Consider the following 450,223-nt stretch of genomic DNA (forward strand, 5'->3'; position numbering starts at 1 on the left):
CGCATGCTGGCCTTCACTGCCGCGCTGAAGAACGGGCAGCCAACCGCAGGCCTGGTGCCGGGCATCGGGGCCGCCTGAGCCCAAGCGGAAGACTGGGTGGTGGCGGCTTATGCCACACCGTCCAAGATCACCTGGGGTGTGCCCAGCGAGCAGCTTTCGATGCGCGCCCGGATGCGGTAGACCTCGCGCAGCATGTCTGCCGTGATCACTTGGTCGCACGGGCCGCTGCGCAGCGCCTGGCCGTTGGCGATCACCAGGGCGTGGTCGCAGTAGCGCAGCGCCTGGTTGATGTCGTGCAGTGCGATGAACACGATCAGCCCCCGTTCCCGTGCCAGCACGCGCATGAAGTCCAGCACCTGGATCTGGCGGTGCAGGTCGAGCGCGCTGGTGGGCTCGTCCATGAGCAGGATCTCGGGGTCGCGCGCCAGCGTCTGGGCAATGGACACCAATTGCCGCTGGCCGCCACTGAGCTCGCCCAGATTGCGAAACGCCAGCTCCGCAATGCCAAGTGACGCAGCAATGGCGCCCACATGCCCCAGCTCTGCATCGGTCACGGCCCAGCCCTGGTGCTGCTGCTTGGCTGCCAGCAAAATGGATTCGTAGACCGTGAGACGGGCGTTGGCGCTGATGTCCTGCGGCATGTAGCAGATGCCTGCGTGGCCTTTGCGCGAACCCTGCAGCAGTACCTCGCCCGGGCCCTTGAGCATGCCGGCCATGCGCTTGAACAGCGTGGACTTTCCGGCCGCGTTCGGTCCGATCACCGCCACCATTTGCCCGGCGTGGAACACCGGCGTGCTGATGCGCTGCAGCGCCGTGCGGCTGCCATAGCGCGCGCCCAGGTCCTGCAGTTGCAATGTCACCATGAGCGCTCCTTGCTGCCCAGGATGAGCGAGATGAAGAAGGGCACGCCGATCAGCGAGGTCACCACGCCGATGGGAAAGATGGCCCCAGGGATCAGCGTCTTGCTGACCACCGAGCTGATCGACAGCAGCAGCGCGCCGGTCATCACCGACGCGGGAAGGAAAAACCGCTGGTCCTCGCCGATCAGCATGCGCGCGATGTGCGGGCCCACCAGACCCACAAAGCCGATGGTGCCCACAAACGCTACCGGGAACGCGGCCAGAAGGCTGATCAGCACCAGCGTTTGCAGCCGCAGGCGCGCCACGTTGATGCCGAAGCTGGCGGCCTTGTCATCGCCCAGGCGCAGGGCCGTCAGTGCCCAGCTGTTGCGCGCAAAGAGGGGCAGCGTGACCACGAGGACCAGGCAGGTCACACCCAGCTTCGGCCAGGTGGCCTTGGTCAGGCTGCCCATGGTCCAGAACACCACGGCCGCCACGGCCTGCTCGGTGGCGAAATACTGCACCAGCGCCAGCAGCGCATTGAAGGTGAACACCAGCGCAATGCCCAGAAGCACGATGGTCTCGGTGGTCACGCCGCGCTTCAGGCTCAGCAGGTGGATCAAGCCGGCCGACAGCATCGCCATCACAAAGGCATTGAGCGGCACCACATACCCTGCGACCGTGGGGAAGAGGGCGACGCCGAAGGCCAGACCGAGCGCGGCGCCAAAACTGGCCGCCGCCGAGATGCCCAGCGTGAACGGGCTGGCCAGGGGGTTGTTCAGCGTGGTCTGCATTTGCGCACCGGCCACCGACAGCGCCGCGCCCACCGCCAGCGCCATGAGTGCGGTGGGCAGGCGGATGTCCCACACCACCACTCGCAGTTGTACCGGCACGCTGTCAGGCCACAGCACGGCCTGCACCACGTCCTTCACGCTGTACCCCACCGGCCCGAGCGCCAGGTCCAGCAGCAGGCTCAAGGTCGTGAGCACGAAAAATCCCAGCAGCAGCCAGCGCTTGCGGCGCACCAGGGCACGGTAGCCAGCGCCCTGGCTTGCAGGGGGGGCCATCGCAGTGGCCGTCATGGGGCAGCCTTGGCCGTGGAGGGCGCCGCAGGTGTTGCGCCATCCAGGCTCACGAAGTAGCCGGGCTCATAGGGCACGGGCAGGAAACGCGCATGCATCTCGCGGTAGGTGGCGTCCGGGTCGAGGTCTGTGAACAAGGCCGGGTGGAACCACTTGGCCAGCTGCTGGATGGCCACAAACTCGTACGGGCTGTTGTAGAACTGGTGCCATATGGCGTGGAACCTGCGGTCCTGCGCAGCCCGGGTGCCAGCGTAGGCGGGGCGGCGGGTATAGGTTTCCAGCTTGCGCCGGGCCTCCACCAGGTCCGCGCCGGGGCCTACGCCAATCCAGTGGCCCGACGGTACGTAGGCCTCCCAGTTGGCGCTGGTGACCACGACCTGGTCAGGGTTGGATGCCATCACCTGCTCGGGGTTGAGCTGGCCAAAGGTGCCGGGAATCACACCTTTGGCAACGTTCGTGCCACCCGCCACTTCCACGAATTTGCCAAAATTTTCGTTGCCAAAGCTCAGGCAGCAGTCTTCGGTGTAGCCGCCGATGCGTTCAATGAACACCTTGGGCCGCGCAGGCTGGTGGGCGGCGATGGTATCTGCCACGCGCCGGATCTGCGCCGCGCGGTAGGCGATGAACTCCTCGGCGCGCTCTTCCTTGCCGAGCAGCCGGCCGATCAGGCGCATGGTGGGCTCGGTGTTTTCCATGGGGTGGTGGCGAAAGTCCACATACACCACCGGAATCCCCAGCGCCGCCAGTTTCTCGATGTAGCGCGCGTCATCGGTGGCACGTTGGGCCTCGATGTTCAGCAGGATCACGTCGGGCTTCTGCGCAATGGCCTGTTCGATGTCGAAGGTGCCGTCTTCAAAGCCACCAAAGGTGGGAATGTCGGCGATGCGCGGAAATTTCCTGGCGTACGCCGAATAGGTGTCGGGGTCGGCCTGGATCAGGTCCTTGCGCCAGCCCACGATGCGCTGGATCGGGTTGTCCGTATCGAGTGCGGCCACCAGGTACAGCTGCCGCCCTTCACCCAGGATCACGCGCTGCACAGGCACCTGCACCTGCACGTTGCGCCCCAGCAGGTCGGTCACCATGATGCTGTGCCTGCCGGAGGGCGGGGGGGATGCAGCGCCTTCGGGGGCTGCGGCCGGAGAAGCCAGAAAAATGCCGGCGGCGATGCCTGCCAGCACAAGGATAAGAAGCGCGATGCGCCAGCGGTGACCCATTGCCATGTAAAGACTCTTTGTGAATGAAGGGGTGGGGTAGGAAAAGAAGCGACGCGCCTCGTGCCTTGTCGGTCACGGCCCGGCAAGGCTGGCTGCGCCTGGCCGGGCGCGGCTGTGGCGCAGCACGGCGACGATCACCGCCAGGGCGGCGGCATAGGCCCCCGCCACGAGGAAGTAGGTGGTGTGCAAGCCCAGCAGCTGGGTCAGGCCCCCGCCCAGCGCGATGCCGGCCATGGACGAGAACTGGGCGGTGCTTTGCGCCACGCCCAGGATGCGCCCCTGCCGTTGCCCGCTCGTGGCATGCGAAATCAGGGCCATCAGCACCGGCGTGGTGGCGCCCAGCAGCACCCCCCAGGCAAAGTGCAGTGCGATAAAAAAAGCCACGCTGTGGGTGGCCCCCGCCAGCACCGTCAGCAAGGCGCAGGCGGCGGCCACCCAGGCCATGCGGACCAGGGCGTCGGGGCCCTGCAGGCGTTCGAAGTAGCGCGCCCAGAGTGTGGCCGACACGATGAACCCCATGGAAAGAAGCCCGTAGCACAGGCCCACCACCCAGTTATCCACGGCAAACACCGAGCGGACATACATCGCAAACGGGGTTTGCGTGAGCATGCGGGCCACCAGCAGGATGCCCAACACGGCCAGCAGCCCGGCCACGGGGGACGCAAACCAGGATGGTGGTTGCAACGGCGCTGCGTTGCCTGATGGCGATGGCGGCGATGGGATCGCCGTCACGCCCAGGGCGCTGCCTGCGGCAGGACGGGGCGGCAGCAGTGCGGCTACGGCGGCGGCGCACAGTGCGCACAGCAGTGCGGCGCTGAGGTTGATCCAGAAGAACGTGGCGTGGTCCAGGATGAGTCCGCCCGCCAGTGCCCCCGCCAGCGAGCCCATGTTGGTGGACACCTGCAGGTAGGCAAACAGGCGCCCCCGGACCGCTGGCACCACGGCGCTCACACCGTAGGCCTGTGCCGGTGCCAGATAGCCTGCGCACGCCCCCTGCAGAAAGCGCAGCGCCAGGACCGTCCAGACATCCTGCGTGAAGGCCAGGGCCAGCTGTGTGACTGCGAGGCCCAGGAGCGCACGGACCATCATGGGCTTGTGCCCGAAGCGGTCCCCCACCTTGCCCCAGAACGTGCTGGTGAGCGCCACGCCCAGCATGGGGCCCACATACACGGCAATGCCCGCAAACGCCAGGACGCCGGGCGATGCGTCCAGCGATTGCAGGTGCACAGGCCAGAAAGGACCGCTCATTTCCATGGCGCCCATGGAAATGAGCTGGATCACGAACAGCGCGTGAACCAGGCGGGGCAGGGCCCCGGAGGCGGCTGGCGTGGGGGCCATCACACCTTCCCGCAGGTCGGGGGCGCGCCCAGCGGGTTGGGCAGCCGGTGCTGCAGGCGGTAGTCTGCGTATTGCTGCAGGTGCATGCGCAACACCGAGCGCGTGGGCCAGGCCGCATGCAGAAACTGCTCGCGTTCCGCGTGCCAGAACTGCGGCTCGACACGCGCCTGCACCGCATCGAAGGCGCCTTCGGTTTCCTCGCGAAGAATCTCCCACAGCCAGGTGGCGGGCAACCGGTACTCGTGTGTGAGCGCCAGGGCCAGTTCATGCAGGTGGCAAACAAAACAGGCGTCCAGCACGAAGGTGCGCACGGGCTCGATGTCGTCCCGGAAGACGGTGGGCAGGATGCCCGGGTGCACATAGGGCTGCAGGGTGTGGCCGCGTGCTTCCAGCAACGGGGCAAACGTGCGCCCGTCGCCAAAGTCCCGGATCAGCAGGCCCCGCGGGCTGCCATCCTCGGCGCACAGCACGGACGTGTTTTGCTGGTGGGCCTCCAGGCCGATGCCGTAGAGCAGGTAGATCGCCACCACAGGCCGTGTGACGGCGCGCGCGTACTGCCTGAAATACGCGCCCACTGCTTCGGGCGTGGCACGGCCTGCGGTGCGTTCGATCAGTTCTGTCACCAGCGGCCGTCCGTCCAGCGGCGAGGCCGTGAACAGGGTGGCCACCGTGATGGGCAGCAGACCGTCGCTGCGGTCCAGCGCCTGGCGGGCCGCGCGGTAAGCCACCGAGAGGTGCCGCCCCGGGCGGTCCTCCTGGCGGACCGCGTGGCGGTAGTGCAGCGCCACTTCTTCGGGAAAGATTTCCAGCCGGTGGTCAAAGCCGTTTTCCTCGGCCAGGATGCGTTCGATCACTGCACTGATGCGCGGCCCCATGTGGATCGACTTGGCCTGCAGGCTGCGCTGTTCGCTGGTGAGCCACAGGGCCAGGGGCAGCTTGATGAACGGCGTGGCCCCAGGCAGCTGCGGCACCATGGTGCGAAACGACATGGTGGGGCGGGTGTCGATGTCGATGCCGTCGGTGACGAGCACACCCTCGGCTATTTCGTCCGCGTAGGTTTCCTTCACGTAGTGCTCCAGGTGCCACGTGTGAATGGGCAGGGGCAGCCAATCGTCGGTGTTCTGGTGCCGGGACCGAAGGCTATCGCTCCAGCGCTGCCACACGTCCGGGAACTGCTGGGAAAACCAGATGCGGTAGTCCAGCACATGGGGCATGCGCTCCACATAGGCCATGTCGGCCCGCAGCGCGGCGATGCGCACGGGAACGCATGCATTGAATTCCGGTGACAGCTGCGCGACTTCGGCGGGGCTCAACTGGGGCTTGCTCTTCCAGGTGGGGTAAAAAGGGTGCCCTTCGAGCGAGCCCCACTGCTCCAGCAGCACCGCAGCATCCCGCGCAGTACGGTGGTGGCGCACCCAGTCCACCAGGCCCTTGGAGCCGGTGTCCAAAACGGCTTGCCGCAGTTCTTCGTTCCAGTGGCGGCGGTGGCCGCGTGCCAGTGCGTCATTGGCGACGCTGTTGGCCATGTCGTTCTTCAGCCCGGCGACGCCCTGGGACGTGGCGGTGAAGTCAAAACAGGGCGCGAGCAGGTCGATGAGCTGGTCGGGCGTGTCGATGGCCGTCTTCTTGCCGCTCGGCTCCACCAGGGTGATCGTGCCGTCGAGCAGGAACGTGCGGGCGGGTGCGGCCCGCAGCGCGGAGAAATACACCAGGGCATGTTGTTCCCACAGCGGAAACCAGGCCGTATCGCCGTGGGGGGCAAAAACCAGCGACCCGCTGTCGAGAATGCCTTCGGCAAACAGGCAGCGCACCAGGCGCCGCAGCGCGTTGTGCTGCGCGAAAGCCTGTGCGTCTTGTGGCGGAGGGATGGAGTCCGAGTTGGGTTCTGGCCGGGCCAGGGTATGGGTAGAGAGGTGCATGGGAAAACAGGGCAGGGCACGCCCGTCAGGCGGGCCAGGTGGATGGGAAGTAGTCGAGCGCCGAGCCGCGCAGGCCCTGCATGTAGCCCACGTTCCAGTCGAAGATCTCCTGGATGTGGGGCAGTGGCACGTCCAGCCGCCGTCCCATTTCCACCAGCACGGCCAGGCCGTAGGCGACATCCTCCTGGAACGCACGGCTGTCCTTGTCGATCACGTAGCCGGGCTGGCCGGCGGCCTGCACCATCGGGGCTTCGATGGCGTCGTAAGCCTGGTTGGAGCGCAGCACGGACAGCAGGGTGCGGGGGTCGCGTATCTGGTCTCCGTAGGCTTCGACGATCTCCTGGTGCAGGGGTTTGACCGACGACAGGTTGATGCCCAGGCGTTGCTCGGCGGCCTTGCACAGCCGCTGGTTTTCTTCGTCGCTGCGCGCGAGGAAATACGCGCCCAGCTCGGTGCAGTCCGTCCACCAGCAGACGGGCGCAGGAAAGGTGCGTCCGTGCCACTGGCTATAGGGGCCTGCCAATCCATAGACCACCGAGCTGTGCATGATGGGGTTGCCCGGCGTCAGCGTGATTTCGAGGTAGTGGTCGAGCAAATCCACCGGCGCTGCGTACAGGCGCTGCAGCATCCGTTGCAGGGCAGTGCGTGCGCTGGCGCTTTCCCGGGCGTGGGTGCCCACGTGGAGCACCTGCTTGGCGCCCCCCATGCGCACCGAAAAACCGGGGTGCAGGTCGTACGCGGTGTGGGGCACGTCCTTCATGCCCCAGATCACGGCGTTGGGCCGTTCTGCCAGGATGTTCTCGGCCAGCCAGTCAAAACCGCAAAAGCCCGGAATGGCCCCCACATACACGGGTTTGTCGCGCGGCAGCGCCTGCACCATGCCGCGCAGCCAGGCGGCACGCACGTGGGCCGGCACGGTGAGGATCACCAGGTCTGCGTGGGCGACCAAGGTGGCATCGTGGCCCACTGCGTCCAGCCGCGCCCGCAGCGGGGGGGAGTCCGGCACCAAGGCGGTGAGGCCGCCGGGGCTTTCCTGGTGGTGTGCGATGACGTCCGCCCGCGTGGTGAGCAGGGACACGCGAACGCCGGGCACCTGCTTGAACAGCACCGCGTTCAGGTGCCCCGTCCGTCCGCCGCCGCAGACGACGACATTCAGGTCTTGCATGGCACCCACGTTCAGGCCACCTTCAGCAGGTCGTTGGCACGCGGCAGTTCTTCCACCACGTCCTTGGCCAGCCAGCCGTCGAGCTGTGCCCAGACCGTGGGGTCGATGATGTTGCGCTCCTTGAGCCAAGCCTCGTTGAACACGGTGTGCAGGTACTTCTCGCCCCCGTCCGCCACCACCGCCACCACGTTGCCCGCGATCATGCCGCTGTGGATGAACTCCAGGGCCTTGTAGAGCACGCCGCCGGTGGAGCCGCCCACCAGAAGGCCCGTGTGCTGCGCGAAGTAGCGGGCGGTTTCAAAGGCCTGTGCATCGGTCACCTGCACGCCCAGGTCGATGCAGCTGTAGTCCAGCACCAGGCCCACGGTGTCTCCCTTGGGCGTGCCCGTGCCCGACTGGTAGTACGGCCGCCCTGGCTGCCCAAAGATGATGGAGCCCGCAGGCTCGACCGCGATGGTGCGGGTGCGGGGGTTGTGCAGCTTGAGCCCGCGTGCGATGCCCGTCATCGAGCCACCCGTGCCCACGCAGCCCACATACGCGTCCACCGGGCCTTGGACCTGGTCGATCACTTCGCGCACGAAGTCGAAGTAACCGCCCGCGTTGGCCACGTTGTCCGACTGGTTCATGAACACCGCACCGGGGATCTTGGAGGCCACCTCGGCCGCCAGGCGCTGGCGCTCCACCACGGCCACCTCGTCCTCGCGGTAGTCGCCCTCCACGTAGCGGATCTCCGCACCCAGTGCGCGCATCACGGCGATCTTGTCGGGCGCGGCATGGTGGTCCACCACCGCGATAAAGCGCAGGCCGAACTCGATGGCGGCAATGGCCAGGCCAATGCCGGTGTTGCCTGACGAAGACTCCACCACCACGCCCCCGGGCTGCAGGCGGCCGGAGCGCATCGCCGCGACGATCATGTTGCGCGCCATGCGGTCCTTGATGCTCCCGCCCGGGTTGTTCTTCTCGATCTTGAGCAGCAGCCGCGTTTTCTTCGAAGGGATCGGGATGCCCAGGATGGGCGTGTTTCCGATCAGGTCCGTCACTTTGCTGAGAATCATGTCTTTACTCCGTTCGGTCGTCGTCTGGCGAAAAGGCCATGCCACCGGCCGCAGTGCGGGTGACCGCAATGCGGCGGGGCATGGGATGGCGGTGAAACTCGTTTTCCAGCAGGTCCATCTGGTAGCCCGCGGTGTTGGCATACACCAGCAGGTCCCCGGCCTGCGGCACACGTGCAAAACTGATCCAGCGGTGGGTCAGAACATCGTCGTCCAGGCAGCTGTGCCCGGCGATGTAGGCATGGCAAGCCTGTGGCGGCGTGGAGGGCGATCCGCTGCTATCCCCTGGCACCAGCAGGGGGTCCACCAGGAACTCGGAGCCGAACCAGGTTTCGCACGCGCTGAAGCTGCTGCCTTCCACAAAAATCACATACCGCCCGTCGCCCAGGGGTTTCACCCGCGTGGCGCGAAAGACCGAAATGGCGGCCTGGTCCACCAGGCTGCGCCCGGGTTCGATGGCCAGCGTCAGGCCTGCCGCGTGCAGGGCCTGCGCCACGGTCATGCCCTCCGTGCACGCCGAGCACAGCAGTTGCTCCATCCACATGCAGGCGTCCACGGGTCCGCCATAGGGGTAGAACGATGTGGGCACCTTGCCGCTGCGGTAGTGCGCGCCATCCTGCGCTGCGAGAAAAGCGCTGTAAGCGGCGGTGTCCACATAGCGAATGGGCAGGCCACCGCCGATGTCCAGCATCCGGGCGTTCAGCCCCATCCGGCGGGCTTCGTGCACCCAGGGCAGCAGCTCGCGCACGGCTTGCACACGCGGCTCGACCGCATAGCCCGACAGATGGAAGTGAAAGCCCTCCAGAACCAGGCGTGCCTCTGGGTTGGCCAATCGGGCAAGGCCCGCGCGCAGGTCGCCAGCGTCCATGCCAAAGCGGCTGGTGGCCAATGCCTGAGGTCGGTAGCGCAGCAGCACACGCGCCGGCTGGCCCGCGCCGGCAGACTGCAGGCAGTGATCCAGGTCCTGCAGCTCCTGCAGCGAGTCGATGGAAATGAGGGATGTGTTGTCCAGCAGCAGCTTGTGGAACGCCCGGGTCTTGGCCGGGCCGGTGGCGCACAGCCGCGTGGGGTCTGCGCCCGCACGCAGTGCGTCAGCCGCCTCGTAGAGGCTGGATACGTCCACGCCGATGCCGGCCTGCACGGCCGCGCGGACCAGGGCGGACGACTTGTTGACCTTGGCCCCGTAAAAAATCTCAAAGGGCATGGGGTGGGACTGCAGCACGGCCACCAGCTTGCGCACGTTGTCCTGCAGCCGTTGCGGCCAGACGAGGTGCAGCGGCGAGCCGTACTGGGCAACCAGGCCCGGCAGCATCGCGGGTGATGCGTGCACCAGTGCTGCCACCGCTTCGTCCATCAGCGGCGGCAGGGCTGGGTACCCCTTGGCTGCAGTGGCCGCAGGCGGGGGCTGCGGCGTTGGCACCGCTGCGGGTACGGGGGGGGCATGCCGGTGCGCCGCCGTAACTTTGTTCATGCCCGCCAAGTCCGCCAACTCACCATGGTGCTGGGCTCGCATGGCGGTGCCTCAGAAATCAACGGTGGCCGACACCACCAGGGAGCGTGGCGCACCCTGCACCAGGCTGCCGTACTGCGACACGCTGGCCCAGTAGGCGCGGTCTGCCACGTTGCGCAGGTTGGCGCGGAACGTCGTGGGCTTGCCGCCGATCTGTGTGCGGTAGCGGGCGCCCAGGTCTGCGGTGGTCCACGATGGAATGCCCAGTGTGTTCGCGCGGTCCACATACTGCTTGCCGGTGTGGGTGATGCCCCCGCTCAGCGCCAGGCCGGGCACCCAGGGCAGATCCCATTCCAGTCCCAGGTTGGCCTGCACCGAGGGGACGCCGATGGCTTTCTTGCCCTGCGTGGCCGCGCTGTTGGTCTGGCTCAGCACACCTTGCAGCAGCGTCACGCCACCGGTGACGGAGACTCCAGGCACCACTCTGCCGGAGGCGTTCCACTCCACGCCGCGATTGCGCTGCTTGGCATCCACCGCAAACAGGCCGCTGGTCTGCTGGCCGCTGGGCTTGGTGATCTCGAACAGGCTCAGCGAGCTGATCATCCGGCCCCATTCGAACTTGGCGCCAATTTCCTTTTGTTTGGCCTTGTAGGGCGCAAACACCTCGCCCGCGTTGGAGGCCGTGGCCGGCGCGATGTCGCCCTTGCTCAGGCCTTCGATGTAGTTGGCGTAAAGCGCCACGTTCTGCCAGGGTTTGACCACCAGGCCCGCCAGCGGCGTCACTGCGCTTTGGTCGTACGACGAAGCGATGGCGCCCGTGGTGGTGTTGAAGTTGTCGGACGCCACACGCTGGCGGCGCACACCCAGCAGCACCTGCACCCGGTCGTCCAGCATCGACAGGGTGTCGGCCAGCGCGATGCTGGACAGCTGGGTGTCGGCCACCCGCGCGACCTGGGCCGGGGCGGCCACGTTCTGCGCCGGACTGTTCACCGGTGCATAGATGTTGGACAACACGGTGGTGCCGTTGACGGACCCACGGCCCAGGCGGTCGTGGTAGGTGCTGGCCTGCAGCGTGACCGTGTGGCGGACGCTGCCGGTGGCGAACTTGGTGCGCAGCCCGGCGTCCGCCGTGCTCCGGTCCACCTCGAACTGAAAGCGCTGCGGCAACGTGCTGGTGTCGCCCTGCACATTGAGCAGGGTGGGGTTGCCAAAAAGCCGGTCTACCCGTGTGCGCCCGCCGCCTGCGTTGGCGAACACGGTGGTCTGGTCGTTCAGGTCGTATTCCAGGCGCAGCAGCAGGGAGCGGTCGGTGGTTTCAAACCATTCCCAGGGCTGGCTCACGTTGCGCCGGCCATCGGGTGCTGCGGGGACGGCCGTGGCCCCCGCGGCCAGAAACGGCCGGCGCTGTGGCGCATCGACACTTTCCTTTTGCGCGATGGCGTCCACGGTGGCGCGCAGCCGATCTCCCTGGTAGTCGAGCGCGATCGCCCCCACGTTCGCCTTGCGCGACTGGTTGTCCAGCAGCGTGTCGCCTTGGTGGTGGCTGCCGTTGATGCGCACGCCCCACTGGCGTTCGGGGCCAAACCGGCGGCTCAGGTCGATCTGGCCGCCACCCTGCGCGGAGGGGCCGACGTCGGCGGAGATCCGTGTCAGCGGGGCACTGGTGGCACGCTTGGGCACGATGTTGATGGTGCCGCCCACGCTGCTGGCCGGGGACATGCCAAACAGCAGCGCTGCGGGCCCTTTGACCAGCTCGATGCGCTCCGCGTAGTCGGCCAGCACGCGGTAGTTGGGGGCGATGCCATAGACGCCGTCAAAGGCGATTTCGCCCGAGTTCTGGTCACCCACCGGGAAGCCGCGGATGAAGAACGAGTCCAGCTGGTCGCCGGAGTGGCCCGAGAGCCGGACCGACGAATCGTTCTTCACGATGTCGGCAATGGTGACGGCCTGTTGGTCCTGCACCATCTGCGAGGTGTAGCTGGTGGCGCTGAGCGGTGCGTTCAGGGTGTCGGTGTTGCCCAACAGCCCCAGCCGGCCGCCGCGCGCCGTGTGTCCGTTGCCGATCGGGGCGGGCAGCCCTGCATCGCTGTCTGCCGTGACCTGGACCTCGGGCAGGGCACGGGGGCGGTCGGCGGCGTCCGGAGAGGCGGTCTGAGCGCCTGCCGGGGCCATGATGCCGGCCGTGACCAGACTGGCGAGCGCCAGGCGTGTGGCGGCTGCGAGGGGGTGAAGGGGGGCCGCGCGAGCGGCGTCCAACGAAGAAGAAGGCAGAGAGCCTGGCACGGTCGGTGGCAGCACAGTGGTTCCTTGAGGGGGCAGGAGGCTGGCTGGCGACGGCTGGCTGCTTGGGGCGCATGGCAATGCGCCGTTGGGTAAAAATTATAAACAAGAATTATTCGCATTTGATGGCTTTTTTTGCTTGCACTTGCAACAGGACCGCGCTGCCCACCCTCCGCTGAATCCGGGCCCTGCGGCGTTTACGATAGGCGGCTGCCCTTGTTTGCCGCAGGCGCCCGTTTCCTTCAAGGTGCTGCCGCTGCGCCTGCTATTTCCATGAATTCCTGCATCGACTTCAGTGCCGCGCTGGTCCCGTCAGCGCCCCGCCTTCGCCATGCCTTCCGCGCGCCCCGCGCCGTGCTGTCGGCCCGTGACCTGGCCGAGGTGCGCCCCGTTCTGGATGCCGTGCAGGCTGCCGCGCAGACGGGCGCATGGTGCGTGGGCTACGTGCGCTACGAGGCGGCTCCGGCCTTCGATGCAGCCTTGCAGGTGCATCCCGCCCAGGGGCCGCTGGCCTGGTTTGCCGTTTATGACGAAGCGCTGCCGTGGCCTGGGGACGCCGCGGCCGATGTCGCCCATGTGGCGTGGACCTCGGGCCCCTCGCGCCCTGAATTCGATGCAGCCCTGGACCGCATTCACCAGGCCATCGGCGATGGCGAGCTGTACCAGGTCAACTACACCGCGCCGCTGTCGGGCCCGTTGCTGCAGGGCAGTGCACAGGCCTTGTTCCAGGCCTTGCAGCGCTCACAGCCCGGCGGTTATGCCGCGTTCATCGACACCGGCAGCGAACAGGTGCTTTCGGTGTCGCCCGAGTTGTTCTTTGACTGGGAAAGCGGTGCACATGGTGACCCGGCGGGTGGAGCCATCCTGGCGCGCCCCATGAAAGGCACCGCGCCACGTGGCGCCACGCCTGCGCAGGATGTGGCCAACGCTGCGCACCTGCGCTCGTCGCCCAAGGAGCGGGCTGAGAACGTGATGATCGTGGACCTGCTGCGCAACGACATATCCCGCATCGCGCTGCCGCACAGCGTGCGTGTGCCCGCGCTGTTTGCCACCGAGGCCCTGCCCACCGTGTGGCAGATGACGTCGGATGTGGTGGCCCGCACGCGCCCGGAGACTACGCTCACCGAGGTGTTTGCCGCGCTGTTTCCCTGCGGCTCCATCACCGGTGCGCCCAAGGTGCGCGCGATGCAGATGATCCATGCGGTGGAGCCCGCGCCGCGCGGCGTGTACTGCGGCGCCGTGGGCGTGGTGCGGCCCCTGGGTGCCGCCGGGGCGGATGGCCAGCACCGCGTGGCCGCCACCTTCAACGTGCCCATCCGCACCGTGGTGCTGCGCACCGAAGGCGGCCACACCCAGGCCACCTGCGGCATTGGCAGTGGCATCACCTCGGGCGCACAAGCGGACGCTGAATGGAACGAGTGGCGCCACAAGCGCGCCTTCGTGGAGCGTGCGAGCCAGCCTTTTGACCTGCTGGAAACTTTGGCGCTGGTGGACGGCCAGTGGCGCCATCTGCCCGAACACCTGGCACGGCTGCAGGCAGCGGCGGTGCATTTTGGCTACCCCTTCGATGGCGAGAAGGTTGAGCAGTGCCTGAGGATGCTGGCCGCCGGGCACGGCACGGGCCCTTGGCGTGTGCGTTTGCTGCTCAATGCCACTGGCGAGCCCCGGGCCGAGGCCTTTGCACTGGCCCCCACGCCCGAGCCCGTGCGCCTGCAGCTGGCGCGCAGCCCGCTACTGGAGGCCCATGGCGAATTCGTGCGCCACAAGACCACGCGCCGCGCCCACTACGCGGCCTTTGCGCCCACGGCCCAGGGGGTGTTCGACACCGTGTTGTGGAACGAAGCGGGCGAGATCACCGAAAGTACCTTCGGCAGTATCTCCATGCTGCTCGATGGCCGCTGGGTCACACCGCCGCTGGCCTGTGGTCTGCTGCCCGGCGTGGGCCGCGCGGTGGCGCTGCGCGAGGGGCGTGTAGAGGAGGCCGTGGTGCGGCTGCAGGACCTGCCCCGCGTGCAGGGCTGGGCGTTCATCAACAGCCTGCGTGGCTGGCTGGCGGCAGAGCTGGTGGCCGCGGGCCAGGGCTGAGGCGCCTGGGATTGGGTGCGCAGAATCTGCTTGCTATTGAAAATATAGCTATTGATTGAGTTTGGATAAGCGCCAGGGCCGGATTTTTATCAAAATCCAGGCCCTTCGTACCGGCCCAGGTTTCTGAAAACCTGTTCCAGCTTTTGCTCAGAGCCGTTCTTTGGCGTACGAGCCCCGGTCCATGTCCACCACTTCCACGCTCAGCTGCACCATCACGCCCTGGGGCTTGGGCGTGCGTTCGCGCAGCACGGCGGCGATGCGTTCGGAGAGCTCCTTCTTGGCCTCGGGCGTGCGGCCCGCGAGCAGGCGCAGTTGCGCATGCACAAAAGCGCGGTTCGCCGGGGCGGTGCCGATCTCGAAGCTGTCGGCAACGATGAAGCGGGTCTTCAGGTCGGCTTCGTCCTGCACCTGGGGGTGGTCGCACAGTGTGGCGTTCAGGGCGGTGAGGGTTTCGGCCTCGGGGTAGTGGGGCAGGTTGGCGGAGTATTCGACGGTGAGGTGGGGCATGGTGATTCCGGTCTTGGGCAGTGCACCAGTTTAAGGGCCCCGACCCCACCTCTTCTGGTGGGTCACCCGCTCTGGTCGTGCTTTTGCAAAAATTCTTCCAATGCCTGCAGCACCTGGCCAGGCGCCTCGATCTGCGGCCAGTGGCCGATGCCGGGCAGCGACACCACATCGGCATCGGGCACCAGCGCGCGGTAGCGCTCCGCCATGTGGGCGCCCGAGTTCGGGTCCGCCGCGCCGTTGATCAGTCGCACCGGCACCATGTGCTGCAGCAGCGGCCCTACCAGGCGGTCCCGCAGGGCCATGCGGTCGATGTAGAAGCGCCCGGTCTTGTGGCTGATGGCGCGGCCGTTGTGGTGGTTGACCAGCGCCCAGAAGTCTTGCAGCAGTGCAGGGGAAGGAAGGGTCTGTGGGCCAAAGAGGCGCGTGATGGTGCGTTCGAACGCTTTTGGGGGAATGCGCGGTGCGATCCAGCGGCCCAAGGGTGATGACAGCAGGTGCTGCAACATGCGCGGCTGGTACGCCTCGGGGCAGACGCCGCCGTTGAGCAGGGTGAGCGACTGGATGCGTGGCGCCAATGGGTGTGTCTGCCGCCGCGCCAGCATCTCCTGGGCCACGCTCACCCCCAGGTCGTGGGCGACGATGTGCACCTGTTGCACACCCAGCCGGTCCAGCAGCGCCTCCAGCAGGTCTGCATGGTTTTCGATGCCGTAGGTGTGGTCCGCGGGCTTGTCGGAAAAGCCCATGCCCAGCAGGTCCGGCACGATGAGGCGGTGGCGTGTGGCCAGGGGCGCCCACAGCGGATGCCAGTCGTACGAGCTGGTGGGGTAGCCATGGATGAGCAGCAACACGCTGCCGTGTTGGCCCGCTTGTGCCACGAACAGGCGATGGCCGCCCAGCGCGACCATGCCGCCCTGGGCCTGCCAGTGCCGCAGCGTGGGCGTCAGGCGGTCCATGCGGTGTGTGCCAGCAGCGCCGTGGCCGTGAGTTGGGTGAGCAGCGTGAAGGCGTGTGCGGCCTGCCGCCACGCCAGCCGCCGGGTCAAGGCGCCCATGCAATAGAGCAGCCGCGCCAACACAAAACCCGCGCAGGCCACCGCCAGCGCCCCGGGCGTTGCACTGTGGAGCTGCGCGTGGGCCAGCAGGAGCAGGCCGAACAGCATCGACTGTTCCAGCGTGTTGCCATGCGTGCGGATGGCCGCAGCCAGATCCTTGTGGCCTCCATCTCCCCAGGTCTGCCGGTAGCGCAGGCGCAGGCGCGACACGTGAAGGGACAGGGCCGTCAACAGCAGCGCCAGCGTGACCAAGGTGGTGGCTGCCAAGCTAAGGGTGGACATGGATGAATGGGGTGGATGTCGGTTGAGAAGCCACCAGCTTAGAAAGCCCCGGCGCGATCGCCAATAGCACCAAAGGGCAGGTGTGTGCACCCACCACAGTGGCTTGCACGGGTGGGCGCGCGTGGAGGGAGCACGCCACCCGTGGTGGGGTGGTCAGCCCGGCGGGTGGCTTTGCAGAAAGGCCCGGAGCTTCATCGGCGCAATGGGCTTGGGCAGCAGGGTCAGGCCGGCCGCCGTGGCCCGCTGCTGCACGTCGGCCTGGTGGGCATCGGCCGTGACCAGCAGGGCCGGTGCGGGGCTGCCCAGGGCCTGGCGCAGGCGTGCGATCGCTGTTACCCCGTCGTCTGCGCCGGGCAGGCGCAGATCCACCACCAGGGCGTCGATGGGGTCTGCGGCGGTGTCCGCACGGGGCATCAGCGCCAGGGCGGCCGCCAGATCGCCGGCCTCGACCACGGCGCAGCCCCAGGACGCCAGCAGCCCGCAGAGCGCCTTGCGCGAATCCGCATCGTCTTCGAGCACCAGAATCCGCCGCCCCGCGAGGGGCGCGGGTGTGGTGGCCTCGGCGGGCTGTGCCTGCAGTGGGGCGGCAGGGGCGGGCTTCGCCAAGGGAAGGCGCAGGCTGAAGCAGCTGCCATGACCGAGGGTGGATTGCACCGCGAGGTCGAGCCCCAGCAGGTCGCTCAGCCGTTTGGCGGTGGCCAGCCCCAGGCCCAGCCCCTGGCTACGGTTGCGCTGCGGGTTGTCGATCTGGTAGTACTCGTCAAAGATGCGCGGCAACTCGGCAGCCTCCATGCCCACGCCCGAGTCATGCACGGCCAGGGTGAGGGCTCCGCCCTCCTGCACAGCGTCAACGCGCACGAACCCTGCGGGCGTGTAGCGGATGGCGTTGGACACCAGGTTGGACAACACACGTGCCAGCAGGGCGCGGTCGCCCCACACGGTGGCCGGGGTGGTGGCAACCTGCAAGTCCAGCCCCCTTTCATGCGCCATGGCAGCAAAGTTGCCGGTCATTTCATCGAACAGGCCCTGCAGCGCAAAGGCCGTGGGCCGGGGTGTGAGGCTGCGTGCATCCAGCCGCGACAGTTCCAGCAGGCCCTCCACCAGAGCTCCCATGCTGCCCACACATTCGGCGATGGCGCCAGACAACTCCTGCACCCTGTCGGGTGTAGCGGCGGTGGGAGCGTGGCGCAGCGTGTGTGTGAGCAGCCCCAGGGCATTGAGGGGTTGACGCAGGTCATGGCTGACGGTGGCCAGAAAGCGGGCCTTGGAGGCATGTGCGGCCTCGGCGTCGGCGCGTGCCTGCCGGGTGGCTGCGTTTTCGCGCTGCAAGGCATCGATCAGGGCCAGCTTCTCTTGGCGTTGTGCGCGGGCTTGTGCAAGCGTATGCGCCTGCGTCTGGCCGCTGCGCCACACGTACAAGGCCATCAGCCCCGAGGCCAGCGCCAGCGCATAGTGCAGAGGCTGGTCCACCAGCACATCGCGCAGGGCCAGCGGGCCGAACACACCGGCGGCATAGGCTGCCAGTGCAGGCAGGTGGTGGGCCAGGTGCGTGACGCTGCCCAGCACCACGGCGGCCAGGCCAATGTGCAAGGCCATCTCGGCCACCACGTTGTGCGGGGCCACCAGCACCCAGCTGCCGGCCCCCCAGGCCAGCGCCTGGGCCAGTGCGCTGGCCACTACGCAGCGGGCCCAGAAGGCGTTGCGGCCCGGCTGCAGCGCCCCCGCACGGCGGTACGCCAGGCCCAGGCCGATGCGCAGACCGCGCACGGCCGCAAACGCGACCAGCCACCAGGCGATGGAAGTTGCAGGCACATCGCGCCAGAACAGCACGCTGAGGAAAAAAGCCTCCACCACCCCCACCAGGGCGGCCATCGGCGCGCCTCGGTACAGCGTGTCCAGGGCCTCGGCGTCCACGGCCACGGCTGCGGCTGCGGCTGCGGCTGCGGGTTCGGACCGTGTCATCGGTGCAGCAACCCTTGTGTGCGGGCCACCACCAGCAGGTGGGTGCGGTTGCGCGCCTGCAGGGTGTCCAGCAACGCGGTGACGTGGAGCTTGACGGTGCGTTCGGCGATACCCAGTTCCTGCGCGATGCGCTTGTTGGGGTGCCCCAGGGCCACCAGCTGCAACACCTCGCGCTGCCGAGCTGTGGGGGTGGGGGCGGCGCTGGCCTGCGGAGGTGCTGGAGTTTCAAACACCACGCCCCCTTCGGCAATGCGCTGCAGCGCGGCCGCCAGTGCAGGCACGGGCTGTGATTTTCCAAGAAAGCCGCTCGCCCCGGCGCCACGCGCCGCCGCAGCCAGCGCGGGGTCTTCGTCGCCCGATATCAGTACGCGGGCGACGAGCGGGAACTGCACGGCAAAAAGCCGCAGGCCCTCCAGGCCGGTGTGGGCGCCCAGGCGCTGGTCCAGCAGCACCAGGTCCAGGTCCTGCTCGCCCGCTGCCGCCTGCAGCCCTGCGTCCAGCGTGGGCGCGGTCAGTACCTGCGCAGCCGGCAGCGCCTGGGCAAGCGCGTGTGCGAAGCCCACACAGAACAGGGGGTGGTCGTCCACCAGCAGGAGTTTCATGCCGGGGATTGTGGTGTACGCCGTGGCTTGTTTGACACGGCATCAGGGCCTTGTGCAATTTCTGTTGCCGTACGGCAAGCCGTTTGCTCAGAATCCGGGCGGCCCTGCGCGTTGTGGGGCCCGCGTTGTGTGCCGGTTTGTGTGTTGCTGCCGTGCTGCCAGAAGCCTTCCAGGGCGAAATCCGAAGGGGCTGCTGTGCTCGGAGCCAATATGCAGGCAGGCTGCAGCATTTCCTCACCTGTCTTCAATAAAACCATGAAATACCAAACATTGATTCGACACACCACCGTGGCTGCCCTGGCGCTGTGTGCGGCCACCTGGGCCGGTGCCCAAGGGGCTCACCCGCATTGGGAGTACAAGGGCAAACACGGCGCCACCCACTGGGGGGCGCTGGAGCCAGGCTTCGAGGCCTGCGCGCGCGGTGCGGCGCAGAGCCCCATCGACATTCGCAAGACCGTGAAAGAGGCGTTGCCCGCGCTGGACTTCCAGTACGCGGCCGGTGCCCCCACGCTGGTCAACAATGGGCATACCGTGCAGGTGAACATGCCCGCGGGCAGCAAACTGGTGGTGGATGGCAAGCCAATGGACCTGCTGCAGTTCCACTTCCACACCCCCAGCGAGGAGGCCATTGGTGGCAAGCATGCGGCCATGGTGGCGCACTTTGTGCACAAGGGCGCGGACGGTGGGCTGGGCGTGGTGGCGGTGCTGCTCCAGACCGGCAAGACCAACGCGGCCTGGGCGCCCATCTTTGCGCACTTGCCGCGTGTGGGTGAGCAGGTGACGGTCGATGGCCTGAGCCTGGATGCCAGCACCCTCTTGCCTGCCAAGAAGGGCTACTACAGCTTTGCCGGCTCATTGACCACGCCGCCCTGTTCTGAGGGGGTTCAGTGGATGGTGCTCAAGGAGCCTGTGAAATTGGGCGCCCAGCAGATCAAGGCGTTTCGCCAGCTCTACAACGCCAACGCGCGGCCGCTGCAGCCGCTCAACGGACGGGTGGTGAAGGAAAGCGCCTGACGGTGCTCAGCCGACCTCCTGGTTTCCAGAGGTCGGCTGAGCCTTCAGGCGATGTGCAGGCCATAGTCAGGCTGTAGCGGCCGCAGGCGCCATGCTGGTGCCTGCGGTTTTTTGTGGGCGAGCCGCCACACAGTCGGCCGCATGGGTTGCCAGCGCGGCCAGCAACTCGTCCACATCGGCCGCCGTGTGGGCGGCCGACAGCGCAATGCGCAACCGGGCCGTGCCCACGGGCACCGTGGGCGGGCGGATGGCCGGCACCCACAGGCCTTGGCGGCGCAGGCTTTCCATCACGGCCAGGGCTGCTTCGTTGCTGCCGATGATGAGCGCCTGCACCGCCGTGTGGGACGGCAGCAGGTGCCAGCCCAGTTCCGGGGGCAGCGTCGCCAGGCCTTCGCGCAATTGCACAATGCGCTGGCGCAGCCCCTCCCGCAGGTCGTCTGCCGCCGCGATCAACTCCAGGCTTTTGCGCAACGCGCTCGCCAGCAGGGGTGGCGCGGCCGTGGCAAAGATGTAGGTGCGGGTTTTCTGCAGCAGCCATTCAATGAGTGCAGCATCTCCCGCCACAAAGGCGCCAGCCACGCCCGCTGCCTTGCCCAGCGTGGCCATGTAGAGCACCCGGCGCGATGCCGTGGCGCCCGTCAGGCCCGCCTGCGCGAGGCTGCCGCGTCCCTGGGGGCCGAGCACGCCAAAGCCATGGGCGTCGTCGAGCAGCAGCAGTGCGTCGTGGCGTTCGCACAGCGCGAGCAGGGCAGGGATGTCGATCAGATCGCCGTCCATGCTGAAGACGGCATCGCTGACCACCAGCTTGCGCCGGGCGGGGCTGGCGGCGAGCTGTGCTTCCAGCGCGGCCAGGTCGGCATGGGGGTAGCGGTGGATGGTGGCGCGCGACAGGCGGGCACCGTCAATCAGGCAGGCGTGGTTGAGCGCATCGGAAAACAGCGCATCGCCATCGCCCACCAGCGCCGGGATGATGCCGGTGTTGGTGGCATAGCCCGCGTAGAAGTAAAGCGCACGGGGCAGTTGCACGAAGGCGGCCAGGTCTTGCTCGAGCGCATCGTTGGCGGCGCTGTGCCCGCTGACCAGGGGCGAGCCGCCGGAGCCCACGCCAAAGGTGTGCGTGGCGTCGCGGGCGGCCTCGGCCAGCGCTGGGTGGCTGGCCAAGCCCAGGTAGTCGTTGCTGCAAAAGGCCAGCATGGGCTGGCCGTCCACCAACAGGCGGGCACCCTTGGCGGGCACCACCACGCGGCGGCGGCGCAGCAGGTGCGCGCGCTCGATGTCGGCCAGGCGCCCCGGAATCTCGTCGAGCCAGGATGTGGGGTGGGATTCCTGCGTCATAGCCATTCTCCGGGGAGCTCAAACACCAGGCTGCGCGCATCGGGCAGGTCCTGGTAAGGCACCTCGGCCAGCAGCGGTGCGCCCAGGCGCGCACGCAGGTAGGCGATGTTCTCGTCGGCGGCTTCCATCTCGGGGTCCACACGGTTGGCCACCCAACCGGCCAGGGTGAGGCCGCGCGTGCGAATGGCTTCGGCCGTGAGCAGCGCATGGTTGAGGCAGCCCAGGCGCAGGCCTACCACCAGCACCACCGGCAGCGCCAGGGCCTGGGCCAGGTCGGCGCCGGTCTGGGTGTTGGTCAGCGGCACATGAAAGCCCCCCGCGCCCTCCACCACCACCGCATCGGCCTGCGCGGCCAGAGCCTGGTAGCTGCGCACGATGGCGGCGATGTCGATCTGCACCCCGGCGCGTTCTGCCGCGATGTGGGGCGAGAGCGGGTCGAGCAGCAGAACGGGGTTGTCCAGCTCGGGTGCCACGGCCAGGGTGGAGGCCGAGCGCAGTGCGATGGCGTCCTCGCTGGCCCAGTCCTCGCCCCACGGTACGACGCCGGCCGCCACGGGCTTCATGCCGACCACGCGGCGGTGGTGCGGCGCGAGGGCGTGCAGCAGGCCGGTGGACACCAGCGTCTTGCCGACGCCTGTGTCGGTACCGGTGACAAAACATCCAATCATGGATTCTCCTCCTGCAGGGTGGCGTTCAGTGCGTCGAGCGCACCGCTGGCAAGGCACTGCACGGCCTCTTCATCCAGCGCATAGGGTGGCATGGCATACAACGTATTTCCAATAGGCCGCAGCACCAGCCCACGCGCCATGGCGTGCTGGTGGTAGCGGCGTGCAAAGTCGGGGGCTGCCGTATCAATGTCCCAGGCCCAGATCATCCCCAGACGGCGCGCATGGCGCACGCGCGGATGGTGGGTGAGAGGCGCACAGGCGGCGTCGAGGCGCAGGGCCAGGGTCGCGTTGGCGTTCAGGGCATCGAGTTCGTCGAACAGTTCCAGCGTGGCCAGCGCCGCGCGGCAGGCCAGCGGGTTGCCGGTGTACGAGTGCGAATGCAGAAAGCCCCGCGCCACATCGTCGTCGTAGAACGCGGCGTACACCCCATCGGTGGTCAGCACGGCCGACAGGGGCAGCGTGCCGCCCGTGAGTCCTTTGGACAGACAAATGAAATCCGGCCGGATGCCCGCCTGCTGGTGCGCGAACATCGTGCCGGTGCGGCCAAAGCCGACGGCGATCTCGTCCACCACCAGGTGCACCTCGTAGCGGCTGCACAGCGCGCGCGCCAGGCGCAGGTATTCGGGGCTGTGCATCGCCATGCCGGCGGCGCACTGCACCAGCGGTTCGACGATGAGTGCGGCCGTGGTTTCGTGGTGCTCGGCCAGCCAGATTTCCAGCGCGGCAATGGCGCGCCGCGCCACATCGTCAGCGTTCTCGCCGGCAGCGGCGCCGCGTGCATCAGGGCTGGGCACCGTGTCCGCCAAACGCACCAGTGGCGCATAGGCCTCGCGGAAGATCGCGATGTCGGTCACGGCCAGCGCGCCCACGGTCTCGCCGTGGTAGCCGCCTGCCAGGCCCACGAAGCGGCTCTTGGCGGGCAGGCCCCTGTTGCGCCAGTAGTGCGCGCTCATCTTCAGCGCGATCTCGGTGGCGGCTGCTCCGTCGCTGCCGTAGAACGCATGGCCCAGGCCGGTGAGTGCAACCAGGCGCTCCGACAGCTCCACCACCGGCGCGTGTGTGAAGCCTGCCAGCATCACGTGGTCGAGCTTGCCCAGCTGGTCCACCAGCGCGGCCTGGAGGTGAGGGTGGCTGTGGCCAAACAGGTTGACCCACCAGGAGCTGATGCCGTCCAGGTAGCGCTGGCCGTCGGTGCCATAGAGCCACGGGCCCTGCGCGCGGGCGATAGCCACGGGGGGCTGGGCCTCGTGCCGCTTCATCTGCGTGCAGGGGTGCCAGACGCTGGCGAGGCTGCGGGCCACGAGCCCGTCGTGCGTAGGCTGCATGTTCAGACCACTTGGGTAGGCACGGCGTGGCGCAGTTCGGTCTGGCGGTTGTGGTCGTCCACAAACACCAGCTGGGGCTGGTGGGTGGGCACCTGGTCCTCATGCACCTGGGCGAAGGCCGCGATGATGATCAGGTCGCCTGCGGATGCGCGGCGCGCGGCCGAGCCGTTCACCGAGATCATCCCGCTGCCGCGCTGGCCCTTGATGGCGTAGGTGACGAAACGCTCGCCGTTGTTGATGTTCCAGATGTGGATCTGCTCGTTTTCGGCGATGTTGGCCGCATCGAGCAGGTCTTCGTCGATGGCGCAGGAGCCCTCGTAATGCAGCTCGCACTGGGTCACGGCGACGCGATGGATCTTGGATTTGAGCAGGGTGCGGAACATCGGACTTCCTTGCGATGAAGACGTTGAAAGGGTGACGGCAGACAGCGCCAGCGCTTGAAGGCACGCGGGGCGGGCGGCAGGGTCAATGGACAGAAAAATCGAGCACGCAGCTGTCGCCCAGTGCTTCGCGCCACACGCGCACGCGGCTCACGCGGGGGCGAAGTTCGGAAGGCAGGGCCTGGGCGATGAAGACGCACAGGTTCTCGAGCGTGGGTGTGGCCAGGCCCGGCACGTCGTCCAGCATGTGGTGGTCAAGCTGCCCGCGCACCACCTCCAGGCCCCGGCGCAGCAGGCCCAGGTCCAGCACCATGCCGGTAGCGGGGTCGAGTGGTCCACTGAGCGAGACCTCGGCGTGGTAGGTGTGGCCGTGCACGCGGCGGCTGCCTTCGGCCTCGATCTCACGGCGCAGGGTGTGGGCGGCGTCGAAGAAGAACCGCTGGGAGATGGTGAACAACATACGGGAACCAAAAAGAAAACCGCTCACCGGATGCCGGTGAGCTTGTGGGTCTGCAGGCTCAGGCGCCACGCGGGGTTGGCCATGCAGGCATCAATGCAGGTGGCGGTGTTCTGGCGCTGCAGCAGGCCATCCATGGGTTGGAGAAAGCGGTGGGCAAACTGCGTGTCTTGTTCCAATGCCTGCAGGTCAAACCCCGGCTGGGGCCACACAAGTTTCAGCTCCTGCCCGCTGCGCTGAACCCACGGCGCGCCGGCCTTGGGGCTGATGCACAGCCAGTCGATGCCCTCGGGCGCGGCCACGGTGCCATTGCTTTCCACAGCGATGCGGAATTGCTGCGCGTGCAGTGCGTCGATGAGCGCCGTATCGACCTGCAGGAGGGGCTCGCCGCCGGTCAGCACCACCAGGCGGTGGCCCGCGCCTGCAGGCCATTGGGCGGCGATCAGCTCTGCCAGTTCCGTGGCCGTCTCGAACTTGCCACCCAGCGTGCCGTCGGTGCCCACAAAGTCAGTGTCGCAGAACTGGCAGATGGCCTGCGCGCGGTCCTGCTCGCGGCCCGTCCAGAGGTTGCAGCCTGCAAAGCGGCAGAACACGGCCGGGCTGCCCGCCTGGCCGCCTTCGCCTTGCAGGGTGTAGAAAATTTCTTTGACGCTATAGGTCATGAATGTCCTTGCGCGTGGTGTGCTGAGGCATCGGCCCATACAACTGGCGCGGCCAGGGCGAGGGACACCGAGCAAGGGCCGCCCCGCAGTGAGGGTGTCGTCCCCCTTGAGGGGGAAGGCGCGAAGCGACTCAGGGGGTGTTTCATTTCACCGGAGGGACGAGGATGGTGGGGGCGGCTGGGGCTGCGACCTCGGGATAGTCGCGGCTGTAGTGCAGGCCCCGGCTTTCGCGGCGCAGCTGGGCGCTTTTCACGATCAGGTCGGCCACCTGCACCAGATTGCGCAGCTCCAGCAGGTCGCGCGTGACGTGGAAGTGGGCGTAGAACTCCTGGATCTCGCCCTGCAGCATGGCAATGCGGTGGGCGGCGCGCTCCAGGCGCTTGTTGGTGCGCACGATGCCCACGTAGTCCCACATGAAGCGGCGCAGCTCGTCCCAGTTGTGCGAGATGACGACGGACTCGTCGGCGTCCTGCACGCGGCTGTCGTCCCACGCGGGCACAGCGGGCAGCGTGGCGGTGGGTGCTGCGGCAATGGCCTGCGCGGCGGCGCGCGCGAACACCATGCATTCGAGCAGCGAGTTGCTGGCCAGCCGGTTGGCGCCGTGCAGGCCGGTGCAGGCCACTTCGCCCACGGCGTACAGGCCGGGCAGGTCGGTGCGGCCGGCCAGGTCGGTCAGCACACCACCGCAAGTGAAGTGGGCCGTGGGCACCACGGGGATGGGCTCTTTGGTGATGTCGATGCCCAGCGCGGCGCAGTGGGCCAGGATGTTCGGAAAGTGTTCCTGCAAAAACGCGGGGCTCTGGTGCGAGATGTCGAGGTGCACGCAGTCCAGGCCGTGCTTTTTCATCTCGAAGTCGATGGCTCGGGCCACCACGTCGCGCGGGGCCAGTTCGGCGCGCGGGTCGTGGTCGAGCATGAAGCGCGTGCCGCCGGCTGAGGGGGGCAACAGCAGCTTGCCACCCTCGCCCCGCACGGCCTCGCTGATGAGGAAGGACTTTTCGTGTGGGTGGTACAGGCCTGTGGGGTGGAACTGGATGAACTCCATGTTGGCCACGCGGCAGCCTGCGCGCCACGCGGCGGCAATGCCGTCGCCCGTGGCGGTGTCGGGGTTGGTGGTGTACAGGTACACCTTGCCCGCGCCGCCCGTGGCCAGGATGGTTTGCGGCGCGCGGAAGGTGACGACTTCGTCGGTGTCGCTGTCGAGCGCGTACAGGCCCAGGCAGCGGTTACCGGGCAAGCCTAGCTTGCGGGTGGTGATCAGGTCCACCAGCGTGTGTTGCTCGAACAGCGTGATGCCGGGCGTGGCGCGCACCACATCGATCAGCGTGCGCTGCACGGCCGCGCCGGTGGCGTCGGTCACATGGGCAATGCGGCGCGCGCTGTGCCCGCCTTCGCGGGTCAGGTGCAGCTGGTCGCCTTCGAGCGTGAAGGGCACGCCCAGCTCGCGCAGCCAGGCGATCGAGGCGGGTGCGTTTTCCACCACGAAGCGTGTGGTGGCCAGGTCGCACAGGCCCGCGCCCGCCACCAGCGTGTCTTCAATGTGGGCGGCAAAGCTGTCGTCATCGGCCAGCACGGCGGCAATGCCGCCCTGGGCCCAGCCGCTGGAGCCATCCTGCAGCGTGCGTTTGGTGATGACCGCCACGCGGTGCGTGGGCGCCAGGTGCAGGGCCGCCGAGAGGCCAGCGAGGCCGCTGCCTACGATGAGAACGTCGAAGTCGTGGGATGCCATGGCTTGCGGGTGAGGAATGGGAGTAGCGCCACGGCCACCGGCCAGGGCGGTGAACAGTGGGGCCAGCCTAGGCCGGCGTGTAGGCGAGGCGCACGTAGATGGGTGCGAAGGCCTCGGCCTGTGTGATCTCGATCAACGTCTCTTTGGCCAGCTCCAGCAGCGCAATGAAGGTCACCACCAGCACGGTGCTGCCTTTTTCAGGCTCGAAGAGTTCTTCAAACTCCACAAAACGGCGGCCTTGCAGCGTCTTGAGCACCATGCTCATGTATTCGCGCACGCTCAGTTCCTCGCGCGTGATCCGGTGGTGCTGTACCAGCTTGGCGCGTTTCAGGATGTCGCGCCAGGCGTCCTGCAGCTCCACCACATGCACGTCCGGAAAGCGTGGCTGCAGGCTTTGCTCGATGTAGACCTGGGCTTTCAGGAAGTCGCGGCCGTACTGCGGCATCTGCCCCAGGCGGGCTGCGGCCATCTTCATCTGCTCGTATTCGAGCAGGCGGCGCACCAGCTCGGCGCGCGGGTCTTCGGGCTCTTCGCCTTCAGCCTGCTTTTTGGGCGGCAGCAGCATGCGCGACTTGATCTCGATCAGCATCGCCGCCATCAGTAGGTACTCGGCCGCCAGCTCCAGGTTGCGGCTGCGGATCTCGTCCACATACGCCAGGTACTGCTTGGTGACTCCCACCATGGGGATGTCGAGGATGTTGAAGTTCTGCTTGCGGATCAGGTACAGCAGCAGATCGAGCGGGCCTTCAAAGGCTTCGAGGAAGACTTCGAGCGCATCGGGCGGGATGTAAAGGTCCTGCGGCAGCGCAAACAGCGGCTCGCCATACAGGCGCGCCAGCGCCACCTGATCGACCACCACGGGCATGCCCGCCGCATCCAGCACGGGCGCGCTGGGCGAATGGGCCGCTGCGTTCGCGGTGGTCATGAATGCTATTGAAAAGTGAGCTATCAGCGCTTGATGGCTAAGCGCTGGAGGCCAATTGGATGCTTATTCAGCGTTCGTCTGGTAGACGTAGGGCTTCTGGGGCACCTGGCCGTCGCGGTATTCGCCCCAGACCTTGCGGTCCACGTTCTTGTCCCACAGCAAAGCGCGGCCTGCTTGCTGCTGTTGGTCCAGCTCGGGGCGGCTGGCCTTGAGCTGGTTGATGAACTGGGTGGTGTCGGACTGGTAGTCGGGGCGGCGGAAAATGGACATGGACTGTTAACCTCTTTGCCACGGATTTTACCGGGACCGACTTATGCCCTTGATATATCGCGCCGCTGCCTTGGCCGCCGCCGCCTTTTCCCTGCTGGCGCTCACCGCCTGCGACCCGCAGCGCATCAGCGAACTGCAGCCCGGCGTCTCTACCGAGGCCGATGTGCGAGACCGCTTTGGCGCCCCCGAAAACGTGTGGGACGAAGCCGGCGGTGCCCGCACCTTGGAGTACAACCGCCAGCCTGCAGGCCAGGTCAACTACATGATCACCATCGGCGGCGACGGCCGCATGACGGCGCTGCGCCAGGTGCTCACCCCCGAGAACTTTGCGCGCGTGGTGCCCGGCACGCGCATGGACGAGGTGCGCCGCCTGCTGGGCAAGCCCGCCAAGGTCACGCCCTACGAATTGAAGCGGGAAACCCACGCCGACTGGCGCTACCTGGAGGCGCCGAACCAGGCCAAGGTGTTCACCGTGGTCTACGGGCCCGACCAGGTGGTGCTGCGCACCCAGACGGGCGCGGACCTGGATGCGCCGGAGTTCAAGGGCGGCAAGTAGCGCCGCAGACGATCACACCGGCAGGTCTTCCAGCCCCTGCGCCGCCAGCCGGGCGGCAAAGCCCGAACGCTCGATCAGCGAGCGCGGCTGCTCGTGCAGGTGCACCAGGCGCAGCCGCCCGCCGCGTGCGGCCACCGCCTTGAGGATCTGGGCCAGAGCGTCGAGCCCCGTGGTGTCCAGCGCCACCAGTTCGCTTGCGTCCAGCACCACGTCCATGCCCGGCGGGCCGGTCTCCACGGCCTGGAGGATGGGGTCGATCTTGGCGGCGGCACCGAAGAACAGCGCGCCGTGCAGGCGCCAGGTGGCCACTGGGCGCTCCTGGGGGAAACTGCCTTGGACCTCCGGCTGGCGCACCACACGAAAGAGCCCGCTCATGCGCCGCACAAACAGCGCGCAGGCCATGAACAGGCCCACCTCCACCGCCACCGTGAGGTCGAACACCACCGTGAGGAAAAACGTGCCCAGCATGAGCAGCCGGTAGTGGTTGCTGAAGTGCTTGAGGCGCACGAACTCGTGCCACTCCCCCATGTTCCAGGCCACATACAGCAGGATGCCCGCCAGCACCGCCAGTGGAATGTGCAGTGCCAGCGGCGCGGCCACCAGCACGATCACCGCCAGCGTGGCGGCGTGCACCATGCCTGCAATGGGCGATGTGGCGCCCGAGCGGATGTTGGTCACCGTGCGTGCAATGGTGCCCGTAGCGGGCATGCCGCCAAAAAAAGGCACCACCAGGTTGGCCAGGCCCTGGGCCACCAGTTCCTGATTGGGGTCGTGTTTCTTGTGGTGCGGATCGGTGGCCAGCTGGTCGGCCACGCGGGCGCACAGCAGCGATTCGATGGCGCCCAGCAGCGCGATGGTGAGTGTGGGCGTGACCAGCAGCCGCACCGTCTCCCACGAAAAATCGGGCAGTTCGAACACCGGCAGCGCCTGTGGAATGCCGCCAAACCGCGAGCCAATCGTCTCCACCGGAAACTCCATGCTCCAGGCCAGCAGGCTCAGCGTGACGAGGGCCACCACCGGCGCAGGCACGCGCGCAAAGCTGCGCACGGTGTGCCGCTCCAGCACCTGCATCATCGGCGAGCCTTTCATCATCAGTTTGGGCCACAGGAACAGCCCGGCCACACAGGCTGCGCCCAGCCCAAACGCATAGGGGTTGAAGCTGTCGAGGTGCTGCGCCACCGTGCCGACCTGCGAGAAAAAATTGCCCGGCATGCGGTCAATCGACAGCCCCAGCCAGTCCTTCACCTGCGACAGCGCAATCAACACCGCGATGCCGTTGGTAAAGCCGATCACGATGCTCACCGGCACAAAACGCACCAGCGTGCCCAGCCTGAAGAGCCCCAGCAGCACCAGCAGCACGCCCGCGCAGGCCGTGGAGATCAGCAAATTGGCCACGCCATAGCGCTCAACGATGCCGTAGACGATGACGATGAACGCCCCCGCCGGCCCGCCAATCTGCGCGTTGGTGCCCCCCAGGGCCGAGATCAGAAAGCCCGCGATGATCGCCGTCCACAACCCTGCTTCGGGCTTGAGCCCGCTGGCAATCGCAAACGCCATGGCCAGCGGCAGCGCCACGATGCCCACCGTCACCCCCGCGCCCACATCGGCCAGCCATCGGCCCTTGTCGTAGCCGCGCAGCGCATCGAGCAAGCGGGGGTGGAAGGCGAGTGAAAACTGCATGGTGGCGGGCACTTTCTTGTCGGGGGCTCTGCGGCGGCCCAGGGCATCGGCACCGCCGGGATGCAGCCACAACCGGATCAGTGCGAGGCAGACTTCAGTGTAGTGAGCCGGGTGCGGAGTGCAATGGGGCGGAATCTGTGCGCAGACCAAGCACATTGCGTGCCGAATGCGCCCGCTCCCGGGGGCCGCGCCGGGCGGCTTGGATGTCGATGGATGTGCAAAATAGATAGCAAACTAACGAATACCAATAAGCGATGGAGGCTAAAAAAGCTTAGAAATTTACCCGCCAACATGCTGCTAGGCAGGGGCGGCGCCCGCGCTCCCTGGCATATTGCTTGCTGATCTTGGATTGCCTTCCCGGCCCCCGCCTTGTGCGGCTTGATTGGACGATTGCCCGACCCCCACACCATGACCGACACCCCCGTCCCCGCTGCAGAGCCCAACGCCGCCGCCGATGCCACCACCCTGCGCCACGGCGCGTTCGAGGATGTGCAGGCGCTGTTTGCCGGCACGCTGTTTGTCGCCATGGCGCTCATGCTGTTCAACCAGGCGGGGCTGCTGGTGGGCGGCACGGCGGGCGCGGCATTCTTGCTGCACTACGTCACCGGCGTCTCGTTCGGCAAGCTGTTTTTTGTGGTCAACCTGCCGTTCTACTGGTTTGCCTGGACGCGCATGGGGCGCGAGTTCACGATCAAGACCTTTGTTTGCGTGGGCCTGCTGTCGCTGCTGACCGAGTTGTTCCCGCACGTGATGCATGTGGACTACCTGAACCCGCTGTTCGCCTCGTTGCTGGGCGGGCTGCTGCTGGGCACGGGCTGCCTGTTTCTGGCGCGCCACCGCTCCAGCCTGGGTGGGGCTACGGTGGTGTCGCTGTACCTGCAGGCCCGCTACGGCATGCGCGCGGGCAAGGTGCAGATGATGATCGATGGCACCGTGGTGCTGCTGGCGCTGTTTGTGGTGCCGGTGGACCGCGTGGCGTATTCGGTGCTGGCCGTGCTGGTGATGAGCGGGTTCTTGTGGATCAGCCACCGGCCAGGGCGTTACGTGGGCCATTGAGGGCGAGGGCCGCCAGCGCGGCGGCTGCCTGCCTCAGATCGTGAACGGGTCCCCGGGGTTTTGAGCCCCCGCGAAACCCCGGTGGTCGATTCAATTCCATCTGTCAACCCTGCTTCAGTGGGGGTGCGTTGGCACGTCCACCCGCACTAGAGTCCCTGTCACCCCGCCTGAACCTGCACCACGGGAGCCGGATTCGCCCGCGCTTTCTGAGGGGGTGAAGCGCCCACCCCGTTCACGTGCCCGGAGAACCCCTGATGTATCGAACTTTTTCTGCCAGAGCCGAGGCGCTGTGGGCAAGGCTTGCCGGGGCGGCAAGGCTGTTCCTTCCGGTGGTGAGTGGAGTCCTGATGGCGTGTGGCGGTGGCGAAGACCCCGTTGCGCCCCCACCACCGCCACCCGTGGCGCAACATTCCGTGGGCGGCACCGTGACGGGGCTGGTCGGCACGCTCATCCTGGCCAATGGCACGGGAGCGGACCTGACCATCACGGCCAGCGGCAGCTATGCCACCAGCATTTCGCAGGGCGAGGCTTATCACATCGTTGTGCGGACCCAGCCCGCCGGGCAGACCTGCGTTGTGGAAAACGGCTCGGGCGTGGTGGCAGGCCCGGTCACCAATATCCTGGTGGTCTGCACCACCCATACCTACACCGTCGGCGGATCGATCACGGGGTTGCTTGGCGTCGTGACCTTGCGGCTCAACGGCGCCGCGGACCTGTTGGTGGCAGCCAATGGCGTTTTCAGTTTTGCATCTCCGCTGTCCCACGGCAGCCCCTACGCCGTGACGGTGCGCGAACAGCCAGCGGACCAGGTTTGCACGGTGGATGCTGCCGCCGGGGTCGTGGTGGCGCCAGTGACCCAGGTGCGGGTGCTTTGCCGCACGGTATCTTCGCCTCCCCCTCCGCCACCTCCGCCCCCACCTGTGCCGGCGCCCCCCACGCCGGGTGGCCTGGGCATTGCCTATGGGACGAAGGCACTGGTCTTTTCCTGGACCTCGGCGCCCGGCGCCACCAGCTACACGGTGTACGAAGACCCGGACGGCCCGGGCCCGCTGGCATCCGCGCAGATCGGCTCGACGGCTACCACCGGGCTGACCTACGCCATACGGGGGCTGTTGCACGAGCGGCTGAATGCCACGTACACGGTGCGCGCCTGCAACGCGGGTGGGTGCAGTGCCCCATCGGCCTCCGTGGCTGTGGACATGGTGCGTGCCGTTGGCTACTTCAAGGCTTCCACCACCACGGTCGAAGGTCGGTTCGGAAACCGTGTGGCCTTGTCCGGCAACGGCACCACGCTGGCCGTGGGGGCCTATGGCGAGGGCGGCAACACCGGCGCCGTGTACGTTTTCACGAAGAGCGGCGCCACGTGGTCGCAGCAGGCGCGCATTGCGGCCCCCAATGGCGAGGCCAACGACTATTTTGGAAACGCCCTGGCCTTGTCTGCCGACGGCAATACGCTGGCCATCGGCGCGGACGGCGAAAGCGGCGATCAGAAGGGCACGTTTTCGACGATGCCGGCGACCAACAACCTGGCCAGCAACTCAGGTGCCGTCTATGTGTATGCCCGCACGGGTGCATCCTGGTCGCAGCAGGCCTTCATCAAGGCGAACAACGCGGATGCGGACGATCTTTTCGGTTCATTCGTCGCCCTCTCGAACGACGGCAACACCTTGGCGGTTGGCGCCTACAACGAGGATGGCGACTTGAGCGGAGTGCACGGCAACGCCGCCTATTCCGCGTCTGGGGCAGCCTATGTTTTTACCCGCACAGGCACCAGCTGGGCACAGCAAGGCTACCTCAAGGCCTCCAACGCGGGGGCGGGAGATTTCTTCGGGATCTACCTCAGTGTGTCCGGGTCGGGCGACACCTTGGCGGTGGGGGCCTTCTTTGAGCGCAGCGCCTTCGCAAGCAATCCGGCGGACGACACGCTGGCCAATGCCGGAGCGGCCTACGTGTTCGAGCGCAACGCGGGAACGTGGTCGCAGCAGGCCTACCTGAAGGCTCCGCAACCCCTGGCGCAGGACCGCTTCGGCGTGGCGGTCCAGCTGTCGGGCGACGGCAATACGCTGGCCGTGGGAATGGACGGAGACAGCAGCAACCACACTGGCGTTTTCGTGGTGCCCCCCGCGAGCAACACGCTGGCCACCAACTCGGGAGCGGTGTTCGTGTTCATCCGTGCAGGCGGCGCCTGGCAGGCACAGGCCTATTTGAAGGCCTCCAATACCCGCGCGCCCCACCGTTTCGGGAACAACCTGGCCATGTCCAGCGACGGCAACACGCTGGTGGTGCCGTCGTACCGGGACAACAGCAGTGCGCGCGGATTCAATGGAGACCAGGCCGACATCGCGGCAGTCGATGCAGGCGCTGTGCTGGTGTTTCGCCGCAGCGCCGGCTCCTGGGCGCAGCAAACCTACCTGAAGGCCCCCAACACCGGCGCCGGGGACCGGTTCGGCGGCCGCGTCGCGATATCCGGTGACGGCACCACGCTGGCCGTGGGTGCATCGACGGAAGACGGCGGGTCGAACGGAGTTGGTGGCAACCAGATCGACGAAAGCAGAACCAACGCGGGCGCGGTGTACCTGTACTGACGCTTTGAGGAGCGGGGCTGGTGGATGTCCTGCCCCTTCCTTCATTGCCTGGTGGTGTGGCGGCCCCAGCGCCCCTGAGTGCCCTTGGGCGCCGCCCGATCTGCTGGGTCTGCGCGCTTTACCGCACGCGCATGCCGGGCGTGGCGCCGGGCCAGGGGTTGAGCACGTAGATGCCGGGGTTGGCTTTTTCGTCGCCATGGCTGGCGGCCAGGACCATGCCTTCACTCACGCCAAACTTCATCTTGCGCGGGGCCAGGTTGGCCACCATCACCGTGTGTTTGCCGATCAGGTCTTCGGGCTTGTAAGCGCTGGCGATGCCGCTGAAGACGTTGCGCGTGCGGCCTTCGCCCACGTCCAGCGTCAGGCGCAGCAGCTTGGTCGATCCCTCCACGGCTTCGCAGTTCACGATCAGCGCAATGCGCAGGTCGATCTTGGTGAAGTCGTCGATGGTGATGGTGGGGGCCAGTTCTTCACCACCGGGTGCTGCTATGGTTTCAGTAGCTGCTGGCGCTTGTTCCGCCTGCGCTGGTGCCTCAAACAAGGCCTCAAGCTGCTCGGGGGTGACGCGCTGCATCAGGTGCTGGTAGGCGCCGATCCGCTCACCTGGCTGTAGGCATACATGGAGGACGTTCTGCGCAATGTCATTGTTTTCACCAAAGAGTTTGGAGACCGATTGGGCAGTGGCCGGTAGCACCGGCGCGAGACAGCGCGTGATAGCAGCAAAGGCATTCAACGAGTTTGAGAGCACTTGATGCAAGCGATCTCTATCCCCTGCTGGCTTGGCCAAATCCCAAGGCTTCTCATTTGCAATGTACCGATTCACTTCGTCGGCGAAAGCCATGATCAGCCGAATGGCGCGTCCGTATTCGCGCTGCTCGTAGTAGTGCGTTACGAGCTTACCTAGCCATTGGGCGCTAATCCGTTGGTCTGTAAGGACAACAGGGTGATCTGTTGGCGATGCTTGTAATTCAATGGCGCTGAGGTCCACAGTACCTACTTCGCCGTTGAAGTTCTTCTGAAGAAGCGTGACACATCGACTCGCAATGTTGACGTATTTGCCAATGAGGTCGCTATTCACGCGCGCCATGAAGTCTTCGGCATTGAAGTCAATGTCTTCATTGCGGGCAGACAACTTTGTGGCCAGGTAGTAGCGCAGCCACTCGGCGTTCATCCCCAGACTCAGGTACTTGAGCGGGTCCAGGCCGGTGCCACGGCTCTTGCTCATCTTCTCGCCGTTGTTCACGGTCAAAAAGCCGTGCACGAACACGTTGTTGGGCGTTTTGCGGCCGCTGAAATGCAGCATCGCGGGCCAGAACAGCGTGTGGAACGTGACGATGTCCTTGCCGATGAAGTGGTACTGCTCGGTGTCGGCGGCGGCCATGTATTCGTCAAAGCTGCGCGTGTCGCCGTGCTTCGCCTTCGGCCCGCCCTTGTCGAACCAATTCTTGAGCGAGGCCAGATAGCCCACGGGCGCGTCGAGCCACACGTAGAAGTATTTGCCCGGTGCATCGGGGATCTCGATGCCGAAGTAGGGTGCGTCGCGGCTGATGTCCCAGTCGCCCAGGCCTTCGCTTTGTGTGCCGTCGGGGTTGGTGCGGACGGTGAACCATTCCTTGATCTTGTTGGCCACCTCGGGCTGGAGCTTGCCGTCCTGCGTCCACTTCTCCAGAAACTCCACGCAGCGCGGGTCCGACAGCTTGAAGAAGAAATGCTCGGAGTTCTTCAGCTCGGGCTTGGCGCCGGACAGGGCCGAGAACGGGTTGATGAGGTCGGTGGGTGCATAGACCGAGCCACACACCTCGCAGTTGTCGCCGTACTGGTCCTTGGCGTGGCACTTGGGGCACTCGCCCTTGATGTAGCGGTCGGGCAGGAACATGTTCTTCTCGGGGTCGAAGAACTGCTCGATGGTGCGCACCTCGATCAGCGAGCCATCCGCGCGGTCGCGCAGGTCGCGGTAGATCTGGCGGGCCAGGTCGTGGTTTTCGGGCGCATCGGTGCTGTGCCAGTTGTCAAAGCTGATGTGAAAACCATCAAGGTACTGCTTGCGGCCGGCGGCGATGTCGGCCACGAATTGCTGGGGCGTCTTGCCTGCTTTTTCGGCGGCAATCATGATCGGCGCGCCGTGGGTGTCGTCCGCGCCCACGAAGTTCACCGCGTGGCCCTGCATTCGCTGGTACCGCACCCAGATGTCGGCCTGGATGTATTCCATGATGTGGCCGATGTGGAAGTTGCCGTTGGCATACGGCAGGGCGGTGGTAACGAAGAGTTTGCGGGCGGATGACGTCATGAAAAGCGGCTTTCTCAGGCGGAACCCGTGATTTTAGGCGGTCGGCGGTGTCCTTGACCGCTGCGGCCGCTGCGTGGGCCCGGTCGGGTCGCCCAGGTGCCAATCAGGGCGTGCGCGCAGGCCACCGATGGCGCCACAATGCCTCGCATTCCAACATGCAACGAGGAGATCACAAATGGCCAGAACATGGGCGAAACGGGTGGGGTGGGGCGTTGGCGGCGCTGTGTTGGCGGTGGCCGCCTACCTGGCGGCGTGGCCGGTGCCCATCCAGCCGGTGGTCTGGAGCGCGCCTGCCGCGCCGGGCTACCAGGGTGTGCACGCACCCAACCAGCGCCTGGCCAAGCTGCAGATGATCGCCCTCAAGGGCGAGGTGGGGCCCGAGCACATCGCTTTTGGCAAGGACGGCAAGCTCTACACCACGGTGCTCAGCGGCAATATCCTGCGCATGAATGCCGATGGCTCGGGCCAGGAGGTGTTTGCCAACACCGGCGGGCGGGTGCTGGGCTTTGACTTTGATGCAGCAGGCAACCTGATTGCCGCCGATGCGGTCAAGGGCCTGTTGTCCATTGCGCCCGATGGCAAGGTCACCGTGCTGGCCGACAAGGTGGGCAACGACCCTATCCGCTATGCCGATGCGGTGGTGGTGGCCCAGAGCGGCAAGATGTACCTGAGCGACGCCTCCACGCGCTTTGCCCCCAAGGACTGGGGCGGTACCTTTGAAGCCAGCGTGCTCGACATCCTGGAGCAGGCCAGCACGGGCCGGGTGATCGAATACGACCCCGCCACCCGCACCACACGCGTGGTAGCCCGGGGCATCAGCTTTGCCAATGGCGTGGCGCTGAGCCAGGATGAAAAAGCCCTGTTCGTCAACGAAACCGGCAAATACCGCGTGTGGAAGATCGCGGTGGACGCGAACGACCTCGACATCAGCGAGGCCGATGCCAAGGTCAAGGCCCCCGCCGGCAGTCAGCCCACGCCCCAGGCCCGCGTGCTGCTGGACAACCTGCCCGGCTACCCCGACAACCTGATGCGTGGCATGGACGGCCGCATCTGGCTGGGCTTTGCCAAGCCGCGCGGCGCCGCCATCGACAACATGGCCGGGAAGCCCTGGCTGCGCAGCCTGACGCTGCGCCTGCCGCGCGCGCTGTGGCCCATCCCCAAGCCCTACGGCCATGTGATCGCGTTCACCGACGACGGCAAGGTGGTGGCCGACCTGCAGGACCCGAGCGGCGCTTACCCCGAGACCACGGCGATCACCGAAACGGCGGACCGGCTGTATGTGCAGAGCCTGCACGCGCATGGCCTGGGCTGGTTGCCCAAGGATGTACTCAAGGGACAGTAGCGGTCTCTTGGTCGCCGCTGCCACGGTATGGCGCGCTGCCTGCAAGGCGCGAGGCGACCCAGGGGGGTGTCACGAATGCTCCCTCATCTGCACCTCGGCGCCGGTATCCGTCCAGCCGAAGAACCGGCACACCTCGGCCCGCATGGCCAAGGTGTCGGCCCGGCCCAGGGCCATCAGCTCCTTCGTGTAGCCCGACTCGAACAGCAGGTAGCTGGCCAGTGCGGCGCCGCGCACGTCGGCCATGTTGGAGGTCACGCCCAACGCGCCCAGCATGGCGCGCACGGGCCCAGGCAGGTCGCCCACATGGCGTGCTGCCACGGCATCGAGCCGTTGCGAGGGGGCAATCACCAGCAGCTCGATGGGGCGCAGCGCGCTGTGCAGGCGTTTTTCCTCGGGGATGAGCGACAGGGTCTGGTTGATGCGCTGCACGCGCTCCACGTCCACCGCCAGCGCGTCCAGAAAGATGTTGGACAGCGCGTGCCCCGCAATCTGCGCCAGCGTGGGGTAGGTGGCCGTGGGATTGGCGGCGGCATCGCCCTTGGGCTCGTGCATGCGGCCCGCGCCGATCACCAGAATTCGCTCTGCCCCCAGATGGATCGCAGGGGCAATGGGCGCCGACTGGCGCATGGAACCGTCACCAAAATACTCGATGTGGTCATCCACCTCGATGGCCTTGGCCGGAAAAATGAACGGAATGGCCGAGGACGCGAGCAGGTGCTCGTGCGTGATCCGGTCGCTGGCGGCCTTGCGTTGCGAGCGCACCCAGGGCTTGACGGGCGTGGCGGCTTCAAAAAAAGTGACATGTTCGCCCGAGCTGTAGCTCGACGCCGTCACGGCCAGCGCCGTGAGGTGGCCCTTGCGGATGAGCCCCGGCAGGCGCACCAGCGGCACCATCTTGACGAGCAGTTTCTCCAGCGGCGAGTTGTCCAGCAGCGAGCGCGGTCGCATGCGCCGCCAGCGCGCCAGTGCCCAGCCCATCGACACCAGCGTGAGCCAGCGCGCGCCGCTGCGCATCACGCTGAGCGAGTCGGCGCCATAGACCTGGCTGGCGTGGAACTGGCGCCACACGCGGGCAATGCGGCGCACCGCGCGGTCGAAATTGTCGGCCCCGCAGGCCAGTGCCGCCGCGTTGATGGCGCCGGCGGAAGTGCCCGTGATGATGGGGAACGGGTTGGGCCCGCCGCCTTCTCCGCAGGCGTGGCGGATGTCGGCAATGGCCTCCAGCACGCCCACCTGGTAGGCGGCACGGGCGCCACCGCCGGTGAGCAGCAGGCCGGTAGGGGGGCGGTGGGAGGCAGGGGTATCGGAAGGGGCTGAGGGCGGCATGGGTGTTTGCTGGGTGGTGCCCCAAGTGTCGGGGGGCGGCCGCGAGCGTTTTATGTGGGAAAACCCGCATGGAGGAGGCCGGAGATCTCGCCGTTGCCGAGGGGCTTCAATCTTGCAAACCCCCACCGAAGGGTTGGGGACGAGCCTGTGTCGGGCTTCCTCGATTGCAGCGCGGGTGGGGCACGGGTTGCCTGCGCGGTGCCTGTGGCATGCTCATGAAGATCTTTTTTGGGGGCGGATTGAACCAGCGCATCATCGTTTCGCTTGATTTCCCTGCGGCTGCGTCCGCAGCCGACCTAGTCCGGAAGCTGGGCCCCGCCGCGTCTTTCTACAAGGTGGGCTTGCAGTTGCTCACGGCGGCAGGCCCTTCCTTTGTCCGCGAGCTGGTGGACGCCGGGAAGCGGGTTTTTTTGGACCTCAAGCTGTTTGAAATCCCAAGCTCGGTGGCTGCCGCCGTTGCTGCGACCGGGGAGTTGGGCGTTTCCCTGGTGACGGTTCATGCTTCGGCAGGATCTGCGGTGCTGGAAGCTGCCGTGGCGTCTGCGGCGCACTTCCCCGGGCTCAAAGTGCTCGCACTGACCGTCATCACCAGTATGGACGACGAGGCGCTGCGCGAAGTGGGCGTGGTATCGACAGTGCCAGAACAGGTGCTGCGCCTTGCGCTCCTTGCCCAAGCAGCAGGCTGCCATGGCGTAGTCGCATCGCCACTGGAAGCCAGGCTCCTGCGCAACACATTGCCGCAGGAGATGCTGATCGTCACGCCCGGCATACAGCCGTTGGAGTTTGCCAAAGGCGACCACGCCCGCTTCACCACCGCAGCGCAGGTCATCGAGGCTGGTGCAACGCATGTGGTGGTTGGCCGGCCGATATCACGCGCTTTGAACCCTGCCATTTCTTTTGCCGCCCTGTGCGCAGAACTGGACGGTTGAAACCGTGGCCCAGGGAGGGCCGGCTCGTCGCCTTTTGACTTCACTGCGGTGATTCAGCGGGGCTGCGGGCCTTGAAACATAGCTACCTAGCCTTGGCGCAGCAGAAGCTGCGCCACAGCATCGCCCTGCAGCACCACGATGGTGTGTTCGCCAGCAAACGCCCGGGCGGTGTCGCTGACCTGCCCCAGGGCTGCCACATAGACGCCCGCCTGGGCATCGCTGGCCACCATGGCCGCGTGCAGTTCGCGCAAGGGCTCCACGCCGTGGGTGGCAGCCTTCCAGCGCTTGGCGCTCACCAGCGTGGTCTTGCCGCCCAGGGTCAGGCGCATGTCGGCCCCGGCGTTGTTGCCGTTGATCCGCTCCACGGTGTAGCCCGCCCGGGTCCAGGCGGATGCCAGGGTGTCGGCAAAGCTGCGCCAGGGCATGCTGCCCACGGCCTCCAGCATCTCGGCAACCCTGGCAGGGTTGGGGGCGCGCAGTTGTTTCCAGGCAGCAATGCAGCCGACCACAAAGATGGGGAAACCCGCCAGCGCACCCACCGCAAAGTATTCCTTGGGCAGCAGCGCACCTGCGGCCAGGACGATGAGGCCGACCACCACAAAGCTGACCCACCATGGCGAGCGCAGCAGCATGGCAAACAGGGATTTCTCGGCCATCTTGAATTTCACGGGGGTCCTTTTCGTTCGGTTTCACGGGTTGCCGCCGCTGTAGAGCCAGGGACAGAGCGAGCGCATTGTCCTTCAGCTGAAGGGGCCTGCGCCTTCGGAATAGACTACCCGCCCCACAGGAGCTATTTGCATGTCAGTCACCGAACAGGGCCTTTTGGCCGCACTTTCCAGCGTGCTGGACCCCCACACGGCCAAGGATTTCGTCAGCACCCGCGCCCTGCGCAACCTGCAGATCACCGGTGGCGATGTGGCCTTTGACGTGGAACTGGGCTACCCCGCCAAGAGCCTGGTGCCCGAGCTGCGCCGCAGCCTGGTGGCCGCCGCCAAGGGCGTGGCGGGGGTCGAGAACGTGTCGGTCAACATCACCACCAAGGTCATCGCCCACGCCGTGCAGCGCGGCGTGCAGCTCTTGCCCCAGGTCAAGAACATCATCGCCGTGGCCTCGGGCAAGGGCGGTGTGGGCAAGAGCACCACCGCCGCCAACCTGGCCCTGGCCCTGGCTGCCGAGGGCGCCAGCGTGGGCGTGCTGGACGCCGACATCTACGGCCCGAGCCAGCCCATGATGCTGGGCATCAACCGCCGCCCGGAGAGCGACGACGGCAAGACCATGGAGCCGCTGGAGAACTATGGCGTGCAGGTCATGTCCATCGGCTTCCTGGTGGACCAGGACGAAGCCATGATCTGGCGCGGCCCCATGGCCACGCAGGCGCTGGAGCAGCTGCTGCGCCAGACCAACTGGAAGGATCTGGACTACCTCATCATCGACATGCCGCCCGGCACCGGCGACATCCAGCTCACCCTATCCCAGCGTGTGCCCATGACCGGCGCGGTGATCGTGACCACGCCGCAGGACATCGCCCTGCTGGACGCCAAGAAGGGCATCAAGATGTTCGAGAAGGTGGGTGTGCCCATCCTGGGCATCGTCGAGAACATGGCAGCCCACGTGTGCAGCAACTGCGGCCACGTGGAACACATCTTTGGCGCCGATGGCGGCAAGAAGATGGCAGCCGAATACAACATGGACTACCTGGGCGCGCTGCCGCTGGACATGAGCATCCGCCTGCAGGCCGACAGCGGCAAGCCCACCGTGGTGGCCGACCCGGATGGGGACGTGGCCAAGATCTACAAGAAGGTGGCGCGCGACGTGGCGGTGAAGATCGCCCAGCAGGCCAAGGACTTCTCCAACAAGTTCCCCACCATCTCGATCAGCAAGAACACCTGATCCTCCTGACCTGCCGCACTGCGCCATGAATCTGCTCGCGTCCCTGCGCTACCTGGTGGCGCTGCACGAGCACCGGCACTTTGGCCGGGCGGCGCAGGCCTGCCACATCACGCAGCCTGCGCTCTCCAACGCGCTGCGCGCGCTGGAAAAGGAGTTTGGCGTGGTGGTGGTGCGCCGGGGCCGCAGCTTTGAGGGCTTCACGCCCGAGGGCGAGCGGGTGCTGGCCTCGGCCCAGCGCATGCTGCATGAGCACCAGGTGCTGCAGCAGGACCTCTCCAGCGACGCCGCCCACCCACGCGGCACGCTGCGCCTGGGCGCTGTGCCCACGGCCATGCCCATCCTGGCGCGGTTTGCGGCGCAGTTGCAGGCGCGGCACCCGGGTATCGTGCCGGTGGCGCTGTCGATGAGTTCGCAGGCCATCGAAGCGGGGCTGGAGAGCATTTCACTCGACCTTGCGCTGGGCTACACCGAGCGCATGCCGGCACGCGGCGGCCAGCTGCGGGCTTGGCCGCAGTACGTGGAGCACTACTTCCTGCTGCGCCGGGCCGACAGCCTCCAAGGCCGCGGCCTGCAGATCGGCCAGCCCATCGGTTGGGCCGAGGCGGCCGCCCAGCCGCTGTGCCTGCTCACGCCCGAGATGCACAACCGCAGCCTGGTCGACGGCGCTTTTCGCAGTGCGGGCGCCACGGTGCTGCCGGCCATGGAGACCGATTCGGTGCTGACCCTGGCCCTCTCCGTGGTGGCGGGCAACCTGTGTAGCGTGCTGCCCGGCGCGTTGGTGGATGCCGTGCGCGGCCACGATGGGCTGGAGGCCTTGCCGCTTGTCGGGCCAGTGCTTACCACGCCCATCGGTTTCATGTCGCACCGCCAGGTGCAGCCCACGCGGGCGCTGGATGCGGCGCTGGCCCTGGCGCAGGACACGGACTGGCTGCAGCACGCCACAGCACACAGCGGGTTGCTGACGGCTTCCCAGCGATAGGGCGATAGGCAAAGCGCCCCCGCAGGCCAAAGTAGTTTCACCCGCCGGTTCAGCGGACCGCCACAGTCAGGGCTCGTTGAATGAAGGCACGCTGCGCACACCCATGCCCACCGTCGCCGCGATGACCAGGAAAAAAGGCCATAGGTACAGGCTGGTGACGTTGCCAAAGCGGGTGACGCTGTAAATCAGAAACAGCGCGGACAAGGCCACCAGTTGCGCAACGATGTATTTGGCGAGCGCGCCATTGTTCGGCTGGATGAACAGGTAAATGAGCGCCACCACCATGAGCCCATAGGCGGTGGTCACCGAATGCCAGGCCACCTCTGCAACCGCCCGAATGCCCGGCGGCAACGAGCTTTCTTGAACCGGTGCATTCAGTTGCGGGCTGCCCACGAAGATTTGCATCCCCATCATGAACAAACACAGCGTTGCTGCGGCCAAGTACCAGTAGTTGAGCTTTCGCACAGGATTTCCTTTGGGTGTCATTGAACGGCCGATTGCGCAGCCACGTGGCGCTGCCAGGCGATGAAGGCGGGGGCGCCTACCAGTTCCAGCACCGTGAAGCCGATGAAAGGCGCGGGCGGAAGTCCGACGAAGGCCATCGACAGCGCCCGCCCCACGCCGCCCAGAAACACCGCGCCCCACAGCACGGCAAACAACCGGCCTTCGTGCTCGATGCGGGGCAGCAGCGACCACATCGCCAGGCCCAGGGCCAGCCACACGCCACCAAAAAAGCGCAGGTTGCCGTCGAGCAGGGCATCACGCGGCAGGCCGCTCGTGTGGTAGATCGGGTCGTCGATGCCCATCATCGTCAGCACGCCAGTGGCGACCGGGATCAACGCCATCACAGCGGTGGTGGCTTGGAGCAGGCGTCGGGTCATGGTGATCTTTACGGTGTCAGGATTGACGCATTGTCGAGATGTATCTTGACTGTGTCAAGATTGTCGCCATGACCGATCCTGAACTCCCCCGCGCCACCTACCACCACGGCGATCTGCGCAGCGCCCTGGTGGCGGCCGCCGAGGGCTTGCTGGCGTCCGGGGCCACGCTCAGCCTGCGCTCGGTGGCCAAGGCAGCGGGCGTATCGCATGCGGCGCCTTACCACCACTTCGCCAATCTGGATGCCTTGCTCGCCGCAGTGGCCACGCGGGGTTTTCAAGACCTGGCGGCCGACATGGAGGCAGCGCACCATGGCACAGACACTGCCGCCACGCTGGTGGGGCATTGCACCGCGTACGTGGCCTTTGCGCTCGCGCGCCCCGCCGCGTTCCGGCTCATGTTCAGCCCGCTGCTGCAGCGCAAGGCCGACCACCCGGCGTTTCAGGCGGCGGCGGACGGGTCTTTTCAGGTACTGCGGCAGGCCGCCCATGCCCATGTGGCCGAGGGGGCGGACGAACTGGCGCTGGCGGGATGGAGCCTTGCCCACGGCCTGGCCAGCCTTGCGATTGACGGCGCCTTGTCGGCTGCGCCCGTGTCCATGCCCTCGACGCAAGACCTGGCGGCCATGCTGGCGAGCCGGTTGCTAGTGAGTCTGCCGACGGGCAGGGTGGGTCGCTGACAGGCTGACCCTTGCCGCTGATGCCGCGCAAAACCACGGTGTGCAGCCCATTTGTTTTTGTGATCGACCCATGTGCATCGGCAATTTGACGCGCCAAGGGGGCTCGCCGACACTGCGCTCGCCAGGCGGCCTTATGCAGGCGGCTTCATAACCACAACAAGACATTCCACGATTTCGCTCCATGCACCTTGCCCCCGAAGCCCCCACCGCAGCCGTCGTGGCCGCCGTGTCCGTCAACGACATGCGCGATCGCATCCGCCGAAAAAGCCGCCTCAAGGGCCGCCAGCCCGAAGACGCTGCGATGGCCGAAGTGGCGCAACTGCTGGGTCTGCGCCCGGCCGAAGGCTTTCGGCGCGACCTGCTGATTGAATTTCTGCACCGCCTGAACGACCACTTTGGCGTGCTGCACGACCGGCACTTGGTGGCGCTGGCCAAGCAGATGAATCTCCCCATGGCCGAGGTGTACGAGGTGGCCAGCTTCTACCACCACTTTGAGATCGTGCGCGGCGACGAAGCCCAAGCCCCGCGCCTGGTGCTGCGCGTGTGCGAGAGCCTGAGCTGTAGCTTGGCCGGTGCCAGCGAACTGTTGGCCGCGCTGACCGAACGCCTGCGCGCTGCAGGGCAGGCCGATGTGCAGGTGGTGGCCGTACCCTGCGTGGGCCGTTGCGAGCAGGCGCCCGTGGCCGTGGTGCACCAGTGCCCGGTGCCACACGCCACGGTGGACGCCGTGCTAGAAACGCTCAATTCAAAGCCAAATCGGGCTCTGGCGCTTCATCCACAAGCGCAAGTAGCTATTAATTTTGATATTGCAGCGCTGGCCGAGAACAGTGTGCCTGCGCAGCCGGACGGGGCCAGCCCCGCCCACACCGACCTCGCCGTCTATCGCGCCCATGGTGGTTATCAGACGGCGGCCGCGCTGGTCAATGGCGAGATGGATGCTGAAGCTGTGCTCGTAGCCATGGAAAACTCGGGCCTGCGCGGCCTGGGCGGCGCAGGATTTCCGGCCGGGCGCAAATGGAGGATTGTTCGGGATCAACCCGCCCCGCGCCTGATGGCGGTGAACATCGACGAGGGCGAGCCCGGCACCTTCAAGGACCGCACCTACCTCGAACGCGACCCGCACCGCTTTCTGGAAGGCGTGCTCATCGCCGCCCAGGTGGTGGGCACCGAGGCGGTCTACATCTACCTGCGCGACGAGTACCACGGCTGCCGCGCGCTGCTGCAAGCGGCGCTCGATGACCTGCACGCCCAGCCGCCGTGCCCGCTGCCCCACATCGAGCTGCGGCGCGGTGCGGGCGCGTACATCTGCGGCGAAGAGTCCGCCATGATCGAGAGCATCGAAGGCAAACGCGGCGAGCCCCGCATGCGCCCGCCCTACATCGCGCAGGTGGGCCTGTTCGGCCGGCCCACGCTGGAGCACAACTTCGAGACGCTGTACTGGGTGCGCGACATCGTGGAGCGCGGGCCCGAGTGGTTTGCCAGCTTCGGCCGGCACGGGCGCAAGGGGCTGCGCAGTTTCAGCGTCAGCGGGCGGGTAAGGCACCCCGGCGTCAAGCTCGCGCCCGCGGGCATCACGGTGCAGGAGCTCATCGACGAATACTGCGGCGGCATGGCCGACGGCCACCAGCTCTACGCCTACCTGCCCGGCGGCGCGTCGGGCGGCATCCTGCCTGCCAGCCTGAACGACATACCGCTCGACTTCGACACGCTGCAGCCCTATGGCTGCTTCATCGGCTCGGCCGCGGTCATCGTGCTCAGCCAGCACGACCGGGCGCGCGATGCGGCGCTGAACGTGATGCGGTTCTTCGAACACGAAAGCTGCGGTCAGTGCACGCCCTGCCGGGTGGGTACGGCCAAGGCCGCGGCGTTGATGCGCGCCCCGCAGTGGGACGAAGAACTGCTGGACGACCTGGCCCAGGTGATGGGCGATGCGTCCATCTGCGGGCTGGGCCAGGCCGCGCCCAACCCCATCCGCTGTATCCACAAATACTTTGCGCACGAGGTCGGCGAGGCGCCCTGGCCGGGGGACTTGCCCCGGCCGCGCAACAGCCCGCTCGCCGAGCAACTGCCCGGAGGGCTGCAGCCATGAGCGCCGTATTGACATCCACTGCAGTGCAGCCCGGCGTGGCCTTCGAGCTGGACGGCCAGCCCGTCACCGCCCACGCTGGCGAAACCATCCTCAAAGCCGCGAAGCGCCATGGCATGGAGATCCCGCACCTGTGCTACACCGACGGCCTGCGCCCCGACGGCAACTGCCGCGCCTGCGTGGTCGAAATCGCGGGCGAGCGCACCTTGGCCCCCAGCTGCTGCCGCGCGCCCACGCCCGGCATGAAGGTGGAGGCCACCAGCCCGCGCGCCCGCAAGAGCCAGCAGATGGTGGTGGAGATGCTGCTGTCCGACATGCCCGATGTCGGATACCGGTGGAACGACGAAAAGACGTGCACTCCTGATTTGATAGCTGCTAGCGCACGTCCATCAATCGGTAGGGGCCATTTTGATTCAAAAAATGATGCCGCCGTGGGGCAACACGGCGAGCTGAGCGCCTGGGCCGACCGGCTGGGCGTCTCGGTGCGCCCGGCCCTCCACGCCCTGCGCCGCGAGCAGCCCGCGCCCGACCTGAGCCACCCCGCCATGGCGGTGAACCTGGACGCCTGCATCCAGTGCAACCGCTGCGTCCGCGCCTGCCGCGAGGAACAGGTCAACGACGTGATCGGCTACGCGCTGCGCGGCGCGCAGAGCAAGATTGTGTTCGACCTCGACGACCCCATGGCCGAGAGCTCCTGCGTGGCCTGCGGCGAATGCGTGCAGGCCTGCCCCACGGGCGCGCTCAGCCCCAAGACCCACATCGGCCCGCAGGCGGTGGACCGCAAGGTCGATTCGGTCTGCCCGTTCTGCGGCGTGGGCTGCCTCATCACCTACAACGTGCGCGATGAAAAAATCATCAGCGTCGAGGGCCGCGACGGCCCGGCCAACCACGGCCGCCTGTGCGTGAAAGGGCGCTTCGGTTTCGACTACGCCCACCACCCCGACCGCCTGACGGTGCCGCTGATCCGCAAGACCGGCGTGCCCAAGGAGGTGCGGCCCTACGGCGCCGACTGGCGCGATACCTTCCGCGAAGCGACCTGGGACGAGGCGCTGGGCCTGGCCGCGGGCACGCTCAGGTCGCTGCGCGACACGCACGGCCCCAAGGCGCTGGCGGGCTTCGGCTCGGCCAAGGGCAGCAACGAAGAGGCCTACCTGTTCCAGAAGCTGGTGCGCACCGGCTTTGGCAGCAACAACGTGGACCACTGCACGCGGCTGTGCCACGCGTCCAGCGTTGCCGCGCTGCTCGAAGGCGTGGGCTCCGGCGCGGTGAGCAACCCGGTGCACGACGTGGAACATGCCGAGCTGATCTTCGTGATCGGCTCCAACCCCACGGCCAACCACCCCGTGGCCGCCACATGGATGAAAAACGCCGCACAGCGCGGCGCGAAGATCGTGCTGGCCGACCCGCGCATCACGGATATCGGCCGCCATGCCTGGCGCACCCTGCAGTTCAAGGCCGACACCGACGTGGCCATGCTCAACGCACTGATCCACGCGGTCATCGACGAAGGCCTGGTGGATGAAGCCTTCATCCGCGACCGCGCCAACAACTTCGAGGCCTTGAAGGCCAACGTGATGGGCTGCAGCCCCGAGGCCATGGCCCCGGTGTGCGGCATCCCGGCCGAGACGCTGCGCGAGGTGGCGCGGGCGTTCGCAAAAAGCAAAGCCTCGATGATCTTGTGGGGCATGGGTGTGAGCCAGCACGTGCATGGCACCGACAACGCGCGCTGCCTGATCGCGCTGTGCGCCGTCACCGGCCAGATCGGCAAGCCCGGCTCCGGCCTGCACCCGCTGCGCGGCCAGAACAACGTGCAGGGCGCGAGCGACGCGGGGCTGATCCCCATGATGTTCCCCAACTACCAGCGCGTGGACAACGCGGGCGCGCATGCCTGGTTCGAGGACTTCTGGGGCACCCGGCTCGATGAGTCACCGGGCTACACCGTGGTCGAGATCATGCACAAGGCCCTGGCCGACGACAGCGACCCGCACAAGGTGCGCGGCATGTACATCATGGGCGAGAACCCCGCCATGAGCGACCCCGACCTGAACCACGCGCGCCACGCGCTGGCCAGCCTGTCGCACCTGGTGGTGCAGGACATCTTTCTGACCGAGACCGCCTGGCTGGCCGACGTGGTGCTGCCCGCCAGCGCCTGGCCCGAAAAGACCGGCACCGCCAGCAACACCGACCGCATGGTGCAGATGGGCCGCCGCGCCCTGAACCCGCCGGGCGACGCGCAGCCCGACCTGTGGATCATCCAGCAGATCGCCGCGCGCATGGGGCTTGGCTGGAACTACGAAGGCGAAGAGTCCGGCGTGGCCGCTGTCTACGACGAAATGCGCCAGGCCATGCACGCCAGCATCGAGGGCATCACCTGGGAGCGCCTTGCGCGCGACTCCAGCGTGACCTACCCCTGCCTCACGCACGACGACCCGGGCCAGCCCATCGTCTTCACCGAGAAATTCCCCACGCCCACGGGCCGCCTGCAGTTGGTGCCCGCCAGCGTGATCCCGGCGGCCGAAAAGCCCGATGCCGACTACCCCCTGGTGCTCATCACCGGCCGCCAGCTGGAGCACTGGCACACGGGCAGCATGACGCGGCGCAGCACCGTGCTGGACGCCATCGAGCCCATGGCCACCGCGTCGTTGCATGGCGACGAACTGGCGCGGCTGGGCGTGGCGCCTGGCGCGCTGGTGGGCATCCGCTCGCGGCGCGGCATGGTGCAGGTGCGCGTGCGCCGCGACGACGGCACGCCGCCCGGCACGGTGTTCATGCCGTTTGCCTATGTGGAGGCGGCGGCCAACCTGCTGACCAACGCGGCGCTGGACCCGTTCGGCAAGATCCCCGAGTTCAAGTACTGCGCGGTGGCGGTGGAGGTGTTGCAGGGCACGGTCAGCGAAGCCCCCTGACGCCACGTGATCTGCACGCTGTCTGCGGGGCTTTGGGGGGATTGCTGTCTGCGGGTGCTGCACAGGGGTACAGTCTGCGCCCATGACTGAGCGCCCCTACACCGACGTTGCCGTGATCATGCGATGCGAGCACATCGACAACCGCTGGCAGCCCTGGCGATGGTCGCTGGCCGAGGTGGTGATCAACGAGCCCGCCTTTGGCACCGAGCCGCGCCAGATCATCCAGGACGAGCGCGAGCAGCGCTGGCTGTTCCCGGGGTTCCGGGCAGAGCTGTACCGTGATGACGCCGAGGGCTACCACCTCAATCTCACCTCGCCCGCCCCCTGCTGGTTTGTGCTGTGGCGCCGCGACGAAGACCCCGGCACGGGCGAGATCCCGCTGGCACGCCCTGTGGCCGTGAGCCTGAGCTACCACGACGCTGGCCGCTGGCTGGACGCGCAGGAAACCGTGGAACAGGTGCCTGCGGCGCCTGAGGTGGTGGAGACCCTGCGTGCCTTTGTGGCCGAGCACTACCAGCCCGAGCCCAAGCGCCGCAAGCGCCCCGACAGTTTCCGCACGCTGCAGGACCGGTTTGGCAACCCCGCATCCGTCTCCACCGAAAAGCAGCGTGGTGGTGGGGGGGGCGGCGGTGGCAATGCCGGGGGAGGGAGCCATGGCTGACGGGTTCCTGGGCCGCTGGTCGCGCCGCAAGCAGGAGGTGCGCGAAGGCAAGCCGGTGGAAGAGCCGCCACCACCGGCGCCACCGTTGCCCCCACCTGTTGCTTCGTCGTCACTGGCCCCTACGTCCGCCGTGGTGTCCGGTGCATCCGACACGGCGGCAGAAGGCGCCGCGCCCGTCGCCGAGGCCCCGCCATCCCCCACGCTGGCCGATGCCCAGGCGCTCACGCCCGCATCTGATTTCAAGGCCTTTGTGGCCCGCGATGTGTCGCCCGAGGTGCGCAACCTGGCCATGAAAAAGCTCTTTGCCGACCCGCACTTCAATGTGATGGATGGGCTGGATATCTACATCGGCGACTACACCCAGCCTGACCCGCTGCCCGAGGGCATGCTGCGCAAGATGGCCAGCGCCCACGCAATGGGCTTTTTTGACCATGAAAAGAAGGCCGAGGCCGAAGCATTGCCCGATGTGCCGGTCGATGGCACTGCTGTGGAAACAGGTGCCGACGTGGGGTCCGACGCAATAGCCCCTGCCCGTGCTCAGCCTCGGGATGATGCGGAGGGGCAAGCCCCCGCAGACGTGGCACAGTCCGGGGTATGCAACGCTATTCCTAGCGACCCCTCCAGCGAGCGTGAGGTGGCCATCCCGCCCGATGAGGTCGCGGTGGCCATCCCAGCCAGCCACTCTGAACATGACCACGACGCTCATCTGCGACTGCAACCAGACGATGCCCCTCAACGCCAAGGCGTTGGGCGCGGCGCTGCATGAAGAACTGACCCTCCACTCCACCCTGTGTCGGCGCGAGGCGGGCGCCTTCCAGAAGGCCATCCAGTCGGGTGACGATGTGGTGGTGGCCTGCACACAAGAGCAACGCCTGTTTGGCGACCTGGGCCAGCAGACCGAAGGCGCGGTATCTCCCATCCGGTTTGTGAACATCCGCGAAACCGGGGGCTGGAGCCGCGATGCCGCCCAGGCCAGCCCCAAGATCGCCGCGCTGCTGGCGGCCGCCCGGCTGCCCGACCCTCCGCCCGTACCCACGGTCACCTACAAGAGCACGGGCCGCTTGCTCATCATCGGACCGCTAGACCAGGCCGAGCAGGCGGCCGCCCTGGTGTCGGACGTGCTGGATGTGACCCTGTTCACCCAAGGCCCTGGCAATGCCGGTGGCGCGCAGGCGCGGCGGTTCCCGGTGCTGGGAGGGCGCATCACGGGCCTCACGGGCTGGCTGGGCGCGTTCGAGCTGCAGTGGAAGGCCGACAACCCGATTGATCTGGACCTGTGCACGCGCTGCAACGCCTGCGTGGCCGTCTGCCCTGAGAACGCCATTGGCCTTGATTACCAGATCGACATGGCTGCCTGTCAGTCGCACCGCGCCTGCGTGAAGGTCTGCCAGGTGGCCGGTGCCATCGACTTCACCCGCGACGCCATCGCACAGACCGAGCGCTTCGACCTGGTGCTGGACCTGCGCTCCCCGACTGCTACGCCTACTTTCTTGCAGCACGCGCTGCCGCAGGGCTACCTGCGCTGGGATGGGCGGGACCTGGGCACGCTGCTCAAGTTGCGCGAGCTGGTGGGCGAGTTCGAGAAACCCAAGTTTTTTGTCTACAAACAAAAACTCTGCGCCCACAGCCGCAACGAAACCGTGGGCTGCAACGCCTGCGTGGACATCTGTTCGGCCGAGGCCATTGCCAGCGACAAGAGCCGCCAGCAAATCAAGGTGAACCCTAACCTGTGCGTGGGCTGCGGCGCCTGCACCACCGTGTGCCCCACGGGCGCGCTGACCTATGCCTACCCCAGTGCGACAGAGCAGGGCACCAAGCTCAAGACCTTGTTGTCCACTTACGCGGCCGCAGGCGGCAAGGACGCCGTGCTGCTGTTGCACAGCCAGGAGCGCGGCCAGGCACTGGTGGAAGAACTGGGCCGGGCTGCGCAACTGAAGCTGGCGCACGGCGTGCCAGCCCACGTGATCCCGGTGGCGCTGTGGCACACGGCCAGCACCGGGGTGGACCTGTGGCTCAGCGCCATCGCTTACGGCGCCTCGCAGGTGGTGGTGCTGACGACACAGGAAGAAGCACCGCAGTACCTCGATGGCCTGCAGGCGCAGATGGATGTGGCCCAGAGCCTCTTGCGCGGCCTGGGCTACACCGGCACGCATGTGCAACTGCTGCGCGCCACCCACCCCACCGAGCTGGATGCTGGATTGCAGGCCCTGGGCCAGACGCGCCAGAAGACTCCCGCCGTGGCCGCACGTTTTGCGGTGGCGCAAGAAAAGCGCAGCACGCTGGAGATGGCGCTCGACCACCTGATCGAACAGGCCCCGATGCCCGTGGCCGAGCGGCCCGAGGCCATTGCCTTGCCAGCCGTGGGATCGCCACTGGGCACCATTGAGGTCAACAAGGACCGCTGCACCCTCTGCCTGAGCTGCGTGAGCGCTTGCCCCGCCAGCGCGCTGCAGGACAACCCGCAACTGCCGCAGCTGCGCTTCATCGAGAAGAATTGCGTGCAGTGTGGCCTGTGTGCCGTCACCTGTCCGGAAGACGCGATCACCCTGCAACCCCGTTTGCTGTTGGCGCCGGAGCGCACTCAATTGCGTGTGCTCAACGAGGCCAAGCCCTGGGCCTGCGTGCGCTGCAGCAAGCCCTTTGGCACCGTCAAAGCCATCGAGGCCATGCTGGGCAAGCTGTCGGGCCATGCCATGTTCCAGGGCGAGGCGCTGGAACGGCTCAAGTTGTGCAGCGACTGCCGCGTGATCGACCTGTATTCCTCCCAAAGCGAAACGAAAGTGACGGACCTGTGAGCGCCCAACCTGCTTCTTTGACATCCGCTGGCGGCAGCTCCGCGCTGGACGAGGAAACCGCTCGGGCCGAACTGTATGGCCTGCTGTCGCAGCTGTATTACGCCGCGCCCAGCACCGAGCTGTTGTCGGCTCTGCGTGTGGCCGTGACCGAGGCGCCCGCCGATGGCGCCTTTTTGCAGGAGCCCTGGCAAGTGCTGGTGGGTGCGGCCCGCGAACTGAGCGACAGCGCGATGGCGCAAGAGTTCGACCGCCTCTTTGGCGGGGTGGGCAAGCCCGAGGTGTTTTTGTACGGCTCGCATTACCTGAGCGGCTTCCTCAATGAGAAGCCATTGGCCCGTCTTCGCACCGACCTGGATCGGCTGGGATTGGCACGCGACGAGTCGATGTCCGAAACCGAGGACCACATCGCCTACTTGTGCGAAGTGATGCGTTACCTGATCGCCGGGGATGACGTCGCTGTCTGCAACCTGACGGCGCAGCGCGACTTTTTTGCAACGCATCTGCAGCCCTGGGTGCTGCTGCTGTGTGATGCCCTCGCGGCCCATCCGCAGGCGCAGTTTTATGCCGCGCTGGCCCAGTTCACGCGGGCCTTTGTATCGGTAGAAACCCAGGGCTTTGACATGCTCGACTAGCCTCCGGGAGGCCGGAAAAACCTGCCTGCGTTGCTATAAAAGATGAGTGCGTTAGTGGGAGGTGTAAAGCTCGATTGCAGGGTTTTACACACTGACATAGACTGTATGAATTCCGTTTCATAGCTGCCAGCCATTCTGGAGACAAGCATGCAGAACCGCCAGCCCAATTCCTCACGCCGGAGTTTCTTTTCCGGCGCCGCCACTGTAGGGGCTGCAGCAGCAGCCGTTGTGGCGCTTCCCCAGGTGATTCCCTCCGATGCCACGGTGTCAGAGCCTGCTCGTGTGGCACCTGAAAAGGGCGGTGGTTATCACCTGTCTGCCCACGTGAAGCAGTACTACAAAACCACCCAACTCTGACAGCGGGGCGCTCCATGTTGCTCACCAAGAAGTCCTCACACGCTGCGCAGGTCGCATCGTCGTCTGCCTCTCCCTTTGTTCATAGCCTGCGCCGTGGCCTTTCGCAGGCCTTGCCCACCATGGACCGGCGCTCGTTCCTGCGCCGTTCCGGTCTGGGTGTGGGCGTGGGTATTGCCGCATCGCAGCTGACACTGGTCAAGAAATCCAATGCTGCCGAAGGCGCCAAGGTTGGCATCGGCGACAGCAAGATCGAAGTGCGCCGCACCATCTGCACCCACTGCTCGGTGGGCTGCGCGGTGGACGCAGTGGTCGAGAACGGCGTGTGGGTGCGGCAAGAGCCTGTGTTCGATTCGCCCATCAACCTGGGTGCACACTGCGCCAAGGGCGCGGCGCTGCGTGAACACGGCCACGGCGAGTACCGCCTGCGCTATCCCATGAAGCTCGTCAACGGAAAGTACGAGCGCATCAGCTGGGACACGGCGCTGAACGAGATCACCGCCAAGATGCAGGAACTGCGCAAGGCCAGTGGTCCGGACAGCGTGTACTTTGTGGGCTCGTCCAAGCACAACAATGAGCAGGCTTATCTGCTGCGCAAGTTCGTGAGCTTCTGGGGCACTAACAACTGCGACCACCAGGCGCGCATCTGCCACTCGACCACGGTGGCGGGTGTGGCCAACACATGGGGCTACGGCGCCATGACCAATTCGTACAACGACATGCAGAACAGCAAGGTCGCTTTGTACATTGGCTCCAACGCGGCCGAGGCCCACCCCGTGAGCATGTTGCACATGCTGCATGCCAAGGAAACCGGCTGCAAGATGATCGTGGTGGACCCGCGCTTCACCCGCACGGCCGCCAAGGCCGACGAGTATGTGCGCATTCGTTCGGGCACCGACATTCCTTTCCTGTTCGGCGTGCTGTATCACATCTTCAAGAACGGCTGGGAAGACAAGAAGTACATCAACGACCGCGTCTATGGCATGGACAAGGTGCGCGAGGATGTGCTGGCCAAGTGGTCGCCCGACAAGGTGGAAGAAGCCTGTGGCGTCAAGGAAGACCAGATGTTCAAGGTCGCCAAGATGCTGCACGACAACAACCCCGGCACCATCGTGTGGTGCATGGGCCAGACGCAGCACACCATTGGCAATGCCATGGTGCGTGCCTCGTGCATCTTGCAGCTGGCCCTGGGCAATGTGGGCAAGACGGGGGGCGGCACCAACATCTTCCGTGGGCACGACAACGTGCAGGGCGCCACCGACGTGGGCCCCAATCCAGACTCGCTGCCCGGCTACTACGGCCTGGCCGAGGGCTCATGGAAGCACTTCGCGGCGGTGTGGGGTGTGGACTTCGAGTGGATCAAAAAACAATACGCATCGCCCGCGATGATGACCAAGAGCGGCATCACCGTGTCGCGCTGGATCGACGGCGTGATGGAGAGCAACGAACTCATCGACCAGGACTCCAACCTGCGTGGCGTGTTCTTCTGGGGGCACGCGCCCAATTCGCAGACGCGCGGCCTGGAGATGAAACGGGCCATGGACAAGCTTGATCTGCTGGTGGTGGTGGACCCATATCCTTCGGCCACCGCCGCCATGGCGGCCATGCCCGGCAAGGCCGAAGACCTGAATCCCAACCGTGCGGTGTACCTGCTGCCAGCCGCCACGCAGTTTGAAACCAGTGGTTCGTGCACGGCATCCAACCGGTCGCTGCAGTGGCGCGAGAAGGTGATCGAGCCGCTGTGGGAGAGCCGCTCCGATCACATGATCATGCACCAGTTCGCCGAAAAGCTGGGCTTTGCCGCCGAGCTCTCCAGGAACTACAAGATGCAGAAGGTCAAGGGCATGGACGAGCCCGTGCCCGAGGACATCCTGCGCGAGATCAACAAGAGCGTGTGGACCATCGGCTACACCGGCCAGAGCCCTGAGCGCCTGAAGGCCCACATGAAGAACATGCACCTGTTCGACGTGAAGACCTTGAAGGCCAAGGGCGGCAAGGACAAGGACACGGGCTACGACTTCACCGGCGACTATTTCGGCTTGCCCTGGCCCTGCTACGGCACGCCTGAGCTCAAGCACCCCGGCTCGGCCAACCTGTATGACACCTCCAAGCACGTGATGGACGGCGGTGGCAACTTCCGCGCCAACTTCGGCGTGGAGAAGGATGGCCAAAATCTGCTGGCAGAAGACGGATCGCACTCGCTCGGCGCTGAAATCACCACCGGTTACCCCGAGTTCGACCATGTGTTGCTCAAGAAGCTCGGCTGGTGGGATGACCTCAGCGATGCGGAGAAGGCCAAGGCCGAAGGCAAGAACTGGAAAACCGATCCCACGGGCGCGATCATCCGCGTGGCCATGAAGCATGGCTGTCACCCCTTTGGCAATGCCAAGGCGCGGGCCGTGGTGTGGAACTTCCCCGATGCCATTCCCCAGCATCGCGAGCCGCTGTATGGCACCCGGCCCGACCTGGTCGCCAAGTACCCCACACACGACGACAAGAAGGCCTTCTGGCGCCTGCCCACGCTCTACAAGAGCGTGCAGGACAAGAACGTGGCCGACAAGGCGTACGAAAAATTCCCGCTGATCCTCAGCTCGGGCCGTCTGGTCGAGTACGAAGGCGGTGGCGAGGAAACCCGCTCCAACCCCTGGCTGGCCGAACTGCAGCAGGAATCGTTTGTCGAGATCAATCCCAAGACGGCTGCCGATCGGGGTATTCGCAACGGCGAACGCGTGTGGCTGAGTTCGCCCACCGGTGCCCGCATCAATGTGCAGGCGCTGGTGACCGAGCGCGTGGCACCCGATACGGTGTGGATGCCGTTCCACTTCTCGGGCCGTTGGCAGGGCGCGGACATGCTGGCTTACTACCCCAAGGGCGCAGCGCCTGTGGTGCGTGGCGAGGCGGTGAACACCGCAACGACGTATGGCTACGACAGCGTGACCATGATGCAAGAAACCAAGACCACGATCTGCAACGTGGAACGTGCTTGATCGCGCGGCGCAAGGAGACATCCCCATGGCACGAATGAAATTCATCTGCGACGCAGAGCGCTGCATCGAATGCAACGGCTGCGTGACCGCCTGCAAGAACGAGCACGAGGTGCCGTGGGGCGTGAACCGCCGCCGCGTGGTCACGCTCAACGACGGTGTGCCCGGCGAAAAATCCATCTCGGTGGCCTGCATGCACTGCAGCGATGCGCCCTGCATGGCCGTGTGCCCCGTCAACTGCTTCTACCGCACCGAAGAGGGCGTGGTGCTGCACGACAAGGATGTGTGTATTGGTTGCGGTTACTGCAGCTACGCCTGCCCGTTCGGCGCTCCGCAGTTTCCATCGCAAGGCACCTTCGGTGTACGCGGCAAGATGGACAAATGCACCTTCTGCGCGGGTGGCCCTGAAGCCCATGGCAGCCAGGCTGAGTTTGACAAATACGGCCGCAACCGTTTGGCCGAGGGCAAGCTGCCCGCCTGCGCAGAGATGTGCTCCACCAAGGCGCTGCTGGCCGGTGATGGCGATGTGGTGGCAGATATCTTCCGCAACCGTGTGGTGCAGCGTGGCAAGGGCGCCGAGGTGTGGGGCTGGGGGACGGCCTATGGTTCGCAGCAGGCAGGCCAGCCTGCAGGAGGCAAGTCATGACAAAGCGTCTTGTTCATTCGGCCCTGGCCGCCGCTGTGGCTCTGGTGGCGCTGACCGCCTGTGGCGAAAAGCCGCAGACCGGTGCGGGCATCCGCGGTGACGCTGCTCCCTATGCGGGCACGGGCAGCAATTTCATGCAGCCCGGCTGGAAGGCCGGGGACAAAGCCGGTTGGGAAGCGCAGCTCAAGGCGCGTCAGCAGTACGGCCAGAACGAATACACCCGCACGCAGTCCAAGTGAGGCCCGCCATGAAACACATCATGTGGTCCCTGGCTTTGGCGGCGGGGTGTGCCTGGGGGCCTGCGGGTGCCCAGGCTCCGGCAGCGCCGGATGCCGCCTCGCCTGCAGTTGCTGCACCAGTCGCCCCAGCGGCAGCCGGTGGCGGTGGCATCCAGAGCCAGAACATCTTTGAGGTCAAGCCGGACGCCAGCGCGGACTCCAAATACGCCGAGCAGACCAATGGCGAGCGCGCCAAGGTGCAGCCGGGCAACAACGCGCCCATGTGGCGCCAGGTGGGGCAGGGCGTCACGGGCTACAGCAGCCTGCCCAAGAGCCAGGCCCCCGAGGCAGGCAACCTGATCCAGCCTTTCGTGCAATACCCCGGCTCACGCTTCACCAACGCAGGCGAGGCATGGCGCCAGGTGCGCAACCACTGGATCATTCCTTATGGTGCGGCCTTGTTTGCCATCGTCTTGCTGGCGCTGAGCATCTTCTACTTCATCAAAGGCCCGATGGGGCACGAACATCCCGATGGCGCAGGCACCCGTCGCATCGAACGTTTCACGCCGTTCGAGCGTGCGGCGCATTGGTCCAATGCCTTTGCGTTCATTGCGCTGGCCCTCTCTGGCATCGTCATGGCATTTGGCAAGTTCTTCCTGCTGCCCATCATGGGGGCCACGCTCTTTGGCTGGCTTACCTATGCGCTCAAGAACGTGCACAACTTCATGGGTCCGCTGTTTGCCGTGTCCCTGCTGGTGATCATCCTCACCTTCGTCAAGGACAACATCGCCAACCGCGCGGACTTTGTGTGGCTGTCCAAGGGCGGCGGCATGCTGGGTGGTGACCACCAGGTTCCCTCCCATCGCTTCAATGCGGGCGAGAAGGGCCTGTTCTGGTGGGGCATCACCATCCCGGGCATCTTTGTGGTGGCCACGGGCCTCGTGCTCGACAAGCTCATCCCTGGCTTTGGTGACGTGCGCGGCGACATGCAGATCGCCCACATGATCCATGCCACCCTGGCGATATGGATGATGGCGCTGATCTGTGGCCACATCTACATGGGCACGGTGGGCATGCGCGGTGCCTACAAGGCCATGAGGACGGGTTACGTGAGTGAAGGGTGGGCCAAGGAGCACCACGAGCTTTGGTACGACGATGTCCAGGCGGGCAAGATTCCTCGCCAGCGCAGTGCCAACCCACCGGCAGCCGATGCTGCAGCAACACCATCTGCGGGCCAGCCCGCGCAGGTATGAGGTTTCGCACCATGACCCAATTTTCTCGCTCTTCCTTGCTGGCGCTGTGCGCGGCCAGCGTCTGTACCCTGGCCTCGGCCAAGTTGCCCGCACCGTCACCAGAAGCGGCAGCGAAGGCCGCAGAGACCGCCGCCAAAGCCGCCTGGGCGGGCAAGGTCGACAACTACAAGCTGTGCCTGTCGCAAGACCGCGTGGCGGCCCACTACCGCAAAACCACGCCAGCGGCCAAGCCCGCAGCGGCGGCAGGTGCTGCCTGCACCGACCCTGGCCCCTTCGCCTACACGCCGCCCGCGGCCAAGCCCATTGAAGCGGCGGGCGCCCATTCGCCACCGGGCACGGCCAGCAGCCCGCCCAGCACGCTGACGCCTGCCGCAGCCGCGTCAGCGCCCAAGTCCTGAGGGCCACCGTTGCCTGGCTGCTGAACGCCGCGCACACCGAGTGGAGCGCGGCTTTTCTTTGTGGGCGTGACTTGCGCCAGACAGGGCTCAGGCAAGCAGCTTGCCCCAAGGCGAGGCGGCTGTTGCAACCCGATTTGCGTAAGTCCTGGTGGGTTGTGGCGCCCCTGCGCTGCAACCCATTCAGATCCCCCATGCTCGTCCCTGGCGGCCTGTACTGCGTATATTCGCTCCATGCTCCCCCCTTCACCTTCTGCCTTCCCCGTTGCGCCCATGCTGCCACGCCTGACGCAGGCGCATGCGCCCCTTACCCACAGTGTGGAGGTCGTCAACGAGCTGGGCGAGCGGGAGCAGGTGCAGATCCCCGCCGAGCGGCCCCTGACCATCTATGTCGACAAGCGTGAGCTCGTCACGCTCATGACCCTGGGTGCTCAACCCGAACTGCTGGTGCTGGGCTACCTGCGCAACCAGCGGCTGGTCGAGTCTGTGTTCGACATCGAATCCATCACCGTCGATTGGGAGGTGCACGCCGCTGCCGTGCGCACGCGCCACGGCATCGCCCGCATTGAAGAGCGCACTGCGAGCAAGGTGGTGACCACCGGCTGCGGCCAAGGCAGTGTGTTTGGCGGGCTCATGGACGAGGTGGACCGCATCACCCTGCCCGAGGCACGCCTGACACAGGGCGAGCTTTACGGCATCGTGAACGCCATCCGCCTCAAGGAAACCACCTACAAATCCGCAGGCTCCGTGCACGGTTGCGCCTTGTTCCGGGGCGAGGTGCTGCTGACCTTTGTGGAAGACGTGGGGCGCCACAACGCCATCGACACCATTGCCGGGTGGATGTGGATGAATACAGATGGCCTCCACGTGGCTGAAGATGTTTCCTCGGTGCTGCCGGGTGGCACGCCTGCAGAAAATGCCTCTTTGGAGAACCTGCACGCGCCGATGTCCGGCGCAGACAAGGTGTTCTACACCACGGGCCGGCTCACCAGCGAAATGGTCATCAAGTCCGCACAGATGGGTGTCCCCATCGTGGTGTCCCGCAGCGGCATGACGCAGATGGGGCACGCCGTGGCGCAGCAACTGGGCCTGTGCGCTATCGGGCGCGCCACCAATCGGCGGTTTGTCTGCTACAGCGGCATGGACCGGTTGGTGCTGCAGCCGGAATTGGCGCAGCCGCCGGTGGTGCCTGTGGCTAAGGGGGCTGCTGCCTCTTGAGGCTGGGAGGAGCGAGTGGCAGGGAAGCTCGGTACGGATTGGAGAAATAAAGGCCTTCCGAACTACCGCTCGCATGTCTCGCTCCGAAGTCAAAAAGCTGGCTCAGGTCGCAAATCCCCGCCAGAGGCTCGGCAGGAACGGCTGTATCCACCGCAGGTGGCCTCCTCTTCTACGCATTTATGCTCGGGGAGTTGAATGGCTCGCTTTGTCTCGCTGTTAAGACCCAGGCCGCACATGGAAGCAAGCCGTGGCCGAGGCCTAGTTCCTCCTCCCTTCTTCAATGGGACGTTCCGCAAGTGTCCCGCCCCTTACGTCGAACGTTGAGCCGCACATGGACATCCAAGACACGCAAGCGCAAAACACCTATGTCAAGGCGGTCGTATCTGAGGCCCAGGCAGTGGTTTGCTCCGCACACATTCCCGGCTTTGAGACGGAGTTCGCACGTCGCTTTGCCACCTGGAGAGCGGCGAACGCCGCTTCTCTCGCTCGTGGCAAGGATGTGATGGAGCGAGCAGTGGCAGGTGGGCCGGACGTTCAGCGCTTTGCGTCAATGAACGCCCAAGTGTTGGACTCGTTGCCGCCGGATGACCGGCAGCGCCGCTGCGACGAGTTGCTGGCGCAGTACTTGGAGACGAACCGTTCGTGAGTCTGTGGGCCAATTCCAGTATTGAGGGTCCACTTTTTCTTGTCGTCGCCTGCAGCTCCTGGCCCACAGAAGCCTCTCCCTCAATGGCATGATCCCCCCATGAAAGACCTGAACGCCAAGAGCGCCTGGGCCGACACCCTGCCAAGCCAGTGGGGGACCGAGCCCGCCAAGATTGAAATCCCTCTGGGCGAACAGCCACCAGCGCCTTCGTCGGACACGGCTTCCCCCATGGCCCCGGCTCCTACCCGGCTATCCCTGTGGGGCTGGATGCACGAGGGCCTGCGGGCTGGGTTGTTTCTGCCGCTGCGCACGGGCGCTGCCACGCCTTCGCCTTGGCAGGTGCTGGTGCTGTCGCTGCTGGGTGGCGCATTGCTGGTGGGGGCTGCGCGGTTTCAGGTGGCGGGGCCTGCGCAGTTCAATCTGCGGGGCTGGCTGGCACCGATGTGGAGCAGCCTGGTGCTGATGTGGCTGGCCTGGTGGGCCATGGCCCCGGCACAGCGCGCAGCTGCGGCAACGGAGGCGCCCTCGGCAAGTACCCCGGGGCCTTCGGGCGGGCTGGCGGCTTGGTATGTGCTGTCGGCGTGGGCGCCGCTGGCGCCCCTGTTGCTGTTGTATGCCTTGATGGGGGCCGTGGCGCACAAGCCTGCCCTGTGGGATGGGGCGGTGGCTGGCAATATTTTCTGGGTGGCCTATGGCTTGCTCACGCTGTGGGTGCTGGCTGTGCTGGTGGTGGTGAGTGCACGCTTCATTAGCTCGGGGTTGCGCACGGCCATCTTTTCGGTGGCGATGGCGGCCGTGATCGGGGTCGGCATGTGGCAGTTCCAGGACCAGCCCTGGGAGCTCGATGCCCAGGCCCTGGCCGGTGCGTCCGCCCAGGCGGGCGAAGGGGCGCAGGCACCACAGGAACCCGCACACCTTGTGCTGTCCCAGGCGGTCTTTGAAAACCAGCAGGCGCTGTGGGAGCGCCAGGTGAAGGCCCTGCCCGCCGGCCGCGATGGCGTGGTGGATGTCTATGGGCTCGTGTTCGCGCCTTACGCCAGCGAAAATGTGTTTCGACGCGAAAGCACCATGGTCAGTACGCTGCTGCAAGAGCGTTTTGACGCCCAGGGCCGCGTGATCCACCTGCTCAATCATGCCGAAACCGCAGACACCCACGCCTGGGCCACGCCGCAGAACCTGCAGCGCGCCATCGCCGCGCTGGCCCAGCGCATGGACCGCGATAGCGATGTGCTGGTGATCTACATGACCTCCCACGGCGCGCGCAACCATGAGCTGGCGGCCTCGCACTGGCCGCTGGAAGTGCCTCCGGTCACGCCCGAAATGCTGCGCACCATGCTGGACGAGGCGGGCATCCGCCACCGTGTGATTGCCGTGTCGGCCTGTTTTTCGGGCGGCTGGATCGAGCCCCTGGCCACCGACAGCAGCCTCATCATGACCGCCGCCGATGCCACGCACACCTCGTACGGTTGCGGCACGCGCTCCGAACTCACCTTTTTTGGCCGGGCAGTGTTCCACGAGCAGCTGCGCCAGACGCATTCGTTCACCGATGCCTTCGCCAAGGCCGTTCCCGTGATTGCGCAGCGCGAGGTAGAGGCCGGCAAGGAGGACGGCTTCTCCAACCCGCAGATCCACGTGGGTACGCAGATTGTGCCGGTGCTGCGGGCGCTGGAGCAGCGGCTGGCAGCCACCACGGTGGACGGGGAAGCTTCGGGCGCGCGGGGTGCCAAGCAACCCTGAGCCAAACACCCCACAGGCAGCCAGCCCGTTGACTTTGCGCTAAGGTCCATGCCATGAATCTGTCTTTTCTACGCTTGGGCTGGCGGACGCTGGCCCGTGACCTGCGCGCGGGCGAGTTGCGGCTGCTGATCGTGGCCGTGACGCTGGCAGTGGCTGCACTCACCTCGGTCGGCTTTTTTGCCGACCGCTTGCAGGGTGGCTTGCAGCGCGATGCATTGCAGCTGCTGGGTGGTGACGCCGTGGTGGCCAGCGACAACCCCACGCCCCCCGTGTTTGTCGAGCGTGCCAAGGCCCTGGGCCTGCAGACAGTGACCACCGTGGGCTTCCCGACCATGGGCCGTGCGAGTGACGCCCAGGGGGGCGCCAGCAAGCTGGTGGCGCTCAAAAGCGTGCCGCCGGGCTACCCGTTGCGCGGCAGCCTGAAGGTGGCAGACGCACCCGGTGCGCTCGACCAGCCCACCCGTGACATCCCGGCGCGCGGCGAAGTGTGGGTGGATGCCCCCCTGCTTGAATCGTTGAACCTGGCCATGGGCGACATGCTGCTGCTGGGCGATTCGCAGCTGCGCATCGCACGCATCATCGTCATCGAGCCCGACCGGGGCGCCGGTTTCATGAGCTTTGCCCCGCGTGTGATGGTCAACGATGCCGACCTGCCCGCCACGGGCCTGGTCCAGCCCGCCAGCCGCCTGACCTACCGCTTTGCCGTCATCGGATCGGTCCCCGCCGTCAAGGCGTTCAGCGAATGGGCCGTTGCCGAATCCAAGAAACCGGAGGTGCACGGCGTGCGCGTGGAGTCGCTCGACAGTGGCCGCCCCGAAATGCGCCAGACGCTGGACCGCGCGCAGAAATTCCTGAGCCTGGTGGCCCTGCTGGCCGCGCTGCTGTCGGCCGTGGCCGTGGCCCTGGCCGCGCGCGGCTTTGCGGCCGAGCACCTGGATGCCTCGGCCATGCTGCGGGTGCTGGGCCAAAGCCAGCGCACCATCGCGGGCGCCTACACCGCCGAATTTGCGATGGTGGGCCTGTTCGCCAGCTCCCTGGGGGTGGCGCTGGGCTATCTGGTGCACTACGCCTTTGTGCTGCTGCTGGCGGGCCTGGTCGAGTCGGCCCTGCCGCCGCCCAGCCTGTGGCCCGTGGCGTTTGGGCTGGGCATGGGGCTCACGCTGCTGTTCGCCTTTGGCCTGCCGCCCGTGCTGCAGCTGGCCCAGGTGCCGCCGCTGCGCGTCATCCGGCGCGACGTGGGCGGGCTCAAGCCCGCATCGCTGGCGGTGCTGGGCATCGGCATTGCCGGGTTTGCGGCCCTGCTGCTCACGGTCAGCAGCGACATCACGTTGGGGCTGATCGCCGTGGGCGGTTTTGCCGGCGCGGTGGCCCTGTTTGCGGGGCTGTCGTGGGTGGCGGTGAAGCTGCTGCGCAAGAGCGTGAACGAGGCCACCGCCCCGCGCTGGCTGGTGCTGGCCACGCGGCAGATTTCTGCGCGCCCGGCCTATGCCGTGGTGCAGGTGAGCAGCCTGGCTGTGGGCTTGCTGGCACTGGTGCTGCTGGTGCTGCTGCGCACCGACCTGGTGGACAGCTGGCGCAAGGCGACCCCGCCCGATGCGCCCAACCGCTTTGTGATCAACGTGATGCCCGATCAGGCAGATGCCTTCCAGCAGGCACTGCAGGCCGGCGGTGTCGCGAAGTACGACTGGTACCCCATGATCCGTGGCCGCCTGCTGGCCGTGAACGGCAAACCCGTGGGCCCTGACAACTACACCGACGACCGCGCCAAGCGCCTGGTGGACCGCGAATTCAACCTCTCCAATGCCGTGGAGGCGCCGCCCCACAACCAGGTGGTTGCCGGTGCATGGACGCCGGGCGAAGAAGGTGCCATCAGCGTCGAAGAGGGCATTGCAGAAACCCTGGGCCTGAAAATGAGCGACCGCCTGTTGTTCGACATGGGCGGCGTGCAGAACGAGGCGCGCATCACCAGCCTGCGCAAGGTGGACTGGGGCTCCATGCGGGCCAACTTTTTCGTGATGTACCCCGTGGCCACCGTCAAGGACGTGCCCGTGACCTACCTGGCCGCCTACCGCGCGCCCGAGACCAATGGCTTTGACAACGGGCTGGTGCGCCAGTTTCCCAACATCACCAACGTGGACATGGGCGCCACCATTGCCCAGGTGCAGCGCGTGCTGGAGCAGGTGATCCGCGCGGTGGAGTTCCTGTTTGCTTTTACCCTGGCCGCTGGTTTGGTGGTGCTGTTTGCCGCTGTGACGGCCACGCGCGAAGAGCGCGCCCGCGAATACGCCATCATGCGCGCCGTGGGCGCCCGCGCCAGCCTGCTGCGGCAGGTGCAGCGCGCCGAGCTGATGGGCGTGGGCCTGCTGGCGGGTTTCCTGGCCAGCGCCGTGGCGGTGGGTGTGGGCTGGGCGCTGGCGCGCTTCGTTTTTGACTTCACCTGGACGGCCGCCCCGTGGGTGCCCCTGGCGGGCGCCGTGGCTGGGGCGGTGCTGGCGCTGGCCGCCGGCTGGTGGGGCCTGCGCGAGGTGCTGCTGCGCCCGGTGGTGGACACGCTGCGCCGTGCCGCAGAGTAGTTTGCTACTATTTTTATAGCTATTGGCGCTTGTATATCAAGCGCCAGAGCCTTGTTTGATTCATTTTTTGCGACCCGCACGGGCCGTTCCACCCCGGGTAGCCTCACGCTGGCTTGGCAAATGGCGTGCGGATGTCCGACAGAAACTGCTGCGCGCGCGGGTGCTGGGGCCGGGTAAAAAAGTCGGCGGGTACCGCGCGCTCCAGCACACGGCCTTCGTCCATGAAAAGCACGCGATCGGCCACCTCACGGGCAAAGCCCATTTCGTGCGTGACGCAGACCATGGTCATGCCGTCCCGCGCCAGGTCGCGCATGACCACCAGCACCTCGCCCACCATCTCGGGGTCCAGCGCGCTCGTGGGCTCGTCGAACAGCATGAGCGGCGGCTCCATGGCCAGGGCGCGCGCAATGGCCACGCGCTGTTGCTGGCCGCCCGACAGCTCATTGGCCCAGGCATTGGCCTTGTGCGCCAGGCCCACGCGGTCGAGCAGCGCCAGCGCCCGCCGTTCGGCCTGCGCTTGCGACAGGCCGCGCAGCTGAATGGGCGCAAGCGTGCAGTTGTCCAGCACCGAAAGATGGGGAAACAGATTGAACTGCTGGAACACAAAGCCGATGCGCGAGCGCAGCGTGTTCACGTTCACCCCAGGCCCATAGATGTTGTGCCCGTCGATCAGGATGCGCCCGCCCTGGATGGGCTCGAGCCGGTTGAGCGTGCGGATCAAGGTGGACTTGCCCGAGCCCGACGGCCCGCAGACCACGACCACCTCGCCCTGCGCGATGGTCTCGGTCACGTCCACCAGGGCGTGGTAGCTGCCGTACCACTTGTTGACTTCGTGCAGTTCGATCATGTTGTAAGGGGCTTGGGAGTGGAAGAGGGGGCCGATGCGGAGCGCCGCGCCAGCCGGCGTTCCAGCCCATAGGCCAGGCGCGAGAGGCCGAAGCACAGCACGAAGTAGGTGAAGCCCAGGATGCCGAACACTTCCGCCGGCCGGGTGAAGACCTGGGTGTTGATCTGGGTGGCGATGAAGGACACTTCGGTCAGGCCGATGATGTAGCCCAGCGAGGTCTCCTTGATGGTGGAGACGAACTGATTGACCAGCGAGGGCAGCATGCTGCGCAGCGCCTGCGGCAGCACCACCCGGCGCATGGCGCGCGGGTAGCTCAGGCCCAGCGCGCGCGCGCACTCCAGCTGCCCGCGCGGAACGCCCAGGATGCCCGCGCGAACGATCTCGGCCAGGTAGGCGGCGTTGAAGATCACGAGCGCAAGCAGCATGGTGGTGAACTGGCCGGTCTTCACGCCCGTCACGCTGGGCAAAAAGAAGTAGGCCCAGAAGATCACCATCAGGAGCGGTGTGCCGCGCACGCCATACACGACGGCTGTCACCGGCCAGCGCACAGCACGCCACGGGCTCACGCGCGCGAGTCCAAACAGCACGCCCAGCGGCAGTGCCAGCAGCAGGGCGCCAGCGGCCAGCACCAGAGTGAGTGCCAGGCCACCCAGCGGGCCATTGGGGTACTGGCCGACCAGGAAGTAAAGCCAGTAGGTGTCGATAAGTTCAAGCATCTAGATCGTCCGCACGGGATAGCGGTGGTGGTACCAGCTGGCCAAGGCCGTGATGAGCAGCGATACCGTAAGGTAGGCGGCGCTGGCGAAGGCAAAGGCCTCGATGCTGCGGAACGTCGCGCTCTCCACCTTGGCGGCCTGGTACATCAGCTCGGCCACGCCGATCACGGTGGCGATCGAGGTGTTCTTCCAGAGGTTCAGTGCCTGCGAGATCAGCGGCGGCACGGTCACGCGCAGCGCCTGCGGCAGCACCACGCGGCGCATGGTGGCCAGAAAGCCGAAGCCCAGGGCGCGGCCTGCTTCCATCTGCACGGAGGGGATGGACCGGATGCCGCTGCGGATGTCCTCGGCCATGAAGGCGGCGGTGTAGAGCGAGAGCGCAACAACGGCGGCCGCGGCCTCGGCATGGCCGCTGTCGTAGAGCCACTGCCTGGCCGCTTCGGGCAGCAGCTCGGGCGCGCCGAAGTACCAGAACAGCATATGCGCCAGCAGCGGCACATTGCGAATGCCTTCGACAAACACAAAGCCCGCCCAGCGCAAGGGCGCCACGGGCGCCAGGCGCAGCAGGGCGACCACCAGGGCGAGGGGCAGGGCCAGCACCAGCGATGCGGCCAGCAACTGCAGCGACAGCATCAGGCCACCCATCAGCATCAGGTGGTACTTGCCGCTCAGCAGCAGGGAATAGTCAAACAAAGGCATGCATGCCAGCCATTCAGAAAAACGGCACGCAGGGTGCGTGCGCGGCGGCATCCCACACCGGGACCGGGAGAATGTCTGGGAAAAGGCGTTCGGCATGCGCCAACGGCATGTGCGACGCCTTCATCCCACCCCCTTGCGGTCGCGCCGCCGTGGGTTCAGCCATCAACCGTCGATCTTGTCCGACTCGAACTTGAAGGGGCGGTTGGTGAACTTGATCTTGGTCTGTGGGCCGTACCACTTGAAGAAGATTTTTTCGGCTTCGCCCGACTTTTCCAGTTCGCGCAGCGTCTCGTCCACCACCGACTTCACGGCGGTCTCGCCCTTCTTGATACCCAGGGCCAGGGGCTCCACGCTCAGGTTGGTGGGCAAGATGGCGTAGTCCTTGTTGCGCTCGCCCAGTTTGGCGAAGTCATCGATCAGCGAAGACTCGTCGTTCACGTAGCCCACGCCCTTGCCCTGCTGCAGCGCCAAAAAGGCCTGCTGGGTCGTCTCGAACGTCACCACGTCCACCGTGGGCACCGCCTTGCGCACATTGGGTTCCTGCGTGCCGCCCTTCACAGTGACCACGCGCTTGCCGGCCAGGTCGGCCACGTCCTTGATGCCGCTGGCCTTCTTCACCAGCACCTTCTGGCCCGTGACAAAGGTGGTCAGCGAGAAGTCGATCTGCGCCTCGCGCTCCTTGTTGTGGGTGAGCGAAGCGGCCAGGATGTCCACGTGGCCCTGCTGCAGCTCGGGGATGCGCGCGGCCACCGCCAGTTGCTTGAACACGGGCTTGACGCCGATCTTCTTGGCGATGGCCTTGCCCAGGTCCACGTCGTAGCCGATCAGTTCGCGCGTCTTGGGGTCGATGAAGCTGTTGGGCTCATCGGTGCCCAGCACGCCGACGACCAGTTCTCCCTTCTTCTTGATGTCGGCCAGTTGGTCGGCGTGGGCGGTTCCTGCAACGGCGAATGCTGCTGCGACCAGGGAAGCAATGAAACGGATGCGCATCGATTTTTCTCCAGACAGTGATGAGGATGGGCCAGGGCTGCCAAGCGGACAGAGCCCCGAGCCCTCAAGCTTCGAAGGCTACTGATCCAACGGTCAGATATGAACATCGGTTTTTTTATAATCAAACTCAACAAACGAGCTTGCATTCGCGACGCCCTTCGAACCCATGGATGACACCCCCCACACTGCGGCCCCGGCCACCACACCCTTTGAATGGATCGGTGGTGAAGACCGCGTGCACGCCCTCACCGAACGCTTCTACGACCTGATGGATCTGGAGCCCTGTTACGCCGAACTGCGTGCAGCCCACGGCAGCGACCTCGTGCAGGCGCGGCAAAAACTCTTCTGGTTCTTGTGCGGCTGGCTGGGTGGACCCGACCACTACCAAAGCCGCTTCGGCCACCCTCGCCTGCGCATGCGGCACATGCCGTTTTCCATCGGCATCAAGGAGCGCGACCAGTGGGTCGCCTGCATGGACCAGGCCATGGGCGAGACAGGCGTGCCCGAAGCTCTGCGCGCGCGGCTGAAGGAAAGCTTCATGGGGACGGCCGACTGGATGAGGAACAAGGGCACCCCCTGAGCGGCTGCGCCGCTTCCCTCGCAGCCTGCGGATGGGCCGGGTGTGCGCTCATAGCATCGATTGCTATGTTTTTAATAGCTTGTGGCGCTTTATGGGTAAGCGCTGCAGACTGTTTTGACGCTTAAATCCCTACCCGCTGAAATGTATGGCCCCTTTGGGAAAGGCGCGCTACTAAGATGCGCCCATCATCCGTTCATTCAATTCACAACAAGGAGGGTGGGACATGTCAGCTACTGCTTGGATCGTTCTGGGCCTGGTCGCCGTGCTGGCGGTGTGGGCCGTCACTGTGTACAACCGGCTGGTGCAGCTGCGCAATCGCATCGCCAATGCGTTCGGCCAGATCGACGTTCAGCTCAAACGCCGCCATGACCTGGTGCCCAACCTGGTCGAAGTCGCCAAGGGCTACCTCAGCCACGAGGCCGCCACGCTCGAAGCCGTCATCAAGGCCCGCGGCCAGGCCCAGGGCGCTGCCGCCGCCGTGCGGGCTGAGCCGGGCAGCGCCAACGCCATGGGCGCGCTGGCCGCCGCCGAGGGCGTGCTGGGCAGCAGCCTGGGCCGCCTGATGGTGGTGGCCGAGGCGTATCCCGAACTCAAGGCCGACGCCACCATGCAGTCGCTGTCCGAAGAGCTGACCAGCACCGAGAACCGCCTGGGCTTTGCCCGCCAGGCGTACAACGACCAGGCGCTGGAATTCAACGACGCCGCGGCGCAGTTTCCTGACCTGGTCGTGGCGCGCCTGCTGGGCTTTCCCACCGTGCCCATGCTCGAATCCACACGCAGCGACGAAGAGCGCACCGCGCCGCAGGTGCGGTTCTCGTAAGCCATATCGATGGGCCTCTGAGTCGCTGGCGGCGCCGTCTCCTTCCGGGGAAGCACGCGGCGGCACGGCCCATCCCAATCCACGGATGCACCGGCAGGGCTGCGGCCAGTTCTGCCCGCAGTGGATATCTCACCAACTGGAGAGGGTGCCATGAAGTTCTGGGACCATCAGGACAGCGCGCGCAGCGAGACGCGGCGCCTGCTGCTGGGCTTTGCCCTTGCCGTGGCCGTGCTGGTCGTCGCAGTGCATGCGGCGCTGGCGCTGGCCTGGCTGTTGATGGCCGCCGTGCTGCCCGGGCAGCTGCCGTTTCCGCAGGGATTCCTGGCTGCCAATGTGGGCGTGTCGCTCCTGCTGGTGCTGGGCGGCTGGTGGGTGGAGACCTCCAACCTGCGCGCAGGCGGCGTCAAGCTGGCCCGGCGCGTGGGCGCACGCGAGCTGCGGCCCTCGCTCTCGTACGCCGAACAGCGCCTGTCCAACATCGTCGACGAGCTGTGTATTGCCGCCCACATGCCCCGCCCGGAGATCATGGTGATGCCACGCACCGACGCGATCAACGCGTTTGCGGCGGGCTGGGACGAGAGCGATGCGGTGATCGCCGTGACGCAGGGCGCGCTCGACTACCTCAACCGCGAGGAGATGCAGGGCATGGTCGCGCACGAGCTCTCGCATCTGCACGAGGGCGACACCCGCCTGAAGATGCAGCTGGCGGGCATGGTGTTCGGGCTGGAGCTTGTCTACAACTTCGGCGACACGCTGCGCGAGCGCCGGGGCCTGTCGTGGTGGTTCGGGTCGGCCATCATGCTGGCCGGCCTTGCGGGCTGGCTGACCGGCCGCATGCTCAAGGCTGCGGTGTCGCGCCAGCGCGAGTACCTGGCCGACGCCCGCGCCGTGCAATGGACGCGCAGCCGCGACGGCCTGGGCGGCGTGCTGCGCAAGGTCATGGCCCAGCGCCGCGACCTGCCGCGCGGCTACGAAGAGCACAGCCATAAGGGCATGAACCACCCCTCGGTGCAGCACATGCTGCTGGTGGACCTGGGCGGTGGTGGCCGCATGGAGCGATGGCTCGACTCGCACCCCACGCTCGATGAGCGCGTGCAGCGCCTCTATGGCCGCAAAATGCAGCCGATCAAGGTCACACCGGTGGCCGCAGCCTCCGAGCCTGCCTGGCGCCCAGAGAGTGCAGGGCAGCCCGCCGGCGCGACGTTGGCGTCGCTGGTGGATCCGTTCGCACGGTATCTTTGATCCCCCCTGTGTCGCCTTCGGCGCCTTCCCCCAGGGGACGCACCCGGCGGCTTGGCCGAGCCAGTCCACGGGTGCACTGATAGTGGGCCGCGCCGGTGAGTGTCTGCGTTCTCGGTGGCATAGTGGTGGGCCTTTCAATGCCGAGATCTTTTATGTCCCGTGACACGCGTTTTCAGGAACAAGCCCAGGCCCTGGGCTACAGCTTCGATGGCGAGATCAAGATCGGTGGCAACTACGTGCCGCTGGTGCGCGACGGTCACCACATCTACCTGAGCGGCCAGATCCCGCGCGTGGGCGACACCGTGGTGGTCACGGGCGCGGCCGGTGCCGGTGCGTCGCTGGCCGATGCGCAGAAGGCTGCCAAGGTCTGCGCGATGCGCGCACTGGCTTTGCTGCAGCGTGCGCTCGGCTCACTTGATGCAGTGCAGGCCATCCTGCGCATCACCGTGTACGTACAGTCGGCGCCTACGTTTACGCAGCAAAGCGAAGTGGCCGACGGTGCCTCGGACCTTTTGTTCGCCGTGCTGGGAGAAGCTGGCGCGCACACGCGCACCTCGGTGGGCGTGCTGCAATTGCCCAAGAACGCGACGGTCGAGGTGGATCTGATTGCCACCGTGGCATCCAAGGCCGCCTGAGCGCCGTGCGCCGCGCGCGGGCCGCCGCAGAAACCGCAGGAGAGTCCCATGACCATGACGGAATCCGTTCACCAGGGAAGCTGCCTGTGCGGCGGCGTGCGGTACGAGACCACGGCGCCCCTGCAGGCGGCCTCGCACTGCCATTGCTCGATGTGCCGCAAGGCGCATGGCGCGGCCTTTGGCAGCTATGCCAGCGTGCGGCGCGAACACCACCGGTTTGTGCAGGGCCAGGCATTGGTCCGTACCTACCAGTCTTCGGCCCAGGTCACGCGCACGTTCTGCGCGGTGTGTGGGTCGCCGCTGCTATGGCACAGCGAGGGCTCCCACGCCGATTGGGTGGCCGTGCCGCTGGGTACGCTGGATACCGCCTTTGATACGCCGCCCCAAAAACACATCTACACGGACTCCAAAGCACCCTGGGTGGCGATCTGCGATGGTTTCCCGCAAGAGCCACAGGGCTAGGGGTCATGTCAGTCAGAGACCTTCTCGATCAGGATATCCCGCAGGTGCATGCCTTGCTGGTTGCGCACGGCTGGTCGCACCGGCTAGGCACCCTGTCGCAGTTCGAGGCGCTGGTGGCTGCGTCGCAGTGCAACCTGGTGGCGCTGCACGGGGACGAGGTGGTGGGCTATGCGCGTGCCATGACCGACGGGCTCAGCAATGGCTACCTGTCCATGCTGGTCGTGGCCACTGCGTTTCGGGGCCAGGGGCTGGGACGCGCGTTGGTGCAACAAACGTTGGCCAAAGCGCCCGCAGCCACCTGGGTGCTGCGCGCTGGCCGTCCAGGTGCGTCCGAATTCTTTGCGAGAATGGGTTTTGCTCCGTCGGCCATTGCCATGGAGCGCACACGCTCCACCTGACACGCTTGAACGCCATGAACCACCCCCGTTTCAACGTCTTCGGCCGCATCGTCGAGGTGCGGCGTGAGGGCGCGCTGTGGCAGGCCTACCGCGTGGGGTCCGATGGCAAGCGGACTCCCTCGGGTTTCGTGATTCCCGACTTCGTGGAAGAGCACGAACTGGCGCAGTTTCTGGAAGACCTGTTCCACGAAAGCGCTTCCCCACACAACGGCGACGTGCACCGCATCGTCTGACGGGGCGGGCAGGCGTGGGCTTTTGCACCACGTCACACCGCTGTCAAACCCCGGCCAGACACTCGGACCCTTGTTTCAACAAGGGCCTTGTTCATGTCTGAACGCACTCGAAGCCGACTTCTTTCCCTTTCGTCCTTCCATGGCGGGCGCCGCACCGCCACGCTGAGCGTGCTGGCGCTGGCCGCGTCTCTGTCCGCCTGCGGCGGCGGCGATGGCGGCAGCGTCAACAACAACGCTGGTGCCACCGCCACGCTGGCCGTGCTGGAGACCACCGACCTGCATTTCAACGTGCGCAGCTACGACTACTTCAAGCTGGCCGAAGACAAGAGCTACGGCTTCGAGCGCACTGCCACGCTGGTGCGTGCGGCGCGCAAGGAGTTTGCCAACACCCTGCTGGTGGACAACGGCGACACCATCCAGGGCACCGCGCTGGCCGACTACGAGGCCACCATCAATCCCATCCCTTGCACGCAGCAGCTGTCCATGTACAAGGCCATGGGCGCGCTGGGCTTTGACGCCGGCACGCTGGGCAACCACGAGTTCAACTACGGCCTGCCGTTCCTGAACCAGGTGCTGGGCGGCGGGCTGGATGTCGACGGCGTGGAAGCGAGCAAGAAGTGCGCGGGTGCGGGGTTCCCCATGGTGCTGGCCAATGTGACCAGCAACAAGACGAAGAAGCCGCTGGTGCAGCCCTACACGGTGCTGGAGCGCACGCTGACGGCGAAGGGCGCGGACGGTAAAGAGGTGAAGCTGCCCATCAAGATCGGCGTGATCGGCTTCACCACGCCCGGCATCATGAACTGGGACAAGCGCTACCTGGAGGGCAAGGTGACCACCGAAGGCGCGGTAGAGGCCGCCACCAAATACGTGCCCGAGCTGCGTGCCAAGGGCGCGGACATCGTGGTGGCGCTGCTGCACGGCGGGCTCGATGGCGCGGCCTACTCGGCCACCATGGAGAACCCGGGCCTGCACCTGTCGAAGGTGGCGGGCATTGACGCGATGGTGATGGGGCACCAGCACGGCGTGTTCCCTGACACGGCGGCCGCGCCCGGCTTCACCATGGCCGGCGTGGACCACAAGGCCGGCACTGTCAACGGCGTGCCCGCCGTGATGGCCAGCTCGTGGGGCAAGGCCCTGGGCGTGGTGCAGCTGGCACTGCAGTGGGACGGTGCCAAGTGGGCGGTCAACAAGTCGGCCAGCAAATCTGAGCTGCGCAACACACAGAGCAAGAACCCTGCGGGCACGACAGTGACCGTGGATGCCGACCCCGCCATTGCCCCGCTGATCGAGACGCAGCACCAGGCCGCCATCCAGTACGTGAAGACGCCCATCGGCCAGACCGACTTCCGCATGAGCACGCTGTTCGCCGACGTGGGCGACCCCGGCGCGATCCAGATCGTGAACCAGGCGCAGCAGGCCTACGTTGCGGCGTACGTCAAGGCCAGCCTGCCGCAGTATGCGCAGCTGCCCGTGCTGTCGGTGAGCGCGCCGTTCAAGAGCGGCTTCCAGGGCGGTGCCGACTACACCGACGTGGCCGTGGGCCCGTTGGCTATCAACAACGCGGCCGACCTGTACCTGTACCCCAACACGGTGTACGCGGTGAAGGTGAACGGTGGTGACATCAAGAAATGGCTGGAGGCCGCTGCCAAGCGCTTCAACCAGATCGACCCGGCCAAGACCACCGAGCAGCAGCTCATCAGCACCTTCCCGGGCTACAACTTCGACATGTTCACAACGCCCGATGTGCAGTACGAGATCGACGTCACGCAGCCCGTGGGCAGTCGCATCAAGAACCTGGCCTACCTGGGCAAGCCCATCGACGTGGCGCAGGAGTTCGTGATCGCCACCAACAACTACCGCGCCACCAGCGGCAAGAGCTTCATCGACAAGCTCGACGGCTCGGGCACCATCTGGGCCTCACCCGACGCCAACCGGGACGTGGTGATCGACTACATCCGCAAGAACCCGGCGGTGACCCGCGTCGCGAACGGCGCAGCCAGGAGCTGGCGTTTTGCCAAGGCCACGGTGGCGGGCCCGGTGGTGTTCAGTTCGGGGGGCAATGCGCTCAGCGTGGCGCAGGCGGCCGGGCTGGCCAATGTGTCGCTGCTGGCAGCCGATGACGGATCGGGCAAGGGCACGTCGAAGTACGGCGTGGACCTGTCGAAATAGGTATCAGCATCCCGCCATGGGGAGTGTGGCGGCGCGTGCCTTCACGGCACCGTCGCTGCATACCCCGATAAATTGCTATGTTTTTGATAGCTTCTGGCGCATTTCCATCAAGCGCTAGAAGCTCTTTTCTTATGTATTTCTGTACAGCACGGGCTGCAGCAGCACGACCAGCGCCCCGGCGCCTCCGTCCATGGGACGCGCCTGCACAAACGCCAGTACCTCGTTCTTTTGCACCAGCCAGCGCTGCACGCGGCCTTTGAGCACGGGGCTCTTGCCGGGCGAGCCCAGCCCCTTGCCGTGCACCACGCGCACGCAGCGCAGGCCGATTTTGTGGGCTTGGCGGATGAAGTCGCCCAGCGCCTCGCGCGCCTCGTCCACGCGCAGGCCGTGCAGGTCGAGCTGGCGCTGGATGCTCCAGTGGCCCGAGCGCAGGCGGCGTGTCACCTCCACGCCGATACCGGGGCGGCGAAAGCTGAGCTGGTCGTCGGTGTCGAGCAGGGTGCTCACGTCGAAGTCGTCACTGATCGATTCGAGCAGTACCCGCTCTTCGTCCAGCCAGTGCTGCACAGGCAGCGGCGGCGGCAGGTGCTTGCGCAGCCGCGCCACGTTGGGGTTGCGCAGCGGGGTGACGGTGCCCACGCTGCGGCTGAAGAGGTGGCGCTCGGCCTCGGCCCGGGCGGCGGCCTCGCGTCGGGCTTTTTCTTCGGCCTGGCGGCGTTCCTGGTCTTCGCGCAGGCGGCGGGCCACGGTGGCCAGGTCCTGCAGCTGGGTGATGCGTTCACCCGCCCGGCGCGGGGTGGGTGGTGCGCGGCGCCGGGGTGGTGTCGCGATTTCCCCGGCGGCGGGTGCTGGGGGGGCGTGGCGCAGGGGGCGCATGGCAGCTTTGGCTGCGGCTTTTTTCTCGGCCAAACCAGCGCGCCGGGCTGTCCGGGAGATTGCGGGGGAGGGCGCAGCGGGAGCGGGTGTTGGCTCTGTTGCCGCCGTGCTGTTTACCCCGGTCGTGCGGGCAGCGCGTGCCAGCGCGGCGTGCAATGCCGTGGGCGGGTGGGCTGGTGCAGGCGCAGGGGCGGTCACACCAAGCCCTTTTCGGCCATCGACAGCGCCTGGCCCGGCGCCACGATCACGTGGTCGAGCACGCGCACGTCCACCAGGGCCAGCGTGGTCTTCAGGGTTTGCGTCAGGGCTTCATCGGCACGGCTCGGTTCCACGCTGCCGCTGGGGTGGTTGTGGGCCAGCACCACGGCGGCCGCCTGGTGGTGCAAGGCGCGCAGCACCACCTCGCGCGGGTACACGCTGGTCTGCGTGAGCGTGCCGCGAAACAGCTCCTCCATGGCCAGCAGGCGGTTTTGCGCATCGAGGAACAACACCGCAAACACCTCGTGCCCCTTGGCGGCCAGGTGCAGCTGCAGGTAGTGCTTGACGGCATCGGGCGAGTCGAACACCTCGCGTTCGCGCAGCTGCTGGGCCAGGGCGCGGCGCGCGAGTTCGAGCACGGCCACCAGCTCGGCGCGTTTGGCGGGGCCCAGGCCCTTGATGCGTTCCAGGTCGGCGGCGCTGGTGTGCAGCAGCCCGGCAATGCCGCCAAAGCCACCTGTGATGCAGCCGGTGGTGGCGTCGATGCCGGGCGGGTCCAGCAGCTCCTGCGCCATTTGCAGCACGCCCTTGCCCACAATGCCGGTGCGCAGCAGGATGGCCAGCAGCTCGGCATCGGCCAGGGCGGCGGGGCCGCGTGCCAGCAGTTTTTCGCGGGGCTGGGCGTCGGCGGGCAGGTCTTTGAGGGGCATGGCGCAGGGTCTTTGACACCCGTCAGGGGCCGACGGGCGTAGGGCTTTGCCCGGTTTTCTACAATTGGGGCAGTTTAGAGCGTGTTTTGCACTTTTACGTACCCACGTTGGGTCCAAAGGTCAGTGATCGCAAGGCGCGGACTGCCGCCAAGGCCGGTGCCTTGGCAAGGGCTGCAACGCCGCGAGTGCTGGCCTTTGGGCCCAACCCTCTGGGAAAGCCGGGAAAAGGCCCGGCCACGTTGTTGCAAACCGCTTGCGGTATGGATACCGCGGCGCGTTTTGCGCCTAGTGGCCGGGCCTTTTCCCGGCTTTCGTGGGCACGTAAAAGTGCAAAACACGCTCTTTTGGACTTTCATGACCTCTATCGACGCTTCCCTTCCCACGGTGCAACCCGGCTCCTTCCTCACGCTGCACTACCGCCTGGCCGGCCCGGCGGGGGATGTGATCAACACTTTTACCGACAAACCCGCCACCCTGTCGCTGGGCACGGGCGAGCTGTCGCCCGCCATGGAGCAGCGCCTGTTGGGCCTGGCCGAAGGCACACGCACCACGTTCGAGCTGCCTGCGGGCGAGGCTTTTGGCGAGCGCAATGCCGACATGCAGCAGTGGGTGGCGCGCAAGCTGATGAACGAGCTGGGCGACCCCGACGAAAAGTACAACGTGGGCGATGTGGTGCAGTTCCCTACGCCCGATGGCCAGGGCAGCTATGCCGGTGCCGTGATGCAGGTGCGCGACGACGGCGCGGTGCTGTTTGACTTCAACCACCCGCTGGCGGGCCAGCCGGTGACGTTCGAAGTCGAACTGATCGGGATCCTGTGATGCAGGCCCCACAAGAAATCCTGCTGGCCGAGCCGCGCGGGTTTTGCGCGGGTGTGGACCGCGCCATCGAGATCGTGGAGCGTGCCATCCAGAAGTTTGGCGCCCCCATCTATGTGCGCCACGAGATCGTGCACAACACCTACGTGGTGAACGACCTCAAGGCCAAGGGCGCGATTTTTATCGAAGAGCTGTCGGACGTGCCACCTGGAGCCACACTGGTCTTCAGCGCCCATGGCGTGAGCAAGGCCGTGCAGCAAGAGGCCGTGGCGCGCGGCTTCAGCATTTTTGACGCCACCTGCCCGCTGGTGACCAAGGTGCACGTCGAAGTGGCCAAGCTCGCCAAGGAGGGCTACGAATTCATCATGATCGGGCACAAGGGCCACCCCGAGGTGGAAGGCACCATGGGCCAGCTGGACCATGGCATCCACCTGGTGGAAGACGTGGCCGATGTGGCCCGTGTTCAGCCCGCGCAGACGGTAAAACTCGCGGTGGTCACGCAGACCACATTGAGTGTGGACGACGCCGCCGAGATTTCTGCCGCCGTGCGTGCACGATTCCCCAGCGTGCGCGAGCCCAAGCAGCAGGACATCTGCTACGCCACCCAGAACCGGCAGGACGCCGTGAAGGTGCTGAGCCCGCAGGTGGACGTGGTGATCGTGGTGGGCAGCCCCACCAGTTCCAACAGCAACCGCCTGCGCGAGCTGGCCGCCAAGCTGGGTACCACCGCCTACATGGTGGACAGTGCCGAAGAACTCAAAGGTGAGTGGTTCGATGGCCTCGCGCGCGTCGGGCTGACCGCCGGAGCCTCGGCCCCGGAAATCCTGGTGCAGCAGGTCATCGACCGCATCAAGGCGCTGGGCGCGGTGTCGGTGCGCACCATGGCCGGCATCGAGGAAACCATCAAGTTCCCACTGCCCAAGGGGCTCAAGATCGACGCAACCACGGGCCTGGCTATCACCGAACGCACGCCAGAGACGGGGCCTGCGGGGCATTGAGCAACGTGGTGCAGGTAGGGTGCTTCTAAATTGATAGCTATTGGCGCTTGATGGATAAGCGCTGGGGCTCAATTTTTATCGAATTCTCACCGCACGGACACCGGCCGATCGCTACAGCGACACCGCCGGCCCGCTCCACAGATCCAGCGGCGGGTCGGCGGCCACCGCACGCAGGATGTCGGTGCGCGAGATAAAGCCCGACAGCACCCCCGCTTCGTCGGTCACCGGCAGGCCGGGCAGGCCGGTGTCCAGCAACACAGCGGCCACGCGGCGCAGTTCGGTGTCGGGCGCCACGGTGGGCACGGGGCTCACCATCACTTCGGACACGGGACGGCGCGCCAGGTCGATGGCCTGCTTGACGGCGCCTGGCTCGGGCAGCAAGTCCAGCGGCGCCATGTCGGCCCGCAGCAGCAGCCCGATCACGCGGCCCAGTGTATCCACCACGGGGGCCTGCGCCACCTTGTGCTCGGCCAGGGTCTGCCAGGCGTCGTTCACGCGGGCTTCCGGCTGCACACTGAGGGCACCGGTGGTCATCACGTCGCTGACCTTGGTGAGCGGCTGGCGGGCCACCTGGGGGCCTTGTCCGGTCTGGGCGTAGGCGCTCACGGCGTCCTGCATGCGCAGGTTGACGACCGCGGGGGCTGTGGCGGCGTCCGACGTTGCAGGGTGAGGCGGTGTGGGGAAGGCTGGCACGGGTTCACCGGGCACATCCAGCGCCCGGGTGTGCAGCGCCTGGGGCCGCTGCACGCGCCGCACCGGCGAGATCTGCGACAGGTTTTCCGGGCCTCCCCGGTACATCTGCCCCGATGGTCCGAACACAAAGAACATGTTTTCCTCCTCCAACGGGTACGCCTTGCAGGCCCGCGAAGGGTGTTCGCGTGTGGTACTTCCCTACCCATGTTATCGGCAGTTGTGCGGCGCGCATGCAATGGAGGTTGTGTCCGCATGTTGCGGGCAACCCCTACACTGCCTCCCTTTGCCCCATCGGAGCCCCTTGCATGATCGACCGCGCCGCTATTGCCGCCGCCCGCCGCCACATTTCCGCCGCCCAGGCCGACTTTCTGCGCACCACGCCGCTGATGCGTGTGCCGGGCCGATCCCTGGGCGTGGACTGCGGCGAGGTCTGGCTCAAGCTGGAGCACCTGCAGGTGGGCGGCAGCTTCAAGGCGCGCGGCATGTTGTACCGCCTGCTGGCCAACCCGGTGCCCGAGAGCGGCGTGATCATCGCCTCCGGCGGCAACGCCGGCATTGCCGTGGCAGCCGCCGCCAAGGCCCTGGGCGTGCGCTGCGAGGTGTTTGTCCCCGAGGTCTCACCCGAGGCCAAACGAGCCCGCCTGCGCGCGCTGGGCGCCGAGGTGGTGGTCACCGGCGCTGCCTATTCACAAGCCTTCGAGGCCTGCGTGGCCCGCCAGAAGGCCACAGGCGCGCTGCAGGCCCACGCCTACGACCAGCCCGAAGTGGTGGCGGGCGCGGGCACCCTGGCGCTGGAGATGGAAGAACAAGGTGGCCGCCTGCCCGACACGGTGTTGGTCAGTGTGGGCGGTGGTGGCCTCATCGGCGGTGTGGCCGCCTGGGTGGAGAGCCGCGCCCATGTGGTCGCGTTGGAACCCGAACGCGCGCCTACGCTGCATGCGGCGCGCGCTGCGGGTCAGCCAGTGGATGTGGAAGTGGGTGGCGTGGCCGCCGATTCCCTGGGCGCCCGTCGCATCGGCGCCATCGGCTGGGAGGTGAGCCAGCGCCATGTGCACGATGCGCTGCTGCTGCCCGACGACGCCATCCGTGCCGCCCAGTTGTGGCTGTGGAAGGAGCTGAAACTGGCCGTGGAGCCCGCTGCCGCCCTGGGCCTGGCCGCATTGCAAACCGGCGCATACAAGCCCCAACCGCAGGAAACGGTGGCGCTCATTCTTTGCGGCGCCAACTTTGACCCTGTCAGCCTCGCCTGAGCCGAGACCGACCGCCCCTTTAAAATCGACACTATGCTTGACATCCTTCTCCTCCGCAAAGACCTCGACACCGCCATCGCGCGGCTGGAAACCCGCAAAAAGCCCCAGGCCTTCCTGGACGTCCCGGCGTTCCAGTCCCTGGAGTCCGAGCGCAAGACCCTGCAGACCCGCACTGAAGAGCTGCAGGCCCAGCGCACCCAGCTGTCCAAGCAAGTCGGCATGCTGATGAGCCGCGGCGACAAGGATGGTGCCGAAGCCGTCAAGGCCCAGGTGGCCGCAGGCAAGGTGGAGCTGGAGCAATCCGCCGCCCGCCTGGAACAAGTGCAGGCCGAACTGCTGGCCATGCTGGTCGCGGTGCCCAACCTGCCGCACGAATCCGTGCCGGTGGGCAGCGACGAAGCCGGCAACGTGGAAGTACGCCGCTGGGGCACGCCCGGCACCTTCGATTTCGAAGTGAAGGACCACGTGGACGTGGGCACACCGCTCGGCCTGGACTTCGACATGGGCGTCAAGCTTTCAGGCTCGCGCTTTACCGTGATGAAGGGCACCATCGCCCGCCTGCACCGTGCGCTCGCCCAGTTCATGCTGGACGTGCAGACCCAGGAGCATGGTTACACCGAGTGCTACGTGCCCTACGCCGTGAACGCCGACTCGCTCAAGGGCACGGGCCAGCTGCCCAAGTTCGAAGGCGATTTGTTCGCGGCCAAGAAGGGCGGTCAGGACGGCGAGCCCGTGCCCGACAACGCGGCGCTGTATCTCATCCCCACCAGCGAAGTACCGTTGACCAACTTTGTGCGCGACGTGGTGGTGGCCGAATCCGAGCTGCCCATCAAGCTGACTGCCCACACGCCGTGCTTTCGGTCCGAGGCCGGCAGCTATGGCCGCGACACGCGCGGCATGATCCGCCAGCACCAGTTCGACAAGGTCGAGATGGTGCAGATCGCGCACCCCGAAAAGAGCTACGAAGCGCTGGAAGAAATGACCCGCCACGCCGAGGCGGTGCTGCAAAAGCTGGGCTTGTCCTACCGCGTGATGAGCCTGTGCACGGGCGACATGGGTTTTGGCGCGGCCAAGACCTATGACCTGGAAGTGTGGCTGCCCGCGCAGAACACCTACCGCGAGATCAGCTCGGTGAGCAACTGCGAGGCCTTCCAGGCCCGCCGCCTGCAGGCCCGCTTCAAGAACGCGCAAGGCAAGAACGAGCTGGTGCACACCCTCAACGGCTCGGGCCTGGCCGTGGGCCGCACGCTGGTGGCGGTGCTGGAAAACTACCAGCGCGCCGACGGCTCCGTAGAGGTGCCTGAGGTGCTGCGCCCCTACATGGGTGGTGTGGCAGTGCTCCAGTCCTGAGAGGCTGAGAGTCTTTTGTCCACGCCCGCCTTGCACGCCAAAAGCCCCGGCTCGTCGTTGCAAATGCTCGCCATAGCCCGGGCTATGGCTGTGCTTTGCGCCTAGATCCGAGGCGTTTTCGCGCGCCTTTCGGGCTTGGCTAAAAAACTCTCAGCCTCTGAGTCCTGGGCGCTCCCCGCTGGCGAGATGCCAGCCACGACGGGCCCTTGTGGCCCGTTTTCTTTTGGAGTGCGTCCAGGCTAGTGGGTGGCCAGCCCGGGTGGTGCCGAAAAGTCCACCTGTGCCTGCGCCAGGCGCTGCATGGCGGGGATCAGCGCCCGTGCGTCGCCACGCCGCCACTGGAACGTGTACTGCAGCGGCGCAAGCGGGGTGCGCCCGCCCACGGCACGCAAGCCCAGCGGGCGCACCCATCCCGAGGGCAGAAACCCCACGCCCACCCCTGCGCGCAGCATGCCCGCCACGGCCCCCAAGCTATTGCACAGGATGTGCTCGCGGACGGTGACCCCTTGTGCAAGCAACCAGTCGTCCAGCAGCCGCGTGGTGCCCGCACCTGGCGGCAGCGTGACCAGTGGATGCTGCTGCAGCAGCGCTTTGGCGCCCAGGCGGCCAGCCCCCGGCAGGCTGGGTGACACGGCCCAGGCGAAATGTGCGGCACCCACGGGCTGCGACAGCAGCGTGCTGCGCGACGCGCGTCCTGCGATCACGGCAAAGTCCAGTTCACCGTCGTCCAGGCGACGCCCCAGAACTTCGCCCACATCCACACAGGGCTCCAGCGCCAGACCCGGGTGGGTGCGCCGCGCCATGGCCACAAAGGCAGGAAGCCAGGTGAGTGCGGAAAGGTCTCCCGTGCCAAAACGGCAGCGGCCCGTGAGTTCCCTGCCAGCCTCCAGTGCGTGGCCTAGCGCCGCCATGGCGTTGAGCACCCCCAGTGCGGCCGGCAGCAGGCGTTCACCCGCCTCGGTGAGCACGGCGCGGTGCCCGCTGCGGTCAAACAGCGGCTGGCCCAGGGTGGATTCGAGCTCGGTGATGCGTTTGGACAGGGACGACACCGACAGGTGCACGCGCTCGGCCGCCGTCACGAAATTGGCGCAGTTGGCCGCCCACCAGAAGGCTTCAAGCTGTTTGAATGATGGATGGGGCATGGGCGAAATTAGTGGTGAAAAGCGAATGAAATCATTCTAAATATTCCGCTTTCATTCACCGAACTGAAAATCTACAGTGGCGCTGCTTCCTGAACGCAATGAAACCCGCACCATGGCCATCCACCCTGTTTCCGCACCCGCCGCCACACCGCGCCCGCCTGCCGTCTTGCGACGCATGTTGTCGCTGCACGACTTCGAAGAGGCCGCACGGCAGCGCCTGCCCCGGCCGATCTTCGGCTACATCGCTGGTGCGGCCGAGGACAACGCCTCGCTGCGTGACAACCGGGCCGTGTTTGAGGACTTCGCCTTCGTAACGCGGGTGCTGCGTGACGTATCGCAGCGTTCGCAATCCGTGGAGTTGTTTGGCGAGCACTACAGCAGTCCCTTCGGCATCGCCCCCATGGGCATCAACGCGCTGTCCACCTACCGGGGCGATCTTGTGCTGGCGCGTGCGGCCCGTCGCGCGGGCATTGTTTCGGTGATGAGTGGCACCTCGCTGATACCGATGGAAGACGTGGCACGTGACAGCCCGGGCACCTGGTTCCAGGCCTACCTGCCTGGCGACCAGGCGCGCATTGACGCACTCATTGACCGTGTGGAGCGTGCAGGTTTCCGCACCCTCGTTGTCACGGTGGACATCCCGATCTCGGCGAACCGGGAGAACAACATCCGCACGGGCTTTTCCACACCCTTGCGCCCCGGCTTGCGCCTGGCATGGGACGGCCTCGTGCGGCCACGCTGGGTGGCGAGCACGTTTGTGCGCACATTGCTGCGCCACGGCATGCCGCATTTCGAGAACTCTTTTGCTGCGCGCGGCGCCCCCATCGTCTCTTCCACCGTGCTGCGCGACTTTTCGGCGCGTGACCATCTGAACTGGCGCCACATCGAGGCCATTCGCCGCCGCTGGAAGGGGCCCTTGGTCGTGAAGGGTCTGCTCAGCGTGGAGGACGTGTTGCAGGCACAGCGTGCCGGGGCGGATGGCGTGGTGTTGTCCAACCACGGAGGGCGTCAGCTCGACGGGGCCGTATCGCCGATGCGCGTGTTGGAAGAGGTGGTGGCCGCTGTAGGCGCTGGCTACCCGGTGCTTGTGGATGGAGGCTTTCGGCGCGGCTCCGACGTGCTCAAGGCCGTTGCGCTGGGCGCGCGTTTGGTGCTGGCGGGACGTCCGTTCAACTATGCAGCCGCCGTCGCCGGGGAGGCGGGGGTGCACCACGCAATCACGTTGCTGCGCGACGAGGTCGACCGCAACCTTGCCATGCTCGGTGCCACGGGTTGCAGCGAACTGGGGCCCCAGCACATCGTGCGCCAGCGGGGTTGAGTGGCAGATTTCAATGGACGGCACGGGAGTGCACCCTTATCCGTCCAAGGCGTCCAAAGAAAAAGCCCTGCGCTATTGATTAGATAGCATCAGGGCTTTGTCAGTGGCGGAGAGGGTGGGATTCGAACCCACGGTAGTGTTGCCACTACGCCTGATTTCGAGTCAGGTACATTCGACCACTCTGCCACCTCTCCTGTGTGTCGAATCCTGAGATTATAGCAAGGTTTTCCGGGGCACCAGCATCTCTTCCCATCTCCCACTCCAAACGCGGTCACCTGTCGTGTGGCTGGCGTGCGCTCCGTCTTGCGGGGCTCCTGCCTGTAATTGCCTGTAATCGCTTTGCTTTTGGGGCCTGCCTACAGTCGCATCACTGCTTCAAAAAACGCAGTACCAAGCAACCCGGCGACAGGACATCAGGTAGGAGTCTCCATGGATATCAAGCTGCGATTTGTGAACCAATCCCGCGACGGCAATAAGTCGGAGGTGGTGATGTATCAGAAGAACCAGCTCACCAGCATGGCTTCGCTTGCAATGGCCTGGAAGGTGATCCGGTTCTGCGGACGTGACTGTTACCACCCCTTTGTTTTCCCAGCGGGTTTCGAAGTGGGCGTTGCCGATGAGTACGGCAATTTTTCACCCCGCATGGCCGCAGAAAACGGCCAGATGCTCAGGCTGGAATCCACCGCATCGGGTACCCGGCGCCTGCGGCGTGCGGGGCCGGCCAGTGCCTCCAATGAACTCGATGTGCTCAACGACCTGGGCCAGGGCGCGGTCAATGTCTGCGTATTCAGGGATGGCCGGATGGTGGGTATGAAGACTTCCGTCACGCCGGGCCAGAAGGCGGTTTTCCAGTACCAGCCGGTGCTGTGGATTGGCGTGGCCTCCCAGGTTGCGCAGGGCGTGGCGATCAGCTCTGCCGTCATGAGCAATGCCAACTCCGAGCTGTCGCTGTTGGGCATCGCCAGTGCGGACATCGTGATGTCGGGCGGTGGGCCTGGCGAGGGCTCCACGCCCTACGAATTCAATCTCGAGAACATCGTCCAGATCTGACCGAACAGGCAGAACAGGACACACAGAGTTCGCCTTCAGGGCCGCAGGGTCCGGGGGCAAACGGGCAACGCATGGCGTGTTGCCACCACTTTCACCAACAGGAGAAACTCATGGGCGTTCAACTCAATTTCATCAATAACTCCAACGACACGAACAACTCGGAGGTCGTGATATTCCAGAAGAATGTCGCCACCAATTTCGACGAACTGTCGGTGGCCTGGCAGGTCATCAAGTACTGTGGCCAGGGCGACAACCATCCGTTCACGTTTCCCATGGGCATGCAGGTGGGGGCCAGTGACAGCTACGGCAACTACACGCCGCAGCTGGATGCCCAAAATGGCCAGCTGTTCCAAATGGCTTTGACGACCTCTGGCGACAGGCTCGTGTCTGCAGGCAGTGGCACCAGTTCCAAGGAAGTGCAAGTGCTCAACGCCTTGCCCAAAGGGGCCATCAATGCCAGCTGCTACAAGGATGGCAAGCTCCTGGCCATCAAGACCTCGATTGCTCCTCAGCAAAAGGCGGTGTTCGAGTTCAAGCCCACCATCTGGATTGGTGTGGCTTCCCAGATCGTGCAGGGCCAGGTGATGAACTCGGCCATCATTTCCAATATCAACACCGAGCTGTCGCTCCTGGGCATTGCCAGCGCAGACATCGTGATGACCGGTGGCGGCCCAGGCGCCAACTCCACGCCGTTCGCGTTCAACCTCGAAAACATTGTGATGTGCTGAAGCAGCGCGTCGGCGTGGGGCCGTGTAGTGCCCAGCGCCGATGCTCTGCAGCGCGCGCAGTCCATCCAGGAAGCATGCCGTGAACGAAATGGTCCAAAGAAGATGGAGCGCCATGGATGGCTGCCTGGTCTTCGACATCACCATCAACCGTGCACCCCACGACGATGTTCCTTCGTGTGTCAGCGTGTCCTGTAGTTCAGGTGAGTCGGAGAGCCAGCGGGTCACCGTCACCAGACAATGGCCCGCCCAGCCCTTCGAGTTCAAATTCTCCTCGGGGTGCTATGTGTCAGGCTACCTGCAGCAAAAAACGCCGGTGCACATCGACGGCGCCCCCAATACGGCCATCTTTGCCGACATCCACTACGGCATGCGGGGGCAGGCGGATGACCACCACTTCGAAGGCATCATGGCGGCGTGCCCGATGCGGGGCCCCATTCCGCCACCTGGCCCACGGCCACCTGCTCCCACGCCGGTGGTGCCTGCGCCACCAGCCCCACCAGTCGATCCCGTCGAGCCGCTGCCTGTCCTCCACAGCCATCCGGAGGAGCTGTTTCCTTACGTGTACGTACGCCGCTGGCCCAAGATCTCGGCCGCGGATCTTTTGTATGGCTTTGTCCAGTACACCGGTGCAAGCCCTCCTTACAGCAGCTTTTTCGAGGACCTGGTAGCGGCACGCAGCCAAGGCCGCGAAGCTGTGCAGTTCCTGGCGCTGCAATTTATTGACGGAGACTCTCCCTATCAGGGGCTGTTCATCGGCAACATGGATTGCCTCCCGGGACCCATGAGCCAGTTTGCATCTTTGCTAGCGCAACTCCCCGCCTCGGATGACAAGCCACGGGAGTGGCTGGCGGCTGCCCATGCGGAGGTCGCGCAGTTGCTGCAGCGGTACGCCCTGACCTGGACCTACTTGGAGTCTGGAACCTATGCACAGGCGCTGGACAGGGTTTGGCAGAGTTACTTTGCCTTGATCATCACCCTGGGGTATGACACGGGCTTGCTCGATGGGTTGACCCGCACCCTGCAGCTGGCGAATCTGATCGCGGTGGCTTTGCAGCCCGGCACCCAGGGCATAGCCACAGTGGGTGCTGCTTCGGCAACGCCTGTGCTCCTGCAGCCGGCTCCCATCAGTTCCGCCCAGATTGCGTCGCTGCGTGAGGCCACGGTGGTGCTGCCGGGGCAGGTGTTTCCTTTACCGTCGGCCGGCGCTGCAGACCACTCGCCGCCCGTGGCGCGAGACGGCTGGATTGAGCCCTATGCCATTGGCGACTTGCAGATGGTGCGCCAGCGTTTGCTGCGCTACCAAAGCGGAGAGATCGCGCGCATAGAAAACGTGATGCGCGGTGAACGCCGGGAGGTCACGCACAAACGCACCCACCGGCAAAAGGATGAGCAAAAGCAGACCTTGGCCGAGATGCAGGTTCTGCAAAACGATGCAGCGGACGAACGCAGCAATCTGCAGGAGGAATCGCGCAAGACAGTGGCCGAAGCGACCGAGACCCACCAGTACAACAAGTTCACTAGTAGCTATGGCCCTCCCACCCAGGCCACCCTGGATGGCTCTTGGACCAAGGCCGTGCAGCAAGGCGCCAATCCTGGGCTCGACGACACCATCCGCTTTGCCCGCGACATCCTGAACAAGACAGTCAACCGCGTCAGTCGCAGTGTCAGCCACACGCGCTCCAGTAGCAGCATGAGCCAGACCGAAGATGCCGTGGTCAGCCTGATCGACAACACCGCCGGCACCCAGAACATGCGCGCCGTGTTCCGCTGGGTGAACAAGGTGTACGAAGCGTGTGTGGTGAACTATGGCCAGCGCCTGATGATGGAGTTCATGGTGTGCCAGCCCGCTGCGGGTTTTGTCGCTCAGGAGCAGGCGCTGGCGAGACAGGACTTCGCCAAGCCATTGCCACCGCTGCAACTGGGGGTTGCCACCTTTGAGGACATCAAGGTGGACGGCCCACGTAACTATGCGCAGCTCGGTGCCTACTATGGCGTGCTGGATCTGGAGCCACCGCCCTTGGCGGAGCGCTTCGCCTCGGCCACCTTGCGCAATGGCGAAGAAAAGCAGATTGCCGTCCCCGCAGGGTATTGCGCCACCAGAGCCTTTGTCAGCTGCATAGGCTCGTCCCCTGAGTTGCCAGCACCTGTTGTGCTGGTGGGGCAGCAAACCGTGACCCCTGGCACGGTGTCCAGCGCCGTGGTGATGCGCGGGGAGGACGAGACCGTGCCGGTGTCCGTGACAGACTATCAACCCGGTTTCTCGCCGCCTGGCGATCACCCGTTGCAGGTCAATGTAGAGATCAGTTGCACGCCTTCCAGTCGGTGCATGGACCAGTGGCGCATCCGCACCTACGCCAGCATCGTGCGTGGCTATCAGGAGCGGATGGCGGCCTATCATGGCCGGGCCCAGGGCGGGGGGGCGTCTCCCGCGCCCGCCTTTTCACCACTGGCCCATCGGCAGATTGAGCAGCGCGAGCTGAAGAACGCCTGTCTGCGCCTGTTGCTGGAGCGTCTGCAAACCCTGACCGGCATGTCCGCAGATGCCGCGTGGGGGTCTCCGCCGTCGCAGTTTGAGGTCAACGAACCCCGCTATCTGCAGTTCTTCGATGAAGTGCTGGAGTGGAACGAGATGGCTTACAGCTTTTATGCCAGCCCCGGCATGACTGCTGCGGGCCGGGTGCCTGAGCTGGGGAGTCTTGCGGCCGACGACGATGCCTTGTTCGCCAACTTCTTACAGGCTGGCCAGGCACGTGTCCTGTTGCCCGTGCAGCCGGCGCATGTCATGGCCTTTCTCTATTTTTACTCGGCCGGCATGCTGTGGGTCGCCCCGGATCGCCTTGCCCCCGTCAATGCGAGCGACATAGCGTTGGCCAACGACCTCAAGCATGCAGGGCCCAGGCAACAGAACCCTGCGCTCCGCCCGGGGCCGTGCTGGCAGGTGGTGGTACCTACAGCCATGCAGGTGCTCGATGCGTCGGGCGTCGAACAGGGCGCTGACTTGCCCGCTGTCGGGGAGGCTGCGCCATGATGGTGATACCAGGGGTTGCCAGCCCCTTCTTTGGACGAACCGGCTTTGGCGACCTGCCCGTGGGTTCTGTGACGGCGTTTGCGGGCACCCTGGGGCTGCCCGACAGCGCGAGCCCTCCCGCTACGGTGAGTCCGACCGCTTACACCACCAACCCCCTGGAGGCGTGGGGATGGATGGTTTGCGATGGCCGGTCATTGGCCTGTGTGGACTACCCCGAACTGTTTGCCGTGCTGGGCTACGTGTATGGCGGTGCCGACGACAACTTCAACATCCCCGACTACCGTGGCTACTTTCTTCGCGGCATTGGCACGGGCACCCGCAACGACCCGGACATTGGCCAGCGCAGCAAGCCGCCGGGTGGCCAGGGGGCGAGCGATGGGGTGGGTTCCGTTCAGCCGTTTGCCGTGCAGACGCATGAGCACACCTACAACAGTGCACCGGCACCCTCGGCACCATCACCCAGTGGAACGGCGGCGGGCGCGCCCAGCGTCACCAGCACGCCGACCAAGGGCGGGCCGGTCACTGGCGCGGGCCAAGCTCCGCCGGTGCAAGTGAGCTTGAACGAAACGCGGCCCCTCAATGTGTACGTCAACTACCTCATCAAGTTCACCTATGGACTGGTCCCGCTTTTGAGATGACCGCGCACGTGTCCCCAGAACCCTTTCCAAGGAGAAATTGCATGGCATACACCAACGTCCAATTCATCGGCTACGTGCTCGACACGGCGCCCCAAGTGAACCCCGATGGATCCAAGACCTATCTGGGGCTGAGCGATCCAAGGCTCGACATTGAGGCGCGCTGCGATGTGATGTTGCGCGCCATGCAGACAGCCCGGGATGCACTGCCGCAGACGTCTCCACCGGTACCCGAGGGGGAAACACTGAAGGTCTTCCTGGCCCCCGAGTTCTTTTTTCGAGGTGCCTCGGGTGCCTACCAGATGGACGATGTCCAACGCGCCATCACCTCGTTGCAGCGCCTGGCGGCCGATGACCAGTGGGTTGACTGGGTGTTCGTGTTCGGCACCATTTTGGGCGCGTCGTCCGCCACCCAGCAGACGCCTCCCTACGACATCGATCCGCTCGCCAGCACCGAGATCTACAACTTTGCGCTGGTGCAGCAGGGGGGCATGGCGGCACAGGGCGATGCGGGGGCGCGGATGGTGATGAAGGAGTTGATGTCGGGGGTTGATTTCATCGCCACTGCCGCGAATCCGGGCGGCCTGTTGCTCGGCGACGTGGAACATTGGCCTGCATCGACCGGGGGTGGACTGGGGCGTGAGCAGCAAGAGGTCAACTATGACGGTGCAGGCGTGTTCGAGCTGGCAGGCATCACCTGGGGGCTGGAGGTCTGCCTGGACCACGGCGGCACGGTGCGCCGGCTACAGAGGTCGCCACAATTGCCGGGCCAGAAGCTGATTCAGCTGCAGGTGGTGCCATCGTGTGGCATGGGCATACAGGCCCCCAGCGTCATCACGCAGGCAGGCGGCTATGTCTTCAATTGCGATGGCTCGGGCGCGGCAAGCCACTCCACCCTGGTGCAGCAGGTGCCACCGGTGGCCAACGTGCCCTTGCTGAGCAGCGCACCGGTCGGCGACGCCGCTGTCGCACTGCAAAGCACTTCGCCCGTGGAGGATGTGGCTGTCAGCGCCCTCTACGCCAGGGGGCCGGGCGTGGTCAATATCTATCCGGCACAGGCCTTGCCCGCACAGCAGGTGGTGGCGGGTAATACCGTATGCCTTGATTGGCCAGCCAGCCCCGACTACCGCTTCATCTTCCAGTTGGTCTACAACAGCAGTGGCAACTTCGTGACGCTGGTGTGCGAAATACGCAGCAAGAAGGCCAACTTCTACGGGAACAACTATTTCCTGCCGCTTGCGCTGCAGACGCAGGACTCGTGGAAGCAGGATGTGCGCATCCAGATGACCTTGGCGGCGGGCAGCAGCCCCTACGCTGGTGCCGTGTGGTGCAAGATCAACGTGCCGGGTTTCATCTTTGAAGGCAATGCCTTTGAGTTCAGTGCCACGTATGGTGGCCCCGCGCCGTTCACCATCTGGCAGTCCACGGACACGGATGGGCTGGGCGATGACAACCTGTGACCCTGGCGCCGAGAGCGCACTGCATGCACTGAGCGTGTCGGTGGGCCCGCGGGCCTTCCAGGTGCTTGCCAGTGCGGCCCGGTGTGCCTTTTGGCGCCGTGTGGAGGCTGGCGCGTGGGAGCCGCAAACCTTCGAGGTCTTCCGGCGCTTCCTGCAGCCTGACCGCTCCTACATTGACCTGGGTGCCTGGATCGGCCCTACGGTGCTTTATGGCGCAGCACTGTCGCGCTGCGTGCATGCCGTGGAGCCCGACCCGGTGGCCTTCGCAGAGCTGGACCGCAACGTGCAAGCCAACCCTGGGCTGTGCGAAAAAATCCACCTGCACCCCTTCGGCATTGGCCCCGAATCTGGCCCGCTGCATCTCTACGCCGGTGGTCTTTACTACGCAGGGCACAGTGAGTTCGGGGACAGCATGTCGGGCATGTTGGCCGCGCCGGATGTGCCTGGCCAGCCTTGCCACAAGGCGCGGGGTGTGGACATGGAGCGCTTTCTGGACATGTATGCCGGGAAGGACTGCAACTTCATCAAGATGGACATAGAGGGTGGCGAATACGCTGTGATTCCCGGCCTCTGGCGCCGTTTGTGGCGGTGGGGGCCACCCACCCTTTGTGTGTCCTTCCATGCTCCGGAAATCGCCCGGCGCGAGTCCTTGGTGCGGGCCTGCATCGAAGAGCTGCTGCTGTGTTACCCGCGCTTTTATGCGGCTGCCGACACCAAGGCCGTTGCGCTCGAAGAACTGGCGGACGCAGTGCATGACTGGGGCGACGACGCCCCTGGCAGCCCCTGGCGCAAGCTGGAGGCGCTGCTGGGAGCAGGTTTGGTGGCAACCCGTGAGGAGTGGTGAATGACTGCTGCACAAAATCGCCAGATCCTGATTGGGGTGCATGTGACGGGGGCTGGCGAAGGTCTGGCCGCCACGCTGTGCAGTGTTTTCGAGAACACGCCGCTGCCCTTCGGGCTGCGGATACTGCCGGACAGTGTCCTTGCATCCCAGGCCCCGGCCGTGCAGCAGGTGCGGCTTGCCCCCGAGTCCCTTGTTCAGCGGTCCAGCCCGGCGCAGCCGGGGGCTGCCGCCTGTTTCAACCAGCTGGTGAGCGAGCCTGCCGACATCTATGTGTTTCTGGAAAACGGCGCGCGGGTCTGCCCTGGCTGGCTGGAGCTGATCTTGGCCGCGCTGGACAGCGATGCCAGCCATGGGTTGGCGGGCCCCTCCACCAACCGGGGATGGAACGAGCAGGCCGTGGCACCAGGCTGCGGCGCTACCCAGGAAGCGCTGTGGGATCAGGCGGACGCCTTGCTGGCTCGCTACGGCAATGCCTGCGTGCCCCTGGCGCCCCTGCACAGCCTGGCAGACTTCTGCTACGTGGTGAAGAACGAGGTGGTGGCCGCCATTGGCGCGGCGGACGCGGCATACACCCAGGGCCCCTGCTGGGAGATGGACTACAACGTGCGCGCCGCCCGCGCCGGCTTCCTGGGGGTCTGGGTGCAGGGCGCCTTCGTCCACCGAGCGCCCCGCTGCGCGGTGCTGGCACCTGTCCACGATGGACTGCTGGAGGCCAACAAGCGGCTGTACCAGGACCGGTTCTGTGCCTGGCGCAGCGAGAGCCATCCGCAGGCACCGCCCTATCACGGCCACTGCGCAGGGGATGGTTGCCGCTACTTTGCCGTGCCGGAGCAGATGCGCATCTTTGTGCCACTGCCCGGCAATGTGGCACCTGCGCTGCAGGTGCCCGAAGGCACCGCGCCCTCGGCGCCGCCCTTGCTGAGCTGCGTCATGCCCACGCGGGGGCGTGCAGCCTTTGTTGCGCAGTCGATCCGCTACTTCCAGCGGCAGGACTATCCCGCGCTGGAACTCATCATCGTCTACGAGCAAGAGTCTGATCTCCCCGCCGGCATCGACGACCCACGCGTCCGCTGCATCCGCATGCCGGCCCGTACCAGCATTGGTGCCAAGCGCAATGAAGCGGTGCGTGTGGCGCGGGGCGAGCTGATCGCGCATTGGGACGATGACGACTGGTATGGCGCGCAGCGCCTGAGCCGCCAGGCCGCGCCCATTCTGCACAACCTGGCGGATGTCACCGGGCTCAACGACATGTTGTTCATGGCCCGGCCGCTGGCCGAGTTCTGGGCGAGCAGCCGGGCGCTGTTTCGTCGGATGTTTGTCGAAAACGTGAGCGGTGGCACCCTGGTCTTTCGGCGCAGCCTGTGGGAGCGCCAGGGGCGGTACCCCGATACATCGCTGCGGGAGGATGCGGATTTCCTGCTGAAGACCCTGCGGGGCGGAGCGCGGCTGTGCCGCATTTCGGGGCGTTCACTGTGCATCTATGTACGCCACGATGGCAACACCTGGAAGTTCAAGGAAGGCCACTACTTGCAGCAGGCCGCCTGGGCCCTGGTGCCTGTACCGGACTGCCTGCTGGACGACGACCGCAGCTTTTACTTTCCTGCCACCCCTGGTGGCACGGCTGAGACAGGTGGCCCGCAGGCGCCCGCGATGCCGATGGTGTCGTGCATCATGCCCACCGCGGACCGGCGTGAGTTTGTGCCACAAGCCATCCGGAACTTTCTGGCGCAGGACTATGAACCCCGTGAACTGATCGTGCTGGACGACGGGCGCGACAGCGTGGCCGATCTGATCCCATCGCACGGCGGAATCCGCTACCTGCGCCTGGACCGCAAGTCCACCATCGGCGCCAAGCGCAACATTGCCTGCGAACTGGCGCGTGGCGAGGTGATAGCGCACTGGGACGACGACGACTGGATGGCGCCCACCTGGCTCAGTTCGCAGGTCAAGGCCTTGCGGGGCCAGGGGGCCGACATCTGTGGCCTGGACAAGGTGTTCTTCTATGCGCCGGACGCGCGCCGGGCTTGGCAGTATGTGTACGACGGGCGCACGCCCTGGGTGTGTGGCGGCACGCTGTGCTACCTGAGGGAGTTCTGGCGCAGTGCCCCGTTCGCGGATATCGATGTGGGGGAAGACAACGCTTTTGTCTGGTCGGTGCGGGACAAGCGGATTGCCACCAACCCGGATCAGCATCTGTATGTGGCCCGTGTCCACGACCGCAACACCAGTCCCAAAGACACCTGGAACCGGCGCTGGCACAGCTACCCGGTGGAGCACGTTGAGAGGCTCATTCGCTGACCCGCTGACTCTGCGGGAGGCTTACGGGTGGGTAGCAGGTGCCAGCCGGTATACCGGCTCGGGTTCTGGTGGATGGGCCTTGCCGGTGCTGGCGTAGGCTTCCATTTTCACGCTGCCGGCCAGCTCGTGGTGCGCGCGGTGGCTCAGCAGAACCGTCCCGGGGCCCGCCAGGCTGTTCAGGTGCAGCGTCACGTTGGCCGCGTGGTGGCTGTCCAGGGGCTCCCCGTGGGGCTGCAGGGTGGCCGTGTGCATGCCGCCCGATATTTCCAGGCGCACCCCATGCCGTACCTCCAGCATGCGGCTTCTTCGTTGCACACGGATGCACAGGTCCTGTGCCAGGGCTGCGGCCTGCTGCAGGTTCTGTGCGCTGCTGGGGCCCTGCTCGAAGTGGAACAGCATGCAGTCTCCCAGCGTCCCCGCGCCATGACCCTGGCCCGACTGCACGGCATTGACGCACCAGCGCAATTGCTGCTCGCGGATCTCCTGCAGGTCGGACAGTGCCAGGGATGCGTCGCGGGCGGGGTACAGGCGCAAGGTCAGGCACAGGATGGCGCGCGAGGGAGCCCCGGGGGGTTGTAGCCTGGGACGTTCCAGCGAATCCATGGTGGCGTGTTGCGCCCGGCCGGATGCGGCGTGGGCTGCGGGGATGGGCCCCGCCGGGTGGCTGGGACCGCGGGGCTGGCCTGCCTGTGCCAGGCACCGGGCGAGGTCACCGTGCAGTTGCACGGCATCGGCGGTGCGCCGGCGCACGTCTTTTTGCAAAGCCTGCAGCAGCAGCGTGCCCAGCGGACTGCCTTGCAGTTCCTCGGGCAACGGGACGGTTTCCATGCTCATCTGGCGTTGCAGCACCTCCGTCAGGCTGGCACCCTGGATGCTCGGCCGGGCGCTCAGGCACTCCACGAACATCAAGGCCCAGGCATAGATGTCGGTGGCGGGCCCGCACGCCTCGCCGCGCAGCTGTTCTGGCGCGCAGTAGGCGGGCGTGCCTTCGGCCCCAGCCGTGAACTGGGGTTCCCCGTGGTGGCTGGCAAGCCCGAAGTCCAGCACCTTGGCGTGCAAGTTGGTGCCGCTGGAAACCACCATCACGTTCTCTGGCTTCAGGTCCCGGTGCACGATGTGGTGGGCATGGAGGAAAGCCAGGGCATCGAGCAACTGCGCCATCAGCCCCGCCGTGTCCGGCAATGACAGCTTGCCCTGGCGCTGCAGAAACTCGCGCAGCGTTTCGCCAGCCACGTATTCCAGCACGGCAAACGGCACGCCCTCCTGGGCCAGGCCTTTGTCGATGAGCCGGACCACGTGGATGTGTTGCAGCAGGGCTAGCACCCGGGTTTCCTGGTGCAGCCGTTGGTGCACACGCCGCCGGTTGGCGGGGTCGCGCGCGGCCGGGGTGCTCGGAATCTTGATGGCCACGAACTGGCCGGTGCTGCGCTGCCTGGCCTTGAAGACCTGGCCCGATGCGCCCTGGCCCAGCAAACCCAGCGATTGATAGCCCGGCACACCCACGGGAAAACCGTGCGTGGGCACTCGTGTCATTGCAATGGGGCGCAGGCTCAGGCCACAAGCGACTCTTCAGCGTGGATCTGGCTGAGCAGTGCCAAGGGGTCGAAATCGGCTTCCAGCTGCGTGCCCCGCGTGATGCGAAAGCACAGGCAGCCAAAGCGCAAGGAGCCCCGGCGCCGCTCGATCAGCTCGGGGACATGGGAGTCGCCGGGCATGGCCAGTGCAAGTTGTTTGCGCATGCGGAATATCTGAATGTTGAGGTGCCCGGGCTCCACTCCCAGCATCTTCGCCAGACGCTCCAGCTCGACCCAGCCATGGGCCTGGCTGTCCCGATGGCGCTGCGCATCGGCCCATCGCAAGCGCGCCAGGGTCAGCAGGGCGTAGTGGTGGGTGCGCTCGCCCAGGTCGAACTGACGGTCTGCCTCCTGCACCTGCAGGCGAACATGCTCTTCATCCAGGCTGACGTTGAAGTGCAGGCTCGTGCGCGGCCGGATACACGGAACCGAACCGATCATGGCCTCCATGGTCGAGGTGACCTCCTGCGCCGCGATGAAGCACCAGGTCTGGTTGGAAAATCGGATCTCGTCGCCGTCTTCCAGTACCCAGCTGCCCTGGGGGGTGGTGCATATCCACCGGCCTTGCTCGGCGCAGTGGATGGACACCTCGGCGTGCTCGCCCTGGGGCAGCAGGTTGGACCGCTCCAGCGGCACGGGGGTGCTGTCGTGGCCCAAGGGCCAGAGCAGATTGGAGGGGGCTGCAAGGTCTTCCACGACCCAGGCAGAGCCAGCGTCACGCCCGAAACCGATGGTGCTTCCCATGCGGAGTGCAGAGGCTCCGTTGTGGGACAGCAGCGCGCCATCGAGCAGGGTTCCGTTGCGGCTGTGGTCGTGCAGTTCCCATGCGGTGCCCGTCCAGCGGATGGAGGCATGCAGCTGCGAGGCGTCCGGGTTTTCCAGCAAGGTGTCCGAAGAACGGCCTCGCCCAAACACATGGAGTGTCCGCAAATGGATCTTGCGCTGTGTTGCGCGGTTTTTCAGGATTGCCATCAGTCAGTCCCTCATTTCTTCTTCGTCACACCTTGCGGCGCGGTTTCCTTTGGCCCCGCGCATGGCTGAATGTGATGCCACGCAGGCCGTGGCATGCCGCTGCTGCGATTGCCTTGCGGGATGCCGCTGTGCAGCTGACGCCGGTTTCCTATCCGGGCGTTCGCCAAGAATTCCCGATGCAGCCCAAAGAGTGTGTTGGCGCAGTCCTCCCCGCGCAACTACCAAATCTGGTAGTTAACGTTCTGTTTGCAATTGCACGGGATCGAAATGCACGAGGCCCCTTGGCAAGGCATCACAAGCAGCGCTGCCACGCACCTGCCTTTCGACCGCGCTGCATGCAGGGCCGGGCACTTTTCTTGTTGACCGCGGTGGCACGATGGCGCTGAAAGCCTGCCGCCGCAACGGTGCGCAGAGCGGCGTGCAGACCGGCGGGCATCGGTGCCTGCGGCCTGTAATGGCCTGTAATCGCCAAGCCAGAAGGTGGCTCCCACAATTTGTCCGGCGAGATGGCGTTTGCCATTCGCACCGATCCATTGACGGAGAAAACCATGCCTTACCTGTCTGACACTCAACGCAATCTGCTGGCGCCCGCTGGCGGGCTGCATCCTCGCAACGGCGCCACGGTGCCGACCTCGCAGCAGGCGCCATTTGTGAACGCCGCGTGCTGGGGTTGGGCGTTGAATGGCGAATACGTGAATGCCGATGACCCGTACGCAGCCACCACCATCTATACCTCGGACAACGGCGCTTTCGTGTTCAATGCCGAGCGTGTGCCCACCGGCCTGAACGCAGCGTTCTTTGCGGTCACCGACGTGATCTTTCCGCAAACGGTGCCGTACCACACCACACTGACCGCCAATTTCGCCAATGCACTGGGTGGCAATGTGGCGGCGCAGGACGCCTGCCGTTTTGCACTGATGAAGCTCACGGCAGAACTCAATGGGCACACGGTGTTGCCCGACACCGGCTCTGCGGTCTACACCATGGTCATGAAGTCACCGAGCTGGTACGGCTGGTGCCATTGGGGCATCGGCATCCAGGGAACGGGCGGTGGGGACACGACCTACCAGCAAAAAGTCAACGGCAGCGTCCTGAACCCCAACACCCTGCAATACAACTGCGGCGTGATGTGGGATGAAGGCCAGCCGCTGACCACGACGATCCGCATCGATGGCCTGTTGCAGACGCAGGTCATCATGCTCAACAACGTGGTGTGACGCCATGGCTGCGCAAACCCGTGGTATCGACGTCAGCCACTACCAGGGCAATGTCAACTGGCCGAGTGTGGCTGGCAGCGACGTGGCCTTCTGCTTCATCAAGGCCACCGAAGGCATTGCCTATGTGGACCCGCTTTTCCGCGCCAACTGGACGGGCAGCGCGGCCGCAGGATTGCGCCGGGGCGCCTACCACTTCGGCCATGCCGGCAGCGATGCCGTCGCCCAGGCACAGTTTTTCTACAACACGGTCAGCGCCGATGGCACGCTCGGGCCCGCGGATCTGCCACCGGTGCTGGATCTGGAAACCCTGGATGGGCAAAGCCCCGCCGCAGTCCTGCAATGGACCCTGGCATTCCTGTCCGAGGCCGATGCGCTGTTCGGGCGCCAGACCATGGTCTACACCGACACGGGCTTCTGGCAGGCGCTTCAGGCGCTCCCCGGCTGCCAGGTGCTGGCCTCCCGCCCGCTGTGGCTGGCCGCGTATTCCGCCGACCCCCATGTGCCGCCACCTTGGGCACCCTTGTCGTCATGGACGTTCTGGCAGTACAGCGATGGCTCCGTCAATGGCGGCAGCCCGGTGGCTGGCGTGGCGGGTGCCGTGGACCAGAACTGGTTCGCCGGCTCCGTGGCGCAGCTCGCCGCTCTGGGCTAGTGCCCAGGCCACCGACCACCGTCTGGACGGACGGGACGCTTCCCATCGTTTCACTTTCCCACCACCACACCTTGAGGAGATTCGCCATGACATGCTATACCGACGCCACCGACACCAAAAAGATCACGAGGGAGATCGAGAGAAATCTGCAGGTTGAAGACAAGGCCATCGAAGTCCTGCAATTGATTGCCACGCTTTGCTTGACGACCGAGCTCTCTGAGGACCCGATGACGCTGTGGCTGCGCTTGCTCAGTGAAAACGGCGTGACCGCGCAGAAGTGGAAGGGCAGTAAGGATGTCATCGAGATCTACCCCAGCGGCACGCACGGTGTTGGGAAAAGCGACAGATTGTGGTTCCAGCTGGGAGAGACATCGGTCGCTGTCATCAAGGCCTACGAGAGCGAACACTAGGCTCGTGCACCGGGGGGCCGGCGTAAAGCATGGAGGGGCCGTGGTCCTTTCGTGCCCCCGCAGTGGGTGGCCGATGGACGGATGAAAACTGAATTAAAAATAGCCGCTAGCGCTTTTTAGTGTTGGATTGATGGCTATTGAATTTATAGCAATCTGCCAGCCCTGCGATGGTCTTGCCTGCGGCAGTCAAGTGCCCAGCGGCAATACCAGCCTGAACTCCGCCCCCCGTCCCACATCGCTGTCCACCTCCAGCGTTCCGCCGTGCCGGTGGATCACGGTGTGCACCAGGGCCAGCCCCAGGCCCACGCCGCCGATGGCGGGGTGGCTGCGGTCATGCAGCCGCTGGAACGGCGCGAACAGCTGGCCCTGCAGTTCCGGTGCGATGCCGGGGCCTTCATCGCGCACCGACACGATCCAGTGCTCCCCTCGCTGCACGATGGAGCACTGCACGATGCCTTCTTCGGGGCTGAACTTGACGGCGTTGTTCAGCACGTTGGCCAGCGCGCGGCACAGCAGGGCGCGGTCGCCCACGGTGGGGGCGGTTTCCGGCGCCGTGGCAATGGTTACCTCCACACCCCGGTCGCGGGCCAGGGCCCAGACGTCGTCCACGGTTTCGGCCAGCACGGCCACCAGGTCCAGGGGCGCCATGCGGTATTCCTGCGACTCGGCGCTGGCGAGCTTGACGAAGTTCTCTGCCATGCCCAGGGACGTGCGCGCATAACGCTCGATGCGCAGCATCAGCTCATCGTCCGGCATGCGGCCGGGGTAGGCGCGCTGCATCTCCAGCAGCGTGAGGATGGAGGCGTTGGGCGCCCGGATGTCGTGTGAGATGAAGTTCATCGCCTGGTCACGCTGCTGCTGGGCGCGCCGCATGTCCGTCAGGTCTACCAGGGTCAGCAGCCAGCCAGCCTTGGCCAGGTCGGTGAAGGGCTTGCACTGCACCAGCAGGCTGCGGCCTTGGGCATCGCGCCCCTCGCTTTGTTCGGGCATGTGGTGGCCGCGCAGCTTGTCCAGGGTGATGAGGGGTTGGCCGGTGCCGGTGTGCACCAGGTCATGCAGAAGTTCGACCACCGACTGCCCCTGCAGCGGCACCTGGGGGTCTCCGCCCACGTGGCGGCGTGCCGCCATGTTGGTGAGCAGGATGTGCCCCTGCGGGTCGCAGACGATGGTGGGGGAGGGCAGCTGCTGCAGGCTTTCGCTCACGAAGTGGTGCAGATCGCGCAGCTGGCGCGATGCGCGTTCCACGGCATTGATGCGCTTTTCCAGGAAGTCGCCGGAATCGCCGGGGCGGTGCTGCAGCCGCATCGACAGGCCGTCGCGCTGCAGACGTTCCATCTCCAGCCGCAGAAAGTGCGCGGCGGCGCTCAGGCGTCGCCAGCTCCACAGCGGATAGGCCAGCACCAGCCCGGTCAGCGCTGCAGCGGGCGCGAACTGCAGGCCTATCCACGAAGGAAGGACCACGCTGAGCAGCAGGGTGGCCACGCCTAGCGCCGCGCTGGTGAGCAGGGCCACGAAGGGCCCCAGCAACAGCAGGGCCAGCAGTGCACACACCACGGGGGCCAGGTTGAACAGGGTGTTGAGAGCCGTGGCGGCAGGCTGGATCCGCACACCCGACAGGCGGCCGTCCAGCACCTGGGCCACCACCTCCACGCCAGGCATCAGTCGCGATTGCTGGCTCATGGGCGTGGCAAACATGTCGCCCAGGCCCGAGGCCGCAGCACCCACGAGCACGTATTTGCCGCGAAACGCCTGTGCAGGCACCTGGCCGCGCAGCACGTCGATGTAGGAATAGGTGGGGAAGTGGCCGGGACCACCGGCATACGCAATCAGCGTGCGGTCAGCGCGTTCCCAGGGGCCACTGCCTGGAGGCTGTGTGGCTGCGCCGTCGGCAACCGCCGCAGCGCGCGCGGCGTTGCACTGCGGCAACGTGGCGGGGGTGAGCGGTGCGGACGTGGCCACGCACTGCAGTGCCATGCTGAAGTGCTGCCAGGGTGCAGCGGCGGGCCCTTCCTGCAGGTACAGGCTGCGCACCACGCCGTCGTTGTCGGGAACCACGTGGACATGACCCAGGCCGGCTGCGGCATCTGCAAATGCGGTCCAGGGCAGGTCGGCCAGGTGGGCAGCCGGGCCATGGCCGCGCCGCAGCACTGGCAGCACCACCCGCCCGCTGCGTCGCATGGCGTCGGCCAGCAGCACGTCGTCCTCGGGGTAGTCCAGGTCTTCTTCGTTGAAGAGCACGTCCATGCCGATGGCGCGGGGCTGCTGCGCCGACACGCGCGTGATCAGCTCCGCGTGCAGCGCGCGGCGCCAGGGCCAGCGGCCAATGGCTGCGATGCTGGGGTCGTCGATGGCAACGATGACGATGTCGGGGTGCGCGGGGCGTGAGAGCAAGCGCAGGCCTGCGTCCTGCACGAGGTGGTTGACCCGGCTCAGGCTGTCGGCGGTGCTGAGCCAGGCCACCAGCCCCAGCAGGGCAGCGGCCAGCAGGCTCCATTCCAGGCGCCGCTGCTGGCCCCGGGTGCGTCCGGCGGTGATCATGGGCTTAGAACCTCCGTGCCCAGGCAACGCTGTGTGCGCGCCTCAAGGGCGTCCCACGGGCTGGCCGCTCGAGGTGGAGACCGGCAGTCCCGAACCCGTGTTGATGCCCGAGCCGACCCGGATCTGGCGCGGTGGAGAGAAGTCGCTTTGCAGACCTGTGGGGTCCAGTACCTGGATGCGCACCAGGTAGTCGCCCGCAGGCAGGTTGCCGGCGGTCCATGCAGGGGCGTCGAGCTGGGTGTCGAGCACCACCTTGTCAAATGCCAGATCGTTGGCTGGGGCCAGTTGCAGGCGGAACCGCTGGCCGGGCTGCGCGGGCCAGTGCACCCGCACCGTGGTGTCGCCATCCTGCGTCTGCAACGACTGGGGAGACAGTGTGGCGGGGCGGTCTGCCACCGTGAAGGGCTGGGGCGGGGCAAACGGCCCTTGGTCGACCTGGCCTGCCGTGCCACCCGGGTCGGCCGGCTTCACCGGATTAGCGGGGCCATGAGGCAGTTGCAGCAGGCTGGCCGCACGCCAGAAATAGTTGCCCACGGGCAGGGTGCTCAGAGGCAGGCGGCATTCGGTGAGGCGTTGTTCGTCCAGCACAGGCTGGGTGAACTGCGCATCGCGGGCCACCTGCAGGCGGTACCAGGCCACACCAGGCACCTGGGTACACCGCAGTTCGCCCGCGCCGCTGGCCACCACCGCGCCGGGCGCGGGTTGCTGGTACAGCGGGGCCACGGGGCGCGTCTTGACCACAAAAGGCAGCAGGGCGGGCACGCCGGGGATGCCTGCGTCATCGAGTGCGCGCACCGACAGGTAGTAGCGTCCATCTTCCACAGCTTTCCAGCGCAGTTGGCCATCGGAAAAACTGCCGTGGCGCAGCACCTGGATGAAGTCCGCATCCTGCGCCACCTGGGCCTGGTAGCGCGCAGCGCCCGGCAGCGGCGGTACGTTGATGGCCAGGATGCCCGCATCGCTGAGCATGGCAGGGACGCCTGATGTGTCGGGTGCCGCCAGCAGCGGGCGCGGCGCGCCCACGCTGCCATCGGCCGCCACGGCCAGCCCTTGTCCCGGGGCCAGCATCGCGGCGGCCGCTGCGGAGGAATGGGAGGATTGGCCCGTAGTTTCCGGCTGGCGGGACTGAACGGCCACCGAACCACTGAGCACCGACGCGGTGGTCTGGCCCGATTCTCCCATCGCCACGCCGAAGCGGGTGCCGCGCACACTGGTCACGGCCAGGGGGGTGCGCAGCTCGAAGCGGCGAAAAGCCTCGGCATTGGGTGGAACGCTGGATTCCACCGCACCGCTGCGCATCTCCAGCACCGATTGCAGGCTGCCCGCGCGCCCCCGGCGGCGCAGTTGCCGCAGCAGCAGCTCGGACTGCGCCTGCACCCGCACCACGGTGCCATCGGCCAGCTTGACGGCGACGAAGGCGTCTGGCCCCACCTGCAGCGCGGTACCCTCTTCAAGCTTGCCGCCCTGGGCGACGGGCGCCGGGGTGTCGCCAGCGCGGGTTTGTGCGGTGACCGTGCCGTGCACGAACTCCACCGTGGCCGATTCGGCGGGCTGCAGGCGCACCGGAATCCACACCACCGAGCCCGGCACCAGGCGCCGGGGGTCGGCCACCTTGTTGCGGGCCTGCAGCAGCGGCCATTGTCGGGGCGCTGCCAGATAGGCCTTGGCCAGGCCTTCGAGGGTGTCCCCCTCCTGCACGGTGTGGGCAATTTCATCGCCTTGCGGCGTGGTGGCAGCGGCGGGGCGGGCCTGGGCGCAGGTGCTCGCCAGGCTACCGAGAAAACCCAGGGTGAGTGCCGCGCTGGCGCGCAGGGCCCAGCGGGGGCGGCCGGTTTTGGTTGCCAAGTGAAATCTCCTTCGTGCCGATCAGTGCAGGCGGGCTGGCCACGGAATCCCCTAAGGATGTCGCAGCTGATAGTGGGGGTCAGGCCCTTCGCTGGGCCTCGACAGCTTCAAAACGGTAACCCACACCGTAGACCGCCGAGACGATGAAACCGTTGGCGGGCCGCAGGTCCAGCAGGGTGCGCAAGCGCGAGATGTGGGTGTCCAGCGAGCGCGACATGACATCCGCCACCTGGCCCCAGACAATGTCCTTGAGGTGGTCGCGCGACAGCAGCCGGCCCATGTTCTGAAACAGAAACAGGGCGAGATCGTACTCGCGGTTCTTCAGCTCCACGGGCACGCCGTCAATTTCGATGGACCGGGTTTCGGACAGGAAGCGGTAGCGCCCGAACTCCACCACGCCACCCACGTTGGCCGGGTAGGCACGGCGCAGCAGGGCCGAGACGCGGGCATTGAGCTCGCCAATGCGCACCGGCTTGACCATGAAGTCGTCCGCGCCACTGCCCAGGCCTTCGACAATGTCGCGTTCTTCCTGGCGGTGTGTGACGAACAGGATGGGCAATTGGGTGCCCACGTTCTTGCGCACCCAGCGCACCACTTCGGGCCCTGTGGTGTCTGGCAGGTGCCAGTCCACGATCAGCAGGTCAAAGGTCTCGCGGCGCATCTCGCGCAGCAAGTCGGCTCCATTGAGGTGTGTGTGGCAGACGTGGCCCATTGCCTCCGTGGCCTGTTTGATCAGATCCAGCTGGAGCGCATCGTCGTCCAAAGCGGCTATGCGCATGGTGTTTCCCTGTCGAAAATGCAATCGCGGATTATTTGCGATAACCGTCGACCGCGCTGGAACGCTCCGACGCCCTCGCAGCCGGTTGACATTTGTTAACGCTTGGCGGCGCCCCGGGACGGGGGGCGGGGCGTGGGCGCGATTTCCCGCACCAGCCGCATGCCAACCAGGGTGTAGCGTGTCTCCGGGCTGTTCCAGTTGCGGTAGCCGCAACGCGCATAGAACGACCAGGTGTGCCAGGAGCCTCCACGGCGCACGCGCACGGTGCCGTCTGCGGGGCCCTTTGGGTCGCTGCGCGGGGAGTGCGCATAGTAGGTGTCCCCGTGCCAGTCCGACACCCATTCCCAGGCATTGCCCAGCATGTCGTGCAGGCCAAAGGCATTGGGTGCATAGCTGCCCACGGGGGCGGTGAACGCATGACCGTCGCTGCCGGCCAGGGCGTGCTGCTGCCAGCGGGGCCACAGGGGTGCGGCCTCCTGGTCGAAGGTGTTGGCGTTTTTTAGCAGGCCTTGCGGGTCATCACCATGGGGGTAGCGGGTGCGGGTGCCTGCGCGGCAGGCGTATTCCCATTCAGCCTCGGTGGGCAGGCGGTAGTGGTGGCCTTCGGTACGGCTCAGCCATCGGGCCAGGGCCTGGGCGTCGTTCCAGGTGATGTTGACCACCGGATGGTCTGGCCCCTGTGCAAAACCCGGGTTGCGCCACGAATAGCGGGGGTCTCGGCCCTCAAAAGCATCGCCGCGCCGCGTGGTGGCCGGGTCATACTGGGCGTTGTAGCCATAGCCGCCTGTGCCATCGGCTTCCGATTCGGGCTGGTAGCCCGAGGCCTCGATAAAACGCTGGAACTGCCCCACGGTGACCTCGTGCCGGCCCAGGTAGAACGCCTGGCGGATGTGCACCGTGTGCGCCGGGCCTTCATCGGCCAGATCGGTGAAGCGCCTGGGCTCCAGCGCGGGATAGGCGCGTGCCAGGACGTCTGGCGGCTCCACGCCACCCATCGTGAAGCTGCCGGCCGGAACTTGCTGGAAAACCATGCCCAGGCTGTTGGTCCAACTGGCGGGCGCGGCGGTTTTTTCAGGCCCTGCATGGGCGCAGGCGCAGGCAAGCACCGCCGCCAGGGCCATGCCATGCGCCCCGGGGGGGCGCCGCTGAGACCAGGCCACGCCGTGGGTCAGGGTTGGCGGTCGGGGGCTTCGCTCACGCATTCAAAAATCAGGCGCGAGCCATCGTTGCGCAGTAGTTTGGGAAACAGCGCCAGCGGCTGGCATTCGCGTGTGGCTGCCGCATAGGCGGGAGACGTGTCGTTCCCGTAGACGGGTACGCTGAAAGTGCGGTCGCGGCCCGATGCCATGGGCCCCGAGGGGTGGTGGTGAGGGGCGGTGGCGTTGCAGCCCGCCAACACGGCAAGCACGGAGAGGATGGCAACTGGCAGTTTCATGGGGATCTCCAAGAACAGAGCGGCCAGTTTACGCACATGGCCGGCTTTGCCGCGTAGGCGCAGTGCGCGGACGCCACACTCTTTGTTCTGGCGCACCCTGGGAGGGCCCCGCACGGATGCACGGGCGTCAGATTGCGAGTTCTTTTGGCGTCTGGCGCTTGTCTATCAAGCGCTGAATGCTATTAAAAAATGAGTATCCCGCCGTTCGCGGACGGTGATCTCGTGCCGCGCGCGCGGCGGTGGTCTACGCAGCGGCGGCCGCTGCTTCGGCCAGTGCCTGCAACGCGGCCGCCACGTCGGCGTCGGCCACGCCATCCACCGGGGACAGGTGCGGCGCCAGTGCCTGCTGCGCGCCGGGCTCTTTTTGCAGCCGCGCAATCGCCTGGCCCGCTTCCTTGGGGGCATCGAAGCCAGTGCTCTGCAGCAGCAGGCGGCCGTCGGCATCCACGAACTTGAAGTAGAACTTGCCGTCGGCTTCGCGGTACTGCTTGAACGAGGGCAGTGCGGCCTTCGCGGCCTTGGCGGGCTTGGCTGCCGCAGTGGTCTGGGCCAGGCTGCGCAGGCCCACGGCGGCGCGCAGCTCGCGGATGAACGGCGTGGCCAGCGCACGGGCGCGTTCGGCGCCGGCCAGCAGCGTCTGCTCGATGCGCGCGGGGTTGTGGATGAGTTCTTCGTACTGCGCGCGCATGGGGGCGATCACCTGGTCCACACGTTCGAACAGCGTGTTCTTCGCATCACCCCAGGCAATGCCGTCGGCATAGGCCTTGCGCAGCGCCTCGGTCTCTTCAGGCGTGGCAAACGCCTGGTAGATCTGGAACAGCGCCGATCCCTCGGTGTCCTTGGGCTCGCCGGGTGCGCGCGAGTCGGTCAGGATGCCGCCGATCAGCTTCTTGAGCTGATCGCGCGAGCTGAACAGCGGGATGGTGTTGTCGTAGCTCTTGCTCATCTTGCGGCCGTCCAGCCCCGGCAGGGTGGCCACGTGGTCGTCGATGGCGGCTTCGGGCAACACGAAGTGCTCGCCATACAGGTGGTTGAAGCTCGCAGCCATGTCGCGTGCCATCTCGATGTGCTGGATCTGGTCGCGGCCCACGGGCACCTTGTGCGCCTTGAACATCAAAATGTCTGCGCCCATCAGCACCGGATACATGAACAGGCCGGCCGTCACGCCGTCATCGTGCTCGCGCCCGGCGGCGGTGTTCTTGTCCACGCTGGCCTTGTAGGCGTGGGCGCGGTTGAGCACGCCCTTGCCGGTCACGCAGGTCAGCAGCCAGGTCAGCTCGGGGATTTCGGGGATGTCGGACTGGCGGTAGAACGTGACCTTCTCGGGGTTCAGCCCTGCGGCCAGCCAGCTCGCCGCGATCTCGAGCGTGGAGCGCTGGATGCGAACCGGGTCCTCGCACTTGATCAACGCGTGGTAGTCGGCCAGGAAGTAGAAGCTCTGCACATCGGGCGTGAGGCTGGCCGCCACCGAGGGGCGGATGGAGCCCACGAAGTTGCCCAGGTGGGGCGTGCCCGTGGTGGTGATGCCGGTGAGAAAGCGCGTGGTGCTCATGGGAACGGTGTCTGCAGGGAAATGAGAGAAAGAGAGAGAAGGAGAGTCAGCGCAGGAGGGCAGTCAGCGGGGTGAGCAGCAAATTGATGGCGCCGTAGCCCAGGGCCATGAGGGGACGCAGCCACAGTGTGCCCACCACCCCGGCGATCACCAAACCCATCACGATGAAGAAGCCCCAGGGCTCGATGCGGGACACCATGTGCGCCTGCTTCCAGGGCAGCAGTCCCACCAGGATGCGCCCGCCGTCGAGCGGAGGCAGCGGAAACAGGTTGAAAGCCCACATCACGAGGTTGACCAGCACGCCTGCGCGCGCCATCTCGATGAAAAAGCGCTCGTCCACCCCAAAGCCCACCAGCGAGACCAGCACCACAGCCCACAAAATGGCCTGGATGAAGTTGGACGCCGGCCCCGCCAGCGCCACCCACACCATGTGTTTTTTGGGGTTGCGCAGGTTGCCGAAGTTGACCGGCACGGGCTTGGCATAGCCAAAAAGGAAGGCGCCTGAGGTCGCAAAGTACAGCAGCAGCGGCATCAGGATGGTGCCGACCGGGTCGATGTGCTTGATCGGGTTGAGGGTGATCCGGCCCATCATGTACGCGGTGTTGTCACCAAAGTGGCGCGCGGCGTAGCCATGGGCGGCCTCGTGCACGGTAATGGCAAACAACACCGGCAGGGCGTAGATCAGAACGGTTTGGATGAGATTGGAGATGTCCACCGGTCGATTGTCTCAGACGGAGCGCATGGCGGCCTTCCACGGCGTTGCCCTCGCCTCCACGGAATGTCGCTACCCCCCCTCGGCAAGCAGAAGACATTCCGCCATCCCGATGGATTTCTTGGCGCACACGCGCAGCGACCCTGAAGCCATTGGTGGCCGCCTGGTGCATGCGATGCGCAGCAACTGCTCCAACAGGCCGATGAGGCCCTGTACACCGGCAAGCACAACGGCAAACACAGCCTGCATCGAACGCGGGATGTGGCATCCGAAACGCTCTCATAAAGATAGCTGAAAGCGGTATGGTTGATGCGCTGGCGCCTCATGGGCATTGAAGGGGTGAAGGGGATGCGGCTCGCACGGGTGCCATGGCGCGTGCCCCCGGGTCCGAACCGCTAGTCCGCATTTCCAATCATTGATAGCATGTCGCATACGGTTACGAATTGCAGCACTGCGGCTGCGCTCCCGTTGCCCCACCCGCGCCTCTTCTTGTCACGTCACGCTTCTGGAGACCCATCCCGTGCCATTTGAACAATTCAAAATCGGAACCCGCCTGTTGCTGGTGTTTGGCGGCATTGCGCTCATCGTGGCGGTGCTCATGGGCATGGGGCTTTCTCGGATATCGCGGGCGGAGGATGTCTACCGGGGTGCCCTGTCGTCCACTGCAGGCACAGGCGCCGCTGCCACGGCGGGCGAAGGCCAGCAGCGCGCTTCGCAGGCAGCACAGGAGCACCTGCAAAGCGCCCGCTGGTGGATCGTGGGTGGCGGTGTGGCCGTGATCGCGCTCTCGCTGCTGGGGTTCATGGGCCTGCGCGGCAGCATCGTGAGCCCGCTCAACCAGGCCATCCTGATTGCGGAGACCGTGGCCTCGGGCGACCTGAGCCAGGAGTTCAGCACCGAGCTGCAGGGCGATTTCGGCCGGCTGCTGGGGGCGCTGGGCACGATGGAAGACACGTTGACCGACCTGGTCTCCCGCATCAAGCAGGATGCGGACGCGATCAGCGCCTCGGCCGTGGACATCGACCATGGCAATACCGACCTTTCGCGCCGCGCCGAGGACCAGGTGTCCTCACTCACCGAAACTGCCGCCAGCATGGAGCAGCTGACGGCCACCGTGCGCCAGAACGCAGAGCGTGCGCATTCCGCCAGCGGCCTGGCCGTCAAGGCTTCCGCCATCGCTGAGCACGGTGGCTTGGTGGTGGGCGAGGTGGTGCAGACCATGCAGGCCATCAGTGGCAGCTCACGCAAGATCGTGGACATCATTCAGGTCATCGAAGGCATCGCCTTCCAGACCAACATCCTGGCGCTGAACGCCGCCGTGGAAGCCGCGCGGGCAGGCGAGCAGGGCCGGGGCTTTGCCGTGGTGGCCAGTGAGGTGCGCAACCTGGCCCAGCGCAGCGCCGTGGCAGCGCGCGAGATCAAGGCGCTGATCAGCGCGTCGGTGGAGCAGGTGGAAAACGGCGCGGGCCAGGTGGGTAAGGCTGGCAAGACCATGGAAGAGATCGTGACGGCCGTGGGCCAGGTCAGTGCGCTGCTGGGTGAAATCTCCATCGCCCTGCGCGAACAGAGCGATGCCATCAGCCATGTGAACGTGGCGGTGTCGCACATGGATGGCACCACCCAGGAGACGGCTGCGCTGGTGCAGAACGCGGTTTCCACCGCGACGTCGCTCACGGCCCAGGCGCGCGACCTGGAGCAGGCCGTGGGTGCGTTCAAGTTGTAGCCCCCTGAGCGGCTGCGCCGCTTCCCCCTCAGGGGGACGCCACCGGTGGCCTGGCGGAGCCAGTTCCACGGTGGCGCTGGTCTTTGGCAGCGCCAGTTTTGGGTGCGGTAGCCTGAAAGGCGCTTTTGCTGACCCTCGAGACCGCTCTGCGCGGGCGCAGGGCGGGTCACGGGATTTCAGCTTTACAACCCCAAAGCCTTCAAGCTGCCCCGGCCTTCGCGCACCACTTCGGGGTCGCCTCCGGTGCCCATGGGGGTCAGGTCCACCACGGTGGTGGGTTCCAGCGGGCAGGCGCCCGCATCCACGACGGCATCCACCAGCTTTTCGTAGCGTTCGCGGATTTCCTGCGGGTCGTTCAGGGGCTCGGTCTCGCCGGCCGGGATCAGCGTGGTGGCCAGCAGGGGGGCGCCGTGCAGCTCCAGCAGCAGTTGCAGGCCCTTGCGGTCGGGCACGCGCAGGCCGATGGTCTTGCGCGAAGGGTGGCTCACGCGGCGTGGCACTTCCTTGGTCGCTTCGAGGATGAAGGTGTAGGGGCCAGGCGTACCGAGCTTGAGCAGGCGGTACTGGCGGTTGTCCACGCGGGCATAGTTGGCCAGCTCCGACAGGTCACGGCACAACAGGGTGAGGTGGTGCTTGTCATCCACCTGGCGGATGCGGCGCATGCGATCGACGGCATCCTTGTCGTCCAGGTGGCAGACCAGCGCATAGCTGGAATCGGTGGGCACGGCCAGGATGCCGCCCTTTTGCAGCAGCATGGCGCCCTGCTTGAGCAGGCGCGGCTGGGGGTTGTCGGGGTGAACTTCGAAATACTGGGCCATGAAATAGTGCGTCTCAAACGGCAGCGGGGTGCCGAATGCGTTCAGCGAGCAGCTCCCAGACCGGGGTAAGCTGGCCGGGCAGCAGCGGCAAGGTCCCCAGGTCGGTGTGGGACTCGTCCGGGCTGTGGAAGTCGCTGCCGCGTGACGCAGCCAGGCCAAATTCCTGCGCCATTGCGGCATAGGTGACATATTCGGCCGCGCTGTGGCTGCCGGTGACGACCTCCACCCCCCGCCCGCCGTGCGCCTTGAACTCGGAAAACAGCGCAAATTCTTCGTTGGCACTGAACTTGTAGCGCGCCGGGTGGGCAATGATGGCCATGCCACCTGCCTCGGTGATCCAGCGCACGGCATCGCCCAGGGACGCCCAGCGGTGTGGCACGTAGCCCGGTTTTCCCTCGATGAGGTACTTGCGGAACACCTCGGACGTGTCCCTGCAGACCCCGGTCTCCACCAGGAAGCGCGCGAAATGGGTGCGCGAGATCAGTGCCGGGTTGCCCACGAACTGCAGTGCGCCCTCGTAGGCACCGGGAATGCCCACCTGGGCCAGCTGTTCGGCCATGTCTTTGGCGCGTTCGCCGCGCCCGCCGCGCGTGGCGGCCAGGCCCTGGGCCAGCTGGGTGTTGTCGGGGTCGAACCCCAGGCCCACGATGTGGACGGTGGTGTCGGCAAACGTGACCGAGATTTCGGTGCCTGTGAGATAGGCCATGCCCTGTGCGTGGGCGGCGGCAGCGGCACGGTGCTGGCCGCTGATTTCGTCATGGTCGGTGAGCGCCCACAACTCGACCCCGTTGGCCCTCGCCCGGGCGGCCAGGTCTTCCGGGGTCAGGGTTCCGTCGGATACCACGGAATGGCAATGCAGGTCGGCGTTCAGTATGGGTGTCACCGTGCCATTTTAGGGCTTGTACCGAAAATGCGCGCCACTGCGCGACCCCTGGGCTGTCGTGGGCGGGTTCTCGCAGACCTGGCATGGTGCCGCTGCCCTGGGGTGGGCTGGCCTGTCACCTTTGGCGCCCAGGGTGCGGGTTTTTCCCGGGGAGAAGGGGGTGGCAATGGGCCGGGGCGGGGTCCGGGCTGACGTAGGCTATGGTCTGCTGTTGATGCAATCGGGTGTTGCGGGCGACGTGATGGCCGCAAACTCCCATTTCCAGGTTTACGAGGAAAGACGAACCATGCAAATCGACAATATCCGCGTAGCGCGCAAGCTGTGGGGTGCGTTCATCCTGCTGATGCTGGCCATGCTCCTGATCTCCGGGTTCCAGCAGTACCGGGCCAACAGCTCCATGTCGAGCGCGATGGACCGGGTCATCGAGATCGAAGAGCGCATTTCTGCCGCCATACGCTGGCGGGGTGCCACCGAGACCGCCGTGAACATGGTGATGGGCGGTGCCGTCACCACCGACGCGGTGCTGGCCCAGCAGTACGATGCCAAGGTCAAGGAGATCATTGGCGGCATCAACAAGATTCAAGAGGGGATCGTGGCCGGTGCCACGGCGCCCGAGGAAAAAGCGGCGCTCGACAAGGTGCTGGCCGAACGCAAGCTGGTGCTGGCCGCCACTGCCAAGACCTGGGAGCTCAAGGGCGCGGGCGACGGTGTGGCCACCCAGCAGTTTGCGGACAACGAACTCACCCCCATGGTCGGGCGCTACCTCAAGGCACAGGACGAGTTTGTCGCCGTGCTGCAAAAGCGCCGCGACGAGATCCGGGCCGAGACCACGCAACGGCGCGTTGCCTATGCCATCCAGGGCCTGGTGGTGTCGGCCGTGCTGATTGTGGTGGTGCTGCTGCTGGCATGGAAGCTGGTGCGTTCCATCACCGTTCCACTGGACGAGGCGGTGGAAACCATCGACGCCATCGCCGCTGGGGACCTCACGCGCGAGCTGCAATCCACCCGCAAGGACGAGTTCGGCCACATGCTGAGATCCCTGTCGGCCATGTCCACCCGCTTGCGCGGTGTGGTGAGCGAGGTGCGGGTGGGTGTGGATTCAGTCTCGTCGGCGTCGATCCAGATCGCCAACGGCAACCATGACCTGTCGGCCCGCACGGAGCAGACCGCCTCGAACCTGGAGGAAACGGCCGCCAGCATGGAGGAACTCACGGCCACGGTGAGCCAGTCGGCCGACACGGCACGCCAGGCCAACCAGCTCGCGGGCACGGCGGCCCAGGCGGCGGCACGCGGCGGCGAAGTGGTGGGCCAGGTGGTCACCAGCATGCAGCAGATCACCGACAGCTCGCGCAAGATCAGCGACATCATCGGCGTGATCGATGGCATCGCCTTTCAGACCAACATCCTGGCGCTGAACGCCGCCGTGGAAGCCGCCCGAGCAGGCGAACAGGGCCGGGGCTTTGCCGTGGTGGCCAGCGAGGTGCGCAGCCTGGCCGGACGCAGCGCCGAGGCCGCCAAGGAGATCAAGAACCTGATCAGTGCCTCGGTCGAAAACGTCGAGTCGGGCTCTGCCCAGGTCGCGCAGGCGGGCCAGACCATGGGCGAGATCGTGGCCAGCGTGCAGCGCGTGAGCGACCTCATCGGCGAAATCACGGCATCCTCCTCCGAGCAGCGCGACGGGATTGCCCAGGTCAACCAGGCCGTGACGCACCTCGACCAGATGACGCAACAGAATGCGGCACTGGTGGAAGAGTCCACCGCCGCCGCAGCCTCGATGCGCGACCAGGCCCAGCGGCTGGCCGAAGTGGTGGCGGTGTTCAACGTGGGTGCGATGGCAGTTCGCGCGCCGGCAGCGCCCCGCCCGGCGCCGACGGCGGCAGCACGGCCCGCGCCAGCGGCCAGGACAGCCCTGGGCAACAAACCTGCAACCGCCAAGGCGCCACAGCCCCTCAAGGCTCCCCAGGCCCCCAAGGCCCCTGTAACGGCCCGGCTGGCGTCTTCGGCCCCCTCCCCAGCCCGCCGGCCCGCCGCTGCGCCGGCACCATCGGCCACGCCCGCCGCACCGGCACCCCGGGCTGTGGCCAAAGGCGGGGATGACGACTGGGAAAGCTTCTGAAGATCGCTGAGCGCGGCGAAGGTTTGCTATAAAAATAATAGCTAAAAGCGCTTTTCCATTCGGCGCTAGAGGCCAAAAAGCCTCAAAATTTTTTGCACCACGCCCCCAAGGCAGCCCCGGCTGCCTTTTGTTTTGTTTTTTGTGTATGACGAAAGGACCTGCCCATGCCCCTGGTCAACATCCGCCTTGCGCGCCGCGACCTGCCCACCACGGCAGCCCAGAAAGCCGCCTTGATTGCGGGCGTCACCCAGCTCATGCGGCAGGTGCTGGACAAGCGCCCTGAAACTGTCACTGTCATCATCGACGAGGTGGACCCGGAGAACTGGGGCCAGGGCGGCGAGCCGGTCACGGTGATCCGCCAGCGCAACAAGGGCCCTGCGCAGGCCTGAGGGGGGTGGGGCCTTGCCCTAGGAGTCTGTCGGACTTGGAAATCGTCGGCTGCAAATTGACCTCAGCGGTCCATTTCCCACCGTCTTTTTGCCCCATAGCTCGGCTATGGGACTGCAAATCCGGCAAAAACTGTCCTCGCTGGGGCCAATTTTCGCTTCGACGCTCCAAGTCCGACAGACTCCTAGATCTGAGCCCCCTCGACCAAAAACTGTACCTTGCGCTCGCCCTTCCACTCGTTCACATCGAGCCGGAAGGCCAGCAGCACGCGCGCAGGCAGCTGCTCGGTATGGCCGAACCAGATGGCGTCCACCGGGTTGCCCTGGTGCATGAGCTTGATCGACAAGTGGTTCTTGGATTCGCCCACCAGGCGCTGGCTCACGATCTGCACTTCTTCGCTGAAGGTGGGGGGCGCAAAGCCCTGGCCCCAGACCTCGTGGTGCAGGGTGTCCACCATGTCGGCGCGGCAGTATTCCGGGGCCAATGGGCCGTCGGTCTCGATGCGGCGGGTGAGCGTGGCGGCGTCCAGCCACTCCTGCGCCACCTGGGCCAAAGCGCGCTCAAACACCTCGAACGCTTCTTCGGCCACCGTGCAGCCCGCCGCCATGGCGTGGCCGCCAAACTTCAGCAGCACGCCCGGGTGGCGCTTGGCCACCAGGTCGAGCGCATCGCGCAGGTGAAAGCCAGGGATCGAGCGGCCCGACCCCTTGAGCTCGTGCTCCTTGCCTGGTGCGCTGCTGGCCGCAAAGACAAAGGTCGGGCGGTGCAGCTTGTCCTTGATGCGGCTGGCTACGATGCCCACCACGCCTTCATGAAAGTCGGGGTCGAACACGCTGATGGCCGGGGGCGGCTCCTCGTCTTCCTGGAACAGGCTCTCGGCCATCAGCATGGCCTGGTCGCGCATGCCGCCCTCGATCTCGCGGCGCTCGCGGTTGATGCCGTCGAGCGTGCCCGCCAGCTCGGCGGCGCGGCCCGCGTCGTCGGTCAGCAGGCATTCGATGCCCAATGTCATGTCGGCGAGGCGGCCTGCGGCGTTGATGCGGGGGCCTAAGGCGAAGCCAAAGTCGAACGTGGTGGCTACCGGTGCCTTGCGGCCGGCGGCGGTGAACAGCGCAGCCACCCCGGCGGGCATCTGGCCTGCGCGGATGCGTTTCAGGCCCTGAGCGACCAGGCGGCGGTTGTTGGCGTCGAGCTTGACCACGTCGGCCACGGTGCCGAGCGCCACGAGCGTGAGCAGCGGGTCGAGCTTGGGTTGGGTGGCCGCGTCAAAAATGCCGCGCGCCCGCAGCTCAGCGCGCAGGGCCAGCAGCACGTAGAACATCACGCCCACACCGGCCATGGACTTGCTCTCGAAGGTGCAGCCGGGCTGGTTGGGGTTGACGATGGCATCGGCTATGGGCAACTCGGGGCCGGGCAGGTGGTGGTCGGTGACGACGACCGTGAGGCCCAGCGCCTTGGCCTCGGCCACGCCCTCCACGCTGGCGATGCCGTTGTCCACGGTGATCAGCACGTCGGCGCCACGCTCGGCCACGCGGCGGGCGATGGGGGCGGTGAGGCCGTAGCCGTCCGTCACGCGGTCGGGCACCAAGTAGTCCACGTTCTGGGCACCCAGCAGCCGCAGTCCGCGCACGCCCACGGCGCAGGCGGTGGCGCCGTCGCAGTCGTAGTCGGCCACGATGACGAGGCGCTTGTTCTGCGCCATCGCGTCGGCCAGCAGGCGGGCGGCGGTCTCGATGCCTTTGAGGCCTTTTTCACCGCTGGGCGGCAGCAGGCGCGCCAGGCCGTCGTCCAGTTCGTCCTTGGCGCGCACGCCGCGCGCGGCGTACAGCCGGGCCAGCAGCGGGTGCACACCGGCCTGCTCCAGCGCCCAGGCGGCGCGGGGGGGAATGTCTCTTGCTACTATTTTCATAGCTTCTCGCGCATGTCTGTAAAGCGCTGGGGCCTGAAAATGCTTTGAAAACGCTGGGCCAGCGTGCGGGGCGCGCTGTGGAAGGCCAGCGCATTGCGCTCGCCGCACAGTGTCAGCAGCACGGGCGCGCCGCCTTCGGCTTGGCGCAGCAGGTCGGCCACTGGGCCTGCGTCCAGCGCAGTCCAGGCGGCGGCCCAGGTGCGCCAGTCCTCGTTCAACGCCGCGTCGCGCAACGTCGCCGGCACCGTCGGCGCAGTGGTGGCGGAGGGCGCGGGCGCAGGCAGTGGGCCGGTGCCATGCACCCAGAACGAGTTGATCACCGGCAGCCCGCGCGCCGAGCGTTCGTCATTGAAGGCGTGGGTGTAGAGCAGCATCTGCATCTCGCTGTGCAGGCGGTGCAGGGTGCGGGCCGCTTTCGCATCCGGCATCCAGGCGCGCACGTCGCGCTGCAGCACGCGCTCCAGCGAGGCGGTGGCAAGCTGGGCAAACAGCGGGCCGCTGGCCAGCCAGCGCGTGGGCTGGTCGTAGTGCAGGGTGATGCCGTCTTCGGCAAACCAGGGCGACACGATAGCCAGCAGCGCGCGCGATGCGGCCTCGTCCAGCGAGAGGTGCTCGGGGTTGCGCAGCGTGACATGGTCGGTGCTGACCTGCCACTGGCAGGGGGTGACAAAAGCCCAGGCGGCTCCGTTGGTGGAGAGGCCTTGCTGGTGGCGGTGCCACGCGGCCCAGGGGATGCGCCCGTCCTGCGCTGGCAGTCCCAGCGCGCGCGCCAGGGCGCGTTCGTGGGGGGCAGAGAAGCTGGTCTCCTCGCCGCTATCACTATGGGTGGGGTGGGGGCTGAGCCGGGCCAGAAGCCGGTCCAGGTGGGGCAGGGCGAGTTCCTGCAGGGCTTGCTGGCATCCCGGGGAGGCGCTGGCGGCGTAGGGAATGAGCAAATGGGTGGTGTCCGACATGGGCCTATTGTCCGGGATGCCACAATCTGGCCGGCCTGTGGCGTGCATTCCGCACCCTGCAGTGCCTTCTTTCCTTATTCATGCAAATCCCTTACGAACTGGCCCTGGGCTGGCGCTACACGCGCGCGGGCCGCGCCACGCGGCGCAATGGCTTCATCTCGTTCATCTCGGGCGTGTCCATGCTGGGCATCGCACTCGGGGTGGCGGCGCTCATCATCGTGTTGTCGGTGATGAACGGCTTTCAGAAGGAAGTGCGCGACCGCATGCTCAGCGTGGTCTCGCACATCGAGATTTTTGCGCCCCAGGGCGCGGCGCTGCCCGACCCGGCGCGCACGCTGGCCGAGGCCAAGCAGAACCCCAACGTGGTGGGCGCGGCGCCGTTCGTGGCGGCGCAGGCGCTGCTGGCGCGCGGCGAGGACATGAAGGGCGCGCTGGTGCGCGGCATCGACCCGGCGCTGGAAGGCGCCGTGACGGACCTGGCCGCCACCAACGAAAAAACGCTCAACCTGCTGGTGCCCGGCGAGTTTCGCGTGGTGCTGGGCGGTGAGCTGGCCCGCGCTTTAGGCGTGCGCGCTGGCGATGTGGTCACCCTGATCGCGCCCGCAGGTCAGGTCACCCCCGCCGGGGTGGTGCCTCGGCTCAAGCAGATGACGGTGGCAGGCACCTTCGACTCGGGCCACTACGAATACGACTCGGCCCTGGTGCTGCTGCACCACGAGGACGCGCAGCGCATCTTCCGCCTCGAAGGCCCCACGGGCGTGCGGCTGAAGCTCAAAGATTTGCACCAGGCGCGCGAGGTGGCCCAACAGCTGGCGGGCAGCCTCAGTGGCCAGCTGCTGATCCGTGACTGGACCCAACAAAACCGCACCTGGTTTGCGGCTGTGCAGCTCGAAAAACGCATGATGTTCATCATCCTCACGCTCATCGTGGCGGTGGCCGCGTTCAACCTCGTCTCTACCCTGGTGATGACGGTGACCGACAAACGCGCCGACATCGCCATCCTGCGCACGCTGGGCGCGAGCCCCAAAAGCATCATGGGCATCTTCGTGGTGCAGGGCGCCATGGTGGGCGTGATCGGCACAGCCGTGGGCCTGTTGCTGGGCCTGGGCATTGCGCTCAACATCGACGTGATCGTGCCCGCCATCGAGAAAGCGCTGAACGCGAGCTTCCTGCCCAAGGACATCTACCTCATCAGCAAGATGCCCAGCGAGCCGCAAAGCAGCGACATCCTGCCCATTGGCATCATCTCGCTCGTGCTGGCCTTTGTCGCCACCCTGTACCCCAGCTGGCGCGCCAGCCGTGTGAACCCTGCCGAGGCGCTGCGTTATGAGTGATCAGAAAGTTGGAGTGGTGGTACTGGAGGCCAAGGGCCTCACCAAGCGATTCACCGAAGGCCGCCTCGACGTGACGGTGCTCAAAGGCGTGGACCTTCAGATCCATGCCGGGGAAACGCTGGCCATCGTCGGCGCGTCGGGCTCGGGCAAAAGCACGCTGCTGCACCTGCTCGGCGGGCTGGATGCGCCCACGGCAGGCACCGTGCGCCTCAAAGGCGAAGAGATGTCCTCGCTGTCGGCAGAGCGCCAGGGCCAGCTGCGCAACCAGCACCTGGGTTTTATCTACCAGTTCCACCACCTGCTGCCCGAGTTCAGCGCACTCGACAACGTGGCGATGCCGCTGCGCATTCGCCGCCTGCAGCTGGCGCAATGCCATGCCGAGGCGGAGCGGGTGCTTACCTCCGTCGGTTTGAAAGAGCGCCTGATGCACCGGCCGGCCGAGCTGTCGGGCGGTGAGCGCCAGCGCGTGGCGATTGCGCGGGCGCTGGTCACGCGGCCCGCCTGTGTGCTGGCCGACGAGCCCACGGGCAACCTCGACCGCAGCACGGCGGATGGGGTGTTTGACCTGATGCTGCAACTGGCGCGTGACCAGGGCACGGCGTTTGTGATGGTCACACACGATGAGTCGCTGGCCGCGCGCTGCGACCGCGTGGTGCGGCTGGTGCTGGGGCGGTTGAGCTAGAGCACCGCCCCCTTGGCGCCACCGCTGCGCCCGGGGATGCGGGCCGGGGCGCGGCTCAGATACCGAGAATCTTCTTGGCTTCGGCCAGGGATTTCATCGAATCGTCGTGTTTGCCCGCCTTGTGGTGCGCTTCGCCGTCGGCGCGCAGCTGTTTGACCTTGGCGGCGTTGTCTGCCGTCAGGCTCGGGTTGGTGGCCAGCTTGGCGTCGATGGCTTTCATTTCATTGGGGCAGTTATGGGCCATGGCGGTGCCGGCGGCCGTGGCGACGAGCACAAGGGCGCAAGCCCGGATCAAAGAACGCATGGATGTCTCCTGGTTGGAACGTCGTGTTGACGAACATGCTTGCTGGTCACATCACCCTCCCATACCACCACACCGACAGCGCCGCAGCCAGCAGGGCCAGCGCTGCGCCCGCCAAGGCGAGCAGGGCAGAGATCTCGGTCTCCTTCTTTTCCACCGTCAGCCGTGAGCTGAGCGTTTCGTACACCTTCTTCAAATCCGCTGCGGTGGCCGCGTGGAAGTATTCGGCGTTGGTGCGCGTGGCCACGGCCTTCAGGGTTTCTTCGTCCAGCCGCACCCGCATGGACCAGCCCTCAAAGCCGATGGTCTCCCCCGCCACCGTACCCACGCCCACGGTGTACACCCGTACCCCCCGGTCGGCAGCCCACTTGGCGGCCTCCAGCGGGTCCACGCCGGTGGTGCGCTGGCCGTCGGTCAGCATGATGATGGCGGCCGAGGTGTAGGAGCCGGGTGCCACGGGCGTGAACGCCTTGGCCGGGTCCTGCTTGCCGATTTCGTCAATGGGCTTGGGGCGCATGGCCTGGCGGCCGCCCAGGGCGGAGATGTCGATGCCCGCGTCGGGGAACAGCGTGGCCAGCGACAGCATGATGCCGTTGCCCGTGGCGGTGCCGCGCTGCAGCTGAAAACTGTCGATGGCCTTGACGAGATCCTCGCGGCTTTGCGTGGGCAACTGGGCCAGTTGGGCACTGCCGGCAAAGGCCACGATGCCCACGCGCACATGGCGCGGCAGCTCGGCGATAAAGGCTTTGGCGGCGTTTTGCGCAGCGGTGATGCGGTCGGGCTCCACGTCGGCGGCGCGCATGCTGCCGGAGACATCCATGGCCAGCATGATGGTCTGGTCCTGCGAGGGCAGTGTGATGACGGCGAGCGGGCGCGCGGCGGCCAGCAGCAGCGCCACCAGGGCCAGCAGGAACAGCACGGGAGGGAGGTGGCGGCGCAGGTTCTGGCCTGGGCCCATGGCCTCGCGCACCAGCGACAGGCTCGAATAGCTCAGCGCTGTTTTCTTGCGCCGATGCAGCAGCCACCAGTACAGCAGCACCAGCAGCGGCACGACCAGCAACAGCCAGAGCAGGGTGGGCCAGAGAAAAACCATGGTGTGTTCCTTCGGGCGGGGGGCGGTTCGTTCAGGCGGCGCGCTGTGCCGGGTCTGCCGCACGGGAGGTAGAGGCTCGGGACGTGCGCACCCGGCGCTGGCGCAGGTCCATGAAACGCAGCAGAGCATCGACCAGGTCGTCGTCGGTACACAGCTCCAGCGTGTCGGCGCCCGCGCGGGTCAGCCCTTCGCGCAGCGCCGCCTCGCGCTCGGCCGCCAAGTGGGCAAAGCGGCGGCGAAAGCCCGCGTCGTGGGTGTCCACCTGCAGTTGTTCGCCGCTCTCGGCATCGCGCAGCGTGATGAGGCCCACATCGGGCAGTTCCAGCTCCAGCGGGTCGAGCAGGCGCACTGCGACCACGTCGTGCCGCTGCGCGAGTTGGGCCAGGGGCTTTTCCCAACCGGGTGCACTGATGAAGTCGGACACCACGAAGACGGTGGAGCGGCGGCGCAGGTTGGCCAGGCCCGTTTGCAACAAACGATGCAGTTCTGTGGCGCCTCCGCCGGGTTTTGATGTGCCGGTGGTAGGGGCGGGCGGCGTCAACAGCCGGTGCACCAGATGCAGCACATGGGTGCGGCTGTTGCGAGGTGGTAACACCGCATCCACGGTGCGGGCGGGTGCATTGCCTGCGCCGTAGAGCATGGCGCCCACGCGGTTGCCGTGGCGTGTCAGCAGCCGCGACAACACGGCCACAAAGCCGGTCAGGATGTCGCGCTTGGCGTTGCCCTGCGGGCCGAAATTGATGGACGGGCTCAGGTCGAGCAGAAACCACGCGGTCATCTCGCGGTCTTCGGTGAACACGCGCACATGGGGCGTGTTCAGGCGCGCGGTCACGTTCCAGTCGATGTGGCGCACGTCGTCGTGCGGCTGGTATTCGCGCAGGTCGGCCAGGTCCAGGCCGCTGCCGCGCATCAGCGTGCGGTAGTCGCCCTGCAGCAGGCCGTCCAGGCGGCGGATCACCTTCCACTCCAGCTCGCGCAGCAGCCGGTCCGCCTGCCCGGGCAGTGTGGGCAGGGTGTGGACCGTGGCGGAGGTTTCAGGCGGCTTGCTGTTCATGGCGGGGGCTCAAGCGGCTTTTTGCTCGTGGTGCAAAGGGCGCGCGGGCGCCGGTATCTTGGCCATGATGCGCTTGACGAGGGCATCGGCATCCAGCCCTTCGGACAGCGCCTCGTACGACAGGGCGATGCGGTGGCGCAGTACGTCGGCCGCCAGATCGGTCATGTCCTCGGGCAGCACATAGTTGCGCCCGCGCAGCATGGCCAGGGCCTGGGCGCCCTCGGCCAGGGCAATGGTGGCGCGCGGGCTGGCGCCGCAGCTGATGTAGCCCGCCAGGTCCTTGAGGCCATGCCGCGTGGGCTCGCGGGTGGCGGCCACCAGTTTCACGGCATATTGCAGCATCGACGGGTCCACATACACGGTGCGGCACTCGGCCTGCAGCGCCGCCAGCTGCGCCGTGGTGGCCACGGGCAGCACCTGCACGGGCAGGTCGAGTGCACGCTGGGCGATCACGAATTCTTCTTCCTCGGTGGGGTAGCCCAGCAGCACCTTCATCATGAAGCGGTCCACCTGGGCTTCGGGCAGTGCGTAGGTGCCTTCGGTTTCGATGGGGTTTTGCGTGGCCATCACCAGGAAGGGCTCGGGCACCTTGTGGGTTTCGCCCGCAATCGTCACTTGGCGTTCCTGCATCACCTCCAGCAGGGCGCTTTGCACCTTGGCGGGCGCGCGGTTGATTTCGTCAGCCAGCAGCAGGTGGGTGAAGACGGGGCCCAGCGTGGTGCTGAACTCGCCGGTTTTCTGGTTGTACATGCGCGTGCCCACCAGATCGGCGGGCACCAGGTCGGGCGTGAACTGGATGCGCTTGAAGCTGCCCTGAATGGTGCAGGCCAACGTCTTCACCGTGAGCGTCTTGGCCAGGCCGGGCACGCCTTCGACCAGCAGGTGACCCTGGGCGAGCATGGCGACCATGACGCGTTCCAGAAAACGGTCCTGGCCCACCACCACGCGTTTGACTTCGTAGAGCACCTGTTCCATCAGTGTCGCGGTGTTCGTTGTGGATTCCATGGGTTTCCTTCCTTGTCAGTGATCAACGACGTGCAAACTGTTCCAAGCTCACGCGGCGGGCGCGGCCAAGGCGAGGGACACCGAGCAAGGGCCGCCGCGATGTGCAGATGTCGCCTCCGCTCCGTGTGAGGGTGTCGTCCCCCTTGAGGGGGAAGGCGCAAAGCGACTCAGAGGGTGTTTCATACTAAAACGGCGGCATGCCCACGGCCGACGCCGCGTTCTCGATGGGCACCGCAAAGCCGATGCCGATGAAGGTGCGGGCTGAAGTGGGGTTCAAGATGGCGGTGACGATGCCCACCACCTCGCCATCGAGTGTGACCAGCGGCCCACCAGAGTTGCCTGGGTTGGCTGCAGCATCGAACTGGATGAGATTGCTGAGCTGGCGCTTGCCTTCGGGCGAGGTGAATTCGCGCTTGAGGCCCGAGATCACGCCCGCTGAGGCCGACGGTCCGATGCCAAACGGGAAGCCCACGGCCACCACGTGATCGCCGGGGCGCAGGTCCTGGGTGGAGCGCAGCGGGGCTGCGAACAGATCGTCGGGCACCTTGTGGGCCTGCAGCACGGCCAGGTCGTTCTCGGGCTGGGCACCCGTGATGCTGGCGGTGGTTTCCAGGCCGTCGTGGAAGGTGATGGCAATGCGGTCCGCGCCCGCCACCACGTGCAGGTTGGTCAGGATGACGCCTTTGTCCACAATCACCACGCCCGTGCCGATGCCACGTTCCACCTCTTCCTTGCCGTTCTTGCTGCGGCTGTAGCCCACCACACGCACGATGGAGGGCGAAATCGCTTCCACCGCACGGGCGGCGGCGGAGGGCGGGGTGGTGGTCTCCAGCGTGCGCAGCACGGCAGCGTCAATGTCTTCCTGGGTGATCCGGTGGGAAGCGGGGCGCTGGTGCAGCCACAGGCTGTAGAGCAGCAGCGTGGCCAGCAGCGTGATCAGTGCCCACAGGGTGCGCAGATGGCGCCGGGAAAGGTTTGCATTGGCCGCTTGGGTGGAGGGCTGGTTGGATGGATTGGGCAGGGTGACGTCCGTGCCGGTCGCTGACTGTGCGGTGGGCACAGGCGCCTGTTCAACCGGCTCCGGCGGGGAGCGGCGGGTGTGGCGGGAGCTGCTGTAGAGGGCGGGCCGGGGCATCCTGTCACCTTTTCTACGGAAGACGCCGCGAGACGGCGCACGGTTTTCACGTTAGCACGGATCGACGCAGAGTGCACTGGCAAGGTTTCAGGACTGTGGGCCTGATGGGGCATCATCGCCCTATGACTGTCTGGATCGATACCCATTGCCACCTGGATGCGCCGGAGTTTGACCCTGACCGCGATGCCGTGCGCGCCGAGGCGCGGGCCCAGGGCGTGGCCCACTGTGTGATTCCGGCGGTGGAGCGCAGCAACTGGGCCACGGTGCGGGCGTTGGCCCACCGGCACGGCGACAGCTATGCGCTGGGCATTCACCCCCTCTACACAGGGCGCGCGCACGACGCGGATCTGGAGCTGCTGGCGCAGGAGCTGGAGCAGCACCGGGCAGACCCGCGCCTGGTGGCTATCGGAGAGATTGGCCTGGATTTTTTTGTGCCCGGCTTGGACGCTGCCCGACAAGAGCGGTTCTATCGCGTGCAACTGCAGCTCGCACGGCGGTTCGATTTGCCGGTGATCCTGCATGTGCGCCGCTCATCCGACCGGCTGCTCAAGGGCCTGCGGGAGCTGCCGGTCCAAGGCGGCATCGCCCATGCCTTCAATGGCAGCCTGCAACAGGCGCAGGCGTTCATCGCCCTGGGTTTCAAGCTGGGGTTTGGCGGTGCGATGACCTACGACCGGGCGCTGCAGCTGCGCCGCCTGGCGGCGGAACTGCCCGCAGAGGCCCTGGTGGTGGAGACCGATGCCCCTGACATTCCTCCCCATTGGTTGTATGCCACCGCCGCCCAGCGCGCTGAAGGCCTGGCCCAAGGGCGCAATGCACCCGGCGAGCTCCCGCGCATTGCCAGCGCATTGGCAGAGGTGCGTGGCCAGCCGCGGGAGGTTTTGGCGGGCATCACCTGCGCCAATGCGCTGGGGGCACTGCCCCGGTTGCAAGCGCTGGTCTCGTTTTGAGAACCTGTTCACGATCTCCCGCGATATCGTGAACAGGTTCTGATCCATCAATTGGTAGGTTTTTGGGAGGCCAGCGCTTTGTGGTAAAGGGTTTACAGCTATCGTTTTTTTTGAGGCCCTCACGGGGTTGCTGATGGGTTTCGGTTCAGAATCGGCGGATGCCCGACGCCGCGCTGACGCAGCCCCCACCTATCCCTGATGCCCCGGCGCCAGCCCCACCGGTGCGCCTGGAGGGGCTGCCGCCGGTGGTGTCCGCGGGCACGGTGGTGCTGGTCCTCGGAAGTTTTCCGGGGGCGGCCTCCTTGCGGCTGCGCCAGTATTACGCGCACCCACAGAACCATTTCTGGAAGATCTTGCAAGCGCTGTGGCCCCAGCACCCCTTGCCGCCTGCGGGAGATGGCGGGTATGCCGCACGCTGCGACTGGCTGCTGGCACGGGGGCTCGGCCTGTGGGATGTGTATGAAAGCTGCGAGCGGGAAGGCAGCCTGGACACCAGCATCCGCAATGCGCGGGTCAACGACTTTGCGCGATTGCAGGTGGCGTGTCCGCAGCTTGCCGCCGTCGCCCACAATGGTGGCGAGAGCTTCAAGCACGCCCCGGCGGTGCTGAACAGCTTTCTCCACCCCCGCTCCATCGCTTCGCACCGCTTGCCCTCGACCAGTCCGGCCAACGCCTCCTGGAGTTTTGAACGCAAATTGGCCGCCTGGGCGGCGCTGATGTCGGCCCACCGCCTGCTTTGACTGTTGTGAATGACCCGCAAAAAAGAAAAACCGCAAGAACTGCCTGAAGTCAGCGTCTCGGATGACAGCGAAGTCCGCCATCTGCACCTGGGTACGCCCTGGATCCAGGGCTCCATGCGCATTGCCGAGCCTTTTGTGCTGGAGCTGGAGTATGTGCAGCGCATGATGGCGTGGCTTCTGTTTGCCGACCCGGCGCTGGTGTCCAAGGGCCACGCCATGCAGCTGGGGCTGGGGGCAGGGGCCATCACCAAGTTTTGCCACAAGAAGCTGCGCATCTGCACGACAGCCATAGAACTCAACCCCCAGGTGCTGGCAGTGTGTCGGCAGTGGTTCAAACTGCCGCCCGACGGCCCCAAGCTGCGCGTGGTGCTGGCCGATGCGGCGAAAGAGATCCAGAACCCCATGTGGCAGGGCACCGTGGACGCGCTGGCCGTGGATCTGTACGACCACGAGGCAGCAGCCCCCGTGCTGGACAGCCCGGATTTTTACGCCGACTGCCGGGGCCTGCTGACCGAAACGGGCTGCATGACGGTCAACCTGTTCGGCCGAGCATCGAGTTTTGACCGCAGCCTGCAGAGCATGGCGGCGGCCTTTGGGGACAAGGCACTCTGGGCCTTCAAACCCACCCGGGAGGGCAACACGGTGGTGCTTGCCCAGAAAACACCCACGCGCCCCAAGCGCGCGGAACTGGCAGAACGCGCCGAAGCCATCCAGGCGCGCTGGGATCTGCCCACGACCAAGTGGCTGCGGGCGTTCAAGCCCGTGGTGGCCTGAGAGGCCATCCGCCGCACTGCATGGCCCCAATCTGGAAAGGTTCTTGATGAAAACATCCTTGGTTTCCCCGGACAACAAGACAACCCGGCCCTACGTCGGCCCGGTGGACTGGCGGCGCATGGTGCAGTGGCTCAGCGATGACGAGGTCATCGCCCCCGAAGAAGCGCAACGCACCATCGCCCGCTGTTCACAGGCCGAGAGCTCCCAGCACGCGCTGGTGCGCCTGGCCAACGTGGCGATGGAGCGTGCCAGCGATGGCAAGCCGCTGGACATCGAGGCATTGTCTGAATACCTGGCCAAGCGGGCGGGCCTGCCTTATTTGCGCATTGATCCACTCAAGGTGGACGTGGGGCGCGTAGCCGAAACCATGAGCGCCACCTATGCAGAGCGCCACAAGGTGCTGCCCGTGCAGGTGACCACGAAGGAGGTGGTGGTGGCGACGGCCGAGCCGTTCATCGACGATTGGGTGGCCGAGGTGGAGCGACAGTCCCGTCGCACGGTCCGCCGGGTGGTGGCAAGCCCCCTGGACATTCACCGGTTTACCGCCGAGTTTTTTGCCCTGGCCAAGTCGGTGCGCGCCGCACAGAAGGCGGGTGGCAATTCCGGGGGCAGCAGCTTCGAGCAACTGGTGGAACTGGGCAAGAGCAACAAGCAGCTCGACGCCAACGACCAGGGCGTGGTCAAGGTGGTGGACTGGCTCTGGCAATACGCCTTCGACCAGCGTGCCAGCGACATCCACCTGGAGCCACGGCGCGACCAGGGCGTGATCCGCTTTCGCATTGACGGGGTGTTGCACCCGGTCTACCAGATGCCCATGGGTGTGCACAACGCCATGGTCTCGCGCATCAAGCTCCTGGGTCGCATCGACGTGGTGGAAAAGCGCCGTCCGCAGGATGGCCGCATCAAGACGCGCAACCAGCGCGGGGACGAAGTGGAAATGCGCCTCTCCACCTTGCCCACGGCGTTTGGCGAGAAGATGGTCATGCGGATCTTCGACCCGGACAACGCCGTCAAGGATCTCGACGCCCTGGGCTTTGCCCAGCACGATGCAGAGCGCTGGGAAGGTTTGGTCAAGCGCCCGCACGGCATCATTTTGGTGACGGGGCCCACCGGCTCGGGCAAGACCACCACGCTGTATTCCACCTTGAAGCGGGTGGCGACCGAAGAGGTCAACGTGAGCACGGTGGAAGACCCGATCGAAATGATCGAGCCCAGCTTCAACCAGACCCAGGTGCAGCCCCAGCTCGATTTCAATTTCGCCGAAGGCCTGCGCGCCCTCATGCGCCAGGACCCCGACATCATCATGGTGGGCGAAATCCGCGATCTGGAGACGGCCGAGATGGCCATCCAGGCCGCACTGACCGGGCATCTGGTGTTCTCCACGCTTCACACCAACGACGCACCGTCCGCCATCACCCGCATGATGGAGCTGGGGGTGCCGCCCTATCTGCTCAATGCCACGCTGCTTGGGGTGCTGGCCCAGCGGCTGGTGCGCACGCTGTGCAAGCAATGCAAACAAAAGGACGACACGGCGGAGCGCGAGACGCTGATGGCTGTGGTCAAGCCTTGGAAACTCAGTGGCGGCTACCACCCGTACAAGCCCGTAGGCTGCGTGGATTGCCGCATGGGGGGCTACCGTGGGCGCATGGGCCTGTATGAGCTGCTGACCGTCACCGAGGCACTCAAGGAGAAGATCAACCAGGCGCCCTCGATCGACCAGCTGCGCCGGCAGGCCGTGCAGGATGGCATGCGGCCCCTGCGCCTGGCGGGCGCGCTGCGGGTGGCAGAGGGGCTGACCACCCTGGATGAGGTGATTTCCGCCACACCCCCCCTGGAATAGGGACGGCGGTCGTCTCCTTGGATCTGCGCCAGCCGGGAACCGGGGCAAGCGTTACCGGATGTAGGTGGAATCCACATCCGCACGGCCCCTGGTTGCCCGCACAATCGCGCAGTCGAGATTCCGCCAAGGAGACAATTCGTGAAAATCAAAAGTCAAAAAGACTTCTTTGCCGGCCTCATGTTCATGGGGGTTGGTGTAGCGTTTGCGTGGGGTGCCACCACGTACAACGTCGGCAACGGTGCCCGCATGGGCCCGGGCTACTTTCCCCTCTTGCTGGGTATCTTGCTGGCCATCATCGGCAGCGCGATCACCTTCAAGGCCACCACGGTCGAGACCCAGGATGGCGACAAGATTGGAAAGTGGGCCTGGAAGCCGCTGTTCTTCATCCTGGCTGCCAACTTCGCGTTCGGCATCCTGCTCGGCGGCCTGCCCAGCCTGGGCATTCCGGCGATGGGCCTCATCGTCGGCATCTATGCACTGACCTTCATTTCCAGCCTGGCTGGCAACGAGTTCAATGCAAAGGCCGTATTCGTGCTGGCCACGGTGCTTGCCATTGGCAGCTACGTGGCATTCGTCTGGGCGCTCAAGCTGCAGTTCCCTGTGTGGCCGAGTTTCATCACGGGTTAAGCAGGAGCACCGACCATGGATCTTATTAACAACCTATCGCTGGGTTTTGGTGTCGCGTTCACCTTCCAGAACCTGATTTACTGTTTTGTCGGCTGCCTGCTGGGGACGCTGATTGGCGTGCTTCCTGGCATTGGCCCCGTGGCGACCATCGCCATGCTGCTGCCTGCCACCTACGCGCTGCCTCCCGTGGCTGCGCTGATCATGCTGGCCGGCATCTATTACGGCGCGCAATACGGCGGCTCCACCACCGCCATTCTGGTCAACCTGCCGGGCGAATCGTCCTCGGTGGTGACCGTGATCGACGGCTACCAGATGGCGCGAAAAGGCCGAGCGGGGCCGGCGCTGGCGGCGGCGGGCCTCGGTTCGTTCTTCGCCGGTTGTGTGGGTACGCTGATCCTGGCGGCCTTCGCGCCTCCGCTGACCGAAGTGGCCTTCAAGTTCGGCCCTGCCGAATACTTCTCGCTGATGGTGCTGGGCCTGATCGGTGCCGTGGTGCTGGCCTCGGGTTCGCTGCTCAAGGCCGTGGCCATGATCGTGCTGGGGCTGCTGATGGGCCTGGTGGGGACCGACGTGAATTCGGGTGTGGCGCGCTTCAGCTTCGACATCCCTGAACTGACCGACGGTATCGGCTTTGTGACCATCGCCATGGGCGTGTTCGGTTACGGCGAAATCATTGCCAACCTCTCGCGTCCCGATGATGAGCGCGAAGTGTTCACTGCCAAGGTGGAGGGCCTGTTCCCGACCAAGGAAGACTTCAAGCGCATGATCCCGGCGGTGCTGCGTGGCACGGCACTGGGTGCGGCGCTGGGCATCCTGCCCGGTGGCGGCGCGCTGCTGGCAGCGTTTGCGGCCTACACGGTCGAGAAGAAGACCAAGCTCAAGCCCGGTGAAGTGCCCTTCGGCCAAGGCAACATCCGTGGTGTGGCGGCTCCCGAGTCGGCCAACAATGCCGGTTCGCAGACGTCCTTCATCCCGCTGCTGACGCTGGGCATTCCCCCCAACGCCGTGATGGCGCTGATGGTGGGTGCGATGACCATCCACAACATCCAGCCTGGCCCCCAGGTGATGACGAGCAACCCCGAGCTGTTCTGGGGCCTGATCGCCTCGATGTGGATCGGCAACGCCATGCTGATCATCCTGAACCTGCCGTTGATCGGCATCTGGATCAAGCTGCTCACCGTGCCTTACCGCTGGCTGTACCCTTCCATCGTGCTCTTTTGTGCGGTGGGTGTGTATTCCACCAACAACAATACGTTCGACATCTGGATGGTGGGTGCGTTCGGCCTGATCGGCTACATCTTCTACAAGCTGGGTACGGAACCTGCACCTTTGCTGCTCGGTTTCATCCTGGGCCCGATGATGGAAGAGAACCTGCGCCGCGCGCTGCTGCTGTCGCGTGGTGACTGGAGCGTGTTTGTGACGCGTCCGCTGTCGGCGGGCCTGCTGGCGGCCGCTGCACTGCTGCTCGTCATCGTGCTGCTGCCTTCGGTAAAGAGCAAGCGCGAGGAAGCTTTCGTCGAAGACTGACGGCGCCTCTTTTCCATCCGACTCCAGAACAGCGGCACCTTCGGGTGCCGTTGTTTTTTGGAGATCCTGATCGGCGGAACACCTAGGGTGCCAGTACACAATGGCGGGCAAGAGGCCCGCATGTCCACTCCATTCCATTTGCCGCAGCATCCCCACCGGGCGATGTTGCACAACGAAATCCACGCCCGTCCGCCCGAGGCCATGACGGCTCCCCTGGCCATTGCACACATCGTGATGCTGGCCGATGCAGCAGGGCGCGAAGCGAGCCGGGCCCATGTGGCGGCCCTTTTGCGCGACCACCACCTGGCGTTGCCCGATGCGAACACCACCCACCTGCGCATGGACCTGGGGGCCTACCGCATGCGCTGGGAGCTGCATACCGAGTTTGTTTCCTGGACCTTCATGGCGCCCATGGCGGCGGACGCCTTTGGCGAGCGGGAGCCTGCCAGCGCCGCAGAAGCCGTGCCCCGCGAGTGGCTGGCGGCGTTGCCCGGACATTGCCTGTGCAGCCTGAACCTCTGGGTGCTGCCCACGCACACCTTTGGCTCGGGTTCGCTGGTCAAGCATGTGCTGCATGAGGACACACTGGTGGCCTCCACGGTGGCCGATGGGCATGGCGAGGTCTACACCGACTTTGCGATCCACGCCGATGGGTTCTCGCGCATGGTGCTGCTGGCGGGCGGCATGACGCAGCGCCGCCTGGGTCGCCTGGTGCAGCGTCTGCTCGAAATCGAGACCTACCGCATGGCAGCCCTGCTGGGTTTGCCCGCCGCGCGCGAGGCGGCCAGTGTGCTGGCCTTTGCCGAGCGCGAACTGGCAGAGCTGGCTGACGCCATCCGCACCGCCAACCGCGATGCCGAGCCTGCACTGCTGGACCGCCTGACCCGCCTGGCCGGGCAGGTGGAGAGCCAGTATGCGGCCACCCATTCGCGCTTCTCGGCCAGCAGTGCCTACTTCGAGCTGCTGGACCGCCGCATCCAGGACATTGCCGAGTCGCGCCTAGCCGGCATGCAGACAATCCGGGAGTTCATGGATCGGCGCCTGACGCCCGCACGCAGCACCTGCGAATGGGCGGCGCGGCGCCAGGATGCGCTCTCGCAACGTGTCTCGCGCATGAGCAACCTGCTGCGCACCCGGGTCGAGATTGAGCAGCAGCAAAGCAGTCAGGCACTGCTGACCACCATGAACCACCGGCAGGATTTGCAGCTGCAGATGCAGTCCACGGTGGAAGGGCTGTCGGTCGCGGCCATCACGTACTACATCGTGGGCCTGGTGAGCTACCTGGCAAAAGGCGCGCAGAAGCTCGGTTGGCCCCTATCGCCCGAGACCACGGCGGCGATCGCGATTCCGGTGGTGGCGGTGGCCGTGTGGTGGTCGCTGAGGCGATTGCACCACCGGGTCTTCCGGAAGCACGGCTAGAAGAGAAGGCCACAAAAAGGGCCGCCAAAGACCCTTTCCACCACCTCGCGGGGCATCGCGCCAGGGCGGGTTGGCATGGGCTGGGTCCAAGCCCGACGGGCGTGCATGCCCATGTCGTGTGCCTCCTGCACGCACATGGGGCGCGGCCCATAATGGCCCGATGCACTTCAGCTACACCCCCTCCTATGCCAGCACCCGCCTGCCGGTGTTTGCGCGCAATGTCGTTTCCACCTCCCATCCGCTGGCGGCCCAGGCGGGCTTGCGCATGCTGCAGCAGGGCGGCAATGCCGTCGATGCCGCCGTAGCCGCCGCTGCGGCCATGACGATCTGCGAGCCCGTGAGCAACGGGCTGGGCAGCGATGCGTTCTGCATCCTGTGGGACGGGCAGGCCTTGCAGGGGCTCAATGCCTCCGGCCGTGCGCCAGCTGCGTGGACGCCGGAATACTTTCACAGCCGTTACGGTGAGGGTCAGGTCACACCCCCCAAGCGCGGCATGGATGCCGTCACGGTGCCGGGGGCTGTCAGTGCCTGGGTCGCCCTGTCCGAGCGCTTTGGAAAGCTGCCTTTTGCCGATCTGATGGAGCCCGCCGCCGAGATTGCCGAGCGTGGCTATCTGGTGCCGGTGGTGGTGCAGCAGAAATGGGCGGCTGCAGTGCCGGAACTGCAGTCGCAGCCGGGGTTTGCGCAGAGCTTCATGCCGCGTGGGCGTGCGCCGCAGGTGGGCGAGCTGTTCCAGTTCGCAGCCGCAGCCCGTGCGCTGCGCGCCATCGGGGCTACACAAGGGCAGGCGTTCTACACGGGCGAAATTGCCCAGGCACTGGTGGCCTTCTCCAAGGCCCAGGGCGGCAGCCTGACGCTGGCGGATCTGGCAGCGCACCGCCCTGAGTGGGTCACCCCCATTGCCCGCAACTACCGGGGCTATACCCTGCACGAGATCCCGCCCAACGGCCAGGGCATCGCGGCGTTGATTGCGCTGGGCATCCTGGACCAGTTCGATCTGGCCGCGCTGGCGGTGGATGGCGCAGCGTCCCAGCATCTGCAGATCGAGGCCATGAAACTCGCGTTTGCCGATGTGTACCGCTATGTGGCCGAGCCATCGTCCATGGAGGTGACACCCGCGCAAATGCTCGATGACGCGTACCTGGCGTCCCGTGCCAAACTCATCGACATGAACCAGGCGCAGGATTTTGGGGCAGGCAATCCGGTCAAGGGCGGCACGATCTATCTGACGGCGGCCGACGAAAACGGCATGATGGTCAGCTTCATCCAGAGCAACTACATGGGCTTCGGCTCGGGGTGTGTGGAGCCCACCTTTGGCATCAGCCTGCAGAACCGGGGCCAGGCATTCAGCACCGACCCCAAAGGCGCCAACCCCGCGAACCTGGTGGCACCCGGCAAGCGGCCGTTTCACACCATCATCCCGGCTTTCCTCACGCAGAACGGCCAGCCCGTGATGAGCTACGGCGTGATGGGCGCCAACATGCAGCCGCAGGGCCACATGCAGACCCTGGTGCGCATGCTGGACTACGGCCAGAACCCGCAGGCGGCGTGCGATGCACCGCGCTGGCGCTTCAATGAAGGGCTGTCGATCAATGTCGAAGCAGCCATGCCTGCGGCCACGGTGCAGGGTCTGCTGGGCCTGGGGCACCGCATGGAGGTGATCCAGGACTCCTACCAGGACTTCGGCGCCGGCCAGTTCATCTGGCGCATGGGCGACCCCAAGGTGCAGGGCTATGTGGCCGCCAGCGATCCGCGCCGCGACGGCCAGGTGGCGGGGTATTGATGGAACACCCCCTGAGCCGCTTCGCGCCTTCCCCTTCTCCCGCTGCGCGGGAGGGGGACGCCACCTGTGGCCTGGCGAAGCCAGCTCCACGGTGGCATTGGCTTGGGCTGCGCCAGTTGCCATCAATGTGGGTAGTGCGCGCCGCAATGAACAACGGGAAAATACATTAAAAGTGCCTCTAGCCCAATCAGTAAAAGCGCAAGAAGCTACTAAAAATGTAGCAACCGGTCTTGCCCTGGCCCTGTTGGGCTCGATCGCCTTCAGCGGCAAGGCCATCATCGTCAAGCTGGCGTACCGCCATGGTGTGGACGCTGTCACGTTGATCATGTACCGCATGCTGTTTGCGCTGCCCATCTTCGCGCTGATGGCCTGGTGGGCCAGCCGGGGCAAGCCGCCCCTGACCCGCAAGGACTGGCTGGGCGTGCTGGGCCTGGGGCTTACGGGCTACTACCTGGCGAGTTTTCTGGATTTCGCAGGGCTGGCGTACATCAGCGCCAGCCTGGAGCGCCTGATCCTGTACCTCAACCCCACGCTGGTGGTGATGCTCGGCTGGGTGCTGTACCGGCGCGGCATTCACTGGGGGCAAGCGGTGGGCATGCTGATCAGCTACTGCGGCGTGGTCCTGGTGTTCGGCCATGAGGCCAACCTGCAAGGCGCCGATGCTGCATGGGGCACCCTGCTGGTGTTCCTGAGTGCGGTGAGCTACGCCATCTACCTGGTCTACAGCGGTGAACTGGTGCGGCGCCTGGGTTCGCTGCGGCTTGTGGGTTTGGCCACCACCGTGGCGTGCCTGCTTTGCCTGCTGCAGTTTGTGGTGCTGCGGCCCTTCAGTGCTGCCCTGGTGGCGCCTGAGGTGATCTGGCTGTCCATCCTCAACGCCACGCTGTGCACGGCCGCGCCCGTGCTCATGGTGATGATGGCGATCGAGCGCGTGGGCGCAGGCATGACCGCGCAGACCGGCATGGTGGGGCCGCTGTCCACCATCCTCATGGGGGTCTGGATTCTGGGCGAGCCGTTCACGGTGTGGGTGGCTGCGGGCACGGCCCTGGTGATCACGGGGATCTTTGTGTTCACCCAGCTGGCCCGCCGCCAAGCGCCTTGACCTTGCTGCGCAGAGCGGGTGCGCCGCTCTCCCTTGGGGTGCCTTATCCCGCCTTCTTCGCCGCCGCAGGCCGGGCAGAGGGGGCCGGTGCAGGAGCATTGGCAGGTGCGTTGCCACCACCCAGGCGCTGCGCAATCGATGCGCGCGATCCGCCCAGCCCGTCGAGCTGGCGGCCCATGGATTGCTCCAGGTAGTCCAGGCGGGCCTGTGCGGCGGGGTGTGTGGACATCGTCAGCGTGAACATCGGGTTGTCCGGTGTCACGGTGCGCAGTTGCTGCAGCACCGAGACCAGGCCGTAGGGGTCAAAACCCGCCTTGGCCGCCAGCGACACACCGGTGCGGTCCGCCTCGAATTCGTCGGACTGGCTCAGCCCCTTGGTGTAGACCGTGCGGAACAGCGACAGAAGCTGGTCCTTGACGAGCTGGCCGGCCACGTTGCTGGTGCGGATCTGCGAGGCCAGCAGCTGCGTGCCGACCCCCGCCATGGCGCTTTGCCGGATGGCCTGCAGGTGGTGTTTGGAGGTCACGTGCGTGATCTCGTGCGCCAGAATGCCCGCCAGCTCGGACTCGTCGGCGCAGCGGTCGATGAGCCCCTTGGTCACGAACACATAGCCGCCCGGCGCTGCGAAGGCGTTGTAGCCGCTGTCATCGAGCACCACGAAGGTCCAGGGCAGGCCGGGGCGCGATGACTGCAGGCTGACCCAGCGGCCCAGGCGGTTCACGTAGCGCTGCAGCGCCATGTCCGGGTGGGCGGGCTTGGCCCCCAGCAGCAGGGCGGCCAACTGGCGGCCGATCTCGATTTCCTTGGTTTCGTCGATGTTCTCCATCGACTGGGTCAGCAGGCTGATCAGATCGTCACCCTGTCCTGCCGAAGCGGGTTTGCCGCCTGTGACGGCAGAGCCGATGCCGCCGCCCAGCGAGTTCAGCAGGTTCATCACGTTCTGGCTGTAGGCGGCCGGCGGGGCTGCTGCCAGTGCCGCGCACAGGGCGGCTGTTCGGGCACAGCGCTTCCATGGGGGAGTTCGGGTCATGTGCATCTCCTCAATTGGGGCTGTAGTTGGGGTCGGACGGATTGCCGGAGCCGCTGCCCGACTTGCTGCCGCTGGAGGTCGGCAGGGACGGCTGGGCCAGTGCGGGTACATCGCGGGCGTTCAGCGACGCCGAGCTGGCGAACTGGCGTGCCTGGTCAGCATTGACCCGCAGGCCCTCCGCCCGGCCGACGGCGGCGGGGTTGGGCTGTGCGTTGGCGATGTCTTCGGCACCCAGGCCACGAATACCCACCGTGGAGGTGGCGGTGGTGGTGGTGCCGCTGTTGCCGCCAAACAGTCCGCCCAGGCCCCGCAGGCCGCTGGTGGTGGCATTGTTGGTGGGCGTGGCCGAGCCCGATTGTGGGCCCAGGTCAAACATGTGGACCCAGCCGGTGGCGCCTTGCTGTGTGCTCACCTTGGTCCAGGGGCCCTTGCGCTCGTTGCTGCGTGTGACCACCGTATTGGCCTCCAGTGGGGCCACGCTGGCGCCGCTGTCGGCGGGAGCGTCGCGCAACTGGGTGGCGCGCTTGACCACGGCAGCCTCCTGCGCGTGTGCGCCACCCGCCAGGGGTGCTAATGCGGCCAATGCCAGCCAGGTGGCCAGGGCTCCGCGGTGCAGCCAGTTCATGTTGCAGCTCTCCACTTATGATGATTTGTGAATGCTGCGGGTCGCAGCACCAGAACCGGAGATTGTTATGGATTTGGGTATCGCAGGCAAATGGGCGCTCGTGTGCGGCGCGAGCAAGGGATTGGGCTACGGCTGTGCGCTGGCCTTGGTGCGCGAGGGCGTCAACGTGGTGATCAACGCCCGCAATGCAGAGGCGCTCGATCAGGCAGCTATTAAATTAATAGCTGAAAATTCAATACCATCAAGCGCTGGTGGCCTGAATGGCTCAAAACCAAAGGTGCTGGCGGTTTCCGCCGACATCACCACGGCCGAGGGGCGCGCTGCCGTGTTCACCGTGGCCGGTGGTCCGGGCCGCGACTTCGACATTGTGGTGACGAATGCCGGCGGCCCGCCCACGGGCGACTTCCGCGACTGGGACCGCGACGCATGGATCAAGGCCGTGGATGCCAACATGCTCACCCCCATTGAACTGATCAAGGCCACGGTGGACGGCATGGCTGCTCGGGGCTTTGGCCGCATCGTCAACATTACCTCCAGCGCAGTGAAGGCACCCATCGATATCCTGGGCCTGTCCAATGGCGCGCGCAGCGGGCTCACGGGCTTTGTGGCGGGGGTATCGCGCAGCAAGATCGCCGCGCGGGGCGTCACCATCAACAACCTGCTGCCCGGCAAGTTCGACACCGACCGGCTGGCCGCCACCGTGACTGCCGCCGCAGGCAAGGCGGGCAAGAGCGTGGACGATGTGCGCACTGCCCAGCAGGCGCAGATCCCGGCCGGGCGGTACGGCACGGCACAGGAGTTCGGTGCCATCTGCGCCTTTTTGTGCAGCCAGCAGGCGGGCTACATGACCGGGCAGAACGTGCTGGCGGACGGCGGCGCGTATCCTGGCACCTTCTGACCAGGGCTGGGCTTGCCAGCCACGCGCGTTGCCACGCCGCGTGGCGTTTTGCCGACAGCTTTCGCCGCCGAGGGGGAAAACTTGGTAAAGAATGGTGCCCCAGCACTCCAACCCGAAAGTACCGGAACATGACACTGTGCATCCATCCCCCGGGCGGCCTTCCAGATCCTTGTGAACTCCACGAGTGCCGCTGGGTGTCTGGCCATATTCCGGGTGCCGATGGTGCGCTGTGGGGGCCATCTGCGGCTCCCGGGTTGGAGCGCCAGAATTTGCCATGCCGCAGACACCCGCTGTGATTTCCCGCCTTCGCCACCGTGTTGCGCCGCTTTGCGCTGCGTTGGCCTTCCTGGGCTGCCTGCCACAGGCGGTGGGGCAAACAGCAGCAACTCCTGCGGTGGCCCCGGTGCCTTACAAGCTGCGCATCGTGGGTGGCCTGGCCAGCATCAACCAGTACATCCGCCAGGAAGAGCCGTTCTGGAGCAAGGAGCTGTCGCGCATGAGCGGCGGCCGGTTCGACGCTGAAATTGTCCCCTTTGACCGCGCCGGTGTGCCCGGCACTGAAATGCTGCGCCTGCTGCAGCTGGGCGTGGTGCCTTTTGGCACGACGCTCATGAGTTCATTCACGGCCCAATACCCCGAGTACACGGCGCCCGATCTGGCAGGGCTCAACCCCGACATCGCCACGCTCAAGTCCACGCTGGCGGCGTTTCGCCCTTATCTGGAGAAGAGCCTGCGCGACCAGCATGGTGTGGAGGCCCTGGCCGTGTATGTGTATCCGGCGCAGGTGGTGTTTTGCAAGAAGCCCTTGCGCGGGCTGGCTGACCTGGCCGGGCGCCGCACCCGGGTGTCGTCCTCCACCCAGGCCGATTTTGTCGGGGCGCTTGGCGGCATCCCGGTGCTGACGGGTTTCGCACAGATCGTGCCCAGCCTCACGGCGGGCAATACCGAATGTGCCATCACCGGCACCATGTCGGGCAACACGCTGGGCCTGCCGACGATGACTTCGCATGTGCATGCACTTCCCGTGACATGGGGGCTGGCGGTGTTTGGCGCCAACCAGGCCGCCTGGGAAGCGCTGCCGCCCGATCTGCGGGCGCTGCTGCGGCGCGAGTTGCCCCGGCTGGAGGCCGCCATCTGGGAGGAGTCCGAGCGCGAGACCTCCGATGGCATGGCTTGCAACCGTGGCGCCCCGGCCTGTGTGGGTGGCCGCAAGGGCAGCATGGTGGTGGTACCGGTGTCGGCCCAGGACGAGCGCAGCCGCCAGGAGATCCTGGCCTCCACCGTGCTGCCACGCTGGGTGCAACGCTGCGGGGCCCGTTGTGCCCAGGTGTGGAACCAGACGATCGGCCCCGTTCGCGGCCTGGTGGCGGCCCCGGCGAAATGAGGGAGACCACGACCCCGCGGCGCATCAGGGCCTTTGTCTGGGCCGGAGCGGCGGTGTTCATGGCAGCGGTGGTGATGGTGTCCGCCGCGCTGGTGTGGAACGCCCGCAAGGTGGCGCTGGACGACTACGAAGCCCAGGCCACCCGTTTTGTGGCGGGCGCCGAGGCGGCGCTCAACCGATCCCTGCTGTCCGTGGACGTGCTGCTGGCCAGCATGGACGAACTGCTCGGCCTGTCGGGCTCCATGAGCGACTGGATCGACCCCGACGTGGCCAGCCAGCGGTTGCGCAGCTCGGCCCGGCAGAACCTGATGGTGCGCTACGTGGCGCTGCTGGATGCGAAGGGCAAGACCATTGCCTCCTCGGATGCCGCTGGCAGCGCGCTGTCGCTGCAGCTGCCCCCGGGGTTTTTGTCGGCGGTGCTGGAGCAGCCTGTGTCCACGCTGATGATCAGCCCGCCGGTGGTGAGCTTTGCCACCGCGGAGCGCGTGCTGTACTTCGCCCGCCACCTGCGCATGGCCGACAGCGCCCGTGTGGTCGCCATTGCCGAACTGCCGGTGGGAGCCCTCAGCTCCGTGCTCGTCCAGGGGGTGGACATCACAGGCCTGCAGGTGACGCTGGAACGCGCGGGAGGACTGCTGCTGCTGAGCGCGCCCAACCGCGAAGAGGCCATCACGCCGATGTTGTCCCCGCCACTGCATGAAGTGGCTGCCATGGGGCAGGAGTGGAAGGCCCCGGCCCGCTTGAGCGGAGAACCCGCGCTGGTGGTCTACCGGCCCATCCTGTACCAGGACCTGCGCATTTCTGGGAGCATTCCGTTGCGCGATGCGCTGGCGGGCTGGCGCGATCAGCGCGACGCCATCGCCCTCACGGGGCTGTTGTTTGTGGCCATGATCGTGGCCGCGGGCAACCTGGCGCTGCGCTACCTGCACCGCATGTCCCAGGCGCGCCTGGCCATTGCGCAATCCAAGGCCACGCTGGACCAGGCGCTGGAATCCATGGTGAGCGGTTTTGTGCTACTCGATGGCGAGCAATGCGTGGTGCAGTGGAACAGCCGGTTCGAGGAAATTTTCCCCTGGCTGCGCACCGTGATGGCGCCGATGGTGCCGTTTCGGCGTGTGATGGAGGAGACCTCCCGGCACCACCTCCCGCGCGCCAGCGAGGAAGAACGCATGCGCTGGGTGGAGATGCGGCTGCTCAAGCAAAGCCAGCACCTGGAGCCCCACGAACAGGTGCTGCCCAACGGCCGCACGATCCAGATCACCGAACGGCCCACGCCCGAGGGCGGGCTGGTCATCACCTACCACGACGTGACGGCCCTGCGCCGGGCCAGTGCCGAGATCGAAAGCCTGGCCTTCTACGACCCGCTGACCAACCTGCCCAACCGCCGGCTGCTGATGGACCGCATGCAGCAGGTCATTGCCGCCAGCGTGCGCAGCGGGCAGTACGGGGCCTTGCTGTTTCTGGATCTCGACCATTTCAAGACATTGAACGACACCCTGGGCCACGAAGTGGGCGACATGCTGCTGCGCCAGGTGGCCGAGCGCCTGAAGACCTGCGTGCGCCGCGAAGACACGGTGGCGCGCCTGGGGGGCGATGAGTTCGTCGTCATGCTGCACGAGCTGTCGCTGCACAGTGAAGAAGCGGCCGCCAACGCGCGCCGCGTGGGCGAGAAGATCCTGCGCACGCTGAACATGCCGTACACACTGGGTGCACACATCCACCACAGCACGCCCAGCATTGGCGCCACGCTGATGGGGGGGGCGCTGCAGCCCTCGGTCGATCTGCTCAAGCAGGCCGACATCGCGATGTACCAGGTCAAGTCGCAGGGGCGCAATGCGCTGTGTTTTTTCGACCCGCAGATGCAGATCGCCATCAGCGTGCGTGCACAGCTGGAGGGGGATCTGCAGGCCGCCCTGACCGCGCGGCAGTTTGTGCTGCACTACCAGCCCCAGTTCCACCTGGACGGTCGCATCGTGGGCGCCGAGGCGTTGATCCGCTGGATCCACCCCGAGCGCGGCCTCGTCGCGCCGGGCGCCTTCATCGGCGTGGCGGAGGAGAGCGAGCTCATCGTGCCCATGGGCCACTGGGTGCTGCGCACCGCATGCGAGCAGCTGGCAGCGTGGGAGAACGATGCCCGCTACCGGCATGTGCAGCTGTCGGTCAATGTGAGCGCCCGGCAGTTCCGCCAGCGCGACTTCGTGGCCCGCATCGTCGAGGTGCTGCGCGAAACCGGGGCGCGGCCCCACCTGCTCAAGCTGGAGCTGACCGAGTCGCTGGTGCTGGACAACGTGGACGACACCATTGCCAAGATGGGCCTCCTCAAGACCAAGGGCGTGCGCTTTTCAGTGGACGACTTCGGCACGGGCTATTCGTCGCTGGCCTACCTCACGAGGTTGCCGCTCGATCAGCTCAAGATCGACCAGTCCTTCGTGCGCAACCTGGGCGTGCGGCACACCGATGACGTGATCGTGCAGACCATCATCGGCATGGCCCGCAACCTGGAGCTGGATGTGATTGCCGAGGGGGTGGAAACCTCGGAGCAAAAGGCCTTGCTGGCGGACTACGGATGCCAGCTTTTCCAGGGCTATTTGCTGGGAATGCCTGGTCCGGTGGCCGATCTGGAAGCGCTGCTGCGCCGCGTTGCCGACGAGGCTCCCGTGGATTCGTCTGCAACCGGGGGCCCGCCCCAGCGCTGACGCCCGGCCGCATTCCGGTTCACGCTGCATGCAAACAGGAGGAATGCTTATGGCACGGTGGATGCGATGGCCGCGCAGGATCTGGAGTTGCGGCGCGGCGTGTGTGCTCGCCTGTGCCGCAGCCAGCGCGGAGCCGGTGGCCATCAAGACGCCGAGCGGCACCCTGCATTTCGAGACGCCTGCGGGCTACACCGCCCTCAGCGAGGACGAATTGCACATCAAGTTTGGACGCTACGGCCGCAGACCCCTGGCCGCGTGGGGGAACGCCCGCCGCAGCAGCACCGTGGCGGTGACCTGGTCGCGCATGGCGCAAAAGCCCCTGACCAGCGAACAATTGCCCGAGTTCAAATCGGCGATGGAAACCACACTCCCCAGGCTCACTCCGGGCATGGTGCTTCGGGATTCATCGCTGGTGCAGATTGCGCAGCGGCCCTGGGTGCGCATCGACAGCACGGCCCCGGCCGTGGACACCGAGATCCGCAACCTGATGTACCTGACCGACCTGGGCGGGCACATGGTGGGCGTGAACTACAACGCCACGGTGGCGGACTATGCGCAGCAGGAGGCGGGCTTCAGCAGCTCTGCCGGTACGCTGCGCACGCAGGACTAGGTGTCGGTTCGGACGGCACTGGCTGCACCCTTCCCCGCAGGGACTGCGCCTTACCTGCGCGACGACACCACGATCCCGCCCACGATCAGCGCAAACGCCACGCCGTGGAAAAGCTGGGGCGTTTCCCCCAGGAAAGCGGCCGACAGAATGCCCGCGAACAGCGGGGTGAGGTTCACGAAGAAGCCCGCCACTGCAGGCCCCGCACGCTCCACACCCACGCCCCAGCAGCGGTAGGCCAGCACGGCCGGGCCCACGGCGATGAACACGAGCGCGGCGATCAGCGGCCAGCCCCCGTCGAAGTGGGTGCGGCCCACGGCCCATTCCACGCCCGCAAAGCTGCCCGACCAGGCCAGGCCAAACACCATCTGCGCCATCAGAAACGCCGCCCAGTCGCCCCGGATGCGGGCAGGCTCGCTGGTGCGCGACAGCAGCCAGCTGTAGAACGCCCACGAGATGGTGGCCAGCAGCATGAAAAAATCGCCCGGGACGAGCCGAAAGGCCAGCAGTTGCGACCACTCGCCCCGGCTCAGCACCAGCAGCACGCCACACATCGACAGCAACGCACCCAGCAACTGGCGCCGCGTGACGGCCGCGCCGAAGAACAGCGCCCCCACGGCCAGCATCCACACCGGCATGCTGGAGCCCACCAGCGTCGCGTTGATGGGCGTGGAAGTCTGCAGCGCCATGTACTGCAGCGCGTTGTACAGGCCAATGCCCAGCAGCCCCAGCAGCGCGTAGCGGCGCCAGTGCGGCCACAGCGGGCTGTCCTTGCGCAGCACACCATGGGCCAGCGGCAGCAGGATGGCAAAGGCCAGCACCCAGCGGATGAAGTTGAGGGCGGCGGGGGAAATCAGGTCGTGCACCAGCCGTCCCACGACGGCATTGCCCGCCCAAAGCAAGGGCGGTATCACCAGCAGCACGGCCGTGCCGGGTGTGAGTTTTTGAGTCATGGGGCTGCACTGTAACGGCGCTGGCGACGCCATGCTGCCGGAGGCCACAAGGCCCTAGAGCCAATCGACCCCGTGTCGGCCTGCGGCATGTTCACTCGATTCGTGGCAGGATGGCCGCCGTTTGTTTCTCTCACCCATTACAGGAGTTGTTAGCCATGAGCCTTGCCGTCCAGATCCGCCAGCACGGTGGTCCCGAAGAACTCCACATTGTTGACGTCGCCGTGGGCGAACCCGGCCCTGGCGAGATCCGCATCCGCCACCACGCCATCGGCCTCAATTTCATCGACGTCTACCACCGCACGGGCCTGTACCCCTTGGGCATGCCCGCCACCATCGGCATGGAAGGCGCAGGCGTGGTCGAAGCGGTGGGCGAGGGCGTCACGCACCTGCAGGTGGGCGACCGCGCCGCCTATGCCAGCAACCCGCCTGGCGCCTACTCTGAAGTGCGCGTGATGCCCGCCAAATGTGTGTGCAAGCTGCCCGACGCCATCAGCTTCGAGACCGGCGCGGCCATGATGCTCAAGGGCTTGACGGCACAGTACCTGCTCAAGAAGACCCTGCCCGTGGAAGGCCTGCAGAGCGGCGACCACGTGCTGTTCCATGCCGCTGCGGGCGGTGTAGGCCTGATCGCCAGCCAGTGGGCCAAGGCGCTGGGCCTGCAGCTCATCGGCACGGCAGGCACCGATGCCAAGTGCCAGCTGGCCCTGGCCAACGGCGCGGCACATGCCATCAACTACAACACGGAGGACTTTGCGGCGCGCGTCAAAGAGATCACTGGCGGCAAGGGCGTGAAAGTGGTGTACGACTCGGTGGGCAAGGACACCTGGGACAAGTCGCTCGACTGCCTGCGCCCGTTTGGCCTGATGGCCAGCTTCGGCAATGCCTCAGGCCCCGTGGCGCCGTTTGCGCCGGGCTCGCTGGGTGCCAAGGGTTCGATCTACGTCACGCGCCAGACGCTGTTCACCCACATCGCCACGCGTGAAAGCACGCAGGCCATGGCCGATGAGCTGTTTGCCGTGGTGGCCAGCGGGCAGGTCAAGATCCACATCGAGCAGCGGTTTGCCTTGGCCGATGTGCAGCAGGCGCACCGCGCGCTGGAAGCACGCAAGACCACTGGCTGCACCATCCTCACGCTGTGAACGCCGCCGTCCAGCCCCGGTCCTTTGGCGACTGGTTGGTCAGTGCGCGCCAGGCTGCGCAGCAGCCCCCCGTCCTGCCGCGCCAGGCGCTGGTGGTGGCGGGGCAGGTGGTGGGTTCGGTGGCAGAGGGTTTTTTGAATAAAATTGGCCACCAGCGCTTATTGGATAAGCGCTATAAGCTATCAAATAATGAGCATTCTGGCGCTGCAGCCTGGCACCTGGAGGTGCCGTTTGGAGCTTCAGTGGACGCCATCACCGATGCCCTCAATACCCTGGCCGCTGCCTTGCGCGACGAGGGCCTGTGTGGCCCCTGGCGCGATGAGCAACTGGCGGTGTGCAACGCGGCGGGCGAGGTGGTGGGCACGGTGGAGCGTGGTGCGGTGCGTGTGCTGGGCATCACCACCCGCGCCGTCCATCTGGTGGGCCTGGCGCCGGACGGCCGCATGTGGTTGCAAAAGCGCTCCATGACCAAGCCCAACAACCCCGGCCTGTGGGACACGCTGATGGGCGGCATGGTCTCTGCCGCCGATTCATTGCCCCAGGCGCTGGCCCGCGAGACCTGGGAGGAGGCGGGGCTGCACGTGGAAACGCTGGTCGGCCTGCAGCACGGTGGCCATGTGGACTTCAGCCGCCCCAGCCGGGAAGGGGATGGCGCGGGCTACATGCGCGAGCGCATCGACTGGTTTCGCGCCCAGGTGCCCGAGGGCATGGCGCCCGAGAACCAGGACGGCGAAGTGGAGCGGTTTGACCTGCTGCCCCTGGGCACGGTGCGCGAGCAGGTGGCGCAGGGCCTGTTCACGCTGGAAGCCGGGCTGGTGATTGCAGGTTTCCTCGGGCTGTGACCGGAATCCCGGTCGCACAGCCGTCAAATCAGGTCCCGCATCGCCTGGGCGGTTTCGCGCAGCACGGGCAACACCCGTGACACCGCGTCCTCGCTGCCCCGCAGTGTGCTGGCCCTGTTGCGCTGACGGGCTGCTGCCGCTTCGTTCTGCGCAACCGCTTCCCGTTGCGCGGCGGGGCCATTACCCAACAGGGCGGTGGGCAGCGCGGCCTTTGATCCTCAGGCCTGATCCACCATCGTCTTGAGCCGATTGGGCGCCAGCGCCCCGGCCGATTCCAGAATGGGGTAGGCCACCGAGCACAGCAGCGAGTTGATGCGCTTGAGTTCGCTGATCAGGTCGATGTGCAGCGAGCTGGTTTCGATGCTCTGCACCGTGTTGTCCGACAGGCGCGCCAGGTGGGTGGCTGAATACGCATGCTCCAGGTCGCGGAAACGGGCCTTTTCTTCCAGAAGCTTCTGCGCGTCGCGCACGCTGCCGTTGAGGAACACGCTCATCGCCAGCCGCAGGTTGTCGATCAGGCGGGCGTGCAGCTCGGTGATCTCTTCCATGCCCGCTTCGGAGAACTGGCGGCCCTTCTTGATCTTCTTGTCCTCGATATCGATGAGCACGCGCTCGATGATGTCGCCAATCTGCTCCATGTTGATCGTGAAGCTGATGATGTCCGCCCAGCGGCGCCCTTCGCGCTCGTCCAGTGCCTCGCGCGAGATCTTGGTCATGTAGTACTTGATGGCCGAGTACAGGCCATCCACCTCGTCGTCGAGCTTGCGCAGGTCTTCGGCCAGCTTGATATCGTCGGTGCGGATCACCTTGTGCAGGCCCAGCAGCATCGATTCGACCACGTCGGCTTGGTGCAGGGCCTCGCGCGCAGCGCACGAGATGGCCAGGGAGGGCGTGGCCAGGGCTGACGGGTCCAGATGCTGGGGCCGGGTGCCGGCCGCTGCCTGCGCTTTTTCGACGGGCAGCAGGCGCTGCACGGTGCGGGCCACCGTGCCTGTGAGGCCGATGCAGATGATGCCCACCACCACGTTGAAAGCCAGGTGGAACAGCACCACCAGCGCCGCGATTTCCGGCACGTAGGGGCGTACATGCTGCAGCCACAGCCCAGTGAGCGGTGTCATGATGACAACGCCGATGATCTTGAAGAACAGGTTGCCCAGCGGCACCTGGCGCGTCTGTACATTGGCCTTCATCGTGGTGAGAACGGCCAGCACGCCGCTGCCCAGGTTGGCGCCCAGCACCAGGCCCAGAGCCACGTCGGGCGGGATACCCCCCGAGCCGGCCAGCGCGGCAGTCAGCAGCACCGTGGCCAGGCTCGAATAGGCCACGATGGCCAGAATGGCGCCGGTGAAGATCTCCAGCAGCAGGTCGCTGGTCAATGCCCCCAGCAGGGTGCGCACGGTGGGCGACTGGGTAAGCACCGTGGTCGATTCGGTGATGAGGCGCAGCGCCAGCAGCATCAGCCCCAGGCCGATCAGCACCCGGCCCACCCGGCCCACGGCCGTGTCCTTGCGCGAGATGAACAGCACCACGCCCGCGAAGATGAACAGCGGCGACAGCCACGAAAGGTCCATCGAGAACACCACCGCCATCACGCTGGTGCCCACGTCGGCGCCCAGCATCACGGCCAGCGCGGCGGGCAGGCCCACCAGGCCCTGGCCCACGAACGAAGACACGATGAGCGCCGTGGCCGTGCTCGATTGCACCACCGCCGTTACCCCGATGCCCGACAGAACGGCCGTGAACCGGTTACTGACGCTGTGCGCGATCAACTGGCGCAAATTGGCGCCAAAGACACGCAGGATGCCGGTGCGCACCAGGTGGGTGCCCCAGATCAGCAGCGAGACGGCTGCCAACAAATTCAAGAGATGCTTCATGGAGGAAAACCGTTATTTCTTCTTCTTGTGACGTGCGCAAAGAGCATGCACCTTGCCCCTGCCAGGCGCAAGGTGCAAGGTGCAAGGTGCAAGGTGCAAGGTGCAAGGTGCAAGGTGCAAGGTGCAAGGTGCAAGGTGCAAGGTGCAAGGTGCAAGGTGCATCTTGCGCTCCGTTTTTGAACAGGTGCGTGGAGGCTGGCGTTCACATTCTGTGCCCGTAGGCGGTGGCAGACGGGTCTGCGGTGCCGGGCTGCGCGACTTCCGGGGTGCATGGGTACACGCAAAAGCTGTGCGCACCCAGCATTGTCACAAAACTGACATATAAGCATACTCCTGATTCCATAGCGCGGGCGGATGCCCATGCTGCTGCTGGGTGCGTTGGCGACACCACCCACTCCGTCAGCGGGGGTTGGCGCCGCCCTGGCCACCACGCAAACGGCCCGCACAGGGCGGGCCGTGGAGAGGTCAGGCAAAAACAACGGGTTCAGCGCTCGCGCCGCACTCTCAGGAACTCGTCCAGGATCAGGCACGCCGCACCCACGCTGATGGCCGTGTCGGCCAGATTGAAGGCTGGGAAGTGGCCGTTGGGGAAAATTCCGGAAAGGAAGGCCCAATGGAAATCCAGAAAATCCACGACATAGCCATGCATCAGCCGGTCCACCACGTTGCCCACCGCGCCGCCCAGGATGCACGACAGCGCAAAGCCGAACAGCTTTTGACCGGGGTGCGCGCGCAACTGCCACACGATGAAAATGGTGGCCGCTACGCCGATGCCAGTGAACAGCCAGCGCTGCCAGCCTCCCGCGTCCTGCAGAAACGAAAACGCGGCCCCGGTGTTGTGCGCCCGCACGATGTTGAAGAAGCTGGTGATGATCGTGCCGTCGCCCAGCTGGTAGTGGTTGATGATCAGGGTCTTGGTGATCTGGTCCGCCACCAGAAGCACCATGGCCCAGGCCAGCCAGGGCCACATGCTCGCGCCGGAACGCCCGGCCTGCGATGTGCGGGCCATCAGGCGTGCACCCGGCTTTCGCCGTCTCCGTGCAGGTTGCTGGTGCAGCGGCCGCAGATGGTGGGGTGTGCGGCGTCTTGCCCCACATCGCTGCGGTAGTGCCAGCAGCGCTCGCATTTGGTGTCAGAACTGGGCTTGACGCTGATCTGTAAATCGCTACCAGCTACCAATTCGATAGCGGAGGTGATGAACACGAACTTGAGGTCATCGCCCAGGCTGGCCAGCAGCGCATGGTCCTCAGGCGCAGCCGTCAGCACCACGTTGGCCTGCAGCGACGAGCCCACCTGGCCCTCGGCACGCAGCACCTCGATCTCCTTGTTCACCGCATCGCGGATCTCGCGCAGGCGCGCCCACTTGGCCAGCAGGCCTTCGTCGGCCCCGGCGATGGAGCCGTAGGTTTCCAGGAAGATGGAGTCTGACGACCCAAACACCTTCCACGCCTCTTCGGCTGTGAACGACAGGAACGGTGCCATCCAGCGCAGCATGCCGTGGGTGATCTGGTACAGCGCGGTCTGGGCGCTGCGGCGCGCCAGGCTCTTGGGCGCGGTGGTGTACAGCCGGTCCTTGAGCACATCCAGGTAGAAGCCGCCCAGGTCTTCCGAGCAGTACAGCTGCAGCTTGGCCACCACGGGGTGGAACTCGTAGACCTTGTAGTGCGCGAGCACGGTGGCCTGGAACTCGGCCGCACGCGTCAGGGCGTAGCGGTCGATCTCCAGCATCTGGTCGAACGGCACGGCGTCCGCGGCAGGATCGAAGTCGCTCACATTGGCCAGCAAAAAGCGCAGCGTGTTGCGGATGCGGCGGTAGGCGTCCACCACACGCGCCAGGATCTTCTCGTCACCCGCGATGTCGCCCGAGTAGTCGCTGGCGGCCACCCACAGGCGGATGATCTCGGCGCCCAACTTCTTGTTGATCTCCTGCGGATCGATGCCGTTGCCCAGCGACTTGCTCATCTTGCGGCCCTGGCTGTCCACGGTGAAGCCGTGGGTCAGCAGGCCGCGGTAGGGCGCGCGGCCTTCGAGTGCCGACGCCAGCAGCAGCGAACTGTGGAACCAGCCGCGGTGCTGGTCATGGCCCTCCAGGTACAGGTCGGCCTCGGGGCCCGTGTCGTGGTGCACGTTGGGGTGCGTGCCGCGCAGCACATGGCTGAACGTGGAGCCCGAGTCGAACCACACCTCCAGGATGTCGGTGCTCTTCGTGTAGCAGGCCGCGTCCTCGGCGCCGAGGATCTCCTCGGGCGTCACGCGGCTCCAGGCCTCGATGCCGCCCTTCTCCACAATGGCGGCCGCCTGGTCCATGATTTCCATGGTGCGTGGGTGCAGCTCGCCCGAATCCTTGTGCAAAAAGAACGGGATGGGCACGCCCCAGCTGCGCTGGCGCGAGATGCACCAGTCGGGACGCCCGGCGATCATGTCGTGCAGGCGCGTCTTGCCGTTCTCGGGGTAGAAGCTCGTGTGTTCGATGGCGTCCAGCGCGATCTGTCGCAGCGTCTTGACAGGCTTCATGCCGGGCTGGGTGAACACGCCTTCACCCTCGTCCATGCGGATGAACCATTGCGCGGCCGCGCGGTAGATCACCGGCGTCTTGTGGCGCCAGCAGTGCGGGTAGCTGTGCGTGATGTCCTTGGTGGCCATCAGGCGGCCGGCGTTGCGCAGGGCTTCGATGATGACGGGCACGGCCTTCCAGATGTGCTGGCCGCCAAACAGCGGGAAGTCGGCCGCATAGGTGCCGTTGCCCTGCATGGGATTCAGGATGTCGTCCAGTGCCAGGCCGTGGGACACGCAGGAGTTGAAATCCTCCAGCCCGTAGGCGGGCGAGGAGTGCACGATACCGGTGCCATCGTCGGCCGTGGCGTAGTCGGCCAGGTACACGGGGGACAGGCGCTGGTAGCCTTGGGTGCCGTCTTCGCTCTTCACGTCGTACAGCGGGTGCTCAAATTCCAGCCCGCCGAGGTTCTTGCCCAGGGTGGTGGCCAGCACGCTGCCTGTGAGGCCATAGCGCTCCAGGCACGAGGCCACCAGCGGCTCGGCCACCAGCAGGATGCGCTCGCCGGTGTCCACCAGCGCGTAGCTGATCTCGGGGTTCAGGTTGAGCGCCTGGTTGGCGGGGATGGTCCAGGCGGTGGTGGTCCAGATGACGACGAAGGCGTCTTTGGTCAACGCGGGCAGGCCAAACGCGGCCGCCAGCTTGGCAGGCTCGTGCGCCTTGAACGCCACGTCCAGCGTGGTGCTCTTCTTGTCCTGGTATTCGATCTCGAACTCGGCCAGCGAAGAGCCGCAGTCAAAACACCAGTACACGGGCTTTAAGCCTCGGTACACAAAACCACGCTCCATCACACGTTTGAACGCGCGGATTTCGCCCGCCTCGTTGGCGGGGTTCATGGTCTTGTAGGGATTGTCCCATTCGCCCAGCACACCCAGGCGCTTGAAGTCCACCATCTGCTGCCCGATTTGCTCGGTGGCAAACGCACGGCTCTTGGCCTGCATGTCGTCGCGGCTCAGGTTGCGGCCGTGTTTCTTCTCGATGGCATTCTCGATCGGCAGGCCGTGGCAGTCCCAGCCCGGCACGTACAGCGCATCAAAGCCTTCGAGCTGGCGCGCCTTGGTGATCATGTCCTTCAGGATCTTGTTGACCGCGTGGCCCATGTGGATCTGGCCGTTGGCGTAGGGTGGGCCGTCATGCAGGATGAACTTGGGCGAACCGCTGCGTGCGTCGCGCAGGCGCTTGTACAGGCCCTTGTCTTCCCATTCCTTCACCCAGCCTGGCTCGCGCTTGGGCAGGTCGCCGCGCATGGGGAAGGGGGTGTCGGGCAGATTCAGGGTGCTGCGGTAATCCGTGGCTGCGAGGGCTGCGGAAGGGGTGCTGGCGTTGTCGTCGGACATGAGGGAGCCTTAAAAACAGGGCATTCCGGGGCAAGGCCCAGGGCAAGAGCGGGGTGGAAGCGCGAAGGATGACGGGCCCGCCAGGCGGGCGCTGCGCAAAGCAGCCCCCCTCAAATTCGGTCGCGGGTGGTCTGGCGCCGGGTCTCGGTGTGGTTGGGCGCCTTGGCCGAGGCAAAGTACGCACGCGCGTCGGCACAGTCTTTGGCAATGCCCGTTGTCAGGGCGTCCAGACCGTCGTATTTCAGCTCGTCGTGCAGTTTGTGTAGCAGTTCCACGCGCACGATTTTACCGTACGCCCCCTCGGGGCCCAGATCGGCAGGCCAGTGCAGGCAATGGGTTTCCAGCAGCACACGGCCGCCGTTCACATCGTTCGGGTCCAGCGAAGGGCGCACGCCCAGGTTGGCAACACCCGGCAAAGGCTCGGCGGCGAGGCCATGCACCAGCACCGCAAAGATGCCGCTGGCAGCGGGTTTCCAGTGCGCAAAACGCAGGTTCAGGGTGCGAAAGCCGTCACCGGCTCCACCGGCGGTAGCGCCCAACTCGCGCCCCAGCTTGCGTCCGTGCACCACATGGCCGCTGATGGTGTAGGGCCGCCCCAGCAGGCGCGCTGCTGCTTCCATGTCTCCTGCGGCCAGGGCCTGGCGCACGGCGGAGCTGGACACCCGCAGCCCATGTACCTCGTAGCTGTTCATGCGCGCCACATCAAAGCCCTTGGCTTGACCTGCCGCGTCGAGCATGGCGTAGTCGCCCGCGCGCTGGCGGCCGAAGCGGAAGTCGTCGCCCACCAGCACATAACGGGCACCCAGGCCGCGCACCAGCACCTCGTCGATGAACGCATCGGGGGACTGCGCGGCCAGTTTCGCGTCAAACGGCAGCACCACGGTCTGCTGCACGCCGCAGCGGGCCAGCTCGGTCAGCTTGTCGCGCAGGGTGCCGATGCGTGCGGGCGCGAGGTCGGGTTTGTGGTGGGCGCCCGCAAAGTAGTCGCGAGGGTGGGGCTCGAACGTGAGCACGCAGCTTTCCACGCCCCGGTGTGCGGCCTCGCTGTTCAGCAGGGCCAGCATGGCCTGGTGGCCCCGGTGTACGCCATCGAAATTGCCAATGGTCAGCGCACAGGCGTTGGCGATGCCGGGATGGTGGAATCCGCGAAAGATCTTCATCGGTTTGTTATCTTTTTGATAGCAGCATGCGCAGGTGTATCAAGCGCAAGACGCCAATTTGTCATGAAAACGGAGTATATTGTGACCCACGGGCTGCCCAGCGCAGGGCAGTTCGCGAGACATCTGCGTTCCGAATCCTTGTGTACTTTGTGTTCCAGGAGGCGTGTTTTGAAGGTCTTGAAGCTGTCGGCCCAAGGGCTGCCCCAATCGTGGATTTCGCTCGAACAAGCGGTGATTCATTACGCCGCGGGTGAGGTGCGCTGGGAATCCGGCGGCCAGATCGCGCGGTTCCGTGGCGGGCACAACGCGATCACGGGCGAACAATCGGTGATTGCCGTGAACAGCATCATCGGAACCAAGGGCGTGCCCAGCATCAACCCGTTTGACCTCAAGCCCGGACTGACCAACAGCAAGCTTTTTGCTCGCGACCGCAATGTGTGTGCCTACTGCGGCGGGCATTTTCATGAAGAGGATCTGACGCGCGAGCACATCGTGCCGTTTGCCCGCAATGGGCAGGACCACTGGATGAACGTGGTCACGGCCTGCCGCCCGTGCAACCACCGCAAGGGCCCACGCACGCCAGAACATGCCCACATGCCGTTGCTGTACGCGCCTTATGTGCCCAGCCTGTGGGAAGACTTCATCTTGCGCAATCGCCGCATCCTCGCCGATCAAATGGAGTTCCTGATGGCGCACGTCCCCAAATCTTCACGGCTGTTGGCGTAGTTGGCGGAGCGGCCAGTACGACGCCTGCTGGCGTCGTTGCTCCGTCTTGCCGTACTCGCAGTACTGTCTGTGACGGAGCGCCTAGCCATCGGGGCTGTCTTGACCGCTTTTGGTGGTGTGCTGCACGGTGCACAGGCACCGAGCAGCGCCTATCCCATCAGTAAGTCAGTTCGAGAAACACCAAATGGCCGCTGGCAGCGGGCCAGGTCTGTCCCACCACGCGTTCGCCATTGAATTCGCCCGCAATGCTGCGCACGCCGCCCGAGGGCTTGACCTTGGCCGACGCCACGCCCGCGCCTGGCGGCACACCGGCAGGTGCGGCGCCATCGAGCAGCATCTTGTCGCGTGCCGGGTCCAGGTAGCCGCGCGGGCGGGTCAGTGTCACCACGCTCTCGGCGCCTTTGTCGGCATCGGCCAAGCGCTCTGCGCGCAGGTGGATGAGATCGCTGCTGCGGGGAAAGCCGCTGCGGTAGATGTGGGTGGTGGCGTAGCCGGGTGCGGTGATCACGAACTCGGTGGGTGACCCAGCGGGAACGGCCAGCGGCCCCCATTGGCCATCCGTACCCACGGTTTTGCGCAGCAAGGCATTGCCCGTGCGGGCGCCCGTGGTGGGGTCGGTGGCATACACCTCCAGCTGCGCGCCCGCCAGGGGCAGGTTGTTGCTGAAGTTGCCCGTCTTGGCGTCCGTTGGGTCCACACCCAGGCCGGTGACCTTGCCGTTCAGCACCACCTGCTTTTCGGCCGCAATGGTGGTGGCCTGCGGCGCCTTGCCCGTGATGAAGCGGTAGGTGGCTTCAAAGGCTGCGGCGGAATAGGAGGTCTCGCGGTGGTCGATGCGCGGGATCACCACATTGACCGCGCCTTTCAGCTCGGGCCCTGCGGCCGTCACGTTGGTGGGCGTGCCTTTCTGGCCGATCCACAGGCCATCGGGCTGCGCGAACTTGTCGTTGTTGTCCGAGCGGATGGTCATCCATTGCACGGGGCCGCTCACTTCATCGCCGGCTGCGTTTTTGGGGGCGTTCAAGGCGGTGAGGAAGGGGCCGGTGCCCGAGAACTCGCTGCCTTCGCGCACCCCGGGGGTTGCCCACACGCCGTGGTTGGGGGTGCCACCCAGGATGGCGTGGCTCACGGTGGTGCCGCCGCCGCCGTTGTAGATGTAGTTGCGGATGGCATTGCCCCCGCGCGAATTGCCCACCAGCACCACCTTGCTGGCGCCCGTGGCCTTGAGCACCTTGTCCACCTCAGCCTTGAGGTAAGCCATGTGCTCTGCAGCCGAGGTGCGGCCCGGCTGGGGCTTGGTGTCGTCATCGCGTGAGAGCGGGTAGGGCACGTCGATGGCATGCAGGCGCTCACGGGGCCAGCCGTTCGATTCAAACCGCCACGCGGTGGCCTGCCACAGCGCAGCGGTGTCGCCATTGCCATGCACAAAGACGATGGGCGGGGCCTCGGCCAGGCTGGGGCTGCGGGTGGCGCAGCCGGCCAGGGCCAGGGTGGCCGCGGCGGCTGCCAGCAGAAGGGATCGGCGTTGCAGCAAGAGCTTATTGTTCATGGGTGTCTCCGATAAGAAAAAATGCCCGTGGACCGGTTCAGTCCACGAGCATTGCACGGTTGCGTGACAGTCCTTGCTTGGCGTCAGGCAAACACGCCGGCCGTGTCCTGCATGCGGCTCGACACTTCGCCCAGGTGGTGCAGCGTGTCGCCAAAGGTCACTTCCAGTTGCGTGAGTTTCTTGAAGTAGTGGCTGCCGATGTACTCGTCGGTCACGCCGATGCCGCCATGCAATTGCACCGATTGCTGGCCCACATAACGCATCGATTGCCCCAGCTGCACCTTGGCGCGGGCCATGGCGGCGCGGCGTTCGGCCGCCGGAGCGCCCAGCTTCAGGCTCGCGTAGTAGCTCATCGAGCGGGCGAGTTCGAGCTGCATCTTCATGTCGGCCACGCGGTGGCGCAGCGCCTGGAAGCTGGCGATGAACACGCCGAACTGCTTGCGCTGGTTCATGTACTCGACGGTGAGTGCCACGGTCTTGTCCATCACACCCACGGCTTCGGCGCAGGTGGCGGCGATGCCGGTGTCCACGGCCAGTTCCAGCGCGGCCAGGCCGTCGCTGGTGATGAGCGTGGCGGGGGCGTTGGCCAGTTGCACTTCGGCGGCGCGGCTGCCGTCTTGCGTGACATAGCCACGTGTGGTGACGCCAGCGGCCGAGCGTTCCACGAGGAAGAGGGCGATTTTTCCGTCCAGCAGCGCAGGCACGATGAAGGCATCGGCCTGGTCACCTGCGGCTACTATGCTTTTTGTAGCTTTTACGGCATATCCAGCGGGCGCAGAGGCTGCTTTTGCCTCACAAACGTCCAGGCGGTAGCGCGCCTTGCGCTCCTGGTAGGCCAGCACCACCAGCGCTTCACCGCTGGCCACGCGGGGCAGCCAGGCGCCTTGCACGTGGGCGGGGGCGTAGTGCGACAGCACGCTGCTGGCGATGAAGGCCTGGGCGATGGGTTCCAGCACCATGCCGCGGCCGAGTTCCTCGGCCACCACCATGGCGTCGATGGCGCCCTGGCCCATGCCGTCGTGGGCTTCGGGCACGGTCAGTGCGGTCAGGCCCAGCTCGGCCAGCTCGCCCCAGGCGGCGCGGTCAAAACCGCCTGCGGCCACGGCAGCGCGGCGGCGCTCAAACGTGTAGCCCTTGTCCACCCACTTGCGCACGGCGTCGCGCAGTTGTTCCTGGTCGTCAGAAAAATCGAAATCCATGTTCTTGTCTCCTGGAACTTGAGATCAGCCGAGGACGGTCTGAGCCACGATGTTGCGCTGCACTTCGTTGGAGCCACCGTAGATGGTGGTCTTGCGCAGGTTGAAGTAGGTGGACGCCAGCGGCGCGTTGGCGGTGACGCCGCCAGGGAAGTCGCCCTGCCAACCGGCCTCCATGGCCTCTTCGATGAAGGGCAGGCTGAACGGGCCGGCGGCCAGCATCATCAGCTCGGCGTAGCGCTGCTGGATCTCGCTGCCCTTGATCTTGAGCAGGCCTGCAATGTCGAGCGAGTTCTTGCCCGACTTCTCGGCCGACAGCACGCGCAGCACCAGCATTTCGAGCGCCACGATGTCCACTTCCAGAAGCGCGATCTGGTCACGGAAGCGCTGGTCTTCCCACATGCCTTCGGTCTTCGCGATGCGCTTCAAGCGCTCCAGCTCGCGCTTGCTGCGGTTCACGTCGGCGATGTTGGTGCGCTCGTGGCTGAGCAGGTGCTTGGCGTAAGTCCAGCCCTTGTTTTCCTCACCGATCAGGTTCTCGGCGGGCACTTCGACGTTGTCGAAGAACACCTCGTTGACCTCGCACTCGCCGTCCAGCAGTTTGATGGGGCGCACGGTGACGCCCTTGGACTTCATGTCCAGCAGCAGGAAGGAGATGCCGGTCTGCGGCTTGCCTTCGGTGCTGGTGCGCACCAGGTTGAACATCCAGTCGCCGTGCTGGCCCAGCGTGGTCCAGGTCTTCTGGCCGTTGACGATGTATTTGTCGCCCACACGCTCGGCGCGGGTCTTGACGCTGGCCAGGTCCGAGCCCGAGCCTGGCTCGCTGTAGCCCTGGCTCCACCAGACTTCGCCGCTGGCGATGCCGGGCAAAAAGCGCTTTTGTTGTTCGGCATTGCCGAAGGCCATGATCACCGGGGCCACCATCACGGGGCCGAAGGGGATGATGCGGGGCGCACCGGCCAGCGCACACTCTTCTTCAAACAGATGCTTCTGCACGGCCGTCCAGCCCGGGCCGCCAAACTCTTTGGGCCAGCCAAAACCGAGCCAGCCCTTTTTGCCCAGGATCTTGGCCCAGCCCTGCATGTCTGCACGGGTCAGGCGCAGGGCGTTGTGCACCTTGTGGGAAATTTCCTGGGGTAGGTTGGCGTGAACCCATGCGCGAACTTCGTCGCGGAAGGCCTGTTCTTCGGGGGTGAATGCGAGATCCATGCGGCTTGTCTCCAAGTGATTCCGCATTTGTAGCACGATCGTTCGTTTTATTGCTGTCCGGGTGGCGACATGAGGCGCGCAGCCCTTGATTTGGCATCAACCCATTTGAAGTGCTTTCAAGCTGAGTTTGGCGAAGCGCTGTGCAAGGCTGGGGCAGGCCCAGCGCAAGCGGTGGGTTCAAATTCAAAGATGCCGGCTCAATAAGACGCTGCAGGGGTTGAATATGATCAGCCAAACGAGGGGCACCAGATGCTGAAGATTTTCGACCAGGCCGTTGAGGCGGCCACGGACAGGGATGACACCCGAGGGCAGCAGGCCGAGGTACGGCTGCTGGGGGGCAAACTGCTGATCCAGGACCGCCACGGCGGCATTGTCGTCTTCGTGTGCACTCAGGCCTGGGGGCCTGCGGGCCGCAGATAGAACTCATCGCCATGCCCAACTTGTTGTTGAACTGTGAAATCGCTGAACGCCAGAGTCCCGGCCTACACCAGGGTCGGGTGGCTTTCCAGATCGATGATCTGTCGATCTCGACCCGCGAGCTGATCGCGCTGAGCGTTCGGACCCATCTCGCCCTGCAGCGCATCGCCAGCGCAGGTGCTGCGTCACCCGCACCGGGAGATCAAACCACCCCCACATTGACGCCGGCCATGATCGAAGAGGGCTTGGCACAGGGGCGTGTGGCCTTGCGCCGGCCACCGGAGCCTGCTTGCAAGCCCGACCTGGCGGCCGTTGAGCAAGCCGAGATCCAGCGGGCCATGGCCGCCTTCGAAGCGGGTGAGTTCCAGATGGTTGTCGATGGCACGCTGTACCGGTCGCATGCCGAGCTGAGCCTGACGGACAGCTCGCACGCTGTCTTCTTGAGATTGCGTCCGCTCGTGGGCGGATGAAAGGAACCTATGAGTGAGCACTGGGAGGCGAGCGCAACGCAGCGCGCCAGAGGCCAACGTTTCGAAGCCTGGTTGTTGGGCTATGTTCAGGAGGCCAAGGACGCTGGCCGCCTGGATGATGACGAGCGCGCCATCCGCAACGGAGATGCGGATTCACCGTTCTGTTCAGCGCTGCAGCAGACGTTCGGCAACGAGGCTGAGCAGCACTTGACTGACTTTTTCATGTTCCCGGTGCTTCACGAAAGCATTCCCAACATGCGCGCACGCGCTGACCGGGTGTGGGGCTTCGCGCGCGATGTGAACGATCTGCTGACCGAGGCGGTCAAAAAATGGGGGCGGGATTACACCTGCCAGTTGGCCTTGCAACGCTTGCGCCACCAACTGAGCCATCCCGCCGATGCGACCGAATGCGCGGCACCGCGCTGGATGGACGCAGAGCGCGCGCTTATTCGCGCCCAGTATGCGGAGCCGGTGAGGAGTCATCAGATCGCGGACCTCAAAGCGGCGCTGACCCGCAGCAGCCATCCCTTTTTGGAGCCAGCCCCCGATACGCTGGCCCAGCTGATCTGCGACATGAAGTCCTCGCGCGCCACACTGGACGAGTTGATGGACTTGATGGAGCGCTCCTGCGACACCTGGGTCGACGAGCAGTTCCGCCCGCCACCTCAGGTGGAAGATTGCGAATGCACCGGCCGCATGCGCACTGCGGAGTTTTTCGGCCTGACCGAGCAAGCGGATGAACTGGCACAGGCCTACGCGCGCCAGGGGCCCCTGAGCGCTGAATGGGTCAAACGCCTGTTCGATCTGGAATGGCCACGCAGCGCGCGCGTGGTGGGCGCGTGCCTGTCTCAAGAGGACGATGTCTTGAAAGACTTTCAACCCGAGGCGCTGGACTGGGTGTACGGCCACTGCGTCAAACCGCTGACCGAAGCCATCACCTCGCTGGGGCAACTGGCACAGGAATTGGGTGTGGACTACGAGAGCGGCGAACGCCGAAGCTTGAGCGGCATTCGGTTCGTGATGGCAGGTGCGCGCCTGTTGGCGCAGATGCCATCGCCGCCGCCGATCCTCGGCTTGGTTCAGACCGATGCCGAGCGCTCTGCTGCGCGTGCGTTGAAACTGATCTGCAATGTGCAACCCCTGGGCGCGGCGGAGTCCGCAGACTTGGTGGTTGAGCTGCGGCAGTTCGCCCCGGAGGTTCTGCTTCAATTGCTGCGCCACTGCCGCGCCCAGGCGGACGAGGTGCTGGAGGCCCTCGGCTGGGGCAGCGCGGCGCCGCTGTACCGTTTCATGCGCGAGCGCGAACGAGCCGATGCGAACGAGTACTTCGACGTGCCGTTGTTGAAGGAGCATCTCCAGCGCGCCGGAAAGTCCGGCGAGCTGCTGCTGGCATGGCACAAGAAGTACAAGCACCTGAAAGTCACCGTGTACCGCATCGAGGCGGTGCAAGGCGTGCAGGACAAGAAGCTGGCCGGCATGCTGGGCAAGCTGTCGCAAGAGCACATTCGCGTGTGGGGCATGACTCCCCTGAGAGATACAGCGGACTTGCGTGAGCGCTTCGACTTTTTCAAGGGCGCCGGCAAGCAGGCTTCAAAGCTGTTCGGCTCCGAGCGCAGTGCCAACGTGCGCGATGCAGCCGCCGCAGCGCTGGTGCAGCTGGCGCACAACGCCGGTTTTGCGGACGTGACCGAAATGGAATGGTCACTGGACGCTACGTCCCAGTCGGCCCAGGATTGGAGCTGGCAGCAAGACGACTATGCCGTGGAGCTGAGCCTGGTCAGGTTTCAGCCGCAGCTGCAGGTACGCAAGGCCGGTAAGGCCTTGAAGAGCCTGCCGCCTGCGTTGAAGAAGGACGCGGGGCTGGCTCCGCTGCTAGCACAGCTCGACCTGCTCAAGGACCAGAGCAAGCGCTACCGCATTGCCCTGGAAAACCTGATGGTCAGTGGCCGTGCGCTCGCGCCGGACCAGCTTCGGGAGCTGTCCAACCTGCCGATGGCCCGACAGCTGCTGACCGCGCTCTACCTGCAAACGCCAGATGGCGGGCTGGGCCTGCTCGATGACAGCCTGGCCCAGTTGCGTCTTCTGGACGCGGATGGCGCGCTGGCCGATGCCGCCCGCCCGGTGGAGCTGCCGCTGACCATCGCGCACGTCCATTCGATATTGGCGACAGGCCGCTTGATCGCTTGCCAGCGACACGCGGTGCAGTCGTCCCTGGTGCAACCGTTCAAGCAGGCGTTTCGCGAATGCTATGTGTTGACGCCCGCCGAGCGCGAGGCGCGAGATGTGTCACGCCGCTTCGAAGGGCGCCGCGTCAAGACCTCGGTGCTGGGCGCCATCCTTTCGGCTCGCGGATGGCGAGTTGATGGGAGCGACTTCGATTTTGTAGCCCGAAAGCGCTTGGCGCCCGACATTGCCGTCGAGCTGTCGTTGCCCGATGTCTATCAATTCCTGACCCAGGAAGAGGCGACAGTGCTGGGTGAGATCTCGTTCACCCGCCAAGCTGAACCCATGGCGCTGGAGGAGGCGCCGCCGCTCGGATTCTCCGAGGCCATGCGCGACCTCGACCTCGTGATCACCGCCGGCGCCGCCGACAGCGATGAGCATTCCGCTGAGGTGCAGCACGCCCGCGTGGCCTTGGTGGGCGCCTTGCTCCCCAGCTTGGGGTTGAAGAACGTCAGCCTGGAGGGGCATCACGCCATCATCCAGGGCAAGCGTGCGAGTTATCGTCTGCACCTGGGCACCGCGGTGATTCACGTGATCCCTGCGGGATACCTGTGCATCGTGCCGGCCGACAAAGCCAGCCAGAAGGCCGTGGCTTTGCCTTTCGTCGACGATGACCAACGTACCAGCGAGGTGTTGTCCAAGCTGCTGCTGCTCAGCGCCGACGACAAGATCAAGGACCCCAGCATCCTGGCGCAGATCGAGGGCCGAGTGGCCCAGGCCTGAGCGCTGGCGTGCTTCGCCGCGCCTGGCCGGGCAGAGGCTACTTGTCGTCTTCCAACCCGCGCACACCCAGTTCGTCGCACAGGCGGCGCACCGTGGCTTGCAGGCCCGCCACTTCTGCCTCCAGGGCTTGCACGCGGGCTTGCAGGGCGGGGGCAGGGGTGTCCAGCGAAGGGGCGGGGTGGCCGCCGTAGGCCTGCTGGCGGGTGTCCACCGGCCCACACATCAGGTGAGCCCAGCGCTGTTCGCGCGCGCCGGGTGCGCGGGGCAGCTGCACGACCAGCGGGCCGCCTTTCTCTGCACTGCGCTCTTGCAGCTCGTCGAGGAAGGCCTCCACCGAAGAAATGTCGGCAAACCGGTACCAGCGCTCGGCGTTGATGCGCAGCTCGCCCGCCGTTTGCGGGCCGCGCAGCATCAAGAGCCCCAGCAGCACGGCCGATTGTTCGGGCACGCCCACGCCACGCTGGAAGTTGTGTTCCCACCGTGTGGTGCGGTTGCCGCTGCTCTCAAACGCCAGCGTCAGCAGCTTGAGCGAATCCAGCGCCTCCTGCGCCTCGGCGTCGCTGAGGTTCATCACCGGGTCGCGGCTGGTTTTCTGGTTGCAACCGGTCAGCAGGCCGTTGAGCGACATGGGGTAGCTGTCGGGCACGGTGCGGGCCTTTTCCATCAGCGTGGCGAGCACGCGGGCTTCGTGGGGGGTGAGGGGGCGGGTGATGGGATCGAAGGGCACTGGGATAATCCGTGGCAATTTATGAAGAACATCGTCATTCTGATCTCTGGCGGCGGCTCGAACATGGCCACCATCGTCCGCACCGCGCAACAGGAGAACTGGGCACAACGCTACGGCGCCCGCGTGGCGGCTGTGATCAGCAACAAACCGGATGCCGCCGGGCTGGTGTTTGCGCGGGAGCAGGGCATCGCTGCCGAGGCGCTTAACCACAAGGCGTTTGCCAGCCGCGAGGCGTTTGATGCCGAACTGGCCGCCACCATCGACCGCCACCAGCCCGCCCTGGTGGTGCTGGCCGGCTTCATGCGCATCCTGACGCCAGGGTTTGTGGCGCACTACGCGGGGCGGCTCATCAATATCCACCCCTCGCTGCTGCCCGCCTTTACCGGGCTGCACACGCACCAGCGCGCTATCGATGCAGGCTGCAAGTTTGCGGGCGTCACGGTGCACCAGGTGACGGCCGAGCTGGATGTGGGCCCCATCCTGGAGCAGGCGGTGGTGCCCGTGCTCCCGGCCGACACGGCCGAGACGCTGGCGGCCCGGGTGCTGACCCAGGAACACGTGATCTATCCCCGCGCCGTGCGGGCGCTGATTCAGGCTTTGTAGCCCACCGGCTGATCGGTTTGGGATGGTTCGGTTGTCGCCCTGGCAGACCCTGATGGGCATAGGGATGTTGTTTGCTATAAAAATAGTAGCTACTTACGCTTATCTATAAAGCGCTAGGGCCTATTTTTATTCATATTTACCTGTCGCCGGGCAGCCTCAGGGATCCCGGGGCACGCAGCTCATCAACTGACGGGCGAATCGCACTGCGTGGCCAGAAAACCTGCAGCCGATGGCCCGGCCGACGCTGAGCATCGAGGTGCGCGACCACGGCCAGGCCTGCCGACTGAAGAGCTGGAGCGGGTCATGGAGCTGTTCTACCGCGTGGAGTCCTCGCGCAACCGCCAGAGCGGCGGGGCCGGACCGGGGCTCACCATTGCCTCTGACGTGGTGCGGCGCCACGGGGGGAGGGCGGCTGGCCTTGCGCAATGCCGCGGGTGGTGGTTTGGTGGCAGTAGCCATTTTTCCGCGCACTGCGGCGTGAGTTCAACGGGTTTCAGCGGGTTTCCGTCTCGTCCCCGCATTTCTTGAACCGTGGCCGCATCACGCCATCGATGAGCACCTGCTCTTCAAACATGGCGGCGGGCCGCACCCACAGCCCTCGCTGGCCATAGAGCGCGCGGTACAGCGTCATGGGTTCCAGCGTCTCGCTGTGGCGCACGGTGTCGATCACCTCGTAGAGCGTGCCCTTGTAGTGGCGGTACAGGCCGGGCGGAGTGCGAATGAGTGCTGGCAGGTCTTCGTCGGTCATGGTGGCGAGTGGGCGTGCGTGAGTGGTTAGGATGGCGGCTGAAAACAACCAAGAGTGGGGGAAGCCCGTGGATCAGGCAGATTTTGTGCACCTGGTGCGCATGAGCGAGCATGCCAGTGCCGACAACAGCCGAGCGTACCGCCGCAGTGTGGCCGCGTTTGCGGCGCTGGGTTATGCCTGGGTGCTGGGTTGCCTGGGGCTGGCCGCCGGCATTGTGCTGTGGGTCGTGCCGCAGTTGCTGCAGGGGCGCTTTCGTTTTGCCATGGTGTGGCTGCTGCTGGGGGCTGCAGGCCTGCTGTGGGTCAGCCTGCGGGCGCTGTGGGTGCGTTTTGACGCGCCCGAGGGTGTGGAGATCACGGCGCTGGAGGCGCCGGAGCTTTTTGAGGCGCTGGAGCGCATTCGCCGCAAGATCAAGGGCCCACCCATCCACAAAGTCACGCTGAACGACGAGTTCAATGCCAGCATCCAGCAGTTGCCCAAGTACGGCCTGCTGGGCGGCGCTGTCAACCACCTGAGCATTGGCTTGCCCCTGCTCATGGCCCTGGACCGGCCGCGTTTTCTGGCCGTGCTGGCGCATGAGTACGGTCATCTGCGCGGCGACCACGGCCGGTTTGCCGCCTGGATTTACCGCACGCGCCTGTCGTGGATGCGCCTGAACCACAGCCTGGCCGACGACGAAGGCCCGGTGGCTGCCGCCACGCAGGCTTTCATGCGCTGGTACTTTCCGCGCTTTTCGGCCAAGACCTTTGCGCTGGCCCGCCAGGACGAATACGAGGCCGACCGCATTGCCGGCAAGCTGCTGGGCCGTGACGTGACCGCCGCCGCCCTGGCCGAGATTGAAATCCGCGGCGCGGCGCTGCAGGCGGAGTTCTGGGGCCACCACTGGTGCGGTGCCGCTGGAAATCCGCTGCCGGTGGGGCCCTATCGCAGCATGCGCCGCTACCTGGCCGAGGCCCCGGATGCCGCATTTGCCAACGACGCACTGCGCCAGGCGCTCAAGCGCCTGAGCAGTGTGGACGACACCCACCCCGGCCTGCGGGATCGCATTGAAGCGCTGGATGCCACGCCCACACTGCCGGACTGGTCGCATGGCAATGCCTTGACCCTGCTGGGCGATGGGGCCAAGCGGTGGGTGAAGCACTTTGACAAACAATGGTGCCGCGACAACGCCACGGAGTGGAAGCAGCACCATGCGTGGCTGGAGCGTGTGCGTACGCGCGCCGAAGCGCTCAGCGCGTCGATAGCCCAGAGCAGTGCTGCCGAATTGGTGGAGCTGGCCCGCCTCAAACGCCATCTCGATCCCCGCGCCGATGTGCGTGCGCTGTATGAGCTGGCGCTTGAGCGCAGCGCGGAATACCCGCCCGCCCTGTGCGGACTGGTGCCTTGTCTGCCCGAGGACGACCGCGAGGGCAAGCTCCTGCTGCTGCACCGGGTGTGGGAAGCCGGCAGCAACGACCGCTACTGGGCTGCACGCACCGCACTGGCCGAGCTGGAGACCCCGCGCATGGGTAGGGACCATGACGCGGCGGCCTTCAAGCAATGGCGAAAGCGGCTGGAGCGTGCGCAGGAATCTGAAGAGCGCGCCTGGGAAGAGCTGTCGGGCACCTCCTTCTTCAGCCAGATCGCGCGCAACGACCTGAGCCCGTTTGAGTTGGCCGAGCTGCAATCGGAGCTGGCCCGCTGCGCGCCCCTCACCCGTTGTTGGCTGGTGCGCAAGAACCTGCGCGAGCATCCGCAGCGTCGGGCGTACCTGGTGTTCCTGGAGCTGCCAGGCATGGACGACGAAAGCCGCTACCACCTGTGCCGTGCCCTGGAGCGCAATCTGAGCCTTCCGGGCCCCGCGCTGGCGCTGTGGGCGGGCGAATCGCCCACGCTCAAGGAAATCCAGCGCTATGCGTTCGATCCGATCTATACCCGTTGATGGCCAACTTTTTGCTCATCCCTTTCTCGTCTGCACGCTGAGTTGCACACGATGGTGGAGACTGGCGCAGGCCCGTCCCTGTGCCACCGTGGAACTGGCTTCGCCAGGCCGCAGGTGGCGTCCCCCTCCGGGGGATGACGCGAAGCGGCTCAGGGGGTGGACAATACGGGGATGCATCCCAAAGTTCTTCTCGACGCCTGCGCTGAATTGGTCAGGCTCACCCTCACGTTTGAACACCCCGCCGATGCGGTGGTGTCACGATTTTTCCGCGACAACCGGGGCTTGGGGCCTCGCGAGCGTGCCACGCTGGCCGAAACGGTCTACACCGTGCTGCGCAAGAAGCTGCTGTTCGACCACATGGCTCCCTCGGGCTCAGGCCCCAAGGAGCGCCGCCTGGCCATCCTGGGGTTTTATGGCCCGCGTGATTTCCTCAAGAGCGCACTGACCGACCAGGAAAAGAACTGGCTGGACCAGTGCGATGCCGTCACGGTCGATGACCTGATGGAGCGCCACCGCCACAACCTGCCTGAATGGCTGGTGAAACCCCTCAAGGACCAGCTGGGCGACGGATTCTGGCCGCTGGTGGAAAGCCTGGCGCAGAGCGCCCCGCTGGATTTGCGCGTCAACGCGCTCAAGGACAAGCGCGCCGATGTACAGAAGGAGCTCGCCAAGGCCGGCATCAAGGCCAGTCCCACGCCGTATTCGCCCTGGGGCCTGCGCATTGACGACAAGCCTGCGCTGACCAAGCTGGACGCATTCACGCGCGGCGCCATTGAGGTGCAAGACGAAGGCTCGCAGTTGCTGGCCCTGCTGCTCGACGCCAAGCGCGGCGAGATGGTGGTGGACTTTTGCGCCGGTGCAGGCGGCAAGACCCTGGCCATCGGCGCGGGCATGCGCAGTACCGGCCGCCTGTATGCGTTTGATGTGTCGGCGCACCGCCTGGATGCCCTGAAACCCCGCCTGGCCCGCAGTGGCCTGTCGAACGTGCACCCCGCCGCCATTGCCCACGAGCGAGATGACCGCGTCAAGCGGCTGGCGGGCAAAATTGATCGCGTGCTGGTGGATGCGCCCTGCTCGGGCCTGGGCACCTTGCGTCGCAACCCCGACCTCAAATGGCGCCAGTCGGCCAAGGCCGTGGAAGAACTGGTGGCCAAGCAGACCGCCATTCTGGACAGCGCAGCGCGCCTGCTCAAGCCCGGCGGCCGTCTGGTGTATGCCACCTGCAGCATCCTGCCGCAGGAAAACGAGGCCATTGCCGAGGCCTTCAGTGCGTCCCACCCTGACTTCGAACTGCTCGACGCGGGTGAATTGCTGGAGCAGCTCAAGGTCGAGGGCGCCAAGGGCCTGTGCAGCGGCGGTGAGTCGGGCAGTGGATATCTGCGCCTTTGGCCCCATGTGCACCAGACGGATGGGTTTTTTGCCGCAACCTGGGCCAAAAAAGGCTGACTTTGTCCTCTAAAGACGCTAAAACGGCGCAAATACGGTGAATACCCCCGAGCCTATCGGGGGGCTCCCGCTCTAAAATCAGATACCTGCTCCTCTGGCGAGCGGGTTCTTTGTAGACGTAAGGTTTTCTGAATATGCTGTTACCCGATTGGGCTGTGCTGAACGCCGCCATTGACTGGCTGGGCCACGGTTTGTGGAATCTGGCGTGGTGGCAGGTTGTCCTGTACACCCTGGCGACGACCCACATCACCATTGCGGCGGTCACGATTTTTCTGCACCGTGCACAGGCGCACCGTGCGCTGGATCTGCACGCCATTCCCTCGCACTTTTTCCGCTTCTGGTTGTGGATCGGGACCGGCATGGTCACCAAGGAATGGGTCGCCATCCACCGCAAACACCACGCCAAGTGCGAAACCGTGGACGACCCGCACAGCCCGCAGACGCGCGGCCTGGACACCGTGATGTGGCGCGGCGCCGAGTTGTACCGCGCCGAGTCCAAGAACATGGAGACCATGAAGAAGTTCGGCCACGGCACACCCGATGACTGGATGGAACGCAATGTCTATACCCGCTACGGCTGGCAGGGTGTGGGCCTTATGCTGATCCTGAACCTCGCATTGTTTGGCGCGCTTGGCGCCGCTGTGTGGGCGGTACAGATGCTCTGGATTCCGTTCTGGGCGGCGGGTGTGGTCAATGGTGTGGGCCATTATTGGGGCTACCGCAATTTCGAGGCGCAGGATGCCAGCACCAACCTTTCGCCCTGGGGCATCATCATTGGTGGTGAAGAGCTGCACAACAATCACCACACATACCCGACGTCGGCCAAGTTCTCGGTCAAGCCCTATGAGTTCGACATTGGCTGGGTCTACATCACGCTGATGAAGAAAATCGGCTGGGCTACGGTCAAGAAGGTGCCGCCCAAGCTGCAGTTGGGCGACGTGAAACCCGTGGCCGATGAAAAGACGCTGGAGGCTTTGATTGCCAACCGCTACGAGGTGATGGCGGGCTACGCCCGTGGGGTGCGCCAGGCTTGCAAGGAAGAAATCGCTGCACTCAAGGCTCGCCAGGCCGATGTCTCGGTGCTCAAGGCGGCCAAGCGCTGGCTGCCCCGCGACGCGGAGAAGGTGCCAGCCGTGGCGCTGCCACAGCTGGCGCAGGCCCGCGCGGCGCACCCGGCGCTCGACAAGATGGTGACCATGCGCGAAGAGCTGCGTCAGCTGTGGCTCAACACTTCACAATCCCGCGAACAGCTCACCGCCGATTTGCAGGCGTGGTGCCGCCGGGCCGAGGAGAGTGGCATTGCCGCTTTGCGGGAGTTTTCGATCAGCCTGCGTGCGGCACGCGCCTGAGACCACCGGAGGCGGTTCTGTGCAAGGCCTTGCCTTCCCTGGCAAGGCCTTTTTTTTCACCCTTTGTTCATCGTGCGGCGTGCAACGCGCCATACGCTCCATCCGGCTGCTCTTTTTTGCGGCCCGCGAAGATCGTCCGCAGAAGCGCCCAAGCTTTCTGCCGCAGCCCGGCTTCGGGCATGCTTTCCACAATCTTGATCTCTGCGGGGCCGTCTGTGGTGCTGCTGAGTTGCATCCAGGTGGCCCGGTCATGCCTCGGCAGTGGCAATTGGGCACCTGCCTTCAAGACGGCCCGTGGTGGTGAGTGCACTGCGTATCCATAGGAGCAGGGGGCCGAAAGTATGGTGATTTCCCCCTGGGTGGTGTGCAAAACGCTGCCGGGCGGAAGGCAGACCCACAGGATTTGACCGGATGCGATGTGGACCGTGAAGGGGGCTGTGGTTGCCTTGGGGTGGATGTCCGTTTTCATGGTGTAGATGCTCCTGGTGAAAAAGACTGTGAAAGGCTGTGGCGAGGGCTTTAGCGTAAGAAATGCCGTCCTGCGGCGACAGATACACGCGTCAGCTTGGTGGGGTAGAACAGCCGCAATTGCTGGCGTGCTGTTATGGTTCTTTCTGTCCTTTCCTGTATCTGTACCCGCAGGTGGCGTTAGGACACGATGCCTTTGCCTGCCGCCTCGCGCCTGCGTCTGGGCTGCAACAGTTTCCCGAGCTACGAGCCATGTCACGTCTCTCTGATACCCGTATGACTCCCCTTTATCGCCAACTGGCAGCTTTGTATGAACAGGCCATCGCTGCAGGCAGCCTGACGCCCGGCATGCGCATGCCATCCGTGCGCGAGCTGTGCCAGCGCCACCAGGTGAGCCTGACGACGGCGCTGCAGGTGCTGCGCCATCTTGAATCCCAGGGCCGTGTGGAAGCGCGCGAGCGCGTGGGCTACTTCGTGCGTGGGCTGGGCGGTGTGGTGCTACCGGGTGCGCGTGAGCCCGAGGTGCATGAACCCCTGGCCAGTGATCTCCATGTCTTTGCGGGTATCAACGAGCGCATTTCGGTTTTTCTGGACAAGGCCCGCCGTGCGGGTCCTCTGCCGCTGGACCTGGGCAGCGCGATGCCGGCACCCAGCCTGTTCGATGCGAAGGCGCTCAACCGGCTTGCGCAGGGCTTGCTGCGGGAGCAGCCGGACATCCTGGTGTATGGCCCATCGGCACCTACGACGCATCCCGAGTTCCAGCAAGCCATGGCGCGGCATGCGCTCACCTTTGGGGTCTGTGTGGCCCCTGCAGACATTGGCGCAACCCATGGAAACTCCGAGGCGGTCAACTTGGCCCTGGATGCGGTGGCCGAGCCGGGCGATGTGATTGCCGTCGAATCGCCCACCTTCTTCGGCATCCTCCAGGCCATCGAGGTGCGTGGGCTGCGCGCGCTGGAGATCCCCTGCAGCCCCCACACCGGCATATCACTGGAGGCGCTGGAGCTGGCTGCACGCAACGAGCCCCGGCTCAGGGGCGTGGTGGTGGTGCCCCATTTGCAGATGCCGCAGGGCAGCGTGATGCCCGACGCACACAAGGAGCGCCTGGTGGCCCTGTGCGTGGAGCACGGCCTGGCCCTCATCGAGGACGATATCTACCGCGAGTTCGTGGAGTCCCCGCACGTTCTGCGTCCGGCCAAGGCCTGGGACCGTCAGGGGGATGCGGGCCAGGTGATCTACTGTGCCTCACTCAGCAAGAGTTTTGCCCCGGGCCTGCGCCAGGGCTGGATGAGTGCGGGGCGCTGGCAGTCCCGGGTGCAGATGCTCAAGTTCGCCCGCACGCGCAACATGCAGACGTGGTCGCAGCTGCTGGCCGCGCGCAGCGTGGATTCCCCGGCCTACGAACGCCACATGCGCCGCATGCGCGCGCAACTGCGCGTCCAGCGGGAGCAGTCCGCGCGGGCTGTGGCCCGCTACTTTCCGGCGGGTACGCGGCTGAGCCTGCCGCCGGGTGGGTTGAGCCTGTGGCTGGAGCTGCCGGTCGGCATCTCGTCCACACGGCTTTACGACCAGGCGCTGCTGAGCGGCATACGTATTGCCCCTGGGCCCATGTTCACCAACACGGGGCGCTATGAGCATTTTCTGCGCCTGAGTTGCGGCATGCCCTTCACGACGCAGGTGGAGGAGGGCTACCGCACGCTGGGCGCCTTGATGGCGGATCAACTGGCCGCGCAGCAGCCCTTTCCGTCGCGCAATGCTGCGTAGGGCAAGCAGGCGCAGGCAAAGAACAGGCATAAAAAAACCGCCCGGGGTCCGGGCGGTTTTTTGGGGGAAGACGAGGCTGAGCGATTACTTCAGCTTCATTTCCTTGTATTCCACGTGCTTGCGAGCTTTTGGATCAAATTTCATGATCAGCATTTTCTCGGGCATGGTCTTCTTGTTCTTGGTCGTGGTGTAGAAGTGACCAGTACCCGCAGTGGATTCCAGCTTGATCTTGTCGCGTCCGCCTTTGCTTGCCATGGTGCTTCTCCTTAAGCCTGACCACGTGCGCGCAGGTCTGCGAGCACCGAGTCGATACCGTTCTTGTCGATCAAACGCAGGGCAGCGCTCGAAACACGCAGGCGAACCCAGCGGTTTTCGGTCTCAACCCAGAAACGGCGGTATTGCAGGTTCGGCAGGAACCGGCGCTTGGTTTTGTTGTTGGCGTGGGAAACATTGTTCCCCGTCATGGGCTTCTTGCCCGTTACGTCGCAGACGCGTGCCATGAGGACACTCCGATACTTTTAACGGCCGCTCGCTGGGCCCTGGACTTGTTTGCCCAGGTTGGCTTGCGGCCTCACCTCGCCAGAAAGGGTGGCGGTAACCCGATTTGCCTTTTTCGAAAGGACCGCAAAAACGGGCCGAATTCAGCAAAGCCGCAGATTATAGCCTGCTGCCCAGTTTTTCATCAAGACTCTTGTTCCAGGAAGCGCTGGGCGTCGAGTGCAGCCATGCAGCCCGTGCCCGCGCTGGTGATGGCCTGGCGGTACACATGGTCCTGCACGTCGCCTGCGGCGAACACGCCCGGTACGCTGGTCTGGGTGGCAAAGCCCTTGAGGCCGCCCTGCGTGATGATGTAGCCGTTCTCCATTTCCAGCTGGCCCTGGAAGATCTCGGTGTTGGGCGCATGGCCGATGGCGATAAAGCAGCCCTGCAGCTTGATGTCTTCGGTGCTGCCGTCCTTGGTGCTCTTGATGCGGATGCCGGTCACGCCCGTGTTGTCGCCCAGCACCTCGTCGAGCGTGTTGAACAGCTTGAGCTCGATCTTGCCGGCAGCGACCTTCTCGTGGAGCTTGTCCACCAGGATGGGCTCGGCCTTGAACTTGTCGCGGCGGTGCACCAGCGTGACCTTGCGGGCGATGTTGGACAGGTACAGCGCTTCTTCCACCGCCGTATTGCCGCCGCCCACCACGCAGACGTCCTGCTCGCGGTAGAAGAAGCCGTCGCAGGTGGCGCAACCGGACACGCCCTTGCCCATGAAGGCCTCTTCCGACGGCAGGCCCAGGTACTTGGCCGATGCTCCGGTGGCCAGGATCAGGGCGTCGCAGGTGTAGGTGCCGCTGTCGCCGGTGAGTGTGAAGGGGCGCTGGCTGAAATCGACCTTGTTGATGTGGTCGAAGATGATCTGGGTCTTGAAGCGCTCGGCGTGCTCCAGAAAACGCTGCATCAGGTCCGGGCCCTGCACGCCGTGCACGTCGGCGGGCCAGTTGTCCACCTCGGTCGTGGTCATCAGCTGGCCACCCTGGGCCATGCCGGTGATGAGCACCGGGTTCAGGTTGGCGCGGGCGGCATAAACCGCTGCGGTGTAGCCTGCAGGGCCAGAGCCGAGGATCAGAACTTTCGCGTGTTGGGTGGTGGACATGGTAAAAGCCTGTGTTTTGCGCCCGCTACATGCGGCGCTGTTGGGGAAACTGGGGGTTGAACCGGCAAGTATCAACCGTGCGCCGCTCACGCGGGCAGCGCCTTTTTCAATCTCGGCGATTGTAAGAACCCATTGAGAGTCCCTTCATAACCCGCTGCGGCTCCGGTTGGGTCGCGCCCCTGAGAGGAGATGTTTTCATGTCGACGATGTTGTCCAACCTGGACCTGCTGCGCCGGGTGCCCTTGTTCTCGCTGCTGACGGTGGCCCAGGCCGAGGTGATCAGCGGTGCGGTGATCAAGCGCCGGTTCAAGCGCGGCGAGCCTTTGGTGGAGCAGGGGCAAAAATCCAACGCCCTGTATATCCTGCTCACGGGGCGCGCCAGGGTGATGACCTCCGACAGCCGGGGGCGCGAGGTGATCCTGGCCACGCTCTCGCAGGGTGACTACCTGGGCGAGATGAGCATCATCGACAACGAACCCCATTCGGCCACGGTGCGCGCCGAGGTGCAGACCGACGTGCTCATGCTGGGCCGCGCCGAGTTCGCCCGCTGCCTGACCGAGAACGCCTCGATGTCGCTGGTCGTGATGCGGGGGCTGGTCAAGCGCCTGCGCCATGCCGACCGCAAGATCGAGTCACTGGCGTTGCTGGACGTGTATGGGCGCGTGGCCCATGCCCTGCTGGACTTTGCAATACCCGATGCCCAGGGCCAGTTGGTGATCAAGGACAAAATCTCCCGGCAGGACCTGGCCAAGATGGTGGGGGCCTCGCGCGAGATGGTCAGCCGCGTGATGAAAGACCTGGAAGAGCGTGGCTTCATCGAGGCGCTGCCCAGTGGTGCCACGCTGCTCAAGGACCGCCTGAACGCGCTGGGCTGAACGCCGAGCCAGCGGATGTCAGCCCAGGCGCCAATCCCTTGTGGTGCATGGGGTAAGCTCGCCCGGCACGCTTATGACCTATTCCCTTAATACCCTGAATGCATCGGCTGCGGCCAAGTCGCCGCCGCGCACGGGCGCTGCCCGTTTTGGCCATGAAATTGGCCTGATGGTCGGGCTGCTGGCCCTGGTTTTCTGGTTGCTGGCGCTGGCCAGCTATTCCGCGCAGGATGCTGCGTTTTCCAATTCCGGCTCGCGCGAGGTCCGCATGGTGGCCAACTGGGCGGGCCGTTTTGGCGCCTGGCTGGCCGACGGCAGCTACTTTGCGCTGGGCTTTTCCGTGTGGTGGTGCGTGGCGGCAGGTGTGAGGGCCTGGCTGTCGTCGTTGGCGCGCTGGATGCGCGGTGGCGAGCAGGTGCCGGGCGCCGCCAGCCCGATGCAGCGCCGCGCGCTGTTCTGGGGTGGGCTGGTGCTGCTGATGTGCGCCAGCACGGCCCTGGAGTGGTCGCGCCTGTACCGGTTCGAGTCCCTGCTCCCGGGCGGGCACGCCGGTGGCGTGCTGGGGTACGTGGTGGGGCCCGCGAGCGTGAAGTGGCTGGGCTATACCGGCTCGGCCCTGCTGTCGATCGTGCTGGCGGTGCTGGGTGCGGCGCTGGTGTTCCGCTTTTCGTGGGGGCACGTGGCGGAGTCGCTGGGTTCGCGCATCGATGCGCTCGTGCAATCGCGCCTGGCCAAGCGCGAAGTGGCCAAGGACGTGGCTGTGGGCCGCAAGGCCGCGCGCGAGCGCGAAGTGGTGGTGCTCGAAGAACGCACCGAGAGCGAAGTGCACCACCCTCAACCGATCCAGATCATCGAACCCATCCTGGTGGATGTGCCGCAGAGCACCCGCGTGGTGAAGGAGCGCCAAAAGCCGTTGTTCACCGAGATGCCCGACAGCAAGCTGCCGATGGTGGACCTGCTCGATGGTCCGCTGCAGCGCCAGGAGACGGTGGCGCCCGAGACGCTGGAGATGACCAGCCGCCTGATCGAGAAGAAGCTCAAGGATTTCGGCGTGGAGGTGCGCGTGGTGGCAGCCATGCCCGGCCCGGTGATCACGCGCTACGAGATCGAGCCCGCCACGGGCGTGAAGGGCTCGCAGATCGTGGGCCTGGCCAAGGACCTGGCGCGCTCGCTGAGCCTGGTGTCCATCCGAGTGGTGGAGACCATCCCCGGCAAGAACTTCATGGCGCTGGAACTGCCCAATGCCAAGCGCCAGTCGATCCGCTTGTCCGAGATTCTGGGCTCGCAGGTCTACCACGAGGCCAAGAGCATGCTCACCATGGGCCTGGGCAAGGACATCGTGGGCAACCCGGTGGTGGCCGACCTGGCGAAGATGCCGCACGTGCTGGTGGCAGGGACGACCGGCTCGGGCAAGTCGGTGGGGATCAACGCCATGATCCTCTCGCTGCTGTACAAGGCCGAGGCGCGCGACGTGCGCCTCTTGATGATCGATCCGAAGATGCTGGAAATGTCGGTCTACGAGGGCATTCCGCACCTGCTGGCCCCCGTGGTCACCGACATGAAGCAGGCCGCCAACGGCCTGAACTGGTGCGTGGCCGAGATGGAGCGCCGCTACAAGCTCATGAGCAAGCTCGGGGTGCGCAACCTGGCCGGCTACAACGTCAAGATCGACGAGGCCAAGGCGCGCGAGGAGTTCATCTACAACCCCTTCAGCCTGACGCCCGAAGAGCCCGAGCCGCTGCAGCGCCTGCCGCACATCGTGGTCATCATCGACGAGCTGGCCGACCTGATGATGGTGGTGGGCAAGAAGATCGAAGAGCTGATCGCCCGACTGGCGCAGAAGGCGCGTGCGGCCGGCATCCACCTGATCCTGGCCACGCAGCGCCCCAGTGTGGATGTGATCACGGGCCTGATCAAGGCCAACATTCCCACCCGCATCGCGTTCTCGGTCGGCTCCAAGATCGACAGCCGCACCATCCTCGACCAGATGGGCGCCGAAGCCCTGCTGGGCATGGGCGACATGCTCTACATGGCCAGTGGCACGGGCCTGCCGATCCGGGTGCACGGCGCCTTTGTGTCGGACGAGGAAGTACACCGTGTCGTCAGTTACCTCAAGGAACAAGGGGAGCCGGACTACATAGAAGGTGTGCTCGAAGGCGGAACTGTGGATGGCGAGGGGGATCTGTCAGGGGAGGGCGGCGGCGACGGGGGTGAGAAAGACCCCATGTACGACCAGGCCGTCGAGGTGGTGCTCAAGGACCGCAAGGCGAGCATCTCGTACGTGCAGCGCAAGCTGCGCATTGGCTACAACCGCTCGGCGCGTTTGCTGGAAGACATGGAAAAGGCCGGACTCGTCAGTGGCCTCACCACCAGCGGCCAGCGCGAGGTTTTGGTACCAGCGCGTAGTGAGTGAATGACCCACGCAGGGCGCCAAGCCCGGCCCGTGCCCCACAGGAGTTTTTGTTGAAAAAGACCGTTACTGCAATTTTGATAGCTGCCAGCGCAACACTGGCAAGCGCTGATGGCCTGAAAAGCCTGGAATCGTTCATGAAGGGCACGCAAACGGGCAAGGCGGATTTCACGCAGACCGTGACTTCGCCTCCCAAGGATGGCCAAACTGCACGCACCAAGACATCGACCGGCAGCTTTGAGTTTCAGCGCCCCGGGCGCTTCAAGTTCGTCTACAAGAAACCTTTCGAGCAGACCATCGTGGCCGATGGCCAGACTCTGTGGCTTTACGACGTGGACCTGAACCAGGTCACCCAGCGCTCGCAGTCCCAGGCGCTCGGCAGCACGCCCGCCGCGCTGCTGGCATCGGCCCCCGACCTGTCGGCGCTCAAGGCCGAGTTCACGCTGGAGACCTCGCCCGACCAGGAAGGCCTGCAGTGGGTGCTGGCCAGCCCCAAGACCAGGGACGGCCAGCTCAAGAGTGTGCGTGTGGGCTTTGCGGGTGACCAACTGGCGGCGCTCGACATCCTGGACAGCTTTGGCCAGCGCTCGCTGATTCGTTTCACCGGCATGCAGGCCAACGCGGCGTTGCCGGCCAGCACCTTCCAGTTCAAGCCGCCCGCCGGGGCGGATGTGGTCAAACAGTAAGTCGCTGCGAAAAAGATAGCTGCCCGCGCTTTATGGGTAAGCGCTAGAGTCCAATTTTGCTTGAAAATCAGCTGACGTAGACAGGACACGAACATGGCAGCACGCAGTGCCTCTGCCGCACCTTCCCAGGCCCACCCCTCGGCCCATCAGCCCCTGGCCGAGCGCCTGCGGCCCCGCACGTTGGGCGAGGTGATTGGGCAGCAGCATGTGCTGGGCCCGGGCATGCCGCTGCGGCTCGCGTTTGAATCGGGCCGTCCGCACAGCTGCATCCTCTGGGGGCCGCCGGGTGTAGGCAAGACCACCATCGCGCGGCTCATGGCCGATGCCTTCGACGCGCAGTTCATCAGCATCAGTGCCGTGCTGGGTGGGGTCAAGGACATCCGCGAGGCCGTGGAGCGCGCCGAGGCGGCGCGCGATGGCCTGATGCAGCAGCGCACCATCGTGTTCGTCGATGAAGTGCACCGCTTCAACAAGAGTCAGCAAGATGCCTTCCTGCCGCATGTCGAGTCAGGCCTGTTCACCTTCATCGGCGCCACCACCGAGAACCCTTCGTTCGAGGTGAATTCCGCGCTGCTGTCGCGTGCTGCGGTGTATGTGCTGCAACCGCTGTCCGAAGAGGATTTGAAGCAAATAGTGGCCCTGGCGCAGGCAGAGAAAGCGCTACAAGCTATCGAAGATGTAGCAATAGACCGCCTGGTGGCTTATGCCGATGGCGATGCCCGCCGCCTGCTCAACACGCTCGAAACCCTGGCCATGGCAGCCACGCAGGAGAAGCTGGCCGAGATCACCGACGCCTGGCTGCTCAAGGTGCTGGGCGAACGCATGCGCCGCTACGACAAGGGTGGCGAGCAGTTCTACGACACCATCAGCGCGCTGCACAAATCCGTGCGCGGCTCCGACCCGGACGCCGCTCTGTACTGGCTGGTGCGCATGCTCGATGGCGGCGCCGACCCGCGCTACATGGCGCGGCGCCTGGTGCGCATGGCCAGCGAAGACATCGGCCTGGCCGACCCGCGTGCGCTGCGCCTGGCGCTGGACGCGACCGAGGTCTACGAACGCCTGGGCAGCCCCGAGGGCGAACTGGCCCTGGCCGAATGTGTGGTGTACCTGGCGATGGCGCCCAAGTCCAACGCTGTCTACAAGGCCTACAACGCCGCCCGCGCCTGGGTGAAGCAGGATGGCACCCGCCCGGTGCCCATGCACCTGCGCAATGCACCGACCAAGCTCATGAAAGAGCTCGACTACGGCAAGGGCTACCGCTACGCGCACGACGAAGAGGGCGGCTTTGCCGCGGGCGAAAACTACCTGCCCGAGGGCATGCCGACGCCCGGTTTTTATGCGCCGGTGGAGCGGGGCCTCGAAATCAAGATTGCACAGAAGTTGCGTGAGCTGCGCGCGCGCAATGTTTCAGCAGATTTTGAGGACGGATCGGACGAAAAGTCCTGAGCCCGGCCCGCAAAGGCCGCAATCCGTGTCATGCTGATTTGGCATGAGGCTGGTAATAAGTTTGCACATCAATTTTCCTGCTTGCATCATGTGAGCTTATGGATTGCGTTGCCCGCTGATGTGCCGCCAACCCGAGGGAAAACCCCGCCCGGCTTGGTGGGGGCCGCTTGTGACTACTCGCTACAATCCCGTCCACAAACCCGCACAGCTGCACTTCTGGCGGGTTTTTTGCTAGATGGCAGTCGGGCCCACAAGGCTGTACCGATTCCGGTGCCAAAGCGGTGGGTACGTTACAAACGAAGGACTTCTCTTATGGACATTTTGCTGCAACAGATCATCAACGGTCTGGTACTCGGCAGCATGTACGCCTTGATAGCCTTGGGCTACACGATGGTGTACGGCATTATTCAGCTGATCAATTTCGCCCACGGCGAAGTGCTCATGATCGGGGCTCTGACCAGTTGGAGCTGTATAGGAATGATGCAGGGCGCAATGCCCGGCGCCCCCGGCTGGGTCATCCTGCTGCTCGCGACCATCATTGCCTGCGTGGTCGCAGCCACCCTCAACTTCGTGATCGAAAAAGTGGCTTACCGCCCTCTGCGCAGCAGTCCTCGCCTGGCGCCCCTGATCACGGCCATCGGCATGTCGATCCTGCTGCAGACGCTGGCCATGATCATCTGGAAGCCCAACTACAAACCCTATCCGACGATGCTGCCCAGCTCGCCCTTCGAGATCGGCGGCGCGTTCATCACCCCCACCCAGATCCTGATCCTGGGTGTGACCGCGGTGGCCCTGGCCTCGCTGGTGTACCTGGTCAACCACACCAACCTCGGCCGCGCCATGCGCGCCACGGCCGAGAACCCGCGCGTTGCGTCCCTGATGGGCGTGAAGCCTGACATGGTGATCTCCGCCACCTTCATCATCGGCGCCATCCTGGCAGCCGTCGCCGGCATCATGTATGCCTCCAACTACGGCACGGCGCAGCACACCATGGGCTTCCTGCCCGGCCTCAAGGCTTTCACGGCGGCCGTGTTCGGCGGCATCGGCAATCTGGCGGGCGCAGTGGTGGGCGGCATTCTGCTGGGCCTCATCGAAGCCATCGGCTCGGGCTACATCGGCACCTTGACGGGCGGCCTCCTGGGCAGCCACTACACCGACATCTTTGCGTTCATCGTGCTCATCATCATCCTGACGCTGCGACCCTCGGGCCTGCTGGGTGAGCGTGTGGCCGATCGCGCCTGAGGAGCCCCACACCATGAAGAACACCAAAACCAACTGGATCATCGGCGCGGTCGCGCTGCTGGTGCTGCCGCTGATCCTGCAATCCTTCGGCAACGCCTGGGTGCGCATTGCCGACCTGGCGCTGCTGTATGTGCTGCTGGCCCTGGGCCTGAACATCGTGGTCGGCTACGCCGGCCTGCTGGACCTGGGCTATGTGGCGTTCTACGCCGTGGGCGCCTACCTGTTTGCCTTGATGGCTTCGCCGCACCTTGCGGACAACTTTGCGGCCTTTGCCGCCATGTTCCCCAACGGCCTGCACACCTCGCTGTGGCTGGTCATACCGTTGGCGGCCTTGCTGGCGGCGTTCTTCGGGGCGCTGCTGGGGGCGCCCACGCTCAAGCTGCGCGGCGACTACCTGGCCATCGTGACGCTCGGCTTCGGTGAAATCGTCCGTATTTTCTTGAACAACCTGGACCATCCCGCCAACCTGACCAACGGACCCAAGGGCCTGGGCCAGATCGATTCGGTCAAGATCTTCGGGCTGGACTTGGGCAAGCGCCTGGAGTTGTTCGGCTTCGACATCAGCTCGGTCACGCTGTATTACTACCTGTTCCTGATCCTGGTGGTGGTGTCCATCGTGATCTGCTATCGCTTGCAGGATTCGCGCATTGGCCGCGCCTGGATGGCCATCCGCGAGGACGAGATCGCCGCCAAGGCCATGGGCATCAACACCCGCAACATGAAGCTGCTGGCTTTTGGCATGGGCGCCTCGTTTGGCGGCGTGTCGGGCGCCATGTTCGGTGCGTTCCAGGGCTTCGTGTCGCCCGAGTCGTTCAGCCTGATGGAGTCGGTCATGATCGTCGCCATGGTGGTGCTGGGCGGTATTGGCCACATCCCTGGCGTGATCCTGGGTGCCGTGCTGCTGTCGGCCCTGCCCGAAGTGCTGCGCTATGTGGCGGGCCCGCTGCAGGCCATGACGGACGGCCGTCTGGACTCCGCCATCCTGCGCCAGCTGCTGATTGCGCTGGCCATGATCATCATCATGCTGTTGCGTCCCCGTGGTCTGTGGCCTGCGCCCGACCATGGCAAGAGCCTCACGCAGAAGACCTGAACACCGCAGAAAGTTAGAACATGGCAGAGAACATCAAGAATTCGGCCAACGACGTGGTGCTGAAGGTTGCAGGCATTTCCAAGCGTTTTGGTGGCCTGCAAGCCCTCTCCGACGTGGGCATCACCATCGAGCGTGGCCAGGTCTATGGCCTGATCGGCCCCAATGGGGCTGGCAAGACCACTTTCTTCAACGTGATCACGGGTCTTTACACGCCCGACAGTGGCACTTTCGAACTGGCCGGCAAACCCTACGAGCCCACGGCTGTCCATGAAGTGGCCAAGGCGGGCATTGCGCGCACCTTCCAGAACATCCGCCTGTTTGCAGAAATGACGGCGCTGGAAAACGTGATGGTGGGCCGCCACATCCGCACCAAGTCCGGCCTGCTGGGCGCCGTGTTGCGCACCAAGGGCTTCAAGGAAGAGGAGGCTGCCATCGCCAAGCGTGCGCAGGAACTGCTCGACTACGTGGGCATTGGCAAGTTTGCCGACTACAAGGCGCGTACCCTCTCCTACGGCGACCAGCGCCGCCTGGAGATTGCCCGTGCACTGGCCACCGATCCGCAACTGATCGCGCTCGACGAGCCCGCTGCGGGCATGAACGCCACCGAAAAGGTGCTGCTGCGCGAGCTGATTGACCGCATCCGCAACGACAACCGCACCATCTTGCTCATCGAGCATGACGTGAAGCTGGTGATGGGCCTGTGCGACCGCGTGACGGTGCTCGACTACGGCAAGCAGATCGCCGAAGGCACGCCTGCCACCGTGCAGAAGAACGAAAAAGTGATTGAGGCCTATCTGGGCACCGGAGGACATTGAGAATGGCCGAAAAATCCAATAAGGTACTGCTGCAGGTCAAGGGACTGAAAGTGGCCTACGGCGGTATCCAGGCCGTCAAGGGCGTGGACTTTGAAGTGCGCGAGGGTGAACTGGTCTCGCTGATCGGCTCCAACGGCGCCGGCAAGACCACCACCATGAAGGCCATCACCGGCACCCTGGGCATGAACGATGGCAGCATCGAGTACCTGGGCGAGAGCATCAAGGGAAAGGGCGCCTGGGACCTGGTGAAGAAGGGCCTGGTGATGGTGCCGGAAGGCCGTGGCGTGTTCGCCCGCATGACCATTACCGAAAACCTGCAGATGGGCGCCTACACGCGCCGCGACAAGGCGGGCATCCTGGCCGACATCGAAAAGATGTTCACCATCTTCCCGCGCCTGCGTGAACGCAAGGACCAGTTGGCGGGCACCATGTCGGGCGGTGAACAGCAGATGCTGGCCATGGGCCGTGCGCTGATGAGCCAGCCCAAGGTGCTGCTGCTGGACGAGCCCTCCATGGGCCTGTCGCCCATCATGGTGGACAAGATCTTTGAAGTGGTGCGTGACGTGTACGCCCTGGGGGTGACCATCTTGCTGGTGGAGCAGAACGCCAGCCGTGCGCTGGCGATTGCCGACCGTGGCTACGTGATGGAGTCCGGCCTGATCACCATGTCGGGCCCGGGCCAGCAACTGCTCAACGACCCCAAGGTGCGCGCAGCCTACCTGGGCGAGTAAGCCAACGCCAGCGTCCGGCCATCCGGCCGTCTGGGCGCTGGCAAAGGTGGGTTCATGCAAGGCACTGCCATGTGGCAGTGCCTTTTTTTATGGTGCGCAGATTTTCGATTCATGCAGTGGTTGCTATATTTTTTATAGCTATTGACGAATGTGTATCCAGCGCCGGGCACCAATTTTGTTCATAATTTGCTGCTGTCCAGCCGCCCACCCGTCCACCTACCGCCCGTCGTTGCATGTCGATGAACTTCCTGCAATCCTTGCCCATCCCGCTCCAGACCGTGTTGCTGCTGGTGGCCAGCAACGTCTTCATGACCTTTGCCTGGTACGGGCACCTCAAGAACCTGGCCACTTCACCCTGGTACACCGCAGCGCTGGTGAGCTGGGGCATCGCGCTGTTTGAATACCTGCTGCAGGTGCCTGCCAACCGCATCGGCTTCACGCAGTTCAATGTCGGGCAGCTCAAGATCATGCAGGAGGTGATCACGCTGGCGGTGTTTGTGCCGTTTGCGGTGTTCTACATGGGCCAGCCGCTCAAATGGGACTATCTCTGGGCGGGGCTGTGCCTGGTGGGGGCGGTGTATTTCATTTTCCGCGGCGCCTGATCGAGAAGAGAAAGAAGGCGCGTGGTGCCCTGCATTCGCGCGCGTGCCCCGTGGTCGAGAGGCGGGGACACCCGGTTAAACTCGCCCGGTCACCAAAAAGTCATGCCAATGTCATGGCTTTGCCTCTTTTTCAAAAAATCGATCCCGATCCAGGAGCCCCCATGCTGTTTGCCAAGCTGTTGCCACGCGAAGGCAATTTTTTCGAAATGTTCAACCAGCATGCGGACCGCATCGTCGAGGCGGCCAGGGCTTTCTCGCAACTGGTGGCCAACTACAACGACCCGCACCTGCGTGACAAGTACAACCAGGACGTGGACAACGCCGAACGTGCCGCTGACCGCGTGACGCACGAAGTGAACAAGGCCATCCACAAGACCTTCATCACCCCCATTGACCGTGAGCAGATTCACACGCTGATCAACACGATGGACGATGTGGCCGACCTGATCCAGGACTCTGCCGAGACCATGGCGCTGTACGACGTGCGCCACATGACGGAAGAGATCACGCGCCTCACGGACCTCAGCCTCAAGTGCTGTGAACGCCTGCGCGATGCCGTCAAACTGCTCGACAAGATCGCCGACCCGGCCGTGGCCGAGGCCGCACTCAAGACCTGCGAAGAGATCGACAAGCTCGAATCCGACGCGGACCGCGTGATGCGCAGCGCCATGAGCAAGCTCTTCCGCGAAGAGCCCGATGTGCGCGAGGTGATCAAGCTCAAGGCCATTTACGAGCTGCTGGAGACCATCACCGACAAGTGCGAGGACGTGGCCAATTGCATCGAGGGCATCGTCCTCGAAAACTCCTGATCCGGCGGGCTGACCAGCATGGAAACCGTACAAACGGCCCTCTGGGTTGTGGTCCTGCTCGTGGCGCTGGCGATCCTGTTCGACTTCATGAACGGGTTCCACGACGCCGCCAATTCGATTGCCACGGTGGTCTCCACCGGGGTGCTCAAGCCTGCACAGGCCGTGCTGTTCGCTGCGTTCTTCAACTTCGTGGCGATCTTCGTCTTTCACCTGAGCGTGGCTGCCACGGTGGGCAAAGGCATTGTGCAGCCTGGCATCGTGGATACGCATGTGGTGTTCGGCGCTTTGGTGGGTGCCATCACCTGGAATGTGATCACCTGGTACTACGGCATCCCCAGCAGTTCTTCGCATGCGCTGATCGGTGGCATCGTGGGGGCCGTGATTGCCAAGGCGGGGGCCGGTGCCCTGGTGTCCGCCGGCATTCTCAAGACGGTGGCGTTCATCTTTGTTTCGCCGCTGCTGGGCTTTGCGCTCGGCTCTCTGATGATGGTGGGCGTTGCGTGGATCTTCCGGCGGGCGCGGCCCAGCAAGGTGGACAAGTGGTTCCGCCGGCTGCAGCTGGTGTCTGCAGGGGCCTACAGCCTGGGCCACGGTGGCAATGACGCCCAGAAGACCATCGGGATCATCTGGCTGCTGCTGATAGCGACGGGGTACTCCTCCGCATCCGACGCGTCGCCCCCCACGTGGACCATTGTGAGCTGCTATGTGGCCATTGGCCTCGGGACCATGTTCGGCGGCTGGCGCATCGTGAAGACCATGGGCCAGAAGATCACCAAGCTCAAGCCCGTGGGCGGCTTCTGTGCCGAAACAGGTGGGGCGCTGACACTGTTCCTGGCGACCACGCTGGGCATTCCGGTGTCCACCACCCATACCATCACGGGTGCCATCGTGGGCGTTGGCTCCACCCAGCGCGCCAGCGCCGTGCGCTGGGGCGTGGCGGGCAACATCGTCTGGGCCTGGATACTGACCATTCCGGCCAGCGCGTTTGTGGCCGCCGTGGCGTACTGGATCAGCCTGCAGATGTTCTGAGGGGCAAAATTCCCGGATAGCTATAAAATATATAGCTAGTCAGGCAATATGGATAAGCGAAAACGCCCCATTGAATGCAAATTCAATGGGGCGTTTGCTTGGGAGCCTGTGAGGTCACTGCGAGATCTTGCGGGCTTCCTCGATCTGGTACTCGAAATACCGCTGAAAGCTGAACGCGAGGCTGGCCATCAGCACGGCGGTACCGACCATCAGCGAAACCACGATGGCGCCGATGGTGATCCATTGGGTCCTGCCCGCCGGGGCGTCGGGTGCGGCCGTGGGGTTGTAGCGTGCGTTCCAGGCCTCAGGCGTCTTGAGCGCAAACAGGATGGCCTGCAATGCGCAGCCCGCAATCGTGAAGCCGAGCAGGGGAATCAGCATCCAGCTGTAGTGGTCGTCCTGGCCCAGCTGCTGCACACGCTGGATACCGTAAATGCCCAGCGCCGTCGGGATCGGTAGCAGCCATCCCAGCATGTCGGTAAGCCCGTGCAGGTAGAAACGGTGCAGGCCCAGCGGCCCGCCCACGAAGGCGAGCCAGGCCGCCAGAGTTTTGTTTTTCATGGGGCATTATTCATCGTCGGGTCGCCCCGAGATGAACAAGTGGTCTCCTTTGGAGGGGCTGCAACCCGCGCCGCTGGGGCGCATGGAGGCTGTTTTCATTCCGGCGAAGTGGTATCGCCCGCGCCCAGGGTTTTTTCCATGAGCACGATGTCGCGCCAGGCGCCGAACTTCCAGCCCACCGAACGCATCACGCCCACATCGGTAAAACCCAGTGCCCGGTGCACGCCGATCGATCCCGCGTTGGCCGAATCGCCAATGACGGCCAGCAGCTTGCGCACACCAGCCGCTTCGGCCTGCGTAGCCAGCTCGGCCAGCAGCGTGCGGCCCAGGCCCATGCCACGGGCGCTGTCGGCGACATAGATCGAATCCTCTGCCGAGAAGCGGTAGGCCGGGCGTGGCTTGAACCAGTTGGCATAGGCATAGCCGAGCACCTGGCCGTCTTGCTCGGCCACCAGCCAGGGAAGGCCACGTGCCAGCACATCGGCGCGGCGGCCTGTCATGTCGGCCTCCGATGGGGGGTCGATCTCGAACGTGCCCGTGCCGTGGAGCACGTGGTGTTGGTAAATGGCCGTGATGGCCGGAATATCGCTGTCGGTGCTGGGGCGGATGGTAGGCATTGGAGGAAATGGATATAATCGCGGGCTTTGCAGCGTGTCGCTGGCCGGGTGGCCATGTCGCGTGTCTCAAGCGTTGCGAACACTGTGGCTCAAGGCAAATGTTGCCGGAGTTCACCACCCGAAGGATAAATCATGGTCGTCATTCGACTCTCTCGCGGCGGCTCCAAGGGCCGTCCTTTCTTCAATATCGTCGTTGCTGACAAGCGCGTGCGCCGCGATGGCCGCTTCATCGAGCGCATCGGCTTCTACAACCCCACCGCCAAGGAAACCGAAGAAGGCCTGCGCATCGTGCAAGACCGTCTGACCTATTGGCAGAGCGTGGGCGCCCAGTCCTCGCCCACCGTGGATCGCCTGATCAAGCAAGCCGCCAAGAAGGCTGCTTAAAGCTCCCTGAAAAGGGCGGGTTTCGTCGGCATGCCTGACGGAACCCGCCCTTTTCCTATTCTGGAATCACCGCCATGGCCACCAACCTGACTCTCGAACCCGCAGAGCTGCCCGCCGATGCTATTGAAGTGGGGCGCATTGCCGATGCCTGGGGCGTCAAGGGCTGGTTCAAGGTGCTGTCGCACAGCAGCAGTCCCGAGGCGCTGTTTTCGTCGAAGCGCTGGTACCTGCAGCCCTCGGAGCGCGGCGCCAAGACGTTTGCTGGCACCGTGTTGTTGTCCATCCGCCAGGCCAAGGACCATTCGGACACCGTGGTCGCCTGGGCCCAGGGCATTGATGACCGCGACGCGGCCGAAGCCCTCCGCGGCGCGCGCATCTTTGTGCCACGCTCCAGCTTTCCGTCCACCACAGAAGATGAGTACTACTGGGTCGATCTGATTGGTCTTGAGGTCGTCAACCGCGAAGGCGTGGCGCTGGGGCAGGTGCAGGAGCTGATGTCCACTGGCCCCCAGACCGTGCTGGTGCTGGCCTACGAACAGGACGGCAAGGCGCAGGAGCGCATGATTCCTTTTGTCTCTGCCTTTGTCGACAAGGTGGACTTGGCCGAAAAACGCATCACCGTGGACTGGCAACCCGACTACTGATCGGCACGCACTGACCGCGCCGCGCACCATGCGCTTTGACATTCTCACCCTGTTTCCCGAGCTGTTTGCGCCGTTCCTGGCCAGCGGTGTGACCCGCCGCGCGTATGCCGGCGGCCAAGTCGATGTGCGCCTGTGGAACCCGCGTGACTACGCCGATGGCAATTACCGCCGTGTCGACGACAGGCCCTTTGGCGGTGGGCCGGGAATGGTGATGCTGGCCGAGCCCCTGGCACGGTGCCTTGCGGCCATCCGGGCCGAGCGTGGCGAGGCCGAAGGCAGCCCGGTGCCGCTGGTCCTTTTTTCGCCCATTGGCGAGACGCTGAACCATGCTGCCGTGGAGCGCTGGTCTGCGAGTGCCGGTGCCATCCTTCTGTGCGGGCGCTATGAAGGCATTGACCAGCGTTTTATCGATGCCCATGTCGATCTGCAGATGAGTCTGGGGGATTTTGTGCTGTCGGGTGGCGAAATTGCCGCCATGGCCTTGCTGGACGCCGTGGCGCGCTTGCAGCCCGGCGTGCTCAATGACGAGGGCAGCCACCAGCTCGACAGCTTCAACCCGGCGCTCGATGGCCTGCTCGACTGTCCGCACTACACGCGCCCCGAAGAGTGGGCAGGCCAGCAGGTGCCTGCCGCACTGATGTCCGGCCACCATGCGCAGATCGAGCGTTGGCGGCGTGACCAGCGCTTGGCCACCACGGCCCGGCACCGGCCTGACCTCATCGAGGCAGCGCGCAGAGCAGGGCATCTCGCCTCCGCCGATGAAGCCGTATTGGCCAAGCTTGCCTGAATTGCTATAATCAAAGGCTTTTCGATCCTCTGGCCGGCCGTTTTGACAGGGAGTTCTCCCGCAAAACACTGAGACGTCAATCCCGACGCAGCCATTTTTGGCGCGGACAAGATCGTTGGATATCAAACATGAACCTGATTCAGACCCTGGAAGCGGAAGAAATCGCCCGCTTGAACAAGACCATCCCCGAATTCGCCCCGGGTGACACCGTCATCGTGAGCGTGAACGTGGTGGAAGGTACCCGCAAGCGCGTGCAGGCATACGAAGGCGTGGTGATTGCCAAGCGCAATCGTGGCCTGAACAGCGGCTTCACCGTGCGCAAGATCTCCAGCGGTGAAGGCGTGGAGCGTACGTTCCAGACCTACAGCCCGCTGATCGCCAGCATCGAAGTCAAGCGCCGTGGTGACGTGCGCCGTGCCAAGCTGTACTACCTGCGTGACCGCAGCGGCAAGTCGGCACGTATCAAGGAAAAGCTGCCTGCGCGTGCCAACAAGGTTGCAGCAGCCACCGCCTCATAAGGCGCAGGCTCAACCTGACAAGCCGCTACAGCATCTGCCTGTAGCGGCTTTTTGTTTTTTGGCTATCTCGGCCTCGGCCTCGGCCCTTTTGTGAACCCTTCTTCCAGTCCTGTTGTCTCCTCGGCCATCGCTCCTTTGTCGAGCCTGCCCGACTTTGATCCCCGCCTCGTCCCGGTGGCGGGGGTGGATGCGCACCTGCCTGCAGTGCCTGCGCAGGCCCAGACTCCCGAAGCACTGCGGGCGCGTTTTGTGCACCCGCCGCAGTGGGAGCCTGAGGTACTGCTGGAAAAGAAGTTCATGAACCGCGAGCCGGCCCATGCGTCAGTCCTGATCGCCATCGTGCTGCGCGAGCAACCCATGGTGCTATTGACCGAACGCACGGCCCACCTGTCCACCCATTCGGGGCAGGTGGCTTTCCCGGGTGGACGAGCCGACCCTGGGGATGCCACGCCCGCCGACACGGCCTTGCGCGAGGCTCAGGAAGAGGTGGGGCTTGCGCGGGATTTTGTCGAGGTGCTGGGCACGTTGCCGATCTATGTCACGGGCTCGTCGTTCATCATTACGCCGGTGGTGGCGCTTGTGCAGCCGGACTGCGTGCTCCAGCCCAATCCCTATGAGGTGGCAGATCTCTTTGAGGTGCCGCTTGCTTTTTTGCTCAACCCTGCCAACCACCAGCGCCATGTCTTCGACCGGGATGGTGTACACCGCGAGTGGTTCTCGATGCCCTACCAGGACGGTGGCAAGAATCACTACATCTGGGGCGCGACGGCGGGCATGCTGCGCAATTTCTACCGTTTTATGCAGGCGTAAGCCGGGCTCGCGTGCGATAGGGTGCATGGGGGTAAAGCACCAGTATCATTGCCCCCCATGAGTTTCTTCGCCATCCTGTTCGCTCTGCTGATCGAGCAGGCCCGCCCGCTGGCACGCAGCAATCCCATCCATGCAGGTTTGCGTGCGTGGGCGCTGTCCGTGAGCCGCAATTTTGATGCGGGCAAACCGCACCACGGCTGGGTGGCCTGGAGCCTTGCGGTGCTGGTCCCGGCCCTGGTGACCCTGGCCATCCACTGGCTGCTGCTCTGGGGGCTGGGGTGGCCCTTTGCGGTGCTGTGGAGCGTTGCAGTGCTGTACATCACGCTCGGGTTTCGGCAGTTCAGCCACCACTTCACTGGCATCCGCGATGCGCTCGAGGAGGGCGATGAAGATGCTGCCCGCGAGCGCCTGGCCCACTGGCAGCAGGTGGATGTGGGAGCGCTGCCGCGCAGCGAGATCGTGCGCCATGTGATCGAGTATTCGGTGCTGGCAGCCCACCGGCATGTGTTCGGCGTGCTGGCATGGTTCTCCGTTCTGGCAGCTCTGGGCCTGGGGCCCACAGGTGCCGTGCTGTACCGGTTGGCCGAGTTTGTATCGCGTTACTGGCATTACAAGCAACGCGCGGGTGCCCAGCCTGCCAGTGCCTCGTTGCAGCAAGCCTCTGCCCAGGCATGGACGGCCATCGACTGGCTGCCGGCCCGTCTTACGGCGCTGAGCTTTGCCGTGGTGGGCAGCTTTGAAGAAGCCATTGAGGGCTGGCGATTTCATGCGCAGCGTTTCCCCAATGACAATGATGGTGTGGTGCTGGCTGCCACGGCGGGTGCCATCAATGTGCGTCTGGGTGGCGAGGCGCTCAAGGCACGCACCGAATTGCACACGCCGCAGGGCCTGGAGATTGATGCCGACATGGGTGACAGCGATTCCACTCCGGGCCGCGAGCCTGAGGTGGGCCACCTGCGCAGCGTGGTGGGACTGGTGTGGCGCTCGGTGGTGGTGTGGATGCTGCTGCTGGCGCTGCTTACGTTGGCGCGGTTGCTGGGGTAGAGGCCAGAAGCACCCTTGAGTCGCCTTCGGCGCTGTCCCCCCGGAGGGGGCTCACTCAGTGGCCTGGCAAAGCCAGTTCCACGGATGCGCTGGTGCGATCACGCCGGTGATGTTGGCCGCGTCCGGTTCAATACCGGGTATGGCTCAGTTCTTCAAACAAATCACTATAAATTTTATAGCGTGTTGCGCTGATGCCGCCAGCGCCAGGGCCTGATTTGACTGCATCCAGCACGCCGCAGCCTGGTTCGTGCAGGTGGGTGCAGTTGTAGAACTTGCAGGCTGTCGCATGCGCTGCAATGTCGGGCATGCAGGCTGCCAGTTGCATGGGGGCAATGTGGTGCAGGCCAAACTCCTGAAAGCCCGGTGAATCGATGAGGGCGGTGGTGCGGGCCTTGTCCATCCAGTACCAGTGGGTGCTGGTGGTGGTGTGTTTGCCGGAGTTCAGCGCCTGCGAGATTTCGCCGGTCAGCACGGTAGCACCTGGCACCAGTAGATTGATGAGGGTGCTTTTGCCGGATCCCGAGGGCCCCAGCACCAGTGTGGTCTTGCCCTCAAGGTGCTCCATCAGCAGTGCGCGGTCCACTTCGCTGGAGAGCGCGAGCGACAGCGGCAGCACGCCGTAGTGCTTGCCCGCACCCATGTGTCGGTAGGGCAACAAACGCTCCCAGGCGCGGGCGAAGGGCTCGACCAGATCACTCTTGTTGAGTGCGATGATGGGCTTGATGCCTTCGGCCTCGGCGGCAATCAGGGCGCGGGCGAGCTGGCTTTCCGAGAACACCGGCTCTGCTGCGATCAGGATGAGCACCTGGTCGAGGTTGGCGGCAAATGACTTGGTGCGGATTTCGTCCTGGCGGTAAAAGAGGTTGCGCCGCTCCTTGACCTTCTCGATGGTGCCCTCTTCGCCTTGGCCGGGTGGTGGTGCCTGCCACAGCACATGGTCGCCCACCACGGCCTGGCTCTTCTTGCCGCGTGGATGGCAGATGCGGCGTGCGCCGTCGGGGGTTTCCACCATGCAGTGGCGCCCATGGCTGGCCACCACGGTGCCGTCCATGAGCGCGCTGCGTTCAGCCATGGGAAGGGGGCGTGCGCGGGGTCATGGGGTTACGCCACCAGGGCGTCGAACTGCGTCGCGCACTCAAAATCCGTGGACGAAATGCCATGCACATCGTGCGTGTTCAGGCGCACCACGCAACGGCTGTAGTGCACCGACAGGTCGGGGTGGTGGTCCTGGGCATTGGCGATGAAGGCCAGGGCGTTCACGAACGAGATGGTCTCGTAGTAGTTGGCGAACTGGTAGGTCTTCTCGATGGCCACATCGGCGCCATCGCCGGTCAGGCTCCAGCCTTCGAGTTTGGCCAGGTTTGCTACAACTTCAGTAGCTGTCAGCGCACGGCGTGTCAGCGTTGACCAGTCTTTTTTCTTCAACATGGTAGTCATGGGAGGGAGGGGGTATGCATGCGCGCCAGCCGCTCGGTGGCGGGTGGATGCGAGTAGTAGAACTTCACGTACACCGGGTCGGGTGTGAGCGTGGAGGCATTATCTTCGTACAGCTTGAGCAGGGCGGAAGACAGGTCGGCGCCGCTGGCCTGGGCCACGGCATAAGCGTCTGCCTGGAATTCGTGGCGTCGCGAGAGCTGGGAGAACAGTGGCGAGATGAAAAATGTGAAGACCGGCACCACCAGCATGAAAAGCAGCAGGGCCAACGCATCGTTGGGGGCCGCGGCCATGGCGGGGTCCAGCGAGATGCTGGGCCGCACGCCCAGGCCGGTGTAGAACCACACCTGGTTGGACAGCCAGCCCAGCAGTGCAAAGCCTGCCAGGCTCATGGCGAACAGGGTCACGATGCGCTGGATGATATGGCGGTGCTTGAAATGCCCGAGCTCATGGGCAAGGACCGCCTCGACCTCGCCTGGGGCCAACTGGCGCAGCAGGGTGTCGTAGAACACCACGCGCTTGGCGGCGCCAAAGCCGGTGAAGTACGCATTGGCATGCGCGCTGCGGCGGCTGCCGTCCATCACGAACAGGCCCTTGGCCGAGAAGCCGCAGCGCCGCATCAGCGCCGTGACCCGGGCCTTGAGCGATTCGTCTTCGAGGGGCTGGAACTTGTTGAACAGCGGAGCAATGAAGGTCGGATAGACCACCATCAGCAGCAGGTTGAAACCCATCCAGAAGCACCAGGCCCACAGCCACCACAGCGGACCGGTCGCCCCCATGATCCACAGGATCAGCGCAGCGATAGGCAGACCGATGAGTGCGCCGACCAGCAGGCCCTTGAGCGCATCGGCAACCCAAAGGCGCCAGGTCATCTTGTTGAAACCAAAGCGCTCTTCCACGACGAAGGTCTGGTAGAGCGACAGCGGCAGGTCGATGAGTCCGCTGATGGTGGCAAAGGCAGTCAGCAGCGCCAACTGCTGCCACATTCCGCCGCCCAGGGCGTTGAGCAGGGCCTGGTTCAGCGCGTCCAGCCCGCCCAGCAGCGTCCAGCCCAGCAGCACGGCCGCGCCCAGTGCCATTTCCAGCAAGCCCAGGCGCGCCTTGGTGATCGTGTAGTCTGCGGCTTTCTGGTGCGCCGCCAGCGCGATGCGTTCTGCAAATGGGGTGGGAACTGCGCTGCGGTGCCGCGCGACATGCCGGATCTGGCGCGTAGCGAGCCAGAACTTGAGCACAAGGCCCAGGGAGAGCGCAATGGCAAACGCTAGCGTCAACGCCATGTCGGGAGAGAAAACGTCGGAAGTGGGCATGAGCGGCGAGTTTAGGCCATCGGCGACAATGCGCGCCATGTCAGAAGCCAACAACCCCACCCCTCACGCACTTGCCAAATCCGACCAGAACCTGGTCTGGCTGGACTGCGAAATGACCGGCCTGGAGCCCGATACCGACCGCCTGCTGGAAATTGCCGTCATTGTGACGGGCCCGAGCCTGGAACCCCGCATCGAGGGGCCCGTGTTTGCGATTCACCAGCCCGATGAGCTGCTCAACAAGATGGATGCCTGGAACAAAGGCACCCATGGCCGCAGTGGCCTGATCGACAAGGTGAAAGCCTCGACCGTGACGGAGGAGGAAGCTGAGCAGCAGATCATCGCCTTTCTGAGTCAGTACGTGCCCAAGGGTACGGCGCCTATGTGCGGTAACAGCATCGGCCAGGACCGGCGCTTTCTGGTGCGCTATATGCCCAAGCTCGAGCGCTTCTTTCACTACCGCAACGTGGATGTGAGCACCCTCAAGGAACTGGCAAAGCGGTGGAAACCTGAGGCCTACACCAGCTTCAAGAAGGCGCAGAAGCACACGGCCTTGGCCGATGTGCATGAATCGATTGAAGAGCTGGCACATTACCGCAAGCACCTGCTGTCGGTCTGATTGAACCCGGGGCGTGCTGTGGAGCGCGCTTTTTGTAAGGGACCGATGAAATACCTCAAAAATAGAAGAGGGGTTGCGGGGAAAACCCTATTCATGCCATAATCAGCGGCTGCGCAGGAATCCATTTCTCGCAGATTGTGCATCTCCCCTCACACACCGGGCTTGCCAGCCGACTGCTTTCTGCAGTGCAGGACTAGCGAACAACGCCCACCAGCATCCGCCCAGAGCAATGCAGGTTTCGTTTGATGGTTGATGTTTTTTAACCATTGACGAAGCCACTCGCAGGCTACGCTTGCGATCGTCTTCGTGAGAGAAAATCATGACCGACACCTCTTTGGTGCAGGGCGAATTCGCGCCTGCCGATACTTCCTTTGCTGCCGACGTTTCCGTGCAGTCTTCCCCTCTGGACGCCGTGGTGGCATCTGCTATTGAAGCCGATGTCGCCGTGACCGCCGAACCCAATGGCTTCATCGAGCTGGGTCTGGCCCCTGAACTCGTGCAGGCCGTGGCTGACCTGGGCTATACCCAGCCCACCAGCGTGCAGCTCAAGGCCATTCCCCTGGCCATGGGCGGCGGTAACGATGCCACCAAGTTCATCGACCTGATGGTCTCCAGCCAGACCGGCTCCGGCAAGACTGCTGCCTTCCTGTTGCCCGTGCTGCACACGCTGATCAACCAGCAAGCCGCTGCCGAGGCCGAAGAACGTGCTGCTTTCGAGCGCTCCGTGGCCGAAGCCGCCGAGCGTGGCGAACCCGCTCCCAAGCGCGCCAAGCGCAAGGACCCCACCAGCTCGCGCAATTTCAAGGCCGCCACCCCTGGCGCCCTGATCCTGTGCCCCACGCGTGAACTGGCGCAGCAGGTGGCGCATGACGCCATCGACCTCGTCAAGCATTGCCGTGGCCTGCGCGTGGCCAACGTGGTGGGCGGCATGCCTTATCAGTTGCAGATCGCCAAGCTGCAGAACGCCGACCTGGTGGTGGCCACTCCTGGCCGCCTGCTGGATCTGCAGCGCTCGATGCAGATCAAGCTCGACAAGGTGCAGTTCCTGGTTGTGGACGAAGCCGACCGCATGCTCGACCTGGGCTTCTCGGACGATCTGGCCGAACTGAACCAGCTGACTGCCCAGCGCAAGCAGACCATGATGTTCAGCGCCACGTTCGCACCCCGCATCCAGCAACTCGCCATGCGCGTGATGCACGACGGTGGTTCGTCTGTGCAGAAGGTCACCATCGACTCTCCGCAAGAGAAGCATGCCAACATCAAGCAGATGCTGTACTGGGCCGACAACGCCCAACACAAGCGCAAGATGCTGGACCACTGGCTGCGTGACACCACGATCAACCAGGCCATCGTTTTTGCCAGTACCCAGGTGGAATGTGACGGCTTGGCCAATGACCTGCAGCAGGAAGGCTTCTCGGCCGTGGCACTGCATGGCGCCCTGAGCCAGGGGCTGCGCAATCGCCGTTTGATGGCACTGCGCGCTGGTCAGGTGCAGATTCTGGTGGCGACCGATGTGGCTGCACGCGGCATCGATGTGCCCACGATCACCCACGTGTTCAACTTTGGCCTGCCCATGAAGGCCGAGGACTACACCCACCGCATTGGCCGTACAGGCCGTGCGGGCCGCGATGGCCTGGCCATCACGTTTGCCGAGTTCCGCGATCGCCGCAAGATCTACGACATTGAGTCGTACAGCCGCCAGCAGTTCAAGGCCGAAGTGATTCCAGGCATGGAACCGTCGCAACGTGCCCCCCAGGCACCCCGTGGTGGTGGTGACTTTGCAGGCCGTGGTCGCCCCAGTGGCGGTTATGACCGCGACAGCCGTGATCGCAAGTTTGGCGGACCGGCCCGTGGTGGCAATGACCGTGGCGGATTCGGTGGCGGTTTCGCCGGCCGCGACAACCAGCGTGCGGCCCCCGCCCGTGGCGGTGAGGGTGGTGGTTTTGGTGCCCGCGATGACCGGGGTTTTGCCCCCCGCCGCGATGGTGACAGCTATGGCCGCAAGCCCGGCTTTGGTGACGCAGCAGGCCGTGGCGGTTTTGCCCCCCGCGGTGACGCGGGCGCGCCGCGCGGTGACTTTGCGCCCCGCAAGCCCAGCTTCGCCAAGCCCACTGGCGGTGGCGGCGGCAAGCCCTTTGTGGCCCATGATGCCCGCAAGCGTCCTGCACGCCCGGCACGCTGATTCGTCCGTTGGCCTCGTCTTGTCGAGGTGGTTTTTAAAAGGCTGGTACCGCAAGGTGCTGGCCTTTTTTGTTGTTGTGGGCACCCTGGATCAAGAATATGGAGAGCAGCTCGACAATAATTGCCCAGGGAGGAATCTGCAGTGTCGTCTTCGTTATCTTCCGGTGCAGACTTTGAGCACATGTTTGAGCTGGCGCCTGTATCCCTTTGGCTGGAGGACTACAGCGCCCTGAAGCAGCTTTTTGACAGTTGGCGCGCTGCAGGGGTCGTCGATCTCCGTGCCCACCTTGCGCAGGACCCCACGCGGGTACGGCAATGCAGCGCCGCTCTGAAGGTGATGAAAGTCAATCGCCGCACGCTGGAGCTGTTTGCGGCCGAGAGCCAACAGGTACTTGAAGCGAATCTGGACAAGGTTTTCAGGGATGACATGCACGACGCGGTCTCCCATGAACTGGCGGCGCTGTGGTCCGGGCAGCTTGAGTTCTCGAACCAGACCGTCAACTATGCACTGGATGGCCGGCGTCTTGACGTTCAGATCCGCGCACGCATCCTGCCTGGGTACGAATCCGATTGGAGCCGAGTTCTGCTCTCGTTGGAAGACATCACCGCCCAGGTACGGGGGGCCCGCCAACTTCGGCGCAGCGAACAATATGCACGGGATTTGTTCGAGCATTCACCGGTCTCACTGTGGGTCGAGGATTTCAGCGCCGTGAAGAGCCTGCTCGACGGCGTTCGCGCGCAGGGCATTGACGACTTCAAGACATTCATCACGGTGCATCCCGAATTCGTCACGCGCTGCATGCAGGAGATCCGCGTGATCGATGTCAACCAGCAGACGCTGCGCATGTTCGGCGCCTCTAGCAAGGAGATGCTCCTCAATAACATCGGACGGGTATTTCGGGGCGAGATGCACGAGTCCTTCGCTGACCAGTTGCTGGACCTGTGGGAGGGCAAGACCTTCCAGCAGCGCGAAGTGGTCAACTACGCGTTGTCGGGTGATGCGGTGCATATTCACATGCAGTTCTCGGTGCTGGCAGACCACCTGGCGGACTGGGGTTTGGTGCTGCTGTCATTGGTGGACATTACCGCGCGCAAGAAAGCGGAGGCGTACCTGGAATACCTTGGCAAGCATGATGTCTTGACCCAGCTCCGCAACCGGGCCTTTTATGCCGAAGAACTCAACCGTGTCACCCGCAAGGGACCCTGGCCTTTGTCCATCATTGCGATTGACCTGAACGGACTCAAGGTCGTGAACGATGAGCAGGGCCATGCTGCGGGCGATTCCATGCTGCGCAGGGTGGGCGAAGTGCTGGCCAAGGCCGTGGACCCACCTGCCTGCGCTGCCCGCATTGGTGGAGATGAGTTCACGGTGTTGCTGCCGGGCATGGACGAACGCAGCGCCTTTGCGCTGCAGGATCGCATCCTCTCCATGCTCGATTTGAACAACCAGTTCTATCCAGGCCAGCCGATCAGCCTGGCCATGGGCGTGGCCTCCTGCCGTTCGGGAGATATGGTGGAGGCAACCATCCATCGCGCCGACCAGGCCATGTATGCTGAAAAGATCCGGTACTACCAGGACAGGGGTGTGGACAGGCGGCAAGTCCCATAGAAGCCGCCACCGGATGCACCGAAGCTGAGGCGGTATGCAATGTGGGGCATGGCTGAAAACTCAGCCCGCGTGCACCGCATAGCCATACAGCCGCTCGGGAGGCACTCGGGCCAGCAAGCTGCGGTCCGAGGCCGGGCCCGTGATGGCATAGGCGGCCTGCGAGGTATCACGGTGCAGCGTGGTGGTGACACCCTTGCCTTGTGAGTCCGTCACAGCGGCGACCAGTGGGGTGCGCGCTTCCGAGCCGCGGCGCATCACCACCCCCATTTCTCCAGATGCCATTTGCACGAAATCGCCGGGAGGGTAAATGCCCAGCACCTTGATGATCGCCATGGAAAATGGCCCCCCCTTGTCATCCCGGAACATCAGCCGGGCGGCGTCCTGGATCGAGAGCGGCTGCCGCAGTTGCCGAGGGCTGATACGTGCCATGAACAGGTCCGCCATGCGCAGTACCTGAGCAGCGTCGCTCACCGATGAGATAGCTTGTGGGTACCCTGTGCCGTCTGTCTGTTCGTGGTGTTGCATCACCGTGGTGAGCCATTCTGTGTCCGTGACGCCCGCTTTCTCCAGAATGGCGACACTGAGTGCGGGATGCGCCCTGATTTGCGCGCGCTGCCGGTCCAAGGCGGGGTAGTCTTGCGCCGCCATCTGCCCCTGCAGCTCGGCAATGCTTGCGTTCATCGTCAGCGCAGCCAGAGTGAGTAGCCGTGCACGCGCGGCGGTCCATCCAAGCTGTCGTGCCATCAATATGCTGAGTAGCGCGGTGTAGACCGCGTGGCTGTATCCGTAGCGCAGATGTTTGGCCTGATCCTGCCGAATTGCCATGAACAAGCCGATATCGGCATCCTTTTCGGCAAGCTCCAGAATTTCATCGGTCAGCGCGTATATGGCGTCGAGACCATCGGAGGTATCTCCAAGTCGGGGCAGCGCTGTTTCCAACGCGTCGATGGAGAGTGTCCAGCGGGTATAGAGGCTTTCCAGCGGCTTGGCTGGCGGGGCCTCCAATGCCTCCACCGCCTTGAACTCTTCGACATCGACAAACATGCCACGTTCCAGCAGTGCTTCCAGCTGGGCATCGCTACGGATCACGTGTCCGCGTGCCAGCAGCAGCGTGCAGTCCTGGTTGCGCACATTCCAGGGCAACGGGACTCCCACCCGTATTTTGGATTCAACCAATTTCAAGAGTTGCATGGTTGTCCTCAGGCACCTAGAGCCTCCCTCTCTCGCGTGCACACGCTTGTGCCGGGAGTGGGAGGGAAGCCCCATTGTTGCAGCATGCATGGTGATTCACAACACATGCGGGTCAATCGGGCGCGGCGATCCGGCCCACATCCGGCCAGCGATGGTGCAGATAGATCCATGCTGCCATGCCCACGCACATCATGAGCAGCGACGCCAGGGCCAGAAAGACGGTCGAGTGCATGACCAGCGGAACCAGCACGCCTGCAACAAGACCATTGGCGGTAGAGCCCACAAACGCCTGCATGGACGATGCCATGCCACGGCGCTCGGGGTGGAGGTCCAACACCAGCAAGGTCACGACAGGCACCATCAGTGCCCAGCCGAACGCGAAGATGGCAATCGGTGCAAGTGACCATGCCGCGTGCGCCGGGAGGAGCAGGTTTGCTCCAAGGTTGAAGACAGCTACCGTGAACATGATCACAAAGCCGTGCCGTATTTGTCGTTTTGGCGCGATCTTTCCGGCCAGGCGCCCGCTGAGCCAGGCACCGCCCATGATGCCGGAAATGGTCAGTAAAAAGAACCAGAAGAACTGCGTGGGGGCCAGCGCGAGGTGTTCGCCCAGGAAGGCTGGCGCTGCCAGCACGTAAAGAAACATCCCGTTGAAGGGAACCCCGCTGGCGAGCGCCAGCAGCACAAAACGCGGGCTGGACCCTAGCTGCCAGTACCCCCGCATCAGATGCGGAATGTTGAACGGCTGGCGATGTTCGGCCTGCAGTGTTTCGGGCAGGAGCCTGAAGTTCGCGACCCAAAGTGCAACGCCCACAAAGGTCAGAAACCAGAAGATGCTGTGCCAGCCCGCATGCACAAACAACCAGCCGCCCACGATGGGTGCGATGGCCGGGGCTACGCCAAAGTAAATCGTGACCTGGCTCATCACCTGCTGCGCGCGCGCCGGTGGAAACATGTCGCGGATGACCGCACGCGACACCACGATCCCCGCCCCGGTGGACAGTCCCTGCAGTGCCCTGAACGTTATGAGCTGGCCGATGCTTTGCGAAAGCGCGCAACCTGCCGAGGCCAGCGTGAACATGGCAATCCCGCACAAGACAACCGGCCGCCGACCAAAACTGTCCGCGAGTGCCCCGTGGAAGAGGTTCATGAACGCAAAACCAAAGAGATACGCCGACAGGGTCTGCTGCATCTCCACCGGGGTGGCGCCCAGGGCGGTGGCAATCCCTGTGAAGGCAGGGATGTAGGTATCAATGGAGAAGGGCCCCAGCATGCCCAGCACGGCCAGGAGGGCGGCCAGGGCCCATTGGGGGGCGCGCCAGAGTGTGTGGGCGTTGGGATTCATCAGTGAGGCGATGGGGTGCTGCGGCGAGAGATGGCGGAGGCGTGGGGCAGAGGCTGGTGGCCGTTGTGACAGGAGCCTTCAGGGCTTGGTTTTTTGGGGTATCAGTTGGCCCCCGGATGCAAATCGGAACCAGCCTTCCATCCAGCCCAGGCCGAACAGCGCGAGGGTCTGCTCATAGTACGCCGTGGGGCGAATGGGGCTTGCGGCCAGGCGGCTGCGCTGTGCTTGCAGTGCGGTGTTTTCCCCTTGCGCTTGCAGGAAAGGCAGCATGGCTGCCGTGAAACCCGCGGGCCCAGGGCCGGAGCCCTGCCCGGTCAGTACATCAATGGACTCAGGCGGGTGGCCCTGCTCCCGAACATACCTTGCCATGGGGCCCAATGCAGCCAGCAAGGATTTGCGGCCGGGGGCGGCAGGGTTCAGCATGCCGGCCCACAGGTAAACGCGAATGGCGTTGTAGGTGCCTTGGCCCTTTTCTTTGCCTTTTTCGTCAATGAGAAAACCTTGCCGTGCGTCGTACAAGATCCAGTCAGGGGTATAGCCTTTGGGGGATGATCCCACCATGATTTTCTCAGAGCTTTGGGCCAGTTGTTTCCAGGCGGCCTGAGGGTAAAGCGTGGCCAGCCGCTGCATGACCTGCAAGGGTAAGTAGCTGGGATTGAGTTTCCACCGGCCTTCGCTCTCTACAAAACCGTGCGGTGCTGGCAGCAGGCTCAGGCCCAGACCTGGGAGGTCTGCGGTTTCTTCGGCAATGATCCGCGCAGCCAGGCGGACTCCCAATGCGTGGTATTGCGGTGCTTTCCATAAACGGGCGGCTTCGCCCAGAGCATAGGCAATCCAGAGGTCTGCATCAGATGCTGCGTTGCTGTCGAGGATGCCCCAGGAGCCATCCGGCCGGCGCCCCCACAGCCATGCGGGCAGACGTGTGCCCAGGTCTCCGCCGCTCAGGTTGTTTTCGGTCCAGCGTAGGAGGGTATCGAAACCCTTGCGATCATTGGCCACCAGGGCAAAGAAAAGCCCGTAGGCCTGGCCTTCAGAGTAAGTACGTCCTCCTTCCCCATCGTCCGAGACGACCCGGCCTTCTTCGCTGGTGAATTGCGCCTTGAAGGCGTCCCAAGCAGGCCAGTTGCCTCCACGGGCCAGTCCGGCCGGCGCACGTGTTTGTGCCTGCGCGCGTGGCAGCACGCAGGGTGCGATCAGACCCAGTCCTGTGAGAAGGGCCGTTCGCCGTAAGAGCGATGCAGTCATGTTGGGAGAATTCTTGTTTCTCGAGGGCAATGGTGTGGACCTTTTCCTGGGTTCTGCCAATGGCGGCGCCTGCACGGTGTTTGGCTGAAAAAGCCACCCGGAACTTGCGGGGCAGGGCGGCGTGCCCAAGGGGTTCCCTATACTAGTACAGCACTGGTGCCGCCGCCCGAAGTTCCGAAACTTGAAGAGGGTGTATTCGCGATCTGCGGGGTTGCGGTGCGCGACTGCCAGCACGCTCTGAATCCAAGGTGCTACAAAAGGCGGGGCCCTTTGCCCCGAAAGTATTGCGGTAGAGGCGCTATTTCAGTGCTAACTTGCTCAAAGTCATGGATCAAATGCAACAGCAACTATTGGGCGGGACTGGCGATATTCCAGGGGTTCAAATCAGGCGACTACAACCTTGGGAAGACGAGCGTGGACGGCTAACGGAGGTTTTTCGTAACGAATGGCACCCAACCCTTCTCCCTGTGCAGTGGAACCATGTCCGGTCCAGGCCCCGCGTCTTGCGAGGGGTTCATGTGCACGTTCGGCACACCGATCATCTGTTGGTGCTGGGTGGCTCGATGCTGCTGGGTCTGGTAGACCTCCGAGAGGGGACTGAGCATTTCCGGCGGAGTACGGTGCTCGAACTTAGTGGCACCGAGCCCACCATGGTCAGCATTGAGACAGGGGTCGCACACGGCTTTTACTTTCCAGAGCCCGCAGACATTCTGTATTCCGTCACGCACTACTGGGATCCCGTGACGGATGAGTTGGGTTGCCGATGGGACGACGCTGGGCTCGGACTGGATTGGCCCGTCAGCGATCCCATCCTCTCTCCAAGGGATCAAAACGCCAAATCCCTCGACGCATTGCTGGAAGAGTTGCGCGATACCAAGGACAAGCCATGGTGAAGATCGGGCTACTGGGATGTGGCCGCTGGGGGCGGCTGATTCTGCGCGACCTGAAGCAGCTGGGGGCGCACGTCGCGGTCTTGGCCGTAGGGGAGGCAAGCCGTGCCCGTGCTTTGGAGGGCAAGGCCGACGCAGTGGTTTCCACCCTTGATGCGCTGCCGGAGGTGGATGGATATGTGGTGGCTGTGCCCACCGCGCTGCATGCAGCCTTTCTCCGGCAACTGGTGCCAATGGGCAAGCCCATCTTTTGCGAAAAACCCTTCACCTCCGACGCTTCAGAGGCGAGAGTCCTCGCGCAATTGGCTGGCGACAGAATTTTCATCATGGACAAGTGGCGCTACCACGGTGGCGTGCTCGCCCTGGCTGCGCTGGCCCGGTCTGGCGAATTGGGCCCGGTGTTGGGGCTCAAGACGACCCGGCTGGGATGGGGCAACCCTCACATGGACGTAAGCGCTGACTGGATACTGCTCCCGCACGATCTGAGCATTGCCATTGAGATTCTGGGCTACCTTCCAAAACCAACTGCTGCCTGGGCCGAAACCAGCGAAGATGGTTTGATAGCGCTCTCCGGGATTCTGGGGTTAGAGGATCGGAGCCGCCCATGGATGCAGTTTGAAATCGGAGCCCGTTCCCCTGTCCATCGACGGACTGTCGAATTGCGCTGCCGCGATGGCATTGCCTCGTTAAGCGACGCGTACGACGACCATATTGCTCTGCAGCGCACGGCCAACTGCCTGGCGGAGGCGGGTGCATCGAGTGTGGAAATGCGCCCCGTTGCCACCACCATGCCCCTTTTGCTGGAGCTGACAGCGTTCCTGGAGTACCTGTGCCATCGCCAGGGGCCTCCCAAGAGCAGCGCAGCGGAAGGCTTGCTGGTGGTTGAGCACATTTCGCGATTGCGGACACTCGCTGGGCTGGGCGGATGATTGGATGAGCGATCCTCTCTTTACGGTTGTGATCCCCACACACGACCATGCAGATACCTTGTGGTATTCGGTGGCCAGCGTGCAGTGGCAAACGTGCCAGGGCTTCGAGTTGTTCATCGTAGGGGATGGCGCGCCCCAGCGTACGCGCGAAATTGCCCAAACTCTGGCGGGGCGGGACCCCCGCATTCGCTATTTCGACAACCCCAAAGGTCAGCGGCATGGCGAGGCCTACAGGCATTTGGCCTTGCAGGAGGCGAAGGGCCGTTTTGTCGCCTATCAGTCGGACGATGACCTGTGGCTGCCGGATCACCTTGAAACGCTGGCGGATGCGCTGGCACAACACGATCTGGTTCACAGCATGCAGATCGATGTATCGCCTTCCGGCCAGACGGCCACCTGGCCGTTTGATGCTTTCGAGGACGACCAGCAAATCGCGCGCATGCGAAAGTCGGCGGGCGGCTTCGGCTTGGCCTGTGGAGCGCATACGCTTGCCGCCTATCGGGCACTGCCGACAGGGTGGTGTCCCGCGCCACTTGGCATCAACACCGATCTGCACTTCTGGCTGCAAGTGCTGGAGCAAACCGGGGTGCGCTACGCCTCGGTCAAATGGCCGACCGTGCTCCATTTTTCTTCAGTTACGCGCCGTAGCCTGTCCAACGCCGAAAGGGTGGCGGAACTGGAGAGATGGTGGGGCGACCTGCAAGGCCCGGAAAAGCGGCTGGCCCTGCTGAAAAGCGTGTTACTTCGCGTCAATGGCCATTGCTACGCTCAACCCAAACTGCAGGCAGAAATGGAAGCGCTCAAGAGCAGCCTATCCTGGCGGATCACGGCGCCGCTGCGCACATTGGTGAGCCGACTCGGTATCAGGCCCTGACCCTTGCCCCTGACCTTTGCATTTGGCGGAGTCTGAATCCGGTGAGAGGTTGCAGAGGCGATTCACTCTGCCTCACACGGTAGCCAGAAAAACAAAAAAGCCGACGCTACGTTGAAGTAGCACCGGCTTTATGCGCCTTGCGGCTTTCGTTTGGTGGGTCCTGAGTGACTCGAACACTCGACCTACGGATTAAGAGGCCCCCGGGTATTCAGGCCGCTATGCCGCGCCGTTCCTAGCTTTCTGGCTCCTGGGTGTCACATACTTTTCAATCTGGAGGCGTTGATTTATCTTTGGTAATCTGCCGGTACAGTACTGTATATGTGAGGTTACAGCTCGGGCCGCTGACCGTTCTCGGCCAGGAGCAGCCGACTACGGCCAATGAAAGCGGACTCTCAGCAGCGACGTTAGCCGCACCGGGTTGCGTAGCCCGTACTGCACTCACAAGCGAAGCTGGTCGCGTCGGCTTGACTAATCACCCTGGCCTTCGGCACACCAGAAATGGTCACGGAATGGCTGCGCCTTCTTGCCGACTGTGCCAGCTATGCAAGGCATAAAGCGCCCCACTTGCATGTTCACCCCAATGGCTCCAGAAGCTTCCTCGCCATTTCCAGCAGGCTGCTTCAGCATACCCGGATTGGAACAACAAGAGCCCACTCTTCAAATCACGCCATATGTCAGCAAGATCATCCGCTAGATCGGCGAGCGACGATTCCCCAGGCACTTCCTGTGGAACAGATTGAGAATAGTAGTTGAATGGCAACGAGCCGAAGCGGACAAAGACCTGCTTCCATTCCTCATGCGAAATATCGCGCGAGTCCTGCTCGCCGAACAATTCTGGTAAGGCTAGTGCGAGTCGATAGAGATTCGACAGATGCTGTAAAGCAGTAAGGACCTGGTTCCTTTGGTCCTCCGGGTTTGCTTCCGCCCAAGAGCAGAATTCCTCTGCAGCGTCCGCGAACTGTCGCACCTGATTTGACATGTGAAGGCCTCACGTTACGCATCTACCGGCGGCTGCGAAAAGTGCCGCCCGATTCGGGGAAATTTGTACAAAGTTTGCCCGAAAAGAAGCTGCGCTTAGGCGGGTTTTGAATCAACGACGGCTTTGGGATGCGATGCCCACAGTCGCCTTTGGGCCCAAAGCGGACCTTGCAGGACTCGCTTCACCGGTAGTCTGCAAGGCGCGTCGAGTTCTTGACTTTGATCACCTGCCCATTGAACCTGACATGCCAGTGTGGGTCCCATTCCTTGTATGCGTGTACTTGGAAGCCTCCCTCGACAACAGCTATGTCTAGAGGAAGCAAACCTTCCGAGGGTCGAGCAAGAAGCTCAACTTCATCGCCGATTTCGAGTACCACCTCCTCAGGAACCATCTCCAGATAAAGTGTCATCGTAGATCTGGTGTCATTTTTGAAATACCAGACAACTGGGTAATTTTCAGGACTCAGGCACATGACGCAAAAGTTTATTCGGTTGAGCAGCTATCTACTGATAGTGGCTATTTGCTCCATCCCTTACTTACTGTTGGACTCGGTCCTATGGGCCGCACTCCTCACGGTTCCAACGTTTCTTGTTGCGCTGCTCGTTGCGGAACACTTCTATAAATTTGTGCTGAGCAAAAGTGAGCCTTGAGACGTCCGTGCGACCGCTTCTGGCCGAATTCTGCCTGAGGAGCACAGAGCATCTGTTCGGGCAGAGTGTGCGCCAATGGACCACGGTAACTGTGGACGCCGAAGAAATTTCTGGAAAAGGGACGAAATATGTGACGAAAAAAAGCCGCCGCTATTGTTCTGATAGCTGCGGCTTCTTTAGCCTTGCGGCTTTTGTTTGGTGGGTCCTGAGTGACTCGAACACTCGACCTACGGATTAAGAGTCCGCTGCTCTACCAACTGAGCTAAGAACCCAAACTTTTCGTTGATCTGTCCGCATTGCTGCAGAGCCTCGAATTATGCACTAGTTTTTTGTGGCTTGGCAAGCGGTCCACAAAATTATTGCATGGCATTGCGGCTTGCCAGTTCGACAAAAAGGCCGCTGTGGTCCAGCTCGCCCAGGCCGTGGTCTACGCCTTCGGCATACAGGGTCTCGAACAGGGCGGTGATGGGGGCGTCGAAGCCGATCTCGCCCGCCGTCGCCAGGGCGTTGCGCATGTCCTTGAGCTGCACGGCCATGCGGCCGCGGGGGGCGAAGTCACGCTCGACCATGCGCTGGCCATGCAGCTGCAGGATGCGGCTGTCGGCAAAGCCGCCCTGAATCGCTTCGCGCACTTTGGCCATGTCGGCCCCACCCTTGGCGGCAAACAGCAAGGCCTCGGCCACCGCACCGATGGTGATGCCCACGATCATCTGGTTGGCCAGCTTGGTGAGCTGGCCAGCGCCGTGTGGGCCCACATGGGTGGCGCGGCCGCAGGCGGAAAACACGGGCTCGGCCTGTGCAAAGTCTTCGGGGCGCCCGCCGACCAGGATGGCGAGCGTGCCATTTTCTGCCCCCACGGTGCCGCCCGACACGGGTGCATCCAGGTGGGCCAGGCCCATCTCGCCCAGGCGCGCAGCGTGGTCGCGCGCCTCACGAGGCTGGATGGAGGCCATGTCGATGAACAGGGCACCTTTGCGCATGGCCTTGGCGGTTCCCGCATCAAAGAGGACTTGCCCCACAACGGGGCCGTTTTCCAGCAGGCTGATCACTACATCGGCGTTCTGGACTGCTTCGGCGGGGGTGGTGTGGACGGCGATGCCCAATGCTGTCAGGGGCTCTGCCTTGGCGCGGGTGCGGTTCCATGCATGCACCTGATGGCCGGCGTCCTTCAAGCGGCGTGCAATGGGGTGGCCCATCATGCCGATGCCAAGGACTGCAATGCGAAGCGGGGTGGTGGTCATGGCGTCATTCATCCAGGATCGTTGTCTCTTTGTGCATCATGTGCCTTTTTGGTGCATCACCCTGTCACGGAGCTTGCAGCATGGCGGGATTGGAATGATGATCCCGCACAGCCACAGGAGACTTTACCCATGAGCCTGCCCTTGCACGACCCCGCCTGGCTGGAGCGCATGTACAACAACCGCGCCCTGGTGCCCGACCACATGGACTACCTGCAGCGCTGGGCCGGGGATTCTGCCCAAGTGCGTGCGAGCCAGCCTTGTGTGCTGGATGTGCCGTATGGCACCGGCACTGGGGAGGTGCTGGATATTTTCCCCTCTGCGCGGGCCTCGGACCTTGGCGTGCCTGTGCTGGTGTTCATCCACGGCGGGTACTGGCGCTCGCTCGACAAGTCAGACCACTCGTTCATTGCACCTCCCTTTACGCAGGCGGGCTTTTGTGTGGTGGTCGTGAACTACGCGCTGTGCCCCGGCACGCCCGAGGCGCCTGTCACCATTCCCCATATCGTGCGGCAGATGGAAAAGGCGCTGGAATGGGTGTGGCGCCACATTGCCAGCCATGGTGGGGATCCACGGCGCGTCACGGTGGCCGGGCATTCGGCGGGCGGCCAACTGGCGGCCATGATGCTCACCAGCGTGTGGCCCCTGATCGGCGACGGTCTGCCCGACGGGCTGGTGCGCAATGCGCTGTCGATTTCGGGCGTGCATGATCTGGAACCGATCATGTACACGCCCATGTACCAGTCGGTGCTGAACCTGACGGAACAGCAGGTGCTGCAATACAGCCCTGCCCGCCTGCTGGAGCCCGCCACCGGCACGCTCCATTGCGCCGTGGGTGCGGATGAAAGCCCCGAGTTCCTGCGGCAGAACCAATTGATGCAAGACGCCTGGGGCAGCCACTTCGTGCCCCGTAGCGTGAGCTTGCCCGGCCTGCACCACTTCAGCATCGTGGACGCCTTGGCCAGGCCGGGGCATGACCTGCACCACATGGCGCAAAACCTGCTGCGATCCTGACGCAGGGCCTGCATAGCAGGCCACTGGCACCGAGTTACATCAACAGGTGTTCGCCCGCGTTGTCGCCGCCCAGGATCACGTAGTTCACCTTGCGGATGTCCATCAGCTTCTTGCCGCCGGCATAGCTGATGGAGCTTTGCACGTCCTGCTCCATCTCTACCAGCGTGCCGGCCAGCGGGCCCTTGACGGGTTCGAGGATGCGCTTGCCCTCGACGTGTTTGTATTCGCCCTTGTTGAAGTCGCTGGCAGAGCCGTAGTACTCCTTGAAAAGCGCACCATCGACTTCCACCGTCTTGCCCGGGGACTCTTCATGGCCTGCGAACAGCGAGCCGATCATCACCATGCTGGCGCCAAAACGGATGCTCTTGGCGATGTCGCCGTGGCTGCGGATGCCACCATCGGCAATGATGGGCTTGGTCGCCACACGGGCGCACCACTTGAGGGCCGAAAGCTGCCAGCCGCCCGTGCCAAAGCCGGTCTTGAGCTTGGTGATGCACACCTTGCCCGGGCCCACGCCCACCTTGGTGGCGTCCGCGCCCCAGTTCTCCAGGTCGATGATGGCCTCGGGCGTGGCCACGTTGCCGGCAATCACAAAGGCCTTGGGCAGCTTGGCCTTGAGGTAGCCGATCATGTTCTTCACGCTGTCGGCATGGCCGTGGGCGATGTCGATGGTGATGTATTCGGGCGTGATGCCTTCGGCCACCAACTGGTCCACGGTGTCGTAGTCGGGTTGTTTGACGCCGAGCGAGATCGAGGCGTAGCAGCCCTTGGCATGCATATCCTTGACGAACTGGAGGTTGTCCAGGTCAAACCGGTGCATGACGTAGAAGTAGCCGTTCTGGGCCATCCAGGTGCAGATCTTTTCGTCCACCACCGTTTTCATGTTGGCCGGCACCACGGGGATGCGGAACGAGCGTCCGCCCAGCTCCACGCTGGCGTCGCATTCCGAACGGCTTTCCACGCGGCATTTGCGGGGCAGCAGCAGGACGTTGTCGTAGTCGAAGATTTCCATGAGATTCCAAGCTCCTTTGAAAAGGTCGCCCGCGAAGGATTTCACGGGCGTGGGCGCTTGGCTTGGGACCGGCTTTGTGGGCACTGGCGTGGTAGCCAGCTCCGAACCCCGCAGATTGCGCGGGCACAAAAAACCGGGCGTCAAGAAACTTGGGCCCGGTGATTGATTCTACCCGCCTGCCTGGCAGACCCTATAACGGTGCGGGTATGACCGGTATCACCGGCGTCACCTGCAAGTGGACTGCGCAGCCGCAATGACGCGGCCCTGGGCATCCTGCACCCAGCCCACCATGCGCAGCCGCTCGGCCTGTGCGCCTTCCGGGATGCGCATGGACCGGGTTTCCATCCATTTCATTTGCTCTGATTTTGATAGCTCATTGCGCATCTCCCACGTGCCATGGAGCATGTTTCGAACCATATTTCGTGCCACTTTCGTGCCTTCGGTGCCTGCAGGCACGGATTCGACAAGCAGCAGGTAGAAGTCCATGGCTGCGGGCGCCGCGCCGGTGCGCTGTGCAGCCCGTTGCACGGGCGTGAACGCGATGGCCGTGCCCAGGTAGTCGTTGAACGGCATGCCATGGGCCACGCGCAGGCGGGCGGGCATGGTCGCTTCGATCGCAGCAGTGTGCACATCGGTGGCGACAGGGGGCTTGCGGTCCAGGGCCTGCAGGCGGGCCAGGGCGTCGCTGGTGGCGGCGGCCGACAGGGGCGCGTCGTCGCCGGCCTTGCCCGGCACGATCCAGTCCAGGACCGCCACGCCCGCCGTGGCAGAGGGCGCGGGGGTGGCCGCATCGCTCCAGCAGGCTTCGCAGTCGGCGCTGATGAAACGCTCGAAAATGGCCACGGGCTGTGGGGTACCGTCACTGCTGCAACTGGCCTGGGCCAGCGCAGAAGGTGCATGGGTCAGTGCAAGGGCCAGAAGGCTGGCCAGGGTGCGGGCAATGTTTTTCATGGGCTCCAGGGGAGGGCGCCGGGGCGCTTTCTACAATGGCCGCATGTTCCCACAAGACCCGTTCCCGGGTGCACCCGAAGCCCTGGTGCCCCCACACGCTGCTGCGGCCTCGGCTGCATCGCCCCTCCTGGCCAACCTGAACGACGAGCAACTGGCTGCCGTCACGCTGCCCGCAGGCCACGCGCTCATCCTGGCGGGGGCGGGCTCGGGCAAGACGCGTGTGCTCACCACCCGCATTGCCTGGCTGTTGCAAAACGGCTATGCCACGCCCGGCGGCATTCTGGCCGTCACTTTCACGAACAAGGCTGCCAAGGAAATGGTGGCCCGCCTGTCGGCCATGCTGCCGGTGAACGTGCGTGGCATGTGGATCGGCACCTTCCACGGCCTGTGCAACCGGCTCTTGCGCGCGCACCACAAGGCGGCCGGCCTGTCGCAGTCGTTTCAAATTCTGGATACGCAGGATCAGCTCTCGGCCATCAAGCGCCTGTGCAAGCAGCACAACGTGGACGACGAGCGTTTTCCGCCCAAACAGCTGTCCTATTTCATCGCCAACTGCAAGGAAGAAGGCCTGCGTCCCGGCGACGTGCAGACGAATGACAGCGATGCACGCAGAAAGGTCGAGATCTACCAGCTCTACGAAGAACAATGCCAGCGCGAAGGCGTGGTGGACTTTGGCGAGCTGATGCTGCGCAGCTACGAACTGTTGCGCGACAACGACCCCATCCGCGAGCACTACCAGCGCCGCTTTGCGCACATCCTGGTCGACGAGTTCCAGGACACCAACAAGCTGCAGTACGCCTGGCTCAAGCAACTGGCGGGCAACGAGGTGGGCGGGCGCTTTGAAGCCCGTGGCAGTGTGATTGCCGTGGGCGACGACGACCAGAGCATCTACGCGTTTCGCGGTGCGCGCGTGGGCAACATGACCGACTTCGTGCGCGAGTTCGATGTGCAGCGCCAGATCAAGCTGGAGCAGAACTACCGCAGCTACAGCAACATCCTCGACTCGGCCAACCACCTCATCAGCCACAACAGCCGCCGCCTGGGCAAGAACCTGCGCACCACGCAGGGCGCGGGCGAGCCCGTGCGCGTGTACGAGGCCAGTTCCGACCTGGCCGAGGCGCAGTGGATGGTCGATGAGATCAAGCAGCTGGTGCGCAACGACGGCTTTGAGCGCAAGGAAATCGCCGTGCTCTACCGCAGCAACGCGCAAAGCCGTGTGATCGAATCGGCCCTATTCAATGCCAGCGTGCCCTACCGTGTGTACGGCGGCCTGCGCTTCTTCGAGCGCGCCGAAATCAAGCATGCGCTGGCCTACCTGCGCCTGCTGGAGAACCCGCACGACGACACCAGCTTCACGCGGGTCGTCAACTTTCCACCGCGTGGCATCGGCGCGCGCAGCATCGAGGTGCTGCAGGACGCCGCCCGCGCCGCCGGTTGCTCGCTGCACGATGCGGTGAGCGCCGTGCCCGGCAAGGCGGGCGCCAACCTGGGCGCGTTTGTCGCCATGGTGGATGTGCTGCGCGAGCAGACCCAGGGCCTGAACCTGCGCGGCATCATCGAGCAGATGCTCGAATCCACGGGCTTGGTGGAGCACTTCCGCACCGAAAAGGAAGGCGCCGACCGCATCGAGAACTTGCAGGAACTGGTCAACGCCGCCGAGAGTTTTGTCACCCAAGAGGGCTTTGGCCGCGATGCCGTGGCCCTGCCGCTGGACGAGCACGGCACACCGCTCACGCAAAGCGCGGTGAGCCAGGGGCTGGACCCCAACGCGCCGGTGCTGGATGAGCCGCTCAGGCCCGCAGTGCCGGGCATCGTGGATGCCGACACGGGCGAAACCCTCTCGCCCCTGGCGGCCTTCCTGACCCACGCGGCGCTGGAGGCGGGCGACAACCAGGCCCAGGCCGGGCAAGACGCCGTGCAACTGATGACCGTGCACGCCAGCAAAGGGCTGGAGTTTGACGGTGTGTTTATCGGCGGCATGGAAGAGGGCCTGTTCCCCCACGAAAACTCCGCCAGCGAGCGCGATGGCCTGGAGGAAGAGCGCCGACTGATGTATGTGGCCATCACCCGCGCCCGCAAGCGCCTGTACCTGAGCCACTCGCAAACGCGCATGCTGCACGGCCAGACGCGCTACAACATCAAGAGCCGCTTCTTTGACGAGCTGCCGGAAGCCGCGCTCAAGTGGATCACGCCCAAGCAGCAGGGGTTTGGTTCGTTTGCTCCTAATTCAGGAGCTTCTAGCGCTTATCCATCAAGCGCTAGAGGCCAATTTGGCTTCAAATCCGAGACGTTTGCCAGCCCGCCCGTGCCCGTGCAGAAGACCGCGCCCTCCCACGGCCTGCGCGCAGGCATCAACGTGTTCCACACCAAGTTCGGCGAAGGCAAGGTGCTGGCCATCGAAGGCACGGGCGACGACGCGCGTGCGCAGGTCAACTTCCCGCGCCACGGCACCAAGTGGCTGGCGTTGTCGGTGGCCAAGTTGACGGTGGTGGATTGAGCGCAGCCACCGCGCCTGCTTCTGCGCCGATCCTGGTGGTGCTGGGCGGGCTGCCCGGCGTGGGCAAGAGCACGGTCGCCCGTGCGTTGCTGGCGCTCTGGCCTGCGGTGTACCTGCGCATCGACACCATCGAGCAGGCGCTGCGGGATTCCGGCGTGCTCGTCGCCGGGGATGTGGGCGCGGCCGGCTACCGGGTGGCCTGCGCGTTGGCGCGCACCCAGCTTGCGCAGGGCATGCCGGTGCTGGCGGACTGCGTCAACCCGCTGCCGGTGACGCGCGAGGCCTGGCGCGCCGTGGCGCGCGACGCCCAGGTGCCCGTGCTGGAGGTGGAAGTGATCTGCTCGGACGCCGCAGAGCACCAGCGGCGCGTGGAAACACGGGCCATTGGTGTCCCTGGGCTGGTGGGGCCCACTTGGCAGGCCGTGCTGCAGCATGACTACATGCGCTGGGATCAGGAGCGACTCGTGGTGGACACAGCGCGCTGCAGCGTGGGCGAAGCGGCGCAGTACATCCTGTCTGCGCTGCGCGAGCGCACAGCGCGAACTAACCAGGCGACTTAAGCCGGCAGGCAGTGCGCCGTGGTGTCCGGCAGCGCCAGCTTTTCGGCCACCAAGCCTTTGCGCTCGGGGGAGATCAGTGCCCCCAGCCCCTGCATGACCGTGACTTCGGCACCGGCCTCCTTGTCGCGGTAGCACTTGCCGAGCAGGTCCAGGGTGCTCACCAGCGCCTGTGCCTGGGGTGCTGAGGTTTTTTGGAGGGAAGCGGCCTGCTGCTTCAGCCAGGTCTCATAGACCTCCAGGGTGGCCTGCGGCAGCTTGGTGCGCTCGGCCTCGGGAATCATGCTGGCATACAGGGCCTGGAGGCTTTGTATGCCCGGTTGCCCCATCACCAGCACGGCGTCGTAGCGCGCCTCGTAGGCGCCTTGCCGGTAGATCACCTGGTGGATCTGGTAGCGCAGCTTGCCCTTGTCACCCCCCAATGTCCGGATCAGGTCGCGCGCGGCGGCGCTGTGGCGGTCGCTGGCGAACTGCGCTTCCAGGGCCGACGCAATTTGCGCATCGGTCGGGTAGCGAACTGCGCCCAGGGTTTCTGGCGCGGATGAGGGGTTGCACCCGAGCAAGGCGCCTGCCGCACCCATATACAAAAAGCCACGAAAGATAATTAATTTCATATTTATGACAATTTAATGGATGGAATTTTTATATTTTCCAGTAGACAAGGATTTCTGAATGTTATTCAGGGTTTCATAATGATTTTAAGTGTAAGTGCATGTTGAGTTTTTTACGCAATCTCGTGCGGTTGGTTTGGTGGTCTGGCTGTGGGGATTTGGCAGGCCCTGATGTAAGTGCTTGTCCTACTTGCCTTATTTTTACAGGCAACACAGGGCGTGGCGGCTTGTCCGAGATTGTGGATAACTGGACAGAGGCCCGCCAGGACTGCTGCCTACATTTCTTTACTGGGTGCGTGGATACACCCATCAACAATTCGTTCGCAGGCCGCAAGAGGCTGCTCGTCGATTAATTTTTAACCCATGGAAGGATTATTGATATGCGCAAACTTGCCATTACCACCCTTGCTACGCTGGCCTTCACCTGCAGCGCGGCTTTCGCCCAGAGCGGCAACGTCGCCATTCCGGGCTTGATCTCGGGCAAGGGCTCGGCGGGCTCCGAGGTGACCAACAGCAAGATCTCCGTCACCGGCAACAAAGCCACCAACGTGATCGCGGGCGGCGGCAAGGCGGGCATCAAGGTGGCCGAGGTGTCCATGGAAGGCGTGGCCAACGTCAACAGCATCAACATCACGGGCTCCAAGATCCGCAATTCGGAACTGACCGTGAGCGGCAACGAAGCCACCGACATCAAGGCCATTGGCGGCACGGCCAACGTCAACAGCATCAATATCAACTAAGCCCTGTGCCCCCCGGCGGGCCGCCTTGCCGCCTGGCCCTTGCGGGGTCCACACGGCTGCCTTTCCATCCAAAGTCTGTTCGTCGAAAACTGGGAGCTGTGAGTGCACACAACGCGCAAGACGCAACCGCATGAAGCGGCCGCGCTATGGCTGGTCGGCATTTCCGTGGCCCTGGCGCCGATGCGTGTGGGGGCTCAGGAGTCCATGCTGGCTGGCGTGGGGTGGCACAAGAACAGCGCCGGCACACAGGTGGATGCGGGCAGCCAGATCCAGGTGCACGGAAACCGGTCCACGGGCCCCGTGGTGTCGACTGGTGGCAAGGGCTCGGCCCTCGCCAATGCCGGGATGCGTGTTGATCTGGCCGGCACCGCGCAGGCCAATGGCATTGGCTTGGCGGCAGTGGATGTGCGCCAATCGCAGGTGCAGGTGCTGGGCAACCAGGTGACGGGTTTTGTGCACGCCCTGGGTGGTGCCGCCACGGCCAACATGGTGCTGGCCGCGAGCGCCACAGGCACGAAGCCGCTCACCGCGAGCCGCTTGCTGGTGCAGGGCAACCGCGCCGCCGATGTGGCCGCTTTCGGTGCCAAATCCGAGGTGCTGCTGGGCACCGGGTCGCTGCAGATGCCCGGCCGCGCCACGGCCAACAGCGTGCTGCTGGATGCGACCGAGGTGCGCAATTCCGAGGTGGCGCTCGCTGGCAACGAGGCCCGGCGTGTCACCTCCATCGGCGGATCTGCGCTCGCCAATGCCCTCACAGCGGCCCGCTCGGTCTTGGTGGACACTCGCGTCCTGCACACCGCAAACCGTGCAGAAGATGTGCGAGCAGGCGGCGGTAGTGCGGGCGTGGGGCGTGGCACCATTGCCCAGGTCGATCTGACGGGGGTGGCCGCTGCCAACGCGGTCACCCTGGCGTCGAGTGAACTGAAGAATGCCCAACTCACCCTGGCGGGCAACGAGGCGGCCCAGGTCATCGCAACGGGTGGCAGCGCCCTGGCCAACAGCATCAGCTTCTCCGAGCACAAACTTGCGGGTTCGGCCGGGTACCAGGCGGGCGTATCGGGCAATACCGCACGCAACGTGCAAGCCTGGGGCGGCGAAGGCTCCATCCTCAGCGGGGCGTTGGCCGATGTGCGGGTGTCTGCCTCGGCCCTGGCCAACACCATCTCCGTGACCCGGGGCGAACTGGCTGAAGGGCCTGTGCACCGCCTCAGTGGCAACCAGGCCCGCGATGTGGTTGCGACCGGGGGTGGCGCAGGAGCCAACAGTCTCTGGCTGGACAACGCGACAGTGCGCGGTGGCAACGTGCTGCTGGCAGGCAACGTGGCCGACAGGGTGCGGACGGCTGGGGGCTCGGGCACCATTGGCGGTGGCCTGGTAGGTGCCCTGGAACGCAATGGACGCGCCCTGGCCAACACCGTGGTGGCGGACCACCAGTCCACGCTGGAGCGGGCTGCCATCACCCTCAGCGGCAACCAGGGCCAGTCGATCACCGGCTCGGGTGGCCTGGCGGCGGCCAACACGGCCATGGTGAGCGAGGGGCGTGTGCAGGACACCGCCCTGACCCTGGCGGGCAACCGCGCCGATGGGGTGCAGTCCACTGGCTATGCGGCGCAGGCTGGCGGAGGCCTTTTGTTTTCGGCCAGCCAGCAGTCGGCCGCGCTGGCGAACACGCTGGCGGTCACGGGTTCGCAGCTGGATGCCCAGACACTGACCCTGGCGGGCAATACCGCGTCGCGCCTGAATGCACGCGGCGGCGCGCTGCTGGCCAACAGCATTTCCCTCGAAAACGGTGCGGGCGCGCCCTCGCGGCTTTCGGCGGCAGGTGTTGTTACGGGCAATGTCGCCACGGACATGACCACTGCTGCGGATTCGGTGTCGGGTGCGGGCGGTCTGGCCGGGCGCGAAAGCCGCGCCCGGGCTGCCGCCAACGCCCTGGTGCTGCACGATGGGGCGCTGGTGGATGCCTCGTCCCCCTGGTTGATCGCCGGGAACACCGCGCGCGGTGTACACGCGCCTGGAGGCACCGCCCTGGTCAATGCACTGTCGGCCTACCGTGGCGCACGGGTGCAGGGCAGCCCTGTGGTCATCGTGGGCAACACCGGCGAGGACATCCGCGCCGCTGGCAGTGGCGCACAGGCGCTGGGCCTGGGGGCCAAATCCAATGGGGTGCTGATCGCCAACGGGCTCTACATGGATGGTTCCGGTGCCACGGCGCTGGCCCAGAGCACCGTGCAGGTGGTCGGCAACACGGCGCGGCAATTGAACGCCGACGGTGGCCGCATCAACGCCAACGCGCTGTCAGTCAACGCCCAGGGCCGCGTGGACAGCAGCACCCTGACGCTCGCTGGCAACACCGCAGCCAATGTGCGCAGCGAGGGGCGTGAGGGTACCGTGGGTGGTTTTGTGGCCTTTGGCAAAGGCGTGGGCCAGGCCAATGCCAACGCGGTCCAGGTGCTTGGAACCTTGCGTGCGGCCAGCCTGCAGCTGACGGGCAACTCGGCGGGGCGCGTGCAGGCCACCGAGGGCCTGGCGGCAGCCAACAGCTTTTCGCAAGGCGCCGGTGGGCGTGTGGATGGTGTGCAGGCGCTATTGGCGGGCAACACGGCTGTGTCCACCCAGGCCGACCAGGGCAGCACAGCGTTGGCCAACAGTGTGCAGGCTGATGGCACGCTGCAGGGCAGCTCAGTGCAAGTGGTGGCCAACCAGGGCAGCGCACGCGCAGCAGGCCAGGATGGGCTGGCCAACAGCGTGCGTGTGCAGGGCCGGGGGCGCCTCGCCGGTTCGTCGGTCACCGTGGCCGCCAACCAAGGCTCGGCACAGCAGGGGGTGGCCAACAGCGTGGACATCGCGGGCACATTGCAGGGCGGCAGCATCACCATCCTGGGCAACCAGGGCTCGGCGCGCGATGGCGGGGCCATCAACAGCGTGGTGGGCGGTGGCCGCGTCACGGGCAGCCAGATCACCATCATTGGCAATGCGGGCTCGGCCACCGGCGGGCTGGCCAACAGCGTGCGCGCCGAGGGCAGCATCACCGGCTCCAACATCACCATCCTGGGCAACCAGGCCAGTGCGCAGGGTGGCAGCAGCAAGGTCAACAGCGTCACAGGCTCGGGCTCCATCAAGGGCAGCCAGGTCCTGATCGCGGGCAACACCGGCCGGGCCAGTGGCGGTGGCCTGGTCAACGGTGTGAACAACAGCGGCAGCATGGCCGGTGCGCAAGTTGCGGTGCTGGGCAACCAGGGCAACGCCACGGGCGGTGGCACTGTCAACAGCGTGGACAACCGGGGCCAGCTCTCGGGCCGGGTGCTGATTGCAGGCAACCGGGGCGGCGCCACCATGGGTGGCACGGTCAACTCGCTCGTGAACCACGGCGTGATGGCGGGTACGGTCGTGATCGCCGGCAACCAGGGGCAAGCAGCGATGGGTGGCGTGTCCAACTCGGTGGTCAACCAGGGCGTCATCACGGGCGCGGTGACCATCGTTGGAAACATGTCGGCCGCTGCAGCAGGCATGACGTCCGGCAGCGTGCGCAACGTGGGCGGCGCCATTACCGGCATTGTGGGTGTGGCGGGCAATACCCCGTTTGCCGCGAACCCTGGCTACACGTACACCATCCCTTCCACGGGCGTGGTGAACCAGTCTGTCACGGTGTTGCCTGCCGTGAATATTCTGAGCATGTAGAGGCTATTCGGCGGCCGCGCAATGGCGCCCTTTTTTTGGTTTTCTGTGGACGAAGGAGTGGCAATGAAATATCTGAACAGAACTTCCTCGGGGCGCGCACTGCGCACGCTTGGAGTGTGCGTGGGGGCTGGGGCGCTGGCGCTGCTAGGCGCGGGCGTACAGGCCCAAATGGTGAACTACGGCGAGCAGCTGGGCGCCTACAAGGACATGGCCCAGAGTGGCGTGCGGCTCAACGATGGGGTCTATCCATCGGTCAGCGCCAAAGCGCGCGTGAACCGTGCGATTTCGCAGAACACCCTGGTGGACCAAAGTGCCCTGGTCCAGCCGGACGGCACGCTGAAGCTGCCCGAGGGGCAGAAAAACATCGTGATCCGTTCCACGTACTCCGACATACAGCGGGGTGCGGACGGCACGCTGCGCATTGCCAGCCCCGTGATCCAGGGCAATGTGAACGGCAACGTGACGCTCTATGTGGAAGGAAAGGGCGTGGAGAACATCACGGTCCTCAACTCGCGGCGTTGAACCGCAACAGCGCATCTACAGCTTTTGCAGCCCCGAGAGAGCGGGGCTTTTGATACCACCACGACAACAAAGAACCATGATGAAAAGAACATTGCGATGGGGAGCGCTGGCGCTGGCGGTGGCCACCCTGGCCGGTTGTGCATCCACCGAGAACGCGCTCAAGGACGCCAACACACTGCTGCAAGACCGTGAGGCGGACAAGCTGCTGCCGGTGACCAACCTGAGCCCCTATGCGCTGGCGTTGGGCCGCTTCGGTCGCATGCTCGACATCTACAAGGAGGGCGACCCTGTCATCTACATGCAGACGCGCAGCATCCTGGATGCCACCAACCTGTCGAGCCCGTTGGTGGGCGCCGAGATTCCCGGAGACATCACGGAAATGGTGCGCACGGCCGTCAACCGCATTGGTGCGCGCGTGGTCTATGTGCCTTACCACCCGGACTACCTGGTGTCGCAAGCGCAGCTGGGCGCCAAGTTCGGTGTGACCATGCCCGACTTCCTGATCACCGGCGCGCTCACGGAGTTTGACCGTGCCATTGCGGGTGCGGGGCGTGTGAATTCGGCGGGTATCGAGTTTGGCAAGGGCAATGGCAAGGTCACGCTGGGTGGCGACATCAAGCGCACGGCCATCTATTCGGCCCTGGCGCTGGACTTGAACCTGGTGAGCTTTGCCACGCAGCAGATGGTGCCGCAGGTGCAGGCCTCCAACGTGGTCAAGGTGCTCAATTTCAGCTCGGAAGACAACGCCAGCCTGGGCTTTTACGGCGATGCCTTCGGCTTCAAGCTCGAAGGCAAATACTTGCAGGGGCGCCACTCGGCCATCCGCACGCTGGTGGACCTGAGTGTGCTGGAGCTGGTTGGCAAGGCCACCAACACGCCGTATTGGCGCTGCATCCCCAACGGCACTCCCGACCCGGTGGTGGTGGAGAACATGCGCGCGGGCTACAACGCTTTGACGCCCGAACTCAAGCTCGGGTTGATCCAGGTCACGCTGCGCAAGTACGGCGAGCCGGTGCAGGTCACCCAGAAATACGACGCCGAGACCCGGCAGGCGCTGGAGAAGGTGTACGCACAGCGGTACGCCGCACTGGGCCCGGTGGACGTGATGACCTGGCAAGGCTTTGAGCCCCTGTTCTTTGGCGTGCCCATGGCCTGGGACACGGCGCAGAACCCCGCGTTGGCTGGTGCGGCCCCCGCTCCGGGCGGTGCGGCGCCAGCGGGCGCGAAGGCTGGCACATGATGCGTGGCGCCAGCATGCTTTACCGCTGGGCGCCCTGGTTGGTGATGGGCGTTGCCTTGCACGCACCCGCTTTTGCGCAGTTGCCGCCAGCCGGTCCCCCAACGCCGTCAGCCGGGCCCGCCCCGGCACAGCAGGCGGCGCCGGGCGCCACGGCGGGTGCACGCTTTCTGGAATCCTGCAACGAGGCGCTGGAGCGTGGCGTGGCCGAGCTGGGTTGCCAGGGGCCGATCTACCGCAACGAGCTGGAGCGCTTGAAACGGGAAGCCCTGAACACGCAAAACCCGCAGCTGCTGTCGTTCGTGGGCGATGCCTACCAAAACCCCCGGTCCGGCCTGGGCGACATGGGGCAGGCCTACCGCTGGTACCTGCTGGCCGCCGTGCGCGGAGACCCCCGCGCGATGCAGCGTTTGACAGAGATGAACCGCAAGGGCCAGGGTGTGCCCAAAGACAACGTGCGGGCCTTGGGCTACGCACGCCTGCTGGAGCGCATGGCGCAGCCCGACACCGGCACGCACCGCAATGTGCTGTCGGTGATCAATGAACTTGGCGCTGAGATGGCCGTGGAAGAGGTGGCGCTGGCCGAGCGTTTTGCGTCGGAGCTGGAAGCGCGCATTCAGCGCCAGGCCGCCGGCGATGGCACAGACAAAGGCGGCGATTTGCGGCCCGCAGCAGCCGGGGCCGTTCGGCCGGGCTCGGGCTTGCCGGGCATGTCGGCGGTGCCCCGCACGCCCTCGGGTGTGCCAGCACCTGCGGCGGTGCCCAGCAGCACTTTCCCCGGGACGCCCGGCAAGGCCCCGCCCTGATGCCCAAGTCTCACACTATGAACGGCGCTCCATTGTTCCACCGGCTGGTCTGGAGCTGCGCGGATGCGGTGGCCCGGGCATCGCGCTGTGGTGCTGTGGTGTTGTTCGCGCTCCTGCTGGCAAGCACTGCGGCCCGTGCTGCGGGCCCCGTGGGGCCGGTGGGACCGGTCGGGCCCATCGGGCCGGTGGGTGTGGAGCCGGTGGAGGCTCCCCGCAAGAGCCGCGCGAACCCTGTGCCACGGCCTGCAGCACCGGCGCAGCCTTCCGGCAGTGCTGCCAGCGGTGCCTCCACGGGCAATCGCATCGAGGTGTCGGGCAATACCGCGTCCGGCACACGCTGCGCTGCGGATGGCACGGCATCGGTAAACAGCGTGGACGTATCGGGCGCGCGCCTGGACGGTCGCACGGTCATCGTGCAGGGGCGCAATGCCAGCGATGTGCGAACCAGTGATTGCCCGGCGCGTGCCGAGCCGCCGCCGCAGGGCCATGGCGCCACGGGCCAGACCAACAGCATCCGCATCCGCTGAGCGCGGCGCCCGCCACCTCCTTCCACCCGACCACTGCAAGAGCATTGCTAAGAACACCATGAAAATTCCGTCGGACACATCACACACCTTGACTTCACCCCGCCTGGCATGGCCCGTTCGGCGCAAGGGCGCAGCCCTGGCCGTGGCCACGGCAGCCCTTTTGCTGGCGGGATGCAAGGAGCGCCCGCCCGAAGCGCCCTCCGCTGCGCCCGCGGCCACCCCTGCGACCACACCGCCGGTTGCAGCGCAGCCCGTACCCCCACCCGCCGCAGCGCCCGCAGCGGCAGCGGCGCCCAAGCGGGTCCCACTGTCCATCCAGGGCGTGGCGGCTGCTGGCGTTACGGTGCGTGTCAAAGCCGTGGAGATTGGCGCAGACGCCACGGTGCTCGACGTGAGCATCTCGTTCGCCAATCGCATTACCGACACCACCATGCTAGCCCTGGCCGACACCTACCTGCAGGACGAAAGCGGTGCCCGGCTGCACATCAAGCGGCCCGACAACAACCGCGACATCACCATCCGCGAAGGCGAGACGCTGGACGGCCAACTGGTCTTCATGGGCGCCGTGGCGCCTTCGGCGCGCAAGCTCAAGCTCGTGTTCAACGACGGCAACCAGGGCGACAACATCGTGGCGCCGGGGCTGGTGGTCGACCTGCCGTTGCAGGGCGGCTGATGCGGCAACCAACGCAGGCGGATCGCCCTGTGCGTGTCGGCATGCTCGGGTGGGCTGACGCGTGCCTGGCGCTGGCGGCACTGGTATGTGTGGTGCCCGCGGCAGCGCAAGACGTGGTGCGCAGCGGCCGGGCACTTGCCGATGTGCCCACGCGGCTTGTGCCCGCGTCAGGCGCGCCCGCCACCACGCTGCGCAAGCAGGAGCTCTCCGGCAGTTTGGCCAGCCGCACGCAAGACACGACGCTGCAGCGCAGCGCCGGGCCGCAGACCATCCTGCGCGAGGCCGAGGTGCCCAGGGAGCGGCTGGAGCAGACGCGCGCGCTGTTGGTCGAGCTAAAGGCCCGGCCGACCCCGGAGCAGGCGATCTCCATCGACCTGCCGGCCGACGTGCTGTTCGACTTCGACAAGGCCGAGCTGCGTGCCGACGCCGCACCGTCGCTGGACAAGGCTGCCGAGCTCATCAAGAGCTACGCCACCGCGCCACTCACGGTGCTGGGCCACACCGACGGCAAGGGCACCGACGCATACAACGACGCGCTGTCACTGCGCCGCGCCGAAGCCGTCGCGCGTGCGCTGCAGCGGCACACCCAACGCCAGGCGCGCTTGGAAGGCCGGGGCAAGCGCGAGCCGGTCGCGCCCAACACCACCCCCGATGGGCGCGACGATCCGCAAGGCCGGCAGCTCAACCGGCGCGTGCAGATCCTGATCGGCGTGCCCAGGAAGGAAGGCAGGTAAACCATGGCCCTCATCCGCTGCCCTGAATGCGGTCGTGAAGTGTCCTCTCAGGCGCCGGTCTGCCCTTCCTGCGGCTATCCGATACAAGCCAGGAATGCGCCGCCCGTTGCACAACAACCGAATGCGCTGCAATCCCCGCACCTGTGGGGGCGCCTGGCCATGGTGCTGGGCGCGTGGCTGGTCACGCCGTGGATCGCCAAGCTCATCGTGGCGCTGGCGGTGTGCGTGCTGGCGTACTTCATGTTCACGGGGCGGTGATAGCCCTGAAGCGCGCGAACACACGGTGCGCTACCGCCAAGAGACGGCAATCCGGTTGCTATATTTTTAGTAGCTATTAGCGCTTGTACAACAAGCGCCAGGGCCTGTTTTCATCTAAAAATCAGGCAGCGACCCAGTGGTTGTCCAGCCGCGCGCCTTGCAGGGTCTGGCCATGCGGGTGCATCACAGATGCGGCGGCCTGCGCATCCTGCAGGCTGGCTGCCAGCCCACCGGCCCACAATGCGCCGCCCCGCACGGCCAGCGGGCACACCTCGGGCAGCGGCACCAGGCCTTGCCATTCGCCCTGCAGAGAAAACGTGGCGATGCCGTGGGCGCGCGGGCAGCTCACGGCCCAGCCGGCGGGGGTGGCGGCCATGCTGCCGCCGTAGCCGTGAATGCTCTGGGTGATGTGCTCCGGCGCCGCCACCACGCGCAGCGCCGTGCCGTCGAACAGGGCCAGCACGGGGGCGGCGTCCTTGGCGGCGGGGTCGTCGTGCTCGGCCTGCAGCGCAATGCCCAGCGTGGTGCCGTCGGGGCTCCAGGCCAGGTGGCGCAGGCTCAGGCGCGGGTCCGGCAGGCGCCATTGGCCGAGCAGGCGCCCCGTGCGGGTATCCAGCCGCACGATCGATGAATCCATGGTGCCCAGGTCGCGCTTGACGCGGCCGGTCTCGGGGGCGGTCGGCACGCCGCCGTTGGCGACGATCAGCGTGGGGTTGTGGCCGTGGCCGTTGCCGCCACGGGTGTCCCAGACCAGTTCGTGCGCGTCGATGCCGTGGGTGGGCCATTCGGCGAGTTTGGCGAATGTGCGGGCGTCGCGCAGCACGATCAAGCTCGCGCCGGTCTCGGTATCGGTCTCGGTGGTGTGCAGCCGCTGGCCATCGGCGCTGGCCAGCACGTGGCCGTTGAACGAGCGCTCGCCGTCCTGCCACAGCCACTGGGCCTTGCTGTGGTTACCCGGCTGCCAGCGCACCAGCCAGTCACCGGGCCGGCGCGCGGTGGCCACCACGGAGCCGTCGGGCAGAACGCACAGCCCGTGGGCGCGCGTGGGGACTTCCAGCGCGGCGTGTATCTGCATTGCCTGCCCTGCGCCCTCCTGCGTGGACAGCACACCGATGTGGAAGCTGCCCTGGTGTTCCCATGCGGCGGCCAAGTGCACGTGGTCACCCGGTTTGGCGCAGGCAGTCCCTGGCGCAATGACGCAGGCGCCCAACCCCCCGATCAGTGCCAGCGCACTGCGGCGGTGCAGAAGATCAGTCACCGTCCGCGTCCGAAAACCCGATGCTCACCTGCAGCGCGGGCGCCACTTCGGACTCAGCCAGAAACTTCAGCGCCGTCAGGTCCTTGGCCGTCTGCTGGATGGTCGCCTTGTTTTGCAGGCCCGACTTCTGCACCTGGGCCATCGACGCGTCGACCTTGTCGGTGGCCTGGCGCAGCTTGTCGGCCAGCGGGTTCAGGCCCTTGCCGCGCAGGACCATCTCCAGCGGCACCAGGGCTTCGCCGGCGGCAGGCATGTCGGCGCTGGCGGGCAGGGTGGTCACGCTGCGCAGGCCGCTCCAGGTGGCCGCCCAGGCCGCCAGCGTGGTGCCGCTGGCGGTGCGGGGGTAGTCGGGCGTGCGGGTGCTGGATCCCGATCCAGCCGCGCGCAGCGGCTTGTCCATCTGCGCCCAGCGCAGGCGTTCGATGCCGCCGACCCACTGGTTGACGAATTCGCTGATGGCCGCGGTGGACGCCTCCTGCTCGTCCTCGGCGCCCCAGTCGGTGGTCGCCGCGTCGGCGTAGGCCTTGGCGAGTGCAGCGGATTCCCGCGCCACGTCCTGCGCCACTTCATGGGCGTAGCTGCAGGCGGGGCTGCCGGGCTGGGCCGGGCGCGTCCACAGCAGCCATTCCAGCGCGGGCAGGCCCTTGGCGGGCGTGCCGATGCGCTCGAAGGCCTTGGCGCCCTGGGGCTGGGTGGCGATGGCTTTTTCGATCAATGCGGGGCGCGTGGGCGTGAAGTCGATGGCGCGCTGGCTGCGGCGTGCGATGACCGGGCCGACGGACGCGGCGGCGAGCTGCTCCCACGAGCGGGCCGTGGCCTGCCACGCGGCGCGTGCGGATTCGAGCGCCGCTTTGCCGTCTGCCGCCGGGGCCTGGCACAGTGCCGCTACGGCGGGCACCAGGGCGCGGGCATCGCGGTCAAAGTCCTTGGCGCGTGGCAGGGCCCAGTGGCCGTAGATGCCTTGCAGGGCATGCACCGTGTCGTAGAACGGCACAGCGTTGCGCTGCCAGGCTGGGGCAGCGGCGGGTACCTGCGCTTGTGCCACCGCAGGCAGCACTGCAGGGGCCAGGGCCGTCAGCCAGAGGCTGGCGTGCAGCATGCGCCGCAAGGTATTGATCTTCATAGTGACTCCACGAATTTCACAAGCGCGTCCCGGTCGGCCTTCTTCATCTTCAGCACCTGGTCCTTGGCCTCTTCGGCCTCGCCGCCATGCCACAGCACGGCTTCGAGTACGCCGCGTGCGCGGCCGTCGTGCAGCAGGCGGGTGTGGCCGTTCACGTCCTTGATCAAGCCCGTGCCCCACAGCGGCGGGGTCTTCCACTGGCGGCCGTTGGCGCCGAAGTCGGGCCGGCCGTCGGCCAGGCGCTCGCCCATGTCGTGCAGCAGCAGGTCGGTGTAGGGCGCTATGCGCTGCCCGTTCAGTGCCTTGCTGGTCAGCTGCGGGAAAGGCCCCTCTTTGGTGACGTAGCTGGGGCGGTGGCAGGTGGCGCACTGGGCCTGCGAGAACAGCGCCTGGCCGCGCAGCACCTGTGCATCGTTGATGTTGCGGCGCGCGGGCGGGGCCAGCGTGGCTTGGTAGAAGATCACGTCGGCGAGGGTCTTGTCGTCGATCTCCACGCCGGGCTGGCCCTGCTCGCCACCGCTCTTGCCGCTGGGTGCGGCCAGGCAATCCTTTTGGGCGGGCGTGCAGGCCTCTTGCGCGAAGTGGCGCGAGGTGATGCCCATGTCGCCCAAAAAGGCGCCGCCCGTCTGGTGCGCAATGGTGGCCACGTTGGCCTTCCAGCCGAAGCGGCCGACAATCATGCGGCCGGCAGGGCCGTCCCACACCTTGTTGGGCACGCCCTTGATGGGGCCGGGGGCAGCGGCCTGGTCTGCCGCGTTGGCAAGGATGTCGGCCTCGGCAATGGCTTCGAGCAGGCCCACGCCGATGATCTGCGGCGCGATGCGCGGGCTCGTCATCACGTCCTTGTGCAGGGGGCCGTAGCCCAGGTCGGCAAAGCCGTAGGTGGGCTTTTGCAGCGTGTAGGGTGTGCCGTCGGCGAACTTGCCTTTGATGGTGTCGTAGCGCAGGGTCACGCGGCCTTCGGGCTTGACGCCCTGGATGGCCGCGTTGTTGAACTGGTCGCCGTACACCGGGTCGTGCACCGGCCCGCCGTGCACGTCGGTGCCGGGGATGGACAGGCGGATGAGCAGGGCCACCGTGGGGTCCTTTGTTTCACCCAGGCGGTTGAAGATCGCTGGCGGCTCGCCCCGGCCGTCCTGCACATGGCAGCCGCCGCACGAGCGCGCGATGAAGTGCGGGCCGAGGCCGTCGCGGGCTTTGGTGGACGCGGGCGCCTCCACCCAGTTGCGCCGGAAGAAGGAGTTGCCGATGACGAAGCGCGTGCGCTCCTCATCGGTGAGGTTGGCGGCCGGGAACGAGAAGGCATTGCGACCGGTGGCGAACACTGTGGTCTCTCCGCCGGTTTTTTCGCCCAGCGGGTCGGGCTGGGGCGCCGCCGTCAACGACTGCAGGCCCAGGCCGCCGAAGCCGGCGATTGCGACGATGGCGGTGCTGGCTGCCGCCAGGCGCACGGTGCGCCGGCGGGCAATGGCTTGCGCAGGCTTCATGCTCAAGGCTGGACCAGAGTCAGTTTGGTGATGCCGATCGCGTTGGCTGCGGCGACGAGGTCCTTGCTTTGCTGCGTGAGGCTGTCGATGGTCTTCTGGATGCGCTGGCGGCCCGGCGCGTCCTTGCCGCCGATGATCTCGCGGTCGAACGGTGCCTGGATGCCCTCGGCAGCAGCGACCGAGGCCGCGATCTGCTTGGTGGTCTTGTCGGCCAACGCTGCGTCCTTGGCGGCCACCAGGTCGCGCAGCGAGGCGCCGTTGACCACGCTGCCGTCCGCCCGCTGGTACTCGCCCAGCCACACGTTCTGGATGCCCTTGGCGTTGGTCACCGCGTCGCGGTGGGTGTTGTCCGAGAAGCACGAGTGCTCGTCTTCCTGGTCCTGGCTGTTCAATGCCACTTCCAGCCGTTCGCCGGCCAGCTCGCCGCGCGAGAGTGAGCCCAGGCCCACCAACATCTTGCGCACGGACTCCTGGCCACCGCGCGCGAACTTGCTGCCGTAGTTGTTCTTGGCGTCGGGCGCCCAGGCCTTCACCAGCGAGGTGAGGTCGTCGATGAGCAGGTCGGTCACCACGTTCAGGTACTGGCGGCGGCGGTCCGCGTTGGGGGCCTTGCCGTCCACGAAGTCTTCGAAGTTGCGGTCGCCCGGGCCGGTCTCGGACAGGTCCTGGCCCCACAGAAAGAACTCGATGGCGTGCCAGCCCGTGGCGATGTTCTCCTCGCCGCCGCGCTCGTTCTGCGCCGACAGGTTTTTCTTGTTGATGACGAACTTGCGGTTGTTCACGAGGCCCGCATTGGTCTTGCCCTGCACGCTGTCCACGAACGATTCGTCCATGGGCCAGGCGTTGATGCGGCCCTCGGGTCCGTTGTCGTTGTCGATGGGGCCGCCATAGAAACGGAAGGCCTCGGTCTGGCCGTAGAACTCGCGCGCAGCCAGCCACTTTTTGCGGGCGTCGGCCAGCGTGTCGGCCGATGGCTTGGCGGTGAAGGCCTGCACAGCCTCGCGCAGCGCCTGGGCGCTGGCGAGCGTGTCTGCGTAGTTGGCATGCACCAGCTGTGCGTAGTGCGCGGCCACGGCCTGGTTCGTCACGGCCTGCGGCGTCTGGGCCTGTGGGGCTGCTGCCGGGGTGACGGTCTGTGCGCCCACGCCAGTGCTGTACGCGCAGACGGACAGTGCAGCCACCACGAGGGACGTCTTGAGGGAGGGAAATGTCATGCAGTGGTCTCCAGAGGATCACGCGGGCCGCCGCACGCACGGCCGAAGGCCGGTGGTGGTGCCGCGCAGGATGGATGGGGGTGGCGGGGCCGCACTGGCTGGACGGGGCCTGCGCGCAAGCGTGGGCACAGACGAATGGCTGGGTGGGCAGGACTGAGGAGGAATTATACAAATGGTAGTGATTCGTATTTGCCAAATCCATAGCCAGTGGCTGGAAACGCCTGTCATCGAACCGACGCAAAACCTTCACGGTGATGTCACCCGTGGTTTCTACGCTCCATGGGTTTTGTAACCAACAACCCGAGGAACCCCCCATGACCCACCGTGTGGATGCGCCAGAGCTGGCCATTGATTTCAACAACGAGAACGCCAACACCTCCGCCAACCCCACGTTCGACTCGGTGCTGGGCGCCCGTCTGTCGCGCCGTGGCGTGCTGCGTGGCAGCGTGGGCTCGGTAGGCACGGCCATGCTGGCCGGATTTGGCGTATCGGCCTGCGGCGGCAGCGATGATCCTGCAGTCACGCCTCCACCTGCCGGCCCCAAGCTGCTGGGCTTCGGCGCCGTGCCCAAGAGCCTGGCCGACGTGGTGGCCGTGCCTGCGGGCTACACCGCCAGCGTGATCTTTGCACTGGGCGACCCCATTGCCGCAGGCGCGGCCGCGTACAAGAACGACGGCACCGACGGCGACTTCGACAAGCGCGCTGGCGACCACCATGACGGTATGGAGTGGTTTGGCCTGGGCACCGACGGCAAGCGCAGCGACAACGCCACCGAGCGTGGCCTGCTGGCCATCAACCACGAAGCCACCACCGACGAGAAGCTGTCTTCGTACTTCCTGCACGCCAACGGCGGCACCACCACCTTGCCCCGCCCCGCAGCGGAAATCGACAAGGAAACGGCCATCCACGGTATCGCCGTGATCGAAGTGGCCAAGTCCGGCGGCAAGTGGGCCTACGCGCAGAACTCTGCGTTGAACTTCCGCCTCACGTCGCTCAGCCCCATCGAGATCTCGGGCCCGGCCCGCGGCAGCGCGCAGCTGTTCACCAAGTTCTCGCCCACCGGCACCACCACGCGCGGTACGCTGAACAACTGCGGCACGGGCAAGACGCCCTGGGGCACGTTCCTGACCGGTGAAGAAAACTGGTTTGGCTACTTCACACGCGGCGCCGCAGACGACGCCGCACGCGGCAACGACAAGACTGTGACGGCCCTCAAGCGCTATGGCCGCAACCAGGGCGCCGCATCGCGCCACGGCTGGGAAAGCGGCGGCGCGGACGACAAGTACCAGCGCTGGAACAACAGCAAGACCGGCACCTCGGTGGACGGCACGGACGATTACCGCAACGAGATGAACGGCATGGGCTACATCGTCGAGATCGATGCCTACGACAAGACCCGCATGGCCAAGAAGCGCACCGGCCTGGGCCGCTTCGCGCACGAGAGCGCAGCGTTCGGCAAGGTGGTGGCTGGCCAGCCGCTGTCCATCTACATGGGCGACGATTCGCGCGGCGAGTACATCTACAAGTTCGTGTCTACCGCCACCTGGAACCCGGCCGACGCCAACGCCAACGACCGCCTGGCCATCGGCGACAAGTACCTGGACAGCGGCAAGCTGTACGCAGCCAAGTTCAACGCCGACGGCACCGGCAGCTGGGTGGAGCTGTCGCTCACCAACACCGCCATCAGCGGCTATGCCACGTACAAGTTCGCCGACGCGGCCGACATCGTCATCAACACCCGTCTGGCCGCCGACGCCGTGGGTGCCACGAAGATGGACCGCCCCGAGTGGAACGCCGTGAACCCCGCCAATGGCGAGGTGTACTTCACACTGACCAACAACAGTGCCCGCAGCGCCAACCCCGGCAGCGGCCAGTACCTGCCCGATGCGGCCAACCCACGTGCCTACACCGACATGAAGGGCACCACCAAGCAGGACGGCAACCCCAACGGCCACATGGTGCGCCTGAAGGAAGGCTCGTCGATCTCCGCCTTCACCTGGGACGTGTACCTGTTCGGCGCCGAAGCCAGTGCCGACAAGACGCTGATCAATATCTCGGCCCTGACGGACGACCAGGACTTCTCCAGCCCCGACGGCCTGGCCTTCAGCAAGGCCACGGGCATCTGCTGGATCCAGACCGATGACGGCGCCTACACCGACGCCAGCAACTGCATGATGCTGGCCGCGGTGCCTGGCCAGGTGGGCGACGGCGGCAAGAAGACGCTGACCTACACCAAGGCGGACGGCACCAAGTTCGACATCGTCTCGCCCGTGGGCAAGGCTGCCACGGCCGACACGCTCAAGCGCTTCCTGGTGGGTCCCAAGGGTTGCGAGATCACGGGCCTGACCGAAACGCCGGACGGCAAGACGATCTTCGTGAACATCCAGCACCCGGGTGAATCCACCGGCATGGCCAACCTGGCCGACCCGGCCAAGTACCAGAGCCAGTGGCCTGCCAATGCCGGCTACGGCGCGGGCAAGCGCCCCCGTTCGGCCACCATCGTGATCACGAAGAACGACGGCGGCAACATCGGTACCTGATCGGGTTGCATCGGGGGCTGCGGGCTGTGTGAGGGGTTCGCTCCTCACTCCCTTTGCATGCGGGCCAGCCATGGGGGCTGGCCCTTTCTTTTTGGGCTGCCGTTTTGGCTGCGCCTCTGGCTTGCGGCCTGCCTGGTGTTGTGTGGGGTGTCAGTAGTCTGCGCCGTAGGGCGAAGGCGGACGGGCGCGGGACACTGGCGCAGGTGGCAAGGGCGCGGGTGTCGGTGGGGGCAAAGCGGGTGATGCAGGTGCGGGTGGTGCGGTCGGCGCACTGCCACCGGGCGCCGAGGGATAGCTCATTTGCCCGCTGCCATCCTTGGTGCCCTTGCGCCCGGCAATCTGCCATGCCGTGCGCTGGCCGATGAGGCTGGCCAGAAACTCCAGCTCTTCGTCGGTGTGGTTGATGGCACCCGCAGGCGTCAGAAGGCGGCCATCGCGCGGTGCAGGTTCGGCCCAGAACGACTGGTGGTAAACGGACTGGCTGACGATGTTCTCGCTGCCAGCGGCCAGGTCCACTGTTCCATAACAATTGCAGAAATAGCCCCGGTAGGCCAGCTCGGGGAACACCTCGGCATACACACCTGTGCCCCGGATGCCTGCCGTGGCGGTGGGCAGGATCACTTGCCTTTCTGTACCTTGCCCCCAGACGCTGGCCACCGCGCCGGTTAGCACCCGCAGGATCTTGACTGCGGTGGGCGTGTCGCCCTCCAGCGCCATGCGCGTGTTCTGCCGGAGCATGAAAGCGCTGTTGCCCACGGTGAAGACGGCGGTGGAGCCGGGGCCGGTCTCGATGCGGTCACCGGCGGCAATGCTGTGGCGGGCGGTCAGCGGCTGGCCATTGCGCAACACATTCCCCCGCACTTCAACGATGTTGCTGCCAGACTGCGCCTGGGCGGTAGCCCATCCGCCGGTGGCCATCCAAGCGGCAGCCGCCTGCAGCAGGCTGCGCCGCTGGTGCCAGAGAAGTTCCTCTTCAGTTCGACCCAGGAGCTGGGGTGTCGGGTGGTGGTGCGTCATGGGGCGCCTCGGATGCAGGGGTCGAAGGGGGCTCGAAGCTGTCACGGAAGGTGAACACCACCGACGTGAAGAACATCGCCGCCATCATCAACGCGGCACCCACCATGATGCCGCCAGCCGCCGATCCTGCAAGCCCTGCCCCCGCAAGCAGCGCCGAGACCAGCGTCACCACCAGCCCTCCCAGCAGAAACACGCCCAGCCAGCCCAGGCCGTAGACCAAGAAAGCGCCGAAGTTGCGCACGCAGGCCACGATGCTGAAGAACAGGGCCTTGACCGGCGGCACACCATGCCAGTGCACCAGCCCCGGGGCATGCCAGAACAGCAGCGACAGCGGCAGGTACAGCACCATGGAGAGCCACATGGCGCTCTGGAAGGCAGGGTCTTCCGCCACCTCCTTGGTCAGCGGGGCGCCGCCCAGGTACACCTTGGCAAATTGCCCGCCATCGAGCAAGGCCGACAGCCCCATCACCGCCAGGAAACCCACGGCATACAAGGCGCCTAGCACCAGCATGTCGCGCAGCCGTTGCTGCCCGGTGCGAAACGCCACCAGCAGCACGGCCGGTGTGGGAAATCGCCCCTGCGAGGCTTGCGCCGCTGCCACCATCATGGCCAAGGTGGCCGACGGCAACATCATCAGTGCGACGGCGGGGCCCACCAGGGGAATCAAGGTGGTGAGCGACATGACCGCCATGGTCATGAAAAACAGCGCTGCCAGGGCCATGGGCTGCTGCCAGAACGTCCGGATGCCAAGCTTGACCCAGGCCATGCCGGTGCGGGCGGGGACGATGTGGAGTTTCATGAAGGTGCTGGAGAGAAAAAGTGGGGCCTGCGCCCGGGCACTGCCCGCAGCCGGGAGGCCACCCGTGGCAGTGCAATAGCTTGGAATTTACCCCAGCGGCCCATTCCGGCCGCTGCGCAAGGGATCCGCCACGCGCCGCGAAGGCGCTGGCGCCGTGGTCAGGCTTGCACGGGGTAGGCAATGCGGGCGCGCAGGACCCGCTCAAAGTGAGTAGGGTCGTGCGGCGTGAGCATGGAGGCCTCGCGCGGCAGGTAGAAATCCCACAGGCGCGAGATCCAGAACCGCAAGGCCCCCGCGCGCAGCATGGCGGGCAGCAGTTCGCGTTCGGCGGCGGTGAGTGGGCGTACCACCTGGTAGGCATCCAGCATCCGGGTGGCGCGCCCGGCATCGTGTTGGCCCGTCGCCAGGTCGATGCACCAGTCGTTCAGGCACACCGCCAGATCGAAAAGCCAGGTGTCCACCCCAGCAAAGTAGAAGTCGAAGAAGCCCGTGAGTTCTTCGCCGTCGAACATCACGTTGTCACGGAACAGGTCCGCGTGGACGGGGCCCTGGGGCAGGGCGGCATACGCGGCGCTGGCGGCCACATGGTTCTGGTAGGCCAGCTCGGACCGCAGCAAGGCGGCCTGGGCGGGGTCAATGTGCGGCAGCACCACGGGCACGGTTTCGTTCCACCAGGGCAGGCCGCGCAGGTTGGGCTGGTGCCGGTCAAACCCGCGCCCTGCCAGGTGCATGCGGGCCAGCATGGTGCCCACGGCGGCGCAGTGCGCGCCTTGTGGCGCCAGCTGGCTTTTGCCGCGCAGCTTGTTCACCACGGCGGCGGGCTTGCCACACACAGCGTGCAGGATGTCGCCGTTCTGGTCGGCGCGCGGGTCGGGCACGGGCACGCCGCCGTGCGCCAGATGCTTCATCAGGTACAGGTAGAACGGCAGCTGTGCGGCGGTGAGGCGCTCGAACAGCGTCAGCACGAACTCGCCCTGGTCGCTGGTGAGAAAGTAGTTGGTGTTTTCGATGCCACCCTCGATGCCGCGCAGCTCTACCAGCTCACCCAGTTGCAAACGGCGCAGCAATTCGCGCGCCTCGTGGTTGGAGACTTCGGTAAAGACGGCCATCGCTCAGGGGGTTACAAAAGAAGAAAAACTGGCAGCAAAAAGCAGGGCGTACAGCGGCTCCATGGGTGCCAGCGCGGCTGCGCTGGAAGGTGCCGCAGAGGCCTCAGAACTTCAGCACGTTCCAGACGCGGGGGGCGGTGGTGGTTTCTGCGCCGTTGTTGCTGCCGGCGCGGCTGCGGGCGCCGTCGGGCGACTGCACCTCATAGCTGGGCAGGTTGCCGGTCTTGGGTTGCACGGAAATGGTCTGGGTCTGGCCGCCCACACGCAGTTCATCGACGCGGCTGCCCGCGTCTTCGATGTGGATGCGCTCGGTGCGCTGGTTGGAGCGGCCTGCAGCTTGCTCAGGTTCTGATAGCGCCTCGCGCTTGTCTGCCGTGCCCTGGGGCACATTTTGGCTTGAAGTCTGGGCCAGGGCGGAGCCGGAGGCAATGCCCAGCAGCAAAAGGAGGTAAAGAGCGCGCATCGGGCGATTGTAGAGCGCGGCCTGGGTGGCGCAGGGCCGTGCACAATTGCCGCATGAGCAACAAAAAGACCCTGGTGCTGGTGGACGGCTCCAGCTACCTCTACCGCGCCTTCCACGCCATGCCCGACCTGCGGGCCGTGCCGGGTGACCCCACCAGCGCCGCCACGGGCGCCATCCGGGGCATGATCAACATGATGCAGGCCCTGCGCAAAGAGGTGACGGCCGACTATGCCGTGTGCGTGTTCGACGCCTCGGGCCCCACCTTCCGCGATGCCTTGTACACCGAGTACAAGGCCACGCGCTCGCCCATGCCCGACGACCTGCGCAGCCAGATCGAGCCCATCCACGAGGTGGTGGACCTGCTGGGCTGGAAGGTGGTGGCCGTGCCCGGCGTGGAGGCCGATGACGTGATCGCCACCTTGGCCAACGCAGCAGCCGCACAGGGCATTGAGGTCATTGTGTCGAGTGGCGACAAAGACTTGAGCCAACTGGTCAACGAGCACATCACCATCATCGACACCATGAGCGGCAAGCGCCGCGATGTGGCGGGCGTGACGGCAGAGTTTGGCGTGCCACCCACGCTGATGGTGGACTACCAGGCCCTGGTGGGCGACACCGTGGACAACGTGCCCGGCGTGACCAAGGTGGGCCCCAAGACCGCCGCCAAGTGGCTGGAAGAATATGGCTCGCTCGACAGCCTGATTGCCAACGCCGAAGCCATCAAGGGCGTGGCGGGCAACAACCTGCGCGAGGCGATTGCCAGCGGTCAGCTGGCATTGAGCCGTCAGCTGGTCACCATGAAGACCGATTGCGCGCTGGCAGACTACATCCCCGGTTTGCCCGCATTTGACGACATCACGCTGGACGCGCCAGACAACGCCGGCCTGCTGCCGTTTTACGAAAAATATGGCTTTAAAGGCCTGGCCAGCGCGATCAAGGGTGCAGCGGCCCCCGCCACCGCAGCTCCCACCGTCGCCATGCCCGGCCAAAGCGGCGATTTGTTTGCCGACCACTCCGCTAGCACCGTGGCCGAAGAAGCACAGCACCGCACCGTGGTGTACGACACCATCCTCAACTGGGCCGACTTTGACCAGTGGCTGGAACGCCTGCACAAAGCTCCGCTGGCAGCGATCGACACCGAGACCGATTCGCTCGACGAAATGCGCGCGCAGATCGTCGGCATCTCTTTCAGCGTGCAGCCCGGCGAGGCCGCCTACATCCCCCTGCGCCACGAAGGCCCCGATGCGCCCGCGCAACTGCCGTTGGATGAAGTGCTCGCCCGCCTCAAGCCTTGGCTGGAAGACCCCAAGCACCACAAGCTGGGCCAGCACATCAAGTACGACCGCCATGTGTTCGCCAACCACAGCATCGAGGTGCAGGGCTACACGCACGACACCATGTTGCAAAGCTATGTGCTCGAAGTGCACAAGCCCCACAACCTGACCAGCCTGGCAGAGCGCCACACCGGCCGCAAAGGCATCACCTACGAAGACCTGTGCGGCAAGGGCGCGCACCAGATTCCGTTTGCGCAAGTGCCGGTGGACAAGGCCGCCGCCTACTCGTGTGAAGACTCCGACCAGACCCTGGACGTGCACAACGCCCTGTGGCCCCTGCTGCAGGCCGATGACAAACTGCGCTTCATCTACGAGCTTGAGATGCAGAGCAGCGAGGCCCTGTACCGCATCGAACGCAACGGCGTGCTCATCGACGCGCCCACACTGGCCGCCCAAAGCCACGAACTGGGCCAGCGCATCTTGCAGCTCGAAACCGAGGCGTACGAGATTGCAGGCCAGCCCTTCAACCTGAGCAGCCCCAAGCAGCTCGGCGAAATCTTCTTCGACAAGCTGGGCATGCCCGTGGTCAAGAAGACCGCCACCGGCGCGCGCAGCACCGACGAAGAGGTGCTCGAAAAACTGGCCGAGGACTACCCCCTGCCCGCCAAGCTGCTGGAGCACCGGGGCCTGGTCAAGCTCAAAGGCACCTACACCGACAAGCTGGCCCAGTTGGCCCTGCCACGCACAGGCCGCGTGCACACGCACTACGCCCAGGCCGTGGCCGTCACAGGGCGCCTGTCCAGCAACGACCCCAACCTGCAGAACATCCCCATCCGCACCCCCGAAGGCCGCCGCGTGCGCGAGGCCTTCGTGGCCCCCGCAGGCCGCGTGATCGCCAGCGCCGACTATTCTCAGATCGAGCTGCGCATCATGGCCCACCTGAGCGGCGACCACTCGCTGCTGCACGCCTTCCACGCGGGGCTGGACGTCCACCGCGCCACCGCCGCTGAAGTGTTTGGGGTGGAGGTCGATCAGGTCACCAGCGAGCAACGCCGCTATGCCAAGGTCATCAACTTTGGCCTCATCTACGGCATGAGCAGCTTTGGCCTGGCCAAGAACCTGGGTATAGAAACCAAGGCCGCCGCCGCGTATATCGACAAGTATTTCCAGCGCTACCCCGGCGTGAAGCAGTACATGGACGACACCAAGGCCGCCGCCAAGTCCATGGGCTATGTCGAAACCGTGTTTGGCCGCCGCCTGTACCTGCCCGAAATCAACTCCCCCAACGGTCCCCGGCGCGCGGGTGCCGAGCGCGCCGCCATCAACGCCCCCATGCAGGGCACGGCGGCAGACTTGATCAAGCTGGCCATGGTGGCGGTGCAGAAGGAGCTGGATGCCCACAAGCCCAGCATCCGGATGATCATGCAGGTGCACGATGAACTGGTATTCGAGCTGCCCGAGGGCGAGGTGGACTGGCTCAAGACCCACATCCCGCGCCTGATGGCGGATGTGGCGGCGCTGAAGGTGCCGTTGCTGGCGGAGGTGGGGGTGGGGGCGAATTGGGACAAGGCGCACTGAGCCTGCGAGAGCAAGCTGACAGGTCATCAATTTGAATGTTTTTGGCCTTTAGCGCTTGTCTATTAAGCGCTGGCAGCTATCAAATTCGGTGCAGTTGCCTGCGCCGTAGTTCTCGCTGGGGGCGGGTAGGTTCGGTCCCAAAGGAGACGCTGACAACCAAAGCTGAAGGCCATCGTTCGTGGGTCCTGCGCAAGATCTTGTATCGTCCAAACTATCTTGCAAGTCCTGCGGAGCAAATTCACGTAGACATCCATGCGTCCCCGTATTCTTTGGTCGATGTTTGGTACGTTCAGTTCTCTGGTAGCGCTGATCGTGCTCTTGATTTTTTCGCCGCCGGGATTGAGCCACCCCAAAATCAAATGGGCATTCCTCCAGTTGGAAGATCTACGGGGAGCTGTTTCCTTGTTCAAGGTAGATCATGGAAAGCTGCCAACATCCCTCCAACAGGTGCATACGGCGGGATATTTGTTACGCGGGATTCCATCCGATCCTTGGGGCAGGGAATACGTTTACCGCGCGAAAATTCATGACTTTGACCTTTACTCAGTTGGACTCAACGGGATTGATGAACGCGGGGCTGGCGACGATGTAACCGATCACGATAAGCGCTATTCGTGCATTGACTACAGCGTTGGATGTCCATACGGCGCTGTCGAACTCCTGCAAGGTGTATTGGCGCTGTTCTTTGCATCTAGCCTGCTATATCTAGTCGCTTTACTCGCCCTCATTTCAATTCGTTGGACTCAGAAGCGGGCTGCAGGACGTGTGCAGATATAGCGGCTCAACTGTCGTTGTCGGTTGCGACTCCGTTGAATGTCCGTTGCCGTTTTTGGGCAATGGCAACTCCTGGCCGAAAGAGACCTCTTGTGCTCTTGCGGTTTCCAGGTTGAGAAACAAAAGCCGGTGCATTGCAGCCAGCCAAGTGTCCGAACTGGATATGTGCAATGGATGGCGCCCTGCCATCCCAGTCCCGAAGACAAACCTCCCCGCAGGACATTCGCCCCAGCCCAGCGGCGAATCAATCGCATCGCTAGACTCATTCGGCAACCGTTAGCGACCCCGCTAGCTTCCATCTATTAGCCTGGAGCCCGCATGTCCGATCTCACCCCCTACGCCCCGCCCGCCATCTGGCAATGGAACAAGGAAAACGGCGGCCATTTCGCCAGCATCAACCGGCCCATTGCTGGTGCCACCCACGACAAGGAATTGCCCGTGGGGCGCCATCCGCTGCAGTTGTATTCGCTGGGCACGCCCAATGGCGTGAAAGTCACTGTCATGCTGGAAGAGCTGCTCGCGCTGGGTCACAGCGGCGCGGAGTACGACGCGTGGCTGATCCGCATCAACGAGGGTGAGCAGTTTGGTAGCGGTTTCGTGTCAGTGAACCCCAATTCCAAGATCCCCGCGCTGCTGGATCGCACTGACCCCGCCAACCCGGTGCGGGTGTTCGAGTCCGGCGCCATCCTGATGTACCTGGCTGAAAAGTTCGGTAGTGCCTTCTTGCCCAAAGACGGCGCGGCGCGGGCGGAGTGCCTGTCGTGGTTGTTCTGGCAGATGGGCAGTGCGCCGTTTGTGGGTGGCGGGTTTGGGCATTTCTATGCCTATGCCCCGGTCAAGATCGAGTACGCGATTGATCGGTACGCAATGGAGGCCAAGCGCCAGCTCGATGTGCTCAACCAGCGCCTGGCCGTCAGCGAGTTTGTGGCTGGCAGCGAGTACACGGTGGCGGACATCGCCATCTGGCCCTGGTATGGCTTGCTGGTCAAAGGCCAGGCTTACAACTCCGGCGAGTTTTTGCAGGTGCACGAATACACGCATGTGGTGCGCTGGGCCGACCAGATTGCCAAGCGCCCGGCGGTGCAGCGGGGGCGCAAGGTGAATCGCGTCAACGGCGACCCGGCCAGCCAGTTGCGCGAGCGGCATGACGCCAGCGACTTTGAGTCCAACACGCAGGACAAGATCGAAGCTGCCGCGTTGGCTTCTTCTTCGTCACCCGCCCGATGAGTGTTTCGCAAGGCGCCACCATGATCACCTTGTACGACTGCGCCACGGCGCCCAGCCCGCGCCGCGCGCGCATCCTCCTGGCAGAAAAAGGCGTTGCCCACGACACTGTGCAGGTGGACTTGCGCAGCGGCGAACAGCTAGGCGATGCCTATCGGCAAATCAACCCGCAGTGCACGGTGCCCGCGCTGCGTACCGATGATGGCCTGCTGCTGGCCGACAACGCGGCGATCACCGCGTATGTCGAAGCGCGGTATCCGCAGCCGGCGCTGCTGGGCGAGACGCCCGGTGAGAAGGCCGAGATCGCCAGTTGGAACTGGCGCATGGAATTCGAAGGCCTTCTGGCCATTGCCGAGGCGCTGCGCAACAGTGCGCCCGCCATGGCCAATCGGGCGCTGCCGGGCGCGGTGGACTACCCCCAGATCCCGGCCCTGGCCGAGCGCGGGCTGTTGCGGGTGGCGCAGTTTTTTGCCCTGCTCAACGAGCGCCTGGCAGGCCGCGACTTCATCGCCACTGACCGCTTCAGCGTGGCCGATATCACGGCCGTGGTGGCTGTGGACTTTGCGCGCGTGGTCAAGCAAAAGCCGGGCGAGCAGCACCCGCACCTGCTGCGCTGGCGCGCGGCCATGGCACAGCGGCCGTCGATGTCGCTGTAGCTGAGAGCACCGTTCCCGCCACTAGCTAACCGCCCGACCGGGCTGCCGCAGTCTGCCTCCGCAATGGGGAGATTCAAGGATTGCGCGCCCGGCGCGTTCCTTGCATCGTTGCCCCATGCGCCTTCGCCACATAGAAGTTTTCAACGCCGTCATGCTCACCGGCAGCGTGAGCGCGGCGGCCCGCCTCATCAACGTCACCCAGCCGGCGGTCAGCCGCATCCTGGCCCATGCGGAACTGCAGCTTGGGTTTCCGCTGTTTCACCGGCTCAAGGGCAAGCTGGTGCCCACCACCGAGGCACAGACCCTGTACCCCCACATCGAGCGCCTGTTCACCCAGCTCGACGATGTGCAGCGCCTGGCCAACAGCCTCAAGGGCGACCAGCGCGAGGGCGAGTTGCACATCCTGAGCGTGCTGGCGCTGAGCTACGAAGTGCTGCCGCGTGCGCTGCGGTTCTTTCGGCAGAAGCACCCGGACGTGAAGGTCACCATCGATGCGCTGCATTCGCCGCAGATCGTGTCGGCCCTGGTGTTGCAGGAGGCGGATGTGGGCTTTGTGTTCAGCGCCATCGCTCACCCCGCGCTCACGCAAGAGCACTTGGCCGATGGGCGCATGGTGTGTGTGGCGCCCAAGGGCATGCTCAATGCCGCACTGGTGGCTGCGGGCGTGGTGCACCTGGCCGACCTGGCGGATACGCCGGTGGTGCGGCTCGATGTGCGTGACCCCATCGGTACGGTGGTCAACCATGCCTGCCGTGAGGCCGGGGTGGGCTTGCAGACTGCGATCACGGTGCAGACCTACCACGCCGCGCTGGCCCTGGCGCACCACGGCCACGCGGTGGCGGTGGTCGACACCTGCACGGCCGCGTCGGCCGACCGCAGCAAGGTGGACGTGCTGGCGCTGGTGCCCCATATCGCGGTGCCCATCAAGTCATTGCGCACCGTGAACCGGCCCAGCTCGCTGCTGGCCAGCGCCATGACGCAGTGCATGCGCCAGGCGGTGGCCGAGACGCTGGAGTCTGTGGGTCTGCGGGAGGCCGAATAGCGCCTTGTGGGGAGGGCTGCCGTCCTCTCGCTGCTGCTCAGGCTGTCGGCACCACCAGCTTGGCCACCTGCACGGCCGTACCAAACGCCAGCGTGAAACCCAGCGCGCCATGGCCCGTGTTCAGCAGCAGGTTCTCCGGTGCGTGGGGGTGCCGTCCCACCAGCGGCACGCCCGTGGGTGTGGCCGGGCGCATGCCGGTCCAGGGGCGCAGTTCACTGAAGTCGCTGCAGCCGGGGAACAGCGCGCGGGTGGACTCGCACAGGCTCTGGATGCGTGCTGGGGGGATGTGGTCGTTGTGTCCCACCAGCTCGGCCATGCCGGCCACGCGCAGCCGCCGGCCGATGCGTGCAAAGACCACCTTGCGCGCAGCATCGGTCACGTTGACGCGGGGTGCTGCGCCGGGAGCTTCCGTGGTGTCGAGCGTGATGCTGTAGCCCTTGAGTGGGTAGATGGGCAGGCGAAAGCCCAGCGTCTTCGCTGCCTGGTGGCTGGCGCTGCCCAGGGCCAGCACGAACTGCTGCGCCTCGATGGGTCCCGCGCTGGTCTGTACCGCCGCAATGCGCCGTGCATGGCGCACAAAGCCCTCCACGCGCGTGCCCAGCACAAAGCGCACCCCGCGTGCCGCCAGCAGCCTTTGCAGGCCCTGGCAGACCGCCAGGCAATCGGCGGCGCACTCGCTGGGGGTGTAGATGGCGCCTGCGATGTGGCGCTGGTAGTGCTGCAGCGCTGGTTCGATCTCCACGCAGCGCTGGGGCGACACGGCCTCCTGTTCGCTGCCCCAGCCGCGCTGCAGTTCCATCTGCTGCTGCGCTGCGGCGAGGCCAGCGGGGGTGCTGTACAGCACGAGCTTGCCAGTGTTGGAGAAATTGCAGTCAAGCTGCTCGGCCTGCAGCATGGCTTCAAAACCGTGGCGGCTGAGTGCGGCCAGGGCCAGCAGGTGTTGGGTGCTGCGCTCGGCCGTACGCCGGTTGCAGGCCCGCAAAAACTCGAGGCCCCAGCGCCACTGGTGTACGTCCCACTGCGGGCGCATCTTGAGCGGCGAGCGGGGCGACAGCAGCAGTTCGGGCAACTGTTGCCACAGGCCGGCATTGGCCAGGGGCTGCACATAGCTGTAGCTCAATTGCGCGCCATTGCCGCCGCTGGCGCCAGCACCGGGCTGGGCCTGGTCGATCACGGTCACCTGCATGCCGCGCTGGTGGAGTTCATAGGCGGTGGCCAGGCCCACGATGCCTGCGCCGAGGACACATACCTGCATCTTGTGTGTTCTACGTTGTTGGTTGACTGAAAGTCAATGTAGGGTGAGGGCTGGCCTTTGAACAATGCCAATGCCGGGGGCGCCCATGCCGGGAAGTTATGCATGTGCACCGGTGGGAGGCAAGCCGCGCGGAACAACAGCGTGTAGTTGCAGAAATGGCACTTGGATGGTGCGGCGGCATGCACCAAATCGGCGGCATAACTTTTGGTCATGACGTACCCGTGCAAATGAATTGTTCAATCGCGGCGCGAATTTTTACAGTGGCCCTGCGTTCTGATTTTTCCATCCACCAATCTGCTTTTTGCACAAAGGGATTCCCATGAAGCTCTCCGCCGTCACCACCGCCGCCATCGTGGCCACCGGCCTGCTGGCCAGCACCGTGGTCAGCGCCGACACCCTCAAGAAGGTTGCCGAGTCGGGCAAGATCACGCTGGCCTACCGCGAGTCGTCCGTGCCCTTCAGCTACCTGTCCGGGCCCGGTGTCCCGGTGGGCTTTGCGGTGGACATCTCCAATGCGGTGGTCGATGCCGTGAAAAAGCGTGTCAACAACCCCGCCATCAAGGTGGAGCTGCAGGCGGTGACTTCGCAGAACCGCATTCCGTTGTTGACCAACGGCACCATCGACCTGGAGTGCGGCTCCACCACCAACAACACGGCGCGGGGCAAGGATGTGCAATTTGCCATCAACTACTTCTACACCGGCACGCGCCTGCTGACCAAGAAGGCATCGGGCGTCAAGAACTACGCCGACCTGGCCAAGAAGAAGGTGGCCAGCACCTCGGGCACCACCAATGCGCAGGTGATCCGCAAGTACAACCGCGACAACAACCTCGACATGGACATCGTGCTGGGCAAGGACCATGACGACTCCTTGCTGCTGGTGGATACGGGACGGGCTGAAGCGTTTGCGATGGACGACATCCTGCTGTTCGGCCTGATGGGCAACCAGCGCAACCCGGCCGATTGGACGGTGGTGGGCGATTCGCTGCAGGTCGAGCCCTACGCCTGCATGCTGCGCAAGGACGACCCGCAGTTTCAGGCGCTGGTCAACGGTGTGATCGGCGGGATGATGAAGTCCGGCGAATTCGAAAAGCTCTACACCAAGTGGTTCATGTCGCCCGTGCCACCGCGCAACCAGAACCTGAGCCTTGCCATGAGCAAGGAGCTGCGCGAGAACCTGGTGGCGCAGAGCGACAAGCCCGCACAGTAAGCCGGAGCACGCATGTCTTCTGTGTCTGCAAGCCACACGCACGCCCCGCAGGTGGTGGGGATTCTGGGCGGTATGGGCCCGGCCGCCGGGGCTGACTTTGTGCGCCTGTTTGTGCAGGCCTGCACCGACCAGATGGAGGTGCTGGGCATTCCGGTGCATGACCAGGCTTACCCCGAGCACTGGCTGGCGCAGGTGCCCATTCCAGACCGCACGGCGGCGCTGAATGACAAGCGCCCCGGGGCGCACCAGCCAGCGGACCCCATGCTGCAGGCCACCGGGCGGCTGGCGGCGCTGGGTGCGCGGGTGGTGGCGATTGCCTGCAACACGGCCCACGCGTGGCACGGCATCCTGCAGCAGCGGTTCCCGCAGATGGTGGTTTTGCACGGCGTGCAGGAGGTGGTGGCCGAACTGTCGGCGCGCAAGGTGCAGGGCGTGGGGCTACTGGCCACACGCGGCGCCTACGACGCGGGCCTGTACCAGCGTGAGCTGGAGCGTGCGCGCATCGCCTGCTTTGTACCCGACGACCATGAGCGCGAGCAGTTGATGCAAGGCATCTACGACGGCGTGAAGGCGGGCAACTATCCGCTGGCGCGACAGCGCTTTGAGGCCGTGTCGATTGCGCTGCAGGAGCGCTACGGCGTGTCCACGCTGATCATGGGCTGCACCGAGATTCCCCTGGCTCTTTCGGAACACCCTCGGCTGGAAGGGCTCTCGCTGGTGAACCCCTCGGTGGTGCTGGCCTCGGCCTTGGCCCGGCATGCCTACCGGGACACCGTCCCCGTCTGCTGAGCCCGACGCTGCTGGATGCCCAGGGGGTGTCGGCAGCTTCTTTTTCTCGCCACGATCTCCAGCCTGCCTGGAGCGGCGACTTCCTGATGAAGGTGAAAGTCATGGCATTCACGACCGTCGGCAAGAGGCTGGGTGCGAGCGTGGGGGCGGCAATGCTCGCGTTTGCGTTTGGCGGGGCAGGGTGTGGCAAGGCGTGGGCCCAGTTGGCGGCACCATCGGCGTCGCCACCGTCCGCTGGCACCACGCTGCAACGCATCCAGGCCAGCGGGGTGGTGGTCATCGGCCACCGCGAATCGTCCATGCCGATGTCCTATGTGGCCAACGGAACCCCCATGGGCTACAGCGTGGATGTCTGCCAGCTGATTGCGCAGGCGCTGGGGCGCCACCTCAAGCTGCGCGAGACCAAGGTGGCCTACCGGCTGGTCACGTCCAGCAGCCGTTTTGATGCCATTGAGAAAGGCGAGGTGGACCTGGAATGTGGCTCCACCACCAACACAGCAGCGCGCCGCCAGCGCGTGGCGTTCACCATTGCGCATTTCATTGCGTCGTCGCGCATCGTGGTGCAAAGCGACAAGCCTTATTCCCGCATCGAAGACCTGGACGGCAAGACGCTGGCATCCACGGCGGGCACCACCAACATTGATTCGCTGGCGCGCGAGGCGGCCACCAAGTCGGTGCGTGTGCGCATCGAGCCCGCCAAGGACCACGCCGAGGGCTTTGGCTGGGTGGTGAGCGGCAAGGTGGAGGGCTTCGCCATGGACGACGTATTGCTGTACGGCCTGCGCGCCAGCCACACCAAGCCGCAGGACCTGAAGGTCATCGGCAAGCCCATGACGATCGAGCCCTATGCCGTGGCGTTCGAGCGCAACAACCCCGAACTCAAGGCCGTGGTGGACGCCGAGTTGCGCCGCCTGATCCAGACGCGCGAGTTGCACGGTATGTACGACAAGTGGTTCACCCAGCCGATTCCGCCCCAGGGCATCAACCTGGGCATGCGTATGCCTCACTTGTTGGTGGATTCGCTCAAATATCCGTCCGACTACGTGCCGCAGTAGGCGCCGTGGTGCCTCAGGGGTAGGTTTTCAGGACCCGTGCTTAGCGCCAGGCCGTAGCCACCAGCTGGCTGTAGTGCACACCTTTGCGCCCCAGCAACTGCTCGAACACCGCAGGGTTGCCCACGTTGTCGCTGCCCAGCATGCTCAGGGTTTCGGTGCACCACGGAATGCCCGGTACCGCATCGCCCATGCGGGCGCTGAGCTGCGTGAGCACATCGGGCAGTCGCAGCACACGGGCGGGGCGGTGGCCCTGTTGTCGCCGCAGGCTGGCGACGAAATCACCCATGGTCAGCGCCTCCGGCCCGGGGCACTCGATGAGGCCCTGGGTGGCCATGGCCGGGCCCAGCAGGGCAACGATGGCGGTGGCCAGGTCGTGCACCGATACGGGCTGCACGCGTGCCGTGAGCATGGGCCCGGGGAACAGCGCCACAGGCAGGCGGGCCAGGTTCACGAACAGGGCGCTGCTGTCGCCGCCTTTGCCAAACACCACGCTGGGCCGCAGGATGGCGGGGGTCAGTGCGCCCTGCGCGGCCAGCGCCTGCAGGTGCACATCGGCAGCGCGCTTGGTGCTGGCATAGCGCGTGCCGCTGCCCTCGATGCCCAGCGCCGAGATATGCACCACCCGCTTCACCCCCGCCTGGGCGCAGGCGTTGAACAGGGCCACGGGCGTGTGCTGGTGGACCGCATCGATGGGGCGGGTGCTGCTGTCGCGCAGCACGCCCACGGCGTTGACCACCGCATCGATCCCCGCCAGGCGTGGCAGCCACGGTTCGACCGTGGTGTCGCGGGCAAAGTCCATGGGGACCTGCAGCGGCAGCACGGTGCGCTGCCGGGGAGACACGCCACCGTGCACCGTATGCCCGGCTTGGGTGAGCGCGGCAGCCACGGTGTGGCCGATGAATCCGGTAGAGCCTGTCAGCAGGATGTGCATCAACAGTGCCTTTGAAACAAAGAGGGAGCCATGCGCGGTTGTGGCCTTGGCGTGGAGCGGCGCAAAAAAACTCCTGGCTTCGCTGTAGCGTGCAACGCCGCGCCTGTTCAGAGGCCGGGGTCAAACACCTCAAAGCGGTTGCGGCCACCGTACTTGGCGCGGTACAGGGCTGCATCGGCTGCCTGCACCAGTGTGTCAGACCCGGCCTCCGGGCGTGGAACCACGCTCGCAATGCCCATGCTGAACGTGATGATGGGCGCCGTGGGGGAGCGGGGGTGCGCCAGGGCGGCGTTCCGCAGGTTGTCCATGCAGCGCTGCGCCACGGTCACAGCCTCGGGCAGGGGCACGTCGGGCAGCAGGAAAACGAATTCCTCGCCGCCATAACGCGCGGCCACTTCATCCGCGCGCCGGATGGTGGCTTGCAGGAGCTGGGCCACGCGGCGCAGGCATTCGTCTCCGGCCAGGTGGCCATAGTGGTCGTTGTAGAGCTTGAAGTGGTCGATGTCGATCAGGATCACGGCCAGCGGCAGGCCGTGCCTGCCACAGCGCATCCATTCCGTGGCCAGCCGGTCGTCAAAACGGCGCCGGTTGCCGATGCCGGTGACGCCGTCGGTGGTGGACAGCAGCGCCAGCTTGGCGTTGGCCGCCGCCAGCTCCTGCTCCTTGCGCACCAGCTGGGTCACGTCGGTGCGCACACCGGCAATGCCACCCTGGGGCGTGCGCCTTTCGTCGGCCTGCACCCAGCGGCCTTCCGGCAGGCGCTGCAGCACGGCGTGGATGGCAGCACGGTGGTCGGCGATGCGCTGGGCCACCCAGACTTCTTCGTTGCCAACGGCATCAGGGTACTGGCCGCGCTCGGCGCCGTAGCGGGCAATCTGCTCGAAGGTGCTGCCCGGCACGATCATGGGGGCCGAGATGGGATACAGCCGCCGGTACTGCGCGTTGCAAACCACCAGCCGGTCGTCGGCGTCGAACAGCGCAAACCCCTCGGGCAGCGATTCCACGGCATCCTGCAGCAGTTGCCGTGCCTGCTGGGCGGCATCCTGCGCCGCTTCCAGTGCCTGGCGCTGCTCGATGAGGTCGGTGATGTCCAGGCGCACGGCCACCACGTAGTTCTCGGGGGTGCGGGTTTCGTAGATGTTGATCCAGCGCCCGTCGGCCAGCCGCTGCACCAGCGTGGAGGTGCGGCTGCCGTGCTCCGACAGGCGCTCAGCAATCCAGGCCTCCTCGCGGCCGTTGGCAGAGGGGACCAGGCCCCGCTCCACCGAATGCCGCAGGATGTCGGCAAAGCTCTTGCCCAGGTGCTCCGCGTAGTTCATGTGCGGGTACATGCGCGAGAGCTGCTGGTTGTAGAGCACCAGCCGGTCCTGCTCGTCAAAGATTTCGATGCTGACGGGCAGGGCCTCCACGGCGCGTTCCAGCAGTTGCCGGATGTGCTGGCTCTCCTGGCGGGCTGCCTCCACTTTCTGGCGTTGCTCAATGAGGTCGCTGATGTCCAGCCGCACCACCACGGTCATGCCCGATGGGGTGCGGCTTTCGTGCATATGCATCCACGCGCCGTTGGGGTAGTGGCGCACCTCAGGCCCGGGCCGGTGGCCCCGGATGGCCAGCTCGTGGGCCAGCCACAGCTCTTCCTGGCCGAGCGCCTCTTCGGGAATGCCGTGCTTCAGGCCTTCGCGCAGCAGTTCTTCATAGGTCTTGCCCAGCGATGTCTGCACGGGCAGGTGCGGGCGCAGGGTGGCCATGAAGTTGTTGCACAGCACCAGCCGGTCGTTCTCGTCATAGATGTCGAGGCCGGCGGGCATGGCGTCCACCGCCTCGCGCAGCTGGCGTTCTGCACGTTCGGCGTCGTCCAGCGCCTGTTTCAGCGCACGCTGCTTGTGAACGACATCGGTGATGTCCGTGCGCAGCACCACCACACCGCCGCCATCGAGCGTGCGCTCGGTCAGCTGCATCCAGCGGTCGCCCCGTACCTCCTGCACTTCGGGGCCAGACGGGGAGCGGTGGCGTTGCATGCGGCCCGCCAGCCAGGTCTCCAGATCCTGCTGGGCGTCGCGGATCTCGCCGGAGGCGGCGGCGCGGCGCAGCACGTCTTCAAACCGCGTTCCGTAGTCCACGGCCATCGCGATGCCCGGGGCCACCTCGCGGTAGCGCGTGTTGCACAGCACCAGCCGATCGTCTGCGTCGTAGATGGCCAGGCCATCGGGCAGGATATCGAGCGTGGCGGACAGCTGTGTGGTGGCCTGGTGGGCGGCCGCCTGCCAGCGCTGTGCACGCCGCGCAAGGCGCCAGTGCAGGCAGGCGATGGTCCCCAGCCCCAGCCCGGCGGCCACCAGCGCAGCGCGCACGGGCCCTTCAAGGACATGGCTTGCCAGCGCCCAGGCCAGCAGGGCCAGCCCGCCCATACCGCACACCCCGCACACGGCCACCACCTGCAGAGCCAGGGGGGTTTCGCGCGGAGGGGCAGGCGGCATGGTTGTGGGGTCCCAGGTTGGCGGTCGCAAGTCTTTCTTGGGGCTGCAGCGGCCTCTCCAGTTTGCACCATGCAGGTGCAAACTTCGGGCGGATCGGTCAGACCTTGAACAGGTTCGCAGAAAGTCTAGCAGTGCCATCCGGTTTGCGGTACCCGCAAATGCGGCAGTCCCTCAAAACCCCTAGACTGCGGTTCCGTCCTTTTGACCCTGGAGAAACCGATGCTCACTGAAGACCTCGATTCCGATGCCCGCGCCCTGGTGCCTGGCCGCACGACCGACGCGGGCGCCACCCGCCGCACTGCCTTGCAGACCGCGTTGGGCCTGGGCTATGCAGCGGCGGCCGCGCCCATCATGGCGCAGACGGCCATCGCCACCCCCAGCGATGGCCTCACCGCCGGCGAAGTGAGCTTTACGGTCAATGGCTTCAAGGTGCCCGCCTACCGGGCAGCACCTGCGGGCAAGACCGGCCTGCCCGTGGTGCTGGTGATCCAGGAGATCTTTGGCGTGCACGAATACATTGCCGACACCTGCCGCCGCTTTGCCAAGGCGGGTTACCTGGCCATCGCGCCGCAGCTTTATGCGCGCCAGGGCGATGCCACGCAATACACGGACATTGCCAAGCTCATGGCTGAAGTCGTCTCCAAGGTGCCTGACGCCCAGGTGATGGCCGACCTGGACGGCGCGGTGCAGTGGGCCGCCGCCAATGGTGGCGATGCCGCGCGCATGGGCATCACCGGCTTTTGCTGGGGCGGGCGCATCACCTGGCTGTATGCGGCGCATGGCCCGGTGAAGGCTGGCGTGGCCTGGTATGGCCGACTGGTGGGGCAGGCCAGCGAGCTGACGCCCAAGCACCCTGTGGACATCGCCCCCATCCTCAAGGCCCCCGTGCTGGGCCTGTATGGTGAAAAAGACACCGGCATCCCCCTTGACACGGTTGATAAGATGAAAGCTGCCCTGGCCAGTGGCTCGCCGCAGGCCAAGGCATCGGAATTTGTGGTGTACCCCGACGCCCCCCATGCCTTCCATGCCGACTACCGGCCCAGCTACCGCAAGGAAGCCGCCGAAGACGGGTGGAAGCGGGCGCTGGCCTGGTTCAAGACGCACGGCGTGGTCTAGGCCAGACACAGGGAGTCACTGGCACCTGCAGCCGCCCCCCTCGGGGGGCGGCTTTTTTAATCTCGCGTCCGGGGCGTGGGATTTGAACGAAAATAGGCCCTAGGGCTTATCTATAAAGCGTAAGAAGCTATGACTTTGGTAGCAATCATCCTGGCCACGCTGGCTGCGGGCATTGGCAGCGTCTGGCTGGCCGCACTGCTGATGCGGCTGGGGCTGGGCGGGCGTGCCGACAGCGTGGGGCCCCAGCACCTGCTGAGCCTGGCGGCGGGCGCCCTGCTGGCCACGGCCTTCATGCACCTGCTGCCCGAGGCGTTCGAGAGCCAGGCGGGTGCGCACGACCTGTTTGCCACCTTGCTGGTGGGCGTGGTGTTTTTCTTCCTGCTCGACAAGGCGGAGCTGTGGCACCACGGGCATGAGCACAGCCACCCCGAACCCGCCAGGCAAGACCATGACCACGGCCATGCGCATTCCCACGAAGGCCATGGCCACGCGCACCACCACCATGCCCCCCGCGCAGGGGGCTGGGCCGTGCTCACCGGCGACAGCGTGCATTGTTTTGGCGACGGCATCCTGATCGCCTCGGCCTTCATGGCCGACATCCGCCTGGGCGTGATAGCTGCCGTGTCGGTGCTGGCGCACGAGGTGCCGCACCACATGGGCGACCTGGTGGTGCTGCGCCAGACCAGCCCCAACCGGCGCATGGCGCTGGTCAAGGTGTCGCTGGCGGGTGCGGTCACGGCGCTGGGCGGCGTGGTGGGCTACTTCCTGGTGGGGCAGCTGCAAGACCTGCTGCCTTACTTCCTGGCCGTGGCGTCCAGCAGCTTTGTCTATGTGGCGCTGGCCGACCTGATCCCCCAGCTGCAAAAGCGCCTGACGGCGCGTGAAACCATTGCACAGATCGCCTGGCTGGTTGCGGGCATGGTCATCGTGACGCTGGTGAGCGGGGCGGCGCACGGGCACTGAAGCGTGCTACCGGTTCGATAGCTGCCAGTGCTTGATGGATAAGCGCTGGAGGCCAAAAAAGACCTCAGATATCTAGCGCGCCAGTTCTTCCCGCACGGCCGCCACCTGCCGCCGCGACACCGCCAGCAGCTCGGTCGATCCCTGCAGCCGCACGGCCCAGCCTTCGCCTTCCTCGGGGTCGTAGTGTTTTTCCAGCGCGCGCACGGCGCGGCGGGCTACCAGCGCGTTGCGGTGGATGCGCAGGAAGCGGGGAGCGAACTTGGTCTCGATCTCGCTGAGCGAGCCGTCCATGATGTAGCTGCGCGTGGCGGTCCGCACGGTCACGTACTTTTGCTCGGCCTTGAAGTACAGCACCTCGGCCAGGGGCAGACGCTCGGTGCGGCCCCGGTCCTGGATCAGCAGGGTTTCGCCCTCGGGCACGCTGGGGGCCTGGGTGGGCGCGGGGGGGCGGGTGCTGCGCTGCACCTTGGCCAGTGCCTGCTGCAGGCGTTCGCGGCGCACGGGCTTGGTCAGGTAGTCGGTGGCGTCCAGTTCGAACGCGCTCACGGCATGGTCGGCGTGGGCCGTCACAAACACCACGGCCGGGGGCTGGGGCAGGGTCTGCAGCGTGTGGGCCAGGGCCAGGCCGTCCTGGCCGGGCATGTGGATGTCCAGCAGCACCAGGTCAAAACCCCGCCCGCCCGTGGGCCCGAGCAGGGCCATGGTTTCGCCGGCATTGGCGGCCTCGGCCACCGTCATGCGCTGGGCAGGCTGTGCCTGGGCGCAATCGGCCAGCAGGGTGCGCAGGCGGCTGCGGGCCAGGGCTTCGTCGTCAACGATCAGGATGTTCATGGTCTCTCAAGGGGCTGTTGTTGTTGTCGTCGGTGTTGTCCACCATGCGGCGCTGGAACGGCGCCACGCGGCTGCCGTTGCGGCTGCCGGCATTGCGGCGGGTGGACGGTGAGGTGCTGCGCCCACCGCGGGTGCGGGGCTGGGGTTCGGGGGCGGGCAGGGTGATGCGCACCTGGTACAGGCCGTCCTGCATGCCGGCGGTGAATTCGCCCTGCACGTCGTGCAGCAACGCCAGCCGCGCCCGCACGTTGGCCAGCGCAATGCCGTGGCCCCGGGGCGCCGTGTCTTCGCCATGTCCGTTGCCGTTCTTGCCCTCCTTGGGGGGCAGCGTGTTGGTGATGCGCACCACCACACGGTTGCCGCGCAGCTCGGTCAGCACACGCAGCTTGCCGCCGCGCGGGCTGGGTTCCACGCCATGTTTGACGGCGTTTTCCACCAGCGGCTGCAGCAGCAGCGGGGGCAGGCGGGCGCTGTCGGTGCGGGGGTCCAGATTCCACTGCACCTGCAGGCGTTTGCCAAAGCGCACCTCTTCGATGCCCAGGTAGCGGCGCGCGAGCGTGATTTCTTCTGCCAGTGTGGTCGACTCGCCCTGCTCGATGAGGGCCACGCGGAACAGATCGGAGAGGTCTTCCAGCAGCGATTCGGCCTTGGCCGGTTCTTCACGCACCAGGGCAATGGCACTGTTGAGGGTATTGAACAAAAAGTGGGGGCGGATGCGCGATTGCAGCTCGGTCAGGCGTGCCGTGGTGGCTGCGGGCGTGCGGCCCCGTGCGCGCAGCACCAGCGCGGCCACCAGCATGGCGGCCAGCAATGCGCCCGTGGCGGCGCTGGCAAGCCAGGGCGGCGATGCGGGTTGGGCCACCAGCGCCAGCATGCCGCAGGCATAGGCCCCCGCCAGCGCGCCCAGCAGCACACCCGCCACGTATTGCTGCACGGTGGTCAGGCGCTGCAGCACGGTCTTGAGGCTGCAGGCCGTGACCAGCCACAGCAGCGTGGCGGGCAGCGCGCCGCCCGTCAGCAGCGCCAGGGTGGCCAGCCATGCCACGGGGTTGCCTGCCCCGAACATCGCGCCCACGCCCACCACCAGCTCCACGAACAGCACCGCCCGCAGCACCACTCCGACCTGGCAGGCATCGAACACCAGCGCCCGACCGCGCGGCGGCTGGCCGCCCGGCCCTGCGCCAGCGGCGGCCCGCACGCTGCGCGCAGGCCCTTCTGGAAGGGCAGAATCCGGCAGCGGTGGCTGGGTCGATAAAATTTGCGTGTTTTGCATTGCGGCGCCCGGGTTGTCCGGGTGTCTGAACCTCCGGATTATTGCCCTCCTATGTCCAAAGCCCAAGCCACCAGCGCCACGCCGTCTGCGCCGTCCCACAACCAGCTCGACACCAAGGCACAGGCCTGGTCGGCGCTGTTTTCCGAGCCCATGAGCGACCTGGTCAAGCGCTATACCTCCAGCGTGTTCTTCGATAAGCGCCTGTGGCAGGCCGACATTGCGGGCAGCCTGGCGCACGCCGAGATGCTGGCGGCGCAGGGCATCATCGGCGCGGAAGACCACGCTTCCATCCAGCGCGGCATGGCGCAGATCACGCAAGAGATCGAGTCCGGCGCGTTCGAATGGAAGCTCGACCTGGAAGACGTGCACCTGAACATCGAGGCGCGCCTGACGCAGCTGGTGGGCGACGCCGGCAAGCGCCTGCACACCGGCCGCAGCCGCAACGACCAGGTGGCCACCGACGTGCGCCTGTGGCTGCGCGGCGAGATCGACCTGATCGGCGACCTGCTCAAGGAGCTGCAGGTGTCGCTGGTGGACGTGGCCGAGCAGAACGTCGAGGTGATCCTGCCCGGCTTCACCCACCTGCAGGTGGCCCAGCCCGTGAGCTTTGGCCACCACATGCTGGCCTATGTGGAAATGTTTGCGCGCGACGCCGACCGCATGGCCGACGTGCGCCGCCGCACCAATGTGCTGCCTCTCGGGTCAGCGGCCCTGGCCGGCACCACCTACCCGCTGGACCGCGAGCGCGTGGCCAGGACGCTGGGCATGGTGGATGCGAACGGGGCTCCCGTGGTCTGCCAGAACAGCCTGGACGCTGTGAGCGACCGCGACTTCGCCATTGAATTCACCGCCGCCGCCAGCCTGTGCATGGTGCACGTGAGTCGCCTGAGCGAGGAACTCATCATCTGGATGAGCCAGAACTTCGGCTTCATCAAGATCGCCGACCGCTTCACCACCGGCAGCTCGATCATGCCGCAGAAGAAGAACCCCGACGTGCCCGAACTCGCGCGTGGCAAGACTGGCCGCGTTGTCGGCCACCTGATGGGCCTGATCACCCTGATGAAGGGCCAGCCCCTGGCCTACAACAAGGACAACCAGGAAGACAAGGAGCCGTTGTTCGATACGGTGGATACGCTCAAGGACACGCTGCGCATCTTTGCCGAGATGGTCGGCGGCCAGCCCAACCCCGCCACGGGCAGGAAGGAGGGCGGCATCACCGTCAACGCGCCCGCGATGGAGCAGGCCGCGCTCAAGGGTTACGCCACGGCCACCGACCTGGCCGACTACCTGGTCAAGAAGGGCCTGCCTTTCCGCGATGCGCACGAAACCGTGGCCCATGCCGTGAAGGCGGCCACCACCCATGCGTGTGACCTGTCGGAGTTGCCGCTGGCCGTGCTGCAGGGCTTCCACCCGCAGATCGAGAAGGATGTGTACGAGTGCCTGAGCCTGCGCGGCTCGCTCAACGCGCGCAACACGCTGGGCGGCACGGCCCCCGTGCAGGTGCGTGCCCAGCTGGCACGCCATCGCACGCGGCTGGCCTGAAGGGCGGCGACATTCCCTGGTGGCGCGGCGGCCGCTGGCCTGAACCGTGCTTGGTGTATGAATGCGCCCCGCAACAGCCCGATTTGAATAAACCGGAGTTCTTCCATGACGACGACGACCCGCCGCAGCCTGCTGTCCCGACTTCTGCGCACCAGCGCCTTTCTGGGGGCAGCGCTCACGGTGGGGCTCGCGGCTGCGCAGACGCACAAGCCCATCCGTCTGCTGGTGGGCTTTCCGCCGGGCGGCGGCTCGGACGCCATTGCGCGCACCTTGTCCGAGAAGCTCAAGGACGAACTGGGCGTGCCGGTGGTGGTGGAAAACCGGCCCGGTGCGGGGGGACAGATCGCGGCCCAGGCGCTCAAGGCCTCGGTGCCCGATGGCACCACGCTGTTCATCACGCACGACCACACCATCTCCATCCTTCCCCAGGTGGTGAAGAACCCCGGCTACGACCCTGTGCGCGACTTCGTGCCCGTGGGCGGTTTTGCCACTTTCGTGAATGCGTTTGCCGTCTCGGGCGGCACGCCAGCCAAGTCGTTCGGCGACTACGTCAACTGGGTGCGGACGGCGGGCCAGGGCAAGGGGGCCGTGGGCATCCCGGCACCGGCCTCCACCCCCGAATTCCTGGTCAAGCTGATCGGGCAGAAGTACCAGATCGACCTGGTGTCCGCCCCCTACCGGGGCAGCGCGCCCATGATGGCCGACATGCTGGGCAACCAGATCGGTGCGGGTGTGGCGTCGGTGCAGGATTTCATCGAGAACCACAAGGCGGGCAAGGTGCGCGTGGTGGGCGTGCTGGGCACCAAGCGCCAGGCCGCCATGCCCGATGTGCCCACGTTTGACGAAATGGGCCTCAAGGGCTTTGAAGACCTGCCGTATTACGGCATCTACGCCCCCACCGGCACGCCGCAGAAGTTCATCACCGAGTTTTCGATTGCCCTGTCCAAGGTGGTGGCCATGCCCGAGGTGCGTGAGCACCTGACGGCCATGGGCCTCACGGTGGGCTACATGACACCGCAGCAACTGGCCACCCGCCAGACCGCCTACACCGACGCCTGGACGCGGATCATCAAGACCAGTGGTTTTGTGGCGCAGTAGTTAGTCCGGGGACCGGCCTGCGTGGTCATGCGGGCGAATGCCGCTGTGTCCTTCGGCCCCTGCAAACCTTCGATTTTCACGATTTCAAGTAAAAATGGCCGTCAGCGCTTATCAGTAAAGCGCAGGCAGCTATTTTATTTGTAGCAAATGCCGGGCGATGCACCATGGGCCTCCCGGCACCGCTGCGGTCAGAGCATGGTCTCGCGCTGCTGCTCGGCGCGCGACGCGCCAATCGCGGTTTCCACGTTCTTGACCTCTTCGGGCGGGGGCAGCACCGCAGGCAGGCCCAGCGCCTCGATGGCCAGCTCGCGGCACCAGCCCTTGGTGTGGTACAGGTGGTGGTCCTCGTCTTTCTCCACCGCCTGGTGGGCTGCTTTCAACGTCTGGCCCACGTCGCCCGTGGCGACCTCGGCGACCTTGCCCAGCAACTCCCAGTTGGCGTGGTCCTTGGTCTCGGCGTGCACCACGCATTCGCAGGCCACCAACTGGGCGGCGGCGGGGTTGCCCCCCTGTTTGGCCAGCAGCATGGCCTTGACCAGGGATTCGCCGATGTGTTTGACCACCGCCCGGCTGGGCGACTGCGCATCGGGGTCCAGCCCCAGGGTGTCGCACAGGCTGCGCACCACATCCTGGTGGGTCAAGGTTTCTTCCAGATAGCTTTCCCATTCCTTCTTGAGATCGGGGTTCACGGCACAGGTGAGCGCGGTGCGGTACACCTGCTCGCCGCCGAGTTCGGTTTCCATCATCTGGAGCACAAGATCATCAAGCTGGTGGCTGTCATAGTGGGCTTTGGGCATGGTTTCTCCTTGGGTGGTGGGGTTGGGAACGGGATGGATGCGTCATGCGAGGGTGCGGACCTTGGGTTCGCGCTCCCACTGGCGGGTCTGTGCGGCGGCGATGAAGCCCTGCGCGTCGGCGGGGTCCACCACGCCCGCGTCGGGCTCGATGCCACCGGCTTGCAGGATGGCCTGGGTGCCCTTGCAGGCGGCAATCGCCTTGAGGTGGCCGAACGCGTCGCGGAACCAGTCCACGGCGGCGGCCTCTTTGGCCAGCATTGCGCCCATGTCGGGCGACAGGATGGAGGCCACAGCGTCAAACACGACCGACGGCGTGCCTTGCAACTGTCCGTCGGCGGGCAACAGCGTGCCGTCTTTCAGCACGGCTCCGCCCACCTTGGGCGACACGATCTTGACGGTGGCGCCCACCTTCTCCAGCGCCTTGCGCAGGTTGGCCACCGTGTTGCCGTTGGAGCCATCGGCCACCAGGATGCCGATGCAGCGCCCCTGTAGCGTGGGCTTCATGCGGTCGATGATGCGCAGCGCGGGCGACGGGGGCAGGTCCTGCACCGGCTCGGCGGCGGGCGGGGCGGGGGGCAGCGCCTGCAGGCCCAGGCCGTCGGCCACACGCTGGGCCAGTTCGGGGTCTACATGCTGCAGGTGGCCAACCACCGCCTCGCGCACATGCGGCGTGCCCACCTTGGACAGCTCAAACACCAGCGCCGACGCCATGTGCGCCTGCTCCAGCGGGCTCTGGCTGCGAAAGAACATGCGCGCCTGGCTGTAGTGGTCGGCAAAACTCTCGGGGCGCACACGGCCCTTCACCCCGTCATCGGCCTGCGCGAAATGGCGGAACCCTTGTGCTTGTGAGGCACGCGGCGTGTCACCCTGCAGGCTGCTGGGCTCGTAGGCAACGCGGCCCTTGGGCACCTGCATCTGCATGTGGCCGTCGCGCTGCATGTTGTGGAACGGGCACTTGGGCGCATTGATCGGGATCTGCGTGAAGTTGGGCCCGCCCAGGCGCGATAGCTGCGTGTCCAGGTACGAGAACAGGCGGCCCTGCAGCAGCGGGTCGTTGCTGAAGTCGATGCCCGGTGGCACGTTGGCGGGGCAAAACGCCACCTGCTCGGTTTCGGCAAAGAAGTTGTCGGGCCAGCGGTTGAGCACCATGCGGCCGATGGGCTGCAGGGGCACCAGTTCTTCGGGAATGAGCTTGGTGGGGTCCAGGTGGTCGAAGGGGAAGCGCTCGGCGTCCTCCTCGGTGAACAGTTGCACCGACAGCTCCCATTCCGGGAAGTCGCCCCCCTCGATGGCGTCGAACAGGTCGCGCCGGTGGAAGTCGTTGTCCGCCGCCTGCAGCTTCACGGCTTCGTCCCACACCGTGGACTGGATGCCCAGCTTGGGGCGCCAGTGGAACTTCACGAAGGTGCTGTCGCCCGCGGCATTCAGGAGCCGGAAACTGTGCACGCCAAAGCCTTCCATCATGCGCAGGCTGCGCGGGATGGTGCGGTCGCTCATGGCCCACATGACCATGTGCATGGTTTCGGGCATCAGCGAGACGAAATCCCAGAAGGTGTCGTGTGCGCTGGCCGCCTGGGGGAACGCGCGGTCGGGCTCCATCTTCACGGCGTGCACCAGGTCGGGAAACTTCATCGCGTCCTGGATGAAGAACACCGGGATGTTGTTGCCCACCAGATCCCAGTTGCCTTCGGTCGTGTAGAGCTTCACGGCAAAGCCGCGCACATCGCGCGGCGTGTCCACCGATCCCGCGCCGCCTGCCACGGTCGAAAAGCGCGTGAACACAGGCGTTTGCACGCCCACTTCCGTCAGCACCTTGGCCGTGGTGTGGTCCTTGAGCGAATGCGTGAGTTCAAAAAAACCGTGGGCTGCCGAGCCGCGTGCATGCACGATGCGCTCCGGGATGCGCTCGTGGTCAAAGTGCGTGATCTTCTCGCGCAGGATGAAGTCTTCCAGCAGCGCGGGGCCGCGTGGCGACGGGCGCAGGGAGTTCTGGTTGTCCGCCACCGGAATGCCCTGCTGCGTGGTCAGCACCGGGTGCTTGCCACCAGCCTGTTGCTGCAGCTCGCCAGCGTTGCCGCGAAAGGTGTCGGACTGGGTGGAAGAAGGCAGTGCGGACGGCGATTTTTTTGCCGCGCCGCGCGAAGTGGGGGTTCGGGCCATGGGCGCTCCTGGGGGTTCTGGGTAATGAAACAAGACCAGCCAACATCGTTGGACCCCCGTGCCTTGCGGGGAGTAGGACACAGCCCCATCCGCGCGTCGTCGTCGTGAGGCAATGGCCCGCTGCCTGTGCTCTGAAGCCGCCCGGTGTTTGCTACGCTTGCACCCTCCCCACCAGGGCCCTCCACACCCGTTGCCTTGCGGCGCGACCCGCTCCTTTGCCCCTGCCAGACTGACCGATGTTCTACGCCATCCCCCTCGAAAACCGGCCCACCTGGCGCAACCCGCCCTGGATGACGGTGGTGCTGATCCTGGTGAACATGCTCGTGTTCTGGGGCCCGCAGCGTTCGGAGGAAAAGGCGCAGGACCGGGCTGCCGCCTTCTATGTGGCCAGCCCTTTGCCCGCTGTGGAAGTCCCGCGTTTTGTGGCCTGGCTGGAGGAAACCGGCGACAAGCACCTCAAAGACGCCCGCGCCCTGCAAAAGGCGGGCGACCACCGCATGCTGCTGCGCTGGATGGAGCAGGAAGACGGCTTTCAGCAGCGCCTGAAAAGCCCGCGTTTTGTGCCGCCCGAAGATCCGCAGTACGCCGACTGGAAGGCCGCACGCACCCAGTACGAAGCCCGGTTGCCTGCCCCCTTCACCCGCCAATGGGCGCAGAGCTTCGAAAAAGACGCGGAGCTGCGCCCCGTCACCTGGCTCACGGCCACGTTTTTGCATGGCAGCACCGGGCACCTCATCGGCAACATGGTGTTTTTGTTTCTGTTCGGCTTTTCGGTCGAGCTGGCACTGGGCAGGGGCTGGTACCTGGCGTTTTACCTGCTGGGTGGCGTGGGCGGCTCGCTGCTGGCGGGCTGGGCCTATGCCGACATGGGCAGCTATGGCCTGGGCGCCTCGGGCGCCGTGTCGGCCCTCATGGGCATGTATGCCGTGCTGTACCGGCTGCGGCGCGTGCGGTTCTTCTACCAGCTGTTTTTCTACTTCAACTATGTGACCGCGCCTGCGTTGCTGTTGCTGCCCGCGTGGATTGCCAACGAGTTGCTGCAGCACTGGCTCAGCGGAAAGGGTGTGGCCTACATGGCCCACCTGGGCGGGTTGCTGACCGGTGCGTCGCTGATGGCGCTGGCCATGCTGCTGTGCAAGAAACCGATGGAAGTGCCGGTGACGCAGGACGCCGCGCCCGACGACGGTTTTGACACCCATGTGGCCAACGCCCAGCGCCTCGCGAAGGGCATGAAGTTCGAGCAGGCCCTCGCCCAGTGGCGTGCCGCCGCCAAGCTGCGCCCGCAAGACCAGACGGTGCTCAGCGCCTGGTTCAAAACGGCATCGCTGTGGCCCGAGGGCGAAGACTTCCACCGCGCCGCGCGCCGCATCTTTCGCCTGCACGCCCATGACGAGCAGACGCTGCAGTTTCAGCATGCCTGCTACCGCACGTATTTTGAGAAAGCCAAGCCCGGCGCCCGGTTGCAGCCGGACGACATGGCCCGCCTCTCACGCCGCTTTGCCCGCGCGCAGCAGTGGGGCGATGCGGAAAAGCTGTTCAACGCCTTGCACAAAACCGCCCCCACGCACCCGGAGCTGGGCGAGACACTGGGCATGCTGGTGTCGGCCTTGTGCCATGCGGGGCGGCGGGCGGAGGCGGTGGCGTGGGGACCGTTGTTGCAGCAACTGGCGCCGGGGAGTGTGGCGTTGCGGGGGTTGGGGTGAGGCGGTGATTTTTGGTTGATTTGGGTTCTAGCGCTTATCTGGAAAGCGCTGGAAGCTATTGTTTTTATAGTGAATGATTGCCTTCCATCCGTTCGGGCTGAGCTTGTCGAAGCCAGGGCGTGTGCGCTGGTTTGGTGGCGTGTTTGTGTGGAGGACGGGAGCCGGGTCTCGGCCCGGCGGCCGAGGTACTTGTTCTTTGCTTCGCCAAAGAAAAGTACCCAAAAGAAAGGCGACCCCCAGTCTGAGACCCCTTCGCTTCGCTACGGGGCAAACCTGCGTCGGGGCGGTTGCGGGGTGCGCCGTGGAACTCGCTTTGCGCTGCGCGCGCCGCTCGGACAACCACGGCGAGCTAGAGCACGAAGCATGGGCGCTCCGACGCCCATGCCACCCCGCAACCGCCCCGCCGCAGGCGCAGCCAGCAGGGGGTGGACAGCCGAACATCCAACAGCCGAACGGCCACACGGGCCTTTGCTTCGCTCGGCCGCGCCTGCGCAGCGCGTGGCGCTTGCGCCCGCGAGGTGGGGCCGAGCGCAGCAATGGCCCGTGTGGATGTCCGATCCCGGTGGGTTCCCTTCAGGATGCACCGAGGAGCGGAGGTTTTGGCGGATCAGGGCTCGCGTCTGTTTGAGTGACGCGAAGCGGCGCGAGTTTAGCGAGACCCCGTCAAAACTGAGCACCGCAGGTTGCCCGTAGCGAAGCGAAGGGACGCAGCGTGTAGGGTCGCCTTCTCTTTGGTGACTTTCTCTTGGCGATCCAAGAGAAAGTTACTGCGCCGCCGGGCGCACACCCCGGCCTCCGCCCTCAAACCAGGCACGCCGCACAGATCAGCGAGCGAGCATGCCCAGGCTTCGACGAGCCCAACTCGAACGGTTGGGTTGCGTGTCCCGGCTTCGACGGGCTCAGCCCGAACGGTTCAGATCGTCCGGCAATCGCTATCAATACCATAGCTACCGGCGCTTATCCAGAAAGCGCTAGACCCCCAAAAATTCTTCACCCCCCCGCCGCCCCCTGCGGCACATGGTTGCGCAGCAGCCACCGCGTTTCCCGCGTGGCGTCCGTGTCCGGGTGGCGGGACTCCAGCGTGGCCAGCACGCGCAAGGCCATGTCGGCGCGGTTCATCCCTTGAAGCAGCACGCGGGCGACCAGTTCGTAGGCGGCGGGCACGCTGTCGTGGTTTTTGAAGCGGCGGTCAAAGCCCTGCAGCAAGGCCAGCGCGTCTTTGGCGTTGTTCGCATTCCAGGCGGCTTTCGCCAGGTGGAGGGTGGCGTTGGCATCCTGCAGCGCAAACTGGGCGTCCTTGGCACGGCAGGTTTGAAAGACCTTGAGCGCTTCGCCGCCCTGGCCCGAGCGCAGCAGCAGCGGGATGTAGCGCTGGGCATGGTCGAGCAGGGTGGCGGTTTTGCCTTCGGCCAGTATCAGCACGCCGTGGTAGCGGCGCTGTGCGGGCACTTCGTCGCTGCGGGTGCGCTGGTCTTCGTAGGCCACACCCAGGGCGCCCACCATGTCCCCGGCGGTGATCAGCTCGGCCACTTGCGCGTCGGTGGCGTCTTGCTCGATCTGGCGGGGGCTGCGGCGGTCCACGGGGGCACCGTCGTCGTCCAGGCCCGCGCCAGGCAACAGGTCAATGCCAAAAGCCGCGTGGTTCTGGTACATCGCGTAGCCCAGCAGGCTGGCCATGACCCAGCTGAAGTAGATGAGCAGCCAGTTGACGATGGGCAGCAGGATCCAGCCCTTGAAGAGGGGCACGAGCATGCCCAGCGCGATGAAGGTGCCCTGGCTCAACAAGAAGAGAAACAGGCACAGCAGCAGGTAGGGCCAGCCAATGGTGCGCACGGCGTTCCAGGCGTTGGCGGGGTTCAGGGTTTCGGTAAAGCTGCAGGTCTGCACCAGCACGATCTGGGTGGCGGGCAGCAAGAAGCACATGGCCAGCCAGGCCAGCGTGCCCAGCAGGGGGTTCAGGCGCTGCAGCCAGCCCACGGCGATGGCTTGCACGATGAGGATGGCGAACAGCTTCCAGGGCAGGTTCTTCCAGTCCGGGTCCAGCTCGGAGGGGTAGTCCTCGGCCTTGTAGATGCCGCGCGAGCCCAGGGCTGTGACCTTGAAGCCGTAGCGCGATGCGGCCAGCAGGATGCCGATCTCCACGATCAGGATGCCCAGGGCGTCGGGCACAAAGAAGATCAGCTTGAACAGCAGGCTGGAGAGTGCCAGCAGCACGCCGTACATCAGCGGCTTGGGTTGCAGCGGAAACGCAAAAAAGGTGTTGATCTGGTGCCAGAACGGACGGGGCGCCTTTGCGGTTTCGCGCTGCATGGGGTGCCTCGGGCTTATTTGGAGAAGAAGTCGGACTGCGACATCCCGCGCCCGCCCGCCATGCGCACCACGGTGCGCTGGTCGGAGCGCAGGAGCTTCATCTGCCCCATTTCGCGCACGATTTGTTCGTTGAAGGTGGAGCTGAACTGCATGACGGTTTCCCCCATCTTCAGCAGGCTGGTGCCTTTGACCTTGGCGCTTTTGCGGCCCGGTTCGATCTCGATGCTGTCAATGTGGAATTCGAACTCGACCGTCAGGATGCCGCCCATGCGGTCACCGATCTGCTCGAACATCTGCATGCTGGCCTTGAAGGCCTCGCACTGCTGGTCGTGGTTGAGTGTGCTGCGCTGCGTCTGGCCGTTCATCACCGTCTCGTCCTGGATGATGGCCTTGCTGCTGAGCTGTTTGCACATCAGCTCAGCGTCTCGCTTGTAGAGAGCGTGCGCGCTCTGGTCGTAGTAGGCGCGCACCATTTTTTCGTCCAATGTGCGCCCGCCGACAAAGTAATACCAGGCGCCCACACACAGAGCCGCCAGCAATGCGATTTTTTTCACGATTCCCTCTCTCCCGCTTTATTTTGCGGCGCAGTATACCGATGGGTTTGTGCGGGCTGGGCGTAGGCTGCTGCTGGCGCGGAGTCTGCGAACGAGTTGTTACCTTCCGTGTCATCGCAGGACGGGGCGGCCCACGGCATATCGGCTACCCTCGCGGTCGAGTCGGATAGAGGGATGTCAAAAATGAAATTCTTACAACGTGCCCTGGTGTTGTTTTCGGGGGCTTTGGTGTCGCTGGGCGCACACGCCTTGCAGATCACCAGCTTTTCACCGCAGGGCGAAGTGGCGCGCGTGCGGCAGGTGGTGGCCAAGTTCGATGCGGCGGCCGTCAACTTTGGCGACCCCAAGGCGCCCGCACCCATCAGCCTGAGCTGCAGCGACGCCGGTGCCACCAAGGGCACGGGCCGCTGGACGGGCGAGCGCGAGTGGGTGTTCGACTTCGAACGCGACCTGCCCCCGGGCGTGCGCTGCACCGCTTCGGTCAAGCCGGGGTTCAAGTCGGCTGCTGGCGCTGAACTGACGGGCGCTAAAGGCTATCAATTCAATAGCGGTGGTCCGTTCGTGCAGACTATCCGCCCCAACCCCTACGAGCAGATCGACGAAGAGCAGTTCTTCGTGCTGCAGTTCAACGGGCCCGCCACCATCGCCAGCATCCAGGCCAATGTGTGGTGCACGGTGGAAGGCGTGGGCGAGCGCGTCCCGGTGCGTTTGATCGAGGGCGCGCAGCGCGCCGAAATATTGAAGACGTTGGGCCTGGAAAAAAGCGCAGCGCAAGACCCCTTGCAATACGCCACGCTGGCCTGCAACCGGCGGTTCACCTCGGGCTCGCGCATGCAGATCGTGTTTGGCAAGGGCGTGGCCACACCCAGTGGCGTGCCCAACACGGTGGAAAAACGCTTTGACTTCAAGGTGCGCGAGCCGTTCTCGGCCGAGTTCAGTTGTGAGCGCGAGAACGCGCAGGCTGCCTGTTTGCCCATCCGCCCATTGCAGCTGTCCTTCAATGCGCCGGTGCCGCGCAGCCTGGCCACGGCCATCCGCCTCAAGTCGGCCAAGGAAACCCTGAAACCCCAGACGGATGGGGCCATCGAAGGCCAGAAGGGCGATGCGCTGGTCAACAGCGTGCAGTTTGCTGCGCCTTTGGCCGAAAACACGGCCTTCACGCTGGAGCTTCCCAAGGATTTCAAGGATGCCTCGGGCCGCCCGCTGCGCAATGCGGAGAACTTCCCGCTGAAGGTGGCCACCGGCGGCATGCCGCCCCTGGCCAAGTTTGCAGCGGCGCCGTTTGGCATCGTCGAGCGTTTTGCCGAAGGCCCGCGCTCTGAAAAACCCCCGGCATTGCTGCCCGTGACACTGCGCAACGTGGAGGCCGCCCTGCGCGTGCAGGGCCTGCAGCCGGGTGCGGCGGTGCCCACAGCGGCGCCTGGCAAGGTCAGCACGCTCAAGCCGCGCACCGATGCCGACATCATTGCCTGGTTCAAGAAAGTGCAGCGCTACGACAGCTACGTGGTGAACCGCAAGCAGGCACGCCAGGACGTGAATGGCCCGCTGCCCAAGGTGCTGGACGACGACAAGGAAACCGTGCAGTCGCGCATGGTGTCGCTGCTGTCCGGCAAGGGCGGTGTGAAGACGCTGGACCTTCCCAAGCCCGCGAGCAACGACCCACGCCCCTTCGAGGTGGTGGGGATTCCGCTGTCGCCCGGTTTCCACGTGGTGGAGATCGCCTCGCAAAAGCTGGGCACTTCGCTGCTGGACGAACGCCATGGCGACGCCCGCACGATGTATGTGCGCACCTCGGCCCTGGTGACCAACCTGGGCGTGCATTTCAAGCTCGGCCGCGAAAACGCGATGGCCTGGGTGACCACGCTGGACAAGGGCCAGCCCGTGCAGGGCGCTACGGTGCGCGTGTCCGACTGCAAGGGCAATGAGCTGGCCCATGCGCAGACCGATGCTCAGGGCGTGGCCCGCTTCGAAGGCCTTTCGTCAGAACCTCCCGGCTGCGGTGAGGGCGGCGATGGCGGCGAGTATGGAGAAGGTGGCAACGCCTATTTTGTGAGTGCGCGCCACAAGGATGACGGCGGTGTGGAGGACATGGCGTTCACCTGGAGCGACTGGCAGCGTGGCATCGAGCCCTGGCGCTTCAACGTGCCCACCAGCCGGGCTCCCGCGCCGGACGAACGCGCCCACACCATCTTCGACCGCACGCTGTTCCGCGCGGGCGAAACCGTGTCGATGAAGCACCTGCTGCGCGCCGAAACACGCCAGGGCTTTGCCCTGTCGGGATCGCGTCCCGACACGCTTGTCATCACCCATCTGGGCAGCGGCCAGCAGTTCACCCAGCCGCTGGCGTGGCGGGGCACGGCCACGGGCGGACTCAGCGCGCAAAGTACCTTTGCCATCCCGCCGGCCGCCAAGCTCGGGATGTACCAGGTCGAGCTGGCAGGCAACGGCACGGTGAACGGCAGCCTTGCGTCGGGTCAGTTCCGGGTGGAGGAGTTCCGCCTGCCCGTGCTGGAGGGGCGCATCACCCCGGTCGAGAAGAAGGCCCTGGTGCGCGTGCGCTCGGTGCCTACCGAGGTGCAGATCAACTACGTGGCCGGTGGCGGGGCGGCGAACCTGCCGGTGCGTGTGTCGGCCATGGTGCGCGGCAAGACGCTGCAATACAGCGACTACGAGACCTTCCGTTTCACCCCGCCGCGCAAGCGCGAGCAGGGCAGTGCGGACAGCGCCAGCAGTGACGACGAGGAAGCCGCGGCCAGCCAGGATGCGCGCGTGATTGCCGACAAGCTGCCGTTGACGCTGAACAAGGACGGCGCAGGCAAGGTCACCATCGACAACGTGCCCCAGGCCCGCCAGCCGCAGGAGCTGCTGCTGGAGGCCACCTATGCCGACCCCAATGGCGAGGTGCAGACGATCCGCAGCACGCAGGCGCTGTGGCCTGCTGGCGTGGTGGCGGGCATCAAGACCGAAGGCTGGGTGTCGGCCCGCCAGAAGATCCGCTTCCAGGCGCTGGCGCTGCAGCACAACGGCAAGCCTGCGCCCGACACCTCGCTGCAGGTGCAGGCCGTGGCGCGCATCACCACCACCACGCGCAAGCGCATGGTGGGGGGCTTCTACAGCTACGACAACCAGACCGAAACGAAAGACCTGGGCACGCTGTGCAGTGGCAAGAGCGATGCGCGTGGCTTGCTGCTGTGTGAATCCAAGCTCGACGAGCCTGGCGAGGTGGAACTGGTGGCGACGGCCACCGACAAGGACGGCAACACCAGCGTGGCCGCCTCGTCGGTGTGGGTCACACGCCAGGGCGAGCTGTGGTTTGGTGGCGAAGACCACGACCGCATCGACCTGCTGCCCGAGAAGAAGAGCTACCAGCCCGGCGAGACCGCCAAGTTCCAGGTGCGCATGCCGTTCCGTTTTGCCACGGCCTTGGTGGCGGTGGAGCGCGAAGGCATCATCGACACCCAGGTGGTGCAGCTCAACGGGCAGGACCCGACCGTGAGCCTGAAGGTGCAGCCCGGCTGGGGCCCCAACGTGTACGTGAGCGTGCTGGCCCTGCGCGGCCGCCTGCGCGAGGTGCCGTGGTACAGCTTCTTCACCTGGGGTTTCAAGGCGCCGGGCGAGTGGTGGACGTCGTTCTGGTACGAAGGCAAGGAATACCAGGCGCCCACCGCATTGGTGGATTTGTCCAAACCTGCGTTCCGTCTGGGCATGGCAGAGATCCGCGTGGGCACGCAGGCCCACCAGATCGACGTGAAGGTGACGGCCGACAAGGAGAGCTATGCCGTGCGCGGCAAGGCCCAGGTCACCATCACCGCCACGCTGCCCGGCGGCAAGCCCGCCGCGAATGCCGAGGTGGCATTGGCCGCCGTGGACCAGGCCCTGCTGGAGCTGATGCCCAACAACAGCTGGAACCTGCTCGAAGCCATGCTGCAGCGGCGCAGCTGGGGCGTGGAGACGTCCACTGCGCAAATGGAAATCATCGGCCGCCGCCATTACGGCAAAAAGGCCGTGCCTGCCGGTGGTGGTGGTGGACGGGCGCAGACGCGTGAGCTGCTCGACACCCTGCTGTTGTGGGAGCCCGCGCTCAAGCTCGATGCCAACGGCCAGGCCAAGGTGACCGTGCCGCTCAACGACGCGCTCACCACCTTCAAGATCGTGGCGGTGGCCGATGCGGCCACGGGCCTGTTCGGCACCGGCAGCACCAGCATCCGCGCCACGCAGGATTTGCAGATCATCAGCGGCCTGCCGCCCCTGGTGCGCGAGGACGACCAGTTCCGCGCCCAGATCACGCTGCGCAACACCACCAAGACGGCGATGAAGGTCGAGGTGGCCCCCCGTGCCACGCTGCTCGACCTGAAGCCACAAACCATTGACATCCCGCCCGAAGAAGCGCGTGAAGTCGCCTGGAGCGTGACAGCACCGGCACAACTGGCGCAAACGCGCGCCGAATCCATCCTGTGGGAGATCGAGGCCAAGGACACGGTGGGCGGCGCGCGCGATGCGCTCAAGGCGCGCCAGCGCATCATCCCGGCCGTGCCACTCACGGTGCAGCAGGCCACGCTGGTGCAGGTGGACGGCAGCTTCAACCTGGATGTGAACCCGCCGGCCGATGCACTGCCGGGCCGGGGTGGCCTGAAGATGTCGCTGCAGCCCAAGCTGGCCGAAGGCCTGCCCGGCGTGCGCGACTGGTGGGCACGCTACCCCTTTGCCTGCCTGGAGCAAAAGACCAGCAAGGCCGTGGGCCTGCGCGATGGCGCGCTGTGGCAAACCGTGGTGGCCCAGTTGCCCACCTACCTCGACAGCGACGGACTGGCCAACTACTTCCCGCCGCGCGACGGCGACAGCAACCGGGGCAGCGACACGCTCACGGCCTATGTGCTGGCCGCCACGCACGAGGCGTCCAGCATCAACCCCGCGTTTGCACTGCCCGACGCCGCCCGCGCGCCCATGGAGCGTGGCCTGATCGCGTTTGTGGAAGGCCGCATCCAGCGCGAGTTCTGGAGCCCGCGCAAGGACCTGGACATGCGCAAGGTGGCCGCGCTGGAGGCGCTGTCGCGCTACGGCAAGGCCCAGGGCCGCATGGTCAGCAGCATCACCATCGCGCCCAACCAGTGGCCCACGCACACGGTGATCGACTGGGTCAACGTCCTCAAGCGCGTGGCCGATGTGCCCGAGCGCGATAAGCGCCTGGCCGAGGCCCAGCAGATCCTGCGCAGCCGCCTGTCGTTCCAGGGCACCAAGCTCATCTTCAGCACCGAACAGGACGACTACTGGTGGTGGCTGATGCAAAACGGCGACGTGAACACGGCACGCCTGATGCTGGCCGTGATGGACGACCCCACCTGGAAGGACGACATGGGCCGCCTGGCCAACGGCTTCATCAGCCGCCAGCAAGCGGGCGCCTGGCACACCACCACGGCCAACCTGTGGGGCGGGCTGGCGCTGGAGAAATTCAGCGCCAAGTTCGAGGCCGTGCCGGTCTCGGGCACCACCAAGGCCACGATGTCTGGCAGCAGTGCCACCGTGGACTGGAGCAAGGTTGAGCGCGTGAAGGCCAGTGACGCCACGGGCGCCGCGCACCAGACGACCTGGTTCGGAGCCCCCGCATCGCCCGGCAACCTCAAGAACAACGACATGTTCCTGGCCTGGGGCAAAGCGGGTGGCAAGGAAAGCCTGGCGGTGGCCCACCAAGGGCCGGGCAAGCCGTGGCTCACCCTGCAGTCCGTGGCCGCCATCCAGCTCAAGGCGCCGTTTGCCGCAGGCTATGCCATCAAGAAGACCGTCACGCCGGTGGAGCAGGCCAACAAGTCGCTGCCCGCAGGCCAGTACACACGCGGCGACGTGCTGCGCGTGACGCTGGAGGTGAACGCCAGTGCCGACATGACCTGGGTGGCCATCACCGACCCGATCCCGGGCGGTGCCACCATCCTGGGCAGCGGCCTGGGGCGTGACTCCGCCATTGCCACGCAGGGCGAGAAGCCCCGCAGCGGCAGCGGCTGGCCCGCGTTCGAGGAGCGCAGCTTCGAGTCCTTCCGCAGCTATTACGAGTACCTGCCCAAGGGCACGGTGAAGATGGAGTACACCGTGCGCCTGAACAACGTGGGCGAATTTGCCTTGCCGCCCAGCCGCGTCGAAGCCATGTATGCGCCCGAGATGTTTGGCGAAGTGCCCAATGCGCGCGTGAAGGTGGAACCGGCCCGGTAGACCGCAGAGACCACCATGCCCCACCGTGCCTTGAGCCAACCCCCAGTCCACACGCCATGAGCCTCAGTGTGTTTGTGGAACTGCGGTTCTGGGTGCTGGTGGCGTTCTCGCTGGTGCTGCCTGCGGGCATCTACGGGCTGCTGCTGGCGACCCGGTCCATCTCGCGCATGGCGGTGCTGGGCTTTGGCGTGGCGCTGGTGCTGATTGCGGGGGTGGACGTGTACCTGCTGCAATCGCTCGCGTCCCTGGCCAAGACCACCCCGTCGCTGGCGGACGATGCGATGTTTATCTCCGAGCTGTCCATCGCGCTCTATGTGCTGCCCGTGGTGTTTGGTGGCATTGGCGTCAACCTGATTTCGCACGTGCTGCTGCGCCACCTGAGCGAGGCCGAAACCCGGTTTGACCGGGAGCACTCTGATGGCTGAACGGCGGTGGGCCGTGCGCCGCTGGTGCGCTGGCTGGGCTTTGTGGGTGGCGTGTGGGTCGGCCGCCTGGGCTATCCCCGCATTTGACGAGGTGCGTGCCGACTTCAAACCGTCCGACACCCTCGTCCTCTCGCGCGAGGGCGAGGTGCTGCAGCGCCTGCGCACCGATGCCACGGTGCGGCGCGGCCAGTGGGTGCCACTCGCCGACGTGTCGCCTGCGCTGCGCACGGCCCTGGTGCTCAGCGAGGACAAGCGGTTTTTTGAACACAGCGGGGTGGACTGGCGCGCTGCGTCGGCGGCAGCCTGGGGCAACCTGTGGAACCAGCGCACGCGCGGGGCCAGCACCATCACCATGCAGCTGGCGGGTTTGCTCGACGGCGACTGGCGCCAGGGCCCCGGCGGGCGCACCGTGGCGCAGAAGCTGGGCCAGACCGTGGCCGCGCAGGTGCTGGACCGGCGCTGGCGCAAGGACCAGATCCTGGAGGCCTACCTCAACCTCGTGCCGTTTCGCAGCGAGTTGGTGGGCATTGATGCGCTCTCCCGCACGCTGTTTGGCAAGGCCGCCCATGGACTGGATGACCGCGAGGCGGCCGTGGCGGCGGCGCTGGTGCGCGCGCCCAATGCGCGGCCTGCGCTGGTGGCGCAGCGGGCCTGTGGTGTGCTGCGCGACATGCAGCAGCGCCCCGGCAGCACCCAGCCGGCGGCTGCGCGCGTGGACTGCGATGCGCTGGACTTGTTCACCACCGCCGCGCTGCAGCGCCGTGCGTTTGATGCGAGCGAGGGCGTGGCCCCGCACTTTGCACGTTATCTGCTGCGCCAGCGGTCCAAGGACGCGGCGGTGCCTGAACGCCTGCCCAGCACGCTGCGTGCGCCGCTGCAGCGTTTTGCCGTGCAGAGCCTGCAGCAGCAGCTGCGCGAACTGCGCGGACGCAATGTGGAAGACGGCGCCGTGCTGGTGCTCGACAACGCCACGGGCGCGGTGCTGGCCTGGGTGGGGTCTTCGGGGCAGCTCAGCCAGGCCCGCGAGGTGGATGGTGTGCTGGCCCTGCGCCAGCCGGGCTCCACGCTGAAGCCGTTTTTATACGCACAGGCCATCGAGCAGCGGCGGCTCACGGCGGCTTCCCTGGTGGATGACTCGCCCGCGCACATTGCCACCCCCGGGGGGTTGTACATCCCGCAGAACTACGACCGGCAGTTCAAGGGATGGGTGTCCGTGCGTACGGCGCTGGCCGCGTCGCTCAACGTGCCCGCGGTGCGCACCCTGGTCATGGTCTCGCCCGACGCGTTCCACCGGCAGCTGCGCGCGGTGGGCCTGCCGCTGCGTGAAAGCGGCGACTATTTTGGCTACAGCCTTGCGCTGGGCAGCCCGGAGGTGCCGCTGCTGCACCTGACCAACGCCTTTCGCACGCTCGCCAACGGCGGGCGGGCCAGTCCTGTTGCAGGCACGCTGGCCAACGGCGGGCGCGTCAGCGCCGTGGCGCTGGCCGATGCCAAGCCGCACTTCACGCCCGCCATCGACCCGCGTGCCGCGTTCATCGTGGGCGACATCCTCTCGGACGGCAATGCGCGTGCGCGCACCTTTGGCACCGACAGCGTGTTGGCCACGCGTTTCTGGACGGCCGTGAAAACCGGCACCAGCAAGGACATGCGCGACAACTGGGCCGTGGGCTGGTCCGAGCGCTACACCGTGGGCGTGTGGGTGGGCAACGCCAGCGGCGCTGCCATGCACGATGTCAGCGGCACCAGCGGCGCGGCGCCTATCTGGGCGGCGGTGATGGGGTTTTTGCATGCGCGCGAACCCAGTCGCGCCCCCAAGGCCCCCCTGGGCCTGGCCCGTGCCGCGGTGCGGTTTGGGCCTGCCGCGCCGCAGCCCGGAAGCCCGGGCGACCACCCGCCGCTGGAGGCTGCACGGGAAGAATGGTTTGTGCAGGGTACCCAGCAAGCGCTATTTGCTATTGATTCGGTAGCTAATAACCAATACGTATCAAGCGCTGGTGTCAAAAAAGATCCAAAAAATTCCGCACAAAGTGGCGTGACTTCCGTCGCTGGCCTGGCTGCACGCATCACCGCGCCAGCCCCCGGCACCATCATTGCACTCGACCCCGACATTCCCCCCACACGCCAGCGCCTGCAGTTAACAGCCACGGGCGAAGGGTTGTGGTGGCGCATGGACGGCAAGCCGCTCGGGCGCGGCGCGCGGGTGGCCTGGCTGCCCTGGCCGGGGCGCCACGTGGTGCAGATCACCGATGCCGGGGGACAGGTGCTGGACGAGATCCGCATCGAGGTGCGCGGTGCGGGTGCCGTGGCCCCCGCACCCAGGGGCACTGCGCATTGACGCCGTGAAGTCCGAGGAATACGGTGTGGCTTGCCGCCGGGGCATGCTGCAGCGGGGCGCCTAGAATCGTTACAAGATATTTCTATGCCTTTTCTGCGCCAGTTCTTCTCCCACCGCCTGATCTGGCTTTCGCTGCTGCTCTCGCTGGGGATCGGTGCCATCTTTGCGCGCACGATCTGGAGCATCCGCAACGACGAATGGAGCTACGCCAGCCAGAACAATGCCAACCTGGTGCGCACTCTGGAGCAAGGGCTGAGCTGGACCCTGGATACGTTTGACCAGTCGCTGGAGGGGGTGACCCGGGAGGTCAGCCGCCCGGAAGTCTGGGCGCTGCCTGCGGATCTGCGCTCCCGCCTGGTGTTTGACAACTCGCTGCGCGCGCGCGCCGGGGGGGTGTGGGTGCTGGATGCAGACGGCCATGTCGTGCTGGATTCGAACTCCAATGCCCCCAGCAAGCTCAACTTTGCGGACCGCGACTACTTCACCGCGTTCAAGTCCGGTGGGCACAAAGGGTTGTTCATCGGGCGTCCCGTTCCCTCGCGCGTCACGGGGCTCAACATTCTTCCCCTGTCGCGCGCCTATTTTCATGCGGACGGCAGTTTTGCGGGCGTTGTGGTGGGGGCGGTTCGCCTGAGCGTTTTCAACGAACTGTTTGGGGCGCTGGAGCTGGGGCTCAACAGTGGCGTGAACCTGTTGCGCAGCGACGGCGTGATGATCACCAGGTTCCCCTATGGCGACGCCGATGTGGGCCGCAGCCTGGCGGGCACGCCCAACATGCTGCGGTTTCAGCAAGAGGGCTCGGGCTCGTTTGTGGGCACCTCGATCGTCGATGGTGTGGAGCGCCTGTATACGTTTCGCCCGGTGGGGCGCTATCCGCTCATCATCAATGTGGCGCAATCCGCAGACTCCGTGCTGGCCAAGTGGACCCGCAGCGCCTGGGTGCTGGGCGGCTTCGCGCTGCTGCTGATGGTCAGTTGTGTGGGGCTGGCCACGCTGTTTGTGCGCGAACTCACGCTGCGCCAGCAGGTTTCGGCGCGCCTGCGCGAGGCCGAGCACAACACCCGCACCATTCTCGACAACATGCCCTCGATGATTGGCTACTGGGATGGCGACCTGCGCAACCGGTTTGCCAACCAGGCGTACTTTGAATGGTTTGGCGTGTTGCCGGAGCGCATGCCCGGCATGCTCCTTGCGGATCTGCTTGGCCCGGAGCTTTTCGCGCAGGACCAACCCTACCTTGACAGGGCACTGCAGGGCCAAGCGCAGTTGTTTGAGCGCACAGGGGTCGATGCACATGGGGTGGTGCGCCACACCATGGTCTCCTATGTGCCCGATGCCGAAGGTGGCAAGGTGCGGGGCATCTTTGTGCAGGTGACGGATATCTCCGAACGCAAGCGCATGGAGAACGAGCTGTTTGATGAAAAGGAGCGGGTGCGCCTCACGCTGCAGTCGATCGGCGACGCTGTGGTTTGCGCCGACGCCCGTGGCATCGTCACCTACCTCAACCCCGTGGCGGAACGCCTGACCGGCTGGCAGGCCTTTGATGCAGCGGGCCGCCGTATTGATGAGGTGGTGGTGCTGCGCAACCCCGACAACGACAGCGTGCTCGCCAGCTCGCTGCTGGCGGCGATCCAGAGCGGAACCGTCGCTGGGTCGGTGCGCGGCGTGCTGGTGCACCGCACCAGCGGCCAGCGGTTCCAGGTGGACAAGACCTCCAGCCCCATCACCGACCGCCTGGGCGCCGTGACCGGCGCCGTGGCCGTGCTGCGCGATGTGACCGAATCGGTGGTCATGGCCGAGCGCATGGCGCACCTGGCCCAGTACGACGCGCTGACCGACCTGCCCAACCGCGTGCTGCTGCAGGACCGCGCCCAGCTGGCCATTTCGCAGGCCCGCCGCTATGGCAAGTGCCTGGCCGTGATGTACCTGGACCTGGATGGTTTCAAGGACGTGAACGACACCCTGGGCCACGATGTGGGTGACCTGCTGCTGGTGCAGTTTGCGCAGCGCCTGAAAACCGCCGTGCGCGCGTCGGACACCGTGTGCCGCCAGGGCGGCGACGAATTTGTGGTGCTGCTGCCAGGCCTGGACGGTGCCGAGGCCGCCTGCAACGTGGCGCGCAAGATGCTCGCGTCGTGCGATGTGCCTTTCGAGCTGGGAGGGCGCCTGTTGCAGGTCGGGCTCAGCGGGGGCATCGCGCTTTTTCCGCAGCATGGCGACACGTTCGATGCGCTTTCGCGCCATGCCGACAGCGCGATGTACGCCGCCAAGCGCGGCGGGCGCATGCGCTTCATGCTCCACCGGGGGCCGGACGCCGATCCCGAGGTGGTGTTGGCCCCAGAGGCTGCAGGCCAGGGCCAGTAAGCACAGTTGCCTGTGTGGTGCTGATGTGCTATTTAATTGATAGCTAATTGCGCATGTCTGATAAGCGCCAGGGCACATTTTTGTCTGAGAATCTGCCTGCAGCGCCATCCTGGTGTCGCGCCGTCTTGGAAATTTGTTGCAGCCCTGCGCAAATAATTTTGATGGCCCACCCGCAGGCAAGTGCCTACCATTCGGCGCAGTCCTGTCTGCCCCCCTGTGCAACCCCTTTCTGGAGTGTCCGCGTGCCCGATCTGTCCAAAATCACCTGCATCGAAGACCTGCGTGCCGTCGCCCAGCGCCGTGTGCCGCGCATGTTTTATGACTACGCCGATTCGGGCTCGTACACCGAGGGCACCTACCGCGCCAACGAAAGCGACTTCCAGCGCATCAAGCTGCGCCAGCGCGTGGCCGTGAACATGGAAGGCCGCAGCACCCGCACCACCATGGTCGGGCAGGACGTGGCCATGCCCGTGGCCATCGCGCCCACCGGCCTCACGGGCATGCAGCATGCCGACGGAGAAATTCTGGGTGCCAAGGCCGCCAAGGCGTTTGGCATCCCCTTCACACTCTCGACCATGAGCATCTGCTCCATCGAGGACATTGCCGAGCACACGGGCCGCCATCCGTTCTGGTTCCAGGTGTATGTGATGCGCGACCGCGACTTCATCAATCGCCTGATCGACCGCGCCAAGGCCGCCAACTGCTCGGCCCTGCAGCTCACGCTGGATCTGCAGATCCTGGGCCAGCGCCACAAGGACATCAAGAACGGCCTGTCCGCGCCGCCCCGGCCCACACTGGCCAACCTCATCAACCTGGCCACCAAGCCCCGCTGGTGCCTGGGCATGCTGGGCACCCCGCGCCGCTCGTTCGGCAACATCGTGGGCCATGCCAAGGGCGTGGGCGACCTGTCCTCGCTCTCGTCGTGGACGGCCGAGCAGTTCGACCCGCAGCTCAACTGGGGCGATGTCGAATGGATCAAGAAGCGGTGGGGCGGCAAGCTGATTCTCAAGGGCATCATGGACGCCGAAGACGCTCGCCTGGCGGTGGACAGCGGCGCCGATGCGCTCATCGTCAGCAACCACGGTGGCCGCCAGCTCGATGGCGCGCCGTCCTCCATCGCCGCGCTGCCCGGCATTGCTGCGGCGGCAGGCAAGGACATCGAAGTGTGGATGGACGGCGGCATCCGCAGTGGGCAGGACGTGCTCAAGGCCCGCGCGCTGGGCGCCCAGGGCACGCTGATCGGCCGCAGCTTTCTGTATGGCCTGGGCGCCTACGGAGAGGCGGGCGTGACGCGCGCGCTGCAGATCATCCAGAAAGAGCTGGACATCACCATGGCGTTCTGTGGCCACACCAACATCAACACCGTGGACCAGTCCATCCTGCTGCCTGGCACCTATCCCACGGCATGACCCTTCAACGCGCGCCCACCCGCGGCGCGTATTTGAGCGTAGCGAGATAAGCGACCACGTCTTCGCGCTCACGTTCGTCGTCCAGCTGGTAGTCCATGCCCTGGCCGGGGATCAATGCCTCGGGGTTGGTCAGCCAGGCCTTCAGCGTGGCGCGCGTCCACAGGATCTTGCTGCTGCGCAGCGCGGGCGAATAGTCAAAGTCTTTCAAGGCCCCCGCGCGGCGGCCCACCACGCCCACGTGCGCGGGGCCGTCGCCATGCAGGGCCACGCTGTGGCAGCTGCTGCAATGCGCTGCATAGACGGCACGGCCGCGCTCCACCGACTGGGCCGCGCCAGGACTGTGCGCGGCCGACAGCAGGGCTGCCACCACACTGGCAAGACGTAGGGAGGGCAGCGGGGCGAGGTGTTTCATGGATGGTTTCAGCGTGCGATGGGTTTTGGTGGGCCGTGTGGCGGGGTGCCCGCAGTAGCCCCCGCAATACGGACGGACTTGCCGGCCGGATTCAAAGCGCGCTCCACGTTCGGGGCGTGTTCCCCGCTGCCGGGGTAGCCCGGGCGGGGCGCGGGTGCCGGAAAACACGTTTTTTTGCCCGCAGCTGCATCCAGATGGCCCGCTGTGGCGTATTCACCTACAGCAAACCCCTGCAATCCCGTGAAAGCCGGCCAATCCCAGAGAATGGGCGCATGAGCACCCCCCAACCAGACCGTGAACTGATGGACCTCCTCGACCGCATCGCTGCGCAGGATGACTCCGCGCTCAAAAGGCTGTACGAGCGCACCTCGTCACCGCTTTTTGGCCTGGCCCTGCGCATAGTTCGCAACCGCGATGTGGCGGAGGACGTGCTGCAGGAAGCTTTTTTGAGCATCTGGCGCGGCGCCAGCAACTACCGCGCATCGCTCAGCCCGCCGATGGCGTGGATGGGGCTCATCGTGCGCAGCCGTGCGCTGGATGCGCTGCGCAAGCGCACCAGCGACCGGGCGGACCTCATGAACGAGCTGGACGACGAGCTGGCCCAGACGCTGGAGGGCGATTCGCCCAACCCGATGGACGCCGCCGACGCCAGCGAGCAGTCGTTTGCGCTGCACCATTGCCTGGGCAAGCTCGACCACAAACAGCGCGAGGTGGTCAGCCTGGCCTACCTGCGTGACCAAAGCCACGGCGAGCTGGCCGAGCAGCTCAAGCTCCCGCTGGGCACGGTCAAGACCTGGATTCGCCGGGGGCTGGAGCAACTGCGCACCTGCATGGCGCGGTACGCCTGAGCACGGAAGGTCCACCATGAACATCACCCAACACCCCGACCTGCTCGACCGCCTGGCTGCCAGCTATGCTCTGGGCACGCTGCGCGGCGGCGCCCGCCGCCGTTTTGAAACCCTGGCCCGCGAGCACGCCACCGTGCGCGCCGCCGCCCTGGTGTGGCAGACCCGCTGGTCGGGCCTGACCGAGCTGCAAGCTGCGGTAGACCCCGCCCCCGCCGTCTGGACACGCATCGACAACCTCGTGCAGGCCGACCGGTCTGCGGCGGCCCTGCGGGCTTCGCGGGCCGCCGAATCGGCCGCAGCCCACGGCGGCTGGTGGCGCAACCTGCTGGTATGGCGCGGCGCCGCAGCCGCGGGTGCCATCGCCACGCTGGCGGCCGTGGTGGTGGGCGTGCAGGTAAACGGCGGCCTGCGCACCACCGCCGGTGCGCAGATTGCCGCACTGCAGCAGCAGCTGCAGGCCACACCCCAGATCCAGTACGTGGCCGTGCTGGCCGACGACAAGGCGGATGCCTCGATGCTGGTCACCTTCGACCCCAAGAACAACCAGCTCGTGCTGCAGCGGGTGGGCGGTTTCCAGGAGGGCGCAGACAAGTCGCTGCAGCTGTGGGCGCTGCCGCCTGCGGGGGGACCGCGTTCGCTCGGTGTGCTGGGGCAGGACAAGCTGCTCAAGCTCGTGGCCCAGGAGGGCGACGTGAAAGAGGTGCCCACGCTGGCCATCAGCCTGGAGCCGCTGGGCGGCGTGCCGAGCGCCACGGGCCCCACGGGGCCGGTACTGTTCAAGGGTGAGCTGATTCAGCGAATGCTTTAAGAACCTGTTCACGGGCCCTCGCGACCCCTGGCGACATCGTGGACAGATTCATGGCCCGAGGCGGGGCCGGACAGCGGCTGGCAGGCACACATGCGGACTGCCGCAGGGGCGATCAACTATTTTTGTCGTTTTTGAATCCATTGCGTGGCGCAGGGCGTATGTAGAAGGCAACATCTTCTTACAACTGCTTTTCACTGGAGACCGCGATGAATCACTGGCATCGAACCGCGCTGTTGGCGGCCCTGGCAACCACGGCCGGGCTGGCCCAGGCCGACACCGGCAAGCTGCTGCTCACGGGCGGCGTCAGCACCATTGCCGGGTCGGCCGGTGGCGGGCTGACCCCCTGGGCGGTGATCGGCAGCAACGCCACCGAAGGCGAGGTGGGCTTCAGCGGCTACGCCACCCGCGCGGCCACCCAAGACTACAGCCTGAACGGCTACGGCGTGGCCGTGGGCTTGTTCGACAGGGTGGAGCTGTCGCTGGCGCGGCAGGACTTTGACGCCTCGCCCGCCATAGCGCTCAATGGCATTGCGCCCTTTGGCGTGACGCCGGGGCAGCACATCAAGATGGATGTGGTGGGCGTCAAGGTCAAGGTGGCGGGCGACGCCGTGCTGAACGCCGACAGCTGGATGCCACAGATCGCCGTGGGGCTGGAGCACAAGCGTGTGCACCCGGGCTCCATCGGGTCGGTGCTCGACTTTTTGGGCACCAAGACCAGCGGCACCGACGTGTATGTGAGCGCCACCAAACTGTTGCTCGCGCAGAGCCTGCTGGTCAACGGCACGCTGCGCTCCACCAACGCCAACCAGAACGGCCTGCTGGGTTTTGGCTCTGCCGCGCCGGGCAAGAACAGCCGCAGCCTGCAGCCCGAGTTCTCCGTGGCCTACCTCATCAACAAGAACCTGGCGGTGGGTGCCGAAGTTCGCTTCAAGCCCAACAACCTGCAGGCGCTGGGCGCCGCTGCGGGCCTGGGCGCTGCGCTGCGCGAAGACGACTGGAAAGACATCTTCGTTGCCTGGGCGCCCAGCAAGAACCTGTCGCTGACGCTGGCCTACGTGGACCTGGGCCGCATCGTGCCCGGTGTCACCCACAACCGCCGCCAGACGGGTTACTACCTGTCGGCCCAGGTTGCTTTCTGACGTGGCAGCGCGCATTCCCCCTTTGGAGATTTCCATGAAGCACCACACCCTGATCGCCTGGGCACTCGCCCTGGGCGGCCTGCTGGCCCTGCCAGCAATCGCACAAACAACGGGCGCTGCAGCCCCAGCGGCTGCACACGCACCGGCGGGCCTGTACCAGGCCCTGGGCGAAAAGCCCGGCATCACCCGCCTGATGGACGATTTTGTGAACCGCGTGGTGAAAGACCCGCGCATCGGCGGCCACTTCAAGGACGTGAAGCCCGCCGCGCTCAAAGAGAGCCTGACCGACCAGATCTGCCAGTTGAGCGGTGGCCCTTGCAAATATGAAGGCGCTGACATGAAATCGGCCCATGCCGACATGGACATCAACAAGGGCCACTTCAACGCCCTGGTGGAGGTGCTGCAAAGCGCCATGGATGCCCAGGGCATACCGTTCGCTCAGCAAAACCGCCTGCTGGCCTTGCTGGCGCCCATGCACCGGGACGTGATCACCATCCGCTGAAGCTGTTGATATGAAAAATACTATGGTTTTTATAGCTGCTAGCGCTTTACTGACAAGCGCTGGCGCCGGAAATGTGCAAATCCAGGTGCTGGACCGCGAGGGCAAGCCGGTGCCCGAAGCCGTGGTGGTGGTGTACCCCGCTGCTTCGCCGGGCGCGGCCCCCAGCCTGCTGCAGGCCAGCCCCACCATCGAGCAGGAGCGCATGCGGTTTGTGCCCGCCCTGACGGTGGTGATGCCCGGCACCACGGTGCGGTTTACCAACCAGGACCGCTGGGACCACCATGTGCGCGGCGCCGCCGCAGGCCTGTCGTCCGCCCCAGCCACCAGCGGCTTCGAGCTGCGCCTGGAGGGCAAGACCGACGGCAAGCCGGCCAACTCCTTCGAGGTCAAGCTCGACACGGCCGGTGTGGTGCTGTTGTCGTGCCACCTGCACGGCTCCATGCGCGGCCATGTGTTTGTGACGGATTCGGCCTGGACGCTCAAGACCGATGCCGACGGCATCGCCCGCTTTGCCAGCGTGCCCGACGGCGCGGCCCAGGTGCGCGTCTGGCATGCCGAGCAACTGGTGGACTTGCCCCGCAAGGCGTTGAACGTGGCCCCGGGGCCGGTGCTGGACACCGTGCAGCTGAGCGTGGTGCCGCGCGTGCGGCGCGCACCGCCAGCGGCGCCTTCCAATACGCCGGGTGGGCCGACCGGGGGGTATAGCCAGGGACCAGTTGGGCATGGAGAGCAGGTTGCGCATCGGCATTGAGGGGCTGGTGGCTGTTGTTGCTTCTGGCTTTTGCTAAGGGCGGGAGCCGGGTCTCGGCCCGGCGGCCGAGGTACTTGTTCTTTGCTTCGCCAAAGAAAAGTACCCAAAAGAAAGGCGACCCCCAGTCTGCGACCCCTTCGCGGTGCGAAGGGGCAAACCTGCGTCGGGGCGGTTGCGGGGTGCGCCGTGGAACTCGCTTTGCGCTGGCGCGCGCCGCTCGGACAACCACGGCGAGCTAGAGCACGAAGCATGGGCGCTCCGACGCCCATGCCACCCCGCAACCGCCCCGCCGCAGGCGCAGCCAGCAGGGGGTTGGACAGCCGAACATCCAAACAGCCCCACGGGCCATTGCTTCGCTCGGCCCATCTCGCGGGCGCAAGCGCCACGCGCTGCGTAGCTTGGGCCGAGCGCAGCGACGGCCCGAATGGATGTCCGGCTGCGGGTTCCCTTCTGGATGCGCCTGGGGCGCGCAGGGCGCGGGGTGGCATGTGTGCCGAAGGACACACATGCTTCGTGAACTGAACCACCGCAGTTGTCCGAGCGGAGCGCCAAAGGCGCGCAGCGAGTTCTGCGGTGCACCCCGTGACCGAGCACCCCAGGTTGCCCCGTAGCGCAGCGAAGGGGTCGCAGACAGCAGGGTCGCCTTCTCTTTGGTGACTTTCTCTTGGCGACCCAAGAGAAAGTTACTGCGCCGCCGGGCGCACATCCCGGCCTCCGCCCTCAATCCAGGCACGCCGCACAGTTCAGCGAACGAGCGTGCCCAGGCTTCTACAAGCCCGAACGGTCGAAGATCACACGGACGCTATAAAAACAATAGCTGCTAGCGCATTATGGATAAGCGCCAGCAGCCAAAAACACCAAAAAAAACCAAGACGAAAATCATCACCCCGGCATCCGCAACCCCGAAGAAACCGAAGGCACATTCGACGGTCGATGCTGCTGCCCCTGCGGCTGCTCCACCCGCACCAGATGTGCATCGACAGCACCCCCCAGCCCCACATCCCCACGGGCCGGTGCATGGCCGGCACCTGCTCCGGAACCCGCCGCATTCGCACTCCCCCCAGGTGCCGTCAAAAACAGATACAGCGCCTGCGCATCCACATCACTCAACTGCCCCAGCGACTCAAAAGGCATCACCTGGATCGGTGTGCCATCCGGCCGCTTGCCGGTGCGCAGCATGGCCACAAAACTGGCTGCGTTGGGGTAGCGGGCCATGGCGCTGTCGGCACCAGGCCGGATGTCGGCGGCGGCCGGCCAGTCGGGTGGGCCGCCGGGGATCTTGCCGCCCGCCAGGTTGGCACCATGGCAGCCGATGCACATGTTGGCCACGTACTGGCCGTTGGGCAGCGTCACGCCCGCAGGCACGGGGCGCGAAGGGGCCAGCTGGTGGTCGATGCGCGCGGCCGCATCGGGGATGGCACCCAGGCCGTACAGCACCCAGGCGGGGCGGGGCAGATCGACCACCGCCTGCGTGCCCTCCTGGGGCTTGAACTGGCGCACATACGACACCAGGGCGTTCAGGTCGTCGTTGGTGAAGCGGTTGTAGTCCTCGCTGGGCATCACCAGCAGCGGGCGGCCATTGGGTTTGACGCCGTGGCGGATCACGCTGTTCCAGTCCTCGGGCTGGTAGCGGGCGACCACGCCAGCGGGGGTGATGTTGGGGCCCACGATGCGCGTGCCCTTGCCGTCGTTGACAAACTCGCGGCCCGTGCCTTGCGCGCCGTGGCAATCGGTGCAGCCGCGCGATGCATACAGATAGCGCCCACGCTCGATGGTTTGCGTGTCGGTGGTGTAAGCCACGGGGCGTGGCTTGATGTCGATATAGCGGTTGCGCTTTTGCTCGGCCAGATACAGGCCGCTGGCCGCCGTGGCGGCAACGATGACGCCCAGCAGCAGCGCGCTGCCAGCGGTCCATTTGATCCAGCGTTTCATGGTGGTATCCCTCTTCTTCGAATGAATGACTGACTGAACGAACGAATTCACGTGTTCAGGCGCCGGATTCTGAATTCGAAGAAGCGGTTTGTGACACCCTCCCACCGCAGGGTGTGGCGCAGCCGGTGACATATGTCACAAACGGCGCTCCGGTGTGGCGGGGCGTGCGTCAACCGCCCCGGTGCTCAGCGCTCGATGGCCTTGTTCCAGCGCGTGTTCCAGGCCGGGCGGTTGGCGTTCACGCTATCCCAGTCCAGCGTCACGGCGTTTTTCATCCACTGGCTGATCTGCGCCACCTGGGCCGCACCTTCACCCACGGCGGGGGCCTTGGGGTTGGTGGGGATCTGCGCGCCAAACTGCAGCACGTTGGCCTGTGCCAGCGGGCTCAGCAAAAATTCAGCAAGCTTTTGCGCCAGCTCGGGCTCACTGTTCTTGGCGATCACGCACTGGCCGGTCATCAGCACCACCGAGCCTTCCTTGGGCTGTGCGTATTCCACCGGAATGCCCTTGGATTTGAGCGCGGCCACGGCCGTGGGCGTGAGCGGGAACAGCGCGGCCTCACCCGTCTGCACCATCTCGGAAATCTTGGCCGAGCTGGGGATGTACTCCAGCACGTTGGGGCCAATGGTCTTGGCCCAGTTGTTGAAGCCCGGCTCCACATTCTTGTCGTTGCCGCCCTGGATGCGGTTGAACATCAGGAAGCCGTGCAGGCCGAACGATGAGGAGGGCATGGACTGGAACACCACCTTGCCCTTGTACTTGGGGTCCGCAAAGTCCATCCATGAGGTGGGCGCGGCCCAGCCCTTTTCGGTGAACATCTTGGTGTTGTAGGCGATGCCCGTCATGCCCAGGCTCACGCCGCTGGCCAGGTCGTCCTTGAAGCGGGCTGCGGGGTAGATGTCGTTCAGGTGTGGGTTGGGGCGCTGCTTCTCGCACAGGCCCATGCCCATGGCGCGCACCATCACGCCATCGTCCAGAAACATCACGTGCATCTGCGGCTTGTCCTTGTTGGCCTGGGCTTTGGCCAGGATGTCCGAAGAAGTGCCGGGCACGACCACCACCTTCGCACCGTGCAGCTTCTCGAACGCCGGGAACACGTATTGCGTGTAGGCCTTCTCCATGGTGCCGCCGTTCATGCCGATGTAGATCGTTTTCGTCTGCGCGGTGGCGATACCGGCCGTGGTGACAGCGGCCAGCGCAGCAGCGGCCAGGATTTTGCGGCGCGCGGAGCCTGCGTGGCGATGGGTGAAGGTGGTCATGGTGATTCCTTTCAGTGGGGGAGGGAAGGGGGCTTTCAGGGCTTGTTCGGTGGCGTGTCTGGTCAGTGGGCGGCCGCAGCAGTGGCCACTTGCGCCGCTGTGGTGGAGAGAAATCGCTCGATCGAAAAGGCCTCGATCGGCGTGGTGCTGCGGCCGTCGCGTGCCAGCTCGGCCAGCACCTCTCCGACGGCGGGACCAATCTGGAAACCTGCGCCTGCAAAACCAAAGCCGTGGATCAAACCTGGCGTGGTGCGGCTCTGGCCCAGCACCGGCTGGCGGTCGGGCAGATAACCCTCGGTGCCGCTCCAGGTGCGGATGAAGTGTGCGTTTTTGAGCGCGGGCAACAGCTCCACCGCCTGCACGGCCAGGGCCGCAATGGCACTGCGCTCCGAGCGGGCGCGGTCGGCATCCAGCGCCACACCGGCGCCACCGCCCAGCACCAGGTTGCCGCGTGCGACCTGGCGGCAGTAGATGCCGCCGCCTTCCACGCCCAGGCTCCAATGCATGAAGAACGGCAGTGGCTCCGTCACCGCCATGGCGGGGTGGCCGGACTGCAGGGGCACTGCCTCGCCAAACTGCGCAGCCAAGGCACCCGCCCAGGCGCCTGCGCAGTTGATGAGCACTGGTGCACGCACCGCTACTGCGTTGCCCGAGCGCACGGTGAACTGGTGTCCGTCGTGCTCCACCGCCGTCATGGGTGTACGTTCCAGAATCTGCGCGCCCGCGCGCCGTGCGGCCAGCGCAAAGGCGGGCGACACCAGGCGCGGGTTGGCCTGCCCGTCATCGGGGCACAGCGATCCACCCACCGCGCGCCCGCCCAGCCAGGGGCAGCGCTCGCGCAGCGTGGCGCCCGAGATCAGTTGGATACCCAGGTCAAAATCGCGGCTCAGCGCGGCGTAGTGTTCGAGCGAGGCCATGTCCGCCTCGCTGCGGCCGATCTTGAAGTGCCCGCTGCGCTGGTATTCGCCGTCGGTGCCAATCAGCGCAGGCAGGTCGGCCCACACCTGGTGGGCACGCTGCGCCAGTGGCAACTGGCTCACCGGGCGGCCCTGGCGGCGCACGCCGCCGTAGTTCACGCCGCTGGAGCGTGAGCCGCACAGGTCGCGCTCCAGCAGCACCACGCTGACGCCCTTGCGGCGCAGCGCCAGTGCGGCCGACGCGCCCACAATGCCGCCGCCCACAATGGCGACATCGGTGTCAATCGTTCGGGTGGCGGTGGTCATGCGGCGGCCTCCGCCGGGGTGTGGTGCGGTTCAGCGGCATGTGCTTGCAGATGGATCGGAATCGGCTTGATGGGCGCTTGTCCACGCAGGCGCCCCACTAGCTCTACCGGTTTGCTGGTGGCCTGGGCCAGGATTTCAGCCGCAGCCACGCCACACATGCGGCCCTGGCAGCGGCCCATGCCCACGCGGGTCAGGGCCTTGAGGCGGTTCATTTCGTCGGCCCCGGTGTTGCGGGCGCAGGCGCGCAGCTCGCCCGCCGTGATGTTTTCGCAGCGGCACACCACCAGCGCATCGGGCGCGTGGGCCGCCCAGTCGGTGGGGAAGGGGAAGGCGCGTTCCAGTCCTTGTCTGAAAGGCATCAGGTTCGTCAACTTGCGCTCTAGTTCTGCGGCACGTGCGGCATCTACCTTCACGCCGTGGTCGGCCAGCAGTGCCAGCGCGGCGCGCTCGCCCGCCCATTCGGCTGCATCGGCGCCCAGGATGCCCGCGCCATCGCCCGCCAGGTACACACCCGCCACGCTGGTGCGGCCCGCGCTGTCGCGCTCGGGCAGGTGGGCGCGGTGCATCGGCGCCCAGGCAAAGCGGCAACCCAGCAGGTCGGCCAGTTGGGTCTCGGACCGCAGTGCGTAGCCAAAGCCCACGGCGTCGCAGGGGATGGTGTGCTCGGTGTTCCCGTCGCTCCACACCACGGCGTTCACCCGTGTGTCGCCTTGCACGCGCACGGGCCGCACACCGGTGTGCACCGGCACGCCCTGCGCGCGCAGCCACCCCACGTAGTACAGGCCCTTGGCCAGCACGGTGGGCTGCGTCAGCATGCCGGGCAGGGCGGCCAACTGGTCGGCAAAGCGGGCCGTGTCCAGCACCGCGGCCACCTTCGTGCCTGCCTTGGCATATTGGTACGCCACCAGGTACAGCAGCGGCCCGGTGCCCATCAGCACCACGTTGCGCCCAATGGTGCAGCCCTGAAACTTCAGCGCCACCTGGGCGCCGCCCAGCGTGTACACGCCGGGCAGTGTCCAGCCCGGTAGGGGCAGCACCCGGTCGGTGGCGCCGCTGGCCACGATGAGCTGGCCGTAGGGCACCGTGCGCGTGGTCTGTGTGGGGCCGTGCAGCACATCGAGCAAGCCACCCTGGGCATTCCACACCAGGCTGTTGGGTTGGTAGTCGATGTGGGCGTCCAGACCATCCAGCGTGTTGTGCAATGCCGTGGCGCGCTTGGCCTCGGTGCCGTACAGCGTTTGTGGGCTGCGGGCAAAGTGCGCGGGCGGGCGGCGGTAGATTTGCCCGCCGCCGCGCGCGGCCTCGTCAATCAGCACGGGCCGCGCACCGTGTGCGACCAGGGTTTGCGCGGCGCGAATGCCTGCCGGGCCTGCGCCGACGATCACCGGTTGCAAGGTGGGAGCGGTCATGCGGGCTCCCCGGTGGTCAGCTGCATGCCTGCTTTCACAAAGGTGGCGCAAGACCGCAGCCGCTCACCGCTCGCAGTCAGCACCCAGCAGTCCTGGCATGCGCCCATCAGGCAAAACCCAGCACGCGGCTCGTGGCTGAACTCGTTGCGGCGCAACTGGGCGCGGTGGGTGAGGATGGCGGTCAACACCGTGTCGCCTTCGAGCGCGGTGGCAGGTTCGCCGTCGAGCATGAAGGGTACGGAGGCCCGATCTTTTTCGGCCACGCGGTGGAGCAGGGCTGGTTTCACGGTCATGAAAGTCGTGCCCATTTATTTACGTCCCACGAGCACGCGGTCCAGTCCGTACACCCGGTCCAGCAACACCATCGCGCAGGCTGTCAGGGCCACCATCAAGGCCGACACCGCCGCCATCAGCGGGTCAATCGACTCGGTGGCGTACATGTACATGCGCACCGGCAGCGTCACCGTGCTGGGCGAGGTGACAAAGATCGACATGGTCACTTCGTCAAAGCTGTTGATGAAGGCCAGCATCCAGCCGCCCGTCACGCCCGGCAAAATCATCGGCAGCGTGATGCGCGTGAACACCGTGGCCTGGCTCGCGCCCAGCGACAGGGCGGCGTGCTCGGCACTGCGGTCAAACCCCACCAGCGCCGCCACCACCAGCCGCAGCGTGTAGGGCGTGACGATGAGCGCATGCGCAAACACCAGCCAGCCAAAGCTGCCCGTGCCACCCAGCAGCGCAAACAGGCGCAGCAGGGCGACGCCCAGCACCAGATGCGGAATGATCAGCGGCGACAGAAACAGACCGTTGAGAAAGCCGCGCCCCGCAAACTCATAGCGCGTGATGGCAATGCCCGCAGGCACGGCCAGCACCGTGGCCAGCGTGGCCGATGCCAGCGCCAGCCACAGGCTGTTCCAAAACGACTGCACAAAGTCCGAATGCTCGAACACCGCCTTGAACCAGCGCAGCGAGAACTCGGTGGTGGGCAGCGTCAGCGTGTTGTGCGGCGTGAACGCCACGATGCACACCACCAGCAAGGGGGCGAGCATGAAGGTGATGACCAGCGCGTTGAACGCGAGGGCGAGAGGGCCGTTCTTCTGCATCGCTTCAGCCCAACGCTTTCTTGTAGCGGCCTTCAACCAGTCGGTTGTAGCTCAGCATCACCACCAGGTTGGCCACCAGCAGCGTCAGCGCAATGGCAGCGCCCAGCGGCCAGTTCAGCTCGTGCAGGTACTCGTCGTACACCACCGTGGCCACCATCTTCAGCCGCCGCCCGCCCAGCAGGCCGGGGATGGCAAACGAGCTGGCGGCCAGGCCAAACACGATCAAACTGCCCGACAAAATGCCTGGCAGCACCTGCGGCAACACAATGCGCCGCAACGTGGTGAACGGCGTGGCCTGCAGCGACAGGGCGGCGTTCTCCACACCCGGGTCCAGCTTCTGCAGCGATGTCCACACGGGGATCACCATGAAGGGCAGCATCACATGCACCAGCGCAATCACCACGGCAATCTCGGTGTAGAGCATCTTCACGGGGCCAATGCCAAGCCATTGCAGTGCGCCGTTCACCAGCCCCTCGGGGCCCAGCAGCATGCTCCAGCCAAAGGCCCGCACCACCACCGACACCAGCAGTGGCGCCAGCACCACCAGCAGCAAGATGGAGCGCCACGGGTTGCCCATGCGGCTCAGGATGTAGGCTTCGGGCGCACCAATCGCCACGCAGATCAGCGTGACCAGCCCGGCAATCCAGAACGTGCGCCAGAAGATCGTGTGGTAGTACGAATCGGTGAACACATGGGCGTAATGCTCCAGCGTGAACTCACCCGCCTTCACCCCCGTGGCCGGGTCAAACGCGTTGAACGACAACACCGCCGTGAGCGCCAGCGGCACCAGCAGCAGCACCGTGAACAGCAGCAGCGCCGGGCCTGACAGCCACCAGGGTGCGGCCTTTTTGTGCAGCAAGGTGGTGGCCAGGTTCATGGCGCCACCTCGGCGATTTCTTTGGCCTCCGGCTCGGCCAGGGCGGTCTCATCGGCGGGCAGCAGGCGCATGCAGTGGTCGGGCCAGTCCACGCCCGTGCGCTCGCCCTCGGCCAGGTCGGGGCGGCCGTCGTTGGGGGTCAGCACCATCAGGTCGCCCACGGGCGTGCCGATGCGGTAGAGCCACTGGCTGCCCAGAAAGAAGCGCTCGCACACTTCGCCATCGAGCCGGCCCTGCACGGCGGGCACCAGTTGCACCTTTTCAGGCCGAACGCTCAGCAGCACGGCCGCTCCGGGGCGGTAGCGGGCGCCGTTGATTTCCACCGTCAGCCCGCCCACGGCCACCTGCGTGTGGGTGCCATTGGCATGCGTTACCTTGCCTGGCAGCAGGTTGGCCTTGCCCACAAAGGTGGAGATAAAGCGGGTGCGCGGATATTCGTACACGCGGTGCGGGTGGTCGATCTGCGTGGCGCGGCCGGCCTCCATCACCACCACACGGTCGCTGATGGACATGGCCTCGCTCTGGTCGTGCGTGACCATGATGGTGGTCGTGCCCACCTTGCGCTGGATCTGCCGGAGCTCAAACTGCATTTCTTCGCGCAGCTTGGCGTCGAGGTTGGACAGGGGCTCGTCCAGCAGCAGCACGGGCGGCTCGATCACCAGCGCGCGCGCCAGTGCCACGCGCTGGCGCTGCCCGCCCGACAACTCACGCGGGTAGCGCGTGGCGTGCGCCTCCAGGTGCACCAGCGCCAGTGCCTGGGCCACGCGCTCGGCGCGCTCAGCCTTGGGCACCTTGCGCATCTCCAGCCCAAAGCTCACATTGGCCGCCACCGTCATGTGCGGGAACAGCGCATAGCTTTGGAACACGATGCCCAGCCCGCGCGTGTTGGCCTTGGCTTGCGTGATGTCCTTGCCATCGAGCTCAATGCGCCCGCTGGTCACCGCCTCAAACCCCGCCACCATCTGCAGCGTGGTCGTCTTGCCGCAGCCCGAAGGCCCCAGCAGCGACACAAATTCACCCTTTTGCACCGTGAGGTTCATGGCCTGCACCGCGCAGGTGCTGCCATAGAACTTGGTCACATCCGTGAGCTTGAGAAACGACATGGCGAAAGCCTTTCCGGGGGTGGCACTGCGCGGGTTGGCTGGAGCCTGTGCGTGCCACCTGCTTGTGGAGTTGCATGGATGGGCTGCGGGGCTTTTGAGTGTTTGCACCGGGGTGGTGCAATCGCCTCGCAAAGTTTGAAACAACCGCTCGATTCGATTGAATCTATTGCAATAAACAAACCAGAACGCTTCGGGTATTCCATTAAACAGAATTTTTCTTGAATTTATTCCATTCAATGAAATATCATGCCTTCGGTTTGAACACAAAATTCCACAGGAGCGATGTATGGAAGCCGCATCAACCGCCACCGGCGGCGTACCCCGGGTGTTTGCCGTCATCCGGGCCCTGTCGGCCGTGCAGGCCGAGGGCGGGCGAGTCACCCAATTGGCGCGTGCAGTGGGCCTCACGCAGGGCACCACGCACCGTTTGCTGCAATCGCTGGTGGCAGAGGGCATGGTCGAGCAGGACGAGCGCAGCAAGCTCTACCGCCTGAGCATGGACTTCTTCGCCCTGGCCGCCAAAGCAGGCAACCCCGGTGATTTGCGCAGCCTGTGCCGCCCCGTGCTGCTGCGCCTGTGCGCCAGCCTGGGCGACAGCATCTTTCTATTGGTGCGCAGCGGGTTCGACGCTGTGTGCCTGGACCGAAGCGAAGGCCCGTTCCCCATCCGCTCGTTCACCGGGGACATCGGCGGCCGCGTGGCCCTGGGCGTGGGGCAGGGTGCGCTGGCCATCCTGGCCTTCTTGCCCGAGGCCGAGCGCGAAGAGGTCATCCGCTTCAACCTCTCGCGCGTGCGCGAGTACGGCGTGTTTGACGAGGTCTACTTGCGCACCGAAATCGAGCGTGTGCGCCAGCTGGGCTACGCGGGCCGCAACACCGGCTTGCTCGAAGGCATGGCCGGTGTGGCTGTGCCCATCTGCGACCGCGAAGGCCGCGCCGTGGCCGCGCTGAGTGTGGGCACGATTGCGGACCGATTGAGCGCCGACCGCATGCCCACGGTGGTGGAACTGCTCAAGCGTGAGGCCGCGGCGATTGGGCCGAAGATCAATCCGTTTGATGCGACATTGAGAAGACCGGCGCAAAGTCTGTCAGGCGGGAGTGGCGAACGGCAGATCAACCCTGTTGGAATGGCAACCTCCACGCAAAGGGATTGATGGGAAGCGGCTCCAGGGACGCTGTTTTGAGTCAATCGCCGATCTCACAAACAGTTCAAAAAAGTTATTCCAAAGGACGTGTACGGGTGCGTGGTTAACCTCCAAGCGACAGGTGACCCGCGCCCCCTGGCGTCAACTGCGTGTCCGCGCGAGAAACGCTTTCAACTCACGACCCACAAGGTCTGTCGCCTCCAGCGCGAGCCAATGTCCATAGCCCGGATATCGGCGCACCACCTGCGCGCCGAAGCGATCCGCGAACGCGGGGGCAATGTAGGGGTCGTCATCGCTCCACAACACCTGCGAGGGAATGCGAGATGCAAGATCGCGCAGCTGCGTGTCCCACCCTTGGAAGTGAGAGAGTTCGCTGGCGCGAAAAAAGCGCAGCGCCATCTTCTTCATGGCGGGGGTGATCCGGTCGTAGATCTGATCGATTTGCGCGGTGGTGAGCCGGCTGGCGCCTTTCTTCATCTCGCGCGTGAAGGCTCGGCGGCTTGTTAGGCGCTGGGCCAGTTCGCCGATGAGGGGCGTACGCCAGATCTTGTGCAGCGTTGTCCATGGGTAGTCAGGCGAGAACGCCGTGTTGAAGATGGTGAGCGATCTGACCTTTTCAGGCCACTTGACGGCCCACGCCAAGCCAAATTGGCCGCCAATGTCATGGACCACCAGATGGAGCGGCTCCGTCAGCCCTGCCTGGAGGACCAGCCCGTCAACGAACCCCGCCAGGTGCTCCAGCGAGCAGTTGAAGTTCTGCGCAGCAATGGATCGCCCGTAGCCTGGCAGATCAGGTGCAAGGCACCGGTGCTCCGACTGGATATGTTCGATGAGGCCACTCCATACGTCGGAGGTGTCTGGATTGCCGTGCAGAAATAGCACCGGGGGGCCTATGCCCTTGTCCACCAGGTGCACCTGGTTTCCATCGACATTCAACATTTCGGCTCCTTATGGGTGATCAGCACTGGCGCCCGCGACGAGGAAGCGCAGCATGTTCTCAAGAACGTGTTCGAAGGCCGGGTCGGAATCGAGTTTTCCAGCCAACTGCAGCGAAACGGCTCCGTGGATGGCGCTCCAGAAAATCCGTCCTAGAAGTCGGGATTCTCCGGCCAGGAAGCCGCCTTTCACCAGAAGCTCTATGGGTGCGGCCATGATCTGCTCGGCACGCAGAGCGGCACGGGCCAGGTCCGGAAATCCCGCCACGTCAGGGTGCGGAAGGTCGAACATCAGCTTGTAGGCCCTGGGGTTTTCAAACGCGAAGCCGAGGTATGCCTGTCGCACAGCGGCTGAACGCTCCCAGGCGCCGGTCTCCGTGGCAAAGGCAAGCTCCAGGGATTCTGAAAAGCGGTCCAGTGCGGCCGCGGTGACCGCGGCCAGGATTTCGTTCTTGTCGCGAAAGTACCGGTAGGGCGTCATCGCGCTGCAGCCCAACTCCTGCGCAAGCTGCCGCACGGAGACACCATCGACGCCGTGATCGGCAAATGCACGCTCAGCCACTGAAAGTAGCCGGAGGCGAAAGTCCTGAACCTCTGCTTCCGTCAAAGCCTTTGGCATTGCATCTCCGTGTAATTTACATTGTAAATATACGATGTAAATTAAATTGGTGCAAGTATCAAATGAATGTGCCTGTGGGCCACTGTGATGCCGCCTACTTCTTGTGGGCACTGACGCGGCCGCCCTGTGGTTCAAAAAGCACGGCATTGTCAATGCGGTGGTGTGCCACACGGATGCACCGCTATAGTCCGCGCTCCCTTTGGGTCGGCTGCACATCGGCAACGGTGCGCGCTGCGGCCCTCCCGTTACTTTCAAGAAAACAGAACAAACATCATGGGTCTCCAGCAAGCCACTCCCGAATACCTCGACCAATGCCGCGCCGCACAACGGGCTGAGCAGGAGCAATCCCTGGCCCGCACCAACAACTGGGCGCACGTGGACAAGCCCCAGGCGCATGCCGACTTCGATACGTTCTACAAAGAATTGGCCCCGTTGATCGATGCAAACGAGCCTGCGTCTCCCGCCATCCAGGCCTTGATGGCAAAACACTTTGCCATCGTCTCGCGCTTTTATGTGCCCTCGCGCGAGGCCTATGTGGGCACTGCACTGTTCTACGCGGACAACGCCGAAATGAAGGCGTTTCACAATAGCTACCATCCCCGTCTGGTGGAGTTTTTGGGCGGGGCGGTGCACGCCTATGCCCAGCAGAACCTGGCCTGAATTCCCGGTCTGGCCCGCCCGCCACAGCCACGCTGGCCACGCGTTCTCAATGCACATGCAACCCCTCTCTGCACCGCATTCACCGCCGGAGCCCGTGCCGGCGTGTGCATCTTTGGCCGAGGCGTTGATGGATGACCCGTTCTATCAGGCCGTCACCATCGACCACGCGGCAGCCCCTGCACTGCGGCACCGGGTGCTGGCCCACTACTTTGCGCTGGCCATGGACGAGGCTTGTGCCGTCGGCGAGGTGCTGCAGGCAGGCCCCGACGGGGCAGCATTCTGGATCACGAACCGGGCCACCGCCAGCGAGAAGGCCATGCACAGCGCACGGCGCACCGAAGGCCTGGTCCGGTGCCTGGGGCCCCTGGGTTTCGACAACTACCAGCGCATCGCCGCTGCCATGGAAGAACAGGTGCCCGGCAATCTGCACAACGCCTGGTACCTGTCGATCCTGGGCGTGCGCCCGGCGGCCCGTGGCCAGGGCCTGGCGCAGCGGCTGATTCTGCCGACCTTGGTCCGCGCAGACCTGGCAGGCGCAGCCTGCTATCTGGAAACCTTCAACCCGCTCAGTCTTCCGTTCTACCGGCGCCTGGGGTTTACCGGCGAGACGGAGTGCGTTGAGCCCGTCTTGGGCCGCACGTACTGGCTGATGGCGCGCGATGCAGGGCCTCCATCCTGATGGCGGCGGCGGTTGCCAGCGCGCCTACTTTCTCGCAAGCCCTGCACTCAATTGCCATGGGTCATGGTTTGCCTGGCAAAGCGAAGATCTGCCCGCTCATCCCCGATTCGGGGCTGTCATTGATCACGTAGTATCGTTGGGCAATAGAGAGAAACAAGCCACCCAGCGAGGGCGAATCCTGTGCGATCCCTTGCTCGTCCGGCAGGGACTGGCAAGCAAGCTGGTGTGCGAGAGGGCAATAAATAATGAAGCGTGATGTTCGCTGGGCTGCGCTGCTGCTGGTGGTGGTGTACCTGTCGGTGTCTGCCACCACCGCTTGGCAGATATGGTCGGCACGAGAGCATTCGCTGGCCGAAATAGACACCCAGAACCTCAACCTGGCACAGACCCTGAACACCTACACGGAAGGCGTCATCACCCAAAGTGCCATGCTGCTTCTGGGCATCGTCGAGCGCCTTGAAGAAGAGGGGACGGAGCCCGGGCATCTGCAGCGCCTGCAACGGCTGATTGGCCGGCAAGAGCACCTGCTCAACCAGCTCAATGGCATGGCCATCTACGACCATGCGGGCAACCGGCTGATGTCCTCCATCGGCCCCGCACCAGCCCATGCGAGTGGGGCAGACAGGGCCTTCTTTGCGCACCACCGGGACAATTCATCCCCTGAGCCTTTTATCGGACCCGCCATCCAAAGCCGCTCCACGGGCGACTGGGTCATTACCGTCAGCCGGCGCTTTGACGACCATGACAAGCGCTTTGCCGGTGTCGTGGTCGTGAGCCTGGGCATCAAGGATTTCCTGGAGTTGTTTGGCAAGATCGACGTGGGCACGCAGGGGGCCATCGGCCTGTCTACCACCGGCGGGCAGATGCTGGTGCGCTACCCCTACCGCGAGCAGGACATGGGCCGCGACTTCTCCAAGTCTCCTAACTTCCAGCGCTTCTACTCGGGCGCGGTGTCTGGCACCGCCGCGTTCAAATCCGGCATCGACGGAACGCAGCGGTTGTACGCCTACCGCAAGAACGACCGCTACCCCCTGATCACCACCGTGGCCGTGGGCAAGGAAGAAGCCTTGAGCCGCTGGCGGCGCCAGGCGCTGCTCACCGCAGGTGTCGTGGGGGCCTTGCTGCTGGGCATCACGGCCATTGGGTGGCATCTGCTGATCGACATCCGCCGCCGCACCCGTGCCGAGGCTTCGTTGGTAGCGGCGCGAGAAGACCTGATGGCTGTGAACCAGAAGCTCGAAGCTCTGGCTGCGCAAGACCAGCTCACAGGCCTGGCCAATCGCCGCTGCTTTGATGAAACCTTGAATGTGGAGTGCCGCCGCGCCGGTCGAGAAGCTACGCCGCTGTCCCTGCTGCTCATCGATGTCGACCACTTCAAAGGCTTCAACGACACCTACGGCCATGTGGAGGGCGACGCCTGCTTGCAGGCGGTGTCGAAGTGCCTGGTGCAGTACGCAAAGCGCCCGGGGGATCTGGTGGCGCGCTATGGGGGCGAGGAGCTGGCCATCATCCTGCCCAACACCGACCTGCCAGGCGCGCAGGTCGTTGCAGAGGTGGTGCGTGAGCGAATTGAAGCCCTGGCCATCCGCCACGGCTCCAGCGCCTTCGGGCATGTCACGGTCAGTGTGGGCGCCGCATGCATGGCAGGTTCTTATGGGGAAGGCAGCGAGCGGCAGTTGATCGAGGCGGCGGACCGCATGCTTTACCGGGCGAAGGCCTCAGGCCGCAATCGGGTGGAGGCCTGAGCGGACAGAAAATGACAGTGCCACATGTTCCCCTATCGCACCCCAAATACCGCCCGGATATCGATGGTTTGAGGGCCATCGCGGTTGTTTCGGTGGTGGCCTTCCACGCATTTCCCTCCTGGATCGGGGGTGGATTCATTGGCGTCGATATCTTCTTCGTGATATCTGGCTATCTGATCTCCTCCATCATTTTTGAAAGCCTGGACAAAAAGGCTTTCAGTTTTTCTGAATTTTATGCGCGCCGCATTCGGCGCATATTTCCGGCGCTTCTATTGGTCTTGATAGCCTGCCTTGCCTTTGGCTGGTTTACGTTATGGGCAGATGAATACAAGCAGTTGGGCAAGCACGTCATGGGAGGCGTTGGATTTGTTTCCAATTTTGTGCTTTGGGGGGAGGCAGGCTATTTTGACAACTCTGCGGAAACCAAGGTCTTGCTGCATTTGTGGAGTCTGGGGATCGAGGAGCAGTTCTACATTGTCTGGCCCGTGCTGCTCTGGGTGGCCTGGAAGTGCAAATTCAATCTCTTCGCAATCACCGTGGTGTGCGCGATTTTATCCTTTGCGCTCAATATAAAAGGTGCAGGGCAAAATGCCATCACGACTTTTTATTCACCTCAAACCCGATTCTGGGAGCTTCTTTGTGGAAGCCTGCTGGCTTGGTTTTTTCTTTATGGGAAGGATGTGTGCAGAAGGTGGGCGGTTGCACTCCATGGCTGGCGAACCATCGCCGTTCATTACCAAAAAATCAAACCCCGCGATGGGTTCTTGTTGAACGTGTCGTCGTTGCTGGGTTTATTGTTGCTGGTGTATGGGTTCTGGCGAATCGATAAAAACATGAACTTCCCAGGTGTTTGGGCGGTAGTGCCTGTGCTGGGGACCATGTTGACGATTTCAGCGGGGCCAAGCGCATGGATCAACAGAAAAATACTGTCGAACAGAATCGCAGTCTGGTTGGGCTTGATCAGTTTTCCATTGTATTTGTGGCACTGGCCCCTGCTTTCCTTCGCGCGGATTGTGGAAGGTGAAGTGCCGAGCCGGGATGTCCGCATTGCGGCTGTCGCTCTGTCTGTGGTGCTGGCATGGCTGACTTATCGCCTGGTGGAGCGCCCGGTGCGGCTGGGCCGGCGCAGTCCATGGAAAGTGGTGGCGCTGGTGGCTTTGATGGTCACCGTTGGCAGTGCTGGATATATCGTCTACGACAGCGATGGCGTCAAATCACGGAGCCATGTGGTCAAAATGAATTCCATCAATGCCCAATTTGTGGGGCCGTTGTGGAAGTTTGCAAAAAATGACCTCTGCGAATCAAAATATCCTTTTACGGACACCGAAAAATATGGCTGGTGGTTTTGCATGGCCAATAGCCCGGAAAAGCCAACCCTGCTGTTGTTGGGCAGTAGCTTTGCCAACCATCTCTATCCGGGTTTTGCCCTGAATGATGAGTTCAAGCACCATTCGGTGCTCTCCATCGGGACTTGCGATGCCGGCTGGGTTGAAAGGTCTGACCCAACCACCGAGCTGACTTCCTTGCCCTGTTCTGGCCAGAGGCGGTTTGATCAGCAGGAGTTCATCAACCATCTTGTTGTGAAAGAGAATTCAATCCGATATGCGGTCATCGGTGGCGTTCGCCACAACACCGATCCAGGCTACCTGGAAAGACTGAGAAAAAGAATTGATTTTCTCGAAAAAAATAACATCAAAGTCATTGTTTTTAGCCCGCATGTGAGGCTGAAATACGATATCAAGGGCTGCTACGCGCGGCCCCTGAAAGAAACTGAAAAAACCTGCCTGGCTTCTGTGGATGATTATGCTGAAATAGCGAATAATTTCCATCGGCTGATGGGGTCAATTTTCAAAACCAATCCCAATGTTCTGGTATTCGATCAGAACACGGTTTTTTGCGATGCACGTGTGTGCCAATTCAAGCTCCCTGTCATGCCCGCTTTCAGGGATGAATATTCGCATTATTCAGAATTTGCCAGCAGACTGGTCATCGAGGAGTTTGCCCGGTGGGCCAAAATTCATGCCCCAGACATGCTGGCGCCCTGAAATCCCGATGCGGAGGGGCTCCCTTGTCTCGGCGCACCGGCCCCGTGGTCGGGCTGGCTTGCCTGTGGTGGCGGGCTGCATCTCTCCACCGGCTCATCCTGAAGCGGTCGGCAGTGCGTGGCACTCCTTCACCACCCAATCCCTGAACGCCTTCACCAACGGCGTCTGCGCCCGCGCCTCGGGGTAGACCAGGTAGTACGCATCGGTGCTCGTCAGCACCTGGTCTGACAGCTCCACCAAGCTCCCCGCCGCCAATTCCTGCTCAATCAAAAAGCGCGGCAGCAGCGCAGCACCCAGGTGGGAGACGGCAGCCTGGGCAATCATGGCGAAGTGTTCGGACTGGGGGCCGCGCAGGGCCAGGGCCGTGGGGGCGCCCACCAGCTCAAACCATTCGGCCCACTGCGTGGGGCGGGTGCTTTGCTGCAGCAGCACCACGCGGGTCAAATCCTGCGGGGTGTGGATGTTGTGGCGGTCACGGTAGGCGGGGCTGCACACAGGCACGGTTTCTTCGTGCATCAGGTATTCGCACACGGCGCCCGCCCAGTGCGGCGCGCCGAAGTGGATGGCAGCGTCAAACGGCGTGCCCGCAAAGTCAAAGGGCTCGGTGCGGGCCGAGAAGTTGACCATGGCTTCGGGGTGCAGCGCCATGAAGCCGCCCAGGCGCGGGATGAGCCAGCGCGTGCCCAGCGTGGGCAGCACGGCCAGGTTGAGCAGACCGTCGGTGCTGGAGAACGCCATGGTTTTTTGCGTGCTGGCCGACAGCTGTTGCAGCACGTTTTGCACGTCGGCGGCATAAACGCGGCCCGCATCGGTCAGCACCACGCGCTGGCGCACGCGGTGGAAGAGGGCGGTGCCCAGTTGATCTTCCAGCTGCCGGATCTGGCGCGATACGGCGCTTTGGGTGAGGTGCAGTTCCTCCGCCGCGCGCGACACGCTCTGGTGGCGTGCTGCTGCCTCAAAGGCCAGCAGGTCGGCTGTGGAGGGCAGGAAGGTGCGGCGCAGTAGGGTCATGCGTAGGAGGAATGATTGGCGGTGGCAAAAATTACATCTTTTTAGCCACGGGCGCTCAATTGATAAGCGTTCGTAGTCCTGATATTTTCAGATACTTCATTCTCATTTGTGATCAAGTAGTTCCATTTTTTTGCTATCCAGCACGGCGAGATTGGCGGATATTGGCGTATTCGCTGGGTGCTTTCTTCATCCGCTTTTCCCTTCTTCCCCCGCCTTCCTGACCTTTACGAGCCGCCATGCCTGCCACCTCTGCCGCCACCCTCCTTGTGACCGAAGTCGATCAACTGCTGCAACGCCTGGGCGTGCCCCGCGCCGCGTACACCGGCGGCACGCTGGCTGCCCGCTCGCCCATCACGGGCGAGGTGCTGGCCCAGGTGCCACAGCAAAGCGCTGCCGATGCCACGGCCGCCATTGGCCGCGCGCATGCGGCCTTTTTGGCGTGGCGCAATGTGCCGGCACCGCGCAGGGGTGAGCTGGTGCGCCTGCTGGGTGAAGAGCTGCGCGCCGCCAAGGCGGATCTGGGCCTGCTGGTAACCATCGAGGCGGGCAAGATCCCGTCCGAAGGCCTGGGCGAGGTGCAGGAGATGATCGACATTTGCGACTTTGCCGTGGGTCTGTCGCGCCAGCTGTATGGCCTGACGATTGCCACCGAGCGCCCCGGCCACCGCATGATGGAAACCTGGCACCCGCTGGGCGTGTGCGGCGTCATTTCGGCCTTCAACTTCCCGGTAGCCGTGTGGTCGTGGAACGCCGCGCTGGCACTGGTGTGCGGTGATTCGGTGGTGTGGAAACCGTCCGAGAAAACGCCGCTCACCGCCTTGGCAACGCACGCGATTGCGCAGCGCGCCATCGCACGCTTTGGGGCCGATGCGCCCGAAGGCCTGCTGGAGCTGATTGTGGGCCAGCGCGACCTTGGCGAGGTGCTGGTGGATGACGCCCGCGTGCCAGTGCTGTCGGCCACGGGCTCCACGGCCATGGGCCGCGCCGTGGGCCCGCGCTTGGCAGCGCGTTTTGCGCGCGGCATTCTGGAGCTGGGCGGCAACAACGCGGCCATTGTTGCGCCCACGGCCGACCTGAATCTGGCACTGCGCGGCATTGCCTTTGCCGCCATGGGCACGGCGGGCCAGCGCTGCACCACGCTGCGCCGCCTGTTTGTGCACGAAAGCATTTACGACCAGCTGGTGCCGCAGCTGGCCAAGGTGTACGCCAACGTGCAGGTGGGCGACCCGCGCACGCCCGGCACGCTGGTGGGCCCGCTGATCGACCGCATGGCCTTTGACGGCATGCAAAAGGCGCTGGAGCAAAGCCGTGCGCTGGGCGCCACGGTGCACGGTGGTGGCCGCGTGGAAGGCGTGGGTGGTGACCATGCGTACTACGTGCGCCCCGCGCTGGTGGAGCTGCAAAAACACGAAGGCCCCGCACTGCACGAAACCTTTGCGCCCATCCTGTTCGTGGTGCGCTACAGCACGCTGGACGAAGCCATCGCCATGAACAACGCCGTGGGCGCGGGCCTGTCGTCGTCCATCTTCACGCTCAATGTGCGTGAGGCCGAACAGTTCATGTCGGCAGCAGGCTCGGACTGCGGCATTGCCAATGTGAACATTGGCCCGAGCGGCGCCGAGATTGGCGGCGCGTTTGGCGGCGAGAAGGAAACGGGTGGTGGCCGCGAGGCGGGCTCGGACAGCTGGAAGGCTTACATGCGCCGCGCGACGAACACCATCAACTACTCCACCGCACTGCCGCTGGCGCAGGGCGTGACGTTTGACGTGTAACCCACGCGCTGGTTGCCCCGTTCATGTTGATCGCTAAGGAAGCACACCCCATCGTCATCATCGGCGGTGGTGTCATTGGCAGTGCGATTGCGTACTTCCTCACGCTGCAGCAACCGGGCTGCGAGGTGGTGGTGGTCGAGCGGGACCCGACCTATGCACGTGCATCGTCGGCGCTGTCGGCCAGCTCCATCCGCCAGCAGTTCTCGACGGACATCAACATCCAGATCTCGGCGTTTGGCATCGGCTTCTTGCGCAACGTGGGCACGCTGCTGGCCTGCAACGGCGATGTGCCCAACATCGGTCTGCACGAAGGCGGCTACCTGTACCTGGCCACGCAGGCGGGCGAGGCCACGCTGCGCGAGAACCATGCGTTGCAAAGGCAGTACGGTGCCGACGTGGCGCTGCTCAGCCCGCGTGAATTGGCCGAGCGCTTTCCGTGGCTGGCACTGCAGGATGTGGCGCTGGGCTCGCTGGGCCTGTCGGGCGAGGGCTGGTTTGATGGCTACCTGCTGCTGACGGCGCTGCGCAAAAAGGCGCAGAGCCAGGGCGTGCGCTATGTGGCCGATGAGGCTGTGGGCCTGGACACGGCGGCCAGCGACGGCGTGTTGCATGTGGATGCGGTGCGCCTGCAAAGCGGTGCCGTGCTGCCTTGCCGCTATGCCGTGAACGCCGGCGGCCCGTGGGCTGCAGCGATAGCGGGCTGGGCGGGTATTGATTTGCCCGTGGTGGGTAAACGCCGCACGGTATTCAATCTGGCCAGCCCTGCCGCTCTGCCGGGCTGCCCGCTGCTCATCGACACAAGCGGCATTTGGCTGCGGCCGGAGGGAAAGGGCTTTATCTGCGGCTTTGCACCCGATGCCGACAACGACGCCGACTTTGCCCCGCTGGAGCCCGAGTACGACGCGTTTGACAACCACATCTGGCCCCTGCTTGCCGAGCGCATCCCGGGCTTTGAAGCGCTGCGCATGCAGGGCGCCTGGGCGGGCTACTACGAGATGAACACCTTCGACCACAACGCCATCGTGGGCCTGCACCCGGCGTGCGACAACCTGGTGTTCGCCAATGGCTTTTCGGGCCACGGCCTGCAGCAGTGCCCGGCCGTGGGGCGTGGCTTGGCGGAGTGGATGCTGACGGGCGGCTACCAGAGCCTGGACCTGTCGCCGCTGTCCATCGAGCGCATTGCGCGCAACCAGCCGCTGCTGGAGAGGAACGTCATCTGAGCCTTGAGCCCCTGCGGCGATGCACCAGTGCACTGCCCGTTCGATTTTTCCTTTTTCGGTATTTCTGCTTTCGACGCTTTCCAACCTGCCAATCACAACACCACCGGAGACAACGACCATGGCAATTTCCCGCAAGACATTCACCGCGCTCGCCGCAGGGCTGGCACTGGCCTGCACGGCTTTTGCACCTGCGCACGCACAGACCCCATCCACTCCCACGCTGGAGAAGATCAAGGCATCTGGCAAGGCGGTGCTGGGCGTGCGCGAGACGTCGCCGCCCATGGCCTATGCGCTGGGAGCCAACGAGAAATATGTGGGCTACCACGTGGAGCTGTGTGAGCGCGTGCTCAAGGAAATCGCGCCCGACGCCAAGCTCGAATACATGGCCGTCACCGCACAGAACACGCTGCCCCTGGTGCAGAACGGAACGCTCGACATCGGCTGCGGCCCCACCACCAACAACACAGCGCGCCAGCAGCAGGTGGCATTTGCCGTGACGACCTATGTGAGCGAAGTGCGGATGGCGGTGCGCAAGGATTCGGACCTCCAATCCATCAAGCAGCTGGCGGGCCGCACCATTGCCGCATCCACCGGCACCACGGCCGTGCAGCTGCTGCGCAAGCAAGAGCGTGCCTTGGGCGGCGCCCCCATCAAGACGGTGCTGGGCAAGGACCACCACGAGAGTTTTCTGCTGCTTGAAACAGGCCGTGCCGACGCATTTGTGCTCGACGACAACCTGCTCGCCGGGATGATTGCTAACTCCAAAGACCCATCGGCCTACCGCATCGTGGGCGAGCCGCTGGGCGCAGAGCCGATTGCACTTCTGTTCCGCAAGGACGACCCCGCCTTCAAGGCGGCGGTGGACGGCGTGCTCACCAAGTTGATGCAAAGCGGCGAGATGGAAAAGATTTACACCAAGTGGTTCGTGAACCCCATTCCGCCGAAGAACATGAGCCTGAGCCTGCCGCTGGGCACCACGCTGCGCCAGCTGTTTGCCACGCCCAACGACAAGCCCCTGGAGACCTACCAGCAATGAACGCACCCATCCCCGCCACGGCCTTCCGCGCGGCCGATCGCATCAGCGCCATCGGTGTGTCCGACATCGTGCGCATCACCCAGGCTGCCAACGAACTCAAGCGCCAGGGCCAGCCTGTGATCGTGCTGGGCCTGGGCGAGCCCGACTTCGACACGCCCGCCCATGTGATTGAAGCCGCGCAGCAGGCCATGGCGCAGGGCGACACGCACTACACGGTGCTTGATGGCACGCCCGCGCTCAAGGCGGCCATCCAGCTCAAGTTCCGCCGTGATAACGGGCTGGAGTTTGCAACCAACGAAATCACGGTGGGTGCGGGCGCCAAGCAGGTCATCTACAACGCGCTGATGGCCAGCCTGAATCCTGGCGACGAGGTGATCCTGCCCGCGCCGTACTGGACATCGTATGCCGACATGGTGCTGATTGCCGGTGGCGTGCCTGTGGTGGTGCCGTGCAGCGAGGCCAACGGGTTTCGCATCACGGCCGGGCAGCTCGATGCGGCCATCACGCCACGCACGCGCTGGGTGTTCATCAATTCCCCCTCCAACCCCAGTGGCACGGCCTACAGCGCCGAGCAGCTGCGGCCCATTTTGGAGGTGGTGCTGAACCACCCGCAGGTGTGGGTGCTGGCGGACGACATCTACGAACACATCCTGTACGACGGCCATGCGTTTGCCACTCCCGTGGCGGTGCTGCCCGCACTGCGCGACCGCACCCTCACGGTGAACGGAGTCTCCAAGTCGTACGCCATGACGGGCTGGCGCCTTGGCTATGGTGCAGGCCCGCGCGCACTGATCGCGGCCATGGCTGTGGTGCAAAGCCAGGCCACATCGTGCGCGTCGTCCATCAGCCAGGCGGCGGCGGTGGCTGCGCTCACCGGCCCGCAGGACGTGGTGGCCGAGCGCTGCCGCGCGTTTCAGGCTCGGCGCGACCTGGTGGTGGAGGCCCTCAACGCATCGCCGGGCCTGCGCTGCCGCGTGCCCGAGGGGGCGTTCTACACCTTTGCCAGTTGCGAAGGCGTGCTGGGCCGCACCACACCGGGTGGCGAACTGTTGCGCACGGACGCCGATTTTTGCGACTACCTGCTGCGCGAGTTCCACGTGGCCGTGGTGCCAGGCAGCGTGCTGGGACTGGCGCCGTACTTCCGTATCTCGTACGCTGCCAGCATGGCCGACTTGCAGGAGGCCTGCGCACGCATCCAGCGCGCGTGCAAGGCGCTGTTCTGAGTTCTTGTTTTTTGTGAAATGACCGTCTGACATGACCACCGCACCCACCACCTCCCGCACCGGCGGCCAGATCCTGGTCAGCCAACTCATCACCCATGGCGTGAAACAACTGTTTTGCGTGCCGGGCGAGAGCTACCTGGCCGTGCTCGATGCCCTGCACGATGCAGACATCGGCGTGACGGTGTGCCGCCAGGAAGGCGGCGCGGCCATGATGGCCGAGGCGCAGGGCAAGCTCACCGGCCAGCCCGGCATCTGCTTTGTGACACGCGGGCCGGGCGCCACCAATGCGTCGGCCGGTGTGCACATCGCGCACCAGGACTCCACACCGATGATCCTGTTCGTGGGCCAGGTGGCACGTGGGGCCATGGGGCGCGAGGCGTTCCAGGAGCTCGACTACAGCGCGGTGTTCGGCACCATGGCCAAGTGGGTCGTGCAGATCGACGACCCGGCGCGCGTGCCCGAGCTGATCTCTCGGGCCTTCCATGTGGCCACGTCTGGACGACCCGGCCCCGTGGTGGTGGCATTGCCGGAAGACATGCTGACCGAAGCCACCACGGTGGCCGATGCGCTGCCCTACCAAGTGACCGAAACGCACCCCGGCCCGGCACAGATGGCCGAGTTGGCTGAGCGTTTGAAGGCCGCGCACCAGCCGGTGGCGATCCTGGGTGGCAGCCGATGGTCCGAGCAGGCGGTGCGCGAGTTTGTGGCGTTCGCTTCAGATTGGTCGCTGCCGGTGTACTGCTCATTCAGGCGGCAGATGCTCTTCCCGGCCAACCATGCCTGCTACGGCGGCGACCTGGGCCTGGGCGTGAACCCGCGCCTGCTGGCGCGCGTCCGTGCGTCAGACCTGGTGCTGGTGGTGGGCGGGCGCCTGTCCGAGGTGCCGTCGCAAGGGTATGAGCTGTTTGCTGTCCCCAACCCCACACAGCCGCTGGTGCATGTGCATGCTGACGCGGATGAACTGGGCAAGCTCTACCGCCCCGCGCAGGCCATCCACGCCACGCCGCAGGCATTCACGGCGGCGCTGGCGGGTGTGCGGCCTGCTGGGGCCGTGGCCTGGCATGCCCATGCAGAGATGGCGCGGTCTGAATACCTGGCCTGGAGCGACACCGACCCTATCCACATCCCGGGTGAGCTGCAGATGGGCCAGGTGATGCAGCACCTCAAAGACGTGCTGCCCGCCGACACCATCTTCTGCAACGGTGCCGGCAACTTTGCCACCTGGGTGCACCGCTTCTGGCCGTTCACCACCTATGCGAGCCAGCTCGCACCCACCAGCGGATCGATGGGTTACGGCCTGCCCGCCGGTGTGGGCGGCAAGCGGCTGTGGCCGCAGCGCGAGGTGGTGGTGTTTGCGGGTGATGGCGACTTCCTCATGCATGGCCAGGAATTCGCGACTGCCGTGCAATACGGCCTGCCCATCATCGTGGTGCTGCTGGACAACGCCATGTACGGCACCATCCGCATGCACCAGGAGCGCGAGTACCCCGGTCGCGTCAGTGCCACGCAACTCAAGAACCCCGACTTCAAGGCCTACGCCCAGGCCTTTGGCGGACATGGCGAGCGCGTGGAGCGCACCGAAGACTTTGCCCCCGCCCTGGCCCGCGCCCGTGCGAGTGGTTTGCCCAGCGTGCTGCACTGCCTGATCGACCCCGAGGCGATCACGCCCACGGGCACGTTGCAGGGGATTCGCAGCGCGGCCATGGCGAAGCGCTGAAGCGCCGGATGAAGGAGCCGTTTATTCATGGAGTTTGCGGTGTTCCGTAAAAACCAAGATCTATGAATTTTCAGAGGGTTGAGAGCAGCGGCATCTGGGTGTGGTTGGCAGCAGCCTGGCAGCCCGCCGCGCACAATAGCGGGCGTGACTGTCTCAGCGCCTGATTTCCCTGACAACGAGCCCGCCCCTGGCGCCCAGCCTGGGCACCCGGGGCAGCGGCTGCGCCGCATCGCCCACCTCGACATGGATGCTTTTTTTGCATCTGTCGAACTGCTGCGCTACCCGCAGCTCAAGGGACTGCCCGTGGTGATCGGCGGCGGGCGGCGCAAGGTGGATGAATTGCTGCTGCAAGGCCCGGATGGCACAGGCTTGCGCGAGCGGCATTTCATCCCGGTGGAGGACTTCCCGCTGCTCAAGGACTATGTGGGCCGGGGCGTGATCACCACCGCCACCTATCCGGCGCGGCAGTTTGGCGTGGGCTCGGCCATGGGCATGATGAAAGCCGCCAAGCTGTGTCCGCAGGCCATTGTGTTGCCCGTGGACTTTGACGAGGTGCGCCGGTTTTCACGCCTGTTCAAAAGTACGATCACCGAGATCGCACCGGTAATGCAGGACCGGGGCGTGGACGAGGTGTACATCGACTTCACCGATGTACCCGGCGGCCAGCGGGAAGGGGGCCGGGTGCTGGCGCGGCTCATTCAGAAAAGCATCTTTGACGTGACTGGGCTCACTTGCTCCATCGGCGTGGCGCCCAACCGGCTGCTGGCCAAGATGGCGAGCGAGTTCAACAAGCCCAACGGCATTTCCATCGTTTACGAGGAAGACCTGCAGGGCAAGATCTGGCCGCTGCATGTGCGCAAGATCAACGGCATTGGCCCCAAGGCGGGTGAGAAACTGGCGCGGCTGGGCATAGAGACCATCGGGCAGCTGGCGGCGCAGGATGCGCAATGGCTGATGGGCCATTTTGGCAAGTCCACCGGGGCGTGGATGCACCGCGTGTCGTGGGGGCGCGACGACAGCCCGGTGGTGACCGAAAGCGAGCCCGTGAGCATGAGCCGCGAGACCACGTTTGACCGCGACCTGCACGCCGTGCGCGACCGGGCCGAGCTGGGAGCGATCTTTACCGACCTGTGTTTGCGCCTGGCCGAAGATCTGCAGCGCAAGGGCTATGTGGCGCGCACCATCGGCATCAAGCTGCGCTACGACGACTTCAAGATTGCCACGCGCGACCACACGGCCAACATCTACACGGCGGACGGCGCCACCATCCGCCAGCTGGCCGGGCAGTGTCTCAAGCGTGTGCCGCTGGACAAGCGCCTGCGCCTGCTGGGTGTACGGGCCAGCACGTTGGCGCGGCGGGGGGAAGAGCCGGTGACGGAACCGCGGGCTGGGGCAACGGCAGAAACGCGTCGGCGCAAACCAAGCCCTGCGGACGGCACAGAGGGTGCAGGTGGCACGGCGCAGCTTTTCTAGGGCGTTTGCGACATCGCGGCATCGAGAGGTGCGGTGGCAATCGGCGTAAACACCCACAGCGCGGCCTGCCTGCAACCCCTGCTGCGTTCCTATACTCGCCCGCATATGGCCACTGCCACCGATGTCCCCTCTACCAACCTGCAGGCATTGATCCACGCCGCCGCCGGGGGAGACCACGCCGCCTTCGCGCAGGTCTACCAGCGCACCCATGTGCATCTGTTTGGGGTGGCCGTTCGTATGTTGGGGCAAGGACAGGCGGCCGAGGATGTGCTGCAAGAGGCGTATGTGAGCATCTGGAAAAACGCTGGAAGCTACCGCAGCGAGGTGGGCGGGCAGCCCATCCAGCCTATGACATGGTTGATTGCCATCGTGCGCAACAAGGCGCTGGACGCCTTGCGTGCCCGTGCGCGGCGGCCAGAAAGCGCCTGGCACGACACCGCAGAGCTTGCCGGCAGCGATGGGGATGGCAGCGACGCGTCGGGTGCTGCGTCTGCATTGACGCCCGCACCCAGCGCGCTGCATTTGCTGGAGCAGGCTACCCAGGCATTGCGTATCGAAGGCTGCATGAATGCCCTGGAGGGGAGCTACCGGCAAAGCCTTGCGCTGGCCTACTACCAGGGCCTGTCGCATTCCGAGGTGGCGGCGCAGATGGGAGCGCCGCTGGGTTCGGTCAAGGCATGGATTCGGCGGGGCCTGGAACGCCTGAAGAACTGCCTGGCCACGCAAGGGGTGGGCGCATGAGGTACACCCACCCCGCGCTGCTGGACCACCTGGCGTCTGCCTATGTGCTGGGCACGCTGGGCGGTGGCGCGCGCCGCCGCTTTGAGCGGCTGCTGCGTGATCGCAGCGACGTGCAGTTGCTGGTGGCGCAGTGGGAAGGGCGGCTGGGGATGCTGGCCAGTTCGGTGCCGGTGCAACAGCCACCGCCGCGCGTGTGGGCCGCCATTGAGGCGCGCACCCGGCCTCGCGATGTGAAAGCGGCAGCCACACAAGGCGGTTGGGCCGGTGCGCTGTGGCGGCGCAATGGCGTATTGCAGGGCTTTGCGGGTGTGGCGTTGGGTGTGATTGGCACCGTGGCCCTGGTGGTCGCGGTGCCAACCTTGTTTGTGTCGAGCGACCAGGTGGCCCTGCGCGCAGGGGACAAACTGCCGCAGGCCTATGTGGGCCTGCTGACGGACGCTGCGGGCAACGGCAAGGTGCTGGTGAGTTCGCTGCGCCATGGGCGCACGCTGACGGTGAAGGTCATCGGGCCTATCACGCTTCCCGCGACTGTGGCTGGCGCAGCCCCGCAGTTGGTGCTGTGGGCGGTGCCAGCCGATGGCGCGCCGTTTGTGCTGGGCACGGTGCCGGTGGCGGGTTCTGCGGTGTCGGTGTTGCCCGATACGTCAGAGAAGCTGCTGCTCAAGGTCAGCAAACTCATGGTGACGCTGGAGACATCGGCAACGCCGCAGGTGCCCAGCAGCACCGTGCTCTTCACCGGTAACTGCGCCAAGCTGTGGTGAGTGGCGCAAGGCTCCCATCGGCTTTGCAAAAATAATTGTCCGGCGCTGCATCCATTTTGCATTCCGTGTCGTTTGTCCGAGGTGCCGGTCTCCGGCATGGGGCCAGCGCGGCCTCCTACCTTTCCCACTTCACGTTTTTCAGGAGCCTCCCATGCCTTCATTTTCTGTTCGCCCCTTGATGTCTGTGCCCCTGCTGAGCCTGGCGCTGGTGCTGGTGCCCGTGTTGGCACTGCCCATGGCCCACGCGGCCGATATGCCCACCACGCCAGTGGAGAACGCACGCATTGACGACTTTGCCGTGGGCAAAAAAGCCATCGAAGCCAAGAACTGGGCGCTGGCGGCCAGCAGCTTCAGCAAGGTGGTGGCCCAGAACCCGCAGAACGCAGACGCCTACAACCTGCTGGGCTACTCCAACCGTTGGCTCGGCAAATACGACGAGGCTTTTGCGGCCTACAACAAGGCCCTGGCGCTGGACCCTCGCCACAAGGGCGCGCTGGAATACTCGGGCATGGGCTACCTCAAGGTGGGCCAAAAGGCGCAGGCCGAAGCCCAGCTCGCCAAGCTGCAGGCCATCTGCGCGCAGTGCGAGGAAACCACCGATCTGGCCAAGGCCATTGCGGCCTACAAGCCCGCGCAGTAACACTGGCTGGCCTTGGGAGTCACCCGGCAGGTGGGTGGGCGGTTGTTGCCCGGGGTGATGGCGCACCGCCCTTCCTTTCCGGTATTTCTTGACGAATTCTTACTCGTAACTTACAGTGAATTTCCCCGTTTTCCGGGAGATTCCCATGACCCTGAACGAGCTGCAACGCATCAAGCAATGGCATGTGGTGCACAAGGCCGACCATCCGCTCGAATACCACCTTTGGGATCTGGTGCTGACGCTCTGGATGCTGGGCTGGGTGGGCTGGTTTCCCATCTTTGCTTTTGGCGAGCCGTTGACTGCGCCGCTGTGCATGATGGGGATCTTCGGGCCCAGCCTCTATGTCAGCTGGCGAACGCGCGCGCACTTGCGCCACACCTTGCGGTGCGACTGGATCGATGCGCGGGGCTGATGGATTGCGGGGCTATTGCCGCGCCGTGCGCACGTTGCGCGGCAGGCCTTGCGGGTGGCTGGTGCGCAGCGGGTTGATGTCGAGCCCGCCCCGGCGCGTGTAGCGCGCATACACCGTGAGCTTGATGGGTTTGCAGCGTGTCCAGATGTCCATGAAGATGCGCTCCACGCACTGTTCGTGAAATTCGTTGTGGTTGCGAAAACTCACCAAGTACTGCAGCAGGCCTTCCTGGTTGATCTGCGGGCCGCTGTAGCTGATCTGCACGCTGCCCCAGTCGGGCTGGCCGGTGACCAGGCAGTTGCTCTTGAGCAGGTTGCTGGTCAGGACTTCGGACACGGGGGGCTGGTCAAACTCCGCAGTCAGCAGCTCGGGCGCGGGCTGGTATTGCGTGCATTCCACATCCAGCCGATCAAGGCTCAGGCCGTCGAGTTCGTGCACGGGCTCCTGGTCGAACAGCTCGGGGCTGAGAAGCCTCACGCCCACGGTGGCCGGGTGCTCTGCCCCGCGCCACACGGCTTCGCTGATGTCGGCACGGATGCGGGCCTGCACTTCGGCCGCATCGGCAAAGCGGGTGTTGTTGAAGCTGTTCAAGTACAGCTTGAACGACTTGCTCTCCACGATGTTGGGCGTCTCGCACGGCACGGTGATGTGCGCCAGCGCCACCTGCGGCTTGCCGCGCTGGTTGAGCCATGACAGCTCGAACGCTGTCCACAGGTCGGCCCCGAAGAAAGGCGCGGCGCCAGTGATGCCGATCTCGGCCCGCTTGCCCGCGCGGGGGATGGGGAACAGCAATGAGGCGTCGTACTGGTCGATGTAGGCCGATGCCTTGCCGAGCTGGGATTGTTCCGGGGTGTTCATGAGTACTATTAAATTGATAGCTATTGGCGCAATATGGATAAGCGCTAGGGTCTATTTTTATTTGAATTCCCGCTCGCGCAACCACTTGGTGGCAATCCACTTCTCGCCCGCGAGCACCGGCGCGCCGCCGTGCAGGGTGCGGGTGGACGGGTGCGGGCGTTCGTAGCTGAAGAACACCGCGTTGCCGCGTTGGGGCGCCACCTCTACATGCACATCGGGGAAGGTAGTGCCACCGCCTTTTTCGGGGGTGTTCAGGTACATCACGAGGGTGCCCACACGCTGGCCACCGCGTTTGACGATGGTGGGCGTGCCGGGCTCGGCGGGGTCAAAGTAGTCGTAGTGCGGCTTGTATTCGGCGCCGGGGCGGTAGTGCAGCACTTGCAGGCCCTCGCCGTTTTCGATGGGCCAGTTCAGCAGGCGGGCGATGCGTTCTTCGATGCGCTGGATCAGCGGGCTCTGGCCGCGCTGAAAGAACATGCCGTCGCTGGTGCGGTCATCATTGATTTCCTCGCCGCCCGTCTTGGTGGCCACGGTGAGCGAGCGCGCCATGCGCGGCGCTGCGTCGGCGATCAGGGCGTCGCATTCTTCGGGCGAGAGCAGGTTGCCGAACACCACCACCCGCGGCTGGGCGATGGCCAGCAGCACGTTCACGGTGCGGTCACCGCAGTCCACCTGGGCGGGGGAGTCATGAAGCCGGGGCTCGGGCACAGGCACTGCGGCGGGCTGGCCTTGTCGCTCGGCCAACTCGTTCAAATGGTCCTGCAGCGTGACTTCCAGCGCGTCGGCGGCCACGTCTTCATCCCAGCCCGCATCGCGCATGGACTGCAGCACCACGGGCGCGGCGTAGCCAGCCTGGGCCTGTTCGATGATCCAGCGGCGCAGCTCGGGCGTGATGGCCTGCCGTGTGGTGCTGGAGCGCTGGGTGGTTGCGGTGCTGCTGTCCGGGTGCTGCTCAGAACGCGATGCCATGGCGGTCCTTCAACATGGGTGGATTCTTGGGGTTTACGCCGTGGGCGTCTTGCGCCTAAAGACAAGGCGCTCGGGTTCGGATGATGCCGGGGCAAAGGCATAGCCGTCCAGATCAAATCCTTCCAGCTTGTGCGGTGTGGCCACGCGGTGCGTGATGGCATAGCGTGCCATCAGGCCCCGCGCGCGTTTGGCGTGAAAGCTGATGATCTTGTAGGCGCCGCCTTTCCAGTCCTCGAACACACATTCGATGACACGCGCCTTGAGCGCCTTGCGGTCTACGGATTTGAAGTACTCCTGCGACGCCAGGTTGACCACCACGGGCGTGGTGTCGGCGCGCAGGCGGGTGTTGAGATGCTCGGCAATCTGGCTGCCCCAGAACTGGTACAGATTGCTGCCTGCTGCCGTGGCCAGGCGGGTGCCCATCTCCAGGCGGTAGGGCTGCATGCGATCGAGTGGCCGCAGCACGCCATACAGCCCGCTGAGGATGGCCACATGGGTCTGGGCCCAGTCCAGGTCCTGGGGCGCCAGCGTGCGGGCTTCCAGCCCTTCGTACACATCACCGTTGAAGGCCAGCAGCGCCTGTCGCGAGTTGGTGGCCGTGAAACGCGGGCGCCAGGCTTGGTAGCGCGCCACGTTGAGCGCCGCGAGTTTGTCGCTCAGGTCCATCAGCGAGGCGATCTGCTGGGGGGATTGCGCGCGCAGCACCTCGATGAGGGCCGCGGATTGCGCCACGAACTGGGGCGTTGTGTGCGGCAGGCCTTCGGGCAAGGGCGTGTTGTAGTCGAGCGATTTGGCGGGAGACAGCAGGAACAGCATGGGCGGCGGAAGGTCCGTGGATCTCGAAGGGTGAAGCAGGCGGGGCGGTGCAGAGAGTGGCAGCCAGGGGCCAGGGCGGCTTGAAATGGTACCTGTTGAAAGGCTGTCTTCGGGCGCTGACGGGTATTTGGCAGGCGCCCATAAAAGAAGGCGGCCAGGGCCGCCTTCTTTGTGGAAGGCTGCGGCCCCGGGGGGGCGCAGCCGTTTCAGGGCATCAAGCCGCCGGTGGCTGCTCAAAAGGCAGCTTCATGGCCGACAGGTCGCGGCGGGTTTCCACCAGCACCAGAGGGCCTTCATCCAGCACCACGGCCGGTGGGCGCTCACGCGGCACGCGGATGGGTTTGGGTTCTGCGGCAATCGCGGCCTGGACGGCTGCGATCTTGTCGACGTCGGAGTTCACCCACTGCAGGCCCGATGCGGCAGCAACCTGCTGCAGTTCATCAATGGGCAGTGCGAACGTCTGGACGCGTGGCAGGCCACTCGCTGCGGGTGCTGCGGTGGGCGCCACTGGCGCTGCAGCGGCCACAGCGGGAGCCCGGGCGGCTGCGACAGGCGCTGCTGCAACGGCAGGTGCTGGCGCAGCCGCCACCGGGGCCACTGGCGCAGCGGCAGGCGCAGCAACGGGTGCCGGTGCAGCGGCCTCGGCAACAGCCACCGGCGCTGCGGTGGGTGCAGCTTGCTCTGCGGCGGGGGCGCTGAAGTAGCTGCGGCGCGGAGCCTCGTCCTGTGCGGGCGCGGGTTCGGCTTGCGTGGGGTCGAAATCCAGCATCGCTGGTGCTGCAGCTTCAGCGCCGGTGTTGTCGCGCGGACCCCGTTCGCCACGCTCGCGGCGGTCACGGCCGTAGCGGTCGCGCGAACGGCGCTCGCGGCGCTGCTCTTCTGCGGCGGCACCGTTGCCGTTGGGCTGGGCGTCGCTGCCGGTCAGGTCCAGGTCGGGCAGTGCAGCCAGCGGCGCAGTGTCCACAAAGTCGCCGGGCGCAGCGGCTGCGGCGGTTTCCTGGGCTTCCACGGCGCGGGGCGTGCGTTCACCACGTTCGCCACGGTTGCCGCGATCACCACGCTCACGGCGCGGGCCACGTTCGCCACGGGGCTGCTGGGCGGGATTGCCTTCTGTGTTGTTGCCGTTGTTGCCGGCATTGGGGCCTTCCACCTGCGCATTGGCAGCCGCGGTGTTGTCACCGTTCAGCCCGGCGTTCTGGTTGCGCGGCTCGGTGTCGCGGCGGCCACGGCCACCTTCACGTCCTTCGCGTCCATTGCGGCCACCTTCGCGCCCTTCACGGGCCTCGCCTTCGGGGCGGCGTTCTGCGTCACGCGGTGGGCGGCTCTCTGCGTCGCGGGGTGCGCGGCCTTCGGCCGAGCGTTCGCCACGGCGGCCTCGGCCTTCGCCGGTGCCTTCGCGGTTGCCGTCACGGGGCGCGCCTTCGCGCTGGCCGTCCCGGTTGCCATCGCGGCCACCACGGCGGCCACGGCCTTCACCGTTGCGTCCATCGCGGCGGGGTTCGCCACGGCCGGTGGTTTCTGGGGCGGCTGCCGGTGCGGGTGCTGCCACGGGGGCAGGGGCTGCCGGTGCAGCGCTGCCGCCGAACAGGCTCTTGATCCACCCAAAGAAGCCTTGCTCTTGCGGTGCCGCGGCAACCGGGGCAGGGGCTGCCACAGGTGCGGGGGCTGGCGCAGTCGCAGCGGCTGGGCGTTGGCCGGCGCGTGGTGGGCGGGTGGCACCTTCAGCGCGGGGCTCGGCCGTCGGGGCGGGGGCGTCAGGGAGCACGCCCTTGATCACCGGGGTCTGCTTGTTGGTGGGCTCTTGCGAGCGGCGCGTCACGGCCGTGGGGTCTTCCACTTCTTCGGCGAGCTTGTAGCTGGCTTCGATGTGGTCCAGGCGCGGGTCGTCGTGCTTGAGGCGTTCCAGGCGGTAGTTGGGGGTTTCCAGCGTCTTGTTGGGCACCATCAGCACGGCCACGCGCTGCTTGAGTTCGATCTTGGCGATCTCGGTGCGCTTTTCGTTGAGCAGGAACGAGGCCACTTCCACCGGCACCTGGCAGTGCACGGCGGCCGTGTTGTCCTTCATCGATTCTTCTTGAATGATCCGCAGGATCTGCAGCGCCGACGATTCAGTGTCGCGGATGTGGCCCGAGCCGCCGCAGCGGGGGCAGGGGATGGACGAGCCTTCGGACAGGGCGGGTTTCAGGCGCTGGCGGCTCATTTCCATGAGGCCGAACTTGCTGATGGTGCCGAACTGCACGCGGGCACGGTCCTGGCGCAACGCATCGCGCAGGCGGTTTTCCACTTCGCGGCGGTTCTTCGACTCTTCCATGTCGATGAAGTCGATGACGATCAGGCCGCCCAGGTCGCGCAGGCGCATCTGGCGGGCCACTTCGTCGGCGGCTTCCAGGTTGGTGCGGGTGGCGGTTTCCTCGATGTCGCCGCCCTTGATGGCGCGTGCCGAGTTCACGTCCACGCTGACCAGCGCTTCGGTGTGGTCGATCACGATGGCGCCGCCCGAGGGCAGCTGCACGGTGCGGGCGTAGGCCGATTCGATCTGGTGCTCGATCTGGAAGCGGCTGAACAGGGCGGCGTCGTCGCGGTAGCGCTTCACGCGGGCGGCATGTTCGGGCATGACGTGCGCCATGAACTGCTGCGCCTGTTCGTAGATGTCGTCGGTATCGATGAGGATGTCACCGATGTCGTTGTTGAAGTAGTCGCGGATCGCGCGGATGACGAGCGAAGATTCCTGGTAGATCAGGAAGGCGCCCTTGCCGCCCTTGCCAGCGCCGTCAATCGCGGTCCACAGCTTGAGCAGGTAGTTCAGGTCCCACTGCAGCTCGGGCGCGGTGCGGCCAATGCCGGCCGTGCGCGCGATGATGGACATGCCATTGGGGTATTCCAGCTGGTCCATCGCCTCCTTGAGCTCGGCGCGGTCCTCGCCCTCGATGCGGCGCGATACGCCACCGCCACGGGGGTTGTTGGGCATCAGCACGACGTAGCGGCCGGCCAGCGAGACGAAGGTGGTCAGCGCCGCGCCCTTGTTGCCGCGCTCTTCCTTTTCGACCTGGACCAGCAGCTCCTGGCCTTCGCGGATCACTTCATTGATGCGCGCCTGGCTGGGCGAGACACCGGGGGTGAAGTAGCTGCGCGAGATTTCCTTGAACGGCAGGAAGCCGTGGCGGTCTTCGCCGTAGTCGACGAAGCAGGCTTCCAGCGAGGGCTCGACGCGCGTGACGACGGCCTTGTAGATGTTGCCCTTGCGCTGTTCACGCCCTTCGATTTCGATTTCGTAGTCGAGGAGCTTTTGTCCGTCGACGATGGCCAGGCGCCGTTCTTCGGGCTGCGTGGCGTTGATGAGCATCCGCTTCATGATGCGATTCCTTCAGTGTTTCGCGGACAGCAGCGGTGCAGCCAACCTGACCAGCAGGGAGGGCTGCGCGGGCTGCCGCCCACAGTTTCCAAACCAATACAACAAGCTCTACAGGAGCTGTGAATGCCTGGACTGACGCATCGAAACGAAGGGAATTGCCGGGGATGCCAGTGATCTGCCGCGCTCTAGCGCAGCATCGTGAGGCAGGGGCGCGTGGAAGGGGGCGAGTGGTAGGAGCGCAGTTTTGCTATCAAAAGAGTAGCTGATTGCGCTTGCTGGCTGTGCGCTGAGGGCGATTTTGAGCATGCAGCCGAAGGCCGCAGCCTCCGCCACAGGGTCTCTATCCATGCCATCAACAGCCACATGCTCGCTTCGATCCGCTGGCAGACCGCTCCCGGGTAGGGAACATCTGCAAGCTTGGGGGATTCCGTATCAGTGTTTCAATCTGTCAGCCCGCCGCACGGCGTGCTGGCCACCACAGGCATCTGGCCTGCAATCTGCGCGCACGACGCCCGCTGGCATCGACCTGCCTGCACGAGGGGCAAGGGCTGTGTGGACTAAACTCCAGACAAATCAACCACTTACATAACAACGCGCAGGTGAAACACATTATAGGGGCCAAACCGCCCGCCGCCCCTGGGGGGCTTCCCGCAGCCCGCCTGGTGGAGGTCGATGAAGACTCCGCAGGCCAGCGGCTCGATAACTTTTTGATACGCCACTTGAAGGGTGTGCCAAAAACGCATGTCTACCGCATCATCCGCAGCGGCGAGGTGCGCATCAACAAGGGCCGGGTGAGTGCCGACACGCGCGTCGAGGTGGGGGACGTGGTGCGTCTGCCGCCCGTGCGCATCTCTGACAAAGTGGCCGAAAAAGCCGAGCGCCCGGCGCCGGCACGCGAATTTCCCGTCCTGCTCGAAGACGACCACCTGATTGCCATCGACAAGCCCGCCGGTGTGGCGGTGCATGGTGGCAGCGGCGTGAGTTTTGGGGTGATCGAGCAGTTGCGCCAGGCACGCCCGCAGGCAAAGTTTCTGGAGCTGGTGCACCGGCTGGACCGTGAAACCTCGGGCATCCTGCTGGTGGCCAAGAAGCGCTCGGCGCTGACCCACCTGCAGGACCAGTTCCGCGAGCGCGAGACCGGCAAGACGTACCTGGCGCTCGTGACGGGCGCGTGGCCTGCAAACAAAAAAGTCATCGACCTGCCGCTGCACAAGTACCTGCAGGCCGATGGCGAGCGCCGCGTGCGCGTGACCACGGCCGACGATCCGGACGGCATGCGCTCCATCACGCTGGTCAAGGTGCGCAGCACGGTCACTGCGCGCCCCGCCCAGGGCCTGCCGGTGATGTCTTTGCTGGAGGTGACGATCAAGACCGGCCGTACGCACCAGATCCGCGTGCACCTGGCCAGTCAGGGGCATGCCATCGTGGGCGACGACAAGTACGGTGACTTTGAGCTGAACAAGCGCCTGCAAAAGCAGGGGATGAAGCGCATGTTCCTGCATGCCTGGCGGTTACAGTTCAACCACCCCGCCTCGGGTGAACGGGTGGCTCTGAATGCCGAGCTGCCGCCCGAGCTGGCCGATTTTGTGTCCCCTGCCTGAGAAGGCATGAACGAACCCCATGCCCGCCAAAACCTTCCGTCCGCGCCGCTTCGATCTCATCGCCTTTGACTGGGATGGCACCTTGTTTGATTCCACCGCCATCATCGTGCGCTGCATCCAGGCGGCGGTGCGCGACGTGGGCGGCACCGTACCCACGGACAAAGAGGCTTCGTATGTGATTGGCATGGCGCTGACGCAGGCGCTGGCCCATGCGGCCCCGGATGTGCCGCCTGAAAAGTACAACGATCTGGGCAACCGCTACCGTTTTCACTACATCCAGCACCAGGATGACCTGAGCCTGTTTGAAGGTGTGCTGCCACTTCTGACGGACCTGCGCGAGCGTGGCCACCTGCTGGCCGTGGCCACGGGCAAAAGCCGGCGCGGGCTGGACGAGGCTTTGCACTCGGTGCAACTCAAAGGCGTGTTCGACGGTTCGCGCACGGCGGACCAAACTGCAGGCAAGCCACACCCGCTGATGCTGCAGGAGCTGATGGCCGAGTTCGACGTGCCGCCCGAGCGCCTTCTGATGATTGGCGACACCACCCACGACCTGCAAATGGCGGTCAACGCGGGCTGTGCAAGCGTGGGAGTGAGCTACGGCGCCCATGAACCCGATGCGTTCCAGGTGCTGAACCCGCTGGGTGTGGCCCATTCGGTGCGCGAACTGCATGACTGGTTGCTGCAGCACGCCTGAAGTGCGGCACCGGAGCGGGGAAAACCCATGACAACCGTTCCCGAGCAGGCCATTGCACTGTGCAACAGCAGCGAGTTGGTCGACAGCGGGCTGGCCGTTGCGTTTGATGTGATTTATTCGGGCCAGACCTGCCGCGCTTTTGCCATCCGGCACCGGGGTGTGCCCCACGCTTATCTCAACCGTTGCACCCATGTGGCCATGGAGATGGACTACCAGCCGGGCCGTTTTTTTGACGACACCGGCCAGTGGCTGCTGTGCGCTACGCATGGGGCGGCCTACCTGCCCAGCACCGGCCAGTGCGCGGGCGGTCCCTGCCGGGGCGGGCTTGTGAAAATTGGCTTGTCCGAAAGCGATGGTGTGGTGCACTGGCATACTGCTTACAACCTGCGGCCCGTAGAGTTCTAGAAAATCCAGTTGAAATACCCTTATGTGCTGTCGCCCGGTGCCAGCCTGCGCGATGCGCGGGCAACACTGCCAGCGCAGTACCCAGGACGCATGACATGACCGACCCCCAGCAGCCCGGCTCTTCGGGCTTTGACCCAAAAAGCAATCCCGCGCCCGACCTGTGGGCGCAAGCAGCTACAAATTCAGGAGCATCTGTGAGCGATTCATCGCGTGAACCCGGCTGGGAGCGCGCCACGCTGGAAAAGCTGGCCTTCTCTGCCCTCAATGAACAACGCAGCGCCCGCCGCTGGAAGATTTTCTTCCGCCTGGCCTGGCTGGTGCTGATTGCCGCCGTTGCCTTCCTGGCCCTGCGCCAGGCATCACCCAGTGCGAGCAAAAGTGCTCCGCACACGGCGGTGGTGGATATCAAGGGCGAGATCGCCAGCGGCGCCGAGGCCAGTGCCGAGTTCGTCGTGGCCGCCATGCGCAGCGCGTTGGAGGACGAAGGCTCGCAAGCCCTGGTGCTGCTCATCAACTCACCCGGCGGCAGCCCGGTGCAGGCAGGCATCATCAACGACGAGATCGTGCGTCTGAAGGCCAAGCACAACAAGCCGATCTACGCGGTGGTCGAAGAAACCTGCGCCTCGGCCGCCTATTACATCGCCGCCGCCGCCGACGACATCTACGTGGACAAGGCCAGCATCGTGGGCAGCATCGGGGTGCTGATGGACGGATTTGGCTTCACCGGCACCATGGAAAAGCTGGGCGTGGAGCGCCGCTTGCTGACGGCGGGCGAGAACAAGGGCTTTCTGGACCCGTTCAGCCCGCAGACCGAAAAGCAGCGTGCCTATGCGCAGACCATGCTCGACCAGATCCACCAGCAATTCATCGCTGTGGTGAAGGCAGGCCGTGGCGATCGCCTCAAGACCACGCCCGATACTTTCAGCGGCCTGTTCTGGACCGGCCAGCAGGCTGTGGAAATGGGCCTGGCTGACAAGCTGGGCAACCTGGACTACGTGGCGCGTGAAGTGGTGAAGGCAGAAGACATCATCGACTACACCCGCCGCGACAACGTGGCTGAACGGCTGGTCAAGCGTTTTGGTGCAGCGATCGGTGTGGGCGCGGTGAAGTCGCTGTCAGTGGCTGGACCTCAGCTGCGCTGAAACTGTCCGCCCTGGCTTGCGGGTCATTCAAAAAATGCCCCGGGTGGAGATTCCACACGGGGCATTTTCGCGTCTGGGCATGCGTGGTGTGACGCAGCCGGCCGTGCCGGGCCTCCAAGGGCTGGCAAGAGGGCGGTTCTTTAGCTGTCCAGCCCGCTGGCCTTGCGCTGGCGCGAACCGTCTTCGAGGATAGTGTCGTCTGCCACGAGCTTGCCTGCCTCGTCCCACTGCTTGCGGGCCGTGAGGCGCGTGCGCCCCCGGGCCTTGGGTGCGGAGTACTGTTCTTCCACGGCCAGCCGCCCGTTGTCGTGAAAGGCTTGCTGGGTGCCCACCGGCCATTGCTCGGCATTGAGCTGCTCGCGCCGCGCCAGCTTGCCATCGTCGCGGTACATCTCGCGCTGCATGCGCGCCTGTTCGCCGGTGCCGCTCCAGGTGCTGCGTTCACGCACCGATCCGTTCAGGTACCAGCGCTCGACCTGCACCTCGCGGCCGTCGGCAAAACTGCGCTGCTCGATGAGCTGGCCGGATGCGCCGTAGCGTTTGGCGCTGAGCAGCGGGCCGCGCGTATCGCGCAGCGTGCGTTCATCCGGGTTGAAGACACGCTCTTCACGCAGCACGCTTTTGCCGCCCTCCGTGGTGAAACTGCGGTGCACACGCCGGCCGTCCACCATGAGCTGCTGCGCGGCGACGACACCTTCGGGGGTCCATTCGGTTGCGCTCAGCAGGCGGCCCTGGTCGTAGCGCAGTTGTGCGGTTTTGGTGCCGTTTTCTGCGTGGAGCAGGGTGTCGATGACGCTGTCAAATCCGCAGAGCTTGCGGTCTTCGGGCAGCACGCTGGCGCGCGGGCAGAGCAGGCGCGTGGGCTGGCCCTTGCTGTTGGTCTCCACAGAGAACAGCTCCTGCCCGTCGCCGTGGAACGACACGCGCTCCACGCGGCCGGTGGCATCAAAGCGCCGCACGGCGCCCTGGGTACGACCGTTGTCGGCGGTTTCCTCGCGCCGCACCTGGCCGTTGGGCCAGAACTCGGCCACCCGGCCATGGCTGTTGCCGCGCTCGTTGACCGTGCGTTCGCGCTGCAGGCGACCTTCTCGGTCGAACATGCGCTCCAGGCCCACGAACTTGCCGTCGCGCAGTTCCTGCTCGCGCTGGAGGTGGCCGGTGTCGTCTTCGCGGCAGCGCACCAGTCCGGATTGGCCGGCCGTTTCAGCACCGTTGGAAATATTGATGGCCTTGCCATTTAATTCACAACGAATAATGGCCTCAGCGCTTGATCCGTAAGCGCTGATAGCTATTAGAAATATAGCAAATGAAAACTTCATGCTCAGCGGCCCAGTGCAAACACGACAGGGGTGCGGTTGTCGGGGGGCGTCGGTTGCTGGCGCCATTGCCGCACCAGCTGGCTGCGAATGCGTGCATCGGGCAATGTCAGCCCGCTGGCCAGCGCCAGGCGGGTGTGGGGCTGTAGCGCCTGTACCAGTGCCTGCCACAGGGCAGCGTTGCGGTACGGGGTTTCGATGAAAAGCTGGGTCTGCCCCGTCTTGAGGGCCAGGCCTTCCAGCTCCTTGATGCGCTGGATGCGTTCCTGGCTGTCCTGGGGCAGGTAGCCAACAAACGCGAAGTTCTGCCCGTTCAATCCGCTGGCCGCCAGCGCCAGCAGCAGCGACACCGGGCCCACCAGGGGGACAACGGGGATATCGAGATCGTGTGCCGCGCGCACCACGGACGAACCGGGATCGGCCACGGCAGGCATGCCCGCCTCGCTGACCAGCCCCATGTCGTGCCCCGCCAGGGCTGCGGCGAGCAGCGGGCGGGCGTCGAACGGGGCCGAGCCCTTGTCGCCGTGGTCGCCTTTTTTGTGAACTTCGCGGGGCAGTTCCGTGATCTGCTGCTGCTGCAGGGGCGCGGCCAAGGGGTAGAGGGCGTCCACGCGCTTGAGGTAGGCGCGGGTGCTTTTGGCGTTCTCGCACACCCAGTGGGTGAGCTGCGCGGCGGCCTGCAGGGTGCTGGTGGGCAGCGCATCCTGAAGCGGGACCTGGGTGTCGCAGCCAAAATCGAGCGGCGCGGGCACGAGGAACAGCGTTCCGGTTTTGGTATTCATCGTCGGTCTCCATTGTGCTGCGCGGTATCTGCAGCCCAGGAAACTGGTGTGGCCCAGGAAAGTGCACCCGTGGAACTGGCTTTGCCAGGCCCCTGGGTGCGTCCCCCTCCCCAAGGAGAGGGGGTCGGCGCAAAGCGACTCAGGGGGTGTCTCATCATGGCAGCACCAGCCCTGCAGCGCGCAGCATGCGGCAAGTGCGGATCAGAGGCAGTCCAATGAGCGCGGTGGGGTCGTCGCTGTGGATGGCGTCCAGTAGCGCAATGCCCAGGCCTTCGCTCTTGGCGCTGCCGGCGCAGTCATAGGGTTGCTCGGCGCGCAGATAGCGCTCGATTTCCGCGTCGGACAGGTCGCGGAATTTGACCTCCACAGGGGCCAGGTCGACCTGCTCGAAGCCTGTTGCCGTGCACACCACGGCCAGGGCTGTTTGGAAAATCACCGTTTGTCCGCGCATCTGGCGCAGCTGCTCCACTGCGCGTTCATGAAGGCCTGGTTTTCCCAACGGCTCGCCAGCGAGGTCTGCCACCTGGTCGGAGCCGATCACCACCGCCTCGGGGTGCTGCTGTGCCACGGCGCGCGCCTTGGCCAGCGCCAGGCGCAAGGCCAGAGCACGAGGGGCTTCGCCGGGCAGTGGGGTCTCATCCACATCCGGGGCCGCGACGTCAAAAGGCAGGTTCAACCGCTGAAGCAACTCGCGCCGATAGCGCGAGGTGGAGCCCAATACCAGAGGGCGTTGCAGGGGAGGGGATTGATGCATGCGCCGATTCTCTTACACTGCCGCCATGACCAAGGAATTCTCCGCACAGCGCCTCGACGTGAAAGCCTTTGCACAGGCGGGTGGTCGGCTGGCGGGCCACGATTCACTTTTGAAGTACGAACGGTTGGCCCAGGAGGCCAAGGGCCTGCACCCAGACTTGATGGTGGATTGGGAAGCTCTCGGTGAAGTGCGTACTGCGTTGGGCGGAATGGGCCAGGTGTGGCTGCATATCAAGGTGCAGGCGAGCTTTCCCATGGAATGCCAGCGTTGCATGACTCCTGTGGATGTGCCGCTGGAGGTTGATCGGGAGTTCCGCTTCGTGGCCGACGAGGCCACTGCCGAGGCGCTGGACGACGAGAGCGAGGAAGACCTGCTTGCCATGAGCCGCGAGTTTGACCTTCATGAACTCATCGAGGACGAGTTGCTGATGGCATTGCCTGTGGTGCCCAAACACGACGAGTGCCCTACCTCGGTGCCGCTGGCTTCTTCGGACGACGATTTCGAGGAAGCCAATGACGAAAAGCCCAATCCGTTTGCAGCGTTGGCAGCGCTGCGCAAAGACGACAAGGGCTGATTGGCCGGCCCAAAAATCATTTGGGTTATAATCGTGGGCTTCACGCGAACCCCATCGTGTCTTTTGGGCTGATCGCGTTTTTACCAACCTATTCCAGATCAGGAGCCATCATGGCCGTTCAGCAAAACAAAAAGTCTCCCTCCAAGCGCGGCATGCACCGCTCGCACAATGCCCTGAATGTGCCAGGCATTGCAGTGGAACCCACCACCGGTGAAACCCACCTGCGCCACCACATCAGCCCCAATGGCTTCTACCGTGGCCGTCAGGTGCTGAAGAACAAATCTGAAGCCTGACCTTCGCCCCACCCAAAGGCCCGTTGCTACTGAAATCGTAGCGCGGGCCTTTGTTTTGACCCTTGCATTTCATCTTCCGGCCTGTGTAGCCGGTCGGACAAGTCGCCCATGATCACACTGGCTGTTGACTGCATGGGGGGCGACCATGGCCCCCGCGTCACGCTCGCGGCGTGCCGCCAGTTCCTCGACAAACACCCTGATGCCCACCTGCTGCTCGTCGGCCTGGTGGACAGTTTGCAATCGTTTTCGCACGACCGTGCCACTATGGTTCCCGCTTCCGAAGTGGTCGCCATGGACGATCCGGTCGAGGTCGCATTGCGCAAGAAGAAGGACTCTTCGATGCGTGTGGCGATCCAGCAGGTCAAGGATGGCGCAGCCTCTGCAGCCGTTTCGGCGGGCAATACCGGCGCGCTGATGGCCATTGCGCGCTATCTCCTCAAGACGCTCGATGGCATTGACCGACCCGCCATTGCGACTCAGCTGCCCAACGCTGCGGGTGGCGCCACGACGGTGCTCGACCTGGGTGCCAATGTGGATTGCTCTGCCGAACATTTGCTGCAGTTCGCTGTGATGGGTTCTGCCCTGGTGTCGGTCCTCAAGGACGGGGGTGAGCCCACTGTCGGATTGCTGAATATCGGTGAAGAAGCCATCAAAGGCAGTGAAGTGATCAAAAAAGCCGGTGAACTGCTGCGATCAGCCGCTAGTTCCGGTGATTTGAATTTTTACGGCAATGTCGAGGGCAACGACATTTTCAAGGGCACGGTTGACATCGTGGTCTGTGACGGATTTGTGGGAAATGTCGCCCTCAAAGCCAGCGAAGGGGTTGCATCGATGATCATTGGTGCCCTCAAGACTGAGTTTTCGCGCAATATCTTCACCAAAATTGCTGCGATCACCGCTTATCCTGTCTTAAAAGCGTTGATGAAGCGCATGGACTACCGGCGCTACAACGGCGCGGCACTTTTGGGGCTGCGGGGGCTGGTGTTCAAGAGCCACGGATCGGCCGACACAATGGCGTTCGAGCAGGCTTTGAACCGGGCGTATGATGCAGCCCGCAACAACCTGCTCGACCGCGTCCGGGCCCGGATTGCGCATGCAGCGCCGCTTCTGGTGCCTGCGGATGCCCAACCCAAGCCTGGCGTTGCGGCGACGATGACACATTGATGAGACGCTACTCCCGCATTACCGGTACCGGCAGCTATCTGCCTCCGCGCCGGCTGACCAACGCTGATCTGGTGGCTGAATTGGGCCAGCGCGGCATCGAAACCTCGGACGAGTGGATCGTCGAGCGCACTGGCATCCGCGCACGCCACTTCGCAGCGCCTGATGTCGCTTGCAGCGATCTGGGTCTGGAGGCTGCACGCAATGCCTTGCAGGCTGCGGGCCTTTTGCCGACAGACATTGACCTGATCATTGTGGCTACGTCCACCCCGGACATGGTGTTTCCTTCGGCCGCCTGCATATTGCAGAACAAGCTGGGAGCCAACGGTTGTCCGGCGTTTGATGTGCAGGCAGTGTGCAGCGGTTTTGTCTATGCCTTGTCCGTGGCGGATGCCATGATCCAGACGGGTGCCGCCAACCGCGCACTGGTCATTGGGTCGGAGGTTTTCAGCCGTATTCTGGATTTCAACGACCGCACCACCTGCGTGCTGTTTGGCGATGGGGCGGGGGCTGTGGTGCTGGAGGCGTCTGAGACGCCTGGCATCCTGTCCAGCGATCTCCATGCCGACGGAAAACATGTGGGCATCCTGTGTGTGCCTGGCAATGTGGCGGGCGGCAAGGTGCTGGGTGACCCTGTCCTCAAGATGGACGGGCAAGCCGTCTTCAAGCTGGCGGTGGGGGTGTTGGAAAAGGCTGCCCACGCGGTGCTGGCCAAAGCGGGGCTGACCGAGGCAGACATCGACTGGTTGATCCCGCACCAGGCCAATATCCGCATCATGCAAGGCACGGCCCGCAAGCTCAAGCTGTCCATGGACAAGGTCGTGGTCACGGTGGACCAGCACGGCAACACGTCCGCAGCCTCCATCCCTCTCGCGCTGGACCATGCAGTGCGCACCGGCCAGGTCAAAAAGGGCGAGACCCTGCTGCTCGAAGGCGTGGGGGGGGGCTTCACCTGGGGTGCGGTGCTCCTGAAGTTATAGCTGTTTGCGCTTGATGGATAAGCGCTAGGCCTCAATTTCAATCATATTTCTGGATTTTTCATGAAGTCTTTTGCATTTGTCTTTCCGGGACAAGGTTCGCAATCGGTGGGCATGCTCGATGGGTGGGGTGATCATCCGGTGGTGGCCCAGACCGTGCAGGAAGCATCGGAGGCTCTGGGTGAAGATATTGGCCTGCTGATCAAGGAAGGCCCCAAAGAGGCGTTGGCGCTGACCACCAACACCCAGCCGGTGATGCTGGTGGCCGGTGTGGCTGCATGGCGTGTCTGGCGCGCCGATGGTGGTGCTACCCCGGTGGCGGTTGCCGGGCATTCGCTGGGCGAGTACTCGGCGCTGGTCGCAGCGGGTGTGTTGACGCTGGCGCAGGCGGCGCCGCTGGTGCGCCTGCGCGCAGCGGCCATGCAGGAGGCGGTGCCGGTCGGCACTGGGGCCATGGCTGCCATTCTGGGTATGGAGGCTTCCAAGGTCATTGCAGGGTGTGCCGATGCTGTGGCTTCGTTCGGTGCCGGGACGGCGGAGGTGGTTGAGGCTGTCAATTTCAACGATCCCGCCCAGACCGTCATTGCGGGTACCAAGGCGGGTGTAGACAAGGCCTGCGAGCTGCTCAAGGCGGCAGGTGCCAAGCGCGCGTTGCCGTTGCCCGTGTCTGCCCCCTTTCACTCCAGCCTGATGAAGCCTGCCGCCGAGAAGTTGCGCCTGGCGCTGGCGGATGTGGCGCTTGCCACTCCCCAGATTCCTGTGCTGAACAACGTGGACGTGGCTGTGCAGCAGGACGCGGGCGCGATCCGGGATGCCCTTTACCGGCAGGCCTTTGGTCCTGTGCGTTGGGTGGAGTGTGTGCAGGCGCTGAAAGCCCGGGGTGTTACCCATATTGTTGAAAGCGGTCCCGGCAAAGTGCTGGCGGGCCTGGCCAAGCGCATCGATCCTGAACTGGTCGGTGCTGCGCTGTTTGATCCGGCCACTCTGGCCGAAACCCGGGAGTTGTTGGCATGACGCAATCCATATCTGCGGCGCAAGTGGCGCTGGTCACGGGCGCATCGCGTGGCATCGGCGCTGCCATCGCTCTGGAACTGGCTGTGCGTGGTTATCAGGTGGTGGGTACTGCCACGACAGACGAGGGCGCTGAGCGCATCAGCCAGACCCTGTCGGCCTATCCTGGCTGCCGTGGCGCCAACCTGAATGTGAACGATGCTGCCGCCATTGAAGTGCTGCTCGACGCCATCGTCAAGCAGCAGGGTGGCCTGCATGTGCTGGTGAACAATGCGGGCATCACCCGCGACACCCTGGCCATGCGCATGAAGGATGACGATTGGGATGCTGTCATGGATACCAATCTCAAGGCGGTCTTCCGTGTCAGCCGCGCTGCGATCCGGCCGATGATGAAGCAGCGGTTTGGGCGCATCATCAGCATTACCAGTGTGGTTGGTGCTTCGGGCAATCCAGGTCAGGCCAACTATGCTGCGGCGAAGGCGGGCGTCGCGGGCATGACCCGTGCCCTTGCACGCGAATTGGGCAGCCGGAGCATCACGGTGAACTGCGTGGCGCCGGGCTTTATCGAGACCGACATGACCTCCGTGTTGCCTGAAGAACAGCAAAAAGCCCTCAACGCCCAGATCCCGCTGGGGCATATGGGCAAGCCACAAGACATCGCGCATGCCGTTGCCTACCTTGCTTCGCGTGAGGCGGGGTATGTGACTGGACAGGAGTTGCATGTCAATGGCGGCATGTACATGTAGTTGATGGAAGATAACGCCGGTTCATCCGGACGGCGGGCTGCTGAGGGGCTTCTCCTTAAGCGGCTAGAATCGCGGATTCATTCACAACCCCCAGAGGGAAACCATGAGCGATATCGAAGCACGCGTCAAAAAAATCATTGCCGAACAACTCGGTGTGGAAGAGTCCCAAGTCACCAATGAAAAAGCCTTCGTGGCAGACCTCGGTGCCGACTCGCTTGACACGGTGGAACTGGTGATGGCGCTGGAAGACGAATTCGGCATTGAGATTCCGGATGAAGACGCCGAGAAGATCACCACGGTGCAAAACGCCATCGACTACGCCAACACCCATCAGAAGGCCTGAGCGGCGCACTGCGCCTGACTCAAGCGATCAGCAGAAGGATTTTTACGCATGAGCCGTCGTCGCGTTGTCGTGACCGGCCTGGGATGCGTCAGCCCCGTGGGCAACACGGTGGCCGAATCCTGGGCCAACCTCCTTGCCGGAAGATCCGGCATTGATCTCATCACCAAGTTCGACGCGTCGAACTTCGCCTGCAAGATTGCGGGGGAGGTCAAAGGTCTTGACCTGGAGTCGTACATCAGCGCCAAGGATGCGCGCGCGATGGACAGCTTCATCCATTTCGGTATTGCAGCTGCTGCACAAGCAGTAGCAGATGCCGGCCTGCCCACGGGTGAAGCGCTCAGTGAAGAGTTTGCGACACGCATAGCCTGCGTGATCGGCTCGGGGATTGGTGGCTTGCCACTGATCGAAAATACGCACGCGGAGCTGGTCAATCGTGGCCCCCGGCGTATCACGCCGTTCTTTGTGCCGGCGTCCATCATCAATATGGTGGCGGGCCATGTGTCCATGCGTTTTGGCTTCAAGGGGCCCAACCTTGCTGTGGTGACGGCCTGCACGACGGGCCTGCATTGCATCGGCGAGGCGGGCCGCATGATCGAATACGGTGATGCGGATGTGGTGGTGGCGGGCGGTACCGAATCCACGGTGTCGCCGCTGGGCATCGGTGGTTTCGCTGCGATGCGCGCCCTGTCCACCCGCAACGATGACCCCAAGACCGCATCTCGCCCCTGGGACAAGGACCGCGATGGTTTTGTGCTGGGCGAGGGGGCCGGGGTCATGGTGCTGGAGGAATATGAGCACGCAAAAGCCCGGGGCGCCAAGATCTATGCGGAACTGTGCGGCTTTGGCATGAGTGCTGATGCCGGTCACATGACGGCGCCCAATATGGACGGCCCGCGCCGCGCCATGCTCAACGCCTTGCGCAACGCGGGCATGAACGCCGACGAAGTCGACTATCTCAACGCCCATGGCACTTCCACGCCTCTGGGTGATATCAACGAAACAAATGCGATCAAGGCGGCCTTGGGCGACCATGCTTACAAGACCGTGGTGAGTTCCACCAAATCCATGACCGGCCATCTGCTGGGTGGAGCCGGTGGGATCGAAAGCATTTTCACGGTGCTGGCCCTGCATGAGCAAAAGGTGCCGCCCACCATCAATTTGTTGAATCAGGATCCCGAGTGTGATCTGGATTACTGCGCCAATACGGCGCGGGACATGAAGATCGACGTCGCAGTCAAAAACAACTTCGGTTTTGGCGGCACCAACGGGACGCTGGTTTTCAAGCGCGTCTGATTTTCTGGCAAGACGCTCTGCCGCCCGGAATGGCGAGGCCTGGTTACCTTGTCGCAGTCATGCAATCCGTGGCGGTGTCGGCACGAGGCTGTGGTCTGTGTTGAGGGGTGGCCGGCCATGGCTGGGTGCCACTCCATGGGTGTGACGTCAAGGCGACCGCCAGCAGTGCTCTATCCCCTGCGGCGAAGTCGGATTTTGGGGCTCTTGTTGGTGGCTTTGCTGCTGGCCAGTGCAGGAGGGCTCGGCGCTTGGCTCGTCCAAAGCGGTGGCGCAGCTTCGCTATGGCCCGCTGTTGTGGCCAGTATCCTTTGGTGTCTGGCTGCGGCCAGCACATTTCATTGCTGGTTTTATCAGTTCTCTGGTGTTCTTCGCTGGGATGGCCAAGTCTGGACGCTGGAGTCCCCGAGCTCCGGTGTTGCAGGCATGGCGCTGTCTGTCCCCCCTGAAGTCCTTCTCGATGTGCAGTCATATTTGTGGCTGCATGCCTGTCCAATGGGACGTGGCCGCATCTGGCTATGGTTGGAGCGTTCCACACAGCCCGAGCGTTGGCTGGATCTGCGGCGTGCGGTATATTCGCGCGCCAGACCGGGCGCTGACAACGCTGACGCAACCGCCCCGGCCAGCAGCCGTGGGTGGGAATCTTGAGTATCCATGACTGTAACTCCGCCTTCCCCTTCCGAAGATAGCGATCTCCAACTGGTGGAGCGTACGGTAGCGGGCGACCAGCGTGCCTATGAATTGCTGGTCATCAAGTACCAGCGCCGCATTGAGCGCCTCATTGGCCGGATGGTGCGCGACACCGACATTGTTCAGGATATAGCCCAGGAGACGTTCATCCGGGCGTACCGAGCGCTGCACCAGTTCCGGGGGGATGCGCAGTTCTACACTTGGCTCTACCGGATCGCTGTCAATACCGCCAAAAAGGCGTTGATGGACATGAAGCGCAATCCGGTCATCTCCGAGAATGCGTTGCGGGGGAATGATGACGACGATGAAACTTCCCGCCTTGGACACGAACTAACCAGCGACGAAACTCCCGAAACGGTGCTCGCAGCCCGAGAAATTGCCCAGGCCGTGAATGCGGCCATGGAGGCATTGCCTGACGATCTGCGGCAGGCGGTAACGTTGCGTGAGATCGAAGGACTCAGTTACGAAGAGATTGCAGCGGCCATGGATTGCCCCATCGGTACGGTGCGGTCACGGATTTTCCGGGCGCGTGAAGCCATTTCGGCAAGAGTGCGTCCCCTGCTTGAAAACCAGTCAGGCAAACGGTGGTGAGGTAATGAAATGAACAAGGCTGTACGAAGCGATGGGTTGGCAGGCGGTTCCGTGGTGAATGAGATGGGCAGGCGTGAGCAGCTGTCTGCTTTGGCCGATGGCCAATTGCAGGGGGATGAGATGACAGAAGCCCTGGCCTATGCCGCGCAAGCCGAAGGCCATGCCACTTGGCAGCTCTACCATCTGGTGGGGGATGTGTTGCGTTCTTCCGATCTGGCGCAGCCTGCCAATCCAGATTTCATGGCCCGGTTGCGCGGGGAATTGGCCAAGGAAGGCCCTGTTGCACGGCCGGAAGCCCGGACGCAGCAAGTGGAATTGGTCGCCCCTGCGATGGAGAATGCCGCCAATGCGTCTGTCTTCCGCTGGAAGATGGTCGCGGGTTTTGCCTCTCTGGCAGCGGTTGCCGCCATTGGCTGGACCTCTTTGGCCACGTTGCCAGGCGGTGGTGTCCCCGGGGCTTCTGGTGGCGCTCAGCTGGTACTGTCGCCTGAAGTGCCTCCGAGCGCTGGCGGTGCGCCCGTGGTCTCGGTGGCCGATGCCGACGGTGGGCAGCAGGTGATGATTCGGGATCCTCGCCTGGACGAGTTGCTCGCGGCCCACAAGCAGTTTGGCAGTACGTCCGCACTGCAGATGCCTGCAGGTTTCTTGCGCAATGCGACCTTTGAGACGCCCAGCCGTTGAGTCTGGGTGGCGCATGTGACCTTGTGCTGAGATCTTGCGATGGGCAATATAGGGGTTGCGGGTGGTTGGTCGGGTGTGCTGCGCCGCCAGTTCAAACCTTGGATGATGGCAGCGCTTTGCGCGATGGAGCTTTCCGTCGCGATGGGTGCGCCTCCCGTCGAGAGTTCGCTTAGTTCTGCAGGGGAAATAGCCCCGGCGCCGATAGAGCGAAGTCTTGTCCAGTGGATCGAGCGCATGCACAACGCTCCCTGTGCGCGCCCTTATGCAGGTACTTTTGTGGTTTTGGCTGCTTCCGGCGCGATGGCCAGTTCGCGCATCTGGCATGCGTGTGATGGGCCGCTGCAGATGGAGCGCGTAGAGGCGTTGACTGGCACGCCACGGACTATTTTCCGGCGCAATGATGAGGTGCGTACTTTCTGGCCTCAGGCGCGTGTGGTGCGCTCGGATCGCCGCGAAGCCTCTGGACTGTTTCCGCGTGTTCCCGTTGTCGACGGTACTTCGATTTCCCAGTTCTATTCCGCGCGTTCCGTGGGGCTGGAGCGGGTTGCGGGTTTCGTTGCTGATGTAGTGTGGTTCAAGCCTGTGGACTCGCTGCGTTTCGGATACAAGCTATGGAGCGAGCGGGAGACAGGCCTGGTTGTGAAGCTGCAGACCTTGGGCGGAAATGGACGCGTTCTGGAACAGGCTGCCTTCTCTGAGCTGGACTTGAACGCGCCAGTACGCGTGGAACAGCTCTCGCGTCTGATGGACGCGACGGCAGGCTATAAGGTGGTGGCTCCGGCCGTGGTCAAGACCACAGCCACTGCGCAGGGCTGGGCCCTGCGCCAGCCCATTGCGGGTTTTGTTCCCGTGAGTTGCCATCGGCGCTCGGTGTCCGTCGACGACGATGCTCAGGGCGTTCTGCAATGCCTCTACTCCGACGGCCTTGCATCGGTATCTTTGTTCATCGAGCCGTTTGATCCCCAGCGCCATCCCGCCCAGCCCCAGATTTCGAACATGGGTGCCACGCAACTGCTTGCACAGCGCATCTTGGCCGATGTGTGGCTTACAGCGGTGGGGGAGGTTCCCCTTCAGACCCTTCGTCTGTTTGCAGGTCAGTTGGAGCGCACACGCTGACTTTGGTGCCTGCCGGTGTAAGGCTGGTTGTTGCTGCCTCTACGCCAGCGCGGTGGCACGCAGGGTTGCAGGGGCATGCAAAGCGCGTTCCGATGTGGGAACCAAATGGCCGCACACTCTTCACAGTTACACACAGTTATTGACTGTATTTGCTACCAATCACGAAAGGTCGATGATGCCGAAGTTCGATGGAAATGTGCTGCGCTCCGTAGCATTTGCGTGCATGTTTGCTGGGGTTGCCGGGGGAGGACTTTTGCCGCAAGCGGCGATCGCTCAGCCTGCCGCCGCCGTTCGTGGCCTGCCAGACTTTACGGATCTGGTGGACCAGGTGGGGCCATCGGTGGTCAATATCCGGACGGTGGAAAAAGCGTCGAGCCGTGCAAGTGCAAATGGGATGGACGAGGAGATGCTGGAGTTCTTTCGCCGTTTTGGCGTGCCGATTCCTAACGCGCCTAGGCAGCAACGTCCCCAGCGGCCGCAAGACGATGAGCAACCGCGCGGCGTGGGCTCAGGCTTCATCCTGACTGCGGATGGGTTTGTGATGACCAATGCGCATGTCGTGGACGGGGCGGATGAGGTGATTGTGACGCTCACCGACAAGCGTGAGTTCAAGGCCAAGATCATCGGCGCGGACAAGCGAACCGATGTGGCTGTGGTCAAGATAGAGGCCACGGGCCTGCCTGCCGTCAAGGTGGGCGATGTGGGGCGCTTGCGGGTGGGGGAATGGGTGATGGCGATCGGATCTCCCTTCGGGCTGGAGAACACCGTGACTGCGGGCATCGTGAGTGCCAAGCAGCGAGATACCGGGGATTACCTGCCGTTCATCCAGACCGATGTGGCCATCAACCCGGGGAACTCGGGAGGCCCGCTCATCAATATGCGCGGTGAGGTCGTGGGGATCAACAGCCAGATCTATTCGCGCTCTGGCGGTTTCATGGGTATTTCATTTGCGATTCCCATGGATGAGGCCATCCGCGTGAGTGAGCAGTTGCGCGCATCTGGGCGGGTCACACGGGGCCGCATTGGTGTGCAGATCGGGCAGGTCACCAAAGACGTTGCAGAGTCCATTGGTTTGGGCAAGGCCCAGGGGGCGCTAGTGACCGGGGTGGAGGCCGGATCACCCGCAGATAAGGCGGGTGTGGAGGCTGGCGACATCATCACCCGTTTCGATGGCAAGTCCATCGAGAAGGTTGCGGATCTGCCCCGACTGGTCGGCAACACCAAGCCCGGCAGCAAAAGCACCATGACCGTATTTCGCCGAGGCGCCTCGCGGGATCTAAGTATCACCATCGCCGAAATCGAGCCCGACAAGCCGGTTGCCAAAACAGCGGAGCGTGAAGAGAAACCCAAGGCTTCAGCCGCTGCACAACAGATGGGATTGGCGGTGACGGAGCTTTCGGACGCCCAGAAGAAGGAACTCAAGATCAAGGGAGGGGTGCTGGTGGCGACTGCCACGGAAGCCGCTGCGCGGGCCGGCCTGCGCGAAGGGGATGTAATCCTTGCGATCGCCAACACTGAAGTATCCGGTGTGAAGGAGTTTGAGGCTGCACTGACCAAGGCTGACAAGAGCAAAGCCATCAATGTGCTGTATCGGCGTGGTGACTGGGCTCAATATGCTTTGATCCGTCCAGGTCGCTGACGAGCGTTGTGACAAGTGGGGCGATGGGGTCGGCCAATGTCCCCACTTCAGCAATGGATGTTTGGTGTGGGCTTCGGCGTTGGTTTTTTACTTTCCCTTCTGTTGACGGCAAAAGTTAGCCGAGGCTAACTTTTTTAAAGTCTATCAACTGATTTCGATAGAATAGAGCCCCCTGTTCAACGCTAATTCATATATTGGCCGGACACTGATTCACGATGCGGGATGTGGCAGCGCAATACACAGCTGATCCACAGCTCACCCACAAGTTGTCCAGCGTTGTAGTTGTGCGGACTGTGGATAAGTTGTTAATAAATTTCTTGTTGCACCCTGGCCACTCCCCTCGGATGCACTCGGATGGGCTTTTTCCTGCGGGCTTTTTGCCTACAATGAAGCTCCAACTATCGCAGTTGCCAATGATTGTTGGTTTAGGGCGCGTCGCCATTCGACGCGCCCTTTTTTCTTGTGTGCTCCGTTTTAATTCAATCACTTGACGCTTTCCGTTGATGAACCACATCAGAAATTTTTCCATCATTGCGCACATCGACCATGGCAAGTCGACGCTTGCGGATCGCTTGATTCAGCGCTGTGGGGGGCTGGCTGACCGTGATATGGAGGCCCAGGTTCTGGACTCGATGGATATCGAAAAAGAGCGTGGGATAACCATCAAGGCGCAGACCGCAGCGCTGCAATACAAGGCGCAAGATGGACAGGTCTACAACCTCAATCTGATCGACACGCCCGGGCACGTGGACTTCTCGTATGAAGTGAGCCGTTCGTTGTCGGCATGCGAGGGCGCGTTGTTGGTGGTCGATGCTTCACAAGGCGTTGAAGCCCAGACCGTTGCGAACTGCTACACGGCGCTGGACCTGGGTGTCGAGGTCGTGCCGGTGCTGAACAAGATGGATCTGCCCAATGCCGATCCCGACAACGCCAAGGCCGAGATTGAAGACGTGATCGGCATTGATGCCACCGATGCCATCCCGTGTTCTGCCAAGACCGGCATGGGCATCGACGAGATCCTCGAAGGCATCGTAGCCAAGGTGCCCGCGCCGCGCGGCAAGGCCGACGGCCCGCTGCGCGCGATGATCATCGACAGCTGGTTCGACAGCTATGTGGGCGTGGTGATGCTGGTGCGTGTGGTGGATGGTCGCTTGCTCAAGGGCGAGCGCATCAAGATGATGGCCAGTGGGGCGGTGTACAACGCGGACAACCTTGGGGTGTTCACGCCTGCCAACGAGCCCCGCGATTCACTTAACGCAGGGCAGGTGGGTTACATCATTGCGGGCATCAAGGAGTTGCAAGCAGCCAAGGTGGGCGACACGATCACGCTGGAAAAAAAGTTGCCCAACAATGCAGGTCCTGCGGCCGAGGCGTTGCCGGGCTTCAAGGAAATTCAGCCCCAGGTGTTTGCAGGGTTGTATCCCACCGAGGCCAGCGAATACGACTCGCTGCGTGATGCGCTCGAAAAACTCAAGCTCAATGACGCTTCTTTGCACTACGAGCCCGAAGTGAGCCAGGCGCTAGGCTTTGGCTTTCGCTGCGGCTTCCTGGGCCTGTTGCACATGGAGATCGTGCAGGAGCGTCTGGAGCGCGAGTTCGACCAGGACCTCATCACGACGGCGCCCAGCGTGGTCTACCAGGTGGTCAAGGCCGATGGTGAAGTGATCATGGTCGAGAACCCCTCCAAGATGCCCGACCAGGGGCGGCTGGAGGAAATCCGCGAGCCCATCGTCACGGTGCATCTGTATATGCCCCAGGATTATGTGGGCCCGGTGATGACGCTGGCCAACCAGAAGCGCGGCGTGCAGATGAACATGGCGTACCACGGTCGCCAGGTGATGCTCACCTACGAAATGCCGCTGGGCGAAATCGTGCTCGACTTTTTCGACAAGCTCAAGTCGGTGTCGCGCGGGTATGCATCCATGGACTACGAGTTCAAGGAATACCGCGCCTCTGATGTGGTGAAGGTCGATATCTTGCTCAATGGCGAAAAGGTCGACGCGCTGTCTATCATCGTGCACCGCTCGCAATCGCAGTACCGCGGCCGCGCCGTGGTCGCCAAGATGCGCGAGATCATCAGCCGCCAGATGTACGACGTGGCCATCCAGGCGGCCATTGGCGCCAACATCATTGCGCGCGAAACCATCAAGGCTTTGCGCAAGAACGTGCTGGCAAAATGTTATGGCGGCGATGTGAGCCGCAAACGCAAGCTTCTTGAGAAGCAGAAAGCAGGCAAAAAACGCATGAAACAGATCGGATCGGTCGAAGTGCCCCAAGAGGCGTTTCTGGCCATTTTGCAGGTGGAAGACTGATGCTTCAGTTCATGCAGATTCTCACGTCCCTGGTGCTGGCCGCATTTGGTGGCTACATCGGCGCCTGGTACTTTGGTGCCGTCGAGGGCAACTTCGCCTTGCTCTTGTTTCTGGCCACGGTGGTGACCGGGGCGTACTGGTTGGCCGAGCGGTTTTACTTTCTGCCACAGCGCCGCCGGGCGGCCCAGGCCATTGAAGATGCCGCCATTGAGCGCCGTGCGGAGTTGGACCGCATGGGCATCCAGAAAGTCGATGTGGACGTGCAGGAGGCCAAGGGGCGACTGCTCATGCAGCCCTGGTGGCTGGACTGGACGGCCGGGCTTTTCCCAGTCATCGTTGCAGTGTTCCTGCTGCGGTCCTTTCTTTTTGAACCCTTCAAGATTCCATCGGGCTCCATGATTCCCACACTGCTGGTGGGTGACCTGATCTTGGTGAACAAATTCACCTACGGAGTCCGCCTCCCGGTCATCCACACCAAGATCACCGAAGGCGCCAAACCCGCGCGCGGGGATGTCCTGGTGTTCCGCTACCCACCCCAGCCGAGCCTCGACTACATCAAGCGGGTGGTGGGGGTGCCTGGTGACGAGGTCGCGTACATCAACAAGCGCCTCACGGTGAATGGCCAGGCCGTTGATACCAAGGCCCTGCCGGACTTCTTTGAAGAAGATTCGATGCGCTATTTCAAGCAGTTTGAAGAGCAATTGGGCGTCCAGCCCCACCGCTTGCTGAACAACCCAGATGTGCCAGCCTTTGTGCAGGGTGCCAGCAATTTTGCCTATCGCAAGAACTGCCGCTACAGTGTTGAGGGTGTCGTGTGCAAGGTGCCTGAGGGCCACTACTTCATGATGGGTGACAACCGGGACAACTCGCTCGATTCACGCTACTGGGGATTTGTTCCAGAGGGCAACATTGTCGGGAAGGCCTTTTTTGTCTGGATGAATTTCGGCAATCTCAAGCGGATTGGTTCGTTTCATTGATGGATGGTCAACTTTTTAGAACATTGGAGGGGAAAAACATGCATATCAATCGTTCCAGCAGCCCATTTCGGCAACGTGGCATGTCATTCATTGGCGTGGTGTTCGTTGGGTTGATCGCCGTCGCCGCGTTTGCGATTGGTGGGCAGTCTTTCCCGATCTTTCTGGAGTACCAGGCGATCAACAAGGCTGCGAACAAGGCTGCCAAAGAGGGCTCCTCTGTCACGGAAGTCCGGGCAATCTTTGATCGTGCGGCTGCCATTGATACCATCAATTCCATCCAGGGCAAGGACTTGGAGGTTGCCAAGCGTGGTGACAACAAGATCGTGGTGTCTTACAAATACTCCCGCGAAATTGCGCTGGCCGGCCCGGCCTTTCTTGTCTATCGCTTTGAAGGACAGACCAAATAGTGCTCCCCGGCCTTCAAGCGCTGCAGGCTCGCCTGCAGCATGTTTTTTCCGATCCATCACTTCTCCAGCGCGCCACCACGCACCGCAGTTTTTCGGCCGACCACAATGAGCGGCTGGAGTTTCTGGGTGATTCTGTTTTGAATCTGGCGGTCGCGAGCCTGCTCTATCGGCAGTTGTCGGCATTGCCGGAAGGCGATTTGTCCCGCGTGCGTGCCAACCTCGTCAAGCAGGACACCCTGCACCAGCTGGCGCTGGGCCTCAAGATTTCCGAGGTGCTGCGTTTGGGGGAGGGGGAGTCCAAATCGGGCGGCCAGCAGCGCCCGTCCATCCTGGCCGATGCGCTGGAGGCACTGATCGGCGCGGTGTACCTGGATGCCGGGTACACGAGTGCCGAAGCGTTGGTGCACCGCCTTTTTCAGGGGGTGGAGATCAATCCTCAGATGCAGGCAGCGTCCAAGGACGCCAAGACCGCATTGCAGGAGTTGCTCCAGGGCCGCAAAATGAAGCTGCCGCAGTACAAGGTCGTCGCCACAGTGGGCGCGGCGCACCGCCAGACCTTCGACGTCGAGTGCGATATTCCCGAACTGGGCCTCACCGAACGTGGTATCGGTGGCTCCCGCCGGGCGGGCGAGCAGGCAGCCGCGGCTGCCATGCTGGCCACATTGAAAGCAAAGAAATTATGAATGATGCTACCAAAGATGTAGCGGGTGACGAAGGCCAAGAAAGCGCTGGAGTGCAAAATGACCTCGAGGCCATGCTGGCGGCAGCAGGCTCCCCTGCCGCCGTGCCAGGCCAACGCTGTGGCGTGATCGCCATCGTGGGCAAGCCCAACGTGGGAAAGTCCACGCTGCTCAACGCCCTGGTGGGGCAGAAGATCAGCATCACCTCGCGCAAGGCGCAGACCACGCGGCACCGTATCACTGGCATCCGCACGCGCGAGCAGACGCAGTTCATCTTCGTGGACACGCCGGGTTTCCAGACGCGCCACGCCACGGCGCTCAACAAGTCACTCAACAAGACCGTGATGGGCGCCATTGGCGACGTGGACCTGATCCTCTTCGTGGTCGAGGCGGGCAACTTCACGCTGGCCGATGCCAAGGTGCTGTCGCTGTTCAAGCCCGGCATTCCCACGCTGCTGCTGGCCAACAAGCTCGACATGGTGCACCGCCGTGCGGAGCTGGCCCCCTGGCTCAAAAGCATGCAGGAGCGCCATCCGTTTGCCGAGTTCGTGCCCATGTCAGCCAAGAACAAGGGCGACATTGAGCGCCTTTTTGGCATCTGCGCCAAGTACCTGCCCGAGCAAGGCTGGTGGTACGGCGAAGACGAGCTGACGGACCGCAGCGAGAAGTTCCTGGCCTCGGAGACGGTGCGCGAAAAGCTGTTCCGCTTCACGGGCGACGAACTGCCTTACACCTCGACTGTGGTGATCGACAAGTTTGAGGAAGAAGCCAGCAAGCAGCACAAACGCCTGGTGAAGATCGCAGCCACCATCGTGGTCGAGCGCGACAACCACAAGATGATGGTGATTGGCGACAAGGGCGAGCGCTTGAAGCGCATCGGCACCGAAGCGCGGCAAGAGCTGGAAAAACTCATGGACGCCAAAGTTTTCCTGGAGTTGTGGGTCAAGGTGCGGTCCGGCTGGGCGGACGACGAGGCCCGTGTTCGCTCGTTTGGCTACGAGTAAGTCCGGGTGTGTGGTGGGCGCCAGCCCATCCGGCGGGGCCATCGCCCTGCCACAGCCTCCGTGTTTTCCGGCCTGACCGACACTGAACCCCACTGCTGATCCACTGTGGCTGCTGCCAAGCGCATTTCTGATGAACCCGCCTTCGTGCTGCACAGCTACGACTGGAGCGAGTCCAGCCTGATCCTGGAAGTCTTCTGCCGACGCCAGGGCCGGGTGGCGCTGGTGGCCAAGGGCGCCAAGAAGCCTACCTCCAACTTCCGCCCCGTGTTGTTGCCGCTGCAGCCACTGTTGCTCACCTACAGCCTGGCGGGCGACGGCAGCGCGGACATCCACACCCTCAAAGGTGCGGAGTGGGTCGGCGGCCATGTGATGCCCACCGGCGATGCCCTGCTGTCGGGCATGTACCTCAACGAGCTACTGCTGCGCCTGCTGGCGCGCGCCGATCCGCACGCGGCCCTGTTCGACGCCTATGCCGGTGTGGTGCGCGTGCTGGCCAGCGAACACGGCGATGCGTTGGAGCCTGTGCTGCGCAGCTTCGAACTCCTGCTGCTGCGCGAGATCGGCTTGCTGCCCAGCCTGGATGTGCAGACCATGACCCTCGCGCCGCTCCATGCGGGTACCCGTTATGCCCTGGTGCCCGAGGGCGGGCTGCGCACGGCATCTTCCACCGACCGTGCGGGTTTGCTGGGCAGCCAGTGGCAAGCACTGCAGCATGCGCTGGACGACGAAACCGCCAGCTACACCGCCACCTTGCGGGCCTGCGCACCCGTGGCCACCGAACTCAAACCCCAGTTGCGCGCCGTGCTGCAATACCATTGCGGCAGCCCGACGCTGCGCACCCGCCAGCTCATGATCGATCTGCAGGCCCTATGAACCCGACCTCACGCACATCCCAAGCCTCCCACGCCACGGCCCTCTCGGTCAATGTCAACAAGGTCGCCTTGTTGCGCAACACGCGCCATCTGGGCATTCCCAGCGTTACCCGCGCGGCCGAGCTGTGCCTGCAGGCCGGCGCGCAGGGCATCACCGTGCACCCCCGGCCCGACGAGCGGCACATCCGCAGCCAGGATGTGTTCGAGCTGGCAACGCTGATGAAGGCCTGGCCCGACCGCGAATACAACATCGAGGGCAACCCGTCGCAGAACCTGATGGACTTCATCCGCCAGGTGCGTCCCCACCAGGCCACCTTCGTGCCCGACAGTGAAGACCAGTTCACCAGCGACCACGGCTGGAGCTTTCCGCAGGATGCCGCGCGCCTGGCGCCGCTGATCGCCGAGTGCAAGGCACTGGGCGTGCGCGTGAGCCTGTTCATGGACCCGGTGCCCGAACAGATGGCGGCCGCCAAGGCCGTGGGCGCTGATCGGGTGGAGCTGTACACCGAGCCCTATGCCGCCGCCTGGGGCACGCCGCAGCAGGAGGTTGAGCTAAAACGCTATGCCGCCGCCGCCCAGGCCGCGCTGGATGCAGGCCTGGGCGTGAACGCGGGCCACGACCTCAACCGCGACAACCTTGCCGCCTTTGTGGGCGAGGTGCCCGGCGTGCTGGAGGTCTCGATTGGCCACGCCCTCATTGCCGACGCGCTGGAACTGGGCTACGCCGCCACGGTGTTGGCCTACCTGGACTGCATCCGGTCGGGTTTTGCGGCACAGGTAGATAACTCTTGATTTGATAGCTGCTTGCGCTTGATAGATAAGCGCTAGCAGCCAATTTGATTCAATAAAACATGATCTACGGCATTGGTACCGACATCTGCGACGTGCGGCGCATCGCTGCCAGCCTGGAGCGCCACGGCGAGCGTTTTGCCCAGAAGGTGCTGGCCGATGGCGAACTGGCCACCTGGCGCGAGAGGAGCAGCCGCTGGCCCGACCGGGGCCTGCGCTACCTGGCCACGCGGTTCTCTGCCAAGGAAGCGTTCAGCAAAGCCATTGGCCTGGGCATGCGCATGCCCATGACCTGGCGCCACTGCGAGGTCGCCAAGCTGCCATCTGGCCAGCCGGTCATCGTGTTGCACGGGGCGCTCAAGGAATGGTTCGATGCCAAAGGGCTGAAGGTGCACCTCAGCGTGACCGACGAGACCGACTACGCCGCCAGCTTCTGTGTGGTAGAGAAATCTGAATAAAAATAGGCTCTGGCACTTGATAGATAAGCGCTGGTAGCTATTGTTTAAATAGCATTTTTGAGTTTGAGCCAACACACCATGACCGAACACGCCCCCCTCATTCTCGACGTGGCAGGCCTTGAACTGACCGCTGCCGACCGCCGCCGCCTGGCCCACCCGCTGACCGGCGGCGTGATCCTGTTTGCCCGCAACTGGGAAAACCGCGCACAGCTGCTGCAGCTCACCAGCAGCATCAAGGCCGTGCGTGACGACCTGCTGATCTGCGTGGACCATGAAGGCGGGCGCGTGCAGCGCTTTCGCACCGATGGCTTCACGCACCTGCCACCCATGCGCGCGCTGGGCGAAATGTGGATGGATGACGGCAAAGGCGCCAAGGCTGGGCCCGGCAGCGGCGCGCTGCGTGCCACCAACGCAGCCACGGCCGCGGGCTACGTGCTCGGGGCCGAACTGCGCGCCTGTGGCGTGGATTTCAGCTTCACGCCTGTGTTGGACCTGGACTGGGGTGAAAGCGGTGTGATCGGCGACCGTGCCTTTCACCGCGACCCGCGTGTGGTCGCGCTGCTCGCCAAGAGCCTCATGCATGGTCTGCTGCAGGCGGGTTTGGCCAACTGCGGCAAACACTTTCCCGGCCACGGCTTCGTCAAGGCCGATTCGCACACCGAGGTGCCGGTGGACAAGCGCAGCCTCAAGGCCATCCTGGCCGACGATGCCGCGCCGTACCCCTGGCTCAGCAGCACGCTCACCAGCGTGATGCCGGCCCATGTGATCTACCCCAAGGTCGACAGCCGCCCCGCAGGCTTCTCGCAGCGCTGGCTGCAGGACATCTTGCGCCGCCAGATGCGCTTTGACGGCGCGATCTTCAGCGACGACCTCAGCATGGAAGGTGCACGGCGCCTGGACGGCCAGGTGGTCAGCTATACCGATGCGGCGGTGGCGGCCCTGGAGGCCGGCTGCGACCTGGTGCTGCTGTGCAACCAGAGCGTGGGTGATGGCCGGGCCGTGGATGAACTCATCGATGGCCTGGAAAAGGCCCGGAAGCAGGGCCGCTGGCAGCCGAGTGTGGACAGCGAGTCCCGCCGCCTGGCGCTGCTGCCGGAAACCCTGCCGCAGGCCTGGGACGACCTGATGTACCAACCCGCCTACTTGCAGGCGCTGGACCTGCTGCCCTGAACCGCCGAGAGCGCGTGGCCTCGTGCAGGGCCACCCAGTGCGGCTCTCCCGACTTTTCTCACTATGGCGTGTTGAAGGGTCCTGGCGTGACCGGCGGCGGGGCTGCCGGTGCACTCTCTGTGGCATCCGCAACGCTGGCATGGGCGGGGGGCGCAGGGGGTGGTGGCACCCCCTGAAATCTGCGCACCACGCGCTGAAACACCAGCGCATTCGGAATCTGCAGCCAGGCCACCTGGCCCGTCGCTGCGCCATGGTCCTCCAGCGTGGTGTAGAGCAGGTTGATGTCCACCACGCGTCCCTTGGCACCGGGTTTTTCGGCGGTGTCCAGCACTTCGATGTAGTCACCAATCCGGAAAGGCCGCACGGTGAAGATCAGCAGCGCACAAAACAGGTTGGAGAGCACGCTCCAGGCCGCGAAGAAGGCCACGGCCCCCACGGTGGCAAACCCGGTGAACGCGGTCCAGAGCACGGTGGCCGAAACCCCCATGCGCTCCAGCACCAGCAGCAGGGCGCTCGCCACGATGAACCAGCGGATCAGTCCGTTCATGGGCACGACCAGCTCGTCGGGCACCTGGTAGTGTGCGCTGGCACGGCGCACGATGCGGCGCAGCACCCGTTGCAGCAGCCAGGCGACAAACAGGATCAGCAGGATCTGCGTGCCGGGGATGATGACTTCGAGCCAGTCCTGTACCCAGTCGGGAAGCCGGGTTTTCAGAACCTGCATGCGCGAAACGGCGGTGCGGGCGTTGCGCTCGGTGGCGTCAAACGAGAAGGCGGAAAAGAAACTCAATTGCGCAATTGCTCCACGGTATCCATCTGCATTTCAAAACTGAAGAAGCGGTTGCGGCCCTGCGCCTTGGCGGCATACAGGGCCTGGTCGGCCCGCATGATCATGCTTTCCGCGTTGGTGCTGTCGTCGGGCACGCAGGTGGTAATGCCGCCTGACAGCGTCAGCGTGTCGCCCAGTGGCGAATCCGCATGCGGAATGGCGCGCACCTTCAGCAGCTGCCCCAGGGCGCGCGCGAAGGTCATGGCGCCCGAGCGTGGCGTGTTGGGCAGGATGAGGGCGAATTCCTCGCCGCCGTAGCGCGAGGCGATGTCACGCGGGCGCACACACACCTCGCGCAGCAGGCGGCCTACTTCCTTCAGGCAGGCATCGCCTTGCACATGCCCGCTGGCGTCGTTGAAGAGCTTGAAGTGGTCGAGATCGCACAGCATCAGCGTGAGCGGCGTCGCTTCGCGGCGCGCGGCCAGGATCTCGTTGTGCAGGATGCGGTCAAACCCCCGGCGGTTGACCAGGCCCGTGAGCGCATCGATTTCCACCATTTCGTTGAGTCGCTGGTTGGCCAGATGCAACTCGGCCGACACGGAGACGAGCCTGCGGCGCATGTCCAGCAGCCGGCGCATGGCGCGCAGCTTGGCCATCAGCACAATGGGCTTGACGGGTTTGACGAGGTAGTCGTCGCCCCCTACCTCAATGCCACGCCACACGTCGAGTTCGTTGTCCAGGCCCGACAGAAAAATGATGGGCGTCCAGTCCCCGGCTTCGCTGGCGCGCATCTGCTGGGCCACCCAGTAGCCGTCCTGGCCGGGCAGCCGGATGTCCAGCAGCACCAGATCTGGACGGTGGGTTTTGAACAGTTGCAGGGCGGCGTTGCCCTCGGGTGCCTCAAAGATGTCCGACACGCCCGCCCGCCGCAGCTCGGCCACCAGCGCAGCGCGGACGGAACCCTGGTCTTCCACCACCAGCACCGAAAAAGCATTGCCCGAGGGCAAGGGCTGGCTGGCCGGGTAGGGGGCATTGCTGGAGCTGAAGGGCACGGGGTGTCTCCTTGGGGCCGTCAAAGGGCGGGTCCGGGGTACCCCGAGTGCATCCGGGGCGTGCGACTCAGGACTCGCGGCGCAGCGCCGGGAACAGGATCACGTCGCGAATGCTGGGGCTGTCGGTCAGCAGCATCATGAGGCGGTCAATGCCGATGCCGCAACCCCCCGTGGGTGGCATGCCGTATTCCAGTGCGCGCACAAAATCATGGTCGTAGAACATGGCTTCGTCGTCGCCGCTGTCCTTGGCGGCCACCTGGGCGTGAAAGCGCGCGGCCTGGTCTTCGGCGTCGTTCAGTTCGCTGAAGCCATTGCCGAACTCGCGGCCGGTGATGTACAGCTCAAAACGCTCCGTCACCTCGGGGCGGGTGTCGTTGGCGCGGGCCAGGGGCGAGATCTCGGTGGGGTGCTCCATGATGAAGGTGGGCATCCAGAGCTTGTCTTCCACCGTTTCTTCAAAGTACAGCACCTGCAGGCTGGCCAGCGACCGCGTGGACAGCTTGTTCTTTTCTTCGTTCAGGCCCAGCTTCTTCAGGGCGCTGATGAGCCAGGCGGCGTCGTCCACATGGGCGCCGGCCTCGGTGTACTGGAATATGGCTTCGCGGATGGTCAGGCGGGCAAACGGCTGAGTCAGGTCCACCGCACGGCCCTGGTAGGTCATCTGCAGCGAGCCTGTGGCCTTCAGTGCGACTTCACGGATCAAGGTCTCGGTGAAGTCCATCAGGTCCAGGTAGTTCCAGTACGCCGCGTAGAACTCCATCATGGTGAACTCGGGGTTGTGGCGCACCGAGATACCTTCGTTGCGGTAGCTGCGGTTGATCTCGAACACCCGCTCGAAACCGCCCACGATCAGGCGCTTCAGGTACAGCTCGGGGGCAATGCGCAGGTACATCTCCTGCTCCAGCGCGTTGTGGTGCGTGACAAACGGCTTGGCGTTGGCGCCACCCGGAATCGGGTGCAGCATGGGCGTCTCGACTTCGAGGAAGCCGTGGCTCACCATGAACTCGCGCAGGCTGCTCACTGCCTTGCTGCGCGCCATGAAGCGCTTGCGGGCCTGCTCGTCGGTGATCAGGTCCACATAGCGCTGGCGGTATTTCTGCTCCTGGTCGGCCATGCCGTGGAATTTGTCGGGCAGGGGGCGCAGGCTCTTGGTCAAGAGGCGCAGGCTGGTCACCTTGACCGACAGTTCGCCGGTCTTGGTCTTCATCAGCGTACCTTCGGCGCCCACGATGTCGCCCAGGTCCCAGTGCTTGAAGGCGGCGTACAGGTCTTCGCCCACGGCATCGCGGGTCACATAAAGCTGAATGCGCCCGCCCACTTCGCCCAGCGACCCGTCCTGCACCGTGGCAAAACTGGCCTTGCCCATGACGCGCTTGAGCATCATGCGGCCGGCCACCGAGACATTTACCGGCGAGGCCTCCAGGGACTCGTTCGTGGCAGCGCTGTGCTCCAGGTGCAACTGGGCAGCCTTGTGGCCTGGCTTGAAGTTGTTGGGGAAGGCAACGCCACCGCCGTTGGCCTGGGCCTCGCGCAGAGCGCGGAGCTTTTCGCGGCGCTCGGCGATGAGCTGGTTTTCGTCCTGGGGAGCGGGGGCGTGGTTTTGGTCTGACATAGGTGCCGTCGGTGCGGGGGCGTGAAATTTGGGGGCTGGGTTCAGCCAAACCCCTCATTTTATCGGCTATGTGTTGCTGACAGGTTCTTAGCCCTTGGACGGGCGGTCGCTCCACAGCGCGGATGCTGTCCCTGCGAGGATCTTCAGATCGCTCGAAAGCGTGTGCGAGCGGGCGTACTCGGCGGCGTAGCGGAGCTTGATGGGCAGGATCTGTTCCACATAAGTGCGCTCTGGATCGCTGCTGTGGCCCAACAAGGTGCTTTCGTCGCGGAATTCGATGGAGGCGCGGTCCGTGATGCCGGGTCGGACGCTGAGCACCAGTTCCCGCACGGATTCCGGGTAGAGCGCGACATAGTGCGGCACCTCAGGCCGGGGGCCGACAAGGCTCATATGGCCAAGAAGCACGTTGAAAAGCTGCGGCAGCTCATCGGCCTTGGTGCGCCGCAGCCAGTGGCCCGCCCGGGTAATGCGGGCATCGGCTCCTACGGTAATCGCCGGGCCCGAGGCTTCGGCGCGCGGGTGCATGGTGCGGAACTTGTAGATGCGGAACAACCTGCCTGCGCGGCCCACACGCTGTTGGCGAAAGAGTGCTGGGCCCGGAGAATCCCACACCACCCACAGTGCCACGGCCAGCAGCACGGGCGCGAGCAGCAGCAGCCCGAGGGCGGCAAAACACAGGTCGAACAGCCGCTTGGGCATGTCAGCCCAGCACCTCGTGCAGCGCAGCAATCACGCGCTCCTGGTCGCTGTCACTCATGGCGGTGAACAAGGGGATGCTGATCATGGCTTGGTAGGCTGCGTCGGCCTGAGGGAACATGGCCGGTGTCAATTGGTACCGGTCGCGCCAGTACGGGTGCCGGTGCAGCGGCACATAGTGCACGCTGGTGCCAATGCCCCGGTCCGACAGCGCCTGGATGACCTCGTCACGCACCAGCGGCGCGTCCGCCCGCAGCCGGATCACATAGAGGTGCCACGCATGGGTGTCGCCTGGTGGCGCAGTGGCTGGCAAGGTCAGGGGGAGGGGCGCCAGCTGTTCGCGGTAGCGGGTTGCCAGGTCTTGGCGCCGCTGTACGAACTGCGGCAGCCGTGCCAGTTGCTCCACCCCCATGGCGGCGGCAACGTCCGTCATGTTGTATTTGAAACCGGGTGCCACCACCTCGTAGTACCAGGCCGGCGTTTTGGAGGTGAAGCGGTCAAATGCATCGCGGCTCATGCCGTGCAGCCGCATGGTGCGCATGCGCTGCGCAAGCGCCGGGTCGTGCGTGACGGCCATGCCGCCTTCTCCGGTGGTGATGGTCTTGTTGGCGTAGAAGCTGAACACCGTGACATCGGACTGCAGTTGCCCCACCAGGGTGCTGCGCCAGGTGGTGGGCAAGGCATGGGCTGCGTCTTCCACCACCTTGAGCTGGTGTTCCTTGGCGATGGCCAGGATGGCGTCCATGTCGCAGGCCAGGCCCCCGTAGTGCACGGGCATGATGGCTTTTGTGCGGGGCGTGATGGCCGCGCGCACCTTGGCCGGGTCGATATTGAGGGTCACCGGGTCCACATCCACCAGCACCGGGTCGGCGCCCAGGTAGCGCACCACTTCCACGGTGGCGGTGAAGGTCAGTGTGGGCGCGATCACTTCGTCGCCGGGACCAATGCCGAGTGCTTCCAGCGCAAGGTGCAGGCCCGCCGTGGCAGAGTTGACGGCGATGCTCTGCAGACCACCGCCGCCCAGGAAGGCGGTGAATGCCTGCTCGAACTCCTTGGTCTTGGGCCCGGTCGTGACCCACCCCGAGCGCATAGCCGCGCTGACGGCATCGATTTCTGCCGGCCCAATGTCGGGGCGGGCGAACGGGAGAAAGGGCAGGTCGGTGGCGGAGTTCATGGGCATTGTGGTGCGTGCTAAAAGGGCCAGAGCGAGGCCGCGCTCAGTGCGGCTTCACAGCCCAGGTAATGCGGTGGGTGCGCAAAAACCAGAGCAGTGCGGACGCTGGCGCAATCGCTGGCGCGGGCAGGCGCCGCGCCAGCGGAGGTGCCAAAGTAACGCGGCGGGAGTGTATCTGTGCCTCTGGAAACAGGATGCTCAGTTCGCGCAGTGGAATGCCCTGCACATCGCTGTTGGCAGGATTGTTGACGACAAAATCGTAGACCAGTACGCCGCCGCCGGGCGCAACCCATTGCCAGATCACGTGGGCCAGATGGCGGCGGTAGTCTTCGTCGAGCAAGGAGCTGAAGAGCGTGAACGCCAGCACGGCATCCTGGCTGGCCGGTTGCACCGGGGCCAAGGCGGCATCACCTTCGACAATAGGCACACCTGCTGGCAGCGAGGCGCGCGCTGCGGCGGCACGTTCGGGAAGAAGCTCCAGGCCCGTCAGGCAAGCGGGCGTGGCGCCTAGCCGCACCAGGTCGTGCAGATTGCCCGCGCTTCCACAACCAACTTCCAGCATCGGACGGTAGGCCAGGCTGCTCCAGCCGTGGGCCTGCCAGATGCGTGCCAGGGCACGCAGGCGCTCTTGCTGCGCCTGCAGCGCCGCCGCATTGGCATACAGGCTGTAGCGCGCTTCGTCGACCGCAGCATCGCGCCTCGCGTAGCGGGCCTTGACGGCCTGGGGTTCGTTGTCGGTCATCGCGTGATGCGTGCAAAGTCGGACGAAGGTGCGCGCGAGCGTGCAATGTCCCACAGCCCGCGCCAGGTGCCCAGGCCGTAGCCCACGTGAAACGCTGCAATCGTCGCCGGGAGGCGGGGCAGCAGCCCCCGGTTGTGGGCCGATCGGGCTGCCGCCACCGATGCCGCCAGAAGATACCCCGTATAGGCGATGCCCAGTGCGGCCAGCGGCCAGGCAGACCAGGGCAAGACGGCGGCGCTGGCCACTGCGGCAGCCACAAAAGCTGCAGGTACCAGCTGCCGCACGGAGCTTGGTTGCCCGTGTTTGCGCATCACAAAAGGCCGCCAGTAACCGTATTGCCGCTGTTGCGCGAACAGGTGCCGGAGCGAATTGCGCGGGTGGTAGGTGGAATGGATGCGCCGGCTCTGCCAGATGCGAGCACCCCCCAGGCGCATGCGCAGGTTGTGCTCGTCGTCCTGATTGCGCACCAAGGCTTCGTCAAACAGCCCGAACCGGTCAAACACGCTGCGGGGCCAGCATCCCAGGTAGACGGTATCCACCTCGCCTTCGTATTGCATATCGCGCGACCGCGCGCCGCCCACCACCCAGCGGCACTGGAAGGCGGCGGCGATGGCGGCCCCGGTGGGGCCGGTTCCTTGGGCGACCCAGGGGCCACCCACGTTGTCGGCGCGGGTGCGTTCGAGCGCCTGGATGCACTGCGCAAGGTAGTCGGGGGCAAACTGGCTGTGCACGTCCATGCGGGCAATGGTGCCGCCCCGCGCGCGGGCAATGCAGGCGTTGAGCCCGGTGGAGACAATGCGGCCGGGGTTGTCCACCAGGACGAGCCGGTGGTCTGCAGCACAGCGCTGCAGAAGGTGCTCGCGGGTGCCGTCATCGCTTTCACCGTCTGCAATCAGCACTTCCATGCGCCAGCCTGCGGGCAGTTCTTGGCGCAGGGCGGAGTCGCAGAAAGCGTCGATGTGCTGGCGCTCGTTGCGGCACGGCACGATCACGCTGATCAGGTTGTCCAATTCAAGGCCTTGGGGCATGGGTTTCAAGGTGTGCGGAGCAGTTGCTGGTATAGCGCGTGCATGCGGTTCATTTGTACCGCGCGGTCTCCGTCCCGGGCGATGCGGGCGGCATTTTGCAGCCCAGTTTGTTCCGCCAGGGCGTCGTTGCCGATGAGAGCTTCCAGCCGGGCGGCGAGCACTGCGGCATCTCCGGCTGCAACCAGCCACTGCGGGTCGATCCAGTGCCGGTTGGCCTGCAGGTCACTCGCCACCACCGCGAGGCTACACGCCATGCTCTCCAGCATGGCGACCGATGTTGCATCGCTGCTGGGTACCGACACAGATATCTTGCTTTCGCCCAGTACCCGGGCCATGCCGGCGTCATCGAGTCGGCCGTGGAACTGCACCTTGTTTTCCAGCTGCGCCTTGTGCACCTGACTGCGCAGGGCGCTTTCCATGCTGCCTCCTCCGAGCAGGTGCAAGCGCAGGTCGGCCGAAGGCAACCGCGCCTGTAGAAGGGCGAACGCGTCGATGATGGTGTCGATGTTGTAGTTGGGTTCCCAGGCGCGCAGGCTCACCAGTTGGCTGCCTCGCTTGAGCTTCCAGGGAGCGGGTCGAAAGCGCTGCAGTTCCACACCCCAGTGAATTTCCTCGGCAGGGCATTGCGGGCGGAAATCCGCCACGGCGCTCATGAGGCTGGCAGAGTCGCCAGTGATGAGGTCGGCCCGGCGCAGTATCCAGCCAGTCAGCCAGCGCATCCACGCGCTTTTGCCGGGGGTGACCAGCAGGTCGCTGCCCCATGCAGTCATCACCCGCGGATATTTGCCGCCCCGTGCGGCCAGATAGCCATAGGAAGTGATGTAGTGGGCGTGGAGGAGGTCCGGGGCCAGTTCGGCCACGTGGCGCCTGGTTTCCCGGACACGGAACAGCCAGTCGAGCGAGCGGTGCACAGGCCGGATGGCCCGCACGGTGACGCCATCGATGGACGCGGGGCGGGCTGAGATCAGCGAAACGCGGTAGCCGCGCTGGAGCATCTCCCGCGCCCATCGCTGGACATGGGGGCTGGTGGCATCGCCCAGCAGGCACAGGTGTGTGGCCATGTCAGCTTGCCCGTGTCCAGGATTCATAGTGGGGGCGCAGTTCTGGATGCTGCAACAGCAGGCGCTCGTCCTGTTCGCGCACGTCGCCAATCTGGCGCGCCGGGGCCCCGGCCACGATGGCGAAGTCGGGCACCTCACCGCGCACCTGCGCATAGGCGCACACCACCACTCCCTTGCCGATGCGTGTACCCGCTTCGATCAGGCTGTGGGGGCCGATGAACGTGTAGGCACCGATCTCCACGGGTGCGCTGATGTAGCCAGGCTTGGGGCCTTCGTGGACTGCGTAGTCGTTGCCCAGGAGGCGAATGGCGCGGTGGGAGCTGTGCGTCACGATGCTGACAAAGTTGGTGATCTGAACCCCTTGCCCAATCTGCAGGCCCGCCGTGGCGTCGATGAAGTTGAATTGCCCAATAAAGACGTGGTCGGAAAGCCGCAGCCCCTCGGCGCCTTCGATGCAGGTGCTGGGGGCAATGCGGGTGTGGGGCAGGTTGCGGCCCAGGTGGTCGCTTTCCCCGAACACCATGCGGTAGAACAGCGCTTGCCAGAGGCGGCGGCGCCAGCGGTTAAGCACGGCTCTCATGGGGAATATCCTTCCAGTTTGCCAGCGCCCAGAAATAGTAGGCAAAGTAGGCCAGCATGCTCGCTGACACGCCCCATCCGGCGCCGGTCAGCCCGCCCAGATGGAGGCCCAGCAGCAGGCCCGCAAAAAACAGGCATTGTCCAATCAATGCCAGGCGCAGCGCCCAGGCCTGTGCACCCCAGGCCATGGTGACCACCGCAAGGGGCGATGCCATGAAATGCACGGCGATGTACGGCGCGATGGCTCGGGCCAGCTCCCCAGTTCCTGCCCACTGGGCTCCAAAGGCCAGGGTAAAGATGTCCGGGCCCCATGTGAGCAGGACTATCACCAGCGGGCACGCCAGGGCAGCGAGCCCCAGCATGGCCCGGCGCACCAGCTTACGCGCCTCGTCAGGGCCACCGGCCTGGAGGAGACGAGGGTACAGGGTTTGCGACAGGGCACCGCCGACGAGGGTTGCTGGTGCCTTGAGGTAGCGCAGCGCCAGCGCCCAGAATCCCGCTGCGGCATCCCCTGTCCATGCCGCCACCAGCACCAGGGTCAGGGTGTCCTGCAGCGCCCCTATGAAAGCGTGGGGTGTGTTGAGCAACGGAAAGTCCCGGTGCTGGTGGGCCATGGACCGGAGTGTGGCCAACGGCTCGCGCCACAAACCCATCCAGCCTCCCACCGGTGCAGGCCTGGCCAGCATCCATGCCGCACCCAGGCTGGCCACCGTGGCTCCCAGCACCAGGCCCAGCGGGCCGGCCTTCATGAATCCGAACAGCAGTTGCAGGATGGCGCCGCCGCCTTGCTGCAGCAGCCTGGCCGCCGACAGCAGTCCAAAGCGCTGCGACCGCGTTGCCCACAGCGTGAGCCATTGCACAGCGCCGCCTGCGAACACCGCCAATGGCAGCGCCCAGGCCATCGGCATGCCTTGCCACAGCAGGAGCACGGCCCCGGCTGCGGCGGATGCAGCGGTCACAGCGAGCAAAATGCGTGCGCACAACGCCATGAGCTGGGCGGCGCGCAGCTCCGTGTTTTCCAGGGGCAGTGCGAATTCATAACGGGCGCAGCCCACCACCGCCAGGTTGGTGGCCAGCGCCCACAGCAGTGCAAACTGTCCGAAGGCTTCAGGGCTGTAGAGGCGTGTGAGCGCCGGGCCCAGCACCAGCGGGATGGCGTGGGCTGCAACGCTTCCCGTGAGCAGGGTCAGCGTTGCCCGCAAAAGTCCCGACTTCATGGCAGCACGGGTTGCGTTTCGGGGTGGTAGCCAGGCACCAGCTGCCGCAACAGGGCGGTCATGGCGGTGGGGTCGCCCGCATGGGCCGCCTGCTGCAACGCCTGGAGCAAGGCCTGCAGTTCATCCCACGGGCGATATTCTTCACGTGCTCGCAGGATGCGGGGGTGGTCTGTGGGGAAGGGGTTGTCCCCAATCAGCAGTTCTTCGAAAAGCTTTTCACCCGGCCGCAGCCCTGTGAAAACGATTTCGATGTCTCCTTCAGGGTGCCGATCGTCGCGCACGGTCAATCCCGACAGGGCCACCATGCGCTCTGCAAGGTCCAGAATCTGCAGTGGCTCGCCCATGTCCAGCAGGAACACGTCGCCGCCCTCGGCCATCGCCCCTGCCTGCAGTACCAGCTGGGCGGCTTCGGCAATGGTCATGAAATAGCGCGTGACATCCGGGTGCGTCACCGTAATGGGGCCACCGGCTGCAATCTGCTTGCGAAACAGCGGTATCACGCTGCCGCTGGAGCCCAGTACATTGCCAAAGCGCACCATGGACAGGCGGGTGGGGCAGGTCCAGGCGGGCGGGCTTTCGGCAAGGGGGGCGAAAGGAGGGCGCTGCGACGCTGCAATGGCTTGCAACACCATTTCCGCCACACGCTTGGTGGCGCCCATGATGTTGGTCGGGCGCACGGCCTTGTCGGTGGAAATCAGCACGAAATGGCTGGCGCCGCACTCCAGCGCCACCTGCACCATGTGCAGGGTGCCAAAGACGTTGTTCAAAATGCCTTCGCCCGCATTGGCCTCCACCATGGGCACGTGCTTGTAGGCCGCCGCATGGTAGATGGAGGTGGGCCGGTATTGCCGGCAGATGTCTGCCATGCGCTCCCTGTGGGTGACGCTGGCGAGCAGTGGCACCAGCGCACATGCGTGCTCGTCTTGGTCTGCCAGCGCCGCCAACTCATGGTGGATGGAGTACAGCGCATATTCGCTGTGGTCCACGAGCAGCAATTGGCGCGGCCCTTCGCGCACGATCTGACGGCACAGCTCGCTGCCAATGCTGCCGCCCGCTCCGGTAACCAGGACCACGGTGCCCGCCAGATTGCGCCCCAGCAGTCCGGGGTCCGGGGCCACCGGCTCCCGGCCCAGCAGGTCTTCGATTTCGAGGTCCTGGAAGTCCGTGACCGTGACCCGCCCGCTGGCCAGGTCGGACAGGCCGGGCAGCGTGCGTATCCGCACGGGCAATTCACGCAGGCTTTCGATGATCTGCCGCCGGCGCTCGCGCGTGGTGCTGGGCAGCGCCAGCAGCACATCCGTGATGTCCAGGCGGCGCACGACCTCGGGCAGCGCCTGGGGGGAGTGCACGCGCACGCCATTGATGCTGCGCCCGATCTTGCTGGCGTCGTCGTCCACAAAACCCTGGAGCAAGTACTGGTGCATGCTGCCCAGCCCCGCCGCCGTCTGGGCGCCCGCGCTGCCGGCGCCGTAGATCAGCAGGCGGTAAGACGCATGGCTGCTGCGCCCTGCCAGCGCCAGCCACCCCAGTGCGCGGCTGGCCCCCACCAGCAGCATGAACAGCAGGGGCTGCAGAATGCCGACGCTGCGGGGTACGCCCTCCCATTGGGCCGCCAGCAGGCAGCCCAGTAGAAGGGTTCCATAGATGGCCACGGCCTTGCCGGTGGTGATGAGTGCGGTGATCCCCGTATAGCGGAAGATGGCGCGGTACAGCCCCAGCTTGGCAAAAATGGGAAAGGCGAGGGCGGGGGCCAATGCATACGCGAGCCACTGCATGCCTGAGGGCCAGTGGGGTGTTTCCAGCCTCAGTGTGAAGGCGAGCCACATGGCGATCAGGCCCAGGCAGATGTCCATGGCCACCACCACGAGGCGTTTGGCTGCGCGTGACCAGCCCAGGATGCGGTTCAGCATGGGCTGGGGGGGAAGGGTGGGGCAGCAGTGATTCGGCGGCTCATTGCGTGGGCGCAATCCCGGTCCGCTCAAGGACATCGCCCACCAGTTCCAGCCGCACCAGCGGGTTGTCCAGCTCCATCAGGCGCTGCTTGAGTTCCAGGGGCACCGGCAAAAGCTCGCACCAGCGGTTGGCCACCCATCCGCAGTCGTCCAGCTGGGCTGCCGTGGGGACAATCGCGGTCGGAGTGTCGGGGTCTCGCTGCTTCAGGGTGTGCAGCACCTGGGCGAGCGCTGTCGACGCCTTTCTCAGGTCTTCGGGGATCGGCACCGTCAGATCCTGGTCGATGTGCCCCACATCGGCAATCCACAGGCCATGGGGCAGGTGGCTGCGCTGGGTGATGCGAAAGCGCTGGCTGCCACGGCACAGCAGGGTGATCAGGCCAGGCTGCGGGGTGTCGATCTGCTCGATGACGGCCAGGGTGCCCACATCATTGAACTGCTCTTCGGGGGCGCCTGCCTGGCGCACTTCGCGGCCCTGCGTGAGGGCGACCACGCCAAAGGGTGCACCCGCCTGGTGGCACTTGCGCACCATGTCCAGGTAGCGCACTTCGAACACGCGCAGGGCCAGCAGGCCGCCCGGGAACAGCACGGACCCCAGAGGGAAAAGGGGCAAGGATGACAGGGTGAGGGGTTGTGTCATGAATGGGGGAATACCTTGGCTCGCTATCATCCCATGGCGCAGCCTGCTTTCGCAGCGGCCCCTTATTTTTGTCTCATCCATGCTCTACCAGATCGCCTCTTTCCTGCTTGACGTTGTTGGTGGCCTGCTCACGGGGGCGTGCCTGCTGCGCCTGTATATGCAATGGCAGCGGGTACCATTTTCCAACCCTGTCGGCGGTCTGGTTTTTGCACTGACGGACTGGCTCATCATGCCGCTGCGCCGTGTGATCCCGCCGGTGGGGCGTTGGGATGTGTCGAGCCTGGTGGCGGCCGTGCTGCTGCAGCTGGCGCAATACTTTTTGCTGACCCTGTTGTTGGGCGCTGCTTCGGCATGGGCCTGGCTGCCGTGGCTGGCATTGTTTGGGCTGGCGCGTGTGGCAGTGTCGGGGCTGATTGGCTTGTTGATTGTCTATGCCGTGATGTCGTGGGTGCAGGCGCGGTCCCCGCTCTCGGATGTGATAGCCCGGCTGTGCGAGCCCATCCTGCGGCCGTTTCGCCGCGTCATCCCGCTGGTGGGCGGCATCGACCTGTCGCCGCTGGCGGCATTGGTCTTGCTGCAGGTGGCGATGATTGTGCTGGGCCATTTGCAGGCCAGCGTCATGAGGTAGCCCCGCTGGAGGTGCCCCCCCCTGAGTCGCCTTCGGCGCCATCCCCCCAGGGGGACGACGGCTTCGCTGCGGGGCGGCCCTTGCTTGCCGTCTCTGGCGGGGGCAGCGCCAGTCTCCTTGGCTGCGTGCGTTGCACAACAAATGGTTTCTGACACTGAAAATGTCAGCCAAATTGACGTCTGGCGCTTATCTATCAAGCGCTAATAGCTATCAATAGTGTAGCTATTTGGAGGTGCTGAAGCGGCGCATCACCTCTGCAAGAGGTTTTGCGCATGCCACCACCTGGTTGCGTTACATCACTGCGTCAGCTGGCAAACGCTGCAGCATGGCCAGGCTGCTGGCCACGGTGTTGCGTAGCTCGCGGCGGTCGCAGATGAAGTCCACGGCGCCCTTGGTCTGCAGGAACTCGGCGCGCTGGAAGCCTTCTGGCAGCGTCACGCGCACGGTGGATTCGATCACGCGCGGGCCGGCAAAGCCGATCAGGGCCTTGGGCTCGGCAATCACGATGTCGCCCACGAAGGCAAAGCCGGCGCTCACGCCGCCCATGGTCGGGTCGGTCAGCACGCTGATGTACGGCAGGCCCTTCTTGGCCAGGCGGGTCAGCGCTGCATTGGTCTTGGCCATCTGCATCAACGACAGCAGGCCTTCCTGCATGCGCGCACCGCCGGTGGCGGTAAAGCAGATGAAGGGCACTTTCTGCTCGATGGCGGTTTCCACGCCGCGCACAAAACGCTCGCCGACCACCGATCCCATGGAGCCGCCCATGAAGTCGAATTCAAAACAGGCGGCAACCACGTTGATGCTCTTGACCGCGCCACCGATGACGATGAGGGCATCGGTCTCGCCCGTGTTTTCCAGGGCTTCTTTCAGGCGTTCGGGGTACTTGCGGCTGTCCTTGAACTTGAGGGCATCCACGGGCAGCACTTCCTGGCCGATTTCGTAGCGGCCTTCAGCGTCCAGAAAGGCATTCAGCCGTGCGCGCGCGCCAATCCGGTGGTGGTGGCTGCAGTGGGGGCACACATTCTGGTTGTGTTCCAGATCGGCCTTGTAGAGCACCGTTTCGCAGCTCGGGCACTTGATCCACAGGCCTTCGGGCACCTGGCGGCGCTCGGTAGGGTCGGTTTGCTGGATCTTGGAGGGCAGGAGTTTTTCGAGCCAGGACATGGTGTTTTCCTCTTCAGTGGCAAGACCTGCAAGCGGAGCCGGTAGACGTCCTGGGCGCAGGCCTGGAGTGAAATGAGGGCGCGCACCACAAGGTGCGCGCCGGGCAGCATTATGCGTCGAGTGCCTTGCGCACCCCGCGAAGGAAGTCCACCGTCAGGGGGACCACCTTGGCGTGCTCCTGGTCTTCAATCAGCTGGATGATGCGGCTGCCGATGACCACGGCATCGGCCACCTTGCCAATCGCCTGGGCGGTGGCGGCGTCACGGATGCCAAAGCCCACGCCCACGGGGATCTGCACATGCTGGCGGATGCGGGGCAGCATCTGCTCCACGGCAGCCGTATCCAACGCGCCCGAGCCGGTCACGCCCTTGAGCGACACGTAGTACACATAGCCGCTGGCCACGCGGGCCACCTGGGCCATGCGCTCGTCCGTGCTGGTGGGGGCCAGCAGGAAGATCAGGTCCATGCCGTGCTCCCGCAAACTGGCGGCGAAGGCTTCGCACTCCTCGGGGGGGTAGTCCACGATGAGCACGCCGTCCACGCCCGCGGCTGCGGCGTCGCGCACAAAGGCGCCTGCGCCGTGCTTCTGGTCGTAGCGTTCCACGGGGTTGGCATAGCCCATCAGCACCACCGGCGTGGTGCTGTTGCGCTTGCGGAATTCGCGCACCTGGTCCAGCACCTGCACCATGCCAATGCCCAGGCTGAGGGCCTTTTCGCCCGCTTTCTGGATGACGGGGCCGTCGGCCATGGGGTCGGAAAAGGGCACGCCCAACTCGATCACGTCGGCACCGGCCTCCACCATGCCGTGCATGAGGGCGGGGGTGATGTCGGCAAACGGGAAACCAGCGGTCACATAGGGAATCAGCGCCTTGCGGCCCTGGGCCTTGAGGGCGGAGAAAGTTGCTTCGATGCGGCTCATTTGACCACCTTGACGGGTTGCTCAGCGCCCTTGACGGACTGCCCCTGGCAACTGGGGCGACAGTAAAAGTCGGCACCACTGAGGTCGGCCACGGTGCCAATGTCCTTGTCACCCCGGCCCGACAGGTTGACCAGGATCGACTGGTCTGCGCGCATGGTTTTGGCCAGCTTCATGGCGTAGGCCACTGCGTGGCTGGATTCGAGTGCGGGGATGATGCCTTCGGTGCGGCACAGGTAGTGGAAGGCCTCCAGCGCCTCCTTGTCGGTGATGCCGACGTACTCGGCACGCCCGATTTCCTGCAACCAGGCGTGCTCCGGGCCCACGCCGGGGTAGTCCAGCCCCGCGCTGATGCTGTGGGTTTCGGTGATCTGGCCGTTGTCATCCTGCAGGATAAAGGTACGGTTGCCATGCAAGACGCCCGCGCTGCCCTTTTGCAGTGACGCCGAGTGTTTGCCCGACTCCAGCCCCTCGCCCGCCGCCTCCACGCCAATGAGGCGCGTCTTTTCAAACGGAATGTAGGGGTGGAAGATGCCCATGGCGTTGCTGCCGCCGCCTACGCAGGCGATCACGGCATCGGGCTGGCCGCCGATCACCTTTTGTTCAGCCAGCATCGCGGGCATCTGCTCGATGCATTCCTTGCCGATCACGCTCTGGAAGTCGCGCACCATCATCGGGTAGGGGTGCGGGCCTGCCACCGTGCCGATGATGTAGAAGGTGTTGTCCACATTGGCCACCCAGTCGCGCATGGCTTCGTTGAGCGCGTCTTTCAGCGTCTTGCTGCCAGATTCCACGGGTACCACCGTGGCACCCAGCAGCTTCATGCGGTACACGTTGGGGCTTTGGCGCTTCACGTCTTCAGCACCCATGTACACCACGCATTCGAGCCCATAGCGTGCGCAAATGGTGGCCGTTGCCACGCCGTGCTGGCCAGCGCCGGTTTCGGCGATCACGCGGGGCTTGCCCATGCGCTTGGCGAGCATGGCCTGGCCGATCACGTTGTTGATCTTGTGGGCGCCGGTGTGGTTCAGGTCCTCGCGCTTGAGGTAGACCTGCGCGCCACCCATTTCACGGCTGGTGCGGGCTGCGTGGTAGACCGGAGAGGGTCGGCCCACGAAGTGCTTGAGTTCGTAGTGGAACTCGGCCAGAAATGCGGGTTCGTGCTGGTAGCGGGCGTAGGCCTCACGCAGTTCCTGGATGGCGTGGGTCAGGGTTTCGCTGACGAAACTGCCGCCGTAAGGGCCGAAGTGGCCCGAGGGATCAGGTTGCTGATAGGAATTCATGGGGGTTCTTTGCAAGTTGTGCATCGGCCGCACGCACGGCGGCAACGAAGCGTTGGATCTTCATGGCGTCCTTGATGCCCTTGATGGGCTTTCCATCGGGCCCATCGGCCTCGACGCCGGAACTGACATCAACCGCCAGCGTGTGGCAACGCGGACGGACTTGCAAAATGCCATCGGTCACGTTTGCAGGCGTGAGTCCACCAGACAAAACGAGGTGAGAGCTGACGCTTGGTGGAAGGAGTGACCAATTGAATGCCTTGCCGCTGCCGCCAAAACCCTCGACATGGGCGTCGAGCAGGATGGCTTGGGCGTGAGAGTAATCGTGGGCGTATTTTACGAGGTCGAAGCTGGCTGCACCGTCGCCCAGGGGAATTCGTGCCGCTCGCAGGTAGGGCCGCGCGCCCTGGTGGGTGGCGTCCAGGCAATCCTGTGGGGATTCATCACCGTGAAATTGGATGGTAGCGCCCGCTATCAAAGCGCTGGCAGCTATCACATTGGGAGCGGATTCGTTCACGAACAGCAAAACCGGGGTGACAAAAGCCGGCAGGCGCCTGGCCAGTTGTGCAGCGCGTTCGGGTGTCACTGCGCGGGGGCTGGGGGCGTAGAGCACAAATCCGACCGCATCCGCACCTGCCGCCACGGCGGCATCCACGTCCTGCTCGCGGGTCAGGCCGCAGATTTTGATGCGGGTGCGCGAAGCGGGGAGCGAGGGGGCGTTCAACCCGCCGCCGGGCCGCCCCAAGGCGGGTTGGGCCCCCTCGGGGGGCAGCGAACCACGCGAAGCGGGGAGCGTGGGGGTGTACTTATCAGCATTCATGGCAACCAATCATACGCAGCCGTGCGTTCGGGCAGTCCCCAGCTGGCGTCATAGATTGGCCCTTGAAAGTACAGCCCATCCGGTGAAAACGTCGGCGCCGCGGCGTCGCGTGACTTGGCGGCGAGCACTTCGGTGATCCACCCAGGGGGCTGGTTGCCTTGGCCAATGGCAATCAGGCAGCCCATGATGTTGCGGATCATGTGGTGCAGGAAGGCGTTGGCCTCGAATTCGAAACGCCAGTAGCAGGGGCTCCAGCCCAGCTCCGGGTGGGGCGCGTTCAGGCCACGGCGGACAATATCGATGCGCTGCAGGGTCTTGATGGGGGATTTCGCCTGGCACGCCGACGCGCGGAATGAAGTGAAGTCATGTTCCCCCAGCAACTGGTCTGCAGCTTGCCGCATCGCATCGTGGTCCAGCGTGTGGTAAACCCAGCCCACACGGCCTGCATCCACACTGGGACGCACGGGCGATTGCAGCAGCACGTATGCGTAGCGCCGCGCTACGGCGCTGGCACGGGCGTGAAAATCATGCGGCACGGGCTGCGCCCATTGCACGGCGATATCGGCAGGAAGAAAGGTGTTGGTACCACGGACCCACGACGAGGGCGGGCGTTGGAGTGGCGTGTCGAAGTGCACCACCTGCATCAGTCCGTGCACCCCTGCGTCCGTGCGACCCGCGCACAAGGTGCTGACAGGGTGCGTGGCAAAGCGGCCCAGGGCCGCTTCGAGTTTGTCTTGAACCGTATTGCCAGACAGCTGGCTTTGCCAGCCGCTGTAGGTCTGTCCGTTGTAGCTGACACCCAGCGCCACCCGCGTCATGGGGTGGCCTGGGGGAAGGGGCTGCATTAGCCCAGTTCAGCCAGCATGCGCTGGGCCCGGGTCTTGAGTGCCCCGCTGGACTCTGCCACCACCTCTTCAATCAGTGTGCGTGCGCCGTCGGTATCGCCAATGGCGTTGAACTCTTCAGCCAGTGCCAGCTTGGTGGCCAGTGGATCATCCTGCGCTGCCGCCGAGCCATCGTCAACAAACTCTGGTGCTGGAGCAGGTGCCTTGGCGGCAGGGGCAGCCATGGGCTTGGATGGTGCGTTCAGATCGAGTGACAGTTCGCCCAGGTCAAATTCCATAGGGCCGGAATCCTTGGCATCACCTGCCAGGGGTATGGGGCCAGAGGGTGCCATGCTCAGATCGTCTGCGCTCGGGAAGTCCAGGTTGGCCACGGGCGGAGGGGCCATGACCGGGCCGGGCGCAGTATCTTGACCGCCCCAGGCAGGGGCCGTTGCAGATGGCAGCTCTGGCAAATCCAACTCGGGCCGCAGTGTTTGCGGTTCGTCTGCATCGGTGGCGCGGCGGACTCCACCTGCAGCCGCAGCAGCGGCGGCCGCAGCGGCAAATCCGCCTGGAGGCGCAGGTGCCACTGAGGGAGCGTCGGTCAGTGCGTCGTCGGGCAGATCCAGGTCGAGGTCCAGATCAAGATCCGGGGGGAGTGCCGCCGAGGCTGCGGCGTTGCCTGCACCTGTGAAGGTGCTTGGGAAACCCCCTGGGGGCAGCGATGGGGATTCATCCTCGGCCATGCCGGGGCGGCCACCAGGCTGGTACAGCCGGTTATCAGGGTCCAGATCGCGGCCCAGTTCAGCAATGCGGTTCCAGTCCGGCCCTTCGCCCTGTGTCAGCTTGAATACATCTCCCGCCACGGCTTCCAGCGCCTTGCGGTCCTGGCGCTTGGCATAAATTTCGCCAAGCTTTACATGGACGGATACACGGGCTGGGTTGTGGCGGATGGCTTCCTTCAGGATTTCCTCGGCCTGCAGGTCGCGGCCGTAGGCCAGGTACACATCGGCTTCGGCCACCGGGTCCACATCGCCGCCCGCATCCAGCTGGCTGGGCGAGTAGGCCATGGACGAGCCGGTTGTCATTTCGCTGTTGGCGGTATCGACACGCTGTCCACCGCTGGCACCGAAGAACGAGTCGGGCTGGATGCGGCTTTCCAGGAACGAGCTGTCTACACCGCCGCTCTGGCGGCGACGCTGAACGACGCGGTACGCGCCGTACCCAAGCAACAGGGCCAGCAGGCCGCCACCAGCAAGGGGAAGTATCGGGTCGTCCATGAGGCCGGACAGGAAGCTCGGCTCTTCCACGGGGGCTGGAGCCGGTGCAGGCACTCGCACAGGGGCTGCGGGAGCCGACGCCACAGGAGCCGGTGCAGAGGCGGGCTCGGAAGCTGCTTCTGCGGGAACGGCGGCATCTGCTACCGGAGCGCTGGCTGCGGTCACCGGGGCGGATGCCGGGGTTTCCGGCATGGCGGGTGCCGTGGGCGTGGCGGGGACAGCAGGGGCCTGCACGGCCACACCAGCAGGGGCGCTGGCGCTACCGGCCGCCGCAGGCGCGGCACTGCCAGCGGTCGCAGATGCCGCGCCCAGCTTGTTCAGGTCCGTGATGTTCTTGGACAGTTCCGCCATCCGCGTGGCCGCTTCGCCGGCTTGCTTGTCCTTGGCGAGTTGATCCTCGGCCGCTTTCTGGCCTTTGACAGAGCCTTTGGACAGCGTGAGCTTGTCGGGCGCGGTCGTCGCAGGCTTCTTGTCCTCTACTCGGGTCTGCACCGTGCCCGACGCGGAGCGCTCGGCGGCAGCCACGGCGGTGGTGGGGGCTGCGCCTGCCAGCTTGCGGCGGAACTCGTTGAAGTCCCGGGCCTGGGCGGCAAGAATCTGGCGAGCTTCTGGAGCTGGTGTCGCCTGCGCGGTGGCTTCGTCGGGCATCTGTAGCACTGCGCCAGCCTTGAGGCGGTTGACATTGCCCTGAATGAAGGCATCGGGGTTCGCTCGCATCATGGCGACCAGCATCTGATCGAGAGAGACGCTGGCTGGGCGATAGGTGTTCGCAAGGCGGCCTGCCGTGTCACCAGCCTGCACCTTCACGCCGTCAGTGGGCGTGGCGCGGGGGGCTGCTGCCGGGCGTGGCGCTGGCTGGGTAGCAGGGGCTGCCGCAGTGGGAGATTCGCTGGCGCGCGGGGCGGCCGGGGCGCGCACTGCAGGCGTCTGCTGTGCCGCAGGTGCTGAGATCTGGGGGGACGCCGTCACACTCGGCGCAGCGCGGCGCAGTGCTGGCGGGTCAAACAGCATCGTGTAGCTGCGCACGATACGGCCCGAGCCCCAGTTGGCATCCAGCACCAGGTCCAGGAAGGGATCGTTCACCGGACGATCACTCGTCAGGCGCAGCACGGCGCTGCCATCGGGGCGCCGCTGTAGCTGGATCCGCAGGTTGTTGATCGTTGGCGTGTATTCCATTCCCTGGGCACGGAAAACTTCCGGGGTGGCCGTGGTGGCGCGCAGGGTGTCGGCTTCGGCCGGAGTGATCTGGGGCAAGTCGATTTCGGCGCGCAGAGGCTCGCCCAGGGCAGACTGCACGGTGATGCGACCCAGCGCCAGAGCGGAGGCATCGCCAGCGTAAAAGCCGACCGACGCTACGGCCGCAGCCGCCAGGACAGAAAATTTCCAACGATGCATGTTTGCCATCAACTGATTAGGTTTTTGTGCGGCTCGGTCGAGCGGTGCTTTTTTTCTCATGGTCTGGTCCCGCCCCGGCGCGTGAAAATATGTAAAAAGCACCATAGCATCAATGTTTTGCACTGACAAGCTGAGGTGGCTCCGAAGCTTTGTGTGGGGTCGAGTCGCACCAATTTGGGGCATTCAAATGTTGCCAATTGCCAACGTGGCGTAACGGAGTGTGTCATGGTGCTGGGCGCAAAAAAGCGCGCACAACGGGGGCTGTGCGCGCTTTTTGGAGGATGCCGGCTTAAGCGTCGAGCAAGATGCGCAGCATGCGGCGCAGGGGCTCGGCAGCCCCCCAGAGCAACTGGTCGCCGATCGTGAATGCGCCTACATACTCCGGGCCCATCGCCAGCTTGCGGATGCGGCCCACGGGGATGGTCATTGTGCCGGTCACCGCCACGGGGGTCAGATCCTTGATGGTGGCTTCCCGCGTGTTGGGCACAACCTGCACCCATTCGTTGTCAGCGGCGATCATGGCTTCCAGGTCGGCCAGGGGTACATCCTTCTTCAACTTGAAGGTCAGCGCCTGGCTGTGGCAGCGCATGGCGCCCACACGGACGCAGAAGCCGTCCACCGGCACGGCCGGGGCACTGAAGCCCTCACCCTGTCCGAGGATCTTGTTGGTCTCGGCCATGCCCTTCCATTCTTCCTTGGACATGCCGTTGCCCAGGTCCTTGTCGATCCAGGGGATCAGGCTGCCGCCCAGCGGCACGCCGAAGTTGGTGGTTTCAGCGCTGGTCAGGGCACGCTGCTTGGCGATGACCTTGCGGTCGATTTCGAGGATGGCGCTCTTGGGGTCATCGAGCAGGGACTTCACTTCGGCGTTCAGCGTGCCGTACTGCGTGAGCAGTTCGCGCATGTGCTGCGCGCCGCCACCCGAGGCTGCCTGGTAGGTCTGGGTGCTCATCCATTCCACGAGACCTGCCTTGTACAGAGCGCCCACGCCCATCAGCATGCAGCTCACGGTGCAATTGCCACCGATCCAGTTCTTGCCGCCGTTGGCCAGGGCATTCTTGATGACCGGCATGTTGACGGGATCAAGAATGATCACGGCGTCCTTGTCCATGCGCAGGGTGGATGCGGCGTCGATCCAGTGGCCATTCCAGCCCGCTGCGCGCAGCTTGGGGAACACTTCGGAGGTGTAGTCGCCGCCCTGGGCGGTGATGATGATGTCGCAGCGCTTGAGGGCCTCGATGTTGAACGCGTCCTGCAGCGCAGTCTCGTTCTTCGCTTGGGCAGGGGCCTTGCCGCCTGCATTCGAGGTGGAGAAGAACACGGGTTCGATCAGATCGAAGTCCTTCTCTTGTTCCATGCGGTCCATCAGGACCGAGCCAACCATGCCGCGCCAGCCGACCAACCCTACCAACTTGCTCATTTCAACGCCCTTTCTAAGTAAGAAACAGTGCCAGACCGGACTGCTCGCCTGGCTCGTCTGGCCAGGGAGGGCGCACGACGAACCAGGCTGAGTCAGCCCTTAATGGTCGTGATTTTGGTGATGGTTGCGCGCGCAGCGACACCGGCCAGGGCGGCGGGTGCAATGTTCAGGGCGAACGTGTGGGCGGCAAACATAGGCGGGGATTGTAGCGGATGTGGGCTTTGGGCTCTGTGCTGTTGCTCCAACAGCGTCTCTGTGGAGCGACCGGCGGGATAGACGGTAGAAAAAGCCAATGACTTCGTGGGGAGCCTCCGCTTGGGGTCTGCATCGCACTACAGTCCTGCCTATCGTTTTGTCTGTGATTCATCGAGAGTAGAAAAATGCAAGTCATCGTTGTGGGGTCCGGCAAGCTGGCCAGGGAGCTTCTGGGCGCGCTGCCCTCTGGGGACGCTGGCGAGGTTGTGCCCTGGGCCGCCGAGGGGCTGCCTGCAGAAAAATCGGTGGTGGTGCACGCTGGCTCGGGCCGGGAGCTGCAAGCCGTGAGCGCGTTCTGCGCATCCACGCAATCTCCGCTGGTGGAGCTGTCCACGGGGTCAGCGCTGGAACACACTGCCGTGGGTTTTCCGGTCATCCTGTGTCCGAACACCAACCTCCTCATGCTCAAGTTCATGGCCATGCTGGAGCGCAGCGGGCATCTGTTTCGCGGCTACCGCATCGGGCTTACCGAATCCCACCAGGCGCAGAAGTCCTCCGTGCCGGGCACGGCGGTCAGCATGGCGCAGGCGCTGGGCCTCACTCCGGCTGAAATCCGGTCCGTGCGCGATCCGGAGGTTCAACGGGGCGAGTTGCAAATCCCCCAAGAGCATCTTGCCCGCCACGCGTACCACCAGATGTTGATGGAGGATGGCGCTTGCAGCGTGAAGCTGGAAACCCGTGTCTATGGCGATGCGCCGTATGCGGCGGGTGTGGCCCACATTGTGGCGGCCGTCCGTGAGCGGCCGCTGGAGAACCGGCGTTACTCCATCATGGAGTTCATCGACAACGCCTGGCTGTAGGCGGTACGCGGGCTCAACAACGAAAAAAGCGCCGGAAGACCGGCGCTTTTTCGTGACCGCTGAGCGGTTGGGTTCAGGCGGCCAGCGCCTTGACCACGGCATCCCCCATCTGCGCCGTGCCCACCTTGGTGGTGCCTTCGCTGTAGATGTCGGGGGTGCGCAGGCCCTGGGCCAGCACCTTTTGCACGGCGGCTTCGATGCGCTGGGCGGCGGCTTCCTGGTTCAGGCTGAAGCGCAGCATCATCGCGGCCGAGAGGATGGTGGCCAGGGGGTTGGCCACGCCCTTGCCGGCGATGTCGGGGGCGCTGCCGTGGCTGGGTTCGTACAGGCCCTGGTTGCTGCTGTTCAGGCTGGCCGAGGGCAGCATGCCGATGGAGCCCGTCAGCATGGAGGCTTCGTCCGACAGGATGTCGCCAAACATGTTGCCGGTCACCACCACGTCAAACGCCTTGGGCGCCTTGACCAGTTGCATGGCGGCGTTGTCCACGTACATGTGCTGCAGCTCGACGTCGGGGTATTCCTTGTGCACGTCGGTGACCACGTCCTTCCAGAACTGGAAGGTTTCGAGCACGTTGGCCTTGTCCACGCTGGTGACCTTCTTGTTGCGTTTGCGGGCGGCCTGGAAGGCGACGTGGGCGATGCGCTCGATCTCGGGGCGGCTGTAGCGCATGGTGTCGAAGGCCTCCTCGGCACCGGGGAAGTGGCCATCGGTGGCCACGCGGCGGCCGCGCGGCTGGCCAAAGTAGATGTCGCCGGTCAGCTCGCGGATGATGAGGATGTCGAGGCCCGCGATCAGCTCGGGCTTGAGGCTCGACGCACCCACCAGTTGCTCGTAGCAGATGGCGGGGCGGAAGTTGGCGAACAGGCCCAGGTTCTTGCGCAGGCCCAGGATGGCCTGCTCGGGGCGCAGGGGGCGGTCGAGCGTGTCGTATTTCCAGTCGCCCACGGCGCCGAACAGGATGGCGTCGGCTTCCTTGGCGAGCTTGAGCGTGGACTCGGGCAGCGGGTGGCCGTGGGCGTCGTACGCCACGCCGCCCACCAGGGCGGATTCCATCTCGAACGGGAGTTCCAGGGCCTCCAGAACCTTCACGGCTTCAGAGACGATTTCGGTGCCAATGCCGTCACCCGGCAGAACTGCGATTTTCATTGAATTTGCTTTGTTTTTGATAGCTGTTTACGCTTATGGATAAAGCGTTAGATGCCAATTTGACTGATATTTTGGATGCCCACGCCGTCTCACGACACCATGGTGTGCGCCAGCCAGGGCTTGGTGGCCAGCCGCTGGGCTTCAAAGGCCTTGATCTTGTCGGACTGGCGCAGGGTCAGGCCGATGTCGTCAAAGCCGTTGAGCAGGCAGTATTTGCGGAAGGCCTGCACCTCGAACGGAATCTCTTGGCCCTGCGGACGCACGATGACCTGGCGCTCCAGGTCGATGGTGAGCTGGTAGCCGGGGAATGCGTGCACTTCGTCAAACAGCTGGGCCACGGTGGCCTCGGGCAGTACGATGGGCAACAGGCCGTTCTTGAAGCAGTTGTTGAAGAAAATGTCGGCAAAGCTCGGCGCGATCACCGCGCGAAAGCCGTACTGGTCCAGCGCCCAGGGCGCGTGTTCGCGGCTGGAGCCACAGCCGAAGTTCTTGCGCGCCAGCAGCACGGAGGCGCCTGCATAGCGCGGCTGGTTCAGCACAAAGTCGGGGTTGGGCTTGCGGCTGGCGGGGTCTTGGCCGGGTTCGCCGTGGTCCAGGTAACGCCACTCGTCAAACAGGTTCACGCCAAAGCCGGTCTTCTTGATCGACTTGAGGAATTGCTTGGGGATGATCGCGTCGGTATCGACGTTCTCGCGGTCCATCGGGGCCACAAGGCCCTTGAGCAAGGTGAATTTCTGCATGGCGTTCTTTATTTTGCGGCGCGTTCAAGGGCGCCACCGGCGCGCTGTACGTCCTGGCCCACGCCCTTGACGGTGTTGCAGCCGGCCAGCACGAAGGTGATGGCGAGCACGATGAGGGTTGCGGTCTTTTTCATGACAGGGCTCCTTCAGGCAAATTGACGAATGTCCACAAAGTGGCCGTGCACGGCAGCGGCTGCTGCCATGGCGGGGCTCACCAGATGGGTCCGGCCACCAGCGCCCTGGCGGCCTTCGAAGTTGCGGTTGCTGGTGCTGGCGCAGCGCTCGCCGGGCTCCAGGCGGTCGGCATTCATGGCCAGGCACATGGAGCAGCCGGGTTCGCGCCACTCAAAGCCCGCGGCCACAAAAATCTTGTCCAGGCCTTCGCGCTCGGCCTGTTCCTTGACCAGGCCCGAGCCGGGCACCACCATGGCCAGCTTGACATTGCTGGCCACCTTGCGGCCCAGGTTCTTCACCACGGCGGCGGCTTCACGCATGTCTTCGATGCGGCTGTTGGTGCAACTGCCGATGAACACCTTGTCGATGGTGATGTCGTTGATGGCCTTGCCGGGCGTGAGGCCCATGTAGGTCAAGGCGCGCTCGATGGCGCCGCGCTTGTTGGCGTCCTTTTCCTTGTCTGGGTCGGGCACGCGGGCGTCGATGCCCAGCACCATTTCGGGCGAGGTGCCCCAGGTCACTTGTGGCTGGATGTCGGCGGCGTCGAGCTTGACGACGGTGTCAAACTTCGCATCGGCATCCGAATGCAAGGTCTTCCAGTACGCCACGGCCTGGTCCCATTCCACGCCCGTGGGCGACAGGGGACGGCCCTTGACGTATTCAATGGTCTTATCGTCCACAGCCACCAGACCCGCGCGAGCACCACCTTCGATGGCCATGTTGCACACGGTCATGCGGCCTTCCATGCTCATGGCGCGGAAGACGGAGCCTGCAAATTCAATGGTGTAGCCCGTGCCACCGGCCGTGCCGATCTTGCCGATGATGGCCAGCACCACGTCCTTGGGGGTCACGCCTTTGGCCAGCGTGCCGTCCACCTGTACCAGCATGTTCTTGGCCTTCTTGGCCAGCAGGGTTTGCGTGGCCATCACGTGCTCGACCTCGCTGGTGCCGATGCCGTGCGCCAGCGCGCCAAACGCGCCGTGCGTGCTGGTGTGGCTGTCGCCGCAAACCACCGTCATGCCGGGCAGGGTGGCGCCGTTTTCGGGGCCAATCACATGCACGATGCCCTGGCGTTTGTGCATGAACGGGAAGAATGCCGCAGGCGAGATCTGCGCCATGTTGTCGTTCAGCGTGGTGATCTGTTCCTTGCTGATCGGGTCGGTGATGCCGTCGTAGCCGTTTTCCCAGCCCGTGGTGGGTGTGTTGTGGTCGGCGGTGGCCACGATGGAGCTCATGCGCCAGACCTTGCGGCCCGCCTCGCGCAGCCCTTCAAAGGCCTGGGGGCTGGTCACCTCGTGCACCAGATGGCGGTCGATGTAGAGGATGGACGTGCCGTCCTCTTCGGTGTGGACGACATGCTCGTCCCAGATCTTGTCGTACAGGGTGCGTCCCATGGCGTGGCTTTCTTTCTGCTTTCAGGTGGGTGATTGGATTTTAGTGCCGGGGTCTTGGCGTGGTGAGAGGTGTTCCACCAGCAAACGCGCCGTGACGGGCAGTGCGTCAAAGTCGCGGGCCACCACGCGCAGCTCGCGGTGGGCCCAGGCGTCGGTCAATGGGACGGCTTGCAGGTTGCCCACGCCGCGCATCAGCGCAAACGCCCGGTCGGGCAGCAGGCCCACGCCCAGGCCGTTGTCGATCATGCGGCACATGGCGTCAAGCCCCGTGACCTGGATGCGCTGGCGCAGCGGGCGCCCGGCGGCAGCTGCTGCGGCGCGCATGGCCAGGCTGATGCTGCTGTTGGCGTGCAGGCCCACGATGTCCCAGTCCAGAACTTCTTCAAAATTGATAGCTGCCAGCGCAGACAGGTCATGCGCCAGGGGCACAACGAGCACCAGATTGTCGGCGCGGTAAGGGCGGCTTTGCAGTTCCAGGGCACCGTTGCCACTGGCCATGCCGATGTTGCAGATGCCCAGGTCTGCAGCGCCCTCCTGCACGGCATGCAGCACGTCGCTGCTCAGGTGCTCCTGCAGGTCGATCTTGATCTGGCTGTGCTCGCGCGCAAAGGCGCCCAGGTCTTCGGGCAGAAACTGGAAGATGGCCGAGATGTTGGCGTGCATGCGCACATGGCCGCGCACACCGTCGGCGTATTCGCTGAGCTCGCCCTGCATGCGCTCCAGGCCAAACAGCACGGTGCGCGCGTGGTGCAGCAGGCTCTCGCCTGCGGGGGTGAGCGTGACGCCCCGGCTGTGGCGGTAGAGCAGGGCGGTGTCCACGGCCGTTTCCAGGTCCGACAGGCGTTTGCTGACAGCCGATGCGGCAATGAACTCGCGCTCGGCCGCGCGGCCAATGCTGCCGAGCTCGCACACCGCCACAAACAGTTGCAGCGAGGTCAGGTCGATACGGCGCGCAAAACTGCGCTCGGAGCTTTTCATGGGGTTTTGTCTTCTCGGAATGAGAAGGTTGTCTATTTTCTCTGCATTATGGGTGCTTTGCCATCGCGATACGCGATGGTTGGGATGCCCGTCCGCGCGTGAGCAGTCCCTCTGAAGCCCAGAACGCTGCCGTGGCTTAGGCGGTGCAGGTGCTGCCGTGCTCTGGCACGGCGGCGCGCCAGCGCAGCTCATGCTCAATGCGCTGGCGCAGCAGATCGGATGCGCCCATTTCGCCATGCACCACATACACCTGGTCGGGCGCGTGGCCCATGCTGCGCAGCCAGGCGATGAGCTGGTTGCCGTCGGCGTGGGCCGACGCGGAGGACAGCCGCACCACCTCGGCGCGCACGGCCACGTCCTGGCCATGGATGCGGATGCTCTTTTCGCCCTGGGCCAGGCGCGCGCCGCGTGTGCCCGGCGCCTGGTGGCCGGTCAGGATGATCATGTTGCGGTGGTCGCCCGCGTGCAGCGCCAGGTGGTGCAGCACGCGGCCCCCGGTGGCCATGCCACTGGCCGACAGGATGACCATGGGGCCATGCAGCTTGGCCAGCCCCTTGGATTGCTCGGGCGTCTGGACCATGGTGGCGCCATGCTCCAGTGCCTGTACTTCGCGGCCGCTCAGGCGGTGTTCCTGCATATGGTGCTGGAACAGCCCCGTGGTGCTGACCGCCATGGGGCTGTCCAGAAACACCTTGAGGGAGGCGGGCACCACACCCTGCGCCTTGAGCAGGCCAATGGCGTGCAGCACCACCTGGGCACGCCCCACGGCGAACACGGGCACCACCGCTATGCCCCCGCGTGCGGCCAGGCGCTGCAGGGCGGGCCCCAGTTCGTCGAGCAGGCCTTCGGGAGGGTGTTCGCGGTCGCCGTAGGTGGACTCGATGAGCACCGTGTCGGCCTGGGGCGGGGCGTCCGGTGGATTCATCAGCAAGTCGTCCGGCCGCCCCAGGTCGCCGGAGAACAGGATGCGCCGCCCTCCGACTTCCAGCAGCACACTGGCCGCGCCGAGGATGTGGCCAGCGGGCGAGAAAGTCATGCGCCAGCCGGGCAGGGGCTCGAACGCTTTGTGGAACGCATGGATCTGGAACTGTTGGAGGCAGTGCAGTGCATCGAGCCGGGTGTACAGCGGCAGGGCGGGGCTGTGGCTGCTGAGCTGGTGCCGGTTGAGAAAGGCCGCGTCTTCCTCCTGCAGGTGCCCACTGTCGGGCAGCAGGATGGTGCACAGGTCGCGCGTGCCCGGCGTGCAGTGGATGGCGTGGGTGTAGCCATCGCGCGCCAGCAGGGGCAGGTAGCCGCTGTGGTCCAGATGCGCGTGGGTCAGCACCACCGCGTCGATCTGGCGGGGCGTGACGGGCAAGGGCTGCCAGTTGCGCAGGCGCAGCTGCTTGTAGCCCTGGAACAGGCCGCAGTCGATCAGCAGGCTTTTGCCGTTGTGCCGAACCAGGTATTTGGAGCCTGTGACGGTCCCGGAGCCACCCAGAAAGGTGATGTTGACATTGTTCATGGACCGCAGCTCCCGCTTCATCGCCGATGGATTTTCATCGTACTGCGCAGGCTGCGCCAGCGGGGGTTGACTGCGATTTTCTTGCCTTGCATCAAGAAAAAACCGCCTGGACCAGAAGGCCGCAGGCGGTTTTTTTGGGGGGGCAGGCTGGTGATCAGCTGAAGAAGTTCTTCAAGCGGTCCGTCCAGCTTTCGCCGCTGGGCGAATGGCGGCCGCCACCCTTCTTGAGCGAATCCTCCAGCTCGCGCAGCAGCTTGCGCTGGTGCTCGGTGAGCTTCACGGGGGTCTCTACGGCGATGTGGCAGTACAGGTCGCCCGGGTAGCTGGCGCGCACACCCTTGATGCCCTTGCCGCGCAGGCGGAATTGCTTGCCGGCCTGGGTGCCTTCCGGAATGTCGATGGCCGCCTTGCCCGCCAAGGTGGGCACCTCGATCTCGCCGCCCAAAGCCGCCGTGATGAAACTCACGGGCACCTGGCAGTGCAGGTCGTCGCCGTCGCGCTCGAAGATGTCGTGTTTCTTCAGGCGGATTTCGATGTACAGGTCGCCGGGCGGGCCACCGTTGGTGCCAGGTTCGCCGTTGCCGGTGCTGCGAATGCGCATGCCGTCGTCGATGCCTGCAGGGATCTTCACTTCCAGCGTCTTTTGCTTCTTGAGCTTGCCCTGGCCATGGCAGCTGGTGCAGGGCTCGGGAATGATCTTGCCCGTGCCACGGCAGTGCGGGCAGGTCTGCTGCACGCTGAAGAAGCCCTGGCGCATCTGCACCGTGCCCGCGCCCTGGCAGGTGCCGCAGGTCTTGGCGCTGGTGCCGGGCTTGGCGCCGCTGCCGTGGCAGGTGTCGCAGCTCTCCCACGACGGGATGCGGATCTGTGCATCCTTGCCGCGTGCGGCCTCTTCCAGGGTGATCTCCATGGCGTAGCTCAGGTCGCTGCCGCGGTAGACCTGGCGGCCGCCCGCGCCCCGCCCACGCCCGCCCTGCTGGCCGAACATGTCGCCGAAGATGTCGCCAAAAGCCTCGGCAAAACCGCCAAAGCCCTCTGCACCCGGGCCTCCCGGGCCGCGCATGTTGGGGTCGACCCCGGCGTGGCCGTACTGGTCGTAGGCCGCACGCTTTTGTGGGTCGGAGAGCATCTCGTAGGCCTCCTTGGCCTCCTTGAATTTCTCTTCGGCAGGCTTGGCCGCATCCCCCTGATTGCGGTCAGGGTGGTGCTTCATCGCCAGCTTGCGATAGGCCTTCTTGATTTCTTCGTCCGAGGCGTTCTTGGGAACACCCAGGATTTCGTAAAAGTCTCTTTTGGACATGGTCTTTCTGAGCCCGGTTGGAACAGGAACGCCGCGCAAGCACCGTCAACGGCACCGCGCGGCGGCTGGGGTCAACGGGAGCGTGCTCAGCCCTTCTTGACTTCCTTGACTTCGGCATCGACGACGTTGTCATCGTCTGCAGGCTTGGCCGAAGATGCGGAGGCCGAAGCACCGGCATCAGCACCACCGGCAGCCTGAGCGGCTTGCGCCGCTTGGGAGTCGGCGTACATCTTTTCGCCCAGCTTCTGGCTGGCGGCCATCAGCGCGGTCGTCTTCTCGTCGATCGCGGCCTTGTCTTCGCCCTTCAGGACTTCTTCCAGGGCCTTCACGGCTGCGGTGATCGCATCCTTCTCGCCGGCATCCAGCTTGTCGCCGTGTTCGGCCAGGCTCTTGTTCACGCTGTGCACGGCGGCTTCACCCTGGTTGCGGGCTTGCACCAGCTCCAGCTTCTTCTTGTCGTCGGCAGCGTTCAGCTCGGCATCTTTCACCATTTGCTGAATTTCTTCTTCCGACAGGCCGGAGTTGGCCTTGATGGTGATCTTGTTTTCCTTGCCCGTGCCCTTGTCCTTGGCGCCCACATGCAAGATGCCGTTGGCGTCGATGTCGAACGACACTTCGATCTGTGGAACACCGCGCGCTGCGGGTGGAATGCCTTCGAGGTTGAACTCGCCCAGCAGCTTGTTGCCCGCCGCCATTTCACGCTCACCCTGGTAGACCTTGATGGTCACGGCAGGCTGGTTGTCGTCGGCCGTCGAGTAGGTCTGCGCGAACTTGGTTGGGATGGTGGTGTTCTTCTGGATCATCTTGGTCATCACGCCACCCAGGGTTTCGATACCCAGAGACAGCGGTGTCACGTCCAGCAGCAGCACGTCCTTGCGGTCGCCCGACAGCACCTGGCCCTGAATGGCAGCGCCCACGGCCACGGCTTCATCGGGGTTCACGTCCTTGCGGGGGTCTTTGCCAAAGAACTCCTTGACCTTCTCTTGCACCTTGGGCATGCGCGTCATGCCGCCGACCAGGATCACATCATGGATGTCGGACACCGACACGCCTGCGTCCTTGATGGCCATGCGGCAAGGAGCGATGGTGCGCTCGATCAGCTCTTCCACCAATTGCTCCAGCTTGGCGCGGGTCAGCTTGATGTTCAGATGCTTGGGGCCCGAAGCATCGGCAGTCACGTAAGGCAGGTTGATGTCGGTTGAGGCCGAGTTCGACAGCTCGATCTTGGCCTTCTCGGCGGCCTCCTTCAGGCGCTGCAGGGCCAGAACGTCGTTCTTGAGGTTGACGCCCGATTCCTTTTTGAACTCTTCGATGATGAAGTCGATGATGCGCTGGTCGAAGTCTTCGCCGCCCAGGAAGGTGTCGCCGTTGGTCGACAGCACTTCGAACTGCTTTTCGCCGTCCACGTCCGCGATTTCGATGATGGACACGTCGAACGTGCCGCCACCCAGGTCATACACGGCGATCTTGCGGTCGCCCTTTTCCTGCTTGTCCAGGCCGAAGGCCAGGGCAGCCGCAGTGGGCTCGTTGATGATGCGCTTGACGTCCAGGCCTGCAATGCGGCCGGCGTCCTTGGTGGCCTGGCGCTGGGCGTCGTTGAAGTACGCGGGCACCGTGATGACGGCTTCCGTCACGGGCTCGCCCAGGTAGTCCTCGGCCGTCTTCTTCATCTTGCGCAGGATGTCGGCAGACACCTGCTGGGCCGACAGCTTGTTGCCGCGCACCTCGATCCAGGCGTCGCCGTTGTCGGCGGCCACGATCTTGTAGGGCATCAGGTCGATGTCCTTTTGCACTTCTTTTTCGGTGAACTTGCGGCCGATCAGGCGCTTGACGGCGTACAGCGTGTTCTTGGGGTTGGTCACCGCCTGGCGCTTGGCCGAGGCGCCGACGAGGATCTCGCCGTCTTCCTGGTAGGCCACGATGGAAGGCGTGGTGCGCGCGCCTTCGCTGTTCTCGATCACGCGCGTCGTGTTGCCTTCCATGATGGAGACGCAGCTGTTGGTCGTGCCCAGGTCAATGCCGATGATTCTTCCCATGATTTTTCTCCGAATGCTTGAATGGTTTGGATGGCTAGTAACTTGTGGATAACTTGTGGCGGTTCAAGTCATCCGTGCTGATTTATTTGAAGATTTACTTCGGGGCTGTCACGGTGACAAGTGCCGGCCGCAGCACGCGGTCAGCGATCACATAGCCCTTTTGCAGCACGGCCACCACGGTGTTGGCTTCCTGGTCGGCAGGCACCACGCTGATGGCCTGGTGCTGGTGGGGGTCGAACTTGGCGCCCGCCTCGGGGTTGATGGCCAGCACCTTGTTGCGCTCCAGTGCCGAAGTCAGTTGGCGCAGGGTGGCGTCGGCGCCTTCGCGCAACTGCTGGGGCGTGGCTTCCTTGATAGCCAGGGCGGCATCCAGGCTGTCGGCCACGGGCAGCAGGCTCTCGGCAAAACTCTCGATGCCGAACTTGCGGGCCTTGGAGACTTCGTCTTCGGCCCGGCGCCGGGCATTCTCGGTCTCGGCCTTGGCGCGCAGGAACTGGTCGGCCAGATCGGCGCTTTTGGCCTTGAGCTCGGCCAGCTCGCCCTGCAGGCGTGCCAGCTCGTCCGAGGCGTGGGCTGCCATGGCGGCTTCGACTTCTTCGGGGGCGGGAGCATTCTGAGGGGCTGTGGTTTGGCTGTTATCTGACATGTCTTGGTCTGAAGGTAAATGAACAGTACGCGCGAGAGTTGGGGCCGTGCCACCACAAATCAAGGTCTGCGCCAGGGGTATGTCCTTTCGGCCCCCGCGTACAGCGCGCTTTGTTGTATGGCATGTCGGCCCAGCCCCTGGTTTTGCAAGAGGCCAGGCGTTTGTCAGGCGCCTATTTGTACGCCCACGCGGGGACTTGGGCGGCCCTGAGTGTACAAGCGGCAGAGGTCGGGCTATAATCGCAGGCTTTCCCTTGCCACACCACTTCAAGACGCAGTGGGTGGTCTTACCCAAAAGGAGTATGCATGCGTCATTACGAAATCATTTTGTTGATCCATCCGGATCAAAGCGAACAAGTTCCAGCGATGCTGGAGCGCTACAAGGGCATGATCACCGCTGGCGGTGGCAAGGTGCACCGTGTGGAAGACTGGGGCCGCCGTCAACTGGCGTACCTGATCAACAAGCTGGCCAAGGCCCACTACCTGTGCGTGAACATCGAAGCCGACCAGGCCGTGATGGCTGAACTGGAGCATGCCTTCAAGTTCAACGACGCCGTGTTGCGCCACCTGACGGTTCAAAAGAAGAAGGCCGATGCAGGTCCTTCTTCGATGATGAAGACCGTCGAGCGTGAAGAAGCCCGCAAGGCCAGCCAAGCTGAATACGCAGCTGCTGGCGGTGAGCGTGGCGAGCGCCCAGATCGCGCCGAGCGCTGATCCAGCCCGTTGGAGTGGAGAACCGCGTAGTCTTGACCGCTTGTATCGCAGAGGCTGAACCCCTGCGTTACACACCCGCCGGACTGCCTGCCCTTACGCTGCGACTCGAACACGAGTCCTGGCAAACCGAGGCAGGCCACCCCCGCGAAGTCAAGGCCGCCATGAAAGCCGTTGCCTTTGGTGCGATGGCTGAGCGTCTGGCAAGGCAGAACATCGGAAGTCTCTGGACTTTCAGTGGATTTCTAGCCACCCCACGCAATGGCAAGACCGCAGTGCTTCACATCCAGGATATTCAACAAAATTAATTTTCAAGGGGTCCGCAATGGCCACGTTCAAGAAGTTCAACAAAGACAAGCGCCCAAAGCGCAACACCCAGTCCCTGCTGTTCAAGCGCAAGCGCTTTTGCCGCTTCACGGTGACCGGTGTTGAAGAAATCGACTACAAGGATGTCGACACGCTGCGCGATTTCATCGCCGAAAACGGCAAGATCATCCCCGCACGCCTGACCGGCACGCGCGCCATCTTCCAGCGTCAGCTGAACACCGCCATCAAGCGCGCTCGCTTCCTGGCCCTGGTGCCTTACAGCGACCAGCACAAGATCTAAGGAGCACAACCCATGCAAATCATCCTGCTCGACAAGGTTGTGAACCTCGGCAACCTCGGTGAAATCGTCAAGGTCAAAGACGGCTACGCCCGCAACTTCCTGATCCCCGCTGGCCGCGCCCGTCGCGCCACGGAAGCTGCCAAGGCAGAGTTCGAAGCCAAGCGTGCTGAACTCGAAAAGGCCGCAGCTGCCAAGCTGGCAGAAGCCCAAGCCCAAGGTGAAAAGCTGGCAGGCACCACCGTCAAGCTGACGCAAAAGGCTGGCGTGGATGGCCGTCTGTTTGGTTCCGTGACCAACCACGACATCGCTGAAGAGCTGAACAAGCAAGGCTACAAGGTTGCCAAGGCCCAGATCCGCCTGCCCAACGGCCCGATCAAGGTCGTGAGCGAAAGCACCGTGAACGTTGCTCTGCACACCGACGTGGTGGTGGAAGTGACCGTGTCGGTCTACGGCGAAACCGCCTGATACACCCCGGTGTTTCATCAGAAGCCGCCCTCGGGCGGCTTTTGTCTTTTGGTTCGCGCCATTTGTACATGATTGCCCACCGGTAGTCCACGGATTACCCACAGGCTTGTCCCCCGGCCGTTGCTCTGATGTGGCAAGTGCCGGGAATGTATTTTGTCAGGCTCTGTCCGGAGAATCCCATGTCTGCTGTCTTTCCCCCGTTGGATGACCAAGGCTTCGCGCCCCCTCCCGACCGCGAAATCGCCCAGTTGCGCGTGCCGCCGCACTCCATCGAGGCGGAGTCCAGTGTGCTGGGAGGGCTGCTGCTGGACAACAACGCCTGGGACCGCGTGGGTGACCTGCTGGTGGAGAGCCACTTCTACCGGCATGAGCATCAGATGGTCTATTCGGCCATCGGTGCGCTGATCAATGCCAGCAAACCGGCCGACGTCATCACGGTGTTCGAGCACCTGCAGAACCAGGGCAAGGCGCAGGAAATGGGGGGGCTGGCCTACCTGAACAACCTGGCGCAGTACGTACCCAGCGCGAGCAATATCCGCCGCTACGCGGAAATCGTGCGCGAGCGCGCCATCCTGCGCAAGCTGGTCACGGCCAGTGACGAAATCTCGACCAATGCCTTCAACCCGCAGGGCAAGACGGTCGAGCGCATCCTGGATGAGGCCGAGGCCAAGATCTTCGCCATTGGCGAAGAGGGCTCGCGCACCAAGCAGGGCTTCCAGTCGCTCGACACCCTGGTGATCGACCTGCTCGACCGGGTGCAGGAGATGGCGGACAACCCGGTGGATGTGACCGGCGTGCCCACCGGCTTTGCCGACCTGGACCGCATGACGTCCGGCCTGCAGGCGGGCGACATGGTCGTGCTGGCAGCCCGCCCATCCATGGGCAAGACCTCGTTCGCGGTGAACATCGCCGAACACGTGGCGCTCAATGAAGGCCTGCCGGTCGCTATCTTCTCGATGGAAATGGGCGCCGCCCAGTTGGCCGTGCGTATCGTCGGCTCCATCGGCCGCGTGAACCAGGGCAACCTTCGCACCGGCAAGCTCACGGACGACGAGTGGCCGCGCCTGACGGAAGCCATTGAAAAGCTGCGCACGGTCTCGCTGCACATCGACGAGACGCCTGGCCTGACGCCGGGTGAGCTGCGTGCCAATGCCCGCCGTCTGGCGCGCCAGTGCGGCAAGCTGGGCCTGATCGTGGTGGACTATTTGCAACTCATGAGCGGCTCGGGTTCCTCCAGTTCGGACAACCGCGCCACCGAGCTGGGCGAGATCTCCCGGGGTTTGAAGATGCTGGCCAAAGAGCTGCAGTGCCCGGTGATCGCGCTGTCGCAGCTCAACCGCTCGGTGGAGCAGCGCACCGACAAGCGTCCCATGATGTCCGACCTGCGCGAGTCGGGCGCCATTGAGCAGGATGCCGACATCATCATGTTCATCTACCGCGACGACTACTACAACAAGGACTCGAAGGAGCCCAACGTCGCGGAGGTCATCATCGGCAAGCAGCGGAACGGGCCCACTGGCACCGTGAAGCTGTTCTTCCAGAAGAACCAGACGCGTTTCGAGAACCTGGCGATGGGCTCGGGCGACGATTTCTAATGAAAATAGCTGCTGGCGCTTATCCTATAAGCGCTGGCAGCTATTGAATTTATAGCATTTTCGCAGTGCCCGGGTGAAGGTGCCGTGCAACGCCTGTGTATTCGCCTTTGTTGTGTGCTGGTGGCCCTTACTGTCGCAGCGCCCACACCATCAAACCTATACAGCCCGCCGCCAGAACACCCACGGCCACCATGAGTTGTCGATGGCGCTGGCGCAGCACTTCCACGGCCTGCACGACCTGGGCGTTCTGTTCGGCCAGGGACTGGATCAGCGCCGCGGACTCCTGCTGTTCCTGCTCCAGCCGCGCGACACGGTCGCGCAGATGCTGCAGCTGCAGGGCGACCGGAATGGCGGGCTCGCTGCCGGCACCTTCGAGTGCATCTGCAGCCGCCTCGGCATTTCCTTTTTGGGTGGTGCCCAGCAGCTTTCTGGCCGCTTGGAGGATCTGGGGCGTCGCCTCGATGACGTCGCCCCAGGGCACCAGTTTCAGTGCTGCAACCCAGCCCACCGCCAACTCAAAGCACCTCGCTGGCGAAATCTGCCAGGCGTGAGCGTTCACCCCGCGCCAGCGTGATGTGCCCACTGTGCGGCCAGCCCTTGAAGCGGTCCACTGCAAAGGTCAGACCCGACGAGCCTTCGGTCAAGTAGGGGGTGTCGATCTGTGCCAGGTTGCCCATGCAGATGATCTTGGTGCCGGGGCCGGCCCGCGTGATCAGCGTCTTCATCTGCTTGGGCGTCAGGTTCTGTGCCTCGTCGATGATCACGTACTTGTTCAGGAAGGTGCGCCCGCGCATGAAGTTCATGCTCTTGATCTTGATGCGGCTGCGGATGAGTTCGTTGGTGGCAGCCCGGCCCCATTCGCCCGCATTGCCGCCATCGCCCTTGGCAAGGAACTCCAGGTTGTCGTCCAGCGCGCCCATCCAGGGGCCCATCTTTTCTTCCTCGGTGCCGGGCAGGAAACCGATGTCCTCGCCCACGCTCACCGTGGCGCGGGTCATGATGATCTCGGTATAGCGGCGGTCGTCCAGCACCTGGGTCAGGCCTGCGGCCAGGGCCAACAGGGTCTTGCCGGTGCCGGCCGTGCCGGTCAGCGTCACGAAGTCGATCTCGGGGTCCATGAGCAGGTTCATGGCGTAGTTCTGCTCGCGGTTGCGCGTGGTCACGCCCCACACGGCGTTCTTGGCCGAGCCGTAGTCCTTGAGCGTCTGCAGCACCGCTGTCTTTTCGCGGATTTCGCTCACGCGCGCAAACAGGCTGGGCTCACCGGGGGCCTCGAAGTACACGAACTGGTTGATCATCAGCTGCGGCACGATGGGCCCGCCGATGCGGTAGTACGTGTGGGCGCCACTTTGCCAGCTCTCCACATTCTTGCCACTCTTGGCCCAGAAATCGGGGGGCAGTGCCAGCACGCCGGCATAGAGCAGGTCGCCGTCTTCCAGCGTCTTGTCGTTCTGGTAGTCCTCGGCGTTCAGGCCCAGGGCACGCGCCTTGACGCGCATGTTGATGTCCTTGGACACCAGCACCACCTCGCGCGGCGCGTGCAGCTTGCGCAATGCCTCCACCACGCCCAGGATCTGGTTGTCGGCCTTGCCCGGTGGCAGGCTGGTGGGCAGGCTGTAGTCCAGCGGCGCGGTCTGGAAGAACAGGTGCCCGCCAGCGGCGCGCTGGCCTGTGGAGTCGAGCTTGAGGCCGTGGGCGATGTCGGCGCCGTGCACGCCAGCCAGGGCGTCCAGGGTGCGGCTGGTCTGGCGGCCGTTGCGGGCGACCTCGGTCATGCCCTTCTTGTGCCCATCCAGTTCCTCCAACACGATCATCGGCAGGAAGATGTCGTGTTCTTCAAAGCGGAACAGGCTGGTGGGGTCGTGCAACAGCACGTTGGTGTCCAGCACAAAAAGCTTGGTCGGGCCTTGCGGGGCGGACTTTCTGCCACGCGTGGTGGAGGGTGCGGCAGCGTTTGCCATCGTGGGTGCGGCACCGGTGGTGCGCGCCTTCCGTGTCGTGGTCGTACGGGTTGCGGGCTCCGGCGCGCGGGCGCGGGTCTCGACCTGGACGAGCGGTGCAGTGGCCGGTTTGGCGGTCGCTGATGCCACGCTGTCGGCCTTGCGTCCCGGGCGGGCTGCGGGTGTTGCGCGCGCGGCGGGCGCCACCACGGGCTCGTTGGCAGAGGTCTGTGACACCCGAGGGCGGGCCGTGACTTCAAAGGCTTCTGGCGCGAGGAGTGCAGCGCGCCGGCTGGGGGCGGGGGGCAGGGGCATGGTGGCAGGGCCTCGGTCGGTAAAAGAAAATGAAATAGGGGGTCAGAAAGCAAAAAGCCGCCTGGAGGCCAAGGCGGCTTTTTGGGGAGGGACAAACGTCGCGGTAACCAGGGGCATAAATCCATTATGCCTACTCCCGATGTCTTGCCTGGGCAAAACAAGTGGGGTGTCGCGCCAATGCCCCAATGTGCAGATCAGGCGGCCTTTTTCAGGGCCTTGATGGATTTGACGGCTTTCAGGACTTCATCCACATGGCCGGGTACCTTGAGGCCACGCCACTCCTGGACCAGAAGGCCATCGGGGCCGATCAGGAAGGTGCTGCGCTCGATGCCCTTGACCTTCTTGCCGTACATGATCTTGTTCTTGACCACGCCGAACATGTGGCACATTTTCTCTTCGGTGTCCGCGATGAGCTCAAAGGGCAGCTCCAGCTTCTCCTTGAAATCGTCGTGCGACTTCATGTTGTCGCGGGACACGCCGAACACGGCAGCGCCCGCCTTCACAAAGTCCTTGTACTTGTCGCGAAACTGCATGGCCTCCGTGGTGCAGCCAGGCGTGTTGTCCTTGGGATAGAAGTAGAGAACCAGAATTTGGCCAAGGTGGGAGGTATTGGAGACCTTGAGTCCACCGGTAGCGTTGGCTTCAAATTCAGGGAGGGGTTTGTTGACAACGATCGCCATATCACTTCAATCTCTCAGGATGTAGTCGTTGATAAGCCGGGGGAGCTAGTGTGTTATTGCTCTTGGTGGTGCCCCCGACCGCAACCGGTGATTTTACCCCGAAATTGCCCCTCGGCCAAATGTAAGACAGTGTGTCCGGCCCGGAGTGCCGGGCATCTAGGCAAAGCGCTGCATAGGTGTCGGCGCCGAAGCTGGGGCCTGAATGACAGGCTGCAGACCTGCCATTCAGGTTTCCAGGATCAATGCCGCCACCACGTTTCGCCCTTCGCTGGCCAGAATGTTGTAGGTGCGGCAGGCGGCCGGGGTATCCATGGTCTCCAGCCCCAGTCGGCGGGCGATGAGTGGGGCCAGCCAGGCCGGCGGCGGAAACCGGTTGCGTGTGCCACTGCCAAAAATGATCAGCTCTGTCTCCAGGGCGGCCAATTGCGCGAAGTGTTCGGGGGTCAGGTCTTCAAAACGTGTGCAGGCCCAAGCTTCGCGCAGGCCATTCGACCCGATGATGACGCTGTGCGTGATCCTCTCGGCATCCACGCCGATCCAGCCTGGGCCGTAACCGCTGATGGTTTGTGCGTTCGAGCGGTCGGGCTGGAATTTCATGGATGTTGGCGTGGGTTGCAGGCGGTGGCACTGCGGGTGGGCCGGGGCGCAGGGCCCGGGGGCGCTTGTGATCTGTGGTCAAATTATAGGTTTCGCCAAGGTGCCAGCCGCTCTGGCCGCCACCTGACCCCACTGCACCACCGTCAGCGCATGAAAACCGTCCAAAAATCCGCCAAGCTCGCCAACGTCTGCTATGACATCCGGGGGCCCATCATGGACGCGGCCAAGCAGATGGAGGAGGACGGCCACAAGATCATCAAGCTCAACATCGGCAACCTGGCTGTGTTCGGGTTTGATGCGCCCGAGGAGATCCAGCTCGACATGATCCGCAACCTGCCCAATTCGGCGGGCTATTCGGACAGCAAGGGCATCTTTGCAGCGCGCAAGGCGGTGATGCACGAGACGCAGAAGCAGGGCATCAAGGGCGTGATGCTGGACGACATTTACCTGGGCAATGGCGCCAGCGAGTTGATCGTCATGGCGACCAATGCGCTGCTCGACAATGGCGACGAGCTGCTGCTGCCCTCGCCCGACTATCCGTTGTGGACAGCGGCGGCCAGCCTGTCGGGCGGCACCCCGGTGCATTACCTGTGCGAAGAAGCCAACGGCTGGATGCCCGACCTGGCCGACATCCGCTCCAAGATCACGTCCCGCACCAAGGGCATCGTGGTCATCAATCCGAACAACCCCACGGGCGCACTGTATTCGGACGCGCTGCTCAAGGGCATCGTTGCCATTGCGCGCGAGCACGGTCTGGTCATCTTTGCGGACGAGGTGTATGACAAGGTGCTGTACGACGGCGCCAAGCACACGGCCATCGGCTCGCTGAGCGAGGATGTGCTCACACTCACCTTCAATTCACTGTCCAAGAGCTACCGCTCCTGCGGCTATCGGGCCGGTTGGCTGGTGGTATCGGGCGACAAGAAGCCCGCCAAGGACTACATCGAGGGTCTGAACATGCTCTCGAACATGCGCCTGTGCGCCAACGTGCCCGGCCAGTGGGCGGTGCAGACCGCGCTGGGCGGTTACCAGAGCATCAACGAGTTGGTGGGCGATGGCGGACGCCTGCGCAAGCAGCGCGATCTGGCCTACGAACTCATCACTGCCATCCCGGGCGTGACCTGCGTCAAGCCGCAGGCGGCTCTCTATATGTTCCCGCGCCTGGACCCTGCCGTGTACCCCATTGAGGACGACCAGCAGTTCTTCCTGGAACTGCTGCAGGAAACCAAGGTCATGCTGGTGCAAGGCACCGGCTTCAACTGGGCCGCGCCCGACCATTTCCGCATTGTGTTCCTGCCCCATGAGGATGACCTGCGTGACGCCATCGGCCGCGTGGCCCGCTTCCTTGAACAGTACCGCAAGCGCAAGCAGGCAGTGGCTGTTGCTGCTGCCTGAGGTGGCGTGGCGCCGAGTGAGCCCATCTTCCATGCGCATTCGCTCTGATGCTCACCGGGCCTGGCACTTCATGGCGTGCGCGCTGGCGTTCGCCGCTCCATTGGTGCCTGTACAGGCTGCAGATAACAAAGGTGCCGTCAGTTTCCAGCACAAGGACTGGGCACTGCAGTGCGACAACACCCGCACCTGCCGGGCTGTGGGCTACCAGCCCGAGTCGGGCGACTCCGAGCCCGTCTCCATCCTCCTGACCCGCGACGCCGGGCCTGACACGCCGGTGCTGGTGGGTTTTCAGGTCTCTACGGAGAAAACCACTCCTGCATCGCTGCACCTCAAGGTCGGCAAGCTTTCATTGCCAGGCCTCAAGGGCGACGCCCCGCAGGTGGCGGCAGGCGACGTGCCTCGCCTGCTGCAAGAGCTGCTCAAGAATGAAGAAGCCACCCTCGTCGCCGGCAAGGACCGGTGGGTGCTGTCGCTCGCCGGGGCCAGTGCCGTGCTGCTCAAGATGGACGAGGCCCAGGGCCGTGTGGGCACCCCAGGCGCGCTGGTGCGTCGTGGCACGCGGCCTGAAGCCTCTGTGCTGCCGCCCGTACCGGCACCGGTGGTCAAGGCCGTGAGCCCGCTGCCCACGCGCAAGGGCGATGCAACGCTGGCCAAGCCCCTGATCGCGGCGCTGGACCGCGCCAGCGCGGAGGGCCAGTGCAATGGCGACGACCCCTTCAACCTAGCCAACGTGCAGGTCTATCGCCTGACGGAGCGCAAGTTGCTGCTGTCCGTGCCCTGCGGCATGGGGGCCTACAACTTCACCAGCCTGCTGTGGATGGCCAACGACCGGCCCCCGTACAAGCCCGAGCCCGTGCAAGACGTGGACGGCGAATTCGATCCCGCCACGGGCAGCGTGCATTCGGCCATGAAGGGGCGCGGCATCGGCGACTGCTGGTGGGTGCGCCAGTGGCAATTTGACGGCCAGGGTTTTGTGCTGACCAGCGAGTCGGGTGACAGCATGTGCCGTGGCTTTGCCGGTGGCGCCTGGCAGTTGCCCAGCTATGTCACGCGGTGATTGTGTGCTGCGCCGTATCGCCTCCTATTCCATCCCCTCTTAAAAAACTCTTCCCACCATTGCTATGAAACCCATCCAAGTAGGCCTTCTGGGCATCGGCACCGTCGGCAGCGGCGTGTTCAACGTGCTCGCGCGCAACCAGGACGAGATCAGCCGCCGGGCTGGCCGTGGCATCGAGATCACCATGGTGGCCGATCTGGACGTGGAGCGTGCCAAATCGGTAGTGGGTGCTGACATCCAGGTCGTCAACGATGCCCGCGCCATCATCGCCAACCCCGACATCGACATCGTCATCGAGTTGATCGGCGGCTACGGCATCGCCCGTGCGCTGGTGCTCGAAGCCATCGCCGCCGGCAAGCACGTGGTCACCGCCAACAAGGCGCTGCTGGCCGTGCACGGCACCGAGATCTTCGCGGCCGCTTCGGCCAAGGGCGTGATGGTGGCCTTCGAGGCCGCCGTGGCCGGTGGCATCCCGATCATCAAGGCGCTGCGCGAAGGGCTCACCGCCAACCGCATCCAGTGGATCGCCGGCATCATCAACGGCACCACCAACTTCATCCTGTCCGAGATGCGCAGCAAGGGACTGGACTTTGATGTGGTGCTCAAGGAAGCCCAGCGCCTGGGCTACGCCGAGGCCGACCCGACCTTCGACATCGAAGGCGTGGACGCCGCGCACAAGGTCACGCTGATGAGCGCCATCGCTTTTGGCATCCCGGTGCAGTTCGACAAGGCCTATGTTGAAGGCATCACCAAGCTTTCAGCCGCTGACATCAAGTACGCCGAGCAACTGGGCTACCGCATCAAGCTGCTCGGTATCACCAAGCGGGTGGACAAGGGCGTGGAGCTGCGCGTGCACCCGAGCCTGGTGCCGTCCAAGCGCCTGATCGCTAACGTCGAAGGCGCGATGAACGCCGTGGTGGTACAGGGCGATGCCGTGGGCACCACGCTGTACTACGGCAAGGGGGCGGGCAGCGAGCCCACCGCCAGCGCCGTGATCGCCGACCTGGTGGACATCGCCCGCCTGCACACGGCCGACCCCGAGCACCGCGTGCCGCACCTGGCCTTCCAGGCCAACACGCTGACCGATGCCATGGGCACGCTGCCGGTGCTGCCCATGAGCGAAGTGGTCACCAGCTACTACCTGCGCCTTCGCGTGGCCGACCAGGCCGGCGTGCTGGCCAAGGTCACCGGCCTGCTGGCCGAGGCGGGCGTGAGCATCGATGCGGTGCTGCAGCGCGAAGCCGATGAGGTCGGCGGCGAAGGCTCCACGCAGACCGACCTGATCATCCTGACCCACGACACCCGCGAAGGCACCATGGACGCCGTGATCGCCCAGATGCAAGCGCTGCCCACGGTGCTGGCGCCCATCACGCGCATCCGCAAGGAGGAACTGAACTGATGCTGTACATCTCCACCCGCGGCCACGCCGACCGCAAGCGTTTTTGCGACATCCTGCTGGAGGGCCTGGCGCCCGATGGCGGCCTGTACCTGCCCGAGCACTACCCTAAGATCAGCGATGCCACGCTGACCAAGCTGCGCAAGGCCTACCACGAGCAAGGCTACGCCGAGCTGGCCTTCCAGATCCTGTCGCTGTACATCGACGACATCCCCGCCGACGACCTGAAGGCCATCTGCGCCAAGACGTACACCGCCGAAGTCTTCGGCACGGGCGAGATCGTGCCCCTGCGCCACCTCGAAGACGGCCTGTGGCTCGAAGCCCTGTCCAACGGCCCCACGCTGGCCTTCAAGGACATGGCCATGCAGCTGCTGGGCAACCTGTTCGAATATGAACTCAAGCGCCGTGGCGAAGAGCTCAATATCCTGGGCGCGACCAGCGGCGACACCGGCAGCGCGGCCGAATACGCCATGCGCGGCAAAGAGGGCGTGCGCGTTTTCATGACCAGCCCGCATGGCCGCATGAGCGCTTTTCAGCAGGCGCAGATGTTCAGCCTGCAGGACGAGAACATCCACAACATCGCCATCGAAGGCGTGTTCGACGACTGCCAGGACATCGTCAAGGCCGTGAGCAACGACCTGGCCTTCAAGCGCAAGTACAAGATCGGCACCGTCAATTCCATCAATTGGGCGCGCCTCTTGGCGCAGGTGGTGTACTACTTCGCGGGCTACATCCAGGCCACGGAGACCAACAGCCAGAAGGTCAGCTTCACCGTGCCTTCAGGCAACTTCGGCAACGTGTGCGCAGGCCATGTGGCGCGGCAGATGGGCTTGCCCATCGACAAGCTGGTGGTGGCTACCAATGAGAACGACGTGCTCGACGAGTTCTTCCGCACGGGCTCGTACCGCGTGCGCGCCGCGGCCGACACGCACGAGACTTCAAGCCCCTCGATGGACATCAGCAAGGCCAGCAACTTCGAACGGTTCATCTTCGACCTGCTGGGCCGCAACGGCCAGCGCACGAACGCGTTGTTTGCGAAAGCGCTGCCCGCTTATGGCCGATTCGATTTGAGTGCCGAACCGCTGTTTGCCGAAGCCGCTACCAAGTACGGCTTTGAAAGCGGCAAGAGCACGCATGCCGACCGCCTGGCCACCATCAAGGACAACTTCGAGCGCCACGGCGTCACCATCGACACCCACACCGCTGACGGCGTGAAGGTGGCGCGCGAGCACCACCAGGACGCCAGCGTGCCGATGATCGTGCTGGAGACTGCGCTGCCTATCAAGTTCGCGGAAACCATCGTCGAAGCCCTGGGCCATGCACCCGAGCGGCCCGCCAAGTTCGCGGGCATCGAAGACCTGCCCAAGCGTGTGCACGTCCTACCTGCCAACGTGCAGTTGGTGAAGCAGTACATCGAGCGCCACTGCGCGCCAGCCCCGTAGGCGGGTGGCCGACAATCCAGAGACGTTTTGCTGCTGCGCAGGCGGTGGACGGCTCCGGATGGCTTGATTTGATATAAAAAATGCCCCTGGCGCTTGTCTGATAAGCGTTAGAAGCTATAAATACAATAGCTAACCAAGGAGCAGTGGATGAAGGTTGTCGGTTTTGCCGGTTTTTCCGGCAGTGGCAAGACCACACTGGTCGAGCAGTTGATCCCCGAGCTGCGGATGCGGGGGCTGCGCGTGTCGGTGGTCAAGCATGCCCACCATAGTTTCGACATCGACCACCCGGGCAAGGACACGTACCGCCACCGCGAGGCGGGGGCCTTCGAGGTGGTGGCTGCCTCGGACAAGCGCCTGATGCTGGTGCGCGAGTTCGAGCAACCCGCCACGCTCAGTGTGCACCACCTGCTGGCCGAGCTGTACCAGGGTGTGGACTGGGTGCTGGTGGAAGGTTTCAAGGACAGCGACCTGCTCAAGGTGGAGGTGTGGCGCGCGCCCGAAGCCGGGCAGCTGGCCAAGCCCGTGCGTTACCCCGAGGACGACTTTGTGGTCGCTGTCGCCACCGATGCCCCGCAGGGCCTGCCTGTGCCCACCCAACTGCCCTTGCTGGATCTCAACGCGCCCGCCCAGGTGGTGGATTGGCTGATCCAGAACCAGCACCGCTTCGACTACGACTGTGAACTCTATGGGGTGGGTCTCGCATGAGTCGCCTGAATACGCCCTTGAAGCCCCTCGATGAAGCATTGGCCGACCTGTTGTTGCAGGCCGCACCTCTGCAGGGCACAGAGAAGGTCGTCACCTTCGATGCGGACGGCCGCGTGCTGGCGCAAAACTGCGTCTCGGCCCTGCAGGTGCCGCCGCAGGACAACAGCGCCATGGATGGGTACGCCGTGCGCTGCGCGGATGTGACGGAGTTGGGCGTGGTGCTGCCGGTGTCACAGCGCATTGCGGCGGGCAGTGCGGGGGATCCGCTGCTGCCAGGGTCGGCTGCGCGCATCTTCACGGGTGCTCCGGTGCCTGCGGGTGCCGACGCGGTCCTGATGCAGGAGGACTGTGAGGCGTTGGCCTCTGCCACCGAGGGTGATGGCCTGGGCCAGGTGCGCATCAACGCCGTGCCCAAGCGGGGCCAATGGATTCGCAGTGCAGGTGAAGACATCACCCGGGGTGCCGTGGTGCTGACGGCAGGAACACGCCTTACCCCGGCCGAGCTGGGCCTGGCCGCCAGCATAGGCTTGCACCAGTTGCAGGTGGCGCGCCGCCCGCGCGTGGCGCTGTTCTCCACGGGCGATGAACTCGTCATGCCCGGCGAGGTTCCGCCCGAGCAGATGCGCCCTGGTGCCATCTACAACAGCAACCGCTTCTTTTTGCGCGCCATGCTGCTGCGCCTGGGCTGCGAGGTGACCGACTTTGGCATCGTGCCCGACCGGCGCGACGCCACCATCGACGCATTGCGCGAGGCGAGTGCCGCACACGACCTGATCCTGACCAGCGGCGGCGTGAGTGTGGGCGAGGAAGACCACATCAAGCCTGCGGTGGAAACGCTAGGCACGCTGGACCTGTGGCAGATCGCCATGAAGCCCGGCAAACCGTTCGCCTATGGCCGCATTGGTGCGGCCCATTTCATGGGCTTGCCGGGCAATCCCGTGTCGAGCTTTCTGACGTTTGCGCTGCTGGTGCGGCCGTTTGTGCTGCGCCTGCAGGGTGTGCAGGATGTGGCTCCTCAATCCATTGCTGCCCGCGCTGATTTCACCTGGCCCAAGGCCGATAAACGCCGCGAGTTTCTGCGTGTGCGGCACAACGCGGCGGGCGGGCTGGATCTGTTCAACAACCAGAGTTCGGGCGTGCTCACTTCTGCCGCCTGGGGCGATGGCGTGGTGGACAACCCGGCGGGCCAGACGATTGCGACGGGAGACACTGTGCAGTTCATCGCTTTCTCGGAGCTGTTGTCATGAAGGTGTCTGTGCGCTACTTTGCCTCCATCCGAGAGGCCATCGGCCAGGGCAGCGAGGCGGTCGAAACCTCTGCCGCCACGCTGGGCGCCCTGCGCGACGAACTCATCGCACGCGGCGGCGCCCACGCCAGTAGCCTTGCACGAGGCCGGGCCGTGCGCATGGCGCTCAACCAGACCTTGAGCGATGAGTCCGCCACCCTGGCCGATGGGGCCGAGGTGGCGTTTTTTCCGCCGGTGACGGGCGGTTAGCCGGGGCGCTCTCGCGCGCGCCGGCAAGTCACCTCAGAGCGCCTTCAAATGATCCTGCAGCGCCTTCGAGGCTGGCATCATCGGGGCGCGCAGCTCGTTGTGCATCCACCCCGCATGCGCCAGCATCGCCTTGAGCGGGGCAGGGTTGGGCTCGGCAAAACACGCTTCCACCCAGGGTTGCAGGGCTTGCCACACGGGGCGGGCTGCTGGCAGGTCGCCTGAGCGCAGCAAGGCCGTCAATTCCACGAAACGCGGTGTCTGCCAGTGCGCGCTGGCCGAGATGGCACCTGCACCCCCCAGGGCCAGCGTATGGAAGATCTGCGCGTCTTCGCCCGTCAACACCTGCAGCCGTCCATCGGCGATCAGGGCCTGCGTCTTGGCCGTGTTGCCGCCACAGTCCTTGATGGCCTGGATGCGCGGATGCGCCGCCAGCGCCAGCAGCGTCTCGGTGGTGAGCGTGGCGCCCGTGCGGTAGGGAATGTCATAAATCAGCAGGGGCACCGCGCTGGCGTCGGCCAGCGTGCGGAACCAGTGCAGCAGGCCTTCTTGCGAGGGGCGGATGTAGTGGGGGGCGGACACCAGCAGGCCCGCCACCGGGTAGTGCGCAAGGGCCCGCACCTGTTCCAGCACATGGCCTTGGTGGTAGCCCGACAGGCCCATCACCACGGGCAACCCCTGGGCGGCGCCCAGCACGGTCTCCAGCACCTGCAGTTGCTCGGCCTTGTCGAGGGCCGCCGCCTCACCGGTCGAGCCGCAGGCCACGAAGCCCGCAACACCGTCGGCGCGCAGCCGGGCGGTGAGGGCGGCCAGGGCCGGATGGTCCACGGCGCCGTCCTTGAACGGTGTGACCAGGGCGATCCAGAGCCCGCTGAACGGCGGCTGGCGGGAGAGAGTGGTGGCGGTAGCAGACATGCGAAGCATCCTTTCAGGGTTCGACCAGGGGAAGAACCGTCCGGAGGGAGTGCGCGCGGAATGCCGGGGAGTGAAAAGAGAAAAGGAAATTTCTCTACCAGGTGGTTCCGTCGCTCATCCGGACGGAACCACAGCTCCGGTCAGACGAGCTCTGGTTTTTTGGCTTTGACCACGCACCGCAATGCCACCGCGGCAGCGGTGGTCATGGCAAAGAGTGTGTGCGTGGGCATGGGGCGCAGTATAGCCAAGCCTCAGCCCGCGCAAAAGGCCATTCAGGGTGTGGGCGGTTGTGGGGGGGCTTCTTCGTCCACCGGCTTGGGCAGTGGTGCCACCAGCACGGGGCACTGCCACACCAGCAGTTCGGCCAGCCGGGTGACGATCCATGTCGCTTCGGCCACCGACACACCGGATTCAACCGTACACAGCCCCGCGTGAATGCGCTGCAGGATCTCGGTTTCAGACGGTGCCTGCACGTGGTACAGCGTTTGTGCGTGCTCCACCAGGTGGCCCGCCAGGTCTTCGCACAGCTCGTAGCGGGCCCGTACGCCATCTGCCTTTTCAGTCAGACGCCCCCGTGCGTCGGTGTACACCGCCATGAAGGAGGGCGGCACGTGGATCTGGTTGTCGTCGTCCATGGGGCGGGCTCAGTCGGGTGTGAACAGCCGCTCGAACTTGGTCTGGTCAGAGGGCAACTCGAAGGTCACCACCTGGCCCATTTTCATGTCCGACAGGCGGCAGGCTCCAAACAGCGTTGTTTTGCCCGCCAGCTCCATCACATCCAGGTCAATGATGGCGTAGGGGTGGGGCACGAAGACCTGGTGCGCGAAGACGTCGCGGACCGTGTTGCGCGGGGACGGATAGAGCTTGTACAGATCGGTTTGAATTGTTTGTGTGGCCATGGGCGTTGACAGGAGCCTGTTCAAAGGTGTCAGCAGTGCGGGTACAGTGCGAGCGAATCGTACAGACAAACCTTTTTACCTATTTATGGCACGAAACAAAAGTGAATGGCCGGCCAAAGTGCTGGCGCTGGTGCGGGGCGGCAATGTGGACGCCGCCATCGCGCAGATCAAGGTGGCGCCCACGGTCGGTGATGTCACTCGCCTGCAAACCCTGCTGGCGCAATTGCCACCTTCCCCTGCGTTGGCACAGTTGCACAGGGTGGTCGAGGAAGAGCGCGCATTGCTGGCCGCACCCCGGTTGCACCGTTCGCCCTGAGTTCCCATCCATTCGCCTTTGCCGCCATCCGTCCCGTAGAGAATTTGTGCCATGACCTTGCCCCGTGTTTCCATCCAGACCGAGGACTTCGACCTGTCCACCGAAGTCGCTGCGCTGCGCCGCGAAAACAAAGGTGTCGGCGCGGTGTGCAGTTTTGTGGGCACCGTGCGGGATCGCAACGAGGGCGACCAAGTGTCTTCCATGGAGCTGGAGCACTACCCCGGCATGACCGAAAAATCCATCGAAACCATGGTGAACGAGGCCTTCCGGCGCTTCGATATTTTTGGCGCCCGCGTGATCCACCGCGTGGGCCTGCTGCAGCCGCTCGACCAGATCGTGCTGGTGGCCGTGACCAGTGCCCACCGGGGCCAGAGTTTTCAGGCCTGCGAATTTTTGATGGACTACCTCAAGACCCAGGCACCGTTCTGGAAGAAGGAAGAAACCGCCCAAGGAGCGCGCTGGGTGGATGCGCGGGTGAGCGACGATGCGGCTGCCGTCCGTTGGGGCTTGCCTGCTCAGCAATGAACCGCTCCATGCCCCGCCGCTGCGGTTTGCGGGCGGGCCTTTGTGGGCCTGCATGGCGATTTCATGTGCGAGGGGCCAGCCACTCACTGCTGCTGCAATCTGTCAGAAATCCGCTCTTATCGCACGCCCCTGTGGCCGCAACTCCGCAGCGCAAAGCACGCGTAGACTCCTGATTTGATAGCTGTTGTCGCTTGCAGGTATTGCGGTAGAGTCCCAAAAAGCTTGCAATCCTTGGGTTTCAACCGCCCATCACCTGGACCATTTGTTCGTGCAGCTGCGTGGGGGACACAGGCTTGTGCAACAGGGGAATGTTGCTGGCGAGGGCCTCGCGCAGGCGGTCGGGGCCGGTGTCTCCAGTGATCAGGAGTGCGGGCAGGTGCAGGCCGCTGTGGGCTCGCACAGCAGCAATGGCCTGGGCACCCGTGGATTGGTCTCGCAATCGGTAGTCGCTGATGATCAGCTGGGGGCAGCGCCGGGCCGCCGCCGCCAGGGCCTGGTCAATCGACTCCACCGCAGTGCAATCACAACCCCAGCTTTGCAGCAACTTCTGCATGCCGTGGCGAACAGCGGCATCGTCGTCAATCACCAGCACATGCAGGTCCAGGCGGCGCATGGGGCGGGCCACGGCTTGTAGGGGGTCGTTGACGACGGTGGCGCGGGCGTTGGGCAGGCGCAGACGAAACACGCTGCCGCGCCGGGGCCGGGAGCACACACTCAATGCATGCCCCAGCGCCCGTGCCAGGCCATCGACAATGGCCAGCCCCAACCCCAAGCCTTTTTCCCGATCGCGCTCAGGGTTGCCCAATTGATGAAACTCCCTGAAGACGGTTTGCAACTGGTCGGCTTCGATGCCAATACCGGTGTCCCACACCTCCAGCACCGTGTCGTCGCCACGCTTTCGGCACCCCACCAGAACCCCGCCGCGCACCGTATAGCGAATGGCGTTGGAAACCAGGTTGCGCAGCATCATCTCCACCAGGACCGGGTCGGAGTCAATGGCCGCGTGGGTTTCGCGCAGGCGCAGCACCAGTCCCTGTGCCAGGGCTTGGGGGGCCAACTCACGGTCAATCTTGTTGAGCAGCGGCTGCAGGTGAAAGGGCGAGCGTCGCACCTCGACCACGCCAGCGTCGATGCGCGAGAAGTCGAGCAGCGTGCCCAGCATGCCGGTGGTGGTATCGGATGTGGCGCGGGCATTCGCCAGAACTTCTTGCTGCTCGGGTGACAAGGGGCTGCGCGACAGCACCTCCAGAAACAGGCCCTGGGCGTGGATGGGTTGACGCAGATCGTGGCTGGCAGCGGCCAGGAAGCGGGTTTTGGCCTGGTTGGCGTGCTCGGCTTCTTGATGAGCGGCCTGGGCTTTGTCGGTTTCGATGCGCAATTGCTGGATCAGCGCCATGTTTTCAAACCGCAGAGTGATGGCATCGAGCGCTACGCGCCCACCGTTGCGCCCTTGGGCCGTGAGGGTCGCCACGTAGACGGTCGAAATCAAGGCCATGGCGATGTAGGCCGGGTCGGGCATCAGCCAGAGCTTCAAGCCCAGGCAGGCCAACGCACTGGTGGCAAAGGCCACGAAAACCGGCATCACCACACAGTTCACGGCCATGGCGTTGGCGGTGACGCCGGCCATGACCGCCATCACCAGGGCGGTCCCTACCACGGTGGCCGAGTCCAATCCTGCCCAAGCCAGCCCGGCCCAGATGGCGCCGTCGAGGCCGTTGATGGCGATCAAAATCCACACGTGGCGGACGGCCGTGGACTCGGTCAGATCGCCGCTCAGCGCGAACCGCGCATGAAATACATGGACCAACCGCGACACCACCACCGCGGCAGCCCACACCCACAGGCCCAGAGCGTTGCTGGGGTTGGACATCATCCACAACACAATGGCCAGCAGCGGGAAGATGGGGAGCAGCGACGGCCCCACATTGCCCATCAGCAGGCGCAGCAGCTCGACCAGGATGCGGTCGCCAGGCAGGCGCAGAAGTTGTTGGGGGCGGTTCATCCCACCAGCCCCTTGCGGCGGGCGGCAAACACCGCCTCGGACCGATTGGACACACCCAGGTGCGCCAGGATGGCCTGCACATGCACCCGCACCGTGTTTTCTGCGAGTCCCAACTTGCGCCCGATGGCCTTGTTGGTCAAGCCCTGGCACAACTGGTCCAGCACTTCGCATTGCCGGGGGGTCAGGCCAGAAGGGGTCTGGGGCACGGCGGGCGTTGAGGGCAGCGTCCCGCCCGCAAGGGGCAGCGCCAGCACCTGTTTGACCACCGACAGAATATCGTCCGCCGTCTGCTCTTTGGACACGAAGGCCGACGCGCCCTGTTCCATGGCCAGACGCATTGCGTCGGGTGAGGGGTCTGCGGTTAGCACCACGATGGGGGTCTTGGCCCAACGCCGCTGAAGCAGCGCCATGCCATCCAGCCCATTGAGCCCCTGAAGCCGCACGTCCAGCAGGATGAGCTGGGGCGGTGCCACCTGTTGCAGGGCCTCGTCGATGGAGCCCGCCTTGAGCACCTCCAGGTCGCTGAGCACAGACCTCAGCAACAGATGCAACCCCGTGCGGAACATGGCGTGGTCGTCAATCAGCAGAACACGGGTAGGTGGCATGGGCGGGGACTGTACCCTGCCCAACCCCCGCCCATGCCCACTGATGCTGCGGGTGTTGTGTCCTAGCTCAATTGGACTATAGGGCGACGGAGAAGGCATTTTTAGCATTGCCGGCGAGTCTTGACACTTTCATCTTTAGAAAAAAGTTTGTGTCAACGCCTTCGAGGGTGCTCAGTGCTGTCTTGCTGAAACGCATTGCTGCGACGTCAGCGATGCCAAGGCGACGTGAGTCCATCCCTGTCTGGCCGTTCAAACCATGGGTGGCCGTTCTTTTCCTTCTTGAATGAGTAGATATGTTGAAAAAATTCCTGGTAGCTGTGGTGTCCTGCTTGGCGCTGAGTCCTGCTTTCGCTGTGCTGACGTTCACGCTGACCGAGGCCGGCGGTAACGTGGTGCTGACGGCAAGTGGGAATGTGAATACCTCGGCCTTGACCCCCTTTGGTCCTGGCACCTGCACCATGCCGGGGTTAATACTGCCAAGTACCGGTGGTTTGTGCTCTGGAGCCGGTATAGGATTTTCCTACTTGGGCATGACGGGGCCGATGAGTTTTGGCCCGGGGGCACAGACGGGGGGGGTCAGCACATCGGGCGACACCGTGGCGGTGATAGGTGTGGCTGGGGGAGTTCTGCTGCCGGTAGGCTACACATCCGGCTCCGCCCTTTCGGGTACCGCTACTTTTGCAGGCGCCACCTTGACCAGCCTGGGCGTCACGCCTGGCATTTACACCTGGACGTTTGGCTCCGGTGCATCAGCGGATTCCGTGGTGGTGGTTGCTGCGGCGGCTGCGAGCAATGTGCCCACCCTGGGTGAAGGGGCGTTGGTGCTGCTGGCGGGGTTGCTGGGCTGGATGAGCTTGGGTGCGCTGCGTCGGCGTGCTGGCTGACCAGCGCGCATACCCCAGCGTGCGCCGGGTTGCTGGCGTTGCGGGGCGCCTGACGCATGGCCATACGGGCCGAGAGGTAGGCGCTTGTACTGAAATTTCGAGAAAAATTGGCCGCTAGCGCTTATTGGTAAAGCGCTGGAAGCTATAAATTTTGTAGTGATTGTGAATGGGGCGGATGGAGGGTTTCGGCGGCACCAGGACTCCGGCGGCTCATTGGGTTGCGGGATGAGGCATCGCCGGGAACCACAAGCAGTCGTCGGGCCGTCCTACAAGGCGGCAGGGGATGCCTCGATAAATTAGCGCTACCGCTGGCAGTGACTGTTGAAGGCAAAAAGTCACTGCCAGCAAGAAACTCTCCGCACAGTTTCATCATCACGTGCGCTTCATCTCCTACAAGGCTTCCCATGAAAAAATCCCTGCTGCTTGCCGCACTTGTCGCCACCTTTGGTCTTGCCGCTTGCGAGAAAACGGTTGTTACCCCTCCCACCACAGCACCCGTGGTCGTGGTCCCGGGCCCGGCAGGCCCTGCTGGCGCTACGGGCGCAACCGGCTCGACCGGTGCCACGGTGGCCGTTCCCGGCCCTGCGGGCGAAACGGGTGCCACTGGTGCCACCGGTTCCTCGGGTGCCCCCGGCTATGACGGTGCCAAGGGTTCCACCGGCGCTACCGGTGCCACGGGCGATACGGGAGCCGATGGCAAAAAGGGCGATACCGTGATCGTCGTTCCCGCCAAGTAACTCCCGGTGGACCCTAAAAAGCGCAGGCGGTATTCCGCCTGCGCTTTTTGCTTTGCAGGCCCACGGATGCGCAGCCCTTGCCACGCTCTGCGGGGGCGGTCTGAATCGGCGGTGATGAAATGAACCGGTCCAGGGCATCAGGGCGCCTTGGCGGTGATTGATCTGGCGCAAGGCCTGCGCGGGGGCGTCGTCTTGAAATTCCGGAAGATTTGCCCCAAGTGCAGCGCAATTCGGAGGACATCCACATGCGTCTCGACAAATTCACCACCAAGTTTCAGGAAGCCCTGAGCGATGCCCAGAGCATTGCGCTGGGCAATGACCACGCCTACATCGAGCCCGTGCACATGCTCGTGGCCATGCTCAAGCAGGACGACGGCCCCAAGGCGCTGCTGCAGCGTGCGGGCGCCAATGTGCCCGGCCTGCTGGCGGCAGCCGAGGCTGCCGTCAAGCGCCTGCCCCAGGTGCAAGGCAACGACCAGGTGCAAGGCGGCCCCGAGCTCGGCCGCGTGCTGCAGGTGACCGAGAAGGAAGCCATCAAGCGCGGCGACCAGTTCATCGCGAGCGAGCTGTTCTTGCTGGCCGTGATCGACAGCAAGGGCGAGGCGGCGCGCATCGCCAAGGAAAACGGCCTGACCCGCAAGAGCCTGGAGACCGCCATCGACGCGGTGCGCGGCGGCCAGAAGATGGACAGCGCCGAGGCCGAAGGCCAGCGCGGCGCCCTGGCCAAGTACTGCATGGACCTGACCGAGCGCGCCCGCATCGGCAAGCTTGACCCCGTGATCGGCCGTGACGACGAGATCCGCCGCGCCATCCAGGTGCTGCAGCGCCGCACCAAGAACAACCCCGTGCTGATCGGTGAGCCCGGTGTGGGCAAGACCGCCATCGTCGAAGGCCTGGCCCAGCGCATCGTGGCGGGCGAGGTGCCCGAGTCGCTCAAGAACAAGCGCGTGCTGAGTCTGGACATGGCGGCGCTGCTGGCCGGTGCCAAATACCGGGGCGAGTTTGAAGAGCGTCTGAAAAGCGTGCTGAGCGAACTGGCCAAGGACGAAGGCCAGACCATCGTCTTCATCGACGAGCTGCACACCATGGTGGGCGCGGGCAAGGGCGAGGGCGCGATGGACGCGGGCAACATGCTCAAGCCGGCCCTCGCGCGCGGCGAGCTGCACTGCGTGGGCGCGACCACGCTCGACGAGTACCGCAAGTACATCGAGAAGGATGCTGCGCTGGAGCGCCGGTTCCAGAAGATCCTGGTGGGCGAGCCCACGGTGGAGGCCACCATCGCCATCCTGCGCGGCCTGCAGGAAAAATACGAGGTGCACCATGGCGTGGACATCACCGACCCTGCCATCGTGGCCGCGGCCGAGCTGAGCCACCGTTACATCACCGACCGTTTTTTGCCCGACAAGGCGATCGACCTGATCGACGAGGCCGCGTCCAAGATCAAGATCGAGATGGACTCCAAGCCCGAGGTGATGGACAAGCTCGACCGCCGCTTGATCCAGCTGCAGATCGAGCGTGAAGCCGTGCGCCGCGAGAAGGACGAGTCTTCGCAAAAGCGTTTTGCGCTCATCGAGGAAGAGATCACCAAGCTGCAAAAGGAAATCGCCGACTACGACGAGATCTGGCAGTCCGAAAAAGCCCAGGCGCAGGGCAGTGCCCATGTGCGCGAGGCCATCGACAAGCTCAAGTTTCAGATCGAGGAATTCACCCGCAAGGGCGATTTCAACAAGGTGGCCGAGCTGCAGTACGGCAAGCTGCCGGACCTGGAACGCCAGCTAAAAGAAGCGCAGGCGCAAGAGGATGGCAAGGACGGCGCCCCCGCCGCGCGCCGCCTGTTGCGCACGCAGGTGGGTGCCGAAGAAATTGCCGAGGTGGTGAGCCGCGCCACGGGCATTCCCGTGGCCAAGATGATGCAGGGCGAGAAGGACAAGCTCTTGCAGATGGAGACCAAGCTGCACGAGCGCGTGGTGGGCCAGCAGGAAGCCATTGCTGCGGTGGCCAACGCCATCCGCCGCTCGCGCTCGGGCCTCTCCGACCCCAACCGCCCCACCGGCTCGTTCCTGTTCCTCGGCCCCACGGGCGTGGGCAAGACCGAGCTGTGCAAGGCGCTGGCGGGCTTTTTGTTCGACAGCGAAGACCACCTGATCCGCATCGACATGAGCGAGTTCATGGAGAAACATTCGGTGGCCCGCTTGATCGGCGCGCCGCCCGGCTACGTGGGCTACGAGGAGGGTGGCTACCTGACCGAAGCCGTGCGCCGCAAACCCTACAGCGTGCTGCTGCTCGACGAGGTGGAAAAAGCCCACCCTGACGTGTTCAACGTGCTGCTGCAGGTGCTGGACGATGGCCGCCTGACGGACGGCCAGGGCCGTACCGTGGACTTCAAGAACACGGTGATCGTGATGACGAGCAACATCGGCTCGCACCTGATCCAGGCCATGGTGGGGCAGGACTCGGAGGACATCAAGGAAGCGGTGTGGGGCGAGCTCAAGAACCACTTCCGTCCCGAGTTCCTCAACCGGATCGACGAGACGGTGGTGTTCCACGCGCTGGATGCGCAGCACATCGCCTCGATCGCCAAGATCCAGCTGCAACTGTTGCAAACCCGGCTGGCGAAGATGGATTTGGAATTGCAGGTGTCGGACGCGGCCTTGGCAGAATTGGCCAAGGTGGGGTTCGACCCGGTGTTTGGTGCGCGGCCGCTCAAGCGGGCGATCCAGCAGCGCATCGAGAACCCGCTGTCCAAGCTGTTGCTGGAAGGGCGTTTCCCGCCCAAGAGCGTGATCCCGGTCACCGTGAACCCGGTGCTGGAGCCTGGCGTGTTCCAGTTCGGCGTGGCACCGCAGGAGTGATGCGGGCCCGGGAAGGGATAGCGGCTCTAGTCAGGGCTGCCATCCCTTCCCCAAGATGTGAAGGAGAGGTGTCGTTTGAATGAATTTGTTGCGGGCGTTGTGCGCCTGTTGCTGCGGGTGGTGGTCATCGCCATGGGCCTGGTGCTGTTCGCCAGCCTGCTGATCGCCATGATGGTGCTGGCGCTGGTGTGGACGCTGCGCGCAGGCTGGGCACGCCTCACAGGCCAGCCGGTGACCCCCTGGGCCATGCGCATGGATCCCCGCACGGGGTTCAGCACCGTGTTTCGCTCCACGGAGCGCTGGTCGTCCGGTCGCCGTGGTCCTGCGCCGGCCGCAGATGACACCAGCGACGAGACCGCAGCGTCGCGCCGGGGTGGCATCTTGCCTGGCGCCGCTGAGGTCACGGACGTTGAGGCGCGCGAAGTGCGCTGAGGGGGCACTGGCCGGCCGATGCGCCGCGCCTTTGGCGGTCCCGCGTGGAGCTGCTTGCGCAGCGAGTCCGTGTGCCGGTCTCGCCTGTTTTTTCCGTGACGCGCCTGTCGGGGTGTCTTCTATGATCCGACCATGACACCAGCCGATATCCACGCCCATTTCGATCTTCAACGCCAGGCCAGCCGCGCGCATGTGGATGTGCCGCTGCTCGTGCGCCGTGAGCGGCTGCTGCGCCTTCGCAAGATGCTCGACGAGAATGGCCCCGTGCTGGCAGCGGCCGTGCAGGCCGACTTTGGCATGCGTTCGCCACGCCTGACCGAGGTGGCCGACTTCTTTGTGCTGCGCACCCTGCTGTCGCACACGCTGCGCCATCTGGCGAAGTGGATGAAGCCCCGCAAGGTCCATACGCCGATCTACCTGCAGCCGGCCCATGCCTTCATCCAACGCCAGCCGCTGGGCGTGGTGGGGGTGATTGCCCCGTGGAACTACCCGGTGCAACTGGCCCTGGCGCCCGCCATCACGGCATTGGCAGCGGGCAACCGCGTGATGCTCAAGCCCAGCGAGCTGACGCCCCACACTTCGGCCCAACTGGCGTTGCTGGTGGCGCAGTTCTTTGCCCCCGACGAGTTCTGCGTGGTGCAGGGCGACGCCAACCTGTCGGCCCTGTTTGCCTCGTTGCCGTTCGACCATCTGGTGTTTACCGGCTCCACCGCCGTGGGCCGCAAGGTGGCGCAGGCAGCGGCGCAGAACCTGACACCCACCACGCTGGAGCTCGGCGGAAAGTCCCCTTGCATCATCGATGGCCACTGCGACATGGCGGATGCGGCGCTCAAGATTGCGCACGGCAAGCTGCTCAACGCGGGGCAAACCTGTATTGCCCCCGACTATGTGCTGCTGCCGCGCGGCCGCGAGGGCGAGTTTGCACAGGCCTACCGGGCTGCGGTGGCGCGCCTGTTCCCCACCATCGAGGGCAATGCCGACTACGCCTCCATCATCACCCCGCGCCACCATGCGCGCCTGCGCACCATGCTGCAGCAGGCACAAACGCAGGGTGCGGAGGTGCAGACCATCGACCCCACCGCTGGCAAGCCGGTGGTCCACACCGTAGGCACGCTGGGCGACGGCGCCAGCCGCCAGATGGCGCCCACGCTGGTGTTTGGCGCCACGTCGCAGATGCAGCTCATGCAGGAGGAGATCTTTGGCCCCATCCTGCCGGTGATCTCGTACGAACGGCTCGACGATGCCATTGCCCACATCAACACCGGGCCACGCCCGCTGGCGCTGTACTGGTTTGGCCAGAGCGAGGCGGTGCAGGCCGATGTGCTCCGGCGCACAGTGAGCGGCGGTGTGACGGTGAACGACACGCTGATGCACATCGCGCATGACAACCTGCCGTTTGGCGGCGTGGGTGACAGTGGCTGGGGCGCTTATCACGGTGAACAGGGCTTTCTGCGCTTTTGCCACCAGAAGTCGGTGCTGGTGCAGTCGCGCTGGGCCATGGGCTCGCTGTTCTACCCGCCGTACGGCGCGAAGTTCGACCAGGTCATGGGGTTGCTGCGGCGCTGGCTGTAGCTGTCCGTTCGTCGTCTTCCTGGGGGGGGGCGCTTGCTGGCGCAGGCTGCGGCTGTGTGATGAGCTGCACCATGGCGTCGCGCAGTTGCCCGGTGGACACGGGCTTGTGCAGCAGCAGCGCAGAGGTGGATTGCGCATCGCGCAGGCGCTGGGGTGATGTGTCGCCCGTCATGATGATCGCTGGAACCGGCGTGCCCAGGTAGGCGCGCAGGGCCTGCAGCACCTGCTTGCCGGTCTCTTCGTGGCGCAGGCGGAAGTCCGTGATGATGAGGTCGGGTGTGATGTCTTCCAGGCATTCGAGCGCATCGGCGCTCGACTCTGCGGTGATGCACTGACAGCCCCAGCTGTGCAGCAGCGATTGCATGCCGATGCGGACGGCTTCGTCGTCATCGATGGCCAGCACCTTCAGGCCCACGAGGTTGCCGGTGTCGGGCGCGGGTGCGGTGTCGTCTTCCAGGGCGCCCTGCCAGCGGTCAAGCCACAGCCGGAACACCGAACCCCGACCCGGCTGTGACAGCACCTCCACCGAGGTGCCCATCTCCCGCGCCAGCCGCTGCACGATGGCCAGGCCCAGTCCCAGGCCCTTGCGGCGGTCGCGTTCGGGGTTTCCAAGCTGGTGGAACTCCTTGAAGATGTTCTCCCACTGGCTGCGCGGGATGCCTGGCCCCGTGTCCCAGACCTCCAGCGCCAGGCGCTTGCCGCGCGTGCGGCAGGCAATCAGCACGCCGCCCCGGGCGGTGTAGCGCAACGCGTTGGAGATGAAGTTGTGCATGACCAGCCCGACCAGCGAGCGGTCGGCAAAGGCGGCAGCCGACGTCTCCCGCGTGCGGTACACGAGGCCCGCCGTGTCGGCCTGCACGCCGAACTCCTGCTCCAGCGCCGTCAGCAGTGGCTGCACGGCAAAGGCATCGGGCCGCACTTTCACCACACCGGCTTCCAGCCGCGAGTAGTCGAGCAGGGTGGTCAGCATCTCGGCCGCTGCGCCCGAAGCCGCGTGGGCGTGCCCCAGCACGGTGAGCTGATGGTCGTTGAGCGGGCTGCGCTGCAGCGATTCCAGGAACAGGCCCATGGCATGCAAGGGCTGGCGCAGGTCGTGGCTGGCGGCAGCCAGGAAACGGGATTTGTCGCGGTCGGCCTTCTCGGCGGCCTCCTGGGCCGCCAGTGCGCGTTGCGATTCGGCGCGCAGCTGGGTCACGAGCCGGTCGTTCTCCAGCTTGAGCGCAATGCTGCGCCGGGTGGCCCGGTCGGCGGTGCGCGCCTGCATGCCCGTAAGTGCGTAATAGACACCGGTGAGAAACAGCGCGGGCCACATCACCGGCCCACCGGCCAGCGCCACCGCCATCATCACGCCGCCGATGGCGCAGGTGAGGTAGGTGACATAGGCGCGGTACAGCGGGGCGCCCAGCCCGAGCGCGCCGGACGACACCGTGCTGATGATGCCGATGGCGTAGATGACACTTTCCGCCGTGCCCCAGTAGAGCACCACATACCCCAGGCTGCCCCAGCTCAGTCCCATGGCCGCCATGCAGGCGATCAGCTTGCGCGCCGCCTGTGGTGCCGGATCGGTGAAAGGCGCAATGCTGTGCAGGGTGAGATACACCCCGGCCACCACCAGCGTGTGCGACACCAGCCACACCGTGATGGTCTGTGTGTCGGCCACACGCGCCATGACCCACAGCGTGCCGAGCGCGGTGGCCAGCGATGCGAGCAGCGTCATCGGGAAGTTGTGCCGCAGCAGTGCTACCTGCTCGCGCAGCACCTCATCGCGTTCCCAGACCGGCCATCCCCAGCGCGTGGGGGGCTGGATGGCGTCCGACGGCGCCGGCAGGGCCTCAGAGGGAGTCATGCAGCTGGGGAGTGGACAGGCCCAGGCGCTGGGCCGCCAGCAAGGCAGCGCTGCGGCTGTTGACGCCCAACTGCGCAAAGATGGCCGCCACATGCACGCGGACGGTGTTTTCGCTCAGGCCCAGGTCGCGTGCGATGACCTTGTTGGGCTTGCCGGTGCACAGCAGCGACAACACGTCGAGCTGGCGCGCGGTCAGCGACGGCGTGTCGGGGCCGCGCGTGGTGGCGCTGTTGCCGCTGTTGATCGGAAAACACGGCTGCCCCGACAGGGCGCAGGAGATGGCCTCCAAGATGTCTTCGGCGCTGGCGGATTTGGGCAGAAAACCATCGGCGCCACGGGCTCGCGCTTCATGGATCGCATCGGGCGCCACGCTGGCCGAGACCAGCACGATGCGCGCCTTGGGGCAGGCCTGGCGCAGCAGGCGCAGGCCGTCCAGGCCGCTCATGCCGGGCAATTGGATGTCCAGCAGCACCAGATCGGCATCCGCCAGCTGCAGCGCGCAGGCTTCGGCAATGGAGCCTGCCTCGGCAATCGTGCCCACGCGGGGGTGGTCCTGCACGATCAGGCGCAGCCCGGTGCGAAACAGGTTGTGGTCATCCACAAGCAAAAGGCGGGCAGTCATACAGCAAGTATTGCGCACAACGCGCTGTTGCGGACTAGTCCATTTGTGCGATGGACGCTCCGTTGTGCACTTTCTAGACTTTCCGTCAAGCATTGAAAAGCACCTGAGGGGGTGCACACCCACCATCCATCAATGCGCAACCTTCGTTTTTCAAAGGGTTTCTCATGACTGCCAATGCACTTCACCCAGGTTCCGCCGCTTCCGATGTGTCCCGCCACCACAGCGAACGGCGACCGGGGGGCATCGCTTCGCCGCAGGGCAGCGCGGGGCTGGGGGGCAACACGCTGGCCCAGATCGTGGAAGAAAACTGCCCAGGCATGCTGGCATCGGCCGGGGTGGTGATCGAGCACTTGGACGCGCAGGCGGGCACCTGGCAGTTCTCTGCGGACGAGGGGAAAACCTGGCGTGCCATTCGCACCGACCTCATCAACCGCGCTGGCAATCTGGGGCTGGCGCTGGACTGTGATGCGCGGCTGCGGGTTCTGCCTTTTGGGGGCCACCGCGTGAACGGCGCGCGGGTGGCCTTCCATACCGTGGAGCGCCGCCATGGGCAGGGCAATGGTAGTTACCGTGCCTATGCCAGCGACGAGCGCGAGGAGGGGTGTTCGCGCACCGTCACGCTGGTGCTGGGGCTCTCGGCCATCAACGGTGCGCCGCCGATCGTGCATGTACCGCGCCCCCGCAACAAACGCGCGCTGGTGCAGCGTGCGGCGGCGGCAGCCGGTGCGGCGGGGGCTTCGCTCTCGGGCTCCATGGCGCTGGCCTGAGGCTCTGCGCGGCGCCCGCAGCCAGGTTTTGCAGTGCGGCGCGACCCGCAGCGCCAGCCGCTGATACCCGGCGCTGAAATGCTATGTACACAGGCATTTGAGGGGGCTCCACCGGGGGCTTGAGAGGGGGCCGGACAGGGGGAAAAACCGTTTGCGGCGACAATGCCGGTCCTTTCGTTTTTTCATTCCCCGTTTTCGTTCGGTTTTTTCATGTCCAGTATCCAGGTTCGTCCCGCCACGCTTCGCGATGCCAAAGCCATTGCCCAGATCCATACCGTCTCAGCCCAAGAGGTCTACAAAGGGCTGGTGCCAGACGAGCAGTTGAAATCCATGTCGGTCGAAAAGCGCCAGGCCTACTGGCGCGAGGCCATTGAATATTGCGAGCCGCAGGTCCAGGTGGCCGTGGACGGCGAGAAGATCGTCGGTTTTGTCGGCTACGACCGCTCGCGCGATGAAAAATCCCGCCCCACCACCGGTGAAATCTGGGCCATCTACGCCGCGCCCACCCACTGGAACCAGGGCGTAGGCCTGGCCCTGTGGGATGCCGCCCGCGATGGGCTGCAAGAAGAAGGTTGCACCAACGTTACGGCGTGGGTGCCCCTGCGCAACGAGCGCGCCATCCGGTTCCACGAACTGGCGGGCTTCAAGCAGGAGCTCTCCACAGCCAAGACGGCTGTGGTGGGGGGCGTCAAGATTGAAGAAGTGCGCCTGAAGCGCCCGATTAATGCATAAGAACGCACAAGGCACTCAATGATCGAATGGAGCCGCCAGGGCCAGATTCAACAAGCCCAGTGGCGCTCCGAGAGCGGAGCCCCGGCCCCGCGCCGGGTCGTCACCGCCGACGATACCTTGGCCGCCGACACGGCCTACCGCATGGCCTGTGAAGGCACCGGCCTGCTGTGGCAGGGCGACTTTCAGAACGCCCGCATGTTGCTGCAGGCGCTGATGCGCCGGGCCGATGCCAAGTCCGGCAAGGGGGGCAAGTCGGCCAGGCCGCGCAAGTCTGCCGCCAAGGCAGCCGAGAAAGCTGCTGCCGCCACACCTGCTGAAGCCTTTCACTTGCACCGCCAGGCGCAGGCGCAGCGCGCGCGGGTGCTGGCGTCGGTGCTCATCCCGCTCGAAGGGGACTACACCATTGACCTGCGCCGTGCACCCGATTGGCGCCAGGCGTGTACCGAGGCCTGGGGACCGGCCACGGGTGAGCGTTCGGTGGCCACGCTGCGCGAGTTGCTGGGCCTGGTGGGTGCGCACGAGTGGCGCAAAAAGGGTGTGGAAGTGCCCGCCTTGGGCGCGCCCCCGCTCAACCGCATCCACCCGCACTACGGCGTGTTCTCGCCCGTGCGCGGCGAATATGTGGGCCTGGTGGCCGACACTGCGTTGCCCACCAAGGCATTGGCCTTTGACATTGGCGTGGGCACCGGGGTGCTGTCTGCCGTGCTGGCACGCCGTGGCGTGCAGCGCGTGGTGGCCACCGACCAGGACCCGCGCGCCCTGGCCTGCGCCCGCGAGAACCTGCAACAACTGGGGGTCATGCCCCGGGTCGAGCTGTTGCAGGCCGACTTGTTTCCGCCGGGCCGCGCGCCCCTGGTGGTGTGCAACCCGCCCTGGCTGCCTGCACGCGCCAGCTCGCCCATCGAACACGCGGTGTACGACGAAGGCAGCCGCATGCTCAAGGGCTTTCTGGCGGGTTTGGCGGACCATCTGGAGCCTGGAGGCGAGGGCTGGCTGATCCTGTCGGACCTGGCCGAACACCTGGGCTTGCGCCCACGCGCGCAGTTGCTCGAGTGGATCGCCGGTGCGGGGCTGGTGGTGCGTGGCCGGCACGATGTGAAACCGCACCACGGCAAGGCGGCCGATGCGGGTGATGCCTTGCACGCCGCCCGCGCGGCAGAGGTCACGTCGCTGTGGCGGCTGGCTGCGGCCTGATGGCTGGCTTGGCGGCGTAGCTGCCTAACCCCTGCCCCTCAAGCCAGGGCTGAAGGCTGCGTGGATTCGTACCGTTCTGGGGGCAGGAGCTGCTCGAACCTTTCGCGCAGGCTGGCAGCGCGTTCGGCCCCTGCGGCCAGCGCCACTTCGTCAAACATGGCTTCGCCCACGTCCAGCATGCTCGTGCGGTCCTTGGCGGCGCGCAGCGCCTCGCGAAACTGCTGCGCCAGCACGGGATCGCGGCGCACAAACAGCCGTTCGCAGGTGTCGAACAGGTACATGCGGGCGCCGGCCAGCGAGCGCAGGGCGTCGCCAGGCTCGGGGCGCTGGATCGACGGCACGTCTTGGGGCATGCGGGGCGCAGCGGAGGGCGGCGGCAGTTCGGCCGGGCCGGCCAAGTAGCCCTGGCGCATGAGGTTGTCGACAATCTGTGCGCCGATGCCGTTGTACATCGCCTGCAGGTCGGACAGCGATTTGCCATCCACCAGGAGCAACAGCGAACGCTCGCGCAGGCTCAGGGTGCGGACGCCGGGCAAGAGTTCCAGGCGGGCTTTTTCGGTTTTTTGTAGCAGCATGGGGGTCTCCATTCACGGGTGAATGGCGGCGATTGCAGCAAGCCGCCATGACGCTGTGATGACCCCGCTGCCGCACAATGGCGGGCTGCCCCCGCTCGCACCTTGCTGCGGAAAGTGTGCTTGCTACTTATTTGATAGCTATTGGCGCTTGCTTATCAAGCGCTAGAGCCCTGTTTGATTCATATTTTGGCTGTGTGCTGGCCGTGCCCCGTGCTGGGGTGCAGGTGCGGCGGCCTATCTCGCGATGACCTTGCTGCTTGCCCCGATGGAGGGGCTCCTGGATTTTGTGCTGCGTGATGTGCTGACCCGCGTGGGCGGGGTGGACCGTTGCGTCTCGGAGTTCATCCGCATCACCGGCACGCTGTTGCCCGACAAGGTGTTTCTGCGCTATGTGCCTGAGTTGCACAACGGCAGCCGCACGCTGGCCGGCGTGCCGGTGCGTGCGCAGCTGCTGGGCTCCGATCCCGTCTGCATGGCTGAGAACGCGGCGTGCCTGGCAGCCCTGGGGCCCGAGGGGATCGACCTGAACTTTGGCTGCCCGGCCAAGGTGGTCAACCGCCACGGTGGTGGCGCGGCGCTGCTGCAGGAGCCCGAACGCATCGCCTCCGTGGTGGCCGCCGTGCGCCGCGCGGTGCCCCTGCACCTGCCCGTGTCCGCCAAGATGCGCCTGGGCTTCAACGACACCGGGCTGATGCGCGAATGCGCGCAGGCGATGCAGGCGGGCGGCGCCGCCGAGCTGGTGGTGCATGCCCGCACCAAGGCCGACGGCTACCGGCCCCCCGCGTATTGGGAGCACATCCCCGCCATCCGCGCGGCGGTCCGCATCCCTGTGGTGGCCAATGGCGAGATCTGGACCGTGGCCGACGCGCAGCGTTGCCGCGACGTCTCTGGCTGCGATGCGCTGATGCTCGGGCGCGGCATGGTGGCCGACCCCGGCCTGGCCCGTGCCATCCGCGCGTCGGATGCGGGGCAGCCGGGCGCGGACACGGTGGCCTGGGCCGACCTGCTGCCGCACCTGGCGGCCTTCTGGCAACTGGTGTGTGACGACCTGGAGCCGCGCCAGCGCGCGGGGCGGCTCAAACAATGGCTCAACCTGCTGCGCAGGCGCTTCCCGGAGGCCGAGGTGGCCTATCAGCATGTGCGCACCATGACGGACCAGCGGGCGATCACCGCATGGGTGGCGGCGCTGCGCTGCGCTGCTGTCAACGCAGACTAGAGCAGGTGGTCGGGCGCCAGCGGGCCCAGCAGTTGCAGCATCAGCCGCAGCGGGGCGCTGGCATCGGGTTCGGTGGTGGCATCCGGCAGGCCACTGCCCTCGGGGGCGTGCCATACCAGCTGGCCACCGTCGCGCAACTGCACCTGCCAGGCGGCTTCGCGCAGCGCGGTTTCGATCTGCGTGGTGGCGCGGCGTGACAGGTTGCTGCTGCGGATCAGCAGCGCGATCTCTGTGTTCTGGCGCTGCGAGCGGATGTCCAGGTTCATCGAGCCCACCACCAACAGGCGGCCATCCATGATCAGGAGCTTGGAGTGCAGCATGGCGCGCGAGCTGCCCACGGAGCCAGCAGCACCGTTGCTGTCACGCCCCCCCGTGCTGCCCGTGGAGCCGAGTGCCCCGCGCAGAACACCCGTGAGCTCGCTGCGCATCTCGTACAGCTCGACGCCCATGGCCAGCAGATCGGGTCGGTGGCGCGCATAGCCTGCGTGGGCAATGGGCGCATCGTTGGAGGCCAGTGAGTTGGTGAGCACCCGCACCCGGACGCCCCGCGCGCGCGCGGCCGCAAAGGCTTGCTTCATGTCGGGACCCGGCACGAAGTAGGGCGAAATGATGAGCAGATCGCGCCGCGCCTGGCCCATGAGGTGCAGCAGGCCATCCACCACGGTATCGGTCTGGGCGTCGAGGGTGTTGCTGTCGGGTGGCAGCGCGGCCGTGGCACCAGGTGCGGCGCCGTTTGCCGAGGCGGGCGCCGGGGGCTGGGGAGACACGGGCCCCACGGAAGCGGGCGGAGCTGGGTTTGTTGGCGCCGTCGCAGGCGCGTGTGCCGCGCCGCGCGACACGACGGCCAAGGGGGTGGCCCGGGACGGGGACTTTTCAGGCAGCGTGGCCGAGGAGGTGCCATCGGGCGGGATCTTGGCAGGCTTGTCCACCAGCACCGCCGCTGGTGCCCAGGTGAACTGCGCTTGCGCCAGGTCCATGGGCTGGTAGTCCCAGATGCGCGCGCGCTGTGCGGCGGTGGTGCGCCGGCCGTCTTCCACGGGCTGGCTGTCGGGGGCCAGGGCGCCACCCTGGCCTGCGATGCGGTCCCGCTGTGTGGCGTCGGCGCTGCGCATGCGCTCGCGCAGGATGTCCAGCTCCTCCCGCGTCACCAGCGATTGCACAGGGTAGGCGCGCTCGTTGTTCCAGTAGCTGTCGAAACTGCGGGAAAGATCCTGCACCACAGGTCCTGCGGCCAGCACGTCCAGATCCACAAAGTTGCCAGAATCGGCATTGCCGAAGTAGGCATCCCCCAGGTTGCGTCCCCCGGTGACGCCCATGGCGTTGTCGGCGACGAAGAGTTTGTTGTGCATGCGCTGCTGCACGCGCGAAAAGTCGCCCAGCGCGCTGAACATGCGCCCCAGCGGCGAGCCACGCGCCCCTGTGAGCGGGTTGAACATGCGCATCTCGATGTTGGGCACAAAGGCCAGGCGCATTACCTGTGCATCACGGCCCACGCTGTGAAAATCGTCCAGCAACACCCGCACCCGCACGCCGCGCCGGGCCGCAGCCACCACGCTCAGCAAAAGCCGCTCGCTGCTTGCATCGGCGTGGATGGCGTAGTACTGCAGGTCCAGCGTTTTCTGCGCGGCATCCACCAGCGCCAGGCGGCTGCTGTAGGCCGCCTGCGGTCCGCTGAGCAGCAGGAACCCCGAGGGGTGGCGCCCGCCCACCGATGCCCGGCGCTCTTCTACCAGTTGGCCCAAGGCCGTGCCTGCGGGGGATTCCAATGCATTCGACACCGGCCTGTCCACGTTCTTGGGCAGGCCTGCGCAGCCGCTGATGGTCACCCCAAGGCAGAGGGCCAGGATTGCCAGCCAGCCGCGGCGCGCGGCGGTGCCCGGAAATGCAGGAGCGGCGAGGGCAGGGGGCAATGCAAGCATGGCGCGATTGTGACCGTGCGGCGGTGGCGGCGCTTGTCAGACGCGGCGCCAACACCATCGCCATCGTGGCCGGGCCAGGCCGGGTGTGCGCTTTCGGCGCTCCGGCTTCCCGGCGCTGCGTTTACCAGCTCACTTCGCGGTCTGGTGTGGCGCTGATCTTGTGGATCGACAGGTCGGCCCCGTCAAATTCCTCTTCCTGCGTGAGCCGCAGGCCCACCGTGCTCTTGAGGATGCCGTACACCACAAAGCCCCCCACCAGCGCCCAGGCCACGCCCAGGGTGGTGCCGATCAACTGGGCCGAGAGGCTCACACCACCCAGCCCGCCCAACGCCTTGCTGCCGAAAATGCCTGCAGCCAGTCCGCCCCACGTGCCACAAAGGCCATGCAGCGGCCACACGCCGAGCACATCATCGATCTTCCAGCGGTTCTGCGTGAGCGTGAACATCACCACAAAGATGGCCCCCGCCACGGCGCCTACCACCAGCGCGCCCAGCGGGTGCATCAGGTCAGAGCCCGCGCACACGGCCACCAGCCCGGCCAACGGGCCGTTGTGCACAAAGCCAGGATCGTTCTTGCCCAACACCAAGGCAGCCAGCGTGCCGCCCACCATGGCCATCAACGAATTGACGGCCACCAGGCCGGAGAGCTTGTCCACGGTCTGTGCGCTCATCACATTGAACCCAAACCAGCCCACCACCAGCACCCAGGCACCCAGCGCGAGGAAGGGGATGTTGGACGGCGGGTGTGCAGAGATCGCACCGTCCTTGCGGTAGCGGTTGGCGCGCGAGCCCAGCAGGATCACGGCGGGCAGGGCGATCCACCCGCCCATGGCATGCACGACGATGGAGCCCGCAAAGTCGTGGAACTCTTCGCCCGTCAGTCCCTTGATCCAGGCCTGCACTCCAAAGTGCTGGTTCCAGGCAATGCCTTCAAAGAACGGATACACAAACCCCACAATGACCGCCGTGGCTATCAACTGGGGCCAGAACTTGGCCCGCTCCGCGATCCCGCCCGACACAATCGCCGGAATGGCTGCCGCAAAGGTGAGCAAGAAGAAGAACTTGACCAGCGCATAACCGTTTTGCTGCGTCAACGATTCCGCACCCACGAAGAAGTGCGTTCCGTACGCCACGCTGTAGCCGACCACGAAATACACCACGGTGGACACCGAGAAATCCACCAGGATCTTGACCAGCGCATTCACCTGGTTTTTTTTGCGAACCGTGCCCAGTTCCAGAAAGGCAAACCCTGCATGCATGGCCAGCACCATGATGGCCCCCAGAAGAATGAACAGGGCATCTGTGCCCTGTTTGAGTGCTTCCATAACATCCTCGCGCGATTGGTTGATCTGTTCTGGTGCGTTTTAAACCTATTCACCAGATTTGCACCAAATTGAAGCAAAAACCGCGCCAGACGATGGTGCGTTGTTTTGCACCGTTTTGGTGTGGCGGGGCGAAATGTGGGGTGCATTGGCGCGAACTGGGTATGGGCTCGCCAAGTGCCTGGTGTGGGAGCGTGCAATCCGCGTGTGGTGGGACGCAGGACGCAGGGGCCTTGCTGCAAACTCCAGTTCTGAAACAAACAGAGCTCTAGCGCTTAGTGGGTAAAATTTTATTGCTATAAAAATAATAGCGATTGAGCGGGTTTTTTTTCTTTCTATCTCTGTCCCCCAGTGCGAAACCAACCCAAACTGCGTGGTGTGGAATTGCTCGGTCGCTGCATGGCCGCGCATGCTGAACCGGTGAAAGGAGATAGTGCAAGAGGGGGCGCAGGTTCTTTTTGAACGCGCCCAGTGAGGCTGTGACGCCAGACCATTGCCATCTTTTGACTAGCGCCAACCCCGACTCACCAGTCCATCCACAGGCGGTGATTGGTAGGTAGGGCTCTATCAGAACTCTAGAAGCTATCGCGCCCCTGCACGCGGGCCACAATGCGCAGATCCGCCCCCAGGGTGTCTACGGATTTGAATTCCAGCGCCAGGCCATCGGCCAAGGCTGTCAGTGGGCCAAAGTCTGCAATGCCACGCCCCGTACCCAAAAGCCGTGGTGCCAGGTACAGCAACAGCTCATCGACCAGACCTTCTCGGACCAGAGAGCCATTGAGCTTGTGCCCGGCCTCTACATGCAGCTCGTTGATGCCCCTTGTGCCAAGGTCCCGGAGCATTGCCGAAAGATCGACTTTGCCGTTCGCATTGGGCAAATGGATCACGGTTGCCCCACGGGCTTGCAAGGCCGCCTTCTTGGCTTCGTTTGCGGAGGCCGTGTAGACCAAGCAGTCACGCCCATCCATCAAAAGATTGGCATCCGTGGGCAGCTGCAGCTGGCTGTCCACCACCACCACATGGGGTTGGCGTGGCGTAGGCACTTCGCGGACGTCAAGCCGAGGGTTGTCATCCAACACGGTGCCGATACCCGTCAAGATAGCGCATGCCCTGGCCCTCCACGCATGTCCATCTGCCCGTGCCGCACGAGACGTAATCCACTGGCTGGCGCCATTGTTGAGGGCGGTGGTGCCGTCCAGAGAGCTTGCAACTTTCAGCCGAACCCAGGGCGTGCCCCGGATCATGCGGCTGAAAAAACCAATGTTGAGGTCTCGGGATTCTTCAGCCCCCGGGCCGACCACGACCTCCACGCCTGCTGCACGCAGCCGATCAAAACCATGCCCCGCCACCAGCGGATTGGGGTCGGCAATGGAGGCAACCACTTTGGCGATCCCCGCCTGAATCAGTGCATCGCAACAGGGGCCGGTTCGCCCGTGGTGGGAGCACGGCTCCAATGTCACATAGGCCGTTGCTCCTCTCGCATCAAGTCCCTTGTCGGCAACGTCGCGCAGGGCCATGACTTCTGCGTGAGGGCCGCCTGCGCGTTGCGTGAAGCCCTGGCCTATCACGTGACCATTCGGCGCTACAAGTACGCAACCAACGCGAGGGTTGGGGTTGGAAACAAAAAGCGCCTGGGTGGCGAGCCCAAGCGCTTTATCAAGATCCGGTTTCAGGGCAAATTTCATAGTCCCCGAATGGTAGCAATCATCTCGTCAGACAACTGGTCTATCGATTCCAGCAATCTTCAACCGTTCTTCCGCCAGACAGAGGTGTTGCATCGCGCACTCCAGCCTGGTTTAGGGAGTAGTTCCCACAAGGATCATTCAACTGGGGAGCGGCACGAGTGGCCGTAAGTGTGAATGTGCCCGCGATCCCCCCCACAGGTGAGACTAGGGATATTACGTACCCGCCGGAAGGAACTGCAGACAATGTTGGAGGAAAGGCCGCGGTTGCAGGATATTGCCCCGTAGCGGTAGAGGCTCGCTCTAACCATTGGGCCGCTTGAAGAAGTCCGGCTCGAGCTTCAGCCCTCCGGCCACGGGCCAAGTATTCCCTGTAGCTTGGGAGCGCGATAGCGGTAAGAATGCCAATAATTGCAACCACTATCATTACTTCAATAAGCGTAAATCCGTGACTATTTTTTTTCATATTGGTAATCCAGATGAATTACTGAACCTGCCGCCAGCTTGGTCGCAAAGGCTGTTCTGGCATTAGTCTCATTTGGTCATCCTTCGAAAGTGGTGGAGATCCTCCACCTCCAGCTTGACCTGCTTCACCTTTCACTAAAACTTTATTGGGCAAGTAGATATTAGTTTTCGAACCAGCAGTGGTGTTCATTCGCGCTGTCAAAACTCCAGAAATAGCATCACCCGAATTATAATAGCCATCCCCGTTTTTATCAAGCAACTGAACGCTGGGGGAGCGACCATCCATGATGTTCAAGAAGGTTCTGTACTGTTTTTCCGCTTGCGGGTTGGGGCTGCAAGTAGGCCCACCGATCAGGGCGCTAGAGGCGGGAACTTGTGAAAGAACTTCTAGATTATTGCTTCCGTCGTAAAAATAAGCAGGCTTCAGGAGGCGTTCTCCGGATACAGGTAAATCAAAATACCATCCTTTTTTCGCTGAAGGACCTGTGTAGGCGACAATGTTTTGCGACATTGATGAAAATGTATTACCGGCATATACGCCAGATCCGCTAGCCGAACTGACCACCGTTTGAGCCACTAAGGAAGTGCGGCCTGCGACAGAAGCTCCGGGAAATGCTGGGTCCACAGATATTACGCCACCGCTACTATTCTTGTATTTTGTGCTATCCAAAATGGAATAGAAGGTCTGTGAAGATACATCCGTTCGATCTGCCAGAGTGATACTGCGTCCCGTACCGAAGGCGACCATCATGCCGCCAGCGCCGCGGTCATTTACCTTCACTGTGGGTGGGGCAGTAATAGGCTGGATATTTCCGGTGCCATCCTTTGCGGAGTAAAGAGGAGAACCACTCAGTGCTACGCCCCAAGAGGTGGGTGCTGTGCTGGAAATGTCAAATTTCCACATGTTGCCTCGAAGATCGCCTGCATATACGATATCTGGTTTTCCGTCGCTATTAAGATCAACCATTCGAGGTGCAGAGAGTCCATTTTGCACAGCCTGTGCGCTTCCAACGGCGGCAGCACTGATTCTCTTGAGTTCCTTTGCTCCGTCAAGATATTGAATCAGCAGTACGGGGCGTTCGTTGGTGCTATTGTACCCATTGCCCAAAATGACGGCCCACCTATCATCATTCAACTTCACCATTTGGGTGGGAACGTATGGGTTAGATGGGTCAACAACTGGGGCGGCAAAAATGTGACCAATATCCGCCTCTTCTGCGGTGGGCAACAGTACATCAGCTGGATGGATTGTTTTGTCCATTTGTACCGTAACTGTGGCGCCAGCCGAATTGTTGGTGAAATCTGATGGAATTAATCCATCTGTTGTACCAGGCTTGGTGACGTCAAGAATAAAATAACCCTTGCCGCCGGCCGCAAGCGTCCCCACTAAAAGAGTACGCCAATCTGGAATGCCTGCAATAGGACCTGCGACGTTTGCATCGCCCGTAAATGGCGATCCGTCTACATAATAGCGATGAGAGTAACCTGGGTCGGATAGTTGAGTTAGCTCCTTAATAACTCCTTTTGGAATGTAGGCCAGCTTCTCTTCTCCGTCAAGTGCGGAAAATCCATGAAGCATACCATCGTTGCCACCCACATAAATCATGGGAATGCGTTTTCTATTAGTGCTGGAAAATGACTTGTATCCGGAGAAAGTAAAATTGCTAACTGGTGCTGGGGTATACCAAATACTCGAATTAACGATGTCACCTTGACGAGAACCTCTTACCCTGAAAGGCTCAGTCACGGTGGCACCTTCCTTGGTTCTGTCTCCTCGAATGAAATTCACGCGATTTTCGCCCAGGGACCCAGCATCGAGCATCAGCTTTTGTGTGGCGCTGAGCTTAGTGTTTGCGAGATCCCATTCAAACGTTACACCCGAATTTGTAACATCGTTGGTGGTATAAATTACCCGATTGGAAACAGTTGACAAAGCATCCAGCTTTTGGGCCGTGGTCACTCTGTCGGCTGGTGCCAATGCTCCTACATTAATACCCCATCCTGGATTTGCGGTTTCAGTGCCCGTGACTGCAGCAACTTTGTCTGATCTCACATAACCAGTCCATTTGGCGGCGTCATATCCAGCTTTGAATACACCAGCATCCGAGCGGGCCACGGTCGTTGCTGAACCAGCTGCGGTGGTGATGGGCTTGCTATTGTCTGCGATGATGACATTCAAGATGTCTTGAAACGCAGCTGTAAGAGCGGCAGCATTAGTAGCTGGATAAAATTTCCCACGGCTATTGATGGCCATATGCCAGATATCTTCCTGGCGTTGGGAGTCACCCAGTCCGACTTCTACTGTATTTCTCCAAGCTCTCGTCCCAACAATTGCCCTGGAAAAATCACCCCCGTACATTCCATCCGCAACACTAAACAAAGGATTAGTTCCAGTGCTTGGCCAATTGGCGGCTGCATTGAAGCCAATTGTATACGTCTGCATGTGTTGCCAGGTAGCAGGATTGTTCTTTGGATTCCAGTATTCAGAAACGGTTTGGGATGTAGCACCATCAAAAAAAGTCTCTGCACCCGCCTTTTTTATTTGTGGCGACAAATTATTTGTAATGCCAGGCTGCAAATCTTGGGACCAATAGTGAAACGCCATGTCAGATAACGTGGGTTTGCGTGGTGAGGTTCCAAAATCACCAAAGGCATCCTGATAAATACGGGTTTCGTCGGAAGTTGGTGAATATACTGTACCGTCCGGAAATGTCTTCGCTGTGCCGTCTACATTGCCAATGGCTGCAGCATTAATGAGGTTTTGAGTGGTGTTGTCGTAGTTGTTCCAGCCACCATCGGTCATCAAGATGTTGTAAGAACGCCTGCAAGTTTCCGGTGCTGCGTCCGCAGTGCCAGGTGTAGCATTCCACGGACTATTTGCACCGGTTGTTTTAAGATACTCTCCAGCGTTGTACATCATCTGGTGGGTAGGGGTACCTGCATCGGCTGCTAAGGTTGCAATCCAACGATAAAATTGGCCTCTGTGGCTGGGGTCTGTCGGCGTGACAGGGCCAGTCAATTCCCGCATGGTGTTGTTGGCAACTCCCCCTACGGCACAGTCTGCATGAATGCTGGGAATGGTATTGCATCGCCACATGGACTGATATGCGAGTCGAATGGCGCCGTCAGGCATAACGCCTGGCGCAAAGGCTGTCGTGAGTGCATTTCGCAACGCGAGCATACCGGCAGCACCCATACTGCCTGAGTTGTCTACACTAACAATAACATTAGGTGCTGGCAGGGTGCTTGCTGTGCCTGCGGGATATTGCGCAAGATTCAAAGATGCGCCAAAGGCGAAATTTGGAAATATGATACTGGTGATGAGGATACTCAGCACCGTTTTTTGAAGATGGGTAGGTGTTTTCATATATATGCTCCGGCATTTATAATTAATCAAAGATGAGATCTCATCAATCTTTCTTTTTTTGTCTTACAAATGTAGTTTGCAAAACCACTTGAGTTCCGGGTTTAAGTCCACGGGCTATTGCGGTGATGCGGTAAACAACTCTGGGAACAATGTTTAGAGCTAAATTTGTATTTGAACCAGTTGTAATAATGTCGGCGTTACCGGCTGATGGGTCATATCGCATAACCTCAATCCAGTACCATCCGCCCCGACCAGCGGTGGTATCATTTAGTATGGTATTACTTAGGACTCCCTTTTGGGCGCCTGTATATTGACCATAGCGCGCCCCACTGGGAAGCATGCTGGTAAGCGTAGCGCTGTCTGCCCAGAAATCCTGGTTGCCGGTCTGTTTTAAGCATATTCCATTAATACAGCCCGTAGACACAGTGCCCAACTGATAATATAGATCGGTAGTTTCCTTATCTTCGTTGGGAAACCAGACGGTATTGCTGGGGTCTGGAACACGGCAAATGGCGGGTACACCCGCGGTGGGAACACATGCAGTTCCGTCGGGCCGGGTTCCTCTCACATCGAACTCGGCATCTTGGATGAGGGCTTGCGCGGCTTCAAATGCACGCTGGTAGTCAGCGTCATTACCAACAATAAGCTCATTAAAAAGCGCGGAGCGAGATGCCCACAATGAAAGCAATGTGGAGAGAAGGACGATAACAATCACAACAAAAAGCGAAACGCCTCTTTGCTGCGGCATGAGTGAAATGGGTTTCATGGTTATATTGTTTTAAATTCGACCTTGTCCGCGCAACTGATACGTATTGCGGAAAACCATATGCGTTCGGTTTCCGTAGGAGGCGAGATTCCCGGCGCAGTTAGTATATTGGGCATCCAAGGCAGCAGCGCCTTTCGTATCAATACGCTCGTCCCCCATCAGGTCGAGGCACACCTCAACGCCGAAAACTCTAGTCCAATCAGTAGCTGCAGTCGCGGCATTCGCTCGCCGAATCGTCGGTGTACCCAAGAATGCACTTTCTTGAATAAGATACGTCACCTGAAAATTCGATACATTTTTAATAATAGGCTGGGCTGGGCCTGAGGAACCCTGGCACATGAGGTCTGCACCACTAAGGGTAAAGCTGCTGCTAATATTTCCATTCCCCGCCACGAGGGGGGCCTTTTGGCGCAAGCAGTCTCTGTTTAATTGAGGGTCCGTGGCATCTTGAAAACTTGGCTCATTAAAAGCTTGCGCCCCCAGTGTCAGGGTAGTGGGCGTGTCCAGGCCATTTACTGTGTTATTGAGTGAGTCAAAAATGGTTTCAAATGCAACTATGTCCTCTGCATCGATGGCGGCGCCCTCTGGTTTATTCGATGCCAAATCCAATCGAATCGAACCAGCCTGTCTGAGCTGTTGTCCAATAATTCGGAATGCATAACTTGCTTGCTCTTGCAATCCCGTTGTGTCGCTGACAGCAGTGGACACGCCTCGGGACACCATAAGCGCACCAATGGCAACTGCAATGGTTAGCAAACCAATAGCGATCCCCACCATCAATTCAATTAATGTGGCGCCAGTTTGCTGAGAGTATCTTCTGTGTAGCATATTTATTTGCCGAAATGTCGCTTGTTTACCGTGTGTCGACATTTGAAAATCCTAAGGAAGCTCAGAGCGTGCATATGGGCACCATGTCATTAACGCAACTGGTCCCCCAGAGATATCTTGCTGACACCGACCGACCACTTGAATGTATTGCAGATGGCATATTTTATTGACTGGGCAGCTAACTGCCGAAATCGGACCAGAAATTGCTCCACTATTGGATGTAATAAAAGGTGTAATAAAGCTGCCAGTTGTTTCTTTCTCTTTTTGCTGCCAACTAACCAGAATTCCGAGTTGTTTTCGATTGTTTGGATCGGTTTCGTCATCGGCGACAAAAACCACCGCATCACCTGCTGGTAAGGTGTTTATTACTTGCTGTTTCCAATTTGCGATATCGTGTTGTGCCAATTGCGCAGGCGTGCAGGCTGCTGTACAGGCGGGTGGAGTCGCCATGGGGCCGGGCGTAGAAACTTGGTAGGTGGCAAGAACGGTGGCGGCTAAAGGGTTTGGATTGACTTTTATCTTTTCGCTAAGATTCTCAATTAATCGAATGGCTTGTGCCCTGCGCACCCCATTTTGCGTATCTGCTAAAGTTCGCATTTGCACGCCAAGAATGCCGAGAATTCCAAGTGCCATAATCACAATGGACACAAGAGATTCCATCAGGCTAAAGCCTTGTTGTTTGAGAATTTGTTTGTTTTTCATTGGGTAAAGTATTTGGTATTAGCATATACCGGAGCCGGCTACGGTCCTGATCCGGCCGCCAGATGAAACGCAAATGGCAGCTGATGCTGGATCGCTTATCGTCTTACCTACAGGAGTAAGCCTTACTGCCGTTGCACTGATGCCGTTAAATGCCCCCCATCTGTCCACAGTAATTTTTCCACCATTGCTTGGAAGCACAATATTCGTGTTGGCGGGAAGTGGGGTTGTTTGCAAGGTAGGTTCGCCTGCATTTTGAGTTCCATTGCCGTTAGTGTCTGCAAAAACGGTCCAGCCACAACCCCAGTCTTCATTCGTACCAGCTAAAGAACATGCTCCCGAATTTGGTAATTTCACCATCACCACCCCCCCGCCTCGCTTTATGGCTTCTGATCTTGCGAAGTACAAGCCCGAAGTCATTTCCTCCACCGATTGGCGCACTCTCCAGCGTTCAATTATTGGCGTGAAACTAGGTGCGGCTAAAGCAGCGAGAATGGCGGTAATAGCGACTACTACCATGAGCTCAATCATGGTAAAGCCCTGCTCAGTTTCAGGGTGAAAATTGAATGAGAGTGCGGGCCCTGACTGGATGGGCATCTGTGTATTTCGCATGTGACGATGCTAAGTTGGTGTGGGGGATGTTGCTAAGTGTTGTCGATAGACGGTGCACATTGTTCGACCAATGGCGGTTTGGCAGCCCTCTTTGTGCGGTTCCTTCACGAAGTTTGTCAATGGCTGGGTGCTAGAGAGGGACTGTCGCTAGAGTGTGAGGTCTCCCTGCGCGTCGAATGGTCCGTTCGGTGAAGGGATGCTCTTTCCTGCTATATCTGCCTGTATGTGGCTAGCTCCGTGTGTAGCCCCTGCAGGCTCCCGCATTGTGTAAGCCTCGGCACTCCCGGAGCATGCGGCGATCACGTTCGGCTGCTGTCTCTTCGGAGGTGCTGCGTTGATACGTGACCTTGTTCACGTTTTTCTTCTTGGGAGAAGTTTTTGATGCGGGTGTGTCATTGCTTATTGGGCGTTTGGCCTGTGTGGAGCTTGTGCCCGTGAGCAGTCCTAGCGCGATGCTTGCGGCCAGCAAGCCGCGTATGCCCTGGCGCAGGATGTGGACAGGAGTGTGTGGTGAGGAGGCCTTGATTTGCATCATGGGTTTCCGGTTTGAGGCGATTGAATAAGCTGTAGTGTTTCAGGATCAGGTGGCGCTTGGCAAGGTTCAAATGCTGCTGGGCTATAATCGAAGGGTTTTGCATGGTGCAAGACGCACGCCTGTGGCCCTTCCAGTTGCTGGCGCAAGTAAAAATCACGGCCCAGCTAGCTTTGCGGGCCTCATTCAAGGAAAAACAATGATCGCATCCTCCATCAAGGCCGAAGTCGTCAAGGCGAACGCCCGTGCTGCCAATGACACTGGTAGCCCAGAAGTGCAAGTGGCCCTGCTGACCGCCCGCATCAACGAACTGACCCCCCACTTCAAGACGCATGCCAAGGACCACCATGGTCGCCGTGGCCTGCTGCGCATGGTGAGCCGTCGTCGCAAGCTGCTGGACTACCTGAAGGCCAAGGACGCTGACCGTTACACCGCGCTGATCGCCAAATTGGGTCTGCGCAAGTAATTTTCATTGCATGCGAAAACGCCTGGGTTAGTCCGCTAGCTCAGGCGTTTTTTACTTCGGAGCTGCAAAACAGAGCGAAGCTGTGTCATTCCAATGGGGTTGTTGCCACGCGCTGGCAGGCAGTTTCACTGGAATGGCATCGTGTTCTGAATTGCCCTCCAGAACAATCTGGTAGCGCGCTACCAGCTATTAAAACAGGAGCTGAACATGAGCATTTTCAACAAAGTCACCAAGACCTTCCAATGGGGTGACAAGACCGTCATCATGGAAACGGGCGAAATCGCCCGCCAGGCCTCCGGCGCCGTGCTGGTGAATATTGACGACACCGTGGTGCTGGCCACCGTGGTTGCCTCCAAGGGTGCCAAGCCCGGCCAGGACTTCTTCCCCCTGACGGTGGACTATATCGAGAAGACGTACGCCGCAGGCAAGATCCCCGGCAGCTTCTTCAAGCGCGAAGCCAAGCCCAGCGAGCACGAAACCCTGACCAGCCGCCTGATCGACCGTCCGATCCGTCCGCTGTTCCCTGAAGGTTTCTTCAACGAAGTGCACGTGGTGATTCACACGGTGTCGCTGAACCCCGAAGTGGACGCTGACATCGCCGCTTTGATTGCCACCAGTGCAGCCCTGGCCATCTCCGGCATCCCGTTCAATGGCCCCATCGGCGCCGCGCGTGTGGGCTACATCAACGGCGAATACGTGCTGAACCCCGGCCAGACTGCGCGCAAGAACTCGCAGATGGATCTGGTGGTGGCTGGTACCGAAGCTGCTGTACTGATGGTCGAATCCGAAGCTCAGCAGCTGTCTGAAGAAATCATGCTCGGCGCCGTGGTGTTTGGCCATGAGCAAGGCAATGTGGCCATCAACGCCATCCACGAACTGGTGCGTGACGCCGGCAAGCCCGTGTGGCAGTGGGAAGCCCCCGCCAAGGACGAAGCCCTCATCGCCAAGGTGGTGGCACTGGCTGACGACAAGCTGCGCGCTGCCTACCAGATCCGTAACAAGCAAGCCCGTACCCAAGCTTGCCGCGAAGCCTACGCTGCTGTGATGGCTGCGCTGAAGGCCGATGGTGTCGAATTCGACGCTGTCAAGGTTGAAGGCATGTTGTTCGACATCGAAGCCGGCATCGTGCGCAGCCAGATCCTGGCCGGCGAGCCCCGCATCGATGGCCGTGATACACGCACCGTGCGCCCCATTGAGATCCGCGGCAGCGTGCTGCCCCGTGCCCACGGTTCTTCGTTGTTCACGCGCGGCGAAACCCAGGCGCTGGTGGTGACCACGCTGGGCACGGAGCGCGATGCCCAGCGCATCGATGCGCTGGCTGGCGAGTACGAAGACCGCTTCATGATGCACTACAACATGCCTCCCTTTGCCACCGGCGAAGTGGGTCGCATGGGTTCGACCAAGCGCCGTGAAATCGGCCACGGCCGTCTGGCCAAGCGCGCTCTGATTGCCGTGCTGCCGACGAAGGAAGAATTCCCCTACACCATGCGTGTGGTGTCCGAAATCACGGAATCCAACGGCTCGTCGTCGATGGCTTCGGTGTGTGGTGGCTGCCTGTCGCTGATGGATGCGGGTGTGCCCATGAAGGCGCACGTGGCGGGTATCGCCATGGGCCTGATCAAGGATGCCAACCGCTTTGCTGTGCTGACCGACATCCTGGGTGACGAAGATCATTTGGGTGACATGGACTTCAAGGTGGCCGGTACCACGGGTGGCATCACGGCCCTGCAGATGGACATCAAGATCCAGGGCATCACCAAGGAAATCATGCAAGTTGCCCTGGCCCAGGCCAAGGAAGCGCGCATGCACATTCTGGGCAAGATGCAAGAGGCCATGGGCGAAGCCAAGACCGAGGTGTCGAACTTCGCGCCCAAGCTCTACACGATGAAGATCAACCCCGAGAAGATCCGTGACGTGATCGGCAAGGGCGGCGCCGTGATCCGTGCGCTGACCGAAGAAACTGGCTGCCAGATCAACATCGAGGAAGACGGCACGATCACCATCGCCGCGACCGATGCGGCCAAGGCCGACGAAGCCAAGAAGCGCATCGAGCAGATCACGGCTGAAGTCGAGATCGGCAAGATCTACGAAGGCCCTGTGACGAAAATCCTGGACTTCGGTGCATTGATCAACCTGCTCCCCGGCAAGGACGGCCTGCTGCACATCAGCCAGATTGCTCACGAGCGTGTCGAGCGTGTGGGTGACTACCTTACCGAGGGCCAGATCGTGAAGGTCAAGGTCATGGAGACTGATGAAAAGGGTCGCGTCAAGCTATCGATGAAGGTGCTGGCCGAGCGCCCCGCCGGCGGTAGTGATCGCCCTGCGCCTGCCGAGCGCGGTGATCGTGAGCCACGCCGCGACCACGGCCGTGACGGTGGTCGTCAGCCAGCGGACCAGCAACAGCAATCGCAGCCTTCGGAAAACGGTTCCGGGCAGATCGTCGGTTGATTGGGTTATTTGCTATTGATTTTGTAGCTGCTTGCGCTTTTAGATTGAGCGCTACCGGCCAAAATCACTCAAATACCTAATTCTCCGAGGAGTCGCAACATGCGCGCAGTCGAGATCACATCCTTTGGTGGGCCTGAAGTGTTGCGCCTGGGTGAGCGGCCCGTGCCGCAACCGGGCATTGGTGAGTTGCTGATTCGCGTTGCTGCCAGTGGCATCAACCGCCCCGATGTGCTCCAGCGGATGGGGCACTATGCCCCACCGCCGGGCACCTCGGATCTGCCGGGCCTGGAGGTTGCGGGGGTGGTGGAGTCGGGTGACGCTTTGGCCATGGCCGAGGCGGGCATTCGGGTGGGCGACCGCGTTTGTGCGCTGGTGGCGGGTGGTGGCTATGCTGAGTGGTGTGTGGCACCGGCCTTGCAGTGTTTGCCGGTGCCTGAGGGCTTCAGCGACGTGGAGGCGGCCTCGCTGCCGGAGACGTTCTTCACCGTGTGGAGCAACGTGTTCGACCGGGGGCGCCTGCAGGCGGGAGAAAGCCTGCTTGTGCAAGGTGGCACCAGCGGTATTGGTGTGACTGCTGTGCAACTGGCACACGCCTTTGGCGCGACGGTCATTGCGACGGCGGGCAGCGACGAGAAATGCGCCGCATGTCTGCAGTTGGGTGCCCACCATGCCATCCATTACAAGTCACAGGACTTTGTGGCAGAAACCAAGCGCATCACACAAGGCAAAGGCGTGGACGTGGTGCTGGATATGGTTGCCGGGGACTATGTGGCACGCGAGGTGGAGTGTCTGGCTGAAGATGGCCGCCTTGTCATCATTGCGGTGCAGGGTGGGGTCAAGAGCGATTTCAACGCGGGGCTGGTGCTGCGCAGACGGTTGACCATCACTGGGTCTACCTTGCGCCCGCGCTCTGTGGCATTCAAGGGGGCCATTGCTCGTGCACTGCGAGAGCATGTGTGGCCTCTGCTGGTGGCGGGGCGTGTGCGGCCAGTCATCCACAGCACGTTTGTGGTGGCAGAGGCTGCCAAGGCCCATGCGCTGATGGAGTCGAATCAGCACATTGGCAAAATTGTTTTGACGTGGTGATCATGAAAAGCAAGAAAAAACTCATCGCAGGCAACTGGAAGATGAACGGCAGCCTGGTTGCCAACGATGCTTTGCTGAAAGGCATCATGGCGGGGTTGGCTGACGCGGTTTGTGATGTGGCCGTTGCTGTGCCGGCGCCTTACATAGCGCAGGTGCAGGCTTTCACGGCTGGATCTGTGGTGGCTGTGGCTGCCCAGGATGTATCGCCGCACGAGGTCGGGGCATACACCGGTGAGGTGTCGGCCTCCATGTTGAAGGACTTGGGTGTGCGCTACGTGTTGGTGGGGCATTCAGAGCGCCGCCAATACCATGGTGAGACCGATGTGGTGGTCGCCGAGAAGGCCCAGCGCGCATTGGCGGCGGGCATCACACCCATCGTCTGTGTGGGTGAAACGCTGCAGGAGCGTGAAACAGGCCAGACCGAGGCTGTGGTCAAGCGCCAGTTGGCAGCGGTGATTCACCTCAATGGGCACTGCATCAGCGAAGTGGTGGTGGCGTACGAGCCGGTCTGGGCCATTGGCACTGGCCGTACCGCGTCGCCCGAGCAGGCGCAGGAAGTGCATGCTGTGCTGCGCTCTCAACTGTCAGCGGCCAGCGAGCATGCTGATCGGATCCGCCTGCTTTATGGCGGCAGCATGAATGCGGCCAATGCGGCCCAACTGCTTGCCCAGCCGGACATCGATGGCGGCCTTGTCGGGGGCGCATCGTTGAAGGTGTCCGATTTCCTACAAATTATTGCGGCCGCCTCTTGAGGCGGCCCTTCAAACTATTCAATCAGGAGTGAACAGAGAATGAACGTGATCGTGAATGTGGTTTTGGCTGTACAGATGCTGACGGCTTTGGGGATGATTGGCTTGATCCTGATTCAGCACGGCAAGGGTGCTGACATGGGGGCGGCGTTTGGCAGTGGCAGTTCCGGGAGTTTGTTTGGTGCCAGCGGTAGTGCCAACTTCCTGTCGCGCACCACGGCGGTACTGGCTGCGGTATTTTTTGTGGCAACGCTGGCCTTGGCTTACTTTGGCAATGCGCGTCCTACCAGTTCGGGTAGTGTGTTGGAAACTCCGGCCGCAGCCGTACCCGCCGGATCGGCGTCGGACGCCTCAGTGGCACCTGCGGTGCCTGCATCGGGTGCTGCTCAGATCCCCACCAAATAATCTGCACTAAATTGGGTTCCGGAAGCCGGAGCAGGGTTTTTCCGGAGTAGAATTCTGGATTGTCTGGAAAGCCAAAACCGCAAGGTTCCTCATGCCATCCAGATGCAAAAATCAGCCGTCGTGGTGAAATTGGTAGACACGCTATCTTGAGGGGGTAGTGGCGAAAGCTGTGCGAGTTCGAGTCTCGCCGACGGCACCAAAACAAAGGCCTGCCTGCATGACCCGGCTTGGGTCCTGACGGGCAAGGCCACAGCGGTGAGCACATCCTCAAGATGAACCTCGATCAGTACCTCCCCGTCCTTTTGTTCATCTTGGTCGGCATCGCCGTAGGCGTTGTCCCCCTTGCACTCGGCTACATACTGGGCCCCAACCGCCCGGATGCCGCAAAGAACTCTCCCTACGAATGTGGCTTTGAAGCCTTCGAGGATGCGCGCATGAAGTTTGATGTGCGCTACTACCTCGTGGCCATTCTCTTCATTCTGTTCGATCTCGAAATCGCGTTTCTTTTCCCGTGGGCGGTGACGCTGCATGAGGTTGGGATCGCTGGTTTTGTGGCGGTCGTGATTTTCCTGGCCATCCTGGTTGTGGGTTTTGCCTACGAGTGGAAAAAGGGTGCCCTGGATTGGGAGTGAGCGAGCCTCAACAAGGATGATGCAATGATTGAAGGCGTGATGAAGGAAGGCTTCATCACCACGAGCTATGACTCCGTGGTGAATTGGGCCAAGACCGGTTCCCTGTGGCCGATGACATTTGGCCTGGCGTGCTGTGCCGTTGAAATGATGCATGCTGCTGCAGCGCGCTATGACATCGGGCGCTTTGGTGCGGAGGTGTTTCGTGCCAGTCCTCGTCAGTCGGATCTGATGATTGTTGCTGGCACGCTGTGCAACAAGATGGCACCCGCGCTGCGCAAGGTGTACGACCAGATGTCCGAACCACGTTGGGTTCTGTCTATGGGATCGTGTGCCAATGGTGGTGGTTATTACCATTACAGCTACTCTGTGGTGCGCGGCTGTGACCGTATCGTGCCTGTGGATGTGTATGTCCCAGGCTGCCCTCCCACCGCGGAGGCGCTGATCTACGGGATCATTCAGCTGCAGCAGAAGATTCGTCGTACCAATACCATTGCGCGCGTCTGAAGGGTTGATGATGACTGCTGTTGCCATTCGCCCCGAAAAACTCAAAGACAACATTGCTGCGGCGCTGGGTGCAAAGGTGCGCCAGATCACGGTGGCTTTGGATGAGGTCACCTTGGTGGTTTCTGCTGCCGACTACCTGGAAGCCATGCGCTTGCTGCGCGATGCAGAGGGTTGTCGTTTCGAACAACTGATTGATTTGTGCGGAGTGGACTATTCTGCATATGCCGATGCGGTGAACGAGGGGGCGCGCTATTGCGTGGTGTCGCACCTGTTGTCCGTGAGTCTGAATCAGCGTGTGCGCGTCAAGGTGTTCTGTGCCGACGACGACTTCCCGGTGGTGGCTTCGGTTGCTGATCTGTGGAACTCGGCCAACTGGTATGAGCGTGAGGCGTTTGACTTGTTTGGCATCGTGTTCGACGGCCACAACGACCTGCGCCGCATCCTGACCGACTACGGCTTCATCGGCCATCCCTTCCGCAAGGACTTCCCGCTGTCCGGCAATGTCGAGATGCGCTACGACGCAGAGCAGCGCCGGGTGGTCTACGAGCCGGTGTCGATCGAGCCGCGCGAGATCACGCCGCGCATCATCCGCGAAGACAAGTACGGAGGCCTGCACTAAGGCGCCCTGCGTCCCACGTGATCCACCATGGCTGAAATCAAAAACTATTCCCTCAACTTCGGGCCGCAGCACCCTGCCGCGCACGGCGTGTTGCGTCTGGTGCTCGAGCTCGACGGCGAAGTCGTCCAGCGCGCTGACCCGCACATCGGCCTCCTGCACCGTGCCACGGAGAAGCTGGCCGAGCACAAGACCTACATCCAGTCGCTGCCCTACATGGACCGTCTGGACTACGTGTCCATGATGTGCAACGAGCACGCCTACTGCCTGGCCATCGAAAAGCTGCTGGGCCTGGAAGTGCCTATCCGCGCCCAGTACATCCGTGTGATGTTCTCCGAAATCACGCGCCTGCTGAACCACCTGATGTGGCTTGGTTCGCACGGCAACGACTGCGGCAGTTCCACCATCCTGATCTACACCTTCCGCGAGCGCGAAGACCTGTTCGACATGTACGAAGCCGTCTCCGGCGCGCGCATGCACGCGGCGTACTTCCGTCCGGGTGGCGTCTACCGCGACCTGCCGGATTCCATGCCGCAGTACAAGGTCAGCAAGATCAAGAACGCCAAGGCCCTCGAGGCCATGAACCAGAACCGCCAAGGTTCCATGCTCGACTTTATCGACGACTTTACGCAGCGCTTCCCGGCCTGTGTGGACGAGTACGAAACCCTGCTCACTGACAACCGTATCTGGAAGCAGCGCACCGTGGGCATCGGCGTGGTGCCCCCCGAGCGTGCACTGAATCTGGGCATGACCGGCCCCATGCTGCGGGGCTCCGGCATTGCATGGGACCTGCGCAAGACGCAGCCCTACGACGTCTACGATCGCATGGACTTCGACGTGCCAGTCGGCAAGACGGGTGATTGCTATGACCGCTACCTCGTGCGCGTGCAGGAGATGCGCGAGTCCAACCGCATCATCAAGCAGTGCGTGAACTGGCTGCGCGCCAATCCGGGTCCTGTCATTACCGACAACCACAAGGTGGCTGCGCCCGATCGTGAATCCATGAAGTCGAACATGGAGGAGCTGATCCACCATTTCAAGCTCTTCACCGAAGGTTTCCACGTGCCAGAAGGCGAGGCCTATGCCGCTGTCGAGCATCCCAAGGGCGAGTTCGGCATCTACCTGGTCAGCGACGGCGCCAACAAGCCCTACCGCCTGAAGATCCGTGCGCCCGGCTTTGCGCACCTGGCCACTCTCGATGAAATGGCGCGCGGCCACATGATCGCCGACGCCGTGGCCATCATCGGCACCATGGATATCGTGTTCGGGGAGATCGACCGATGAGCAGCAGCAATACCAAGATCACCGAGGCCACGCTGGCGCGCTTTGCGCGCGAAGTGGCCAAGTACCCGCCCGAGCAAGCGCAGTCTGCAGTGATGGCCTGCCTGTCCATCGTGCAGCAGGAGCAGGGCTGGGTCAGCGTCGAGAGCGAGGCCGTGATCGCCGAATACCTGGGCATGGCCCAGATCGCGGTGCACGAAGTCACCACGTTCTACAACATGTACAACCAGCAGCCTACCGGCAAGTACAAGCTCAACGTGTGTACGAACCTGCCTTGCCAGCTGCGCGACGGCCAGAAGGCGTTGCACCACCTCGAGAAGAAGCTCGGCGTGACTATGGGCGGGACCACGCCGGACGGCCTGTTCACGCTGCAGCAATGCGAGTGCCTGGGTGCTTGTGCCGACGCGCCCGTGATGCTGGTCAACGACCGCACCATGTGCAGCTTCATGGACAACGACAAGCTCGACCAGCTGGTCGATGGCCTCAAGGCTGCGGAAGGGCAAGCATGACCACCGCAGCACAGATCCTCTCGCAGTTCCAGGCCACCGGCGTCCAGACCTGCTTCCACGACCGCCACATCAACCCGCAGATCTATGCGGGCCTGGACGGCACGAACTGGAGCATCAAGGACTACGAAGCGCGCGGCGGCTACGCCGCGCTGCGCAAGATCCTGGGTACCGACGGCAGCGAGCCGCTGACGCAGGACCAGGTCATTGCCACCGTCAAGGAATCGGGTCTGCGCGGCCGCGGCGGCGCGGGCTTCCCCACTGGCCTCAAGTGGAGCTTCATGCCCCGCTCGTTCCCTGGCCAGAAGTACCTCGTGTGCAACTCCGACGAAGGCGAGCCAGGCACCTGCAAGGACCGTGACATCCTGCAGTTCAACCCGCACATCGTCATCGAAGGCATGATCATCGCGGCCTACGCGATGGGCATCTCCGTGGGTTACAACTACATCCACGGCGAAATCTTCCAGACCTACGACCGCTTCGAAGAAGCGCTCGAAGAGGCACGTGCCGCCGGCTACCTGGGCGACAAGATCCTGGGCAGCAACTTCAGCTTCCAGCTGCATGCAGCGCACGGTTTCGGCGCCTACATCTGTGGCGAAGAGACCGCGCTGCTCGAGTCGCTGGAAGGCAAGAAGGGCCAGCCGCGCTTCAAGCCACCGTTCCCCGCAAGCTTCGGTTTGTACGGCAAGCCCACCACAATCAACAACACCGAGACCTTCGCGGCCGTGCCGTGGATCATCCGCAATGGCGGTGCGGCGTACCTGGAGTGTGGCAAGCCCAACAACGGCGGCACCAAGATCTTCTCGGTCTCGGGCGACGTGGAAAAGCCTGGCAACTATGAAGTGCCGATGGGCACGCCCTTCGCCAAGCTGCTCGAACTAGCCGGTGGCGTGCGCAAGGGGCGCCAGCTCAAGGCGGTGATCCCTGGTGGCTCGTCCTCTCCGGTGCTGCCAGCTTCCATCATCATGGAATGCACGCTGGACTACGACTCCATCGCCAAGGCCGGCTCCATGCTGGGCTCGGGCGCCGTGATCGTGATGGACGACTCCCGCAGCATGGTCGAAAGCCTGCTGCGCCTGTCGTACTTCTATTCGCACGAATCCTGTGGCCAGTGCACGCCCTGCCGCGAAGGCACCGGCTGGATGTGGCGCGTGATCGACCGTATCCAGCACAACCAGGGCCGCACGGGCGACCTGGATCTGCTCAATTCGGTGGCAGACAACATCCAGGGCCGGACGATCTGCGCGCTGGGCGACGCTGCCGCGATGCCGGTGCGCGCCATGATCAAGCATTTCCGTCCCGAGTTTGAAGCACTGATCCGGAACAACGCCTCCCAGGCTGCGACCTCCGCCTGATCGCGAGAAGACATATGGTTGAAATTGAACTGGACGGTCAGAAAGTGGAAGTCGCCGAAGGTTGCATGGTGATGCATGCAGCCGAGAAGGCGGGCACCTACATTCCACATTTCTGCTACCACAAGAAGCTTTCGATTGCCGCCAACTGCCGCATGTGCCTGGTGGATGTGGAAAAGGCACCCAAGCCCATGCCCGCCTGCGCCACGCCGGTGACGCAGGGCATGATCGTGCGCACCAAGAGCGACAAGGCCATCAAGGCCCAGCAGTCGGTCATGGAATTTTTGCTGATCAATCACCCGTTGGACTGCCCCATCTGTGACCAGGGTGGCGAGTGCCAGCTGCAGGATCTGGCCGTCGGCTATGGCGGATCTTCCTCGCGCTATGAGGAAGAAAAGCGCGTGGTGCCCGTCAAGGATGTGGGGCCGCTGATTTCCATGCAGGAAATGAGTCGCTGCATTCACTGCACCCGCTGCGTGCGCTTTGGCCAGGAGGTGGCTGGGGTGATGGAGTTGGGCATGATCCATCGCGGCGAGCATTCCGAAATCACCACGGTGACTGGTGACACGGTAGATTCAGAGCTTTCGGGCAACATGATCGACATCTGCCCCGTGGGTGCCTTGACCAGCAAGCCGTTCCGCTACAGCGCCCGTACCTGGGAGCTGTCGCGCCGCCGCTCGGTCAGCCCGCACGACTCCACCGGCGCCAACCTGATCGTTCAGGTCAAGAACCACAAGGTCATGCGTGTCGTGCCGCTGGAGAACGAAGCCGTCAACGAATGCTGGATCGCCGACCGTGACCGTTTCTCCTACGAATCGCTCAACAGCGACGAACGCCTGACCCAGCCCATGCTCAAGCAGGGCGGGGTGTGGAAGGAAGTCGACTGGCAGACTGCGCTCGAGTACGTGGCCAATGGCCTCAAGAACATCAAGAACGACCACGGTGCCAAGAGCATCGGCGCTTTGGTGAGCCCGCACAGCACGGTCGAAGAGCTGTACCTGGCCAGTGCGCTGGTGCGCGGCATTGGCAGCGACAACATCGACTACCGCCTGCGCAATGCTGAGTTCGCTGCACCCGAAGGCATCCGTTGGCTGGGTACGTCCATCGCTTCCCTGTCCACGCTGCAACGCGTGCTGGTGGTGGGCTCCAACCTGCGCAAGGACCATCCGCTGTTCGCGCAGCGCATCCGACAGGCTGCCCGCCATGGCTGCCAGGTCACGGCTGTGGGCTCTGTGGCCCACGACTGGGCCATGCCTGTGTCGTCGTTCGTTGCGCAAAGCGCCAGCGAATGGGTGCAGACACTCGGCGGCATCGCCTCTGCAGTGGCACAGGAAAAGGGCGTGACCGCTCCTCAGGGCGCTGCAGCCTACGACGACGCCACCCAGGCCATCGCCCGCGCGCTGCTCGGCGGTGAGCGCAAAGCCGTGCTGCTAGGCAACGCCGCAGCGCATCATGCGCAGGCCACGCAATTGCTGTCGTTGGCCAACTGGATCGGCGAGCACACGGGTGCCTCGGTGGGCTACCTTACGGAAGCCGCCAACACGGTGGGCGCGCAGTTTGCGGGTGCTCATCCTGTGAACGGTGGATTGAATGCGGGTCAGATGCTCTCGGGTGGACTGAAGGCGGCTGTGCTGCTCAACACCGAGCCGGTCCATGACTCGGCGGCAGGTGCCAACGCTGCTGCTGCGCTGTCTGGTGCAGAGATGGTGGTGACCTTGAGCCCCTTCAAGGCCAACCTGGAGTTCAGTGACGTTCTGTTGCCAATTGCTCCCTTCACCGAAACCTCCGGCAGCTTCATCAACGCCGAAGGCCGCCTGCAGAGCTTCCATGCGGTGGTGCGCCCCCTGGGCGATACCCGCCCTGCGTGGAAGGTCCTGCGCGTGCTGGCCAACCTGCTGGGTGTGTCCGGTTTCGACTTCGAGACCTCGCAAGACGTGCTGGCACGCGCCACCAACGCCGCGGCCGGTACCGTCACGCAAGTGCCTGCTGAACAGCTGTCGAACCTGGTGACTGCGGTGCCTGCTGCGGCCGCAGCAGGCACCGCAACCGCCTGCGAGCCTGTGGTCGCTTCCATCTATCAACTCGACGGCCTCGTGCGCCGTTCCACGTCGCTGCAGCTCACCGCCGATGCGCGCACGGCACGTGAAGGAGTCGCCGCATGATCGACGCGATCTACAACGCGGGCCTGAACCTGCTTTCCTTTGGCTGGTGGACCGGCGTTGTCTGGCCCGTGCTCTGGATTTTGATCAAGATCGTCTGCATTTTGGCTCCTCTGATGGGCGCAGTGGCCTACCTCACGCTGTGGGAGCGCAAGCTGCTCGGCTTCATGCAGGTGCGCCATGGTCCCAACCGGGTTGGTCCACTCGGCTTGCTGCAACCGATTGCAGACGCTCTGAAGCTGCTGACCAAGGAAATCATCCAGCCTACGGCGGCCAGCAAGGGTCTGTTTGTATTGGGTCCCATCATGGCGATCATGCCGGCGCTTGCCGCATGGGTCGCGATCCCCTTCGGTCCCGATGTCGCGCTGGCCAACGTCAATGCCGGTTTGCTCTTGGTGATGGCGATTACCTCCATCGAAGTCTATGGCGTGATCATCGCCGGCTGGGCATCGAACTCCAAGTACGCCTTCTTGGGCGCACTGCGCGCCTCGGCGCAGATGGTGAGCTACGAAATCGCCATGGGCTTCTGCTTCCTGGTGGTGATCATGGTCTCGGGCAGCATGAACCTGACCGAAATCGTGATGTCCCAGTCCCGTGGTATGGCCGCAGACAAGGGCCTGGTATTCCTGTCCTGGAACTGGCTGCCGCTGCTGCCCATCTTTCTGGTGTACCTGATCTCCGGCGTGGCTGAAACCAACCGCCACCCCTTCGACGTGGTCGAGGGTGAAGCCGAAATCGTGGCCGGCCACATGGTCGAGTACTCGGGTATGGGTTTCGCCGTGTTTTTCCTGGCCGAATACGCCAGCATGTGGCTGGTGTCCATCCTGGCGGCGCTGATGTTCCTGGGCGGCTGGCTGTCGCCCATTGACAGCGTGCTGTTCAACTGGGTGCCGGGCTGGATCTGGCTGGGTATCAAGACTTTCGTCGTGGTGTCCATGTTCATCTGGATCCGCGCCACCTTCCCGCGCTTTCGCTATGACCAGATCATGCGTCTGGGCTGGAAGATCTTCATTCCGGTCACCCTGGTGTGGCTGCTCATCGTCGGCGGGTGGTTGCTCTCGCCGTGGAACATCTGGAAATAAGCGGGGACACACATGACTGCTGTTGCTGCTGCTGCACCTTTCTCGTTCAAGGATTTCTTCAAGAGCTTCATGCTCGTGGAGCTGCTCAAGGGCATGGCCCTGACGGGCCGCTACGCCTTTCGCCGCAAGGTGACCGTGCAGTTTCCCGAAGAGAAGACACCCTTGTCGCCGCGCTTTCGCGGCCTGCATGCCCTGCGCCGTTACGACAATGGTGAAGAGCGCTGCATCGCCTGCAAGCTGTGCGAGGCGGTTTGCCCCGCCATGGCGATCACGATTGAATCGGACGTGCGTGCCGATGGCTCCCGTCGCACCACGCGCTATGACATTGATCTGACCAAGTGCATCTTTTGCGGTTTCTGCGAGGAAAGCTGCCCGGTGGATTCCATCGTGGAGACACACATCTTTGAGTACCACGGCGAGAAGCGTGGCGATCTGTATTTCACGAAGGACATGCTCCTGGCCGTGGGTGACCGGTACGAAGGTGAAATCGCGGCAGCCAAGGCTGCAGATGCCAAGTACCGCTGAGCGGTGCCTGGTTCAGCCTCTTTGCCAGACTTTCTATAAAGACCCGATTCATGGACGCCAAGACTGGTTTCTTCTATCTCTTCTCGGTGGTGCTGCTGTTTGCAGCCTTCCGGGTCATCACCGCGCGCAATCCTGTGCATGCCGTGCTCTATCTCATCCTCGCGTTCTCACAGGCGGCCGCAGTTTGGTTGTTGCTCAAAGCCGAGTTTCTGGCCATTGCCCTTGTATTGGTGTACTTGGGCGCAGTGATGGTGCTCTTCCTGTTCGTCGTGATGATGTTGGACATCCACATCGATACGGTGCGCAAGGGTTTCTGGAAGCACTTTCCCCTCGCTGCTACTGTGGGTGCCTTGATTGCGCTGGAAATGGCCGCTGTGCTGATGGGCGGTTTCCGTGGCATGGACGAGCCAAAGGCCGTCGCTACGGCAGTGGATGCTGCAGGTCACGTGGTGCAGTACTCAAACACCAAGGCACTGGGCAAGCTGCTCTACACCGAATATCTCTATCCGGTGGAAATCGCAGCCGTGATCCTGCTGGTGGCCATGATCGCTGCCATCGCTCTGACTCTGCGCCAGCGCAAGGATAGCAAGGCCATCAATCCTTCCTTGCAGATCCGCGTGCGCGCTGCGGACCGTCTGGAAGTGGTGAAAGTTGCCGCGACCCAGAAGGCAGCGGACGAAGCACCGACTGAGACCGCTGCCGAGGAGAAAAAAGCATGACGCTGACTTTGGGCCATTTCCTCTCGCTGGGCGCGATGCTGTTCGCGCTGGCCGTGATCGGCATTTTCCTGAACCGCAAAAACCTGATTGTGCTGCTGATGGCGATCGAGTTGATGCTGCTGGCGGTCAACATGAACTTCGTGGCGTTTTCGCACTACCTGGGCGACATGCATGGCCAGGTGTTCGTGTTCTTCATCCTGACAGTGGCAGCTGCCGAGTCGGCCATCGGTCTGGCCATCCTGGTGCTCCTGTTCCGCAACAAGTCCAGCATCAACGCGGAAGACCTCAACACCCTCAAGGGTTGATGGGTCGCCAGCATTCCCAAGGTTCTCAAGAATGAGTCAAACCCTCTCTGCTTCAACGCTCCTGGCCGTGCCGCTGGCACCGCTGGCGGGCGCATTGCTGGCCGGTATTTTCGGCACGACCTTCGGTGGTAACTGGATCGGTCGACGACTTTCCCACACCCTCACCATCCTGGGCGTGCTGGTCGCGTTCGTGCTGTCTGCGATGACGCTCAAGAGCGTGGCGCTGGACGGTGCCCGCTTCAACGAGACGCTCTACACCTGGATGGTGGTGGGCGGCCTCAAGATGGAGGTCGGTTTCCTGATCGACAGCCTCACCGCCATGATGATGGTGGTCGTGACCTTCGTGTCGCTGATGGTGCACATCTACACCATCGGCTACATGGAAGAAGACGACGGCTACAACCGTTTCTTTGCCTACATCTCCCTGTTCACGTTCTCCATGCTCATGCTCGTCATGAGCAACAACCTGCTGCAGCTGTTCTTCGGCTGGGAAGCCGTGGGCCTGGTGTCCTACCTGCTGATCGGCTTCTGGTTCAACAAGCCGACGGCGATCTTCGCCAACATGAAGGCGTTCCTGGTCAACCGCGTGGGCGACTTCGGCTTCATCCTGGGCATCGGCCTGATCGCGGCCTACACCGGCACGCTCAACTACAGCGAGATCTTCGCCAAGGCTGGCGAACTGGGCGGTCTGCCGTTCCCGGGCACCGACTGGATGCTGATCACCGTCATCTGCATCTGCCTGTTCATCGGCGCGATGGGCAAGTCCGCCCAGTTCCCGTTGCACGTGTGGCTGCCCGATTCGATGGAAGGCCCAACCCCCATCTCGGCACTGATCCACGCGGCCACCATGGTGACTGCCGGCATCTTCATGGTGTCGCGCATGTCGCCGCTGTTTGAGCTGTCGGACACCGCGCTCAATTTCATCCTGATCATCGGTTCCATCACGGCCCTGTTCATGGGCTTCCTGGGCATCATCCAGAACGACATCAAGCGTGTGGTGGCTTATTCGACGCTCTCGCAGCTTGGCTACATGACCGTGGCCTTGGGGGCATCGGCATACTCGGTGGCCGTGTTCCACCTGATGACCCACGCGTTCTTCAAGGCGCTGCTGTTCCTGGGGGCAGGTTCGGTCATCATGGGTATGCACCACAACCAGGACATCCGCTGGATGGGTGGCGTGCGCAAGTACATGCCAATCACCTGGATCACGTCGCTGCTGGGTTCGCTCGCACTGATTGGCACGCCCCTGTTCGCGGGTTTCTACTCCAAGGACAGCATCATCGAGGCGGTGCATTTCAGCCACCTGCCCGCAGCCGGTTTTGCACACTTTGCCGTGCTCGCAGGCGTGTTCATTACGGCGTTCTACTCGTTCCGCATGTACTTCCTGGTCTTCCACGGCAAGGAACGGTTCGACCAGAACCCCGACGCACACCATGATGCGCACCATGACGACCATGGCCACGGCCATGACGATCACCATGAGCCGCACGAGTCTCCATGGGTGGTAACGGTGCCCCTGGTGCTGCTGGCCATTCCATCGGTGGTAGTGGGTTTCATGTTCATCCAGCCCATGCTGTTCGGCGACTTTTTCAAGGGCGTGATCTTTGTCGATGCGGTCAAACACCCTGCGATGGCTAAGCTGGCGGAGATCTTCCACGGCCCGGTGGCGATGGCCCTGCACGGGCTTCAGACCGCGCCGTTCTGGCTGGCAGCGGCTGGCGTGGCCCTGTCGTACTACATGTACATGGTGAACCCGGCCTTGCCTGCCGCGATCAAGCGCACCTGCATGCCGATCTACACGCTGTTCGAAAACAAGTACTACCTCGACTGGATCAACGAGAACATCCTGGCCCGTGGTGCACGCGCTCTGGGGGTTGGCCTGTGGAAGGTTGGCGACCAAGCCATCATCGACGGCGCTCTCGTGAATGGGTCATGGAAGGCGGTACGAGGGGTTTCCGGCATCGTGCGCTGGATGCAGTCGGGCTTTATCTTCCACTACGCGCTGGTGATGATCCTGGGTGTCTTCGCACTGATGACCTGGTTTGTCTGGGGCGACGCTCTCTTGCAGCTCATCAAATAAGGAAAACAACAAATGGGTCTGTTGAGTCTTGCAATCTGGACACCGATTGCCTTCGGTGTGCTGCTGCTGGCCATTGGGCGGGATGAGCATGCCCGCGCGGTGCGCTGGCTGGCGTTGGTGGGGGCTGTGATTGGCTTCCTGGTGACACTGCCCTTGTACGACGGCTTCCAGTTGGGCACGGCGGCGATGCAGTTTGTCGAGAAGGCTGCCTGGATCGAGCGTTTCAATGTCCATTACCACCTGGGTGTGGACGGCATCTCGTTCTGGTTCGTGCCGCTGACGGCGTTCATCACGGTCATCGTGGTTGTGGCTTCGTGGGAGTCCATCACCGAGCGCGTCAACCAGTACATGGGGGCGTTCCTGATCTTGTCGGGCCTCATGGTTGGCGTGTTCACGGCGTTGGACGGCATGCTGTTCTACGTGTTCTTCGAAGCCACGCTGATTCCGATGTACCTGATCATCGGTATCTGGGGTGGTCCCAACAAGATCTACGCGGCGTTCAAGTTCTTCCTGTACACGCTGCTCGGCTCGCTGCTCATGCTGATCGCGCTGATTTTCTTGTACAACCAGTCGGGCGGCAGCTTTGACATTGCCACGTGGCACCAGTTGCCTCTGAGCCGCACGGCGCAGACTCTGCTGTTCTTTGCCTTCTTTGCGGCTTTTGCCGTGAAGGTGCCCATGTGGCCGGTGCACACCTGGCTGCCCGACGTGCACGTGGAGGCGCCCACTGGCGGCTCCGCCGTGCTGGCGGCCATCATGCTGAAGCTCGGCGCCTACGGCTTCCTGCGCTTCTCGATGCCCATCGCCCCCGACGCCTCGCGCGAATGGGCCTGGCTGATGATCGCGCTGTCGCTGATCGCCGTGATCTACGTGGGCCTCGTGGCCATGGTCCAGAAGGACATGAAAAAGCTGGTGGCGTACTCGTCCGTGGCGCACATGGGCTTTGTGACCCTGGGTTTCTTCATCTTCAACGACCTGGGCGTCTCCGGCGGTCTGGTGCAGATGATTGCCCACGGCTTTGTCTCGGGTGCGATGTTCCTTTCCATCGGCGTGCTCTACGACCGCGTGCACTCCCGCGAGATCGCTGCCTATGGTGGCGTGGTCAACACCATGCCCAACTTCACGGCGTTTGCACTGCTGTTTGCGATGGCCAATTGCGGCCTGCCGGGCACTGCCGGTTTTGTGGGCGAGTGGATGGTGATCCTTGGCGCCGTCAAGGCCAACTTCTGGATCGGACTGGCTGCCGCCACCGCGCTGATCTTTGGGGCCGCCTACACGCTGTGGATGTTCAAGCGCGTGTACCTGGGGCCTGTGGGCAATGACAACGTCAAGGGCCTGACGGACATCGACAGCCGTGAATTCCTGGTGCTGGCCCTGCTGGGCATCGCCGTGCTGGCCATGGGCCTGTATCCCCGTCCGTTCACGGACGTGATGGACACCTCGGTGGCGGAGCTGCTTAAGCACGTTGCGCTGTCCAAGCTGAACTAAGAGATTCAAGAAGATGATTGACAACATCAGCTGGCTCGCGATTTACCCCGAAATCGTGCTGTTGACCATGGCCTGCGTGATTGCGCTGGTCGATCTGGGCGTGCACAGCGCCCGCCGCACTGCTACCTACGTACTGACCCTGCTGACGCTGGCCGTGGTGGCAGGTCTGCAGGCGATGTATGCCAGCAGTGGCAATACCTTCTACGGTTTTGGCAACATGGTGGTCAGCGACGCCATGGGCAACTGGCTCAAGTGTTTTGCCACCGTGGCCATGATGATCACGTTGGTTTACGGGCGCCCCTATGCGGCGGATCGCGGCATGCTGCGCGGCGGTGAAATGTTCACGCTTTCGATGTTCGCGTTGTTGGGCATGTTCATCATGATCTCGGGCAACAACTTTCTCGTGATCTATCTGGGCCTGGAGCTGCTGACACTGTCAAGCTACGCGCTCGTGGCCCTGCGCCGCGACAACGCCACGGCCACCGAAGCGGCCATGAAGTACTTCGTGCTGGGCGCGATGGCCAGCGGTTTCCTGCTGTACGGCCTCTCCATGATCTACGGTGCCACCGGCTCGCTCGATATCGGCCAGGTGTTCAAGGCCGTCAATTCGGGCCAGATTCGCCACCAAGTGCTGGTGTTCGGCCTCGTCTTCGTGGTGGCTGGTCTGGCTTTCAAGCTGGGTGTGGTGCCTTTCCACATGTGGATTCCCGACGTGTACCAGGGCGCTCCCACGGCGGTCACGCTCATGATCGGTGGCGCGCCCAAGCTGGCAGCATTTGCCATCACCATCCGCCTGCTGGTGGACGGCTTGCTGCCCCTCGCGATCGACTGGCAACAGATGCTGGCGGTGCTGGCCATTGGTTCGCTGCTCGTGGGCAACCTTGCGGCCATTGCGCAGACCAATCTGAAGCGCATGCTGGCGTACTCCACGATTTCACAGATGGGCTTTGTGCTGCTGGGCCTGATGTCGGGTGTGGTGAATGGCAATGTGGATGCCACCGCTGTGGAGAATGCCTACAGCGCCTCGATGTTCTACGTGGTGACCTATGTGCTCACCACCCTGGCGGCCTTCGGCGTGATTTTGCTGCTGGCCCGTGAAGGCTTCGAGAGCGAAGAGATTTCAGACTTTGCCGGCCTCAACCAGCGCAGCCCGCTCTACGCTGGCGTGATGGCCGTGTGCCTGTTCTCCATGGCTGGTATTCCTCCGCTGGTGGGTTTCTACGCCAAACTGGCCGTGCTACAGGCGTTGGTGGCCTCAGGCCAGAGCCTTTACATCGCGATGGCGGTGTTCGCAGTGATCATGTCGTTGATTGGCGCGTTCTACTACCTGCGGGTCGTCAAGGTCATGTACTTCGATGCACCGCTGACGGCTTCGAGCGTCTCCGCGCCAGTGGATGTGCGTGTCGTGCTGACTCTCAATGGCGCGCTCCTTCTGGTGCTGGGCCTTTTGCCCGGTGGCCTGATGGCCCTCTGCGCTGACGCTGTTGTGCGCGCGTTGGCAACCTGAGCCTTATCCGCTTTCTGCTGCTCCTGTGTCGCTTACCGGGTCCGTCTGGCTGGTCATTGTGGCAGCCTTCATCGCTGCCAACCTGCCATTTGTAAACCACCGCTGGTTAGCGGTGGGGCCTGTGGCTGCAGCCCCGCGCAAGCCGCTGGTGGGCCGTCTTGCCGAGCTCATCCTGCTGTACTTTCTGGTGGGTGGCCTGGCGTTGCTGCTGGAGCGCAGGGCCGGGCAGATTGCGCCGCAAGGCTGGGAGTTCTATGCGATCACCGGGACGCTGTTTCTCACGCTGGCCTTTCCGGGTTTTGTCTATCGTTACCTGCTGCGCCGCCACGGTTGATGGCCTGCGCATCTTGGTATTGCCATGAAGGTCCTTGATCTCCAATGCCAGCTGGGCCATGTCTTTGAAGGCTGGTTCGCGTCGGAAGACGACTTTCAGAGCCAGAAGCAGCGCGGTTTGGTGCAATGTCCGCTGTGTGCCGACGATCACATTGAAAAGCGCTTGAGCGCCCCCCGTTTGAACCTGGGTGCCCGCGCGCCGTCTTCCGCATCGGTTGAGCCCAGGCCGTCAGCTTCATCCGATGGCGGCACCCTTCAGGTCGGAACCTCTCCGGCCCTTTCCCCTGTGCTGCAGGCCGCCTGGCTGGAGCTGGCCCGCAAGATCGTGGCAAATACCGAGGATGTGGGCGCGCATTTTGCGCAGGAGGCGCGGCGCATGCACCACGGCGAAGTTCAGGAACGCGCGATTCGAGGACAGGCCACTCCGGGCGAAGCGATGGAGTTGCTGGAGGAGGGCATCGCCGTCATGCCCTTGCCGCTGCCCGCCGCCGCCAAGGAAACCCTCCAGTAGCTGTCCGGCCTTTGGTGGCACCAAAAATATCAGTCTTTTTGCTGCCTGGCGCTTGTCTGATAAATAGTTTTTGCTATCAATTTAATATCAATTGACTTGCGCCGAATGTAGTGCGGACCCGAGTCCCTTGAAGCCCCTGGCGATGGCAATGCCGCTTGTGGGACCTACACCGTGAACTGCAGGGCCGCCAAGCGGGCGTAGACGCCGCCCTGCGCCAGCAGGGCCGTGTGGGTGCCTTGCTCCACGATGCGCCCATGTTCCAGCACCACAATGCGGTCCGCGTTCTGCACAGTGGCCAGCCGGTGGGCAATGACCAGCGTGGTGCGGCGTCCCGTATGGCGTTGCATGGCGGTGTCCAGCGCCGCCTGCACCATGCGTTCGCTTTCGGCGTCCAGCGCACTCGTGGCTTCGTCCAGCAGCAGCAGGGGCGGGTTTTTGAGCATCGCCCGGGCGATGGCAATGCGCTGGCGCTGGCCACCGGACAGCCGCACACCCCGTTCTCCCAGGAAAGTGCCATAGCCCTCGGGCAGTGCCATGAGGAAGTCGTGCGCAAATGCAGCGCGTGTGGCCGCCGTGACTTCTTCGTCCGTGGCCTGAGGGCGCCCGTATCGGATGTTGTCCATGGCCGAGGCGGAGAAGATCACGGCGTCCTGTGGCACGGTGCCCGTGTGCGAGCGCAGGGTTTCCAGCCGCAGTTGGCGGATGTCCACACCGTTGAGGCGGATGGCACCCTGGTCCCGACCGTCCGCACCGTTGTCTACGTCGTAGAAGCGTTGCAGCAGCTGGAACACGGTGGTCTTGCCGGCACCGCTGGCGCCCACCAGCGCCACGGTTTCGCCCGGTGCCAGGCGCAGTGAAAAGTCCTGCAGGGCGGGTTGGTCAGGGCGGGAGGGATAGTGGAACAGAACGTTTTCAAATTCCACCTCCAGGCCCCGGTCAGACAGAGGCAGGTCTTGCGGCAGGGGCGGGTCCGCCACGGGCGATCGGCTCGCCAGCAACTCCATCAGCCGCTCCGTGGCGCCTGCTGCGCGCAGCAGGTCGCCATAGACCTCGCCCAGCACGGCCACGGCACCGGCCAGCAGGATCACGTACACCACCGTCTGCCCCAGATGTCCGGCGGTCATCTTGCCCGCAAGCACCGCCTCCGTGCCCCGGTACAGCCCCCAGAGCAGCAGTGCAGCGTTCGCGATGATGATGAAGGCCACCAGCAGAGCGCGAGCCCGGGAGCGCTTGACGGCGACCAGGAACGCGTTCTCGGTGGCATGCATGAAGCGGCTGGTCTCGCGGGGTTCGGCGGTATAGCTTTGCACCACCGGCACGGCGTTGAGCACCTCGGCTGCAATGGCGCTCGAATCGGCAACCCGGTCCTGGCTGTCGCGCGACAGGCGCCGCACGCGCCGGCCAATCCACATGGTCGGCAACACCACCAGCACCACGGCCAGCAGTACCACCGACATCACGTAGGGGTTGGTCCACACCAGCACTGCCAGCGCGCCCACGCCCATGACGGCATTGCGCAGTCCCATCGACAGGGATGAGCCCACCACGGTCTGTACCAGCGTGGTGTCGGCGGTCAGGCGTGACAGCACTTCGCCGGTCTGGGTGGTTTCAAAGAACTGTGGGCTTTGCTGCAGCACATGGCCGTACACAGCATTGCGCAAGTCGGCGGTCACCCGTTCGCCCAGCCAGCTCACCATGTAAAAACGCGCGGCGGAGAACACCCCGAGTGCCACCGCCACTGCGAACAGCGCCTCGAAGTGATTGCGCAGTGCCATGGTCTGCGCGCCCTTGTCGGCGTTCACCAGGCCACCATCCACCAGGTTGCGCAGGGCGAGGGGAAACGCCAGGGTGGCGAGGGCCGCGAGCACCAGGAACACTACCGACAAGGCGATGCGCGTGCGGTACGGTCGCAGAAAAGGTAGCAGCCCGGTCAGGGAGCGGGGGGCGCCGCGCGTGGGTTGGGTGGGGGGAGAAGCCATGGGGGCAGTGTAGAGGTGCACCCGTGTGCAGGCCCAAGGCATGGGAATCGGCCCCCGTCCGGCAGGTGCTTTCCGACGGTGGTTTCGCAGGTCCTGCGCAAGCGGGCACCAAATGGTGCAACCGGCAGGGCGGGTGTCAGAAAAAAGTCAGTGTTTTGCCCGTCGCGGTGGCGTGTGTCTACGGGCAAATCACAGACTGCGTCGCGCAGGTGCAGCCGGACAAAGCCATGGGGGACGGGCGATGCAGTGGCTGTGCATGGCCGGCTGGGGCGCGCAGGCATGCCTTGCCGTATCGGGAGCGTAGGCGTTTATACATAGGCATTAGTCCCAGTATCTACTGCAGGGTAGGGGGGCATACGATGCACTGCGATCCCAACGCACGCACGAAGACCTTGTCGGCCAAGGCTTTTTTCCTCAGCACCCAACGGAGCGACCCAGGCGCAATGAGCGACGTCATTCTTGAAACCCACAGCCTGACCAAAGAGTTCAAGGGCTTCACTGCCGTCAGCGATGTGAACCTGGCGGTCCGCCGGGGCTCCATCCATGCGCTGATTGGTCCCAACGGCGCAGGCAAGACCACGTGCTTCAACCTGCTGACCAAGTTTCTCACGCCCACTTCGGGCACCATTCGTTTCAACGGGCACGACATCACGCGCGAGCAGCCTGCGCAGATCGCCCGCCGTGGCGTGATCCGCTCGTTCCAGATCTCGGCGGTGTTCCCCCACCTCACGCTGATGGAGAACGTGCGCCTGGGCCTGCAGCGCAAGCTTGGCACCTCATTTCACTTCTGGCGCAGCGAGCGCACCCTGCGCCAGCTGGACGACCGTGCCATGCAGCTGCTGACCGAGGTCGGGCTTGCAGACCTGGCCGACGAAGTGACCGTGAATCTCCCCTACGGCCGCAAGCGCGCGCTGGAGATCGCCACCACGCTGTCCATGGAGCCCGAGCTGATGCTGCTCGATGAGCCCACGCAAGGCATGGGCCATGAAGACGTGGATCGCGTCACGCAACTGATCAAGAAGGTCTCTATCGGCCGCACCATTTTGATGGTGGAGCACAACATGAAAGTCGTCTCGACCATTGCAGACCGCATTACCGTGCTGCAGCGTGGCGCCGTGCTGGCCGAAGGGCCCTACGAAGAAGTCTCGAACAACCCGCAAGTCATGGAAGCCTACATGGGCACCACCGACGGTCAACTCCAGGGAGCGCATTGATGGCTGCCGCTCCCGCCCTCGAAATCAAGAACCTCGAAGCCTGGTACGGTGAATCGCACGTGCTGCATGGCGTGAACATCGTCGTGCAGCCCGGCGAGGTGGTCACGCTGCTCGGTCGCAATGGTGCCGGCCGCACCACCACCATGCGCGCCATCATGGGTCTGACCGGTGCACGCAAGGGGTCGGTCAAGATCCACGGCGTGGAAACGGTGAACATGCCCACGCACCGCATCGCGCACTTGGGTGTGGGCTACTGCCCGGAAGAGCGCGGCATCTTCTCCAGCCTTTCTTGCGAAGAAAACCTGCTCCTGCCCCCGGCACTGAAGACCGGCACGCCCGGCATGTCGGTGCAGGAGATCTACGCCATGTTTCCCAACCTGGCCGAACGCAAGAACAGCCAGGGCACACGCCTTTCTGGGGGCGAGCAGCAGATGCTGGCCGTGGCCCGCATTCTGCGCACTGGCGCCAAGCTGCTATTGCTCGACGAGATTTCCGAAGGCCTGGCGCCCGTCATCGTGCAGGCCCTGGCCCGCATGATCACCATGCTGCGCGAGAAGGGCTACACCGTGGTCATGGTCGAGCAGAACTTCCGCTTTGCCGCGCCGCTGGCAGACCGCTTCTATGTCATGGAGCATGGCCGCATCGTGGAGAAATTCGGTGCGTCGGAGCTGGAAGAAAAGATGCCCGTGCTCACCGAACTTCTGGGCGTTTGAACGCGCCCAGAAGTCTTGCTTCCCGTTTTCTTCAACCACACCCACAGGAGACAATCCATGAAGAACAAACTCAAAGTGCTGGCACTGATGCTGGGCGCCGCCGGCCTGGCCGCCTCGGCCGCGCATGCGCAAGACAAGGTCAAGATCGGGTTCATTACCGATATGTCGAGCCTGTACGCCGATGTGGAGGGCAAGAACGGTGCGGTGGCCATCCAGATGGCGATTGACGATTTTGGCGGCAAGGTGCTGGGCATGCCCATCGAGTTGCTGACGGCTGACCACCAGAACAAGGCCGACATCGCAGCCTCCAAGGCCCGCGAGTGGATCGACACCCAGGGCCTGACCATGCTGTTTGGCGGCACCAACTCCGGCACAGCCCTCGCGTCGGCCAAGGTGGCTGCCGAGAAGAAGCGCGTGTACATCAACAACGGTGCTGCCAGCTCGGCGCTGACCAATGACCAGTGCACACCCTACACAGTGCACTATGCGTATGACACCGTGGCGCTGGCCAAGGGCACAGGTTCTGCCATTGTGGATACCGGCGGTAAGTCCTGGTACTTCCTCACGGCGGACTATGCGTTTGGTCATGCACTGGAAGCCGACACCAGCACGGTGGTCAAGGCCAAGGGCGGCACCGTGGTGGGCACCGTGCGCCATCCGCTCAACGCGTCCGACTTTTCATCCTTCCTGCTGCAGGCACAGAATTCCAAGGCCCAGATCCTGGGCTTGGCCAATGCAGGGGGTGACACCATCAATGCCATCAAGGCCGCCAAGGAGTTCGGCATTGGCAAGAGCATGAAGCTCGCGGGCCTGCTGATCTTCATCAGCGACGTGCACAGCCTGGGCCTGCGCAATACCGAAGGCCTGCAGTTCACCACCAGCTGGTATTGGGATCTGAACGACGACACGCGCAAGTTTGCGGCGCGCTTCTTCGAAAAGACCAAGCGCATGCCCACCGAAATCCAGGCGGCTGACTACTCCGCCACGATGAACTACCTCAAGGCCGTGGAAGCGGCCAAGAGTGTGGACGCCGACAAGGTCATGACCACATGGCGCGGCATGAAGATGAACGACTTCTTTGCATCGGGCCAGTTGCGCGCCGATGGCCGCTATGTGCATGGCATGTACCTGATGGAAGTGAAGAAGCCCGCCGAGTCCACCAAGCCCTGGGACTACTACAAGCTCGTCAAGAAGCTGCCCGGCGACTCGGTGTTTACCACCAAGGCCGAGAGCAAGTGCGCGCTCTGGAAATAGCCCGCTGACAAGGTGCAGGCGCGCCCCAAGGGTCCATCACCCTGGGGCTTGCCGCAGCAGCCTGATGGCGTGTACTAGATGCCTTCTTCCCCCCCTGACCTGACCCGATCACCACCACCTGCCGCTGCCTCCCATGGAAATCTTTGGTGTCTCATTGCCGGGCCTGCTGAGCCAGCTCCTTCTGGGGCTGGTCAATGGCTCGTTCTATGCCATTCTCAGCCTCGGACTTGCCGTGATCTTCGGCCTGCTCAACGTCATCAACTTTGCCCATGGGGCGCTGTTCATGACGGGGGCCCTGATGACCTGGATGGCCATGAACTACTTCGGCATCAACTACTGGTGGATGCTGGTGTTGGCTCCGCTGGTGGTGGGCTTGTTCGGGGTGTTGATCGAACGCCTGTTGCTGCGCTGGATCTACAAGCTCGATCATCTTTATGGCCTGTTGCTCACACTGGGTCTCACGCTGCTGATTGAAGGCGTGTTCCGTTCCATCTACGGTGTATCGGGCCTGGGCTACGACACGCCAGAACTGCTGGAAGGTGCCACCAATCTCGGCTTCATGATCCTGCCCAACTACCGGGCCTGGGTGGTGGTGGCCTCGGTGGTGGTGTGTCTTGCCACCTGGTATGTGATTGAAAAAACCAAGCTGGGCGCCTACCTGCGCGCCGGCACCGAGAACCCCCGCCTGGTGGAAGCCTTCGGGATCAACGTGCCGGTGATGGTGACACTGACCTATGCCTTTGGGGCCGCGCTGGCCGCCTTTGCCGGTGTGCTCGCTGCACCGGTGTACCAGGTCACGCCGCTCATGGGCCAGAACCTCATCATCGTGGTGTTTGCCGTGGTGGTGATTGGTGGCATGGGCTCCATCATGGGCTCCATCCTGACGGGATTGGGGCTGGGCGTCATCGAAGGTTTTACCAAGGTGTTCTACCCGGAAGCGTCTTCCACCGTGGTGTTTGTCATCATGGTCATCGTTCTCCTCATTCGCCCCGCCGGCCTGTTCGGCAAAGAGAAATAAGGGGCCGCCAGCATGAATCTCAAGAACACTGCCTCCATCGGTTATGGGCTGCTGCTGCTGGCCCTGATTGCCGCGCCATTCCTTGGCGCCTATCCCATCTTTGTGATGAAGCTCATGTGCTTTGCACTGTTTGCTTCGGCGTTCAACCTGCTGTTGGGCTACACCGGCCTGCTGTCTTTCGGGCACGCTGCCTTCCTGGGGGGGGCGGCCTATGTGGCCGGGCATGCCATCAAGGTCTGGGGGCTCACCCCCGAAGTGGGACTGCTGCTGGGAACGCTCGGCGGAGCCTTGCTGGGCCTGCTGTTCGGCTGGCTGGCCATCCGTCGCCAGGGCATCTATTTTTCAATGATCACGCTCGCGCTGGCGCAGATGCTTTTCTTTGTCTGCCTGCAGGCGCCCTTCACCGGGGGTGAAGATGGCCTCCAAGGCGTGCCACGCGGCAAGCTCTTTGGCCTGATTGATCTGCAAAGCGATCTGGTCATGTACTACGTGGCGCTGGTCATCGTGGTGCTGGCATTCCTCGTCATCGTGCGCACCATCCATTCACCGTTTGGCCAGGTGCTCAAGGGCATCAAGGAAAACGAACCCCGTGCCATCTCGCTGGGCTATGACACCCACCGCTTCAAGCTGCTCGCCTTCGTGCTGTCGGCCGCGCTGGCGGGGCTGGCGGGTTCGCTCAAGACCTTGGTGCTGGGCTTTGCCACGCTGTCGGACGTGCACTGGACCGCCTCGGGCCAGGTCATCCTGATGACGCTGGTCGGGGGCCTGGGTACCCTGTCGGGGCCGCTCATCGGCTCGGCCGTGGTGGTGCTGCTCGAAAACAAGATTGGTGAGTTCGGCAACCTGCTGGCCGCCCTGACGAGTGTGGAGTGGTTCAAGACGCTGGGTGAGTCAGTCACCATGGTCACGGGCCTGATTTTTGTGGTCTGCGTACTGGCTTTTCGCCGCGGCATCATGGGTGAGATCATCGCCTGGTTGGCACAGCGCCGTGCCGATGGCCCAGCCAAACACTGACGTTGTGGCCGCTTATACCGGGCGGCCTCAACCCCCAATCAATAACCGCTGCAGCCTTTACAGGCGCAGCGGTTTTGCATATCCGGTCATCTCCAGGTAGCCCCGGCCTACGGGCTGCCCTGCGCTGTCCATCAAGTCGGACAGACCCTCCCAGTAGATCGCCCCGGTGGATCCACTGCTGTCCAGCTCCTGGTTGTCCAGCAAGGCGCGCACCTCAAAGACGCCTGCGGGCGTCTGCACCCGCCACTGCACCGGGTAGCGTGCCCCGCTCTGCGGGCTGGCCCAGATGCGTTGGGGCGTGAACACCACGGCCTGCGCGTCAAACACCTGCACCGGCTGGCCTGGTGTTCGCAACGAACCCCCGGCCCACAGGGCCGAGCCATCCGCACGGCGCAAGCGGAACGCCGTGAGCGCACTGCCATCGCGCAGGTTCATTCCGATCCAGTCCCAGCCCAGGGCTTCGGGGTGTAGCAGGGCCTCGCTCCATTCGTGGTCCATCCACGCGCGACCAGTGCCGGGGCTCACGCCCATGCGCTTGCCCTCCACTGTCAGGGTGCCGGTCACGGCGAGTTGCGGTTGGCTGTAGTAATAGCTGGCCTGTGCAGCATCGGGCCCCTTGCGCGACAAGCCCTGCTGGCCCTGCAGCAGCACCGGTTGGGTGCTGTCGAATTGGAGGTCCATGCCGAATTCGCTGCCCGCAATCTGGGCGGTGTACCGGCTTACCGGAAAGTCTGGCTTGCTGTGCGCCGTATTGCTCCGCGCGAGCGTCCAGTCCTGCAACCGGATGGAGGTGTCGGCCTCGCTGGCCTGCGCCACACCAAAACCTGCGCGCGCAATGCGCTGGTCATGCAGCAGGCGCTGGCCCTGCACATCGGTGATGGCTGCGTGTGCGAACAGCAGTTGCTTGGCCGCAAACGCAGACTGCAGGTTTTGCGTGGCATCCACCCGCGAGCGAAAGAACGTGAGCTGAAATCCCCACGGCCTGCCCTGCGCCTGCACATGGCCCGTGATGTACCACCACTCGGTGCGCAGCTCCGGGTGGCTGCCATGGTCGCGCGGAAAGGTCAGTGCGCGTGCGGGCAGGGCACGGGCGGCCTGGGGCAGCAGCGTCAGTGCCATGCCGCCCAGACCTCCCATGCCCAGTGGTACCTGCATGGCCAGCCACTGGCGGCGTGTGGCAAAGGTGCCCGCAGGCGATGGCGCAGCAGGGACTGGTGGCGGGACGGGTGGCACGGGGCGCTTTGCGGGTGTCAGCCGATGAGGGCGTCGATTTTTTGCTGGGCTGCCGAACAATCTCCGAACGAGCGGTCCACCCACTCGGTATCGAAATACGTGGGCAGATACCGCTCCCCTGCATCGCACAGCAGCGACAGGATCGAGCCACGCTCGCCCCGCTCTCTCATCTCGCTGGCCAGCGTGAGCATGGCGACGAAGTTGGTGCCCGTAGACGGCCCCACGCGCCGCCCCAGCAGCTGCGACAGCGCACGCATTGCGGCGATGGATTCCACATCGGCCACATCCACCATGCGGTCCACCAGCGTGCGGATGAAACTCGGTTCCACACGCGGGCGGCCGATGCCTTCGATGCGCGAGCCGGGCGCCGTCAGTGCGGCATCCCCCGTGCGGTGGTAGGCGCTGAACACCGAACCTGCCGGGTCGGCCACACACACCTCGGTGGTGTGCCGCTGGTAGCGCACATAGCGGCCAATGGTGGCGCTGGTGCCCCCCGTGCCCGCGCCCACCACGATCCAGCGCGGCACCGGGTGCGGCTCGCGCGCCATCTGCGTGAACATGCTCTCGGCGATGTTGTTGTTGCCGCGCCAGTCGGTGGCGCGCTCGGCGTAGGTGAACTGGTCCATGTAGTGGCCGCCTGTCTCCGCCGCAATGGTGCGGGCGGCTTCGTACACCGCGCCCGCGCTGTCCACAAAGTGGCAGCGCCCGCCGTGGAACTCGATCTGCGCCACTTTCTCGGGCGAGGTGCTGCGCGGCATCACGGCCACAAAGGGCAGGCCGAGCAGGCGCGCAAAGTAGGCCTCGCTCACGGCGGTGGAGCCGCTGGATGACTCGACGATGGTCGAGCCCTCGTGCACCCAGCCATTGCACAGCGCATACAAAAACAGTGACCGCGCCAGCCGGTGCTTGAGACTGCCCGTGGGGTGGGTGGATTCGTCCTTGAGGTACAGGTCAATGCCGTGCGTGGCAAAAACGGGCAGGCGCAGCGGGATCAGGTGGGTGTCCGCGCTGCGTTGGTAGTCCGCTTCGATGCGGGCGATGGCCTCGTGAAGCCAGGGGGAAGCGGGGAGCTGTTTCTGCATGGGCAGCATTGTCGCAGCCCGCCTAGCCTGTGCCGCAGGGGTGGTCAAAGGCCGTAGAACGCCTGGTTGGCCTCAATGCGATGGGCCTGGGCTGCCGGGTAGTGGCGCTCGGCCAGCAGACGTTGCAGTGCGGCGCGACCCAGGTCACGGTGGGGGGTATAGAAGGCGCTCACGGCCAGCTCATCCAGTGCACGCCAGGCGTACACCTGCGTGTCTACAAAAAGAATGTCGGGAGGCTGAGGTATCTGCGAAGCCTGCAGGGCAAACATGGTGGCCAGCGCATGTTCGGCACGCTCACGGTGGTAGCGGGCCAGTTCACACAGGGGCTCGGCCCGCTGAGGGCGGGCTGCGTAGGCGGTCAGATAGGCCTCGCGCACGGTGGCAACAGGGGCCTGGTTACGTTCGTGCAGCACGGCGATCTGGAACAGTGCATACCAGCGCTCTTCGTCCCAGCCTCCCATATCCACCCGGCGCTGGTACCACTGCAGGCTGGGCTCGATCCTCCCGGCGTCGCGGCAGCTCTGGGCCAGGTAGAAGACGTTGCGCGTGTTCGTGGGGTCGTCCCGCACGGCCTGCTCCAGCAAGGCCATGTCGCGCAGGTAGGTTTCCGGGTCGCGTGCGCGGGCGCCATCATGGGATACGTGGATGACAGGCCCCTGCAGCGTTTGCCAGGGGCCGTGCTGCTTGGCGGTCAGGTACTCGTGCAACACGCCCTCCCAACGCCAGCCGATGCGTGTGGCCACAAGGCTGTTGCGCTGGTACTCCCAGCCGTCCATGTGGCAGGTCAGGGTATAGCCGTCGGCCGTGAGCGAGGGCCAGGTGAACCCTTGTGGTACGCGCAGCTGCTCATCGGCATCGATGAAAAGCAAGTAGGCGCCATGCGGTCGCGCCAACTCCAGCGCCTCGTTGCGGTTGTGGGCAAAATTTTTCCAGGGCCGTTCGTGCAGCGTGCCTGGCACGTCCTGCATGAACTCACGGATGAGGTCCTGCGTGCCGTCGGTGGAGCCCGTGTCCACAATGACCCAGTGGTCCACCCAGGGCTTGACCGAGGCAAGGCACCGGGTGATGACCGGGGCTTCGTTCTTGACGATCATGTTGAGCCCGATCGGTGACATATGTTTCATCGACGGCTTGTATCTCGGGCAGTCAAGTTCAGTATGGCCGGTTTGTACAGAATCGTGTCCCGAAACAGATTTTTCAGAGATCGAATGCCCTGTACGAAGCAAGCTGAGTGCTATTGACAGTAAGCGTAGGCATATACCGTCTGAACTTGTCCGCAGCTAAATTTGCAAACCCATGAATTGGCCGACGCCCGTTTGCTGATCTCGAAGAGAGCGTCCCCCGGGATGGATGTCTCGCACCCCCCGCTGACCACATTGCCAGCGCTGCACGTTGTGGTGACCACCGTAGTGGCGGGACACTGGGCAGAGTTCGTGTCGGTGGTCAGGCTGATGGTCGCGGATCCAGTGGGGCCGGTCGGCCCCACGGGGCCCTGAACCCCCTGAACTCCTTGAATCCCTTGGGGACCAGGCACGACACTGGTTGCTCCTGTCGGACCGACGGGCCCTTGAACACCCTGGATGCCCTGTGGGCCCGGCACTGTGCTGTCTGCCCCCGTGGCTCCCGTGGAGCCCATGGCCCCCGTCGGCCCCGTGGCGCCGGTAGGTCCAGTGGTACCCGTGGCACCGGTTGCCCCCGTAACCCCTGTTGAGCCCATGGCGCCCGTTGCTCCGGTGGGGCCCGCAGGGCCCGTGGCGCCGGTAGCTCCGGTGCCGATGCCCCCCGCGCAAGGCCCCAGGCGGCCTGTGGGGCCGTCAAAACAGGTGAGATTGGTGTTGGGCGTTGCGCCGCTCAGGCCAGGAGCCCGCACTTCACCGCTGTCCTGCACGCGAAAGCGTTCCTGCGTGCCGGTAGAGTTCTTGATCACAAAACCGCCACCGCTCGGCACGGTGGCGGAGATGTCGGCGGCCAAGGCCACGGGGGTGTACAAGACGTAGGCGGCACCGAGCACGCTGGCGATGCGGAAGGATCGGGAGAAGCTTTTCACAGCAGTCTTTCTTGTGGAGCAATGGGAGCGTGTCCGCCTGCCTGTACAGGAAGGTTGGCACGCCGGGGGCTAGCCTCTAGCGTGATCGGAGTGGTTATTGGCAGTAGGCGTAGGCGGTCACGTCGATGTTCAAGGAATTGGGCGTGCTGGTGGTGTCGCACCAATACGTGCATGACCATTTGTTGGTGTCAGACCGCACAGTGGAATAGATGAACGAAAACGTGGTGGCGTTGGCAATACGGCACCCCCCGGACAACACCGCGCTGGTGGCTCCGCCACAAGTGGCCGTGAGGGTGAGGTCAGGCACATTGCATTTGCCGGTGGTGCTGAACTCCTGCAGCGAGATCGTGGCGCTGCCTGCTGGACCGGTCGCCCCTGTGGGGCCCGGTGCTCCCGTAGCGCCCACTGCACCTGCAGAGCCCGTGGCTCCGGGTATGCCCTGAAGGCCCTGTGTTCCCTGGGGGCCTGGCACCGTGCTGTCAGCGCCCGTGGCACCCGTAGGCCCTGCCGGTCCCGTGGCACCGGTCACGCCAGCGGTTCCCTGGGTGCCCGTTGCTCCAGTGGCTCCGGTGACGCCCGTGGCCCCGGTGGGGCCTGTCCCACCTGTGGTGCCCACACCGCCCGCAGTACCTGTTGAACCAGTGGGGCCGACTGCACCAGTGGGGCCTGTGGGCCCTGTGGGGCCGGTTGCCCCCGTAGCACCCGTACCAATTCCGCCCGCACACGGCCCCAGACGGCCGGTGGGGCCATCGAAGCACGTGAGGTTGGTGTTGGCAGCGGCGCCGCTCAGACCTGGGGCCCGCACCTCGCCACTGTCCTGCACGCGAAAACGTTCCTGCGTGCCGGTGGAGTTTTTGATCACAAAGCCGCCACCGCTGGGCACGGTGGCAGAGATGTCGGCCGCCAGGGCCAAAGGGGCGTGCAGTGCGTAGACGGCACTGATGGCGCCGATAAGGCGCATCGGGCGAAAGAGGGATTTCATGTGCGGCTCCTGGTGCATCCGCACACTCACGTGCGCCGTGTGCCCGCAGTGCTGCGGCGGTGGTGCCAGAAGGCAGCCATGCCCATCAGCAGTGCCAGCAGCATCAGGCCGTACTCGCTCAGCGTGGGGATGTTGGTGGCCGCCACTGCGCCACCGATCTGCACATTGCCCGCCAGGGACGCAAAGTTCTGGTTCACCACGGCACCGGGGCCGAGGTTGATGACCGCCGTGCCGCCGCCAGAGGAGATCAGCTGAATGTTTTGTCCTGGCGCGCCCTGCAGCGTCAAGGTGCCCAGCACGATGATGTTGGTGCCCGCCGGAATGACGAAGGTGCGGCCCGTGGTGCTGCTCAGGGTCAGGTTCTGGAACACCAGCGTGCCCGACAGCTGGCTCGTGTTGCCGGTGCAACCGTCCGTGAGCGCCACCGTGCCGGACCCGGGATTGAAAGTGCCTGAACTACTCAGGTCACCGCCCACGGTCAGCAGACCGGAGCCGCCGTTGAACACTCCCGTGCCAGCGACGTTAAGGTTGCCGCTGGTCGAGAACTGGCCCGTAATTATGTTCAAGGAGCCCTCTACCTGCACGGGGAGGCACCCCATGTCGATAGAGCCGCCGGGCACGTCGAATGAACTTCCTGCAGGGATGGTGAATTGTGCCCAGGCAGGTGCTACCAGGCCGCAGCAAAGCGCAGCCATGGCTGCCATTTGGCGAAATATCGATTTCATTGAACTCCCTCGGGTTGCGCGGCGGCCCTCTTTGTGGGGCCAAGAGGCGGCGCGTCTGGTCTTGAATCAGGGTGGCTGGACATGGGGCTGCTGGCT

General features: G+C 64.5%; 406 protein-coding genes, 3 tRNA genes and 1 pseudogene (1 of these 410 only partly in view). 232 read left to right on the forward strand and 178 right to left on the reverse strand.

Features of this window, described 5'->3' with window-relative positions:
• Window positions 1-78: pseudogene (nadA, locus tag ARADN35_RS26400) on the forward strand (quinolinate synthase NadA) (it extends 1,060 nt beyond the left edge of the window).
• Window positions 79-107: 29 nt separating this feature from the next.
• Here nadA and ARADN35_RS0114075 read toward each other — a convergent pair.
• The 9 genes from ARADN35_RS0114075 to ARADN35_RS0114115 all read right to left on the reverse strand — a co-directional run bounded on the left by ARADN35_RS0114075 (window position 108) and on the right by ARADN35_RS0114115 (window position 12,357).
• Window positions 108-863 (reverse strand): ABC transporter ATP-binding protein, encoded by a 756-nt coding sequence (locus ARADN35_RS0114075; RefSeq protein ID WP_010463200.1) that lies wholly within the window; start codon window positions 861-863, stop codon window positions 108-110.
• The gene (locus tag ARADN35_RS0114080; RefSeq protein ID WP_010463202.1) at window positions 857-1,921 is read right to left on the reverse strand and encodes a FecCD family ABC transporter permease; all 1,065 of its coding nucleotides are present in this window, start codon (window positions 1,919-1,921) and stop codon (window positions 857-859) included. Before ARADN35_RS0114080 ends, ARADN35_RS0114075 begins: the two co-directional genes overlap by 7 nt.
• Complete coding sequence (locus tag ARADN35_RS0114085; RefSeq protein ID WP_010463205.1) at window positions 1,918-3,141, reverse strand: ABC transporter substrate-binding protein; 1,224 nt, start codon at window positions 3,139-3,141, stop codon at window positions 1,918-1,920. Before ARADN35_RS0114085 ends, ARADN35_RS0114080 begins: the two co-directional genes overlap by 4 nt.
• Window positions 3,142-3,207: 66 nt before the next feature.
• Window positions 3,208-4,473, reverse strand: coding sequence for an MFS transporter (locus ARADN35_RS0114090; RefSeq protein ID WP_010463207.1), 1,266 nt, complete (start codon window positions 4,471-4,473; stop codon window positions 3,208-3,210).
• Complete coding sequence (locus ARADN35_RS0114095) at window positions 4,473-6,392, reverse strand: IucA/IucC family protein (protein ID WP_010463209.1); 1,920 nt, start codon at window positions 6,390-6,392, stop codon at window positions 4,473-4,475. Before ARADN35_RS0114095 ends, ARADN35_RS0114090 begins: the two co-directional genes overlap by 1 nt.
• Before the next feature lie 25 nt (window positions 6,393-6,417).
• Window positions 6,418-7,557: an NAD/NADP octopine/nopaline dehydrogenase family protein gene (locus tag ARADN35_RS0114100; RefSeq protein WP_010463211.1), complete on the reverse strand. Its 1,140-nt coding sequence runs from the start codon at window positions 7,555-7,557 to the stop codon at window positions 6,418-6,420.
• A gap of 11 nt (window positions 7,558-7,568) precedes the next feature.
• Entirely contained in the window at window positions 7,569-8,612 is a 1,044-nt protein-coding gene (locus ARADN35_RS0114105) for a PLP-dependent cysteine synthase family protein (RefSeq protein WP_010463213.1), read from the reverse strand.
• 4 nt (window positions 8,613-8,616) lie between these two features.
• Complete coding sequence (locus ARADN35_RS0114110) at window positions 8,617-10,122, reverse strand: Y4yA family PLP-dependent enzyme (RefSeq protein WP_244265906.1); 1,506 nt, start codon at window positions 10,120-10,122, stop codon at window positions 8,617-8,619.
• A 9-nt stretch (window positions 10,123-10,131) separates the two neighbouring features.
• Window positions 10,132-12,357 (reverse strand): TonB-dependent receptor, encoded by a 2,226-nt coding sequence (locus ARADN35_RS0114115; protein ID WP_010463217.1) that lies wholly within the window; start codon window positions 12,355-12,357, stop codon window positions 10,132-10,134.
• Between the two features lie 255 nt (window positions 12,358-12,612).
• On the opposite strand from ARADN35_RS0114115, the gene ARADN35_RS0114120 reads away from it, so the two are divergent.
• The gene (locus tag ARADN35_RS0114120) at window positions 12,613-14,424 is read left to right on the forward strand and encodes a chorismate-binding protein (RefSeq protein WP_035197849.1); all 1,812 of its coding nucleotides are present in this window, start codon (window positions 12,613-12,615) and stop codon (window positions 14,422-14,424) included.
• 147 nt (window positions 14,425-14,571) lie between these two features.
• On the opposite strand, the gene ARADN35_RS0114125 is transcribed toward ARADN35_RS0114120, so the two are convergent.
• The 5 genes from ARADN35_RS0114125 to ARADN35_RS0114145 form a co-directional block, all read right to left on the reverse strand.
• On the reverse strand, window positions 14,572-14,931 hold the full coding sequence (locus tag ARADN35_RS0114125) for a 5-carboxymethyl-2-hydroxymuconate Delta-isomerase (protein ID WP_010463221.1): 360 nt from the start codon (window positions 14,929-14,931) through the stop codon (window positions 14,572-14,574).
• A 62-nt stretch (window positions 14,932-14,993) separates the two neighbouring features.
• A complete protein-coding gene (locus ARADN35_RS0114130) occupies window positions 14,994-15,884 on the reverse strand; it encodes an alpha/beta fold hydrolase (RefSeq protein ID WP_010463223.1) in 891 nt (296 codons plus the stop codon).
• The gene (locus tag ARADN35_RS0114135; protein ID WP_081474639.1) at window positions 15,872-16,264 is read right to left on the reverse strand and encodes an MAPEG family protein; all 393 of its coding nucleotides are present in this window, start codon (window positions 16,262-16,264) and stop codon (window positions 15,872-15,874) included. The genes ARADN35_RS0114130 and ARADN35_RS0114135 overlap by 13 nt, the downstream gene beginning before the upstream one ends.
• 153 nt (window positions 16,265-16,417) lie before the next feature.
• The gene (locus ARADN35_RS0114140) at window positions 16,418-18,226 is read right to left on the reverse strand and encodes an ATP-binding response regulator (protein ID WP_010463227.1); all 1,809 of its coding nucleotides are present in this window, start codon (window positions 18,224-18,226) and stop codon (window positions 16,418-16,420) included.
• On the reverse strand, window positions 18,223-18,828 hold the full coding sequence (locus ARADN35_RS0114145) for a response regulator transcription factor (RefSeq protein WP_010463229.1): 606 nt from the start codon (window positions 18,826-18,828) through the stop codon (window positions 18,223-18,225). The genes ARADN35_RS0114140 and ARADN35_RS0114145 overlap by 4 nt, the downstream gene beginning before the upstream one ends.
• 255 nt (window positions 18,829-19,083) lie before the next feature.
• Here ARADN35_RS0114145 and ARADN35_RS0114150 point away from each other — a divergent pair, with 255 nt between their 5' ends.
• Entirely contained in the window at window positions 19,084-19,842 is a 759-nt protein-coding gene (locus ARADN35_RS0114150) for a carbonic anhydrase (protein ID WP_010463232.1), read from the forward strand.
• A gap of 66 nt (window positions 19,843-19,908) precedes the next feature.
• On the opposite strand, the gene bioF is transcribed toward ARADN35_RS0114150, so the two are convergent.
• The 9 genes from bioF to ARADN35_RS0114195 all read right to left on the reverse strand — a co-directional run bounded on the left by bioF (window position 19,909) and on the right by ARADN35_RS0114195 (window position 27,593).
• Window positions 19,909-21,177, reverse strand: a complete 1,269-nt coding sequence (bioF, locus tag ARADN35_RS0114155; RefSeq protein ID WP_010463234.1) for an 8-amino-7-oxononanoate synthase — start codon at window positions 21,175-21,177, stop codon at window positions 19,909-19,911.
• Window positions 21,174-21,845 carry a dethiobiotin synthase gene (gene bioD, locus ARADN35_RS0114160; protein WP_010463236.1) on the reverse strand — a complete coding sequence of 224 codons (672 nt, stop codon included), beginning with the start codon at window positions 21,843-21,845 and terminating at the stop codon, window positions 21,174-21,176. The genes bioF and bioD overlap by 4 nt, the downstream gene beginning before the upstream one ends.
• Complete coding sequence (gene bioA / locus ARADN35_RS0114165) at window positions 21,842-23,170, reverse strand: adenosylmethionine--8-amino-7-oxononanoate transaminase (RefSeq protein ID WP_010463238.1); 1,329 nt, start codon at window positions 23,168-23,170, stop codon at window positions 21,842-21,844. Before bioA ends, bioD begins: the two co-directional genes overlap by 4 nt.
• Window positions 23,171-23,172: 2 nt before the next feature.
• Complete coding sequence (panD, locus tag ARADN35_RS0114170; RefSeq protein ID WP_010463239.1) at window positions 23,173-23,553, reverse strand: aspartate 1-decarboxylase; 381 nt, start codon at window positions 23,551-23,553, stop codon at window positions 23,173-23,175.
• An 82-nt stretch (window positions 23,554-23,635) separates the two neighbouring features.
• The gene (locus tag ARADN35_RS0114175; protein ID WP_010463240.1) at window positions 23,636-24,010 is read right to left on the reverse strand and encodes a 6-carboxytetrahydropterin synthase; all 375 of its coding nucleotides are present in this window, start codon (window positions 24,008-24,010) and stop codon (window positions 23,636-23,638) included.
• 23 nt (window positions 24,011-24,033) lie between these two features.
• Window positions 24,034-24,669, reverse strand: a complete 636-nt coding sequence (gene queE / locus ARADN35_RS0114180; RefSeq protein WP_010463241.1) for a 7-carboxy-7-deazaguanine synthase — start codon at window positions 24,667-24,669, stop codon at window positions 24,034-24,036.
• 142 nt (window positions 24,670-24,811) lie between these two features.
• Window positions 24,812-26,398, reverse strand: a complete 1,587-nt coding sequence (gene nadB / locus ARADN35_RS0114185; protein ID WP_010463242.1) for an L-aspartate oxidase — start codon at window positions 26,396-26,398, stop codon at window positions 24,812-24,814.
• A 67-nt stretch (window positions 26,399-26,465) separates the two neighbouring features.
• On the reverse strand, window positions 26,466-27,263 hold the full coding sequence (locus tag ARADN35_RS0114190; protein WP_241777011.1) for a segregation and condensation protein A: 798 nt from the start codon (window positions 27,261-27,263) through the stop codon (window positions 26,466-26,468).
• A gap of 123 nt (window positions 27,264-27,386) precedes the next feature.
• The gene (locus ARADN35_RS0114195) at window positions 27,387-27,593 is read right to left on the reverse strand and encodes a DUF3460 family protein (RefSeq protein WP_010463244.1); all 207 of its coding nucleotides are present in this window, start codon (window positions 27,591-27,593) and stop codon (window positions 27,387-27,389) included.
• A 43-nt stretch (window positions 27,594-27,636) separates the two neighbouring features.
• Here ARADN35_RS0114195 and ARADN35_RS0114200 point away from each other — a divergent pair, with 43 nt between their 5' ends.
• On the forward strand, window positions 27,637-28,149 hold the full coding sequence (locus ARADN35_RS0114200; protein WP_010463245.1) for a hypothetical protein: 513 nt from the start codon (window positions 27,637-27,639) through the stop codon (window positions 28,147-28,149).
• Between the two features lie 12 nt (window positions 28,150-28,161).
• Here ARADN35_RS0114200 and ARADN35_RS0114205 read toward each other — a convergent pair whose 3' ends face one another.
• Window positions 28,162-29,829, reverse strand: a complete 1,668-nt coding sequence (locus tag ARADN35_RS0114205) for a SulP family inorganic anion transporter (RefSeq protein WP_029414022.1) — start codon at window positions 29,827-29,829, stop codon at window positions 28,162-28,164.
• A 408-nt stretch (window positions 29,830-30,237) separates the two neighbouring features.
• On the opposite strand from ARADN35_RS0114205, the gene ARADN35_RS0114210 reads away from it, so the two are divergent.
• Together ARADN35_RS0114210 and ARADN35_RS26405 are read left to right on the forward strand one after the other, a co-directional pair.
• Window positions 30,238-30,885 (forward strand): YitT family protein, encoded by a 648-nt coding sequence (locus tag ARADN35_RS0114210; RefSeq protein WP_035197844.1) that lies wholly within the window; start codon window positions 30,238-30,240, stop codon window positions 30,883-30,885.
• Window positions 30,886-31,139: 254 nt separating this feature from the next.
• Complete coding sequence (locus ARADN35_RS26405) at window positions 31,140-33,470, forward strand: hypothetical protein (RefSeq protein WP_081474640.1); 2,331 nt, start codon at window positions 31,140-31,142, stop codon at window positions 33,468-33,470.
• A gap of 118 nt (window positions 33,471-33,588) precedes the next feature.
• Here ARADN35_RS26405 and metG read toward each other — a convergent pair whose 3' ends face one another.
• Window positions 33,589-35,757 (reverse strand): methionine--tRNA ligase, encoded by a 2,169-nt coding sequence (gene metG / locus ARADN35_RS0114220; RefSeq protein WP_010463252.1) that lies wholly within the window; start codon window positions 35,755-35,757, stop codon window positions 33,589-33,591.
• Window positions 35,758-35,932: 175 nt separating this feature from the next.
• On the opposite strand from metG, the gene ARADN35_RS0114225 reads away from it, so the two are divergent.
• The gene (locus ARADN35_RS0114225; RefSeq protein WP_029414023.1) at window positions 35,933-37,099 is read left to right on the forward strand and encodes an SMP-30/gluconolactonase/LRE family protein; all 1,167 of its coding nucleotides are present in this window, start codon (window positions 35,933-35,935) and stop codon (window positions 37,097-37,099) included.
• Window positions 37,100-37,168: 69 nt separating this feature from the next.
• Here ARADN35_RS0114225 and ARADN35_RS0114230 read toward each other — a convergent pair whose 3' ends face one another.
• Window positions 37,169-38,425, reverse strand: coding sequence for a patatin-like phospholipase family protein (locus ARADN35_RS0114230; RefSeq protein ID WP_010463256.1), 1,257 nt, complete (start codon window positions 38,423-38,425; stop codon window positions 37,169-37,171).
• Window positions 38,426-38,640: 215 nt separating this feature from the next.
• Here ARADN35_RS0114230 and pyrF point away from each other — a divergent pair, with 215 nt between their 5' ends.
• The gene (pyrF, locus tag ARADN35_RS0114235) at window positions 38,641-39,354 is read left to right on the forward strand and encodes an orotidine-5'-phosphate decarboxylase (protein ID WP_010463257.1); all 714 of its coding nucleotides are present in this window, start codon (window positions 38,641-38,643) and stop codon (window positions 39,352-39,354) included.
• Between the two features lie 86 nt (window positions 39,355-39,440).
• Here the strand turns inward: pyrF and ARADN35_RS0114240 are convergent, their stop codons facing one another.
• Window positions 39,441-40,010, reverse strand: coding sequence for a restriction endonuclease (locus ARADN35_RS0114240; protein WP_029414024.1), 570 nt, complete (start codon window positions 40,008-40,010; stop codon window positions 39,441-39,443).
• Window positions 40,011-40,152: 142 nt separating this feature from the next.
• Here ARADN35_RS0114240 and apbC point away from each other — a divergent pair, with 142 nt between their 5' ends.
• Together apbC and ARADN35_RS0114250 are read left to right on the forward strand one after the other, a co-directional pair.
• Entirely contained in the window at window positions 40,153-41,244 is a 1,092-nt protein-coding gene (gene apbC, locus ARADN35_RS0114245) for an iron-sulfur cluster carrier protein ApbC (protein ID WP_010463262.1), read from the forward strand.
• A gap of 25 nt (window positions 41,245-41,269) precedes the next feature.
• Window positions 41,270-42,223, forward strand: coding sequence for a LysR substrate-binding domain-containing protein (locus ARADN35_RS0114250; protein ID WP_010463263.1), 954 nt, complete (start codon window positions 41,270-41,272; stop codon window positions 42,221-42,223).
• Between the two features lie 66 nt (window positions 42,224-42,289).
• Here ARADN35_RS0114250 and ARADN35_RS0114255 read toward each other — a convergent pair whose 3' ends face one another.
• Window positions 42,290-42,688, reverse strand: coding sequence for a hypothetical protein (locus tag ARADN35_RS0114255; RefSeq protein WP_010463265.1), 399 nt, complete (start codon window positions 42,686-42,688; stop codon window positions 42,290-42,292).
• Between the two features lie 17 nt (window positions 42,689-42,705).
• Window positions 42,706-43,104, reverse strand: coding sequence for a DUF4345 domain-containing protein (locus ARADN35_RS0114260; protein WP_010463267.1), 399 nt, complete (start codon window positions 43,102-43,104; stop codon window positions 42,706-42,708).
• A gap of 68 nt (window positions 43,105-43,172) precedes the next feature.
• Here ARADN35_RS0114260 and ARADN35_RS0114265 point away from each other — a divergent pair, with 68 nt between their 5' ends.
• From ARADN35_RS0114265 to ARADN35_RS0114345, 17 genes are all read left to right on the forward strand, one after another.
• Window positions 43,173-43,781: a TetR/AcrR family transcriptional regulator gene (locus ARADN35_RS0114265; RefSeq protein WP_035197911.1), complete on the forward strand. Its 609-nt coding sequence runs from the start codon at window positions 43,173-43,175 to the stop codon at window positions 43,779-43,781.
• 181 nt (window positions 43,782-43,962) lie between these two features.
• Window positions 43,963-45,870: an NAD(P)H-dependent oxidoreductase subunit E gene (locus ARADN35_RS0114270; RefSeq protein WP_010463272.1), complete on the forward strand. Its 1,908-nt coding sequence runs from the start codon at window positions 43,963-43,965 to the stop codon at window positions 45,868-45,870.
• Window positions 45,867-48,773 carry a formate dehydrogenase subunit alpha gene (gene fdhF / locus ARADN35_RS0114275; RefSeq protein WP_010463274.1) on the forward strand — a complete coding sequence of 969 codons (2,907 nt, stop codon included), beginning with the start codon at window positions 45,867-45,869 and terminating at the stop codon, window positions 48,771-48,773. Before ARADN35_RS0114270 ends, fdhF begins: the two co-directional genes overlap by 4 nt.
• A gap of 82 nt (window positions 48,774-48,855) precedes the next feature.
• Window positions 48,856-49,434, forward strand: a complete 579-nt coding sequence (locus tag ARADN35_RS0114280) for a DUF3305 domain-containing protein (RefSeq protein ID WP_010463275.1) — start codon at window positions 48,856-48,858, stop codon at window positions 49,432-49,434.
• The gene (locus ARADN35_RS0114285; RefSeq protein ID WP_010463278.1) at window positions 49,427-50,200 is read left to right on the forward strand and encodes a DUF3306 domain-containing protein; all 774 of its coding nucleotides are present in this window, start codon (window positions 49,427-49,429) and stop codon (window positions 50,198-50,200) included. The genes ARADN35_RS0114280 and ARADN35_RS0114285 overlap by 8 nt, the downstream gene beginning before the upstream one ends.
• Window positions 50,160-52,229, forward strand: coding sequence for a 4Fe-4S binding protein (locus ARADN35_RS0114290; protein ID WP_010463280.1), 2,070 nt, complete (start codon window positions 50,160-50,162; stop codon window positions 52,227-52,229). The genes ARADN35_RS0114285 and ARADN35_RS0114290 overlap by 41 nt, the downstream gene beginning before the upstream one ends.
• Window positions 52,226-52,861: a TorD/DmsD family molecular chaperone gene (locus ARADN35_RS0114295; RefSeq protein ID WP_010463282.1), complete on the forward strand. Its 636-nt coding sequence runs from the start codon at window positions 52,226-52,228 to the stop codon at window positions 52,859-52,861. The genes ARADN35_RS0114290 and ARADN35_RS0114295 overlap by 4 nt, the downstream gene beginning before the upstream one ends.
• Window positions 52,862-53,008: 147 nt before the next feature.
• Window positions 53,009-53,218: a formate dehydrogenase gene (locus ARADN35_RS0114300; protein ID WP_010463284.1), complete on the forward strand. Its 210-nt coding sequence runs from the start codon at window positions 53,009-53,011 to the stop codon at window positions 53,216-53,218.
• A gap of 14 nt (window positions 53,219-53,232) precedes the next feature.
• Entirely contained in the window at window positions 53,233-56,202 is a 2,970-nt protein-coding gene (locus ARADN35_RS0114305; RefSeq protein ID WP_029414026.1) for a formate dehydrogenase subunit alpha, read from the forward strand.
• 25 nt (window positions 56,203-56,227) lie between these two features.
• A complete protein-coding gene (fdh3B, locus tag ARADN35_RS0114310) occupies window positions 56,228-56,845 on the forward strand; it encodes a formate dehydrogenase FDH3 subunit beta (RefSeq protein ID WP_010463288.1) in 618 nt (205 codons plus the stop codon).
• The gene (locus tag ARADN35_RS0114315) at window positions 56,842-57,084 is read left to right on the forward strand and encodes a hypothetical protein (protein ID WP_010463289.1); all 243 of its coding nucleotides are present in this window, start codon (window positions 56,842-56,844) and stop codon (window positions 57,082-57,084) included. Before fdh3B ends, ARADN35_RS0114315 begins: the two co-directional genes overlap by 4 nt.
• An 8-nt stretch (window positions 57,085-57,092) precedes the next feature.
• Entirely contained in the window at window positions 57,093-58,316 is a 1,224-nt protein-coding gene (locus tag ARADN35_RS0114320; protein WP_010463291.1) for a formate dehydrogenase subunit gamma, read from the forward strand.
• Between the two features lie 11 nt (window positions 58,317-58,327).
• Window positions 58,328-58,714 (forward strand): hypothetical protein, encoded by a 387-nt coding sequence (locus ARADN35_RS0114325; RefSeq protein WP_010463293.1) that lies wholly within the window; start codon window positions 58,328-58,330, stop codon window positions 58,712-58,714.
• A gap of 231 nt (window positions 58,715-58,945) precedes the next feature.
• On the forward strand, window positions 58,946-59,929 hold the full coding sequence (locus ARADN35_RS0114330; protein WP_029414028.1) for a formate dehydrogenase accessory sulfurtransferase FdhD: 984 nt from the start codon (window positions 58,946-58,948) through the stop codon (window positions 59,927-59,929).
• 331 nt (window positions 59,930-60,260) lie between these two features.
• Window positions 60,261-60,575: a hypothetical protein gene (locus ARADN35_RS0114335; RefSeq protein ID WP_010463297.1), complete on the forward strand. Its 315-nt coding sequence runs from the start codon at window positions 60,261-60,263 to the stop codon at window positions 60,573-60,575.
• A gap of 99 nt (window positions 60,576-60,674) precedes the next feature.
• Window positions 60,675-62,312 carry a C13 family peptidase gene (locus ARADN35_RS0114340; protein WP_010463298.1) on the forward strand — a complete coding sequence of 546 codons (1,638 nt, stop codon included), beginning with the start codon at window positions 60,675-60,677 and terminating at the stop codon, window positions 62,310-62,312.
• Window positions 62,313-62,365: 53 nt separating this feature from the next.
• The gene (locus ARADN35_RS0114345) at window positions 62,366-64,885 is read left to right on the forward strand and encodes an ABC transporter permease (RefSeq protein WP_010463299.1); all 2,520 of its coding nucleotides are present in this window, start codon (window positions 62,366-62,368) and stop codon (window positions 64,883-64,885) included.
• A 103-nt stretch (window positions 64,886-64,988) separates the two neighbouring features.
• Here ARADN35_RS0114345 and ARADN35_RS0114350 read toward each other — a convergent pair whose 3' ends face one another.
• From ARADN35_RS0114350 to ARADN35_RS0114365, 4 genes are all read right to left on the reverse strand, one after another.
• Window positions 64,989-65,732 (reverse strand): amino acid ABC transporter ATP-binding protein, encoded by a 744-nt coding sequence (locus ARADN35_RS0114350; protein ID WP_029414029.1) that lies wholly within the window; start codon window positions 65,730-65,732, stop codon window positions 64,989-64,991.
• Window positions 65,729-66,448: an amino acid ABC transporter permease gene (locus tag ARADN35_RS0114355; protein ID WP_010463302.1), complete on the reverse strand. Its 720-nt coding sequence runs from the start codon at window positions 66,446-66,448 to the stop codon at window positions 65,729-65,731. The genes ARADN35_RS0114350 and ARADN35_RS0114355 overlap by 4 nt, the downstream gene beginning before the upstream one ends.
• A complete protein-coding gene (locus ARADN35_RS0114360; protein WP_029414030.1) occupies window positions 66,449-67,147 on the reverse strand; it encodes an amino acid ABC transporter permease in 699 nt (232 codons plus the stop codon). It lies immediately after the preceding gene.
• Window positions 67,148-67,309: 162 nt separating this feature from the next.
• A complete protein-coding gene (locus tag ARADN35_RS0114365) occupies window positions 67,310-68,137 on the reverse strand; it encodes an ABC transporter substrate-binding protein (protein WP_010463305.1) in 828 nt (275 codons plus the stop codon).
• A gap of 166 nt (window positions 68,138-68,303) precedes the next feature.
• Here ARADN35_RS0114365 and ARADN35_RS0114370 point away from each other — a divergent pair, with 166 nt between their 5' ends.
• The 8 genes from ARADN35_RS0114370 (at window position 68,304) to ARADN35_RS0114405 (ending at window position 74,676) form a co-directional block, all read left to right on the forward strand.
• The gene (locus tag ARADN35_RS0114370) at window positions 68,304-68,717 is read left to right on the forward strand and encodes a group II truncated hemoglobin (RefSeq protein ID WP_010463307.1); all 414 of its coding nucleotides are present in this window, start codon (window positions 68,304-68,306) and stop codon (window positions 68,715-68,717) included.
• A 223-nt stretch (window positions 68,718-68,940) separates the two neighbouring features.
• On the forward strand, window positions 68,941-69,537 hold the full coding sequence (locus ARADN35_RS0114375; RefSeq protein WP_010463309.1) for a LemA family protein: 597 nt from the start codon (window positions 68,941-68,943) through the stop codon (window positions 69,535-69,537).
• 150 nt (window positions 69,538-69,687) lie between these two features.
• Window positions 69,688-70,779 carry a M48 family metalloprotease gene (locus tag ARADN35_RS0114380; RefSeq protein WP_010463311.1) on the forward strand — a complete coding sequence of 364 codons (1,092 nt, stop codon included), beginning with the start codon at window positions 69,688-69,690 and terminating at the stop codon, window positions 70,777-70,779.
• A gap of 152 nt (window positions 70,780-70,931) precedes the next feature.
• Window positions 70,932-71,414: a RidA family protein gene (locus tag ARADN35_RS0114385; RefSeq protein WP_010463313.1), complete on the forward strand. Its 483-nt coding sequence runs from the start codon at window positions 70,932-70,934 to the stop codon at window positions 71,412-71,414.
• 48 nt (window positions 71,415-71,462) lie between these two features.
• On the forward strand, window positions 71,463-71,876 hold the full coding sequence (locus ARADN35_RS0114390) for a GFA family protein (protein WP_010463315.1): 414 nt from the start codon (window positions 71,463-71,465) through the stop codon (window positions 71,874-71,876).
• Between the two features lie 5 nt (window positions 71,877-71,881).
• The gene (locus ARADN35_RS0114395) at window positions 71,882-72,274 is read left to right on the forward strand and encodes a GNAT family N-acetyltransferase (RefSeq protein WP_029414032.1); all 393 of its coding nucleotides are present in this window, start codon (window positions 71,882-71,884) and stop codon (window positions 72,272-72,274) included.
• Window positions 72,275-72,288: 14 nt separating this feature from the next.
• Window positions 72,289-72,507, forward strand: coding sequence for a DUF7661 family protein (locus ARADN35_RS0114400; protein ID WP_010463317.1), 219 nt, complete (start codon window positions 72,289-72,291; stop codon window positions 72,505-72,507).
• Between the two features lie 93 nt (window positions 72,508-72,600).
• Window positions 72,601-74,676: a bifunctional 2',3'-cyclic-nucleotide 2'-phosphodiesterase/3'-nucleotidase gene (locus tag ARADN35_RS0114405; RefSeq protein WP_050812535.1), complete on the forward strand. Its 2,076-nt coding sequence runs from the start codon at window positions 72,601-72,603 to the stop codon at window positions 74,674-74,676.
• A 129-nt stretch (window positions 74,677-74,805) separates the two neighbouring features.
• Here ARADN35_RS0114405 and ARADN35_RS0114410 read toward each other — a convergent pair whose 3' ends face one another.
• Both ARADN35_RS0114410 and radC read right to left on the reverse strand, forming a co-directional pair.
• On the reverse strand, window positions 74,806-75,552 hold the full coding sequence (locus tag ARADN35_RS0114410) for a Smr/MutS family protein (RefSeq protein WP_081474660.1): 747 nt from the start codon (window positions 75,550-75,552) through the stop codon (window positions 74,806-74,808).
• A gap of 194 nt (window positions 75,553-75,746) precedes the next feature.
• The gene (gene radC / locus ARADN35_RS0114415) at window positions 75,747-76,460 is read right to left on the reverse strand and encodes a RadC family protein (RefSeq protein ID WP_010463323.1); all 714 of its coding nucleotides are present in this window, start codon (window positions 76,458-76,460) and stop codon (window positions 75,747-75,749) included.
• A 354-nt stretch (window positions 76,461-76,814) separates the two neighbouring features.
• Between radC and ARADN35_RS0114420 the strand changes: the two genes are divergently transcribed.
• Window positions 76,815-77,279: an FKBP-type peptidyl-prolyl cis-trans isomerase gene (locus ARADN35_RS0114420; protein ID WP_010463325.1), complete on the forward strand. Its 465-nt coding sequence runs from the start codon at window positions 76,815-76,817 to the stop codon at window positions 77,277-77,279.
• Window positions 77,279-78,274: a 4-hydroxy-3-methylbut-2-enyl diphosphate reductase gene (gene ispH, locus ARADN35_RS0114425; protein WP_010463326.1), complete on the forward strand. Its 996-nt coding sequence runs from the start codon at window positions 77,279-77,281 to the stop codon at window positions 78,272-78,274. Before ARADN35_RS0114420 ends, ispH begins: the two co-directional genes overlap by 1 nt.
• 111 nt (window positions 78,275-78,385) lie before the next feature.
• Here ispH and ARADN35_RS0114430 read toward each other — a convergent pair whose 3' ends face one another.
• Entirely contained in the window at window positions 78,386-79,102 is a 717-nt protein-coding gene (locus ARADN35_RS0114430; RefSeq protein WP_029414034.1) for a CBS domain-containing protein, read from the reverse strand.
• A 170-nt stretch (window positions 79,103-79,272) separates the two neighbouring features.
• Between ARADN35_RS0114430 and ARADN35_RS0114435 the strand changes: the two genes are divergently transcribed.
• Together ARADN35_RS0114435 and serS are read left to right on the forward strand one after the other, a co-directional pair.
• Complete coding sequence (locus tag ARADN35_RS0114435; RefSeq protein ID WP_010463328.1) at window positions 79,273-80,217, forward strand: threonine/serine dehydratase; 945 nt, start codon at window positions 79,273-79,275, stop codon at window positions 80,215-80,217.
• Between the two features lie 33 nt (window positions 80,218-80,250).
• Window positions 80,251-81,567 carry a serine--tRNA ligase gene (gene serS, locus ARADN35_RS0114440; protein ID WP_010463329.1) on the forward strand — a complete coding sequence of 439 codons (1,317 nt, stop codon included), beginning with the start codon at window positions 80,251-80,253 and terminating at the stop codon, window positions 81,565-81,567.
• A gap of 239 nt (window positions 81,568-81,806) precedes the next feature.
• On the opposite strand, the gene ARADN35_RS0114445 is transcribed toward serS, so the two are convergent.
• On the reverse strand, window positions 81,807-82,709 hold the full coding sequence (locus tag ARADN35_RS0114445; protein ID WP_010463331.1) for a LysR family transcriptional regulator: 903 nt from the start codon (window positions 82,707-82,709) through the stop codon (window positions 81,807-81,809).
• A 112-nt stretch (window positions 82,710-82,821) separates the two neighbouring features.
• Between ARADN35_RS0114445 and ARADN35_RS0114450 the strand changes: the two genes are divergently transcribed.
• The gene (locus ARADN35_RS0114450) at window positions 82,822-84,027 is read left to right on the forward strand and encodes an alpha-hydroxy acid oxidase (protein ID WP_029414035.1); all 1,206 of its coding nucleotides are present in this window, start codon (window positions 82,822-82,824) and stop codon (window positions 84,025-84,027) included.
• 104 nt (window positions 84,028-84,131) lie between these two features.
• Here the strand turns inward: ARADN35_RS0114450 and ARADN35_RS0114455 are convergent.
• Window positions 84,132-84,221: transfer RNA gene (locus tag ARADN35_RS0114455), tRNA-Ser, on the reverse strand.
• A 235-nt stretch (window positions 84,222-84,456) separates the two neighbouring features.
• Between ARADN35_RS0114455 and ARADN35_RS0114460 the strand changes: the two genes are divergently transcribed.
• The 7 genes from ARADN35_RS0114460 (at window position 84,457) to ARADN35_RS0114490 (ending at window position 94,070) form a co-directional block, all read left to right on the forward strand.
• Window positions 84,457-85,077, forward strand: a complete 621-nt coding sequence (locus ARADN35_RS0114460; protein ID WP_010463336.1) for a hypothetical protein — start codon at window positions 84,457-84,459, stop codon at window positions 85,075-85,077.
• Window positions 85,078-85,187: 110 nt separating this feature from the next.
• A complete protein-coding gene (locus ARADN35_RS0114465) occupies window positions 85,188-85,805 on the forward strand; it encodes a hypothetical protein (RefSeq protein WP_010463337.1) in 618 nt (205 codons plus the stop codon).
• A gap of 88 nt (window positions 85,806-85,893) precedes the next feature.
• Window positions 85,894-88,833, forward strand: coding sequence for a hypothetical protein (locus tag ARADN35_RS0114470; protein WP_244265918.1), 2,940 nt, complete (start codon window positions 85,894-85,896; stop codon window positions 88,831-88,833).
• Window positions 88,830-89,471 carry a tail fiber protein gene (locus ARADN35_RS26410; RefSeq protein WP_010463341.1) on the forward strand — a complete coding sequence of 214 codons (642 nt, stop codon included), beginning with the start codon at window positions 88,830-88,832 and terminating at the stop codon, window positions 89,469-89,471. Before ARADN35_RS0114470 ends, ARADN35_RS26410 begins: the two co-directional genes overlap by 4 nt.
• A gap of 41 nt (window positions 89,472-89,512) precedes the next feature.
• On the forward strand, window positions 89,513-90,928 hold the full coding sequence (locus ARADN35_RS0114480) for a hypothetical protein (protein WP_010463343.1): 1,416 nt from the start codon (window positions 89,513-89,515) through the stop codon (window positions 90,926-90,928).
• Window positions 90,915-91,772 (forward strand): FkbM family methyltransferase, encoded by an 858-nt coding sequence (locus tag ARADN35_RS0114485; RefSeq protein WP_244265907.1) that lies wholly within the window; start codon window positions 90,915-90,917, stop codon window positions 91,770-91,772. The genes ARADN35_RS0114480 and ARADN35_RS0114485 overlap by 14 nt, the downstream gene beginning before the upstream one ends.
• Window positions 91,773-94,070 carry a glycosyltransferase family 2 protein gene (locus ARADN35_RS0114490; RefSeq protein WP_010463347.1) on the forward strand — a complete coding sequence of 766 codons (2,298 nt, stop codon included), beginning with the start codon at window positions 91,773-91,775 and terminating at the stop codon, window positions 94,068-94,070.
• Between the two features lie 21 nt (window positions 94,071-94,091).
• On the opposite strand, the gene ARADN35_RS0114495 is transcribed toward ARADN35_RS0114490, so the two are convergent.
• Window positions 94,092-95,603, reverse strand: coding sequence for a protein kinase domain-containing protein (locus ARADN35_RS0114495; protein WP_035197833.1), 1,512 nt, complete (start codon window positions 95,601-95,603; stop codon window positions 94,092-94,094).
• 17 nt (window positions 95,604-95,620) lie between these two features.
• Window positions 95,621-96,616: an FHA domain-containing protein gene (locus ARADN35_RS0114500; RefSeq protein ID WP_010463352.1), complete on the reverse strand. Its 996-nt coding sequence runs from the start codon at window positions 96,614-96,616 to the stop codon at window positions 95,621-95,623.
• Window positions 96,617-97,164: 548 nt separating this feature from the next.
• Here ARADN35_RS0114500 and ARADN35_RS0114505 point away from each other — a divergent pair.
• From ARADN35_RS0114505 to ARADN35_RS0114515, 3 genes are all read left to right on the forward strand, one after another.
• Window positions 97,165-97,833: a hypothetical protein gene (locus ARADN35_RS0114505; protein ID WP_050812536.1), complete on the forward strand. Its 669-nt coding sequence runs from the start codon at window positions 97,165-97,167 to the stop codon at window positions 97,831-97,833.
• Window positions 97,834-97,837: 4 nt separating this feature from the next.
• Window positions 97,838-98,485: a glycoside hydrolase family 25 protein gene (locus ARADN35_RS0114510; protein WP_010463356.1), complete on the forward strand. Its 648-nt coding sequence runs from the start codon at window positions 97,838-97,840 to the stop codon at window positions 98,483-98,485.
• An 86-nt stretch (window positions 98,486-98,571) separates the two neighbouring features.
• Entirely contained in the window at window positions 98,572-98,895 is a 324-nt protein-coding gene (locus ARADN35_RS0114515) for a hypothetical protein (protein ID WP_010463358.1), read from the forward strand.
• Between the two features lie 186 nt (window positions 98,896-99,081).
• On the opposite strand, the gene ARADN35_RS0114520 is transcribed toward ARADN35_RS0114515, so the two are convergent.
• The 7 genes from ARADN35_RS0114520 to ARADN35_RS0114550 all read right to left on the reverse strand — a co-directional run bounded on the left by ARADN35_RS0114520 (window position 99,082) and on the right by ARADN35_RS0114550 (window position 107,758).
• A complete protein-coding gene (locus ARADN35_RS0114520) occupies window positions 99,082-101,433 on the reverse strand; it encodes a CHASE2 domain-containing protein (RefSeq protein WP_010463360.1) in 2,352 nt (783 codons plus the stop codon).
• Between the two features lie 42 nt (window positions 101,434-101,475).
• Window positions 101,476-103,278 carry a FecR family protein gene (locus tag ARADN35_RS0114525; RefSeq protein WP_010463362.1) on the reverse strand — a complete coding sequence of 601 codons (1,803 nt, stop codon included), beginning with the start codon at window positions 103,276-103,278 and terminating at the stop codon, window positions 101,476-101,478.
• 79 nt (window positions 103,279-103,357) lie between these two features.
• Window positions 103,358-104,056, reverse strand: coding sequence for a response regulator transcription factor (locus ARADN35_RS0114530; protein ID WP_010463363.1), 699 nt, complete (start codon window positions 104,054-104,056; stop codon window positions 103,358-103,360).
• A gap of 95 nt (window positions 104,057-104,151) precedes the next feature.
• Window positions 104,152-105,177 carry a formylglycine-generating enzyme family protein gene (locus ARADN35_RS0114535; protein WP_010463364.1) on the reverse strand — a complete coding sequence of 342 codons (1,026 nt, stop codon included), beginning with the start codon at window positions 105,175-105,177 and terminating at the stop codon, window positions 104,152-104,154.
• A gap of 47 nt (window positions 105,178-105,224) precedes the next feature.
• Window positions 105,225-105,491 (reverse strand): hypothetical protein, encoded by a 267-nt coding sequence (locus tag ARADN35_RS0114540; RefSeq protein ID WP_010463366.1) that lies wholly within the window; start codon window positions 105,489-105,491, stop codon window positions 105,225-105,227.
• A 244-nt stretch (window positions 105,492-105,735) separates the two neighbouring features.
• Complete coding sequence (locus ARADN35_RS0114545) at window positions 105,736-107,043, reverse strand: tryptophan--tRNA ligase (RefSeq protein WP_010463368.1); 1,308 nt, start codon at window positions 107,041-107,043, stop codon at window positions 105,736-105,738.
• A gap of 46 nt (window positions 107,044-107,089) precedes the next feature.
• On the reverse strand, window positions 107,090-107,758 hold the full coding sequence (locus ARADN35_RS0114550) for a site-2 protease family protein (protein WP_010463370.1): 669 nt from the start codon (window positions 107,756-107,758) through the stop codon (window positions 107,090-107,092).
• 517 nt (window positions 107,759-108,275) lie between these two features.
• Here ARADN35_RS0114550 and ARADN35_RS0114560 point away from each other — a divergent pair.
• The gene (locus ARADN35_RS0114560; protein WP_010463374.1) at window positions 108,276-109,478 is read left to right on the forward strand and encodes a methyl-accepting chemotaxis protein; all 1,203 of its coding nucleotides are present in this window, start codon (window positions 108,276-108,278) and stop codon (window positions 109,476-109,478) included.
• A gap of 182 nt (window positions 109,479-109,660) precedes the next feature.
• On the opposite strand, the gene ARADN35_RS0114565 is transcribed toward ARADN35_RS0114560, so the two are convergent.
• Together ARADN35_RS0114565 and ARADN35_RS0114570 are read right to left on the reverse strand one after the other, a co-directional pair.
• Complete coding sequence (locus tag ARADN35_RS0114565; RefSeq protein WP_010463376.1) at window positions 109,661-110,296, reverse strand: L-threonylcarbamoyladenylate synthase; 636 nt, start codon at window positions 110,294-110,296, stop codon at window positions 109,661-109,663.
• Window positions 110,297-110,309: 13 nt separating this feature from the next.
• Window positions 110,310-111,179, reverse strand: coding sequence for a 3',5'-nucleoside bisphosphate phosphatase (locus ARADN35_RS0114570; protein ID WP_010463379.1), 870 nt, complete (start codon window positions 111,177-111,179; stop codon window positions 110,310-110,312).
• 286 nt (window positions 111,180-111,465) lie between these two features.
• Here ARADN35_RS0114570 and ARADN35_RS0114575 point away from each other — a divergent pair, with 286 nt between their 5' ends.
• Window positions 111,466-113,295 carry a methyl-accepting chemotaxis protein gene (locus ARADN35_RS0114575; protein WP_010463381.1) on the forward strand — a complete coding sequence of 610 codons (1,830 nt, stop codon included), beginning with the start codon at window positions 111,466-111,468 and terminating at the stop codon, window positions 113,293-113,295.
• 164 nt (window positions 113,296-113,459) lie between these two features.
• Window positions 113,460-113,684: a tautomerase family protein gene (locus ARADN35_RS0114580; protein WP_010463383.1), complete on the forward strand. Its 225-nt coding sequence runs from the start codon at window positions 113,460-113,462 to the stop codon at window positions 113,682-113,684.
• Window positions 113,685-113,866: 182 nt separating this feature from the next.
• On the opposite strand, the gene recJ is transcribed toward ARADN35_RS0114580, so the two are convergent.
• Entirely contained in the window at window positions 113,867-115,591 is a 1,725-nt protein-coding gene (gene recJ, locus ARADN35_RS0114585; protein ID WP_010463385.1) for a single-stranded-DNA-specific exonuclease RecJ, read from the reverse strand.
• Window positions 115,588-116,544 (reverse strand): phosphoglycerate mutase, encoded by a 957-nt coding sequence (locus ARADN35_RS0114590; RefSeq protein WP_010463388.1) that lies wholly within the window; start codon window positions 116,542-116,544, stop codon window positions 115,588-115,590. Before ARADN35_RS0114590 ends, recJ begins: the two co-directional genes overlap by 4 nt.
• A gap of 80 nt (window positions 116,545-116,624) precedes the next feature.
• Between ARADN35_RS0114590 and ARADN35_RS0114595 the strand changes: the two genes are divergently transcribed.
• Complete coding sequence (locus ARADN35_RS0114595) at window positions 116,625-117,878, forward strand: lipoprotein-releasing ABC transporter permease subunit (protein ID WP_010463389.1); 1,254 nt, start codon at window positions 116,625-116,627, stop codon at window positions 117,876-117,878.
• Entirely contained in the window at window positions 117,871-118,560 is a 690-nt protein-coding gene (gene lolD / locus ARADN35_RS0114600) for a lipoprotein-releasing ABC transporter ATP-binding protein LolD (RefSeq protein ID WP_035197828.1), read from the forward strand. Before ARADN35_RS0114595 ends, lolD begins: the two co-directional genes overlap by 8 nt.
• Before the next feature lie 55 nt (window positions 118,561-118,615).
• Here lolD and ARADN35_RS0114605 read toward each other — a convergent pair whose 3' ends face one another.
• The 5 genes from ARADN35_RS0114605 to ARADN35_RS0114625 form a co-directional block, all read right to left on the reverse strand.
• On the reverse strand, window positions 118,616-118,864 hold the full coding sequence (locus ARADN35_RS0114605) for a hypothetical protein (RefSeq protein ID WP_010463393.1): 249 nt from the start codon (window positions 118,862-118,864) through the stop codon (window positions 118,616-118,618).
• 46 nt (window positions 118,865-118,910) lie between these two features.
• Entirely contained in the window at window positions 118,911-119,954 is a 1,044-nt protein-coding gene (locus tag ARADN35_RS0114610) for a VWA domain-containing protein (RefSeq protein WP_010463395.1), read from the reverse strand.
• A gap of 31 nt (window positions 119,955-119,985) precedes the next feature.
• On the reverse strand, window positions 119,986-121,008 hold the full coding sequence (locus tag ARADN35_RS0114615) for a DUF58 domain-containing protein (RefSeq protein WP_010463397.1): 1,023 nt from the start codon (window positions 121,006-121,008) through the stop codon (window positions 119,986-119,988).
• Window positions 121,009-121,017: 9 nt separating this feature from the next.
• Window positions 121,018-122,013: an AAA family ATPase gene (locus ARADN35_RS0114620; protein WP_010463399.1), complete on the reverse strand. Its 996-nt coding sequence runs from the start codon at window positions 122,011-122,013 to the stop codon at window positions 121,018-121,020.
• 184 nt (window positions 122,014-122,197) lie between these two features.
• Complete coding sequence (locus tag ARADN35_RS0114625; protein WP_010463400.1) at window positions 122,198-123,148, reverse strand: S1C family serine protease; 951 nt, start codon at window positions 123,146-123,148, stop codon at window positions 122,198-122,200.
• 122 nt (window positions 123,149-123,270) lie between these two features.
• Here ARADN35_RS0114625 and ARADN35_RS0114630 point away from each other — a divergent pair, with 122 nt between their 5' ends.
• From ARADN35_RS0114630 to ARADN35_RS0114670, 9 genes are all read left to right on the forward strand, one after another.
• Window positions 123,271-124,098 (forward strand): TatD family hydrolase, encoded by an 828-nt coding sequence (locus ARADN35_RS0114630; RefSeq protein ID WP_010463402.1) that lies wholly within the window; start codon window positions 123,271-123,273, stop codon window positions 124,096-124,098.
• 158 nt (window positions 124,099-124,256) lie between these two features.
• The gene (locus ARADN35_RS0114635; protein WP_010463404.1) at window positions 124,257-124,838 is read left to right on the forward strand and encodes a DNA-deoxyinosine glycosylase; all 582 of its coding nucleotides are present in this window, start codon (window positions 124,257-124,259) and stop codon (window positions 124,836-124,838) included.
• Between the two features lie 9 nt (window positions 124,839-124,847).
• The gene (locus ARADN35_RS0114640; RefSeq protein WP_010463406.1) at window positions 124,848-125,612 is read left to right on the forward strand and encodes a class I SAM-dependent methyltransferase; all 765 of its coding nucleotides are present in this window, start codon (window positions 124,848-124,850) and stop codon (window positions 125,610-125,612) included.
• Window positions 125,613-125,658: 46 nt separating this feature from the next.
• Complete coding sequence (gene tfpB / locus ARADN35_RS0114645) at window positions 125,659-127,452, forward strand: type IV pilus assembly ATPase TfpB (protein ID WP_010463408.1); 1,794 nt, start codon at window positions 125,659-125,661, stop codon at window positions 127,450-127,452.
• Between the two features lie 138 nt (window positions 127,453-127,590).
• Entirely contained in the window at window positions 127,591-128,079 is a 489-nt protein-coding gene (locus ARADN35_RS0114650; protein WP_010463410.1) for a tripartite tricarboxylate transporter TctB family protein, read from the forward strand.
• Between the two features lie 15 nt (window positions 128,080-128,094).
• Complete coding sequence (locus tag ARADN35_RS0114655; protein WP_010463412.1) at window positions 128,095-129,606, forward strand: tripartite tricarboxylate transporter permease; 1,512 nt, start codon at window positions 128,095-128,097, stop codon at window positions 129,604-129,606.
• Window positions 129,607-129,726: 120 nt separating this feature from the next.
• A complete protein-coding gene (locus tag ARADN35_RS0114660) occupies window positions 129,727-131,025 on the forward strand; it encodes a DUF3422 family protein (RefSeq protein WP_029414036.1) in 1,299 nt (432 codons plus the stop codon).
• Window positions 131,026-131,185: 160 nt separating this feature from the next.
• Entirely contained in the window at window positions 131,186-132,808 is a 1,623-nt protein-coding gene (locus tag ARADN35_RS0114665; RefSeq protein WP_010463417.1) for a gamma-glutamyltransferase family protein, read from the forward strand.
• A gap of 172 nt (window positions 132,809-132,980) precedes the next feature.
• Window positions 132,981-133,910, forward strand: coding sequence for a DMT family transporter (locus ARADN35_RS0114670; protein ID WP_035197823.1), 930 nt, complete (start codon window positions 132,981-132,983; stop codon window positions 133,908-133,910).
• 43 nt (window positions 133,911-133,953) lie between these two features.
• Here the strand turns inward: ARADN35_RS0114670 and ARADN35_RS0114675 are convergent, their stop codons facing one another.
• The gene (locus tag ARADN35_RS0114675) at window positions 133,954-134,940 is read right to left on the reverse strand and encodes a M48 family metalloprotease (protein WP_244265908.1); all 987 of its coding nucleotides are present in this window, start codon (window positions 134,938-134,940) and stop codon (window positions 133,954-133,956) included.
• A gap of 10 nt (window positions 134,941-134,950) precedes the next feature.
• A complete protein-coding gene (locus tag ARADN35_RS0114680) occupies window positions 134,951-135,565 on the reverse strand; it encodes an SH3 domain-containing protein (RefSeq protein ID WP_010463423.1) in 615 nt (204 codons plus the stop codon).
• A 67-nt stretch (window positions 135,566-135,632) separates the two neighbouring features.
• On the opposite strand from ARADN35_RS0114680, the gene ARADN35_RS0114685 reads away from it, so the two are divergent.
• From ARADN35_RS0114685 to ARADN35_RS0114700, 4 genes are all read left to right on the forward strand, one after another.
• A complete protein-coding gene (locus tag ARADN35_RS0114685; RefSeq protein WP_010463425.1) occupies window positions 135,633-136,463 on the forward strand; it encodes an SDR family oxidoreductase in 831 nt (276 codons plus the stop codon).
• Window positions 136,464-136,755: 292 nt separating this feature from the next.
• Entirely contained in the window at window positions 136,756-137,847 is a 1,092-nt protein-coding gene (locus ARADN35_RS0114690) for a TRAP transporter substrate-binding protein (protein WP_373404741.1), read from the forward strand.
• On the forward strand, window positions 137,844-140,543 hold the full coding sequence (locus ARADN35_RS26415) for a bifunctional diguanylate cyclase/phosphodiesterase (RefSeq protein WP_050812527.1): 2,700 nt from the start codon (window positions 137,844-137,846) through the stop codon (window positions 140,541-140,543). Before ARADN35_RS0114690 ends, ARADN35_RS26415 begins: the two co-directional genes overlap by 4 nt.
• A 103-nt stretch (window positions 140,544-140,646) precedes the next feature.
• Window positions 140,647-141,153 (forward strand): hypothetical protein, encoded by a 507-nt coding sequence (locus ARADN35_RS0114700; protein WP_010463431.1) that lies wholly within the window; start codon window positions 140,647-140,649, stop codon window positions 141,151-141,153.
• 50 nt (window positions 141,154-141,203) lie between these two features.
• On the opposite strand, the gene ARADN35_RS0114705 is transcribed toward ARADN35_RS0114700, so the two are convergent.
• Entirely contained in the window at window positions 141,204-142,103 is a 900-nt protein-coding gene (locus ARADN35_RS0114705) for a DMT family transporter (RefSeq protein WP_010463433.1), read from the reverse strand.
• A gap of 155 nt (window positions 142,104-142,258) precedes the next feature.
• Here ARADN35_RS0114705 and ARADN35_RS0114710 point away from each other — a divergent pair, with 155 nt between their 5' ends.
• Window positions 142,259-143,242, forward strand: a complete 984-nt coding sequence (locus ARADN35_RS0114710; RefSeq protein ID WP_010463435.1) for a quinone oxidoreductase family protein — start codon at window positions 142,259-142,261, stop codon at window positions 143,240-143,242.
• The gene (locus tag ARADN35_RS0114715) at window positions 143,239-144,084 is read left to right on the forward strand and encodes an NUDIX hydrolase (protein WP_010463437.1); all 846 of its coding nucleotides are present in this window, start codon (window positions 143,239-143,241) and stop codon (window positions 144,082-144,084) included. The genes ARADN35_RS0114710 and ARADN35_RS0114715 overlap by 4 nt, the downstream gene beginning before the upstream one ends.
• A 218-nt stretch (window positions 144,085-144,302) precedes the next feature.
• On the opposite strand, the gene ARADN35_RS0114720 is transcribed toward ARADN35_RS0114715, so the two are convergent.
• The 4 genes from ARADN35_RS0114720 to ARADN35_RS0114735 form a co-directional block, all read right to left on the reverse strand.
• Window positions 144,303-145,958, reverse strand: a complete 1,656-nt coding sequence (locus ARADN35_RS0114720) for a Na/Pi cotransporter family protein (protein WP_010463442.1) — start codon at window positions 145,956-145,958, stop codon at window positions 144,303-144,305.
• A gap of 484 nt (window positions 145,959-146,442) precedes the next feature.
• Window positions 146,443-146,967, reverse strand: a complete 525-nt coding sequence (lspA, locus tag ARADN35_RS0114725; RefSeq protein WP_010463444.1) for a signal peptidase II — start codon at window positions 146,965-146,967, stop codon at window positions 146,443-146,445.
• Complete coding sequence (gene ileS / locus ARADN35_RS0114730) at window positions 146,967-149,849, reverse strand: isoleucine--tRNA ligase (RefSeq protein ID WP_010463446.1); 2,883 nt, start codon at window positions 149,847-149,849, stop codon at window positions 146,967-146,969. Before ileS ends, lspA begins: the two co-directional genes overlap by 1 nt.
• Before the next feature lie 110 nt (window positions 149,850-149,959).
• Window positions 149,960-151,009 carry a bifunctional riboflavin kinase/FAD synthetase gene (locus tag ARADN35_RS0114735; RefSeq protein WP_010463448.1) on the reverse strand — a complete coding sequence of 350 codons (1,050 nt, stop codon included), beginning with the start codon at window positions 151,007-151,009 and terminating at the stop codon, window positions 149,960-149,962.
• A gap of 168 nt (window positions 151,010-151,177) precedes the next feature.
• Between ARADN35_RS0114735 and ARADN35_RS0114740 the strand changes: the two genes are divergently transcribed.
• Entirely contained in the window at window positions 151,178-151,735 is a 558-nt protein-coding gene (locus ARADN35_RS0114740) for an HNH endonuclease (RefSeq protein WP_010463449.1), read from the forward strand.
• A 157-nt stretch (window positions 151,736-151,892) separates the two neighbouring features.
• Here the strand turns inward: ARADN35_RS0114740 and ARADN35_RS0114745 are convergent, their stop codons facing one another.
• The 3 genes from ARADN35_RS0114745 to ARADN35_RS0114755 form a co-directional block, all read right to left on the reverse strand.
• Complete coding sequence (locus tag ARADN35_RS0114745; RefSeq protein ID WP_010463451.1) at window positions 151,893-153,284, reverse strand: alpha/beta fold hydrolase; 1,392 nt, start codon at window positions 153,282-153,284, stop codon at window positions 151,893-151,895.
• 83 nt (window positions 153,285-153,367) lie between these two features.
• Window positions 153,368-154,483 carry an acyl-CoA dehydrogenase family protein gene (locus ARADN35_RS0114750; RefSeq protein ID WP_010463453.1) on the reverse strand — a complete coding sequence of 372 codons (1,116 nt, stop codon included), beginning with the start codon at window positions 154,481-154,483 and terminating at the stop codon, window positions 153,368-153,370.
• A 24-nt stretch (window positions 154,484-154,507) separates the two neighbouring features.
• Complete coding sequence (locus tag ARADN35_RS0114755) at window positions 154,508-155,689, reverse strand: acyl-CoA dehydrogenase family protein (protein WP_010463456.1); 1,182 nt, start codon at window positions 155,687-155,689, stop codon at window positions 154,508-154,510.
• A gap of 249 nt (window positions 155,690-155,938) precedes the next feature.
• Here ARADN35_RS0114755 and ARADN35_RS28210 point away from each other — a divergent pair, with 249 nt between their 5' ends.
• The 3 genes from ARADN35_RS28210 to ARADN35_RS0114770 are packed head-to-tail and all read left to right on the forward strand — an operon-like array spanning window position 155,939 to window position 159,522.
• On the forward strand, window positions 155,939-156,109 hold the full coding sequence (locus ARADN35_RS28210) for a hypothetical protein (RefSeq protein ID WP_010463458.1): 171 nt from the start codon (window positions 155,939-155,941) through the stop codon (window positions 156,107-156,109).
• A gap of 11 nt (window positions 156,110-156,120) precedes the next feature.
• On the forward strand, window positions 156,121-156,576 hold the full coding sequence (locus tag ARADN35_RS0114765; RefSeq protein ID WP_010463460.1) for a hypothetical protein: 456 nt from the start codon (window positions 156,121-156,123) through the stop codon (window positions 156,574-156,576).
• A gap of 9 nt (window positions 156,577-156,585) precedes the next feature.
• The gene (locus ARADN35_RS0114770; protein WP_010463462.1) at window positions 156,586-159,522 is read left to right on the forward strand and encodes a DUF4132 domain-containing protein; all 2,937 of its coding nucleotides are present in this window, start codon (window positions 156,586-156,588) and stop codon (window positions 159,520-159,522) included.
• 37 nt (window positions 159,523-159,559) lie between these two features.
• On the opposite strand, the gene ARADN35_RS0114775 is transcribed toward ARADN35_RS0114770, so the two are convergent.
• Entirely contained in the window at window positions 159,560-160,249 is a 690-nt protein-coding gene (locus ARADN35_RS0114775; protein ID WP_010463464.1) for a YceH family protein, read from the reverse strand.
• Between the two features lie 21 nt (window positions 160,250-160,270).
• Between ARADN35_RS0114775 and purN the strand changes: the two genes are divergently transcribed.
• Entirely contained in the window at window positions 160,271-160,852 is a 582-nt protein-coding gene (purN, locus tag ARADN35_RS0114780) for a phosphoribosylglycinamide formyltransferase (protein ID WP_010463466.1), read from the forward strand.
• Window positions 160,853-161,155: 303 nt separating this feature from the next.
• Window positions 161,156-161,380, forward strand: a complete 225-nt coding sequence (locus ARADN35_RS28555) for a hypothetical protein (RefSeq protein ID WP_341864663.1) — start codon at window positions 161,156-161,158, stop codon at window positions 161,378-161,380.
• On the opposite strand, the gene ARADN35_RS0114785 is transcribed toward ARADN35_RS28555, so the two are convergent.
• The gene (locus tag ARADN35_RS0114785) at window positions 161,346-161,600 is read right to left on the reverse strand and encodes a DUF1653 domain-containing protein (protein ID WP_010463468.1); all 255 of its coding nucleotides are present in this window, start codon (window positions 161,598-161,600) and stop codon (window positions 161,346-161,348) included. The two genes, ARADN35_RS28555 and ARADN35_RS0114785, sit on opposite strands and share 35 nt — an antisense overlap.
• A 67-nt stretch (window positions 161,601-161,667) precedes the next feature.
• On the opposite strand from ARADN35_RS0114785, the gene ARADN35_RS0114790 reads away from it, so the two are divergent.
• From ARADN35_RS0114790 to ARADN35_RS0114800, 3 genes are all read left to right on the forward strand, one after another.
• Complete coding sequence (locus ARADN35_RS0114790) at window positions 161,668-163,521, forward strand: M48 family metallopeptidase (RefSeq protein ID WP_029414041.1); 1,854 nt, start codon at window positions 161,668-161,670, stop codon at window positions 163,519-163,521.
• A gap of 171 nt (window positions 163,522-163,692) precedes the next feature.
• Window positions 163,693-164,967, forward strand: coding sequence for an RsmB/NOP family class I SAM-dependent RNA methyltransferase (locus ARADN35_RS0114795; protein ID WP_010463473.1), 1,275 nt, complete (start codon window positions 163,693-163,695; stop codon window positions 164,965-164,967).
• A gap of 134 nt (window positions 164,968-165,101) precedes the next feature.
• A complete protein-coding gene (locus ARADN35_RS0114800; protein WP_010463475.1) occupies window positions 165,102-166,316 on the forward strand; it encodes a DesA family fatty acid desaturase in 1,215 nt (404 codons plus the stop codon).
• A 67-nt stretch (window positions 166,317-166,383) separates the two neighbouring features.
• On the opposite strand, the gene ARADN35_RS27985 is transcribed toward ARADN35_RS0114800, so the two are convergent.
• Window positions 166,384-166,785 carry a hypothetical protein gene (locus tag ARADN35_RS27985; protein WP_010463477.1) on the reverse strand — a complete coding sequence of 134 codons (402 nt, stop codon included), beginning with the start codon at window positions 166,783-166,785 and terminating at the stop codon, window positions 166,384-166,386.
• A gap of 275 nt (window positions 166,786-167,060) precedes the next feature.
• On the opposite strand from ARADN35_RS27985, the gene ARADN35_RS0114810 reads away from it, so the two are divergent.
• Window positions 167,061-168,548, forward strand: a complete 1,488-nt coding sequence (locus ARADN35_RS0114810; protein ID WP_035197817.1) for an aminotransferase-like domain-containing protein — start codon at window positions 167,061-167,063, stop codon at window positions 168,546-168,548.
• A gap of 84 nt (window positions 168,549-168,632) precedes the next feature.
• On the opposite strand, the gene rpmG is transcribed toward ARADN35_RS0114810, so the two are convergent.
• From rpmG to trxB, 3 genes are all read right to left on the reverse strand, one after another.
• Window positions 168,633-168,803 (reverse strand): 50S ribosomal protein L33, encoded by a 171-nt coding sequence (gene rpmG, locus ARADN35_RS0114815; protein WP_008904999.1) that lies wholly within the window; start codon window positions 168,801-168,803, stop codon window positions 168,633-168,635.
• An 11-nt stretch (window positions 168,804-168,814) separates the two neighbouring features.
• Window positions 168,815-169,048: a 50S ribosomal protein L28 gene (gene rpmB, locus ARADN35_RS0114820; protein ID WP_010463481.1), complete on the reverse strand. Its 234-nt coding sequence runs from the start codon at window positions 169,046-169,048 to the stop codon at window positions 168,815-168,817.
• Between the two features lie 182 nt (window positions 169,049-169,230).
• Complete coding sequence (gene trxB / locus ARADN35_RS0114825) at window positions 169,231-170,184, reverse strand: thioredoxin-disulfide reductase (protein ID WP_010463482.1); 954 nt, start codon at window positions 170,182-170,184, stop codon at window positions 169,231-169,233.
• 197 nt (window positions 170,185-170,381) lie between these two features.
• Here trxB and ARADN35_RS0114830 point away from each other — a divergent pair, with 197 nt between their 5' ends.
• The 11 genes from ARADN35_RS0114830 to ARADN35_RS0114880 all read left to right on the forward strand — a co-directional run bounded on the left by ARADN35_RS0114830 (window position 170,382) and on the right by ARADN35_RS0114880 (window position 181,916).
• Window positions 170,382-171,059, forward strand: coding sequence for a Crp/Fnr family transcriptional regulator (locus ARADN35_RS0114830; protein WP_010463484.1), 678 nt, complete (start codon window positions 170,382-170,384; stop codon window positions 171,057-171,059).
• A 73-nt stretch (window positions 171,060-171,132) separates the two neighbouring features.
• Complete coding sequence (locus tag ARADN35_RS0114835; RefSeq protein ID WP_010463486.1) at window positions 171,133-173,469, forward strand: DNA translocase FtsK; 2,337 nt, start codon at window positions 171,133-171,135, stop codon at window positions 173,467-173,469.
• Window positions 173,470-173,519: 50 nt separating this feature from the next.
• Window positions 173,520-174,152, forward strand: a complete 633-nt coding sequence (lolA, locus tag ARADN35_RS0114840) for an outer membrane lipoprotein periplasmic chaperone LolA (protein WP_010463488.1) — start codon at window positions 173,520-173,522, stop codon at window positions 174,150-174,152.
• A 93-nt stretch (window positions 174,153-174,245) separates the two neighbouring features.
• Window positions 174,246-175,598, forward strand: a complete 1,353-nt coding sequence (locus ARADN35_RS0114845; protein ID WP_010463490.1) for a replication-associated recombination protein A — start codon at window positions 174,246-174,248, stop codon at window positions 175,596-175,598.
• A gap of 312 nt (window positions 175,599-175,910) precedes the next feature.
• Window positions 175,911-176,840, forward strand: coding sequence for a branched-chain amino acid ABC transporter permease (locus ARADN35_RS0114850; RefSeq protein ID WP_010463492.1), 930 nt, complete (start codon window positions 175,911-175,913; stop codon window positions 176,838-176,840).
• A 13-nt stretch (window positions 176,841-176,853) separates the two neighbouring features.
• Window positions 176,854-177,930, forward strand: coding sequence for an ABC transporter permease subunit (locus ARADN35_RS0114855; RefSeq protein ID WP_010463494.1), 1,077 nt, complete (start codon window positions 176,854-176,856; stop codon window positions 177,928-177,930).
• 20 nt (window positions 177,931-177,950) lie between these two features.
• Window positions 177,951-178,745, forward strand: coding sequence for an ABC transporter ATP-binding protein (locus tag ARADN35_RS0114860; RefSeq protein ID WP_010463497.1), 795 nt, complete (start codon window positions 177,951-177,953; stop codon window positions 178,743-178,745).
• A 2-nt stretch (window positions 178,746-178,747) separates the two neighbouring features.
• Window positions 178,748-179,476 carry an ABC transporter ATP-binding protein gene (locus tag ARADN35_RS0114865; RefSeq protein ID WP_010463498.1) on the forward strand — a complete coding sequence of 243 codons (729 nt, stop codon included), beginning with the start codon at window positions 178,748-178,750 and terminating at the stop codon, window positions 179,474-179,476.
• 239 nt (window positions 179,477-179,715) lie between these two features.
• Window positions 179,716-180,078, forward strand: a complete 363-nt coding sequence (locus ARADN35_RS0114870) for a DMT family protein (protein ID WP_029414044.1) — start codon at window positions 179,716-179,718, stop codon at window positions 180,076-180,078.
• 161 nt (window positions 180,079-180,239) lie between these two features.
• The gene (locus ARADN35_RS0114875) at window positions 180,240-180,887 is read left to right on the forward strand and encodes a DUF47 domain-containing protein (RefSeq protein ID WP_010463500.1); all 648 of its coding nucleotides are present in this window, start codon (window positions 180,240-180,242) and stop codon (window positions 180,885-180,887) included.
• A gap of 18 nt (window positions 180,888-180,905) precedes the next feature.
• Window positions 180,906-181,916 (forward strand): inorganic phosphate transporter, encoded by a 1,011-nt coding sequence (locus ARADN35_RS0114880; protein WP_010463501.1) that lies wholly within the window; start codon window positions 180,906-180,908, stop codon window positions 181,914-181,916.
• A 114-nt stretch (window positions 181,917-182,030) separates the two neighbouring features.
• Here ARADN35_RS0114880 and ARADN35_RS0114885 read toward each other — a convergent pair whose 3' ends face one another.
• The gene (locus ARADN35_RS0114885; RefSeq protein ID WP_010463502.1) at window positions 182,031-182,477 is read right to left on the reverse strand and encodes a TM2 domain-containing protein; all 447 of its coding nucleotides are present in this window, start codon (window positions 182,475-182,477) and stop codon (window positions 182,031-182,033) included.
• Window positions 182,478-182,572: 95 nt separating this feature from the next.
• Window positions 182,573-183,094 (reverse strand): GNAT family N-acetyltransferase, encoded by a 522-nt coding sequence (locus tag ARADN35_RS0114890; protein WP_010463503.1) that lies wholly within the window; start codon window positions 183,092-183,094, stop codon window positions 182,573-182,575.
• A 132-nt stretch (window positions 183,095-183,226) separates the two neighbouring features.
• Between ARADN35_RS0114890 and rpsP the strand changes: the two genes are divergently transcribed.
• From rpsP to ARADN35_RS0114920, 6 genes are all read left to right on the forward strand, one after another.
• Window positions 183,227-183,478, forward strand: coding sequence for a 30S ribosomal protein S16 (gene rpsP, locus ARADN35_RS0114895; protein WP_010463504.1), 252 nt, complete (start codon window positions 183,227-183,229; stop codon window positions 183,476-183,478).
• A 74-nt stretch (window positions 183,479-183,552) separates the two neighbouring features.
• Window positions 183,553-184,122 (forward strand): ribosome maturation factor RimM, encoded by a 570-nt coding sequence (gene rimM, locus ARADN35_RS0114900; RefSeq protein WP_010463506.1) that lies wholly within the window; start codon window positions 183,553-183,555, stop codon window positions 184,120-184,122.
• A gap of 28 nt (window positions 184,123-184,150) precedes the next feature.
• Entirely contained in the window at window positions 184,151-184,909 is a 759-nt protein-coding gene (trmD, locus tag ARADN35_RS0114905) for a tRNA (guanosine(37)-N1)-methyltransferase TrmD (protein WP_010463508.1), read from the forward strand.
• A gap of 128 nt (window positions 184,910-185,037) precedes the next feature.
• A complete protein-coding gene (gene rplS / locus ARADN35_RS0114910; RefSeq protein WP_010463510.1) occupies window positions 185,038-185,427 on the forward strand; it encodes a 50S ribosomal protein L19 in 390 nt (129 codons plus the stop codon).
• A gap of 90 nt (window positions 185,428-185,517) precedes the next feature.
• On the forward strand, window positions 185,518-186,237 hold the full coding sequence (locus ARADN35_RS0114915) for a CoA pyrophosphatase (RefSeq protein ID WP_029414045.1): 720 nt from the start codon (window positions 185,518-185,520) through the stop codon (window positions 186,235-186,237).
• A 57-nt stretch (window positions 186,238-186,294) separates the two neighbouring features.
• Window positions 186,295-187,281 carry a CobD/CbiB family protein gene (locus tag ARADN35_RS0114920; RefSeq protein WP_010463513.1) on the forward strand — a complete coding sequence of 329 codons (987 nt, stop codon included), beginning with the start codon at window positions 186,295-186,297 and terminating at the stop codon, window positions 187,279-187,281.
• A 127-nt stretch (window positions 187,282-187,408) separates the two neighbouring features.
• Here the strand turns inward: ARADN35_RS0114920 and rsgA are convergent, their stop codons facing one another.
• Genes rsgA through ARADN35_RS0114935 form a run of 3 tightly spaced genes read right to left on the reverse strand, consistent with a single transcriptional unit; the run spans window position 187,409 to window position 190,022 of the window.
• Complete coding sequence (rsgA, locus tag ARADN35_RS0114925; protein WP_010463515.1) at window positions 187,409-188,353, reverse strand: ribosome small subunit-dependent GTPase A; 945 nt, start codon at window positions 188,351-188,353, stop codon at window positions 187,409-187,411.
• 29 nt (window positions 188,354-188,382) lie between these two features.
• Entirely contained in the window at window positions 188,383-188,718 is a 336-nt protein-coding gene (locus tag ARADN35_RS0114930; protein WP_010463517.1) for a 4a-hydroxytetrahydrobiopterin dehydratase, read from the reverse strand.
• The gene (locus ARADN35_RS0114935; RefSeq protein WP_029414046.1) at window positions 188,715-190,022 is read right to left on the reverse strand and encodes a M48 family metallopeptidase; all 1,308 of its coding nucleotides are present in this window, start codon (window positions 190,020-190,022) and stop codon (window positions 188,715-188,717) included. Before ARADN35_RS0114935 ends, ARADN35_RS0114930 begins: the two co-directional genes overlap by 4 nt.
• A gap of 37 nt (window positions 190,023-190,059) precedes the next feature.
• Here ARADN35_RS0114935 and orn point away from each other — a divergent pair, with 37 nt between their 5' ends.
• The 3 genes from orn (at window position 190,060) to ARADN35_RS0114950 (ending at window position 194,428) form a co-directional block, all read left to right on the forward strand.
• Window positions 190,060-190,638 carry an oligoribonuclease gene (gene orn / locus ARADN35_RS0114940; protein WP_010463521.1) on the forward strand — a complete coding sequence of 193 codons (579 nt, stop codon included), beginning with the start codon at window positions 190,060-190,062 and terminating at the stop codon, window positions 190,636-190,638.
• A 319-nt stretch (window positions 190,639-190,957) separates the two neighbouring features.
• On the forward strand, window positions 190,958-192,820 hold the full coding sequence (locus ARADN35_RS0114945) for a DEAD/DEAH box helicase (RefSeq protein WP_010463522.1): 1,863 nt from the start codon (window positions 190,958-190,960) through the stop codon (window positions 192,818-192,820).
• A 141-nt stretch (window positions 192,821-192,961) separates the two neighbouring features.
• On the forward strand, window positions 192,962-194,428 hold the full coding sequence (locus ARADN35_RS0114950; RefSeq protein ID WP_029414047.1) for a sensor domain-containing diguanylate cyclase: 1,467 nt from the start codon (window positions 192,962-192,964) through the stop codon (window positions 194,426-194,428).
• A gap of 60 nt (window positions 194,429-194,488) precedes the next feature.
• Here ARADN35_RS0114950 and ARADN35_RS26425 read toward each other — a convergent pair whose 3' ends face one another.
• The 3 genes from ARADN35_RS26425 to bcsZ form a co-directional block, all read right to left on the reverse strand.
• A complete protein-coding gene (locus ARADN35_RS26425; protein ID WP_081474642.1) occupies window positions 194,489-195,619 on the reverse strand; it encodes an HD-GYP domain-containing protein in 1,131 nt (376 codons plus the stop codon).
• A gap of 112 nt (window positions 195,620-195,731) precedes the next feature.
• The gene (locus tag ARADN35_RS0114965; RefSeq protein WP_010463526.1) at window positions 195,732-196,964 is read right to left on the reverse strand and encodes a multidrug effflux MFS transporter; all 1,233 of its coding nucleotides are present in this window, start codon (window positions 196,962-196,964) and stop codon (window positions 195,732-195,734) included.
• Between the two features lie 78 nt (window positions 196,965-197,042).
• Window positions 197,043-198,209 carry a cellulose synthase complex periplasmic endoglucanase BcsZ gene (bcsZ, locus tag ARADN35_RS0114970; RefSeq protein ID WP_029414048.1) on the reverse strand — a complete coding sequence of 389 codons (1,167 nt, stop codon included), beginning with the start codon at window positions 198,207-198,209 and terminating at the stop codon, window positions 197,043-197,045.
• 335 nt (window positions 198,210-198,544) lie between these two features.
• Here bcsZ and ARADN35_RS26430 point away from each other — a divergent pair, with 335 nt between their 5' ends.
• The 3 genes from ARADN35_RS26430 to ARADN35_RS0114990 are packed head-to-tail and all read left to right on the forward strand — an operon-like array spanning window position 198,545 to window position 200,902.
• Window positions 198,545-199,102: a dTDP-4-dehydrorhamnose 3,5-epimerase family protein gene (locus ARADN35_RS26430; RefSeq protein ID WP_242421356.1), complete on the forward strand. Its 558-nt coding sequence runs from the start codon at window positions 198,545-198,547 to the stop codon at window positions 199,100-199,102.
• On the forward strand, window positions 199,096-200,028 hold the full coding sequence (locus tag ARADN35_RS0114985; protein WP_010463529.1) for a Gfo/Idh/MocA family protein: 933 nt from the start codon (window positions 199,096-199,098) through the stop codon (window positions 200,026-200,028). Before ARADN35_RS26430 ends, ARADN35_RS0114985 begins: the two co-directional genes overlap by 7 nt.
• 4 nt (window positions 200,029-200,032) lie before the next feature.
• The gene (locus tag ARADN35_RS0114990) at window positions 200,033-200,902 is read left to right on the forward strand and encodes a glycosyltransferase family 2 protein (RefSeq protein ID WP_029414049.1); all 870 of its coding nucleotides are present in this window, start codon (window positions 200,033-200,035) and stop codon (window positions 200,900-200,902) included.
• A 502-nt stretch (window positions 200,903-201,404) separates the two neighbouring features.
• Here the strand turns inward: ARADN35_RS0114990 and ARADN35_RS27370 are convergent.
• The 3 genes from ARADN35_RS27370 to ARADN35_RS0115010 form a co-directional block, all read right to left on the reverse strand.
• Window positions 201,405-201,881: a DUF5063 domain-containing protein gene (locus ARADN35_RS27370; protein WP_081474644.1), complete on the reverse strand. Its 477-nt coding sequence runs from the start codon at window positions 201,879-201,881 to the stop codon at window positions 201,405-201,407.
• A gap of 846 nt (window positions 201,882-202,727) precedes the next feature.
• Window positions 202,728-202,803, reverse strand: a tRNA-Lys gene (locus ARADN35_RS0115005).
• 84 nt (window positions 202,804-202,887) lie between these two features.
• Entirely contained in the window at window positions 202,888-203,772 is an 885-nt protein-coding gene (locus ARADN35_RS0115010; RefSeq protein ID WP_035197879.1) for an NAD(P)-dependent oxidoreductase, read from the reverse strand.
• Between the two features lie 129 nt (window positions 203,773-203,901).
• Between ARADN35_RS0115010 and ARADN35_RS0115015 the strand changes: the two genes are divergently transcribed.
• Complete coding sequence (locus ARADN35_RS0115015; RefSeq protein WP_010463535.1) at window positions 203,902-204,783, forward strand: alpha/beta hydrolase; 882 nt, start codon at window positions 203,902-203,904, stop codon at window positions 204,781-204,783.
• 34 nt (window positions 204,784-204,817) lie between these two features.
• Here the strand turns inward: ARADN35_RS0115015 and ARADN35_RS0115020 are convergent, their stop codons facing one another.
• Window positions 204,818-205,795, reverse strand: a complete 978-nt coding sequence (locus ARADN35_RS0115020) for a GMP reductase (RefSeq protein WP_010463537.1) — start codon at window positions 205,793-205,795, stop codon at window positions 204,818-204,820.
• A gap of 225 nt (window positions 205,796-206,020) precedes the next feature.
• Entirely contained in the window at window positions 206,021-206,746 is a 726-nt protein-coding gene (locus tag ARADN35_RS0115025; protein ID WP_010463539.1) for a hypothetical protein, read from the reverse strand.
• A gap of 43 nt (window positions 206,747-206,789) precedes the next feature.
• On the opposite strand from ARADN35_RS0115025, the gene ARADN35_RS0115030 reads away from it, so the two are divergent.
• On the forward strand, window positions 206,790-209,243 hold the full coding sequence (locus tag ARADN35_RS0115030; RefSeq protein ID WP_029414050.1) for a UvrD-helicase domain-containing protein: 2,454 nt from the start codon (window positions 206,790-206,792) through the stop codon (window positions 209,241-209,243).
• Window positions 209,240-209,803, forward strand: a complete 564-nt coding sequence (locus tag ARADN35_RS0115035; protein WP_010463542.1) for a P-loop nucleotide/nucleoside kinase family protein — start codon at window positions 209,240-209,242, stop codon at window positions 209,801-209,803. Before ARADN35_RS0115030 ends, ARADN35_RS0115035 begins: the two co-directional genes overlap by 4 nt.
• Here ARADN35_RS0115035 and ARADN35_RS0115040 read toward each other — a convergent pair.
• Entirely contained in the window at window positions 209,800-210,414 is a 615-nt protein-coding gene (locus ARADN35_RS0115040; RefSeq protein ID WP_100199468.1) for a hypothetical protein, read from the reverse strand. The two genes, ARADN35_RS0115035 and ARADN35_RS0115040, sit on opposite strands and share 4 nt — an antisense overlap.
• 377 nt (window positions 210,415-210,791) lie before the next feature.
• Between ARADN35_RS0115040 and ARADN35_RS0115045 the strand changes: the two genes are divergently transcribed.
• From ARADN35_RS0115045 to ARADN35_RS0115085, 9 genes are all read left to right on the forward strand, one after another.
• Window positions 210,792-211,151: a hypothetical protein gene (locus ARADN35_RS0115045; protein ID WP_010463544.1), complete on the forward strand. Its 360-nt coding sequence runs from the start codon at window positions 210,792-210,794 to the stop codon at window positions 211,149-211,151.
• Window positions 211,152-211,253: 102 nt separating this feature from the next.
• Window positions 211,254-214,832, forward strand: a complete 3,579-nt coding sequence (locus tag ARADN35_RS0115050) for a beta strand repeat-containing protein (protein ID WP_035197804.1) — start codon at window positions 211,254-211,256, stop codon at window positions 214,830-214,832.
• A gap of 63 nt (window positions 214,833-214,895) precedes the next feature.
• Entirely contained in the window at window positions 214,896-215,354 is a 459-nt protein-coding gene (locus ARADN35_RS0115055) for a hypothetical protein (RefSeq protein ID WP_010463547.1), read from the forward strand.
• A 76-nt stretch (window positions 215,355-215,430) separates the two neighbouring features.
• Window positions 215,431-216,594 (forward strand): hypothetical protein, encoded by a 1,164-nt coding sequence (locus tag ARADN35_RS0115060; RefSeq protein ID WP_244265909.1) that lies wholly within the window; start codon window positions 215,431-215,433, stop codon window positions 216,592-216,594.
• Window positions 216,595-216,608: 14 nt separating this feature from the next.
• A complete protein-coding gene (locus tag ARADN35_RS26435; protein WP_244265910.1) occupies window positions 216,609-217,397 on the forward strand; it encodes an SEL1-like repeat protein in 789 nt (262 codons plus the stop codon).
• Window positions 217,398-217,414: 17 nt separating this feature from the next.
• A complete protein-coding gene (locus tag ARADN35_RS27635; RefSeq protein WP_139019201.1) occupies window positions 217,415-217,924 on the forward strand; it encodes a hypothetical protein in 510 nt (169 codons plus the stop codon).
• A gap of 88 nt (window positions 217,925-218,012) precedes the next feature.
• Window positions 218,013-218,597 carry a DUF4352 domain-containing protein gene (locus ARADN35_RS0115075; RefSeq protein WP_244265911.1) on the forward strand — a complete coding sequence of 195 codons (585 nt, stop codon included), beginning with the start codon at window positions 218,013-218,015 and terminating at the stop codon, window positions 218,595-218,597.
• Window positions 218,597-219,331 (forward strand): OmpA family protein, encoded by a 735-nt coding sequence (locus ARADN35_RS0115080; protein WP_244265912.1) that lies wholly within the window; start codon window positions 218,597-218,599, stop codon window positions 219,329-219,331. Before ARADN35_RS0115075 ends, ARADN35_RS0115080 begins: the two co-directional genes overlap by 1 nt.
• Before the next feature lie 3 nt (window positions 219,332-219,334).
• On the forward strand, window positions 219,335-219,589 hold the full coding sequence (locus ARADN35_RS0115085; protein ID WP_029414052.1) for a zinc ribbon domain-containing protein: 255 nt from the start codon (window positions 219,335-219,337) through the stop codon (window positions 219,587-219,589).
• Between the two features lie 121 nt (window positions 219,590-219,710).
• On the opposite strand, the gene ARADN35_RS0115090 is transcribed toward ARADN35_RS0115085, so the two are convergent.
• Genes ARADN35_RS0115090 through ARADN35_RS0115105 form a run of 4 tightly spaced genes read right to left on the reverse strand, consistent with a single transcriptional unit; the run spans window position 219,711 to window position 224,671 of the window.
• Window positions 219,711-220,847: a DUF1513 domain-containing protein gene (locus ARADN35_RS0115090; protein WP_010463561.1), complete on the reverse strand. Its 1,137-nt coding sequence runs from the start codon at window positions 220,845-220,847 to the stop codon at window positions 219,711-219,713.
• On the reverse strand, window positions 220,840-221,970 hold the full coding sequence (locus tag ARADN35_RS0115095) for an imelysin family protein (protein ID WP_010463564.1): 1,131 nt from the start codon (window positions 221,968-221,970) through the stop codon (window positions 220,840-220,842). The genes ARADN35_RS0115090 and ARADN35_RS0115095 overlap by 8 nt, the downstream gene beginning before the upstream one ends.
• Entirely contained in the window at window positions 221,967-223,457 is a 1,491-nt protein-coding gene (locus ARADN35_RS0115100; RefSeq protein ID WP_010463565.1) for a di-heme oxidoreductase family protein, read from the reverse strand. The genes ARADN35_RS0115095 and ARADN35_RS0115100 overlap by 4 nt, the downstream gene beginning before the upstream one ends.
• Before the next feature lie 2 nt (window positions 223,458-223,459).
• Window positions 223,460-224,671, reverse strand: a complete 1,212-nt coding sequence (locus ARADN35_RS0115105) for an imelysin family protein (protein ID WP_010463567.1) — start codon at window positions 224,669-224,671, stop codon at window positions 223,460-223,462.
• Between ARADN35_RS0115105 and ARADN35_RS28215 the strand changes: the two genes are divergently transcribed.
• A complete protein-coding gene (locus ARADN35_RS28215) occupies window positions 224,670-224,828 on the forward strand; it encodes a hypothetical protein (RefSeq protein WP_159103194.1) in 159 nt (52 codons plus the stop codon). The genes ARADN35_RS0115105 and ARADN35_RS28215 overlap by 2 nt on opposite strands.
• Before the next feature lie 157 nt (window positions 224,829-224,985).
• Window positions 224,986-227,211, forward strand: a complete 2,226-nt coding sequence (locus ARADN35_RS0115110) for a PhoX family protein (RefSeq protein WP_010463568.1) — start codon at window positions 224,986-224,988, stop codon at window positions 227,209-227,211.
• A 150-nt stretch (window positions 227,212-227,361) separates the two neighbouring features.
• Here ARADN35_RS0115110 and ARADN35_RS0115115 read toward each other — a convergent pair whose 3' ends face one another.
• From ARADN35_RS0115115 to ARADN35_RS0115130, 4 genes are all read right to left on the reverse strand, one after another.
• Window positions 227,362-228,228, reverse strand: coding sequence for a FecR family protein (locus ARADN35_RS0115115; protein ID WP_029414054.1), 867 nt, complete (start codon window positions 228,226-228,228; stop codon window positions 227,362-227,364).
• A complete protein-coding gene (locus ARADN35_RS0115120) occupies window positions 228,185-229,027 on the reverse strand; it encodes a BPSS1780 family membrane protein (RefSeq protein WP_010463573.1) in 843 nt (280 codons plus the stop codon). Before ARADN35_RS0115120 ends, ARADN35_RS0115115 begins: the two co-directional genes overlap by 44 nt.
• A 158-nt stretch (window positions 229,028-229,185) precedes the next feature.
• Window positions 229,186-230,136, reverse strand: a complete 951-nt coding sequence (locus ARADN35_RS0115125) for a homoserine kinase (protein WP_010463575.1) — start codon at window positions 230,134-230,136, stop codon at window positions 229,186-229,188.
• 103 nt (window positions 230,137-230,239) lie between these two features.
• Complete coding sequence (locus ARADN35_RS0115130; protein WP_010463577.1) at window positions 230,240-230,599, reverse strand: hypothetical protein; 360 nt, start codon at window positions 230,597-230,599, stop codon at window positions 230,240-230,242.
• Between the two features lie 53 nt (window positions 230,600-230,652).
• Between ARADN35_RS0115130 and polA the strand changes: the two genes are divergently transcribed.
• The 5 genes from polA (at window position 230,653) to ARADN35_RS0115155 (ending at window position 237,147) form a co-directional block, all read left to right on the forward strand.
• Entirely contained in the window at window positions 230,653-233,451 is a 2,799-nt protein-coding gene (gene polA / locus ARADN35_RS26440) for a DNA polymerase I (protein WP_010463580.1), read from the forward strand.
• 252 nt (window positions 233,452-233,703) lie between these two features.
• Complete coding sequence (locus ARADN35_RS27385) at window positions 233,704-234,228, forward strand: type II secretion system protein GspG (protein WP_081474647.1); 525 nt, start codon at window positions 233,704-233,706, stop codon at window positions 234,226-234,228.
• Between the two features lie 315 nt (window positions 234,229-234,543).
• Window positions 234,544-235,452: a glutathione-dependent disulfide-bond oxidoreductase gene (yghU, locus tag ARADN35_RS0115145; RefSeq protein WP_010463581.1), complete on the forward strand. Its 909-nt coding sequence runs from the start codon at window positions 234,544-234,546 to the stop codon at window positions 235,450-235,452.
• A gap of 20 nt (window positions 235,453-235,472) precedes the next feature.
• Window positions 235,473-236,105 carry a glutathione S-transferase family protein gene (locus ARADN35_RS0115150; RefSeq protein WP_010463583.1) on the forward strand — a complete coding sequence of 211 codons (633 nt, stop codon included), beginning with the start codon at window positions 235,473-235,475 and terminating at the stop codon, window positions 236,103-236,105.
• Between the two features lie 115 nt (window positions 236,106-236,220).
• Window positions 236,221-237,147: a LysR family transcriptional regulator gene (locus tag ARADN35_RS0115155; RefSeq protein ID WP_029414055.1), complete on the forward strand. Its 927-nt coding sequence runs from the start codon at window positions 236,221-236,223 to the stop codon at window positions 237,145-237,147.
• A 37-nt stretch (window positions 237,148-237,184) separates the two neighbouring features.
• Here the strand turns inward: ARADN35_RS0115155 and ARADN35_RS0115160 are convergent, their stop codons facing one another.
• A complete protein-coding gene (locus tag ARADN35_RS0115160) occupies window positions 237,185-238,402 on the reverse strand; it encodes a D-amino acid dehydrogenase (RefSeq protein WP_010463587.1) in 1,218 nt (405 codons plus the stop codon).
• Between the two features lie 319 nt (window positions 238,403-238,721).
• Here ARADN35_RS0115160 and ARADN35_RS0115165 point away from each other — a divergent pair, with 319 nt between their 5' ends.
• From ARADN35_RS0115165 to ARADN35_RS0115175, 3 genes are all read left to right on the forward strand, one after another.
• Window positions 238,722-239,612, forward strand: coding sequence for an amino acid ABC transporter substrate-binding protein (locus ARADN35_RS0115165; RefSeq protein WP_010463588.1), 891 nt, complete (start codon window positions 238,722-238,724; stop codon window positions 239,610-239,612).
• Between the two features lie 12 nt (window positions 239,613-239,624).
• Complete coding sequence (locus ARADN35_RS0115170; RefSeq protein ID WP_010463590.1) at window positions 239,625-240,401, forward strand: aspartate/glutamate racemase family protein; 777 nt, start codon at window positions 239,625-239,627, stop codon at window positions 240,399-240,401.
• Between the two features lie 101 nt (window positions 240,402-240,502).
• Window positions 240,503-241,456: an amino acid ABC transporter substrate-binding protein gene (locus tag ARADN35_RS0115175; protein ID WP_244265913.1), complete on the forward strand. Its 954-nt coding sequence runs from the start codon at window positions 240,503-240,505 to the stop codon at window positions 241,454-241,456.
• Window positions 241,457-241,496: 40 nt separating this feature from the next.
• Here the strand turns inward: ARADN35_RS0115175 and ARADN35_RS0115180 are convergent, their stop codons facing one another.
• Window positions 241,497-242,387 (reverse strand): NAD-dependent epimerase/dehydratase family protein, encoded by an 891-nt coding sequence (locus ARADN35_RS0115180; RefSeq protein ID WP_010463594.1) that lies wholly within the window; start codon window positions 242,385-242,387, stop codon window positions 241,497-241,499.
• A 107-nt stretch (window positions 242,388-242,494) separates the two neighbouring features.
• A complete protein-coding gene (locus ARADN35_RS0115185; RefSeq protein ID WP_010463596.1) occupies window positions 242,495-244,861 on the reverse strand; it encodes a sensor domain-containing diguanylate cyclase in 2,367 nt (788 codons plus the stop codon).
• Window positions 244,862-245,080: 219 nt separating this feature from the next.
• Between ARADN35_RS0115185 and ARADN35_RS0115190 the strand changes: the two genes are divergently transcribed.
• Both ARADN35_RS0115190 and ARADN35_RS0115195 read left to right on the forward strand, forming a co-directional pair.
• Window positions 245,081-245,977 carry a dienelactone hydrolase family protein gene (locus tag ARADN35_RS0115190; RefSeq protein WP_010463598.1) on the forward strand — a complete coding sequence of 299 codons (897 nt, stop codon included), beginning with the start codon at window positions 245,081-245,083 and terminating at the stop codon, window positions 245,975-245,977.
• A 129-nt stretch (window positions 245,978-246,106) separates the two neighbouring features.
• Window positions 246,107-246,940: a ZIP family metal transporter gene (locus ARADN35_RS0115195; protein ID WP_010463599.1), complete on the forward strand. Its 834-nt coding sequence runs from the start codon at window positions 246,107-246,109 to the stop codon at window positions 246,938-246,940.
• 72 nt (window positions 246,941-247,012) lie between these two features.
• On the opposite strand, the gene ARADN35_RS0115200 is transcribed toward ARADN35_RS0115195, so the two are convergent.
• Together ARADN35_RS0115200 and ARADN35_RS0115205 are read right to left on the reverse strand one after the other, a co-directional pair.
• Window positions 247,013-247,771, reverse strand: coding sequence for a LytR/AlgR family response regulator transcription factor (locus ARADN35_RS0115200; protein WP_010463601.1), 759 nt, complete (start codon window positions 247,769-247,771; stop codon window positions 247,013-247,015).
• Entirely contained in the window at window positions 247,752-249,044 is a 1,293-nt protein-coding gene (locus ARADN35_RS0115205; RefSeq protein WP_010463603.1) for a sensor histidine kinase, read from the reverse strand. The genes ARADN35_RS0115200 and ARADN35_RS0115205 overlap by 20 nt, the downstream gene beginning before the upstream one ends.
• Before the next feature lie 51 nt (window positions 249,045-249,095).
• Between ARADN35_RS0115205 and argH the strand changes: the two genes are divergently transcribed.
• Complete coding sequence (gene argH / locus ARADN35_RS0115210) at window positions 249,096-250,586, forward strand: argininosuccinate lyase (protein ID WP_010463605.1); 1,491 nt, start codon at window positions 249,096-249,098, stop codon at window positions 250,584-250,586.
• Window positions 250,587-250,691: 105 nt separating this feature from the next.
• Entirely contained in the window at window positions 250,692-251,684 is a 993-nt protein-coding gene (locus tag ARADN35_RS0115215) for a Bug family tripartite tricarboxylate transporter substrate binding protein (RefSeq protein ID WP_010463607.1), read from the forward strand.
• A 188-nt stretch (window positions 251,685-251,872) separates the two neighbouring features.
• On the opposite strand, the gene ARADN35_RS0115220 is transcribed toward ARADN35_RS0115215, so the two are convergent.
• Together ARADN35_RS0115220 and ARADN35_RS0115225 are read right to left on the reverse strand one after the other, a co-directional pair.
• Complete coding sequence (locus tag ARADN35_RS0115220) at window positions 251,873-252,481, reverse strand: hypothetical protein (RefSeq protein WP_010463609.1); 609 nt, start codon at window positions 252,479-252,481, stop codon at window positions 251,873-251,875.
• Between the two features lie 42 nt (window positions 252,482-252,523).
• On the reverse strand, window positions 252,524-254,641 hold the full coding sequence (locus ARADN35_RS0115225; RefSeq protein ID WP_010463611.1) for a catalase: 2,118 nt from the start codon (window positions 254,639-254,641) through the stop codon (window positions 252,524-252,526).
• Between the two features lie 236 nt (window positions 254,642-254,877).
• Here ARADN35_RS0115225 and ARADN35_RS0115230 point away from each other — a divergent pair, with 236 nt between their 5' ends.
• Window positions 254,878-256,344, forward strand: a complete 1,467-nt coding sequence (locus tag ARADN35_RS0115230) for a rhomboid family intramembrane serine protease (RefSeq protein ID WP_010463613.1) — start codon at window positions 254,878-254,880, stop codon at window positions 256,342-256,344.
• Window positions 256,345-257,334: 990 nt separating this feature from the next.
• On the opposite strand, the gene ARADN35_RS0115235 is transcribed toward ARADN35_RS0115230, so the two are convergent.
• Both ARADN35_RS0115235 and ARADN35_RS0115240 read right to left on the reverse strand, forming a co-directional pair.
• Window positions 257,335-258,654, reverse strand: coding sequence for a tetratricopeptide repeat protein (locus ARADN35_RS0115235; RefSeq protein WP_010463615.1), 1,320 nt, complete (start codon window positions 258,652-258,654; stop codon window positions 257,335-257,337).
• Window positions 258,655-258,668: 14 nt separating this feature from the next.
• Window positions 258,669-259,208 (reverse strand): hypothetical protein, encoded by a 540-nt coding sequence (locus ARADN35_RS0115240; RefSeq protein ID WP_029414056.1) that lies wholly within the window; start codon window positions 259,206-259,208, stop codon window positions 258,669-258,671.
• A gap of 183 nt (window positions 259,209-259,391) precedes the next feature.
• Between ARADN35_RS0115240 and ARADN35_RS0115245 the strand changes: the two genes are divergently transcribed.
• From ARADN35_RS0115245 to ARADN35_RS0115265, 5 genes are all read left to right on the forward strand, one after another.
• On the forward strand, window positions 259,392-265,409 hold the full coding sequence (locus ARADN35_RS0115245; protein WP_010463619.1) for an alpha-2-macroglobulin family protein: 6,018 nt from the start codon (window positions 259,392-259,394) through the stop codon (window positions 265,407-265,409).
• 56 nt (window positions 265,410-265,465) lie between these two features.
• A complete protein-coding gene (locus ARADN35_RS0115250; RefSeq protein ID WP_010463620.1) occupies window positions 265,466-265,834 on the forward strand; it encodes a hypothetical protein in 369 nt (122 codons plus the stop codon).
• Window positions 265,827-268,169 carry a penicillin-binding protein 1C gene (pbpC, locus tag ARADN35_RS0115255; protein WP_010463623.1) on the forward strand — a complete coding sequence of 781 codons (2,343 nt, stop codon included), beginning with the start codon at window positions 265,827-265,829 and terminating at the stop codon, window positions 268,167-268,169. The genes ARADN35_RS0115250 and pbpC overlap by 8 nt, the downstream gene beginning before the upstream one ends.
• A gap of 84 nt (window positions 268,170-268,253) precedes the next feature.
• Window positions 268,254-270,533, forward strand: coding sequence for a bifunctional diguanylate cyclase/phosphodiesterase (locus ARADN35_RS0115260; protein ID WP_010463626.1), 2,280 nt, complete (start codon window positions 268,254-268,256; stop codon window positions 270,531-270,533).
• A 242-nt stretch (window positions 270,534-270,775) separates the two neighbouring features.
• Window positions 270,776-271,942: an alpha-hydroxy acid oxidase gene (locus tag ARADN35_RS0115265; RefSeq protein ID WP_010463628.1), complete on the forward strand. Its 1,167-nt coding sequence runs from the start codon at window positions 270,776-270,778 to the stop codon at window positions 271,940-271,942.
• A gap of 4 nt (window positions 271,943-271,946) precedes the next feature.
• Here the strand turns inward: ARADN35_RS0115265 and ARADN35_RS0115270 are convergent, their stop codons facing one another.
• Window positions 271,947-272,354 (reverse strand): c-type cytochrome, encoded by a 408-nt coding sequence (locus ARADN35_RS0115270; protein ID WP_010463630.1) that lies wholly within the window; start codon window positions 272,352-272,354, stop codon window positions 271,947-271,949.
• Window positions 272,355-272,626: 272 nt separating this feature from the next.
• Between ARADN35_RS0115270 and ARADN35_RS0115275 the strand changes: the two genes are divergently transcribed.
• From ARADN35_RS0115275 to ARADN35_RS26445, 5 genes are all read left to right on the forward strand, one after another.
• Complete coding sequence (locus ARADN35_RS0115275) at window positions 272,627-273,202, forward strand: RNA polymerase sigma factor (RefSeq protein WP_010463632.1); 576 nt, start codon at window positions 272,627-272,629, stop codon at window positions 273,200-273,202.
• A gap of 16 nt (window positions 273,203-273,218) precedes the next feature.
• The gene (locus tag ARADN35_RS0115280) at window positions 273,219-274,010 is read left to right on the forward strand and encodes an anti-sigma factor (protein WP_010463634.1); all 792 of its coding nucleotides are present in this window, start codon (window positions 273,219-273,221) and stop codon (window positions 274,008-274,010) included.
• A gap of 206 nt (window positions 274,011-274,216) precedes the next feature.
• A complete protein-coding gene (locus ARADN35_RS0115285; protein WP_010463637.1) occupies window positions 274,217-275,149 on the forward strand; it encodes a DUF3034 family protein in 933 nt (310 codons plus the stop codon).
• 34 nt (window positions 275,150-275,183) lie between these two features.
• Complete coding sequence (locus ARADN35_RS0115290) at window positions 275,184-275,651, forward strand: group I truncated hemoglobin (RefSeq protein WP_010463638.1); 468 nt, start codon at window positions 275,184-275,186, stop codon at window positions 275,649-275,651.
• Window positions 275,652-275,724: 73 nt separating this feature from the next.
• Window positions 275,725-276,402 (forward strand): cupredoxin domain-containing protein, encoded by a 678-nt coding sequence (locus ARADN35_RS26445; protein ID WP_010463640.1) that lies wholly within the window; start codon window positions 275,725-275,727, stop codon window positions 276,400-276,402.
• A gap of 882 nt (window positions 276,403-277,284) precedes the next feature.
• On the opposite strand, the gene ARADN35_RS0115300 is transcribed toward ARADN35_RS26445, so the two are convergent.
• The 8 genes from ARADN35_RS0115300 to ARADN35_RS0115335 form a co-directional block, all read right to left on the reverse strand.
• Entirely contained in the window at window positions 277,285-278,334 is a 1,050-nt protein-coding gene (locus tag ARADN35_RS0115300; RefSeq protein ID WP_010463642.1) for a c-type cytochrome, read from the reverse strand.
• Window positions 278,335-278,519: 185 nt separating this feature from the next.
• On the reverse strand, window positions 278,520-279,593 hold the full coding sequence (locus tag ARADN35_RS0115305) for an ABC transporter substrate-binding protein (RefSeq protein ID WP_010463644.1): 1,074 nt from the start codon (window positions 279,591-279,593) through the stop codon (window positions 278,520-278,522).
• 62 nt (window positions 279,594-279,655) lie between these two features.
• Window positions 279,656-280,816, reverse strand: a complete 1,161-nt coding sequence (locus ARADN35_RS0115310) for an NAD(P)/FAD-dependent oxidoreductase (protein WP_010463646.1) — start codon at window positions 280,814-280,816, stop codon at window positions 279,656-279,658.
• Window positions 280,813-282,225, reverse strand: a complete 1,413-nt coding sequence (locus tag ARADN35_RS0115315; protein ID WP_010463648.1) for an NAD(P)/FAD-dependent oxidoreductase — start codon at window positions 282,223-282,225, stop codon at window positions 280,813-280,815. The genes ARADN35_RS0115310 and ARADN35_RS0115315 overlap by 4 nt, the downstream gene beginning before the upstream one ends.
• Complete coding sequence (locus tag ARADN35_RS0115320) at window positions 282,222-282,518, reverse strand: (2Fe-2S)-binding protein (protein WP_100199499.1); 297 nt, start codon at window positions 282,516-282,518, stop codon at window positions 282,222-282,224. Before ARADN35_RS0115320 ends, ARADN35_RS0115315 begins: the two co-directional genes overlap by 4 nt.
• Window positions 282,519-282,533: 15 nt before the next feature.
• Complete coding sequence (locus ARADN35_RS0115325; protein WP_010463652.1) at window positions 282,534-283,328, reverse strand: ABC transporter permease; 795 nt, start codon at window positions 283,326-283,328, stop codon at window positions 282,534-282,536.
• A 4-nt stretch (window positions 283,329-283,332) separates the two neighbouring features.
• The gene (locus ARADN35_RS0115330) at window positions 283,333-284,205 is read right to left on the reverse strand and encodes an ABC transporter permease (RefSeq protein ID WP_010463654.1); all 873 of its coding nucleotides are present in this window, start codon (window positions 284,203-284,205) and stop codon (window positions 283,333-283,335) included.
• Entirely contained in the window at window positions 284,202-285,308 is a 1,107-nt protein-coding gene (locus ARADN35_RS0115335) for an ABC transporter ATP-binding protein (RefSeq protein ID WP_010463657.1), read from the reverse strand. The genes ARADN35_RS0115330 and ARADN35_RS0115335 overlap by 4 nt, the downstream gene beginning before the upstream one ends.
• A 286-nt stretch (window positions 285,309-285,594) precedes the next feature.
• On the opposite strand from ARADN35_RS0115335, the gene ARADN35_RS26450 reads away from it, so the two are divergent.
• A complete protein-coding gene (locus tag ARADN35_RS26450; RefSeq protein ID WP_010463658.1) occupies window positions 285,595-286,461 on the forward strand; it encodes an IclR family transcriptional regulator in 867 nt (288 codons plus the stop codon).
• Window positions 286,462-286,593: 132 nt separating this feature from the next.
• On the opposite strand, the gene ARADN35_RS0115345 is transcribed toward ARADN35_RS26450, so the two are convergent.
• Both ARADN35_RS0115345 and ARADN35_RS28220 read right to left on the reverse strand, forming a co-directional pair.
• Window positions 286,594-287,391 carry an alpha/beta fold hydrolase gene (locus ARADN35_RS0115345; protein WP_010463660.1) on the reverse strand — a complete coding sequence of 266 codons (798 nt, stop codon included), beginning with the start codon at window positions 287,389-287,391 and terminating at the stop codon, window positions 286,594-286,596.
• Between the two features lie 9 nt (window positions 287,392-287,400).
• On the reverse strand, window positions 287,401-288,006 hold the full coding sequence (locus ARADN35_RS28220) for a TetR/AcrR family transcriptional regulator (protein WP_010463663.1): 606 nt from the start codon (window positions 288,004-288,006) through the stop codon (window positions 287,401-287,403).
• 273 nt (window positions 288,007-288,279) lie between these two features.
• On the opposite strand from ARADN35_RS28220, the gene ARADN35_RS0115355 reads away from it, so the two are divergent.
• The 4 genes from ARADN35_RS0115355 (at window position 288,280) to ARADN35_RS0115370 (ending at window position 293,135) form a co-directional block, all read left to right on the forward strand.
• The gene (locus ARADN35_RS0115355) at window positions 288,280-288,666 is read left to right on the forward strand and encodes a TipAS antibiotic-recognition domain-containing protein (RefSeq protein WP_010463665.1); all 387 of its coding nucleotides are present in this window, start codon (window positions 288,280-288,282) and stop codon (window positions 288,664-288,666) included.
• 55 nt (window positions 288,667-288,721) lie between these two features.
• Window positions 288,722-289,345: a GNAT family N-acetyltransferase gene (locus ARADN35_RS0115360; protein WP_081474662.1), complete on the forward strand. Its 624-nt coding sequence runs from the start codon at window positions 288,722-288,724 to the stop codon at window positions 289,343-289,345.
• A gap of 245 nt (window positions 289,346-289,590) precedes the next feature.
• Window positions 289,591-291,090, forward strand: coding sequence for a sensor domain-containing diguanylate cyclase (locus ARADN35_RS0115365; protein WP_010463669.1), 1,500 nt, complete (start codon window positions 289,591-289,593; stop codon window positions 291,088-291,090).
• 11 nt (window positions 291,091-291,101) lie between these two features.
• Complete coding sequence (locus ARADN35_RS0115370) at window positions 291,102-293,135, forward strand: acyltransferase family protein (protein ID WP_029414059.1); 2,034 nt, start codon at window positions 291,102-291,104, stop codon at window positions 293,133-293,135.
• Between the two features lie 93 nt (window positions 293,136-293,228).
• On the opposite strand, the gene ARADN35_RS0115375 is transcribed toward ARADN35_RS0115370, so the two are convergent.
• On the reverse strand, window positions 293,229-294,146 hold the full coding sequence (locus tag ARADN35_RS0115375; RefSeq protein WP_010463673.1) for a LysR family transcriptional regulator: 918 nt from the start codon (window positions 294,144-294,146) through the stop codon (window positions 293,229-293,231).
• Between the two features lie 236 nt (window positions 294,147-294,382).
• On the opposite strand from ARADN35_RS0115375, the gene amaB reads away from it, so the two are divergent.
• From amaB to ARADN35_RS0115425, 10 genes are all read left to right on the forward strand, one after another.
• Entirely contained in the window at window positions 294,383-295,918 is a 1,536-nt protein-coding gene (gene amaB / locus ARADN35_RS0115380) for an L-piperidine-6-carboxylate dehydrogenase (protein ID WP_010463675.1), read from the forward strand.
• 23 nt (window positions 295,919-295,941) lie between these two features.
• On the forward strand, window positions 295,942-297,138 hold the full coding sequence (locus ARADN35_RS0115385) for an NAD(P)/FAD-dependent oxidoreductase (protein WP_010463677.1): 1,197 nt from the start codon (window positions 295,942-295,944) through the stop codon (window positions 297,136-297,138).
• A gap of 118 nt (window positions 297,139-297,256) precedes the next feature.
• The gene (locus ARADN35_RS0115390; RefSeq protein WP_010463679.1) at window positions 297,257-298,174 is read left to right on the forward strand and encodes an amino acid ABC transporter substrate-binding protein; all 918 of its coding nucleotides are present in this window, start codon (window positions 297,257-297,259) and stop codon (window positions 298,172-298,174) included.
• On the forward strand, window positions 298,171-299,397 hold the full coding sequence (locus ARADN35_RS0115395; RefSeq protein WP_010463681.1) for a pyridoxal phosphate-dependent aminotransferase: 1,227 nt from the start codon (window positions 298,171-298,173) through the stop codon (window positions 299,395-299,397). The genes ARADN35_RS0115390 and ARADN35_RS0115395 overlap by 4 nt, the downstream gene beginning before the upstream one ends.
• Window positions 299,398-299,428: 31 nt before the next feature.
• Window positions 299,429-301,114 (forward strand): thiamine pyrophosphate-binding protein, encoded by a 1,686-nt coding sequence (locus tag ARADN35_RS0115400; protein ID WP_010463683.1) that lies wholly within the window; start codon window positions 299,429-299,431, stop codon window positions 301,112-301,114.
• Between the two features lie 243 nt (window positions 301,115-301,357).
• Window positions 301,358-302,587, forward strand: a complete 1,230-nt coding sequence (locus ARADN35_RS26455) for a Y-family DNA polymerase (RefSeq protein WP_010463685.1) — start codon at window positions 301,358-301,360, stop codon at window positions 302,585-302,587.
• 105 nt (window positions 302,588-302,692) lie between these two features.
• Entirely contained in the window at window positions 302,693-303,328 is a 636-nt protein-coding gene (locus ARADN35_RS0115410; RefSeq protein WP_010463687.1) for an RNA polymerase sigma factor, read from the forward strand.
• A complete protein-coding gene (locus tag ARADN35_RS0115415) occupies window positions 303,325-304,089 on the forward strand; it encodes an anti-sigma factor (protein ID WP_010463689.1) in 765 nt (254 codons plus the stop codon). Before ARADN35_RS0115410 ends, ARADN35_RS0115415 begins: the two co-directional genes overlap by 4 nt.
• A 151-nt stretch (window positions 304,090-304,240) precedes the next feature.
• On the forward strand, window positions 304,241-304,729 hold the full coding sequence (locus ARADN35_RS0115420) for a tetratricopeptide repeat protein (protein WP_010463691.1): 489 nt from the start codon (window positions 304,241-304,243) through the stop codon (window positions 304,727-304,729).
• Between the two features lie 145 nt (window positions 304,730-304,874).
• Window positions 304,875-305,141 (forward strand): hypothetical protein, encoded by a 267-nt coding sequence (locus ARADN35_RS0115425; RefSeq protein ID WP_010463693.1) that lies wholly within the window; start codon window positions 304,875-304,877, stop codon window positions 305,139-305,141.
• 12 nt (window positions 305,142-305,153) lie between these two features.
• Here ARADN35_RS0115425 and queF read toward each other — a convergent pair whose 3' ends face one another.
• From queF to ARADN35_RS0115445, 4 genes are all read right to left on the reverse strand, one after another.
• Window positions 305,154-305,999: an NADPH-dependent 7-cyano-7-deazaguanine reductase QueF gene (queF, locus tag ARADN35_RS0115430; protein ID WP_010463695.1), complete on the reverse strand. Its 846-nt coding sequence runs from the start codon at window positions 305,997-305,999 to the stop codon at window positions 305,154-305,156.
• 57 nt (window positions 306,000-306,056) lie between these two features.
• Window positions 306,057-306,968: a 2OG-Fe(II) oxygenase gene (locus ARADN35_RS0115435; protein WP_010463697.1), complete on the reverse strand. Its 912-nt coding sequence runs from the start codon at window positions 306,966-306,968 to the stop codon at window positions 306,057-306,059.
• A gap of 33 nt (window positions 306,969-307,001) precedes the next feature.
• Window positions 307,002-307,784: a peroxide stress protein YaaA gene (gene yaaA, locus ARADN35_RS0115440; protein WP_010463699.1), complete on the reverse strand. Its 783-nt coding sequence runs from the start codon at window positions 307,782-307,784 to the stop codon at window positions 307,002-307,004.
• A gap of 214 nt (window positions 307,785-307,998) precedes the next feature.
• Window positions 307,999-311,136: an Rne/Rng family ribonuclease gene (locus ARADN35_RS0115445; RefSeq protein ID WP_010463702.1), complete on the reverse strand. Its 3,138-nt coding sequence runs from the start codon at window positions 311,134-311,136 to the stop codon at window positions 307,999-308,001.
• A 599-nt stretch (window positions 311,137-311,735) separates the two neighbouring features.
• Between ARADN35_RS0115445 and ARADN35_RS0115450 the strand changes: the two genes are divergently transcribed.
• From ARADN35_RS0115450 to ARADN35_RS0115465, 4 genes are all read left to right on the forward strand, one after another.
• On the forward strand, window positions 311,736-312,737 hold the full coding sequence (locus tag ARADN35_RS0115450; RefSeq protein ID WP_029414061.1) for an RluA family pseudouridine synthase: 1,002 nt from the start codon (window positions 311,736-311,738) through the stop codon (window positions 312,735-312,737).
• Window positions 312,738-312,756: 19 nt separating this feature from the next.
• A complete protein-coding gene (locus ARADN35_RS0115455; RefSeq protein WP_010463706.1) occupies window positions 312,757-313,431 on the forward strand; it encodes an HAD family hydrolase in 675 nt (224 codons plus the stop codon).
• 27 nt (window positions 313,432-313,458) lie between these two features.
• Window positions 313,459-313,836: a Rieske (2Fe-2S) protein gene (locus ARADN35_RS0115460; protein WP_010463708.1), complete on the forward strand. Its 378-nt coding sequence runs from the start codon at window positions 313,459-313,461 to the stop codon at window positions 313,834-313,836.
• Between the two features lie 95 nt (window positions 313,837-313,931).
• Window positions 313,932-314,978 (forward strand): S49 family peptidase, encoded by a 1,047-nt coding sequence (locus ARADN35_RS0115465; protein WP_010463709.1) that lies wholly within the window; start codon window positions 313,932-313,934, stop codon window positions 314,976-314,978.
• A gap of 140 nt (window positions 314,979-315,118) precedes the next feature.
• On the opposite strand, the gene ARADN35_RS0115470 is transcribed toward ARADN35_RS0115465, so the two are convergent.
• The 3 genes from ARADN35_RS0115470 to ARADN35_RS0115480 form a co-directional block, all read right to left on the reverse strand.
• Window positions 315,119-316,297 (reverse strand): toxin-antitoxin system YwqK family antitoxin, encoded by a 1,179-nt coding sequence (locus ARADN35_RS0115470; protein ID WP_244265914.1) that lies wholly within the window; start codon window positions 316,295-316,297, stop codon window positions 315,119-315,121.
• A 2-nt stretch (window positions 316,298-316,299) separates the two neighbouring features.
• On the reverse strand, window positions 316,300-317,076 hold the full coding sequence (locus ARADN35_RS0115475; RefSeq protein WP_010463713.1) for an SAM-dependent methyltransferase: 777 nt from the start codon (window positions 317,074-317,076) through the stop codon (window positions 316,300-316,302).
• Window positions 317,077-317,230: 154 nt separating this feature from the next.
• Window positions 317,231-317,830 carry a Maf family nucleotide pyrophosphatase gene (locus ARADN35_RS0115480; protein ID WP_010463715.1) on the reverse strand — a complete coding sequence of 200 codons (600 nt, stop codon included), beginning with the start codon at window positions 317,828-317,830 and terminating at the stop codon, window positions 317,231-317,233.
• Window positions 317,831-317,855: 25 nt separating this feature from the next.
• Here ARADN35_RS0115480 and ARADN35_RS0115485 point away from each other — a divergent pair, with 25 nt between their 5' ends.
• From ARADN35_RS0115485 to nagZ, 21 genes are all read left to right on the forward strand, one after another.
• A complete protein-coding gene (locus tag ARADN35_RS0115485) occupies window positions 317,856-318,404 on the forward strand; it encodes a YceD family protein (RefSeq protein WP_010463716.1) in 549 nt (182 codons plus the stop codon).
• Window positions 318,405-318,514: 110 nt separating this feature from the next.
• Window positions 318,515-318,697 carry a 50S ribosomal protein L32 gene (gene rpmF / locus ARADN35_RS0115490; protein WP_005794249.1) on the forward strand — a complete coding sequence of 61 codons (183 nt, stop codon included), beginning with the start codon at window positions 318,515-318,517 and terminating at the stop codon, window positions 318,695-318,697.
• Window positions 318,698-318,805: 108 nt separating this feature from the next.
• On the forward strand, window positions 318,806-319,861 hold the full coding sequence (plsX, locus tag ARADN35_RS0115495) for a phosphate acyltransferase PlsX (RefSeq protein ID WP_010463732.1): 1,056 nt from the start codon (window positions 318,806-318,808) through the stop codon (window positions 319,859-319,861).
• Window positions 319,861-320,838, forward strand: coding sequence for a beta-ketoacyl-ACP synthase III (locus tag ARADN35_RS0115500; protein ID WP_010463733.1), 978 nt, complete (start codon window positions 319,861-319,863; stop codon window positions 320,836-320,838). Before plsX ends, ARADN35_RS0115500 begins: the two co-directional genes overlap by 1 nt.
• Before the next feature lie 60 nt (window positions 320,839-320,898).
• Complete coding sequence (gene fabD, locus ARADN35_RS0115505; protein ID WP_010463735.1) at window positions 320,899-321,849, forward strand: ACP S-malonyltransferase; 951 nt, start codon at window positions 320,899-320,901, stop codon at window positions 321,847-321,849.
• Window positions 321,846-322,592, forward strand: coding sequence for a 3-oxoacyl-ACP reductase FabG (fabG, locus tag ARADN35_RS0115510; RefSeq protein ID WP_010463736.1), 747 nt, complete (start codon window positions 321,846-321,848; stop codon window positions 322,590-322,592). Before fabD ends, fabG begins: the two co-directional genes overlap by 4 nt.
• Window positions 322,593-322,695: 103 nt before the next feature.
• The gene (gene acpP, locus ARADN35_RS0115515) at window positions 322,696-322,935 is read left to right on the forward strand and encodes an acyl carrier protein (protein ID WP_003058049.1); all 240 of its coding nucleotides are present in this window, start codon (window positions 322,696-322,698) and stop codon (window positions 322,933-322,935) included.
• Between the two features lie 48 nt (window positions 322,936-322,983).
• Window positions 322,984-324,228 carry a beta-ketoacyl-ACP synthase II gene (gene fabF, locus ARADN35_RS0115520; protein WP_010463746.1) on the forward strand — a complete coding sequence of 415 codons (1,245 nt, stop codon included), beginning with the start codon at window positions 322,984-322,986 and terminating at the stop codon, window positions 324,226-324,228.
• A gap of 651 nt (window positions 324,229-324,879) precedes the next feature.
• Window positions 324,880-325,506 carry an RNA polymerase sigma factor RpoE gene (gene rpoE, locus ARADN35_RS0115525; RefSeq protein WP_010463747.1) on the forward strand — a complete coding sequence of 209 codons (627 nt, stop codon included), beginning with the start codon at window positions 324,880-324,882 and terminating at the stop codon, window positions 325,504-325,506.
• A gap of 9 nt (window positions 325,507-325,515) precedes the next feature.
• Window positions 325,516-326,187: a sigma-E factor negative regulatory protein gene (locus ARADN35_RS0115530; RefSeq protein WP_010463748.1), complete on the forward strand. Its 672-nt coding sequence runs from the start codon at window positions 325,516-325,518 to the stop codon at window positions 326,185-326,187.
• A 123-nt stretch (window positions 326,188-326,310) separates the two neighbouring features.
• Window positions 326,311-327,303: a MucB/RseB C-terminal domain-containing protein gene (locus tag ARADN35_RS0115535; protein WP_010463749.1), complete on the forward strand. Its 993-nt coding sequence runs from the start codon at window positions 326,311-326,313 to the stop codon at window positions 327,301-327,303.
• A 175-nt stretch (window positions 327,304-327,478) separates the two neighbouring features.
• Window positions 327,479-328,942, forward strand: coding sequence for a DegQ family serine endoprotease (locus ARADN35_RS0115540; RefSeq protein ID WP_029414064.1), 1,464 nt, complete (start codon window positions 327,479-327,481; stop codon window positions 328,940-328,942).
• Between the two features lie 503 nt (window positions 328,943-329,445).
• Window positions 329,446-331,254 (forward strand): translation elongation factor 4, encoded by a 1,809-nt coding sequence (gene lepA, locus ARADN35_RS0115545; RefSeq protein ID WP_010463751.1) that lies wholly within the window; start codon window positions 329,446-329,448, stop codon window positions 331,252-331,254.
• A complete protein-coding gene (gene lepB / locus ARADN35_RS0115550) occupies window positions 331,254-332,231 on the forward strand; it encodes a signal peptidase I (protein ID WP_010463752.1) in 978 nt (325 codons plus the stop codon). Before lepA ends, lepB begins: the two co-directional genes overlap by 1 nt.
• A 38-nt stretch (window positions 332,232-332,269) precedes the next feature.
• On the forward strand, window positions 332,270-332,638 hold the full coding sequence (locus ARADN35_RS0115555; protein ID WP_029414065.1) for a DUF4845 domain-containing protein: 369 nt from the start codon (window positions 332,270-332,272) through the stop codon (window positions 332,636-332,638).
• Window positions 332,638-333,321 (forward strand): ribonuclease III, encoded by a 684-nt coding sequence (gene rnc / locus ARADN35_RS0115560; protein WP_010463754.1) that lies wholly within the window; start codon window positions 332,638-332,640, stop codon window positions 333,319-333,321. Before ARADN35_RS0115555 ends, rnc begins: the two co-directional genes overlap by 1 nt.
• Entirely contained in the window at window positions 333,318-334,322 is a 1,005-nt protein-coding gene (gene era, locus ARADN35_RS0115565; protein WP_010463755.1) for a GTPase Era, read from the forward strand. Before rnc ends, era begins: the two co-directional genes overlap by 4 nt.
• A 105-nt stretch (window positions 334,323-334,427) precedes the next feature.
• Window positions 334,428-335,195: a DNA repair protein RecO gene (gene recO, locus ARADN35_RS0115570; RefSeq protein ID WP_010463756.1), complete on the forward strand. Its 768-nt coding sequence runs from the start codon at window positions 334,428-334,430 to the stop codon at window positions 335,193-335,195.
• Window positions 335,192-335,986 carry a pyridoxine 5'-phosphate synthase gene (locus ARADN35_RS0115575; protein ID WP_010463757.1) on the forward strand — a complete coding sequence of 265 codons (795 nt, stop codon included), beginning with the start codon at window positions 335,192-335,194 and terminating at the stop codon, window positions 335,984-335,986. The genes recO and ARADN35_RS0115575 overlap by 4 nt, the downstream gene beginning before the upstream one ends.
• 59 nt (window positions 335,987-336,045) lie before the next feature.
• Complete coding sequence (gene acpS, locus ARADN35_RS0115580) at window positions 336,046-336,441, forward strand: holo-ACP synthase (protein WP_010463758.1); 396 nt, start codon at window positions 336,046-336,048, stop codon at window positions 336,439-336,441.
• 78 nt (window positions 336,442-336,519) lie between these two features.
• A complete protein-coding gene (nagZ, locus tag ARADN35_RS0115585; protein WP_010463759.1) occupies window positions 336,520-337,611 on the forward strand; it encodes a beta-N-acetylhexosaminidase in 1,092 nt (363 codons plus the stop codon).
• Window positions 337,612-337,672: 61 nt separating this feature from the next.
• On the opposite strand, the gene ARADN35_RS0115590 is transcribed toward nagZ, so the two are convergent.
• The 12 genes from ARADN35_RS0115590 to ARADN35_RS0115645 all read right to left on the reverse strand — a co-directional run bounded on the left by ARADN35_RS0115590 (window position 337,673) and on the right by ARADN35_RS0115645 (window position 350,133).
• Entirely contained in the window at window positions 337,673-338,335 is a 663-nt protein-coding gene (locus ARADN35_RS0115590; protein ID WP_029414066.1) for a mechanosensitive ion channel family protein, read from the reverse strand.
• A 62-nt stretch (window positions 338,336-338,397) separates the two neighbouring features.
• Window positions 338,398-339,432, reverse strand: coding sequence for a diguanylate cyclase domain-containing protein (locus tag ARADN35_RS0115595; RefSeq protein ID WP_010463761.1), 1,035 nt, complete (start codon window positions 339,430-339,432; stop codon window positions 338,398-338,400).
• Between the two features lie 67 nt (window positions 339,433-339,499).
• Window positions 339,500-341,044 carry a lysine--tRNA ligase gene (gene lysS, locus ARADN35_RS0115600; protein ID WP_010463763.1) on the reverse strand — a complete coding sequence of 515 codons (1,545 nt, stop codon included), beginning with the start codon at window positions 341,042-341,044 and terminating at the stop codon, window positions 339,500-339,502.
• An 87-nt stretch (window positions 341,045-341,131) separates the two neighbouring features.
• Window positions 341,132-341,743 carry a sugar transferase gene (locus tag ARADN35_RS0115605; protein ID WP_010463765.1) on the reverse strand — a complete coding sequence of 204 codons (612 nt, stop codon included), beginning with the start codon at window positions 341,741-341,743 and terminating at the stop codon, window positions 341,132-341,134.
• 1 nt (window position 341,744) lies between these two features.
• Entirely contained in the window at window positions 341,745-342,920 is a 1,176-nt protein-coding gene (locus tag ARADN35_RS0115610; RefSeq protein WP_010463767.1) for a DegT/DnrJ/EryC1/StrS family aminotransferase, read from the reverse strand.
• Window positions 342,921-342,957: 37 nt separating this feature from the next.
• Entirely contained in the window at window positions 342,958-343,656 is a 699-nt protein-coding gene (locus ARADN35_RS0115615) for a class I SAM-dependent methyltransferase (protein WP_010463770.1), read from the reverse strand.
• The gene (locus tag ARADN35_RS0115620; protein WP_010463772.1) at window positions 343,653-344,684 is read right to left on the reverse strand and encodes a glycosyltransferase family 2 protein; all 1,032 of its coding nucleotides are present in this window, start codon (window positions 344,682-344,684) and stop codon (window positions 343,653-343,655) included. The genes ARADN35_RS0115615 and ARADN35_RS0115620 overlap by 4 nt, the downstream gene beginning before the upstream one ends.
• Window positions 344,685-344,689: 5 nt before the next feature.
• Complete coding sequence (locus ARADN35_RS0115625; RefSeq protein ID WP_244265915.1) at window positions 344,690-345,772, reverse strand: glycosyltransferase; 1,083 nt, start codon at window positions 345,770-345,772, stop codon at window positions 344,690-344,692.
• Window positions 345,747-346,325 carry an acyltransferase gene (locus tag ARADN35_RS0115630; protein WP_010463776.1) on the reverse strand — a complete coding sequence of 193 codons (579 nt, stop codon included), beginning with the start codon at window positions 346,323-346,325 and terminating at the stop codon, window positions 345,747-345,749. The genes ARADN35_RS0115625 and ARADN35_RS0115630 overlap by 26 nt, the downstream gene beginning before the upstream one ends.
• Window positions 346,309-347,541 carry a lipopolysaccharide biosynthesis protein gene (locus ARADN35_RS0115635; protein WP_029414067.1) on the reverse strand — a complete coding sequence of 411 codons (1,233 nt, stop codon included), beginning with the start codon at window positions 347,539-347,541 and terminating at the stop codon, window positions 346,309-346,311. Before ARADN35_RS0115635 ends, ARADN35_RS0115630 begins: the two co-directional genes overlap by 17 nt.
• Window positions 347,538-349,451 (reverse strand): polysaccharide biosynthesis protein, encoded by a 1,914-nt coding sequence (locus ARADN35_RS0115640; RefSeq protein ID WP_010463781.1) that lies wholly within the window; start codon window positions 349,449-349,451, stop codon window positions 347,538-347,540. Before ARADN35_RS0115640 ends, ARADN35_RS0115635 begins: the two co-directional genes overlap by 4 nt.
• A gap of 40 nt (window positions 349,452-349,491) precedes the next feature.
• Window positions 349,492-350,133 carry an LON peptidase substrate-binding domain-containing protein gene (locus ARADN35_RS0115645; RefSeq protein ID WP_010463783.1) on the reverse strand — a complete coding sequence of 214 codons (642 nt, stop codon included), beginning with the start codon at window positions 350,131-350,133 and terminating at the stop codon, window positions 349,492-349,494.
• 79 nt (window positions 350,134-350,212) lie between these two features.
• Here ARADN35_RS0115645 and ARADN35_RS0115650 point away from each other — a divergent pair, with 79 nt between their 5' ends.
• Window positions 350,213-350,761, forward strand: a complete 549-nt coding sequence (locus ARADN35_RS0115650; RefSeq protein WP_010463785.1) for a YggT family protein — start codon at window positions 350,213-350,215, stop codon at window positions 350,759-350,761.
• Window positions 350,762-351,052: 291 nt separating this feature from the next.
• On the opposite strand, the gene accD is transcribed toward ARADN35_RS0115650, so the two are convergent.
• From accD to asd, 7 genes are all read right to left on the reverse strand, one after another.
• Window positions 351,053-351,925: an acetyl-CoA carboxylase, carboxyltransferase subunit beta gene (gene accD, locus ARADN35_RS0115655; RefSeq protein ID WP_010463787.1), complete on the reverse strand. Its 873-nt coding sequence runs from the start codon at window positions 351,923-351,925 to the stop codon at window positions 351,053-351,055.
• A gap of 109 nt (window positions 351,926-352,034) precedes the next feature.
• A complete protein-coding gene (gene trpA, locus ARADN35_RS0115660; RefSeq protein ID WP_010463789.1) occupies window positions 352,035-352,844 on the reverse strand; it encodes a tryptophan synthase subunit alpha in 810 nt (269 codons plus the stop codon).
• Window positions 352,841-354,124, reverse strand: a complete 1,284-nt coding sequence (gene trpB, locus ARADN35_RS0115665) for a tryptophan synthase subunit beta (protein ID WP_010463791.1) — start codon at window positions 354,122-354,124, stop codon at window positions 352,841-352,843. The genes trpA and trpB overlap by 4 nt, the downstream gene beginning before the upstream one ends.
• Window positions 354,102-354,941, reverse strand: coding sequence for a phosphoribosylanthranilate isomerase (locus tag ARADN35_RS0115670; protein WP_010463792.1), 840 nt, complete (start codon window positions 354,939-354,941; stop codon window positions 354,102-354,104). Before ARADN35_RS0115670 ends, trpB begins: the two co-directional genes overlap by 23 nt.
• On the reverse strand, window positions 354,938-355,759 hold the full coding sequence (truA, locus tag ARADN35_RS0115675; protein WP_010463796.1) for a tRNA pseudouridine(38-40) synthase TruA: 822 nt from the start codon (window positions 355,757-355,759) through the stop codon (window positions 354,938-354,940). The genes ARADN35_RS0115670 and truA overlap by 4 nt, the downstream gene beginning before the upstream one ends.
• Before the next feature lie 26 nt (window positions 355,760-355,785).
• Window positions 355,786-358,440, reverse strand: a complete 2,655-nt coding sequence (locus tag ARADN35_RS0115680; protein ID WP_029414069.1) for a motility hub landmark protein FimV — start codon at window positions 358,438-358,440, stop codon at window positions 355,786-355,788.
• A 289-nt stretch (window positions 358,441-358,729) separates the two neighbouring features.
• Entirely contained in the window at window positions 358,730-359,860 is a 1,131-nt protein-coding gene (gene asd, locus ARADN35_RS0115685) for an aspartate-semialdehyde dehydrogenase (RefSeq protein WP_010463799.1), read from the reverse strand.
• Window positions 359,861-360,240: 380 nt separating this feature from the next.
• Here asd and ARADN35_RS0115695 point away from each other — a divergent pair, with 380 nt between their 5' ends.
• Entirely contained in the window at window positions 360,241-360,915 is a 675-nt protein-coding gene (locus ARADN35_RS0115695) for a dihydrodipicolinate reductase C-terminal domain-containing protein (RefSeq protein WP_010463803.1), read from the forward strand.
• Between the two features lie 73 nt (window positions 360,916-360,988).
• Here ARADN35_RS0115695 and leuB read toward each other — a convergent pair whose 3' ends face one another.
• The 9 genes from leuB to grpE form a co-directional block, all read right to left on the reverse strand.
• Window positions 360,989-362,062, reverse strand: coding sequence for a 3-isopropylmalate dehydrogenase (gene leuB / locus ARADN35_RS0115700; RefSeq protein WP_010463806.1), 1,074 nt, complete (start codon window positions 362,060-362,062; stop codon window positions 360,989-360,991).
• 89 nt (window positions 362,063-362,151) lie between these two features.
• Window positions 362,152-362,802, reverse strand: coding sequence for a 3-isopropylmalate dehydratase small subunit (gene leuD, locus ARADN35_RS0115705; RefSeq protein ID WP_010463807.1), 651 nt, complete (start codon window positions 362,800-362,802; stop codon window positions 362,152-362,154).
• 8 nt (window positions 362,803-362,810) lie between these two features.
• The gene (locus tag ARADN35_RS0115710; RefSeq protein ID WP_010463809.1) at window positions 362,811-362,936 is read right to left on the reverse strand and encodes an entericidin A/B family lipoprotein; all 126 of its coding nucleotides are present in this window, start codon (window positions 362,934-362,936) and stop codon (window positions 362,811-362,813) included.
• 12 nt (window positions 362,937-362,948) lie between these two features.
• Complete coding sequence (leuC, locus tag ARADN35_RS0115715; RefSeq protein WP_010463811.1) at window positions 362,949-364,370, reverse strand: 3-isopropylmalate dehydratase large subunit; 1,422 nt, start codon at window positions 364,368-364,370, stop codon at window positions 362,949-362,951.
• Window positions 364,371-364,391: 21 nt separating this feature from the next.
• Complete coding sequence (locus tag ARADN35_RS0115720) at window positions 364,392-365,348, reverse strand: LysR family transcriptional regulator (protein ID WP_010463812.1); 957 nt, start codon at window positions 365,346-365,348, stop codon at window positions 364,392-364,394.
• Window positions 365,349-365,484: 136 nt separating this feature from the next.
• Window positions 365,485-366,852, reverse strand: a complete 1,368-nt coding sequence (locus ARADN35_RS0115725) for an MBL fold metallo-hydrolase (protein ID WP_035198293.1) — start codon at window positions 366,850-366,852, stop codon at window positions 365,485-365,487.
• Between the two features lie 154 nt (window positions 366,853-367,006).
• On the reverse strand, window positions 367,007-368,152 hold the full coding sequence (gene dnaJ / locus ARADN35_RS0115730) for a molecular chaperone DnaJ (RefSeq protein ID WP_010463817.1): 1,146 nt from the start codon (window positions 368,150-368,152) through the stop codon (window positions 367,007-367,009).
• 86 nt (window positions 368,153-368,238) lie between these two features.
• Window positions 368,239-370,188, reverse strand: a complete 1,950-nt coding sequence (dnaK, locus tag ARADN35_RS0115735) for a molecular chaperone DnaK (protein WP_010463819.1) — start codon at window positions 370,186-370,188, stop codon at window positions 368,239-368,241.
• A 94-nt stretch (window positions 370,189-370,282) separates the two neighbouring features.
• Complete coding sequence (gene grpE / locus ARADN35_RS0115740; protein ID WP_029414071.1) at window positions 370,283-370,834, reverse strand: nucleotide exchange factor GrpE; 552 nt, start codon at window positions 370,832-370,834, stop codon at window positions 370,283-370,285.
• Between the two features lie 305 nt (window positions 370,835-371,139).
• On the opposite strand from grpE, the gene rpsF reads away from it, so the two are divergent.
• From rpsF to dnaB, 5 genes are all read left to right on the forward strand, one after another.
• Window positions 371,140-371,547, forward strand: a complete 408-nt coding sequence (rpsF, locus tag ARADN35_RS0115750) for a 30S ribosomal protein S6 (protein ID WP_029414072.1) — start codon at window positions 371,140-371,142, stop codon at window positions 371,545-371,547.
• A gap of 14 nt (window positions 371,548-371,561) precedes the next feature.
• Window positions 371,562-371,852, forward strand: coding sequence for a primosomal replication protein N (gene priB, locus ARADN35_RS27395; protein ID WP_010463825.1), 291 nt, complete (start codon window positions 371,562-371,564; stop codon window positions 371,850-371,852).
• Window positions 371,853-371,869: 17 nt separating this feature from the next.
• Window positions 371,870-372,151: a 30S ribosomal protein S18 gene (gene rpsR, locus ARADN35_RS0115755; protein WP_005795932.1), complete on the forward strand. Its 282-nt coding sequence runs from the start codon at window positions 371,870-371,872 to the stop codon at window positions 372,149-372,151.
• Window positions 372,152-372,163: 12 nt separating this feature from the next.
• Window positions 372,164-372,616 carry a 50S ribosomal protein L9 gene (gene rplI / locus ARADN35_RS0115760; protein WP_010463838.1) on the forward strand — a complete coding sequence of 151 codons (453 nt, stop codon included), beginning with the start codon at window positions 372,164-372,166 and terminating at the stop codon, window positions 372,614-372,616.
• A gap of 179 nt (window positions 372,617-372,795) precedes the next feature.
• Window positions 372,796-374,211, forward strand: a complete 1,416-nt coding sequence (gene dnaB / locus ARADN35_RS0115765; protein ID WP_010463840.1) for a replicative DNA helicase — start codon at window positions 372,796-372,798, stop codon at window positions 374,209-374,211.
• Window positions 374,212-374,338: 127 nt separating this feature from the next.
• Here dnaB and ARADN35_RS0115770 read toward each other — a convergent pair whose 3' ends face one another.
• The 4 genes from ARADN35_RS0115770 to ARADN35_RS0115785 form a co-directional block, all read right to left on the reverse strand.
• On the reverse strand, window positions 374,339-374,725 hold the full coding sequence (locus ARADN35_RS0115770; RefSeq protein ID WP_010463842.1) for a hypothetical protein: 387 nt from the start codon (window positions 374,723-374,725) through the stop codon (window positions 374,339-374,341).
• A 1-nt stretch (window position 374,726) separates the two neighbouring features.
• On the reverse strand, window positions 374,727-376,466 hold the full coding sequence (locus ARADN35_RS0115775) for a PhoH family protein (RefSeq protein ID WP_010463844.1): 1,740 nt from the start codon (window positions 376,464-376,466) through the stop codon (window positions 374,727-374,729).
• A gap of 194 nt (window positions 376,467-376,660) precedes the next feature.
• Window positions 376,661-377,146, reverse strand: coding sequence for a peroxiredoxin (locus ARADN35_RS0115780; protein WP_010463846.1), 486 nt, complete (start codon window positions 377,144-377,146; stop codon window positions 376,661-376,663).
• A 225-nt stretch (window positions 377,147-377,371) separates the two neighbouring features.
• Window positions 377,372-377,743, reverse strand: coding sequence for an Mth938-like domain-containing protein (locus ARADN35_RS0115785; protein ID WP_010463849.1), 372 nt, complete (start codon window positions 377,741-377,743; stop codon window positions 377,372-377,374).
• Window positions 377,744-377,893: 150 nt separating this feature from the next.
• On the opposite strand from ARADN35_RS0115785, the gene ARADN35_RS0115790 reads away from it, so the two are divergent.
• The 7 genes from ARADN35_RS0115790 to moaD all read left to right on the forward strand — a co-directional run bounded on the left by ARADN35_RS0115790 (window position 377,894) and on the right by moaD (window position 385,233).
• Entirely contained in the window at window positions 377,894-379,138 is a 1,245-nt protein-coding gene (locus ARADN35_RS0115790) for a pyridoxal phosphate-dependent aminotransferase (RefSeq protein ID WP_010463850.1), read from the forward strand.
• Window positions 379,139-379,169: 31 nt separating this feature from the next.
• Window positions 379,170-380,195: a DUF1176 domain-containing protein gene (locus ARADN35_RS0115795; RefSeq protein ID WP_029414074.1), complete on the forward strand. Its 1,026-nt coding sequence runs from the start codon at window positions 379,170-379,172 to the stop codon at window positions 380,193-380,195.
• Window positions 380,196-380,259: 64 nt separating this feature from the next.
• Window positions 380,260-381,594, forward strand: a complete 1,335-nt coding sequence (locus ARADN35_RS0115800; RefSeq protein WP_010463854.1) for a homoserine dehydrogenase — start codon at window positions 380,260-380,262, stop codon at window positions 381,592-381,594.
• Window positions 381,594-383,033: a threonine synthase gene (gene thrC / locus ARADN35_RS0115805; RefSeq protein ID WP_010463856.1), complete on the forward strand. Its 1,440-nt coding sequence runs from the start codon at window positions 381,594-381,596 to the stop codon at window positions 383,031-383,033. Before ARADN35_RS0115800 ends, thrC begins: the two co-directional genes overlap by 1 nt.
• A 147-nt stretch (window positions 383,034-383,180) precedes the next feature.
• Window positions 383,181-383,738, forward strand: a complete 558-nt coding sequence (gene mobB, locus ARADN35_RS0115810) for a molybdopterin-guanine dinucleotide biosynthesis protein B (protein WP_010463859.1) — start codon at window positions 383,181-383,183, stop codon at window positions 383,736-383,738.
• Window positions 383,735-384,985: a molybdopterin molybdotransferase MoeA gene (locus ARADN35_RS0115815; RefSeq protein ID WP_029414075.1), complete on the forward strand. Its 1,251-nt coding sequence runs from the start codon at window positions 383,735-383,737 to the stop codon at window positions 384,983-384,985. Before mobB ends, ARADN35_RS0115815 begins: the two co-directional genes overlap by 4 nt.
• Window positions 384,982-385,233, forward strand: coding sequence for a molybdopterin converting factor subunit 1 (gene moaD / locus ARADN35_RS0115820; protein ID WP_010463863.1), 252 nt, complete (start codon window positions 384,982-384,984; stop codon window positions 385,231-385,233). The genes ARADN35_RS0115815 and moaD overlap by 4 nt, the downstream gene beginning before the upstream one ends.
• A gap of 33 nt (window positions 385,234-385,266) precedes the next feature.
• On the opposite strand, the gene dapA is transcribed toward moaD, so the two are convergent.
• The 3 genes from dapA to ARADN35_RS0115840 form a co-directional block, all read right to left on the reverse strand.
• Window positions 385,267-386,145, reverse strand: a complete 879-nt coding sequence (gene dapA / locus ARADN35_RS0115825; RefSeq protein ID WP_010463865.1) for a 4-hydroxy-tetrahydrodipicolinate synthase — start codon at window positions 386,143-386,145, stop codon at window positions 385,267-385,269.
• 272 nt (window positions 386,146-386,417) lie between these two features.
• Complete coding sequence (locus ARADN35_RS0115835; protein ID WP_010463868.1) at window positions 386,418-386,780, reverse strand: hypothetical protein; 363 nt, start codon at window positions 386,778-386,780, stop codon at window positions 386,418-386,420.
• 9 nt (window positions 386,781-386,789) lie between these two features.
• Entirely contained in the window at window positions 386,790-387,044 is a 255-nt protein-coding gene (locus tag ARADN35_RS0115840; RefSeq protein WP_010463870.1) for a hypothetical protein, read from the reverse strand.
• Window positions 387,045-387,129: 85 nt separating this feature from the next.
• Between ARADN35_RS0115840 and ARADN35_RS0115845 the strand changes: the two genes are divergently transcribed.
• Window positions 387,130-387,360 carry a hypothetical protein gene (locus ARADN35_RS0115845; protein WP_010463872.1) on the forward strand — a complete coding sequence of 77 codons (231 nt, stop codon included), beginning with the start codon at window positions 387,130-387,132 and terminating at the stop codon, window positions 387,358-387,360.
• Between the two features lie 51 nt (window positions 387,361-387,411).
• Window positions 387,412-387,885 carry a molybdenum cofactor biosynthesis protein MoaE gene (locus tag ARADN35_RS0115850; RefSeq protein ID WP_010463873.1) on the forward strand — a complete coding sequence of 158 codons (474 nt, stop codon included), beginning with the start codon at window positions 387,412-387,414 and terminating at the stop codon, window positions 387,883-387,885.
• A 238-nt stretch (window positions 387,886-388,123) separates the two neighbouring features.
• On the opposite strand, the gene ARADN35_RS0115855 is transcribed toward ARADN35_RS0115850, so the two are convergent.
• The 3 genes from ARADN35_RS0115855 to ARADN35_RS28225 form a co-directional block, all read right to left on the reverse strand.
• Window positions 388,124-389,887, reverse strand: a complete 1,764-nt coding sequence (locus ARADN35_RS0115855; RefSeq protein ID WP_010463875.1) for an ATP-binding response regulator — start codon at window positions 389,885-389,887, stop codon at window positions 388,124-388,126.
• Window positions 389,884-390,492, reverse strand: coding sequence for a response regulator (locus ARADN35_RS0115860; RefSeq protein ID WP_029414077.1), 609 nt, complete (start codon window positions 390,490-390,492; stop codon window positions 389,884-389,886). The genes ARADN35_RS0115855 and ARADN35_RS0115860 overlap by 4 nt, the downstream gene beginning before the upstream one ends.
• A 76-nt stretch (window positions 390,493-390,568) precedes the next feature.
• Complete coding sequence (locus ARADN35_RS28225) at window positions 390,569-390,952, reverse strand: hypothetical protein (RefSeq protein ID WP_159103195.1); 384 nt, start codon at window positions 390,950-390,952, stop codon at window positions 390,569-390,571.
• Between the two features lie 70 nt (window positions 390,953-391,022).
• Between ARADN35_RS28225 and ARADN35_RS28230 the strand changes: the two genes are divergently transcribed.
• From ARADN35_RS28230 to ARADN35_RS0115885, 5 genes are all read left to right on the forward strand, one after another.
• Window positions 391,023-391,376 (forward strand): IPTL-CTERM sorting domain-containing protein, encoded by a 354-nt coding sequence (locus tag ARADN35_RS28230; RefSeq protein WP_159103196.1) that lies wholly within the window; start codon window positions 391,023-391,025, stop codon window positions 391,374-391,376.
• Between the two features lie 404 nt (window positions 391,377-391,780).
• Window positions 391,781-392,113 (forward strand): collagen-like protein, encoded by a 333-nt coding sequence (locus tag ARADN35_RS0115870; protein WP_010463881.1) that lies wholly within the window; start codon window positions 391,781-391,783, stop codon window positions 392,111-392,113.
• A 245-nt stretch (window positions 392,114-392,358) separates the two neighbouring features.
• Entirely contained in the window at window positions 392,359-394,965 is a 2,607-nt protein-coding gene (gene clpB / locus ARADN35_RS0115875) for an ATP-dependent chaperone ClpB (RefSeq protein ID WP_010463883.1), read from the forward strand.
• A 75-nt stretch (window positions 394,966-395,040) separates the two neighbouring features.
• A complete protein-coding gene (locus ARADN35_RS0115880) occupies window positions 395,041-395,397 on the forward strand; it encodes a hypothetical protein (protein WP_010463884.1) in 357 nt (118 codons plus the stop codon).
• Between the two features lie 132 nt (window positions 395,398-395,529).
• A complete protein-coding gene (locus ARADN35_RS0115885) occupies window positions 395,530-396,969 on the forward strand; it encodes a coniferyl aldehyde dehydrogenase (RefSeq protein WP_010463887.1) in 1,440 nt (479 codons plus the stop codon).
• Here ARADN35_RS0115885 and ARADN35_RS0115890 read toward each other — a convergent pair.
• Window positions 396,941-398,815 carry an ATP-binding response regulator gene (locus ARADN35_RS0115890; RefSeq protein WP_010463889.1) on the reverse strand — a complete coding sequence of 625 codons (1,875 nt, stop codon included), beginning with the start codon at window positions 398,813-398,815 and terminating at the stop codon, window positions 396,941-396,943. The two genes, ARADN35_RS0115885 and ARADN35_RS0115890, sit on opposite strands and share 29 nt — an antisense overlap.
• A complete protein-coding gene (locus ARADN35_RS0115895) occupies window positions 398,802-399,437 on the reverse strand; it encodes a response regulator (RefSeq protein ID WP_010463891.1) in 636 nt (211 codons plus the stop codon). Before ARADN35_RS0115895 ends, ARADN35_RS0115890 begins: the two co-directional genes overlap by 14 nt.
• 164 nt (window positions 399,438-399,601) lie before the next feature.
• Here ARADN35_RS0115895 and ARADN35_RS0115900 point away from each other — a divergent pair, with 164 nt between their 5' ends.
• From ARADN35_RS0115900 to ARADN35_RS0115910, 3 genes are all read left to right on the forward strand, one after another.
• Window positions 399,602-400,204, forward strand: a complete 603-nt coding sequence (locus tag ARADN35_RS0115900; protein ID WP_010463892.1) for a hypothetical protein — start codon at window positions 399,602-399,604, stop codon at window positions 400,202-400,204.
• A gap of 210 nt (window positions 400,205-400,414) precedes the next feature.
• Window positions 400,415-400,936 carry a GNAT family N-acetyltransferase gene (locus ARADN35_RS0115905; protein WP_029414078.1) on the forward strand — a complete coding sequence of 174 codons (522 nt, stop codon included), beginning with the start codon at window positions 400,415-400,417 and terminating at the stop codon, window positions 400,934-400,936.
• Between the two features lie 18 nt (window positions 400,937-400,954).
• Complete coding sequence (locus ARADN35_RS0115910; protein WP_010463894.1) at window positions 400,955-402,130, forward strand: methyltransferase; 1,176 nt, start codon at window positions 400,955-400,957, stop codon at window positions 402,128-402,130.
• Between the two features lie 38 nt (window positions 402,131-402,168).
• Here ARADN35_RS0115910 and ARADN35_RS0115915 read toward each other — a convergent pair whose 3' ends face one another.
• Complete coding sequence (locus ARADN35_RS0115915; RefSeq protein ID WP_010463896.1) at window positions 402,169-402,705, reverse strand: hypothetical protein; 537 nt, start codon at window positions 402,703-402,705, stop codon at window positions 402,169-402,171.
• Window positions 402,706-402,949: 244 nt separating this feature from the next.
• Here ARADN35_RS0115915 and ARADN35_RS0115920 point away from each other — a divergent pair, with 244 nt between their 5' ends.
• On the forward strand, window positions 402,950-403,921 hold the full coding sequence (locus ARADN35_RS0115920) for a tRNA dihydrouridine synthase (RefSeq protein ID WP_010463898.1): 972 nt from the start codon (window positions 402,950-402,952) through the stop codon (window positions 403,919-403,921).
• Here ARADN35_RS0115920 and ARADN35_RS0115925 read toward each other — a convergent pair.
• From ARADN35_RS0115925 to ARADN35_RS27010, 9 genes are all read right to left on the reverse strand, one after another.
• Window positions 403,918-405,840 carry a phospholipase D family protein gene (locus ARADN35_RS0115925; protein WP_010463900.1) on the reverse strand — a complete coding sequence of 641 codons (1,923 nt, stop codon included), beginning with the start codon at window positions 405,838-405,840 and terminating at the stop codon, window positions 403,918-403,920. The genes ARADN35_RS0115920 and ARADN35_RS0115925 overlap by 4 nt on opposite strands.
• A 121-nt stretch (window positions 405,841-405,961) precedes the next feature.
• Complete coding sequence (locus tag ARADN35_RS0115930; RefSeq protein ID WP_010463902.1) at window positions 405,962-407,164, reverse strand: ammonium transporter; 1,203 nt, start codon at window positions 407,162-407,164, stop codon at window positions 405,962-405,964.
• Between the two features lie 572 nt (window positions 407,165-407,736).
• Window positions 407,737-408,846, reverse strand: coding sequence for a bifunctional diaminohydroxyphosphoribosylaminopyrimidine deaminase/5-amino-6-(5-phosphoribosylamino)uracil reductase RibD (gene ribD, locus ARADN35_RS0115935; RefSeq protein ID WP_029414079.1), 1,110 nt, complete (start codon window positions 408,844-408,846; stop codon window positions 407,737-407,739).
• A gap of 40 nt (window positions 408,847-408,886) precedes the next feature.
• Window positions 408,887-409,309, reverse strand: coding sequence for a type IV pilin protein (locus ARADN35_RS26995; RefSeq protein WP_010463906.1), 423 nt, complete (start codon window positions 409,307-409,309; stop codon window positions 408,887-408,889).
• Between the two features lie 18 nt (window positions 409,310-409,327).
• The gene (locus ARADN35_RS27405; protein ID WP_035198286.1) at window positions 409,328-412,675 is read right to left on the reverse strand and encodes a pilus assembly protein; all 3,348 of its coding nucleotides are present in this window, start codon (window positions 412,673-412,675) and stop codon (window positions 409,328-409,330) included.
• A 43-nt stretch (window positions 412,676-412,718) separates the two neighbouring features.
• Window positions 412,719-413,441 carry a pilus assembly PilX family protein gene (locus ARADN35_RS27000; RefSeq protein ID WP_050812529.1) on the reverse strand — a complete coding sequence of 241 codons (723 nt, stop codon included), beginning with the start codon at window positions 413,439-413,441 and terminating at the stop codon, window positions 412,719-412,721.
• Window positions 413,442-413,453: 12 nt separating this feature from the next.
• A complete protein-coding gene (locus ARADN35_RS27005) occupies window positions 413,454-414,311 on the reverse strand; it encodes a PilW family protein (protein WP_081474650.1) in 858 nt (285 codons plus the stop codon).
• Window positions 414,312-414,320: 9 nt separating this feature from the next.
• Window positions 414,321-414,971 (reverse strand): type IV pilus modification protein PilV, encoded by a 651-nt coding sequence (gene pilV / locus ARADN35_RS27410; protein WP_010463914.1) that lies wholly within the window; start codon window positions 414,969-414,971, stop codon window positions 414,321-414,323.
• Between the two features lie 18 nt (window positions 414,972-414,989).
• The gene (locus ARADN35_RS27010; protein WP_010463915.1) at window positions 414,990-415,565 is read right to left on the reverse strand and encodes a GspH/FimT family pseudopilin; all 576 of its coding nucleotides are present in this window, start codon (window positions 415,563-415,565) and stop codon (window positions 414,990-414,992) included.
• Window positions 415,566-416,311: 746 nt separating this feature from the next.
• On the opposite strand from ARADN35_RS27010, the gene rpsO reads away from it, so the two are divergent.
• The 22 genes from rpsO (at window position 416,312) to ARADN35_RS0116050 (ending at window position 436,866) form a co-directional block, all read left to right on the forward strand.
• Window positions 416,312-416,578: a 30S ribosomal protein S15 gene (gene rpsO / locus ARADN35_RS0115945; protein ID WP_005793232.1), complete on the forward strand. Its 267-nt coding sequence runs from the start codon at window positions 416,312-416,314 to the stop codon at window positions 416,576-416,578.
• A 207-nt stretch (window positions 416,579-416,785) separates the two neighbouring features.
• Entirely contained in the window at window positions 416,786-419,026 is a 2,241-nt protein-coding gene (gene pnp / locus ARADN35_RS0115950; RefSeq protein WP_010463927.1) for a polyribonucleotide nucleotidyltransferase, read from the forward strand.
• A gap of 99 nt (window positions 419,027-419,125) precedes the next feature.
• Window positions 419,126-420,112, forward strand: coding sequence for an NAD(P)H-quinone oxidoreductase (locus tag ARADN35_RS0115955; protein ID WP_010463930.1), 987 nt, complete (start codon window positions 419,126-419,128; stop codon window positions 420,110-420,112).
• Between the two features lie 2 nt (window positions 420,113-420,114).
• On the forward strand, window positions 420,115-420,864 hold the full coding sequence (gene tpiA / locus ARADN35_RS0115960; protein ID WP_035198283.1) for a triose-phosphate isomerase: 750 nt from the start codon (window positions 420,115-420,117) through the stop codon (window positions 420,862-420,864).
• Between the two features lie 39 nt (window positions 420,865-420,903).
• Window positions 420,904-421,266: a preprotein translocase subunit SecG gene (secG, locus tag ARADN35_RS0115965; RefSeq protein WP_010463934.1), complete on the forward strand. Its 363-nt coding sequence runs from the start codon at window positions 420,904-420,906 to the stop codon at window positions 421,264-421,266.
• Window positions 421,267-421,380: 114 nt separating this feature from the next.
• A tRNA-Leu gene (locus tag ARADN35_RS0115970) sits at window positions 421,381-421,465 on the forward strand.
• A 73-nt stretch (window positions 421,466-421,538) separates the two neighbouring features.
• Window positions 421,539-421,898, forward strand: a complete 360-nt coding sequence (locus tag ARADN35_RS0115975) for an NADH-quinone oxidoreductase subunit A (protein WP_010463935.1) — start codon at window positions 421,539-421,541, stop codon at window positions 421,896-421,898.
• Window positions 421,899-421,922: 24 nt separating this feature from the next.
• Window positions 421,923-422,402, forward strand: a complete 480-nt coding sequence (locus ARADN35_RS0115980) for a NuoB/complex I 20 kDa subunit family protein (protein WP_007849129.1) — start codon at window positions 421,923-421,925, stop codon at window positions 422,400-422,402.
• A gap of 10 nt (window positions 422,403-422,412) precedes the next feature.
• Window positions 422,413-423,021: an NADH-quinone oxidoreductase subunit C gene (locus ARADN35_RS0115985; protein WP_010463936.1), complete on the forward strand. Its 609-nt coding sequence runs from the start codon at window positions 422,413-422,415 to the stop codon at window positions 423,019-423,021.
• Window positions 423,022-423,048: 27 nt separating this feature from the next.
• Window positions 423,049-424,302 (forward strand): NADH-quinone oxidoreductase subunit D, encoded by a 1,254-nt coding sequence (locus tag ARADN35_RS0115990; RefSeq protein ID WP_010463937.1) that lies wholly within the window; start codon window positions 423,049-423,051, stop codon window positions 424,300-424,302.
• Entirely contained in the window at window positions 424,299-424,808 is a 510-nt protein-coding gene (gene nuoE / locus ARADN35_RS0115995; RefSeq protein ID WP_010463938.1) for an NADH-quinone oxidoreductase subunit NuoE, read from the forward strand. Before ARADN35_RS0115990 ends, nuoE begins: the two co-directional genes overlap by 4 nt.
• A complete protein-coding gene (nuoF, locus tag ARADN35_RS0116000; RefSeq protein ID WP_010463939.1) occupies window positions 424,805-426,160 on the forward strand; it encodes an NADH-quinone oxidoreductase subunit NuoF in 1,356 nt (451 codons plus the stop codon). Before nuoE ends, nuoF begins: the two co-directional genes overlap by 4 nt.
• A 14-nt stretch (window positions 426,161-426,174) precedes the next feature.
• Window positions 426,175-428,319 carry an NADH-quinone oxidoreductase subunit NuoG gene (gene nuoG, locus ARADN35_RS0116005; protein WP_010463940.1) on the forward strand — a complete coding sequence of 715 codons (2,145 nt, stop codon included), beginning with the start codon at window positions 426,175-426,177 and terminating at the stop codon, window positions 428,317-428,319.
• A complete protein-coding gene (gene nuoH, locus ARADN35_RS0116010; RefSeq protein ID WP_010463941.1) occupies window positions 428,316-429,398 on the forward strand; it encodes an NADH-quinone oxidoreductase subunit NuoH in 1,083 nt (360 codons plus the stop codon). Before nuoG ends, nuoH begins: the two co-directional genes overlap by 4 nt.
• Window positions 429,399-429,410: 12 nt before the next feature.
• Window positions 429,411-429,923, forward strand: coding sequence for an NADH-quinone oxidoreductase subunit NuoI (nuoI, locus tag ARADN35_RS0116015; protein ID WP_010463942.1), 513 nt, complete (start codon window positions 429,411-429,413; stop codon window positions 429,921-429,923).
• A 50-nt stretch (window positions 429,924-429,973) separates the two neighbouring features.
• Window positions 429,974-430,642, forward strand: coding sequence for an NADH-quinone oxidoreductase subunit J (locus ARADN35_RS0116020; protein ID WP_010463943.1), 669 nt, complete (start codon window positions 429,974-429,976; stop codon window positions 430,640-430,642).
• The gene (gene nuoK / locus ARADN35_RS0116025) at window positions 430,639-430,947 is read left to right on the forward strand and encodes an NADH-quinone oxidoreductase subunit NuoK (RefSeq protein WP_005793248.1); all 309 of its coding nucleotides are present in this window, start codon (window positions 430,639-430,641) and stop codon (window positions 430,945-430,947) included. Before ARADN35_RS0116020 ends, nuoK begins: the two co-directional genes overlap by 4 nt.
• Before the next feature lie 31 nt (window positions 430,948-430,978).
• Entirely contained in the window at window positions 430,979-433,027 is a 2,049-nt protein-coding gene (gene nuoL, locus ARADN35_RS0116030) for an NADH-quinone oxidoreductase subunit L (protein ID WP_029414080.1), read from the forward strand.
• Between the two features lie 12 nt (window positions 433,028-433,039).
• Complete coding sequence (locus ARADN35_RS0116035) at window positions 433,040-434,515, forward strand: NADH-quinone oxidoreductase subunit M (RefSeq protein ID WP_010463945.1); 1,476 nt, start codon at window positions 433,040-433,042, stop codon at window positions 434,513-434,515.
• A gap of 13 nt (window positions 434,516-434,528) precedes the next feature.
• A complete protein-coding gene (nuoN, locus tag ARADN35_RS0116040; protein ID WP_010463946.1) occupies window positions 434,529-436,022 on the forward strand; it encodes an NADH-quinone oxidoreductase subunit NuoN in 1,494 nt (497 codons plus the stop codon).
• 25 nt (window positions 436,023-436,047) lie between these two features.
• Window positions 436,048-436,356, forward strand: a complete 309-nt coding sequence (locus tag ARADN35_RS0116045) for a DUF2818 family protein (protein ID WP_029414081.1) — start codon at window positions 436,048-436,050, stop codon at window positions 436,354-436,356.
• Window positions 436,357-436,380: 24 nt separating this feature from the next.
• Entirely contained in the window at window positions 436,381-436,866 is a 486-nt protein-coding gene (locus ARADN35_RS0116050) for a DUF1178 family protein (protein WP_010463948.1), read from the forward strand.
• Between the two features lie 164 nt (window positions 436,867-437,030).
• Here ARADN35_RS0116050 and ARADN35_RS0116055 read toward each other — a convergent pair whose 3' ends face one another.
• Window positions 437,031-438,845, reverse strand: coding sequence for an ABC transporter transmembrane domain-containing protein (locus ARADN35_RS0116055; protein WP_010463949.1), 1,815 nt, complete (start codon window positions 438,843-438,845; stop codon window positions 437,031-437,033).
• 443 nt (window positions 438,846-439,288) lie between these two features.
• On the opposite strand from ARADN35_RS0116055, the gene ARADN35_RS0116060 reads away from it, so the two are divergent.
• The 5 genes from ARADN35_RS0116060 (at window position 439,289) to ARADN35_RS0116080 (ending at window position 444,058) form a co-directional block, all read left to right on the forward strand.
• Window positions 439,289-440,059, forward strand: coding sequence for an ABC transporter ATP-binding protein (locus ARADN35_RS0116060; protein ID WP_010463950.1), 771 nt, complete (start codon window positions 439,289-439,291; stop codon window positions 440,057-440,059).
• Window positions 440,059-440,772: an ABC transporter ATP-binding protein gene (locus ARADN35_RS0116065; RefSeq protein WP_010463951.1), complete on the forward strand. Its 714-nt coding sequence runs from the start codon at window positions 440,059-440,061 to the stop codon at window positions 440,770-440,772. The genes ARADN35_RS0116060 and ARADN35_RS0116065 overlap by 1 nt, the downstream gene beginning before the upstream one ends.
• 57 nt (window positions 440,773-440,829) lie before the next feature.
• Window positions 440,830-442,026, forward strand: a complete 1,197-nt coding sequence (locus tag ARADN35_RS0116070) for an ABC transporter substrate-binding protein (RefSeq protein WP_010463952.1) — start codon at window positions 440,830-440,832, stop codon at window positions 442,024-442,026.
• 133 nt (window positions 442,027-442,159) lie between these two features.
• The gene (locus ARADN35_RS0116075) at window positions 442,160-443,044 is read left to right on the forward strand and encodes a branched-chain amino acid ABC transporter permease (protein ID WP_010463953.1); all 885 of its coding nucleotides are present in this window, start codon (window positions 442,160-442,162) and stop codon (window positions 443,042-443,044) included.
• 12 nt (window positions 443,045-443,056) lie between these two features.
• On the forward strand, window positions 443,057-444,058 hold the full coding sequence (locus ARADN35_RS0116080; protein WP_010463954.1) for a branched-chain amino acid ABC transporter permease: 1,002 nt from the start codon (window positions 443,057-443,059) through the stop codon (window positions 444,056-444,058).
• Window positions 444,059-444,115: 57 nt separating this feature from the next.
• On the opposite strand, the gene ARADN35_RS0116085 is transcribed toward ARADN35_RS0116080, so the two are convergent.
• The 5 genes from ARADN35_RS0116085 to ARADN35_RS0116115 all read right to left on the reverse strand — a co-directional run bounded on the left by ARADN35_RS0116085 (window position 444,116) and on the right by ARADN35_RS0116115 (window position 449,968).
• A complete protein-coding gene (locus ARADN35_RS0116085) occupies window positions 444,116-445,195 on the reverse strand; it encodes a lipocalin-like domain-containing protein (RefSeq protein WP_010463955.1) in 1,080 nt (359 codons plus the stop codon).
• 113 nt (window positions 445,196-445,308) lie between these two features.
• Window positions 445,309-446,382: a PLP-dependent cysteine synthase family protein gene (locus ARADN35_RS0116090; protein WP_010463956.1), complete on the reverse strand. Its 1,074-nt coding sequence runs from the start codon at window positions 446,380-446,382 to the stop codon at window positions 445,309-445,311.
• A gap of 35 nt (window positions 446,383-446,417) precedes the next feature.
• The gene (locus tag ARADN35_RS0116095; protein ID WP_010463957.1) at window positions 446,418-447,488 is read right to left on the reverse strand and encodes a tetratricopeptide repeat-containing glycosyltransferase; all 1,071 of its coding nucleotides are present in this window, start codon (window positions 447,486-447,488) and stop codon (window positions 446,418-446,420) included.
• Window positions 447,489-448,514: 1,026 nt separating this feature from the next.
• Window positions 448,515-449,402, reverse strand: coding sequence for a collagen-like triple helix repeat-containing protein (locus tag ARADN35_RS28695; RefSeq protein WP_010463958.1), 888 nt, complete (start codon window positions 449,400-449,402; stop codon window positions 448,515-448,517).
• A 26-nt stretch (window positions 449,403-449,428) separates the two neighbouring features.
• Window positions 449,429-449,968 (reverse strand): IPTL-CTERM sorting domain-containing protein, encoded by a 540-nt coding sequence (locus ARADN35_RS0116115; protein WP_244265916.1) that lies wholly within the window; start codon window positions 449,966-449,968, stop codon window positions 449,429-449,431.
• Between the last annotated feature and the right edge of the window lie 255 nt (window positions 449,969-450,223).

This window comes from Acidovorax radicis N35 (assembly GCF_000204195.1).
Taxonomy (GTDB): Bacteria; Pseudomonadota; Gammaproteobacteria; order Burkholderiales; family Burkholderiaceae_C; genus Acidovorax; species Acidovorax radicis.

Bases quoted from the DNA above. Each gene is read 5' to 3' on its own strand.
- ARADN35_RS0114075 (WP_010463200.1), bottom strand. From the start codon at position 863: ATGGTGACATTGCAACTGCAGGACCTGGGCGCGCGCTATGGCAGCCGC.
- ARADN35_RS0114080 (WP_010463202.1), bottom strand. From the start codon at position 1,921: ATGACGGCCACTGCGATGGCCCCCCCTGCAAGCCAGGGCGCTGGCTAC.
- ARADN35_RS0114085 (WP_010463205.1), bottom strand. From the start codon at position 3,141: ATGGCAATGGGTCACCGCTGGCGCATCGCGCTTCTTATCCTTGTGCTG.
- ARADN35_RS0114090 (WP_010463207.1), bottom strand. From the start codon at position 4,473: ATGGCCCCCACGCCAGCCGCCTCCGGGGCCCTGCCCCGCCTGGTTCAC.
- ARADN35_RS0114095 (WP_010463209.1), bottom strand. From the start codon at position 6,392: ATGCACCTCTCTACCCATACCCTGGCCCGGCCAGAACCCAACTCGGAC.
- ARADN35_RS0114100 (WP_010463211.1), bottom strand. From the start codon at position 7,557: ATGCAAGACCTGAATGTCGTCGTCTGCGGCGGCGGACGGACGGGGCAC.
- ARADN35_RS0114105 (WP_010463213.1), bottom strand. From the start codon at position 8,612: ATGATTCTCAGCAAAGTGACGGACCTGATCGGAAACACGCCCATCCTG.
- ARADN35_RS0114110 (WP_244265906.1), bottom strand. From the start codon at position 10,122: ATGCGAGCCCAGCACCATGGTGAGTTGGCGGACTTGGCGGGCATGAAC.
- ARADN35_RS0114120 (WP_035197849.1), top strand. From the start codon at position 12,613: ATGAATTCCTGCATCGACTTCAGTGCCGCGCTGGTCCCGTCAGCGCCC.
- ARADN35_RS0114125 (WP_010463221.1), bottom strand. From the start codon at position 14,931: ATGCCCCACCTCACCGTCGAATACTCCGCCAACCTGCCCCACTACCCC.
- ARADN35_RS0114130 (WP_010463223.1), bottom strand. From the start codon at position 15,884: ATGGACCGCCTGACGCCCACGCTGCGGCACTGGCAGGCCCAGGGCGGC.
- ARADN35_RS0114135 (WP_081474639.1), bottom strand. From the start codon at position 16,264: ATGTCCACCCTTAGCTTGGCAGCCACCACCTTGGTCACGCTGGCGCTG.
- ARADN35_RS0114140 (WP_010463227.1), bottom strand. From the start codon at position 18,226: ATGACACGGTCCGAACCCGCAGCCGCAGCCGCAGCCGCAGCCGTGGCC.
- ARADN35_RS0114145 (WP_010463229.1), bottom strand. From the start codon at position 18,828: ATGAAACTCCTGCTGGTGGACGACCACCCCCTGTTCTGTGTGGGCTTC.
- ARADN35_RS0114150 (WP_010463232.1), top strand. From the start codon at position 19,084: ATGAAATACCAAACATTGATTCGACACACCACCGTGGCTGCCCTGGCG.
- bioF (WP_010463234.1), bottom strand. From the start codon at position 21,177: ATGACGCAGGAATCCCACCCCACATCCTGGCTCGACGAGATTCCGGGG.
- bioD (WP_010463236.1), bottom strand. From the start codon at position 21,845: ATGATTGGATGTTTTGTCACCGGTACCGACACAGGCGTCGGCAAGACG.
- bioA (WP_010463238.1), bottom strand. From the start codon at position 23,170: ATGCAGCCTACGCACGACGGGCTCGTGGCCCGCAGCCTCGCCAGCGTC.
- panD (WP_010463239.1), bottom strand. From the start codon at position 23,553: ATGTTCCGCACCCTGCTCAAATCCAAGATCCATCGCGTCGCCGTGACC.
- ARADN35_RS0114175 (WP_010463240.1), bottom strand. From the start codon at position 24,010: ATGTTGTTCACCATCTCCCAGCGGTTCTTCTTCGACGCCGCCCACACC.
- queE (WP_010463241.1), bottom strand. From the start codon at position 24,669: ATGACCTATAGCGTCAAAGAAATTTTCTACACCCTGCAAGGCGAAGGC.
- nadB (WP_010463242.1), bottom strand. From the start codon at position 26,398: ATGGCATCCCACGACTTCGACGTTCTCATCGTAGGCAGCGGCCTCGCT.
- ARADN35_RS0114190 (WP_241777011.1), bottom strand. From the start codon at position 27,263: ATGCCCGTGGTGGTCGATCAGGTGGCGCTGGCGCGCCTGTATGGCGAG.
- ARADN35_RS0114195 (WP_010463244.1), bottom strand. From the start codon at position 27,593: ATGTCCATTTTCCGCCGCCCCGACTACCAGTCCGACACCACCCAGTTC.
- ARADN35_RS0114200 (WP_010463245.1), top strand. From the start codon at position 27,637: ATGCCCTTGATATATCGCGCCGCTGCCTTGGCCGCCGCCGCCTTTTCC.
- ARADN35_RS0114205 (WP_029414022.1), bottom strand. From the start codon at position 29,829: ATGCAGTTTTCACTCGCCTTCCACCCCCGCTTGCTCGATGCGCTGCGC.
- ARADN35_RS0114210 (WP_035197844.1), top strand. From the start codon at position 30,238: ATGACCGACACCCCCGTCCCCGCTGCAGAGCCCAACGCCGCCGCCGAT.
- ARADN35_RS26405 (WP_081474640.1), top strand. From the start codon at position 31,140: ATGTATCGAACTTTTTCTGCCAGAGCCGAGGCGCTGTGGGCAAGGCTT.
- metG (WP_010463252.1), bottom strand. From the start codon at position 35,757: ATGACGTCATCCGCCCGCAAACTCTTCGTTACCACCGCCCTGCCGTAT.
- ARADN35_RS0114225 (WP_029414023.1), top strand. From the start codon at position 35,933: ATGGCCAGAACATGGGCGAAACGGGTGGGGTGGGGCGTTGGCGGCGCT.
- ARADN35_RS0114230 (WP_010463256.1), bottom strand. From the start codon at position 38,425: ATGCCGCCCTCAGCCCCTTCCGATACCCCTGCCTCCCACCGCCCCCCT.
- pyrF (WP_010463257.1), top strand. From the start codon at position 38,641: ATGAAGATCTTTTTTGGGGGCGGATTGAACCAGCGCATCATCGTTTCG.
- ARADN35_RS0114240 (WP_029414024.1), bottom strand. From the start codon at position 40,010: ATGGCCGAGAAATCCCTGTTTGCCATGCTGCTGCGCTCGCCATGGTGG.
- apbC (WP_010463262.1), top strand. From the start codon at position 40,153: ATGTCAGTCACCGAACAGGGCCTTTTGGCCGCACTTTCCAGCGTGCTG.
- ARADN35_RS0114250 (WP_010463263.1), top strand. From the start codon at position 41,270: ATGAATCTGCTCGCGTCCCTGCGCTACCTGGTGGCGCTGCACGAGCAC.
- ARADN35_RS0114260 (WP_010463267.1), bottom strand. From the start codon at position 43,104: ATGACCCGACGCCTGCTCCAAGCCACCACCGCTGTGATGGCGTTGATC.
- ARADN35_RS0114265 (WP_035197911.1), top strand. From the start codon at position 43,173: ATGACCGATCCTGAACTCCCCCGCGCCACCTACCACCACGGCGATCTG.
- ARADN35_RS0114270 (WP_010463272.1), top strand. From the start codon at position 43,963: ATGCACCTTGCCCCCGAAGCCCCCACCGCAGCCGTCGTGGCCGCCGTG.
- fdhF (WP_010463274.1), top strand. From the start codon at position 45,867: ATGAGCGCCGTATTGACATCCACTGCAGTGCAGCCCGGCGTGGCCTTC.
- ARADN35_RS0114280 (WP_010463275.1), top strand. From the start codon at position 48,856: ATGACTGAGCGCCCCTACACCGACGTTGCCGTGATCATGCGATGCGAG.
- ARADN35_RS0114285 (WP_010463278.1), top strand. From the start codon at position 49,427: ATGGCTGACGGGTTCCTGGGCCGCTGGTCGCGCCGCAAGCAGGAGGTG.
- ARADN35_RS0114290 (WP_010463280.1), top strand. From the start codon at position 50,160: ATGCCCCTCAACGCCAAGGCGTTGGGCGCGGCGCTGCATGAAGAACTG.
- ARADN35_RS0114300 (WP_010463284.1), top strand. From the start codon at position 53,009: ATGCAGAACCGCCAGCCCAATTCCTCACGCCGGAGTTTCTTTTCCGGC.
- ARADN35_RS0114305 (WP_029414026.1), top strand. From the start codon at position 53,233: ATGTTGCTCACCAAGAAGTCCTCACACGCTGCGCAGGTCGCATCGTCG.
- fdh3B (WP_010463288.1), top strand. From the start codon at position 56,228: ATGGCACGAATGAAATTCATCTGCGACGCAGAGCGCTGCATCGAATGC.
- ARADN35_RS0114315 (WP_010463289.1), top strand. From the start codon at position 56,842: ATGACAAAGCGTCTTGTTCATTCGGCCCTGGCCGCCGCTGTGGCTCTG.
- ARADN35_RS0114320 (WP_010463291.1), top strand. From the start codon at position 57,093: ATGAAACACATCATGTGGTCCCTGGCTTTGGCGGCGGGGTGTGCCTGG.
- ARADN35_RS0114325 (WP_010463293.1), top strand. From the start codon at position 58,328: ATGACCCAATTTTCTCGCTCTTCCTTGCTGGCGCTGTGCGCGGCCAGC.
- ARADN35_RS0114330 (WP_029414028.1), top strand. From the start codon at position 58,946: ATGCTCCCCCCTTCACCTTCTGCCTTCCCCGTTGCGCCCATGCTGCCA.
- ARADN35_RS0114335 (WP_010463297.1), top strand. From the start codon at position 60,261: ATGGACATCCAAGACACGCAAGCGCAAAACACCTATGTCAAGGCGGTC.
- ARADN35_RS0114340 (WP_010463298.1), top strand. From the start codon at position 60,675: ATGAAAGACCTGAACGCCAAGAGCGCCTGGGCCGACACCCTGCCAAGC.
- ARADN35_RS0114345 (WP_010463299.1), top strand. From the start codon at position 62,366: ATGAATCTGTCTTTTCTACGCTTGGGCTGGCGGACGCTGGCCCGTGAC.
- ARADN35_RS0114350 (WP_029414029.1), bottom strand. From the start codon at position 65,732: ATGATCGAACTGCACGAAGTCAACAAGTGGTACGGCAGCTACCACGCC.
- ARADN35_RS0114355 (WP_010463302.1), bottom strand. From the start codon at position 66,448: ATGCTTGAACTTATCGACACCTACTGGCTTTACTTCCTGGTCGGCCAG.
- ARADN35_RS0114360 (WP_029414030.1), bottom strand. From the start codon at position 67,147: ATGCCTTTGTTTGACTATTCCCTGCTGCTGAGCGGCAAGTACCACCTG.
- ARADN35_RS0114365 (WP_010463305.1), bottom strand. From the start codon at position 68,137: ATGCGCATCCGTTTCATTGCTTCCCTGGTCGCAGCAGCATTCGCCGTT.
- ARADN35_RS0114370 (WP_010463307.1), top strand. From the start codon at position 68,304: ATGGATGACACCCCCCACACTGCGGCCCCGGCCACCACACCCTTTGAA.
- ARADN35_RS0114375 (WP_010463309.1), top strand. From the start codon at position 68,941: ATGTCAGCTACTGCTTGGATCGTTCTGGGCCTGGTCGCCGTGCTGGCG.
- ARADN35_RS0114380 (WP_010463311.1), top strand. From the start codon at position 69,688: ATGAAGTTCTGGGACCATCAGGACAGCGCGCGCAGCGAGACGCGGCGC.
- ARADN35_RS0114385 (WP_010463313.1), top strand. From the start codon at position 70,932: ATGTCCCGTGACACGCGTTTTCAGGAACAAGCCCAGGCCCTGGGCTAC.
- ARADN35_RS0114390 (WP_010463315.1), top strand. From the start codon at position 71,463: ATGACCATGACGGAATCCGTTCACCAGGGAAGCTGCCTGTGCGGCGGC.
- ARADN35_RS0114395 (WP_029414032.1), top strand. From the start codon at position 71,882: ATGTCAGTCAGAGACCTTCTCGATCAGGATATCCCGCAGGTGCATGCC.
- ARADN35_RS0114400 (WP_010463317.1), top strand. From the start codon at position 72,289: ATGAACCACCCCCGTTTCAACGTCTTCGGCCGCATCGTCGAGGTGCGG.
- ARADN35_RS0114405 (WP_050812535.1), top strand. From the start codon at position 72,601: ATGTCTGAACGCACTCGAAGCCGACTTCTTTCCCTTTCGTCCTTCCAT.
- ARADN35_RS0114410 (WP_081474660.1), bottom strand. From the start codon at position 75,552: ATGCGCCCCCTGCGCCACGCCCCCCCAGCACCCGCCGCCGGGGAAATC.
- radC (WP_010463323.1), bottom strand. From the start codon at position 76,460: ATGCCCCTCAAAGACCTGCCCGCCGACGCCCAGCCCCGCGAAAAACTG.
- ARADN35_RS0114420 (WP_010463325.1), top strand. From the start codon at position 76,815: ATGACCTCTATCGACGCTTCCCTTCCCACGGTGCAACCCGGCTCCTTC.
- ispH (WP_010463326.1), top strand. From the start codon at position 77,279: ATGCAGGCCCCACAAGAAATCCTGCTGGCCGAGCCGCGCGGGTTTTGC.
- ARADN35_RS0114430 (WP_029414034.1), bottom strand. From the start codon at position 79,102: ATGTTCTTTGTGTTCGGACCATCGGGGCAGATGTACCGGGGAGGCCCG.
- ARADN35_RS0114435 (WP_010463328.1), top strand. From the start codon at position 79,273: ATGATCGACCGCGCCGCTATTGCCGCCGCCCGCCGCCACATTTCCGCC.
- serS (WP_010463329.1), top strand. From the start codon at position 80,251: ATGCTTGACATCCTTCTCCTCCGCAAAGACCTCGACACCGCCATCGCG.
- ARADN35_RS0114445 (WP_010463331.1), bottom strand. From the start codon at position 82,709: ATGCCCCATCCATCATTCAAACAGCTTGAAGCCTTCTGGTGGGCGGCC.
- ARADN35_RS0114450 (WP_029414035.1), top strand. From the start codon at position 82,822: ATGGCCATCCACCCTGTTTCCGCACCCGCCGCCACACCGCGCCCGCCT.
- ARADN35_RS0114460 (WP_010463336.1), top strand. From the start codon at position 84,457: ATGGATATCAAGCTGCGATTTGTGAACCAATCCCGCGACGGCAATAAG.
- ARADN35_RS0114465 (WP_010463337.1), top strand. From the start codon at position 85,188: ATGGGCGTTCAACTCAATTTCATCAATAACTCCAACGACACGAACAAC.
- ARADN35_RS0114470 (WP_244265918.1), top strand. From the start codon at position 85,894: ATGGTCCAAAGAAGATGGAGCGCCATGGATGGCTGCCTGGTCTTCGAC.
- ARADN35_RS26410 (WP_010463341.1), top strand. From the start codon at position 88,830: ATGATGGTGATACCAGGGGTTGCCAGCCCCTTCTTTGGACGAACCGGC.
- ARADN35_RS0114480 (WP_010463343.1), top strand. From the start codon at position 89,513: ATGGCATACACCAACGTCCAATTCATCGGCTACGTGCTCGACACGGCG.
- ARADN35_RS0114485 (WP_244265907.1), top strand. From the start codon at position 90,915: ATGACAACCTGTGACCCTGGCGCCGAGAGCGCACTGCATGCACTGAGC.
- ARADN35_RS0114490 (WP_010463347.1), top strand. From the start codon at position 91,773: ATGACTGCTGCACAAAATCGCCAGATCCTGATTGGGGTGCATGTGACG.
- ARADN35_RS0114495 (WP_035197833.1), bottom strand. From the start codon at position 95,603: ATGACACGAGTGCCCACGCACGGTTTTCCCGTGGGTGTGCCGGGCTAT.
- ARADN35_RS0114500 (WP_010463352.1), bottom strand. From the start codon at position 96,616: ATGGCAATCCTGAAAAACCGCGCAACACAGCGCAAGATCCATTTGCGG.
- ARADN35_RS0114505 (WP_050812536.1), top strand. From the start codon at position 97,165: ATGCCTTACCTGTCTGACACTCAACGCAATCTGCTGGCGCCCGCTGGC.
- ARADN35_RS0114510 (WP_010463356.1), top strand. From the start codon at position 97,838: ATGGCTGCGCAAACCCGTGGTATCGACGTCAGCCACTACCAGGGCAAT.
- ARADN35_RS0114515 (WP_010463358.1), top strand. From the start codon at position 98,572: ATGACATGCTATACCGACGCCACCGACACCAAAAAGATCACGAGGGAG.
- ARADN35_RS0114520 (WP_010463360.1), bottom strand. From the start codon at position 101,433: ATGATCACCGCCGGACGCACCCGGGGCCAGCAGCGGCGCCTGGAATGG.
- ARADN35_RS0114530 (WP_010463363.1), bottom strand. From the start codon at position 104,056: ATGCGCATAGCCGCTTTGGACGACGATGCGCTCCAGCTGGATCTGATC.
- ARADN35_RS0114535 (WP_010463364.1), bottom strand. From the start codon at position 105,177: ATGGCCCTGGCGGCGGTGCTTGCCTGCGCCTGCGCCCATGCAGGGCCT.
- ARADN35_RS0114540 (WP_010463366.1), bottom strand. From the start codon at position 105,491: ATGAAACTGCCAGTTGCCATCCTCTCCGTGCTTGCCGTGTTGGCGGGC.
- ARADN35_RS0114545 (WP_010463368.1), bottom strand. From the start codon at position 107,043: ATGAGCACCACGCGCTTTCTCACCGGCATCACCACCACGGGCACGCCC.
- ARADN35_RS0114565 (WP_010463376.1), bottom strand. From the start codon at position 110,296: ATGGCCCAGTATTTCGAAGTTCACCCCGACAACCCCCAGCCGCGCCTG.
- ARADN35_RS0114575 (WP_010463381.1), top strand. From the start codon at position 111,466: ATGCAAATCGACAATATCCGCGTAGCGCGCAAGCTGTGGGGTGCGTTC.
- ARADN35_RS0114580 (WP_010463383.1), top strand. From the start codon at position 113,460: ATGCCCCTGGTCAACATCCGCCTTGCGCGCCGCGACCTGCCCACCACG.
- recJ (WP_010463385.1), bottom strand. From the start codon at position 115,591: ATGAAAATAGTAGCAAGAGACATTCCCCCCCGCGCCGCCTGGGCGCTG.
- ARADN35_RS0114590 (WP_010463388.1), bottom strand. From the start codon at position 116,544: ATGTCGGACACCACCCATTTGCTCATTCCCTACGCCGCCAGCGCCTCC.
- ARADN35_RS0114595 (WP_010463389.1), top strand. From the start codon at position 116,625: ATGCAAATCCCTTACGAACTGGCCCTGGGCTGGCGCTACACGCGCGCG.
- lolD (WP_035197828.1), top strand. From the start codon at position 117,871: ATGAGTGATCAGAAAGTTGGAGTGGTGGTACTGGAGGCCAAGGGCCTC.
- ARADN35_RS0114605 (WP_010463393.1), bottom strand. From the start codon at position 118,864: ATGCGTTCTTTGATCCGGGCTTGCGCCCTTGTGCTCGTCGCCACGGCC.
- ARADN35_RS0114610 (WP_010463395.1), bottom strand. From the start codon at position 119,954: ATGGTTTTTCTCTGGCCCACCCTGCTCTGGCTGTTGCTGGTCGTGCCG.
- ARADN35_RS0114615 (WP_010463397.1), bottom strand. From the start codon at position 121,008: ATGAACAGCAAGCCGCCTGAAACCTCCGCCACGGTCCACACCCTGCCC.
- ARADN35_RS0114620 (WP_010463399.1), bottom strand. From the start codon at position 122,013: ATGGAATCCACAACGAACACCGCGACACTGATGGAACAGGTGCTCTAC.
- ARADN35_RS0114625 (WP_010463400.1), bottom strand. From the start codon at position 123,148: ATGCCCCGGCCCGCCCTCTACAGCAGCTCCCGCCACACCCGCCGCTCC.
- ARADN35_RS0114630 (WP_010463402.1), top strand. From the start codon at position 123,271: ATGACTGTCTGGATCGATACCCATTGCCACCTGGATGCGCCGGAGTTT.
- ARADN35_RS0114635 (WP_010463404.1), top strand. From the start codon at position 124,257: ATGCCCGACGCCGCGCTGACGCAGCCCCCACCTATCCCTGATGCCCCG.
- ARADN35_RS0114640 (WP_010463406.1), top strand. From the start codon at position 124,848: ATGACCCGCAAAAAAGAAAAACCGCAAGAACTGCCTGAAGTCAGCGTC.
- tfpB (WP_010463408.1), top strand. From the start codon at position 125,659: ATGAAAACATCCTTGGTTTCCCCGGACAACAAGACAACCCGGCCCTAC.
- ARADN35_RS0114655 (WP_010463412.1), top strand. From the start codon at position 128,095: ATGGATCTTATTAACAACCTATCGCTGGGTTTTGGTGTCGCGTTCACC.
- ARADN35_RS0114660 (WP_029414036.1), top strand. From the start codon at position 129,727: ATGTCCACTCCATTCCATTTGCCGCAGCATCCCCACCGGGCGATGTTG.
- ARADN35_RS0114665 (WP_010463417.1), top strand. From the start codon at position 131,186: ATGCACTTCAGCTACACCCCCTCCTATGCCAGCACCCGCCTGCCGGTG.
- ARADN35_RS0114675 (WP_244265908.1), bottom strand. From the start codon at position 134,940: ATGACCCGAACTCCCCCATGGAAGCGCTGTGCCCGAACAGCCGCCCTG.
- ARADN35_RS0114680 (WP_010463423.1), bottom strand. From the start codon at position 135,565: ATGAACTGGCTGCACCGCGGAGCCCTGGCCACCTGGCTGGCATTGGCC.
- ARADN35_RS0114685 (WP_010463425.1), top strand. From the start codon at position 135,633: ATGGATTTGGGTATCGCAGGCAAATGGGCGCTCGTGTGCGGCGCGAGC.
- ARADN35_RS26415 (WP_050812527.1), top strand. From the start codon at position 137,844: ATGAGGGAGACCACGACCCCGCGGCGCATCAGGGCCTTTGTCTGGGCC.
- ARADN35_RS0114705 (WP_010463433.1), bottom strand. From the start codon at position 142,103: ATGACTCAAAAACTCACACCCGGCACGGCCGTGCTGCTGGTGATACCG.
- ARADN35_RS0114710 (WP_010463435.1), top strand. From the start codon at position 142,259: ATGAGCCTTGCCGTCCAGATCCGCCAGCACGGTGGTCCCGAAGAACTC.
- ARADN35_RS0114720 (WP_010463442.1), bottom strand. From the start codon at position 145,958: ATGAAGCATCTCTTGAATTTGTTGGCAGCCGTCTCGCTGCTGATCTGG.
- lspA (WP_010463444.1), bottom strand. From the start codon at position 146,967: ATGGCCCGCACATCGCAGGCCGGGCGTTCCGGCGCGAGCATGTGGCCC.
- ileS (WP_010463446.1), bottom strand. From the start codon at position 149,849: ATGTCCGACGACAACGCCAGCACCCCTTCCGCAGCCCTCGCAGCCACG.
- ARADN35_RS0114735 (WP_010463448.1), bottom strand. From the start codon at position 151,009: ATGAAGATCTTTCGCGGATTCCACCATCCCGGCATCGCCAACGCCTGT.
- ARADN35_RS0114745 (WP_010463451.1), bottom strand. From the start codon at position 153,284: ATGAACAATAAGCTCTTGCTGCAACGCCGATCCCTTCTGCTGGCAGCC.
- ARADN35_RS0114750 (WP_010463453.1), bottom strand. From the start codon at position 154,483: ATGGATTTCGATTTTTCTGACGACCAGGAACAACTGCGCGACGCCGTG.
- ARADN35_RS0114755 (WP_010463456.1), bottom strand. From the start codon at position 155,689: ATGGATCTCGCATTCACCCCCGAAGAACAGGCCTTCCGCGACGAAGTT.
- ARADN35_RS28210 (WP_010463458.1), top strand. From the start codon at position 155,939: ATGCTGAAGATTTTCGACCAGGCCGTTGAGGCGGCCACGGACAGGGAT.
- ARADN35_RS0114765 (WP_010463460.1), top strand. From the start codon at position 156,121: ATGCCCAACTTGTTGTTGAACTGTGAAATCGCTGAACGCCAGAGTCCC.
- ARADN35_RS0114770 (WP_010463462.1), top strand. From the start codon at position 156,586: ATGAGTGAGCACTGGGAGGCGAGCGCAACGCAGCGCGCCAGAGGCCAA.
- purN (WP_010463466.1), top strand. From the start codon at position 160,271: ATGAAGAACATCGTCATTCTGATCTCTGGCGGCGGCTCGAACATGGCC.
- ARADN35_RS28555 (WP_341864663.1), top strand. From the start codon at position 161,156: ATGGAGCTGTTCTACCGCGTGGAGTCCTCGCGCAACCGCCAGAGCGGC.
- ARADN35_RS0114785 (WP_010463468.1), bottom strand. From the start codon at position 161,600: ATGACCGACGAAGACCTGCCAGCACTCATTCGCACTCCGCCCGGCCTG.
- ARADN35_RS0114795 (WP_010463473.1), top strand. From the start codon at position 163,693: ATGCATCCCAAAGTTCTTCTCGACGCCTGCGCTGAATTGGTCAGGCTC.
- ARADN35_RS0114800 (WP_010463475.1), top strand. From the start codon at position 165,102: ATGCTGTTACCCGATTGGGCTGTGCTGAACGCCGCCATTGACTGGCTG.
- ARADN35_RS27985 (WP_010463477.1), bottom strand. From the start codon at position 166,785: ATGAAAACGGACATCCACCCCAAGGCAACCACAGCCCCCTTCACGGTC.
- ARADN35_RS0114810 (WP_035197817.1), top strand. From the start codon at position 167,061: ATGACTCCCCTTTATCGCCAACTGGCAGCTTTGTATGAACAGGCCATC.
- rpmG (WP_008904999.1), bottom strand. From the start codon at position 168,803: ATGGCAAGCAAAGGCGGACGCGACAAGATCAAGCTGGAATCCACTGCG.
- rpmB (WP_010463481.1), bottom strand. From the start codon at position 169,048: ATGGCACGCGTCTGCGACGTAACGGGCAAGAAGCCCATGACGGGGAAC.
- trxB (WP_010463482.1), bottom strand. From the start codon at position 170,184: ATGTCCACCACCCAACACGCGAAAGTTCTGATCCTCGGCTCTGGCCCT.
- ARADN35_RS0114830 (WP_010463484.1), top strand. From the start codon at position 170,382: ATGTCGACGATGTTGTCCAACCTGGACCTGCTGCGCCGGGTGCCCTTG.
- ARADN35_RS0114835 (WP_010463486.1), top strand. From the start codon at position 171,133: ATGACCTATTCCCTTAATACCCTGAATGCATCGGCTGCGGCCAAGTCG.
- ARADN35_RS0114845 (WP_010463490.1), top strand. From the start codon at position 174,246: ATGGCAGCACGCAGTGCCTCTGCCGCACCTTCCCAGGCCCACCCCTCG.
- ARADN35_RS0114850 (WP_010463492.1), top strand. From the start codon at position 175,911: ATGGACATTTTGCTGCAACAGATCATCAACGGTCTGGTACTCGGCAGC.
- ARADN35_RS0114855 (WP_010463494.1), top strand. From the start codon at position 176,854: ATGAAGAACACCAAAACCAACTGGATCATCGGCGCGGTCGCGCTGCTG.
- ARADN35_RS0114860 (WP_010463497.1), top strand. From the start codon at position 177,951: ATGGCAGAGAACATCAAGAATTCGGCCAACGACGTGGTGCTGAAGGTT.
- ARADN35_RS0114865 (WP_010463498.1), top strand. From the start codon at position 178,748: ATGGCCGAAAAATCCAATAAGGTACTGCTGCAGGTCAAGGGACTGAAA.
- ARADN35_RS0114870 (WP_029414044.1), top strand. From the start codon at position 179,716: ATGAACTTCCTGCAATCCTTGCCCATCCCGCTCCAGACCGTGTTGCTG.
- ARADN35_RS0114875 (WP_010463500.1), top strand. From the start codon at position 180,240: ATGCTGTTTGCCAAGCTGTTGCCACGCGAAGGCAATTTTTTCGAAATG.
- ARADN35_RS0114880 (WP_010463501.1), top strand. From the start codon at position 180,906: ATGGAAACCGTACAAACGGCCCTCTGGGTTGTGGTCCTGCTCGTGGCG.
- ARADN35_RS0114885 (WP_010463502.1), bottom strand. From the start codon at position 182,477: ATGAAAAACAAAACTCTGGCGGCCTGGCTCGCCTTCGTGGGCGGGCCG.
- ARADN35_RS0114890 (WP_010463503.1), bottom strand. From the start codon at position 183,094: ATGCCTACCATCCGCCCCAGCACCGACAGCGATATTCCGGCCATCACG.
- rpsP (WP_010463504.1), top strand. From the start codon at position 183,227: ATGGTCGTCATTCGACTCTCTCGCGGCGGCTCCAAGGGCCGTCCTTTC.
- rimM (WP_010463506.1), top strand. From the start codon at position 183,553: ATGGCCACCAACCTGACTCTCGAACCCGCAGAGCTGCCCGCCGATGCT.
- trmD (WP_010463508.1), top strand. From the start codon at position 184,151: ATGCGCTTTGACATTCTCACCCTGTTTCCCGAGCTGTTTGCGCCGTTC.
- rplS (WP_010463510.1), top strand. From the start codon at position 185,038: ATGAACCTGATTCAGACCCTGGAAGCGGAAGAAATCGCCCGCTTGAAC.
- ARADN35_RS0114920 (WP_010463513.1), top strand. From the start codon at position 186,295: ATGAGTTTCTTCGCCATCCTGTTCGCTCTGCTGATCGAGCAGGCCCGC.
- rsgA (WP_010463515.1), bottom strand. From the start codon at position 188,353: ATGGCTGAACGCAGCGCGCTCATGGACGGCACCGTGGTGGCCAGCCAT.
- ARADN35_RS0114930 (WP_010463517.1), bottom strand. From the start codon at position 188,718: ATGACTACCATGTTGAAGAAAAAAGACTGGTCAACGCTGACACGCCGT.
- ARADN35_RS0114935 (WP_029414046.1), bottom strand. From the start codon at position 190,022: ATGCCCACTTCCGACGTTTTCTCTCCCGACATGGCGTTGACGCTAGCG.
- orn (WP_010463521.1), top strand. From the start codon at position 190,060: ATGTCAGAAGCCAACAACCCCACCCCTCACGCACTTGCCAAATCCGAC.
- ARADN35_RS0114945 (WP_010463522.1), top strand. From the start codon at position 190,958: ATGACCGACACCTCTTTGGTGCAGGGCGAATTCGCGCCTGCCGATACT.
- ARADN35_RS26425 (WP_081474642.1), bottom strand. From the start codon at position 195,619: ATGCAACTCTTGAAATTGGTTGAATCCAAAATACGGGTGGGAGTCCCG.
- ARADN35_RS0114965 (WP_010463526.1), bottom strand. From the start codon at position 196,964: ATGAATCCCAACGCCCACACACTCTGGCGCGCCCCCCAATGGGCCCTG.
- bcsZ (WP_029414048.1), bottom strand. From the start codon at position 198,209: ATGACTGCATCGCTCTTACGGCGAACGGCCCTTCTCACAGGACTGGGT.
- ARADN35_RS26430 (WP_242421356.1), top strand. From the start codon at position 198,545: ATGCAACAGCAACTATTGGGCGGGACTGGCGATATTCCAGGGGTTCAA.
- ARADN35_RS0114985 (WP_010463529.1), top strand. From the start codon at position 199,096: ATGGTGAAGATCGGGCTACTGGGATGTGGCCGCTGGGGGCGGCTGATT.
- ARADN35_RS0114990 (WP_029414049.1), top strand. From the start codon at position 200,033: ATGAGCGATCCTCTCTTTACGGTTGTGATCCCCACACACGACCATGCA.
- ARADN35_RS27370 (WP_081474644.1), bottom strand. From the start codon at position 201,881: ATGTCAAATCAGGTGCGACAGTTCGCGGACGCTGCAGAGGAATTCTGC.
- ARADN35_RS0115010 (WP_035197879.1), bottom strand. From the start codon at position 203,772: ATGACCACCACCCCGCTTCGCATTGCAGTCCTTGGCATCGGCATGATG.
- ARADN35_RS0115015 (WP_010463535.1), top strand. From the start codon at position 203,902: ATGAGCCTGCCCTTGCACGACCCCGCCTGGCTGGAGCGCATGTACAAC.
- ARADN35_RS0115020 (WP_010463537.1), bottom strand. From the start codon at position 205,795: ATGGAAATCTTCGACTACGACAACGTCCTGCTGCTGCCCCGCAAATGC.
- ARADN35_RS0115025 (WP_010463539.1), bottom strand. From the start codon at position 206,746: ATGAAAAACATTGCCCGCACCCTGGCCAGCCTTCTGGCCCTTGCACTG.
- ARADN35_RS0115030 (WP_029414050.1), top strand. From the start codon at position 206,790: ATGTTCCCACAAGACCCGTTCCCGGGTGCACCCGAAGCCCTGGTGCCC.
- ARADN35_RS0115040 (WP_100199468.1), bottom strand. From the start codon at position 210,414: ATGAAATTAATTATCTTTCGTGGCTTTTTGTATATGGGTGCGGCAGGC.
- ARADN35_RS0115045 (WP_010463544.1), top strand. From the start codon at position 210,792: ATGCGCAAACTTGCCATTACCACCCTTGCTACGCTGGCCTTCACCTGC.
- ARADN35_RS0115055 (WP_010463547.1), top strand. From the start codon at position 214,896: ATGAAATATCTGAACAGAACTTCCTCGGGGCGCGCACTGCGCACGCTT.
- ARADN35_RS0115060 (WP_244265909.1), top strand. From the start codon at position 215,431: ATGATGAAAAGAACATTGCGATGGGGAGCGCTGGCGCTGGCGGTGGCC.
- ARADN35_RS26435 (WP_244265910.1), top strand. From the start codon at position 216,609: ATGCTTTACCGCTGGGCGCCCTGGTTGGTGATGGGCGTTGCCTTGCAC.
- ARADN35_RS27635 (WP_139019201.1), top strand. From the start codon at position 217,415: ATGAACGGCGCTCCATTGTTCCACCGGCTGGTCTGGAGCTGCGCGGAT.
- ARADN35_RS0115080 (WP_244265912.1), top strand. From the start codon at position 218,597: ATGCGGCAACCAACGCAGGCGGATCGCCCTGTGCGTGTCGGCATGCTC.
- ARADN35_RS0115085 (WP_029414052.1), top strand. From the start codon at position 219,335: ATGGCCCTCATCCGCTGCCCTGAATGCGGTCGTGAAGTGTCCTCTCAG.
- ARADN35_RS0115095 (WP_010463564.1), bottom strand. From the start codon at position 221,970: ATGAAGATCAATACCTTGCGGCGCATGCTGCACGCCAGCCTCTGGCTG.
- ARADN35_RS0115100 (WP_010463565.1), bottom strand. From the start codon at position 223,457: ATGAAGCCTGCGCAAGCCATTGCCCGCCGGCGCACCGTGCGCCTGGCG.
- ARADN35_RS28215 (WP_159103194.1), top strand. From the start codon at position 224,670: ATGCAGTGGTCTCCAGAGGATCACGCGGGCCGCCGCACGCACGGCCGA.
- ARADN35_RS0115105 (WP_010463567.1), bottom strand. From the start codon at position 224,671: ATGACATTTCCCTCCCTCAAGACGTCCCTCGTGGTGGCTGCACTGTCC.
- ARADN35_RS0115110 (WP_010463568.1), top strand. From the start codon at position 224,986: ATGACCCACCGTGTGGATGCGCCAGAGCTGGCCATTGATTTCAACAAC.
- ARADN35_RS0115115 (WP_029414054.1), bottom strand. From the start codon at position 228,228: ATGACGCACCACCACCCGACACCCCAGCTCCTGGGTCGAACTGAAGAG.
- ARADN35_RS0115120 (WP_010463573.1), bottom strand. From the start codon at position 229,027: ATGAAACTCCACATCGTCCCCGCCCGCACCGGCATGGCCTGGGTCAAG.
- ARADN35_RS0115125 (WP_010463575.1), bottom strand. From the start codon at position 230,136: ATGGCCGTCTTTACCGAAGTCTCCAACCACGAGGCGCGCGAATTGCTG.
- ARADN35_RS0115130 (WP_010463577.1), bottom strand. From the start codon at position 230,599: ATGCGCGCTCTTTACCTCCTTTTGCTGCTGGGCATTGCCTCCGGCTCC.
- polA (WP_010463580.1), top strand. From the start codon at position 230,653: ATGAGCAACAAAAAGACCCTGGTGCTGGTGGACGGCTCCAGCTACCTC.
- ARADN35_RS27385 (WP_081474647.1), top strand. From the start codon at position 233,704: ATGCGTCCCCGTATTCTTTGGTCGATGTTTGGTACGTTCAGTTCTCTG.
- yghU (WP_010463581.1), top strand. From the start codon at position 234,544: ATGTCCGATCTCACCCCCTACGCCCCGCCCGCCATCTGGCAATGGAAC.
- ARADN35_RS0115150 (WP_010463583.1), top strand. From the start codon at position 235,473: ATGATCACCTTGTACGACTGCGCCACGGCGCCCAGCCCGCGCCGCGCG.
- ARADN35_RS0115155 (WP_029414055.1), top strand. From the start codon at position 236,221: ATGCGCCTTCGCCACATAGAAGTTTTCAACGCCGTCATGCTCACCGGC.
- ARADN35_RS0115160 (WP_010463587.1), bottom strand. From the start codon at position 238,402: ATGCAGGTATGTGTCCTCGGCGCAGGCATCGTGGGCCTGGCCACCGCC.
- ARADN35_RS0115165 (WP_010463588.1), top strand. From the start codon at position 238,722: ATGAAGCTCTCCGCCGTCACCACCGCCGCCATCGTGGCCACCGGCCTG.
- ARADN35_RS0115170 (WP_010463590.1), top strand. From the start codon at position 239,625: ATGTCTTCTGTGTCTGCAAGCCACACGCACGCCCCGCAGGTGGTGGGG.
- ARADN35_RS0115175 (WP_244265913.1), top strand. From the start codon at position 240,503: ATGGCATTCACGACCGTCGGCAAGAGGCTGGGTGCGAGCGTGGGGGCG.
- ARADN35_RS0115180 (WP_010463594.1), bottom strand. From the start codon at position 242,387: ATGCACATCCTGCTGACAGGCTCTACCGGATTCATCGGCCACACCGTG.
- ARADN35_RS0115185 (WP_010463596.1), bottom strand. From the start codon at position 244,861: ATGCCGCCTGCCCCTCCGCGCGAAACCCCCCTGGCTCTGCAGGTGGTG.
- ARADN35_RS0115190 (WP_010463598.1), top strand. From the start codon at position 245,081: ATGCTCACTGAAGACCTCGATTCCGATGCCCGCGCCCTGGTGCCTGGC.
- ARADN35_RS0115195 (WP_010463599.1), top strand. From the start codon at position 246,107: ATGACTTTGGTAGCAATCATCCTGGCCACGCTGGCTGCGGGCATTGGC.
- ARADN35_RS0115200 (WP_010463601.1), bottom strand. From the start codon at position 247,771: ATGAACATCCTGATCGTTGACGACGAAGCCCTGGCCCGCAGCCGCCTG.
- ARADN35_RS0115205 (WP_010463603.1), bottom strand. From the start codon at position 249,044: ATGCAAAACACGCAAATTTTATCGACCCAGCCACCGCTGCCGGATTCT.
- argH (WP_010463605.1), top strand. From the start codon at position 249,096: ATGTCCAAAGCCCAAGCCACCAGCGCCACGCCGTCTGCGCCGTCCCAC.
- ARADN35_RS0115215 (WP_010463607.1), top strand. From the start codon at position 250,692: ATGACGACGACGACCCGCCGCAGCCTGCTGTCCCGACTTCTGCGCACC.
- ARADN35_RS0115220 (WP_010463609.1), bottom strand. From the start codon at position 252,481: ATGCCCAAAGCCCACTATGACAGCCACCAGCTTGATGATCTTGTGCTC.
- ARADN35_RS0115225 (WP_010463611.1), bottom strand. From the start codon at position 254,641: ATGGCCCGAACCCCCACTTCGCGCGGCGCGGCAAAAAAATCGCCGTCC.
- ARADN35_RS0115230 (WP_010463613.1), top strand. From the start codon at position 254,878: ATGTTCTACGCCATCCCCCTCGAAAACCGGCCCACCTGGCGCAACCCG.
- ARADN35_RS0115235 (WP_010463615.1), bottom strand. From the start codon at position 258,654: ATGCAGCGCGAAACCGCAAAGGCGCCCCGTCCGTTCTGGCACCAGATC.
- ARADN35_RS0115245 (WP_010463619.1), top strand. From the start codon at position 259,392: ATGAAATTCTTACAACGTGCCCTGGTGTTGTTTTCGGGGGCTTTGGTG.
- ARADN35_RS0115250 (WP_010463620.1), top strand. From the start codon at position 265,466: ATGAGCCTCAGTGTGTTTGTGGAACTGCGGTTCTGGGTGCTGGTGGCG.
- pbpC (WP_010463623.1), top strand. From the start codon at position 265,827: ATGGCTGAACGGCGGTGGGCCGTGCGCCGCTGGTGCGCTGGCTGGGCT.
- ARADN35_RS0115260 (WP_010463626.1), top strand. From the start codon at position 268,254: ATGCCTTTTCTGCGCCAGTTCTTCTCCCACCGCCTGATCTGGCTTTCG.
- ARADN35_RS0115270 (WP_010463630.1), bottom strand. From the start codon at position 272,354: ATGAAACACCTCGCCCCGCTGCCCTCCCTACGTCTTGCCAGTGTGGTG.
- ARADN35_RS0115275 (WP_010463632.1), top strand. From the start codon at position 272,627: ATGAGCACCCCCCAACCAGACCGTGAACTGATGGACCTCCTCGACCGC.
- ARADN35_RS0115280 (WP_010463634.1), top strand. From the start codon at position 273,219: ATGAACATCACCCAACACCCCGACCTGCTCGACCGCCTGGCTGCCAGC.
- ARADN35_RS0115285 (WP_010463637.1), top strand. From the start codon at position 274,217: ATGAATCACTGGCATCGAACCGCGCTGTTGGCGGCCCTGGCAACCACG.
- ARADN35_RS0115290 (WP_010463638.1), top strand. From the start codon at position 275,184: ATGAAGCACCACACCCTGATCGCCTGGGCACTCGCCCTGGGCGGCCTG.
- ARADN35_RS0115300 (WP_010463642.1), bottom strand. From the start codon at position 278,334: ATGAAACGCTGGATCAAATGGACCGCTGGCAGCGCGCTGCTGCTGGGC.
- ARADN35_RS0115305 (WP_010463644.1), bottom strand. From the start codon at position 279,593: ATGACCACCTTCACCCATCGCCACGCAGGCTCCGCGCGCCGCAAAATC.
- ARADN35_RS0115310 (WP_010463646.1), bottom strand. From the start codon at position 280,816: ATGACCACCGCCACCCGAACGATTGACACCGATGTCGCCATTGTGGGC.
- ARADN35_RS0115315 (WP_010463648.1), bottom strand. From the start codon at position 282,225: ATGACCGCTCCCACCTTGCAACCGGTGATCGTCGGCGCAGGCCCGGCA.
- ARADN35_RS0115320 (WP_100199499.1), bottom strand. From the start codon at position 282,518: ATGACCGTGAAACCAGCCCTGCTCCACCGCGTGGCCGAAAAAGATCGG.
- ARADN35_RS0115325 (WP_010463652.1), bottom strand. From the start codon at position 283,328: ATGCAGAAGAACGGCCCTCTCGCCCTCGCGTTCAACGCGCTGGTCATC.
- ARADN35_RS0115330 (WP_010463654.1), bottom strand. From the start codon at position 284,205: ATGAACCTGGCCACCACCTTGCTGCACAAAAAGGCCGCACCCTGGTGG.
- ARADN35_RS0115335 (WP_010463657.1), bottom strand. From the start codon at position 285,308: ATGTCGTTTCTCAAGCTCACGGATGTGACCAAGTTCTATGGCAGCACC.
- ARADN35_RS26450 (WP_010463658.1), top strand. From the start codon at position 285,595: ATGGAAGCCGCATCAACCGCCACCGGCGGCGTACCCCGGGTGTTTGCC.
- ARADN35_RS0115345 (WP_010463660.1), bottom strand. From the start codon at position 287,391: ATGTTGAATGTCGATGGAAACCAGGTGCACCTGGTGGACAAGGGCATA.
- ARADN35_RS28220 (WP_010463663.1), bottom strand. From the start codon at position 288,006: ATGCCAAAGGCTTTGACGGAAGCAGAGGTTCAGGACTTTCGCCTCCGG.
- ARADN35_RS0115355 (WP_010463665.1), top strand. From the start codon at position 288,280: ATGGGTCTCCAGCAAGCCACTCCCGAATACCTCGACCAATGCCGCGCC.
- ARADN35_RS0115360 (WP_081474662.1), top strand. From the start codon at position 288,722: ATGCAACCCCTCTCTGCACCGCATTCACCGCCGGAGCCCGTGCCGGCG.
- ARADN35_RS0115365 (WP_010463669.1), top strand. From the start codon at position 289,591: ATGAAGCGTGATGTTCGCTGGGCTGCGCTGCTGCTGGTGGTGGTGTAC.
- ARADN35_RS0115370 (WP_029414059.1), top strand. From the start codon at position 291,102: ATGACAGTGCCACATGTTCCCCTATCGCACCCCAAATACCGCCCGGAT.
- ARADN35_RS0115375 (WP_010463673.1), bottom strand. From the start codon at position 294,146: ATGACCCTACTGCGCCGCACCTTCCTGCCCTCCACAGCCGACCTGCTG.
- amaB (WP_010463675.1), top strand. From the start codon at position 294,383: ATGCCTGCCACCTCTGCCGCCACCCTCCTTGTGACCGAAGTCGATCAA.
- ARADN35_RS0115385 (WP_010463677.1), top strand. From the start codon at position 295,942: ATGTTGATCGCTAAGGAAGCACACCCCATCGTCATCATCGGCGGTGGT.
- ARADN35_RS0115390 (WP_010463679.1), top strand. From the start codon at position 297,257: ATGGCAATTTCCCGCAAGACATTCACCGCGCTCGCCGCAGGGCTGGCA.
- ARADN35_RS0115395 (WP_010463681.1), top strand. From the start codon at position 298,171: ATGAACGCACCCATCCCCGCCACGGCCTTCCGCGCGGCCGATCGCATC.
- ARADN35_RS0115400 (WP_010463683.1), top strand. From the start codon at position 299,429: ATGACCACCGCACCCACCACCTCCCGCACCGGCGGCCAGATCCTGGTC.
- ARADN35_RS26455 (WP_010463685.1), top strand. From the start codon at position 301,358: ATGGATGCTTTTTTTGCATCTGTCGAACTGCTGCGCTACCCGCAGCTC.
- ARADN35_RS0115410 (WP_010463687.1), top strand. From the start codon at position 302,693: ATGGCCACTGCCACCGATGTCCCCTCTACCAACCTGCAGGCATTGATC.
- ARADN35_RS0115415 (WP_010463689.1), top strand. From the start codon at position 303,325: ATGAGGTACACCCACCCCGCGCTGCTGGACCACCTGGCGTCTGCCTAT.
- ARADN35_RS0115420 (WP_010463691.1), top strand. From the start codon at position 304,241: ATGCCTTCATTTTCTGTTCGCCCCTTGATGTCTGTGCCCCTGCTGAGC.
- ARADN35_RS0115425 (WP_010463693.1), top strand. From the start codon at position 304,875: ATGACCCTGAACGAGCTGCAACGCATCAAGCAATGGCATGTGGTGCAC.
- queF (WP_010463695.1), bottom strand. From the start codon at position 305,999: ATGAACACCCCGGAACAATCCCAGCTCGGCAAGGCATCGGCCTACATC.
- ARADN35_RS0115435 (WP_010463697.1), bottom strand. From the start codon at position 306,968: ATGGCATCGCGTTCTGAGCAGCACCCGGACAGCAGCACCGCAACCACC.
- yaaA (WP_010463699.1), bottom strand. From the start codon at position 307,784: ATGCTGTTCCTGCTGTCTCCCGCCAAATCGCTCGACTACAACACGCCC.
- ARADN35_RS0115445 (WP_010463702.1), bottom strand. From the start codon at position 311,136: ATGAAGCGGATGCTCATCAACGCCACGCAGCCCGAAGAACGGCGCCTG.
- ARADN35_RS0115455 (WP_010463706.1), top strand. From the start codon at position 312,757: ATGCCCGCCAAAACCTTCCGTCCGCGCCGCTTCGATCTCATCGCCTTT.
- ARADN35_RS0115460 (WP_010463708.1), top strand. From the start codon at position 313,459: ATGACAACCGTTCCCGAGCAGGCCATTGCACTGTGCAACAGCAGCGAG.
- ARADN35_RS0115465 (WP_010463709.1), top strand. From the start codon at position 313,932: ATGACCGACCCCCAGCAGCCCGGCTCTTCGGGCTTTGACCCAAAAAGC.
- ARADN35_RS0115470 (WP_244265914.1), bottom strand. From the start codon at position 316,297: ATGAAGTTTTCATTTGCTATATTTCTAATAGCTATCAGCGCTTACGGA.
- ARADN35_RS0115475 (WP_010463713.1), bottom strand. From the start codon at position 317,076: ATGAATACCAAAACCGGAACGCTGTTCCTCGTGCCCGCGCCGCTCGAT.
- ARADN35_RS0115480 (WP_010463715.1), bottom strand. From the start codon at position 317,830: ATGCATCAATCCCCTCCCCTGCAACGCCCTCTGGTATTGGGCTCCACC.
- ARADN35_RS0115485 (WP_010463716.1), top strand. From the start codon at position 317,856: ATGACCAAGGAATTCTCCGCACAGCGCCTCGACGTGAAAGCCTTTGCA.
- rpmF (WP_005794249.1), top strand. From the start codon at position 318,515: ATGGCCGTTCAGCAAAACAAAAAGTCTCCCTCCAAGCGCGGCATGCAC.
- plsX (WP_010463732.1), top strand. From the start codon at position 318,806: ATGATCACACTGGCTGTTGACTGCATGGGGGGCGACCATGGCCCCCGC.
- ARADN35_RS0115500 (WP_010463733.1), top strand. From the start codon at position 319,861: ATGAGACGCTACTCCCGCATTACCGGTACCGGCAGCTATCTGCCTCCG.
- fabD (WP_010463735.1), top strand. From the start codon at position 320,899: ATGAAGTCTTTTGCATTTGTCTTTCCGGGACAAGGTTCGCAATCGGTG.
- fabG (WP_010463736.1), top strand. From the start codon at position 321,846: ATGACGCAATCCATATCTGCGGCGCAAGTGGCGCTGGTCACGGGCGCA.
- acpP (WP_003058049.1), top strand. From the start codon at position 322,696: ATGAGCGATATCGAAGCACGCGTCAAAAAAATCATTGCCGAACAACTC.
- fabF (WP_010463746.1), top strand. From the start codon at position 322,984: ATGAGCCGTCGTCGCGTTGTCGTGACCGGCCTGGGATGCGTCAGCCCC.
- rpoE (WP_010463747.1), top strand. From the start codon at position 324,880: ATGACTGTAACTCCGCCTTCCCCTTCCGAAGATAGCGATCTCCAACTG.
- ARADN35_RS0115530 (WP_010463748.1), top strand. From the start codon at position 325,516: ATGAACAAGGCTGTACGAAGCGATGGGTTGGCAGGCGGTTCCGTGGTG.
- ARADN35_RS0115535 (WP_010463749.1), top strand. From the start codon at position 326,311: ATGGAGCTTTCCGTCGCGATGGGTGCGCCTCCCGTCGAGAGTTCGCTT.
- ARADN35_RS0115540 (WP_029414064.1), top strand. From the start codon at position 327,479: ATGCCGAAGTTCGATGGAAATGTGCTGCGCTCCGTAGCATTTGCGTGC.
- lepA (WP_010463751.1), top strand. From the start codon at position 329,446: ATGAACCACATCAGAAATTTTTCCATCATTGCGCACATCGACCATGGC.
- lepB (WP_010463752.1), top strand. From the start codon at position 331,254: ATGCTTCAGTTCATGCAGATTCTCACGTCCCTGGTGCTGGCCGCATTT.
- ARADN35_RS0115555 (WP_029414065.1), top strand. From the start codon at position 332,270: ATGCATATCAATCGTTCCAGCAGCCCATTTCGGCAACGTGGCATGTCA.
- era (WP_010463755.1), top strand. From the start codon at position 333,318: ATGAATGATGCTACCAAAGATGTAGCGGGTGACGAAGGCCAAGAAAGC.
- ARADN35_RS0115575 (WP_010463757.1), top strand. From the start codon at position 335,192: ATGAACCCGACCTCACGCACATCCCAAGCCTCCCACGCCACGGCCCTC.
- acpS (WP_010463758.1), top strand. From the start codon at position 336,046: ATGATCTACGGCATTGGTACCGACATCTGCGACGTGCGGCGCATCGCT.
- nagZ (WP_010463759.1), top strand. From the start codon at position 336,520: ATGACCGAACACGCCCCCCTCATTCTCGACGTGGCAGGCCTTGAACTG.
- ARADN35_RS0115590 (WP_029414066.1), bottom strand. From the start codon at position 338,335: ATGCAGGTTCTGAAAACCCGGCTTCCCGACTGGGTACAGGACTGGCTC.
- lysS (WP_010463763.1), bottom strand. From the start codon at position 341,044: ATGTCAGACCAAAACCACGCCCCCGCTCCCCAGGACGAAAACCAGCTC.
- ARADN35_RS0115605 (WP_010463765.1), bottom strand. From the start codon at position 341,743: ATGCCCAAGCGGCTGTTCGACCTGTGTTTTGCCGCCCTCGGGCTGCTG.
- ARADN35_RS0115610 (WP_010463767.1), bottom strand. From the start codon at position 342,920: ATGCCCATGAACTCCGCCACCGACCTGCCCTTTCTCCCGTTCGCCCGC.
- ARADN35_RS0115615 (WP_010463770.1), bottom strand. From the start codon at position 343,656: ATGACCGACAACGAACCCCAGGCCGTCAAGGCCCGCTACGCGAGGCGC.
- ARADN35_RS0115620 (WP_010463772.1), bottom strand. From the start codon at position 344,684: ATGCCCCAAGGCCTTGAATTGGACAACCTGATCAGCGTGATCGTGCCG.
- ARADN35_RS0115625 (WP_244265915.1), bottom strand. From the start codon at position 345,772: ATGAATCCTGGACACGGGCAAGCTGACATGGCCACACACCTGTGCCTG.
- ARADN35_RS0115630 (WP_010463776.1), bottom strand. From the start codon at position 346,325: ATGAGAGCCGTGCTTAACCGCTGGCGCCGCCGCCTCTGGCAAGCGCTG.
- ARADN35_RS0115635 (WP_029414067.1), bottom strand. From the start codon at position 347,541: ATGAAGTCGGGACTTTTGCGGGCAACGCTGACCCTGCTCACGGGAAGC.
- ARADN35_RS0115640 (WP_010463781.1), bottom strand. From the start codon at position 349,451: ATGCTGAACCGCATCCTGGGCTGGTCACGCGCAGCCAAACGCCTCGTG.
- ARADN35_RS0115645 (WP_010463783.1), bottom strand. From the start codon at position 350,133: ATGACACAACCCCTCACCCTGTCATCCTTGCCCCTTTTCCCTCTGGGG.
- ARADN35_RS0115650 (WP_010463785.1), top strand. From the start codon at position 350,213: ATGCTCTACCAGATCGCCTCTTTCCTGCTTGACGTTGTTGGTGGCCTG.
- accD (WP_010463787.1), bottom strand. From the start codon at position 351,925: ATGTCCTGGCTCGAAAAACTCCTGCCCTCCAAGATCCAGCAAACCGAC.
- trpA (WP_010463789.1), bottom strand. From the start codon at position 352,844: ATGAGCCGCATCGAAGCAACTTTCTCCGCCCTCAAGGCCCAGGGCCGC.
- trpB (WP_010463791.1), bottom strand. From the start codon at position 354,124: ATGAATTCCTATCAGCAACCTGATCCCTCGGGCCACTTCGGCCCTTAC.
- ARADN35_RS0115670 (WP_010463792.1), bottom strand. From the start codon at position 354,941: ATGAATGCTGATAAGTACACCCCCACGCTCCCCGCTTCGCGTGGTTCG.
- truA (WP_010463796.1), bottom strand. From the start codon at position 355,759: ATGACGCGGGTGGCGCTGGGTGTCAGCTACAACGGACAGACCTACAGC.
- ARADN35_RS0115680 (WP_029414069.1), bottom strand. From the start codon at position 358,440: ATGCATCGTTGGAAATTTTCTGTCCTGGCGGCTGCGGCCGTAGCGTCG.
- asd (WP_010463799.1), bottom strand. From the start codon at position 359,860: ATGAGCAAGTTGGTAGGGTTGGTCGGCTGGCGCGGCATGGTTGGCTCG.
- ARADN35_RS0115695 (WP_010463803.1), top strand. From the start codon at position 360,241: ATGCAAGTCATCGTTGTGGGGTCCGGCAAGCTGGCCAGGGAGCTTCTG.
- leuB (WP_010463806.1), bottom strand. From the start codon at position 362,062: ATGAAAATCGCAGTTCTGCCGGGTGACGGCATTGGCACCGAAATCGTC.
- leuD (WP_010463807.1), bottom strand. From the start codon at position 362,802: ATGCAGAAATTCACCTTGCTCAAGGGCCTTGTGGCCCCGATGGACCGC.
- ARADN35_RS0115710 (WP_010463809.1), bottom strand. From the start codon at position 362,936: ATGAAAAAGACCGCAACCCTCATCGTGCTCGCCATCACCTTCGTGCTG.
- leuC (WP_010463811.1), bottom strand. From the start codon at position 364,370: ATGGGACGCACCCTGTACGACAAGATCTGGGACGAGCATGTCGTCCAC.
- ARADN35_RS0115720 (WP_010463812.1), bottom strand. From the start codon at position 365,348: ATGAAAAGCTCCGAGCGCAGTTTTGCGCGCCGTATCGACCTGACCTCG.
- ARADN35_RS0115725 (WP_035198293.1), bottom strand. From the start codon at position 366,852: ATGAACAATGTCAACATCACCTTTCTGGGTGGCTCCGGGACCGTCACA.
- dnaJ (WP_010463817.1), bottom strand. From the start codon at position 368,152: ATGTCCAAAAGAGACTTTTACGAAATCCTGGGTGTTCCCAAGAACGCC.
- dnaK (WP_010463819.1), bottom strand. From the start codon at position 370,188: ATGGGAAGAATCATCGGCATTGACCTGGGCACGACCAACAGCTGCGTC.
- grpE (WP_029414071.1), bottom strand. From the start codon at position 370,834: ATGTCAGATAACAGCCAAACCACAGCCCCTCAGAATGCTCCCGCCCCC.
- rpsF (WP_029414072.1), top strand. From the start codon at position 371,140: ATGCGTCATTACGAAATCATTTTGTTGATCCATCCGGATCAAAGCGAA.
- rpsR (WP_005795932.1), top strand. From the start codon at position 371,870: ATGGCCACGTTCAAGAAGTTCAACAAAGACAAGCGCCCAAAGCGCAAC.
- rplI (WP_010463838.1), top strand. From the start codon at position 372,164: ATGCAAATCATCCTGCTCGACAAGGTTGTGAACCTCGGCAACCTCGGT.
- dnaB (WP_010463840.1), top strand. From the start codon at position 372,796: ATGTCTGCTGTCTTTCCCCCGTTGGATGACCAAGGCTTCGCGCCCCCT.
- ARADN35_RS0115775 (WP_010463844.1), bottom strand. From the start codon at position 376,466: ATGCCCCTGCCCCCCGCCCCCAGCCGGCGCGCTGCACTCCTCGCGCCA.
- ARADN35_RS0115780 (WP_010463846.1), bottom strand. From the start codon at position 377,146: ATGGCGATCGTTGTCAACAAACCCCTCCCTGAATTTGAAGCCAACGCT.
- ARADN35_RS0115785 (WP_010463849.1), bottom strand. From the start codon at position 377,743: ATGAAATTCCAGCCCGACCGCTCGAACGCACAAACCATCAGCGGTTAC.
- ARADN35_RS0115790 (WP_010463850.1), top strand. From the start codon at position 377,894: ATGAAAACCGTCCAAAAATCCGCCAAGCTCGCCAACGTCTGCTATGAC.
- ARADN35_RS0115795 (WP_029414074.1), top strand. From the start codon at position 379,170: ATGCGCATTCGCTCTGATGCTCACCGGGCCTGGCACTTCATGGCGTGC.
- ARADN35_RS0115800 (WP_010463854.1), top strand. From the start codon at position 380,260: ATGAAACCCATCCAAGTAGGCCTTCTGGGCATCGGCACCGTCGGCAGC.
- thrC (WP_010463856.1), top strand. From the start codon at position 381,594: ATGCTGTACATCTCCACCCGCGGCCACGCCGACCGCAAGCGTTTTTGC.
- mobB (WP_010463859.1), top strand. From the start codon at position 383,181: ATGAAGGTTGTCGGTTTTGCCGGTTTTTCCGGCAGTGGCAAGACCACA.
- ARADN35_RS0115815 (WP_029414075.1), top strand. From the start codon at position 383,735: ATGAGTCGCCTGAATACGCCCTTGAAGCCCCTCGATGAAGCATTGGCC.
- moaD (WP_010463863.1), top strand. From the start codon at position 384,982: ATGAAGGTGTCTGTGCGCTACTTTGCCTCCATCCGAGAGGCCATCGGC.
- dapA (WP_010463865.1), bottom strand. From the start codon at position 386,145: ATGTCTGCTACCGCCACCACTCTCTCCCGCCAGCCGCCGTTCAGCGGG.
- ARADN35_RS0115835 (WP_010463868.1), bottom strand. From the start codon at position 386,780: ATGGACGACGACAACCAGATCCACGTGCCGCCCTCCTTCATGGCGGTG.
- ARADN35_RS0115840 (WP_010463870.1), bottom strand. From the start codon at position 387,044: ATGGCCACACAAACAATTCAAACCGATCTGTACAAGCTCTATCCGTCC.
- ARADN35_RS0115845 (WP_010463872.1), top strand. From the start codon at position 387,130: ATGGCACGAAACAAAAGTGAATGGCCGGCCAAAGTGCTGGCGCTGGTG.
- ARADN35_RS0115850 (WP_010463873.1), top strand. From the start codon at position 387,412: ATGACCTTGCCCCGTGTTTCCATCCAGACCGAGGACTTCGACCTGTCC.
- ARADN35_RS0115855 (WP_010463875.1), bottom strand. From the start codon at position 389,887: ATGAACCGCCCCCAACAACTTCTGCGCCTGCCTGGCGACCGCATCCTG.
- ARADN35_RS0115860 (WP_029414077.1), bottom strand. From the start codon at position 390,492: ATGCCACCTACCCGTGTTCTGCTGATTGACGACCACGCCATGTTCCGC.
- ARADN35_RS28225 (WP_159103195.1), bottom strand. From the start codon at position 390,952: ATGGTGCAGGTGCCAGGACCAAAGGGGGTCAAGGCCGAGGTATTCACA.
- ARADN35_RS28230 (WP_159103196.1), top strand. From the start codon at position 391,023: ATGACGGGGCCGATGAGTTTTGGCCCGGGGGCACAGACGGGGGGGGTC.
- ARADN35_RS0115870 (WP_010463881.1), top strand. From the start codon at position 391,781: ATGAAAAAATCCCTGCTGCTTGCCGCACTTGTCGCCACCTTTGGTCTT.
- clpB (WP_010463883.1), top strand. From the start codon at position 392,359: ATGCGTCTCGACAAATTCACCACCAAGTTTCAGGAAGCCCTGAGCGAT.
- ARADN35_RS0115885 (WP_010463887.1), top strand. From the start codon at position 395,530: ATGACACCAGCCGATATCCACGCCCATTTCGATCTTCAACGCCAGGCC.
- ARADN35_RS0115890 (WP_010463889.1), bottom strand. From the start codon at position 398,815: ATGACTCCCTCTGAGGCCCTGCCGGCGCCGTCGGACGCCATCCAGCCC.
- ARADN35_RS0115895 (WP_010463891.1), bottom strand. From the start codon at position 399,437: ATGACTGCCCGCCTTTTGCTTGTGGATGACCACAACCTGTTTCGCACC.
- ARADN35_RS0115900 (WP_010463892.1), top strand. From the start codon at position 399,602: ATGACTGCCAATGCACTTCACCCAGGTTCCGCCGCTTCCGATGTGTCC.
- ARADN35_RS0115905 (WP_029414078.1), top strand. From the start codon at position 400,415: ATGTCCAGTATCCAGGTTCGTCCCGCCACGCTTCGCGATGCCAAAGCC.
- ARADN35_RS0115910 (WP_010463894.1), top strand. From the start codon at position 400,955: ATGATCGAATGGAGCCGCCAGGGCCAGATTCAACAAGCCCAGTGGCGC.
- ARADN35_RS0115915 (WP_010463896.1), bottom strand. From the start codon at position 402,705: ATGCTGCTACAAAAAACCGAAAAAGCCCGCCTGGAACTCTTGCCCGGC.
- ARADN35_RS0115920 (WP_010463898.1), top strand. From the start codon at position 402,950: ATGACCTTGCTGCTTGCCCCGATGGAGGGGCTCCTGGATTTTGTGCTG.
- ARADN35_RS0115925 (WP_010463900.1), bottom strand. From the start codon at position 405,840: ATGCTTGCATTGCCCCCTGCCCTCGCCGCTCCTGCATTTCCGGGCACC.
- ARADN35_RS0115930 (WP_010463902.1), bottom strand. From the start codon at position 407,164: ATGGAAGCACTCAAACAGGGCACAGATGCCCTGTTCATTCTTCTGGGG.
- ribD (WP_029414079.1), bottom strand. From the start codon at position 408,846: ATGAAATTTGCCCTGAAACCGGATCTTGATAAAGCGCTTGGGCTCGCC.
- ARADN35_RS26995 (WP_010463906.1), bottom strand. From the start codon at position 409,309: ATGAAAAAAAATAGTCACGGATTTACGCTTATTGAAGTAATGATAGTG.
- ARADN35_RS27405 (WP_035198286.1), bottom strand. From the start codon at position 412,675: ATGAAAACACCTACCCATCTTCAAAAAACGGTGCTGAGTATCCTCATC.
- ARADN35_RS27000 (WP_050812529.1), bottom strand. From the start codon at position 413,441: ATGAAACCCATTTCACTCATGCCGCAGCAAAGAGGCGTTTCGCTTTTT.
- ARADN35_RS27005 (WP_081474650.1), bottom strand. From the start codon at position 414,311: ATGTCGACACACGGTAAACAAGCGACATTTCGGCAAATAAATATGCTA.
- pilV (WP_010463914.1), bottom strand. From the start codon at position 414,971: ATGAAAAACAAACAAATTCTCAAACAACAAGGCTTTAGCCTGATGGAA.
- ARADN35_RS27010 (WP_010463915.1), bottom strand. From the start codon at position 415,565: ATGCCCATCCAGTCAGGGCCCGCACTCTCATTCAATTTTCACCCTGAA.
- rpsO (WP_005793232.1), top strand. From the start codon at position 416,312: ATGATCGCATCCTCCATCAAGGCCGAAGTCGTCAAGGCGAACGCCCGT.
- pnp (WP_010463927.1), top strand. From the start codon at position 416,786: ATGAGCATTTTCAACAAAGTCACCAAGACCTTCCAATGGGGTGACAAG.
- ARADN35_RS0115955 (WP_010463930.1), top strand. From the start codon at position 419,126: ATGCGCGCAGTCGAGATCACATCCTTTGGTGGGCCTGAAGTGTTGCGC.
- tpiA (WP_035198283.1), top strand. From the start codon at position 420,115: ATGAAAAGCAAGAAAAAACTCATCGCAGGCAACTGGAAGATGAACGGC.
- secG (WP_010463934.1), top strand. From the start codon at position 420,904: ATGAACGTGATCGTGAATGTGGTTTTGGCTGTACAGATGCTGACGGCT.
- ARADN35_RS0115975 (WP_010463935.1), top strand. From the start codon at position 421,539: ATGAACCTCGATCAGTACCTCCCCGTCCTTTTGTTCATCTTGGTCGGC.
- ARADN35_RS0115980 (WP_007849129.1), top strand. From the start codon at position 421,923: ATGATTGAAGGCGTGATGAAGGAAGGCTTCATCACCACGAGCTATGAC.
- ARADN35_RS0115985 (WP_010463936.1), top strand. From the start codon at position 422,413: ATGACTGCTGTTGCCATTCGCCCCGAAAAACTCAAAGACAACATTGCT.
- ARADN35_RS0115990 (WP_010463937.1), top strand. From the start codon at position 423,049: ATGGCTGAAATCAAAAACTATTCCCTCAACTTCGGGCCGCAGCACCCT.
- nuoE (WP_010463938.1), top strand. From the start codon at position 424,299: ATGAGCAGCAGCAATACCAAGATCACCGAGGCCACGCTGGCGCGCTTT.
- nuoF (WP_010463939.1), top strand. From the start codon at position 424,805: ATGACCACCGCAGCACAGATCCTCTCGCAGTTCCAGGCCACCGGCGTC.
- nuoG (WP_010463940.1), top strand. From the start codon at position 426,175: ATGGTTGAAATTGAACTGGACGGTCAGAAAGTGGAAGTCGCCGAAGGT.
- nuoH (WP_010463941.1), top strand. From the start codon at position 428,316: ATGATCGACGCGATCTACAACGCGGGCCTGAACCTGCTTTCCTTTGGC.
- nuoI (WP_010463942.1), top strand. From the start codon at position 429,411: ATGACTGCTGTTGCTGCTGCTGCACCTTTCTCGTTCAAGGATTTCTTC.
- ARADN35_RS0116020 (WP_010463943.1), top strand. From the start codon at position 429,974: ATGGACGCCAAGACTGGTTTCTTCTATCTCTTCTCGGTGGTGCTGCTG.
- nuoK (WP_005793248.1), top strand. From the start codon at position 430,639: ATGACGCTGACTTTGGGCCATTTCCTCTCGCTGGGCGCGATGCTGTTC.
- nuoL (WP_029414080.1), top strand. From the start codon at position 430,979: ATGAGTCAAACCCTCTCTGCTTCAACGCTCCTGGCCGTGCCGCTGGCA.
- ARADN35_RS0116035 (WP_010463945.1), top strand. From the start codon at position 433,040: ATGGGTCTGTTGAGTCTTGCAATCTGGACACCGATTGCCTTCGGTGTG.
- nuoN (WP_010463946.1), top strand. From the start codon at position 434,529: ATGATTGACAACATCAGCTGGCTCGCGATTTACCCCGAAATCGTGCTG.
- ARADN35_RS0116050 (WP_010463948.1), top strand. From the start codon at position 436,381: ATGAAGGTCCTTGATCTCCAATGCCAGCTGGGCCATGTCTTTGAAGGC.
- ARADN35_RS0116055 (WP_010463949.1), bottom strand. From the start codon at position 438,845: ATGGCTTCTCCCCCCACCCAACCCACGCGCGGCGCCCCCCGCTCCCTG.
- ARADN35_RS0116060 (WP_010463950.1), top strand. From the start codon at position 439,289: ATGAGCGACGTCATTCTTGAAACCCACAGCCTGACCAAAGAGTTCAAG.
- ARADN35_RS0116065 (WP_010463951.1), top strand. From the start codon at position 440,059: ATGGCTGCCGCTCCCGCCCTCGAAATCAAGAACCTCGAAGCCTGGTAC.
- ARADN35_RS0116070 (WP_010463952.1), top strand. From the start codon at position 440,830: ATGAAGAACAAACTCAAAGTGCTGGCACTGATGCTGGGCGCCGCCGGC.
- ARADN35_RS0116075 (WP_010463953.1), top strand. From the start codon at position 442,160: ATGGAAATCTTTGGTGTCTCATTGCCGGGCCTGCTGAGCCAGCTCCTT.
- ARADN35_RS0116080 (WP_010463954.1), top strand. From the start codon at position 443,057: ATGAATCTCAAGAACACTGCCTCCATCGGTTATGGGCTGCTGCTGCTG.
- ARADN35_RS0116085 (WP_010463955.1), bottom strand. From the start codon at position 445,195: ATGGGAGGTCTGGGCGGCATGGCACTGACGCTGCTGCCCCAGGCCGCC.
- ARADN35_RS0116090 (WP_010463956.1), bottom strand. From the start codon at position 446,382: ATGCTGCCCATGCAGAAACAGCTCCCCGCTTCCCCCTGGCTTCACGAG.
- ARADN35_RS0116095 (WP_010463957.1), bottom strand. From the start codon at position 447,488: ATGTCACCGATCGGGCTCAACATGATCGTCAAGAACGAAGCCCCGGTC.
- ARADN35_RS28695 (WP_010463958.1), bottom strand. From the start codon at position 449,402: ATGAAATCCCTCTTTCGCCCGATGCGCCTTATCGGCGCCATCAGTGCC.